The sequence below is a fragment of the Phytopseudomonas daroniae genome (genome assembly GCF_004327275.1).
Classification (GTDB): Bacteria; Pseudomonadota; Gammaproteobacteria; order Pseudomonadales; family Pseudomonadaceae; genus Aquipseudomonas; species Aquipseudomonas daroniae.
Map to the genome: position 1 here is coordinate 169,524 of NZ_QJUJ01000002.1, position 452,618 is coordinate 622,141.

Consider the following 452,618-nt stretch of genomic DNA (forward strand, 5'->3'; position numbering starts at 1 on the left):
GTTCTTGCCCTTGAGGTGCTGCTGTTCGGTGCCGGTGTACCTGGCCCGCTTCAGGTCGCGCGACAGGTCGAGCAGAAAGCGCAGTTCGCGCGGCGTGTGGTGCATCAGGCTGAGCAGGTGGCGGTTACGCATATTGAACGACATGGGGTGTTCCTCGTGGCACGGCGGGGGGCTCGTCCCCGCTCGGTCTCAGTAATCGATGGCGTCGCGGATGATCGGGCAGGTCATGCAATGGCCGCCGCCACGTCCGCGGCCCAGTTCGCTGGCGCTGATGGTGATGACTTCGACACCGGCCTTGCGCAACTGGGTGTTGGTGTAGGTGTTGCGGTCGTAGCCGATCACCACGCCGGGCTCCAGGGCCACCACGTTGTTGCCGTCGTCCCATTGCTCGCGTTCGGCGGCGAAGGCGTTGCCGCCGGTTTCCACCACGCGCAGGGCCTTGAGGCCGAGCGCCGCGGCGACGCTGTCGACGAAGCTGGCTTCTTCGCGGCGCACGTCGATGCCGCCGGGCTTGCTCTCGTCGGGGCGCAGGGAGAAGGGCACGATGGCGTTGGCCACCTCGGGGAAGATGGTCACCAGGTCGCGGTCGCAGAAGCTGAACACCGTGTCCAGGTGCATCGCCGAGCGTGAGCGGGGCAGGCCGGCGACGATCACCCGTTCCACCGCCTGCTGCCTGAACAGGTTCTGCGCCAGTTGGCCGATGGCCTGGCGCGACGAGCGTTCGCCCATACCGATCAGCACCACGCCGTTGCCGATCGGCATGACATCGCCGCCTTCCAGGGTGGCGCTGCCGTGATCCACGTCCGGGTCGCCGTACCAGACCTTGAAGTCGGCCCCGGCGAACTGCGGATGGAACCTGTAGATGGCGCTGGCCAGCAGGGTTTCCTGGCGCCGCGCCGGCCAGTACATCGGGTTGAGCGTCACCCCGCCATGGATCCAGCAGGTGGTGTCGCGGGTGAACTGGGTGTTGGGCAGCGGTGGCAGGATGAAGCTGGAATGGCCGAGGAAATCGCGGAACATCTGGATCGTCTGACCGCCGAAGCTGTCCGGCAGGTCGTCGGCGGACACCCCGCCGATCAGGTACTCGGCGATATGCCTGGGCTCCAGGCTGCTCAGCCAGCTCTTGACCTCGTTGAGCAGGCCGAGGCCGACCAGGTTCGCCGTCACCTTGCGTTCGAGAATCCACTCCAGGGCCTCGGGCATGGCGACCACATCGGTCAGCAGGTTGTGCATCTCCAGCACCTCGACGTCGCGTTCGCGCATCTTGGTGACGAAGTCGAAGTGGTCGCGTTTGGCCTGGTTGACCCAGAGCACGTCGTCGAACAGCAGCTCGTCGCAGTTGTTCGGGGTCAGGCGCTGGTGCGCCAGGCCCGGCGAGCAGACCAGCACCTTGCGCAGCTTGCCGGCTTCGGAATGTACGCCGAGTGGGACAGTGGACATGGTGGTTTCTCCTTCAGAGACTCAGGAAACCGCTGTACAGGCCATAACCGGCGAACAGCGCGGCGATGAGCACGGCGGCGAAGATCGGTTTTTCCAGGGTGGTAAACAGGGGTTGGCCGAGTTCACGCTTGGCTTTGGCGAAGAACAGTACGCCCGGGGCGTAGAGCAGAGCGGAGAGCAGCAGGTATTGGATGCCGCCGGCATACAGCAGCCATACCGCGTAGAACAGGGCGATGGCACCGATCGCCAGATCCTTGCGCCGCTCGCCAGCGGCGCCCGCATAGGTTTCGCCGCGCACGGCGAGCAGCACGGCGTAGGCCGCCGACCACAGGTAGGGCACCAGGATCATCGACGTGGCCAGGTAGATCAGCGACAGGTAGGTGCTTTCCGAGAACAGGGTGATGACCAGGAACAGCTGCACCAGGGCATTGGTCAGCCACAGCGCGTTGGCCGGTACGTGGTTGGCGTTCTCCTGGCGCAGGAAGGCCGGCATGGTGTGGTCACGGGCGGCGGCGAAGAGGATTTCCGCGCACAGCAGCACCCAGGACAGCAGTGCGCCGAGCAGGGACACCATCAGGCCGAGGCTGATCAGTACCGCGCCCCAGTGGCCGACCACATGCTCCAGCACCGCTGCCATGGACGGATTCTGCAGCCCGGCCAGTTCCGGTTGGGTCAGAATGCCCAGCGACAGCACATTGACCAGTACCAGCAGAAGCAGCACGGTGACGAAGCCGATCAGGGTGGCCTTGCCCACGTCGCTGCGTTTCTCCGCGCGGGCAGAGAAGATACTGGCGCCTTCGATGCCGATGAACACCCAGACGGTGACCATCATCATGTTGCGTACCTGATCCATGACGCTGCCCAGATCCGGATTGCCCATGCCCCAGATGTCGGCGGTGAAGATCTCCAGTTCGAAGGCGAACACAGCGATGAGGATGAACAGCAGCAGCGGCACGAGCTTGGCCACCGTGGTCACCAGGTTGATGAACGCGGCCTCGCGGATGCCGCGCAGTACCAGGAAATGCACGGCCCAGAGCAGTAGCGAGGCACCGACGATCGCCGCCAGGGTATTGCCTTCGCCGAAGATCGGGAAGAAGTAGCCGAGAGTGCTGAACAGCAGCACGAAGTAGCCGACGTTGCCCAGCCAGGCGCTGATCCAGTAGCCCCAGGCCGAGGAGAAACCCATGTAGTCGCCGAAACCGGCCTTGGCGTAGGCGTACACCCCGCCATCGAGTTCGGGTTTGCGGTTGGCCAGGGTCTGGAACACGAACGCGAGGGTCAGCATGCCCACCGCGGTGATCGCCCAGCCGATGAGAATCGCCCCGGCGCCGGCGCTGGCGGCCATGTTTTGCGGCAGGGAGAAGATCCCCCCGCCGACCATCGAGCCCACGACGAGGGCCACCAGCGCACCGAGTCTGAGTTTTCTGGTGGATTCGGACATAAGGATTCTGCTCCTGCCATGGAAGGGACGCTTCGATGGTAGGAGCGGTGTGCGCGCTCACCCATGACCTGAGTCAGTGAATGACTCGATTGGCCGATATGGGCGGCGAGCGGCAAAGCCGTACTGGGCGTGAGGTGCAGGCCGCGTCGAGCGATCTGGCGGCAGGATAATCAGGCCGTGTGCAATTGGACTTCTTCGACGGCGTCGGCGCGTTGCGGGGCTTCCACGCCGGTCAGTTCGCTGATCAGCGCCCACTGCTGATCCAGTTCCTGGCTCACGGTGCCGAGGCGGATAATCATCTTCGAAGCGGCGGAGCGAACGCCGCTGTCGTCGCTGCGCAGCAGATCGAAGGACAGCGCAGTCATGGCTGCGGTCATATGCGTAATGCTGCGTGAGGTGAGGGTGAGCAGTTCGGTCAGCTGTTGTTCTTTGGCGTTCATCTTGCGCTTCCTTGACTGTGATGAGTCTATGCGTTGCGTTGAGTAAAACTGCAACAAGACCGTCAGATCCTTGACTAAGCCGGCATTTGGATGTTGTTCACGAACGAGCGCCGTGATACCGGCAAAGTGATATTACCGTCACTCCAGGCGCTGGCAATATGTCGTAGGGGTGCGGGTGACAATAATTTTCATATGAGTGTTTCAAACCGCAACACTGCTGATCACCTTTCCTGGCGCTGTACGCACCGCGCCTCTTTGCAGTGGTTGTGCGGATAAATATCTGTCGCCTCGTGCGTCTGGATGGCGGCAACGTTTAAACTGCGCCTCACCGACGCTGCATGCGGCCTTTTTCCGCAAGCGCCGGGAGCCTGGGGGGATGGCGCTGTAAGAAGTTGTCGCATGCCGGCAATGCCGGCCCTTGGGCACCCCCTACAATCTTTCGCATCGCTGGCCTGTTCGGGCTGGCGTGTCTCGTCAGGAGAGTTCCGATGTCCGTTCAGCACGACCCGGTGCAACGCGCCGATTTCGACCAGGTGATGGTGCCCAGCTACGCGCCCGCGGCGTTCGTGCCGGTGCGCGGTGCCGGTTCGCGCGTCTGGGATCAGAGTGGGCGTGAACTGATCGACTTCTCCGGCGGTATTGCCGTCAACGTGCTGGGCCACGCTCATCCGGCGCTGGTGAAGGCGTTGACCGAGCAGGCCAATACCCTGTGGCACGTCTCCAACGTGTTCACCAACGAACCGGCCTTGCGTCTGGCCAAGAAGCTGGTCGAGGCCACCTTTGCCGAGCGGGTATTCCTCTGCAACTCGGGCGCCGAAGCCAACGAGGCGGCATTCAAGCTGGCGCGCCGCGTGGCTCACGACCGCTTTGGCGCTGACAAGTACGAAATTATCGCCGCCACCAATAGCTTCCACGGGCGCACCCTGTTCACCGTCAGCGTGGGCGGCCAGCCGAAGTACTCCGATGGCTTCGGGCCGAAGATCCAGGGCATCACCCATGTGCCTTATAACGATCTCGAGGCGCTCAAGGCGGCGGTCAGTGACAAGACCTGCGCCGTGGTGCTGGAACCCATCCAGGGCGAGGGTGGCGTGCTGCCGGCCGACCTGGCCTACCTGCAAGGCGCCCGCGAGCTGTGTGATCAGCACAATGCCCTGCTGGTTTTCGACGAAGTGCAGAGCGGTCTGGGCCGCAGTGGCCACCTGTTCGCCTACCAGCACTACGGGGTGATCCCGGATGTGCTGTCCAGCGCCAAGAGCCTGGGCGGTGGCTTCCCGATCGCGGCCATGCTCACCACCGAAGCGTTGGCCAGCCATCTGGCAGTCGGCACCCATGGCACCACCTACGGCGGCAATCCGCTGGGTTGCGCGGTGGCCGAAGCGGTGCTCGACGTCATCAACACGCCCGAAGTGCTGAACGGCGTGAAAGCCAAGCATGAACGCTTCAAGGCGCGTCTGGAGCAGATTGGCGAGCAGTATGGCGTGTTCTCCGGCGTGCGTGGCATGGGCCTGCTGATCGGTGCGGTGTTGTCCGACGCCTGGAAGGGCAAGGCGCGCGCCTTCTTCGACGCCGCTGCCGACGAAAACCTGATGATTCTTCAGGCCGGCCCGGACGTGGTGCGGTTTGCGCCGAGCCTGGTGGTCGAAGACGCCGATATCGACGAAGGCCTGGCACGTTTCGAGCGCGCGGTGGCCAAGTTGGCTGCCGCCGCCTGATCTGCCTTGCTGGCGGCCCGAGTGCCGCCAGTGCTCATAGTTGTTCGACCGGATGCTCCGGTCGGCTCCATGGATGATGTTTCTCGCTGCCGGGACTGCCGTGCCCGAGCTCTGCTGAAGGAGTGACACCATGCTGGTGATGCGCCCTGCGCGAATGACCGACCTCGCTGAAGTGCAGCGCCTGGCCGCTGACAGCCCGGTAGGGGTTACGTCGCTTCCGGACAACGCCGAGCGTCTGCGCGACAAGATCGCCGCCTCGGAGGCCTCGTTCGCGGCTGAAGTGAGCTTCAATGGCGAGGAGCGCTACTTCTTCGTACTCGAGGACAGCGAGTCCGCTCGTCTGGTCGGCTGCTCGGGCATCGTGGCCTCGGCCGGCTATTCCGAGCCGTTCTACAGCTTTCGTAACGAGACCTTCGTTCACAACTCCCGTGAGCTGAAGATCCACAACAAGATCCACGTGCTCTCGCTGTGCCATGACCTGACCGGCAACAGCCTGCTGACCAGCTTCTACATGGAGCGCTCGCTGGTGGACAGCGTCTGCTCCGAGCTCAACTCCCGTGCCCGTCTGCTCTTCGCCGCCTGTCACCCGGAGCGTTTCGCCGACGCCATGGTGGTAGAGATCGTCGGTGAGAGCGACGAGGCCGGCGAGTCACCCTTCTGGGACGCGGTGGGGCGGCATTTTTTCGGCATGAGCTATGCCGAGGCCGAGCGCCTGTGCGGCTTGCGTAGCCGCGCCTATCTCGCCGAGCTGATGCCCCATTATCCGATCTACGTGCCGCTGCTACCGGATTCGGCGCAGGAGTCCATGGGCCTGGTACATCCGCGGGCGCAGGTTTCCTTCGACATTCTCATGCGCGATGGCTTCGAAACCGACCACTACATCGACATCTTCGATGGTGGCCCGACCCTGCACGCGCGTACCTCGGGCATTCGTTCCATCGCCCAGAGCGTACTGGCGCCGGTGGTGCTCAGCGAAGCGGGCGAGAGTGGGCAAGCGTATCTGGTCAGCAACGAGCAACTGCAGGGTTTTCGTGCGGTGATCGCCGAGCTGAACTGGGCGCCAGGCCAACCCGCAGTGCTCGATCCTCTTACCGCGCAAACCCTTGGCGTCAGCGACGGCGGCCAGGTAAGGCTGGTGGCGGTATGAGCTCGCCAGTGATGAATGCCACGCGTCTGGCTCGCAGTTTTCCGGAGGCATCATGATCGTTCGCTCCGTACGTGCCGGCGATCTGCCGGCGCTGATTGACCTGGCGCGCAGCACCGGCACCGGCCTGACCACCTTGCCGGCCAACGAGGCACGCCTGGCCTACCGGGTCGGCCGTGCCGAGAAGACTTTTCGTGGCGAGGCCGAGCGTGGCGATTGCGACTACATGTTCGTGCTCGAGGATGACGACGGCCGCGTGCTGGGCATCTCCGCCATTGCCGGCGGGGTGGGCTTGCGCGAGTCCTGGTACAACTACCGGGTCGGCCTGACGGTCTGCGCGTCCCAGGAACTGAATATCCACCGTCAGGTACCGACGCTGTTTCTGGCCAATGACCTGACCGGCCATTCCGAGTTGTGTTCGCTGTTCCTGCATGCCGATCACCGCACTGGGCTGAACGGGCGCCTGTTGTCCAAGGCGCGTTTCCTGTTCATCGCCGAGTTCCGTGAGCAGTTCGGCGACAAGATCATCGCCGAGATGCGCGGTGTCTCCGACGAAGAAGGGCGATCGCCGTTCTGGGAATGCCTGGGGCGGCACTTCTTCCGCATGGAGTTCTCCCAGGCCGACTACCTCACCGGTGTCGGCAACAAGGCCTTTATCGCCGAGCTGATGCCCAAGTTCCCGCTGTATACCTGCTTCCTTTCCGAGGCGGCGCGGGAGGTGATCGCTCGCGTACACCCGGACACCGAGCCGGCGCTGGCGATGCTCAAGTCAGAAGGTTTCAGTTACCAGGGGTACGTCGACATCTTCGATGCCGGCCCTGCTATCGAAGCGGAAACCGCCAAGATCCGTGCGATTCGCGACAGCCAGTTGCTGGTCTTGGCCATCGGCACGCCAGGGGATGATGCGCCGGTGTATCTGGTGCATAACCGCAAGCGCGAGGATTGCCGCATCACCGCGGCGCGGGCGCGCATGGCTGCGGGCACCCTGGTGGTCGATCCACTCACTGCCAGGCGCTTGCGCCTGAACGTGGGCGATCAGGTGCGTGCCGTGGCGTTGGCCGCACAAGCCTGAGCCACTGTTTTCGATGTGATCAGGGGGCGACGTGCCGTCTGCCCCGACCGGTGATGTCGCCATAGAGCGGCAGCCGTTATAGGTACAAGGTCGTCGCCTGGCGGTGGCCTGTCGAACCGTGAAGCCTGGAGTGATAGACCATGAGCACGCATTACATTGCAGGTCTCTGGCAGATAGGACAGGGCAATACTCTGGAGTCCCTCGATCCGGTCAGCCAGCAGGTGCTCTGGGTTGGCCGTGAAGCTGATGCCGAGCAGGTCGAAGCCGCCGTGCAGGGGGCTCGCAATGCATTTCCTGCATGGGCCGCCGTGCCGTTGAGCGAGCGAATCACGCTGCTCGAGCGCTTCGCCGCAGTACTCAAGACCAGGCAGGATGACCTTGCGCAAACCATTGGTGAAGAGACCGGCAAGCCCTTGTGGGAGGCCGCCACCGAAGTCGCCAGCATGATCGCCAAGGTGGCGATCTCGATTCAGAGCCATGCCGAGCGCACGGGGCACAGGCAAGGCGTGCAAGGCGATGCCAACACGGTGTTGCGCCACAAGCCCCATGGCGTGGTCGCTGTGTTCGGCCCGTACAATTTTCCGGGGCATCTACCCAATGGGCATATCGTCCCGGCGCTGCTCGCGGGTAATACCGTGGTGTTCAAGCCCAGTGAGCACACGCCGAAAGTGGCCGAGCTGACGCTCAAGTGCTGGATCGAGGCCGGATTGCCGGCAGGTGTGCTGAACCTGGTGCAAGGTGCGCGTGATACCGGTATCGCGCTGGCGGCGCATCCTGGCATCGACGGTCTGTTCTTCACCGGTTCCAGCCGCACGGGCAATCTCTTGCACGCCCAGTTCGGCGGTCACCCGGAGACCATCCTCGCCCTGGAAATGGGGGGTAATAACCCGCTGATCGTCGACCAGGTCGCCGATATCGACGCGGCCGTGTATTGCATCATTCAGTCCGCCTTCATCTCAGCCGGGCAGCGTTGCACCTGCGCGCGACGCTTGCTGGTGCCGGAAGGCGCCTGGGGCGATGCCTTGCTGGCGCGGCTGGTCAGCGTGGCGGCGAGTATCAAGGTCGGTGCCTTCAACGCCCTGCCGGCGCCGTTCATGGGCGCGGTGATTTCCCTGGACGCCGCCCAGCATCTGCTCAAGACCCAGACGCGGCTGGTCGACAAGGGCGCGCGGCCGCTACTGGACATGAGTCAACCGCTTGAAGGCGCGGCGTTGCTGACGCCAGGAATCATCGATGTGACGGCCGTGCAGCCGCGCGCCGACGAGGAGGTCTTCGGGCCACTGCTGCAGGTGATTCGCTATGGCGATTTCGACTCGGCAATCGAGGAGGCCAATGCCACCCGTTTTGGCCTCGCTGCCGGCCTGCTCTCCGATTCCCGTGAGCACTATGAGCAGTTCTGGCTGCGCAGCCGCGCTGGCATCGTCAATTGGAACAAACCGCTGACCGGCGCCTCCAGTAGTGCACCTTTCGGCGGCGTCGGTGCCTCTGGCAATCACCGCCCCAGCGCCTATTACGCGGCGGATTACTGCGCGTATCCGGTTGCCTCGCTGGAAAGTGAGCAGCTCGTTTTGCCGGGCAGCCTGGCGCCGGGAGTCAGTCTATGAGTTTTCCAGTCGCTGCGGCCTGTGAGCTGAATATCGACGGCCTGGTTGGCCCAACGCACAACTATGGTGGCTTGTCCTACGGCAACGTCGCCTCGCAGAGCAATAGCCAGGTAGCCTCCAACCCTCGTGAGGCTGCCCGCCAGGGGCTGGCGAAAATGAAGGCGCTGATGGATATGGGCTTTGCCCAGGCGGTGCTGGCACCTCAGGAACGGCCCGACGTGCAGGCGCTACGGGGCTGCGGCTTCAATGGCAGCGATGCCCAGGTGATCGAGAAGGTTGCACGTGAGGCCATGCCACTGCTGGTCGCCAGCTGTTCGGCGTCGAGCATGTGGACGGCCAATGCTGCCACTGTCAGCCCCAGCGCTGACACGGCCGATGGTCGTGTGCATTTCACCGCGGCCAATCTCAACTGCAAGTTTCACCGTTCCATCGAGCACCCGACCACCAGCCGCGTGCTGGCGGCCATGTTCGCTGACGAGCGCTATTTCGCTCACCACGCGGCCTTGCCGGCGGTCAGCCAGTTCGGCGACGAAGGCGCGGCCAACCACACCCGTTTGTGCCGTGACTATAGCGAGCCGGGCGTGGAGTTCTTCGTTTTCGGCCGCAGCGCCTTCGATCTGCGCCTGCCCGCGCCGCAACGCTATCCCGCGCGGCAGACCCTGGAAGCGTCCCAATCCGTGGCTCGTCTGCACGGTCTCAGCGATAGCGCGGTGGTCTACGCCCAGCAGAACCCCGCCGTGGTCGATCAGGGCGTGTTCCACAATGATGTGATCGCAGTGGGCAACGGCCAGGTGCTGTTCCACCACGAAGATGCCTTTCTCGACAGCGCACGGGTCATCGGTGAACTCGGTGACAAGTTGGCGCGTCTCGGCGGCCGCCTGCAGCCGGTGTGCGTGCCGCGACACGCATTGGGTGTCGAGGACGCGGTGCGTTCCTATCTGTTCAACAGCCAGCTGTTGACCCGCGCCGACGGGCGTATGCTGCTGGTGGTGCCGGAAGAGTGCCGGAGCAATCAGCGAGTCTGGGCCTACCTGCAAACATTGCTGGGCACCGATGGGCCGATTGCCGAAGTACGTGCCTTCGACCTGAAGCAGAGCATGCAGAATGGTGGCGGCCCGGCGTGTTTACGCTTGCGGGTGGCATTGAAGACGGAGGAACTGGCGGCCATGAATTCGGGTGTGATGCTGACGCCCGCTCTGTATGAGCGGCTGCTGCAGTGGGTCGATCAGCATTATCGTGATCGCCTGAGCGAAAGCGATCTGGCCGATCCGCAACTGCTGAACGAATGCCGTACCGCACTGGACGAGTTGACCCGGATCCTTGAACTGGGCGCTGTATATCCCTTTCAATTGAATTGAATCGGCTCCTACCATGAGCCGGTGTTGACCTTTGGAGTACCTATGAGCGACGCCCTGCAACTGATCCTCGAAGATAGCGACGGCACCCAACTGGAAACCTCGTGTACCCGTTTTGCCGTGCTCTGGCAGGGCAAGGAAGTGTGGATCCAGCAGGTCGGCAGCGGCCAGTTGATGATCGGCGTCGATGTGGCCGAGGGTGACACTGAATACGCCAACCTGCTGCTGCGCCCGCTGGCCACCAACCTGGTCAGCCTGGAGCTGGAAATGGAGCCGGCCGATGACGGAGCCGACGATGACCATGTCCATGGCCCGGACTGCAATCACTGAGGAACGCCCATGCTCGCCCTCGGCAAACTGCTCGAACTGACCCTGGCCGGCTATGAGCCGGCCTCGAAGATTCAGCTGACAGCGGAGGGCACGCGCCTGCGCTGGCTGGCCGAAGGCGCACTCGAGGTGACCCCCGCCTGTGGCCGCGACAATGGCATGGATCTGCTGCTTTCGGCGGGTATCCATGGCAACGAGACCGCGCCCATCGAGCTGCTCGACCGCCTGCTGCGCAGCATCGCCCGCAATGAGCTGCAGCCGCGGGCGCGCCTGTTGCTGTTGTTCGGCAATCCCCTGGCGATGCGCCGTGGCGAGCGCTTCATCGAGCAGGACATCAACCGGCTGTTCAGCGGTCGTCATGAGCTCAGCAGCGGTGCCGAGGCGATGCGCGCCTGTGAACTGGAGCATCTGGCGTCCTCGTTCTTCGCCGACCCCGAGCGCACCCGCCTGCATTACGACTTGCACACTGCGATCCGCGCCTCGCGCATCGAGCAATTCGCCCTGTATCCCTGGGCCGAAGGGCGTCGCCAGTCCCGGCGCGAATGCGCACGGCTGCAGGCGGCCGGTATCGACGCGGTGCTGCTGCAGAGCAAGGCATCGACCACATTCAGTGCCTATACCTACGCCCAGCTGGGTGCCGAGGCCTTTACCCTGGAACTGGGCAAGGCCAGGCCGTTCGGGCACAACGAGATGGTCAATCTGGATCGCCTGGAACTGCGCCTGCAGGCCCTCATCGAAGGGTGCGAGCCGCCGGTCGAGGCGTCGGCAACCGAGCATCTGCAACTCTTCGCTTTTGCGCGTGAGGTGATCAAGCACAGTGACGCCTTTACCCTGCATCTTCCCACTGATGTGGAAAACTTCACCGAACTGGCGCCCGGCTACCTGCTGGCAGAGGACTTGGCCAGTAGCCGCTGGGTGGTGGAAGAGCAGGATGCCCGGATCATTTTCCCCAATCCCAAGGTACAGAATGGCCAGCGCGCTGGAATTCTGGTTGTGCCGGCCGACGCTTCGTTATTGGAGTGATCGCCCATAGAGGCGCCGCATTCGGCCTTTCGTTTATCTGTTCGCACAGGAGTACCCATGTCCATCATCGATCTGCGTAGCGACACCGTCACTCAACCCACCGCTGGCATGCGAGAGGCGATGCTGGCCGCCGAGCTGGGCGATGACGTGTACGGCGAAGATCCGACCGTCAACCGCCTGGAGCAACGCCTGGCGCAGCAACTGGGTTTCGCCGCGGCGCTGTTCGTGCCGACCGGCACCATGAGTAACCTGCTGGGCCTAATGGCGCACTGCGAGCGCGGTGATGAATACATCGTCGGTCAGCAGGCGCATACCTATAAGTACGAAGGCGGTGGTGCTGCGGTGCTGGGGTCGATTCAGCCCCAGCCGCTGGACATGGAGCTCGATGGCTCCCTGGATCTGGCCCGTGTCGAAGCGGCGATCAAGCAGGACGACTTCCATTTCGCGCGCACCCGCCTGCTGGCCCTGGAAAACACCATGCAGGGCAAGGTGCTGCCTCTGGAATACCTGGCTGACGCCCGTGCCTTCACACGAAGCAAAGGTCTGGCACTGCATCTCGATGGCGCGCGACTGTTCAATGCGGTGGTCAAACTGGGTGTCGAGGCGGGGGAAATCACCCAGTATTTCGACTCGGTGTCGGTGTGTCTGTCCAAAGGCCTGGGAGCGCCGGTCGGTTCGGTGTTGTGTGGCAGCGAAGCGCTGATCGCCAAGGCCCGGCGCTTGCGCAAGATGGTCGGCGGCGGCATGCGCCAGGCCGGCGTGCTGGCGGCAGCCGGTCTGTATGCGCTGGATCATCAGGTGGAGCGTCTGGTCGAAGATCACGCCAATGCCGACTGCCTGGCCGCGGGCCTGCGCGAGCTGGGCTACTCGGTCGAGCCGGTGCAGACCAATATGGTCTATGTGCAGATCGGTGAGCGTGCTGGCGAGTTGAAAGCCTTCTGCGCCGAGCGCGGTATTCGCCTGAGCGCTGCGCCGCGCTTACGGATGGTCACTCATCTGGATGTAGGGGCCGAGGCAGTGGGGCAGGTGATCGAGGCCTTCGCCGCCTTTCGCGGTTGAGCCTGCGCTGCGAAGCAGGCTCTTTACCTGCGGATGATGATCGCGGGTCGCATCGGGTGGCCCACTCCCGGTTTGCCGTTCAGCGGTGCACGTCAGTGATTTCCGGCCATCGAGCCGCCGGCAAATAATTCAGGCTATGCCCTAGCCGCCACGGACAAGCCCGATATAATGCGGGCTTTTGCCGGCTTCGCCGTGGCCGCCTGTTTTCCTGGAAAATGCCAATGAAAAGCGCAGAAATCCGTGAAGCTTTCCTGAGCTTCTTCGAAGAAAAGGGACACACCCGTGTCGCTTCCAGCTCCCTGATTCCGAACAACGACCCAACGTTGCTGTTCACCAATGCGGGCATGAACCAGTTCAAGGACTGTTTCCTGGGCCTGGAGAAGCGCGCTTATACCCGCGCCGCGACCAGCCAGAAGTGTGTGCGCGCCGGTGGCAAACACAATGACCTGGAAAACGTCGGGTACACCGCGCGTCACCACACCTTCTTCGAAATGCTCGGCAACTTCAGCTTTGGCGACTATTTCAAGCGCGATGCCATCCATTTCGCCTGGGAATTCCTCACCGGCGACAAGTGGCTGAACCTGCCCAAGGAAAAGCTCTGGGTCACGGTCTACGCCACCGATGACGAGGCTTACGACATCTGGAACAAGGAAGTCGGTGTGCCCGCTGAGCGGATGATCCGTATCGGCGACAACAAGGGCGCGCCTTATGCCTCCGACAACTTCTGGACCATGGGCGATACCGGCCCGTGCGGTCCGTGCACCGAGATCTTTTTCGACCACGGCGAGCACATCTGGGGCGGCCCACCAGGCTCCCCGGAAGAAGACGGCGACCGCTACATCGAAATCTGGAACAACGTGTTCATGCAGTTCAATCGCACGGCTGACGGTGTTCTGCATCCGTTGCCGGCACCTAGCGTGGACACCGGCATGGGCCTGGAGCGCATCAGCGCGGTACTGCAGCACGTCAACTCGAACTACGAGATCGACCTGTTCCAGAGCCTGCTCAGCGCCAGCGCCCAGGCCATTGGTTGCGCCAACAATGGCGACGCTTCGCTCAAGGTGGTGGCTGACCATATCCGCTCCTGCAGCTTCCTGATCGCCGACGGCATCACCCCGTCCAATGAAGGCCGTGGCTACGTGCTGCGCCGCATCGTGCGTCGTGCCTGCCGTCACGGCAACAAGCTGGGCGCCAAGGGCAGTTTCTTCCACAAGATCGTCGCGGCGCTGGCCAGCGAGATGGGGGAAGCCTTCCCTGAACTGAAACAGCAGCAGGCGCATATCGAGCGCGTGCTGAAAACCGAAGAAGAGCAGTTCGCCAAGACCCTGGAGCAGGGCCTGAAGATCCTCGAGCAGGATCTGGCCGAGCTGAGCGGCACGGTGATTCCGGGTGAAGTGATCTTCAAGCTGTACGACACCTACGGCTTCCCGGTCGACCTGACCGGCGACATCGCCCGTGAGCGTGAGCTGACCCTCGACGAGGCCGGCTTCGAGCGTGAGATGGAAGCCCAACGTGTACGTGCCCGCTCCGCCAGCTCGTTCGGCATGGACTACAACAGCCTGGTCAAGGTCGATAGCGACACCCGCTTCCTCGGTTACAACGCCACTGTCGCCAGCGGCGAGCTGCTGGTGCTGCTGCGTGACGGCCAGTCCGTCGACACCCTGAACGAGGGCGAAGAGGGCGTGGTGGTGCTCGACCAGACGCCTTTCTATGCCGAGGCTGGTGGTCAGGTCGGTGACTGCGGTTTCTTCGAAGGCCCAGGCGTGCGCTTCGATGTGCGTGACACCACCAAGGCCGGTGGCGCCTACCTGCACCACGGCGTGGTCAGCAAGGGCAGCCTGAGTGTCGGCGCCTCGATCAACGCCGAAGTGGATGCTTCGGTGCGCACGGCCACCTCGCTCAACCACTCGGCGACTCACCTGCTGCATGCTGCGCTGCGCCAGGTGCTCGGCGAGCACGTCCAGCAGAAAGGCTCGCTGGTGGATAGCCAGCGCCTGCGTTTCGACTTCAGCCACTTCGAGGCGATTGCACCTGCGCAGCTCAAGGAACTGGAAGAGATCGTCAACCGCGAAGTGCGCCGTAACACGCCGGTGCAGACCGAAGAGACCGACATCGAGACTGCCAAAGCCAAGGGCGCCATGGCGTTGTTCGGCGAGAAATATGGCGACCAGGTGCGCGTGCTGACCATGGGCGATGGTTTCTCGGTCGAGCTCTGCGGCGGTATCCATGCCAATCGTACCGGCGATATCGGTCTGTTCAAGATCGTCAGCGAAGGCGGTGTGGCTGCCGGTGTGCGTCGTATCGAAGCGGTCACTGGCGCAACGGCATTCGCCTACCTGAATGGCGCCGAAGAACAGTTGAAAGAAGTCGCGGCGTTGGTCAAGGGCAGCCGCGACAATCTGCTCGACAAGCTCGCAGCGGTGCTCGATCGCAGCCGTCAGTTGGAGAAAGAGCTGGAGCAGCTCAAGGCCAAGGCCGCTAGCGCGGCCGGCAGCGACCTGGCCGGTTCGGCCGTGGACATCAAGGGTGTCAAGACACTCAGTGCGCGTATCGACGGCCTGGATGGCAAAGGCCTGCTGGCTCTGGTCGATCAGTTGAAGAACAAGCTCGGCAGTGCGGTGATCCTGCTCGGCGGCGTGCAGGACGACAAGGTCGTACTCGTGGCTGGCGTGACCCAGGATCTGACCGCCAAATTGAAGGCCGGCGACCTGATGAAACAGGCCGCAGCGGCAGTCGGCGGCAAAGGTGGCGGTCGGCCGGATATGGCCCAGGGTGGTGGGGTCGATGCGGCCGCGCTGGATGCCGCCCTGGCGCTGATCGGCCCATTCGTCGAGCAGGGTCTCTAACAGGCTGTTGAAAAATGTAGGCGAGGCAGTCAGCGCAATGCCGATGGCGGCCCCGCAAAAACGGCCGAAAAAGCGGAGTTTACGCATTGTAAATGAGCATTTTGAGGCCGTTTTTAACGCAGTATTGCCAACGCAGGTAGTTTTTCAACGGCCTGTTAAGGCTCGTATCGGAAGCGTGACCAAACCACTCGCCCATGCCCGGCGAGTGGTTTGGTAGTGTGCGGTGTTGTCTGTTTAATGGGCGCCCATCATGGGCTGAGGCAGCTTTGAAATGGCTTTGATCGTACAGAAATTCGGCGGTACTTCCGTCGGCACCGTCGAGCGTATCGCGCAGGTCGCCGAGAAGGTGAAGAAATTCCGCGAAAAGGGTGACGACATCGTCGTCGTGGTATCCGCCATGAGTGGCGAGACCAATCGCCTTATCGACCTAGCCAAGCAGATCAGCGACGGTCATCCGACAGCACGCGAGCTCGATGTGATGGTGTCCACCGGCGAGCAGGTGACCATCGCGCTGCTGTCCATGGCGTTGATCAAGCTTGGTGTGCCGGCGGTGTCCTATACCGGCAGCCAGGTACGCATCCTGACCGATAGCGCGCATACCAAGGCGCGTATCCTGAGCATCGACGACAGCAACATCCGCGCCGACCTCAAGGCTGGTCGTGTGGTGGTGGTGGCCGGCTTCCAGGGCGTCGATGAGCGGGGCAACATCACTACCCTCGGGCGTGGTGGTTCCGACACTACTGGCGTGGCGCTGGCTGCGGCCCTGAAGGCCGATGAGTGCCAGATCTACACCGATGTCGATGGTGTCTACACCACCGACCCGCGCGTCGTGCCCAAAGCTCAGCGTCTGGAGAAGATCACCTTCGAAGAGATGCTGGAAATGGCCAGCCTCGGCTCCAAAGTGTTGCAAATCCGCTCGGTGGAATTCGCCGGCAAGTACAACGTCCCGCTGCGCGTCCTGCACAGCTTCCAGGAGGGCCCGGGCACCCTCATTACCCTTGATGAAGAGGAATCCATGGAACAGCCGATCATTTCCGGCATCGCTTTCAATCGCGACGAAGCCAAGCTGACCATCCGTGGCGTACCTGATCTGCCGGGCGTTGCTTTCAAGATCCTTGGCCCGATCAGCTCCGCCAATATCGAAGTGGACATGATCGTGCAGAATGTCGCGCACGATAACACCACCGACTTCACCTTCACCGTGCACCGCAACGACTACCAGGGCGCTCAGCAGGTGCTGGAAGCCACTGCACGCGAGCTGGGCGCGCGTGAGGTAGTGGGTGACGTGAACATCGCCAAGGTGTCCATCGTCGGCGTCGGCATGCGCTCCCACGCTGGTGTGGCCAGCCGTATGTTCGAGGCACTGGCCAAGGAGAACATCAATATCCAGATGATCTCCACCTCGGAGATCAAGGTCTCGGTGGTCATCGAAGAGAAATATCTGGAATTGGCCGTGCGTGCCCTGCACACTGCGTTCGAACTCGATGCCCCGGCCCGTCAGGGCGACTGAGGCATTCTGCAAAAGGCGCGGTTGTTCCGCGCCTTTTGCTCTTTTGGTTGGTGTTGGTGGAACTTTCCGTCCGTCCGTGCTGGTCAATACTTGGGTGCCGACAGTTTCGTATTGATCCTGGTCGGTGCTTTTCAACTGCTTGCAGACTTGTTGTCCGAAATTGAATCCGTAAGGAGAAAGGAATGCTGATTCTGACTCGCCGGGTCGGAGAGACCCTGATGGTGGGTGACGAAGTCACTGTCACCGTGTTGGGCGTTAAAGGTAATCAGGTGCGGATTGGCGTCAATGCGCCTAAGGAAGTCGCCGTGCACCGTGAAGAGATTTACCAGCGCATCCAGAAAGAGAAAGGCGAAGAACCAAACCACTAATTTTTCTCGAAATTTTGGTTTGCAAACGGGGAGAACATGAGTATCATGCGCCCCGTGTTGCGGAGAGGTGGCCGAGTGGCCGAAGGCGCTCCCCTGCTAAGGGAGTACACCTCAAAAGGGTGTCGGGGGTTCGAATCCCCCCTTCTCCGCCATTATTTGGCAAGCCTGGTTTTAAATCGGGTTAGCGAAGAAACCAGCGGTGATCTGGTCTAAAAACACCAAACGGACTCATAGCTCAGCTGGATAGAGTACTCGGCTACGAACCGAGCGGTCGGAGGTTCGAATCCTCCTGAGTCCGCCATATTGAATGGCTTGCAGCAGTGCAAGCCATTTTGTTTCAACCAGCGGTGATCTGGTCTAAAAGCACCAAAGATCGCATGAAAGCGTAGCGAACGAAGGGCAGGCAAGGCGAAAGCAAGCGAAGAAGCGCAGTTTAGTTTTCTAAATGAGCATTCTGAGATTGATTTCAACGCAGCATGACCGAGTGCAGTAGCTTTCAGGTGATCTGTAATGGACTCATAGCTCAGCTGGATAGAGTACTCGGCTACGAACCGAGCGGTCGGAGGTTCGAATCCTCCTGAGTCCGCCATATTGAATGGCTTGCAGCAGTGCGAACCATTTTGCGTCAACCAGCGGTGATCTGGTCTAAAAACACCAAAGATCGCATGAAAGCGTAGCGAGCGAAGGGCAGGCAAGGCGAAAGCAAGCGAAGAAGCGCAGTTTAGGTTTCTAAATGAGCATTCTGAGATTGGTTTCAACGCAGCATGACCAAGCGCAGTAGCTTTCAGGTGATCTGTAACGGACTCATAGCTCAGCTGGATAGAGTACTCGGCTACGAACCGAGCGGTCGGAGGTTCGAATCCTCCTGAGTCCGCCATACAAAAAAGGGCCTGCAGCGATGCAGGCCCTTTTTCTTTGCTCAGCGTTTTCCCGTGACGCAGTCATTCTGATCGAAGCTGACCGTGTGCCGCTCGCTGTTGTACTTGCTGGCGTAGTGATAGGTCGTCTGGCCGTTGCGTCGGCTGATGCGCTCAGGCTTGCCGAGAGCGCTTTCCACGTCGCTGCGGGTCATACCGGCGCGTACCTGCTTCCTGATGATCGCTTCGCGCCTGGCGCTGCCGGTGACGGCATTACCGCAACCGTCCTGCAGCTCGCCGACAACCGTCAGTGAGCTGCTGGTAGAGCTTGCTGCTGCGCTTTTAGTGGCTGGTTGCGGTATCGCCAGCGGAACGGCTGCACCGCTACCGGGTCTGGGATTATGGGTGTCCTGAATGTGCTGTTGCTGGCTTTCAGTGCAGCCATGCCGAGTGAAGGTGATGTGGCCATTGCCGTCTTCGCAGCGAAAGACGCTCGAGGCGAGCAGTGGTGTAGGGCAGAGCATGATGGCGCAGATGGCTGCGCAGCGCATCCCGTGCATGGTGGCGTCCTCCTTGACGTGTTCTGGCAAGCTTAGCCGATGCTCTTCTCGCTGCCAGGTGTCTTCTGCCGAGCCGCAGGCGTCGGACTATTCGAACTCTTGCGGACGGGATCAGGAAAATGCTGCAAGCGCTTGTCTTGCCATGCCTTTGTCACGTACATGACTGATTAGCGTGTTATTATTCATCTGTCAGCCCCGCCGGGGCTTGTGGATCCTCACCATGGACTTACCCAGTAGTAACTCAGAATTCCAAGTGTGCAATCACGTATTGACTGATTGACCCTCGCGCGCGCGCCGCCGCTGGGGGCGGAGTGTGCCATGTCAGAAGTAGAAACCAAGAAGCCGCAAGAAAGCCTGCAGGATCGACTCGCTCAGGTCGTCGAGTTATTGCAGCGGCATCGACTGGTCGAAGACCTTACCCATCGCCAGGAAGGCCACCACCAGGATCGCGTCGAAGGTCTGGTGCACCGGCAGAACCTCGCCGAACTGCAGCGCAAGCTCGATGATCTGCACTCTGCCGACGTCGCCTATATTCTCGAAGCCCTACCGCTGGACGATCGTCTGGCCATCTGGCAGCTGGTCAAGGCCGATCGTGACGGTGACATCCTTCTCGAAGTCTCGGACGCCGTGCGTGAGACGCTGCTCGCCGACATGGAGGATCATGAGATCCTCGCGGCGGCCAAGGAGATGGATGCCGACGAATTAGCCGATCTGGCATCCGAGCTGCCGCGTGATGTCGTCCATGAGCTGATGGAAACCCTCGACGCCCAGCAGCGTGAGCGGGTGCGTTCTGCGCTCTCCTATGAGGAGGATCAGGTCGGTGCGCTGATGGACTTCGAGATGGTCACCATCCGTGAGGACGTCAGTCTGGAGGTGGTGCTGCGCTATCTGCGCCGCCTCAAGGAGCTGCCAGGGCATACCGACAAGTTGTTCGTGGTCGACTACGACGGTGTGCTCAAGGGCGTTCTGTCGATCAAGCGTCTGCTGGTCAACGATCCGGAGAAGCAGGTTGCCGAGGTCATGGCCAATGATCCGGTCAGCTTCCATCCGGATGAAGATGCCTACGACGCTGCTCAGGCCTTCGAGCGTTATGACCTGATCTCCGCGCCGGTAGTCGACAAGAACGGCAAGCTCATCGGTCGTCTGACCATCGATGAGATGGTCGACCTGATCCGTGAGGAAAGCGAAAGCGAAGTCCTCAACATGGCAGGTCTGCGCGAAGAGGAAGATATCTTCGCCTCCGTCTGGAAGTCGTTACGTAACCGCTGGGCCTGGCTGGCCGTCAACCTGGTCACTGCCTTCATGGCATCGCGGGTTATCGGTCTGTTCGAGGGCTCCATCGAGAAGCTGGTGGCATTGGCGGCCTTGATGCCGATCGTTGCAGGTATCGGTGGCAACTCGGGTAACCAGACCATCACCATGATCGTCCGCGCGATGGCGCTCGATCAGGTCAGTACTGGCAATGGCAATACCTCGCGGCTGATTCGCAAGGAGCTGGGCGTTGCGCTGATCAACGGCCTGGTGTGGGGCGGGGTGATCGGTGTGGTGGCATACGGTCTATATGACAGCTGGTCGCTGGGCGTGGTGATGACCGCTGCGATGACGCTCAACCTGCTGCTGGCGGCCCTGATGGGCGTGCTGATTCCCATGACGCTGATGCGTTTCGGGCGCGACCCGGCCATGGGGGCCAGTGTGATGATCACGGCAGTCACCGATAGTGGTGGTTTTTTCATCTTCCTGGGGCTGGCTTCGCTGTTCCTCCTTTAGGGCGATTCGGCTTTTCGCAGGCAACAAAAAAATGGCCGGGAGCCATTTTTGACGTCGCTTGCGACGGCCCGCAGGGTGGCTGCCAGGGAAGGCAAGCAACAAAAAAACCGGCCTGGAGCCGGTTTTTTCGTTTTTGCAGATTAGTCGTCGTTGCCGGCGGCCATCTCTGCGTCGTGCGCGATCAGTGCGACGAGGGCGTTCTGCTGGCGGCGTGACAGCTGGCGGAAGCGCTGCAGCAGTTCTCGCTCGTGCAGGGACAGCTCAGGGCTGTCCAGGCGCACGCCAAGCTCGTCGTCCAGAACGCCCTCCTGAAGCATGCTCTGCTCCAGGCGCGCAATGATCTCGGAGTTCATGCTGCGGTGGTGTTGGCGTGCGACATCAGCGATGCGCTCGCGCATGCCGTCGGGCAACCGAACGACGAACTTGTCAGCCGTACGGCTGGAGTAGATAGCCTGTTTCATAGGGCGCATACATCAACCAATTAGTTCAGGGAAACGAAGCTGTAGTGGCATATAGCTACGGGAGTGTCAGCAATTTGACCATCTTTATCGCTAGCCGTTCAACTCGGTCGGCGTTTTCTTTGGTGGTCGTATTTCTTTGTATCGGATAATTGACGCCAATTACGTGTCGTATTCTGGCCTGAGTGGAGGCTTTTTGCCAGCACCAGTTATCGAAATTAGACTCGGATGGGCGGAAAGTCGCATTTGTCGGGCGCTTTAGCGCCAAAATCAGCGCGGCTCGCATTCGGATTTTTCGCGGCCAGGGCACCTCGGTTGTCGTAGCCATCACTGATCACCCGTCCTGGATGAGGTGTGGCGCTGCCGAAGCGCAGCACGGGTATCATTCGGCACGTGCCGCTGTCTCCAGGAAGCCAATGATATCGGCTCGCTTGATTTGCGCAGTGAACTGCGTCGCTATGGCGCTAGCCAAAGAGGTGTTTCTGAATGGCGGGTAGGCTGATCTATCTCATGGGCCCCTCGGGGTCGGGCAAGGACAGCCTGCTCGATGCTGCACGCGAGCGTCTTGAGGCTCAGGGATGTCGGGTCGCTAGACGTGTAATCACACGCTCCGCGGAAGCCATGGGTGAGGATGCTATTGCCGTTTCTTGCGAGGAGTTCGAAAAGCGTCTGCTGTCCGGTGCCTTCGCAATGAGCTGGCGTGCCAATGGCCTGGCCTATGGGATTCCCGGGGAAACGGACGCGTGGTTGGCGGCGGGTTGGCAGGTGCTGGTCAACGGATCTCGGGAATACTTGGGCGAGGCTCGGCAGCGCTACCCTGACCTGTTGCCCATCCTGCTGGAGGTCTCGCAAGATGTACTGCGCTCACGGCTGTTGTGTCGTGGTCGGGAGGCGCTCGACGAGATCGAAGCCAGATTGGCGCGCAACGCGAAATTTGTTGCTGACGGAGAAGGGGTGGCCGAGCACGGTGTAATCCGCCTCGACAACTCCGGGCCCCTCGAGGATACGGTCACAAGGTTGCTGCAACTGGTAAAAGCGCCAACAGGCTTCGCTGACTGAGGCGTTGGCTATTAACGCGTGGCAACAACTCGCCAGGGGCGGATTTGCGAGTTAGCGCAGAACCGGATCGAACTTGACCCGTTTGCCGATCAGCAGTGCAACCGTCAACGACATCCCGCTAACGGCCAGCCCGACCTTGGCGGCAACTATCAGCCATTCGGCTTGCTCAGGTGCGACCCATAACAGGCATCCGGAGATAGCTGCCATCAGCAGAAACAACAAAGCGGGTTTGGACATCATGCTTTCCTCGTGCTGCATGTTTGACGTCTGGAAAAAGGGGTCATGGAGTCATTCTGTTCATCTCTGGACGTTTGCGGCGGTGCTCGCTCCGAGAGCCCGTCGATTAGCCAAATGGCAACGCAGGTGATGGTGGCCAGCAGCAGTACGAACCCAGGAAAAAATACCCTCCACATGTCCATCATTCAGAACGTGAAGCGTTGCTGTGGACGGGGTTGCCACTCGCTGTTGGTCAGAGGTTTGGCGGCGAACTGGCCAGGCTCAGCCTGGGTGGCGTGTTGGAATTGCACAGGCGTGGCGCGCATCTGCTGCACCAGCTGCATGGCAGTGGCCTGCTGCTGGTTATTCTGAAAGGTGGCGAATGCGGCGCCTGCTAGCAGGGGCAGGGCGATGGCGGCGGCCAGAGCGATGAGGCTGTTCATGGTGGGGAATCTCGCATTCGGGTTCTATGCGAGTAAGAGAGCAGTTCTCATGCCAATATTTATTGATAAAAAAATACTTATAAAACAATGGGTTGTATTGTTATTTGTCAGGGTTTTTCGTGCATCTTGCAAGGTGGCCCAACTGCCGCCTTGCAAAATGCATGATCGACGCACGGGTTTCAGTCCAGGGGGAGCTCGGTAGTGCGCTTCACTTCGCTCATCGCAATGCCCGAATGTGCTTCCTGCACGTGGGGGCGTTGCAAAAGCTGATCGCGTAAAAAACGTTCGTAACTGGCGATGTCCCGTGCCACGACCTTGAGCAGGTAGTCCGAGCTGCCGGCCATTGTGAAGCATTCCAGCACCTCCGGATAACCGATGATGGCTTGCTCGAATTCGTCGAGATTGCTGCGACCGTGGGCCGACAGTTTGATGCTGACGAACACGGTGATGTTGAAGCCGAGCCGCTTATGACTGAGCAGCGCCACCTTGCGTTCGATAAAGCCTTCTTCCTGCAGGCGGTTGATGCGTCGCCAGCAGGGGGATTGGGACAGCTCGACCTTCTTGGCGATTTCGGCAGCGCTCAGGTCGGCGTTACGTTGCAGCAGGCGCAAGATGCGACGGTCGATGGCGCTTAATGGCTCGTGCATGTTCTTTTCCGGTTAATTGTTTTTATTGGAACATTCATGCTCAGTATTGGCATTGGCGGCGCAAATTAGAAAGAAAAAATCGCCAGACTCCGGTCTATGCTTAAGACAGCCGTCCGCACAGTGATCCTGGTGGATGTGAACAGGTGGTACCTACCGTTGCCACTTGAAAAAGGTCGCCATAAGAACAAAAGGAGCGCCGCCCATGTCTCTGGCCGAAATCCGCCTGGACGACAAGTATCGTCTTGCCACGGGTCACCTATACCTCACCGGCACTCAGGCGCTCACCCGCCTGCCCATGTTGCAAAAGCAGCGCGACACCGCCGCCGGTCTCAACACCGCCTGCTTCATTTCCGGCTATCGCGGATCCCCCCTGGGTGGGCTGGACAAGAGTCTGTGGGAGGCCCGCGAGTTTCTGCAGCAGAACGCCATTCACTTTCAGCCCGGTGTCAACGAAGAGCTCGGTGCTACAGCGGTATGGGGCAGCCAGCAGACCAACCTGTTTCCCGGCGCCCGCTATGACGGCGTATTCGCCATGTGGTATGGCAAGGGCCCTGGCGTGGATCGCAGTGGCGATGTGTTCAAGCACGGTAACTCGGCGGGCGTATCGCCTCATGGCGGTGTGTTGTTGCTGGCAGGCGACGACCACGGCTGCAAGTCGTCCACCATCGCTCACCAGAGTGAGCATGCCTTTATCGCCGCGTCGATTCCGGTGCTCAATCCCGCCAACGTCCAGGAAATTCTCGATTACGGCATCATCGGCTGGGAGCTTTCACGTTACAGCGGTTGCTGGGTCGCGCTGAAAACCATCGCCGAGAACGTCGATTCCTCGGCGGTGGTCGATGTCGATCCGCAGCGCGTGACGATCAATCTGCCGGATGATTTCGAGCTACCGGACGACGGCGTGCATATCCGCTGGCCGGATCCGCCCCTGGCTCAGGAAAAACGCCTCAACGTCTACAAGATCTATGCGGCGCGAGCCTTTGCCCGCGCCAACGGGCTGAACAAGGTCATGCTCGATTCGCCCAACCCGCGACTGGGCATCATCACCACGGGCAAGTCCTACCTTGACGTGCGCCAGGCTCTGGAGGATCTCGGTCTGGATGACGCGCTCTGCGCGAAAGTCGGCCTGCGGGTGCTCAAGGTGGGCATGAGCTGGCCGCTGGAACCGGTTTCCGTGCACGGTTTCGCCGAAGGGCTGGATGAAATTCTGGTGGTCGAGGAAAAGCGCAGCATCATCGAAGACCAACTGACCGGGCAACTCTACAACTGGCCTGTGGGCAAGCGACCAAGGGTCGTTGGTGAGTTCGATGAGCAGGGGCAGTCACTGCTGCCCAATCTGGGCGAATTGACGCCGGCGATGATCGCTCGGGTCATCGCCCGGCGCTTGGCGCCCATCTACACCAGCGAAGTGATCGGCGCGCGCCTGGGTTTTCTGGATGCCAAGGAAAAGGCGCTGGCGGCGCGCAGCTACAGCACAGTGCGCACGCCGCACTTTTGTTCGGGTTGCCCGCACAACAGTTCCACCAAGGTGCCGGAAGGCAGTCGGGCGATGGGGGGGATCGGCTGCCACTACATGACCCAGTGGATGAATCGTAGTACCGAAACCTTCACGCAGATGGGTGGAGAAGGGGTGACCTGGATCGGCCAGGCGCCCTTTACCGATACACCTCACGTGTTCCAGAACCTGGGTGACGGCACCTATTTCCATTCCGGACATCTCGCTCTACGCGCAGCCGTCGCAGCGGGCGTCAACATCACCTACAAGATTCTCTACAACGACGCGGTGGCCATGACCGGTGGCCAGCCCGTAGATGGTGAACTACGGGTCGATCAATTGAGCCAGCAGGTATTCGCCGAGGGTGTAAAACGCATCGCGGTGGTCAGCGACGAGCCGGAAAAATACCCGAGCTGCTCGACCTTCGCGCCTATCACCAGCTTCCACCACCGTCGTGAGTTGGATGCCGTGCAGCGAGAGTTGCGCGAGTTCAAAGGCGTCTCGGTGATCATTTACGATCAGACCTGCGCCACCGAAAAGCGCCGTCGGCGCAAGCGCGGCAAACTGGTCGATCCGGCGCGGCGGGCATTCATCAACGCGGCGGTATGTGAGGGTTGTGGCGACTGCAGCGTGAAATCCAACTGCCTGTCGGTGTTGCCGCTGGAAACCGAGCTGGGGCGCAAGCGGGAGATCGACCAGAACGCTTGCAACAAGGATTTCAGTTGTCTGGACGGCTTCTGTCCGAGTTTCGTAACGGTACACGGTGGACAGTTGCGCCAGCCTCAGGCGATAGGTGCAGGTGCTTTGTTCGTGGCCCTGCCGGAGCCGCGTCAGCCGTCCCTGGAAAGGCCCTGGAGTATCCTGCTACCTGGTGTCGGTGGCAGCGGCGTGACTACCGTGGGTGCGTTGCTGGGTATGGCGGCGCACCTGGAAGGCAAGGGTTGCACGGTGCTTGATCAGGCAGGGCTGGCGCAGAAGTTCGGCCCCGTGAATACCCATGTGCGCATCGCCGGTCATCAGGACGATATTTACGCCGTCCGTATCGCTGCCGGCGAGGCCGATCTGCTGATTGGCTGCGATCTGGTGGTGGCGGCCGGTGAGGATGCCCTCGCCAAACTCAACGAGCAGGTGTCCCATGCGGTGATCAACAGCCATGAGGCGGCCACCGCCGAATTCACTCGCAATCCCGACGCACAGGTACCGGGGCAGGCCATGCGCGAGGCGCTGACCGATGCGGTGGGGGCGGACAAGACGTGGTTCGTCGATGCCACTCATCTGGCGACTCGTCTGCTGGGCGACAGTATCGCTACCAACCTGTTCATGCTTGGCTATGCCTACCAGAAAGGTCTGGTACCCATAAGTGCCGAGGCCATCGACAAGGCCATCGAGCTTAACGGCGTCGCGATCGAGTTCAATCAGCAGGCATTTCTCTGGGGGCGACGTGCTGCTCATGACGCTGCTGCGGTCGAGCGACTGGTACGGCCAGCGAGCACACAGGCACCGCGCTGCGAAACGCTGGAGGCGATCATCGAGGATCGAGTGGCGCGCCTCACGGCTTATCAGAACGCGGCTTATGCCGAGCGATACCGCAAATTGGTGATGCGCGTGAGTGAGCGCGACAGCGATCCTCAGCGTCGGCTGAGCCAGGCCGTGGCGCGTTATTACTTCAAGCTGCTGGCCTACAAGGACGAGTACGAGGTGGCGCGTCTGTACAGCGATGCCGCATTCGCCGAGTCGTTACGGGCGCAGTTCCAGGGCGATTTCCGTTTGCAGTTTCATTTGGCTCCCTCCTGGCTCAGTCATACGGACAAAACGACCGGAGAGCCGCGCAAGCGCAGCTTCGGCCCCTGGATGCTCAAGGCCTTCAAGGTGCTGTCGACACTACGGTTCCTGCGTGGCACCTGGCTGGATCCATTCGCCCGAAGTGAGGAGCGCAAGCTTGAGCGCACGCTGATCGACGAATACGAGCGCAGCGTTGTGGCGATATTGGAGGGGCTGACCAACGTCAACTACGAAACTGCGCTGGCCATTGCAGAGCTGCCAGGGCAGATCCGCGGTTATGGTCACGTCAAGGAAAAGGCGGTAGAGCAGGCTCGGGCGCAGGAGCGGCAGTTGCAGATACGGATGAAGGCGGGTGAAATTGCGGTGGTAAGGGTGTTCGAGCCAGCAGCCTGATAAGGCACGTCTATGGCGTTGATGGCATGACAAATTCCGTTGTGATGGTTAACATGCCGGCCGGCTGCTGTAACGGGCGCCGGATCGAGCGGGTCTCCTTAGTTCAACGGATAGAATAAGCCCCTCCTAAGGGCTAGATGCTGGTTCGATTCCAGCAGGGGACGCCATGATCCAGCGCTGAAGATGGAGCTGCTTCCGTCTGTTTATCTGGCCCTGATATCGCCCGGCCAGTGAGTGCTTCAGCCATACCAGTTTGCGTTAGCCTGATAAAAATCAAAAAAAGACCCGGCAAAAAGCCGGGTCAATAACCGTGATTAGCCTGATGAGGAGATAAACTGGAGCTTCCGTCTGGATGCATTCAGATTATCGAGCCAGCTTCGCAGCTGACGAAGTAGATAATAATCATTCTCGATATTTAATCAATACAAATCCTTCTCATTTACAATTATCTTTTTCCTGATTTTTATTTGCGCAGGAAAATCAGGGATTTGCGCTCTGCGAAATTCTGCTCTGAGCGTGTCATCTTGCCTGTCCGCAGGCTACGCTAGTGGGCATTTCCCTCAGTCAGGTAAGCGATATGTCCGATCAGCCTAACGATGTATCCAGCGTAGAGCCGTTGACTGCTGTCGAAGCGCGCATTCTGGGGAGCCTGATCGAGAAACAGGCCACGACCCCGGAAGCCTATCCCCTGACGCTGAATGCGTTGGTATTGGCCTGCAACCAGAAGACCAGTCGCGATCCGCTGATGAGCCTCACCCAGGGTGCTGTCGGACAGGGCCTGCGAAGCCTGGAAGAGCGAGGCTTCGCGCGATTGGTCATGGGCAGTCGTGCCGATCGCTGGGAACAGCGGGCCGACAAGGCGCTGGAGTTGGTAGCGCCGCAATTGGCGCTGATTGGCTTGCTGTTGTTGCGCGGGCCACAGACGATCAGCGAGCTGCTCACACGCAGCAATCGCCTGCATGACTTCGACGATAGCGAACAGGTGCAACATCATCTGGAGCGTTTGATTGGGCGGGAGTTGGTGAGCCTGGTAGGGCGCCAGCCTGGACAGCGCGAAGATCGCTATGCTCATCTGCTGGGAGATCCGGCAGAGCTGCAGGCGCAGCTGCAAGAGCGGGCAGGGCAGGGAGAGCGCTCCTCTGCGGGATCCTCTTCGGATCGCCTGGATGCGCTTGAGTTGCGGATCAGTGAGCTCGAGGCGCGTCTGGCTGTGCTGGAAGGCGGCCAGTCCGCTTGAGGTAGAGGCTGCGTTCGAAGGGCATTTGCGCAGGTTGTGAGTCTGGTTGCGGAATAATGAACTGTACAGGCTGCGTCTTATCAATATGACACAGCGACCACGAGCCCGAGCCGTGCTCGCTGTCTGCCATTGGCTTATTTGTTTGATTTAGGTTGAGCTGCCCGCCCGGGAAGCTGGTTACAAGGAGCCGTCGCAGTCCAATGCGCATGATCTGGAAGTCCTTCAGTTCGCTGTATATCGCCACCGTTCTAATGCTGCTGGGCTCCGGCCTGCTGAGTACCTATCTGGCACTACGTCTGGCCGAATCCGGCGAGGGCGTCTGGGCTGGTGCGTTGATGGCTGCCAACTACTTCGGGTTGGTGCTGGGGGGCAAGATTGGCCACCGGCTGATTGCTCGGGTCGGGCATATTCGCGCCTACGTGGCGTGTGCCGGTGTGGTCACTGCGGCGGTGCTGGGGCATGGGCTGCTCGACTGGCTGCCGGCCTGGCTGGTGCTGCGTGTGCTGGTGGGGCTGGGGATGATGTGCCAGTACATGGTCATCGAGAGCTGGCTCAACGAGCAGGCCGATACCAAGCAGCGCGGGTTGGTATTCGCCGGCTACATGGCGGCTTCATACCTCGGCCTGGTACTCGGCCAGTTGGTGCTCGTCGTGCACCCGACCCTGGGCCTTGAGCTGCTGATGCTGGTGGCCCTGGCGTTCGCACTGTGTCTGGTGCCCGTGGCACTGACCCGACGTTTGCACCCCTCGCCATTGCACCCGGCTCCGCTGGAAATGCGTTTCTTCTTTCAGCGTGTGCCTCTGTCGCTCACCACCATCGGCGTCGCGGGCCTGATGATCGGCTCCTTCTATGGTTTGGCGCCGCTCTACGCCGCCGACATGGGATTGGCGACGGAGCAGGTCGGTATCTTCATGGGCTCCTGCATTCTCGCCGGTCTGGTCGTTCAGGCGCCCTTGGGCTGGCTCTCGGATCGTTTCGACAGGGTCAAGCTCATACGCGGCATGTCGGGTGTGATGGTGGTGGTGGCTGCGCCGCTGGCGGTACTTGCCGAAGCACCTCTGTTGTTGCTGGTATCGGTCGGCTTCGTCGTCAGCATGCTGCAGTTCAGCCTTTATCCGCTGGCGGTGGCGTTCGCCAATGACCACGTCGAGCCGGATCGGCGGGTGTCGCTGACGGCAATGCTGTTGGTGACATTTGGTGTCGGCGCCTGTCTCGGGCCGCTGCTGGTCGGTGTGCTGATGCGCTTTTTCGGCGCCAACATGCTGTATGCCTTCTTCTGCGTCTGCGGGCTGTTTCTGGTCTGGCGAGTACGCTCGAATATCGTCACGCATCTCCATCAGGTCGACGATGCGCCGCTGCAGCACGTGGCCATGCCCGTGAACATGACGGCATCGCCACTGGTGGCGGCACTGGATCCGCGTGTCGATGAGCAGGTGGTTCAGGAACAGATGCAGGAGCCCGTGGTGGCCGATCCTGATGTGCAGGCTGATGCCGATTCTGAAGAGAAGCCTGCGGCACCGCCACAGGCCTGATCGGCTGGAGGGAGTGACTCAGAGAAAGGTGTCGCTCTCGAAGCGCCGTGCTTCGCGTTGCAGCTGGTAGACGAAACGCTCCACCAGCCGCTGTTGCAGCCCGCTAAGGTTTGCGAAATGCAGGCCGGCGAAAGTGAGATCGAGCTTTTCGTCATAGCGTGCGTATCGCAGCTCCACGGCGGCTTCCAGCCGGCCTATTGGAAGCAGGGCGTGGAAACTTTCATAGATTTGGCCCGACTGCAGTTTTTCGCTGGCTTTGCCGGGCAAGCGAATCTTGCAGCCCGAAGCGGAAATATCGAGCATCAGGCCTTCCAGTGGTGTGCGCAGCGTGGTGCTGTTGAGTTCCACCTTGACCTGATCTGACTGCTTGAGCGCTGCCCGGAACGCGTTACGGCGCTGATGATAGAGCACCTCGTCGGGAATGCCGCCGATGTAGCAACGCTCTCCCTGGTATTCGCCCGTTTGCATGCCGGCTGGGCAATCCCAGGCTATCCGTACACCATCATGCTGCGATTCGACCCGAAAGGCTTCGCCGTTCTGCATATAGCGTTCGCCTTCACTGGGGATCATCTCGTCGAGAATCAACAGATTCTGGGCGCGATCTACTTCTATCACATAGCTCTGGAAGCGCTGGTTGCGCTCCTGGAACATGATGATCAGAGGGTCATGGTGATGTTGCAGAAGGCGTAGGTTGGCAACGATTTCCACGGGTGCCTTGAGCACTTTTGGGGGTTGCGGGCCATCATCGTCCTGAGCGAAGGGGGTGGACACGGTCCAGTGATCTCCGAGGCAAGCTGCTGCGTCAATGATAATGCCATTTTGACATCATTGCGCATCTTGTCGTTATAGTCAGGCCTGGCTAAGCGGGCGCTTGCTGTCGACTTTAGCGGTACCACCGCTGCTGTCATAGAGTGACGGCGTCTCGTTACCGCGCAAAATGCCGAGCATGCTTTCCGTGCTTTTCTGACTGGAGCGGATGATCCGGCCATTACGCAGGTTGGCGCTCTGACAGCTCTCCAGCAGACTGCTCAGTTGATCGCTGGCGGTCACAAGCGCATCGCCCTGATCCGAGCGCTCGGCGAGCGTGAGCAAGCCGGCGCGATCAGCGCTCAGTTCGAGACCGAGGAGTATCTGGGTGCGGTTCTTGCCATGCTGATCAAGGCTGGCCAGCAAGGGTTGCTTGTCGGCCAGTATCTGTTGCAGGCGTGGCAGATCATGTTCGCTCAGGGCCTGGAATTCGGCCTCGACCAACTCAAGCAATTGCTCGGCGTGGCCGATATCTTCATTGAACAGGTCAAGCAGGGTTGTAGCGTTCATTAGCGGGCTCTCTGGGGAGGAACCTGCTCAAGGTCTGCCGGCCAACAGGCTGGCAAAACGTCGAAACGGTTCCTGGGCGTCCAACATCCCCAGCGCAAGCCCGGAGACTAGCGCTGGGATTCGAAATTGAGCAGTTTGCTGGCGACGCGCTGGCTATCGACCTGGTAACTACCGTCGGCAATGGCCTGCTTGAGCTTGGCTACCCGATCGGTATCGACGACAGGTTGGTCGCGCAGTTGGTCGATGGTTTTCTGCAATTGCTGTGCTTCGCTGCTCAGCTGCACGGATTCGCCGCTCTTGCCGCTGATGGCCGCATTCTGGCCTGCGGTTTCGCTGGCAGCTGCCTTGTTGTCGATGGCTTCGTTCTTGCCGCCCTGGGTGCTACCCGCACGCGTTGTGCTGGCTGGCGTGGTGCTGTTGAGTCGGTTGAAATCGATGACCATGATGCAAAACCTCTGACAGAGTTTGGACGCTTGCCTAGTGTGTCGGCTATGCCCGGGAAAACTTTAGGCAAAAAAATCGCGTCGCTTGCACAGTCTAAAACACCCTTCTTCGCCAGTCAGCCAATCCATTAGATAATAAACATGAATCATGCCTACATGGAGACTTCAACTTGTCCAGGGCCGATGACCCGGGCGCGAACCACCCGTTGCGAGCGCTGGTTGCGTACGCTGATCTGCTTGCCCACGGCGCCGTCGGATAGCGCCTCGCCGGGCATGCGTACATTGATGCCGCCACTGCGTGCGCTGATCACCACCTGGTCGCCGCGGCGGATCGCTTCCGCCTGGCGGATGTGCACGGGCGCCAAGACCTGATCCGGCTGCATGGCGCGCGTGGCTTTTCTGCCGATCGCCTGCTCCAGCGCGGTCAGGTAGCCCTGATTGAGCAGGCCGACATCTCGCTCCGCCAGCATTATATCGGCCTCGCTGAGCACGCCCTCGCGATTGACTGGTCGTACCAGGGTAACCACCTCACGATAAAGGCGCACTTGGCCGGGAACGAATACCGTCCATGGCGAAGTGCCGTCGCAACGCACGCGCATGGTCACTCGGCCTACGGGTTCGGCTGGCGTTTCAAGGGTCGTCGTCAATGGCTGATCACACAAAGGCAGTCGCAGGCGTGGATCCAGGCGATTGATCTGGGTCTCGTGGCGCGCCTGGATGTTGCTGCGCTGCAAATAGTCTTCAACGGCCTGCTCAAGAAAGCGCTGGGTCTCGCCGATAAGCTGATCGGGCAGAGTGACTGAGGCAGTTGTCAGCGTGCTATAGCCGAGCGCCAGCAAAGCAGGTAAAACTGCCAGGCAACGGAAGCTCTTGGCCATTGAGCGTCGAATAATTGTCGTTTGTGCATTCATGTCTGATTAGAAGCAAGGCGCGTGCCGCCTGCTACGCTAACCAAACCAGATGCGTTACTGGAATCATGGGAGCCGTACATGGCCGGAGTGATGGACTCGGTCAACCAGCGTACTCAGCTGGTTGGACAGAATCGCCTGGAGCTGTTGCTGTTTCGTCTCGATGGCCCACAGCTGTACGGGATCAACGTCTTCAAGGTGAAGGAGGTGTTGCAATGCCCGAAACTCACCGTAATGCCCAAATCGAACCCGGTGGTTCGTGGTGTGGCGAACATTCGTGGCGGTACCATTCCGATCCTGGATCTGTCCATGGCGACGGGCAGGCGGCCACTGGGTGATCTGCAGGGCAGCTTCGTTATCATCACCGAGTACAACACTAAGGTGCAGGGCTTCCTGGTGCGCTCCGTGGAGCGCATCGTCAACATGAACTGGGAAGAAATCCACCCACCACCCAAGGGCACCGGGCGCGACCACTATCTGACGGCGGTAACGCATCTGGATGACAAACTGGTCGAAATCATCGACGTGGAGAAGGTTCTCGCCGAAGTGGCGCCGACCTCCGAGGTGATTTCCGTCGGTGTGGTGGACGTTGAGACCCAGGCCAGGGCTGTCAGCCAGCATGTGCTGATCGTCGATGATTCGTCGGTGGCGCGTAAGCAGGTGATGCGCTGCCTGCAGACGGTGGGTGTCGAGGTGACTGCGTTGAATGACGGGCGCGAGGCACTGAGTTTCCTGCAGGCGATGGCGGATGAGGGCAAGTCGCCGGAGCATGAGCTGCTGATGCTCATCTCCGACATCGAGATGCCGGAAATGGATGGATACACGCTGACCGCAGCGATTCGCTCCGATCCGCGTATGCAGAAATTGCATATTCTCCTGCATACTTCGCTATCCGGTGTATTCAACCAGGCGATGGTGAAGAAAGTGGGGGCCAACGATTTTCTGGCGAAATTTCACCCGGATGATCTGGCTTCCCGTGTGGTCGAACGAATCAAGTTGAGCGATCACTCGGCATAACGAATGAGCCGCCCGGGGTTTTCGACCGGGCGTTGGCGGCAAGATCGGCAGGCGCGCATTGGCTCGCTTGCCGTATTCGACTTCATAGATGGGCGAGGCTTCGCGAGTGTCTTCAGGTAATTTGGATTTCGAGCAGTTCCGGATCTTTCTGGAAAAAGCCTGTGGCATCGTGCTGGGTAGCAATAAGCAGTACCTGGTTTCCAGTCGGCTGAACAAGCTGATGGAGACTAACGCCATCAAGACGCTGGGCGAGTTGGTGCAGCGCATGCAGAATCAGCCGCGCAGTGGCCTGCGCGAGCAGGTGGTCGATGCCATGACCACTAACGAAACCTTGTGGTTTCGCGATGCCTACCCCTTCGAGGTGCTCAAGAGTCGCGTATTGCCCGAGCTTATCAAGGCTTATCCAGGGCAACGCCTGCGTATCTGGTCGGCAGCCTGTTCTTCGGGGCAGGAGCCTTATTCGTTGTCGATGAGCATCGATGAGTTCGAGCGCAGCAATATTGGTCAGCTCAAGGCCGGTGTGCAGATCGTGGCCACCGATCTGTCACCGACCATGCTCAATAACTGCAAGTCGGGTGAGTACGACAGCCTGGCGATGGGGCGTGGTCTTGCCCAGGAGCGTCTGCAGCGTTATTTCGATCCCAAGGGGCCTGGGCGCTGGGTGGTGAAGCCGGCGATCAAGAGTCGTGTCGAATTTCGTCCGCTGAACCTGCTGGACAGCTACGCCAGCCTCGGCAAGTTCGACATCGTGTTCTGCCGCAACGTGCTGATCTACTTCTCCGCCGAAGTGAAGAAGGACATCCTTACGCGCATTCATGCCATGCTCAAGCCTGGCGGCTATCTGTTCCTAGGCGCTTCCGAAGCGCTGAATGGGTTGCCTGAGCGTTATCAGATGGTGCAATGCAGTCCAGGCATCATTTACAAAGCCAAATGATTCAGTAGATCGAAAAAACGGGAGGCCTGGGGCCTCCCGTTTTTCATTTTATCTCCCTCGTCGCGCTTGACGGTGTTCTGTCACCCCAGCGTCAGAAAAGCGGCAAGCCTCCGTCCAATTGCCGCTCCCGCCTTGCCAAGCGGCGGAAAAGCTTTGCCGCTTGAGCCTGCCGTTCTCTTCGTTTTTAGCTTATCAGGCTGATTTATAAGATAAAAAATAAATTGGCACGTGCTTTGCTGAGAAATTTGCACGAAAACAGGCTAGCCGCCACGGCAAAGGTTCCTGAGATGAGCATCAGCTTCGATAGCGCACTTGGCATTCACGAGAAGGCACTGGGCTTCCGCGCCCAGCGTGCGGAGGTGTTGGCCAACAACATGGCTAACGCCGATACCCCCAACTACAAGGCCCGGGATCTGGATTTCGCCTCCGTACTGGCCCAGCAGGCTGCCAAGAGCAGCGGCAGCGGTAATTCGGCGCTCAATCGTACCAATGCCCGGCACATTGCAGCAGAAGGCGTGCCAATGGGTGATGCGGCGCTGGCCTACCGAACGCCGACTGCGCCATCGATCGACCAGAACACCGTCGATGCTCAGGTCGAGCAGGCCAATTACGCCGAGAACGCGGTGGCCTTCCAGGCCAGCTTCACGCTTCTCAACAGCAAATTCAAAGGGCTCGTCAGCGCCCTGCGTGGCGAATAAAGGAGCCCGATATGTCACTTACCAGCGTTTTCAACATCGCCGGATCCGCTATGAGTGCCCAGAGCACTCGTCTGAATACCATTTCCAGCAACATCGCCAACGCCGAAACGGTCTCCTCGAGCATCGACCAGACCTATCGGGCTCGTCATCCCGTGTTCGCCACCGTGTTTCAGCAGGCGCAGGGCGGCGAAAACGGTTCGTTGTTCGCTGATCAGGATCAGGCCGGCGCGGGTGTGCAGGTGCTGGGTATCGTCGAGGATCAGAGCAGTCTGATGCCACGCTACGAGCCGAATCACCCGGCCGCGGATGAAGCGGGCTACGTGTATTACCCCAACGTCAACGTGGTCGAGGAAATGGCGGACATGATCTCCGCCAGTCGTGCCTTCCAGACCAACGTGGAAATGATGAATACTGCCAAGCAGATGATGCAGCGTGTACTGACCTTGGGTCAGTGAGCCGGGAGTGGCATAAATGAGCACCATCAACACGTCTGAATCCATACTGTCCGGTCTTTCCGGCTCTAGCTCCAGTAGCAGTACGAGCAGCACCAGTAATTCCGAAAGTTCTCTCGGCGGAACGGAATTTCTGCAGTTGCTGGTTACTCAGCTCAACAACCAGAACCCGCTGGATCCCCAGAGCAATACCGAGTTCGTTGCCCAGCTTGCCCAGTTCAGTAGCGTCGAGAGTCTGCAGAATCTCAACGCTTCGATGGATACGATTCTGAGTAGCTTTCAATCGTCTCGAGCGTTGCAGGCATCAGCACTGGTGGGCCGCTCGGTACTGGTGGAAACGGATCAGGCTTTGGTCAGCGTGGACGAGAGCGGTGGCGGCTTATATGGCTCGCTTGTATTGCCTTCCACTAGCTCGAGCGTCTCCGTCGCGGTCTACGATGATTCCGGCTCGAAGGTTCGCACCATCAGCCTGGGGCAGCAAAGCGCAGGTACTGTCGAGTTTTCCTGGGATGGCACCGATGACGAGGGTAATGCGCTCGAGTCAGGCACCTATACCTTCAAAGCCAGCGCCACCCTTGATGGTACCGAAACAGCGCTTACCACATACCTGCCCGCTATCGTCAGTAGTGTAACGCTGGGGCAGGATACTGAGGAAATGACCCTCAATCTCGCAGGACTGGGCAGCATCGCGTTGTCGAAAGTCAAGATGATCGGCCAATAACCGGCTCGCCGGAGGAGTGATAGATGTCTTTCAATATCGGCTTGAGCGGTTTGAATGCCGCAAGCAAAAATTTGAGCGTCACCGGCAACAACATTGCCAACGTGGGTTCTACGGGCTTCAAGGCGTCACGCGCCGAGTTCGCGGATGTATACGCAACCTCTATGCTCGGTTCTGGCAGCAATGCCACCGGCAATGGTGTGGTCACGGCGGCTGTCGCTCAGCAATTTACCCAGGGCAATATCACATCCACGGGTAACAGCCTGGATCTGGCCATCAGTGGTAATGGTTTTTTCGTGCTAAGCGATGGCGGTTCCCGCGCCTATACCCGTAATGGTACGTTCCATGCCGATAAGGACGGTTATGTCGTCGACAGCTCGAATAATAAGCTGCAGGGTTATGGTATCGATGCCAATGGTGCAATCATCAATGGCGTGGTAACGGATCTGGTCATCGATGCCTCTAATCAGTTGCCTAATGCCACATCGTCGATCACCCAGAAAGTTGCGCTGAACTCGACGGCGTCAACGCCCACCACTACGCCTTTCGATCCCTCCGCAACCTCTAGCTACAATTGGTCTACTTCGGTCGATATCTACGATTCGCAAGGCAACTCCCACACGATGTCGCAGTACTTCGTCAAAAGCGATACTGACAGCAATTCCTGGACCATGTATGTCACCATCGATGGTCGTAATCCAGAAGATCCGACCAGCACCGTTCCTTACAATGCCACGGTCAACTTCGATGCTTCAGGAAATCTTGTCGGCACTACGTCAAACTCGACAGGGCTGACCAGCGATATTAACGGCGTATTCTCGTTGAACAACTGGGTGCCCGCGACCATCACCGATAGCACCACCAATCCGGTAACTTGGGGCACGAACGGAGCCGCCGCGAGCGCGACCGGGGTCGAGTTGGACATACGAGGCTCATCACAGACCAACACGGCCTTTGCCGTCAACACTCTGACACAGAACGGTTATACCACCGGTCAGCTCTCCGGACTCTCCATCGGTGCAGACGGCAGCATGTTCGCCACCTACACCAATGGCCAATCCAAGGTGATCGGCCAAGTCATTCTGGCCACGTTCGCCAACATGCAGGGGCTGACCCCGGTGGGCGGTACCAACTGGGTGGAGTCCTATGCTTCCGGTGAGCCGGTTATCGGCACGCCTGGTGCCGGCACCCTGGGTTCGTTGACGTCTGGAGCGTTGGAAGATTCCAATGTTGACCTGACTGCCGAGTTGGTCAACCTGATCGTTGCCCAACGCAATTATCAGGCGAATGCCAAGACTATCGAGACGGAAAGTACTCTCTCCCAGACGATTATCAACCTGCGTTGATAGGCGCGTCAGGGAGTTGTTGCCGCTAGCGGCAACAACTCGCCAAACGACAAATTACAGGCTCCTTCGGGAGCCTGTTCTGTTTTTATAAGCTCAATAAAATCATGTGCTTATCTATTTTTTAAGAAAATGGCACATGAATTGCTTTAACGCTCTTGTCAGAGTCGCGGGCGAGTTGCCCCACCTCGGAGGAAACATGGACAAGATGCTGTACGTCTCCATGACTGGTGCCCACAACAACACGTTGGCCCAGCGTGCCCACGCCAACAATCTGGCGAACATCTCCACCAGCGGTTTTCGCCGCGATTTCGAGCAAGCACGCTCGATGCCGATTTTTGGTGAAACCCAGCCTTCGCGCGTATTCGCCATGAGCGAGCGGCCAGGTACCGATTTCACACCAGGCTCCCTGCAGGAAACCGGACGTGATCTGGATGTCGCGATCGGCGGCAAGGGCTGGTTGGCAGTGCAGTCGCCCGATGGCACCGAGGCCTATGTGCGTACCGCGAGCCTGAATGTCGATGCCATGGGCATGCTGCGTACCGGCAACGGTATGCCGGTTATGGGCAATGCGGGGCCGATTGCCGTGCCGCCAGAGCAGAAGATCGAGATCGGTCAGGACGGCACCATCAGCATCCGCGCCCTGGGCGAAGCGCCCAACGTATTGGCCGAGGTCGATCGGTTGCGGCTGGTGAACCCTGATCTCAAGCAGATGCAGAAGGGCAGCGACGGCATGATCCGCTACACCGGCCAGCAGCCGCCGGAAGCCGACGCCACGGTGCAAATCACGTCAGGTTTTCTCGAATCCAGCAACGTCAATGCGGTCGAGGAAATGACCTCGATCCTGGCGCTGTCCCGGCAGTTCGAGCTGTCGGTCAAGATGATGCGTACTGCAGAAGACAATGACACCGCCATGGCGCGTGTCTTGCAGATGACCTGATAACCAACGCGCGGCGCCATGAATCCGGCGCCCGAGGAGAAACGCTATGCTTCCGGCACTTTGGGTCAGCAAGACCGGCCTGTCCGCTCAGGACATGAACCTGACGACCATTTCCAACAACCTGGCCAACGTATCCACCACGGGCTTCAAGCGTGATCGCGCCGAGTTCGAGGATCTGCTGTATCAGATTCGCCGGCAGCCCGGCGGTCAATCCAGCCAGGACAGTCAGTTGCCTTCCGGTTTGCAACTCGGCACCGGTGTGCGTGTTACCGGTACGCAGAAGATTTTTACTGCTGGCAGCCTGCAGACCACCGAGCAGCCACTGGACATGGCGATCAATGGTCGCGGTTTCTTTCAGGTGTTGATGCCCGACGGCACGGTGTCCTATAGCCGTGACGGCAGCTTCCACTTGAACTCGGATGGCCAGGTGGTCACCTCGCAAGGCTTCGCTCTGGAGCCTGCCATCGTGCTGCCGCCGGAGGTGCGCACCTTCACTGTGGGGGAGGACGGTACCGCGTCGGTGACCACCACCGGCAACCCGCAGCCGCAGATCGTCGGCAACATCCAGATCTCCGACTTCATCAACCCGGCAGGCCTGGAAGCGATCGGTAACAACCTGTTCCTGGAAACGGCTTCCAGTGGTGCGCCTCAGGTGGGCACTCCCGGCCTCAACGGCCTGGGTACCACCCTGCAGAACACCCTGGAGAACTCCAACGTCAGCGTCGTCGAGGAGATGGTCAACATGATCACCACCCAGCGCGCCTACGAGATGAACTCCAAGGTCATCTCCACCGCTGACCAGATGCTGTCCTTCATCACGCAGACCCTTTAATACCCCGGGGTAGGGCATGTGCCCGCCCCTCGATACGCCTGAACGCTGTGAGGTAGTGGTTATGAACCGCTTGGTGTGTGTGTTCTCGATTCTCGGCAGCGTAGTGCTGAGTGGCTGCGTGGCGCCTGCCGCCAGGCCTAACGATCCGTATTACGCGCCGGTGCTGCCGCGTACACCGCTGCCGGCTGCACAGAACAACGGCTCGATCTTCCAGTCGGGCTTCGAGAACAATCTGTATGGCGACCGCAAGGCTTTCCGCGTGGGGGATGTCATCACCATCACTCTCAACGAGAGCACCCAGGCCAGCAAGAACGCCAGTTCGCAGATGTCCAAGGACAGCAGCGCCAATATCGGCCTGACGTCGCTGTTTGGCGGTGGCGTATCGGCGAGCAATCCGTTGACAGGCAATCCCATGAGCCTCGGCGCCCAGTACAGTGGCTCGCGTGATACTCAGGGTTCCGGTCAAGCCGGGCAGAGCAACAGCCTGACCGGCTCGATCACCGTGACCGTCGCTGAAGTGTTGCCCAATGGCTTGCTGGTGGTACGCGGTGAGAAGTGGATGACCCTCAATACCGGTGACGAGCTGGTGCGAATTGCAGGTCTGGTTCGCTCTGACGACGTTGCTCGCGACAACTCTGTGGCCTCGACCCGTATCGCCGATGCACGCATCACCTATTCCGGTACTGGCGCATTCGCCGATGCCAGCCAGCCGGGATGGCTGGATCGCTTTTTCATCAGCCCGCTGTGGCCGTTCTGAGGCTCATGATCATGCGTAAATGGATCGTCACTATCGCCGCCTTGCTGCTGGCCTCGACCGCTCAAGCCGAGCGGCTCAAGGATCTGGCCAGTATTCAGGGTGTGCGTAGTAACCAGTTGATCGGTTACGGTTTGGTCGTGGGCCTCAACGGCAGCGGTGACCAGACCACCCAGACGCCCTTCACCGTGCAGACCTTCAACAACATGATGGCGCAGTTCGGTATCAAGGTGCCGGAAGGCGGCAACGTGCAGCTCAAGAACGTCGCCGCGGTGTCGATCCATGCCGATCTGCCTCCTTTCGCCAAACCGGGGCAAACCATCGACATCACCATTTCTTCCATCGGTAACGCCAAGAGCCTGCGTGGTGGCAGCCTGCTGATGACGCCTCTCAAGGGCATCGACGGCAATGTCTATGCGATTGCCCAAGGCAACCTGGTGGTCGGTGGTTTCGATGCCAGTGGCGCCGATGGGTCGCGCATCACCGTCAACGTGCCGTCGGCCGGTCGCATCCCCGGTGGTGCCACGGTCGAGCGGCCGGTGCCGAGCGGCTTCGATCAGGGCAACACCCTGACGCTGAACCTCAATCGTCCGGATTTCACCACCGCCAAGAATATCGTCGACCACATCAACGAGCTGCTCGGCCCAGGCGTGGCCCAGGCACTCGATGGCGGTTCGATTCGCGTCAGCGCGCCGCTCGACCCTAGCCAGCGTGTCGACTATCTGTCGATTCTGGAAAACCTCGAGGTCGAAGTGGGCCAGGCGGTGGCCAAGGTCATCATCAACTCGCGTACCGGCACCATCGTGATTGGCCAGAACGTGCGTGTGCAGCCCGCCGCCGTGACCCACGGCAGCCTGACGGTGACCATCACCGAAGACCCGATCGTCAGCCAGCCAGGCGCGCTGTCCGGTGGGCAGACCGCCGTGGTACCACGTTCGCGCGTTGGCATCGACGAAGAAATGAAGCCGATGTTCAAGTTCGGCCCCGGTACCACCCTGGACGAGATCGTGCGTGCGGTGAACCAGGTGGGCGCTGCGCCTTCCGATTTGATGGCCATCCTGGAGGCGCTCAAGCAAGCCGGCGCTCTGCAGGCCGACCTGATCGTGATTTAAAAGGAACGAGACATGGATACTCGACTCTCGGCCGCCGGCACCAGCACTCTCGATAGCGGCGCCTACACCGATCTCAACCGCCTCAACCAGTTCAAGGTCGGCGGCGACAGCGAGCAGAATATTCGCAAGGTCGCGCAGGAGTTCGAGTCGCTGTTCCTCAATGAAATGCTCAAGACCATGCGCTCGGCCAACGAAGTGTTCGGCGAAGGCAACTTCATGAACAGCAATGAGGCCAAGACCTATCAGGAGATGTACGACCAGCAGTTGTCCGTGACCATGGCCGGCAACAAGAACGGTATCGGGCTGGCGGACGTGATGGCGCGGCAGATGTCGAAGATGCGCAATGTCAGCGAGCGGCCCAATCCGTTCGCCCAGGTCGATGCGCCCGTGCCCGCCGCGCCGAGTAAGCCGCTGGCCCGAAACGGAGAAACCACAGCGATTGTTCCGGTCGAGAAGTCCCAGGGTTCGGCTGACAATGAGCGCAACGACATGGCCTTGCTCAACCAGCGACGTCTGTCGCTGCCGGGCAAACTGGCCCAGCGGATCCAGGCCGGTATCGTGCCGGGCGCCGAGGCGGTCACGGCCGCTACGGCTGCAGGCACGCCAGCGGGTGAAGCGGTCGGCAAGCCGCTGGTCAAGGGTGACTGGCTGCCCGCCAAAGCCTATGCAGCGCCGGCTGAGCGCAGCCTGAACATCAATGGCAGCGAAGAAGTTGCCAGTCGCACGACGTTCAAGTCGGCCAAGGAGTTCATGGAGACCATGCTGCCGATGGCCGAGAAAGCGGCGGCCAAGCTGGGCGTCGACCCTCGCTATCTGGTCGCCCAGGCCGCGCTGGAAACCGGCTGGGGCAAGTCGATCATCAAGCAGGGCGATGGCAGCAGCAGCCACAACCTGTTCGGCATCAAGACCCATAACAGCTGGAGCGGCGATTCCGCCCGGGTGATGACGACCGAATACCAGAACGGCAAACCGGTGAAGGAGGCAGCGTCCTTTCGCGCCTACGAATCCTTTGCCCACAGCTTCGAAGACTACGTGAGCTTCCTGCAGAACAACGGGCGTTACGAGAAGGCGCTGGGCTCGACCGCCAACCCCGAGCAGTTTGCCCGTGAATTACAGAAAGCCGGCTATGCCACCGACCCACAGTACGCCCGCAAGGTGACACAGATCGCTCGCAAGGTTGGCGCATACCAATCGGTGCAGATGCTCGCGTCGGTCGATACTGGCAACAAACGCATATAAGGACTGAGCCATGAGCAACCTGATGTCGATCGGTCTGTCCGGCGTACGAGCCAGCCAGACATCGCTGAACGTGACGGGCAACAACATTACCAACGTCGATACGGCCGGCTATAGCCGGCAGGCGACGACACAGGTCTCTGCTGCCTCGCAGCAGTCCGGCAATCTGTATATCGGCTCCGGTACCACCATCGAAGATGTCCGGCGCATCTACAGCAGTTATCTGACCACTCAGGTGCGTACCGCTACTGGCCTGGACAGCGCTGCGCAGACATTCAATACCCAGATTCAGCAGACCAACGCCTTGCTGGCCGATAGCACCACCGGTATCAGCAGTGTGCTGCAGAGTTTTTTCGCTGCGATGCAGACCGCCTCTTCGAATCCAACGGATACCGCATCCCGACAGTTGTTACTGACCCAGGCCAGTGGGCTGACCGAGAGATTCAACTCGGTTTACAACCAACTCGCTGACCAGAACGCCTACCTCAATCAGCAAATGTCGACCATGACTGGTCAGGTCAACAAGCTGGCCAGCAATGTGGCGAGCTACAACCTCGCCATCACCCAGGCCAGTGCCAGCGGCGCCAGTCCCAATGACCTGCTCGATGCCCGGGACGAAGCCGTGCGCCAGCTGTCCGAGCTGATTGGCGTGACCGTGCTCGAGCAGGACGGCAATTACAATCTGTTCATCGGTTCCGGGCAGCCCCTGGTGGTTGGCGCCACGGCCTCGACCTTGTCCGCTTCGCCGAGCGCCTCGGATCCTTCGCGTTTCTCGGTCTACCTGTCTCAAGGCAGCTCCACCCAGGACATCAGCTCGGTCATTTCCACGGGCTCCATCGGTGGCCTTCTGACCTACCGTTCCCAGGTGCTCGACTCGACCATGAACGAGCTGGGCCGCGTGGCATTGGTGTTGGCCGATCAGGTCAATAGCCAGCTGGGGCAGGGCCTGGATCTGAATGGTGAGTTCGGAGCAGCGCTGTTTTCCAATATCAACAGCGCTACTGCCATCGCCCAGCGCAGCCTGGCCAATGCCGGTAATACCGTCGGGTCTGGAAATCTGAACGTGACCATTTCGGATACCGGGCAGCTGACCACCAGCAACTATGAAGTCACCATGGGCGACAATGGCGATTACAGCGTGCGCCGCCTTTCCGATGGGGTGGAACTGGGTTCGGGCAATCTGAGCGATGACCCGCCCAGCGAATTCGATGGCTTTTCCATTTCTCTGCCGGGTGGCAGTACCGTGGCATCGGGGGATCGCTTTACGCTTATCCCTACCCGCTCCGCGGCCAGCACTATCGGCACGTCAATGACCGACGCCAGTAAACTGGCTCTTGCCGCGCCGTTGTCGGCGAATCTGACCACGGGCAACCTGGGGACAGGCGCCATCACCCAGCCAACCCTGACCACCAGGCTGGATATCCATGATGCGACGGCCAATGCCGCGACCCAGGCGGCAATCCAGGAGGGAACTCCGCTCAAGGTCGTGTTCGGTACCAGCAGTAACGGCTCGCAAAGCTACTCGGTCTACGACTCCAGTGGTACCGCTGTCGCGAGCGGGAGCATCGTGCCGGGTAACAGCAATAGCCTGGAAATTTCCATCCCCGATGGTGCGGGCGGTGAAGCGTTTTCCTTCAGCATGGACGTGTCTGGTAGCCCGGCATCGGGAGACAGCTTCACCGTCTCCTTCAACAGCGACGGTGTTTCGGACAACCGCAACGCACAATCGCTACTCGATCTGCAGACCAAATCCACGGTGGGGCTGCAAAGCGGCAGCGGTGCCAGCATCAGTGGTGCCTATGGCTCGTTGATCGAGCAAGTGGGTGCCCGAACCAACCAGGCTGAGCTGGATGCCAAGGCTACCGGCAGCATTCTCAGCGGTGCCACTGCCAGCCGAGAATCTTTGTCCGGGGTGAACCTCGATGAAGAGGCCGTTAACCTGGTCAAGTTCCAACAGTATTACAGTGCTTCGGCTAAGGTTATCGCCGTTGCGTCCGAAATATTCGATACCTTGATCAACACATTCAGATAATTAGGGGAGATTTATATGCGTATTTCCACTTCGCAGATGTACTCCTCGAGCATCTCAGGCTATTCGAAGGGTTATTCGGACATCACCAAGACCTACGAGCAGATTTCCAGCGGCAAGCGCGTCAATACGCCTGCGGACGATCCGGTCGGCGCTGCCCGTCTGCTGCAACTGGAGCAGCAACAGGCCCAGCTCACCCAGTACAGCAACAATATGAGCACCGCGACCAACTCACTGAGCCAGCAGGAAAGCACGCTGCGGTCGATGACCAACGTCCTGCAGCGGGCTCGCGAGCTCTCCGTGCGTGCTGGTAGCGGCAGCCTGTCGGACGAGGATAGAACCGCCATCGCCCAGGAACTGGATCAGATCCAGGAACAACTGCTGACCATGATGAATGGCAAGGATGCCAACGGTCAGTACCTGTTCGCCGGGGCTCAGAGCGGTACCCAGCCATTCGTCAAGAATGCGGACGGCAGCTACAGCTACCAGGGCGACCAGAACTCCCTGTCGTTACAGGTCTCCAGTTCGATGAGCCTGATCGTCAACGACAATGGCTGGAGTTCGTTCGAGAACGTGCCCAGCGTCAGCCGCACCACCTCGACCCTTACCGAGTCACCTGACAGTGGGCAGGCTGCTTACGTGGGGCAGGGGCAGGTCAGCAGCGAAAAAGGCTACAAGGAGTTCGCCGCTGGTGCGCCATACGCGCTGGAACTGACCAGCGACAGCGAATACATCATCTACAGCGTAGGTGACGATGACAAGACGCCGCTGAGCACGGGTACCTACGACTCGTCGTCGCTCAGTACCGACACGATTTCCTTCCACGGCGTGGACTTCCAGCTCAACGTTTCACTGGATCCCGACAGCTCCGAAACGGCAGCTACTCAATTGGCTGGGCATGTCTTCGAGTTGAACGTCGCTCCTGACAGTTTTTCGGTTGCCGGCAACAACAGCTCCAGTGCACAGATTTCCGGCGGTACCGTTGCCGACATGTCCGCCACCGGGGCCTACAAGACCACCTTTCCGGCCAACGGTATCGTCATTCAGTTCAACGACGATACCAACTATGCCGTCTATGCCCAGCCGCGCAAGGACGGTGATGCGCCTCTGGCCAATGGGGCTCTGGATGGCAGCGGCACCATCAGTTATGCCGGTGCGTCCTTCACAGTGACCGGTACACCGGCGGCAGGCGACAGTTTCTCGATCAAGGGCAGCTCCTCCAATACCCAGGGCATCCTCGAAACCATTTCGACCCTGTCGTCAGCGCTGAAGAATGCCAGCGATGGCGATGTCGCCGCGCAATACGCGCTGAACGAGGCGGTAGCCGCCGGTATCGGCAATATCGACAATGCCATGAAGCAGGTCGATGCCCTGCGCACCAGCGTCGGCGCCCGGCTCAATACTATCGATACCCTGAGTACCGAGAACGAAAGCCTGTCGATCGCCAATGCCTCCACCCAGTCGAGCATTCGCGACACCGACATGGCTGCCGCAATCTCTACCCTGATGCTGCAGCAAACCAAGCTGGAAGCCGCTCAGGCGGCATTTGCGCGGATCGCACAGTTGAGTTTGTTCGATAAGCTGTAGACAGTTGGATCAGAGATAGTGGCTTGGCAGATACCCACTATCGACAACCATGCCACAACCCGTAGGGCGTATTAGCCGAAGGCGTAATCCGCCGCACATTCGGCAGGTCGTGCACCGTTATTCCAGTTGACCCGGCGTGGTGACATTGCGTGGCAAACGACGGAAACGCCTGGCGGCGGTTCCATCGCCGTAATCCGCCGTACGCTCGGTTGGCCGGGTGCCGTCGCAGCCAGGCAGATCACATCCTGGCTGCTACCTGACACGAATTTGATCAGCTTGCCGCCAGTTCCTGCGACAGTTCGGGATGCTTGGCAATCAGGCACAGCACGCCGCCCGGCTGCGCGAAGCGGCCTTGCTCCCAGTCGCGCAAGGTCGCAACAGGCGTCGCAATGCGTTCAGCGAAGACAGCCTGGGTCAGCCCTGAGCGCTCCCGCGCCTGGCGCACCAGGATTTGTTCGGGCGTGGTAACGCGCCCCGCCCCGCTCTTGGCTTCCTTGAGCGCTTGCCGCAGATCGGGCAGCGGCTCGCCAGCGTCGGCCTCGATAGCGCGGGCAACAGCTTCGATATCAATGTTCTTGTGCATGTCACACCACCTTGCTGATTTCAGCGGGACTCATGCTGGATCTATCGGCCTTGGCATAGACCGTGACCAGCAGCACGATTTGTTCTTCCGTCAGGTTGAAGTAGATCACTCGCGCGTCGCCGGACTTGCCCGAGCCGGCGCGGCTCCAGTGCACCTTCCGAGCGCCCTCGGCGCCTGGGATGACATCCCCGGCGAGCGGGTTGGCTGCAATCCAGTCAATGAACGCCACACGTTCGTCTTCCGACCACAGCTTACGGAAACTCTGAATTTAACTTCCCGAATCTGTTGAAATATAGCAATCCATTTTCCGGGTCTCCTCCATGAAGCAGTTGAGTTTCGCCGACGCCGAGTACGCGGGTAAGCGCAAGCAACCCCGCAAGGAACTGTTCCTGACCGAGATGGATCAGGTGGTGCCGTGGAGGGGCTTGGTGGCGTTGATCGAACCGCTCTATCACCAAGGGTGAAGGGGGGCGTCCGGCTTTCCGACGATGGAAGAGGCACTGTACGAAACGACGATGTTGCGCCAGTTTGCAGGGCTGAGTCTGGAGCGCATTCCCGACGAAACCACCATCCTCAACTTCCGTCGCCTGCTGGAGAAGAATGACCTGGCTGTCGGCATGCGCGAGGTAATCAACGGCTACCCGGGCGACCGTGGCTTGCTGTTGCGGCAGGGCACCATCGTCGATGCCACATTGATCCATGCACCCAGTTCGACCAAGAACAAGCAAGGCAAGCGCGACCCGGAGATGCAGCAGACCAAGAAGGACAACCAGTACTACTTCGGCGCCAAGGCGCACATTGGCGTCGACGTGGAGTCAGGCCTGGTGCACCACGTCCATGTCACGGCGGCCAATGTCGCTGACGTGACGCAGGTAGACAAACTGCTGCATGGTGAGGAGAACATGGTGGCCGCCGATGCCGGCTATACCGGTGTCGAGAAACGTAGCGAGCATGCAGGGCGCGGGGTGATCTGGCAGATCGCCGCTCGGCGCAGCAGCTATGAGAAGCATGGTCAGGGCCGGCTTATTATACAACGCGTACAGCAAGATTGAACGCGCCAAGGCCCAGACACGCGCCAGGGTTGAGCATCCATTCCGGGTGATCAAGCGCCAGGTTGGTTACACCAAGGTGCGGTTTCGTGGTTTGGCGAAGAATACCGTGCAAATGGCCACGCTGTTCGCGCTATCGAATTTATGGATGGCGTGTCGAGATCTATTGGCTAAGACAGGAGAGGTACGCCCGTAATTTGGGAAATAGCCGCCATGGGCTGCTCATGGCGGCTAAGAACAACAAAAATACGAACGATTTGAGCGTTTTTTGAACAAATCGTATTTTTAAAATCGGGGGAGGCCGAGTCAGGACTGAAATACCGGGCTGTTTCAGACCATCCTTAAGAAAATCTGCCCCCTTTCCTGCTGAGATACGCAGAGAAATTAAAGAATCATGGAATCCAATAAGCTATCTTGCCGCCAGCACCTACAGCTACAAAAGTGCCATTTCCGTAGGAAACGCTTCGTATGTCAGTTCCTTCGAAAGTATTAGTTTGTTGGATCCAGTTGATCCCATCATCAGAAACGGCTGTTTTGCCGCCGTCGCCGACAGCTACATATTTGCCATCACCGTAAGCTATGTCGCGGATTACAGTTTCCCCGAAGCTGGTATCTGCAACAGCAGTCCATGTAAGTCCGCTGGCTGAATATGCCATTTTCCCATCTTCGCCAACAATAAACAGCTGTCCATTGCAAAGTTTCATGGCAAGAATGTCACTGCTGCTGCCGAAGGTGCTTGTTCTGGACGTGAATGATTGCGTAATGCCTGGAATAACCTTGGTGGCAGTAAATAGCTTCCCATTCGATCCTGCCACTACCAAGAAAACACCAATGGTGTTGACGCAATACACAGTCTCGCTAGTTGTAAATGTAGTAGTACGCGCAACTCTGCCGGACCAGTCGGCATAACAGCAAAAGACTTTACCGGTTGATCCAACCAACAGCCAGCACGCCTCGGAGCTGTTTATGGCCGCGTAGTACACAATGTCTTGCAAGTCTCCGGACGCACCCAAAGTTATTGTCTGGTTTGTCCAATTACCCTCTGGACTTGTTGTGCGACCGGTGGTCACGCTGCCAGCTTGAGATAGGGCTTGAAGTGATATCCCAATACCGTTCCAGTACAACTTGTTGACGAGCTTTCCGCTATCAATGGTGACCATGTCCTTAAGCTTGACCCACTCTGTTCCAGAAGCTCCTCCGCCGACAAGCTGAGTAGTTGTGGTAAGGCCATTGCCACCAACTGCATAGAAGTTGCCTTGTGCAAAAATCACACTTCTCAGCATGCCGGTGTAATCCACCGGGGCTACTTGAGTCCAAACCATTTCTTCAACTCCAAGATTATTTGGTGCCAACCAAATTTTGCTAATCAAAGAGGGTACAGGCAAAGAAGTTTGCTGACAACTATGTTAATTGTCTTTTTCTAGGAGAAATCGAAAGAAATTTAATCGTTAGACCCCTTGGGCCAATAAAACCCAAGGGTTAATCGTGAGAGCGCTCAATCTAACTGCGGCAATCTTTCATGATGTAAATCAGGCAATTAACTACCTAGAAGAGCTGCACTGGGGAGGTTGTCGGTACTGCCCCTGAGGAATCTCCCCAAATCTACTCCAGCGCCTGAGCTTGCCGCTGTACCTCCACGCAGTAATAGCTCCATCTTGGTGAGTGCCGAGCAGGATAAATCGCTGGCCGAGCGCCTGAGGTTCGAGGCTGATACGCCAGAGCGACAGTACGGTTTTATGCCGACGCTGTTGCTCTGAAAGCGGCATGACCTACCTGTCGTTTTAGCCTGAAGGCCAGCCAGGTACAGCGCATAACATGCCAGTGCTGCGATTAGCAGCAGGATCTCGATACGTCGTGGGCGGCGCGTTCGATGCAGATCGAAGGCAAAGCCGAAACGCCGACTTTTCACATCCCGAAAGCCTTCCTCAATCTGCATTCGCTTGCGATAGATACCCACGATCTGACGTGCCGTCCAGTTGGATTGTGGCAGGTTGCTGACGAGCAGCCAGGGTTCTTATCCACGGCGAGTATTCTGTCGGCTGAGCTTGCTGCGCGCGATGCCGCCCGTCATGCGTCGATGTTTCCTGCCTTTGGACGTTTGGTGCATGCCATACAGTGCAACCCTGTAAGGTGCACTGCGCGTCATCTCGATTTGGCCGAGTGAGCGCGCGACAGATGTCACCTGCAGGTAGAGCTGCCTGATCGGCTGCCATTGACCTTGCTCGTCGCGATATGAGATCACGATTGCGGACACGCCCCACGTAATACCAACCTTTGGCTTCGACAGCCTGGGGCCAGGGGCGGCGAAACCCAGCATCCGTTACCAAGATCGGTACGTATTGCTCGGGAAGCATGATTTCCAGTGCATCGAGCAGTTGCTTCTGGTGCTGAGGGCAACCTTCACGGTCATGCACGCTCTCGTATACAGGGAGCGCTCGACCAGCCAGCGAGATTGAAGCGCGCAGTAAGTAAAGGTCAGAGGCAGCATCGATTGGGAACCAGTCCACCAAGATCAAGGGATGGCGCAGGAAGCCGAGCAGTGCAGTCAGCATTTTCCAGTAAAACAGCGGGCGTTCGTGGTTGCAGACCCCGCGTTGCCAAGCAGGCGATCCAAGCGCTTAATCGAATGTTTGGTGTAGGCCTCGCTGGGCATGGCTCTGCCTAGATCGGTCAGCGTCAGGCGATGCCCGTGCAGCAAGGCGTTGACACAGCTCATCAAGGCTTCCTGTCGCTTGCTGTGGGTCGTGGGGAGTGCTTGGGAAAAATCGTATTGCTTGCATGAGTCTCGGGACGTTGGTTTGTTTGGCGATTACCAAACTGCCCGACTCATGCAGGCATCTTCAAGCTATCCAATTGATTCGGATGGATGTTTTTGGGGAATTCCTCAGGGTTTAAGCCTGTTCGGGTAATGGCTGATGTCAGCCAGGCTTGTGAGCAGTCGGTTTTTCTGCGCTACCGGCTCATGCTTGGTGTCAACCGGTCGATACGCTACACAGGCGTCCCTGGTGATGAATTTTCCGCGAAACCCTGGAAGTCAAAGACGAACGCAAAAGAAGTTCAAAATTGCGTTAAAGCTTTCCGAGAGGGCGCCGATACAAAGATCGAATGCGAACTTCATGGGTGCCTGGGCACTGCCCACCCAAGGTCGCACGCTCAGGCAAACATCAGAGTCCTTTGGAGGACAATCATCATGGCAATGACAGTCAACAGCAACATCGCCTCGCTCACCACCCAGAAGAACCTGAACAAGGCATCCGACTCGCTTTCCACCACCATGCAGCGTCTCTCCAGCGGCCTGAAAATCAACAGCGCCAAGGATGATGCCGCCGGCCTGCAGATTTCCAACCGCCTGACCAGCCAGATCAACGGCCTGGGCGTTGCGGTGAAAAACGCCAACGACGGTATCTCCATCGCCCAGACCGCCGAAGGCGCCATGCAGGAATCCACCAATATCCTGCAGCGTATGCGTGAATTGGCTCTGCAATCGGCGAACGGTTCCAACAGTGCTGAGGATCGGACTTCCTTGCAGTCCGAATATGCCGCGCTGACTTCCGAGTTGACCCGTATCGCCAGCACTACTACCTTCGGTGGTCGTAACCTGTTGGATGGCTCTTTCGGTACCACCAGCTTCCAGGTGGGCGCCAACGCCAATGAAACCATCAACGTAACGCTGGGCAATATTTCGGCTGACAGCGTGGGTTCTCATCAGGTCAAGTCAGTAGGTGTGGCTCCGAGCACGGATGGTGTGGCCGGTGGTCTCATCACGGTTACCGGTAGTGGCCAGAGCGAAGAGGTCACTGTTGCGGCCGAGGCTTCCGCCAAGGACATCGCCGAGCAACTCAATGGTGTGATCAGCGGGCTTACTGCAACCGCGAGTACCGAAGCGCAGTTTACCGTCGGTGCCGCGGCAGCCACTGATCCGGCCAGCTTCACCATTACCGTAGGATCCAACAGCGTCGAGTTCGTAGGGGTTAACGGTACCGCGAGCCTGGCTGAGCAACTGAGCTCCAACGCTTCCAAATTGGGTATCAGCGTCAACTATAACGAGAAAAGCGGTGCACTGTCGGTCAAGTCCGATACTGGCGAGAACATCGTATTCTCTGCGACCACGGATGCAGGGTCGATCGAAATCGCCACCAAGGACGCCTCCGGAGTATATGGGGCTGCCGTGGCGCTGGATGACGGCCTGATTGCCACTGGCGCTGTCGAGCTGAACTCTGCCAAGGGCTACACCCTGAATGGCGCAGGCGTCGATGGCCTGTTCGCTGCTACAGGCACGGAGACCAAGAGCTCTGAAAAAACGACCATCAGCAATACCAGTATCACTACTGCTGAGGGCGCGCAGAGCGCAATCTCGGTGATCGACAAGGCCATCTCCAATATCGATAGCCAGCGTGCCGACCTCGGTGCCGTACAGAACCGCTTCGACAGTACGGTTTCCAACCTGCAGAGCATCTCCGAGAACTCCACCGCTGCTCGCAGCCGGGTTCAGGACGCCGACTTCGCAGCGGAAACCGCCGAGTTGACCAAGCAGCAAACCCTGCAACAGGCTTCGACGGCGATCCTGGCTCAGGCCAACCAGTTGCCAAGCTCGGTTCTCAGCCTGCTGCAGTAATCTGCAGTCCAAGCGGGAGATCAGAGGGGAGGGCCGCAAGGCTTTCCCCTTTTCCCATTGAGAGGTGATCTTTTATGAGCATTACAACGGTAAGCACGGGGGCCGTTTCCGGCTCTGCCATTACTGGTGTGCAAGGAAAGGCTCAGGACAAAGGCACAGTTTCGCTGCAGGAAAATACCTCTGCCCAGGCAGTGGATCATTCGACGGAGCTGGGCGAAGCTGTCGCCAGGATTCAGGATTATGCGCAATCGGCTCGGCGCAATCTCGACTTCAAGGTGGATGATTCGAGCGGGCGTGTAGTCGTACAGGTGATCAACAGTGATTCGGGGGAGGTGATTCGCCAGATCCCTTCCGAGGAAGTGCTGGAACTGGCTTCCCGTCTCGAGGATGCGCGCAGTCTTCTGTTGCAGGAGAAGGCATGACTGGCTCGCTTCTTGCTGAAGTGAGCTTCAACGTCAAGATAAAGTCATTGGAGGAAGGTCGATCATGGCTATCTCGAGCATAGTGGGGCTGGGCTCCGGGTTGGATATCACAGCTATCGTCGAGGCCACTGTTGCCGCAGAGAAGGCGCCGAAGCAGGCGCAGATCGATCGGCAGACCTCCAAGGCAACCACCAGTCTCACGGCTATCGGTACGCTGAAGGCCGCACTGGAAAATTTCGAGGCGTCGATGACGGCGCTGAAATCCAGTTCGACCAGCTTCGCTGGCCTGGCCGCCAAGTCTTCGTCGGAGTCGGTGGCGACTGTCAAAACCGCGTCGGGCGCGGTTACCGGCAGCTACGCCCTCGAGGTCGAGAGCCTCGCCAAGGGCTCCAGAGTTGCGTCTGCAACCCTGGCGGGCGGTGCTTCGACCCAATTCGCCTCCGGCGGTACGCTGAAGATCGAAGTGGGTACCACGGCTTACAATCTGTCGGTCAGCGCGGGGGCATCGCTGACGGATATTCGTGACTCGATCAATTCCCAGCTCACTGCGACCTCGGGTATCAGTGCCAACATCGTCACTGACGCCAATGGTTCTCGTCTGGTGCTGTCGTCCGAGACCACGGGCGCCGGCACGGATATCTATGTGACGGGCAGCGGTGATCTTGCTCAGTTGAACGTCAATGTTGACGAGGATGGTGCGCACGCACTGACCAAGCAGAGCGGCAGTGCCGCCGGTTATATCACTGAGGCAGCTGACGCAGTATTCACCCTGGATGGGCTGGAAATGACCAGTAAGTCCAATACCGTCTCCGCGCTGAGTGGGTTGTCCATTACCTTGGCTGGTACAGGCAGCACCACGCTGTCGGTTACAGCGAATACCGATGGCATCAAGGAGTCCATCGAGAGTTTCGTGTCGGCCTACAACACGCTGATGACAGTCAGCAATGCTCTGACATCGGTTAGCACCACCACTGACGAAGATGGCAACGCGATCACCGAAGCCGGTGCGTTGCTGGGTGACGCGACCATGCGCTCACTGATGTCGTCACTGCGTAATGCGTTGGTTGAGCCGGCCAGTGGCGGCGGTAGTCTGAGTATTCTGGCCCAGCTTGGGGTGACGACCAACAAGGACGGGACTCTGGCGATTGACGATGCCAAGCTGTCCAGTGGCATTGAGCAAAACTACGACCAGATCAGTAGTTTTTTCACGGGTAGCGATGGGCTCTTCAGTCGGATGTCGGCGGTCAATACGACCTATATCGCCTCTGGCGGTATTCTGGCGACCCGAACGGATGCGCTGGAGGCCACGAAGAAAGACCTCGAGACGCAGCAGGCTGCCCTGGATACCCGAGTCGCCAAGCTGGAGACCAATCTGTATAGCAAGTACAACAATATGGATGTGCTGGTTGCCCAACTGACCGCCACCAGTAATAGCGTGCTGGCTACGCTCGAGGCCTTGAACAACAAGGATCGCTGAGGCTATCTGAACTGCAAAAGGCTGGAAAGAACGCTAAAGATTTCTACGCTTGCTCCGATACATAAGTCAGTAGTTATTGATTCTTCTGAATTTTGGAGCAGGTGGTATGAACGCATATTCGGCCATGAGGAAGTACCAGCAGGTCGGTATCCAGACGCAACTCGTCGAGGCCAGCCCGCATCGGTTGATTCAGATGCTGTTCGAGGGTGCTCTGGATCGGATTTCCCAGGCAACGGGTGCGATGCTGCGTGGGCAGGTTGCTGAAAAAGCTCAACTGATCGGCAAGTCCATCAATATCGTCAACGGCCTGCAGCAGGCCCTCGACAAGGAAAAGGGTGGTGAGTATGCCGACCGCCTTGATAGCCTGTACGCTTACATGACTGCGCAGCTTATGCAGGCCAACCTGAATAACGATGCGAGCAAGCTGAGCGAAGTCTCCGGTTTGCTGCGTCAGGTCAAGGAAGGCTGGGACGGCATTGCCCCGCAAAGCTGATAGCTGAACTGGATTGAGAGGTTTTGCGCCATGACATCGGCCGCCCGAAAGTTGGAAATTACTGCTGAAGCATTACGCTCGGCCCTGCTCAACGAAGACTGGGCGGCGGTAGGAGAGCTCGATCTGCGTTGTCGTTCCGAAGTCGATGAAGCCATGGCTGTGGTCGGTGGCGAGACTGAGCTGAAGCGCAATCTTGAGTCCTTGCTGCATGTGTACCGTGATCTCGTTTCAGCCTGTCAGGTTGAGAAAGCCAAGACTGGGGCGCAAATATTGCAAATGAAAAAAGGCCAGCAGGGCGCCAAGCTGTATCAGCTTTTTGGCTGATACCACCTTTCTTGCTATTGTCTCGTTTCCCTGAAATTCCTTCCCCCTGAGTCTCTCGATCGAGAGACTCACGCCGGTACGTACCTCCTCAATCTGTTAGCCTCTGCGCCATTAAGTTAAAAAATACGTCATAAAATTGACTAATCGTCGATAATTGACTTAACTAGTGGCTAAATGCTGGCGTTCTTGTGCGTTCAGCGTGGCTTTTTCCCTCCAGGGTTCGATCGACGACTATGTGGCGTGAAACCAAACTCCTACTGATTGACGACAACACCGAGAGACGTCGCGATTTAGCGGTGATCCTGAATTTCCTGGGCGAAGACCATATCGCCTGCGGCAGCGAGGACTGGCGCGATGCCGTGGCGCAGGTCGAGTCCAGTCGGGGCGTTCTGAGTGTTCTGCTCGGTGAAGTACAGCTCAAAGGCGGGACGCTGGATCTGCTCAAGCAGTTCGCGGTATGGGACGAGTTCCTTCCGGTGCTGCTGATTGACGATCATGCTGGCAACGATTGGCCGGAGGAGTTTCGCCGCCGCGTGTTGGCAACACTCGAGATGCCGCCCAGCTACAACAAGCTGCTCGATTCCCTGCACCGTGCTCAGGTGTACCGCGAGATGTACGACCAGGCCCGCGAGCGTGGCCGGCAACGTGAGCCGAACCTGTTTCGCAGTCTGGTGGGCACCAGCCGGGCCATTCAGCAGGTACGGCAGATGATGCAGCAGGTCGCCGATACCGAGGCCAGCGTGTTGATCCTCGGTGAGTCGGGCACGGGCAAGGAAGTGGTCGCGCGCAACCTGCATTACCATTCCAAACGCCGTGAAGCGCCATTCGTGCCGGTCAACTGCGGTGCGATTCCCGCTGAACTGCTGGAAAGCGAACTGTTCGGCCATGAGAAGGGCGCCTTCACCGGTGCGATCACCACGCGCGCCGGGCGCTTCGAACTGGCCAATGGCGGCACGCTGTTTCTCGATGAAATCGGCGATATGCCGTTGCCGATGCAGGTCAAGCTGCTGCGTGTCCTGCAGGAGCGCACCTTCGAGCGGGTGGGCAGTAACAAGACCCAGAACGCCGATGTGCGAATCATCGCGGCCACGCACAAGAATCTCGAGAACATGATCGAGGGTGGCAGCTTCCGTGAGGATCTGTATTACCGCCTGAATGTGTTCCCCATCGAAATGGCACCGTTGCGCGAGCGTATCGAAGACATTCCGCTGCTGATGAACGAGTTGATTTCGCGGATGGAGCACGAGAAGCGCGGCTCCATTCGTTTCAACTCGGCCGCGATCATGTCGCTCTGTCGCCATGACTGGGCCGGTAACGTCCGTGAGCTGGCGAACCTGGTCGAGCGCATGGCAATCATGCATCCCTATGGGGTGATTGGCGTGGGCGAGCTGCCAAAGAAATTCCGCCACGTGGACGATGACGACGAGCAATTGGCTGCCAGCCTGCGCGAAGAACTCGATGAGCGGGCAGTGTTGACCTCCGCCTCGCCAGGCCTGGGATCGTCAGCCATGCTGCCGGCCGAGGGTCTGGATCTGAAGGATTATCTCGGCAACCTGGAGCAGGGCCTGATCCAGCAGGCGCTCGATGATGCCGGCGGCATCGTGGCGCGTGCAGCCGAGCGGTTGCGCATCCGTCGAACCACCCTGGTCGAGAAGATGCGCAAGTACGGCATGAGCCGACGCGAAGATGAGGCTCAGGACGAGTGAGTTGTGGAGTGTCCGGGAGTCCTTCGATGGGTTAGGCGCGCGGGAACCGGTTTGTATCCTGAACCGGATCGGCGCCTGACCCATCCTGCGAAAGCTCCATATGTCACGATTTCGTAGGGCAATTAGCCGAAGGCGTAATCCGCCGAATGCTTGAGGTCAATCACGACATTCGCGTTATTACAGTCACCAGATTGACGCGGTTCACTGGGAAATTACCTATCTTTATGAAGATAAAGGAATTTATTTTCAGGCATGAGTATTGCTATCTCCTTGGCAACTGACTGTCTTATGACGGCTCGCCACGCGAGAGAGCGCGATGAAACCCAGCCCGTACATAGTTGCCTCGATAGACCCCATACCGCCCGTACAGGCGGAGCGTGGGGATCTCGAGCAGTCGCTGGCGTTGTTCGAGCAGATGTCGAGCCGGCTCGGTAGCTCCTACGATCTTCTGGAAAACCGCGTCAATGAACTGACCGGCCAACTGGCCCAGGTCAGTGAGCAGCGCGTGCGGGAGTTGAACGAGAAGGAGCGTCTTGCCCACCGTCTGCAGAGTCTGCTGGATTTGCTGCCGGGTGGCGTGGTGGTGATCGACGGTCATGGCGTCGTGCACGAGGCCAATCCGGTTGCTCGCGATATGCTCGGCGAGCCGCTGCTCGGCAGGCTTTGGCGCGAAGTGATTGCGCAGCGCTTTGCGCCGCGCCAGGACGACGGCCACGAGATTTCACTGACGGATGGCCGTCGTCTGTCGATCTCCACGCGCTCGCTGCAGGGCGAACCAGGGCAATTGATACTGCTTACCGATCTGACGGAAACCCGTCGCCTGCAGGATCAGCTATCCCGTCATGAGCGATTGAGTGCCCTGGGGCGCATGGTCGCCTCCCTGGCGCATCAGGTGCGTACCCCGTTATCTGCCGCGCTCCTTTATGCCAGCCACCTGACCGAGCAGGTGTTGCCGGTAGAGCAGCAGCAGCGTTTCGCTGGTCGCTTGAAAGAGCGGCTGCATGAGCTGGAGCACCAGGTGCGCGACATGCTGGTGTTCGCCCGTGGGGAGCTGCCGCTGTCGGATCGAATTTCCCCCGGCCAGCTGTTCGATGCGCTCAGGCGTTCGGGCGAATCGCTGGTGCAGGATGTCGAGGTGCGCTGGCAGTGCGACGCATGGCGAGGTGAGCTGCTGTGTAATCGCGATACGCTGGTCGGCACGCTGCTGAATCTGGTCGAGAACGCCATTCAGGCGGCAGGCCAGGGTGTGCGTCTGAAGGTTCATGCCTACGTGCGTGGCGACACCTTGCGTGTGTGCATCAGTGACAACGGCCCAGGCATCGACGCTGTGACCCTGGCACGCCTGGGTGAACCCTTTTTCACGACCAAAACCACCGGAACCGGCCTTGGGCTGGCGGTGGTCAAGGCAGTTGCCCGCGCTCACCAGGGCGAGCTGCAACTGCGTTCGCGGCCGGGGCGTGGCACCTGTGCCTTGCTGATCCTGCCGCTGATCGCCGCAGCACAACCCTCGATTCAGGAGTGACCCATGGCTGCCAAAGTTCTATTGGTTGAAGACGACCGCGCGCTACGAGAGGCCCTGGCCGATACCCTGGAGCTGGGCGGCCATGACTATCGGGCAGTCGACTGTGCCGAGGCGGCGCTGGTTGCCATCGCCGAGGAGCCATTCGGTCTGGTGATCAGTGATGTGAACATGCCCGGTATGGACGGTCATCAGTTGCTTTCCGCGATTCGCGAGCGTCAGCCACAATTGCCGGTGCTGCTGATGACGGCCTTTGCAGCGGTGGAGCGGGCAGTCGAAGCGATGCGTCGCGGTGCAGTCGATTATCTGGTCAAGCCGTTCGAGCCCAAGGCACTGCTGTCGCTGGTTGCACGCCATGCCTTGGGGCGTGCCGGTGGGCTGGAGCAGGATGGGCCGGTGGCGCGCGAGCCGGCCAGTCTGCAGTTGCTGGAGCTGGCTGCGCGGGTGGCCCGAAGTGATTCCACTGTGCTGATCACCGGTGAGTCGGGCACCGGTAAAGAGGTATTGGCGCGTTACCTCCATCAGCAGTCGCCACGTGCGGCAGGGCCTTTTGTCGCCATCAACTGTGCGGCGATCCCGGACAACATGCTGGAGGCCACCCTGTTCGGGCACGAGAAAGGTGCGTTTACCGGTGCCGTCGCCAGTGCGCCAGGCAAGTTCGAACTGGCCGAGGGTGGCACCATCCTGCTCGACGAGATTTCCGAGATGCCGCTCGCCTTGCAGGCCAAATTGCTGCGTGTGCTGCAGGAGCGTGAGGTGGAGCGGGTCGGGGCGCGTAAACCGATCAATCTGGACATTCGCGTGCTGGCGACCAGCAACCGTGATTTGGCGGCTGAGGTAGCGGCAGGGCGCTTCCGTGAGGATCTGTTTTATCGGTTGTCGGTATTTCCCTTGGCCTGGCGCCCGCTGCGTGAACGTCCGGCGGACATCCTGCCGCTGGCCGAGCGCCTGCTGGCCAAGTACGTGCGCAAGATGAACCTCGCGCCGTTGCGCCTTTCTGCTCAGGCGGTCGCCTGCCTGACGAACCACGCCTGGCCGGGCAACGTGCGCGAGCTGGATAACGCCATCCAGCGGGCTGTCATCCTGCAGCACAATGGCGTCATCGAGCCTCACGACCTGTGCCTGGCCGCTCCGATTGGCTTTGCTCCAGTGCTTCAGGCAGCGCAGCCGCAACTGGCTGTGGTGCCGAGCATGGCGGCGCCATCGGCGTCGGAGCCAGCCGTGGCGGATGGTGCGCTGGGCGAGGATCTGCGGCGAAGGGAGTATCAGGTGATAATCGACATCCTGCGTGCCGAGCGAGGCCGTCGCAAGGAAGCCGCAGAGCGCCTCGGTATCAGCCCTCGTACCCTGCGCTACAAGCTGGCACAGATGCGAGATGCCGGGATGGATGTCGAGGCTTATCTTTACGCAAGCTGAGTGCGCTTCTGGGCTAGATCGGGCGCGTAGCTTATCCACCGGAAGGTTACGCGCTTTTGAATCCTGAGGTAGCCTGGGTTGAGCGAAGATGGTGCCCGGGAAGCTCTCAGGAGCGTGTCCTGATCCAGCATGACATCAGCGGCGACTATCGCTTGGTGGGTTACGCGCCGCGCCGAGAACGTTGTGCCTGGCATGACGAGGCCAGGCGTCGCTAACCCACCCTACATTCTCTGCCGAGCACGCTTAAGCGAATAACCTGGGACGTAGTCCCTGGTGAGAGTCCGGCGGGCACAAAAAAGCCCCGGTATGAACCGAGGCTTTCGAATTTGGCTCCGCGACCTGAACTCGACAGCGCAGCTGAACGCGCTTCAGCGCGGCCCCGTAGGGGTGAGCGAAGCGAATAACCTGGGACGTAGTCCCTGGTGAGAGTCCGCAGGCAATAAAAAACCCGGCCTATTGACCGAGTTTCTTTAATTTGGCTCCGCGACCTGGACTCGACAGCGAAGCTGAACGCGCTTCAGCGCGGCCCCGTAGGGGTGAGCGAAGCGAATAACCTGGGACGTAGTCCCTGGTGAGAGTCCGCAGGCAATAAAAAAACCGGCCTATTGACCGAGTTTCTTTAATTTGGCTCCGCGACCTGGACTCGAACCAGGGACCCAATGATTAACAGTCATTTGCTCTACCGACTGAGCTATCGCGGAACAACGACGCGTATCCTACTGATTACGAAGGGGAAGTCAAGCATCTACCTGCTTCCCCTCGATTCACTCAAAGTACTGCGGCGATGGCCTTGGTGACTACCGGCAGATTGCGCGTGTTCAATGCAGCCACGCAGATGCGGCCGGTACCTACGGCGTAGATACCGAACTCGGTTCTCAGGCGCTCGACCTGCTCGGTGGTCAGCCCCGAATAGGAGAACATGCCGCGTTGTTGTGCGACGAAGCCGAAGTCGCGCTTGGCGTTCAGAGCAGCCAGTTGCTCGACCATGGCCAGGCGCATGGTGCGAATGCGATCACGCATTTCGCCCAGTTCGGTTTCCCACATCACGCGCAGTTCAGGGTTGTTGAGTACGGCAGCCACTACGCTGGCGCCATGGGTTGGCGGGTTGGAGTAGTTGGTGCGGATCACGCGTTTGACCTGCGACAGCACGCGGCCGGTCTCTTCCTGGTCGCCGGTGACGATGGTCAGCGCGCCGACGCGCTCGCCATACAGCGAGAAGGATTTGGAGAACGAGCTGGAGACGAAGAAGGTCAGGCCAGATTGGGCGAACAAACGCACCGCCGCGGCGTCTTCTTCAATACCGTCACCGAAACCCTGGTAGGCGATATCGAGGAATGGCACATGTTCGCGCTCGCGCACGATTTCAAGCACCGCCTGCCAGTCTTCAGGCGCCAGGTCGACGCCGGTAGGGTTGTGGCAGCAGGCATGCAGGACGACGATCGAGCGAGCCGGCAGGTTTTTCAAGTCTTCGAGCAGGCCGCCACGGTTGACGCCGTTGCTGAAGGCATCGTAATAGCGGTAGTTGCGCACCGGGAAGCCGGCGGCCTCGAACAGGGCGCGGTGGTTTTCCCAGCTCGGGTCGCTGATGGCCACGGTAGCGTCAGGCAGCAGGCGCTTGAGAAAGTCCGCACCGGTTTTCAGAGCGCCGGTGCCGCCGATGGCCTGGGTGGTGATCACGCGGCCTTGCTGGATCAGCGGCGAGTCGTTGCCCAGCAGCAGCGTCTGCACCGCCTTGTCGTAGGCAGCGATGCCTTCGATCGGCAGATAACCACGCGGCGCGTGAGCGGCGGTCAGTGCGGTTTCTGCTTCGACCACGGCGCGCAGCAGGGGAATACGGCCTTCTTCGTTGGTGTAGACACCCACGCCAAGGTTGACCTTGTTGGGACGCGTATCGGCGTTGAATGCTTCGTTGAGGCCCAGGATAGGATCGCGCGGAGCCATTTCGACGGCGGAGAACAAACTCATGAGGGCGGCAGCTCTGTAGTGAGGGTGGGTTTAGAAACCGATTTACGTTCCTAGAGCAACCCCGGCAACTGAGACTAGGGGTTGCGCAAGCGGGCCGTTAGTATAGCGGCCCATATTCTGTGTCGCGACAGCGTACACCAGGTATGACGCCAGCTTTTTCGCGGCGTCACAGCCTTTTGTAGAGGTATTTATGTCCGAGTTCCAACTGGTCACCCGTTTCCAGCCTGCCGGCGATCAACCCGAGGCGATCCGGCAGATGGTCGAGGGCCTGGAGGCGGGCTTGTCGCACCAGACTCTGCTCGGCGTGACGGGCTCCGGCAAGACCTTCAGCATCGCCAACGTGATCGCCCAGGTGCAGCGACCGACCCTGGTGCTGGCGCCGAACAAGACCCTGGCGGCGCAGTTGTACGGCGAGTTCAAATCATTCTTCCCGAACAACGCGGTGGAGTACTTCGTTTCCTACTACGACTACTACCAGCCCGAGGCCTATGTACCCTCGTCGGACACCTTCATCGAGAAGGATGCCTCGATCAACGACCATATCGAGCAGATGCGTCTGTCGGCGACCAAGGCGCTGATCGAGCGCAAGGACGTTATCGTGGTCTGTACCGTGTCATCGATCTATGGCCTGGGCAGCCCCGAGGAGTACCTGAAAATGGTGCTGCACCTCGATCGTGGCGACAAGATGGATCAGCGTGCCCTGCTGCGTCGTCTGGCCGAGCTGCAGTACACGCGCAACGACATGGACTTCGCCCGGGCGACTTTCCGGGTGCGTGGCGATGTGATCGATATTTTTCCGGCCGAGTCGGAGCTGGAGGCGATTCGTGTCGAGCTGTTCGATGACGAGGTGGAAAATATCAGCGCCTTCGATCCGCTGACGGGCGAGGTGATCAGTCGCCTGCCACGTTTCACCTTCTACCCCAAGAGCCACTACGTGACGCCGCGCGACACGCTGCTCGAGGCGATGGAGAAGATCAAGATCGAGCTCAAGGAGCGCCTGGATTACCTGCGTGGTGCCAACAAGCTGGTCGAGGCCCAGCGCCTGGAGCAGCGCACTCGTTTCGATCTGGAGATGATCCTCGAGCTGGGTTACTGCAACGGCATCGAAAACTACTCTCGCTATCTATCCGGGCGGGATTCCGGGGCGCCGCCACCGACCTTGTATGACTATCTGCCGGGTGAGGCACTGCTGGTGATCGACGAGTCCCACGTCAGCGTGCCGCAGGTCGGCGCCATGTACAAAGGCGACCGTTCGCGCAAGGAAACCCTGGTCGAATACGGCTTCCGCCTGCCCTCTGCATTGGACAACCGGCCGATGCGCTTCGAGGAGTGGGAGGCCGCGAGCCCGCAGACCATTTTCGTTTCTGCGACCCCCGGCCCGTACGAGGCTGACCATGCGGGGCGGGTGATCGAGCAAGTGGTGCGGCCTACGGGGCTGGTCGATCCGCAGATCGAGGTGCGTCCGGCACGTACCCAGGTCGACGACCTGCTGTCCGAGATCAGCAAGCGCGTCGCCCTGGAGGAGCGTGTACTGGTCACCACCCTGACCAAGCGCATGGCCGAGGATCTGACCGATTACCTGGGCGATCACGGCGTCAAGGTGCGTTACCTGCACTCGGACATCGACACGGTGGAGCGGGTCGAGATCATTCGCGATCTGCGCATTGGCACCTTCGATGTGCTGGTGGGCATCAACCTGTTGCGTGAGGGCCTGGATATGCCCGAGGTGTCGTTGGTGGCGATTCTCGATGCGGACAAGGAGGGCTTCCTGCGCTCCGAGCGTTCGTTGATCCAGACCATCGGCCGCGCCGCCCGTAACCTCAATGGCCGCGCGATCCTCTATGCCGATCGCATGACCGGCTCCATGGAACGTGCCATCGGTGAGACCGAGCGGCGTCGGGACAAGCAGATCGCCTTCAACGAAGCCAATGGCATCGTGCCCAAGGGTGTGTTCAAGGACGTCAAGGACATCCTCGAAGGCGCTGTCGTGCCTGGCGCGCGCAGCAACAAGCGCAAGGGCATGGCCAAGGCGGCGGAGGAGAGCGCCCGATACGAGGCCGAGCTGCGTTCTCCCTCGGAAATCACCAAGCGTATTCGCCAGTTGGAAGAGAAAATGTACCAGTTGGCGCGCGACCTGGAGTTCGAGGCAGCCGCGCAAATGCGCGATGAGATCCAGAAACTGCGTGAGCGGCTGCTGGCCGTATGAAGCAGGCTGACAACGCCAGAATCTACCTGGCCGGGTTCGATGTATTTCGTGGCGACGCCGTCGAGCATGGCGAGTATCTCAAGCGCCTGTGCAGCGAGCAGGGCATGCAGGGGCTCTATCCCTTCGACAACGAGGTCGCTGCCGGGCTGTCGCCGGGCGAGCGTGCCGCGCTGATCTGTCGCCTGAACATGGCGATGATCCGTGAGGCGGACGCGGTGCTGGCCAATCTGAATCTATTCCGGGGGCACGAGCCGGATTCGGGTACCGCCTTCGAGATTGGCGCCGCCGTGGCGCTGGGCAAGCCGGTCTGGGTGTATTTCGAGGCCTGTGGCGCCATGCGCGACTGGCTGGCCGGGGATGCCGACGGACGCGATGCCCAGGGTTTTCTGATCGAGGACTTCGGCTTGCCGCGTAATCTGATGCTGGCCTGTTCCTGGGCTGGCTGCAGTGCCAGTGTCGAGGAGGCGGTGCCGGCGTTGCGCCGGCATCTGGAGCGTTTGTTGCCCGAGCAGTAAGACGGTGCAGGTCTGGCCATGCCGAACCCCGGATTACGCCTTCGGCTAATCCAGGCTACGGTCTATTGCCACTCGTTAGTCGCTGGAGCCGTCGGGCTTGGCCCTGCTACTATTCGCACTTTCCGCGAAAGCCTCTCCGGTTCGGCCTGATGGTGGTTTTCGCCCCATTGTCTCGGGACTTTCCATGACCACCGTTCGTACTCGCATCGCACCGTCGCCAACTGGCGATCCCCATGTCGGCACTGCCTACATCGCCCTGTTCAACCTGTGCTTCGCACGCCAGCACGGTGGTGAGTTCATCCTGCGTATCGAGGATACCGATCAGGTGCGTTCGACCCGCGAGTCGGAACAGCAGATCTACGACGCCCTGCGCTGGCTGGGCATCGAGTGGAACGAAGGCCCGGATGTTGGCGGCCCCCATGGTCCGTATCGGCAGAGCGAACGTGGCGAGATCTACCGCAAGTACGCCCTCGAGCTGGTAGAGAAAGGCCATGCCTTCTACTGCTTCTGCACGCCGGAAGAGCTCGACCAGATGCGTGCCGAGCAGACCGCTCGTGGCGAGACGCCGCGTTACGACGGTCGCGGCCTGCTGCTTTCCGAGGAAGAAGTGCAGCGCCGCCTGGCGGCGGGCGAGCCCCACGTGATCCGCATGAAGGTGCCCAGCGAGGGCATTTGCGTCGTGCCGGACATGCTGCGCGGCGATGTCGAGATCCCGTGGGATCGCATGGACATGCAAGTGCTGATGAAGACCGACGGCCTGCCGACCTACTTCCTCGCCAACGTGGTCGACGATCACCTGATGAAGATCACCCACGTGCTGCGCGGTGAAGAGTGGCTGCCATCGGCGCCCAAACTGATCCTGCTGTACGAGTATTTCGGCTGGGAAAAACCGCAGCTGTGCTATATGCCGTTGCTGCGCAATCCCGACAAGAGCAAGTTGTCCAAGCGCAAGAACCCGACCTCGATCACCTTCTACGAGCGTATGGGCTTCCTGCCCCAGGCGATGCTCAATTACCTGGGTCGCATGGGCTGGTCGATGCCGGACGAGCGCGAAAAATTCACCCTGGACGAGATGATCGCGCACTTCGACGTGCAGCGTGTCTCCCTGGGCGGGCCGATTTTCGATCTGGAGAAGCTGTCCTGGCTCAATGGCCAGTGGATGCGCGATCTGAGTGTCGAAGAGTTCGCCGCCGGTGCGCAGAAGTGGGCTTTCAACAGCGATTACCTGATGCGGATCGCCCCCCACGTGCAGGGCAGGGTGGAAACCTTCAGCCAGATCGCACCGTTGGCCGGTTTCTTCTTCGCTGGTGGTGTGCAGCCGGACAAGGCGCTGTTCGCCCACAAGAAGCTTTCCGACGATCAGGTACGCCAGCTCATGCAACTGATCCTGTGGAAGCTCGAAGCCCTGCGCCAGTGGGAGAAGGAGCGCATCACCGGTTGCATCCAGGCAGTGGTCGAGCACCTGGAATTGAAGCTGCGCGATGCCATGCCGCTGATGTTCGCCGCGGTCACCGGCCAGGCCAGCTCGGTATCGGTGCTCGATGCCATGGAAATTCTTGGCCCGGATCTCACCCGTTTCCGCCTGCGCCAGGCCATCGAGCTACTCGGTGGCGTGTCGAAGAAAGAGAACAAGGAATGGGAAAAAATCCTGGCCAGCATCGCCTGATACCTGGCCACCGGTCGTTTTCGCTGCTGAAACGCCGGGTTGGGGAGGTAAGTGTTTGTTATGTCAGCGAAAAAAAACGCACCGCCAGCCAAAATTTTGTTGACAGGGTGCGGGGCCGCACTTAACATGCGCCCCGTCCTCGAGATGGGGCTATAGCTCAGCTGGGAGAGCGCTTGCATGGCATGCAAGAGGTCGACGGTTCGATCCCGTCTAGCTCCACCAATCTCGATAGCCACAATCGGTTCTGCGGAACGGGTTGAGTTGTAAAGAAGGGCCTTGCGTCCCCTTCGTCTAGTGGCCTAGGACACCGCCCTTTCACGGCGGTAACAGGGGTTCGAGTCCCCTAGGGGACGCCATTATTTCCAGCCGCATTGCTTCGGCGATGTGTGTCGAGAGACGTTAAATCCGGGGCTATAGCTCAGCTGGGAGAGCGCTTGCATGGCATGCAAGAGGTCGACGGTTCGATCCCGTCTAGCTCCACCAATTCCACGACAGGCCAGCCTAGCGCTGGCCTTGTTCTTCGAAGGTTTCGTCCCCTTCGTCTAGTGGCCTAGGACACCGCCCTTTCACGGCGGTAACAGGGGTTCGAGTCCCCTAGGGGACGCCAGTTTTGCCCGCTCTGCGGGATTTTTAAGGGTCACTTCTCCGGAAGTGGCCCTTTTGTTTTTGTGCACTCGAAAAGCCGTGACTGCCAGACGCGTGGCGCCCGATGCGGCTTGCACTGAAACGTCAACAGCCCCTAATGTCTGGCCCTGAACATCGTTCTGGCCGATAGAGGATCGTTGCATGAAGCTGACAATGGATGCCGTGCTGCAGCAGGCGCGACCGGTTTTGCCGGCAGTCGACGAGGCCTGCGAACCGGCCGGTAATCGGGAGTGCTATTCATGAATTGGGATCGTCCCGATCCTTTCATCCTCGAGCTGATGGTCGGCGACGAGGATATCGACGGCCTTGGGCACGCCAATAATGCCGTCTACGTGGCCTGGCTGGAGCGTTGCGCCTGGCGTCACTCGCAGTCGCTCGGGCTGGATCTGGTCGAGTATCGTCGCCTCGATCGCGCCATGGCGGTGGTGCGTCATGAGATCGATTACCTGAGCAGCGCCTATGAGGGCCAGGAGCTGCTGATGGGGACGTGGATCGTCGAGTCCGATCAGCGCTTGAAGATGGATCGCTGCTTCCAGCTGGTTCGTCCGCAGGATGGCGTGACGTTATTGCGTGCGCGAACCACTTTCGTCTGCATCGAACTGTCCAGCGGACGCCCGAAGCGCATGCCGGCCGAGTTCGTGGATGGTTATGGCAAGGCGCTGTTACCGGCCTAGGACGCTACTGCTGCGGTGCCAGAAACAACTTCTGCTCTTCATAAATCGCCTGGTAACGCCGGGTTTCGCCGGGCAGCAGCAAAATCGACTGGCTGCTTACCAGATCGATCTCCGCGCAGAAACCTTCCCGTGAAGGCGTGAGCACGATGCTGCGTTCGCCGCTGGGCACATCCAGTGTCACGCTCTCGCCCGCCGGTATAGGCACCAGCAACTGCTCGTCCATGCGTAACTGCAAGTCGCAGGCATTGGGCGCATTGCGGTCGCGGCTGACGATAAGCTTGGCGCTGGCTGCCGGGTCGATGGGTACGCCTTCGGATATCGGCGTCCCGGCGAAGCTGGCTGGCGTGGACAGTAGCGATGCGAGCAGGCTGCCGGTTAGCAGGCGTCGAATCATGGTGGCTCCAGGCAATGGATCGATACTGCAATGGACTGCGAGTGGCTGGCGGATGTTCAGCTCGCCGGTGGCTGTGCTGCCCGGCTGGGCACCGCTACACTACGCGCCGCTTTGAAGTAGTCGTTGGCGTGCCTTGCGACTTTCCAGGATTCCGCCATTTTTCGAGAGAACAGCTATGCAGATCGCCCTGGCGCCCATGGAAGGATTGGTCGATGAAATCCTTCGCGATGTGCTGACCCGGGTCGGTGGTATCGACTGGTGCGTGACCGAGTTCATCCGGGTCACTGACCGCGTGCTACCGCGATCTACATATCGCAAGCTGGCCCCGGAGCTGTTCAACGGCGCAAGAACCGCCGCGGGCACACCGCTGCGCGTGCAGTTGCTCGGCTCCGACCCCCAGTGCCTCGGTGACAATGCGGCCTACGCCTGCACCCTGGGTGCGCCGGTGATCGACCTCAACTTCGGCTGCCCGGCCAAGACCGTCAACAAGTCGCGGGGCGGAGCGGTGTTGCTCAAGGAGCCGGAATTGCTGCACGCGATTCTGCGTGAGGTGCGCCGCTGCGTGCCGGCCGCCATTCCCGTCACGGCCAAGATGCGCCTGGGCTTCGATCACAAGGACTGGGCCATCGATTGTGCCCAGGCGCTGGCCGAGGGCGGCGCTTCGCAGATCGTCGTGCATGCGCGTACCAAGGTCGAGGGCTACAAGCCGCCAGCCCATTGGGAGTGGGTGGCGCGGGTGCAGGAGGCCGTGGCGGTTCCGGTGTACGCCAACGGCGATATCTGGTCGCTGGACGACTGGCGGCGCTGTCGTGAGGTGAGCGGCGTCGAGGACATCATGCTCGGTCGCGGCGTGGTGGCGCGGCCCGACCTGGCGCGGCAGATCGCCGCCGCGCGGGCAGGGCAGGACGCCGGAGTCATGACCTGGGAGGAGCTGCAGCCGCTGCTGGCGGATTTCTGGCTACAGGCACGGCGCAAGATTTCCCCGCGCTATGCACCGGGGCGCCTGAAGCAATGGTTGGCCATGCTCACGCGCAGCTATCCGCAGGCCGTGGAGTTGTTCGCTAAATTGCGCCGGGAAACCAGTTGCGAACATATCGACGCATTACTCGGCGTAGCCTTTGCGCCGCGCGAGCAGGACGACCGTCAGGCGGTTTAGCCAAGGCGACTCAACGGCCACCGCTGACGTCGAGCAGGGTGCCGCTGGTGTAGGAAGCCTGGTCGCTGGCCAGCCACAGGATCGCTTCGGCCACTTCCTCGGCGAGCCCGCCCCGAGCCAGAGGGATGCTCTTGGCAATACGGGCGACGCGCTCCGGTTCGCCACCGCTGGCATGGATCTCGGTGTCGATCACGCCGGGGCGCACGGCATTGACGCGGATGCCATCGGCGGCCAGTTCCTTGGCCAGCCCAACCGTCATGCTGTCCACGGCTCCCTTGGCGGCGGCGTAGTCGATATATTCCTCAGGCGCGCCCAGGCGGGCGGCGATCGACGACACGTTGACGATGGCGCCGCCGCGTCCGCCCTGGCGGGTGGACATGCGTTTCACCGCTTCGCGGCTGCACAGAAAGCTGCCGAACACATTGGTGGCGAAGACCCGCTGCCAGCGTTCCAGGGTCATCGCCTCCAGGCGCATCTGTTGCTCCAGGATGCCGGCATTGTTGACCAGCACGTCAAACCGGCCCAGGCGCTCATCGACGGTGGCGAACAGGCGCCTGACCTCCGTCTCGTTCGCCACATCGGCCTGCAACGCCAGGGCTCTACCGCCGGCGCGAGTGATCTCGCTGACCAGCTCTTCGGCCGCACCGGCCTGCTGGCGATAGTTGATCGCCACCGCATAGCCGCGTTGCGCGGCCAGGCGGGCGGTGGCGGCGCCGATACCACGGCTGGCGCCGGTGATCAGAATCACTTTGCTCATCGTGAAAACTCCCTTTTTTGCCGGCCCTTGAAATTTTTTCGGGCAGCCATATTTTTAGCACTGCGGGATGCCGAAGTCGGGTCTCGCACCTAGGGTCTGTTGACGTTTCAGCGCGAGCCGCGTTGCCGCGAGAAATCTCGCCAGGCTAGGCGGAGGACGCCGGTAATGGTCGTTCCCTTGCCAAGTCCTCCAACAACGCATGGCGAGATTTCCCGCGCAACCCGTAGGGCCGGGCCCGTTTTACCGCGATGCTGCGTTTCTCGCCGGCTCATTTGGCCAGCCAAACTTCGCAGCTCGTGCCTTGCCTCGCGGCAAAACGGGCTCCGGCGCGGCCGTGCGTGAAACGTCAACAGACCCTAATTCACTCGCTGAAAAATCAGGAGCTTTACCATGAGCAATGCATTTTCCATGACCCCGCTGTTTCGTCAGTCCATCGGTTTCGACCGTTTCAACGACCTGTTCGAGTCGGCGATGCGCAACGAGACGGGCAGCAGCTATCCCCCTTACAACGTCGAGAAGCATGCCGACGATCAATACCGCATCGTCATCGCAGCGGCCGGCTTCCAGGATGAAGACCTGGATCTGCAAGTCGAGCGCGGCGTGCTGACCGTGACCGGGGGCAAGCGCGCAGGCAATGGCGAGAATGTCACCTACCTGTATCAGGGGATCGCCCAGCGTTCCTTCAAGCTGTCGTTCCGCCTGGCCGACCATATCGAAGTCAAGGGTGCCAGCCTGGTCAATGGCCTGCTCAACATCGAGCTGGAGCGCCTGGTTCCAGAAGAGGCCAAAGCCAAGCGCATTCCCATCGGTGCTGCGCGCCCGGCGCTGGAGAGCTGATCTCCCGCTTCGGCAATCAGCCAGAAAGGCGCCCGCGTGGCGCCTTTTCTGTTTCAGTCGAGCCGCGGGCGCTGGCTGGTATGGGCCAGCAGGGCGCGGAACTCGGCCAGTGGCTGTGGCCGGCTGAACAGGTAACCCTGATAACAGTGGCAGCCCTGGCTTTGCAGGAAGTCCAGCTGGCTCTGCTGCTCCACGCCCTCGGCGATGACCTCCAGGCCCAGGCTCAAGCCAAGCGCTACGACAGCGCGGATGATTTCCGCATCGCTGGAATTGCTGGTGGCGTCGCGCACGAACGATTGATCGATCTTCAGTACGTCCACCGGCAGGCGCTTGAGGTAGGTGAGCGACGAGTAGCCGGTACCGAAATCGTCCATGGCGAAGCTCACGCCCAGCTGCCGCAGGCGATTCATCTTGGCGATGGTGTCGTCGATGTCCTGGATGACGATACCTTCGGTGATCTCCAGCTTGAGCATGCCCAATGGCAGTTTGTTCTTGAGCAGGCATTGCTCTACCCGCTCGACGAAATCGTTCTGGCGGAACTGCCGGGTGCTGATATTCACGCAGAGACTGAAGTGCTCATCAATGATGTGCTCTTCCAGCAACTGGGCGCAGACATGGCAGGCTTCGACCATCACCCAGGCACCGATCTCCAGGATCAGCCCGCTTTCCTCCAGCACGTGGATGAACAGCGCTGGTGACTGTTCGCCAAGGGTTGGATGGGCCCAGCGCAGTAGTGCTTCGGCGCCGATGATCTGGTCGTTGCGTGCGTCCACCTGGGGTTGGAAATAAAGCTCGAATTCGCCGCGGGACAGGGCCAGGCGCAGCTCGTTCTCCAGGCGCAAGCGTTCGCTGGCGGCGTGTTGCATGGTGCTGTGGAACAGCTGAACGGCATTACGGCCGGAATCCTTGGCGCGATACAGGGCGATGTCAGCGCGCTTGAGCAGGTCGGCCGGGGTCTGACCGTGATCCGGGATCAGCGCGATGCCAATGCTTGGTGTCACCTGCAGGCGGTGACCATCGAGCAGCATCGGCTCGGTCAGCAGTTTGCGCAGCTTGTCGGCAGCGCTGCGGGCATGGCTGATGACCTGGTTGAGCTTGCCCTCGATACCGGTCAGCAGCACCACGAACTCGTCACCGCCCAGGCGGGCCACGGTGTCCTCCTCGCGCACGCTGACTTCCAGGCGTGCGGTGACCAGCTTGAGTACCGCATCGCCGACCGGGTGGCCGAGCGAATCGTTGATGTGCTTGAAGTGATCGAGGTCGAGAAACAGCAGGGCACCGCGCAAGCCGTGGCGTTGCAGCAGGGCGATCTGCTGGGTCAGGCGATCCATCAGCAGGGCGCGGTTGGGCAGGTTGGTCAGTGGATCGTGATAGGCCAGGTGCTGGATCTGCGCCTGGGCAGCCTTGAGCTCGCCAATATCGCGGGCGGTGAGCAGCAGGCAGGGTTGCCCATCCAGTTCGATCTGCTCGACCGACACTTCGACCTCCAGATGGCGACCGTCGCGATCCCAGGCGCGCATTTCCATACGCTGGATGTGTCCGTCGTCACGCAGCGTATCGAGCATGCGCTGGCGCTGTTCCGTATCGGCCCAGATATCCAGCTCCGCGGAGGTTCGGCCAACTACCTCGTCAGCACTGTAGCCGGTGAGGCGGGTGAAGCCGTCGTTGACCTCGATATAACGGCCGCTGTCACGGGTGGTGATGGTGATGGCGTCCGGGCTGGAGTGAAAGGCCTTGGAGAATTTCTCCTGGCTGGCCTTGAGCGCTGCTTCAGCACGCTGCTGCTCGGTGATGTCGCGAAAGGTGGTCAGCACGCAGGGTTGCCCGCTGAGCTCCAGGCGTCGGCATGACACCACGCAGGTCATGCTATGGCCTTGGGGGTCGAGCAGGTCGATGCGTTCGTCGGTGAGATCCGTACCGTTGAAGATTTTCTGACGCAGGCCCGAGGCTTCTGGCAAGGCTTGCCAGGGCTTGAGCTTGAAAATATTGCGCCCGGTGATTTCCGCGGAGCGCCAGCCGAACGCCTGGCTAAAGGCCGGGTTGATCTCCAGAATGCGGCCGTGCGGCAGTGTGGTCACGCAGATTGGATCCGGGCTGGCCTGGAACACGGTGGCGAATTTGCGCTCGGAAGCCTGCAGGCGCTGTTCGCGCAGGGTGCGTTCGCTGATGTCGATGAGGATGCCGGTCATGCGTACGGGCTGGTTCTGGGCATCACGATAGAGTTTGGCGGTGCTCTCCAGATAATGCACCTGCTTGTCCGGGTACACCGTGCGATAGGTGACCTGATAGTCCTGGCCATTGTTCGACAGCAAATCCCGGTAAGCCTGACGCATGGTCTGGCGGTCATTCATGGGTACGTGGACGAAAAAATCCAGGAAGGGGCCGTGGAAGGGTTCGGCCGGTAGTCCGTGCAAAGTGGCCGCGCGTGACGAGGTGAACATGGTGTTGCTGGGAATGTGCCAGTCCCAGGTGCCCAGATCAGCCGACTCGAGCGCCATGCGCAGGCGCTCCTGGCTATCGGCCAAGGCCTGTTCCTGGGTGCGTTGGCGGCTGATGTCGCGGATTACCCCGAACATCCTGTGGTGGCCTGCGTCACCAGCCTGCAGGCTTCCGGTGATTTCCAGCCAGTGCAGGCTGCCATCCGGCCAGTGGATGCGGTGGCGGATCGGCTCTGGATTGGGCGAGCCGTCGAGCACGGCCTGGAACATGCGCAGGACTTCGCTGCGGTCTTCTTCAGGGATCAGTGCGATGTAATCGACAGGAGCGCTCAGCGGGCTGTTGGGGTCGAGGCCAAACAGCTTCTGCGCTCCGCGCGACCAGTTGACTTCGCCCGTGTCGATATTCCAGAACCAGGCACCCAGCCCGGCGCCATTGAGGGCGGCCAGCAGATGTTGGGAGTCGTGCCAGGTCTTCTCGAACTCGGCAGGGTCGAGCGCCGGGACGTAGGGCAATGGCGGGCGTTTGTCATTGGAGTTGCCCATAACCCTTCCTCTACAAAAAGGACGGCAGAACATGCAGTGAGGCTATCCGTCGCGCAGCATGATGCGCGACGGATAGCCTGCATAGGTATCACGTTAGCCGTTGCCCGGGCGCGAAAGCAAGATTGTCACGCTGGCTGTCGAGCAACTGCATGAAGGCTCTGGCCGCGTTGGATAGGGTGCGTTCCGTATGCACGATATAGCCCAGCTGGCGCGACAGCTGAATGCCCGGCAGGGGCAGACGGGCGACCTGTTCATCGAGCATGGTGCGCGGCAGCACGCTCCAGGCCAGACCGATGGACACCATCATCTTGATGGTTTCCAGGTAGTTGGTGCTCATGGCGATGTTGGGTGTCAGGTCTTCGGCCTCGAACAGGCGCTGCACGATGTGGTGGGTAAAGGTATTGCCGCCGGGAAACACTGCCGGGTGCAGGGCGACATCGGCCAGCGTCACGCCGCCGCTCTGTGCCAGCGGATGCTCCGGAGCCGTGACGAAATCCAGCGGGTCGTCCCATACCGCGACGGCGCGTACCGGCTCCCGGGTATCGGGCGCCAGGGTGATCACCGCCAGTTCGGCGCGGCCATGGAACACCTCGTCATAAGCCACTTCCGAATCGAGAAACTGGATGTCCAGGGCTACCTGCGGATAAGCGCGGGTAAAGGCGCGCAGCAGTGGCGGCAAGCGGTGCAGGCCGATGTGGTGGCTGGTCGCGAGGGTCAGACGACCGGTGATCTCGCCGTTGAGGTTGGTCAGCGCGCGGCGTGTGTCCTCCAGCACGTTGAGAATCTGGTAAGCGCGCGGCAGCAAGGCGCGGCCTGCCTCGGTCAGGCTCACTTCGCGACCCAGGCGGTCGAACAGGCGCACCCGCAACTGTTGCTCCAGGCTGGCGATGCGTTTGCTCACCGCCGGCTGGGTGAGGTGCAGGCGCATCGCCGCCTCGGAAAAACTGCCGAGTTCGGCGATGGCGATAAAGGCGTTGAGGGTGGCCAGATCCATTGGGAGTCCGTGGCTGAAATCGAGGGTTCTCGCATTCTGTCAGGGAATGCTTTGGATGAAAAATATGAATTTGAGTAATTTGACGCCTGGTCGTAGCATTACCCCATAAGCCAAAGGGCTATTGCCCGGGCATAGAAAGACCGATGAGGACAGGCTGATGGCAGGCAAGACGCTCTACGACAAGTTGTGGGAAATGCACGAAGTGAAGCGACGCGACGACGGTTCGTCGCTGATCTACATCGACCGCCACATTCTTCACGAAGTGACGTCGCCCCAGGCTTTCGAAGGCCTGCGTCTGGCCCAGCGCAAACCCTGGCGCATCGATGCCAACATCGCCACGCCCGATCACAACGTGCCGACCACCCGCGCCGAGCGCCTGGGTGGCCTGGACGCCATCGCCGATGAAGTCTCGCGCATCCAGGTCAAGACTCTGGACGAGAACTGCGACGACTTCGGCATCCTCGAATTCAAGATGAACGACGTGCGTCAGGGCATCGTTCACGTGGTCGGCCCGGAGCAGGGCGCCACCCTGCCGGGTATGACCGTGGTCTGCGGCGACTCGCACACCTCCACCCATGGCGCTTTCGGCGCACTGGCCCACGGCATCGGTACGTCCGAGGTCGAGCACGTGCTCGCCACCCAGTGCCTGGTCGCCAAGAAGATGAAGAACATGCAGGTGCGCGTGGAAGGCAAGCTGCCATTCGGCGTCACCGCCAAGGACATCGTGCTCGCGGTGATCGGCAAGATCGGCACCGCCGGCGGTAACGGCCATGCGCTGGAGTTCGCCGGCAGCGCGATCCGCGAGCTGTCCCTCGAAGGGCGCATGACCATCTGCAACATGTCCATCGAGGCTGGCGCTCGTGTCGGTCTTGTGGCCGTGGACGAAAAGACCCTGGCCTACGTCAAGGGCCGCCCGTATTCGCCTAAAGGCGAGCACTGGGAGCAGGCCGTTACCCTGTGGCGCGACCTGGTGTCCGATGCCGATGCGCATTTCGATACCGTGGTCGAACTGCGTGCCGAAGACATCAAGCCGCAAGTCAGCTGGGGGACTTCGCCAGAGATGGTGCTGGCCGTCGACCAGAACGTGCCGGATCCGGCCCGCGAAAGCGACCCGGTGAAGAAGGATTCGATCACCCGCGCCCTCAAGTACATGGGGCTCGCCGCCAACCAGCCGATCACCGATATCCAGCTGGATCGCGTGTTCATCGGCTCCTGCACCAACTCGCGTATCGAGGATCTGCGCGCCGCCGCTGAGGTGGCCAAGGGCCGCAAGGTCGCGGGTACCATCAAGCAGGCGCTGGTCGTGCCGGGCTCTGGTCTGGTCAAGGCCCAGGCGGAAAGCGAAGGCCTGGACAAGATCTTCATCGAGGCCGGTTTCGAATGGCGTGAGCCAGGCTGCTCCATGTGCCTGGCGATGAACCCGGACAAACTCGGCAACGGCGAGCATTGCGCATCGACCTCCAACCGCAACTTCGAAGGCCGCCAGGGCGCCGGTGGCCGTACCCATCTGGTCAGCCCGGCCATGGCCGCCGCTGCTGCGGTGACCGGTCGCTTCATCGACGTTCGCGAATTGATCCAGGCCTGAGGAGCACGACATGACACCTTTCACTCAACACACCGGCCTGGTCGCTCCCCTCGATCGTGCCAACGTCGATACCGACCAGATCATTCCCAAGCAGTTTCTCAAGTCGATCAAGCGCACCGGCTTCGGCCCGAACCTGTTCGACGAGTGGCGTTACCTGGATGTCGGTCAGCCGAATCAGGACAACTCCAACCGTCCGATCAACAAGGATTTCGTGCTGAACTTCCCGCGCTACCAGGGCGCCAGCGTGCTGTTGGCCCGCGAGAACTTCGGCTGCGGCTCGAGCCGTGAACACGCACCCTGGGCGCTGGACGAATACGGTTTTCGCACCGTGATCGCGCCGAGCTTCGCCGACATCTTCTTCAACAACAGCTTCAAGAACGGCCTGCTGCCGATCATCCTCGCGGAAAGCGAAGTGGATGCACTGTTCGAGCAGGCCGAGGCCCAGGAAGGCTATCAACTGACCGTCGATCTCGCGGCGCAAACCGTGACCCGTCCTGACGGTGTGCAGTACAGCTTCGAAGTCGATGCCTTCCGCAAGCATTGCCTGCTCAACGGCCTTGATGATATCGGCCTGACCTTGCAGGACGCTGACGCGATCCGCGCTTTCGAAGTCGGTTATCAGCAGCGTCAGCCCTGGTTGTTCGGCGCTATCAAGTAACAGCGTCGCTGGAGAGTCGCAGATGACGGATAAAGGTCACGCAGGGGTGGTACAGCGCCAGTTCGGTGAGCAGGCCAACGCTTATCTGACCAGTACGGTGCATGCCCAGGGCAGCGAATTCGCCCTGTTGCAGGCCGAAGTCAGCGGGCATGACCAGGCTCGTGTGCTCGATCTGGGCTGCGGTGCTGGGCATGTCAGCTTCCAGATTGCGCCGCAGGTGGGCGAGGTGGTGGCTTATGACCTCTCCGAGCAAATGCTCGAGGTGGTCGCCCGTGCTGCTGCAGAGCGTGGTCTGAACAATCTGCGCACCGTGCACGGCGCCGCTGAGCGACTGCCTTTCGCCGAGGGCGAGTTCGATTTCGTCTTCAGCCGTTACTCGGCGCATCACTGGAGCGATCTCGGCCTGGCCCTGCGTGAGGTGCGTCGAGTGCTCAAGCCCGGTGGCGTGGCCGCTTTCATCGATGTCGCGTCGCCGGGCCGGCCGTTGCTGGACACCTACCTGCAGAGCGTCGAGGTGCTGCGCGACACCAGCCATGTGCGTGACTATTCGCCGGCCGAATGGCTGCGTCAGGTCAGCGAGGCGGGCTTGCAGGTGCGCAGCCATACCCGGCAGCGTCTGCGTCTGGAGTTCGCTTCCTGGGTCGAACGGATGCGCACGCCGCAGGTGATGCGTGAGGCGATCCTGGCCTTGCAGGGGGCTGTCGGCGAGGAGGTGCGCGAGTACTTCGAGATCACCGCGGACGGCTCTTTCAGCACCGATGTGCTGGTGCTCTGGGCGGAAAGATAAGGTTACGTGTTGTCTGTCGATGGGCCGTGCGTACCATTGACCCATGCTGCCTGGGCGTCGAACATGGCGCCCTTTTCGGCAGGGCAGAGGTCGCAGGCCTGTTCAGGTTTCTAAATGTCGCAGGCATTTGACCCATAGATGGGGGCGTGCGACCTGGGTTTCGTGAAGGAAAAAACGATGAGCAAGCAGATTCTGATTCTCCCCGGTGACGGTATCGGCCCGGAAATCATGGCCGAAGCAGTCAAGGTGCTGCGCCTGGCCAACGACAAGTTCGCCCTGGACTTCGAGCTCTCGTTCGACGAGCTGGGCGGTGCTGCCGTGGACAAGTATGGCGTGCCCCTGGCCGACGAAACCCTGGAGCGCGCACGCGCTGCCGATGCCGTGCTGCTTGGCGCAGTGGGCGGGCCGAAGTGGGACAAGATCGACCCGGCCATCCGCCCGGAGCGTGGCCTGCTGAAGATCCGTTCGCAACTGGGCCTGTTCGCCAACCTGCGTCCGGCGATCCTCTATCCGCAACTGGCCGATGCCTCATCGCTGAAGCCGGAAGTGGTCGCGGGCCTGGATATCCTCATCGTGCGCGAGCTGACCGGTGGCATCTACTTCGGTCAGCCCCGCGAGAGCAAAGTACTCGATAATGGCGAGCGCATGGCCTACGACACGCTGCCGTACAGCGAAAGCGAGATCCGCCGTATCGCCAAGGTCGGTTTCGACATGGCCCGCGTTCGCGGCAACAAGCTGTGCTCGGTGGACAAGGCCAACGTGCTGGCCTCCAGCCAGCTGTGGCGCACGGTGGTCGAAGAAGTGGCCAAGGATTATCCTGACGTCGAACTGAGCCACATGTACGTCGACAACGCCGCCATGCAACTGGTGCGTGCGCCCAAGCAGTTCGATGTGGTGGTCACCGACAACATGTTCGGCGACATCCTGTCGGATGAAGCTTCCATGCTCACCGGTTCCATCGGCATGCTGCCGTCTGCTTCGCTGGATGCCAACAACAAGGGCATGTACGAGCCGTGCCACGGTTCGGCGCCGGATATCGCCGGGCAGGGCATCGCCAACCCGCTGGCGACCATTCTCTCGGTATCCATGATGCTGCGTTACAGCTTCAATCAGACCCAGGCCGCCGATGCCATCGAACTGGCCGTGAGCCGCGTGCTCGATCAGGGTCTGCGTACCGGCGATATCCACTCGGCGGGTACGACCAAGGTCGGCACGGCGGCGATGGGTGATGCGGTAGTCGAAGCGCTGCGTAGTCTGTAATCTTCCAGGCCGCTGGAACTTGTCCGGCGGTTTGTTCATATAGGTGTAGTGGTTATGAAACGTGTAGGTCTTATCGGTTGGCGTGGCATGGTGGGTTCCGTACTCATGCAGCGCATGCTGGAAGAACAGGATTTCGATCTGATCGAGCCGGTGTTCTTCACTACCTCCAATGTCGGCGGCCAGGGCCCGGCCATCGGCAAGGAAACCGAGACGCTCAAGGATGCTTACAGCATCGATGAGTTGAAAGGTCTGGACGTGATTCTCACCTGTCAGGGTGGCGACTACACCAACGAAGTCTTCCCCAAGCTGCGCGAAGCCGGCTGGCAGGGCTACTGGATCGATGCAGCGTCCTCGCTGCGCATGGCCGACGACGCGGTGATCGTGCTCGATCCGGTCAACCGCAAGGTCATCGACCAGCAGCTCGACCTGGGCGCGCGTAACTACATCGGTGGCAACTGCACCGTCAGCCTGATGCTGATGGCGCTGGGTGGTCTCTACGAAGCCGGTCTGGTCGAGTGGATGAGCGCCATGACCTATCAGGCGGCTTCCGGTGCCGGTGCGCAGAACATGCGCGAACTGATCAAGCAGATGGGCGCGGTCAACGCCAGTGTGGCGGATGAGCTGGCCGACCCGGCCAGCGCCATTCTCGATATCGACCGCAAGGTGGCCGAAGCCATGCGCGGCGATGCGTTCCCGGTCGACAACTTCGGCGTACCGCTGGCTGGCAGCCTGATTCCTTACATCGACAAGGAACTGCCTAACGGGCAGAGCCGCGAAGAGTGGAAGGCCCAGGCGGAAACCAACAAGATTCTCGGTCGCTTCAAGAACCCGATTCCGGTCGATGGTATCTGCGTACGCATCGGCGCCATGCGCTGCCACAGCCAGGCACTGACCATCAAGCTGAACAAGGATGTGCCGCTGTCCGATATCGAAGGGCTGATCAGCCAGCACAATCCCTGGGTCAAGCTGGTGCCGAACCATCGCGAAGCCAGCATTCGCGATCTCGGCCCGACAGCCGTCACGGGCACGCTGAGCGTGCCGGTCGGGCGTCTGCGCAAACTTAACATGGGCTCGCAATACCTGGGTGCCTTCACCGTGGGTGACCAACTGCTATGGGGGGCGGCCGAGCCACTGCGCCGCATGCTGCGGATCCTGCTGGAGCGCTAAGAACCTGTTCACGATCTTTGTGTACTTGCAAATAGGAGCCCGTATCCGGTCGTAGGGGGGGGCCGGGGCGCGTAGCCGACGCTTGCCTACGCGGCCCGATCCGTCCACCGCTCCGCAATCGTAATGGTGGACAAAAAGAGCGTTGTCCACCCTACGTCTGCTTGCGCCATTTTGCTGTCATAGCACGTGGAGCCTCGTCGAAAGATCGTGAGCAGGCGCTAAGGCAGAAACACCCCAAGGGGCGGGTTGTATGGTGATCGCTTGCGATTGCCATCGCCCGCCCCTCTGCTTTTCGGTAGAGTGCCGGGTCTGTTTCAGCTATCGAGCGTCAGGCTCCCCCTCATGACTTCTACCTTTGATATCGCCATCGTCGGCGCCACCGGCAGTGTTGGCGAAGCCCTCCTGCAAATTCTCGAAGATCGCGACTTTCCGGTCGGTGACCTGCATTTGCTCGCCAGCAGCGAATCGGCAGGCCGTACGCTTGCCTACAAAGGGCGCAATCTGCGTGTGCGTGCCGTCGAAGGTTTTGATTTCCGTGCCGTGAAACTGGCGTTCTTCGCCGCGGATCAGTCGGTGACGCTGGCCCATGCCGATGCCGTGCGCAAGGCCGGCTGCTCGCTGATCGATCTTTCTGGCGCACTGCCCGGCGAGCAGGCGCCGCGGGTGGTGCCTGAGGTCAACGCAGGCGCGCTCGAAGGGTTTGAGGCTCCGTTCGCGCTGACCAGCCCATCCTCGATCGCCGTGGCGGTAGCGCTGGTGCTGGCGGCGCTACGGCAGCAGGTGCAGGTGCGTCGACTGGTGATCGACGCCGGGCTCGCGGTGTCCAGTCGTGGGCGGGCGGGGGTAACCGAGCTGGCCCGGCAAACCGCCGAGTTGCTCAACGGTCGGTCGTTCGAGCCGCGTCTGTTCGACCGGCAGATGGCCTTCAACGTGCTCGCCCAGATCGACGAGCCGGACGCGCAGGGGCATGGCCGCCTGGAGCGTCGGGTCAACGAAGACATCAAGGCCCTGTTCAATGATGCTTCGCTGAATGTCGCGGTCAGTTGTCACCAGGTGCCGGTATTCTTTGGCGATAGTTTGAACGTTACCGTGCAGGCTTCTTCGCCTGTCGAGCTGGAGCCGGTTCTCGCTGCACTGGATGCCGCAGCCGGTATCGAGCTGGTCGATGCGGGGGATTATCCGACCGTCATCGGTGATGCCGTCGGTCAGGATGAGGTGTACGTAGGCCGCGTGCGGCGTGGTTTGGACGACCCCAGCGAGCTCACTTTGTGGATTGTGTCTGATAATGTGAGAAAAGGTGCGGCTTTGAACGCCGTGCAACTGGGCGAGTTATTGATAAAACACCATCTGTAAAAGATACTTATCCGGAAATTTGAAGATTTATTCGAGCTTGGCAATTACTGAGCGAGCTGATTGTTGGCTGGGGGAACCTGCAGAGGGGCAGCCGGCAATCACCAACCCTCTCGTTGTGCGAGAGCAGTTAACACAAAGGAAAAGGCTATGCTTCGGGTTCGTAAACTGGTACTGGCTATCGCTGCGGCGTCGGCGCTGTCTTCCGGTATGGCGCATGCGCTGGGTGTCGGTGAGCTGACACTCCAGTCATCTCTGAACCAGCCTCTGGTAGCAGAAATTGAACTCCTGGATGTGCGTGATCTTTCCGCCGAGGAAATGCGCCCGGCGCTCGCTTCCCCGGAAGAGTTCAACAAGGCCGGAGTCGACCGCCAGTATTTTCTGACCGATCTCAAGTTCACGCCTGTCATCAAGCCGAACGGCAAGAGCGTGATTCGCGTGACCTCGACCAAGCCGGTTCGCGAGCCCTACCTGAATTTCCTCGTGGAAGTGCTGTGGCCCAATGGCCGCCTGCTGCGTGAATACACACTGCTGCTCGATCCACCTCTTTACTCCCCCCAGGCCGCAGCCGCACCGCAATTGCCGGTCGCCGCTCCTGCGCCACGGCCTGCTACTTCCGCGCCGAGCACGCCGCCGCGCGCCGCGGCGCCTGTGCCAACGCCGGCTGCTCCGCGTGCTGCAGCGGCAGAGCAGGGCAGCGAATACCGCACCAACACCAACGACACCCTGTGGGAGATTGCCCAGCGCGTACGCGGTAACGGCAGCGTCCATCAGGCGATGCTCGCCATTCAGGATCTCAATCCGGATGCGTTCATCGATGGCAACATCAACCGCATGAAGAGCGGCCAGGTGCTGCGCCTGCCGGACGAGGGGCAGATCGCCAGTCGCAGTCAGGCCGAGGCATTGGCTCAGGTTGGCGAACAGAACAGTTCCTGGCGCCAGGCGCGCAGCGCTCCGGCAACTGCCGGTACTCGACAGATCGATGCCACGCGCCGCACCGGTGCCGGCGCAGCACCTGCCGAAGTGCAGGCCGAAGACAAGCTCAAACTGCTGGCCGCCGATGCGGGTACGGCCACTGCGGGCAGCGAAAACGGTTCCAACGACAGTGCGGCGTTGAGCAATCAACTGGCAGTCACCCAGGAAAGCCTGGATTCGACCCGTCGTGAAAACGACGAGCTGAAAGATCGCATGAACGACCTGCAAAGCCAGCTCGACAAGCTGCAGCGGCTCATTCAACTGAAAGACAACCAATTGGCCAAGCTGCAGGCCGATGTGTCAGCCACCGACGGTCAGGCTGCCGCTGATGATGACGCAGCACCTGCCGCCACGGGCCAGGCGCCGACTGAGTCCACGACCAATCCAGGTGAGGCTGCCACGCCTGCTGCTCCTGCGGGCGAAACACCCGCGGTTCCAACTGAGCCTGCAACCGAGGCCCCGGTAGTCGGCGAGCCAGCTCCGCAGCCTGGTACCGATGGTGCTCCCGCAGCACAAACCGATGGCGCTGCTGCTCCGGCCGAAGAGCCAGCGGTAGCCAGTCAGCCGGCGCCAGCCGAACCTGCCGCTCCCATCGTCACCAAGGCCCCGGAGCCGGTAGCCGCCGCGCCCGAGCCAGTCGACGAAGACAGCGCCCTCGACAAGCTGCTGGCCAACCCGATGCTGCTGGGTTTGATCGGTGGCAGCCTGTTGTTGGCATTGCTGCTGGTGTTGCTGATCCTGTCGCGTCGTAATGCGCGCAAGGAAGCCGAGGAGGAAGAGAGTCTCGCTGTATACCAGGAAGACACCCACCGCTTCGACAGCGACCTGGAACTGCCTGCCGACAGTCTGAATGATCTGCCGGATGACCTGGCTGCTCCGCTGCAGCCAGTCGGCGAGGAGCGCGTCACTGCGCAGACCGGTGACGCCCTGGGCGAGGCCGATATCTACGTCGCTTACGGCCGCTTCAATCAGGCCGCCGAGCTGCTGCACAACGCCATCAACGACGAGCCGCAGCGCACCGACCTGCGTCTGAAGCTGATGGAAGTCTACGCCGAGCTGGGCGACCGCGAAGGCTTCGCCCGCCAGGAAAACGAACTGCGTGAAATCGGCGGTGCCAATGCCGAAGTCGAGCAGCTGAAAAGTCGTTACCCGGCCATGGTGGTGCTTGGCGGCGCCGCTACGCTGGCTGGCGCTGCCGCCGCCGATGATCTGGATTCCTTCAGTCTGGACGACCTGGAACTGGACGAACCCGCTCAACCGGCGGCATCGCAACCTGCCGACGACGCCTTCGATCTCGACCTGGATGCACTCGAGGCCGAATTCGCCGCTGACCCGCAGGCGACGGCTCAGGACACCAGCGGTTTCGACGAAATCGACACCCTGAACCTGGATTCCGATCTGGATCTGCAGACTCCTGAACAACCGGCCGCAAGCAAGGATGACGAAGTGGCTTTCGATCTGGATCTCGGCAATGAAGCCGATAACCGTCAGGAGCTCGGTGGTGAGCTGGCGGACTTCAGTCTTGATCTGGACTCGCCTGGCATTCCGGCAGCGGCTCAGGAAGATGAGTTCCTGCTGAGCCTCGATGAGGACGCCGACAAGGCGCCAGCCAACGATGGTCTGACTGATTTCTCCTCGGCTCTTTCGGACGAAAAGGCTCAGGATGATTTTGGCCTGCCAGCCGATTTCGACCTGTCGCTCAACGACGAAACGCCGGCTCCGGCCGCGGATGCCAGCTTCGCCGCTCAGCTCGATGACGTGACTGCCGAACTCGACCAGTTGGCCGAAAGCCTTGAGCAGCAAGGTCAGCTGGAGCCGCAAGGCCAGCAGGCGGATGCCCCGTCGCTCGACGACGATGAGGACTTCGACTTCCTCTCGGGTACCGACGAGACCGCTACCAAGCTGGATCTGGCGCGGGCCTACATTGATATGGGCGATACCGAGGGTGCCCGTGACATCCTCGATGAAGTGATCGCCGAAGGTAACGATGGTCAGCAGCAGGAAGCGCGAGAGCTGATCGGCAAACTGGTTTGATACATGTCTGATGTGCGTACCTCGACGGCAGCCGAAATGGCTGCCGTCGGCATTTACAAGATAGCCCTGGGTGTCGAGTATCGTGGCGCCCGTTACCGTGGTTTCCAGCGTCAGCGCGATGGTGTCCCATCGATCCAGGCGTCCCTCGAGAAAGCCCTTTCCAAGGTCGCCGGTGGCGCGCCCGTGACGCTGAGCTGTGCCGGGCGTACCGATGCCCTGGTGCATGCCAGTGGCCAGGTGGTGCACTTCGACACCACGGTCGAGCGCTCCATGCACGCCTGGGTCATGGGCGCCAACATGAATCTGCCCGGTGACATCAGCGTGACCTGGGCCAAGGCCATGCCGGGGCACTTCGATGCACGCTTCTGCGCCATGGCGCGCCGCTATCGCTATGTGATCTACAACGATCAGATCCGCCCGGCGCACATGGCCGAAGAGGTGACCTGGAACCACCGCCCGCTGGATATCGAACGCATGCGTGAAGCCGCGCGCGTATTCATCGGTACCCATGATTTCAGTGCCTTTCGTGCTCGACAGTGCCAGGCCAAGTCGCCGATCAAGACGGTGCACCATCTGGAATTGCTGCAGCACGGGCGTTTCATCGTGCTGGATATTCGCGCCAACGCCTTCCTGCACCATATGGTGCGTAACATCGCCGGTGTGCTGATGACCATCGGTGCTGGTGAACGGCCTGTGGAGTGGGCTGGCGAGGTGCTGGAAACCGGTGTACGACGCACTGGCGGCGTAACGGCCCATCCATACGGGCTGTATCTGGTGCAGGTGGATTATCCGGCCGAGTTCGAGTTGCCGACACGCTATCTGGGGCCGCATTTCCTATCCGGCCTGAGAGACGTGGCGATCCCGGAGTAAGCGGCGGAGCAGGGCGGGCACAGCAATTAATGGCCCGCCTTTGTTGGTCATTTGTTACCATCCGGCCTTTCGCGGAGGTATTCGTCTTTTGTCAGTCGTTCGCTGCAAGATCTGCGGGATTACCCGCCTCGAGGATGCGCTCGCCGCAGTGGCGGCCGGTGCCGACGCGATCGGCCTGGTGTTCTATGAGCGCAGCCCGCGGGCGGTGTCGATCGAGCAGGCGCGGGCCATCGTTACAGCGTTGCCGCCGTTCGTGACCACGGTCGGCCTGTTCGTCGACATGCCGCGAGCCGAGATGGACGAGGTACTGGCCGCGGTGCCGCTGGATCTGCTGCAGTTTCACGGTGATGAAAGCGCAGCCGATTGCGAAGCAGTGGGGCGGCCTTACATCAAGGTCCTGCGGGTTCGTGCGCAGGATGATGTGACGGCCCTGGTGGATGCTTATCCAGGCGCGCGCGCGGTACTGCTCGATACCTTCGTGGAAGGGGTGCCCGGTGGTACGGGGCAGGCCTTCGACTGGTCGCTGGTGCCGGTGCAACTGAGCAAGCCGGTTATCCTGGCGGGCGGTCTGACCCCGGAAAACGTCACGGCGGCAATCGCTCAGGTACGTCCTTATGCAGTGGATGTCAGTGGAGGCGTCGAGGCGGGCAAGGGCATCAAGGATGCCGCCAAGGTAAAAGACTTCGTGCGTGCCGTTCGAGCGGTAGGAGACTTGATGTGACGGCGCTGCTCAGCGGGCCGTCCATACTCCTATCGCCGCGACGAGTGCGCGCTTTTTTCGTGGTCGGGCAAGGTGGTGGGCGTAACGCCGGCCCCTGTGGCGACCGCTTTGTGAATTCGCTTGTCATGTGCAGCAAGCATGTTGAAGCCTACAGCGTTGGAGAATTGAGAGCATGAGCAACTGGCTGGTAGACAAACTGATCCCATCGATCATGCGTTCCGAGGTCAAGAAGAGTTCGGTGCCGGAAGGCCTGTGGCACAAGTGCCCGTCCTGCGAGGCCGTGCTGTACAAGCCCGAGCTGGAAAAGACCCTGGACGTTTGTCCCAAGTGCAGTCACCACATGCGTATCGGCGCTCGTGCACGCCTGGATATCTTCCTCGATGCCGAGGGTCGTGAAGAGATCGGTGCCGATCTCGAGCCCAACGACCGCCTGAAATTCCGCGACAGCAAGAAGTACAAGGATCGCCTGGTTGCTGCGCAGAAGCAGACCGGCGAGAAGGACGCACTGATCTCCATGAGCGGCACCCTGGAAGGCATGCCGATCGTGGCCTGCGCCTTCGAGTTCTCCTTCATGGGAGGCTCCATGGGTGCGATCGTCGGTGAGCGCTTCGTGCGTGCCGCCAATGTGGCGCTGGAGAACCGCTGCCCGTTCGTGTGTTTCGCCGCTTCCGGTGGTGCGCGCATGCAGGAAGCGCTGATCTCGCTGATGCAGATGGCCAAGACCTCGGCCGTTCTGGCGCGTCTGCGCGAAGAAGGCATTCCGTTCATTTCCGTGCTCACCGATCCGGTCTACGGCGGCGTTTCCGCCAGCCTGGCCATGCTGGGTGATGTAATCGTTGCCGAGCCGAAGGCGCTGATCGGCTTCGCCGGCCCGCGGGTGATCGAGCAGACCGTTCGCGAGAAGCTGCCAGAAGGCTTCCAGCGCAGCGAGTTCCTCATCGAGCACGGCGCCATCGATATGATCATTCACCGTGCCGAGCTGCGTCCGCGCCTGGCTCGCCTGCTGGCTCAGTTCACCCACCAGCCATCTCCTGCAGCGCTGCCGGTCACTGCATGACCCAGCGCTCCCTGGCCGAGTGGCTGGCGTACCTGGAGCGTTTGCATCCGAGCGCCATCGACATGGGCCTGGAGCGCTCCCGGGAGGTCGCTGAGCGCCTTGGGCTTTCCCGGCCGGCGCCGCGAGTGATCACGGTGACCGGCACCAACGGCAAGGGCTCGACCTGCGCCTTTCTCGCCTCGTTGCTGCGCGCTCAGGGCCTCAAGGTCGGCGTGTACAGCTCGCCGCACCTGCTGCGCTACAACGAGCGGGTACAGATCGACGGCCTGGAGGCCAGCGATGAAGGTCTTTGTGAGGCCTTCACGGCGGTCGAAGCGGCGCGGGGCGAAACCTCGCTGACCTATTTCGAAATGGGCACTCTGGCCGCTTTCTGGCTGTTCGAGCGCGCCGCTCTGGATGTCGCGGTGCTGGAAGTCGGCCTGGGCGGGCGCCTGGATGCGGTAAACCTGATCGACGCCGACCTGGCACTGATCACCAGTATTGGCGTGGATCACGCCGACTGGCTGGGCGATACCCGCGAGTCCGTTGCGTTCGAGAAGGCTGGCATTCTGCGCGCCGGCAAACCCGCTCTATGCGGCGACTTCGACCCGCCGCTGCCGCTGCTGGAGCGTGTCGCCGAGCTCGATGCGCCGTTCTTCCTGCGTTGCCGGGATTTCGATCTGAGCATCGCTGAAGATGGCTGGAACTGGTATGGGCTGACTGCCCGCGGTGAAGTGTTGCGCCTCGCGGGCTTGCCATTGCTCGATCTGCCCATGGAGAACGCCGCGCTGGCGCTGCAGGCCTATGCCTTGCTCGACCTGCCGTGGGATGCGGATCGTATCGCCAGTGCTTTGCAGGTGACGCGGGTCGCCGGGCGTCTGGATCGTCGTCACTTGAACTGGCAGGGCAAGTCCCTCACTCTGTTGCTCGATGTAGGGCACAATCCCCATGCAACTCAGTTCCTTGCCGGGCGTCTGCAGGCCCGTCCGTCCGCAGGCCGGTGTCTGGCGGTGTTTGGCCTGCTGGCCGACAAGGATCTGCCTGCCGTGGTGGCGCCGCTGTTGGGCGAAGTGGCGCATTGGGCGGTGACTTCATTGCCAACCGAACGCTCACGTCCCGCGGCCGAGTTGCATGGTCATCTGGTCGCCTGCGCCGCGCAGGCCGAGATGTATAGCGATGTGGCGAGTGCTCTGCAGGCACAGTGCGAGCGCGCCGCGGCAGGGGATGAAATTCTGCTCTTTGGATCTTTTTTCTGCGTGGCCGAAGCCCTGATGTGGCTGGAGCGTCACGCCCAGGAGGGTGTGCAGGATGGCAATGCTGGATAGCGGAACGAAGCAACGTATTGTCGGGGCTCTGGTGCTGGTAGCGCTGGCGGTGATTTTCCTGCCGATGCTGCTGTCCCGTCCTGACGAGTTGCGTCATGTGGTGGTCGATGCGCCAAGCATACCGGCCAAGCCGGTGGTGCCGGAAATCGAGATGCAACCGGTGATCGTTCCGGATCCCCAGGAGTTACCGCAGGAGCCGATACCCGGCGATAGCGCGGCTGCCGCAGATGCGCAGGCACCCGTCGAGCAGCCGATCGTCGAGTTGCCCGCCGACGAAACGCCTGTGGCGACTCCAGCTCCGCAACCAACGCCGAGCAAGCCCGCCGAAGTGACTCCACCGCCGCAGAAGGCTCCGGCCGAGCGTCTGGATGCCAACAGCCTGCCGGTCAGTTGGTCGGTGCAGTTGGCCAGTCTGTCCAGTCGCCCGGGGGCGGAAACCCTGCAGAAAACCTTGCGTGCTCAGGGCTACAACGCCTACATCCGTAGCGTCGATGGCATGAACCGGGTATTCGTCGGGCCGTTGATCGAGCGGGTCGAGGCCGACCGTTTGCGTGATCAGCTCAACCGTCAGCACAAGCTCAATGGCTTCGTGGTGCGCTTCCAGCCGGAAAGCAACTGACTCGGTATCTGCGCTTAACCGATGGGCAGGGCTCTGCTAAAATACAGCGCCTCTTCCATCGGTAGCCTGCATCGTGGCATTCACTTGGGTCGATTGGGCGATCATCGCCGTCATCGCCGTATCCAGTCTGATCAGCTTGAGTCGTGGCTTCGTCAAGGAAGCCCTGTCGCTTGTCACCTGGATTATCGCTGGCGTCGTAGCCTGGATGTTTGGCGGTGCGCTCTCGCAGCATCTCGGTGCCTACATCGAAACTCCTTCCGCCCGCGTCATCGCCGCCTGTGTCTTGTTGTTCGTATTGACCCTGCTGGTCGGGGCCTTGATCAATTATCTGATCGGTGAACTGGTTCGGGTGACCGGGCTTTCGGGCACGGATCGTTTTCTCGGTATGGTATTCGGTGCTGCTCGCGGTGCCTTGCTGGTGGTGGTCGCAGTCGGGCTATTGAGTCTGGCGCCTGTCGAGCAGGATGTCTGGTGGCAGCAGTCGACGTTGCTACCGCATTTTCTGATGGTTGCAGACTGGTCGAAGAACCTCATCCTGGGGATGTCCAGCGAGTGGTTGGCGAGCGGTATCCGCGAGCCGGTCGAACTGCCGTTCAAAGACGTGCTGCCGGGAACCATTCCCGCTGGCACTGGTAATTAGTCGTTCCACTGAGTAGGGGTTGCGTCACATGTGTGGCATTGTCGGTATCGTCGGTAAATCGAACGTCAATCAGGCGCTGTATGACGGGCTCACCGTCCTCCAGCACCGCGGCCAGGATGCTGCCGGTATCGTTACCAGCCATGAGGGACGGTTGTTCCTGCGCAAGGACAATGGCCTGGTGCGCGATGTGTTCCAGCAGCGGCACATGCAGCGCCTGATCGGCCACATGGGCATCGGCCACGTGCGCTACCCGACTGCCGGTAGCTCCAGCTCTGCCGAGGCGCAGCCGTTCTACGTCAACTCGCCCTACGGCATTACCCTGGCGCACAACGGCAACCTGACCAACGTCGAGCAGCTGGCCAAGGAGATCTACGAATCGGATCTGCGCCACGTCAACACCAGCTCCGATTCTGAGGTGCTGCTCAACGTATTCGCCCACGAACTGGCTGTGCGCGGCAAGCTCAACCCCAGCGAGGAAGATGTGTTCGCTGCGGTCAAGGACGTGCACAAGCGCTGCCGTGGCGGTTACGCGGTGGTGGCGATGATCACCGGTTACGGCATCGTCGGCTTCCGCGACCCGAACGGCATTCGCCCGATCGTCTTCGGCCAGCGTCATACCGACGAAGGCGTCGAATACATGATCGCTTCCGAAAGCGTGGCGCTGGACGTCCTCGGTTTCACCCTGATCCGCGACCTGGCTCCCGGCGAGGCGGTGTATATCACCGAAGAAGGTCAACTGCATACCCGTCAGTGCGCGCCTAATCCGCACCATGCGCCGTGCATCTTCGAACACGTTTACCTGGCTCGTCCGGACTCGATCATGGACGGTGTATCGGTATACAAGGCGCGCCTGCGCATGGGCGAGAAGCTGGCCGACAAGATTCGTCGCGAGCGCCCGGAACACGATATCGACGTGGTCATCCCGATTCCCGATACCAGCCGTACTTCGGCGCTGGAACTGGCCAACCACCTCGGCGTGAAGTTTCGCGAAGGTTTCGTCAAGAACCGCTACATCGGTCGTACCTTCATCATGCCGGGGCAGGCGGCTCGCAAGAAGTCGGTACGCCAGAAGCTCAATGCCATCGAGCTGGAGTTCCGCGGCAAGAACGTGATGCTGGTGGACGACTCCATCGTACGCGGCACCACCTGCAAGCAGATCATCCAGATGGCCCGTGAAGCTGGTGCGAAGAACGTGTATTTCTGTTCGGCGGCACCTGCCGTGCGTTATCCGAACGTGTATGGCATCGATATGCCGAGCCCACACGAGCTGATCGCCCATGGCCGTACGACCGAGCAGGTGGCCGAGCTGATCGGTGCCGATTGGCTGATCTATCAGGATCTCGATGACCTGAAAGAGGCTGTCGGTGGCGGCAAGATCAAGATCGAACACTTCGATTGCGCGGTGTTCGATGGCCAGTACGTGACCGGCGACGTCGACGAGGCTTACCTCAATCGCATCGACCTGGCGCGTAACGATGGCTCCAAGACCGAGGGTCAGGTCAGCGAGATCATCGGCCTGTATAACAACTGATCGACAGGTACGTAGGGTGGATGACGCTTCACCCATCCACCGCTTTGCAATCGCAATGGTGGATGAAAAGAGTATCCCCGATCCACCCTACATGACTTGAAGCGCTTAGCAATTGATTGACGACCGGGCCCATGTGGCCCGGACTGGTTTCTGGACGAGGACGCGATATGACGCAGGAATGGGATGCCGGTCGGCTCAACAGCGATCTGGACGGTGTCGGCTTCGACACCCTGGCGGTGCGTGCCGGGCAACACCGCACGCCGGAGGGCGAGCACAGCGAGGCGCTGTTCACCACCTCCAGCTACGTGTTCCGCACCGCCGCCGACGCAGCTGCACGCTTCGCCGGTGAAGTGCCGGGCAACGTCTATTCGCGCTACACCAACCCCACGGTACGTGCCTTCGAGGAGCGTATCGCAGCGATGGAAGGCGCCGAGCAGGCGGTCGCGACCGCTTCGGGTATGTCGGCGATCCTGTCCATCGTCATGAGCCTGTGCAGCGCCGGTGACCATGTACTGGTGTCGCGCAGCGTATTCGGCTCGACCATCAGCCTGTTCGAAAAGTATTTGAAGCGTTTCGGTGTGCAGGTCGACTACGTGCCGCTGGCTGATCTGCAAGCCTGGGCGGGTGCATTCAAGCCCAACACCAAGCTGCTGTTCGTCGAGTCGCCTTCCAACCCGCTGGCCGAGCTGGTGGATATCGCTGCGCTGGCCGCAATCGCCCACGAGCGTGGTGCGCTGCTGGCAGTGGACAACTGCTTCTGCACGCCTGCGCTGCAACAGCCGCTGAAGCTCGGTGCGGATATCGTCATGCACTCGGCTACCAAGTTCATCGACGGTCAGGGCCGCGCCATGGGCGGTGTGGTGGCCGGTAGTGCCAAACTGATGACGGATGTGGTGGGCTTTCTGCGTACCGCAGGGCCGACCCTGAGCCCGTTCAACGCCTGGATCTTTCTCAAAGGCCTGGAGACGTTGCGTATCCGCATGCAGGCCCATTGTGCCAGCGCCCTGGCACTGGCTCAGTGGCTGGAGCAACAGGAGGGGATCGAGCACGTGTATTACGCTGGTCTCGCCAGCCATCCTCAGCATGAACTGGCTGCGCGTCAGCAGAGCGCCTTTGGTGCAGTCGTGAGTTTCGAAGTCAAGGGAGGCAAGGAGGGCGCCTGGCGTTTCATCGATGCCACACGAGTGATTTCCATCACCACCAACCTGGGCGACACCAAGACCACCATCGCCCATCCGGCGACGACGTCCCACGGTCGCCTGTCGCCGCAAGAGCGTGCCAATGCCGGTATTCGTGACAGCCTGATCCGGGTTGCGGTCGGCCTGGAAGACGTGGCCGATCTCAAGGCCGATCTGGCTCGTGGTCTGGCGGCGCTGTAAAAACCATTATTTTAGAAAAAATCGAAGCGGGGCCTTGACTTAGGTTTGGCCCCCGCGTAAATTTCGCGGCCTCGCAAGACGAAGGGTGATTAGCTCAGCCGGGAGAGCATCTGCCTTACAAGCAGAGGGTCGGCGGTTCGATCCCGTCATCACCCACCACTTCACTTGAGAGATTGGACGCAAGTCCACCGACGCGCAGCGGTAGTTCAGTCGGTTAGAATACCGGCCTGTCACGCCGGGGGTCGCGGGTTCGAGTCCCGTCCGCTGCGCCATATTTTCCATGCAAGACATTGTCTGGCATGTGATGCGAAAGCAAGTTTCGCATCTGCGATGCAAGAGTTGTACGGACGCAAGTCCACCGACACGCAGCGGTAGTTCAGTCGGTTAGAATACCGGCCTGTCACGCCGGGGGTCGCGGGTTCGAGTCCCGTCCGCTGCGCCATATCAACCTGCCTTGGGCAGGTTCCCTGAAAAGCGGCCATTGGCCGCTTTTCTTGTTTCTGCTCTCCTCAATTCCTGTTGGCTGACGCGCCCTGATCGCATGGCGCTGACTGGGCCACCTGTCGCCATCACATTTCCATCTCATTGACACCAGGAGCCGTTCTCCAGAATCGATATTCTCCAATCGAATAACCATCTGAAAAAAAGTGATTTTACGAAATAATCGGTAACCCTCATTCTTGGCCGCACCAGACAACTGGAATTCCGTTTTTGCTTAGACCGGCTCTAAGCCGGTACTTCCAGGAGTCTGTTGGTAATGGGTAATCTTCAATCCTCCGTGCGTTCCACCGCGGCCTGGCAGCAGGCTCGTGTGCCCGGAGAGGTCTTTGACCTCGGTGTACCTCTGCGTCAGGCGCTGGGTACGCTGCGTCACACCCCCCATGCCTCGCGTCCCGTCCTGGGGCGTCGTGAAGCGATTCTGCTTGGCACCTTTGCGCTGGTTCTGCATGCCGCGGTACTGGTCTGGCTGAGCCAGCGACCCGAGCCGGTGCTACCGGAAGTGCCAGTGGAAATCCCGCCGATGACCATCGAGTTCGCGGCCCCGACTCCGCCACCGGAGCCCGTGATCGAACCGCCACCGCCCGAGCCTGTCGTCGAGCCGCCACCACCGGTGGTCGACGAGTTGGCAGTCAAGCCGCCGCCCAAGCCGGAACCACCCAAGCCACAGCCGCCTAAACCCAAGCAGGAGCCCAAGCCCGTGCCGAAACCGGTCGAGCCCGCGCCTGCACCACCCAAGGTCGAAGCGCCACCGGCACCGCCTGCACCGCCCGCACCAAAACCGGTGACCGAGACGCCGCCGTCCGCCAATGCCGCTTACCTGCGCAACCCGGCGCCGGAGTATCCCTCGCTGGCCCAGCGCCGCGGTTGGGAAGGCACCGTACTGCTGCGCATCCGCGTGCTGGCCAATGGCAAACCCGGCGACATCCAGATCCAGACCAGCAGCGGTCGTGACGTACTCGACCAGGCCGCGGTTAAAGCCGTACAGCGTTGGAGCTTCGTGCCCGCCAAGCGTGGCGATGTCGCCCAGGAAGGCTGGGTCACCGTACCGCTGGACTTCCGCCTGAACTAAGCGCACCGCAACACCCTTTTTCCACGAGCCCGGGACAGCCCGGGTTCGAACCCCGTCATCGACATACCGTTTTCCGAGGAACGCATCATGAACCTGTTAGTGGACTCCCCCCTGCAATCGGTCGAACATGCCGTCATCTGGCTGCTGATCGGCTTTTCCGTCGTCACCTGGGGCCTGGCCCTGATCAAGGGCATCCAGTTCGCTCGCCAGCGCCATCAGGATCGCAAGTTCCAGAAGCTGTTCTGGTCAGCCACCAGTCTCGACTCGGCCGCCGAACTGGGCCAGAACCAGTCCGGCGCGGTAGCTCATGTGGCCCAGGCCGGCTTCGCCGCCATCCAGGTACCGGACGGCCAGCAGCCAGGTGACCTCAGTCAGGCGATCAACCACCAGGATCGCCTCGAACGCGCCCTGCGTCAGCAGATCCAGCGTGAGCGTCGTTCGCTTGAATCCGGTCTGGCGGTGGTCGCCTCTATCGGTTCCACCTCACCCTTCATCGGCCTGTTCGGCACCGTGTGGGGCATCATGGAAGCGCTCAAGGGCATCAGCGCGGCGGGCAACGCCAGCCTGGAAACCGTGGCTGGTCCGATTGGTGCCGCCCTGGTCGCTACTGGCGTGGGTATCGCCGTCGCGGTACCGGCGGTGCTGGTCTACAACTACTTCCTGCGTCGCCTCAAGCTGACCGCTGCGGATCTGGACGACTTTGCCCATGACTTCTACAGCCTGGCGCAGAAGAGTGCCTTCAAGGTTATTGTCCATCCGGGCGCCAAGCGCGGCGGTATCGCCAGCGGCCAACCTGTAAAAGAGGCGGTGTGAGATGGCTTTCTCGACCCAGGACAACGATGAAGTCCTCAGCGAAATCAACGTCACGCCGCTGGTAGACGTGATGCTGGTACTGCTGGTGGTGTTCATCGTCACCGCACCGCTGCTGACCAACTCGATTCCGATCAACCTGCCGAAGACCGAAGCCGTGGCCCCAGCAGATCAGAAAGACCCACTGGTGATCAGCATCGACGGTGACGGCAAGCTGTTCATCAACAAGGACGAGATTGAGCCGGAGTTGCTGGAAAGCAGCCTGATCCAGGCCAAGGCCGATGATGCCGAGCTGAAGGTGCAACTGCAGGCCGATGACCAGGTGGACTACGGTTCGGTGGCCAAGGCCATGGCCGCCATCGAGCGCGCCGGCATCACCAAGCTGGCGGTGATCACCGCACGCTGATTAACGGTACAACTGCCGCAACAGACCCTGGGGCCTGCAGCGATTGCTCAGGCCCTTGTCCATTTCCGACATCCCATTTCGTGGCTGTGCGCTCCATGCATATCGATCTTCGCCAACTTCGTCATTTCATCGCGCTGGTCGAACATCGCAACTTCACATCGGCCGCCGAGGCGATGAGCATTTCCCAGTCGGCGTTCAGCCGCAGTATCCAGGCGCTGGAGCAGGGTTTTGGTGCACGGCTGGTGGATCGCACCCGTAATCTGGAGCCGACCCGCAAGGGGCGTCTGGTGCTGGAGCATGCCAGGCGGTTGATTGGCGATGCCCAGGAGTTGCTAAACGAGGTACGCCAGTTCAACGAGCAGGACGCTGGCGAGGTGCGCTTCGCCTGTGGCCCGGCGCCCGCTGCCTGGCTCATGCCTCAGGCCATCGGCCTGTTCAACCGGCGTTTGCCCAAGGTTCGCCTGCGTTTTCAGGTGGATAACTGGCAGGCGTTGGGGCAGCGCCTGCTGGCCGAGGAGTTCGAGTTCTTCGTCGCCGATAGCCGTAACTTCGAGATCGATCCGGACTACCAGGTGCAGCCACTCAGTCAGCACCGCTGGGGTTTCTGTTGCCGCCAGGAACATCCACTGGCCGCGTTCGACGAGGTCACGGTTGAGCAGCTCCTAGGCTATCCGGTTGCCGGTACGGTGCGCCCGCCGAACCTGCGCAAGGCATTGGTCGAGCTCAGTGGCAAACCGGACTTCCAGACCAGTATCGAGTGCGAGAACGGCTACAGTCTGATCGCGGTGTTGCAGCATTCCGATGCCATCGGCACTACCAATGTCAGCGACAGCAACCCTCACCTCGGTGCGGGCGGTCTCAAGTTGCTCGCGGTGGCCGGGCTGGATATGCGGGGTGAGGAGTTCTACACCCATTACGGCATCATCAGCCGCGCCGGCTATCGCTTGTCCTACCCGGCGCAACTGCTGATCGAGAGCTTTCTCGACGCCGATCGCGAATTGCAGGTGCGCGAATCGGGGACGACGGATGCCTGACAGGCGTCTATTGCCACTGGTCTGGTTGCTGCTGTGGTGTGCACCAGCCGGCCTTGCCGATTCAGTCAGCGAAGCGAGGGTAGCGGCACGCTCTCAGCAAGGCGACCCCTATCCGCTTGCCGAGGTGTCGTTCGCTGGCGGTGTGCGGGGCTTGCCAGGGCTGGTGTACGAGCGCCGCGACGGATTCCGCCCATTGGCTCTCGACCTCTATCTGCCGCCCGGAGAAGCCCGCCCCAGCCCGCTACTGCTGTTCGTGCACGGCGGCGGCTGGTCGGGGGGCCATTCGCGTGCGCTGGGGGAGCTGGAGGATTTCCCGGCGCTGTTGGCGGAGCTGGCCGGGCGAGGTTACATAGTCGCTTTGATCGATTACCGCCTGAGCGGCGAGGCACACTTTCCCGCGCCGCTGGAGGCTATCCGCGCGGTCATGGTATGGCATCGACCCGACGCGAGTGGCGATCTGGGGCGCTTCGGCAGGGGCGCATCTGGCCGCCCTGGCGGCTTTCGACTCGCCCTTGCCGGTGCGTGCGCTGGTCGGCTGGTTCGGGGCCTATGACCTGTCGACCTTGCTGGCGGATGCAAGCTATCCGGACATCGCCGCGGCCGCCGGCAAGTTGCTGGGGTGCGCCCCGGCGGAGTGTTCCAGGGCGGTATCGCAGGCCGCCAGCCCGCTGGCGAGGCTGGGCAGGCGCGCTCCTGCGAGCCTGCTGATCCACGGTGACGATGATCGAGTGGTGCCCCCCGCGCAGTCGGTTGCCATGGCCGAGGCATTGCGCCGCCAAGGGGCCGAGGTCGGGCTGGTGCTGATCCCCGCCGTGGGGCACGGCCTGGTTGGATCGGAGCTGGCCGTCACCCGTGCAGCCAATCGCAGGGCCTTGGAGGCCAACGTGACATTCCTCGACAGGACGTTGCAGGGACGGGAGGAGTGATGGCGATTGCTTCCGTCTATCTGATCGTGGCCCTGGGAGCCGCGGTGGCTGGTTTCGCCCAGGGGCTTTCTGGGTTCGCTTTCGGCCTGGTAGCCATGTCGGCAGATAGTGCTGGGCCTGCTCACGGCTTCGGGAGTCGCTCTGCTCGCATCCTCCGTTCCGGCCCTGCTGATGGGGTGAGCGGTTCCCGACGAGCTACCCCAGTCGTGTCACGCGAAACGCCGAAATGGCCTGGCGCGACCAGACCTGGCGGAAACCGAAATGCCCCGGCGGCGGAAGCCCGTCGTGGCGGGCCTGGAAGAAGGTGTCGCCATCGACCAGATAGCGCGTGCCCCGGGCGTCCAGTTCAAGCGCGATGTGGTACGGGCGGTTGGCTTCGAGCAGGTGTGCCGGATCGAGGTATTCCCCCAGCACCAGGCGCTGGCCGCCGCCGTCGTAGCGGCGAAAGCGCGTGGTGCTGTTGTAGTTGCCACCCATGCCGACATAGTAGAGGGCCAGGCTGTCGTATTCGGCCAGGGCGCCGCTGCGGGTGAACAGGTCGGCGTTGCCCGGGTCGCGTGCCGCCCAGAACTGATTGAGGTCGGAAAGGCGGTCGTTGGCGCCGTCGCCCAGCAGCACCTGGCGCTGGAATTCGATGCGGTAGGCGCCGTCCAGCGGCTGTTTCAGCCACACGGTCACCCCGCGGGGACTGTCGATCAGCAGTTGGCCTCTTTCGGTCTGCACCCGGGTGGCCGGATCCTCGGCCTCGACGTGCCAGCGTTGCGTGGAGAAGTGGGAGAAGTCGTCTTCGAGCAGGATGTCCGGCAGCTTGTTGCCGCCGACGGGGTGCTCGGTGCACGAGGGAAAAGGCATGAGGTGTTCTCTGTTACGGCTGGGGCGCCGGTATGGCCGGCGTGTGGATTCAGTCGATGGTTGGCGGCGGGCCGGCCAGTGCCAATAGCGCCATGGCAGTCAGTCCCCACTGGGCGACGGCATTGGTCGACAGGTTGGCGGTCGCGGTGCTGCCCGAGCGCTGGTCGATCATTGAAACCGGCTCGGCTTCGCGTAGCGGATAGAGGTAGGCCGGCGTGGGAATCTGCCGATAGGTACGGTTGGGCCGCGGGATGCCGCCTTCACCCTTGCGGAACTCCTGCCAGGCGCGGCGTTGCAGGGCCGCATCGTGCAGGTGATTGCCGGCGAAGGCGCTGAGCCGGGCGTGGGCCTGGGTCAGGTTGGTCTTGGTCAGCGGCTGACCGAGCGCCTGGCGTTGTTCTTCAGCGCTGGCGTTGTACAGGCGGCAGTAGTCCAGCCAGGCGCGCTCGAACGTGGCTGAAGGCAACAATTGCAGCAGCTCGCCGCAGATCTCCGCCAGGCCGAATACTGCGCTCAGGTGCAGTACGTAGAGATGACCACTGTCGTTGCGATCGAAGCGCCCGCTGGCGATGTGCATGTCCGCCGAGCCACTGAAGAAACCCTGTGGCTGGCTGGCAATGCTTTCCATGCCATTGAGCAGGCGCTGGCGGATGCCGGCGTCGCCAGTGCGTTCCCACTCGGTCAGCCAGGCGGCGGCGATGGCGCCCCAGTCGATGCCGAAGAACAGGTTGACCTTGTCCGGATCCTGCGCCTTGCGCTGGCCGATCTTGCGCGCAGGCACTACGTCGCGCAGGGTGCGCAGGGCCTCGACCTGTTCGCGCAGCAGGTCGCCGGTGCGTTCGTCGGCAGTCAGGTAATACAGGAAGCGTCGGTTGGCAGCGGTGGACACGCGCAGCTGCTTGGCGCTGTCGCCCCAGTGCCGCACGTTGTGGCGCGAACCGAGTGGCGCGAAGGGGCCGAGGTGGTGCACGTCGACCTCACCGGTATGGCGAGTCATGGCTTCGGCCATGCGGAACACATCGGCCCGGCCGCTGCGCAAAAAGTAGTACCAGAGCCACAGATCGGTGCTCAGTTCCGAATTGTCCCAGGCGTAGCCACCGACATCGTAGCGCCACACATGGCGATCGCCATCGTAGGTGTGCATGACGTCGCCGTAGTCCCAGAAGCCATACCATTTGCGCTGCTCGACCTCGCCTTTGTAGAAGTCGAAGTACCAGGCCAGCTGTTTTTCCAGTTCGTCCTCGCCGGGGCGCTGTGGCTGGATCGGCGACCAGGCCGGGCCGAATACACCGGCGGCATGCAGGCGTTCCGGGCTGGCCTGCAACAGCGGTGGCTCCTGGATACGCGCGGCGATGGCCAGCAGGTGCTCGCTCGACGGCGTGGCGGCGAGCACTTCCAGTTGCAGTTCGCTGGTGCGCGCCACGCCCTTGGGAGAGCCGAAGCCGGGCTCGTAGTCCTCGTAGGTGATATCCAGCGCTTCGCGCTGCTTGGCGTGCGTGTCCTGGCCGAGGCCATCGTGGTAGAAGCGCAAGTCCATCGGCTCGGCCTGGGGCGCCCACAGCCAGAGGGTAACCTGGGCAAGATCGCGATGGGCATCTTCGATATCCAGCTGCGCTGGATAGCTCTGCCAGAAGTTGCGCAGACCGAATGCCACGCCGCCGTTGGGGGAGCCCAGGTAACCGACACCCGCAGCGCGCTCGCCATTGGCGACCTGCACCCAGCCCTGACCGCTGGCCGTGCGCTTGCTGATGCTGTACGCATCGGGGTGTGCCTGCAGCAGCCGATAGCTGCCGAATGCCGGCACGTAGCCAAGGTTTTCGGCTATCGGCGAAACCAGCGCAGGGGTGGCCTGGCCTGCCAGTTGTGCCGTCACCACCCCGGGGCCGGGATCACGACGCAAGCCGCTGAGCCCGCGCACCGATTCGCGCAGAAGGCCGCCATTGGCCGAAACGAAGCGCACGTGACGATCATGCAGAGGGGCGTCCAGCGGTACGCCGAAGCGCAGGCCGATGCCTTTGATGAAATCGCGCTGCTCATCACCGTCATAGACGATGGTATGCATCAGCCGCATGGCCGCAGAGCCCGCATAGAAGTACAGGCGCACGGTGAACGGCAGCAAGGCCGGCAGCCCTGGCGTTTCACTGCGGTGTTCGCCGCGCAGGGTAATGACCGCGCGTACCGGGCCAGGCTGCTCGACTTCCACCTCAGTGACATGGCTGCGATAGCGGCGTGTCACCACCTCGTCCCGATCGGGATCGCCCTGTACCTGCAACACCAGTTCGCCGGCCAGCAGTGCCGGCTGATCCTTGCGCAGGATGCGTTCGATCAGCAGCGAACCACTGCGCGGGATGACGCAGCGCAGGGCGCCGGTATCGACGGTGATGGATCCAGGCGATTCGCTGACCAGTGAAGATCCGCGCGCTTCGACCGCTGGTACGGGTTGCAGGCCATAGTGCTCACTGGGCGCCGGATGAGGCGCCAGGGCATGCGCCGACCATTTCAGCGAACCATCCGGCCACCAGGCCAGGGGCCAGCTCTGCAGCGGCAGGGCGCGGCCCACGGCATCGCGGATCTCGAAGCCGCTGTCACCGGGCACCTGGCCCTGAGCCCAGGGCGTACCCCAGGTGACACCAGCGAAGGCTGGTGGCAATTCACCGTCCAGCCAGTGCAGGGCGGCGCCTGCGGGTGCGCTATTGCCTCGGCCAGGTGAACGTGCCAGGGCGCCGGCCGCCAGCAGGGGGGTGGCCAGGGCGGCGAGGCCGCTGCCCTTGACGAAGGTTCGGCGGGAGAAGGTCAGTTTGTGCATGGCGACACCCGTTCTTAAGCTTTAAAAGTCGTAGCCGAGCGTCACACCCAGGGTGCGCGGTTCGCCGCGGTTGCCGTACACCTCGCCATAGCTGCCGGCACTGAGGGTGCGGTAGTAGGTCTTGTTGAGGGCGTTGTTCAGCCATACCGAGGCATTCCAGCGACCGTCGTCGTACTGGCCGCCGAGACCGGCGGAGAGGTTGAGCAGGCCGTAGCCGGGGATGCGGGTGTAGCGCGAGTTGTCGACGGTGCCATAGGCCCAGGAACGGTAGTTCCAGCGCGCCTGAACGTGAGCGTCGAGGCCGTCGCCCAGCCCCCAGTCATAGCGGCTTGTCAGGTTGTAGGTGACCTTGGGTGAGCGGAAGACCTGCTCGCCGGAGAGGTCGCAGGTGGCCGGTGCATTGCCGGCCAGGGTCACCTCGGCCGGGCAGCGGGCGTTGTCGAATTCCATGTAGCTGGCATCGAGCAGGGTGCCGTCGAGGTTCAGGCTCAGACCCTCGATGGGCGTCAGGCCGATGCTGGCCGCCACGCCGCGAGAACGGATGCTGCCGGCGTTGATCAGGTACGAGGTCTGGAATTCCTCGTCATAGGCGCTGGTCTGGAAGTCGTTTACCCGCGACCAGAACAGCGCCACATCCGCGCTCAGGCGCTGATCGAACCATTTGCTCTTGAGGCCCAGCTCGGCGCCGCGGGTGGACTCCGGCAGGATGAACAGGCTTTCGGTACCGGCACTGCCTGCTGCGCCGGAGGAGATGTTCAGGCCACCGGCTTTTTCGCCGTAGCCCAGGGTCAGGTAGCCCTGTACATCGGGCTGGAACCAGTAGCTGAAATTGAGCAGCCCGGACGGCAGGAATTTGCGCTGCACCAGCTCGCCGGAATCGAAGTCGTTGCGGTTGACCCGCACGAAGGAGCCTTGCTTGCGCTGATGGGTGCCGCGCACGCCCGCGGTAATGTCGAACCGGTCGGTGACGTGCCAGGTGCCCTGGGTGAACAGTGAGAAGATGCGCTCGTCGATTTCGCCCCAGCGCTGCACCAGTTTGCCGTTGAGGGCGTTGTTGCCATACCAGGTGGAGGCCTGGTCGTTATCGGCGTAATGGTCGTGGGCGTAGGTGTCGAGGTTTTCGCCGAAGTACAGGGCACCGAGGGCGTAGTCGAAATGCTCGCCGCGCGGTGAATCCAGGCGGATCTCCTGCGACCAGATACGGTCTCGCACATCGGCGCCGCTGTCCGAGTACAGCGGAATGTCGAGGGTGTCGGTGGTACTGGGCTTGTAACCGAAGTAGCGGAAGGCGGTGGTGGAGCGCAGGTTGTAGCCGCCATCCAGCGTCCAGTTGGCTTCGGCGGAAACGCCGCCCTGCTGCAGGCGGGTGTGATTCTCGTCGTCGGTGTTCACGCCACCGACTACCGGATGGGCGCCCGCAGCCTGGGCGCGCTCGAGGAACAGGTCACGGCCATTGGTTCGGTTGGTGGATTCCAGTACCGCTACCGGCGCGTTGCGTGCATCGTTCCAGTCGGCGATCAGGCGCAGGCTGAAGTCGTCGGCCGGCACCCAGAGCAACTGGCCGCGCACGCCATCCTTGAGGCTGCCGCCGAGCTGATGGCCGCTGTACTGGTTCTTGATGTAACCACCGCGCTCGCTATGGGAGACGTTGATACGCCCGGCCAGGGTTTCGCTCAGGGGGCCGGAGAACATCGCCTGGGTCTGGGTCAGGCCGCGCTGGCCGAAGGACTGGCGGATCGAGCCTTCTGGGGTGAACGTCGGTTTGCGCGTCTGGATGTCGATGGCGCCACCCGTGGTGCTGTAACCGTACAGTGTGCCTTGCGGCCCGGCCAGTACGGTCGCGCTCTCGATATCCAGCAGGTCGTTGGAGAGCATCCCCGGTCGGCTCAGGTAAACGTTGTCGAGGAACAAACCGATGCTGCTGGGCATGCCGATGTTGATCTCGGTACCGCCGCCGTCACCGATGCCGCGAATGGTCAGGCGCGTATCGAAGGGGTCGACCACCGCCACGTCCAGGCCGGGCGCCAGTTGCGGCAGGTCTTCCAGGGACTGGATACCCTGGCGTTCCAGTTCCTTGCCGTCGATCACGGTGGAGGAGCTGGGCGTGCGTTGTGGATCCTGTTGCAGGCGTTGGCCATCGACGCGCACGGTCTTCAGGCGGGCGTTGTCCTGGCTGATGTCGGCGCTCTGGGCCAGGGCCATGCCATGGGAAAGTGCCAGGGCCAGCGTGATAAGGGAGGGCAGGTGCTTCATGGTGTTTCCTTTCTGCGTGCAGGTGGCGCCCGCCGCCGGGCGTACCGGGCGGTGGGACAGGCAGTGGGGTTGAAGGATCAGGGCAGGTCGTTGGTCTGTTCGAGAAAACGTTTGTCGAGCCAGGCGTCGAGATCGACGGGGCGGCGGATCAGCCTGGCCTCCTGGGCGATCTCGATGGATTCGCGCAGCCGGGCGACGAAGGCGTCGTCCAGCTCCGGTGACAGCAACTGGGCCAGTTCGGCGCCCTCCAGCTCGGCACGCAACAGGCTCTGCGGGTAGCCGCTCTGCGAGGCTTGCAGTTCGATGTAGGCGTCGCGGTTGGCTGGATCGCCGGCCCAGCGCACGGTTTCACGCTGTACTTTGAGCAGGCGCTGCACCCACTGCGGGTGCTGTGTGGCGAAACGCTCGGTGACCAGCACCAGGCCGCTCAACTGACCGGCGCCATGCCTGGTGTGTTTGCTCGACACCGGCAGTTCGGCAAGGCCGCGCTGCGCCAGTGCCAGGGTATTGTTGCCACCCCAGGTGGCATCGATATGGCCGGCTGCCAGGGCTGCGCTGGCAGCGGCGAAGTCCAGATTGACGACCTGCAGATCGCGTTCGCGCAGACCGCTGGAACGCAGGGCGCTGATGAACGACAACTGCGCCGCCGTACCACGGAACAGGCCGACGCGTTTGCCCTTGAGATCCGCCAGGGATTTGATTGATGAGCCGGGGCGCACCGCCAGGTAATGGTTCACGCCACGGGCAGCGGCGGCGATCACGCGGGTATCGAGATTGCCCGACTTACCGACGATGCTGGCCAGGTCGCCCAGGAAAGCCATGTCCACCTGGCCATTGGCAAAGGCTTCGTTGATTACCGGGCCGGCGCCTTTGACGAACACCCATTGCACCTCGATGCCGTCGCCAGCGAATTCCTGTTCCAGACGCTTCTGCGCATGCAGTACGTCGACCAGGCCGCCGCCGGCGGGTTTGCCGCCTGCACCGATGTCGGAAACGGCGATGCGGATTTGCCCGGCTGCCAACGCGCCTTGTGCCAGGCACAGCAGTGCGAACAGAGCGAAGCCTGCTTGCAGGCGGTGAAGAAAAGTGGCGAGCCGGGAAACGGCCATGATCGGTGCTCCGTGAAGAATAGGGTGGCGCCAGGACTGCGATGGGCACGGACGATCAGGCAAAACAGGAAATCGAACTAATACTAAAAAATGATTTATTAAGTCATTTATTGCATAAGCGTGGTCTGGCGTGGCCTGCCGCCACTATGTGGAGACAGCAAAAAAACTATGCTCGAAATGCATTGGTGCCAGGGCTGATGCCGACGTTGAATGCCCGCCGGTTTTTGTCTCGCGCGCGCCGGGCTGCAGAGGCTTGCGGCCCGGTATCGCGACCTTTCGTTATCGGACCTCCCATGCCCAACACGCCAGCCGCTGCCTCGCTGCAAGATCGTCCCGCCATGTCGCTGTTGCTGCTGATCAGCCTGACCCATCTACTCAACGACATGCTGCAGGCAGTGCTTCCGACTCTGTATCCGGCACTCAAGACCGAGTACGACCTCAGCTATGGGCAACTCGGTCTCTTGACCCTGGTATTTCATCTGGTTGGCGCACTTTGTCAGCCACTGATTGGCTATTGGGGCGATCGCCGCAGCCAGCCCTGGCTACTGCCTTCAGGCATGTTGTGCATGGCGGTCGGGCTGTGGCTGTTGGCGGAGGCCGAGTCTTTCAGCGGGTTGCTGTGGGTGGCGGCGCTGGTCGGGCTCGGTTCTTCGATCTTTCACCCTGAAGCGGCCCGCGCCTGTCGTCAGGTATCGGCCGGTCGTTTCGGCCTGGCGCAGTCGGTGTTTCAGCTCGGTGGCAATATCGGCTCGGCACTGGCACCGCTGCTGATCGCTCTCGTGCTGCTGCCCGCAGGTGCCCAGGGGATGACCTGGTTGCCGCTGCTGGCGCTAGTGGGGTTTATTCTGCTGGTGCGGGCCGGGCGTAGCGTGAAGCGACATCTCGGCGCGCGCTTGCGTATGAACAGCAGCTTGCCGCCAATGGCGAGCATCGGGCGGCGACACCTGCTGCTGGCGATGACCCTGCTCAGCGTGATGATCCTCTCCAAGTACGCCTACCTGGCGGCGATGGCCAACTACTACAGCTTCTACCTGATCGAGCGTTTCGAACTGAGCGTGGCCGAAGCGCAACTGCAACTGTTCGTTTTTCTCGCTGCCGTGGCGGTCGGCACCATGATGGGTGGGCCTCTGGGCGATCGCATCGGTCATCGCTGGGTGATTCTGCTGTCGTTGCTCGGCAGCTGTCCGTTCACTCTGCTGTTGCCGCACGTCGGGTTTTCCGCCTGTGTGCTGCTGTCGGTGGTGATCGGCGTGCTGATGGCGTCGGCCTTTCCCGCGATCATCGTGTATGCCCTGCAGTTGCTGCCGAATCGGGTCGGTCTGGTGGCGGGTTATTTCTTCGGGTTGACCTTCGGTGTGAGTGGTATTGCTGCCGCGGCGCTGGGGCTGCTGGCTGATCGCTGGGGGATAGAGGCGTTGTTCGTGGTGGTCGCGTGTTTGCCGCTGTGCGGACTGTTGGCGCTGTGGCTGCCGACTGGACAGCTTCACGCGCAATCACGGGAGGGAAACGGGGCATGTTGCGACGATACACATCAACCTTGTTGTTCGAGCATCGATTGATAGTTGCCGATTCCGCTCGACCCGGGTGACTTCGAATTGTCCTTCGGTCTGAATAAATCGCCTCGTTCGAATTCCAACAGTTTCTTGTCTTTACCGCTTCGGTAGTGAGTGCTATTTTCGTTAATGAAAATGTCATATAACTGTCATATTCGAGTGCGCAGCTAAAACAAGAACTGGAGTCCCTGGATGTTCGCCTTCTTCCGCCCAGCCCCTCATCGGGAAACCCTGCCTGATGAGCAGATAGACAACACCTACCGCCGCCTTCGTTGGCAGATCTTCGCCGGGATATTCATCGGCTATGCCGGTTACTACCTGCTGCGCAAGAACTTCTCGCTGGCCATGCCCTATCTGATCGAGGAGGAGGGCTATACCCGCGGGCAGCTTGGCCTGGCGATGTCTGCCATCGCCATCGCCTATGGGCTGTCGAAGTTCCTCATGGGACTGGTGTCCGACCGCTCCAATCCGCGTTACTTCCTGCCATTCGGCTTGCTGGTATCGGCGGGCGTGATGTTCGTTTTCGGTTTCGCGCCTTGGGCCACGTCCAGCGTCACCATGATGTTCATCCTCCTGTTCATCAACGGTTGGGCCCAGGGCATGGGCTGGCCGCCCAGTGGTCGAACCATGGTGCACTGGTGGTCGCAGAAGGAACGCGGTGGCGTGGTTTCGGTTTGGAACGTCGCCCACAACGTTGGTGGTGGCCTGATCGGGCCGTTGTTCCTGGTGGGAATGGGCCTGTTCAACGACTGGCATGCGGCGTTCTATGTCCCTGCTGCAGTGGCCTTGCTGGTGGCCTTGTTCGCCTTCGCCACCATGCGTGATACCCCGCAATCGGTCGGCTTGCCGCCCATCGAGCAGTACAAGAACGACTATCCCGAGGGCTACGACGCCAGCCACGAGAAGGAATTCAGCACCCGCGACATCTTCGTCAAGTACGTGCTGCGCAACAAGATGCTCTGGTTCATCGCTCTGGCCAACGTGTTCGTCTACCTGCTGCGCTACGGCGTGCTGGACTGGGCGCCGACCTACCTGAAGGAGGTCAAGCACTTCACGGTCGACAAGACCTCGTGGGCGTATTTCTTCTACGAGTGGGCAGGCATTCCCGGCACGCTGCTGTGCGGCTGGATGTCGGACAAGGTGTTCCGCGGCAACCGCGGCCTGACCGGCGTGGTGTTCATGGGGCTGGTGACGGTCGCGACCGTGGTGTACTGGCTCAACCCGCCAGGCAACCCGGTCGTCGACATGGCCGCGCTGTTCTCCATCGGCTTCCTGATCTACGGCCCGGTCATGCTGATCGGCCTGCATGCCCTGGAGCTGGCGCCGAAGAAAGCAGCGGGTACTGCCGCAGGCTTCACCGGTCTGTTCGGTTACCTGGGTGGTTCGGTCGCCGCGAGTGCGGCAATGGGCTACACCGTCGACCACTTCGGCTGGGACGGCGGCTTCGTGCTGCTGGTCGGCGCCTGTCTACTGGCGATCGTGTTCCTGATCCCCACCTTGTGGCACAAGCAGATTCCTAGCGAAGAACGCGCTGCTTGATCCTGATCAACCACCTTGGCCGCCCGGATCCTTTGGAGTCAGGCAGCCGAGGTGGTTCGTTAAGTCGGTAGGTGGGGGCGACGGTGATTCGCTTCAGCCCATCCCTTGCCATCACGCTACCGCTTTTCCCCTTTCTCGATGCCGAGCGCTCACCAGGCAATGGAAGCCAGCGGCAGGTCTTCCACTCGCGGTGGTGGGGCGCGGTATTCGCCGTCGCCGGTAAGTTGGAACAGCAGGTCTTCGCGTAACTGCAGGAAGTCGTAGCTGTTGCGGTTGCGCGGATGCGGCAGGTCGATATCGACGATGCGCTTGATTCGCCCCGGTCGCGGCTCCATCACTACCACGCGGTCGGCAAGAAAGATGGCTTCCTCGACATCGTGGGTCACCAGCAGGCTGGTGATGCCAGCGCGGGCGCGGATGGTCAGCAGTTCTTCCTGCATCTGTTGGCGAGTCAGTGCATCCAGTGCACCGAAGGGCTCGTCGAGCAGCAGGATACGCGGGCTGCATACCAGGCCGCGAGCGATGGCCACGCGTTGTGCCATGCCGCCGGAGAGTTGGTGCGGATAAGCCCGCTGGAAGCCATCGAGGCCAACCAGATGAACGAACTCGTTGACCCGGCGCAAGCGCTCGGCCTGGGTCAGGTTTTCGTTGACCAGGCCCAGCTCGATGTTCTGCTCCACGCTCAACCAGGGGAACAGGCGGTGTTCCTGAAAGACGATGGCGCTTTCGCTGCCAATGCCGTCGACTGCCTTGCCGTCGATCTGGATGCTGCCGCGAAACTGGCGGTCGAGGCCGATCAGCAGGCGCAGCAGGGTGGACTTGCCGCACCCGCTGGAGCCGAGGATGGCGATGGATTCGCCTTCGGCGATCTGCAGGCTGAATTCGCGGATCGCTTCGAGCTCGCCGCTCTCCACGGGAAAGAACTTGCCGACTTTGTCGAAGCTGACGATGGGAGCTGGGGCGGTCATGCGTTTCTCCAGCGCGTGGCACGCGCTTCGATCAGTTGTCCGAGGTGGTTGAGCAGGGCGCCGGTGAGGCCGATCAGCAGCATGCCGGCCATCACCTGATCCATGCGGAACAGTTGCTGGGCGCCGATCATCAGGCTGCCGATGCCACCATTTGAGGGCATGAAGTATTCGGCACCGATGGTGCTCAGCCAGGCGAAGATCAGGGCCAGCTTCAGACCGGCGAAGATCGCTGGCGCGGCGCCGGGCAGGATCAGGCGCAGCAGGCGCTGGCGGTTGTTCAGGCGCAGGGCGCGGGCGGCTTCGTCGAGTTGTGGCGACAGGTTGACCACGCCGCGCTGGGTGGCGATCAGCAAGGGGAAGAAGGTGGCCAGACTGACGAACACCACTTTGGCCAGCTCGCCGAGGCCAAACCAGGCGGTGAGCAGCGGCACCCAGGCAAAAATCGCGATCTGCCGCAGGGCGCTGAGCGTCGGCCCGCAGAGCCGTTCGGCTGGTCGCCACAGCCCCAGGATCAGCCCACTGAGCAGGCCAAGACTGCTGCCCAGCAACAGACCGCCGACAGCACGACCGAGGCTCTGCAGCATGGCCTGGATCAGGCTGCCATCGACGAGGCCTTGCCAGGTGGTGCGCAGCACATCCAGCGGGGCGACCAGAATGCTCGCGTCGACCCAGCGCGCCATCACCGCGACCTGCCACAGTGCGGCCAGTCCCAGTGGCAACAGCCAGGCCTGCAGGCGCGCCCAGCCCTTCCCCCGGCCACGCAGGCGCAATTCGGCAGTGGGCGGATGTGGCCAATAGATCAGGTGTGCGTCGAGCCATTGCACGCCGCGGTCGAAGACGATGCCGAACAGGCCGATGACCAGAATGCAGACGAACACGATATCCAGCATGAACAGCTGGCGCCCCCAGACCATCAGATAGCCGATGCCCTCGCTGGAGGCCAGCAGTTCCACCGCCAGCAGCGACGACCAGCCGGTAGCCAGCGCCAGACGCAGGCCAGCCATGAACGAGGGCAGGGCAGCGGGAATCACCAGGCGGGTGATGCGCAGGTGCCAGGGCAGGCGCAGAACCGCCGCTGCTTCACGTAGGCGCGGTTGCGCGTCACGCACGCCGACCAGGGTGTGTACGGTGATCGGCACGATCACCGCCTTGATCAATACCACCAGCTTGAGTGCTTCGCCGATGCCGAACAGCAGCATGAACAGCGGAATCCAGGCCAGGGTCGGCACCTGAGCCAATGCCGCGAAGGTCGGGTAGATCAGTCGTTCGGCACGGCCACTGATGCCCAGCAACGTACCCAGCAGCACACCGGCCGTCACACCACCGAGCAGGCCGTAGGCGAGGCGTTGCAGGCTGATGCCAAGATTGAACCAGAGTTCGTCTCTAGCCAGTTCCAGCAAGGTCTGCCAGACCAGCGCCGGTGTCGGCAGGATCTGTTCGCTCATCCAGCCGAAGCGGCTGGCCAGGTACCAGAGTGCAAACAGGCCCACCGGCAGCAACCAGGGCACCAGGCGGCTGGTCGAGAAGCCCGTGCGGGTATGGCCCTGAGCTTGAGAAATGGGCAGAGGCGGCGCACTCATGAGGGCGTTCCGTCAGCGTCAGGCTTATGACTGGATGTTATTTTTTGCATAAAAGATCGAATATAAATTCTTTCGGGAAATAAGAGCCTGCATTAAAAGTGCCTCGTAAGGGGACGGCCAATGCATTCGCCACATATCTTCCATGCCTGGGGCGCATCACTCGGCCGTGCCTGAGGCGTCGTAGCGTTGCCAGCGGTTCTGCAGGCTCTGCCGTTCGATTGCCTGCTCGACGAAGCGCGGCTCGAACCATTCCTCGACCTGGAAGGTGCGGCGGATCAGCCCCAGTGCCTTGGCTTTGTCGATGCTGTCCTGATAGCTGTGACGCAGGAAGGTATCGAGCAGCGGCGAGGCACGAAACGCGAGGTCATCGCCCTGGTATTCCCGAGCGTAGAGCTCGGCGGGTACCGCGCTCTGTTGCGAGAGCAGGGCGATGTAGGCGTCCAGATTCTCCGCCCTGGAAATCCAGTCGGCATTGGCGACCAGCACGTCGACCAGCTTCTGGGTCGCCTCAGGGTAGCGCTCGATAAAGGCGTTGCTGGCGATTACCCCCGTCTGGGTGGTGGCGGTAACTGGCAACTGCTTGGTGCTGACCGGAAACTCGATGGCCTGTTTGCCCAGCGCCAGGATGCCCATGCCGGATCAGGCCGCGTCGATCTGTCGGCCCGCCAATGCGGCGCGGGCCGCGCTCCAGTCCAGACTGAGGATACGCAGGTCGCGCTCTTTCAGCCCGGCCGCGTCCAGCACTCGGGCGAAGGACAACTGATCGGCGGTGCCGCGGTACACCGAGACCCGCTTGCCCTTGAGATCTTCCAGCGTCTTGATGCCTGACTCGGGTGTTGCCGCCAGGTACATGTTGGCGCCTCGGCCGCCGAGGATCAGGCGGGTATCCAGGCCCGAGGAGCGGCCAATGATCGCCGCCAGATCGCCGAGCCCGGCGAAGTCCAGCTGGCGATTGGCGAAGGCTTCGTTGACCGCAGGGCCCGCGCCCTTGAAGAAGTGCCATTCGACCTTGGTGCCATCGGCGGCGAAGGCTTCTTCCAGCTGTTGGCGAATATGCGCCAGGCCCAGCACGCCGGAGGCGAAGGGCTTGTCGCCCGCACCCTGATCGGGCGCGCCAATGCGGATCACCGCCGGCTGCTCGGCTGCCTGGGTGATGAGGGTGGTCAGCGCCAGCAGGGCGCCGCAGAGCAGGGAGGGCAGTCGGATCATGAGCCGGTCTCGGTAAGGAATCGTGATGGCCATTTCACGAATCCTCCGTCCGGCTGACAAACGCAAAGCGGGAATACTTTGTATGCATGGCGTGCAACACAGGCACTAGACCCCTACCTGTGTCAGTGGCATGCCTGCCATCTGGTCGGCGAGCCCGGCATCGCTGCGCTCGATCTGCTCGACCATGGCCCGGGCCAGCGGCGACAGTGCGCGGCCAACGCGGCTGACGATGCCATAGCGGGTATTGAGTTCTTCCAGGTGGCAGGGCAGGTCGTGGATCTCGAGAATCTGCAGTTCTTCGCTCAGCAGGTAGTCCTCCAGGTTGACGGGATTGGCGATGCCGATGGCGTCCGAATAGCGCACCACGTTGAGCAGAGCATGGCTGTATTCGCATTCCACCGCTGGCGCGAAATCACGACGGCCGCTGTATTCGGTGAGCACCTTGCGGATGTTCGGCGGCCGAAAGGTGGTGGCCAGCGGATAGCTGAACAGCTCGGCGCAACTGACGCTGGGTTTGCTGGTGAGCGGATGGCCGATGCGGCAGCAGAAGTGCCATTTCTGTGGGCGCAGGCGAGTGATGCGGTAATCCGGATCGGCCTCGAAGCGGCGGGTGTCGGCGACGAAGAATTCGATCTCCTCGGCCACCAGGCGCTTGTTCAATTCCTGCCAGTTATCGACCTGAAAATGCACCCGCGCCTTGGGGTAATCGCCGATGAAGCGCGCCACCGCCCGTGGGATCAGTTGTGCCGCGGGGGCCGGGCCGCTGCCGAACAGCAGGGCGCCGGTACCGGCATCGTTGAACCGGCTGATTTCGTTGTTCAGGTCGTGGGCATCGCGTAACAGCCGCCTGGCGTGCTCCAGAACTACCAGGCCCTGCTTGGTGGGCGGCAATTCCTTGCTCGCCCGATCCACCAGCTGAAAGCCCGCAGCATGTTCCAGCGCCTGGATGCTGCGGCTGAAGGCGGACTGCGAAAGGCTCACCGCTTCGGCCGCAGCGACAAAGCTGCGGTGCTCGGCAAGGGCGACGAAGTGACGGAGCTGGCGGAGATCTATATGCATTTTCTACATGGAAAAATTCGGTCGAATGCAATTGCTGCAACGGCTCGTGGCTCTTTATAAAGGTAATCGCTTATTACGAAAACATCGAAGTAAGAATAAATAAATACCTATATCGAATATAAAAGAGTCCGTCTGCGCCCGATTCGCCTCCGCCATACGGCAGCGCTCGCCGCGATCTCAAGGAGCAACACATGAACTCGAGCCATCCCGAGCGCATTACCGTCCCATCGATTCCCCTGAAACCCCTGGTTGCCGCCCTGTTGCTCGGCTCTGCCGGCCTGGCGCTGCAGGCACGTGCCGACGACGCCGCCAGCAGCGGCGCCCAGGTCTCGGTCGAGAGTGGCACGGCCCTGGGCACGGTCACCGTCAATGCCCGACGCCGCGAGGAAAGCGCCCAGTCGGTACCGACGCCGATCAGCGTGCTCGGCGGCGAGACCCTGGAGAACCAGCGCATCTACCGGGTACAAGACATCCAGCAACTGGTGCCCAGTACCAGCGTCGCCTATGTGCATGCGCGGCAGTCGAGCATTTCCATCCGTGGCCTGGGCAACAACCCGGCTAGCGACGGCCTGGAGGGCAGCGTCGGGGTGTACCTGGACAACGTCTACCTCGGCCGCCCCGGCATGGCGGTGTTCGACCTGCTCGACGTGGAGCAGATCGATGTACTGCGTGGCCCCCAGGGTACGCTGTTCGGCAAGAACACCACCGCGGGGGTGCTCAACATCAGCACCCGCAAGCCGACCTTCACACCCGAGCGCAGCATCGAGACCTCGGTGGGCGAGGACGGCTACTTCCAGACCAAGGGCAGCATTTCCGGCCCGTTGAATGACACCCTGGCTGGACGTTTTTCCGCCTATCGCACTCGCGACGATGGCTACGTCGACAACGTGCACAATGGCGACACGCTAAACGGCGGGGCGCGTCAGGGCTTTCGCGGACAGTTGCTGTTCCAGCCTAGCGAGACCTTCAACCTGCGCTGGATCGGCGAGTACAACGAAGAGGATTCCAACAACGGTATCCTCTCGCTGTACAGCACCGGGCCGACCATCAACGGCGTCAACCGATACGAGCAGCGTGCGGCCGCCGCTGGCGCGACCCTGGTGTACGGCAAGGATCGCAAGGTCAACCTGGATTCCGACCAGCAGGTCACGGTGTTCCAGGGCGGCACTTCGGTAGAAGCCAACTGGACGCTGCCCAACGATTTCACCCTGACCTCCATCAGCGCCTATCGCTGGTGGGATTTCACCCCGCGAAACGATGACGGTCTCAACGTCTCGGCCTCGATCAATGCCGGTGTGCGGGTGCGCGACAAACAGTACTCCCAGGAGATCCGCCTGGCCTCGCCGAGCGGTGGTGCCTTCGACTACGTATTGGGTGCCTATTACTTCAAGCAGGATCTGGATAATCGCCAGCACAATATCTACGGCCCGCTGGCTGATGTGTGGAATGGCACTGCTACGGGCGCACTGGCCAATGTCAGCAGCTTCGGCAACGGCCATATCGATACCGACAGCTATGCGCTGTTCGCCCAGGGTACCTGGCACCTGACCGACAAGCTGGATTTCACCGCCGGTATCCGTGGTACCTACGAGGAGAAGCAAGCCTGGGTGACTCGCGATGCACCACTCGGCGGTGCAGTGGTCAGCGGCGCCGCTGCCGCGCAGCGCGAGGGCCGGCATGGTGCGTTCGATTCCGGCGATCTGAGCCAGCACAGCTTCAGTCCTTCCGGGCTGCTCAGCCTGAGCTACCAATTCAACCCGCAGATGCTCGGCTACGCGTCGCTGTCCCACGGCGAGAAATCCGGCGGGGTCAACCTCACCGTGGGTTCCGCACCGACCGCCGGGGTCGACTCGCTGCTGGTCGGCACCGAGCGCGCCAACAACGCCGAACTGGGCTTCAAGAGCACGCTGCTCGACAACCGCCTGCTGCTCAATGCCAACCTGTTCTGGACCGAGGTCAACGGCTACCAGGCCAATGCCTATGACCAGGTGACCCGCACCCAGTACCTGACCAACGCCGGCTCGGTACGCTCGCGCGGCGTCGAGGCCGAAGCCACCTGGCAACCGCTGCGCGGGCTCACCCTGAACGCCAACGGTTCGTTCAACGACGTGCGCTACAGCGATTACGAAGACGCGCCCTGCGCCCCGGAAGTGGCGTTCCAGGACGGCGCCCCGGCGTCCTGCGACCTCACCGGCCACCAGGTGGTGGGCGCCTCGAAGTGGATCGCCAATCTCAACGGCAGCTATCGCTGGGATCTGGACAACGGCCTGCAACCCTACGTCAACGCCAGCTATGCCTTCCGTTCCCGGGCGGTGGGCACCATCGACGATTCCGAGTACGGGCAGATCCCCAGCTATGCCGTGGTCAACCTGTCCACCGGCCTGCGTGGCGACCTGGGCGATGGGCAGTGGGATGTCTCGCTGTGGCTGAAGAACGCCGGTGACAAGACCTATTTCACCAGCCTGTGGAACGGTGCCAACGGCGGTTACGCCGGCGTGCTCGGCACGCCGCGCACCCTGGGCATGACCGCCCGCTACGACTTCTGAGGAGAAACGGATGAAACCGCGACTGCATACCCTGGCGCTGGCCGCCTCCCTGTTGGCCGGCGTCGCCCAGGCCGCCCCGAGCGTCTACCCGACGGGTGTGACCCGCTATGACCCGGAAAAGGCCTGGAATGGCTACGTGCTGTTCGGCGCCGCCGACGACAAGACCTACCTGGTCGACGCCAACGGCAACGAAGTCCGCCGCTGGGATCATGTCGGCTTCCCTTCGCAACTGATCGATCCGGCGGTCAACGGCGGCAAGCGTGGGCATGTACTGGTGCGCTTGGAAAAACGCCAGGAACTCGATCCGCGCGGCTTCGGCAACGGCCTCAACACCCATGCCATCGGCGAACTGGACTGGGATGGCAAGCCGGTATGGAAATGGGGCGAGCAGGCGCCGACTGGTTCGGCGCTCCAGCACCATGACTGGCAGCGCCTGGCCAATGGCAATACCTTGCTGCTGGCCAACAAGCTGCACAGGATCGATGGCTTCAAGCTGGATGAAACCATCGATGACGCGATCTACGAGGTCGACCCGAGCGGCAGGATCGTCTGGCAGTGGCTGGCTTCCGAGCACCTGGAGGAATTCGGTTTCACCCCGGAGCAACTCGAGCTGGTGCGCAACACCGACAAGGCCGACTACCTGCACTTCAACGACCTCAAGACCCTCGGTTCGAACAAATGGTACGAGCAGGGCGATGAGCGCTTCCATCCCGACAACCTGATCGTCGATTCGCGGGAAGCCAACTTCGTCGCCATCATCGACAAGCAGACCGGCAAGGTGGTGTGGAACCTGGGGCCGAACTATCCGAAGCTGGCCCCGGTCAATGCACCACTGCCGCGCCCGGTGGATCAACTGGCCGGCTTGCACGACGCCAACCTGATCCCCAGGGAGTATCCGGGCGAGGGCAATATCCTGATCTTCGACAACCAGGGCGGTTCTGGCTACCCGGCGCTGCCGGCCAGCGTCATCAGCGGCTCGCGCGTGGTCGAAATCGACCCGATCAGCAAACGGATCGTCTGGCAGTACAGCGCGACGGATTCGGCCCAGCCGCTGTGGCAGTTCAACAGCACTTTCATCAGCAGCGCCCGGCGCCTGCCCAACGGCAATACGCTGATCGATGAAGGCATGTTCGGGCGCATCTTTCAGGTGACGCCGGCTGGCGAGATCGTCTGGGAGTATGTGAGCCCTTACTTCGGCAAGTTCCCCTACGGCAATGCCACCAGCAACTGGGTCTACCGCGCCCAGCCCGTTCCCTACGACTGGGTTCCGGCCGGCACGCCACGCAGTGAAAAGGCGGTCGTAGCACCGGCACTGAGCGATTTCCGTATTCCCCAATAACACCCATGGCGGGCGGCGCTGGTGCGTCGTCCAAATGCTTCGGAGCCCCTATGAGCAATCACAACCCATCTCACGATAACCAGCTTGAGGACGGCCTGCCCGAGGGCGCCTGCCTGACTGCCGGTATCCCAGACAGTACGGTCAGCCGCCTTGGCGCCATCGTGCTCAATCCCTATGGCATCGCGCCGCTCACCGCGCTGATCCGCGATGGCGGGCAGACGCTCAGTGATGCCCGTGTGAGGGTACTGGGCCGTGGCGAACAGGGCATCGATATCGATTATCCGGTAAGCGACAAGGCGCTGTGGACCCACGGCGGCATTCCGCTATTTGGCTTGTACCCCGATCATCGCAACGAGGTGGAAGTCGCCTACACCCTCAAAGGCGAACGCGTCCGTGAGCGCTACACCGTCTACGCGCCGGCCGTGCGTCTGCCGAGCATCGCCGCTCAGCAAGGCGCATTGCCGCAGGTCGAACCGGTCAAGGTCGACGCTTCCCTGAAGAACCGTCTGTACCTGTTCAACCATCTGCTGACCGAGGTGCCCGGCAGCAACCGCCAGTTGAAATGGAATGCACAGGGCGGTGCCGCCGAATGGGATTCGGTGGGCATCAACTGGATTACCGACAGCAACGGCGATGTGCGCTGGTACCTGGATATCGAGCGCCTGCACGACTCGACCCGGGTCGATGGCCTGGGCGCCAGCATGGGCTTCCAGCAGACCGCCGATGGCAAGCTGATCTGGGGCCAGGGGCAGCGTTACTTCAAGCATGATCTGCTCGGCCGGCCGGTGTGGGAGCGCCGCTTGCCAGGCAAGTTCGCCGACTTCTCCCACGAGATCCGCCAGACCGCCAAGGGCACCTACCTGCTGCGGGTTGGCAGCAGCGACTACCGGCGCGACGATGGCAAGCAGGTGCGTTCGGTGCGCGACCAGATCATCGAGCTCGACGAGGCCGGCGAAGTGGTGGAGTTCTGGGATCTGGGGCGCATCCTCGATCCCTATCGCGCCGAGCTGTTGCACACGCTTGGCAAGGCGGCGGTGTTCCTACCCGAGGGTGCGAGTAGGGGCGATAGCCTGGTCGACAACGAAGCGCAGGAAGGCGAGAACCTGCCATTCGGCGATGTGCCGGGTGTCGGCATCGGGCGCAACTGGGCCCACGTCAACTCCATCGCCCATGACCCGTCGGACGACGGCATCATCGTTTCGGCGCGCCATCAGGGCGTGGTCAAGATTGGCCGCGACAAGCAGGTGAAGTGGATTCTCGCCGCGCCCCAGGGCTGGCGTACAGGGTTGCAGGACAAGGTGCTGACGCCGGTGGATGCCAGGGGCGAGCCGCTGGCGCTGGACGAACAGGGACGTTACGCCGATGGCTTCGACTGGTCGTGGACGCAGCACACCGCGTGGCTCAGCGGCAAAGGCACACTGACCGTGTTCGACAATGGCTGGGGCCGCGATTTCGCGCCGACACGCCTGGAAGGCAATTACAGCCGTGCGGTGGAGTACCGCATCGACGAGGCCAAAGGCACCGTCGAGCAGGTCTGGGAGTACGGCAAGGAGCGTGGCGACGACTGGTACAGCCCGATCACCTCGGTGGTGGAGTACCGCGCCGACAGCGATACGCAGCTGATCTACTCGGCCTCGGTGAGCTACCTCACTCGCGAGAAACTCACCCGCCCGGTGCTCAGCGAAGTGAAGTACGGCACTCAGGAAGTATTGGCCGAATACCGGGTCACCAGCCAGCAGCCAGGCAACGTCGGCTACCGCGCCCTGGTGATCGATCTGGCCAAGGCCTTCTGAGGCCGGCTGCAGGCGCTGGCGAGCAGGGACGATCGCCAGCTCCGTAGAGTGGATCGGGGCGCGTAGCTGACGCTTTACCTACGCGGCCCGAGCCGTCCACCACTTTATGATCGCAATGGTGGACAAAAAGAGCGTTGACTGCGCGTCCCGGTCCACCCTACGCATGAGGCCGGCTGCAGGCGCTGGCGAGCAGGGGACGCTCGTCAGCGCATCAGGCTGCGGCGAAATGCCGGGTCATCCAGATAGGCCACGTTGAGCCGCGTCCAGGGCACCGGCGTGTGCCGGTTGACGGCGAAGATCGAGCCGGGGGCGAGCATCACGCCCTGGGTCAGGCAATGGCGGGTCAGGGCGTTGGCGTCGTCGACGCCGGGAAATCTCGCCCACAGATAGAGGCTCTGCTCCGGTCGGCAGAACACCTCCGCGCCCAGTTCATCGAGTACCTCGAGCCCACGTTGCGTGGCGGCGCGCAGGCGATCCTGCAGGCGTGACAGGTGGCGCAGGAAATGCCCTTCGCCGAGGATCACGTCGATGGTGCGCTCGCTGTATTCGGCGCCACTGTTGTGCAGCAGCATCTTCAGGTCGGCCAGTTCCTCGATGCGCTGTTTGCTGCCGGCGATGAAGCCGACGCGCAAGGCGGCGGAAATCGATTTGGAGAAACTGCCCAGGTACAGCGTGCGTTCGCACTGATCCAGCGCCGTGAGTTTCGTCGCCGAGCTGGGTTTGAAGTCAGCCATGGCGTCGTTCTCCACCAGCAGCAGGTCGTGGGCTTCGGCAATCTGCAGTAGGCGGTGGGCCTTGGCCGGGGAGATGTCCGAGCCGGTGGGGTTGTGGCCCATCGACTGGAGGAAGAACAGCTTGGGTTTTTCCCTTTTCAGCACCCGTTCCAGTGCATCCAGATCCGGGCCGTCGGCCTCGCGCGGCACGCCGAGCATGCGCGCGCCCTGCAACTGCAGCTTGCCGAACAGCGGGTAATAGCCCGGATCCTCGACCAGTACCGCGTCGCCGGGTATGACGTAGCGGCGGATGATCAGATCCATGCCGTGGTTGGCGCCCAGGGTGGTGACCAGTTGCCGTGGCGAGACGGCGATGCGGTAGTCCGCCAGCTTCTGCGCCAGGCGCTGGCGCAAGCCGGGGTTGCCCAACCGCGTGCCGTAGCGGAACAGGGTGGTGACGCCGCCGCGCACCACCTGGCGATGGAATTTGTCCAGGCGCATGTCCATCAGCCATTCCACTGGCGGGAAACCCTCGCCCAGGTGCGAGTGGCCCGGGTCGCGGACGAACTGCTGGCGCATCATCCAGATGGTGTCCAGCGCACGGGTGTAGGGCTGCGACTCGTCGTCCTCGACACTGGCGCTGACGTTCTTGCAGACGAAGAAACCCTTGCCGTGCCGGGCTTCCACCAGGCCCTGGGAGGCCAGATGTTCGTAGGCGGTGATCACCGTGTTCTTCGAGTACCCGTGCAGGCGCATGTATTCGCGCAGGGAGGGCAGCCTGCTGCCGGTCTGCAGGGCGCCGTCGGCGATCTGCCGGGCAATGGCGTCGGCGACTTTCTGCGCGAGCGTCTGTCGGGGCATGGTTGAGCTCCTTGGGTACAGGCACGAAGTGTCCGGGCAAACTGTACCTTCTTTAAGGGATACAGTGACGATAACGTGCGCTCAACCAATAACAAACGACTCCCCGAGGAGCGCCCATGCCCATCGATTCCCGCTTGCCCGATTTCCGTAATCTTTCTCCCGCTCAACGCCTCGAGCATGTGCAGCAGTTGCTTGGCCTGTCCGCCGAGGACACGGCACTGCTGCGTGATGCCGGGGCGCTGCCGCTGGAAATCGCCGACGGCATGATCGAGAACGTGATCGGCAAGTTCGAGCTGCCTTACGCCCTGGCCAGCAACTTCCGCATCAACGGCCGCGAGATGCTGATTCCGCTGGTGGTGGAAGAACCTTCGGTGGTCGCCGCGGCTTCGTTCATGGCCAAGCTGACCCGCCCGGCTGGCGGTTTCCAGACCTCCAGCAGTGCGCCGCTGATGCGTGCCCAGGTACAGATCATCGCTGTCAGCGACCCTTACAACGCGCGCCTCAGCCTGCTGCGCAACAAGGACGAAATCATTGCCCTGGCCAACAGCAAGGATCAGTTGCTGAACAGCCTGGGCGGTGGTTGTCGCGATATCGAGGTGCACACCTTCATCGACAGTCCGCGTGGGCCGATGCTGGTCGCCCACCTGATCGTCGATGTGCGCGACGCCATGGGGGCGAACACGGTGAATACCATGGCCGAAGCTGTGGCGCCGCTGATGGAACAGCTCACGGGTGGCAAGGTGCGCCTGCGCATCCTCTCCAACCTCGCCGACCTGCGCCTGGCCCGCGCCCAGTTGCGCATTGCGCCGGAGCATCTGGATACCGCCGAGTACAAGGGCAGCGAGGTCATCGAAGGGGTGATCGACGCCTATACCTTCGCAGCCATCGATCCCTACCGCGCCGCGACCCACAACAAAGGCATCATGAATGGCATCGACCCCCTGGTGGTGGCCACTGGCAACGACTGGCGAGCGGTGGAGGCGGGCGCCCATGCCTATGCCTGCCGCAATGGTCATTACGGCTCCCTGACCACCTGGGAGAAAGACAGCCAAGGGCATCTGGTGGGCACCCTGGAAATGCCCATGCCGCTCGGCCTGGTCGGCGGCGCCACCAAGACCCATCCATTGGCGCAGCTGTCGTTGCGCATCCTCGGCGTCAAGAGTGCCCAGGAACTGGGCGAGATCGCCGTCGCCGTCGGCCTGGCGCAGAACCTCGGGGCCTTGCGTGCGCTGGCCACCGAAGGCATCCAGCGCGGCCACATGGCGCTGCATGCGCGCAATATCGCGCTGTCGGCCGGTGCCCGTGGCGATGAGCTGGACTGGCTGGTCAAGCGCATGGTCGAAACCCGGGATGTACGTGCCGACCGCGCCGAGGCGTTGCTGCGCGAAAAGCGCGGGCAATGAGCATGGACAGGGTAAGGCTGGTGGAGGTTGGCGCTCGCGACGGCCTGCAGAACGAAGCCCTGACCCTGCCGGTCGAGGTGCGTGTGGCGCTGATCGAGCGGCTGGTCGCGGCCGGGCTGCGTACCCTCGAAGCCGGGGCATTCGTCTCGCCGCGCTGGGTGCCGCAGATGGCTGACTCCGGCGAGGTGCTGCGGCGGCTCGGGCAACGCCAGGGGGTAACCTACACGGCGCTGGTACCCAACCTGAAAGGTCTGGATGCCGCACTGCAAGTGGGCTGCCGGGAGGTCGCGGTGTTCGCTGCGGCCTCCGAGGCGTTCTCGCAGAAGAACATCAATTGCTCCATCGCCGAAAGCCTGGAACGTTTTCAGCCGGTGCTGGGCAAGGCGCGGGAGCAGGGTGTGGCGGTACGCGGCTATATCTCCTGCGTGCTCGGCTGCCCGTTCAGTGGTGAAGTGGCGGTGGCGGACGTGGTGCGGGTCGCTCGCGAACTGCATGCCATGGGCTGCTACGAGATCAGCCTCGGCGACACCATCGGCACGGGCACGCCAGGCAAGGCCAGGACGCTGATCGGCGCCTGCGCCAGCGAGCTGCCGATCACGGCATTGGCTGGGCATTTTCACGACACTTACGGCATGGCGGTGGCCAACGTTCAGGCGGCCCTGGAGGCCGGGGTGCGGGTGTTCGACAGTTCGGTTTCCGGCCTCGGTGGCTGCCCATATTCGCCTGGTGCTACCGGTAACGTGGCGACCGAGGAACTGGTGTACCTGTTCGAGGGCCAGGGACTGGCAACCGGTGTGGATCTGCCGGCGCTGCTCGAGGCCGGTACTTTCATCGATGCGGCGCTGGGCAAGCCTTCAGCCTCGAGGGTAGCCACCGCCATGCGCAGCAGGGTGCGTTAGCTGCAGGGCTGGCACGGACGACAACAATAACCCGGAACGGGTGCGGGCAAGCAGGCGACAGGCATTGCGTCTACTGCCCGGATCACTCCGTCAACTCACTGTCTGAACGTAGGTTGCTTTTCTACAGGGGCGCACCCGCGCACCGGCGGCGACGTACCGACACAGGAGAACCCATGAATTCACTCACCGATGCACTGGCGAGTTTCGCCAGAACTGCCGGCCCGCTCAAGGGCGTGACCATTCTCGACCTGACCCGGGTCGTCGCCGGGCCTTACTGCGCCATGTTGCTGGCCGACATGGGCGCCACGGTGATCAAGATCGAGAATCCGAAGGATCCCGACCTCACTCGCGAGTTTCCGCCACTGAGCCGCAGCAGCAGTGAACCGCTAAGCGGCTTCTTCGCCCAGTTCAACCGTAACAAGATGGCTGTCAGCCTCGACCTGAAGAAGGCCGAGGGCAAGGCCACCTTTCTCGACATGGTGCGCAAGGCCGATATCGTCATCGAGAATTTCCGCCCCGGCACCATGGCCAAGCTGGGGCTGGGCTACGACGTGCTCAAGGCGGCCAACCCGGCCATCGTGTTCACCGCCATCAGCGGCTTCGGCCAGCATGGCCCGAACTCCCTGCGGCCTGCGTTCGACAGCAGCGCCCAGGCCAGTGGCGGTCTCTGGTCGATGAACGGCACGGTGCAGGAGCCGATGCGTGTGGGCACGGTGCTGGGCGACCTGTCCGCCGCGCTGTACGCCGCCATCGGCACCCTCGGCGCCTTGCGCGAGGCCGAGCGCAGCGGCCAGGGCCAACTGGTCGATGTGTCGCAGCAGGACGCCATCGTCTCGCTGACCGAAAACGCCCTGGTGACCTACACCGAAACCGGCAAGGTCACGGTGCCCGAGGGCAATGGCCATCCGTTCGTGCGTCCCTACGGGCGCTACGCCTGCAAGGATGGCTATGTGTTCTTCGGCGCCTACACCGACAAGTTCTGGCGCGAGGCCTGCCTGACCTTCGGCGACGAGGCGATGGCCAGCGACCCCGAGGTCGACAGCATGGCCAAACGCTTCGAGACCGAGGTTTACCTGCGTAAGGTAAAACCGGCCGTGGAACGCTGGCTGGGCGCCCATACCAAGGCCGAGCTGGAGGCCATGACCGGCGACCGTTTTCCGCTGTCGCCGATCAAGAGCATCGATGAAGTGGTGGCCGATCCGCACCTGCGCGAACGCGACATGGTGGTGCCGGTGGACTATCAGGGCGCGCGCTTCGAGGTGTTCGGCAATCCGATCAAGCTCTCTGGCGGCACCCTGGAGCGCGGCGCATCGGCCCCCGGTGTCGGCCAGCACAACGCTTCGATCTACCGCGAGTGGCTGGGCCTGGACGACGCCGAGTACGACGAACTGGTTCGCCTGGGGGTGATCTGATGGGCTTGCTCACCGCGGCCATCCGCAGCCATATCGGCGCGTCGCTGCCGGCGGTGCGTTTCGAGGTACAGCGCAGCGACATCCGCAAGTACGCGGTTGCCACTGGCCAGCAGCAAGCGCGTTACCTGAACGGTGACGAAGCGCCGCTGCTGTTCCTGTTCAGCGCCCTGATGCCGGTGCTGCCCCTCGACCAGTTGCTGGCGGACGGCCACAAGCCGGACGACGCGCTGATTCCCGAGTTGCCGCTGAAACGCATCCTGGCCGGCGGCAGCGAGTTCGAGGTTCATCGCGCCATCCGCCCCGGCGATGTGCTGCTCTGTCGGCAGACCCTGGTGGACATCCAGGAAAAACAGGGCAGCGAAGGGCCGCTGATCTTTCTGCTCTTCGAAAACCGTTTTGAAAGCGAACAGGGCGAGCCGGTCGTGACCGAGCGCCTGACGCGAATCGCGAGGTGAACATGACTCGAGCAAGCACTGTCGAGGTGGGCCAGCGCCTGCCGCAGCGACACCACGCACCGGGCACGGTGCAACTGTTCCTGTACAACGCGGCGATCTGGAATGCGCACCGTATCCACTACGACCTGCCCTATGCGCAGCAGGTCGAGGGGCATCCGGGGTTGCTGGTGGACGGGCCACTGCAGGGCGACTGGCTGACGCAACTGGTGGAGGCCTGGATGGGTGAAGGCGGACGAATCCTGCGCTTCAGCTACAGCAACCGGCGTGCGGCCTACGTCGGCGACGCGCTGACCGCCGAGGGCGAAATCACCGGCGTGGATGCGCAGCAGGTGACGCTGGAACTGCGCCTGGTCAACCAGCATGGCCAGGTCACCACCCAGGGACGAGCGGTCGTCGCGCTCCACTAGATCCAGACAACACCCTGAATCACCACGCTGTTTCCTCGATAACAACAAGAGCCCGAAAGGGCGGAGGACACCATGAGTCAAGAGCTTGCCAAACCGGTCGCGACACCACCCCTGGCGGACGCGACCCGCAACACCGACAACCTCTACGAGGTGTGGGGCGACACCGTCGATGCCAGGCATCTGGTGCTGGCCATCATCGTCAGCGCCATCGTCAGCCTCGGCGCCTATGCAACGGCTCTATGGATACTCGGCAGCCTCGTCGAGTCGGCGCAGATGGCCAAGGCCTACGCCATGCTCTTCGGTATTCTCGGCTGCCTGGGTGGTGGTGCGATCAGTGCCATGTTGTTCAAGCCCAAGCGCGATGTGGTCGAGCACGTGGCGGATCCGGCCTTTCGTGAGCAGGTGGTCAATGACCTGCTCAAGGAATACGGCAGCCTTGGTCGGCTCGAAGACACCTCGCCCGAGGTGGTGGCCGAGTTGCATGAATTGGGACTCTACGAGCTGTTCCGCGATGCGCAGACCAGGGAGGAGCGGGAACGTGGCGCGGCGACCGAGTCAGGTGCGGATGTGCGTGCGTCCCTGGCGCTGAGCGGAGGGCGTTCATGATGGACGGCCTGCTCTACGAGATTCTCATGGCCTTGAGCCTTGGCCTGTTCGGCGCGGTGCTGTTCTCTGCCATCGGCCTGGTCTCGGGGACTGACGAGACCACCACGCTGGCACCGCTGACCATGCTGGTGGTGCTGCTCGGTGCGCCGCCGGCCGGTATCCTGACCTTCTTCCTGGCCGGGGCGGTGGCCAAGCATATGACCCACGCGGTGCCCACGGCTTTGCTGGGGATTCCCGGCGATACTTCGGCGACCGCGCTGATCGGCGATGCCAACCACCTGCGCCGGCTCGGTGTGCCTCATGTGGCCCTGCGCAAGATGATCTCCGGCGGCGCCGTGGCGGCGGTCATCGCGGTACCGCTGGCGGTGCTGTTCGCCGTGCTGCTGGCGCCATTCGGCGACGTCATCAAGCAGTTCGCGCCCTGGGTGTTCCTCTGCGCGGCCTTCACCATCGCCTACTTCTCGGCGGGTCGCTGGGCGTCGGTGCTGGCATTGCTGCCCTTCGTGCTGGTCATCGTCGCCCTGCAGAATCTCACCACTCTGTATGGCGTCAAACTGGCGGTCAGTTACTTCCTCGGCATTGCCGTTGCGCCACTGATCACTTCGCTGTTCTCGATGCTGGCTCCGGCCGAGCGCGAGCGGATGCGCCGCGATGAATTCCGCGTGTTTTCCCTGGCACCGGACATGAAAGGCTGGCGTGGCTACTTTCCCAATCCCTTCCGGGTGATCAACAAACGGCAGACGCGCATGACCGCCATGGCGGCGAGCGTGACCAGTGCCACCTTCGTGTTCAGCCCGGTGGCCATGACGGTGATCATGGGCGAGCTGATCGGCGCCCGCATCAAACAGGCCTACGAGCGGCTGACCACGGTGATCACCGCCCGTAACGGGGTGACCGAATCGACCTACATCGCCGAGGCGCTGATTCCGCTGATCGCCTTCGGCCTGCCGCTGAGCCCGGTAGCCGCGGGGCCGGCCGCGCCGCTGTTCAACGCACCGCCACGCTTCAGCGTGGACAGCGCCACCGGCGAGGTCAACAACCTGCACAACCTGCTGAACAACTGGGAGTTCCTCGGCTACGGCATGCTGGCGGTGATCGTCGCCATCCTCATCGCCTATCCCTTCACCATGAACTTCGCCCACCAGGCAGCCTCGTTCGTGTCGCGCAAGATCAGCCACGAAGCGGTGATCGCCACCTTCATCGGCCTGGTGCTGGTGGTCGGCATCTGGGAGGGCGGTCTGCTCGGGCTGCTGGTGATCGTCACCATCGGTTTGCTAGGCGGCTTCCTGGGGCGTTTCCTGGGGTTCAACATCGGGGTGCAGTTCATGGGCTACTACACCGCGGTGCTCAGTGTTCCGGCGCTGATCGCCCTGATGGGCTGAGCAGCGGGTCGTGCGATCCAGGCCGCGACCCGAGCAGGAAAATGTGGCGAGACGAGGTGTCTCGCCGCGTCGATCAGCGTTGCGACAGGCTCGGCCCATCGTCCACCCAGCCACCGCCCAAAGCCCTGAACAGATCGGCCAGAGCCAGTTGCCGCTCGGTGCTGATCTGGATCAGGGTGGTCTGGTCGGTGAAGCTGCTGCGCTGGGCATCGAGATAGCGCAGGTGGTCGTCCACGCCGCCTCTGTAGCGCGCTTCAGCCAATGTTTCTGCGGCCCGGCTGGAATCGGCCAGCGCCCGACGCGCCGTTTCCTCGCGCCGCAGCGTATCGGTGGCGGCGAGGGCGTCGGCGACTTCGCGGAAGGCGGTCTGGATGGTGCCTTCGTAGTCGGCTACCGCGGCATCCCGGCGTACTTTGGCCAAGTCCAGATTGGCGCGGTTGCGCCCGCCGGCGAAGATCGGCAGCGACAGGGTCGGGGCGAAGCTCCAGGCGCGCGAGCCGCCGTCGAACAGGCCGGACAGCTCGGCGCTGGAACTGCCCACCGAGCCGGTCAGTGAGATACGCGGAAAGAAGGCCGCACGGGCTGCGCCGATATCGGCATGGCGTGCCCTCAACTGGTGTTCGCTGGCGAGAATGTCCGGACGCCGCTCGATCAGCGCCGAGCTGGTGCCAGGAGCGATGTCCTGTAGCACCATCGGGTTGTCGCGCGGCCTGGTTGGCAGCAACTGCGCTACATCTGGGGTGCCGAGCAACAGCACCAGGGCGTTGTCCGCCTGGCGCAGTTGGCGCTCGGTGCTTTCCCGCTCGGCCTTGGCCTGTTCGGCCAGGCCGACGGCTTCCTGGTAGTCCAGGGCCGTGGCGGTGCCGGCCTGGCGACGCTGAGTGACCAGATCGAGAGAGGCCAGGCGGCTGTCCAGGGTCTGTTCGATCAGCGCCATGCGGCGCAGCGCGCCGTCGCGGGTCAGGTAGGCCTGGATCACTTCGGCGATCAGGCTGATCTGTGTGGCGCGGGTCGCTTCCTCGGTCGCCAGGTAGGTCTCCAGGGCCGATTGGGAGAGGTTGCGTACACGGCCGAACAGATCGACTTCGTACTCGGCGAGGCCAAGGCCTACCTGATAGGAACTGGCGACCTCGGAGCGGCCGGTCTGCGACAGATCTGCCGGCAGACGTTGGCGGTTGCCGCTGGCGTTGGCGTTGATCGATGGCAAACGATCAGCGCGCTGGATGCGGTACTGGGCGCGCGCCGCCTCGATATCCAGCAGTGCCTGACGCAGGCTGCGGTTATTGCTCAGTGCAGTGTCCACCGCACGACGCAGGTCGGCATCGACGATGAAGGTCTGCCAGTCCAGCGAGTCGGCGCGGGTGCCGGCCGTGCTCGCGGCCGTCCATTGCCCGGCGACCGGTGCTTCGGGGCGCTGATAGGTGGGCGCCAGGGAACAGCCGCCGAGCATGACGGCCAGGGTCAGCAGGGCGGGGCGCAGCATGATCTGGGAGGTCATGGCATTACTCCGCTTTATGCAGGGGGTGATTGTCGGTTTGCTTAGGCTTGGTACGCAGCAGCGAGAGCACCCAGACAAAGAAGATCGGCACGAAGATCACCCCGAGCAAGGTTGCGCTGAACATGCCGCCGATGACCCCGGTGCCGATGGCGCGCTGGCTGGCAGCGCCGGCGCCGGTCGCGATCACCAGTGGCACTACGCCGAGCATGAAGGCCATGGAGGTCATGATGATTGGCCGGAAGCGCAGGCGCGCCGCTTCGATGGCGGCATCGCGCAGGGAGTAACCGTCTTCCCACAGATCCTTGGCGAACTCGACGATCAGGATGGCGTTCTTCGCCGCCAGGCCGATCACGGTGATCAGGCCGACCTTGAAGTACACGTCGTTGGGCAGGCCGACGGCAGTCACCGCGAGCACGGCACCGAGGGCGCCGACCGGGACGATCAGCATGACCGCCAGCGGAATCGCCCAACTCTCGTAGAGCGCCACCAGCAGCAGGAACACCACCAGAATGGCCAGGGCGAAGAGAATCAGTGCCTGGCCGCTGGCGACCTTCTCCTGATAGGACAGGCCCGTCCATTCATAACCGATGCCTTCCGGCAATTCGCCAGCGATACGCTCCAGTTCGGCCATGGCCTCGCCGGTACTGACGCCTGGGGCGGCATCGCCGGAAATGCGGATCGACGGATAGCCGTTGTAGCGGGCGACCTGCACCGGGCCTTCTTCCCACTTGGTGGTCACGAAGGCGCTCAGTGGCACCAGACTGCCGCTGTCGTTGGGCACATGCAACTTGAGCACGCTCTCCGGCGTCATTCGTGCGCCTTGCTCGGCCTGTACCACTACGCGTTGCTGGCGGCCGGCGTTGGCGAAGTCGTTGATCACCGAAGAGCCGAACGCGGTAGACAGCGCACTGCTGATCGACTCGAAGCTGACGCCCTGGGCACGGGCCTGATCCCGGTCGATGACCAGGCGCAGTTGTGGCGCTTCGGCCAGGCCTTCCATCATGGCGTAGAGGAATTTCGGGTTGCCGTTGACCTTGCCGAGCACCTCGTCACGGGCGGCCAGCAGGGTTTCGCGCCCGAGGCTGGCGCGATCCTGCAGGCGCAGCGAGAAGCCGCCGGAGTTGCCCAGACCTTCGATCGGTGGTGGCGGCACGGCCATGATCGCACCGTCGTCCAGGTTGGCGAAGCGCTGGTTGACCGCTGCCGTTTCCGCCTGCACGGATTGCTCCGCGCTGCGCTCGGACCAGTCCTTGAGCAGCGGGAAGGCGATGGCCGCATTCTCGCCCATGCCGGAGAAGCTGAAGCCGAGCACCAGGAAGGCAGTGGCCGTGGCCTCGCGGGACATCAGGAACTGCTCCAGCTCTGCGCCGGTAGCCTGGGTACGCATGCGGGTCGCGCCTGGCGGCAGCTGGATGTCGACGATCATGTAGCCCTGGTCTTCCACCGGCACGAAGGATTCCGGCAGGCGCAGATAGAAGAAGCCCATCAGTATCACGATGCCCAGGTAGATGAACATGAAACGCCCGGCGCGTGGCACCAGCTTGCTGTTGAGCTTGGTGTAGCGCTGGGTCAGGCGGCCGAACAGGCGGTTGAAGGCACCGAAGAAACCACGTTTCTCATGGTGCCCCTCCGGCACGCGTTTGAGCAGGGTGGCGCACAGGGCGGGGGTGAAGGTCAGCGCCAGGAAGCCCGAGAACAGGATCGACACCGCCAGCGACAGCGAGAACTGCTGGTAGATCACACCCACCGAGCCGGCCATGAAAGCCAGCGGCAGGAACACCGCCGACAGCACCAGGGTAATACCGAGGATCGCCCCGGATACCTGCCCCATGGCCTTGATGGTCGCCGGTACGGGATCCAGACCTTCTTCGGCCATGATCCGCTCGACGTTCTCCACCACCACGATGGCGTCGTCCACCAGGATGCCGATGGCCAGCACCATGCCGAACATGGTCATCATGTTCACCGAGAAGCCGAGCAGGTACATGAAGGTCAGTGTGCCTAACAAGCACACCGGCACCACGATGCTGGGGATCAGGGTGTAACGCACGTTCTGCAGGAACAGGAACATCACCAGGAACACCAGCACCATGGCTTCGGCCAGGGTCATGATGACCTTGTCGATGGCCACGTCGACGAACCGCGAGGTGTCGTACGGCATGGAGAACTGCACGTTGTCCGGGAAGTTGGCCGACAGCTCGGTCAGGCGCTGCTTGACCGCTTGGGCGGTCTGGATGGCGTTGGCGCCCGGTGCCAGTTGCACGGCGGCGGCCACGGCCGGCTTGCCGTCCTGGCGTGAACCGAAATTGTAATCCTGGCTGCCGACTTCGATACGGGCGACATCGCCCAGGGTCAGCCTGGAACCGTCCTGGTTGGCACGCAGCACGATGGCGGCGAACTCTTCCGGGTTGTCCAGGGTGCCCTTGACCGCCAGGGTCGCGGTCAGCTCCTGCTCGGCCGTGCCTGGCGTGCTACCGAAGGCGCCGGCCGGAACCTGCACGTTCTGGGCGCGGATGGCAGCGTTGACATCGTCGATCGACAGGCCATAGCCAACCAGCTTCTGTGGGTCGATCCACACGCGCATGGCGGCTTCCGAGGCGAAGAATTGCAGCCTGCCGACGCCCGGCACGCGGCGAATCTCGTTATTGATATTGCGCGCGGCATAGTCGGCCAGGGCAGTGGTGTCGTCGGTGGCACTGCCATCCTTGTAGCTCAGGGCGTAGATCAGCAGAAAGCCGGCGGTGGCCTGCTCGGTCTGGATGCCGAGGGTGAGCACGGCCTGGGGCATGCGTGCCTCGGCACGCTTCAGGCGGTTCTGCACGTCTACCTGAGCCAGTTCGGGATCGGTACCGGGCTGGAAGGTCACGGTGATTTCAGCGATGCCGTTGGCGTTGCTGGTGGACTCGAAGTACAGCAGGTTCTTCGCGCCGTTGAGCTCTTCCTCGATGACGCTGGTCACCGAGTCGGTCAATACCTGCGCCGAGGCACCCGGGTAGGTAGCGGTGACGGTGATCTGCGGCGGCGCTACGTTGGGGTATTGCGCCACCGGCAGGAACGGGATGGCCAGCAGCCCGCCCATCGAGATGAACAGGGCGACTACCCAGGCAAAATTGGGGTGCCGGATAAAAAACAAGGACATGTCGTTGCTCCGACTTACTGCGCCTGGGGAGTGGTGTCGTTCTGCGTTTCAGCGCCTGGCTGTCGCGGCACGACCGTGATGCCTGGTCGGATCGCCGCCAGGGAACTGGTGATGACCTGGTCGCCGGCTTTCAGCCCTTCGACGATCTGCCAGCGCGCGCCTTGCATGGCGCCGGTGGTGACCGGGCGCGCTTCCACGGTGTTCTCGGCGCCCAGCAGCATCACGCTGGCCTTGCCGTCGGCAGAGCGTTGCACGGCGCGCTGCGGCACCAGAATGGCGTCCTGGTCGAGCCCCTGGGGTGTACGCACGCGCACGTACATGCCCGGCAGCAGCACGCCTTGCGGGTTGTCGAAACGCCCACGCAGAGCGATCTGGCCGGTGCTGCGATCCACCGATATATCAGTGAACAGCAGGGTGCCGCTGCTCTCGATATCGGTGCCGTCGACGCGCAGCGACAGCGTTTTGTCGCCGTCACCGGAAACCTTGCCGTCGGCAATCGCCGCGCGCAGGCGCAAGGCATCGGCGGCCGGCTGAGTGAAGTCGGCGTAGACCGGATCGAGTTGCTGGATACGGGCGAGCAGGGTGGTTTCACCCTGGCCGACCAGTGCGCCTTCGGTGACCTGGGCGCGGCCGATGCGCCCGGCGATGGGCGCGCGCACTTCGGCGTACCCCAGATCCAGGCGTGCGGTTTCCACGTTGGCCTGGGCCGAGCGCTTGTCCGCCTGGGCGCTTTGCAGCGCAGCGCGGGCAACGTCGAAATCCTGTTGGCTGACTGCGTCGATCTTCACCAGCGGTTCGTAGCGTTTGACGGTGGCCTGGGTCTGGAACAGTTGCGCTTCGGCGCGGGCCAGTTCGCCCTGGGCGCGGGACAGCGCGGCCTTGAAAGGTGCCGGGTCGATCTGGAACAGCAGGTCGCCAGCTTTGACGTCGGCGCCCTCTTCAAAGGTGCGCTTGAGCACGATACCGGCGACTCGGGCACGTACTTCGGCAACGCGCACGGGTTCGATACGGCCGGGCAGCTCGGCGACTACGGTAAAGGGCTCGGTCTTGATGCTGAGCACGTCGACTTCGCGAGGCGGTGCTTCACCCCAGCCTTGTTCACCCTTGTCACAGCCGGCGAGGCTGATAGCAACCAAAAGTGTTATCGCCGAAAAAAACCAACGTTCGCGAATCTTGCTCATGCTTCACCTGGGGCGTAGCCCATTAGTTAGTCCCTGAAAGGCTCGGATGATTGTCCATGAATTCAAATGAGTCAATATTGACTCATTTGCGGATTTTGTGGACAAGATAGATAGTCCCCTTGAGGAAAAAGGTTTTTCCTGCACAATGACGCGCCGTTGCCGACGCCCGAATGAAGACTGGAATTGATGGATAGACCCGCTGCTGAAGAAAAACTGCTCAAGGCCCTGGCTGTCGCCATCGTCGAGCACCCGCGCGGCACCTTCAAGGAAATAGCCCAAGCTGCCGGGGTGAGCAAGGCGACTCTGAATCGTTTTTGCGGAACTCGCGACAATCTGATCGAAATGCTTTTCGATTATGGCTCGGTCGTCATGAACCAGATCATCGCCGATGCCGATCTGCAGGAGGCCCCGCCGCAGGAAGCCTTGCAGCGATTGGTCGATGGGCATCTGGCTCATCGCGAACTGCTGGTGTTCCTGATTTTCCAGTGGCGGCCGGACTCCCTGGATGCCTGCGGCGAGGACGCGCGCTGGCTGCCTTACACCAACGCCCTGGATCAGTTTTTCCTGCGTGGGCAGCGTGAGAACGTTTTCCGTATCGACATCGGTGCGCCAGTGTTGACCGAGCTCTTCGCCTCGTTGCTGTTCGGGCTGGTCGATGGCGAGCGTCGTGGACGGGTGGCGCGGGCAGGCATGGGCACCTCGTTGATGCAGTTCTTCATGCGGGGCGCCGCCGCCGGGCAGTGAGCGAATCGGCGGCGTGTTCGTCCGGCGAGCGCGTCGGGCGAGATGGCTGATAAGATGGCGCAAACAACATGGCAGGCGGTTTTGCCCCAGGCCGGATTACGCACAGGGATGCTGCGCCTCGCGGAGAAACGAAGCATGAATGTACAAGTGATCGAACGTGACGGCGAACCTGAATACGCGGTACTGCCCTGGGCCGAGTATCAGGCGCTGCTTCAGGCCACAGGCAAGAGCGTCGCTGCCCCATCGATCCAGCCCGCCACCGACGCCCCAAAGCCGCTGACGCAACTGACCGCACTGCGTGAGGGCAAGGGCCTGAGCCGCGATGAGCTGGCCCGTGCCGTGGGTATCAGCCCGCATTACCTGGGCATGATCGAGAATGGCGAGCGGCAACCCGATGCGGCTATCCTGCGCGCCCTGGCCTGGGTGCTCGGCATCTCCGGCTGGGAGGCGAGTGCATGAGCGTGCGCATCAGCCGTGGGCACTGGGAGGCGTTGCTGGCCGCTCTGGACGATGCCCGGCGGCAGCGCCACCTGCTGACCTACCGTGCATTGATCGAGCGTCTGTCGCTGCCTGCGCCGGCCATGCAGACCCTGACCGCTGCACTGGAACACCTGGCTGCACTGGATGCGCGCGGCGAGCGCCCGCTGCGCAGCGCTCTGGTGATCAGCCAGGGCGCCAGCCGCCTGCCGCGCACTGGGTTCTTCGAATGCGTTACCCGCCTGGGCCGTTTCGATGGCGCCTCCGACGGTGTTGCCGCAGCGTCCTGGCACGCCTCCGAAGTGGCCCGGGTATTCGAGTTCGATTATCCCGCCGAACCCTGAGTGAGCGCGCCTTGCAGCGTGTGCGTATCGATCACGTGCAGGCTGTAACCGGGCACCGCCTTGGCATGACGCTTGGCTTCCGAAGCCAGGCCGGCCAGTTCGCTGGCGTCCAGTAGCGCACAGTGCTGTGGGTGCAGATGGACGACGCCGAGTGACAGCGACAACAGCGGAAACTCCTCGCGGTGGCCCTGGCGGTTGTGGCTGACGAAACAGCCAGCATCCAGATGCTCATCGAGATAGAAGCGCCGGCACTGCCCCTGAAAGTCTTCCAGTAGCCGGTTGAGGCGGGCACGCCAGTCCTTCGATCCGAACACCAGCAAGAAATCGTCGCCACCGATATGGCCGACGAAGTCACGCGTCGGGTCGATCCGTTCGTTCAGGCAATGTGCCAGGCACAGCAGCACTTCATCACCCTTGGCGTACCCGTAGAGGTCGTTGAAGGGTTTGAAGCTGTCGATGTCGACGTAGCAGATCACCGCCTCACGGCTCTGCTGCAACAGCCGGGTCAGGCACTGCTGGATCGGTACGTTGCCGGGCAGCAGGGTCAGCGGGTTGGCGTAACGGGCCTGCTGGATCTTCAGTTCGGTGATCAGTTTGAGGACGTCGATCACCCGGCCCAGGCCCAGGTAGTGGCCGTCCACGGTAATGACGAAATCTTCTTCGATACGCTGGCGCGCGCGGCTGGTCAGCAGGCGGCTGACCTTCTGCAGCGACTGGCTGATTTCCACGGCGAGAAAGTCGTTGCTCATCAGACGGCTGATCGGCTTACGGGCGAACAGCTCGGTGGCGAAGGGTTTGAGCAGTACCTCCGACAGCGAGTGACGGTGGACGATACCGACCGGCCGTTGTGCTTCGTCCAGCACCGCCAGCGAGTTGAGGTTGGCCTGGGCGCGGAAGGCTTCGAGCACATCAGCGGTGGGCGTATTGATGGACACTGCCGGGTGTTCGTTGAGCAGGGCGGTGAGATCGCTGCCTTCTTCGCTGAGCGAGGTCGGCGGGCTGCCCAGCGCCGGTAGCAGTGCGCGTGCGTCGGTTGGCGGTTGTTCCTGAGGGCGACAGAGCAGGTAGCCCTGAAGCAGATCCACACCCATTTCGCAGAGCACGGCGAGCTCTTCCTCAAGTTCGATGCCTTCGGCGATCACCTGGGCGCGCGAGGCCTTGGCCATCTGCAGGATGGAGCCGACGAATTCACGCTTGACCGCATCCTGATGGATGCCATCGATGAAATGGCGGTCGATCTTCACGTAATCGGGACGCAGTTCCGACCACAGGCGCAGGCTCGAATAACCGGCGCCGAGGTCGTCCAGGGCGATGGAAAATCCCATGTCACGGTAGTGGTGGAGAGCGGTGTCGAGCAGATTGAAATCGTCGGTGGGCGATTGTTCCGTCAGTTCGATCACCACCCGGCTTGGCGAAATACCGTAGGCCTGCAGCAACTGCAGGGTGCGGCCCGGCTGATGATGGGCGTCGAGCAGCGAATCCGGAGACACGTTGAGAAACAGCAGCCCGTTCAGCTTCAACTCGCTGAAACGGCGACAGGCGCTTTTGCGACAGGCCAGTTCCAGTTCGTTGAGCAGGCCGACCTGGCGCGCGGCGGCGAACAGTGTGATCGGGGAGTGCAGCGGGCTGTTGGACGGGCCGCGAGTGAGGGCCTCATAGCCAAGAATGCGCCGTTCGGAGAGCGACACGATGGGCTGAAACAGGCTATGCAGGTCGCCGTGCGCGAGGATCTGGCCCAGCGCGCTTGATTGCTCGGTGACGGTCATGGCAGGTCTCTATGGAAATCGGGGAGCGAACGGTGGGGACGCCGCCTGCGGATAAATACCGCTGAATGCCCGTGATTTCACTACAGATTGATGACCGTTTAATGAAGGGCGCCCGCCAGGAATGGTGGGGGCACAAAAAAGGGTGTCGTGAATACGACACCCTTTCTGGTGACCGCTTCCTGGTTACTGCTTAGCTAAGCGAGTATTGAGCTTGAGGTAGTCGATCAGGATGTGGCCAGTTTCCGACAGATAGGCGTCGTCTTCCGGTTTGGTCTTCTCGTCTGTGCTCTGTGCCAGGACGTCGTCCTCGTCTTCCTTCTTCAGTTCGGCCAGCGGCTCTTCGCCTTTGGCGGTACGGCGGGCGTTCTCGATCACCAGTTGGCGTTTCTCTATATCGGCGTGCTGGGCACGACGCTTGGCCTCGTTGAGGCTAACGGTCTTCTCGGCCATCAGCTCACGGGACAGAGCCAGACGCTCGCGGGCGAAGTTGAAGTCCGGGTTGTCGGCCGTACGGCTGTCGTAGCGGTTTTTCAACTCGGTGAGGAACGGCTTGATCGGATCCAGTTCGGGTTTGATCGCCGGACGGATGCTGTCCCATTGCATGGCCTCGGGCAGCGCGCTTTCGCCGATTTCCTTGTTGTCCATCACGTCGGGATAAGCGATGTCCGGCACCACGCCACGGTGCTGGGTGCTCTGCCCGGAAACGCGGTAGAACTTGGCCAGGGTCAGCTTCAGTTCGCCATGATTCAGCGGCTGGATGGTTTGCACGGTGCCTTTGCCGAAGGTCTGGCCACCGAGGATCAGCGCACGGTGGTAGTCCTGCATGGCGCCAGCGAAAATTTCCGAAGCCGAGGCGGACAGGCGGTTGACCAGAACGGCAAGCGGGCCCTTGTAGAAGGCGCCCGGGTTTTCGTCCTCGAGCACATCGACCCGGCCATCGCTGTTGCGCACCAGGACGGTCGGGCCCTTGTCGATGAACAGGCTGGTCAGTTCGGTGGCTTCCTGCAGCGAACCGCCGCCATTGTTGCGCAGGTCGATGACGATACCGTCGACTTTCTCGGTTTGCAGTTCGGTGATCAGCTTCCTGACGTCACGGGTGGTGCTCTTGTAATCCGGATCGCCGGCACGGAACGCCTTGAAGTCGAGGTAGAAGGCGGGGATCTCGATGACGCCCAGCTTGTAGTCGTGGCCGCCCTGGCTGAGCTTGAGCACGGACTTCTTCGCCGCCTGCTCCTCGAGCTTGACCGCCTCGCGGGTGATGCTCACCACCTTGCTGGTCAGGTCGTTCGGCGCATTGCTCGCCGGAATCACTTCCAGGCGGACGCGCGAACCTTTGGGGCCGCGGATCAATTTGACCACTTCATCGAGGCGCCAGCCGATCACGTCGACGATCTCGTCGTCACCCTGGCCAACACCGACGATCTTGTCCGCCGGCGAGATCTGCTTGCTCTTCTCGGCAGGGCCGGCCGGTACCAGGCGTACCACCTTGACGTGTTCGTTATCGCTCTGCAGCACGGCGCCGATGCCCTCGAGGGACAGGCTCATGTTGATGTCGAAGTTTTCGGCGTTATCCGGCGACAGGTAGTTGGTGTGCGGATCGTAGGTCATGGCGAAGGCGTTTATGTACGCCTGGAACACGTCCTCGCCGCGAGTCTGCTGCAGGCGTGCCTGCTGAGCCTTGTAGCGTTTGGTGAGCAGTTCCTGGATGGTCGCAGGCTCCTTGCCAGCGAGCTTCAGTCGCAGCACTTCGTCTTTCAGACGTTTGCGCCACAGCTCGTCCAGCTCGGCGACATCCTTGGCCCAGGGAGCTTTTTCACGATCGACGAGCAAGTCTTCGTCGACCGTGAAGTCGATCTTGTCGACGCCTTTGGCCAGCAGCCCTTGCACGTAGTTCAGGCGCTCCTGCTGGCGCACGAGCTGACGCTTGTAGATATGGAAGCCGGGGCCGAGATCGCCCTTTTTCAGCAGGTCGTCGAATCTGTCTTTCCAGCGGTCGAATTCGGCGATATCCGCGGCAGTGAAATAGCTGCGCGCCGGATCGAGCATCTTCAGGTAACCCTGGTAGATCTTCTCCGAGCGCGCATCGTCGAGCGGCGGCTTGCTGTAATGGTGACGCTGCAGCAGCTCGACGACGTTGAGGCTGGCGATGACCTGCTCGCGATCAGGCTGCAGGTATTCCCACGGATCGGCCTGGCTGGTTTTGGCTGCGAGGGGCAATGCGCCCAGCCCGAGAACGAGGGCCAGGGTGGCGCTGATAAGTGATCGCTTCATGCTGATTCGACGTGGGGACAGTTGATAACGCATATTAGGCCGTCTTTAGAGGGCGCCAGGTTCAATCGGCGCATGCAAAAGCCCAGCGCTAAGCGCTGGGCTAGGTTCAAATGCACTATGGAGGCAGCGTGAAAGCATTGCAAGGCGTGGAAGGGCAGGTGGAATGGGTGCAACGTCCCACTCCTGCCTGTGATGTGGGTGAAGTGCGCATTCGCGTGGCGGCCGCGGGCCTGAACCGTGCCGACCTGTTGCAACGTGCCGGCCTGTACCCGCCGCCACCGGGCGCCAGCGATATTCTCGGCCTGGAATGTGCCGGTATCGTCAGCGAAGTAGGCGCTGGTTGCGACTGGCAGGTGGGTGACCGGGTCTGCGCGCTGCTGGCGGGTGGCGGCTTGGCCGAGGAAGTGGTGGTCGATGCCCGCCATGTACTACCCGTACCGGAAGGTGTGTCGCTGCACGAAGCCGCAGGGCTGCCGGAAGTCTACGCAACGGCCTGGCTCAATCTGTTCCAGCTGGCCGGCCTGAAACCCGGTGAGAAGGTGCTGCTGCACGCCGGTGCCAGTGGCGTCGGCTCGGCGGCGATCCAGCTGTGCAAAGCTTTTGGCAGTGCATGCTGGGTCAGCGTTGGTTCGGCCGAACGCCTGGCCTATTGCGAGAGCCTGGGCGCTGCCGGCGGTGCGATTCGGGGTGGTGAGGGCCTCGAGGCTCTGCACGAGGTCGGCCCTTTCGAGGTGATTCTCGACCCGGTGGGTGCCAGTTACGCCGCGCTGAACCTGAAGCTGCTTGCGCTCGATGGCCGCTGGGTGAACATCGGCTTGATGGGCGGGCGCAAGGCTGAGCTGGATCTGGCGCTGCTGCTCGGTAAGCGTATCCAGTTGATCGGCTCCACCTTGCGCAGCCGTGACGACCTGTTCAAGGCCGATCTGCTGCGCGATCTGCGCCAGCACGTATGGCCGCTGTTCGGCGAAGGGCGGCTCAAGCCGCAACTGGCGCAGACCTTCCCCATTAGCGAGGCGCAGGCGGCTTTCGCCACGCTGGAAGGCAATCAGGTCAACGGCAAGCTGGTGCTGGTGATCGACGACAGCCTTGGCTGAAGTCTCAGCCACGAATGCTCGCTGATCTGTGGGCATTCGTGGCCACTCGTCTGCACCCGCTGAACCGCAGTTCCACGGTTCGTCACGGCGATCAGACTGCGCGGGTGATGCCGCCATCGACGCGGATATTCTGTGCGGTGATATAGGCCGCGCCCTCCGAGGCCAGAAAGGCGATGGTCGCGGCCACTTCCTCGCTACTTCCGTAACGCTGCAGCGGTACGCTGGCCCTGCGCTCTTCGGTGGCCGGCAGGCTGTCGATCCAGCCGGGTAGCACGTTGTTCATGCGAATGTTGTCGCGGGCATGGGTGTCCGCGAAAATCTTCGTGAAAGACGCCAGGCCGGCCCGGAACACCGCCGACGTGGGGAACAGCTCACTGGGCTCGAACGTCCAGGCGCTGGAGATATTGATGATCACGCCACTCTTTTGCTTCTGCATGGTTGGCGTGACCAGGCGTGTTGGGCGGATCACGTTGAGCAGGTAGGTATCCAGGCCGCGATGCCAGTCTTCGTCGCTGATCTCCAGGATCGGCGCACGCGGGCCATGCCCGGCGCTGTTGACCAGTACATCGATGCGGCCCCATCGCGACTGTGTGCCTTCGACCAGGATTTCGAGATCCTGGCTGGACTGGTTGCTGCCGGTCACGCCGAAACCGCCCAGCTCTTCGGCCAGCGCTTCGCCCTTGCCTGACGAAGAGAGGATGGCGATCTTGAATCCATCGGCTACCAAGCGACGTGCGGCTGCGGCGCCCATACCACTGCCACCGGCGGTTATGATTGCTACTTTTTCTACAGGCATCGTATTGTCTCCAGTGCCCTCAGGGCGTTAGCTACGATTGATAGCCTAGCAGCCAGGTGGTGTGGGAGAGAGGCAGTTTTCGTATGTTGATTCAGTAGAAAAACTACAGTCATGTCTGAAGAATTCGGTCAATTACCGTCGCTCAATGCGCTGCGTGTGTTCGAGGTGGTGGCGCGGCATTTGAATTTCCGCCTGGCTGGTGACGAGCTGGGTGTGACCCAAGGGGCGGTGGCGCAGCAGATTCGTGGTCTGGAAGCCGACTTGGGACTCAAGCTGTTCGAGCGGCATCCGCGCACTCTGGCGCTGACGGAGAGCGGCAGAAGCTACAGCCTGAGTATCCGTCGCGCGTTCGAGGTAATCGCCGATGCTACGCAGGGCTTGAGACCCGCGCCGCTGCACCTGACCATCAGCGTGACGCCGACGTTTGCGTCGAAATGGCTGATCCCGCGGCTGCCTGGCTTTTCTGCGCAGCATCCGCAGATCGACCTGAGAATCCTGGCCAGCGAGCGACTTTCCAGCTTTCACAACGATGGTGTGGATCTTGCGGTGCGTTACGGCCGTCCGCCCTTTGGCCCAGGCCTGCAGACCGAGCTATTGCTCGAGCAGGCTGTCGTCGCGGTGGTGAGCCCCGGTCTGCTTGAGCGCCTTGGGTCGCCGTGCAGCCTGGAAGCCTTGGCGCGCTACCCCCTGTTGCATGACGCACACAATCTCTGGCCACGGTTTCTCGATCAGGTGTTCCCTCAGGCGCTGCAGGCTGCGGCGAAAAATGTGCGCTTCAACCAGACCTCGCTGGCTATCGAGGCGGCCATCGCCGGGCAGGGTATTGCCCTGTCCAGCCGCTTCTTCGTCGAGCGGGATATCCACGCGGGGCGACTGATCATTCCGTTCGAGCCGGTACTGCAGGACGAGCGAGGTTTCTATTTGGTCAGCCCGCGGCGAGCACGCCAGCACGCTCCGCTCGCGGTGGTTCGTGACTGGTTGCTGGAGCAGACGCATGGTGATCGGTAGCGGTGCGTAGTTACCAATTTTGGACGGGTAGTTTATCTGCACAATGGGCGCGAACCGCGAGCCTGTGGCACACTTGAACACCAGTAAAAACGGGTTATGTGGCGATATGTATCGCTCGCCCGCGTACCGATGCCGTCGGCTATGCGCCGCGGTCTGCCTGGCAATAGCCACGAACAAGAGGAAACAGCGTGCATAACGTCGTCATCAGCGGTACGGGCCTGTACACCCCGGCCAACAGCATCTCCAACGACGAGTTGGTGGCGTCTTTCAATGCCTTCGTGCAGCAGTTCAATGCCGATAACGCCGGGGCCATCGAGCGTGGAGATGTCGAGGCGCTGAGCGAGTCGAACAGCGCCTTCATCGAGAAGGCGTCGGGCATCAAGAGCCGCTTCGTGATCGACAAACAGGGCATTCTCGACCCGCAGCGCATGGTGCCGTACATCCCTGAGCGCAGTAACGAGCAGTGGGGCATTCTCTGCGAAATGGCAGTGGCTGCGGCCGAACAGGCGCTGGCCCGTGCCGGCAAGACCGCTGCGGATATCGACGGTGTCATCGTCGCCTGCTCCAACCTGCAGCGCGCTTACCCGGCGGTGGCTATCGAAGTGCAGGCAGCGCTGGGTATTCAGGGCTTCGGCTATGACATGAACGTGGCGTGTTCGTCGGCCACGTTCGGCATCCAGGCCGCAGCGAACAGCATCCAGCTTGGTCAGGCGCGGGCTATCCTGATGGTCAACCCGGAGATCTGTACCGGCCACCTCAATTTCCGTGACCGCGACAGCCATTTCATCTTTGGCGATGCCGCCACTGCGGTGATCATCGAACGTGCCGATCTGGCGACCTCCGAACACCAGTTCGAGATTGTCGGCACCAAGTTGTTGACTCAATTCTCCAACAACATCCGCAACAACTTCGGTTTCCTCAACCGGGCGGCCGAAAATGGTAGTCAGGGCACCAATGACAAACTGTTCGTGCAGGAAGGACGCAAGGTGTTCAAGGACGTCTGCCCGATGGTGGCCGAGCTGATCGCCAACCATCTTCGGGAAAACGACCTGAGCGTGACCGATGTGAAGCGCTTCTGGTTGCACCAGGCCAACCTCAACATGAACCAGCTGATCGCCCGCAAGCTGCTCGGCCGCGATGCCGAGGCTCACGAAGCGCCGGTGATCCTCGACACCTACGCCAACACCAGCTCGGCGGGCTCGGTGATCGCCTTGCACAAGAACCAGGACGACCTGCCAGCCGGTTCGCTCGGCGTGCTCAGTTCCTTTGGTGCCGGTTATTCGATTGGCAGCGTGATTCTGAGCAAGCGTTGATTGCCCGGGCCGCTATCACCGTAGCGGCCCATCCCTCCACCCACGGTGCGTTCGTGCCGTTCCGTTCTCTCATTTCCGAATCGCACGAACCGCTCTGTCAAGCGGTTATGCGGATAGGAAGTAAAAAGTTCCGTTGTCATCAAATATTTATATATCGGCAACGGCGCTGAAATAACCGGCCGCGAAGATTCCCCCAGCACGAACGAGCCCAAGGCTCGGGTGTTTTTCAGCACTTAAGTTCAATTAGGGGAATTCTCGATGATCCGTAAGCACTTCGCCGGTTTCGCAGCCAGCGCCCTGGCTCTGGCCGTTTCCGCCCAGGCTTTCGCCGGTACCGTCACCACTGACGGCGCTGACATCGTAGTTAAAACCAAAGGTGGCCTGGAAGTCGCTACCACTGACAAAGCGTTCGGTTTCAAAGTCGGTGGCCGCCTGCAGGCTGACTACAGCTCGTTCGATGGCATCTATACCCGTAACGGCAACCGCGCCGATGCTGCCTACTTCCGTCGTGCCTTTCTGGAAATCTCCGGTGTTGCCTTCACCGATTGGGCCTACACCCTGAGCTACGATTTCTCGCACAACTCCGGCAGCTCGGATGATGGTTATTTCGACGAGGCTTCCATCGCCTATAACGGCTTCAAGCCGGTTTCCATCAAGGTCGGTCGTTTCGACCCCGAGTTCGGTCTGGAAAAAGCCACCAGCTCCAAGTGGGTTACCGCTCAAGAACGAAATGCCTTCTATGACGTGATCGACTGGGCCAACGGCCACCAGAATGGTCTGGGTATCCAGGCTTCCAGCACCATCGGTGACTCCGTGTATCTGTCCGGCGGCCTGTTCGCCAAAGACAACAACGACACCGACGGTGACAGCAACAAGCAGGTCAACCTGCGCGGTGTATTCGCTCCGCTGCACGAGGCAGGCAACGTTGTGCACCTGGGCGCCAACTTCGCTCGTCGTGATGTTTCCGACTCGGTCATCGACACCCGCTTCCGCAGCCGCCTGGGCATGCGTGGCGTTGAAACCACGGGTGGTAACGATGCCGGTGGCAACGGCAACCGCGTAGTGTTCGCCGGCGCGAACAGTACTGAAGCGGGCTCCTACGACGACGACACCGCACTGGGTCTGGAAGCGGCCTGGGCGATGGGCCCGCTGTCGATCCAGGGCGAGTACATGAAGCGCAAGCTGAAGGCTGATTCTTCCGCCTATCAGGACATCAAGGCTGACGGTTACTACGTGCAGGCTGCCTACACCCTGACCGGCGAATCCCGCGGTTACAGACTGGGCCGGTTCGATTCGATCAAGCCTGAGAACAAACAGATTGGTGCATGGGAAGTGTTCTATCGCTACGACAGCATCACTGTTGAAGACGACAACCTGGTTACCGCCAGCCTGACGCGTGACGTTGGCGATCTGGAAGCCAAGGTGCACAACCTGGGTGTCAACTGGTACGTCAACGAAGCAGTGAAAATCAGTGGCGTCTACGTCAAGGCCAGCACCGACAACGTCTACAACGCCACCGCTACTGCGCGTACTGGCGATGACAGCGGTGATGGCTTCGTAGTTCGCGCCCAATACGCGTTCTAAGCAAGACGTTTCAACGTGGTGCTCCTTTGAACCCCGCCTTGTGCGGGGTTTTTTACGGCCTGCCATCCCTGGCGGCCACCCTGCGGGCCGTAGCAAGCGACGTTAAAAATGGCTCCCGGCCATTTTTTATGGGCAATCGTATCTGCCCGGCGCTTGGCGATATAGTGTGCGCTGACTGCCCGCGGATATTGCCGATGCCTGTTTACAGCCTGCACGCCCTCAATGATCTCGACGCCGAAACCTGGGATGGCCTGCTGACGGGGCCGCAACCATTTCTGCGCCACGCCTTTCTTTGCGCGCTGGAAGACAGCGGTAGCGTAGGCGGGCGTTCGGGTTGGCAAGCGGCGCATCAGGTGCTGCTCGGTGCTGACGGCAAACCGCTGGCGGCGCTGCCGGCCTACGTCAAATACCATTCCTCCGGCGAGTACGTGTTCGATCACGGCTGGGCCGACGCCTGCCGCCGAGCCGGTATCGCCTATTACCCCAAGCTGTTGGGTGCCATTCCGTTTTCTCCGGTTACTGGCCAGCGCCTGCTGGGTACGGCCGAGGCGACGGGGCAGATGCTCGATGCGATTACCGCATCCCTTGAAGAGCAGGGCCTGTCCGGGTTGCATGTGAACTTCACCGATGCAGCCGGCAATGATGTCTTGCAGGGGCGCGATGGCTGGCTGCAGCGCCTGGGCTGTCAGTTCCACTGGCACAACCGGGGCTATCGGGATTTTCAGGATTTTCTCGACACCCTCAGCTCACGCAAGCGCAAGCAGATGCGCAAGGAGCGCGAACAGGTAGCGGGGCAGGGGATTGAGTTCGACTGGCGCGAAGGGCATCAGTTGAGCGAAGCGGAGTGGGATTTCGTCTACCACTGCTATGCCAACACCTACCATGTGCGCGGTCAGGCTCCTTATCTGACCCGCGCCTTCTTCAGCCTGTTGGCCGAGCGCATGCCCGAAGCCATACGCGTGGTGCTGGCCTGCCGCAGTGCACAGCCGGTGGCCATGGCGTTCAGCCTGAGCGGCGGTGACAGTCTTTATGGGCGTTACTGGGGCTGCCTGGCCGAGTTCGACCGGCTGCATTTCGAGACCTGTTTCTACCAGGGTATGGAGCAGGCGATTGCGCGGGGGCTACAGCGTTTCGATGCGGGGGCGCAGGGCGAGCACAAGTTGGTTCGTGGCTTCGAGCCGGTGATCACCCATTCCTGGCACTACCTGGTGCATGAAGGGCTGCGTGACGCGGTGGCGGGGTTTCTGCAGGAGGAGCGGGAGGGTGTCTTGGCCTACGCGCAACAAGCGCGAGAGATGTTGCCGTATCGGCAGGTTTGACCTGTTGCAGTGGCGCGCTGCGGTTGCCCGCAGCGCGCCAGCGCAGCACGCGACCGATTAGCCGTCGTAACGGCCGCCCCACTCGAGGAAACGCATCTTGTGGGTTTCGCCCTGGCTGTCGGTGTAGACCATGATCACCGGCACGACGCCGGTCTTGTCGGAGACGTCAGTGCGGTACAGCACTTTTTGCACATCGACTTTCATGCCGTAGTGATAGTCCTCGGTCGGCAGGCCGGCACCGGGTTTTGGCTGGATGTCGGCGGCGAACACGGCAGGAGCGAGACTGGAAAGCAGAGCGGTAACAGCGGTTGCGATTTTCATGGTGGAGTCCTCGATCATTCGATGACAGGCAGCCTGGCCGATCTGATCGGTGTCATTGCCTGGTAGGACTCATATGACCAGCAAAGCCGGCACCGCGGAAATTGATGCCTTTGTTAGTGGATATCACGAAAAATGATGATGTTAGTAAGCTAACTATTTAGTTGGCGAGCAGGCCGTGGGCGGAGCCCCATCGGCGTCAATCGACGCCGACGAAACCTCCCGTCTGGTGCTGCCACAGGCGAGCATAGAGGCCGCCGCGCTCGATCAGCTCGGCGTGGGTGCCGGTCTCGATCACCTGGCCCTTGTCGATCACCACCAGGCGATCCATGCGTGCGATGGTCGACAGTCGGTGGGCGATGGCGATCACCGTCTTGCCATCCATCAGGCTGTCGAGGCTTTCCTGAATCGCCGATTCGACCTCCGAATCCAGAGCCGAGGTGGCTTCGTCCATCACCAGTATCGGCGCGTCCTTGAGCAACACCCGGGCAATGGCGATGCGCTGGCGTTGGCCACCGGACAGCTTGACCCCGCGCTCGCCGACCTGCGCCTCGAAACCGAGCCCGCCCTGGCTGTCGTCCAGCGTGGTGATAAAGCCATCCGCGCGGGCCTTGCGCGCCGCGGCCCAGAGCTGATCGTCGCTAGCCTCGGGCTTGCCGTAGCGCAGGTTGTCGCGAATCGAGCGGTGCAGCAGGGAGGTGTCCTGAGTGACCACGCCAATGTTGGCGCGCAGGCTTTCCTGGCTGACGTCGGCGATGTCCTGGCCGTCGATGAGGATACGTCCGCTTTCCAGGTCATAGAGGCGCAGCAACAGATTGACCAGGGTCGACTTGCCGGCACCCGATGGGCCGACCAGGCCGATCTTCTCGCCGGGACGGATATCGATGGCCAGGCCGCTGATCACCCCGCCTTTCTTGCCGTAGTGGAAATGCACATCGTCGAAGCGTACGCCGCCTTGCCGTACCTGTAGCGGTTTGGCGTCTTCGCGGTCGAGCACGTGACGCGGCTGGACAATGGTCTGCATGCCATCCTGCACGGTGCCCACGTTCTCGAAGATGCCGTTGACCACCCACATGATCCACTCGGCCATGTTGTTGATGCGGATCACCAGGCCCAATGCCAGGGCGATGGCACCGGTGCTGATCAGCGCCTCGCTCCACAACCACAGCGCCAGGGCGCCAGTGCCGACGATCAGCAGGCCGTTGAGACAGGTGATGAGGAAATCCAGGCTGGTGATGGTGCGCGACTGCAGGCGGAATTTGTCGAGCAGCTCCTGCATGGCCTCGCGGGCGTAGGTTTCTTCCTCCCTGGAGTGAGCGAACAGCTTGAGCGTGGCGGCGTTGCTGTAGCCGTCGACCACCCGGCCCATGACCTTGGAGCGCGCGGCAGAGGCGGCCGCCGAGCGGGCCTTGATACGTGGCACGAAATACCAGAGGGCTGCGCTGTAGCCGATGATCCATAGCGATAACGGCACGATCAGGCGTACGTCGGCAGCGGCGAACAGGTACAGCGCGCTGCCGGCGTAGACCACCACGTGCCACAGTGCGTCGATCACTTGCATGGCCGAATCGCGCAGCGACGGGCCGGTCTGCATGACGCGCTGGGCGATGCGCCCGGCGAAATCGTTCTGGAAGAAATTCAGGCTCTGCTTGAGCACATAGCGGTGGTTCTGCCAGCGAACCAGATTGGTCAGCCCCGGATTGATCGCCTGGTGGGTGAGCAGGTTGTGCAGGCCGAACACGAAGGGCCGGATGATCAGTGCCACCAGCGCCATCCACAGCAGTTCGTTGCGGTGCTCGGCGAAGAATGTCCGCGCGTCGCTGGTCGCCTGAGCCATGTCGATCAACTGGCCGAGAAAGCTGAACAGCGCCACTTCGATCAGTGCCGCAAAAAAACCGATCACCAGCACGGCGATCATCAACGGCCAGACCTGCTTGAGGTAGTGGGCGTAGAACCGCAGCATGCCGTCGGGCGGCGCTACGTCTGGGCTTGGTTTGAAGACATCGATCAGATTTTCGAAACGGCGAAACAACATGGGGCGCAGTCTGCTCTGGCGGATGGGCGGGCGATTGGCTTCTTGCTACCAACAGGCGAGACCTGTCGGCTGGAATGCTGCCCGAGGGCATGAGCACGTGGGCTCAGAGGTGAACCCACGTGCTCTGGCACGCGGGTTACCCGGAGAGGGTAGCAGTATCAGAGACGCTTGGCGTCGAGAATCACCACCGGATCCAGCGGCACATTCTGCTGGCCGGCGCGGTTGCCCGTGCGCACCTGGGCGATACGGTCGACCACTTCCATGCCGCGGGTCACCTTGGCGAACACGGCATAGCCGAAGTCGCGCGAACCGTGGTCGAGGAAGGCGTTGTCGGTGTGGTTGATGAAGAACTGGCTGGTCGCCGAGTCGCGAGCCTGGGTGCGGGCCATGGCCAGCGTGCCGCGGACGTTGTGCAGGCCGTTGTCGGCTTCGTTCTTGATCGACGCGTTGGTGTTCTTCTGGCGCATGTTCTCGTCGAAACCGCCACCTTGCACCATGAAGCCCGGGATCACCCGATGGAACTGGGTGCCCTTGTAGAAGCCGCTGTCCACGTAGGCGAGGAAGTTCTTGGTGCTGATCGGTGCCTTCTGCTCATCGAGCTGGACTTCGATTTCACCCAGGCTGGTGGTCAGCAGCACCACCGGGTTTTCGGCGGCCATGAGCTGGGCGGTGAACAGCAGCGAGCAGGCAGTGAGGGCGAGTTTCTTCAGCATCGTGTCTAGTCCTAAGGTGAGGTGGCAGCAGTGTTTTCGACTTCATGTAGAAAGGCAAGCAGGCTGCGGTTGAAGTGTTCGGGCTGATCCAGCGGCGTAGCGTGGCGCGAATCGGCGATGATCAACAGGCGGGCGTTGGGCATCTCATCGACGTAAGCCTGTTTCTGCGCCACCGGGGTGTAGTCCCGGTCGGCGCTGATGACCAGGGTTGGACAGGTGATGCGGCTCAGGCGTTCACGCACGCCCCAGCCGATGATGGCATCGAGGCTGGCCAGGTAGGCGCGCTTGTCGTTGCGCGGCCAGCGCTCTTCGACCTTGCGCCGCAGCTCGGCCTGTTCGGGTTTGGGAAACAGCAGCCGGGCCAGGGCCTTTGCGATAGTGTCCAGGCTCAGCAGCCGCGATAGCGTCCAGCGTTTGGCGATTTCCAGGTAGTCCGACGGTTTCTTCGCCTTCACTTCCGGGCCACTGTTGACGATGGTCAGGCTGCGCAGCAGGTGCGGGCTGTCCACGCCAAGCTGGAAGCCGATCATGCCACCCATGGAAATGCCAACCAGGTGCACGGGCGCAAGCTTCAGGTGTTCGATCAATGCGGCGGCATCGCTGGCGAAATCGGCGATGCGGTAGCGCTGCCTCGGTTTGTCGGAACGCCCGTGACCGCGGACATCCAGCGCGATCACCCGGTACTGCGTCGCCAGTACGGGAATCTGCAGCTCCCAGTCCAGCGTGCTGGAACCCAGCCCGTGGATCAGCAGGACGGGCGTGCCCTGACCCTGCTCTTCATAGAAGAGCTTGCAACCGTGGTGATCGAAATAGGCCATGGATATAGCTCACGCGAGCGGTGCCGGGGAGGCGAAGGCGGCGTTCAATGGCGCCGCATCGAAGCGTTGAATCAGATCGGTGAGGATCTGCGTGGCCGGCCCCAGAGCTTTGTCCTTGCTGGCATAGAGAAAGAACACTGGGCTGCGGCTGCCTCCTTTATCCAGGGGCAGGGGCTTGAGCAGGCCGTCGCTCAGTTCACGCTCGATCATATGCCGCGGCAACCAGGCGAAGCCCAGGCCGTTGCCGACGAAGGTGGCGGCGGTGGCCAGGCTACCGACGGTCCAGCGCTGCTCGGCGCCGAGCCAGCCGACATCGCGGGGTTGATGGCGCCCGGAATCGCGAATCACCACCTGCATCTGGGTTTCCAGATCCTGGAAATTCAACTGCCGTTGCATGCGATGCAGGGCGTGATCGGGGTGGGCCACGGCGATGAACTCGACCGGGCTCATTTCCGAGCCGAGAAAGCCGGGAATGTTGTAGCCGCTGATCGCCAGGTCGGCGACGCCTTCCTTGAGCACTTCCTCGACGCCTGACAGTACTTCTTCGCGCAGGCGTACCCGGCAGCCACGGCTTTGCGGCATGAAGGCAGTGAGTGCGCGCACCAGACGGGCACTCGGGTAGGCGGCGTCGACCACCAGACGAACTTCGGCCTCCCAGCCCTGTTCCATGTGATGCGCCAGGTCTTCGAGCTGGCTGGCCTGCTTGACCAGTTGCCGGGAGCGGCGCAGCAGCACGTCGCCGGCTTCGGTGAGCACTGCCTTGCGCCCGTCGATGCGCAGCAGCGGCACGCCCAGTTGTTCCTGCATGCGCGCCACGGTATAGCTGACCGACGATTGCGAGCGGTGCAGCACCTCGGCGGCCTGGGCGAAGCCGCCATGGTCGACCACCGCTTGCAGGGTGCGCCACTGATCGAGGGTTACGCGTGGGGCCTTCATCTCATCTCCTTCACCAGTCCCTGTGCACAGGCAGGGTACTGGCCCTAAACTGACAGCCCACCGTTGGAGGCTGGACATGAAAAAACTCTGTTGTGCGCTGATCGCCTTGCTGCCACTGGCAGCGCAGGCCTATCCCATCGAGTTGGAGAAGCAGCTCAATGGTGCCGAAGTGTCGGCCAGCTCCCAGGAAATCGACCACAATATGGCGGCGGTGCTGGTGCAGAACTACGGCGAAACGGCTGCCTCCTGCAAAGCGGTATTTCGCAACGGCCCCGAAGCGCCGCGTACCCGCAGCGTGAACCTGGCGGCCGGGCAGAGCGGCAACCTGACGGTTAAATTCGCCCGCAGCATCATCCGCCTGCGTGTACAGCTCACCTGCGAGCCGCAGTAACCTGAAGCCCCGAGCAGCCTAGGGAGTGTTTCCAAACAAATCAACTTCGTCGATATTTAGCGGTGGATATTTACGCTTTATTATCGAACCTCGTGTATCTAGTCTCGCCTCCATCGTCTGACACCCGCCTATCGATGGAGCGACCCATGGCCCAGCTACTGGTGATTGAAAGCAGTGCGCGTCAGCATGGTTCGGTTTCACGACAACTGACCGAGCGCTTTCTGGCGCGCTGGTGCGAGGGGCGCCCGAGCGATCGTATCTGCCGTCGTGATCTGGGCGTCGAGCCGCTGCCCCATCTCGATGGCACCTTGCTCAACGCCTGGACGCAGCCTGCTGAAAGCCATGGCGCGGCCGAGTGTGCGGCGTTGCAGCGCGCCAATGGGCTGATCGACGAGCTACTGGCGGCCGACGTGCTGGTGCTGGCTGCGCCGATGTACAACTTCGCCATTCCCAGCACGCTCAAGGCCTGGTTCGATCATGTGCTGCGTGCCGGGGCGACCTTCCGTTACAGCGAAAACGGCCCCCAGGGCTTGCTGCATGGCAAGCGCGCTTTCGTGCTTACAGCCCGCGGTGGTATCTACGCGGGCGGCAGCCAGGATCATCAGGAGCCTTATCTGCGCCAGGTATTGGCCTTCATGGGCATCCACGACGTCACCTTCATTCATGCCGAGGGCCTCAACCTGGGAGCCGAATTCATGGCCAAGGGGCTGGAAGCCGCCGAGCTGCGCCTCACTCAGGTCATCTGACGCCAGTCTCCATTCGTACCCGGTGTTCCTGGGTGCGACTTTCCAGGGAATCGCCTCGCCGATTCCCTTTTTTGCCTGGGATTCAGGCGGACAGGAGCAGGTGATTGTTTGCCGTGCGCTGAACCGTTATGGTGCGCCGCCGTTCGCGCAACGGCGCTGACGTATCTGCCTGCGCCGTCTCGGCGTCGCCTTCTCAGGGCAACTGATAGGCTGAAAACGCGGCTGGCTTTCTTTCCTTCGAGGTGCGTGATGACGCTTTCCGGACGTGGTGTGGTGCTCTCTGTCAGCGCCTCGATCCTGTTCGCTCTGATCCCCGGCTACGTGCAGATGCTCACCCCGCTGGACGGTTGGCAGGTGTTCGCCCAGCGCGTGCTCTGGTCGGTTCCGGCGGTATTGCTGCTGGTTACCGTATTGCGTCAGTGGCCGGTGTTGCTCGCCGTGCTGCAGCGCCTGCGCAACGAGCCATTGCTGTTGGCCGCCTTGCCGCTTTCGGCCGCGCTGATTGGCGTGCAGTGGTTCCTGTTCGTGTGGGCACCGCTGACCGGGCACATGCTGGATGTTTCGCTGGGCTATTTCCTGTTGCCGCTGGCCATGGTGCTGGTCGGCAGGGTGTTCTATGGCGAGCGTCTGCGTCCCTTGCAGAAAATCGCAGTCGCCTGCGCCTTCGCCGGCGTGCTGCATGAGCTGTGGCGTTCCCAGGCATTTTCCTGGGTGACGCTGGTTACCGCACTGGGCTATCCGCCGTATTTCATGCTGCGCCGCTGGATGCGCCTGGATGCGCTGTCCGGCCTGATCCTGGAAATGCTGGTGCTGGCGCCCCTGGCCATCTGGCTGATCCTGCAGTGGGCGCCGGATGACGCGTTCGGCGAGTTTCCGCGACTGTGGTGGCTGGTGCCGGGCATGGCGCTGCTGGGCACCATCGCCCTGGCAGCGATGATGGCGTCGTCACGGTTACTGCCGTTGGGCCTGTTCGGCATCCTCAGTTACGTGGAGCCGGTGCTGCTGTTCATGGTCAGCCTGGTCTTCCTGGGCGAGCGGTTCGATTCCAGCCAGTTCCTCACCTACCTGCCGATCTGGCTGGCGGTGGTGCTGGTGGGCTGGGATAGCGGGCGTTTGCTGATCAAGCAACGGCGCATGCGCCCACCCATCTGACAGCTTTCAAACACCCAGGTGGAGAAAGCATTCGGCCCCAGGGCGCGAACGCGGTAACCTATACGGCTGATTTAACATTTGCATCGAGGTTTGCCCCGTGTTTGCCCAATTTGCCTTGCATGAACGCCTGCTCAAAGCCGTGGCCGAGCTTAATTTCGTCGAGCCGACTCCGGTGCAGGTGGCAGCGATTCCGCCTGCGCTGCAGGGCAAGGATCTGCGCGTAACCGCCCAGACCGGCAGCGGCAAGACCGCCGCCTTCGTGCTGCCGATGCTTCATCGCCTGCTCGGTGACGGTAATTCCAAGGCGCGCCTGAGCGTGCGTGCGCTGATCCTGCTGCCGACCCGCGAGCTGGCCCAGCAGACCCTCAAGGAAGTCGAGCGCTTCGCCCAGTACACCTTCCTCAAGGCCGGTCTGGTGACGGGCGGCGAAGACTTCAAGGTGCAGGCCGCCGTGTTGCGCAAGATCGACATCCTGATCGGTACCCCAGGCCGCCTGATCGAGCATGCCAACGCTGGCAACCTGCTGTTCGAAGACGTGGAAATGCTGGTGCTGGACGAAGCCGACCGTATGCTCGACATGGGCTTCGCCGAAGACGTGCAGCGTCTGGCGGAACTCTGTGGCAACGCGCATCAGACCCTGTTGTTCTCCGCCACCAGCGGCGGTGCCGGCCTGCGTGAAGTGGTCGCCAAGGTCTTGCGCGACCCGCTGCACCTGCAGCTCAACCGGGTCAGCGAATTGGCCGAGGGCACGCGCCAGCAGATCATCACCGCCGACCACAACTACCACAAGGAACAGTTGGTCGAGTGGCTGCTGAGCAATGAGACCTACGACAAGGCAATCATCTTCACCAACACCCGCGCCCAGGCCGACCGCCTGTACGGCAAGCTGGTGGCCAAGGAATTCAAGACCTTCGTACTGCACGGCGAGAAGGATCAGAAGGATCGCAAGCTGGCCATCGACCGCCTGCGTCAGGGCGCGGTGAAAGTGCTGGTGGCCACCGACGTGGCCGCCCGCGGCCTGGATGTCGACGGTCTGGATCTGGTGATCAACTTCGACATGCCACGCTCCGGTGACGATTACGTGCACCGCGTCGGGCGAACCGGCCGTGCCGGTAGCGAAGGGTTGGCGATCTCGCTGATCACCCATAGCGACTGGAACCTGATGTCGAGCATCGAGCGCTACCTCAAGCAGCGCTTCGAACGTCGCAGCATCAAGGAACTCAAGGGCAGCTATCAGGGGCCGAAGAATCTCAAGGCGTCCGGCAAGGCAGCCGGCCCCAAGAAGAAAAAGGTCGACCCGAAGACCGGCAAGAAGATCGCCAAGAAGCCAGCGGCGAAAACCCCGGCCAAACGCAATACGGTGAACAAGCCGAAGAGCGACGCACCGACCCTGGTCAGCCAGGACGGCCTGGCGCCACTCAAGCGCAAGACGCCTTCCACCGACGCCTGATCCGCTCGGGGTACCGGCAGGCGCGCTTCATGCCGCGACTGTCGGTGCCAGCCTCACTCCACCTGCTCCTCGACCTCGGCGCCGATCTCTTCGAGTTCGCGCAGACGCTGGTCGTACGCATCGCAATCGGTGCCGAGCTTCTCGGCTTCGGTCTGCGGTTCTGCTTCCTTGAGCTCCTGACGCAGCAACGCGGCCCGCTCGGGATCGCGCTGGGTGATTTCCTCGACCTTGGCCGCCAGCTCCTGTGCTTTGGCGGCGGCTTCGTCGGCAGTGCAGGCCTGCGCCTGGCCAACGCCGTAGAGGGCCAGGGCCAGGACCAGGCCGCAGAGTGGCGCGATATGCTTGATCATGCTCAATTCCTCACGCTTGGTACGGGCATGGCTGTGCGGTTGAGTGCCCGCTCAGCGTGAAGGTTCAGGCTTTTGCCCGACGTATCATCTCGCCCGATCCAGGCTTCTGACCGTCAGATCCAGTGCCTTCTGGATGTCCAGCCGAGCCGAGCGGCCGATGTCCTTGTCGTTCATGTTGAAATCGCGCTCGGACGGCAGAATGGGCGCGGTCAGGTCATCGGCATCGGCGGGCTCGAAGTCGAACTCCTCACCGATGGTCATGGCACTGCGGCGCAGCAGCATGCGCAATTGATCCGGATGCAGTTCGGGGTTGATCGACATCAGCGCCGCGACCACGCCGGCCACCAGTGGCGTGGCGTAGGAGGTGCCGCAATGCACGCTGCCCTGTCGGTTTTCATCGGCAGTGGAGGCGCGCACGCAGGCCGCTGCGGTGATGTCGACACGGGTGTCGACGTTCGAGGAACTGCGTGGGATAACGTAAGCCGGGTCGCTCACCGCCACGTCCTGGCGGTCGCTGCGCTGGTGGCCGCCGACCACGAACAACTGTTCGGTGATGAAGGAGGAGGGTAGGCGGTAATCGTCGGCACCGGAGTAGGACGCACCGTTGCCGGCGGAGTTGACCACCACCACATCCGGGTGTTCGCGGCGCAACCACAGGAAGAACTCTTCCAGCAGCTCCTCGTAACCGCTCATCGCCACGCCGGAGCGCACCAGCGAGTCGATCTCGTCGCCATGGATGTTCCTGGCGCCGACGCGGTGAATACCCCAGCTCCAGTTCAATACTCGCACGCCGTCTTCTACCAGGTTGACCGAGGCGGCGACGTTGGCGGTGATGCCGGCATCCGAATTGCGGTCGACGATCACCTCGAAGCCCGGGCCTGCGCCGTCCAGGCCACGCAGGAAGCCGGTGTTGCCGCCTTCATCCCAGCGTGCGGCGAGAATACCGGCAACGGTGGTGCCATGGCCGTCCGGTTTGTCGGCGTCGCGGCTGTACAGCCGCGTGTGGGGTGTATTGCCCTTGCGTTCGGCAGCGCCAAGGTAGTCCTTGAAGTCAGGGGCGTCGAAGTCGACCTCGCGTTCGATCAGCCCGATGCGCACGGGTTTGGTTTCGATGGGCGAACGCTTCGACGGAATGCGCCGTTGGTAGTAATTCACCGCATCGAGAAAACGGTTCGCCGTCCATTCCTCTTCGTCGAGATGATCATCCGCGGATTCGCCTGCAGGTGCTTCCTGTTCCTCGGCAGAGGATTCCTCGATCACCACGGCATCGACGCTCAGCTCGCTGCCCAGGCGCAGCACCAGGGCATCACGCTGGATCAGATCCTTGGCGGGCAGGCGCAACTGGAAGGTATTGAGCGGTGGAATCGCGCCGACCACTTCGGCACCGTATTTCTTCGCCAGCGCCTTGGCCGTATCGAGGCCCTGAGCGTCTTCCTCGATGACCACGCTGACCAGATCGATGTAGGTGTTCAGGCCATCCATGTTCCTGGCCACTTCACCGGGCTTGGCAGCCAATACATGGCTTCCCGCCATGGACAGCCATACCGGGTTACTGATGGCGTCGCCCTGTTGCAACCACAGCGGGCCGCTGCGGTAGCGGTCGTTGTCGAGGCTGATACGCAGGCCATCGCGCCTGTCGACTGCATTGGCGGGCAGTGGTTTGCCATCGAGCAGCACTTGCAGATCGCCGCTCGCCATGCCGCGTGTGTCCAGGCAGAAGGTCTGGCGCTGGCGATCCAGCATGTCTTCGCAGCGGTACAGATGCTTGAGCCGCAGCGGTTCGGCCGCCAGCACCGACGGTGCGACGGCCGCCAGGAGCAGAGCGCTGAGAACGGGGCGCAGCGGTGGCCGGCGGAGCATGGGTGAGTCCTTTGTGCGGGGGATTCGCCTCAGACTTGCGCCGTTTGCCCTTGGTTCAGGGCATGTTTTGGCAGATAGATAGGGCGAACCTTGCCAAGTGCAGCGGTTCACAACGTTATAGGCCCCTGTGGGCGCTGTGCCCGATATCCCATCGGGTGCCAGAGTGATGGGAGATGATGACATGACGACTCAGACCCAAACCCATAACTGGGATCTTATCGAGCGTATGTTGCACGAGGTGCAGAACAGCGCAGGCCAGGCGTTCGTGCCGCGCCGCTGCGCCGAGGAACTGGCCGAGGCGCTACAACAGGCCGGGCAGGATGTGCGCAATATCGACGGGCTCAAGGCGCAGGTCGATCAATACGAAGCCACGCTGCTCGGTGGCGGCTTCATCGAGCCACGCCCGGAAGCTGAGGGTGGCAACGGTGAAAACTACATTCTTACCCCGCGCGGCTCTCAACTGCTGAGCATGATCGACAGTACCTTCCCCGGCGAAGAGCATCCTCGTGAGGTGCTCGATCGGCACGGTCTGGATGTGTTGACGGCAGATGTGTTCGACGGCTTGGCCCCGCGGGAGGCGCTGGTCTGAGCACGCGTATCCGTCGCGCTGGCGCGTGAACCACGGCGCAGATGCAGGGTGTGCCTGCGCCTGGAGAGCGTGATGTGTTCCCGCCACCGCCTACTACCCGTGCGTGGCGAACATGCCGAGATCGAATGGCGTTACGCGATCTACTGAGCGCAGTGAGTGTGACTCACTGCGCCAGTTCGGCATTTTTTTTCTCTGCCTGAGCCGCCAGCAGTTCGGCTTCCATCGGCTGGGTCTCGACACTGAAATCGGTGATTTCGATGGAGCCTTTACCTTCACCCACCAGGTGGAAGGAAAACGCCTTGCGCGTGTCGAGGTTGTCGAACGCGAAGCTGAGCTCCAGCGGTTGACCTTCCTTCAGGAGCGGAATCTCCGGGATGTTGATCAGCACATCGCGGTCGAATTCCTTGGTCTTCAGGCGCAGCGTAGCGCCTGACTCCGCCATCTTCAGCGTATTGATCTTCAGGGTCACCGTTGTCTGCGTGCCCTTCGGCAGTTCCAGGTACTGGGCGCCAATCAGGTTGTCGGCCCAGTCGTCGCCCGGGGTGGTACGCAGGCGGATGCGCTCGTTACTGGCGAACTGCAGCAACTGATTGCCCTGACCATCGCTCAGGGAACGATCCAGCAACTCGGCACGCTGGCTCACCAGGCGTGCCGGCTTGCCGCTGACGCGGCCCAGATATTGCGCATGATCGGCAATGAACCCTGGGCTGGCATAGCGCCGACAGACCTGCTGGAAGTTGCATTCGGTGAGTGTGCCGTGGCCATCGTGCTCGCGCAGCAGGCCATTGGTGTAGGAAATGATCTCGCGGCCCTGGTGGTAGTCACGCAGCATCGAGCGGCCGGCGATGTCCGCCGGCAGCGGCAGGGCGAAGTAGTCGAGGATCGAAGCGGTCAGGTCGACGTGTCCGTAGACGCCTTCTTTGATCGACGGCAACTGAGCCTGCTCCGGAGCCAGCATCAGGTTGAAGCCCCAGGCCGATGCCAAGCGCACGTTCTCGATGCCGTGGGATTCGTCGGACGTCACCACCACCAGGGTATCGTCGAGCACGCGACGCTGCTCCAGCGCATCGAGGAACTCACCGATGGCGTCGTCGAGGTAAGCGATGGCTGCCTGTTTGGCGTTGGGGTAGCGGTCGAGGTAGTCGGTGGGGGCGGAGTAGGGCTGATGGGTGCCGACGGTCAGCAGGGTCAGCATCCAGGGCGCCTTCTGCTCGCGCAGGCCATCGACGTAGGTCAGCGCGCCTTCGAAGTAGGCTCGATCATCCATGCCCCAGGCGAAATCGAGGTAGGGCGTATTGCGGAACCAGTCGCGGCCCAGGGTCTTTTCGAAACCCATGCGCGGCATGATCTGATCCTTGGCCATGAAGCGCAGTCCGGCACCCTGCAGGAAATGCGTACTGAAGCCCTGTTCACGCAACTGAGCAGGCAGGCACTGGGCGCTGCGCTCGGCATTGGCCAGCAGCTCGATGCCTTTCGGTGTCCCCGAGGCGAGCTTGTCGTAGTCGCCGCAGAGCATTGCATAGAGCCCGCGGATGGTCTGGTGGCCGTGCAGTACGTAATCGCTGGTCAGCATGCCGCGCTCGGCCCATTGGCTCAGGCGCGGCATCGGGTCGGCTTGATAGCTGCTGCCGATGGCTCGGCGACTGGCGGCGATATAGGCGCCGGGAATGCCTTCCAGGGTGATGATCAATACATTGCGCGCGCGGCCGGGTTCGCTCAGCAGCGGAGTGCCATCCATGTCCAGCCGGGTCAGTCCGGTCACGTCTGGCGGGCTGTTCGGCTGGCCCTTGGTGAGCCAGTCCTCGAGGCCGAGTTGAGCGGCGCTGATGCCTTCGGCCAGCCATTTGTGCGGCAGGTTGAATTGCAGCCACTGATCCGCTTCGCTGGGGCTGCGGTACTGGTAGATGCCATGGGCGGCGAACAGGCCGAGCGGCAGCAGCAGCCAGGCTGGCGATGCTTTGCTGGCGCGGTGTTTGCGGCTGATGGCGAAGAGAATGAAAAATGCCAGGGAAACCGCGATAAGCCCGGCAGCCAGCCAGGGATGAGTGAGGCCGCCGCCCTGGGTCGAGTGGCTGATGAATTGCGCGTCGGTGAGGTAATGCAGATCCGTCGGCTCCGGCATGCGCCCCACGGCGCTGACCAATTCAACGGTACCGAGGTTGAGCGTCACCCAGCCCAGAATCAACGGAATACCCAGCAGCAGGCCACGGCGTTGTACCAACCACAGCAACAGGCTGCCGATGGCCAGATCCGAGAGATAACCGTAGGGATGCGACCAGCCCAGTGCGTAGCGGCTGATCAGGGGAAGCAGCATGAACAGGACAGCCAGCGCCGCCAGAGCACTGACGGGCCGCTGCAGCCAGGGGCTGAAAGAACGCACTTGTATTCCTCAAGCAATTGCCAGTGATCGACATGCCCGCTCGAGCTCTGTCATATCGGATGTATTGCGTGGCAAGCAGGTACGGCGCTGAGCCGGAAAACCGACCGCGCTGAAAGCGGACTGACATCATTCTGAAACATGCGTGTGCTCATCGCTAGCGACAAGCGGCGAAGATGAGAAAGATATCGTTCAAATCATTGCCCGGGCGGGCGAGGGGAAGGTTGCCGACCTGGCGCCCGGCATGCAGGCGCTGCAGGTCGATACAGACCGGTATTACTTCTTGGCGATAGTAATATGGCGGCTGGCTGGACCGTTGGTCTGGCCACTGACGCCTTTGGCGATCTCTTGGATCTTGCCACCGGACTTGAGAAACGCCGCTATCTGGGCGTTGATCGATTCGCTGGTTTCGACAGCTGGGGCGGGTTTAGCTTTGCTCTGGGATGCTTTGACGCGCATGACGGCCATTTAACCTACTCGGAGAATCAAGATGGCCGCCTATCTTACCACCTTGAGGCGCATCGCTGTTCACTCAATGACCAGTGGGCAGAAATTGCGCTGAACCAGGCTTGCACTACCGAGAATCCCGCAGGCGACTCGGGTAAACTGCCGGCCTGAAAATGAGGGTAGGCACCATGGCTGTTATCGGACGTATGAATTCCTTGCAGGTCGTCAAGCACACCGACTTCGGTCTGTACCTGGATGGCGGGGCGGATGGCGAGATCCTGCTGCCCAAGCGCTACATCCCCAAGGAGACGCCGAGCGAGGTGGAAGACTGGCTCAACGTGTTCGTCTACCTGGACAGCGAAGACAAGTTGATCGCCACCACCGAGAAACCCAAGGTACAAGTCGGCGAGTTCGCCAGCCTGAAAGTGGTCGACATCAATCGCGTTGGCCTGTTTCTGGACTGGGGGCTGCCCAAGGATCTGCTGCTGCCGCACTCCGAAGAGAAGCGCCCGCTGCAGATCGGCGATTACTGCGTGGTGCACGTGTTCGTCGACAAGCGCAGCCGCCGTATCACCGCGACCGCGCGGCTGGATCGCTACCTGGACAAAGTGCCGGCCACCTACAAGACCGGCGATGAAGTCGACCTGCTGGTGGTCGAGCCAACCGATATGGGCTTCAAGGCGATCATCAACGGCAAGCACTGGGGGCTGATCCACAAGAACGAAGTGATCGGCTTCATGCGTGGCGGCATCCGCCAGCCGGGTTTCATCAAGGACATGCGCGGCGATGGCAAGATCAGCCTCAGCCTGCAACCAATCGGTCAGCAAGCCGCAGACGGCCTCAGCGAGCAGATTCTCAGTCGCCTGCGCGAAAGCGGCGGCGTGCTGGAACTGAGCGACAAGAGCTCGCCCGAACGCATCAGCGCCATGTTCCGGGTCAGCAAGGGCAACTTCAAGAAAGCGATTGGCGGCCTGTACAAGCAGGGATTGATCCACATCCATGAAGACCGCATCGAACTGGTGGGATAACCGCGGTTACCGGGCGGCTGGCTAAAAAACGCTTGAGTGGTACGTGTTGCCTGCTAATAATGCGCGCGTCCCGCCGGTGTAGCTCAGTCGGTAGAGCAGCGCACTCGTAACGCGAAGGTCGCAGGTTCGATTCCTGTCTCCGGCACCAATACTAAGATTTTTCGGTTCTCGCTGGCACTGCATGAGACCGCAAAAAGCCTCTGAAAGCCCCGCTAAATGCGGGGCTTTCTGTTTTTTACGAGTCCCATCCGGTGCCAGGGAAATCATTCCAGACGCTTGCTTGATGAGCACCCATGCGAGTACCTTTTGAGGTTCAATAATCTATGGGTACTCGGGATGCCTTTGACTGTCCTTCAGGTGAAGAATGCTGCACCGCGCGACAAAGACTATGGTCTTGCTGATGGTGGTGGGTTGTTTCTCTGGATTCGTGCTGCAGGAGGTAAGTCTTGGCGCTTCCGGTTTCGTTTGGACGGCAAGCAGTCCCATATTTCACTAGGCACCATCGACAAGATAACGCTTGCCCAGGCTCGTCAGCTTGCCTCCGACGCTCGCCTGCTTGTGGCGCAAGGTAGGCATCCAGGGCTTGAGCGCAAGGCCGTACGAGCTCAAGCGGCAATGGATCGTGCTAGCACGTTCAAAATCCTTGCGATGGAGTGGCATCAACATAAAGCGCCGCGCTGGTCTGAAGGGTATGCCGGCGACGTTATGGAAGCCTTTGAGCTGGACATTTTCCCGCATGTTGGAAATTTTCCACTAACCGAGATCAAGCCTCTGCAGTGGTTGCACGTATTCCGTCGCATTGAGGCGAGAGGAGCGCTGGAAAAGCTGCGTAAGGTTCGTCAGCGCTGCCAGGAGGTGTACCGTTTTGCGATTGCCACTGGCCGGGCTGACTACAACCCTATTGCGGATATTGGCGGGGCGCTGCAGACCCCAACCTCAAGGCACTATCCCTTCCTACCCATTGCAGAGATACCAGAGCTCCTCCATAGCGTTCATGCCTGCCCAGGTCACGATGTGGTGAAGATCGCTACCCGCCTTTTGATCCTGACCGGGGTGCGTACGGCAGAGCTAAGAGGGGCGCCTTGGTCGGAGTTCGATCTCGATAAAGGGCTATGGTTGATCCCCGCAGGGCGCATGAAAATGCGTCGTGCTCATTTGATCCCTCTCTCCAAGCAATCCGTCGATGCATTGCGTGAGCTGGCGACCATTACAGGTGGCTACACACTGGCGTTTCCTGGGCGCAACGATCCGGCGAAGCCCATGAGCGAGGCCGCCATCAATCAGTTACTGAAGCGTGCCGGATATGACGGGCGAGCTACTGGGCATGGATTCCGTCACACGATGTCTACCACTCTGCACGAGCAGGGATACCCCAGCGAGTGGGTCGAGACCCAATTGGCGCATGTGGACAAGAACAGTATCCGTGGCACCTACAACCATGCTCAGTATCTGGATGGACGGCGCGGCATGCTTCAGTGGTATGCAGATCACCTAGACAGCCTGGCAAGAATCAAAAGTAAATCTGAGGCCGCTTGACGTTACGTAGTAACATTCATATATTTAAGTTACTGCGTAACGGAGCGTAACTATGGCGAAATCATCAGCACAGCGACAAGCCGAGTACCGCGCAAGGCGGGCTTTTGCAGGTTCGGACGGGAACGGCGAGCGGCGGATTAACACATGGGTATCCACCGCCTGCGCCCTTGGGCTAGAGCGCCTGGCAAGGCGTTACAGCGTAACTCAGCGGGAAATGCTAGAGCGGCTCATTGTTGCCGCTGACGAGGAGATCATCTCCTCGCTGAACATCGATAGTGAGAAGTGGCGGGATTACTTTAATGTTACGCGGTAACGATGCCATTCGACTTTTGATCAGATCAGCGGGAGATGAGCATGACTGATGAGCTGATTCGCTTATGTGACTTTGTTCCTAACCATTCCAAAACCCTTGGGCTTGACATCCGGGCGGCTGCGTACGATCTGCAGGAGCTCGTTCAACGGTTAATCGAGCATCACTACGTTCGCAATGGGCCGATAATACCGACGTCAGTCTGCTGGCTGGGTGGTGTGACAGACTCTCGTCAATCGACGAGGCGTTATGTAATCGATTTCGGAATGTTATCCAGCTACTTCAAGGCCTGGCTCCATTCCCCCGGCGAAGATGGGCCAGTTTTCCGGCCTGAGGTAGAGGGAGAGTTTAAGGACGTCCCGGCGCGTGCTATTTACTTCTCAAAATCTGGTTTGATCGAGTGGGTCGAGAGCGCAGGAGTTGAAATCCCCCAATTCCTGGAGGGCAGGCACTCTGGGGGGCGGGCACTAGAGGCGGCCGAAATTGAGGCCTTCCGCGCGAAGGAGCTGGCATACATCCAGCGTCTAACGCAGGGATTAGTAAACCTTCTTATCGAGGTCAACAAAGCGCATTGCGGGCCGCACCTCGGCAAAGAGGCGAACGATCAGGCAAAACGGGTCATACGCGCTGCGTCTCTGATCAACGTGGCGGACAGCGCATCAAAACGGCACGATGACATAATTCATCTCGCAGAAACAGCAGGTATACCCGACTTCCCCCGCAGCATCAAAACGATCAAAAAATATATGGCCTAGCTCAGAGAGAGTTTTGGTATTTGCCCACCATTCCTGGCAATTGCCAAGACCTTCCTGTCGCCGTGCCATTCAATGCCTAGCCATTCCACACGGTATCAGGGAGTACCACCAGAATGGCACTGGCAATACCCGTCACACCCGCACTTCTACGCCTGCCTAGTGTTTGTGCACAGGTCGGCCTGAGCAAATCGCAGATATACCGACTCATCCGTGCTGGTGAGTTCCCTGCCCCTGTACGGCTTGGCCCGAACTCGGTTGCCTGGCCTGCAGAGCATGTGAGCGCATGGGTATGTGAAAAGATCGAGTCTTCGGCACACGAGTGACACCTCATGGCTAACTCATCAACCGAGAACCCCGCCCAGCAAGAGCTATGGGCTGCGCAAACCCAATGGTTTCATGTATTCAAGTCAATGATTGATCAGGGGGATATAGCAAAGATCGGTCCACACGCTTTCGCGGTTTATGCGGTCATAAAAGCACATACCAACTATGCCTCCGGGATGGCCTTCCCTGGAATTGACCTAATTTCCGCAAAGTCGGGAGTTAGCCCGGCTCAGATCAAGCGTGAACTGAAAGTGCTGGAGGCGGCGGGCTATATTACGAAGGAGAAGCATGGCCGGTCGAATCGCTACACGCTGCGCGAAAAAATTCAGGTCACTGACGAGCATGGCCGTCCGCAGGCCGTAGCAACATGGGATTATGTGCCGAGTAGTGTCCAACACGCCGTCGCTGATCTGAAGAACGTTCTCGTCACCGGCGACCTCGCAGGCACGAAGATCGTGCATATTGAGCGACTAAATCTGCAAATCAATTTGGGCGGGGAGAATACTCAGATAAATCTTGAGTCCCTGCTCACCGACCTGAACAAATTGCCCTCCAGCATTAGAGATAAGCTGCGCAGCAGGCTCGATGGTAGAAACGAGGTTATACACAGCTCAGACTGATACGTATCACGCTGAGCCGTTTTGACCAACAACGCAGCTCACCAAGAGCCCTATAACACCACAATAGAGCTCTGGCTGAGCCGCTAAAAAGAAAGATTAATGAATAAAAAGAAGAACGATCAGGAGAGCTTGAGCGCCGCCATCAGCTTGGAATAGGCCTGATCGCGCAGTGCCTTCTGACCGGAGAACCCGACGCTCAGTCGAGGGGTGTCGAAGTCGCCGGTGTTCACGTGAAGCAGGTACTTCATCTTTCCACCGTACGGGAGATCCTCCCACTCGGCACTGCGCGCGTCGTCGAAGCTGATGATCTTGCCGCCATCGAACTTGCCGAGCAGTAGCTGGCGCTTCTGCCTGTCGATCACCACGCCCGCATCCAAGTAGTTGGCGAAGTAATCAAGCGTCAGCCCTCGACGTTCTGCAACCTTGCGGTACTTCGCCTGAGAGCGCTTGGAATCCCAGACGCAGATACTGGCGAATGCCGCCAGAGCTGCGACGATGCCCAGAGCAGCTTGGAATTGGCCGCCGATCAGCGTGCCCAGAAGACCGATCCCGCCAATGATGAATAGCGGCACGCCAATGAATAGTTTCAGGAATAGCTTGAGCGCAGCCATTGTTCCTCCATCAGTGAAATTGTGGCTTCCCTGCCGCCTTCAGGGCTGCAGGGGCATCAATTTGCCATCATTTGGTCAGGCAGACCATCCCCTCCACCGCACTGCCTATCTCGGACATGCCCATCAGACCATGTCGATAGAGGCGGCGCGTTGCGCCGGAAAGGGGCAAGCTTCTCCCCCGATCCAACTTGGCCGGATTCATCTCCTCTTTGACAAAAAATTGCACCTTGATCACAAGAAGTGCTTGAGGTGCTGCCCGGTGATCAGCACGTGCTCAATGAGCACGGCCAACAAGATCAGGGTATGGAGCAGTTGGTTGAGCCTGTTCATGCGGATGCCCTCCAGGGCAAGTTGGTTGGAGGACACCCATTTAATGGGCACATTGTGCGTGCCAGAAGCACCTTTAGCTGTAGCGGGGGCTGCTACAGCATCAGTAGCTAAGGTGGGCTGGATACAGAGAACGGAGCCTCTCGATAGCCGCCATTACCTCTGGTGGCGGATTCATCGAAAGCTCCGTTGCGAGCAGTTGGCAGGCCTGGCGCCGCGCTTCGACGTGCCCCGTTGGCATCACGACGAAATTGAAGTCCAGCCCCGACATTTTTATGCGCGGTGCGATCAGCAGCTTGAAAGGTAGGCCAGCGAACTCGAAGCCAATCTCGGCCTGGCGCTGCACCTCGTCGATCACCGTCTCACTAACTCGCGCTGGGAGGAGGAAGCTACGATGGTGGCTATCGGTAGTTGGCTGGTTCATCAGTAGTGCACTCTGAACATTGGGAGGTCTCGGCTGCGCCTGACGCCGGTCGTATATCCGGTGGTGCTGATGGTGTACCTCACCTAACCGTGCAGGTTCATCATGTTCGCGATCAAGACGAATATCATCATGTGCGCTGGGTAATACACATACGTCCAGCGCCCGACTCTAGGTAGATGCGGTAGCTTCCAGGCAGCGCTGAGAAACACTAGGACAGAGAGCGATGAAAGGGCCGCCAGGATTGACTGCCAAATGCTTCCCCCCTGACAAAGTGCGGCGAGCGAAATGGGTAGCAGCCAGCGTCGCTGTGATCCCGACAGCGCGATCAAGAAGCCGCTAGGGAGCAGTACACCGAGAAGCCCATATTCAATGGGCAGAACCAGCGGGGTCGCAATGCCGACGGTGGCCAGGAGCACGCCATGCCAGTCCGGGATTCGCAACCCAGTCATCACCGCAATGCCGCAGGCGAGCGTGATCATGATGTTGCCCATATCCCTATCAGTCAGTGCATGGTACGGCCACTGGCTGACGGTCGCTGCCACAGCCAATAGGCCGAGCTGCCTCCATGTACTGCGACTGGGATCGCCCTGCCGCATGGTATGAGCAGCCATGACGGCGCACAGTGCGACGAAAGCGAATCGCCCTGGATATGACGCCCAAGACATTTCCGGCCAGACGAACCGGGTATGTCCGAGCGTCATCAGAGCGATTGCCATCCACTTGAGAAGATCTAGGCTAGAGTCTCGGCGCATTACATACCCGTCATGATGGTTTGGTAAAAATATAAAGTTTAATTATTTACTTTACAAGTCTAATGAAATGAATGAAACTGTCTATGGGGAGGTCTATCAACCTGTGCCTCACTTCAGCCAAATAGGGAGGGATGACCATGCTGCTGGCGGACTACACCACTCGATATGAACGGGGAACACTCCAGCTTTTTGTTCAAGATGCACTTTTGGATGGCCAGCCCTCTGTGGATTTGGTGGAGCTAAATTCTGGTGCTGCACTCATTCTCAGCTGGCCGGTGGGAGAGGGGTGCTATGAGGACGTAGCCTTACCCAAACTCGGTGGGCGGGAGGTGCTCTGCCTGGTTCGGTCTGGACTTGAGGTGGTCGACGCCGAGACGGGAAGAAAGGTGGCTGTTAAGCTCTTATAGGGTTTAACTTTCCACTTTAAATGTTCGAGGCGCTGCATGATTAGGCGGAGTGCGCAGGAGGCAAAGGTTTTGGAGGTGTCGGATGGCTAAGAAACGCACAGAGACCATGGCGACACTCGAGCAATCGAAAGATCAGAGTCTGGTTAGGACTGGATTTACATTGCCCCAATGGCTTCTCATTGAGCTTGAAGATGAAGCACGGGCGAACAAGCGAGCTGGCCGTGAGCCAAAATCGGTAAGCGCCATTATTCGCGACGCTCTTGAGCTGCGTCGCAATCAGAACAGGTAGGGAAGGCATAGCCATGAACACGACCACCATAAGCACATTCCGTGCAGAGTCACTGGTGAACGCGTTGTGCAACCTCAGCTTGCGTTGGTCGCCGGTTGTGGCGGCACTTTTCATGTGGTCGATATGGCATGCGTATGAGCGCGCGGGAACAGCGAATAACGCTGGCCTGTTCGACCTGTTGCTGGGAGCACTGATAATGGCCCTGTCCTTGCCTGGCGTGTTTGCTGGGGCGCGGGAGTGGCGACTCCTCATAAACGTAACCCTCGCGTTCGTTGGTCTCAACATACTTGCCATCGGATTGTTCGAGACGAAAACGCTAGCGGGCCTTTTCAGCTACGCAGGTAAGGAGATCGCCTGGTACGTCGGTGATGCGGCTAGCCATTTGAGTGAGTCCGTTTTACTGGGTACTGCCGTCTTTGTGGGCGGATATGTTTTGCTAGCAGGTCTTTTTTGTCTTGCTGCCATGTTCTTCTGGCATGGGGCTTTCCAGGGCGAAGGCTACGAAGGCCGGCGTTTTGCGCTCCGTATGGTCTACATCGTCATCGTTCTTGGATTGGTCAACCAACCAATCCTAGGACTGCTGTTCTAAGAAGAAGCGCCCCTCGGGGCGCTTTTTTCGTTCACGACAGTGTGCCGCGTGGCCGTCCCCCTCCATCGCCACTGCCTCCCTCGGGCTTCCCGGGGCTCACAGACATGGAGGTGCGCCCGACTCGGGATGCAGCCGCCTCACCCTTGGAGCTGAAGATGGCTAGGTTGCTGCGGGCCTTCTCTTCGTTGGAGCTGTCGCCGGTGACCTCCTGGCCGCCGTTCACCCAGCGAAGACCTCGCTCAAATAGCTCGGCAGGCAACCCATAGATACGGACGAGAACCGTATAGGCAAAAATCGCGATGACCACCATCGAGCCAACGTAGATATACAGCAGTGCGAAGCCGCTGATTACTACGCCCTGTATGTAGTCGATTAACCAGGAGACCAGGTAGCTGACCGGTTTGAGTGCGAGGAAGATCGCGAAGAAGCCAGCAACCCTGAGGATGGGATTTAGGTACAGGCCGATCATCAGCATGTAGCCTTGCCTCGTATGCTCCGTGCCCCAGCCCTCGCGCTCAGCCGTACCGTGCGCGGCCAACCACATGGGCGACACGATTAGGCACTCAATGAAAAAGAGCATCCAGGATATGACGCCCATGAACCACAGAATCATAGGAATCGTGGGCAGTACAATACCTAGAAGAAACCCGACAACAACGAGGGCGATCAGTAGGGTGTCGAGCATTTCAGAAACAGCTCCAAGAATCCTAATGGCCCCTTTGGACGCTCCTGAGGCCGCCGTTGCAATACCCTTGGCAGCCCAACCTAGTGGATTATATTTGGAAAAGCTGTTGGCCTCATTTGTGACGCTATTGTCGATGGCCTCGAGATAACCCTGGGTCATGCTCACAGCAATAATCTTTGACCAGAAGGCGCTTTCTGCGAAAGTGCCTGTTGCTGATCCAAAGTACTGCAGATTAATGACAAGGTCGTCGGGCGAATTCTTAAATAAAACTGAGCGTATCGACCAAGCGAACACTTGGTAGACCTTCTTTTTGATTCCATCAATTAATCCGCTACCCTCTGCACCGGAATCTGCGATTGCGGACAGACTGGGGATTGGTCCCTCAGGACTACCATTATCGACTGAGCCATAAGTCGCTGCGGCTTTTTTCAATCCCCGGATGCGAGAGGACACTTCAGTGAGGCGTTGATCTTTAATCCAGTCCTCGTCGAGATTAGGTTCAGAAAAAATTGGAATGAGAGAGGCGGAAAGCTTATTTATTTCGGACTGGGCAGTATTGATCTGCCAAAATATCGTTCCGAGGGCTGGCCAGCCGATTTTGATGGTTTGCTCACGCCATGATTCGCCACTGTTCTTTGCATCATTGAGCTGGTTGACTGTCTGCGCCATGATGCTCTGCAGGTGTGCATCATAATCATTAATCAGATCGGCTAGTTGATATGCTGCAGTGTTGATCTTGCCATTAAGCTCCATGACAGCGCGCTCATAATTGCTCTGCGCAGACTGGCCGGAAACCTGCATCTGACGCAATGCACTCTCATCACTCAGGATGAGGGCGGCAATTTCGGCTACACGAGGCTGAAACGTCTTAATTATCTCGAATTGTTTACCTGCAATGATCTCCGGGCCAGCATAAGCGGCCGTCGTTTTGCCTTGATCTGCATCGAAACGGCTATTGGGGGTGGTGATCCTAGAGGGTGCCACCATCGAGTATGCGATCGCTCCGCAATAACCTAGTCGGAGATCGTTTTTGTTGTAGTGCCACGTGTTGCTTTCGTCGTAGTCGTATGAGACCCCCGTGGTGTAGTTGCCATCGCGTAGCTCGCTGAATTGATGGGGCCTGATGGTTTCTCGGCGGGTGTAGCTGTTGATGTATTGACGACAGACCTCGGCTTCGAGCCATGACAAGATCGCATCGCGTGAGCTGGGAAGCAGACCTGGACGGTAGGCGCCGAAGTCGTAGAGATAGTCCAGCCCCGCCCGCATCACCAAGTTACCGTGGGCACTGCCTTTCTCAGCAACGGTGATCACACCGTACTGGAGGGTGCTGTAACCGCTGGTGAGTGGAATCAGCAGAATGGTTGCAACGCCTATCCTGATTGGCATCCAAAAGCTGGAGATGACCTGACCACCTGGTACGCCCTTGTTCGCTGTATGAATGACGAATGCGGCCCCTCCTGCCACCGCTAGCCAGCCCATTACGATCAACGCGATACCGTTCAGGAATAGTGCGACGGCAGATAACAGGGATTTATTTCCCCAGATCGGCGTATCGGTTCCAAACGAAACCCAGTTAATTACCTTCTGACCGAAGTCGTCGCCGTAGCTTGCTGTCTGGATTTGTTGCACTACGGCAGGTAGGTCCTCGGCAGCTGCTGAGAGACTCAGCATGACCAGGACACACAAAACTAAGCAGCGGGTTGAAGCTGGCACGATCATTTCGCCTCCCTGCGCCTGTTGATGATCTCCTCGTTGATGAGGCTGTACGAGAGATGGCTCAGCCGGAGGCGCACCATCGCGAAGAACGCGAGGGGAATACCGCTGAAGAGCCAGACGTTGAGGTAGACGTCGAATCGCACCAGTGCCGCTGTGCCTTTGATGATATTAAGCGCTGCCCAGAGTAGGCATGCCCCCATCAAAACAATCAGAAAGCCGTGGCTCAACTTTGAACGCTCTAGATCCTGCATTGAGATCGTGTCGAGCATTACGGTCTCGCTCAGTCGAGAGCGCTCCTGCTGCCATACGTGCCGCAAAAGCGGAGCTGAGAGCCGATGACGCAGGATCGCGCCTTGGCGTTTCCACGCCTCGGCGCCAGCGATGAGCCGGAAGATCTTTCGTGTCTTCACAAATCGTTTGGGCTGAGCCTGGGATTGCGCTTCTTCCTCGCGGAGATTCTTACTGTCCATCACTAGCCTCCTCGGCTACCAAATGCCAAGCGCCCGCATAGCCGAGAGACAGCATTCCGCCGAACGCCAGCATCAAACACAGCAGTGGCTGAAACAGAGCGAGCACAGCCGAAAAAAGCATGCACGTGGCAGCAACTGCCACTCCCGCTTCAGCGCGTGTGTTGATGCGCTCACGTAGCGTCGCTATTTCGGTAGGCGAGGCAGTTTTCGACTGCGTCTGCACTTGGCGCCGAAGGTCCGGAGCGATCTCGTTAGCGATACTGAGTCTCGATCCGAAGCGCCGGACACGTGCAGTGAGCTGAGTGATTTTCATGCCTCACCCCCAACCTGTTTGCGTGGCCGTCCAGGGCCACGCTTTTGTGGCTGAGCTGGCCGTCGCAGGTATGTGCGCGCAGTCCTCAGATTGATCTCGACACCCGCGGCGGTAGCGATTCGCGACAGAGCCTCGTCTGCAGCCCAGCCGCGCGAAATCAGCGACTGAATTCGCTCTCGATGTTGATCAACAAACTCACGAAAACTCTGTGGTGCTCGTGGTGGCGGCGGGCAGCTCTCCAGCATGTCGAGTTCTGCCATCGCTGCCTCAAAGTTAAATCCACTAGATAAAATATCCATATATGAGAAAACCATTAGTTGCCTGCGGTGGAGCAACTAGTAACCCCTCCAAAACTTTGCGTCAATAAGCATCGGCAAATAAAATCGCATTTACTAGATAGCGTATGTCTTTATCTAGTAAATAAGTTTTAATTGCTACACATCGTAGCAGTACATGGATTTGCACGGTCTTGACACATGACCTGCATTAGTCCTAAAAAACGGTGCAATCCTGTTAGTTCTCACAGGATAACGCTGCGTAAAACGCAGCGGCGCCACGCACGCTGCGCGTGCTGGCAAAAAATAAAAGCGTGGCATTACGTGGCACAAACAGCCACCGAATGCCATATAGCGCCATGTATCACATGCTGCACTGATTTATATGGCTTTGAGTTCGTGGCACGAAATGCCACGAATAGCCACAAAAGGCCGTGTATCACATGCTGAACTAATTATTAAAAGCTCTTTCGTGGCTTTTCGTGCCACGTAACGCCACGAGTGGCCATATATGCCACAAGGCGCCACATCGACCGCGAGGCATATATGCGCGAATTAGAACGGCGAACACGAATCGTAAATTTTCGTGTGAACTCGTCAGAGTTTGAGTTGATTGAGCAACGAGCCACGCAGTATCAGACGTCAATCAGTGATCTTGCCCGCGCGGCCACCCTACAACGCCGCGAGCCGCGTGAGTCGAGTCTTGTGCGCCAAGAACTCCAGCGCCTCAGCGCACTGCTGATCCACGCGTACAGCGGCCAGCAGCAACTGCCAGAACTCTCAGTTGTGCTACAGCGTCTGGCGGCGATTGAGCGACTGTCCAGGAGGACGGGTGACCATGATCGGTAAGCGGATAAAAGCTAGGCTGAGTCAGTCCCCTGGCAGGGCCATGGCCCTGTCGCTGTACGCCACCAGCCAATCGCCAAAGCACCTAATCCGCAAGCTCGATGATGACATCCAACAAACGAGCCGTGATCTCGCTGCCGCTATTACGACCAAAAGGTTTGGAGATGCGGCTGCCCTAGATCGGAAGCTTGAGCGGCTCAATTCATACAAACTCGCAATTCGCGATGGCTCTGATCGTGCATCTGCGCTGTCGAGGTATGCCGCACGTCTGCGCGACGGAGATAGCCATGAACTGGTCCAGATCGGTAACTGTGTCGGGTGGCTCGTAGACGAGGGAGCTGTATTCCACAGCGGCGTGATCTGCCCAGAGACGGCGCACCTCGACCTGGCCGACTATGCAACGCGAACTAGGCGCGGGGGAAACCCGATCGAACACTGGGTTTTCAGCTGGCCTGCAAATGAAAAACCTGCACCCCTGGCAGCGCTCGCCGCAGCTCAGCGCGCAATCGAGTTGATCGGCGTCCCTGCGGATTGCCCACGCACATTGGGTGTTCACGACGATACGGACAACCTGCACGTCCATGTCGTGCTGTCCCGTTACCGCCCAGCTTTTCACTCGACCTGGAGCACGGGGCGGTTGTTAGACAAAATGCACGCTGCTTGCCGGCAGGTTGAGATTGAGCAAGGATTTGAGCACGACAATGGCAACTATGTGGTTGCCGAAAATGGCGATGGAACAAAGGTGGTGATCCGTCGCAGCGCTGTAGCTGCAGCCTCACTCTCGGCCGAGGCCGCTCGCGTGCAGGCCTACTCTGGGGCGGAGAGTCTGGAGTCATTTGCGAAACGGATGAGGCCTGCTCTGCAACGTTGCCTCGATGCATCCAGTGGCTGGGATCGGCTACACGAAGCGCTCGCATTAGGGTTTGGGCTAGGCCTACGCAGACACGGCGCGGGGTTGGTCATCGTTGATCTGAAAGTGCCAACTGGGGCAGCAACGAAAGCCTCCCATGGCGGCCTCTCAGCCCCGAGAGTGATTGAGCAGTTGGGGGAGTGGCGCCAACACAGCAAAGGCATCGAGCACATTCGAGACCTTGCAAAGTCCGGAATCGCACCATACTCGCCACCTGCACCTGCACCTGCACCTGCACCTGCACCTGCACCTGCACCTGCACCTGCACCTGCACCTGCACCTGCACCTGCACCTGCCGACGAGGTTGCTGCCGCAGAGGAGCAGCGCAACCTGTATCGACGTCGCAAGTCTAGGGAAGAGGAGAACCTCGCGCTACGTCGCCGCCGCATCCTAGACACAGAGGAGCGAGACCGGCGCAACGTGCTGCGCTACGCCTTTTACGCAGAGATTGATGTTCGCGTATCCGTGATCCTGCTGCCTCAGCTGCGACACCTGGAGGCTGTCGAGTATGGTAGCCATGTTGAGTACCATCGCGGCGACGAGGCGCTGCTGGTCGACTGGGGAGGCAGTGTCGACGTAATGTCCGAGATCGAATCCGACATTGATGATGCGATTACCCTTCTACTCGCGAAACAGCCAAAGCTAGCGAGCCTGGGCATAGCAATCGCTGGTACGAGCACGTTTGTAGAGGCAGCTACGCGGGCCTTGGGACAGCGCGGAATTGCTGTCCGAAACGCAGGTTTCGAGCTCATGCCTCCTGTTCCCTTAAAGACAAGCTCTGCCAAATCACCAAGGTTCTAGCTAGGCGTGCTCACAAAACAATGGGTAGCTATGTACCAGATTGGCAATTACAATCTGCAACTGGCCGAAGCACGTCGGCCTGCCCGTCCGCACTGGCGAAGCTGTATCAGCATCGTGTGATTCATCTTGCGAGCCAGGTTGCCTTTCAATGGTAAGCCGTGTGTCTCGGTGTGCGGACGCATCGACAGTCACCGGCAAATCGTTGGAGGTCATCATGGCAACAGTTTTTCCTCGTGCTCAACTAGAGCACTTCAAGCGCCAAGCCAAGCAGCTTTGCCGTCTCGACATTAGCCTAACTCACAGCGCGGCTCTTGACCGCATCGCAGCTCAACACGGCTACAGCAGCTGGTCGCTCTTGCATAAACACAGCGATTGCGGTGATCTGAGAGCAGGCCAACATCCGATCAGGACTACCTCCCTTCCATTGATGTTTCGACGTACTCTCGAGGAAATGCGGCAGGCTCTTCGCAAGCTCCCTGAGAGGTCTAGTAGCACGCACCCTCTCACAGCAGAGGCACGTGCCCAGACGGAAGACATTGGGGACAAATTCGTTTCGGCTGCAAACGCAGTGGAGTATTCGATTGCCTACATGGGCAGCCTATTGTCTATGCCGCGGTTCTATATCAATGCATCGTCTCGTGCCAACTGGGAGATGCGGTGTTGGTTGCCGTATTGCATTCACCCCATTGCGGATGATGATGATCTCGCCAAGGGACAGATATTGGTCAATCGTCGCTACAAACCGGTCGGACTGACTTCTGGCGAGTGGGTTGACTACAGGGCTCATACAACGTCTCACTTGAACCTGAATACCTCGCAGCTCAGAAACATAACAGGCAACAGGTGTAGCCAAGGATATTTGTTCCATGATGGTTCGTGCCCATGGCATTCACGCAAGCTCGCCGAAGTCTACCTGGAGCGACTTCAGGTCTTGCAGGTCATGTTGAGGGGATGATTTCGAGCCTTGTGGCCCATCGCGTAGTGATGGGCCACAAGGTCACTTTGCAGATACTGAAGCGTTTTCCACTCTCAGCCCTGTTGTTGCGATCATCGGTCTAATGAGCATTGACTCATTCACTTACCGAAAGTTGTGAGTTGTTTTCTCTTTCACCAAATACCATAGGAAATCATGACGCGAAACCCATGAAATCCTCAGTACCGATCCGATTCGCGATTCTTCTGATTTCCCTAGGTTGGCCAAGCATGTTGGCAGCTGTTTCAGCATCCTCTCTCGAAGCGTGAATGCTGATGGGCGTGTGAGAATTTTCTACGAAAACGCCCCAACACAAACGCCAGCCAGGATTATCCTTGTCCAAAGTTGTCACTAGTCGCTCAATATCTGGGGTCAATCCGAAATATGCGGCGTACCCCACTCCAACAGAGCCAGGCTCAGCTCGTAACGAACGGCTCACCATGCCAACTACTTCGCCATCGCGGTTGAAAACTGGACCGCCACTCATTCCTGATGGCCAGTCACTTTCCACAACAAATACGGGCGTCTTATTCGAACTGCTAGTCCCGTCAGGAAGAATGTCAATGATTCGCCCATAGGCGCCAAACATGCCTTCAGTTAGCAGCGCTTGTTGCGTCGATTCGTCCACCTCAGACAAGTCTAACTCTGGAAATCCAACGGCTAGCACAATCTCTCCTGTCTGAGGAGTCCATCCACTAAAGCGGATAGGTAAGGTTTGCGGGGGCCTCACACCGGGGCCAAGCCGCGCCGCCTTCAACGAGGCAACGTCTATGGCAGGCTTTCTCGTTGACTCACCTCTCAATGCAGCCAATGGATCATCAGTCTCAGTCATCGGAACGCAAGCTCCAGCAGCTGGGACGAAGCAATCTGGCGGGATACGCACTGTTCCGAAGACGACGGCATGCATGCTTAGGAACAGGATAGGCCGGCTAGGTACCCCCTGCTCGATAAAGTCAATCACGTGGTACGCCGTCAGAAAGCTGCAGAACCCATCGACATGAAACGCTGTTCCAAGGCCGTAAATCCTACCTTCAAGGTCTTGACGAAAGACCGGAACAATTGCATTCCGAAGCCCAAACGGATCGTGAATTTCAAATGGCGAAAAGGGCTTTCCTTGAGTTGGCTCGTATCTGCAAACACGGTGTTCCTCATCAAGAAGAGCCTCGCAGGTACGAACGCTGAATGGTTCAAACTCTTCCATGCGTATTGCCTTCTCCTATGTCCGTCTCGTCACTACCATACTGCCCGCAAGAAATTTTACCGAGGCTTTGACTACCTTGGCAGATTCTTTAAGTACAGGCCCAAGTCTAGGAAGCCAGCACAATGCAAGATCTCCGAGACCTTGGCCGAGCGCTTTTCAGCTTTTGGCAGGAAGACAGCGTGCTGCTCGTAGTACGGTCGTGGTAGCTCTTGCACGAAGTAGCTGGCTTGGAACCTTCTCATCGCATTGTGAAAGGCGTTTTGATGCTCGGCTTTCGAGGACAGCACGAAAATGTCGAAATCGCGCCTCAGGCTCGCTAGGGCCATCTCATTGAGCCCATAAACTCGATACCTCCCCGTAAGCGGTACCTGCGCGTCAATACGAGTAGCAATGTACTTGGCCGCAGCAAAGTGATGCGAGCCCCCGCTGTTCATTAGGAATACCCGACCATCCCACGCCCACGTTGCAAAGAAATCATGATCCTTTCGACTTATGATTCGGATTTCGTCCCAAGACAGGTGTTCCGCAAGCCTATCTGGGGTTATTTCCGTGATCAGCTCCTTAGAATTGCGCTCAACCATTTCGTCCATGTTCCTGAATCGGCGAAGGTCGGACTTTGACGCGGCGAAGCCGTCAACATCTTGGATATCGCACGTCCAACTCTGGAGCTCATGTACAACCCGCAGATTGGCTAAGTCATCACGCCGGATGACAGTGTGCCCGTAGTTTCCGTAGGAGCCAGGAGAATAGGTCCAGCCACACAAGCGGCCCGGACTGGACCAGCTGCGACCTAAGGACAGCTCACCGAACTCATCCCATTTCACTACCTCGTCCGCCGAAATCCCCTTCTTATGCTCAACCAACGGCATGTTCAGGCCCGGTACCTGGTTAACTAGGTTGATCACTGACGCGGGATACCCAAGGTCTTCGCAAATCGAATTAAAGACGAACTTTGCCGCCTGCTTCCACATACGTCTGCTCACTGATAGATGAGGGAAGGCCCTAGGATGCATCCACTGACTGACTCCAGGCAAACTGACATCAAGAAATACCGATCAAGTCAGCTACCTTGGAGCAGATGAGGCAAGAATAAGCCTCAAGCCTTATGCTATGGATTGATATCGTTCAGCTTTAGGCCGATCCGCGAAAGGCTCTCTCTGTGTGTATGAGTACCTTTTTGAGTGCCTTGGAAAAATAGATTTCCTGATAGAGTCCCATTAATATGGCTATGAGTGGCTCAGATTCGACTCCTGTCTCCGCACCAGTAAAATCAAAGGCTTGCAGTGGATTTTCCATGACAGTGACTGGCATGGCTGCACGTTGACAGTAATGAAAGCCCCGTCAGTACCTCTGCGCGGGGCTTTTTTGTGCATGCTGTGAAATGCCTGTCGAGTTCTATGTGGAACTATGAGGCATACCTTTGCGGCATCCTTGAGCAGGCACTGCAGTCCGGACTATCCAGGCGGCGACGCTGGCGTTTTCAGTATCTCCAATATGAAGCAGTGATGAGCGGTGATTAGGTAATCGTGGTTCCCGTGATGCCGGCCAGATAGTGCATCAGGCGATCTTGCACCTCCACTCGTTGGGCAGCGGGATGCATGGACTGAAGCTTTTGATGATGAAAGTTCCGGCCCGTCACCTGCGCGGCGTCATCATTGCTTACCGCCAGCCATGCCTGGGTGGATGCCCCTTTTGCCAGGTCACCCGGTGCAAAGATACCTCCGCCCCTGGTGGGCACCCAGCCGGGATCAACCGCGTTACTCAATACTTGCGGCCAGCGGCGAGCAACAGCCAGCGCTAGAAGCACGTTGTGCAACTTGCTGTCGCAATAGGCCTGCGTTTCATTCCAGCGACGCGTTTCCCATTGGAGATCCTCGAGGCTGGGGTCGCCTCGATTGTGCATGCTGGAAGTGAGATAGATAAGCCGATCCGGCCGATGGATCAGCGCTGTCAGAAGATACGGGGTAACGACGTTGATGGCGAAAAGCTGCGACAGTCCATCGTTTGTCTCGATTCGACGCTTTGACAAGCGATCTCCAAGGCCGACGTTGTGGATGACCGCATCGAAGCGGCCGAGCGCGTTCACCTGTTCCGCAACGGAGCGCATGCCCGCCAAGGTAGCGACATCACCGATGACCACCGCCTCACAAGCCGCAAGCGCGGATTTCGTCTGCTCGGCTCGTACCGCATTGCGCGCATGGAGAACAACGCGATGCCCTTGTTCGGCTAGCGCCTGACCGGCAAGCAAGCCGAGGCCACTTGAAGAGCCCGTTATGAATACCCGTGCTTTCGGCAATACCCGTGCTTTCGGCGTGGCCCTGGTGATAACAGGCGCCGCGATTGTAGCCACGCCAATGGCCGCAGCGATCAGGATATGGCGCCTGGAAAGGCCGATTTTGTCCACATGCCGCATGACGTCTCCATACACATTGGCCAACGTTCCAGCTACGGCCCGCTGCCGTTATCGAAGTGACTGAGCCAAGGACACCCTTGGCGCTGAGTGTGGCGCTTTCTTTGTCGCAGGGGAGGGGCTACCCGTCAGGCGTTGAACCCTGCATCCACCGTGACGACGGAACCAGTCATGAAGCTGGCGGCAGGGCTTGCAAGGAAGGTCACGGCAGCAGCTATATCGGCCGGCGAACCGTAACGGCCGAGTGCAGTCAGGCTGCGATTGACATCGGCCCAGTCACCATCAGCGGGGTTTTGGTCTGTGTCGATCGGCCCTGGTTGAACCAGATTCACTGTGATGCCCTGAGGGCCGAGCTCGCGAGCGAGCCCCCGTGTGAAGGCCAGGAGCGCCGACTTGGTCATCGAGTACACCGTCAGGCCCGGGAAGGGGACACGCTCGGCAACGCATGAACCAATGGTGATAATGCGACCGCCTTGCTTGAGATGCGCGATGGCCGCCTGCGCGGCCAGAACGGCCGCACGTGTATTCACGTTCAGAAGTGCATCGATATCGGCGAGGCTCATGCTCGCAAACGCGCCGTCACGGGAGATTCCGACGTTGTTGACGAGAATGTCGAGACCACCCAGTTTTCCGGCCGCTTCTTCGACCGAGCTTTTTACGGCGTCCGGGTCGGCACTGTCGGCTCGGATGGCGAAGCCGCGTCGGCCTTTTGCTTCAATTGCCCGGACAACCTCGGTCGCCTGATTGGCTGAGTGCAAATAGGTGATGACCACGTCCGCGCCTTTATCCGCGAGTGCCAATGCGATTCCGGCACCGATGCCGCGCGACGCCCCCGTCACCAGTACGCGCTTGCCAACTAACGTCTCCAGGTTTTCATCCCTCCCGCCACGCCCGGTATCGCGTGTCTCCCCGGCCGTGCTGGCGATGGCCGACGCAGCGACCGCAGCGGTGCTGGCGGCCGCGCCGATCAGGATGCGGCGCCTGGTGATCCCAAAACTATCCTCATGCTGCATAACGCTCTCCTTACACTGGTCGGTTTTTAGCTTGCTGCGATGTATGTTTTGGGCTGCCAATGGAACCGTTATCTGCTGGTTCATTTGCACCACGGTCACAATCCGGAGGCGACACGCCACCAATAGAGACGCCCGAGAAGTGCGCTCCTTCAATCCGCTGAAAAGAGCCCAGCTACTAGGTTGATTCGCAAGAACCGCAGGTCTTGTCGATTCAGGTGATCTCAGTCAGGAGTACCGTTCGCTCGAACGATCCAGAAGCCAGCCGGGGTACTCGACTGGCAGTTTGCTGACCGAGTCGAGCGTGGAGAGATCGGTGTCGTCCAGGTGAATGCTGGTCGCCTGCACGTTCTGCGAAAGTTGCTCGACGCTCTTCGCACCAAGGATGACCGTCGTCACCACCGGCTGATGCAAAAGCCACGCGATGGCGATCTGACCCACAGTGGCGTCATGCCTGTGTGCAATGGCTCTCAGCGCCTCTATCAGCGGCTCGCCGCGGCGACGGTCGATTGGCGGAAAGTCCAGTTCCTCCAACCTGCCACCAACGCCGTCGCTCACCGCGGAATATTTTCCTGTCAGGTAACCGCCTGCCAGAGGGCTCCAGACCATGAGACCAACCTGCTCGGAGCCCAGCATTGGGATGATCTCCCGCTCGATATCGCGGCCCACCAGTGTGTAGTAGGCCTGCAAGGAAATGATCGGCGCGAGATTCCGTGCTTTACCTATCCCCAGCGCCTTCATGACCTGCCAGGCGGCCCAGTTCGACAGACCGACGTAGCGGACATCGCCGACGCGGACAAGCGTGTCGAGCGCCTCCAATGTTTCCTCGATCGGCGTTGCTGGATCGAATGCGTGGATCTGGTAAAGGTCGATATGGTCGAGGCCTAGCCGGCGCATGCTCACACGGCACTGGCTCAGGAGGTGGCGGCGGGAAGTGCCACGCATGTTCGGCCCCTCACCCACAGCAGAGGCCGCCTTGGTGGCAATGATGACATCGTCCCTCGGCACACCGAGGTTGCGCAGGGCCTGACCGAGCATGGTTTCGCTGCGACCATCGGCATAGACATTCGCCGTGTCGAAGGTATTGATGCCTGCATCTAGAGCTGCACCAACGAGTGCATCGGCTTCATCCTGTCCGAGCTTGCCGACTTGTCCCCATAGGCCGTCGGTGCCTCCGAATGTCATCGCACCAAAGCACAGTTCGGATACGAACAGTCCGCTATTGCCGAGCTTGCGCATGCGCATTGCCTGTTCTCCAAGAAACTCACGCTGACGGCGGATGGCCAAATATTGGGGGAAGCTTGGTGTTCGAGCTTCTGCCCTCTCTGACGAAAGAAGGTACGCCTTGGACTGAGCATCTAGAAGGCCGCAATTTCGACATGACTGATAAGCATGCGTTTACAATGCCCCCATGAATCCGTCCCTGCTTCCCTCACTCGCATGGTTCGCTCACATCGCTCGCCACGGCAGCTTCACGCGCGCGGCCGAGGAAATGGGCGTGTCGAGGGCTGCCCTGTCGCAAAACCTCAAGTCTCTTGAGCGTCAGCTGGGCGTACGGTTGCTTTACCGCACTACCCGCGATATGTCCCTGACCGAGGCAGGGCAGCAACTGCTCGACACCTTGCAGCCCACGCTGAGCCAGATCGAGCATGCGGTTCGCAACCTGGCCGAGACCGGTGGTGCGCCAGCCGGCCTGATTCGGGTCAATACATCGCGCCTGGCGGCGAAGGCGCTGTTGGAACCCCACCTGGCGGAGTTCTACGGACGTTATCCGCAAGTCAGGGTCGAATTGATCATGGACGACACCCTGTCGAACATCATCGCCGATGGCTGCGATGTCGGTATTCGCTTGGGGCACAGCCTTGCGGAGCACGTCGTTGCCGTCCCGATCAGTTCCGCGATATCCATGGTGGTCGTTGGCTCGCCAGCCTACTTCGAACGGCACGGAGTACCGGGGACCCCCGAAGACTTGATACAACACAACTGCATCAACTACCGAAACTCAGGCAGTGGTGCGCTCCGTAACTGGAATTTCAACGAACCTGGCAGTAAGGGGCGGTACTTCACCCAGTCCGTAGCCGGGAACTTCACAACCAACGACGACCAGAACATGACACGAGCAGCAGTCCAGGGAGTTGGGCTGATCCAGCACGTCGATATCGCCATTCAGCAGCATTTGGCTGATGGCCGCCTTGTCCAGGTTCTTCGCGACTGGGCCTACAACCAGGACGGCTTCTACCTGTATTCGCCCTCACGGGAGCAGATGCCCTCCAAAGTACGTGTATTGCTCGATTTTCTGAAAGAGAAACGAGACGTGATGTCGCTTCCATAGTGTGGCGTCAGCTATGGGTTGCTAGCTGTAGCTTCAAGATGTCCGCCCATGAACTTCCCCTTATGCAGGCCTCCCTTCGCTTTGGTGCTCATACCGACGGCACACGTATCTTCGGGCACGCAACGTTTGGCGCGCCATAACGAGGTGCATCCGTGGGCTGGCTAATGCGCCAATCTACTGAGTCACGGCCCAAGTTGCCTGACGAGGGCGGCAACGAGTATCCCTGCCGCAATCGCCGGAAGCGGTTTCTTGACCAGCAGCATGACGATCGCCGTGGTCAACAATGCCAGTCGTGCACCGCTGTCACCTTCCAGGGCCAAAGGCGCTAGCAGTGCCACCAGTACGGAGCCGGACATGGCACTGATGAACTGCTGGGTTCTGACGTTTATTGGTACGAACGACATGACGAAAATGCCGCCCCAGCGCGTTGCAAGTGTTACCACCGCCATGACGGCGACAACGATCATGGCTCCGCTGCCGGCCGATTCGATCATCATGCTTTTTTCTCCATCCACAAGGCACCGAGCATGCCGCCCGCCAGTGCGCCGACGACCACATGGCTATTGCTGGGCATGTACCAGTAGGCCAGCAGGGAGGCGCATGCGGCGACTGCCCAGATGACCAGGATCCGCAGGTTCTTCTGCCCACCTACGACCATGGCCAGCAGAAAGCAGCCCATGACCATATCCAGGCCGAAACTCACCGGATCATCGATGGCGCTGCCGAAGTAGATACCCAGCCAGGTTCCCAGGATCCAGGCTGACCACAGCGCCAGGCCGCCACCGAGCAGAAGCCCCAGGCCTGGCTCCCCGCGGCCGAACGCCTGCATCGACATCGCCCAGTTGGCGTCGGATGCGACGAGCATGACGCCGTAGCGCTTTGCTGGCGGCAGGTTGCTCAGCCAGGGATACAGTGTTGCGCCCATCAGCAGATGGCGGGCGTTGATCGCAAATACCGTCAGCGCCAAGGGCACCAGCGGTATGTGAGTTCCCCACAGATCCAACGCTGCGAACTGTGACGCTCCCGCGAACACCAGTGCGCTCATGGCAATGCTGGTATCAATGCTCAGCCCCGACTGCGTGGCGGCAAGCCCGAAGGCCAGGCCGAACAGAATGACGAAGGCCGAAATGGGCAGGAATGCCTTGAATCCGTCCCAGGCGATCGAAATATCGATCGCTTCCAGATTCTTACCTTTGCTCGACAATCTATCGCTCCTTTCTTTATATCGACTGCGCTTGGCAGCAGGGCATTCTCGCGCTATCCAGGCACGCCGTTTACGTGGATCGTTGCGCAATGACCTGATGGCACAGGTATGTGCCTGACTCGATCACGGGCTCTCTGATAGCGGCGGGGTGCGCGGTGGAATCTGGCGTTTCGAACCGGTCGATTCGTAGGCGCAGGCCAGGCGCAGCAGCGCCGAGTCGTCGTAGGCGCGGCCGGCGAAGGTCAGTCCCACGGGCATGCCGATATCCGCCATCACGCCCATCGGCACGGTGACCGTGGGCACGCCAAGGTGGCGGATGGCGAGGTTGCCGTTGGCGACCCAGATGCCATTGCTCCAGGCGATGTCCGCAGAGGCTGGGTTCACATCGGCATCCGCAGGCCCCACATCGGCGACAGTGGGGAACAGCACAGCGTCGAGTCCCAGTTGATCCATCCATTGCTCGAGATCGATCTGCCGGGTTTTCTCCAGCCCGCGCAGGCCATCGGGCAGCGTGGCAATCTCGTGCCATGGGGTGATGCCGCGCTCGGCCATGCGTACGTACTCGTCCATGCCAGCGGCAAGATCGTCCTCACGGTTGGGCAGGGTGCCTGGGTCGTGCGGGAAAATCTGCGAGCCGTCCACATCGGCGAGCCGATTCAGCTTGGGGTCGCCATTGGCGCGCAGAAAATCATCGAAGGCCCAGGCCGACAACTCCCATAGCTCGTCATGCAGAAACTCCCTGGTGACCAGGCCGCGGTTGAACACCGTCGAGGCGTCAGGGCGATCACCTTCGCAGTTGGAAACCAGCGGGAAATCCACGTCGACCACTTCGGCCCCGGCACTCTCGAGCGCCTGGCGGGCTTTCTCCCACAGCGCGATCACCGAGGCACGGGTATGAATTCGCTGCCCGGTCGGCCCGCCGATGCCCGGCGACTCACTGGTGCCCGCTTCGGGGTCGGCATTGATGAACATGCGCGGTACGCCAAAGCGTTTGCCGGCGAGCACGCCAGCATTCGCGGCCAGTGCCCGGTAGGAATCGGGCCTGACCGAGGAGGCGCTGGGGATCGGCACCCAGGGTTGCAGGCGCCACAGGTCGCCACGGGTGTCGGGGTCGTCGGCGACGACCACGTCCAGCACTTCGAGCAGATCCGCCATGCTCCGCGCATAGGGCACCACCACGTCCATGGTCGGCGTCAGCGGCCAGTTGCCGCGCACCGAGATCACCCCGCGCGACGGCGTGTAGGCGCACAGACCGTTGTTGGAAGCCGGCCCGCGACCGCTCGACCAGGTTTCTTCGGCCAGACCGAAGGCGGCGAAACTGGCGGCCGTCGCGGTGCCAGCGCCGTTCGATGAGCCCGAGGCGAATGGAGCGGTCAGGTAGTCGGCGTTGTACGGGCTTTCGGCGCGGCCGTAGACACCACGCTGCATGCCACCGTTGGCCATGGGCGGCATATTGGTCTTGCCCAGGCAGATGGCACCGGCAGCGCGCAGGCGTTCGACGGTAAAGGCATCGCGGTGGGCGAGCAGATCCTTGAAGGCCGGGCTGCCAGAGGCCGCAGTCAGCCCCTTGACCAGGTAGCTGTCCTTGGCCGTGTAGGGAATGCCATCGAGCGGGCCCAGGGTTTCGCCTCGGGCGCGGCGGGCATCGGAGGCTTCGGCTTCGAGCAGCGCATCCGGGTTGCGTACCACCACGGCATTCAGCGCGGTGGGCGTCTGCGGGCCGTCGTAGGCGTCGATCCTGGCGAGGTAGGCCTTGACCAATTCGACCGCCGTGACGCGACCCGCTTCGAGCGCGGCGCGCAGTTGGGCAATGGAAACTTCGGTTACCTCGATCATGGTGTCACCACTGGTTGCTGACAGGCGCTCGACGTCTGACGTCACGCGGCGCCCGAATGGGATGGAGGGCTAAATCAAAGCCGGCACGGGCGTCGATTCTAGTGTGCCTGGGGCGCCAGGGGCAGTCTGTCGATCAACTTGTTTCTGGCCAGCCCGGAGCCTGGCTCGCGACGACCGATGTTGTACATTGCCGCTCTGGTATTTCAGAGAGGTACTTTCATGGATAAGCCGATCAAGCCCGTGAGTCTGGACAAGGCCTACCGCTTGCTCAACCACGGCCCCACGGTGCTGGTGTCCGCGCGGCACGACGGCGTTGACGACGTGATGGCCGCCGCCTGGGCCTGTGCCCTGGATTTCGATCCGCCCAAGCTCACCGTGGTGCTGGACAAGATCACTGCGACTCGTGTGCTGATCGAGCGTAGTGGTCAGTTCGTTATCCAGGTACCCACGGCTGCGCAATTGGAATTGACCCACCAGCTTGGCTCCCGCAGCTTGAACGACGAGGCCGACAAGTTGGCCAATTCCGGCGTGCAACTCTTCACCCTGGGCGATCAGGGTCTGCCGTTCGTAGAGGGCTGCTCGGCGTGGCTGGTCTGTCGCTTGATCGCTGAGCCGCACAACCAGCAGATGTATGACCTGTTCATTGGCGAGGTGATCGGCGCCTGGGCCGATTCGCGGGTATTCCGCGATGGGCGTTGGCACTTCGAAGACGCCGATCCGGCCTGGCGCAGTATCCACCATGTGGCCGGCGGTCACTTTTACGGGATCGGCGAGGCGCTTGGCCGGAAATGATCCGGGCTGGATAGGGTCTCAGGTAGGAATGGGGCAGGTACCGTTGCCTGACGCGTACTGTAGTTATCGGAGCTCGAGATGAAATCACTGATCAGTTTCACCCTGCTGCTGGCTTTCCTTGCCGGTACGACCGCGTGGGCGGATGAGCGCGCCCCGCAGACTATCCGCGTGATTCCCAAAGCCTATGTAAGCCCAGGCGCCAGCGGTAGTATCGACAGCTATGAGCGCCAGGAGCGCTACGACATTCACGGTGGCCGGCACATCCCGCGGGATATCGGCTCGAGCCGTTATGAAAGTGGCCGGCGCAGCTCGACCTTCGAGACCCGTGGAGGCATCCGCCAGAGCATCGAATACCCGAACGGCTATGAGATTCAGCGGTATCCGGGGCAGGGGTCGCAGCAGTATCAGCAGCGGCGCTGACTAGGGGCCAGGCATTAGACTTTGGTCTAAAAAGCTCGGGGGCTTCGACTAAGGTCGTCTGTCGCAGGCTGAGCGCCGATTTACAGTTATCCCAACCAGCATCCTGCTGGGTGAGGATAACAATAAAATGAACGACAGCATTTATCGGCGGATCGAGCAAAGTCCGCATTTCAAGGAGTTAGTAGCCAAGCGTGAGCGATTCGCCTGGATACTTTCCGCCATCATGCTTGCCATCTACGTCGGCTTCATCCTGCTCATCGCCTTCGTGCCCGGCTGGCTCGGAACCCGCATCAACCCCGACTCTCCGATCACCTGGGGAATTCCCGTCGGTGTCGGCGTGATCCTCTCGGCTTTCGTGCTGACCGGCATCTATGTACGTCGTGCCAACAGCGAATTCGACAACCTGAACCAGGTAATCCTGGATGAGGCGGGCAAATGATCGGCCGTATTCTCTCCGCTTTGGCCCTGATGGCCCTGACCCCCACTCTGTGGGCCGATGCCTTGACCGGTGAGGTGCAGCGTCAGGCGGTCAATACTCCCGCTATCCTGATGTTCCTTGCTTTCGTCGGTGGCACGCTGTGCATCACTTACTGGGCTTCCAAGCGCAGCAAGTCGACGTCTGATTTCTATACCGCCGGGGGCGGTATCACAGGCTTCCAGAATGGCCTGGCAATCGCTGGTGACTATATGTCGGCGGCGTCCTTTCTGGGTATTTCCGCGCTGGTGTTCACGTCGGGCTATGACGGCCTGATCTACTCCATCGGCTTCCTGGTCGGCTGGCCGGTGATTCTCTTCCTGATCGCCGAGCGCCTGCGCAACCTGGGCAAGTACACCTTTGCCGACGTGGCGTCCTATCGCCTCAAACAGAAGGAAATCCGCACGCTGTCAGCCAGTGGCTCGCTGGTGGTGGTGGCCTTCTACCTGATCGCGCAGATGGTCGGTGCCGGCAAGCTGATCGAGCTGCTGTTCGGCCTCGATTACCACGTTGCGGTCGTGCTGGTCGGTATCCTAATGGTGATGTACGTGCTGTTCGGCGGCATGCTGGCCACCACCTGGGTACAGATCATCAAGGCGGTGCTGCTGCTCTCCGGTGCGTCGTTCATGGCGTTCATGGTGATGAAGCACGTTGGCTTCAACTTCAATACCCTGTTCACGGAAGCCATCAAGGTTCACGCCAGCGGTGAAGCGATCATGAGCCCCGGCGGCCTGGTGAAGGATCCGATCTCGGCGATTTCCCTCGGCCTGGCGCTGATGTTCGGTACTGCGGGTCTGCCGCACATCCTCATGCGCTTCTTCACCGTTGGCGATGCCAAGGAAGCCCGCAAATCGGTTTTCTACGCCACCGGCTTCATCGGTTACTTCTACATCCTGACCTTCATCATCGGCTTCGGCGCGATCCTGCTGGTCAGCACCAATCCGGCCTTCAAGGACGCTGCTGGTGCACTGCTGGGCGGCAACAACATGGCGGCGGTTCACCTGGCCAACGCGGTGGGTGGCAGCATATTCCTGGGCTTCATCTCGGCCGTGGCCTTCGCCACCATCCTCGCGGTGGTAGCGGGGCTGACCCTGGCTGGTGCCTCGGCGGTATCCCACGACCTGTACGCCAGCGTGATCAAGAAGGGCAACGTCAACGAGAAGGATGAACTGCGCGTCTCGAAGATCACCACCGTGTGCCTGGGTGTGCTGGCCATCGGTCTGGGTATCGCCTTCGAGAAGCAGAACATCGCCTTCATGGTGGGCCTGGCGTTCTCCATCGCGGCGAGCTGTAACTTCCCTGTGCTGTTCCTCAGCATGTACTGGAAGAACCTGACCACCCGTGGCGCCATGATCGGCGGCTGGCTGGGCCTGATCACCGCAGTGGTGCTGATGATCCTCGGCCCGACTGTGTGGGTCTCGGTGCTCGGCCACGAGAAGGCGATCTTCCCGTACGAATACCCGGCACTGTTCTCCATGATCGTGGCCTTCGTAGGGATCTGGTTCTTCTCGATCACCGACAAGTCCGAATCGGCCGCAGGAGAGCGTGCGCTGTTCCTGCCACAGTTCGTACGTTCGCAAACCGGTCTGGGGGCTAGTGGCGCTTCGGCCCACTGATTTACCTGGCTGGATAAGAAGGGGCGGCCTCTGGGCCGCCCCTTTTCTTTTGGGACGTGCAGTGGGTGACGGCGGGAGTGGCTTGCCGGATTCGTGGAACAGCAGGTTCTAGCCCCAGCAACCGAAGGCTCGGTAGGCGGCACAGGGTGAGATGCCGAGCAGGGTGGGATGGAAAGTGGGAAGTCCTTGCGCAGCCGCGAAGCAGACGCTTCACGTGAGTAGCCATGATGCTTTCGTTCAGCGCTGTGGGCATGCGCGTACTCGATAGCTGCAAGCAGGTTGCTTGCAGATAAGAGTCTGAGAGACTGTTCATGATCTTTGTGTACTTGGGAACCCGTATCCCTATGGATCGACGGCAATAAGGCGGAAGCGGACGCTCACCCCGTAGGGTGGATCGGGGCGCGTAGCTGACGCTCTTTTCATCCACCATTGCGATTGCAGAGCGGTGGACGGATCGGGCCGCGTAGGCAAGCGTCGTCCACCCTACGACAGGCTGCTTCGCCACTTTGCGGTCATTGCACATGGAATTTCGTCGACAGATCGTGAACAGGTTCTAAGCCAGGATAGACGGTATTGCTCAGCGCACCATGGCGTCCAATGTCTTGGTACGCCGGTAGCGAGCCAGGCGCTCGGCCAGCGGCGCGGGCAAGTCGACACAGGCCCGAAAGCCCAGGCGCTCGTAGAAGGGCTGCAGGTCGGGATGGCAGAACAGCCAGGTAGGCTTGTCTGCCTCGTTCAGCGCTGCAGCGATCAGGGCGCTGGCCAGGCCCTGTTGGCGCCGGGCTGGTGCGACCAGCAGGCTGGTCAGCCACTGGCCATGAGCCGCCGCTTGCAGACAGAGTGCGGCAACGATTTCGCCGTCCCTGGCGACCCAGACCTGATGGTCGCTGCGGGTACGCATGGCGGAGCGGTGGCTGCGATAGAACTTGTCCGCCAGCGGGCGCAGATGATCAGGCAGTAGGCAGAGCAGGGGCATGGCAGTCGGCTGGCACTGATGGGCCGGCCAGTCTAAGTTGCAGGCGCGAGCGAGACCAGCGCGGCGCGTCCGGTCAGGCTGTCGGTTGCAGATGTCGTTCGGCACTGATTTCCGGCAGATCCTCGCGACACAGGTATATGCGTAACGGCTCGCCGATATTCAGACTTTCATCGATACGCAGGTCGAGCAACAGCTGCAGTCGGTCGCGTTTGAGGGTCATCAGCTCGGGAGCGTCGCCAGCGATCCAGACGAACTCACTGGTCGGCATGATGCTGTCCTCGGCGATGTCGAGGCCGAAGGAGTCTTCGCTGAAACGCACGATATGCCGGGCGGTCTTGACGTTGAAGCCGACGAACCCTTGCAGCTGGTCGGCGGCGGCGCAGATGTCGGCAGAAGTGATAGCCATGGTGAACCCTCGCGGATATGGAGCGGATCACCACAGGCTACGGACAGGAAGCGCAAGGGCCTTGCCACAGATCAACGAATCGTCGCGGCAAGGCAGGGGCTCAGTGGATACCTGGTCGCAGGCGCTGGCGCTCTTCACGCGAGCCGAGTCTGTCGATCAACCTGATGCACTCAGCCTTCGGGATCGATGCCGTGAGCTGGATCGACATCACGAATCGAGTTGGATACTCGGTAGTTGGGCGCCTGCAGGGCGCTGCGGATTTTCTCGTAATCTTCGTAGGGCAGGCCGCTACGGCTGAGCATTTCCAGGGCGAATTGCTTGACCTCGGCGTCCGTATAGGGGCGTTCGGCTGCCGATTGCGGGCTGGCACAGCCGGTGAGGAGCAGGGTGAAAACCGTGAGCAGGAGGAGTAGGGAGCGTTGCATGGGAGCACCTGTGAACGAGGCCGTTTGTATGCTTCATAGGCTATTCACTGGCTGCTGCCGGAAGAAATCATTCGCTTCGATAGTGGCTATCGCTGCTTCAGCTCAAACAGGAAATTCGTACGTTCAGACGCTTGGCCAGATCAGTGGCAGAACGTGACGGCGTAGAAGCGGCGCCAGATCGTCCGTTCGCGAGTCGAAAGCCCTCAGCCAGCGCAGCTCTTCCAGTTCGGCTGCGGGCAGTACGGGGTGTGGGAGCTGGGCCCTGAAGATATCGGCCTCGACCCGCGTATCCGCTTCGTTCGCGGCGACTTCGCTGAAATGGCCCAGCGGCGTGAACGCCGTCTCGGGCAGATGCAGATCCAGCTCTTCGTGGAGTTCGCGCACCAGCGTCTGCAGCGGTGTTTCGCCCTCATCACGTTTGCCGCCGGGCAGCATGAACATTCGTGTATCGCGCTTGCGCACCAGCAGCAGGCGGCCCGTTTCATCGAACAGGCAGGCTGCTGCGATATGCAGGGTACGTGGGGGCATGGATCAGTGCAGATTCTTTGGCTGCAGGTCGTCGAGCAGGCTGACTTTCACCGCCATCAGCGGCGAGTTGTTGATCCATACATCGTCGATGACGATGGTGCGGCCGATGTCTTCCTTGTCGGCGGCCACGAGCAGGTAGTAGGTGCCATCTTCCGGTGCTTCGCCATCCCAGCCCAGGGTGGTCATGCCGATCACGGTCGAAGGGCGTGCGGGCTTGTTGGGGATTACCGTGCCGTAGGCATCCATCAGGATCGCGCGCGGTTTCAGGGCGAACTTGTTGATGCCCATGCAGGTGTGATCGCACAGCGAGTTGACGTTGAGGCGATAGCGCTCGCCCTGCTTCAGCTGCAGGGAATACACGCGGTAGTTGGACAGCGAGCTGCCGAACTGCATGTTCGCGTTGTCGGCTTTGCCGTGGGGTAGATCGGCATGCGGATTGAGTGGCAGCGGAACGACCTGGGCGTTGTGGATCGCCTCCAGGTTGCTGCGAACGATATTGCTTTGGTCGGCCGCTGCGGACGGCAGCGAAGACGACGGAGGTACGCTGCTGCAAGCTCCGAGCATTAAGCAGGCGGCGAGAACGAGTAACTTGTGCAAGATGCAGCTCCTGTGCGGCGATATTCCGCTCTGCGATTGATCAGCAAAGAAGGAAGCCGGACAGTATACCGGGTTATTGCGGCAATACCGTGATGGATTGCCGCATTCGCCGTATTCAGCCCGCCAGACCCACATAGACGTTCTGCACGTCGTCATGGTTGTCGATGGCTTCCAGGAAAGCTTCGACTTCTTCGCGCTGCTCGGGCGTCAGGCCTGCGACCGGGTTTTTCGGGCGGTAGCCAAGGTTGGCCGAGTTCACCGTGAAGCCCTGTTCCGGCAGCGCGCGGCTGACCAGGTCGAGATCGGTCGGTTCGGTGATGAACAGGGTGTTGCCTTCATCGGCTTCGTCGAAATCCTGGGCGCCGGCTTCGATTGCAGCCAACTCTGGATTGGCACCGCTGTCGCTGGAAGCCTCGATCAGCCCGACATGGTCGAAATCCCAGGCTACCGAGCCGCTGCTGCCGAGCTGGCCCTTGCGGAACAGCACGCGAATCTCCGCCACGGTGCGATTGATATTGTCGGTCAGGCATTCGACGATCAGCGGCACCTGGTGCGGCGCGAAGCCTTCGTAGGTGGTGCGTTCGAAGTTGACCGTCTCGCCGCTCAGCCCCGCGCCTTTCTTGATCGCGCGATCCAGGGTTTCCTTGGGCATCGAGGCTTTCTTGGCCTGATGGATGGCCAGGCGCAGCTTGGGGTTCATGTCCGGATCGGCGCCGTTACGCGCGCAGACCATGATCTCCTTGACCAGGCGACCGAAAATCTTGCCCCTGGCGTTGGCGGCGGCTTCTTTAGGTTTGGCTTTCCACTGTGCGCCCATGTCTGTTCTCTCGACTATGCGGATGATGGCTTGGCGCAGCCTTCGACTGACTGGAAGGGCTGCACGACGAATCTGGTGGCGGATTTTAATCCGTCCCCGCCGCGCTGGCACCCTGCAAATTGTTTTAGGGCATCTGCACTAGCTGATTGACCAGCTCCAGCGCCTTCTCGAAGGACGGATAACCGCTTTTGGCTACGTCCAGCTCAGCGTAGGCGGCACGATACTCTTCGGCTCGGATAGGGTCGGCCTCGTCGACCAGATAGGGTTCTGACCAGACTTTATAGAGCAGCGCCACGGCGTAGGGCTGTTCATGCTTGGCGGCAGCCTCCAGCTTGCTCAGCACCTCGTCGGTTTGTGGGCCTTCGCGGATCATCAGAATCGCCTGGTAGAACGCTACCTCCCCGAGCGTGTCTTCGCTTTCGGCGCGACGCAGCAGGGCGCTGGCCAGCTCGTGGTTTTCCATATCGCCGGACACCACCAGCATCTTGGCCTGCAGCATATCGTTCTGGTAGAGCAGTTGGCGGTCGCGGCAGCTGTCGCCACTCAGGGGCTCGTCGCAGGAAGTCGAGGCGCAGCCAGCGAGCATCAGGCTTAGCAGCAAGCAGCCAACGCCATGTCGGCAATCAATCATAGGTATCCCTCAGGCAGTCTGATGTATCGACCAGCACGGCGTCGCCGGGTTCGCCCAATCGACGATCTTCGTGAATCCCGCACACTGGTTCGATCAGCGTAGCGCCTTCACCGCTGCGCCTATGAAGGCATAGGTCTCCATTTCCCGTTCATCCATTTCCGGCTTCGGCCAGGTGCTCCAGACTACCGCCACGACCTTTTCTCTGGGGTTGATGTAGAGGAATTGCCCAAAGATGCCCTGGGCCTCGAAGGCGCCGCCATCGTGTTCCGGCAGGGCTGCGGCACCTGTCGGGAACAGCCACCACTGGTAGCCATGGCCGAGTGCGTACTCACCGTCATACAGTTTGCCGGGCTCCAGGTGCGAGCCTGGCGTCGCGCGAGTGGCGCTCGCCAACCAACCGGCGGGCAGGATGCGTTCGCCGTCGATCACCCCGTCATCGAGGATGAACTGGCCGAAGCGCCCGTAATCGCGCAGCGTCGCGGACAGACCGCTGCTGCCGATCTCCTGGCCGGCCCGGCTGTCCAGCTGCCAGAAGGCGTCGCGCTCCATGCCCAGGCGTGCCCAGATCCGTTCGGAGAGGTAGTCGCTGGTGGTCATGCCGGTCGCTGCGTGAATCAGTTCGCTCTGCAGATGCGATTCGCCGGTGCTGTAGGTGAATACGGTGCCCGGTGCGTGGGCTTTCTTGAGGCTGGACATCTGCTTGAGCAGGGCCCCGGGGTTGTTGGCCAGTTGCAGTTCGAACATGCGGCGCCGGTCGGACTGCGGGTCGCGGTAGGTTTCATCCCAGGCTGCGCCCGAGCTCATCTGCAACAGCTGCTCGACGCTCACGCCGTCGTAGGCGCCGCCCTTGAGCTGCGGCAGATAGCGGGTCAGCGGATCTTTCACGCTGGCGATCCTGCCCTGTTGCACGGCGGCACCGACCAGGGTCGAGGAAATCGATTTGACTACACTGAAGGATGTCCAGCGGGTACTGGCGTCGTTGCCCATTGCATACTTTTCCAGGGCGATCTTGCCGTCCTTGATGATCAGCAGGCCGCCTACCTGATTGCGCCGCATGAACGCCTCGGTGCCAAGCGACTGGCCATCGACGCTGTATTGCACGGGCACTTCGGTGCGGGCCGGTAGTGGATAGACCTGCGTACCGCGGGGCACGGTACGGGTAAAGAACAGTTCGTCCATATGCCGGTAGGTGCCGGGCTGGTAGGCCGGCGGCAATTCGTAGAGATCCTGGGCACGCCCGATCCGTTCGGGTTTATCGGCCGAAGGCGTCTGCGAGCCGGCGCAGGCGGTGAGCAGCAGGGCGATGGCGGACAGAAAAAGCGCGGTGCGGCATGAAGCTCGGGTGCTCATGGTGCTTCCCCAATCATGGCTGTTGGTTTCAACCATAGTCGATAACGGGGGCGAGCAGCCCTTGAACCGCGGGCCGGAGAGGTTGAACTGTCGTTCGTGAACGTCGCTCTACTCAGCAGGTGCATGAAAACCGACCAACCTGATGGAGACCCCCATGGAACTTCCCAACAAAGACCTTGGTACCTTGTTCGAGCAACTGGGGCTGGAGTCCGACCCGGCCAGCATCGACGCCTTCATTGCCGAGCACTATCCGTTGCCCGACGAGGTCAAGGTGTCCGAGGCGCCGTTCTGGAACGAATCCCAGGCGGCGTTTCTGAAAGAAGAGCTGCTTGAAGACGCCGAATGGGCGCCAGTGGTCGATGAGCTCAACGTGCGCCTGCACGGGAGCAAGCTGGCGTAGCTAAAACGCTCTCAGGACGACGTCAGGCGTTGCAGCTCACGTCTGACCATGGCCGCGTATTCTGGGGGCGTCAGCTTGTAGAGTTCGCTGGCGACCCAGGTCAGCCAGCCGGCCCCGAGGATCGCCTGTTGTGCCAGCAGGCGCTGGGCCTCGGCGGTGGCCTGTTCGGCTCGCTGCTGGTGAAAGTCGGCGCGGCTCATGGCGAGGTCTCATGCAAGTAGATGGACTGATTGCCCATTCTCTCCATGCGCAGGTGCTTGGTAAACCGTCCCCTGCGCGTTAGTCTCGCGGTTTCTGCGCCCGGTCGAGACTCTAGCGATGCCCCCAGTGGTGAATTTCAAAGACAGGATCTGTGCCTTGCGCCCTGGCGATCAAGTGGGCAGCGTGGCCGATGTCGATCTGCTCTACGCCTTCGAAAGCGACCGCGGGCGCATCATCAACTCCGCCGCCATCCGCCGTCTGCAGCAGCGTACCCAGGTGTTTCCCCTGGAGCGCAACGCGGCGGTGCGCAGCCGCCTGACCCACTCCATGGAAGTGCAGCAGACCGGGCGTTTCATTGTCCGCACGCTCTATGCCCAATTGGGTGATCGTGCTGCCGATTACGGCCTGGACGGTCTGCAGGGCGCGCTGGAAAGCCTGGTGGAAATGACCTGTCTGATGCATGACATTGGTAATCCGCCATTCGGCCACTTTGGCGAATTCGCCATCGGCGAGTGGTTCGATCGCGCGCTCGACGGGCTGTTCGCCGTGGCGCTGCCACAACCGCCGGACAACGGTGAGCTGCACCAGCGGATGCGCGCCGACCTGCGCAATTTCGAAGGCAATGCCCAGGCCGTGCGGCTGGTGGTCAACCTGCAGCGGTTGCGGCTGACTTACACCCAGACCGCCGGCCTGCTCAAGTACCTGCGCCCCGCCTATCAGCCGAAACCGGCCAAGGGCACCGTCAATGCCTACCTGAACAAGAAACCGGGGTTCTATCTCTCCGAGGAAGACTTCGTCGCGGGTCTGCAGCGGACGCTTGGCCAACAACCTGGCACCCGCCATCCGGTGGCCTACATCATGGAGGCGGCTGACGACATCTCTTATTGTCTGGCCGACATCGAGGATTCGGTGGAGAAGGGCATCCTCGGCGTAGCCGAACTGGCGCCTCTACTGATCGACACGTTCGAAAAGCTGCAATCACCCGATGCACGGATTCCCGGTTCGCGTCATTCGTTTCGCGCTCTGGTCGAACAGGCGCTGGAAAGCTATCACCACGAAGAGATCAACAAGGCTGGCGAGTTTTTCGTCAAGCTGCGGGTCAGCATGATCCACCCGCTGGTGCAGCACGCGGCGCGCCAGTTCATCGACAATATCGAAGCGGTTCACAGCGGTACCCTGGATCGCGCGCTGATCGAGGACGACAGCCTGCCTCATGCCATCGTGCAGACCTTCAAGGATGTGGCCATGGCGCGGGTGTTCTGCCACCGCGAGGTGGAAACCTTGCAGTTACAGGGCTACCGGATCATCCAGGGGCTGCTGGACAACTATGGCGCATTGCTGCGGGTCGATGCCGAGACCTTTCTGAAGCTGACCGAAGGCCGCTGCCGCCGTGAGGCTCACCTGCAGATGCTGGTGCGACGCCTGCCGAGTCAGTTGCTCAAGGCCTATCGTCAGGCCGTGCGCGAGTGCGGCGAGGCGGACAATGCAGCCTGGGAGTTCTATCACCGCTGCCGGTTGCTGCAGGATTTCATCAGTGGCATGACCGACCAGCACGCGCACGACGAGTACCGTACGTTGTCGGCGTTATAGCCCTCGGCCTGTCAGATGTTCTTCCAGATCAGCTGAAGCCCTGCCACCAGCATGCCCAACCGGGCGATGCGGTAGAACCAGGTGTGGTTGATGCGCGACTGCAGCCACAGGCCCGTCCACACGCCGAGCGGCACGATGGGCGCGAGCATCAGGCTGAGCAGCAGGTTCTCCCGGGTGAATTGACCGAGCCAGGTATAGGGAATCAGCTTCATGGCGTTGGTCAGCAGGAAGAACAGGTTGATGGTGGCCACGTAGCGCAGCTTGTCCAACTGTTGCGGCAGCAGGTGCATCATCACCGGCGGCCCGCCAGCATGGGCGACGAAGCTGGTGAAGCCAGCCAGGGACGAGAGGATCAGGCCACGCTTGGGTTGCAGCGGGCGCGGTGACGGATCGGTCTTCAGCAGCCCCAGCAGTACGAAGGAAATGGCGATGAGGCCGATCAGCAGGCCGATCAGGTTCTCGTTGAGCAACTCGAAGGTCAGCGAGCCGATGGCGATGCCGATCAGGGCGCCAGGCAACATGATCTTGAGGTTGGCCGTGTCCCATTTGCCCCAGTAGGCCTTGAGCCCGACCACGTCGGCCAGGCAGAGTATCGGCAGCATCACCGCTACGGCCTGCATCGGCGAGGTGGCCAGAGCCAGCAGCGGCACCGCGATGCCGCCAAGGGCACCACCGAAGCCGCCTTTCGAAAGACCGGTGAGGAAGACTGCTGGAATGGCGAACAACAGAAGGTCGGCGAGGGTCATTGCACTGGAGCCCGATCAGAAAGCGCGCAGGGTAGAGGCTGTTGCCGCTGCATCGCAAGTCGGCGGATTGCCAATGTCACTCAGGAGTGTCCCGAGCATGTCGAGCCCCCACGATACATTCAACCGCAACGACGGCCTGGCCGCTCGCTACGCGTTTGCCAAGCGCGTGGCTCAGGAAGCGGCCGCGCACGGCATGGCCTATTACGCGCAGCGCAACAGCCTGACTGTGCAGCACAAGGGTAATGACCAGCAGGACGTGGTGAGCATCGCCGACCAGGACGTGGAAGCCTTCATTCGCGGCGAGCTTGCAGAGCATTTCCCCGAGGATGGCATCGTTGGCGAGGAGGGTGGCAGTGCTGGTCTGCAGGCCCACTGCATCTGGGTGATCGACCCCATCGACGGCACGGCGTGCTTTCTCAACGGCCTGCACAACTGGTGCGTATCCATCGGCCTGCTGGTGGATGGTGAGCCGCTGCTCGGAGCAATCGCCGATCCCAACCACGATGAACTGTTCCACGGCTTCATCGGCCGCGGTGCGTTCGTCAACGATACGCCGCTGGCGGCCCACGAGGCGGGTCATGTGCGTGAAGGGCTGGTCGGTGTCGGTACCACTCACCGGCCTGGCAAGGAAAACTTCCTGCCCTTCATCAGCGCGCTGCTCGACGAGGGCGGCATGTTCCTGCGCAATGGCTCCGGCGCCTTGATGACCGCCTACGTCGCTGCCGGACGGTTGATCGGTTACTACGAAACCCACCTGAAAAGCTGGGACTGCCTGGCAGGGCTGGTGCTGGTACGTGAGGCCGGCGGGCGCCATAGCGACTTTCTGCGCGGTGACGGATTGCTCGGTGGCAACCCGTATCTGGTCGCCGCGCCCGGAGTCTACGAGCAGTTGGCGGCCATGATCGGGCCGTCGCTGGATGCCGATTGAGGTCGCATCACGGCTGTCCGAATTCGGCGAACACCTGCTCGCCGGTGAGCTCCCGGGTCTGGTTGGCGAAGCAGTAGTAGCCAGGTTTGGCGTCGATGAATATCTGGCTCTCGAAGTGCCAGGTCTCGTCGCCATCCAGCACACCCACCGGTACGGCATAGAGCCCACCACTTTTGAGCCGATAGAACAGATGGCTGCCGCACTCGCCGCAGAATCCGCGTTCTGCCCAGTCTGAGGAGGCATACACGCGCAAGTGCTGCTCACCGGTGAAATGGGCGTCCTCGCCCTCGGCCACCAACAGCGGGCCTCCGCCCCATTTGCGGCATGTCGCGCAATGGCAGGCGCTGATGGTCGGTTCGGCTAGGTGCAGGGTCAGGGTGATGGCGCCGCACAGGCAGCTGCCGTGTTTTTCAAGATCAGCCATGGCAGATACTCCGTAAGTTGACGCCAACAGCATAGTCCAGCCCGGCCGCGTTCAAGTGGTGGGAGACGCGGCCTGAATCACCCGATGGATGAACTGCAGCTTGCCGATGACCGCCGCGGGCAGCACGAAGGGGTAGAGATCCTTCTGACCCATGCTGCGTGCCAGTTCGTTGAGCATGGCGGCCAGCTCGATCCAGGCATTGACGAACTGCAGGAATTCATCGGCCAGCGGGTCATTCGGGTCATAGAGCGCCGCTCGGGTGAAGGGCCGGAACTCCAGCTCCACGTCGCCGGCGCGCATGCCGAAGCTCAAGGCGGTATCCAGTGTGTCCATCATGTGCAGATAGTGAGCCCAGGTTTCCGCCCAGTCTTCCCATGGGTGCATGGTGGCGTAGGCGCTGACGAAGGAAGCCTGCCAGTCGGCTGGCGCGCCCTGTTCGTAGTGACGCTGCAGTGCGGCGCCGTAGTCGGCACGCTCATCGCCGAACAGCATGCGGTAGTCGTTCAGCCATTGGCTGTTGGCAATCAGCCGATCCCAGTAGTAATGACCGACCTCATGGCGGAAGTGGCCGAGCAGGGTGCGGTAAGGCTCATGCAACTGAATGCGCGTCTGCTCGCGCACGTCGTCGTCGGCTTCGGCGATGTTCAGGGTGATCAGACCGTTGGCGTGGCCAGTGGTGGGTTGCTGGCCGTCGGTGTCCGGGCCAAGAAAATCGAAAGCCAGACCGCGGGTTTCGTCTTCGTTCTTGCTGATCAGTGGCAGGCCCATGGTCAGCAGTTGCGCCACCAGCCGGCGTTTGGCGGTTTCGAAGCGCGCCCAGCGTCGATCGTTGTCCGGCACCGACAGATCGGGGATGGTACGGTTGAGCTGGCAGGCGGTGCATAGACCGGGGCCGTATATCGCCGGTAGCAGCCAGTTGCAGCCGGCAGCCGTGTGCAGGTTGTTGCAGCGTCGGTAGCGCCAGCCTTGTGGATCGCCTTCCACGCGCCATACATCGGTCTGCTCGCTGGCCATCAGCGTGACCACCTGGCCCCGCTCGGGATCAAAGCCCAAGGGCGACTGGCAGGCCAGGCACTGGCTGTTGCGGAAGAAGATCGGCTGGCCGCAAGTGCATTGCCCCAGCGCCTTCTGGCTGGGCGTGCGAGCCTGTCTTGCCGAGTCGCCAATACGCAGGCCGAGGGCCTGGAAGAACCGATTCATGTCATGGCCTCGCGGAAGGTGGGGACTACCGGAGCGATAGAGTGGTGCGGTGGCGGGGCGGTTCCGGCATTTTCTGTCGCCTGGGCAGGCGTGCCGGTGAAAGCGAGAGAGTGGCCTGGTGCCGGACTGGCACCAGGCGCGGCGTGATCAATCCTGGCGGCTGGTCACTTCGAGCAGGTGATAACCGAACTGGGTTTTCACCGGGCCCTGAACCACGTTGACCGGAGCGCTGAATACCACGGTGTCGAATTCCTTGACCATCTGGCCAGGGCCGAACGAGCCGAGGTTGCCGCCGTCACGGCTGGATGGGCAGCTGGAGTTGTCTTTGGCGACCTGGGCGAAGTCGGCACCGCCTTCGATGGCAGCTTTCAGTTCGTTGCACTTCTCTTCGGTGGCAACCAGGATGTGGCGGGCAGTGGCTTTGGCCATGGGGGAACACTCCGTTCAAATGAGCTGCCGAGCCTACCGGATTCACTCGGCGAGTCAAATTCGTTACGGCCGCCAATCGTCGCGAAGGTTGTATTGCAGATGATCGACGAAGGCACGCACCTTGGGCGTCAGCTCGTAGCGGTCACGCACGCACAGGTAGTAATCGAGAGGCTCGGTAAGCGCCTGACTGCCCGATTTCTGCGGCTCGGCGAATAACTGCTGCAGGTGGCCGCTCGCCAGGTAGGGGTCGGCGACGAAGGCAGCCAGGCGCGTGATGCCACCACCGTTGGCGGCGACTCTGGCGAGCACATCGATATCATCGCTGATCAGCGCCACGCGAATCTGCGCATCGAAGCGAACCCCGTCGCGCATGAATCGCCAGGGCATCAGGCGGCCGTCCACGGCGACCTTGAAGGCCAGACAGTCATGCTCGCGCAGTTCTTCGGGCGCGACCGGCGTACCGGCTTTTTGCAAATAGGCCGGCGATGCGCAGTAGATCGACGGCACGCTGGCGATATGCCGCGCTACCAGCCCGTCTTCCAACTGCTGCGGGATACGGATGCTGATATCCACCGATTCCTGGATGTGATTGACGCTGCGATCCGTGGTGATCAGCTCGCAGGCGATGCGCGGATAACGAGCGGTGAAGGCCGGCAGCAGCGGCGCCAGCACATAGCGGCCGAATGCGGCGCTGGCCGCGATACGCAACCGGCCCTGAGGATCGTCATGCAGTTGCGTGGCATTGCTGCGCGCCAGTTCAAGGTCGCGCAGCACATTGCGCACCTGCTCGAAATACAGCACGCCACTTTCCGTGAGGGCCAGGCTACGGGTGGTGCGTGTCAGCAGGCGCACACCGAGGGAGGCTTCCAGGCGGGCGATATTCTGGCTGGCCGCTGCGGCGCTGATGCCCAGCAGGCGAGCGCCCGCGGCGATACTGCCGGTTTCCACCGCTTTCACGAAGCTCTCGATGCCGCGCAGGGTATCCATGGTCAAGCTTTCAACTGATGATTCGATTGATAAGGTTTGCTTGGTACTGACCTTACCTGTGGCCCGCTACCCGCTGCAATGGAACCTCGAGATAATGGTCGGGTTCGCCACGAGTTGGCGGTGTTCCTCTTACCCAAGGATTTGCCCATGCCTGAAGCAACTCTGCGCCGCCGTCGAAACTGGAAACTGCCTGCCAGGTTGTCGCCGGTCGTCTTCGCCTTTTTCATGTCCGGCATCATGGCGTTTCTCATGTGCCTGGTAATCACCGCCACCAACCGAGGCTTGAGCGATGGTTACCTGGCCGCGGTGCTGGAGGCTTATCAACTGGCGATGCCGGTAGCGTTCGTATGTGTGATGGGCGTTCGGCCGGTGGTTCTGTATCTGGTTCGGCTGACCGTACGGGCCTGACAAGCCTGCGATCCAGGCGCTGCTTTGTGAGATGTATCCAGAAATGACGAGAAGTTACTAAATAATTCCAGTATGGATGGTAGGCTAGCGCCCGAAACTCAGCCGATCTCATGGAGCTTTACATGTTGTACAAGGAGTTGATGCTGGCCAGCCTGTTGGCCACGGTAGTTCCCCTGACCTGGGCCGACCAGGCACCCGCCGCGCAGGACGCGCAAGAACCCCTCGCCGCCGAAACCGCTGAGGGTGACTACCTCAGCGAGGAGCAGTTTCTCGACAGTCTCGATTTCCGTTCCGGAAAAGTGGTTGTCGGCAGCAACCTGGCGACCCTCGATCTTCCGGAAAACCTGGTGTTCCTCGATGGCGCCGACGCCGAGCGCGTGCTGGTAGAAGCCTGGGGCAACCCGCCGGATGACAAGCTGCCGCTGGGCATGATCCTGCCCAAGGGTGTATCGCCTTTGGCTGACGAATCCTGGGCGGTCACCGTGGAGTACGAGCAGAGCGGCTATGTGTCCGATGAGGATGCCGCGGATATCGACTACGCCGACATGCTCAAGGATTTGCAAAATGGCGCCAAGACCGAGAACGAGTGGCGCACCGAAAACGGTTACGAGCCCATCGCCATCGTTGGCTGGGCGTCCGAACCGCATTACGACGTGCAGGGCAAGAAGCTGCACTGGGCCAAGGAAGTGAAGTTCGGCGACAGCGATGAGCACATCCTCAACTACAACATCCGTGTGCTGGGGCGCAAAGGTGTGCTGGTGCTGAACTTCATCGCTGGCATGCATCAGCTGCCGCAGATCGAGGAGAACCTGCCGGCAGTGCTGGCCATGACCGATTTCAACGACGGCAACCGCTACGCCGATTTCAACCCGGATCTCGACGAAGTCGCGGCGTATGGCCTCGGTGCGCTGATCGCCGGCAAGGCGGCTGCCAAGGTCGGCCTGTTCGCTGCCGCGCTGGTGCTGCTGAAGAAGCTGTGGTTCCTGCCCGTTCTGCTGATCGGCTGGGTGATGCGCCGCATGTCTGGCAAGAAAAAGGCCGAACAGCAGGCTGCACCTCAGCCGGACGTTCAACCTGAGGCTAAAGTCGAAGCCGCGCCGCCTGTAGCACCGGAGCGAGTTTCCAGCGTGATGGATCTGAATAATCCGTCTGAGGGTGACAAGCGCTGATAGCGTTGCCGCACCGCCAATAAAAAGCCCTGGCCGATGCCGGGGCTTTTTATTGGCTGAGAAAGCGGTCGCTGCGGATGTTGCCTACCAATCGGCTCGACTGGATGGCTTTCGCGTGAGGCGTCAAGCCAGGCAACTGGCGAGCCGAATGTTCAGAGGTAGGAACCGATGATGATCAACAGCCACAGCAGGATGCCCGGCAGCATGCAAAGCAGGTTTGCAACACTGAAGCGGTTGTTGCTCTGGCCGTCTGGATCGCCGCTGGCCAGGTTGGCTTTCTCCTGAATGATCGACAGCGGCCACGCCGGCAGGATGGTTCCAGCGGCCAGCAGCATGATTTCCAGGGTTACGCCGCCCTGGCTGTCGAAACGCGAAAGGCCATTGCTGGCGAACACCAGAAGAATGTAAAGCCACGCCACGCGCCCATACTTCCACTCGCCCAGGCCCTTGGCCTGCAACTGTGTGAGGATCAGCCGGCACAGTGAGTGGATGAAGAAAATATGGAAGATCGAACGTGCTGCCGGGTTGATCTTCTTCGGGCGCATGGCTGCCCGCTGTCTATCCCAATGTTTGTAAGACCAGTAGATCGAGTAGAACCCGAGCGTCATGAAGAACAGTACATAGAGTTTGGTGGGGGAGGTGACGAAGAAGGTGTCGCGGGGGCGTTCTTCGACCAGCAGTTGGGCGCTGGGCGTTTGATACAGGTTGTCCATTGACCTTGGCTCTCGCAGACACTGCAGACGTAAGGGCAGTGTGATGGCTTGGCGTTCATCACGTGTTGCGCGGTAACGAACGACTCCTCCAGGAGTGCGCGGTAGTTTACAGGGGAATGTCTGGGCGAAGCAGTGCAGGTGTCTCGTATAAGCGGTGGGCCGAGGTGGCCCACCGGGTGAAGTTTTTCAGCAGTAGCGGTCGAGCAGGCGATCTTTCCTGGCTTGCTGGCCTGTCCACTCATGTTCCAGGGTGCGCAGTACGTTGCCCAGGAAATCGCGGTCGGCGGCGGCGCGGCGACCTACGTAGCCCTGGCCGCGGCGATAGGTGCGCAGACGGGTGCGCATGCTCGGGCGTTGGCTGACGAACTCGTGTTCGTCCTGGTTCGCCGGCAGGCAGTCGATGCGAACTTCGCCCGATTCACACACCCACAGAATGTGGTTGTCCAGGCTGTCCTTGCGCTTGGCGAACAGTTGAGCGAGGTCTTCGATGGTCGGTTTTTGGTTCAGGTTCATGGCGTGTACCCCTTCATTCTCTGATCTGTCTAGGGCGACCGCTTGCAGTGCGGTGCCGTCATTGCCCGTGGCGTTTGAGTGCTGCCGATGACCGTGTAGCGATGTGTAGGCAGCGCTACGCAGCGGCGGCTAACGGAGGTCGGGCGATGCGGGGAGAGAGAAATCAGCGAAGACGGGGCCGGATGCAGGTGATCCGCAGGATCAGCCACAGGCATCATGACAATGTCTCGCTAACGCTCTCGTCCTCGCAGGACGCTCGACTTCATCAATCTGCCTTGTGGGCAGTACATATCGTGGAACGCTCGGCTGGTGTTACCGAGTTTGCCCAAGTGCCCTTGTCAGGGCTCCCGTCAGGGGAGGCGACCCCATCATGCAAAAGCGCGAAGAGGTCGTCAATAGGTTTTGTAGTGATTTTTTATAGCCACTACAAAAATCTGTAAGCCCCGAACGATGCGTCTACTGCGCCGAAAAATGACCGAATGGTCAGCCGGCGAAGAGTCGCCCGTCACGTTCGCGCTGGGCATCGCGCTGCATCGATTCGAGGTTCTTCTCGATGGTCTCGCACAGCGCATCCATCTGGATCTGGTGCTCGCTGGCCTGGAACGGGCTCTGCAGATCACTGCCCACCCGCTCGATCGCCAACAGCATGAAGCCGACCACGGTCGACGCCAGCGGCGTGAACCATTCCAGGGTTTCCACCAGGCCGATGGGCACGATCACGCAGAACAGGGTGATGAAAAGACGCGGGAAATACACGTAGGGGTAAGGCAGGGGCGTGTTAGCGATACGCTCGAGGCCGCCCTGGCAGTTGGAGACATCGACCAGTGTCGACTCCAGCCGGGCCAGGCGGATGCTGTCCAGGCGGCCGGCCTTGTATTCACTGGCCAGCATAGCGGCGGAGCCGTTGAGAATGTCGTTGGGGAAGTTGTTGGTGGTCAGGCGCCGCTCGAACTCGTCGGCCGCCACGAAGGCGCGGACTTCCTCGGCGCAGGGTTCGTTGCGCAGGCTTGCCGACAAACTTCTGATGTAGGCGACATGGCGGCGTAGCAGAACCGCTTTGACCGGGTTGCCGTCGTCGTTATCGTCGATCAGGGTCAGCACCTGGCGGGCGAGGCTGCGCGAGCTGTTGATCAGCCCACCCCAGATGGTGCGCGCTTCCCACCAGCGGTTGTAGGCGCTGCTGTTGCGGAAGCTGATGAGCACGACCAGCGCGGAGCCGAGCAGGGTCAGGGGCATGGATGGCAGGCTGATCTTGCGCTCCAGAAACAGCATGTAGTCCACGGTGACGATGATGTCCCAGATCAGTAGCCAGAACAGCGACCAGCCGACATAGCCGAAGGTCTTGAGAAGGTAGCGATAACCGCGGTCAATGGAGTGCGTCACGTGGGGATTCTCTGCGGGCGATGAAAGCGAAAGCGCAGAACTTCGGACGTGGAGCCGTGACAAAGGTTCTCGAGTTTTCGCTGTCAGCGCCCGCGGCGTGCTTTTGCCAGCGCGCAGAAGAAATCGATGTACTGCTCAGGGCCACCGACGAAAATGCTGTCCAGGCGTAGCGGATCGTCGGCATCGGTGATGCCTTCCAGGGCTGGCCAGGGATCCGCTGGATGGTCACGCAGGTAGCTGGCGTCGACCCCCGGCCGCTGCACCTCGCCACGGCTGCTGTCGATGTACAGCACACGATTGTCCTGTCCGAACGCCGTGCCCAGTTCTTGTACCAGGGTGAGAAAGCCACGATCGCTGCCGCCGCGCAGCCAGGCCCTGTGCTCTGCATCGAGTGGTGAGCTGGTCAGGGTATCGCCGACGCCGACCAGGCGCGGCATATGCTGCGGGTCGAAGCGCTCGCGGGCCAATTGCAGCAGCGCGTGGGTGTCGGTCGGCGCCTGGCGCACGTTGAAGTCTTCGCTCAGGGGATAGTCGCCCGTGCGCTGCCAGTAGAAGCGGTTGAGGATCACCAGAACGCCGGCTTCCTTGATGGCGCCGCGCAGCATGAATTGCAGATCTGTGGTGCCGGCGCTACCGGCTTGTGCAGGACGCATACGCTCACGGCCTTCGGCATCGCGGCCAAGGTTGGGGGCGTAGTGGATGAAAAACGAGTGTTGCAGACCCTGCCTGGCAGCATCGTCGAGCAACTGCTGCACAAGGGCTGCGCCATCCGCCTGCAACTGAGCGTAGAGCGCCGGTTGCCCGTGCCAGTGGTGGTAAAAGGCGTTGAGGTTGAGGGTCGGCGAAACCGGGTTGTCGAGCACGCTGCTCGCCAGCAGTCGGTCGATCTCAGGTTTGGCCAGGTTGTAGGGTGGTTGGCTCAGTAGCCGTGCGAGCGATTGGCTCAGGCGTTGCGGCGCTGTGGCCAGGAACGCCAGCTCCTCGGCACTGACGCCCGGGTGTGAAACCTGTCCGTAGCGATCCTGCACTTGCACGCCGCCAGCAGCCAGCCCAGGCAGATAAAGACCCTGTTCGCAACATAGCTGGGCCGTGCCGATGGCGCGTTCGACCAGGCCGTTCACGCCCCGATTGCCGATGTGCTCACCATTGGTGAGTACTTGAAAATGCCCGTCCAGATCGCGCACGGCGAGGGTGTAGCGGTGTTCCATTGTACGGGTGAGGGGATCGCGCACCAGGCTCATGCAGACACCATCCAGATCCTGGATGATCAGCAGGTTATCGGTGCCGGCAAGGCTGTCGAGCAGGGGTATAGGGTCGAGGGAAAGCGTGGTTTCGTTCACAATCATGGGGTCGAGTTTAACGCGGTTTCGCTTCGATCAGGCGATTCACTGAAGCGTTTGGCCCAAGCCATTGTCCATGAACAGATAGGCAGTGCGGATTAAGAGGAAGCATGGATGAGGGATTCACCCAAGCACGTTCGGCAAGTGGCCGCTGTGGTGATGCTGCTTTGCGCGAGTGTCGTCGGTAGCGCATGGGGCGATGATTCAGAGCAACTGACCAGGCTGATCAACAATTACCGTGAAGCGGGCCAGGGCTGCGATGGCCAGCCCAGCCCGGCGGCAGGCCCGCTGGCGCCCGATCGGCGCCTGGCTGGCCAGACGGTGAGCTCATCCGAGCAGTTGCAGCAGGCTCTGCAACAGACCGGTTATCAACCTGCGGCCGTGCAATTGATCAGGGTGACGGGGCCGGACAGCGCCGAGGCAGCCATGGCCATGTTGCGCCAGTCGTACTGTGCGCAGTTGCTGGATGCGCAATTCGCCGACGTCGGCGTACTACACGAAGGCAATAGCTGGCAGGTGGTGCTGGGGCGCGCCCTGTTGCCGGCTCGGCTTGGCGACTGGCAGGAAGAAGGCAAGGCGATTCTCGCTGCCGTCAACGAGGCGCGGGGCAGCACACGGCGTTGTGGCGACCAGCCGTTCGACGCCGCCGATCCGCTGAGCTGGAATGATTCACTCGGCCAGGCCGCGCTGGCCCACAGCCGCGATATGGCGATGAACAGCCTGTTCAGCCACCAGGGCAGCGACCGCAGCCTGGTGGGAGCGCGTGCGACCGCAACCGGCTATGCCTGGACGGTGATCGGCGAGAACATCGCCGCTGGCCAGGGCCGCGCGCAACAGGTGGTCGAAGGCTGGCTGGCAAGCCCCTCGCACTGCTACAACCTGATGAACCCGGACTTCCGCGACATGGGCGCCGCCTATGCCAGCAACCCGCAGAGCCAGGCGACCATCTACTGGACGCAGGTGTTCGGTGCGGCGGGGCGGTCGGGGCTTTAGGGGGCTCAGAGCCTCGGGGTATGACCGAGAAGATATGTACACATCTGGTGGGCCTCAGCCCACCAACTGCAGCCATTTCCACCGTAAACGGTGATCACCCTGGCACCACGTTCAAACCTGGCTATCGCTCAACAGCGGCGGCATGGGGCAGTCCAGCGTATCTGCCACGGCGCGCATCAGCTCCGCCTCGCTGGCGCTGATGCGGCCGTCGTGCTCGATGCAGCGGGCCATGGCCTTGAGCAACTGTGGTTTCTGCAGTGGGCGCATCAGGTTGAGTCGGTTGAGGGCGTCGTTCAACTGGGTGATCTCCGCCTGTGGTTGTTCGGCGAATACCCGGGGGGTGAAGGGCAAGGTACTCCAGGCTGCCTGGAAGGCTTCGGTCGCGGTTTCCTCGGTGGTATTCCCGGCCCGAGCCAGGGCGACCAGCAGAACGCAGCTCTCGGTGCCCAATGCTGCCAGAGGCAAGCGTCCCTGAACCGTGCGCTGCATGCCCAGGTTACGTTCGACGATGCGTAACAAGGCCCATTCGATCAGATCCAGCTGCTTGGTGCTGATCAGCAGAGTGCCGATGTCGCGCTTGAGTGCGACGAAATCCTGAGGTTCGAGTTGCTTGAGTGCCGGAATGGCCAGCTCCAGCAAGGGTAGGCGTCGGCCAGCCGGCAACTGCTCCAGCGCTGTACCCAGCTCCAGCAGGCGGTCAGACAAGAGCGGCGGCAGATTGGCCTGCATCCAGGCCATGCGTTGCTGGCGTGTATCTGTATCGCGGCCGAGTAACAGGCCATAGAGGATGGCCAGGGCTCCATGGGGGTCATGGGCGGCATCGCGCAGGCGGTCGTCGATTTGCGCCAGGTTTTCGCGGGCTTCCTCGATATGCAGGGGCTGAGGTTCGCCGATGCTGGCGATGGCGACGCCCGCGGCGGCGGCGCTGAAGCCAGCCGTTGCCTCCCGCGCATCCGATGGCGCACGAGTGGGGCGTTCGAACACCTCGTTGCCAAGCACCACACCGTCCCAGTTTGGCTCGATGCGGCGGATGCGCTCTTCCAGCGGCGGGTGAGTGGCCATCATCCTGTTCAGCGCCAGGCCCTGGCCGAAGTACATATGGCTGTATTCCGCGGCATGACTGGCTCCGATCTGCGAGCCGCCGCCAAGCTTCTTCAGCGCGCCCGCGATGCCGCTGGGGTTGCGGGTGTACTGCACGGCCGAGGCATCGGCAAGAAACTCGCGCTGACGGCTCACGGCCGCCTTGATCAGGTTGCCGAAGAAGGTACCGGCATAGCCGATGATCAACAGCGCCAGGCCGACCACCATGACCAGTGCAACGGCATTGCCGCGGCCCTTGTCGTTGGAGCTGCTGCGTGGTGCATGACGAGTGTGGCTGCCGCCGCGCAGCACCAGTTCGCCGATCAGGCCGAGTAGCAGAATGCCGTGCAGCACGGCCACCAAGCGGGTGTTGAGGCGCATGTCGCCGTGCAGGATATGGCTGAATTCATGGGCGATCACGCCCTGCAGTTCATCACGGCTGAGTTTTTCGATAGCGCCGCGGGTCACGCCGATCACCGCGTTTTCCGGACGCAACCCAGCGGCGAACGCATTGATCGACTGCTCCTCGAGCAGGTACACCGGCGGTACCGGGGTGCCGGCAGCCAGTGCCATTTCTTCCACCACATTGAGCACGCGCTGCTCATGTACGCCCTGCGGGTGCAAGTTGAGCAGGCGTCCGCCAAGGCGTTCGGCAACCACCTTGCCGCCCGATCGCAACTGCAGGGCCTTGAATGCCCAGCCGAGGAACACCACGCCGACAACCACCACCGCCACGCTGGCGAGCAACTCGCTACTGAGCGCCTGCAGGCTGTAATCGCCGTATTGATAAACCTGCCAGGCAATGGCGATCACCAGGGTGGTGGTGCCGATCAGGGTGGTCACTGCCAGTATCAGCAGTATCACCAGGCGCGAGCTGTTGCGCCTGGCGCGATCCTGTTGCTCGAAAAAATCCATCTGATCCGCCGTGCTCAGAAGGAGACTTTCGGGGCTTCCTGAATCGCCGCACTGTCGGCGAATTCCAGCAGGGCGGCATCGCTGCCGTGGCCGAAGGCGCCAGCCAGTACCACGGGTGGGAAACTCTGGCGGTAGGCGTTGTAGGCGGTGACCGCATCGTTGTAGGCCTGGCGGGCGAAAGCCACCTTGTTCTCGGTGCTGCTCAACTCTTCGCTGAGCTGCTGCATGTTCTGCGAGGCCTTGAGATCCGGGTAGGCCTCGACCGTCACGTTGAGGCGCCCCATGGCGTTCTTCAGCACGCCCTCGGCGTTGGCCAGCAGGTTCATGCTCTGGGCATCGCCAGGGTTCTGCGAAGCTTGCTTGAGGCTCTCGACGGCGCCGTTACGGGCAGCGACCACGGCTTCCAGGGTTTCGCGCTCGTGTGAAAGGTAGGCCTTGGCGGTTTCCACCAGGTTGGGGATCAGGTCGTAACGGCGCTTGAGCTGCACTTCGATCTGCGCGAAGCCGTTCTGGTAACGGTTACGCAGAGTGACCAGGCGATTGTAGATACTGATCACGTAGAAGACGGCAGCGACCAGTACGGCAATGATGATGAGGGTGGAAATATCCATGGGATGTCCCTATCGATTGGAAAATGTGCCGTCATGGTAGCGCAATGCTCGCCGGCCTGTGCGAGCGAGGCCGGGTGAGCCCGTATGGATGTGCGCTGGTTCCGCTTTGCCAGCGCGTCCGACCGCTTACTGAGTTTCCTGGCTGGTCGGATTGACGGCGGTCATCTGGATATTCAGGCGTGGCGTTGCCAGGCTAAGCCCGGATTCGTCCAGGTGCCGTTTGAGCGCCAGGTTGAAGGCGCGGGACACCTCCCACTGCTTGATCGGCGCGGTCTTGAAGCGGGCACGCAGTACGGCGTTACCTGATTCGAAACTCTCCACACCCTGAATCTCCAGCGGCGACCAGATATTGCGGCGCATCAGCACATCGTTGCGCAGCTCGGTAGCCACGTCGCGCAGCAGCTTGATGGCATCGTCGATGTTCATGTCGTGGGGCACGGCGACGCGGAAGATGGCGTAGCCGAATTCCCGCGAGTAGTTCTTGATGCTTTTGATCTCGCTGAACGGGATGGTGTGCACGATGCCGTCGATGTCGCGCAGGCGCACGGTACGAATGGTCAGGCCTTCGACGGTGCCGAGGTGGCCGCCGACATCGACGTAATCGTCGATGGCCAGAGAATCTTCGATGATGATGAACAGCCCGGTGATCAGATCCGCCACCAGCGATTGCGCGCCGAAGCCGATGGCCAGGCCGATGACGCCGGCACCGGCAAGCAGCGGCGTGACGTTCATGCCCATGTTGGCCAGAGCGACAATCGCCGCGATGATGAAGATGCTGATGAACAGCACGTTGCGGATCAACGGCATCATGGTCTGCGCGCGGGCGTTGGTCTGCCCCTTGCGCGAGCGGGTCAGGGCGTGATGCACCGCTGTATCACTGAGAATCCACACCAGCCAGCCGCAGGCCAGGGTGGCGCCGAGGCCGAATAGCTTGACGCTGATCTCGTGGCCGTCGCCCTGGGCGAAGCGGATCAGCGACAGGCCCCACACGCGCAGACCCAGTTCGGTGAACAACAGCCAGATGGCGAACGTCACCAGGGTATGGAAGAAGCTCTGGAAGCGTTCGAAGTACTGGGCATTGCGGCGATGCTTGAGGCGAGCCTTGAGCATCCGGCGGCGAATCAGACCGTTGACCACCATGCAGGTCACCAGCAGCACGCTGCAGATCAGCGCCTGGCGCAGTGCAGTGCTGGTATCGCCGGCGGAAACGAAGGTGGCGAACAGCGAAATGGCCACCAGTACCAGCGCCGGCAGGTACCACAGGCTGCCTAGCACTTGCACGGTTTCGCTGATGCCGCGCCGGGTCAGGCGCCGCGACAGCGGCTGGTTGCGCATCAGATGGGCGATGGGCCGGCGGAAACGCAGGATGAACAGGCCGGTCGACAGGGCCGCCAGCACGTTGACGATGGTCGCGGTGGTATGCGCCAGGTTGGTGCCGAGGCTGTCGATCAGGCGCGGGTCGTTCAGCGCCTCGCCGAAGGCGGCGAAGCTGCCGATCAGCCACAACGGCCGGAAGGCCCGGCGCCGGAGGATGTGCAGGGCAGTGCGGCGATGCGGGCCGTCAAGCAGGGAAAAGGCGATCACGCAGATAGCCGAGAAGCAGGTGCCGAACAGCAGGGCGTAGGCCAGCACCATGGCCAGGTCGCGGCCCAGGGAGGCCGGCAGCACGTAGCTCAGGTAGCCGGTGATCAGCAAGGCGGCGAACCAGGGGCCGAGCTTGCGCAGGGCAAAACGCAGCAGGTCGCTGGGTCGTGGGTTTTGCGGCAGTTCCTCGGCCAGGCCGAAGCGTATGCGTACTTGATGGCTGAGGGCATGCAGGGTGATGGCCAGCAGGCTCCACACGCCGAGAATCAGGGCGAAGCTGCTGATCAGCGCCAGGCGCTTGCCGGGCTCGGGCATCAGCGCGACCAGCTCATCCTGGCTGTGGGCCAGCTCCAGTTGCCAGCGTGCCAATGGGCTATCGGCCCCGGAGAACTGTTTTTCGATACCGCCCAAGGTGCTGCCGATCAGCCCCAATACACCGGTGCGGGCATCCGCCTGCGTCTGTTGCGCGTCACGCAGGGCTTTCAGGTCATTGAGCAACTGCGTGCGCTGCTTGTTGTCCTCCAGCGACTTGATCACTTCATCCAGCGAACGATCCAGCGGCTGGTCGGCCTGGGCGCTTTCGCTGCTGCCGCCACCGAGCAGGCCAGGGAGCCCGGCAGCCTGGGCATCGACGCCGGGCAGCAAGGTCAATAGCACCAGTAACAGACAGGACAGCAGGGCTCTTGAGTGAATCACGTGGGCGAAGTCTCCATCACGCTGCTGCGGCGCCGTCCTGATCTCAGGCGTAGTTCTGCGGGCTGAGCGAGCGCTCGATCAGTTCGATGAGGATATGGATCACCTTGATATGCAGCTCCTGGGTACGGTCGGCGAAATCGCCGCCCGGTGCGCAGATGCATACGTCGGCCAGGCTCTCCAACAGCGAGCCGGGTTTGCCGGTCAGGGCGATGACCTTGATGCCCAATGCCTTGGCGGCTTCGGCAGCCTTGACCACGTTGGGACTCTTGCCGCTGGTGCTGATGGCCAGCAGCACATCGCCTTCGCGGCCGTGGGATTCCACGTAGCGCGAGAAAATGTGGTCGTAACCGAAGTCGTTGGCCACGCAGCTGATATGGCTGGCGTCGCTGATCGATACCGCGGCAATGCCCGGACGGTTCTTGCGATAACGCCCGGTGAGCTCCTCGGCGAAGTGCATGGCGTCGCACATGGAGCCGCCATTGCCACAGGAAAACACTTTGCCCTTGGCCTCGAAACTGGCCACCAGCAGGCTGGCCGCCTGTTCGATATTGGCCAGGGTCTGCTCGTTGGCAAGAAAGGCGTCCAGCGCGCGGCTGGCCTCGATCAGGCTGTTGCGGATATGTTCGATCATGCTGGCCTCAGGGCAGGTCATGGCTGTTGTAGAAGGCGCCGAGTACTTTCACCAGATGCGCCAGATCCTGGCTGCCAGCCAGCTCGCGAATCGAGTGCATCGCGAAGGTCGGCAGACCGATATCCACCGTGCGCACGCCAAGGCGGCTGGCGGTGATCGGGCCGATGGTCGAGCCGCAACCCATGTCGCTACGGGTCACGAAGCTCTGTACCGGCACTTCGTTTTCCAGGCATAAATGGCGGAAGAACCCGGCGGTTTCGCTGTTGGTGGCGTAGCGCTGGTTGCTGTTGATCTTGATCACCGGCCCTGCGTTGAGTTTGGGGCCGTGGTTGCCGTCGTGCTTGCTTTCGTAGTTCGGGTGCACGCCATGGGCGTTGTCGGCGGAAACCAGCAGCGAGCGCTGAATGGTGCGTACGAAACCGTCGCCCTCCGGCAGCACGCGGCGCAGCACCTGCTCGAGCATCGGGCCGTCGGCACCACAGGCCGAGCAGGAGCCTACTTCCTCGTGGTCGGTGCACACCAGCACGCAGGTTTCTTCGTCGCTGGCATCCAGCAGGGCCTGCAGGCCGGCGTAGCAGGACAGCAGGTTGTCCAGACGCGCACCGGCGATGAAGTCCTGGTTGAGGCCGACTACCGCGGCGCTCTGGGTGTCGTAGAAGCTCAATTCGTAGTCCAGCACCGCGTCGGCGCTGAAGTCGTGTTCCATGGCCAGCTGTTCGCTGAGCAGGGCGCGGAAATCAGCACCCTCGGCACCAGCGAGCTGAGCGAGGATCGGCGGAAGTTCGGTCTGCGCATTGATCGCCCAACCCTGATTGGCCTCGCGGTTGAGGTGAATGGCTAGGCTGGGGATGACGGCGATCGGCTGATAGAAGTCGATCAGCTGGCTTTCCACCTTGCCGTCACGCCGGTAGGTCACGCGGCCGGCCAGGGACAGGTCACGGTCGAACCAGGGCGCGAGCAGGGCGCCGCCGTAGACTTCCACGCCAAGCTGGAAGAAGCCCTGGCGTTGCAGTTCGGGGTTCGGCTTCACGCGCAGGCAGGGGCTGTCGGTGTGGGCGCCAACCAGGCGGATACCACCCTCGACAGGCGCACGATGGCCCAGCTTGAAGGCGATGATCGAGGAATCGTTGCGGGTCACGTAATAGCGGCCGCCGGGCTCGGTATGCCAGGTCGCGCGCTCGTCGAGATGCCGATAACCGGCGGCCTCCAGGCACATGGCCAGGCTGGCGGTGGCGTGAAAGGGTGTAGGTGAGGCGTTGAGAAAATCGATCAGGCCTTGATTCAGTTCTTCGCGCATGGGGCACTCCGGACGGCAATGTGCCGAGTTTATCGGATTTGCCCACGGCGCTGTTGACGTTTCAGGTGGGAGGGGCAATCGACAGCGGCCCTTTGGCATTTCTGCTTGAACCATACGTATCGGTGGGCTGAAGCGGATCGCCGCCCGGCCCACCCTACAGCCTACGATTACGGTTTGGTGGACGGATAAAGCGTCGTCCACCCTACTCAGTGCTTCAGGCCGGGACGGCCACCAGGCTGAGCAACCGCTGTTCCTGGTCGACATACAGCCCGCTCAGTTCGCTGCCGGCTGGCCACTCATCGCTCAGCTCGATCAGCAAGCGTAGGCGCGCGCTGCCTTGATCGGGGTCGAGGTCGAGCAGCTCGGCATCCTGAAAATAGAAGTGCTTGTGCACCAGCGGGTAGAGCGCCTTGAACAGGCTTTCCTTGAGCGAGAAGGTCAGGCTGATGTGTAGCGCCCGCTGTTCGGCTGTCTGGCCGTGCAGGCGCTGTAGTTCACCGGGTGTGAGGATTTCCGTTGCCAGACCTTCCGCGCGCTTGCTCGCCAGCAGGTGTTCGGCGTCCAGGCCCAGGCCGAGCCAGTGCGAGCGCGGGGCCACGATGGCCGACGCCCAGCCGTGGCTATGGGTGATGGAGCCGCTGACTTGAGCGGGCCACTGTGGGGAACGGTCAGCGCCTACCGCAGGCACGCTGGCGATACCGGTCACCTGGCGCAGCGCCTCGCGGGCGCAGAGTCGACCGGCCAGGTGTTCCGCCTGGCGCTTGGCGACGCCGCGCACCTCGGGCACGCCGACGGTGGCGAAATCCGTAGGTGCCAACTGTGTGGGGTCGAAATACGTGCTGATCAGCCGTGCGCCCGGCAATGGACGGGCAAAGGGCCAGGCGTCGCTCAAGGCGCCGCAACAGAGTGGGAGGTCGGTATCGATCATGGCCGGCATTCTGCCGCGCCAGCCAGGCGCTTACCAGCCGTGTACGCCGCTCATGTCGGGCAGCTTGTGGGCGATGCCCTTGTGGCAGTCGATACAGGTGGCCTCGCCAGTGGCCAGGGCCGTGGAGTGCATTATCGGTGATCGGGTTGCTAGTCTCACTGGCCGTCGGGGTATTGCCGAGTCAATGCCCGGGCGGTTTTTCCGTGGCAGGCGGCAGAAACAGGGCCGTGAGCGAGTTGTTCAGGGGTGGTTCAGAAAGGGTTCAGGCAGGGTTCAGTCGACACCGGGCAGGATGACTCTCGAGTTTTTCATCAACCCACTGCCATTCGAGAGGCATCTCCATGAACGCGACTCTTACCAAGCTGGCTCTGGCTACTTCCCTGGTGTTCGGCGCCGCGACCGCCGCCCATGCCGCCGACAATTTCGCCGGCCTGACCTGGGGCCAGACCAGCAACAACATCCAGAAGTCTTCGGCGCTGAACGCCAATCTGGGTAACCCGAACTTCGACAGCGTCATCAACAACACCAGCACCTGGGGTGTTCGTGCCGGTCAACAGACTGACGCTGGTCGTTACTACGGCACCTACGAGTACATCTCGGGCAGCAACAAAGGCCTCAAGCTGCGCCAGCAGAACCTGCTCGGCAGCTACGACGCCTTCCTGCCCCTGAACGAGAACGGCACCAAGCTGTTCGGTGGTGGCACCCTGGGCCTGGTCAAGCTGGAGCAGAACAGCCCGGGTGTCTCGCGTGACACCAATGTCGGGTATGCTGCCGGTCTGCAAGCTGGTTTGCTGCAGGACGTCAACGAGAATGCCTCCGTCGAAGGTGGCTATCGTTACCTGCGCACCAACGCCAGCACCGAGTTCGCCCCGCACGAGCAGGGCAAGGTCGGTTCCCTCGACCTGCATAGCAGCGGTCAGTGGTATCTGGGTGCCAACTACAAGTTCTAAAGGGCCGTACGCGCTCGCATCGAGCGACACCAGTCGCTCGATGCGAGCCGGTAACAGCGACAACAAGCTTCAAGCTGTAGGTTGAAGCCGAATCGAGCACCGTTGCTTCTGGCTTGTCGCTTGAAGCTTGCGGCTTGAAGCTTATGTTGGAGGGCATGCAACGATGAAATTGCTGGTCGTGGAGGATGAGGCGCTGCTGCGTCATCATCTCTATACCCGACTCGGCGAGCAGGGCCACGTGGTGGACGCGGTCGCCAACGCCGAAGAGGCGCTGTATCGCGTCGATGAGTACCACCATGATCTGGCCGTGGTCGATCTCGGCCTGCCGGGCATCAGCGGGCTGGATCTGATTCGCCAGCTACGCAGCCGCGACAAGACCTTTCCCATTCTGATCCTCACTGCCCGTGGCAACTGGCAGGACAAGGTCGAAGGCCTGGCCTCCGGTGCCGACGACTATGTGGTCAAGCCATTCCAGTTCGAAGAGCTGGAGGCACGCCTCAACGCCTTGTTGCGCCGTTCCTCCGGCTTCATTCAGTCGACCATCGAGGCTGGCCCATTGCTGCTGGACATGAACCGCAAGCAGGCGCTCATCGATGGTGCCGGCATGGGCCTGACCGCCTACGAATACCGCATTCTCGAATACCTGATGCGCCACCACCAGCAAGTGGTGCCCAAGGAACGTCTGATCGAGCAACTCTATCCCGATGACGACGAGCGCGATCCCAATGTGATCGAGGTACTGGTCGGTCGTCTGCGCCGCAAGCTGGAAAGCAGCAACGGCTTCAAACCCATCGAAACGGTGCGTGGTCAGGGCTACCTGTTTACCGAGCGCTGCCGATGACGTCAGGCTTCAGGCGATTGCGAGACCGCTGGATTTCTTCCTTGCGTCTGCGTCTGATGCTTGGCAGCACTGTGCTTGCGGTGCTGTTCATGCTGGCACTGCTGCCGGCTTTACGTGGCGCCTTTCTGATTGCCCTGGAAAAATCCGTCGAGAAACGCCTGGCCGCTGACGCTGGCACGCTGATCTCCGCTGCCCGTACCGACGATGGCAAGCTGCGGATGCCGAGCAAGTTGCCCGACGAGGAATTCGATATTCCCGATGCGCAACTGCTGGGTTTCATTTATGACCGTGACGGGCACCTGGTCTGGAAATCACGCTCGGCGCGGGACATTTCCGTCTCCTACCTGCCGCGGTACGACGGCCGCGGTGATGAGCTGTTGCGAGTCTCGGATCGTCAGGGCCGCGAATTCTATATCTATGACGTGGAAATCAAGCTGCTGCGCGGACAGAACGCGGCCTTCAGCATCGTTACCATGCAGCCGGCCAGCGATACCCAGGCCCTGTACAACGATTTCATGAGCCAGCTCTATCTGTGGCTCGGCGGCGCCCTGTTATTGCTTCTCGGGCTACTGTGGTTCGGTCTGACCTGGGGTTTTCGCAGTTTGCGTGGGCTGCGCGAAGAGCTGGACGAAGTGGAGGGCGGCACTCGCGAGCGTCTGAGTGATGAGCATCCCCGCGAACTGCTGCGCCTGACCGGCTCGCTGAACCGCCTGCTGGACAGCGAACGCCAGCAGCGCGAGCGTTATCGCCATTCCCTGGACGACCTGGCGCATAGCCTGAAAACCCCACTTTCCGTATTGCAGGGGGCGGCCGAGGTCATCGCGACCCAGCCGGAAAGCCGTGAGCAGTCGCAGATCCTGCAGGGGCAGATCGAGCGCATGAGTCAGCAGATCGGCTATCAGTTGCAGCGCGCCAGCCTGCGCAAGAGCGGCCTGGTGCGTCACCGGGTGCCGTTGGTACGAGTGGTGGACAACCTCTGCGAGGCACTCGACAAGGTTTATCGTGGCAAGCAGGTAGCCGTACAACGACAGTTCGATCCCTGGCTGGAAATTCCCATGGAGCGCGCGGCGCTGCTCGAATTGCTGGGCAACCTGCTGGAGAACGCCTACCGCCTGTGCCTGGGCCAGGTGCGGATTTCCGCCAGTATCGAAAACGGCGCTTGTCACCTGTGTGTCGAAGACGACGGCCCCGGTGTGCCAGTCGATCAGCGTGAGCGCATTCTGCGTCGTGGCGAACGCCTGGATGCCCAGCATCCCGGGCAAGGCATCGGCACCGCCGTGGTCAAGGACATCATCGAGAGCTACGACGGTGAGCTGTTTCTCGAGGAGTCCGAACTGGGTGGGGCGGCGTTTCGGGTACGCATTTAGAACACGTCCAGGCTTGTCTTTCGCTGTTGGGGGGAATCCGCCACGGTTGCCAGAGGTGCCGTGCGGAAAACCGCCAGACACTTCCGTCTGGAGTGTCTTTGTCTATTTTAATGCACTGATTTAAAAGGGTTTATCCGAATATTTCTTGTGTGGCATGGCGCTTGCTTTTGCAGCGTCATGGTCGCGATGAGCGTGCCTATAACAAATCCCTCCAGGTAGGAGGGTTGGCGCCTAAACAAGAAAGGTGGTGCGGACGTCGAGGATGTCATTCCGTGCCCATGAGGATTCACCATGACTGCCACAACGAACGACGTTGTCCGTCAACCGTTCTACAAAATGCTCTATGTCCAGGTGCTGTTTGCCATCACCGTGGGCATCCTTCTCGGTCACTTCTATCCGGAAACGGGGGTTGCCCTCAAACCGCTCGGCGATGGCTTCGTCAAGCTGATCAAGATGGTCATCGCACCCATCATCTTCTGTACCGTCGTTAGTGGCATCGCCGGCATGCAGGACATGAAGGCAGTCGGTAAAACCGGCGGCTACGCGCTGTTGTACTTCGAGATCGTTTCCACCATCGCCCTGATCATCGGTCTGGTCGTGGTCAACGTGGTGCAGCCGGGCGCCGGCATGCACATCGATCCGAGCACGCTGGATGCCAGCAAAATCGCGGCCTATGCCCAGGCGGGTGAAGCGCAGAGCACCATCGGCTTCCTGCTCAACGTGATCCCGTCCACTGTGGTCGGTGCGTTCGCCAACGGCGACATCCTGCAGGTACTGTTCTTCTCGGTGATCTTCGCCTTCGCCCTGCAGCGCATGGGCGAGTTCGGCCGTCCGGTACTCGAGTTCATCGATCGCATCGCCCACGTGATGTTTGGCATCATCAATATGATCATGAAGCTCGCGCCCATCGGTGCCTTCGGCGCCATGGCCTTCACCATCGGTCAGTACGGTGTCGGCTCGCTGGTGCAGCTCGGTCAGTTGATGATCTGCTTCTACATCACCTGTGTGTTCTTCGTGCTCGTCGTTCTCGGTGGTATCGCCCGCGCTCATGGTTTCAGCGTGCTGCGCCTGATCCGTTACATCCGCGAAGAACTGATGATCGTGCTGGGTACTTCGTCGTCCGAATCGGCCCTGCCACGCATGCTGACCAAGATGGAAAAACTCGGTGCCAACAAGACGGTCGTCGGCCTGGTGATTCCTACCGGTTACTCCTTCAACCTCGACGGTACCTCGATCTACCTGACCATGGCTGCGGTATTCATCGCCCAGGCCACCGATACGCCGATGGATATCACTCACCAGATCACCCTGCTGTTGGTGCTGCTGGTCGCCTCCAAAGGTGCTGCGGGCGTTACCGGTAGTGGCTTCATCGTCCTGGCCGCCACGCTGTCGGCTGTCGGCCACCTGCCGGTCGCCGGCCTGGCGCTGATCCTGGGTATCGACCGCTTCATGTCCGAAGCCCGCGCCCTGACCAACCTGATCGGTAACGGCGTTGCCACCATCGTGGTCGCCAAGTGGTGTAAAGAGCTCGACGAAGACACCCTGCAGCGCGAACTGGCTTCCGGTGGTCGCCCGGACATCGTGACTGTCCCTGGCGACGCTGCTGGCAAGGTTTCCTGACAGCAGATGTCGTCGACCTCCCCGGCTAGGGGGAGGTCACCTGGCCCGCCCTTGTGGCGGGCTTTTTTATGGTTCCTCACGGATTACTGGGAAAGACGCTCAGCCGGATCAAGTTCTACAACACTCACTGATTCACTCATTGTTGAGTTGTCAATTACCGGTCGATTTCGAGAAGGCGACTACCTGAAATGCCTATCCGGGTATCCACTAAAACGTGATCACGACACAGGCGCTTCTGATATGTTTATTTTCCTTTTGGAAATATACTATTTCGACGAACACTTTCCGTAGGAAACTTCCTTGTCCAGCCTTGATACGAGCCTGTCGAACGAAGCGGCACTGGGGCGCAGGGTCAAAGCACTGCGCAAGAAAAGTCAGCTCACTCTGCAACAGACCAGTGCAATCACGGGTGTCGCGATCTCGACACTGTCGAAGATTGAGAACGGTCAGATGTCCCCCACGCTCGATGTCATTCTGAAACTTTCCAATGGGTTGCAGACAGATATCAATGATTTGCTCACTGACAAGGCGGCAACTCCGCCCACTGGCAGGAAAAGTATCGTTCGCAGGGGGGAGGGAGTCGTTCATCAAACGGATCAGCATATTTATGAGCTGCGGCATACCGATCTCAAACAGCGTCGAATGCATACTGCCATCGTCACTCTGAAGGCTCGAACAACAGAAAATTTCCCACAGGCGCTGAATATTCGAGGAGAGGAATTCGTATACGTTCTATCGGGTTCTGTCCGTGTGTATCTTGAGCATTACGAACCGGTAGATCTTGAAACCGGTGACAGCCTGTACTTCGATAGTCCGATGGGCCAGGCTGGTATTTCGACCAGCAAAAAGCCGGCTCAGGTTCTGTGGGTCTACTACGAAGATAAATGATCAGCCACGCGATGCACGGGCTCTCAGGTATTCAAAAAGCAGCGGTATCGTTCGCCCGGTGGCTTCGGACTCCTTGCCGGATATCCAGGCTGTGCCGGCTATGTCCAGATGAGCCCAGCTCAACCCTTCGGTGAACTCATTGAGGAACATCGCCCCGGTGATGCTTGAGGGTGAGCCTTTCCGGTAATTCGCTAGATCGGCGTTACGGCTTAGCAGAGGCTCCCGGTAGGCCTTGTCCAACGGCAAACGCCAGATCAGGTCTGCGCTTGAGTCGGCGGCATGCAGCAGCTCTGCCGCCAGCGTTTCATCATTGGCGAACAGGCCACTGCGGTGATGCCCGAGCGCCGCTATCACCCCGCCGGTAAGGGTTGCCACATCGATGACGGCAGAGGGAGCGAAACGGTGAGCATAGGTCAGTGCGTCACAGAGTATGAGGCGTCCCTCGGCATCGGTATTGAGAATTTCTACCGTCTTGCCAGACAACGTGGTGATGACATCCCCGGGGCGACAAGCCTTTCCGCTGGGCATGTTTTCACAGGCGGGAATCAGGGCGACGACATTGATCGATAGTTTTGCCAAGGCCGCTGCGCGCATCACGCCGATGACGATCCCCGCACCGGCCATGTCGAACTTCATGTCCTCCTGAGCACTCGACGGCTTTATTGAAAGACCTCCGCTGTCAAAGGTCACACCTTTGCCAATCAGCACGACCGGCGAGGTGGAGGGTGCTGTACCCGTGTATTGCATGATGATGAAACGGGGCGGGACGCATGCTCCCTGAGCGACCGCCAGCAGGCCACCCATGCCAAGAGTCTCGATATCTTCCTGTGCCAGCACCTCGCAGCTCAAGGCTTGGCCTTGCAGGGCCTGGGCACGTTCTGCCAGCACCGCTGGAGTGCAATGGTTGGGAGGCAGGTTACTCAGATCCTGAGCCACCCTCATGCCTTCGATGCAGTGAAGGGCGTTATCCAACGCAAGAGAATGTTCTGCCGAGACCACCTGACCTGATACCAGGACGTTGTGCAGGGCTGCATCATCCACTTGGGTCGTCTGGCCACTTATCTTGGGTGGAATGTACGTCGCTCTATGAAGGGAAAAGGCAATCTCGCGGAGCTTGTCTTGTAACGACAAGCTCTGCCCGAAACTGTCCAGTATCCAGTAGGCTCGGCGACATCCTGACTCGAGCAGCGCAGCCGCCAGTAGCTGGGTGGCTGCCCGAAGCGCCTCCATGTCGAATTCGGCGTATCGACCCAGCCCGGCCAGAATGTAGCGCCTCGCAGGAGTCAGGACATCCCTGGCTCGTCCGGGCTTCAGCCCTGTCACACCCGCATTGATCAATACCTCCGACGAAGAGTTCGGCAGAAAGTACGACTTATCGAGTATCTGGTCTTCAAAGACACCCAAGACAATACAGTCGGTTTTTACCTGGTAGTCCTGGAGATCCATAGTCAAAGACGAAAGCAGTTCTACAGTGGGTATGTGCATGACGCTGTCCTGATCCTTAAAGAAATTGTTCATTTCCAGACTTGTTCGGCAATACGCGTCCAGTTTCCGCCGAGCACTTTTGCCAGGGACGCCGAGTCGTAGCCGCGCGCCGAAAGATGCTCGGCAAGTTGTGGGATATCGGCGGGCGACAACATCTCGCGGAGCTGCTCATACCCACCCTCGGCTGGGAAGGTCTTGTCCCGAGACGCGAGGTACTCTTCCAGCTCGCGTATGTCGAATACATGATCCAAACCCAGACCGACATGGTCGATACCCACCCGTTGCACTACGTGGTCGATGTGCTCGGCCAGGGTTTTTGTGAGCTGTTCTTTCGTACCCAGGAACAGACCAATGCCGGAAAGGCCGATAACGCCTCCGCGTCTTGCACAGGCGAGAATCGCTTCGTCGCTGATGTTGCGCGGGTGAGCGTGGACAGCACGTACATTCGAGTGTGAAAAGATCACTGGATGGGGCGAGGTATCGATAATGCTCAGCGCGCTGACAGGGCCAGCATGCGAGGCACAGACCACCATGCCGACGCGTGCCATTTCTTCGATCAAGGCTTTACCGGCCGTAGTCAGCCCGGTATCCGTATCGTGGCAGCCACCGGCGTAACGATTATTCCGGTTATAGGTCAGCAGCATCCAGCGCACGCCGAGTTCGTAATAGAGCGACAGCATTTCCAGGCTGCCACTGATGGCATCGGCGCCTTCGATATCGAAAACGATGGCGAGGCGCCCTTGGGCGTGTGCTCGTCTGATGTCATCGACGCTTCTGGCCAGGCAATAGTCTTCGGAACGCATGGAAAGCCACTGGCGGAATGTAGCCAGCATCCGCATGGCCTTTTCGATGTCATCGTCGCCGAAGGCCACATTGATCGACAGCACCGATACACCTGCAGCGCGGACGGCGGCCAGCCTTTCCATGTAGCTTGTATCACCCGGCCGCAAAGGCATGCATCCATGGTTGTCCCATATCAGCGGTCTGCTGACAGCGGTGTTCATGCCGGGGCCTGCGCTTGATCGGGCACACGGTACAGGGCACGTAATGCGAAGTGGATAAGTGAAGGACGCTCCTCATCGCTGGCCGTCATGAACACGACATCTACCACCATTGCATCGAAGTCCATGCAGAAGTTCAGGTCGTACAGGTGCTGCAGCGGTATGAACTGACCATCCATGGGATTTGTCATCAGCAACAAGCCGTTCTCCTGGCGTATCTCCACCTCCATGGTCTCGCTCTTGTATCGCCCGACAAGCCGGGTAAGGTCGTGAGGAGGCACGCTCTGCGGTTCGCGCTCCGGTGTGCCCGGATCCTTGCCAAAATAGTGTTTGACCAGGCTTTGGCCCATGCGGGTACCGAAGGGAGAGTTGGTCAGCACGGCGCAGGCCATGTCTTGCCTCGGGCAGGCGGCAACAATGACCGAGGTTCCGCCGAAGTGGCCATAGACCGGTGCCGACGTCCGCTCGCCAGTGAGCAGCGACCAGCCGAGGCACCAGTGACTGCCGATCAGGCCGGCGCCCGGCACCTTTGCCTGGGGCGTGAGCATCTGCTCCACCATCGACGGCGAAAGCAGGCGTGCGCCGTTGCCGGGAACCGTACCGGTCATGATCGCAGCGGCAATCAGGGCGGCGTCTTGCGCCGTTCCCTGCAACCGCCCCCCGGCGGCATCGAACCCAACCCCCGTGTCGGGCCAGAGAGCGCCCTCGCGCAGCTCACGGGTTTCCTGGCAAAAATAATATTCCTGGGCTTCGAAGGCCGCTGTCTCCACGCCGTTGGTGATCGAGTCGATGCCGAGTGGCTGCAACCACTCGCGCCTCAACAGTTCCACCCAGTCCAGGCCGCTGATGCGCTCGACCAGCCGCCCGAGCACGACATAACCTGGGTTTGAATAGGAAAACAGTCTGCCCGGCTCGCTGCAAAGCCCGACTTTCACCACCTGAGCAATAACTTCATCGGGCGTCTTGGCGTAATGCCAGAGATCGATCAGGCCTCCGGTGTGGCTCAACAAGTGGCGAACAGTGACATCCGCAAGGGTGAACTCGGGCAGGTGGCGAGATACTTCGTCGTCGAGAGCAAGCAGACCCTTGTCGACCAACTGACATACCAGTGCGGCGACCAGTACCTTGGTGAAAGAGCCATAACGGAATCGTGTGCGTTCTTCGACGTTCTCCCGGCCAGCGGACAGGTTGCGATCATGGAAGGCCGACTCTAGTCGTTCCCCTCTGGCGACACTGACAACTACGCCTGGCAAGGGCAGTGTCTGGCGAGCCAGTATCTGGTCCACGAAGGTTTGGAGCTCTTTTGAATGCATCATCTTTACGTCTCTTGGGAATTGAACCCGTGGGAGGAGGCCTCTCTCAGCACAGGCGTTGGTAAGCAGCAACGGCTGTAACCAGGTCGGCAAGGGCGTGACCAACGGCCTTGAAGACCGTAATCTCGTCGGCGTTGTCTCGCCCACGAGTCGAGCCTGTGCAGAGCTGCTGCAGCGACCCTCTGATGGCGCTCTCGGTCATGAAACTGGCCAACGGTTGAACCAGGTCACCGGACTCGGTCAGTGCCATGTAGGTGTCGACGAACACCTGGCCACGGCGCATGACCTCGTCATCGGCCTCACGCATCCGTGGTGTGAAGCTGCCTATCAGGTCGACATGCGTACCGGCCTTCAGCCAGGCGCCCGCCACGATCGGCGCGCACGCGAGCGTGGCGGTTGAAACGACATCGGCCCAGGCCAGATCCGCTTCGATGGAGCGGGCAACCTCGGCATCGAACCCTTCGTCGCGCAGCTCGGTGACCAGCCGTCGGGATTGGGCTGGATCGATGTCCCAGACCCGCACGGCGGAGATTTCGCGAACCTGCCGGTGGGCCTGGGGAACCAGAGAGCCCACGCGTCCGGCGCCTACCAGCAGCAGGTTCCTGGCATCTTTACGGGCGAGAAAATCCGCACCCAGGGCGGATGCCGCGGCCGTTCTCCGGGACGTGATGACGTTGCCATCGAACGCGGCCAGCGGCTCGCCCGTTTCACGGCAGGAAAGGATATAGGTGGAGTGCAAGGCGGAAAGGCCGCGAGCGCGGTTGCCGGGTGTGACCAGAACGGTTTTCACCCCGAAATAGCGGCTGTTCCACGCTGGCATGATCAGTACCGTACCCGCCTCTCCCGTGGCGGCTCCCAGCTCATAATGGGGCCGGGGCGGAACCTCGCAGGGCAAGTCGTACATATGCCGCTGCGCGTCGATGAGGCTCTTCCAGTCCAGGTGTTTTGCAAGGGTCTGGGCGTCATGGAATTTCATGCTGTGGTCTCCAATGCGTAGTCTGGTTTGTCGAATCGTTCGGGGCACGGCGCGTCCAGTTCGCAGGAAGGAGTACGCCCCTGAATCAGGTTTGCCACGATTCCCAAGGTCGCCCCCGCCAGCGTCACCAGCATTTGCGCCCGGCGCCAGTCAGGTACCCTGGTCGTGCCGAACTCGACAGTCCCGGCGTCCCTCATTCCTCTCTGCATGGGCTGGCACACGAAGCCTCGGCCGAGGTGCTGAGAATCGATCGGGACGACCTGGCGACCGGCAAGCCGCAGCCGCAACGCTGTAGCGAAACTGATGGCTCCGGCGCCTATGGCGGCAACTCCGCAGTGGGTATGCATGCTCTTTTCCTAGGTCTGCTGGGAGGATCAGCGATAGATGTAGGTCATGCCCACACTCAAGGATGTCTGCGACTGGCCCGGTAACGGCGTATCGACGCCGTTGACGGCGAAGCTCGAATGTCCGCTATTGACCATGTAGGCCGCGGAGCTCCAGATGCTCAGGTGCTTGCTCGCGGCGTACTCCAGCAGCCCGGCGAGCATGCTGGCCTCACCGAGCTGACGGGCATCGGTCTGGTAAAGGGACGCTGATGCTGCCCAGGTCGGACTCATCCTGTAGCGCCCGCCAAACCAGGCGTGGTCGGCCCGTTTCGGGGTACCAACGGGGGCACCCCTGGCCTTGAGTTGGGAGTAGCCGGCGAGTAGCGTCAAGTCGTCGAGTTGCCACGAGCCCGCCAAGTAGCTGAATCGGGAATACCCGAAAAGGAGGTCGAGATCGCCGTCAGGGGAATACTGCTCATCCATCCCTGCCTGCACTGAGATGTCACCCCGGGTGTAGGTCAGGGTTGCTCCGTAGGTCTTCTTGACATCGAAGAGCATCCCCCTGGCATGCTGCTCGGTGCTGTACTGGAATCGGGCCCTGAATGGGCCTATCTCGGGACTGTCATAGCTCAGGGCATGGCCAACGAAGGGCTGGTCGCGAAAGTACAACTGCGAGCTGCTGCTGACCAGGCGCCCCATCAGAGGGTCGTAGTCCAAGGCCCAGCAACTGATCCCATAATCCTGACCATAGCGGACGATCCCCAGTGGGGAGCGATAGCCCACCAGCGCCACCCTGAGATAGCGCTTGTCCAGTCCTGTCTTGATATCGCCATCCTCTTTCCTGATGGCTTGCTCGTACTGGACGAACAGCTCCTGATCATCGAGAAAGCTATAGTTGGCCTTGGCTCCCCAGCGGCTGGCATAGCTGCTGTTCACGCGAACCGTGCCGCGGTTCCCTGAACCGCCGTCCTTGTGGGCGGCATTCGATACGTTGTTGTACGACAGGTCGAGAATGGTATAAGGCGACACGCTGAAATCGGCCCATGCGGATGCAGGCAGACCCAGCATGGCCAGTATGCTGATCAATTTCTTCATCGTATTCTCCATGTGCCAAAGCACAGGACAGGTTTGATCTGGAGGGGAAAGGTCGAACGTGTAGGGCGCTTCAGTTAGCCCCGTCAGGTACCTGCGAGCGAACCTCGTCTGCGGCTGAAGTCGGGAAGCAAATGGCTGCCAGAACGGCCAGCGCCCCTATGCCCATCGCGATGAATAACGCCCATTGATAGCCCACGAACGCCGTGGTGCCGCTGGACGTGTCGGTCGCGACCCCCAGCATCGTGACGCTCAGCTGTGCGCCAGTGGTGGCCCCGATATTGCGGATCACGTACATCAACCCGCTGATTCCGGCGGCTCGGTCAATGCTGACGGTGCGTACGACAACACTCAGCATTTCCGACAATGCGAGCCCGGTGCCCAGGCCAATCAACGTCATTGCGATGAGAACCTGTGTTCGGCTGCTATCCATAAGCGCAAGCAGCAGCAACCCGAGCACAAGTGCCAGCATCCCCAGAATCATGACCAGGCGAGGGTTGGTCAGGCGCTCAAGACGACTCACCAGCGGCGCGATGGCACTGGAGGCGATACCGAACGGCACCAGATACATGCCAATCTGTTCGACCGTCGCGCCTAGACCGTATCCACCGGCCGGATCCGCCTGCACAAACAAAGGCACTAGCACGTAGGCGGAAAGCGAACAGAATCCGACCGCGAAGGCGATGAAGGCGCTGATGTATACGCGGCGATCCTGAAGCAGAGTCAGATCTACCAGCGGACAGGATGTCCGCTTTTCGTGAGCGACCCAAAGCGACATGCCAACCGCGAAGACTGCGAATAGTCCAAGCACCGGAAAAGCCGTCCAGCCTTCGTCGGGCGCCAGCGTCAGGGCGAGCAGCAACCCGCTCAGGCTGACTGCCAGGAGAAAGCCTCCAAGCCAGTCCACCTGTTTATCGCCGTGACTGGCAGGTTGCAGATCGCTTCCTTGCTGCAGAACGACCATCACTAGTGTGCAGCCGATCAAGGCGAGCAACGGCAGCCAGTAGATGGCCTGGTAACCGAAGTTCGCCACCAAGGTGCCAGCTATCAGCAACCCGAGCAGCGTGCTCAGGCAGATGGCAACCATCACCATTCCCACTCCAAACGATGCGCGATCCCTCGGCATCAGTTCCTTGACCAAACCAAGACACAGAGGAACCAAGCCGAATCCGACTCCCTGTAGTGCCTGTCCGATAGCGAGAAAGGTGATCGAGTCGGCCAATGCGGCAAGAACCACACCGAGTGAGGCGATTGTCATTACCCCACAGAATACCCAGCGTTTTTCGTAAAGATCCGCCAATCTGCCAATGAGGGCGGTCGAGACGGCGCCGGATAGCAGCAGACCAGTGAATACCCAGCCAACCTGAGTCGGGGTGATGTTCAACTCGGCACGAATGCTGGGTAACGCGGGAGCAATCATGCTTTCGAGCAAGGAAAACACGAAGAGTCCGAGGATTGCGGTAGTGAGGGTAAGTCTGTTCCGAATCGAGTCGGTTGTATGGGTCATAGCTCTTACTCTGCATTGGAATTGGATTTATCGGGCAGTAGTAAAATCACCAGCACTTCGACGGTGCTGAATAGCGCAGTTACGGTAGCAACGCCGCTTTTTTATTAGGGGTAGGAGTTCGGCCCACCAACATCTTTTGGCGTATCCAGAGCTGATCAGGCTCTACGCCAAATGCATGGCAGAGAACAGCAAGCTCCAACCATGGCGTGCTGTTTATACTACCTATATTTTTCCTAAAGGAAAATATTTTCTTAAAGGATATTTTAATGGTGCTGAAAACCATGGTTTCGCTTTCGTGCAGACAAGGGAGGAGGGGAGAGGGGTACTGCCCGACTCGATGGTCTATCCCCGCTGAGTGGGCACTGATTGAAGGTAAATGGCGGGCACTCGGCGGGCACGCTTTGATGAATCGAGCGTTCCGAGTGCGCAGAGATGCATGTGGCTGCAGGAAGAAGAAGGTGGGATGACAAACAAAAAAACCGGCCACAGGGGCCGGTTTTCTTGGGGTTTCGAGACATGCTAGGACATGTTGAAACTATAAGGTGGTCGGAGAGACAGGATTCGAACCTGCGACCTTCTCGTCCCGAACGAGACGCGCTACCAAGCTGCGCTACACTCCGAATGCGCCGAATTGTACTGAAAAAGTTTTGCAGCACAAGGGGTTAGCGCAAAAATTTTCATCGGGGCGCAGCGTCTGGCGCGTACGCCCACGAAGGGTCAAAGGCGCTTACAGCTCTTTGACGGTGCGAACCTGATCCTTGTTGACCTTGGTGCGCTTGCCATCCAGCTGTTCGAACTCGTAGAAGCCGGTGTCGTCATCGAAGTCAGGGCGATCCACGGTCTGGATTTCCCGGCCATCGTTCAGGGTGATCACCGACGGCGTGGAACAGCCGGCCAGGGTAACCAGGCCGAACGCGAGTAGGAATGCAGCGATAGTCCGTTGCTTCATGGAATGTCTCCTTAAATCGAAGCTGAATGATTACTTTGGCTAAGACGGGCGCATCGAGCCCAAGTTCACCTTATTTATCCACTCGGCCGGCTTGTGTCGCAAGTCCGCTCTATTGAAGAAGCTGCGGTGAATTGACGTTGCTCAGGCGCGGGTCGTCTGACGCACAGATCAGCGCCACGGGGTGATGATCCTGCAGCCAGCGTTGTGTGCTGCGCTGACCCGCCTGCCAGGCCTGCTCCAGAGAGGGCAGCAGGCCGCGTGGAATGACTGCGAACAGTGGCTCCCAGTGGCCGTCACGTTTTGCCATGACCGGGTGTTCGCCGGCCAGCGCCAGCAGGTCGTCGAGCAGTGCTCGGTCGACGTTGGGAGCGTCGCAGGGAAGCACCAGCAGATGAGAGTGGCGAGCGATCTGCAGCGCAGCGCGGATACCGGCCAGAGGGCCTGGATAGTCGTTGCTGTCGTCGCCCACCAGACGGTCGGCGTAAGGCGCATAAGTCTCATGGTTACGGTTGCAGGAGATGATCAGGTCGTCGGTCAGCGGCCGTACCTGGTCGTGCAGCCATGCGATCATTGGTCGCTCCTGCCACTGCACCAGCCCCTTGTCGCGCCCGCCCATACGCTGGCCACGCCCGCCTGCGAGCAGCACCACCGAGAGGCTTTGGGACGGGGCAGGGGTAGGCATGGCAGGGTCTCCGGCGGTGGTGCTGTGGTATAACACCGGCCATTGTTCACGACAACTGGAAGCCTGCCATGAGCCACAAGGCCGATGCGCCATTCGTGCCCCTGAATATCGCCGTTCTTACCGTCAGTGATACCCGCACGCTGGAAACCGATACCTCCGGGCAATTGTTCGTCGACCGCCTGAAAGCGGCCGGTCACAGTCTCGCCGAGCGGGTGCTGCTCAAGGACGACCTGTACAAGATCCGCGCCCAGGTCGCCACCTGGATCGCCGAAGACGTGGTGCAGGTCGTGCTGATCACCGGCGGCACTGGCTTCACCGGACGCGACAGCACGCCGGAAGCGGTGGCCTGTCTGCTGGATAAACAGGTCGATGGTTTCGGCGAACTGTTCCGGCAGATCTCCACCGCCGATATCGGCACTTCGACCATCCAGTCCCGGGCACTGGCCGGCCTGGCCAATGGCACACTGGTGTGTTGCCTGCCGGGCTCTACCAATGCCTGTCGCACCGGCTGGGACGGCATCCTGGCCGAGCAGCTCGATGCCCGTCATCGCCCCTGCAATTTCGTGCCGCACCTCAAGCTTGCTGCTCCCTGCGAGAGCCGCGGATGAGCGAGCAGCATTCGTCGTTGATGCCGGTGGAACAGGCGCTGATTCGCCTGCTGGAGCTGGCCGAGTCAATGCCGATCGAGGGCCAGGAACTCGTCGACCTGGCCGACGCTGACGGCCGAGTGCTGGCTGAACCGATGATCGCCGGTCTCGATCTGCCACCCTGGCCGAACAGCGCCATGGATGGCTATGCGTTGCGTCTGTCCGATTGGCAGGGCGAGGCGCTGCCCGTCAGCCAGCGTATCTTTGCCGGCACCGCGCCCGAGGCGCTGGAACCGGGCAGTTGCGCGCGGATTTTCACTGGCGCGCCGGTTCCGCTCGGCGCCGATACCGTGGAGATGCAGGAAAACGTCAGCCTTGGCGATGACGGTCGCGTGCATTTCAATCAGCCCCTGAACGTTGGTCAGAACATCCGCCCCCAGGGGCAGGAAAACCGCAAGGGTGAAACCCTCCTGGCAGCCGGTACGCGTCTGGGGCCGGTCGAGCTGGGCCTGGCCGCTTCCATTGGCCTGGCGCAATTGCCGGTTCGCCGCAAGCCACGGGTGGCGGTGCTCTCCACCGGCGACGAACTGGTCGAACCGGGCCAGCCGCTGGGCGCCGGGCAGATCTACAACAGCAATCGCTATCTGCTGGTCGCCTGGCTGCGGCGCCTGGGTTGCGAGGTCGTCGATGGCGGCATCCTGGCTGATGATCTGGAGCGCACGCGCGAGGCCCTGGGAGCGTTACAGGATGTCGACCTGATTCTCTCCACCGGCGGCGTGTCGGTGGGCGAGGCGGATTTTCTCGGTATCGCCCTGCGCGAGGCTGGTGAGCTGGCCTTGTGGAAGCTGGCGATCAAGCCTGGCAAGCCGCTCACGGTTGGCGAGTTCCGTGGTTGCCCGGTGATCGGCCTGCCGGGGAACCCAGCGTCCACCTTGGTAACCTTTGCTCTCCTGGCACGGCCTTATCTGCTCCGCCGGCTCGGCGTGCAGAAGGTCGAGCCGCTGAGCTTCGCGGTGCTGGCCGGCTTCGCCTGGACGAAACCGGGGAAGCGTCGTGAGTACCTGCGGGCGCGACTGGAAAACGGGCGCGTCGTGCCTTATTCGAACCAGAGTTCGGGTGTGTTGCGCAGCGCTGCATGGGCCGAAGGACTGGCGGAAGTGCTGGAAGGCACGACTCTGGAAGAAGGCGATAGCCTGCGCTTCATTCCAATGAGTGAGCTGCTCGGCTGAAGCGTGACGTCGATAGTCGGTGAGCAGGTGACGGCAGGCGTGATTATCTCCCCTGCACGCTGTCTGTATGGGCAGTGTCGTTTTCAATCCCGTTTTCGGAGCCGTTATGCAAGAGCGTAAAGCGCTGCTGATCCTTCATGGCAAGCAGTCCCTCAACGAAGAAGTACGCGCTGCGGTCAAGACCCAGCGCGAGCGCGGCTGGGATCTGGCCGTGCGCCTGACCTGGGAGGAGGGCGATTCCCAGCGTCTGGTGGCGGAAGCCTTGCAAGCGGGCTATCGGACGCTGATCGCTGGCGGTGGCGACGGCACTCTGCGAGATGTTGCCGAAGCGATGGCCAAGGTCGAGACGGATGCCAGCCTGGCATTGCTGCCGCTGGGAACCGCCAATGACTTCGCCAGTGCTGCCGGTATTCCGGTTACGCCTGCAGGTGCGTTGGCGCTGCTCGACACACCAGCGCAGCCGATCGATATGGGCGAAGTCGACGGCCAACTGTTCCTCAATATGGCTACTGGCGGCTTTGGCTCCAACATTACTGCCAATACCTCCGAGGATCTCAAACGGGTGCTGGGTGGCACGGCCTATATGCTCACCGGGCTGACCCGCTTCGCCGAAGTACGCTCGGCGTTCGGTCGCTTCAAAGGCCCGGACTTCCAGTGGGAAGGCGAGTTTCTCGCTCTGGGGATCGGCAACGGGCGGCAGGCCGGCGGCGGTCATGTGCTGTGTCCGCGCGCACGGGTCAACGACGGTTTGCTGGACGTGTGCATTGTCCCGGCCGCTTCTGATGTGGTCGGCACGCTCGGCACTCTGTTCTCCGGCGGGCTGAAAGGTATCGAGGGCGTATCGGTCAGCGCTCGACTGCCCTGGCTGGAGATTGAAGCCCCCGAAGGGCTGGATCTGAACCTCGACGGCGAGCCGCGTGAAGGGCGCAGCATGCGTTTCGCTGCACGGCCACAGGCGTTGCGTGTGCATCTGCCGCAGCAGTCGCCTTTGCTGCACGACTAGCAGGTCGTTTTACAACGGTGTGGAGACGCTGGTTTCCCGCTGGCCGCTGGTGCACGATGGCATTGCGCCATGCCGCCTTCAGTAATGTCACGACTGGCCGATACCTTCACATGAACATCACGCCTCACAGGAGCGAATAATGGCCGGTATTCTCGACACCGTTGATCAACGGACACAGCTGGTGGGCGAGAACCGCCTGGAAATCCTGATGTTCCGTCTGGCTGGCCGGCAGTTGTTCGCGATCAACGTATTCAAGGTGCAGGAAGTGCTGCAGATGCCCAAGCTGACGCTGATGCCGCACCGGCATCGTTTCGTCTGTGGGGTGATCCATCTGCGTGGCCAGACCCTGCCGGTCATCGACCTGTCCCAGGCTATCGGCATGCGGCCGATCGTTCCCGATGAGCGCAGCACCATAATAGTCACCGAATACAATCGTTCGGTTCAGGCGTTTCTGGTCGGCGGTATCGACCGCATTCTCAACCTCAACTGGGAATCCATCCTGCCGCCGCCTGGTGGAGCAGGGCGCCACCACTATCTGACGGCCATCACCAAGGTCGATGAGCAACTGGTGGAAATCATCGACGTGGAGAAGGTGCTGGCCGAGATAGTGCCTTACGACACACGCATTTCCAGTGATCGCCTGGCCGATCCGCTGCTGGAGAAAGCCCGCGGTCGTGAAGTGCTGCTGGTCGATGATTCCAGCGTGGCCCTGTCGCAGCTGCGCGATACCCTCTCGCAGCTCGGCATGAAAATGCATATAGCCACCGATGGCCTCAAAGCCCTGCGCATGCTCAAGGCCTGGGCCGATTCCGGGCAGGTGATGACCGACAAGCTGCTGATGATCTTCACCGACGCCGAAATGCCGGAAATGGACGGCTATCGCCTGACCACCGAGATTCGCCAGGATCCGCGTCTGCGCGATCTCTACGTGGTGCTGCACACGTCGCTATCCGGCAGCTTCAACGACGCCATGGTGAAGAAAGTGGGTTGCGACAATTTTCTCTCGAAATTCCAGCCCGACAAACTGGTCGATGTGATTCGCGAGCGTCTGGCGCTAGACGAACACTGACTTGAGCCACGGCGGCGGTTTGCGTATAACCGCCGTTTCGCTCATGTCAGGACGCCGAGCCATGCACCTTTCCTCGCTTTATCGCTTTCCCCTCAAGTCCGCCATCGGCGAGTCGCTACCCAGCCTGCAGCTCGACGGCCTGGGTGTGGTCGGTGATCGCCGCTGGATGCTGGCGGACGCGGAGAACGGGCGCTTCCTGACGCAACGTACCTTCCCTCGCATGAGCGGCCTGCAGGCGCGCTGGAATCAGGTCGGCGGCCTGACCCTCGAGGCACCTGACAGGCCTTCTCTCGATGTCGCGCTGCCGGATCCCGACGAGGCGCTGCGTGGGGTGATCATCTGGCGCGACAGCATGCGCGTACCGGATGCCGGCGACGAGGCCGCGGCCTGGGTCAGTGAATTCATGGGCAAGCCCTGTCGCCTGGTTCACGTGCCGGCGGAACGTGCGCGCTATATCGAAGGCAATGTGACGGGCGACGAGAAAGTTGGTTTTGCCGACGGCTTTCCGCTGCTGCTGATTGGCCAGGCTTCGCTGGACGATCTGGTCGCGCGGGTTGGCCGGCCGCTGGAAATGCTGCGTTTTCGCCCCAACCTGGTGGTGCAGGGCAGTGAGCCCTATGCCGAGGACAGCTGGAAGCGCATTCGTATCGGCGGTGTCGAGTTCACGGTCGCCAAGGGTTGCTCGCGCTGCATCATTACCACCATCGATCCGCAGACCGGGGAGCGCAGCACGGATCGCGAACCCCTGACCACCTTGCGCAGCTACCGCCAGCGCGAGGGCGAGATTCTCTTCGGGCAGAACCTGATCAATCACGGCAGCGGCGAATTGCTGGTCGGGATGCCGGTCGAGGTGCTGGCGTAGGTTGATGGTTCGCCAGTCATTCCTGATGTAGCCCGGGTCGAGCGTAGCGACACCCGGGAGAGATTGCCCCTGGGTATCGCTCTGCTCAACCTAAGCTATGGGCGCGGGAGCGATGCGCGCTCTTTCTTGCCGCTTGAGGCTTGAGGCTTGCAGCTTGCCGCTGCTTCACTGGTCGAAATAGCGTTCGTGCCAACCCACCAGCGGTTGTGGTGCATTGAGCTTGTCGCCGTAGATCACCGCGTAGGACAGCACGTTCTGCACGTACTGGCGGGTTTCATTGAACGGGATGTTCTCTACCCACACGTCGTAGGACAGGTGATCGGCGTCACGTAGCCACTGGCGAACGCGGCCTGGGCCGGCGTTGTAAGCGGCCGACGCCAGTACCCGGTTGCCGTTGAACTGGCCGTAGATCTGGCTCAGGTAGGCAGTGCCCAGTTGAATATTGATGGTTGGCAGCAGCGCATTATTGGGGTTGCTCAGAGGGATGCCGAACTTGCGTGCGGTCTCCTTGGCGGTGGCGGGCATGACCTGCATCAGCCCCATGGCACCGGCGTGGGACTTGGCATCGGCCATGAAACCGCTTTCCTGGCGGGTGATGGCGAACACCCAGCTGGAGTTCAGGCCGCGCTTCTTCGCTTCGGCGGTCAGTGGTTCACGATGGGCCATCGGGAAGCGCACATCGAGATCGTCCCAGTATTTCGCCAGGCTGATGGTACGGATGGCCGGGAAATACCATTCCATGTCGTAGGCCAGGCGGGCCTGGGCCACTAGCTCGTCACGGTCGAAGTGGCGGCTGGCGTGGTACCACTCGCGGCGGCCATCGACGATTTGCCCACGATCATGAAACTCCATCGCACGACGGATGCCGGGTGCGCTGCGCACCTTTTTCATCACGTCGGCGTTGAGCGGCAGTGGCGCGTTTTTCAGGTGATAAGGTTCCTTGACCTGATCGGCAGCCATGAACCCGTAGAAATCGCGTTCCTTGGCCAGGCTCTGGAACAGGGGCTGGGCGGCCTTGCCGTTGGGTTGCGCCAACTGCAGGCTGCGCGCCTGCCAGTAGCGCCAGCGGTTGGTGCTGGCGAGGGATTCGGGCATGCGCTGGATCAGCTTGTAGGCCTCGTCCCAGCGGCCCAGGCGCAGTAGCAGGCGCGCGCGCCACTCGCTGACCGTGTCGTCACGCAGGTTGGGGTCGTATTTGGCCATCACGTCGAGGGCGCGGGGGTCGAAGCGCCGCGCCAGGGTCAGGCCGATTTCGTTGGCGATGGAGACCTTTTCCTGGTCGGAGAAGTGCATGCGCTGGGAATAGCCTTCGAGCAGGCTCAGGGCCTGCTCCGGATCCTGGCGGGCGAGACGGCGCAGACCGAGGCTGACTACATCGCCCATGGCATCGTCTGCCGGTGCGAAACGGGCTGTCTGAGTGAGAATCTGTGGCTTCTGCCCCACTTCCACGAGTAGTTTGCCGTGGTTGCCGAGGGTTGAAAGACCTTTGCTCAGGAACGTGGCCAGGCCGTAATTACGCGCTTCGGCTGCCAGTTTGGTGCGCTGCCAGCGGCGTTGTTCGGTCAGTTGGCCCTCGGCTGCCCAGCGGTCGAACAAACGATCACAGGCTTCAGGTTGCGATTTGCCAACCAGCCAGAGTTTCTCGGCGCTGGCATAGCCTTCGGCGGTCTGGCCCTGGTTGAGCTGGCGCTGGCCGTTGAGGCAGTCGAGTTCGGTGAAGTTGAGCTCCGGATCGTAGTACTTGGCGAAGGTCTGCCATTCGCCGCGCTCGGCCAGCCAGCGCAGCCAGCGCAACTTCATCCAATTGGCCTGAGGCAGATCGCCATGCGCAGCGAGGAAGGCTTCGATCTCGTCGTTGCTGGCCCACTTCAGACGCGCGGTAAGTTCTTCATACGCCAGATAAGGCGTCAGCGGATAGTCGCGCAGGGCGCTGGCGTAGCGCTGATAAGGACCTTTGTCGCCCTTCGCAAGAGCGGCCTTGGCCTCATCGTAATATTGGCGTTGCTGGGTCAGGCTCGCCGCCTGGCTCAGGGTTGCCGTGGTGGCGCAAAGAATCAGGCAGGACAGCAGGCTGGGCAAACGACAGCGCATGGCACTTCCGGGGGATCATCTCGTGAGCGGGCGCGATCTGGCTGATGCCGGTCGCTCGATGCGCCCTTGGGGCGGTTGCCGTTCAGCGCAGCAGATTCCGGGTGCGTTGACGACAACGGGCGTTAGCTTAGCCTTTTGCCCGCTTGACGCGAAAGGGCCGCTGCGCCCCGGCGCATGTCTGTTTATGTCACATCGACCGCCGGTGCGTACGGCCTGACAGACGCCGAGGGCCTTCTCGGTTAGAATACGCGCCCGGTTTTTGGCTGGCGCATGCGCTGGCCAGATCAGTTTCGTGGTGGTCGGCCACGCGGCGAACCCATTGGCTGCGTTCGCACACTCTTTTCGCCCATCACCCCAGCGTATTGTCGAGGCAACTCCCATGACCCTGCTCAAGTTCACCGATGTTTCCCTGGCCTATGGCGCCATGCCGCTGCTGGACAAGGTGTCTTGGCAGATCGCCCGTGGCGAGCGGGTGTGCATCATTGGCCGCAATGGCACCGGCAAGTCCAGCATGCTCAAGCTGGTCAAGGGTGATCAGAAGCCCGATGATGGCGCAGTCTGGCGCGCCCCGGGGCTGAAAATCGGCGAGCTGCCGCAAGAGTTGCCGGTGGCCGATGGGCGTACCGTGTTCGACGTCGTCGCCCAGGGGCTCGATGGCGTCGGCGAGTTACTCGCGCAATACCATCACCTGGCGCAGAACTGCGTCACCGAAGACGACCTGAACAAGCTGATGCACGTTCAGCAGGATCTCGAAGCCCGTGACGGCTGGCGCCTGCAGCAACTGGTCGACAGTACCCTGAGCCGTTTGCAACTGCCTGCGGACAAGACCCTCGCCGAGCTGTCCGGTGGCTGGCGCCGCCGCGTGCTGCTGGCCCAGGCGCTGGTCAGCGAGCCGGATCTGCTGTTGCTCGACGAGCCGACCAACCACCTGGACATCGGCGCGATCGCTTGGCTGGAAGAAGCCCTGAAGGACTTCCAGGGCGCCGTGCTGTTCATCACCCACGACCGTTCCTTCCTGCAGAACCTGGCCACGCGCATTCTCGAACTGGATCGTGGCGGGCTGATCGACTGGAATGGCGACTACGCCAGCTTCCTGGTGCACAAGGAGGCCATGCTGGCCGCCGAGGAAACCGCCAACGCGCTGTTCGACAAGCGTCTGGCCCAGGAAGAAGTGTGGATTCGCCAGGGCATCAAGGCCCGGCGTACCCGTAACGAAGGCCGTGTGCGGGCGCTGAAGGCTCTGCGTGCGGAGCGCAGCGAGCGCCGTGAGCGCACCGGCAAGGCCAACATTCAGCTCGACACCGCGGAGAAATCCGGCAAGCAGGTGATGGTGCTGGAAAACGTCAGCTTCGCGCACCCGGGCGGCCCGTTCCTGATTCGCGATTTCTCCATGGTGCTGCAGCGCGGCGACCGTATCGGTCTGCTGGGCGCCAACGGCACCGGCAAGACCACCTTGCTGAAACTGATGCTCAGCGGTCTGCAGCCGACCAGCGGCAAAGTGGAAGAGGGCACCAGGATCGATGTCGCCTATTTCGATCAGCTGCGCCATCAGTTGGATCTGGAAAAGACCGTTATCGACAACGTCGCCGAAGGCCGCGACTTCATCGAGATCGATGGGCAGAATCGTCACGTGCTCAGCTACCTCGGCGATTTCCTGTTCAGCCCGCAGCGTGCCCGTACGCCGGTCAAGGCGCTGTCCGGTGGTGAGCGCGCGCGCCTGTTGCTGGCCAAACTGTTCAGCAAACCCGCCAACCTGCTGGTGCTCGATGAGCCGACCAACGACCTCGATGTAGAAACCCTCGAACTGCTCGAGGAGGTGTTGCTGACTTTCCAGGGCACGGTACTGATGGTCAGCCACGACCGGGCATTCCTCGACAACGTGGTCACCAGCACCCTGGTCTTCGAAGGTGAGGGCAAGGTGCGCGAGTACGTTGGCGGTTATCAGGACTGGCTGCGTCAGGGGGGCTCGCCTCGCCTGCTGGGTGTCGGCGAGACCAAATCGGGCAAGGCTGAGCTGGGTTCCGCTGTGGTCGAGGCGCCGGCCCCGGCACCCGTTGCCGAGCCGGCAGACAATGCTCCCGTGGCGAAAAAGAAACTCAGCTACAAGCATCAGCGCGAACTGGATGCCATGCCTGAGCAAATCGATGCGCTGGAGCAGAAGATCGCCGCACTGGAAGGTCAGGTCGCCGATCCTGCGTTCTACCAGCAGCCCAGCGAGCACACCTCGGCGGTGCTGGCGCAGTTGCAGGCGCAGCAGGAAGAACTGGAGCGGCTGGTCGAGCGCTGGGCTGAACTGGAAGGCTGATGAGGACTGCTGGGGCGAAGACAATTCACCTCGGCCCACCAGCAGATAGCTGATGCTACGACGCCGGGCTTTTGCCCGGCGTCGTTCACTACAGATCGGTTAGGCCGACGGCTTCTTCAGGCTGACAGCCAGCACGTCGCAGGGCGCGCCATGCAGTACGTCATTGGCGGTCGAGCCGAGTAGCAGGGCCAGGCCATGACGGCCGTGGCTGCCGACGATGATCAGGTCGCAGCGCTGCTCGGAAGCCAGGCGATGAATTTCCTGGCGTGGCTGGCCATAAGCCAGATGGCGGTTTTCGGGAGTGAGCTGAGGGTGCTTGAGGGCGAAGGCGTCGAGGCGCTCCTTGGCCTGCTCGAACTGCTGTTGTTGCAGCATCGACAGATCCATCGGTACGTCGCCGCCAAAAGCCATGGCCATGGGTTCGACGATATGCACCACGGACAGTTTCGCCTGGGTGCTGCTGGCCAGAGCCTGGGCGCGCTTCATTACCGGGTCGCACTCCTCGGTCAGGTCGACGGCGACCAGAATGTGCTGGTAGGACATGAGATTGTCTCCTTCAAGGGTGACCAATGATTTCAAGTATGGCTGATTTGAGCATTTACCACAGGTTGCGCACACGAGATAGAAATTATGACGGGATGGATCGTTGTCGCCTTACTGGTAGTTGCGCTCAGCCCTCTGGTCTGGTTGGTGCCATCGCGGCGTCAGCGTGGCCAGATGGATGTTCGCCTGCAGGCGCGACGCATGGGGCTGGCGATGCAGCTGGCGCGCGAGGAGTGGCCGTACTGGATGAGCAAGACGCCGCCCAGCCCCTGCCCGCAATACCATCATCCGCGCCCCCGCGGGCGGCAGGACAGCTGGTGTTACTGGCAGAGCGAACCGGGCAAATGGCTGAACAAATGGCAGGAGCCCTGCGCGGATGTGTCGCTCGCCGAGCAGCTCGGCACCTTGCCGGGTGATGTCTACAAGGCCGAAGCCAGCGCGCAGATGATCGCTCTTTTCTGGGGGGAGCGCGCACAGCCGGAATCGTTGCAGACTATTGCGACATTCCTCAAGGCTCGTGCCTGAGCGCTTCGCGTTTCGCTGCGGCGCGTTGCTATCGGTCACGATCGGCCGCCTTGCTCGTAAAGGTCGGTGACCTCCATCAGCCCGTGGATGATGCTGTCCGAGTACTTGTTGACCAGAAACGGAACGCTTTTCTCGTTGTAGTTGCGCAGAGAGTTCTCGATATAGCGCCACTTGGTCAGCACCCCGTCCAGAGCCGAATTGATCGCTACGCTGTTGCCCGGCAGGCTGCGCAGCGCATCCAGGCGGCTGGAAAAGTCGGCCACCAGCTCCTCGATAGGCCGCTCGGCGCTATCTCCGGAAAAACTGGCCCCCACCGACGCACTGCGTGCGGCGTAGCTCACCGCGAGACTCTGCATCAATAGGCTGAGCTGCCGCGTGTCCGCTGTCTGCTCGGATATTGCGTGGGTGTCTGCATGCTGCAGCGCCTCATGGAGCGCCTGGCAGGTCGCCAAAACCTGCCGGTTGCGAGCCGCCATGTCGGCGACCGGTTGCAAGTCCGTGTAGCCCTGCTTTCCCAGCGTGCTCATTAGCGCCGTCAGCTCCTGGTCATAGGCTTGCCATTCCTGTTGCAGTTGGGCTTGCAGGCGAGCCGCGCCGACGTCAGGCATGTTTGCCAGTTTCTGCAGCTGTTCACTGGCCTCTCGGCGAGACTCGTCGATCATCCGCGCATAGCGCTGATCGCCTTCCATGCTGTTGTACATGTAGAAGTCGCCCAGGCTCTTCTGCGCAGCCAGGTGCATGCGCAGCAGATGCTGCAGGTGAGGAGACGTTTCGGCGGCAGCAGCCAAACCAGGCAGCAGCAGAAGGGTGGCGAGCAGGGTATGCAAAGAGATGGCGCGCAGGCGTTTCGGCATGCTGGAACCTCGGTGAAGACACGTCGTTATTGTTGTTTTGGTCATTCGGCGTCAGCCGAATCGCGCGACTTTAGGGTCTATTGGCGTTTCAGCGCAAGCCGCGTTGCCGCGAGAAATCACGCCAGGCGAGGCGGAGGACGCAGGGAATGGCATTCCCTTTTCAAGTCCTCCAACGACGCATGGCGTGATTTCCCGCGCAACCCGAAGGGCTCCGACGCGGTCGTGCTGAAACGTCAACAGACCCTAGTCGCCGTGTTTGATTTTGGCTAGCGATACGCATCGGCTGGATCATGTTGGCCGAATGATGCGTTATCGACGCCAATGATCGGTTTTTCGCAGCAGGCTTGTTCGATCACCGTACGCTGGTAGTGCACGCTGCAAGTGACTACAGAACGCCAATTGACAATTACCGGCTTTTCCGTGAAGGTGTGCTCACCCAAATCAAACGGGCGTATGAATTGAGTGTTTGCCTGTTCGGCAATGCCCAATCCAGTCCGAATATCGCATCGGTGGGTAGCGGATTTTCGTCTACGGTGTTTTGTGGCGTGAGTTTGCTGGATAGGGTCTGTTGGCGTTTCAGCGCGACCGCGCCGGAGTCAGTTTTTGCGCGAGGTAAGGCACGAGGTGCGAAGTTTGGCTGGCCAAATGAGTCACCGAGTAACGCAGCATCGCGCAAAAACTGACCCGGCCCATGGGTTGCGCGAGAAATGTCGCCATGCGTCGTTGGAGGACTTGAAAAGGGAATGCCATTCCCTGCGTCCTCCGCCTCGCCTGGCGAGATTTCTCGCAGCAACGCGGCTGTGCTGAAACACCAACAGACCCTAACTCCGGTGTGTACTGTTCAGATTCCCTAGCGTGGAGATCAGTTGATGATTTACGAAGGTAAAGCCATCACGGTTAAGGCTCTTGAAAGCGGCATCGTCGAACTCAAGTTCGACCTCAAGGGTGAGTCCGTCAACAAGTTCAATCGTCTAACCCTGAGCGAGCTCCGTCAGTCCGTCGATGCGATCAAGGCCGATGCCTCGATCAAAGGCGTGATCGTCAGCAGCGGCAAGGACGTGTTCATCGTCGGTGCCGACATCACCGAGTTCGTCGACAACTTCAAGCTGCCCGAAGAACAGCTGGTCGCCGGCAACCTGGAAGCCAACAGGATCTTCAGTGATTTCGAAGACCTGGCGGTGCCCACCGTCGTGGCGATCAATGGCATTGCCCTGGGCGGTGGCCTGGAGATGTGTCTGGCCGCCGACTATCGGATCATGGCCGAAGGCGCCAAGATCGGTCTGCCCGAGGTCAAGCTGGGTATCTACCCGGGCTTCGGTGGTACCGTCCGCCTGCCGCGTCTGATCGGTACCGACAACGCCGTCGAGTGGATTGCCTCCGGCAAGGAAAACCGTGCCGATGCTGCTCTCAAGGTCGGTGCGGTCGATGCCGTGGTCAGCGCTGACAAGCTACAGAGTGGTGCGCTGGATCTGATCAAACGCGCGATTTCCGGTGAGCTGGATTACAAGGCCAAGCGTCAGCCCAAGCTGGAAAAACTCAAGCTCAACGCCATCGAGCAGATGATGGCCTTCGAAACCGCCAAGGGTTTCGTCGCTGGCCAGGCCGGGCCGAACTATCCTGCGCCGGTCGAAGCGATCAAGAGCATTCAGAAAGCCGCCAACTTCGGTCGTGACAAGGCGCTGGAAGTCGAAGCCGCCGGTTTCGCCAAACTGGCCAAGACCTCGGTAGCGGAAAGCCTGATCGGCCTGTTCCTCAACGATCAGGAGCTGAAGAAGAAAGCCAAGGCCCACGACGCTATCGCTCAGGACGTGAAACTGGCCGCGGTGCTGGGTGCCGGCATCATGGGTGGTGGTATCGCCTACCAATCGGCGTCCAAGGGCACGCCGATCCTGATGAAGGATATCCGCGAAGAGGGTATCCAGATGGGCCTGAACGAGGCTGCCAAGCTGCTCGGCAAGCGCGTCGAGAAGGGCCGCATGACTGCCGCGCAGATGGCCGACTCGCTGAATGCCATTCGTCCGACCATGTCCTATGGCGACTTCGCCAATGTCGATATCGTCGTCGAAGCCGTGGTCGAGAACCCCAAGGTCAAGCAGGCCGTGCTGGCCGAGGTAGAGGCAGCGGTCAAGGAAGACACCATTCTGGCGTCCAACACCTCGACCATCTCCATCAGCCTGCTGGCCAAGGCGCTCAAACGCCCGGAAAACTTCGTCGGCATGCACTTCTTCAACCCGGTGCACATGATGCCGCTGGTCGAAGTCATCCGTGGTGAGAAATCCAGCGACAAGGCGGTGGCCACTACCGTGGCGTACGCCAAGAAGATGGGCAAGAATCCGATCGTGGTCAACGACTGCCCGGGCTTCCTGGTCAACCGCGTGCTGTTCCCGTACTTCGGTGGCTTCTCCAAGCTGCTGAGCTTTGGCGTCGACTTCGCGCGCATCGACAAGGTCATGGAAAAGTTCGGCTGGCCCATGGGCCCGGCTTATCTCTCCGACGTCGTCGGCATCGACACCGGCCACCACGGTCGTGACGTGATGGCCGAAGGCTTCCCGGATCGCATGGCGGTCGAAGGCAGGACAGCGGTCGACGTGATGTACGAGGCCAACCGCCTGGGTCAGAAGAATGGCAAGGGCTTCTACGCCTACGAGACCGACAAGCGCGGCAAGCCGAAGAAAGTCACCGATCCCGAGGCTTACGAGCTGCTCAAGTCGATCGTGGTCGAGCAGCGCGAGCTGAGCGACGAGGACATCATCAACACCATGATGATCCCCCTGTGCATGGAAACCGTGCGCTGCCTGGAGGACGGTATCGTCGAGACCGCCGCCGAGGCCGATATGGGCCTGATCTACGGTATCGGTTTCCCACCCTTCCGTGGTGGCGCGTTGCGCTACATCGACAGTGTCGGGGTAGCCGAGTTCGTGGCCCTGGCCGACAAGTACGCCGATCTGGGCGCGCTGTATCAGCCGACCGAGAAACTGCGTGAAATGGCCAAGAACGGCCAGACCTTCTTCGGTTAATCGCGCAACGATTGGAGCGAGAGTGAATTTATGAGCCTGAATCCAAGAGATGCAGTCATCGTCGACTTCGGCCGTACCCCAATGGGTCGTTCCAAGGGCGGCATGCACCGTAATACCCGTGCCGAAACCCTGTCGGCGCAGCTGATCAGCAAGTTGCTGGAGCGCAACGACAAGGTCGACCCCAAGGAAGTCGAAGACGTCATCTGGGGTTGCGTCAACCAGACCCTGGAGCAGGGCTGGAACATCGCCCGCATGGCCTCGCTGATGACCCAGATCCCGCACACCAGCGCCGGGCAGACCGTCAGCCGTCTGTGCGGCTCGTCGATGAGCGCCCTGCACACCGCCGTGCAGGCGATCCAGACCGGTAACGGCGACGTGTTCGTGGTCGGTGGCGTCGAGCACATGGGCCACGTCGGCATGATGCATGGTGTCGACCCCAACCCACACCTGTCGCTGTACGCCGCCAAGGCATCCGGCATGATGGGCCTGACCGCCGAGATGCTGGGCAAGATGCACGGTATTACCCGTGAGGCCCAGGACAAGTTCGGTGTGCGTTCGCACCAGTTGGCCCACAAGGCTACTGTCGAAGGCAAGTTCAAGGACGAAATCATCCCGCTGCAGGGCTATGACGAAAACGGCTTCCTCAAGGTCTTCGACTTCGATGAAACCATCCGTCCCGAGACCACCCTGGAAAGCCTGGCCGATCTCAAGCCGGCGTTCAATCCCAAGGGCGGTACCGTCACGGCGGGCACCTCGTCGCAGATCACCGATGGCGCCTCCTGCATGATCGTGATGTCTGCCCAGCGGGCTCAGGATCTTGGCATTCAGCCGATGGCGGTGGTACGTGCCATGGCGGTGGCGGGTGTGGATCCGGCGATCATGGGTTACGGCCCGGTACCGTCGACTCAGAAAGCGCTCAAGCGCGCCGGCCTGACCATCGACGACATCGATTTCGTCGAGCTCAACGAAGCCTTCGCTGCCCAGGCCCTGCCTGTGCTGAAGGATCTCAAGCTGCTCGACAAGATGGAAGAGAAGGTCAATCTGCACGGTGGCGCCATCGCCCTGGGCCACCCGTTCGGTTGTTCCGGAGCGCGTATCTCCGGTACCCTGCTGAACGTGATGAAGCAGAACGGCGGTACCTTCGGCGTCGCGACCATGTGCGTTGGGTTGGGCCAGGGGATCACCACGGTCTTCGAACGCATCTGACATTCAGGTGGTTGCACAACCGGGGCTCCTGCCCCGGTTTTTGTTTTTTGGCCTGCCGTTCCTATCCCGTCGGTGGCTTCGTCGTGTCGCCGGAAATCGCGGCCGATCTTTTTATCGAACGAAAAATATTTCCAGGAAATTGAATGATGTCGCTGCAACCCGGTCTCTACCGTCATTACAAAGGCCCCGAGTACCGTGTGCTGGGCGTGGCCCGGCATTCCGAGACGGAAGAGGAAGTCGTCGTCTATCAGGCGTTGTACGGCGAATACGGTCTCTGGGTGCGGCCGCTGGAGATGTTCCAGGGTGAGGTGGAACTGGACGGCAAGCGGGTTCCACGCTTTGCTTTTGTCGAGGCCGAGGCAAGCGTTCTGCGCCGCCCCTGAAGCCGCTTCAAAAAATACTCGCCCTTGACCTCGAGTTGACCGCCACTATATATAGCGGGGCCAAAGCAGGTCGCAGGACACTTCTGGTCTGTTGGATAACCACGAGATCGATGTGATACAAGCGGCAGCGCCACGCTTTTAGGTGTTCGCTCTGTCGGGCGAGCGCTTTCATCGTCGATGCGGTGCGCGTCGAACCGATACGCCCAACAGTTTTTTCAGATACTTGCTCGCCTTTCAATTACCGAATTTCAGGAATTTTCCAATCCATGGGTAAATCGCTGGTCATCGTGGAATCCCCGGCCAAGGCCAAGACCATCAACAAGTACCTGGGCAGCCAGTACGTGGTGAAGTCGAGCATCGGCCACATCCGCGACCTCCCCACCAGTGGCGGGGCGGCCGCCAAGGAGCCTGCCAAACGCGGCAAGGCTGCCGCCGGCGAAACGCCAGCCCTGTCGCCCAAGGAAAAGGCCAAGCGTCAGCTTTTCAACCGTATGGGGGTCGATCCCGAGCACGGCTGGAAGGCCAAGTACGAGATCCTGCCCGGCAAGGAAAAGGTGGTCGAGGAACTGCGTCGCCTGGCCAAGGAAGCCGACACCATCTATCTCGCGACCGACTTGGATAGAGAGGGGGAGGCCATCGCCTGGCACCTGCGCGAGTCCATCGGTGGCGATGACAGCCGTTACAAGCGTGTGGTGTTCAACGAAATCACCAAGAAGGCCATCCAGGAGGCGTTTTCCGCCCCGGGTGAGCTGGATATCAATCGGGTCAATGCCCAGCAGGCACGACGCTTCCTCGATCGTGTGGTGGGCTACATGGTCTCGCCGCTGCTGTGGTCGAAGATCGCCCGCGGCCTGTCTGCCGGCCGTGTGCAGTCCGTTGCGGTGAAGCTGGTGGTCGAGCGCGAGAAGGAAATCCGCGCGTTCGTACCCGAAGAATACTGGGAAGTGCACGCCGACCTGGGCACCGCCAAGGGTGCCAACGTGCGCTTCGACGTGGCCCGCGAGAACGGTGCTGCCTTCAAGCCGCTGAACGAAGCCCAGGCCATGGCCGCGCTGGCGACCCTCAAGGCGTCGAGCTACAGCATCGCCAAGCGTGAGGACAAGCCGACCAGCAGCAAACCATCGGCGCCGTTCATCACCTCCACGTTGCAGCAGGCCGCCAGCACGCGTCTCGGCTTCGGCGTGAAGAAAACCATGATGATGGCCCAGCGTCTCTACGAGGCGGGCTACATCACCTATATGCGTACCGACTCCACCAACCTGTCGGCCGATGCCATCGAAATGGTGCGCGGTTTCATCGACGGTGAGTACGGCAAGAAATACCTGCCGGAGAAGGCTAACGTCTACTCCAGCAAGGAAGGCGCTCAGGAGGCGCACGAAGCGATTCGTCCGTCCGACGTCAACCTGCGTCCGACCCAGCTGTCTGGTATGGAGCGTGATGCCGAGCGCCTGTACGAGCTGATCTGGCGCCAGTTCGTCGCCTGCCAGATGCCACCGGCCGAATATCTGTCGACTACCGTTACCGTTACTGCCGCCCAGTTCGAGCTGCGCGCCAAGGGCCGTATCCTCAAGTTCGACGGTTACACCCGTGCGCTGCCGCAACTGAGCAAGCCGGGTGACGACGCCGTGCTACCGGAAATGAAGGAAGGTGAAGCGCTCAAGCTGATCAAGCTCGATCCGAGCCAACACTTCACCAAGCCACCGGCGCGCTATTCGGAAGCCAGCCTGGTCAAGGAAATGGAGAAGCGTGGTATCGGTCGCCCGTCCACCTACGCAGCGATCATTTCCACCATTCAGGATCGTGGCTACGTGGCGTTGCACAACCGCCGTTTCTATTCGGAAAAAATGGGCGACATCGTTACCGAGCGCCTTGGCGAAAGCTTCTCCGACCTGATGGACTACGGTTTCACCGCCGGTATGGAAGAGAACCTCGACGACGTGGCTCAGGGCGAGCGCGAGTGGAAACACCTGCTCGACGAGTTCTACGGCGACTTCAAGAAGAAGCTGGAACTGGCCGCGGACGGCGACAATGGCATGCGTGCCAACACGCCGACCCTGACCGATATTCCCTGCCGCGATTGCGGCCGGCCGATGATGATTCGTACCGCCTCGACGGGCGTTTTCCTCGGCTGCTCGGGCTATGCCCTGCCGCCGAAAGAGCGCTGCAAGGCCACGGTCAATCTGGTACCCGGTGACGAAATCGCCGCGGATGACGAGGGCGAGTCGGAGTCGCGGGTATTGCTTGGCAAGCATCGCTGCCCGATCTGTGCGACCGCGATGGACGCCTACCTGCTGGACGAAACGCGCAAGCTGCATATCTGCGGTAACAACCCGGATTGCGCCGGCTACGAGATCGAGCAGGGCCAGTTCCGCATCAAGGGTTACGAAGGGCCGAGCCTGGAGTGCGACAAGTGCGGCAGCCAGATGCAGCTCAAGACCGGTCGCTTCGGCAAGTTCTTCGGTTGTACCAACAGCGAGTGCAAGAATACCCGCAAGCTGCTGCGCAGCGGCGAGCCCGCGCCACCCAAGATGGATGCGGTGAAGATGCCGGAGCTCAAGTGCGAAAAGGTCGATGATACCTACGTGCTGCGTGACGGCGCTTCAGGGCTGTTCCTGGCCGCCAGCCAGTTCCCCAAGAACCGCGAAACCCGTGCGCCCCTGGTGCTCGAGCTGATCCCGCACAAGGACGAGATCGATCCGAAGTATCACTTCCTGATCGATGCGCCGGCCAAGGATCCTGAAGGCCGCGCTGCGGTCATCCGTTACAGCCGCAAGACCAAGGAGCAGTACGTGCAGACTGAGGTGGACGGTAAGCCCACCGGTTGGAAAGCGTTCTTTGACGGCGGCAAGTGGAAGGTCGAAGACAAGCGTTGATCTGCGCTGGGCACGCTCCGCTGGAGTGTGCCTGACGCCATCTGGAGAGTGCATATGGCTGGCGAACTGTATACCCGCACCAATCAGAAGATTTTCTACGCCGGGCTCTCTCTGGAGTCCTGGCGCAAGGCTGAAGAGGGCCGGGCGATGAATGCCCAGGCGCTGGTGCAGGCCGAACGCGAAGCGACGCTGTTTCACCTGTACGGGGCGCTACTCGGCCTCTGTCACGAAATCGCTGGCTTCTATCGGTTGCCGAATGGCAGTGCAGCGCGTGCCGAGGTGCTGCTGGATCGACAGAATCTGTCGGCTGCACCGAGCCCCGAGTTGGCCGAACTGGTGGAGTTGTCCGAAAACGGGCACACCTGGCTCGGGCAATTATTGGCTGCTCACGCCCAGCTGTTCCGGCCGCCGCGCCCCCCACGGGAGGCCAAGGCCGATCCTGGCGCCACGTCGTTGATCGAAGCGGTGAGCCTGGATGAGGAGCGGCCGCTTCTTGATCGGGAAACCCTGGAGAGCTGGCGGCAGGAATTGAAAGTACTGGCGCAACGTTTTCGCGTTGGCCTCAGCGAATGGTAAGCGTGATGCTTATCGATGATTGAAAGCCCGTTCAGCACCTGGTGATTCTTTCGCCAAGCGATCGAGCGGAGCGGCTGCTACAATGCGCGGCCTTTCGTGGAGAATCCGAGTTATGCCTACTTCCTTCCTTGAGATCGTCGAGTTGCCCGATGGGCGTATCGCCCTGCGTCGAGCCGATGATGAGGAAGCGCTGGTGGTATTGGACTTTTCCGAAGATGCCAAGGCCTTTCTCCAGGGCCAGCATGTGGAAGTCGCCAAGGCGATGCTCAATGTCGGCGTGCAAATGGCCGGCAGAATGGCGGAAGGCGATTTCGAGCAAGAAGACGAGCAGCCTCGCGTCCTGCACTGATTCGGCTTTCCCGTCTGCGCCTTTGAGGCGAGTCAGGCAGCAAAGCTAGCATCTGACAGACACTCAAGCTTTAACCACTTTTCTGAAACTTGAGCTTCAGCCCAGGCTGATGTTCAGGCTTTGCGCCTGGCCCAGTTGCGCTGCCGCTTCCAATTGCTGGCGAGCGTGCTGGGGCAGGGGCTGCAACCAACTGATGACCGTGTGGCTGCGCCCAAGCTTCAGTGCTTCCTGAGCCAATTGCAGGGCGCTCTGGCTGTTTCGAGGGTGCAGCAGCAGAATGCGTTCGCGGTTCAGACCGGCATCGCGTAACCAGCTTTGCGTCAGACTCGTGGGTGGAGCGATCAGCGTCAGCCAGCGTTCGTCATCCTTTTCGCTCAGTTCCCGCAGCATGGGGGCCAACAGTGTCAGGCAATGGCCTGCAGCGCCCCTCAGCGACACCTCGCTGAAGGTTGTCTCCTGGTGGGGTTCGACTACCGCAATGGTCGAGGCCAGAAAGGCATCGAACAGCGGCAGTTGGGTACGGCTCAGCGACTGCGGGAACTGCATAAAGCCTCCATTAGCGGCGAATGACGCCGACACTCAAGCCTTCGATGATCAGATCCTGTTCTTCCAGGTTCACTTCTATCGGGGCGAATTCGGGGTTTTCCGCCAGCAACCAGACGGTATTGCCCTCACGTTTGAAGCGCTTGACCGTTACTTCGTCATCGATACGCGCGACGACCACCTGGCCGTTGCGTGCTTCGCTGGTGGTGTGTACGGCAAGCAGATCACCGTCGATAATGCCGATGTCCTTCATGCTCATGCCGCGAACGCGTAGCAGGTAGTCGGCCTTGGGGCGGAAGAAGTCCGGATTGATCCGGCATGCTTCTTCTATATGCTGTTGGGCCAGGATGGGCGCGCCGGCAGCCACTCGACCGATTACAGGCAGACCTTCTTCCTCGATCTGGTTGGGTTCGAAGCCGGGAATGCGGATGCCGCGGGAGGCGCCGGGCGTCATCTCGATAGCGCCTTTGCGCGCCAGTGCCTTGAGGTGCTCCTCGGCAGCGTTCGGTGACTTGAAACCGAGCGCCTGGGCGATCTCTGCACGAGTCGGCGGGTAGCCGTTGTCTTCCAGGCACTGCTTGATGAAGGCAAGGATTTCGGCTTGGCGGGGCGTCAGCTTGATCATGTGGGTGGCTCTGTCTTTTTATACAGTGACTGGGATTATATACAGTAAGCGCCGCTTGGCAATCCATTGATGCGCGTTGCGCTTGTGTTATCTACCCAGTGGCGGGTAAGTGGTACGTAATGGACTATGCTCAGGCGGCCTTTTTCAAAACCGGGCTGGTATCGCCCGCGACGCTATCGCCAAATGATGACTGAGCATCCAGAATACGGCCTGCGCGACTTGACAGCTGTGCGCGCTGAAACGTATGTTTCAAACACTTGTTTGTCGGATGGATGTCATGGCGCAATCGGAAACCGTTGAACGCATTCTGGACGCCGCGGAGCAATTGTTCGCGGAGAAGGGGTTCGCCGAGACGTCTTTGCGCCTGATCACCAGTAAAGCTGGGGTCAATCTGGCCGCCGTCAACTACCACTTCGGTTCCAAGAAGGCCCTGATACAGGCGGTATTCTCCCGTTTTCTCGGGCCGTTCTGCGCGAGCCTCGAGCGCGAGCTGGACAAGCGCCAGAGCAAGCCGGGTGTCACCTTCAGTCTCGAAGAACTGCTCGAGCTGTTGGTCGAGCAGGCTCTGGCGGTGAAGCCGCGCAGCGGCAACGACCTGTCGATCTTCATGCGCCTGCTGGGCTTGGCCTTCAGCCAGAGCCAGGGGCACCTGCGCAAATACCTCGAAGAAGTCTACGGCAAGGTATTCCGCCGCTACATGCTGCTGGTGCATGAGGCAGCGCCCGGTATTCCCCCTCTGGAACTGTTCTGGCGCGTGCATTTCATGCTGGGTGCTGCCGCGTTCAGCATGTCTGGCATCAAGGCGCTACGCGCCATGGCCGAGAGTGACTTTGGCGTGGACACCTCCATCGAGCAGGTCATGCGCCTGATGGTGCCGTTTCTGGCCGCGGGCATGCGCTCCGAAAGTGGCGTGACCGATGAGCGATTGGCGGCTGCGCAGCTTATTCCCCGTAGCAAAAGTACCCCCGTCACCAAGGTATAAACGCCTGCGCCTGGCTTGCGGGCTGATCGTCGCAGCCCCTAAGCTACCGTCCATGTCGGCTGGTTTCTGCATATCCCACTTCCGGCGATCTCTTTATGGGGTTGCCGGGGGCTTCTACGGCTGCGAGCCGGGGGAGCGTCACGTTCGCCGCTACAGTTGCCTGCACGCTGGTCACGGAACCCGTGCGCGTGCCGCTGTCCCATGGCTGCATGTCCATACGAAATGCAATCTTTCCCTGGTGCCCGCTTGATGCGTGGTGCCGAACGATGAAGTGCCTCGCTCCAACTGAGCGGCGCGGCCACTCAATTAAGGAATACCTGTTGTGAGTACCCCCCTGTATGGCTCCCTGATGGTGGATGTCGCCGGTACCTGGCTGACTGCCGAAGACCGGCAACTGTTGCGCCAACCCGAAGTCGGCGGCCTGATCATCTTCGCCCGCAATATCGAGAATCCGCGTCAGGTGCGTGAGCTGTGCCAGTCCATCCGTGCAGTGCGCCCGGATCTGCTGCTGGCGGTTGATCAGGAGGGCGGACGCGTGCAGCGCTTGCGTGAGGGGTTCGTGCGTTTGCCGGCCATGCGCGCGATTGCCGGCTGTACCGATGCAGAGAGTCTGGCGCGGCAGTGCGGCTGGCTGATGGCGACCGAAGTGTTGGCGGTTGGTCTGGATCTGAGCTTCGCCCCGGTGCTGGATCTCGATCATGAGCGCAGCGCCGTGGTTGGCCATCGCGCCTTCGAGGGCGACCCCGAGCGTGCTACTCAGCTGGCTGGTGCCTTCATCCGTGGGATGGCAGAGGCGGGCATGGCAGCGACGGGCAAGCATTTCCCCGGGCACGGTTGGGCCGAGGCCGATTCCCATGTCGCCATTCCCACCGATGAGCGCAGCCTGGAAGAAATCCGTCAGAACGATCTGCGGCCGTTCGCGGCCTTGAGTCGTGATCTGGCGGCGGTGATGCCGGCCCATGTCATCTATCCGCAGGTCGACAGTCAGCCGGCCGGTTTCTCGCGTCGTTGGCTGCAGGACATCCTGCGTGGTGAGCTGGGTTTCGAGGGCGTGATTTTCAGCGACGACCTGTCGATGGCCGGCGCCCATGTGGTCGGCGATGCCGCCAGCCGTATCGAAGCGGCCCTGACGGCCGGTTGCGATATGGGCCTGGTATGCAATGACCGGGCGGCCGCAGAGCTTGCGCTGTCGGCGGCGCAGCGCCTCCGGGTCGTGGCACCAAGGGGCTTGGCACGCATGCGCCGTCGCGCTTTCCCGGGCGTCGACTATCGTCAGAATCCGCGCTGGGCGCAGGCGCTTTTGGCGTTGCGAGCAGCGCAGTTGGTGGAGTGAGCCGAGAGCGTTTGGCTCGTTTTTATTGGGCTGACTGCAAAGAGGCGGGAGCGGACGTAGGGTGGATGACGCTCTTTTCATCCACCATTGCGATCGCTAGGTTGGTGGACGGGTGAAGCGTCGTCCACCCTACGAATGGCCGTTTGTGCCTTTAAGGTGGATTAGCTGCAGGCGTAATCCGGGGCCGAAGGCCGTGATCCATGGTTCAACGCGGGTCACCGACCGGCCGCTTCCGCCTTGTAGCAGTCGCTATACGGCAATAAGAAGGCTCCGCGTATCGCTTCGCTAGGGCCATGCCACATGCAATCAGGGCCGCTTATGCGGCCCTGATTGCTTTCAGTTTTTCACCGTGGCCAGCAGCCGCTCGAGCAACGCTTCCAGCGTATTGAAGCGCTCTTCCGCCCGTTCCATGGGAATGGAGAAGCGGAACAGCGTGGCGCCTTCGAACTTGTAGCGATTCGGCGCACTCTGGATCAGCTTGATCAGCGTCAGCGGATCGACCGGTGTTTCCGCCGCGAACTCGATGCGTCCGCCCTGCGGCCCGGCATCGATCTTCTTGATGCCCAGTCGCTCGGCCTGCAGTTTGAGCAGGGTCAGACGTACCAGGTGCTTGGCGGGTTCCGGGAGCAGCCCGAAGCGGTCGATCATTTCCACTTGCAGCTCTTTCAGACCGTCCTCGTCGATGGCGTTGGCGATGCGCTTGTAGAGGATCAGGCGGGCGTGTACGTCCGGCAGGTAATCCTCGGGAATCAGCGCCGGTACGCGCAGGTTGATTTCCGGCCCGCCGCCCAGCGGTTGGTCGAGGTTCGGTTGCTCGCCCTTGCGGATCGACTTGACGGCGCGCTCGAGCATTTCCATGTACAGGGTGAAACCGACGGCCTGGATCTGCCCGCTCTGGCCGTCTCCGAGCAGTTCGCCTGCACCGCGAATCTCCAGGTCGTGGGTGGCCAGCACGAAACCGGCACCGAGATCCTGGGCATTGGCGATGGCTTCGAGGCGTTTCTGCGCATCGTCGGTCATCTGCTTGCGTGGTGGTGTCAGCAGGTAAGCATAGGCCTGGTGGTGGCTGCGCCCGACGCGGCCACGTAGCTGGTGCAGCTGGGCCAGGCCGAACTTGTCGGCGCGCTCGATGATGATGGTGTTGGCGCTGGGCACGTCGATACCGGTCTCGATGATGGTCGAGGCGATCAGCACATTGAAGCGCTTGTGGTAGAAGTCGCCCATCACCTGTTCCAGCTCGCGTTCGTGCATCTGCCCGTGGCCGATGCCGATCCGCGCTTCGGGCACCAGTTCGGCGAGATCCGCGGCGCATTTCTCGATGCTCTTCACGTCGTTGTGCAGGTAGTACACCTGGCCGCCGCGTAGCAGTTCGCGCAGCAGCGCTTCCTTGATCGTCGGCTTGTTCTGTTCCATGACGAACGTGCGCACCGAGAGGCGACGGGCGGGTGGCGTGGCGATGATCGACAGGTCGCGCATGCCTGATACGGCCATGTTCAGGGTGCGCGGAATCGGTGTGGCGGTGAGGGTGAGGATATCCACCTCGCTGCGCAGTGCCTTGAGGACTTCCTTCTGGCGCACACCGAAACGATGCTCTTCGTCGATGATCACCAGGCCCAGGTTCTTGATCTTGACGTCGTCCTGCAGCAGCTTGTGGGTGCCGATGATGATGTCGATCTTGCCCTCGGCGAGCTGTTGTATCGCAGCGCTGACTTCCTTGGCGCTCTTGAAGCGACTCATCACCTCGACCGTCACCGGCCAGTCGGCGAAGCGGTCGCGGAAACTGTTGTAGTGCTGCTGGGCGAGCAGGGTGGTGGGCACCAGGATCGCTACCTGGCGGCCACCGTGCACGGCGATGAAGGCGGCGCGCATGGCCACCTCGGTCTTGCCAAAACCGACGTCGCCGCAGACCAGGCGATCCATCGGCTTGGGTGCGAGCATGTCGTCACGCACGGCATCGATGGCGCTTTGCTGATCCGGGGTCTCCTCGAACGGGAAGCCGGCACTGAAGGTTTCGTAGTCGGTTTTCGGATCGTTGAAGGCATAGCCTTCGCGGGCGGCGCGACGGGCGTAAATGTCGAGCAGCTCGGCGGCGACGTCGCGCACCTGTTCGGCCGCCTTGCGCTTGGCCTTCTGCCAGACTTCCGAGCCGAGGCGATGCAGTGGGGCCAGGGCATCGTCGCTGCCGGTGTAGCGGGCGATCAGGTGCAGACTGGCGACCGGTACGTAGAGTTTGGCTTCCTCGGCGTACATCAGAGCCAGGAACTCCGCGGCCTGACCGTCGAACTCCATGGTCACCAGGCCCAGGTAACGGCCCACGCCGTGGTCGATATGCACCACCGGCGCGCCTTCGCGCAACTCGGTGAGGTTCTTGATCACGTTTTCGCCGGCGTCGCGGGTCTTTTCCCGGCGCCGACGCTGCATCACGCGCTGCCCGAACAGCGGGCTTTCGGCGATCAGTGCCAGGTCTTCGAGCTGCAAGCCTTCATCGAGGGGCGCGATGGTGATGCCCAGGCGTTCCTTGCTTGCGCAGAACTGCGGCCAGCCGTCGACTTCCCTGGGTTTGAGCTTGAGGCGCGCGAGCAATTCCAGCAGCACTTCGCGGCGCCCGGCGGATTCGGCGCAGAACAGCACGCGGCCCGGGTATTGATCGATGAAACGGCGCAACGCCGCCAGCGGCTCGCTGGCCTTGGCCTGGATCGCCAGATCGGGCAAGGCGCTGGCGTCGAAACGGCTGCGGCCGACACCCGGCTCGATATCGTCCTGGCTGATGACTACGCGCGGCCAGTCTTTCAGGTGGGCAAAGCAATCTTCTACCGGCAGGAATATATCGACCGGCGGCAGTAGTGGGCGCTCGGGGTCGACGCGGCGTTCTTCGTAGCGATTGCGCGCGTCCGTCCAGAACTGCTCGGCGGCCTTTTCGATACCGGGCAGGGAGAACACCTGGGTGTCCTGAGGAAGATAGTCGAAGAGGGTGGCGGTTTCTTCGAAGAACAGCGGCAGGTAGTACTCGATACCGGCCGGGGTGATGCCGGTGGAAAGATCCTGGTAGATCGGGCAGCGGCGGAAGTCGACGTCGAAGCGCTCGCGGAAGCGGCCGCGGAAATCGGTGACGGCCTTTTTCTCCAGGGGGAATTCGCGCGCAGGCAGCAGCTTGATCGACTCGACCTTGTCGATCGAGCGCTGGGTTTCCGGGTCGAAGGTGCGCAGGGTCTCGATCTCGTCATCGAACAGGTCGATGCGAAACGGCTGCTTGCTGCCCATTGGGAACAGGTCGATCAGGGCGCCGCGTACGGCGAACTCACCGTGCTCGTAAACCGTGTCGACGCAGCGATAACCCGCGGCTTCCAGGCGGCCGCGCATGTCGTTGACGTCGATGCGCTGGCCAACATCCAGCACCAGGCTGCTGCCGAGCAGAAAGCGCTTGGGTGCCAGGCGATGCAGCGCCGTGGTGATGGGAACCACCAGCACGCCGTGCTTGAGCCCGGGCAGGCGATACAGCGCGGAAATGCGTTGGGAGATGATGTCCTGGTGCGGCGAGAAGAGGTCGTAGGGCAGGGTTTCCCAGTCCGGGAAATGCAACACCGGCAAATCCGGGGCGAAGAAACTCAGTTCCTGCTCCAGGCGCTCGGCGCTCTGGCTATCGGCGGTGAGCAGCAGGGTGAAGCGCTTGGCATTGCTGGCGGCTTCGGCTACAGCCAGGCTCAGTGCGGCACCGGGCAGGTTGCCCCAGTGTTGTTTACCGGCGGTGGCCGGCAAGGACGGCAGACGCAGTACAGGCACAGGTGCCTCGCGATTGGTAACGATTTGGCCTGCGATTGTAACTATCCGCGTGGATGGCTGTCAGTGTTTCGACCGCTGCAGATTGCCGATGAATGCGTGTGTCGTCATAATGTAGCCCCTTTTTTCAGCCCCTACATGTGGAAGGTATTGCCGTGACTCAGAAGCCCGACCAGTGTCTTGGTGAATGGATTGACCGTGAAGCCCTCGCCGAGGCGATGATTCCGCTGATTGGTCAGCTGTACCGCAACAACAATGTGGTGCTGTCGATCCACGGCCGTAGCCTGATCAATCGCTCGGTGATCGAGATCCTCAAGGCGCACCGCTTCGCCCGCCACCGCCAGGCTGACGAGAATGGCTTGTCCGTTCACGATTCCTACGCCGTACTCAAGGCCATGAGCGAGCTCAAGCTGGGTGCTGCGTCCGTCGACCTGGGCAAGATGGTCGGCAAGTTCAAGGCCGAAGGCCAGGGCCGCAGCATCGAGCAGTTCGTCCGTGACGAGCTGGCCGACGTGGCCAACCAGCAGAACGCCTCGCCGCGCAAGGGCACCGACGTTGTCCTGTATGGCTTCGGTCGTATCGGTCGTCTGCTGGCGCGTATCCTGATCGAGCACACTGGTGGTGGCGATGGCCTGCGCCTGCGCGCCATCGTCGTGCGCAAGGGCGCCGAGAATGACCTGGTCAAGCGCGCCAGCCTGCTGCGTCGCGACTCGGTACATGGCAAGTTCGACGGCACCATCACCATCGATGAAGAAAACAGCACCCTCACCGCCAATGGCAACCTGATCCAGGTGATCTACGCCAAGGATCCTTCGGCCATCGATTACACCCAGTACGGCATCCAGGATGCACTGCTGGTCGACAACACCGGCGTGTGGCGTGATGCCGAGGGTCTGGGCCAGCACCTGAAGTGCCCGGGTATCGACCGCGTCGTGCTGACCGCGCCGGGCAAGGGTGCCCTGAAGAACATCGTGCATGGCATCAACCACAGCGAAATCACCGCTGAGGACAAGATCGTCTCGGCCGCCTCCTGTACCACCAACGCCATCGTGCCGGTGCTCAAGGCGGTCAACGACAAGTACGGCATCGTCAACGGCCACGTCGAAACCGTTCACTCGTACACCAACGATCAGAACCTGATCGACAACTTCCACAAAGGTAGCCGTCGTGGTCGCAGCGCCGCGCTGAACATGGTCATCACCGAAACCGGTGCTGCCACTGCTGCCGCCAAGGCGCTTCCGGTGCTCAAGGGCAAGCTGACCGGTAACGCGATTCGCGTACCGACGCCGAACGTGTCCATGGCCATTCTCAACCTGAACCTCGAGAAGGCCGCCAGCCGCGAAGAAATCAACGAGTACCTGCGCCAGATGGCCATGCACTCCGACCTGCAGAAGCAGATCGACTTCGTCAGCTCCCAGGAAGTGGTCTCCACCGACTTCGTCGGCTCGCGCCATGCCGGTGTGGTCGATGCCGAAGCCACTATCGCCAACGACAACCGTGTCGTGCTCTATGTGTGGTACGACAACGAGTTCGGCTATAGCTGCCAGGTGGTTCGCGTGATGGAAGACATGGCCGGGGTCAACCCGCCTGCATTCCCGCGCTGATCGCGACACGCTCAGAAATGGGAGCCCCTCGGGCTCCCTTTTTTTGCCCGGTTTTTGGCTATGGCTGAAGTGCTTTTGCTGCTTGCCACCATTGCAATATCGCCCAGGTAGAGCCGTTGAATGCTCAGGGGAAGGCTAGGCCTGGTTCTATGAGAAATGCGAATAGCCAATTCATGATAGGAGCGGCTGCTGTTTTTCATGGATACTGGTCGCTGCGCGCGTGCTCCCGTTCCTGTCTTTGTTGCGTCCTGTAACGGAAAACCTAAAAAAAGCAAGCGCTTGGGTGGCGTCAGGTTGTCGCACAACTTTATAATCCCGACGATTTCTTACCTGTGTTCGACATCGCCCCACGGCAATAGTGATATTGGCGTGCGTCTTGCTATTTGATTAGCGTTTGTCGAGCATACTCCAAAAAATTTATAAGCTCAGTGGTTAGGCAAACCTATGATCAGAATAAAACATGGGCTCGACTTGCCCATAACAGGCGCGCCGGCTCAGCAGGTCGAGGCCTCGAGGCCGGTGCGCAGCGTCGCCGTCATTGGCTTCGATTATCACGGTATGAAACCCACCATGGCCGTTCAGGTGGGTGACCGGGTCAAGCTGGGTCAGATTCTTTTTTCCGACAAGCGATCCGAGGGGGTTCATTACACGGCTCCAGGCGCTGGCATCGTCAGTGCGATCCATCGTGGCGAGAAGCGGGTGCTGCAATCGGTGGTCATCGATCTCGATGGCGACGAGCAGGAAACCTTCGCGCATTACCCTGACGCTCAGTTGAGCAGCCTAGACGCCGCACTGGTTCGCGAGAACCTGCAGCAGTCCGGTTTGTGGACGTCGCTGCGTACGCGGCCGTTCAGCAAGGTGCCGGCCATCGATGCCGTGCCCAGTTCGATCTTCGTCAGCGCCATCGATACGCATCCATTGGCAGCTGATCCTGCGCCGATCATTGCCGAGCATGCGGGTGATTTCGAAAACGGCCTCAAGGTGCTGGCGCGTCTGAGTCCGGTGTTCTTGTGCAAGGCGCCAGACGTGAGCCTGCCGGGCGAGCAGCTCGAAGGCGTACGCAGCCAGGCGTTCGCCGGGCCGCACCCGGCGGGTCTGCCGGGCACCCATATCCACTTCCTCGATCCGGTCAGTGCCAGCAAGAGCGTCTGGACGATCAACTATCAGGACGTGATTGCCGTCGGCAAACTGTTCACTACCGGTCAGCTGTGGGTAGAACGTGTCGTCGCGCTGGCCGGCCCGGTGGTCGAGCGTCCGCGTCTGCTGCGTACTCGCCTGGGTGCCAACCTCAGCGAGCTGACTGCGGGTGAGCTCATCGTCGGTGAAAATCGGGTGATTTCCGGTTCGGTACTGGGTGGGCGTACGTCCCGTGGTGCCTGTTCCTACCTGGGCCGCTATCACCTGCAGGTGTCTTGCCTTGCCGAAGGCACAGATCGCGAGATGCTGCATTACCTGCGTGCGGGTGTGAACAAGCACTCGATCCTCAACATCTTCGTGTCCAAGCTGGCGGCCGCCAAGCGCTTCGCCTTCTCCACCTCCACCAATGGCAGCCCGCGCGCCATGGTGCCGGTTGGTAATTATGAAGAAGTGATGCCGCTGGACATTCTGGCAACGCAATTGCTGCGTTCGCTGATCGTCGGCGATACCGACATGGCCCAGCAGCTTGGCTGCCTGGAGCTCGACGAAGAAGACCTGGCGCTGTGCACCTATGTGTGTGCTGGCAAATACGAATACGGTCCGATCCTGCGGGAGAGTCTGGCCCTCATCGAGAAGGAGGGTTGAACCATGAGCGTGCGTGAATTCCTCGACAAGATCGAACACAACTTCGAAAAAGGTGGCAAGTACGAGAAGTGGTACGCCCTCTATGAGGCCGTGGACACTTTCCTCTATCGCCCAGGCAGCGTTACCAAGACCACTGCCCATGTGCGTGATGGCATTGACCTCAAACGCATGATGATCACCGTCTGGATGTGTACCTTCCCAGCGATGTTCTTTGGTATGTGGAACACCGGCTATCAGGCCAACCTTATCTATGTGCAGAGCCCGGAACTGCTGGCTGCTCAGGATGGTTGGCGGTTCAGTCTGATCGGCGCGCTGGGTGGTTTTGATCCGACTAGCCTGTGGGACAACTTCATCCAGGGGGCAGCATATTTCCTGCCCGTGTATCTGACGGCGTTCATCGTCGGTGGTTTCTGGGAGGTGTTGTTCGCTTCCATTCGCCGCCATGAGGTCAACGAAGGTTTCTTCGTGACCTCGGTGTTGTTCGCGTTGATTCTGCCGCCGAGCATTCCGCTCTGGCAGGTTGCGCTGGGCATCAGCTTCGGTGTGGTGATCGGCAAGGAAATCTTCGGCGGCACCGGGAAGAACTTCCTCAACCCGGCTCTGGTCGGCCGCGCCTTTCTGTTCTTCGCTTATCCGGCGCAGATTTCCGGCGAGGAAGTGTGGACTTCAGTTGACGGTTTCGTTGGCGCCACCGCTCTTAACAGTGCGGCCGCAGGTGGTGTTCAGGGTGTTCTGGACAGTGGCCTTACCTGGACGAATGCATTTATCGGGATTATGCCGGGCTCCATTGGCGAGACAAGCACCCTGGCCATTCTGCTTGGTGGCGCGGCGCTGTTGCTGACCAAGATCGCATCGTGGCGCATCGTCACAGGTGTGATGATAGGCATGATCGCGACCGCCACCCTGTTCAACGCCATCGACTCTGGAACCAATCCACTTTTCGGCATGCCGTGGTACTGGCATCTGGTCACCGGCGGCTTCGCCTTTGGCATGATCTTCATGGCTACCGATCCGGTGTCGGCGTCCATGACCAATACCGGCAAGTGGATCTTCGGCATCCTGATCGGCCTGCTGGTCACCATCATTCGTGTGGTCAATCCGGCGTTCCCGGAAGGCATGATGCTGGCCATCCTGTTCGGCAACCTGTGTGCGCCGTTGATCGACCACTATGTGGTTCGAGCCAACATCAAGCGGAGGCTGGCACGTAATGTCTAAGTTGAAAGAAACCCCTGTCCGCACTTTGGTGGTCGCACTTGTGATGTGCCTGGTGTGCTCGATCGCAGTATCGGCCGCTGCGCTGATCCTGCGTCCGACCCAGCAGGAAAATGCGCTGGTTGATCGCCAGCGTGCTGTTCTGGAAATTGCCGGACTGTGGCAGCCGGGCATGTCCAGTGAGGAAGTGCGCGCCATCTTCTCCGAGAAGGTCACCCCTCGTTTGGTCGACCTGCGAACCGGTGAGTACAGCGATGCTCATGATCCGCACACCTTTGACCAGGAAAAGGCTTCGAAAGACCCGGCGCAGTCCAAGACCATTGTCGGTGGGCAAGACATCGCCTCAATTCGCCGACTGGAAAACTATGCGGTGGTCTATCAGATCGAACATGAGGGCCAGATGGATCGCCTGATCCTGCCGGTTCGTGGCTACGGTCTGTGGTCAACCATGTACGGTTTCGTGGCGCTACAAAGCGATCTGGAAACTGTCGCCGGCCTGGGTTTCTACCGGCATGGCGAAACGCCCGGCCTGGGCGGTGAGATCGATAACCCCAACTGGCAGGCCAAGTGGGTCGGCAAGAAGGTTTACCAGAATGGTGAGCCTACCCTGCGGGTGATCAAGGGAAGTGTGAACCCCGAGAACGCACAGGCCGACTACCAGGTCGATGCCATCGCTGGCGCTACGCTGACCGGCAATGGCGTCACTCATATGATTCAGTTCTGGCTGGGCGAAAATGGCTTCGGTCCATTTCTCGCGAAGCTGACTGCAGGGGAGGCTTGATCCATGTCCAAACCCACCATGAAAGAGCTGCTGCTCGATCCGATTCTCAACAAGAACCCGATCGGTCTGCAGATTCTCGGCATCTGTTCGGCCCTGGCGGTCACCTCGAGCCTGAGTACGGCGCTGGTGCTATCTGTTGCCCTGACGTTGGTAACCGCCTTCTCAGGCTTCTTCATCTCGCTGGTTCGTAGCCAGATTCCGGGTTCCATCCGCATGATCGCCCAGGTGGTGATCATCGCCTCGCTGGTAATCGTCGTGGATCAGTTCCTCAAGGCTTATGCCTATAGCCTGAGTCAGCGTCTGTCGGTGTTCGTTGGCCTGATCATCACCAACTGCATCGTGATGGGCCGCGCCGAAGCCTTCGCCATGTCCAACCCGCCGGTAGCCTCGTTCGTCGATGGCCTGGGTAACGGTCTGGGCTACAGCGCCATGCTGGTGGCGCTCGGTATCGTGCGGGAGCTGTTCGGTGCCGGTTCGCTGATGGGCGTGCAGATTCTGCACACGGTCAACAACGGAGGCTGGTACCAGCCCAATGGTCTGCTGCTGCTGCCACCGTCGGCATTCTTCCTGATCGGTCTGTTCATCTGGGCTCTGCGTAGCTACAAGACCGAGCAGGTGGAGAAGGTCGAGTACCGCATGGCACCCCAGGTGAAGAACGAGGAGGCTTACTAAATGGAACACTACATCAGCCTGTTCGTCCGCGCGGTGTTCATCGAGAACATGGCGCTGGCGTTCTTCCTCGGCATGTGTACCTTCCTGGCGATTTCCAAGAAGGTCGAGACCTCGCTGATGCTGGGTCTGACGGTGATCGTGGTGATGGTCATCACCGTGCCGTTGAACAACCTGCTCTATGTCTATCTGCTCAAGGAAGGTGCGCTGGCCTGGGCCGGCATGCCGGATACCGACCTGAGCTTCCTCGGTCTGATCTGCTACATCGGCCTGATCGCCGCGGTGGTGCAGATCATGGAGATGGTGCTCGACAAGTACCTGCCGGTGCTCTACAACGCGCTGGGCATCTTCCTGCCGCTGATCACCGTGCATTGCGCCATCTTCGGCGGCACGCTGTTCATGGTCGAGCGTGACTACAACTTCACCGAGAGCGTGGTCTACGGCGCTGGCGCTGGCGTCTCCTGGGCCCTGGCCATCGTGCTGCTGGCGGCCATCCGCGAGAAGCTCAAGTACAGCGATCCGCCCGCCGGTCTGCGCGGTCTGGGTCTGACGTTCATCACTGTTGGCCTGATGTCGCTGGGCTTCATGTCGTTCTCCGGCGTTCAGCTGTAAGGGGTTGCCAATGGCTTTTGAAATTATTGTTGCAGTGATGATGTTCACTGGGGTGATCATTGCCCTGGTGGCGGTCATCCTGATGGCGCGGGCACGGCTGGTTTCCGGTGGTGACGTGAACATCGAGATCAACGGTGAACGCACCATCACCGTACCGGCTGGCGGCAAGTTGCTGCAGACCCTGGCCGAGAACGAGATCTTCCTGTCGTCCGCCTGTGGCGGCGGCGGTACCTGTGCGCAGTGCAAATGTGTGGTTGAAAGCGGTGGCGGCGAGATGCTCTCCACCGAGGAAACGCACTTCAACAAGCGTGAGGCTCGTGAGGGCTGGCGCCTGTCCTGCCAGACGCCGGTCAAGCAGGACATGAAGATCGAGGTGCCGGAAGAAGTCTTCGGCGTGAAGAAGTGGGAATGCACGGTGGAGTCCAACCCCAACGTCGCCACCTTCATCAAGGAGCTCACCCTCAAGCTGCCGGAAGGCGAGAGCGTGGACTTCCGTGCCGGCGGTTACGTGCAACTGGAGTGCCCGCCGCACGAGGTTCACTACAAGGACTTCGACATCCAGGAGGAGTACCGCGGCGACTGGGACAAATTCAACCAGTGGAAATACGTTTCCAAGGTCGACGAGACCGTGATCCGCGCCTACTCCATGGCCAACTATCCCGAAGAAGTCGGCCTGGTGAAGTTCAACATCCGTATCGCTTCGCCGCCGCCGGGCAAGGATCATCTGCCGCCAGGTCAGATGTCTTCCTGGGTGTTCAGCCTCAAGCCAGGTGACAAGGTCACGGTATACGGGCCGTTCGGCGAGTTCTTCGCCAAGGACACCGATGCCGAGATGGTCTTCATCGGCGGTGGTGCGGGCATGGCGCCGATGCGCTCGCACATCTTCGACCAGCTCAAGCGCCTGAAGTCCAAGCGCAAGATCAGCTTCTGGTATGGCGCGCGCTCCATGCGCGAGGCCTTCTACGTCGAGGAGTACGATCAGCTGCAGGCGGAGAACCCGAACTTCGAATGGCACCTGGCGTTGTCCGATCCGCAACCGGAAGACAACTGGACGGGCCTCAAGGGCTTCATCCACAACGTGCTCTACGAGAACTACCTGAAGGATCACCCGGCACCCGAAGACTGCGAGTTCTACATGTGCGGCCCGCCCATGATGAACGCCGCGGTGATCAAGATGCTGACCGACCTCGGTGTCGAACAGGACAACATCCTACTCGACGACTTCGGCGGATGATCCCACTGCCAGCGATGCTGCAGCCCGCCCTTGTCACAGCCTTGGCTGTGGCTTTGGCGGGCTGCGGCTTTTCCGAGAGTGTCGAAGAGTTCGGTGGCCCCGCCCAGGGCAGCACTTATTCGGTCAAGTACGTGCGCAGCGCTTCCGTCCCGGACAAAGCGGCGCTCAAGGCCGAGGTCGAGGCGATCTTCGCCGAAGTCGACGAGCAGATGTCCACCTATCGCGACGATTCGCTGATCGAGCAATTCAACCGCGCGCCAGCGGGCACCTGCATGCCCATGCCGGAAGGCGTTCTTGAACTGGTGAAAACCGGCGATGAGCTGCACCGTGCCAGCGGTGGGGCTTTCGATCTGACCCTGGAGCCCTTGCTCGATCTGTGGGGCTTCGGCCCGCGCGGTAACGGCGAGCGCCAGGTTCCGGATGCCGAAGCCTTGCAAGAGGTGCGCGGCCGCATCGGTCAGGAACATCTGCATATCGATGGCGACCGCCTGTGCAAGGATCTTGACCTGCAGGTCGACTTCAACAGCATCGCTGCCGGATATACGGTTGATCGAATCATCGAGCGTCTTGTCGAACTAGGGGTGCGCAGTTATCTGGTGGAAGCCACCGGCGAACTCAAGGCAGTAGGGCGCAAGCCCGATGGCCAGCCCTGGCGCATCGCCCTTGAGGCGCCCCGCGATGATCAGCGGGCCATTCAGCAGGTCATCGAGCTGGATGGTTACGGCATTTCCACCTCGGGTGACTACCGCAATTACTTCGAGGAGCAGGGCGTACGTTACTCCCATACCCTCGATCCGCAGACCGCCGCGCCGATTCAGCACACCCTGGCGGCGGTCACCGTGGCTGCGCCATCGACACTGATGGCCGATGGCCTGTCCACCGTTTTGCTGGTGCTCGGCCCCGACAAGGGATACGCGTACGCAGAGCGTGAAGGCATAGCGGCGTTCTTCGTGACCCGTGAGGGTGACGGTTTCGTCACACGCAGTACCGCCACTTTCGAGCAGCTTTTCGCTGCGGGAGGCAAGCAATGACATTCGTAATGGTTTTTCTGATCATGCTGACGGTCGTCGGTCTGATGGCCGTGGGCGTGATGATGGGCCGCAAGCCCATCGCCGGCTCCTGTGGCGGTATCGCCAACCTGGGTATCGAGAAGAAATGTTCGATCTGCGGTGACGACCGCGAGCTTTGTGAAGAAATAACGCGGAATAACGAAGGCAAAGGCGCCTCGAGCGTGCAGACCTTTGACGCGGGCAAGCGCTGATCGCCATTTGCGGTCTGGCCCGGTAGGCTATGCGTGTTGCGAAATGTTGCGTATCAGGCCGCCCGTTCGGCCTGGTTCTGCCGAGAATGCCCGATAAGCGTTCCGGCGTGATCTGAGGAGTGAACATGGCGGTCTACAACTACGATGTAGTGGTATTGGGTTCCGGCCCGGCGGGAGAAGGGGCGGCGATGAACGCGGCCAAGGCCGGTCGCAAGGTGGCGGTGGTCGATGACCGTCGCGAAGTCGGCGGCAACTGCACCCATCTGGGCACCATCCCGTCGAAAGCGCTGCGCCACTCGGTGCGGCAGATCATGCAGTTCAACACCAATCCCATGTTCCGCCAGATCGGCGAGCCGCGCTGGTTCTCCTTTCCGGATGTGCTGAAGAGCGCCGAGCGGGTAATCGCCAAGCAGGTCACCTCGCGTACCGGCTACTACGCCCGTAACCGTATCGACGTGTTCTTCGGTTCCGGCAGCTTCGCCGACGATCAGACCATCGAAGTGGTATGCCCCAACGGCGTGGTGGAAACCCTGTCGGCCAAGCAGGTGATCATCGCCACTGGCTCGCGCCCCTATCGCCCGGCCGATATCGACTTCAGCCACCCGCGTGTTTACGACAGCGACACCATCCTGACCCTCAGCCACACACCGCGCCGCCTGATCATCTACGGAGCCGGGGTAATCGGTAGCGAGTACGCCTCGATCTTCAGCGGTCTGGGCGTGTTGGTCGACCTGATCGATAACCGTGACCAGTTGCTCAGCTTCCTCGATTCGGAAATTTCCGACGCCCTCAGCTATCACCTGCGCAACAACAACGTGCTGATTCGTCACAACGAAGAGTACGAGAGCATCGAGGGGCTGGATAACGGTGTGATCCTGCACCTGAAATCCGGCAAGAAGATCAAGGCCGATGCATTGCTGTGGTGTAACGGGCGTACCGGCAACACCGACAAGCTGGGTCTGGAAAATATCGGTATCAACGTCAATAGCCGTGGCCAGGTACAGGTCGATGAGCACTACCGCACCGAGGTTGCCAATATCTATGCGGCGGGTGACGTGATCGGCTGGCCGAGCCTGGCCAGTGCCGCGGCCGACCAGGGTCGTTCGGCAGCCGGCAGCATCGTCGACAATGGCAGCTGGCGGATCGTCGATGACATTCCTACCGGCATCTATACCATTCCCGAGATCAGTTCGATCGGCAAGAACGAGCACGAACTGACCAAGGCGAAGGTGCCTTACGAAGTGGGCAAGGCGTTCTTCAAGAGCATGGCGCGCGCGCAGATTTCCCACGAGCCGGTGGGTATGCTGAAGATTCTCTTCCACCGCGAAACCCTGGAGGTGCTGGGCGTGCACTGCTTCGGCTACCAGGCTTCCGAGATCGTGCACATCGGCCAGGCGATCATGAACCAGAAGGGCGAGGCGAATTCCCTGAAGTATTTCGTCAACACCACCTTCAACTACCCGACCATGGCCGAAGCCTACCGAGTCGCGGCGTTCGATGGGCTCAACCGGCTTTTTTGAGCGGCTCCGGCCGGTGGCCTGAGCCGGTCGGGGATCCTTTCGCCGACTCCCGCGACTGGCGCTGGCCAAACCGGGAGAGCATCTAAGCAGGCCTGAAAACCGATCCCATGTGGATCGGTTTTTTATGGACGGCATTTGTCGGAAAACGATGGTGACGGTACGCCGAGCAGAGTGGATCTGCCCGATCCGATCCATTTGCCGTTCCGTGACCGCAATGGTAGATGAAAAGAGGTTAGCTACCCTACGGGCTGATCGGCGCATTTTGCGTAGGGTGGACGACGCTTCACCCGTCCACCGTTGCAGTTTGCCTATGGTGGACGAGAGCGTCAGCTACGCGGCCCGATCCACCCTGCGAAATTCCAGGGCTCAGCCTCGCAGTGTGCTCACTGCGATACCAGGGAAGTCGGTAATGATGCTGTCCACGCCGAAGTCGGCGAGGCGGCGCATCAGGGCGGGTTCGTTGACTGTCCATACCGACACGTGCAAGCCGGCTTTCTGGGCTTTGAACTGGCGTTCCGGGGTACATAGCGTCCAGTTCAGGGCCAGCAGGTCGCAGCCGTAATTGCGGGCCACCTTGAGTGGATCCAGCCAGGCGTATTCGGCGACCAGGCCGCGGGCCAGGTGCGGGGTCAGGCGCTGGGCGGCGCTCAGCACTTCACGGGAGCTGGAGGTGATGGTGATCTTGTCGTCCATGCCAAAGCGGCGGCTGAGCAGGGCGATGGCTTCCACAGTGCGGGCGGCGCGCACCTTGGAGGCGCTCTTGACCTCGAGTTGCCAGTGTTCGAAGTCGCACTGTTCGAACAACTCGCTCAGGCGCGGAATGGGGCAGGGGTGGCGCCAACCTGGGCCGCCGCGACGGGCGTCGTAATGCATCAGGTCGGCAGCGTCATGCTCGACCACCTTGCCGCGCTGGCCGGTGGTGCGCTTCAGCGTCGGGTCGTGGATGACCATCAGCTCGCCATCGCGGGACAGGTGCAGATCCAGTTCACAGCGGCGTACGCCGTGCTCGAGGCACTGCTGGAAACTGATCAGGGTATTTTCCGGGGCTTCGCCCTTGGCGCCGCGATGGCCGTAGATCAGGGTCACGGTTGCTCCTTACTCGGTTCGTGTCGCGCGCGGCTGTTGGTGGCGCACGCTATTGATCACGTGGTCGTATTCGAAATAAACGCTGAATTCGCGGTAATCCCAGCGGGTGATCGGCGGCTTGCCGACTGCTGGACGCTCCTCATCGGCCAAGCCGAAGCGTTCCAGCACCGAGCGCTTGGATTGGCCGAGTTGCGGCAGGTCGACAAGGTTCGCGCCCTGCTGGCCGATGGGGATTTTCAGGGTGTCGGCCTGGGCCGCCAGCGGCAGCAGCAATACCAGAGCCAATACTAGCCGGGATGGAGTCATTCGGAGTCCTCGCGAGCCTGACGGCGCTCCTGCGCCTGGCGTTGCAGGATATGCCGGGCGAGCAGTTGGCGCTGTGCGTCAGTCAGCGCTTCGAATTCGGCGCCGATCTCGAATTGCCCTTCGTGCTCGCGACAGTGCAGCACCTTGGCGCGCAGCAAGAGGCCCAGCGCCTGAGGCATCAGCACCATTTTCAGAGCCAGATGACTGTCGACCGGAAGTGGCTGAGCGTTGAGAAAGCCGATACCGCCTTCGGACAGTGTGACGCGTTTGGCTGGGCCAATGTCGCGCAGCAGGCTCTGGGCCAGGGCCTGTCCCAGCAGGTCGATGCGTTTGTTGACCACCTTCAGGTAACTGGCCAGGGTGCGGTCGCGCTCGCTGATGTTGCGCAGCAGATGCTGTGACTCGAAATCCATCACATGCAATTCGCTGAGCAGGTTGAACAGCTTTGATGCGTCGTGAAGCTCATAACCGGCGAGGGCTTCGGCACCGGCCAGCGGGGTGAAATCCAGTGCGATCGTGTCCTCGATACGGTAGTATTCGCGGCGATCGTTTTCATCTTGAGTCGACATGGCGAACCCATGGCAGCAGTGGTGGTCAGAGTGTAAGGCCGCTCGCCAGGCCCCGCCACAAGGACGTTTCTCTTTCCCTCGAACAAGCGCCCCACATGTTCAGACCCCTGTCCGTTTTTCTCGGTACGCGCTACACGCGGGCCAAGCGTCGCAACCACTTCGTTTCGTTCATTTCCCTGACCTCGATGATCGGGCTGGCACTCGGTGTGCTGGTGATGATCCTGGTGCTGTCGGTGATGAACGGCTTCGACCATGAAATGCGTACCCGCGTGCTGGGCATGGTGCCCCACGCCACGGTCGAGAGCTCCACGCCGATCAGTGATTGGCGCCGCCTCGCCGACCGCGCGTTGCAGAACCCGCAGGTCATTGCAGTGGCGCCGTTCAGCCAGATGCAGGGCCTGCTGACCAATGATGGCAAGGTGCAGAAGGTGCTGATCAACGCCGTGGATCCCGTCGAGGAGCCCAAGGTGTCGATCATTGGCGATTTCTTCCGCGAGGGCCGGCTGGAGGATCTGCAGCCTGGCACCTTCGGCATCGTCATCGGCGACAAGGCTGCCGAGAAGCTCGGGGTCGGTCTTGGTGACAAGCTGACCTTCGTGGCGCCGGAAGTCACCGTCACCCCAGGTGGCATGTTTCCGCGTCTCAAACGCTTCACCGTGGTCGGCATCTTCCATGTCGGTGCCGGTGAAATCGATGGCTTCGTGGCCATGACCCATATTCAGGATCTGGCCCGCCTGCAGCGTCATCAGGCAGACCAGGTGCAGGGCATCCGCCTCAAGTTCGCCGACCTGTTCCAGGCGCCGCGCACCGCCTGGCAGCTGGCGCAAAGCTTCGGCGAGCAGGATTACCTGGCCCGCGACTGGACACGTACCCACGGCAACCTGTATCAGGCCATCCGCATGGAAAAAGCCATGATCGGTCTGTTGCTGCTGCTGATCGTCGCGGTGGCTGCCTTCAATATCATTTCCACGCTGGTGATGGTGGTGACCGACAAGAAGGGCGATATCGCCATCCTGCGCACCCTCGGCGCTACGCCGATGCAAATCATGGCCACCTTCATGGTGCAGGGCACGGTGATCGGGGTGATCGGCACCCTGATCGGTGCGCTGCTCGGCATTCTCGCCGCGCTCAACATCAGTTCGATCATCGCCGGCGTCGAGCGCCTGCTCGGCTTCAAGTTTCTCAATGCCGATGTGTACTTCATCGATTACCTGCCGTCGCAGCTGATGCTCGCCGACGTGGTGCAGGTCTGCGCTGCGGCATTGGTTCTGAGTTTCCTCGCTACTCTTTATCCGGCCTGGCGCGCGGCGCGCACCCAGCCCGCGGAGGCATTACGTTATGAGTGATCCGGTCGTGCAGGCGAGCGCCGTGCTCAGTTGCCGCAACCTGAGCAAGTGTTACGAAGAAGGCCCGCAGTCGGTGGTGGTACTCGACGACCTGCAACTGGAGCTGCTCCCGGGCGAGCGCGTGGCCATTGTCGGCAGTTCCGGCTCGGGCAAGAGCACGCTGCTGAACATGCTCGGCGGCCTGGATACACCGAGTGGCGGCAGTGTCTGGCTGGCGGGCGAAGAACTGTCGGCACTCAACGAAAAACAGCGCGGCCTGTTGCGTAACCGCGCGCTGGGCTTCGTCTATCAGTTCCACCACCTGTTGGCCGAATTTACAGCGCTGGAGAACGTGTGCATGCCGCTGCTGATCGGCAAAACCTCGATCAGCGAGTCGCGTCAGCGGGCCACCGAGTTGCTCGAGCGCGTCGGTTTGGGCCATCGCCTGAGCCACAAGCCGGCCGAGCTGTCCGGTGGTGAACGGCAGCGGGTGGCGATTGCCCGGGCGTTGGTCAATCGTCCTGGTCTGGTGCTGCTCGATGAGCCCACCGGCAACCTGGATAATCATACCGCTCAAGGCATTCAGGATCTGATGCGCGAGCTGAGCACTCAGTCGCAGACCGCCTTTCTGGTGGTAACCCACGACCTGCAACTGGCGCGACAGATGGATCGAGTGCTGAGCCTGGAAGACGGCAAGCTGGTGCACGCCTGATGTTTCGCCCGCTGAGTGTCTTCATCGGCCTGCGTTACACCCGTGCCAAGCGCCGCAATCACTTCATCTCGTTCATTTCCCTGACGTCGATGATCGGCCTGTCCCTCGGTGTGCTGGCAATGATCGTGGTGCTGTCGGTGATGAATGGCTTTCACCGTGAAATGAGCTCGCGGATTCTTGGCATGGTGCCCCACGCGACCATCGCCGGTTCGCCGGCCCTGGCCGATTGGCAGGCGCCAGCCAAGGTCGCGTTGGAAAATTCCCAGGTGGAAGCTGCCGTGCCGTTCGCCGAGCTGGAGGGCATGCTTTCCTACCGCGGTGTCATGCAGCCTATTCAACTGCATGGTATCGACCCCGAGCTGGAGCCGAAGGTCTCGATCATCGGCGATCACATGGTGCAGGGCCGCTTGAGCGATCTGCGCGAAGGCGAGTATGGGGTGATCATTGGCGAGATCACGGCGCGGCGCTTTCAATTGCAGGTCGGCGATCGACTGGCGCTGATCGTGCCGGAAATCAGTTCGGTGCCCGGTGGTATCACGCCGCGCATGCAGCGCCTGAACGTGGTCGGAGTCTTCAAGGTCGGCGCCGATCTGGACAGCTCTCTGGCCCTGATCAACGTCGCCGACGCCGCGCAGATCCAGCGCCTGGAGCCGGGCTCGGTGCAGAGCATCCGCCTCAAGTTGAAGGATCTGTACCAGTCGCCACAGGTAGCCGCCGCCATTGCCGCACAGTTGGGCGAGAGTTATCACGCCAGCGACTGGACGCAAACCCAGGGCAGCCTGTTCAGTGCCATGAAAATGGAGAAGACCATGATCGGCCTGCTGCTGTTGCTGATCGTCGCGGTGGCTGCCTTCAATATCATCGCCACGCTGATCATGGTGGTCGCCGACAAGGGCGCGGATATCGCCATCCTGCGAACCCTGGGCGCCACGCCCCGGCAGATCATGGGCATCTTCATGGTGCAGGGTACGGTGATCGGCGTGATCGGTACCCTGATCGGTGGCGTGCTCGGTGTGTTGGCAGCGCTCAATGTCAGCGAGCTGGTCGGTTGGCTGGAACGCGTCAGCGGCCAGCATGTGTTCAGCTCCGACGTGTACTTCATCAGTACCTTGCCGTCCGAGCTGCAGGTCGGTGATGTGGTGCTGATCTGCAGCGCGGCGCTGATCCTCAGCTTCCTCGCCACACTGTATCCGTCCTGGCGTGCGTCGCGTACGCAGCCGGCCGAGGCGCTGCGTTACGAATGAGGTGCTAGTCTCGAAAAGGCCGCTATCGATATAGCGGCCTTTTCGTTTCTGGATCAGAAGGGCGCCCATGGATGGGACTCGATCAGGCAGCCTGCGCAACGGGTTGCTGGCATTGGCAGCGGGTCTGTTGCTGCTGCGCTTCGTACCGCAACTGCCGTCAACCTTCGTAGTGCTGGCGTCAGGTCTGGCGGGGCTGACGCTGTTGCCTTTTCGCACTTATCCCGTAGGCCTGTTTCTGCTGGGCTTCAGTTGGGCTTGTCTGTCCGCGCAATGGGCGCTGGATGATCGCCTCGACCCGGCACTCGACGGCCGCACCCTGTGGCTCGAGGGCCGGGTGGTGGATCTGCCGGACGTGCGTGAGGGCGTGGTGCGCTTTCACCTGGCACAGCCGCAATCGCGCCGGGCGGAGTTGCCGCAGCTATTGCGCCTGTCCTGGTATGGCGGGCCGGAGATTCGGGCTGGCGAAACCTGGCGGCTGGCGGTCAACCTCAAGCGCCCCCACGGTCTGGTCAATCCGCAGTCCTTCGATTACGAGGCCTGGTTGCTGGCGCAGCGTATCGGCGGCGTAGGCACCATCAAGTCCGGGCAGCGCCTCGACGAGGCGGGCAACAGTAGCGCCTGGCGTGATCGCCTGCGTCAGCGGATGCTCGCCGAAGATCCTCATGGTCGTGCCGGGGGCCTGGCCGCCCTGGTTCTGGGCGATGGCTCCGGGCTTTCGGTCGCCGACTGGCGCGTGCTGCAGGATACCGGCACGGTGCACCTGCTGGTGATCTCGGGCCAGCATGTGACGCTGGTGGCCGGTATGTTCTATGGCCTGGTGTTCTGGCTGGCGCGGCTGGGCTGGTGGCCGCGGTTTGTGCCCTGGCTGCCAGTGGCCTGCCTGTTGGCTTTCTCTTCAGCGGTCGGTTACAGCCTCCTGGCCGGCTTCGAGGTGCCGGTGCAGCGCGCCTGCGCGATGATCGGTCTGGTGCTGCTGTGGCGCTGGCGCTTTCGCCACCTGGGCATCAGCTTGCCGCTGCTGGTGGCGTTGGTCGCGGTGTTGGTGCTGGAGCCACTGGCGGTACTGCAGCCGGGATTCTGGCTGTCGTTCGGCGCCGTGGGGTTGTTGATCCTGATCTTCGCCGCACGCCTTGGCGCCTGGGCCTGGTGGCGGACGCTGGGTCGCGCGCAGTGGGCGATGACCGTAGGGCTGCTGCCGATGCTGCTGGCGCTGGGCCTGCCCATCAGCGCCAGCAGCCCGCTGGCCAATTTGATTGCCGTACCCTGGGTCGGTTTCGCGGTGGTGCCGCCTGCTTTGCTCGGTACCTTGCTACTGCCCGTCCCCTGGTTGGGTGAGGCCTTGTTGTGGTGGGCCGGCTTCGCCCTGGAGTGGCTGTTTCGCCTGTTGGCATTGATGGCCGACTGGTTGCCGGCCTGGTTACCCAGCGCGCTGCCGTTCTGGGGCTGGCTGCTGGTGGCGCTGGGCGCCTTGCTGATTCTCCTGCCTGATGGTGTGCCGTTGCGAGGGCTGGGCCTGATTCTGCTGTTACCGCTGCTGTTCACGCCGGTGCAGCGGCCGGCCGAACAACGCGCCGAGGTGTGGATGCTGGATGTTGGCCAGGGGCTGTCGATGCTGGTGCTGACCCGCGAACATGCCTTGCTCTACGACGCCGGCCCCAGTTTTGGTGATTTCGATATCGGTGAGCGGGTGGTGCTGCCGTCGCTACGGGCGCTGGATGTGCGCGCACTGGACATGCTGCTGCTCAGCCACGCCGACAACGATCACTCCGGCGGGGCTGAGGCCGTGGCTCGAGGAATGCCGGTCGGCCGAGTCGTCAGCGGCGAAGCGCCGGTTCTGCCGCCCGTGCTGGGAGCGGAGCCCTGCAGCGAGGAAAACTGGACATGGGATGGCGTGCACTTCAGTAGCTGGCGCTGGGCGGATGCGACGGACAGCAACCAGTCATCCTGCGTGTTGATGATCGACGCGGCGGGGGAGCGCATGCTGCTGACCGGCGATATCGACGGGCGTGCCGAGCGAGCGCTTATCGATAGCGGCCGCGACCTGCAGGCCCGGTGGTTGCTGGCGCCGCACCATGGCAGTCGCAGCTCGTCCTCCTGGGCCTTGCTCAAGGCAGTGAGGCCAGAGGCGGTGCTGTATTCGCGCGGCCGGCACAACGCCTATGGCCATCCTCATCCAGCGATCGTCTCGCGTTATGCGGCGTTTGACGCCCAGGCTTACGACAATGTCGAGACCGGCGCGCTGCGTATCGCTCTCGGTGCATTCGGCGAGCCGCATGCGTTGCGTGAAATACCGCGTTTCTGGCGGGAAAAATGAGAACCGTAGCCGTCGGCGACATCATGACCCTATGCTAGAGTGGCGCCACTTTTGCGAAGGGGATCTGCCACCGTGTGGGAACTGGTTATAGCTGGCGGCTGGGTGATGCTGCCGATCATTCTGTGTTCAATCGCTGCCCTGGGCATCATCGTCGAACGGCTGTGGACGCTGCGCGTCAGCCGGGTCACGCCGCCCAATCTGCTGGGGCAGGTGTGGCGCTGGATCAAGGACAAGCAACTGAACAACCAGAAGCTCAAGGAGCTGCGCGCCCATTCGCCGCTGGGAGAAATCCTCGCTGCGGGCCTGGCCAACTCCAAGCACGGTCGTGAGGTGATGAAGGAGTGCATCGAGGAGGCTGCGGCCCGCGTGGTGCACGAGATGGAGCGCTACCTCAACGCCCTGGGCACCATCGCAGGAATCACGCCGCTGCTCGGCCTGCTCGGTACGGTAATCGCCATGATCGATATCTTCGGCTCGTTCATGGGCGGTAGCAGCGCCAACCCGGCGCTGCTCGCAGGGGGGATCGCCAAGGCGCTGATCACCACCGCGTCGGGTCTGATCGTGGCGATTCCGGCACTGTTCTTCCATCGTTTCCTGCAGCGCCGCATCGATGAGCTGGTCGTCGGCATGGAGCAGGAAGCGATCAAGCTGGTGGAAATGGTGCAGGGCGAGCGCGATGTCGACCTGGCCGAGGAGCCCAAGCCGGCCAAGGGGAGCAAGAAGGCGTGAAGTTCAGACGTAGACGGCATGAACAGGTCGAGATCAATCTCGCCCCGCTGATCGACGTGGTGTTCATCCTGCTGCTGTTCTTCGTGGTGAGCACGACCTTCACCCGCGAAACCCGTATGCAGGTCGACCTACCCGAGGCCGCCAGCGGCACGCCGCCCGAGCAGAGCGAATTGAAACAGTTGGAAGTGGTGATCGCTGCCGACGGCAGTTTCTCGCTCAACGGCCAGGCGCTGATCAAGAATGACCTGGACAACCTGATGGCAGCCCTGCAGAAGGAATCGGGCGGCGATAACAGCCTGCCGCTGACCATCAGCGCCGATGCCAAGACCAGCCACCAGTCCGTGGTCACCGCCATGGATGCTGCAGGCAAGCTGGGCTTCGCGCACCTGCGCATCACCACGGTCGAGACTCAGGCAGCGCCCTGATGGCGAGTTTTTCCGACCGCCTGGTGCAAGCCTGGTATCAGGGGCATCCAGCGCTGGCGCTGTTGCGTCCGCTGGAGGCGTTGTACCGCGGGGTGGTGCAGCGCAAGCGGTCGCGTTTTCTCGCAGGCGTTGGCGAGATCTACCGCGCGCCGGTGCCGCTGATCGTGGTGGGTAACGTCACCGTCGGCGGTACCGGCAAGACGCCGTTGATTCTCTGGCTGGTCGAGCAGTGCCAGGCGCGCGGTCTGCGCGTTGGCGTGATCAGTCGCGGTTATGGTGCCAAGCCGCCGAGCCTGCCGTGGCGGGTCAAGGCCGAGCACAGTGCCGAGCAGGCCGGCGACGAACCGCTGCTGATCGTGCAGCGCAGTGGTGTGCCGCTGATGATCGACCCGGATCGTGGCCGTGCCGCGCGTGCGTTGCTGGCTGAAGAGCCGCTGGATCTGCTGCTCAGCGACGATGGTCTGCAGCACTACCGCCTGGCCCGTGATCTGGAGTTGGTGCTGATCGATGCCGCTCGCGGTCTGGGTAATGGCCGTTGCCTGCCCGCAGGGCCACTGCGCGAGCCGGCTGAACGCTTGGAGAGTGTGGACGCCTGCCTGTACAACGGCGCGCCGAGCGATCCCCTGGGCGGTTATGGCTTTACCCTGGTACCCAGCGCCCTGATCAATCTGCGCAGCGGCGAGCGTCGCCCCCTCGATCACTTTCCCCCCGGGCAGGCCATGCATGCCGTGGCCGGCATCGGTAATCCGCAGCGTTTCTTCACGACCCTCGAGGCGCTACACTGGCGGCCTGTCGCGCATGCCTTCGCCGACCACGCCGCCTACAGCGCCGAGCTGCTGAATTTCTCGCCGGCGCTGCCGCTGGTGATGACGGAAAAGGACGCGGTGAAATGCCGGGCCTTCGCAGCTGACGACTGGTGGTACCTGGCCGTCGACGCCCAACCTTCGGCGGCGTTCCGCGCCTGGTTCGATGCTCGGCTGGATCGTTTGCTCGGCGAGCGGCAGTAACCGCGTCACGCGTTCATTCCTCTTGTTCTCAAGGATTCCCCATGGACCCGAAACTGCTCGATATCCTGGCCTGCCCGATCACCAAGGGCCCGCTCAAACTCAGCCAGGACAAGACCGAACTGATCAGTAAAGGTGCCGGCCTGGCCTATCCGATCCGCGATGGCATTCCGGTGATGCTGGAAAGCGAAGCCCGCACCCTCAATGATGACGAACGCCTGGACAAGTAAGATGAGCAACGCCTTTACCGTGGTCATCCCGGCGCGTTATGCGTCCACACGCCTGCCGGGCAAACCGCTGCAGGATATCGCCGGCAAGCCGATGATCCAGCACGTCTGGGAACAGGCCTGCAAAAGCAGCGCAGGGCAGGTCGTGGTGGCCACCGATGATGCGCGCATCAAGGAGGCCTGTCAGGGTTTCGGTGCCCAGGTGCTGCTGACTCGCGTCGATCACAACTCCGGCACCGATCGCCTGGCCGAAGTGGCTGCTGCGCTTGGCCTGGCTGCCGATGCCATCGTGGTCAATGTGCAGGGCGACGAACCGCTGGTGCCGCCTGCGATCATCGACCAGGTGGCCGCCAATCTGGCCGCCAATCCCCAGGCTGCCATCGCCACTCTGGCCGAGCCGATCAGTGATGTCGCCGCGCTGTTCAATCCCAATGTGGTCAAGGTCGCCAGCGACCTCAATGGCTTGGCATTGACCTTCAGCCGTGCGCCGCTGCCCTGGGCGCGTGATGCGTTCGCAGCCGATCGCGATACGCTGCCCGCCAACGTTCCCTATCGTCGGCATATCGGCATCTATGCCTATCGAGCCGGCTTCCTTCACGACTTCGTTGCCTGGGGCCCATGCTGGCTGGAAAACACCGAGTGCCTGGAGCAGTTGCGTGCGCTCTGGCACGGCGTGCGTATCCATGTAGCCGATGCCCTGGAAGCACCGTCCGCGGGCGTCGACACCCAGGAAGACCTCGACCGCGTGCGTCGGTTACTGGGTGCCTGATGCGCGTTCTGTTCGTTTGCCTGGGTAATATCTGTCGTTCACCCACCGCCGAGGCGATCTTGCGTCAGCGTTTGCAGCAGGCAGGTTTGGCTGAACGTATCGAGGTGGACTCCGCCGGTACCGGTGACTGGCACGTGGGCAAAGCCCCGGATCAACGCGCCCAAGAGGCCGCCAGTCGACGTGGCTATGACCTGTCCAATCTGCGTGGTCGCCAGGTCTCCGTGGACGACTTCGCTCGCTTCGATCTGGTGTTGACCATGGATACCGCCAATCTGTGCGATCTGCAGCGCATGCGCCCGGCTCAGGCGCGGGGAGAACTGGATCTGTATCTGCGTCGTTATCAACTGGCCGTGGATGAGGTGCCTGATCCTTACTACGGCGGTGCCAACGGCTTCGAGCAGGTGCTGGATCTGCTCGAGCAGGCCAGCGATGCACTGCTGATCGAACTCAAGGGGCGTTTATGAGCCTGGTCGTACAGTCCGGCGTGTCGTTGCAGGCCTACAACACCTTTGGCGTCGATGTAGCCGCGCGCTATTGGGCCGAGGCCGATGATGATGCGCAGGTTCGCCAGGCGCTGGAGGCCGCCCGCGAGCGGCAGGTGCCGTTGCTGGTGCTGGGTGGCGGCAGCAATCTGCTGCTGACCACGGATGTCGAGGCGTTGGTACTGCGCATGGCCAGCCGCGGTATCCAGGTATTGGCCGATGATGGCGAGCGAGTGGAGATCGAGGCCGAGGCGGGCGAGCCCTGGCACGCGTTCGTGCAATGGACGCTGCAGCAGGGTTTTGCCGGCCTGGAAAACCTCAGTCTGATTCCCGGCACGGTCGGTGCCTCGCCAGTGCAGAACATCGGCGCCTATGGCGTCGAACTGAAGGATTGCTTCCTGGGGCTGACTGCCCTGGATCGTCAAAATGGCGAGATCCGCGAGTTCGATCTGCAAGATTGCGCCTTCGCTTATCGCGATAGCCTGTTCAAGCGTGAAAGCGGGCGCTGGATCATCCTGCGCGTGCGCTTCGCCCTGAACCGCAACGCTCCCTTGCATCTCGACTACGGCCCGGTGCGTCAGCGCCTGGTAGAGCAGGGCATCGAGGCGCCGAACGCTACTGATGTCAGCCGTGCCATCTGCGCCATTCGCAGCGAAAAGCTGCCGGATCCCGCCGTGCTCGGCAACGCCGGCAGCTTCTTCAAGAACCCGTTGGTGTCCACTGAACTGGCGCAGCGTCTGCAGCAACAGTATGCGGATCTGGTGGCCTATCCCCAGGCGGATGGCCAGGTGAAACTGGCGGCTGGCTGGTTGATCGAAAAGGCCGGCTGGAAGGGCTTTCGCGATGGCGATGCCGGCGTGCATCGGCTGCAGGCGCTGGTACTGGTCAACTACGGCCAGGCCACCGGGCAGCAATTGCTCGGGTTGGCGCAGCGTATCCAGGTGGATATCGCCGAGCGCTTTGGCGTTAGATTGGAAATCGAGCCCAACGTGCTCTGATCGGCTGTGCGGCGTAAAGCCTTGCCAGGTGGATGTTGATCTGCCTGGCGAGGCGTGCTGACAAATCTGTCATCTCCCTTATCGTTCAAGTTCTGGGTATCGCTTCGCTCGACCCAGGCTACGTATCCAGCATGTCTTCGGCGGCACCGGCTTGTCGTGGCTCGGGTTGAGCGAGGCGATGCCGGGGCGCTCAAACTCCAGGCACAAAAAAGGGATGCCGAAGCATCCCTTTTTCTTTTGCGCGTTACCTATCAGGCTTGCGGCTTGGGTGCATCCTGATCCTGCTGAGCGCTCTCGTCGACCGGAGTGACGATGACCTCGGCTTGCTCGACTGGCTCGCTGGCCGGTTGAGTATCGACGACGGCTTCGCTTTCCACTGCCGGAGCGGCTGGCTCTGCTTCCACGACCGCTGCGGCTGGAGCGGCCTTGGCGGCTTCTTCAGCTTCACGAGCCAGACGCTCTTCCTCACGCTTGCGGCGACGCACTTCGCGTGGGTCGTTCGGCGCGCGGCCGTTGCTTGCGGCAGGTACGACTGGTGCCGCTGGCTCTTCGACCACAGGTGTTTCGGCTGCCGCTTCCTCGACTGCCGGAGCGGTCTCGGGTGCGGCAGTGAAGGTGGTCTCGGCGACCGGTGCTTCGATGACCTGCGCCTCGGCAGCGGGTGCTTCGACAACCACTGGCTCATTTGCCGGCTCGATCACCACTGGAGCTTCCTGCGGCGTCGCTTCGAAAGCGGGTGCCGAGGCACGCGGCTGTTCGATCTCAGGCAGAGGCTCGATCACGGCATCGGCGCGCTCGGCGACTGCTTCGGTCGGCACTTCGACGGGGGCTGGAGCCGCTTCAGCTGCTTCAACTGTGGCTTGCACAGGCTGCTCGGCCTCGACCGCTACCTCTTGTGCGGCGACAGGCTCTGCCGTTTCAGCAGCGGCAGGTGTGCTGGTCTCCTGGGCGACAGGCTGTTGCTCGGCCGGCTGCTCGGTTTCCGCGATAACGGCGGCCACAGTAGCAGCGGCAGCGATGTTGGCGGCATCTACAGGCTCTTCAGCGTTGTCGTCACTGCCTTCGATCGGGTTACCGTCGGCATCACGCTGACGCTCGCGACGGTTGCTGCGGCGACGCTGGCCACGGGAGCGGCGACGTGGGCGTTCGCTGCCCTCGGTGCTTTCCTGATCCTCGTCCTGCTGCTCTTCGCTGTTCAGCACTTCTTCTTCAGCCGCATCGGCCTGTGCCTGCTCGGCGCGTGGTTGACGCTCTTCGCGAGGCTGACGTGGTTGGCGCGGTTCGCGTTGCGGACGCTCGGCACGTACTTCTTCGCCAGCGGTTTCGTTCTGCGGCTCGGCATCCAGCGGAGCGCGCAGTTCGCGCGGCTGGCGCTCTTCACGCGGGCGACGTTCGCGACGATTTTCCTGGCCTTCACGCGGTTCGCGCGGCGGACGGGATTGACGCACTTCCTGAGGCTCGCGGACTTCCACGTTTTCACGCGGCTGGCGATCTTCACGCGGGGTGCGGGCCTGACGCGCTTCACGCGGTGCACGTTCTTCACGTGGGGCACGTTCTTCGCGCGGCTTGCGCTCTTCGTCGCGGCGGTTGCCACGGTTACGGTTCTGCTGGCGACCGTTGCGACGCTCGTCGCCACGCGGTTGACGCTCGCCTGGCTTCTTCTCGACCACGGTCGGTTTCTGTTCTTCGGCACCGGCGAACAGACCCACCAGGGACTTCACCAGGCCTTTGAACAGGCCCGTTTGCGGAGCGGCTGCAACCGGAGCTGCCGGCGCGGCTGCTTCAACCTCTGGAGAGGGGGCGCTGCGAGGAGGAGCGGCCTTGATCGCCGCTTCCTGGCGAACCAGGGTGCGAGTGGCGGCTGCCGGTTTTTCTTCCTCGACTTCGACCGTGGCTATTTCGTAGCTGGTCTGGATGCTTTGGGCTTCCGGGCTGTCGTCACGGATGCGCTGCACTTCGAAGTGCGGCGTTTCCAGATGATCGTTCGGCAGGATGACGATGCGTGCACGGGTACGCAGTTCGATCTTGGTGATCGAGTTGCGCTTTTCGTTGAGCAGGAAGGCCGCGACCGGGATCGGCACCTGGGCGCGAACCTCGGCGGTGCGATCTTTCAGGGCTTCTTCTTCGATCAGGCGCAGAATTGCCAGGGACAGCGACTCGACGTCGCGGATGATGCCTTGGCCGTTGCAGCGCGGGCAGACGATGCCGCTGCTTTCGCCCAGCGATGGGCGCAGGCGCTGACGGGACATTTCCAGCAGGCCGAAGCGCGAGATGCGGCCGACCTGTACGCGGGCGCGGTCGGCTTCCAGGGCTTCGCGAACCTTTTCTTCGACGGCGCGCTGGTTCTTGGCCGGCGTCATGTCGATGAAGTCGATGACGATCAGGCCGCCGATGTCGCGCAGCCGCAGCTGACGGGCGATCTCTTCAGCGGCTTCCAGGTTGGTCTGCAGTGCGGTTTCTTCTATGTCGCTGCCTTTGGTGGCGCGCGCCGAGTTGATGTCGATGGACACCAGGGCTTCGGTCGGGTCGATGTAGATCGAACCACCGGACGGCAGCTTCACTTCACGCTGGAAAGCGGTTTCGATCTGGCTTTCGATCTGGAAGCGGTTGAACAGCGGCACGCTGTCTTCATACAGCTTGATCTTGCTGGCGTACTGCGGCATCACCTGGCGGATGAAGGTCAGGGCTTCTTCCTGGGCTTCGACGCTGTCGACCAGCACTTCGCCGATGTCCTGGCGCAGGTAGTCGCGGATGGCGCGGATGATGACGTTGCTTTCCTGATAGATCAGGAACGGAGCAGGGCGATCCAGGGATGCTTCCTTGATGGCGCTCCACAGTTGCAGCAGGTAATCGAGATCCCACTGCATTTCTTCGCTGGAGCGACCCAGGCCTGCGGTGCGCACGATCAGGCCCATGTCGTTGGGGATATCGAGGCCGTTGAGGGCTTCGCGCAGTTCGTTGCGCTCTTCACCTTCGATGCGGCGGCTGATGCCACCGGCACGCGGGTTGTTGGGCATCAGCACCAGGTAGCGGCCGGCGAGGCTGATGAAGGTGGTCAGGGCTGCGCCCTTGTTGCCACGCTCTTCTTTCTCGACCTGGACGATGACTTCCTGGCCTTCCTTGAGCACGTCCTTGATGTTGACGCGGCCTTCGGGGGCCTTGCTGAAGTATTCGCGGGAGATTTCTTTGAGGGGGAGGAAGCCGTGACGCTCGGAGCCGAAGTCGACGAACGCCGCTTCGAGGCTGGGTTCTACGCGGGTAATGCGACCTTTGTAGATGTTGGATTTCTTCTGTACACGGGCGCCGGACTCGATGTCCAGGTCGTACAGGCGCTGGCCATCTACCAGCGCAACACGCAACTCTTCGGGTTGAGTTGCGTTAATCAGCATTCTTTTCATGTGGTACCAATGGTTTCCGGTGCTGCCGGAAGCCGCGTTAGGCACACACGACGCTCAGGGTCGGTGTCAGGCGCGTCAGAAACGGGCGTAAATCGTTTCATTGTCGAGCGGCAGCAGCAGTTGTGCTGGGCCGCGACGGACGTCTCCTGCTTGCTGTATGTGACAGAAAGCACTCAGAACTCGCTTGCGATCGGCTAAGCATCGGCCTGCTGCGTTAAAACCCGCTTGGAAGGCTCATTTACGTGAGTAAACTTCGCTTCTTTGCCTGCCCCGGATTGGAGGCTGTTACTAACGTAGCGTTTTGCATGGCGCTAGCTTGCGAGACCGTAAACAGGTTCTCAGTCAGGAGGAGGAATCAAGGGTCGGTAGCGGACGACATGACGCGTCTTGGATAAAGCTGTTTGCTACGCAGGCCGACCGTTGTGCATCTCCACCCTACACGTATCGCTGAAAATCGGGTGCCGCTCGCGAAAAATCCGCAGCGGGTTGGCATTACCGCGACCGTCCATGTGGGCAGGTCGCGCATCTGTGTCTCAGACCTTATTTCCGAGTTTCTCGAGCAGCCTTGGCGGCCTTGTCGCTCTATGAGAAGCCCGTCGGACGGCCTTACGTCCTGAATGGGTTGCTTGATTCACGATGGCGGTTTGGCAACATCCGTGAATCAGGCCGCTTTTGGCGGCATTCGCGACTATAGCAGCAATGATTAAGTGCTTCAATTCCATAAAAATTGTATGATCGCGGCCATGACGACACCCATTCCCCCAACCTCCGGCGTTCAGCTGCTCGAGGTCGCGCCTGAACTCGCGGGTCAGCGCATCGACAACTTCCTTCGTACCCAGCTCAAGGGCGTGCCCAAGACCTTGATCTACCGCATCCTGCGCAAGGGTGAAGTACGAGTCAACAAAGGTCGGATCAAACCCGAATACAAGCTGCAGCCCGGCGACATCGTGCGTGTTCCGCCGCTGCGCCTGGCCGAGCGTGACGAGCCCGAACCGCTGGCTCAAGGGCTACTGCAGCGCCTGGAAGCGGCCATCGTTTATGAAGACAAGGCACTGATCGTGCTGAACAAACCGGCCGGCATCGCCGTGCACGGTGGCAGCGGCCTCAATTACGGGGTGATCGAGGCGTTTCGCCAGTTGCGTCCGGATGCCAAGGATCTGGAGCTGGTGCACCGCCTCGACCGCGATACTTCCGGCCTGCTGATGATCGCCAAGAAGCGCAGCATGCTCCGTCATTTGCACGAAGCGCTACGCGGCGATGGCGTCGACAAGCGTTACATGGCGCTGGTGCGCGGCCACTGGGCGACGGCCAAGAAGCAGATCAACGCGCCGTTGCTCAAGAGCAATCTGCGTTCCGGCGAACGCATGGTCGAGGTCAACCCGGAAGGCAAGGAGGCGCTGACCGTCTTCCGCGTGCTGCGCCGTTTCGGCGAGTTCGCCACCCTGGTCGAAGCCAAACCAGTGACCGGGCGTACCCACCAGATTCGCGTGCATGCCCAGTATGGCGGGCACTGCATCGCCGGTGACAGCAAGTACGGCGATGATGACTTCACCCGCGAGATTCGCGAGCTGGGCGGCAAGCGCCTGTTCCTGCATGCCTATGAACTGAACATCCCGCTGCCCGAGGGTGGCGTGCTGAAGCTTGAAGCACCGGTCGACGACATGTGGGCACGTACGCTGGAGCGCCTGAGTGCGTGACTACCGGCTGCTGATCTTCGACTGGGACGGTACGCTGGTCGATTCCATTGGCCGCATCGTCGCGGCCATGCACCAGGCCGCCGACCAGTGCGCCATGCCGCGGCTCAGCGACGAGGCGGTCAAGGGCATCATCGGCCTGGCGCTGCCCGAGGCGATCACCACGCTTTATCCGGAACTCGTCGAAGCCGCGCACGTCGAACGCTTCCGTGCCACTTACAGCGACTGCTATGTGACCATGGATCAAACGCCATCGGCGTTTTTTCCGGGCGTGGAGCAGAGCCTGGCGAGCTTCCGTGAGCAGGGTTATCAGTTGGCTGTTGCCACCGGCAAGAGCCGCCGCGGCCTGCAACGGATTCTCGACGCGTTGGGCTGGCAGGATTATTTCGATATCACGCGGTGCGCCGATGAAACGGCGAGCAAGCCCGATCCCCGGATGCTGCACGAGATCCTGCAGCATTGTGGCGTGCCTGCCGAGCAGGCGCTGATGATTGGCGACTCCTCGTTCGATCTACTGATGGCGCAGCGTGCGGGTATGGATGCGGTCGCGGTAGGCTACGGTGCGCAGACGCTGACAGCGTTGAGTACCCATGAGCCGAGGCTGTCGATCAACCATTTCATGGAACTGAGTGCCTGGCTGAACCAGATGGTGGCCGAGCCCCGAATCGAGGAGATTGAGCATGTGGGGTGAGAGAAAGACGCCGGTGGTCTCCGAGAGCGACCCGAAGAGCTGGAAGCTCCTCGAGAAGACCCTGCTGGCCAGCGTGCATGAGCAGCGGCGTTCGCGGCGCTGGGGGATTTTCTTCAAGCTGCTGACCTTCATCTATCTGTTTGGCGCACTGGCGCTGTTCTCGCCACTGCTCAACCTGCAGAAGGGCTCCGGCAGCACGCCGCATACCGCAGTGATCGAAGTGCGCGGCATGATCGCCGACAAGGAAGCGGCCAGCGCCGACAACATCGTTGGCAGCCTGCGTGCGGCGTTCAAGGATCCCAACACCAAGGGTGTGATCCTGCGCATCAACAGCCCTGGCGGCAGCCCGGTGCAGTCGGGTTACGTCTATGACGAGATCCTTCGTCTGCGTGGCGAATATCCGGACACCAAGGTATACGCGGTGATTTCCGACCTGGGTGCTTCGGGTGCGTATTACATCGCCAGCGCCGCTGATGAGATCTATGCCGACAAGGCCAGCCTGGTCGGCTCCATCGGTGTTACTGCGGCCAGTTTCGGTTTTACCGGGCTGATGGACAAACTCGGTGTCGACCGCCGCGTCTACACCTCGGGTGAGCACAAGGCGTTTCTCGATCCGTTCCAGCCGCAGAAACCGGAAGAGGCCGAGTTCTGGAAAACCGTGCTGGAAACCACCCACAAGCAATTTATCGCCAGCGTGAAGCAGGGGCGCGGCGATCGCCTCAAGGATGCCGAGCATCCGGAGCTGTTCTCCGGGCTGATCTGGTCTGGCGAGCAGGCGCTGAGCCTGGGCCTGATCGATGCATTGGGTAATACCAGCTACGTGGCGCGCGATGTGATCGGCCAGGAAGCGCTGGTGGACTTCACCGTGCAGGAGAGCCCGCTGGATCGCTTCACCAAGAAGCTCGGAACCAGCGTGGCCGAGCAGTTGGCGATGTGGATGGGGTTCCAGGGCCCGGCACTGCGCTGATTGCCTACGACTCCAATAAACAGCCCCGGCCTATCTGACCGGGGCTTTTTATTGCGCGATCGCTTTTCAGGGGGAAGGTGAACGCGCGCGCGGAGTTGAGGCTTTTTTTGTTTCACGATGACTCCAGCATCGCATTTCGCTGGACTACGCCAAGGCTCGATACAGCAGGTTTATCAATCACTTAGGCGATTTCAACATATGCCGGTGCTTTCCGAAACGTGACCCGGCTTCCCCTCGCGTGGCTCCCATGCGGCTCTTGGAAACCGGGCTTTCCGAGGAGTCATCATGGCGAAGATCAAGCTCACCAAGTCCGCAGTTGATGCGGCACAACCCCAAGACAAGGCCATCGAACTGCGGGATACCGTGGTGCCCGGCTTCCTGTGCAAGATCACCCCGGCGGGCCGCAAGGTGTTCATGCTCCAGTACCGCTCGAACGCTGGCGAGCGCCGCAAGCCCGCCCTGGGCCAGTACGGGGAACTGACGGTCGATCAGGCACGCACAATGGCGCAGGAATGGCTGGCCGAGGTGCGCCGGGGCGGCGACCCGAGCGCGGCCAAGAATGCTGCCCGCAAGGCACCAACCATGAAGGAGTTTTGCCACACCTTCATGGAGGACTACTCCAAGCAGCGCAACAAGCCCAGCACGCAGCGTGGCTATCAGGGCGTCATTGACCGTTGCATCCTCCCGATCATGGGCCGGATGAAGGTGCAGGACGTGAAGCGCCCGGACGTGGCTGCGCTGATGAAGAAGCTGGCCTACAAGCAGGCCGAGGCGAACCGCACCTTCGGCGTGTTGCGCAAGATGTTCAACCTGGCCGAGGTGTGGGGGCTGCGCCCTGACGGCACGAATCCGTGCCGTCACGTCCCGATGTATCCGCCCGGCAAGGAAACCCGGCTCATCGTGGACGATGAACTGGTGCGGATCTTTCGCCAGTTGGAGAAACTGGAGACGGAGGGGCTGGAAAACTACGTCATCCCGCTGGCGATCCGCCTGCAATTCGAGTTCGCCGCCCGCCGCTCCGAAATCTGCCCGCTCGAATGGGGCTGGGTTGATCTGGAGAAGCGCCGAGTGGTCTGGCCCGACAGCAAGACGGGTGGTATTTCCAAGCCCATGAGCGAGGAAGCCTATCGCTTGCTGTCCACTGCGCCACGCCGGGAAGGTTGCCCCTACGTCTTGCCATCGCCGAACGATCCGACCCGGCACCTGACACACGGCGAGCACTATGGCGGCTGGACGCGCGTGCTCAAGGCGGCTGGCGTGCAGCACGTTGGCACGCACGGCATCCGACACCGGGCGACGACCGACATTGCCAACTCAGGTGTGCCAACCAAGGTGGGCATGAAGCTCACAGGCCACAAGACCGTGGCGATGTTCATGCACTATGTTCATACCGAGGACAAGCCGGTGCGGGATGCGGCCGAACTGGTGGCGAATCGGCGGCTGGCGATTACCGGGGCATCCCGTTCTATGGAGGTGACAGCATGACAAGGAAGACGCCTACGGCAGCGGGGAAGCGCCCCGCCTTACCGGCTGGCTATGCCAGCATCCACGGCGGCATTGTGGAACTGCTGGATGCGACGCGCCAGGCAGCGGCGCGCAGTGTCAACGCGCTGATGACGGCTAGCTATTGGGAGATTGGCCGCCGGATCGTCGAAGCCGAGCAGAAAGGCAGGCGGCGGGCCGGTTACGGAGAGCAGTTGATGAAGCGATTGTCCACCGACCTGACGGCGCGATTTGGGCGCGGGTTCAGCCCCGACAACCTGGAGAACATGCGGCGCTTCTTTGTCGCTTATCCCTTGTCTGCAATTTCCGAGACACTGTCTCGGAAATCTGGTGAAGAACTGCCCACAGAGAATTCCGAGACGGTGTCTCGGAAATTCGACCTCCCCGAACTGGCTCAGGTCTTTACGCTGCCGTGGTCGGCCTATGTCCGCCTACTGTCGGTCAAGGACGGCCATGCCCGCCGGTTCTATGAGGCCGAGGCGCTACGTGGTGGCTGGAGCGTGCGCCAGCTCGACCGGCAGATCGGTAGCCAGTTCTACGAACGCACAGCCTTGTCCAAGGACAAGGCGGCGATGTTGGACAAGGGCTCGATGCCCAAGCCCGAGGATGCCGTTACGCCCAATGACGCGATCAAAGACCCGTATGTGCTGGAGTTCCTCGATCTCAAGGACGAGTATTCGGAATCCGAGCTGGAAGCGGCCTTGATCCAGCGGCTGGAAGACTTCCTGCTGGAACTCGGGGAAGGCTTCACCTTCGTCGGGCGGCAGCGCCGGTTGCGCATCGACCAGACCTGGTATCGAGTCGATCTGTTGTTCTTCCATCGCAAACTGCGATGCCTGGTCATTATCGACCTGAAGCTGGGCAGCCTGACCCATGCCGATGTGGGGCAGATGCATATGTATTGCAACTATGCCAAGGAACATTGGGCCTACCCGGATGAGAACCCGCCGGTGGGCCTGATCCTGTGTGCCGACAAAGGGCATGCCCTGGCTCGGTATGCGTTGGATGGCTTGCCGACCAAAGTGATGGCGGCGAACTATCGCACCGTGCTGCCAGATGCCGAATTGCTGCAAAAAGAGCTGGAGAACACGCGGCGTCTGCTCGAATCTCGCGGAGCGCTGTCTCTAAAGGACGACAAGCCATAGCCGTTCGTCCCGGCGTGCCGCCGTCAGGCTCGCGGCCTGCGCCCCGTTCTTCGTGCCGAGTCACAGCAATTCCCCCCTGACCTTCGGCCCAGAGCGTTGATCTTGCTGTGCATGTTTGGTATTTGAGAGACGGGCATGAGTAGCAACGATCGGTGAGGTGCAACAATAATGCTTCTCGATTAATTGTCTATCAAGATGAAATCGCCCGCACTAAGGGTTGCAAATAAATTGAAAGCGAACCATCTGCCTTGGAACTTTCCCGAAGTTAACGAAAATGGCATTTTTATGACTGCACTTCTTGTAGTATTCCCTGCTGAACCAAAGCCTGCCTGACATTGTTATTGCTCAAGGCTCGCTTAAATATCGGCATATGATTCCTATCAAAATCTTGGGTCGCGATCTCTAAGGCAATGAATGGATAGAATCTCGTGACTATATCGAAGCTCATACTGCCATCTACATAAGCATAAATTACGCGAGCGCGTTCGTTGACATAAGATTCATCTTCATTAAGCCCGAGGCGCTGTATTGATGCCGCCACTCTTTCTTTTTCTTCTTCGGACAAACCCGCATCCGGAACAATAAAGAAATTTCCAAAATTGAAGCGAAATAATCCATCATCAACTACATATGGATCAATGACGTCATTAAAATCTCCTTTCCTATTATTTAATCTGGTTCGGCAAAGCCTATAGTTAGACCATTCATATGCGAGATTTTTCTCTCTGCTTTTTGGGATAAAATGATCAATCGAGGTGTGGTCAAGACCTGAATCGTCGCGTTTTCTTGGAGTAAAGGAAGAGCAGTATGAGCAAATTCCACCAAGAGAATCATAAAGTTGTTGGTGCGCATGCTTCCAATAGCGATGTGTTCGCCATAGCGCATTAGTTGGATCAGGGTGTTTGGCAAGAAAACCCATCCCTGGTTTTCTTACTTTGTCATCAAAGTCTTGAGGAGCTGGTGGTGGGGCCACTTTTATCATAGCTCAACACCATTCTGCATTGCGAAGACAATCCATCGCATCCAAAATGGGTCGTCAGCCGCGAGATGTGTCGCCAGCGATTTCGAGGCTTCTTCAATTTTCTCTTTGCTTGGCTGGGGGGATTTCAATAAGGCTTTCGCATTAATAAGTGCCACCTCTGCACTCTCTGAACCTGGATGTAGCTCGTCAAAGGATGGCGACTTAAGCCATGAATCAACGCTTCCTCTAAGCTCAAACTCAATCTCATCGAAGTTAACTCTCCCTCTATCATCCATATTTAAATGGAATAGCTTGTCTTTATTGGCATCCCAAATGGACTCAGCAGACGCCAAAACAAGTGGAGAGTGCGAAGCTATAAAATATTGTATTGATAGCTCCTCATGTAAATCCTGAGCTATTCCTAAGAGTGCGCGCAATAATACTCGTTGCCAACGAGGGTGGAGATGAGCTTCTGCCTCGTCGAGCAAGATAACCATTTGTCTTTCTTCTCGCTTGCCATTTGCTTTGGCCTGTATTTTATGTTCTTCCCATGCCCAAACAATTAGATAGGTGAGCGTCAGAATTCTTCTGATGCCAGCGGATTCATATACAACTGGGACAGTTCCATATGGGTGTATAAGGGTGGGGATTTCCATTTTCCAGCCTCTTATACGCTGCGGCTTTCCAATTGAAAATTCTCCCCAATCAGGGGGCTTCAAGCGCTGAATTACTTTCTGAAACGTCTCAAAAGCAGGGAACTCATCCGCGCGCGTTTGCCAACGCACCCAGTCACGAAGTAAACCCTCTGTCTTTTCATCCCCATTCCACACGCTGTCTCTGGTAAAGCTAGAAAATGTCGCGCCCGCTTCTTCATGGAATGAGCTTGCTGGATCCCATACGACAAAAGAACCATCTACACGGCCATAAATAACCAAACCAGACATTGATGATAATGCTGGAACTTTCCATTTGTAACTTTTAGGTTGAAACTCGGCAGTCACTGGGTTGATTGATGGCTTATTTCCTACAGAAAATTTTATTTGAGGAGGTGTAGCAACGGGTTCCATGGGGACGATCATTTGATCTGCCCATTCCTGAGTTAGAGCCCACCAAACGACATCAAGCAAAAAGGATTTACCAAGGCCGTTGTCTCCAGTAACGATGTTAAACCTACTTCCCGGCGCGAGCTCCATTTTTTTTACTGGTCCTAAACCAGAAAATTCTAAAAAATGGAGGATTGCGCCTGTTTCTGGAGGCACATCAATGGGGACGCCGAATCCCTCAATTATGTCCTCCCATTTGGCTGCGCCCCCAGAGAAGAAATCCTTCTCGGGGAAAGAGCCGTCGCCAATTCCATCAAAAAGTGCATTGATTTCATTTGAACTAATGTTGAATAATTTTAAGAATTTCTCAACTATTGAGTGAGGTGTTGCATCAGAGTTGAAATCTTCTTCTCTGAGAAACCAGATTGAAAAATCCAGCAGTGGTATCTTTTTGCCTTTTGGCAGCTTGCTGGATAGAAATTCCAAATATCCATCATTCCATCCCCATATTTTTTCATTCTTCTCGTGGAGCAAAGCGCCCGCGAAACCCTGCGTATTTATTGCCTGTAAAGATGTCGATGCATATTTTGGGTCGCGCCAGCGTCCTTCATTTTTCTTTACTTGGAAGGGAGTAAAAAAATAGTCTGACTTCGGATGGAGGCGGAAATATTTTTTGAGGTGCTCTCTATTTTCAGCATCTAAAGATAAATGCATGGTTTGGCCGATTGGGGCATCGTTCTTCTTTAGAACTAAAAAAGTTGTTCCAAAGAAGATGTGAAATAGCCCAACTCGCTCCATAGAGCGTCGCACCTGAGAAGTGGATATGTATTTGCGCATAAATATTCAGCCCTCAAATATTTCTTCTCACATAAGCACAGAAGTCACTATTTAAATCAATTCCAATTGCAGGATGTCCATGCTTACGAGCAACTCTGAGTGTTGTTCCACTTCCACAAAAAGGATCCAGAACGACACCGCCTGGAGGGCAACCGATTGTTAGGCACCTCTCGACCAACTCGTCTGGATAAGGAGCAGTATCCAACGATCCTCGGACCTTAGGTCTCGGAGCAATATTCCAAACATCTTCAGCCCAATTATCCTCGGGCAAGTTGTTTTTGTTAAAGAAATATTTCCTGGATTTAACAAACATAAAGACGAATTCGTAGCTCCGGCTTGGCCGATCCTTTGCCGTAGGCTCAGGCAAGCAATTCTCACGATGCCAAATAATTGGAGATCTCAATACCCAATTGTCAAGGCACATCGCGAGCGCCACGCGCCATGGAATACCAATGGTTGATTTTCTTTGTAGCCCGATTCCCAGTCCACCGCTTTTATCGACAGCCCGAAGACCGAATCTTCTTTTGGAGCTTTTCTTATCATCTCCATGTGGCTGTCCTTTTCCAGAATAGTAGGTGTCCCCAAGATTAAGAAAAAGAACTCCTTCTGGTTTTAGTTTTTTTCGAATCTTCTCCATTATTTCTTTGAGTGCAACAACGTAGGCTTCAACGCTGTCTTCTAGGCCGATTTGACCGGCCACCTTATAGTCTCGGAGCCAAAAATATGGTGGCGAAGTAACAACGCAATCAATCGTACCATCTGGAATTAGATCTAGAGATTCCTTTGCCGGGCCATTTATTAATCTCCAGGCGGGGGCTTCCGAGCATTTCCATTCTGTGATAATTCGACCACTTGGATGCTCGTTAATTATTTCCTCGGCTTCAATTAATGATGACTGAGAAGATTTATTTTTTTCAATCATCTAACTGATACCCCAACAAAAGCTTGCGTTGGGAAGATAATTTTTCGTGTTAGTCATTTTTTTTTGCCAGAATTTTGTTCGCCAAACCGGAAAATTTCCGATGTTTCTCTTTCCACTTGAGAAAGCAAGTTATATGCTTCACCGTCATTTTCCAAATAGGTCAATGTTAATAGTGTGAGTGGATGAACACCTAGAACAACGCACAATTCATCTATTTTGCTTAGAGTTGGATTTTTAATTCCTCGCTCCAAGGCGCTCAAATATGTGCGACTGGAAATTTTTGAAAAATCATCTTGGCTTAATCCTCTGAATTTCCTAATTTTTCTTAGCGCATAGGGTAGAGACATTTTTCCACCGACAGGCACGTTGATCTAGATGCGTATTAAATCATAGTTCGCCCTATAGGGCTACATCCTATAGGGTTCATGGTGGCTTGCGTTCGAAGTTGAACTATTACGGGATCAGCATTGCTAAAGCGTAGGTCCAGGGGAGGCGCTTCCGGCACCTAGCGTATCAAGCATCAATTTGGATTGGCGCGTAACCAAATGAGCTACGCGTCCCCGGCCAAGAAGCGTGGCCGGTCGCGCTGTCGTGCTATGCATCGAGTCACCTGCGGCGTCTCGCCCACTTCGGGCTTCCATCGTTCCCTCGCTCCGCTCGGCTGACGCCTATGGCCCGGCTTCCAGTTCCGGGCCTGCGCGCTTCGCTTGCGTGCGGTTTGCACATCGCGGCGGCCGTTGCCATGTCCAGCCGTCTTTCCTGACTCCATCACCTTGCTCGCGACTGTAGCCCGTGGCCGCGTGCCATCAAGGCGCGCCAGGCCGTGTCCTCGGCTGCGCCTGCGGGCCGCACCTACCTGTCGCTTTTCTCCTTGACGGCCCACGTCCGTGGGCTCCTGACCGTCGCGGGCGATGAACTCAGGAAAGACGGTGGCAACAGGGTCAACCGGTTCCTCGTGCCAACCGCACCGAACAGCCGAAAGGCTGGGCTCCGAATCTAGGAATCCGGTGTGCGGTTTGAACAGCAAACCCTTTTCGTCAGGAGAAAGACCATGCTTGCATCCCGTTTCGCTTCCCGTTCCCCGGTTCTGCGCAGCAACTCCCCGCTGTCCGATGACCAGATTCACCGCGTGGCCCCGTCCATCTTTGCGGAAGCGCCACACGAAAGCCGCTCCCAGCGTTACGCCTATATCCCCACCGCCACGGTGCTGACCGAACTGCGCAAGGAAGGGTTTCAGCCCTTCATGGTGACGCAGACCCGCACCCGCCACGAAGACCGGCGCGACTACACCAAGCACATGATCCGGCTGCGCCATGCCAGCCAGATCAACGCCCGAGGCGAAGCCAACGAAATCATTCTGCTGAACTCGCACGATGGCACCAGCAGCTACCAGATGCTGGCCGGCATGTTCCGGTTCGTGTGCAGCAATGGCCTTGTCTGCGGCGACACCGTGGCGGACGTGCGCGTGCCGCACAAAGGCGACGTGGCCGGTTCCGTCATCGAAGGCGCTTACGAAGTGTTGAGCGGCTTCGACCGGGTGAAGGAATCCCGCGATTCCATGCGCGCCATCACCTTGAGCGATGGCGAATCCGAAGTGTTTGCCCGCGCCGCGCTGGCCCTCAAATACGACGACCCTAACAAGCCCGCACCCATCACGGAATCGCAAATCCTGATGCCGCGCCGCCACGACGACCGCCGTCCGGACTTGTGGAGCGTGTTCAACCGCACGCAAGAGAACCTGACCCAAGGCGGCCTGCGCGGGCGCAGCGCCAACGGACGCCGCCAGCAAACCCGCCCGGTGCAGGGCATCGACCAGAACATCCGCCTCAACCGTGCGCTTTGGCTGCTGGCCGATGGCATGCGCCAGTTGAAAGCCTGAATCCCCACGCGGCTGGGGCAGGCAGCAGCCCTTGCCGCTTTCTTCGCTGCTGCATCCCAACCGCAAGGAGTTATCACCATGAATGCCATTACCCAAACCGAAACCCGCGCCATCGAAACCACCGCCGCGCCGCTGGAAGTGGCCGACCCGACCAAGAACCTGATTTTGGTTCCGCTCTCGCAGTTGCTGTCGCGCCGTTCCAAGCGCAACGCACGCAAGGCCCCGCGCTTGTCCATTCCCGAACTGGCCGCGAGCATCGCCCGCATCGGCCTGCTGCAGAATCTCGTCGTGATCCTTGCCGCCGATGGCGAGCAATACGAAGTGGTGGCCGGTGATCGCCGACTGACCGCGTTGAAGCTGCTGGCGAAGAAGAAGCGCATCGCTGCCGACTTTGAGGTGCCTTGCCTGCTGGTGCCCGACGCTTCGGCCCGTACCGTCAGCCTCGCGGAAAACCTGCTGCGCGAGCAGATGCACCCGGCCGACCAGTTCGAGGCGTTCGCCGCGCTGGTCAAGGAAGGCCGTCCCATCGAAGACATCGCCGCCGACTTCGGCGTGTCCCCGCTGGTGGTGCAGCGCCGCTTGAAGCTGGCCAACGTCTCGCCGCGCCTGCTGGCCGACTACCGGGCCGCAGCCGTCACGCTGGAACAGTTGATGGCCCTGACCATCACCGACGACCATGCCGCGCAGGAAGCCGCGTTCTACGGTGCGCCCGAATGGCAGCGTGGCGCGTCCGCGCTGCGCGAACGCCTGACCGAGCGCGAAATCGACGCCACGCATCCGCTGGTGCGCTTCGCCGGGCTGGACACCTACACGGCGGCGGGCGGCGGCATCCGCCGCGACCTGTTCGCGGAAGGCGATGCCGGAACCTACCTGACCGACGCCGTGCTGCTGGAAACGCTGGTGCGCGGCAAGCTGGATGCGCTGGCCGGGGACGTGCGCGCCGAGGGTTGGGCGTGGGTCGAAGCCGTGCCGCACATGAGCTATGCCGAGCGGCAGGCATTCCAGAACGCGCCACGCCAGCGCCGCGAACCGAGCGCCCGCGAAGCCCGCCGCATCGCCTCGCTGCAAACCCGCCTCGACAAGATCGACGCCGAACTGGAAGAAGCCTACGCCGAGGACGAGGACAAGACCGAAGCGCTGGAACCGCGCCGCGAGCAGGTTGCCGGGGAACTGCAAGCCGTGGAGGAAGCCTTGCAGGGCTACGCCCCGGACGTGCGCGCCGTGGCCGGTGCCATCGTCACCCTCGACCGCAGCGGCGAAGCCGTGATTCATCGCGGGCTGCTGTGCGAAGCCGAAGCCAAGGCGCTGCGCACGCTGGAACGCTTGCGGCAGGGTTTCGGCAGCGCGGAAGGTGAAGCCGGGAACGACGACGAAGGAGAGGACGCCGAGCAGCCCAAGGCCGCGAGCCTGTCCGACCGGCTGGCGCAGCGCTTGAGCGCGCACCGCACCGCCGCGCTGCAAATCGAAGTGGCCCGGCATCCGCACGTCGCGCTGGCCGCGCTGGTGCATGGCATGGTGCAGAGCGTCTTGCAGGACAGCCACTACGGCCACGACTTGCCGCTGGGTGTGCGCCTGACCGTGCAAGACCGGCTGGAAGGCATGGCCCCCGACTGGCCCGAGTCGCCCGCCGCCGTGGCCCTGCGCGAGTTGCATCAGGTCGCGGGCGAAGCGCTGCCGCAGGACAGCGCCGAACTGTTCGCCGCGCTGCTGGCGATGGAGCAAGGCGAACTGGTGCGGCTGCTGGCGGTATGCGTGGCGGCGACCGTGGACGTGGTGACGCCGCGCGCCACGGCGCACCAGCCGGGCGCAGAACTGGCGCATGCCGTGGGGCTGGACATGGCCGCATGGTGGCAGCCCACCGCCGACGGCTACTTCAAGCACGTTTCCAAGGCGGTGATTCTGGAAACTGTGGGCGAGTTCGCGCCGTCGCACGCTACCCGGCTGGCGAAGTTGAAGAAGGCCGACATTGCCAGCGAGGCGGAACGGCTGGCCGATGGCACGGGCTGGATGCCCGCCATCTTCAAGGCCGAAGGCCCGGAAGCTGCGCCGGAGGAAACGCAGGCGCAGGACGCCCCGGAGGAAGCCGAGGCAATGGCGGATGAACCCGCCGAGGCACTGGCCGCTTGACCCGCGCCGAAGGCAAGCGCCCCGGCCCCGACCGGGGCGCTTCGCTTGAAGGAGAAGCCCGCATGACCCGCACCCCCACCAGCCGCCCGCGCATGGCGGCGATCTATGCACCCGGCACGGTGCGCGCCCGCCGCTGGCACGGCGAAGGCGACGTGCGCGGCTACCGCCCGCCCTCGGGCTGGACGGCCTGCGCCGACCTCACCGACACTCACCCCATCAGCGGCCAACTCTTGCCGCGTTCGGTGTGGTGGATCATCGAAACCAAGGAATAACGAGCAGCACCGGCCCCAAGCCGTTCCGCCTTGGGGCCGGTGGTCGAAAATCCGGGCGCGGCGGTGGCCGCGCCCGGTTCCAGCGTCCAAAGCAAAATCGCCACGTCGCCGCCTTCGACCAGGCGGCGACGTGGCGGACGTGCAAGTGCCTTGCACGCGGTACAGCCATCGGCGCCCGCTGACGCGGGCAAGGTTTCGATGGCGCCCCGCCGCCGTGGGCGGGGCTTGTGGGACTACGCCCCGGCTTGCTGCGGCAGGTTGTGCCAAAGCGTGCCGTCCTCGACGCTGGCGGTTCGCGCTTGTACGTCACGAGGAGCGGTTCACCGACACGCCACTCGGCCTCGCTATGGAGCATCCACGCCACGCCTCAAGCCCGTCGCCGCAATCTGGGGCAAGGAGCGTTCTCGCTTGTCGTTGGGGTGTTGGCCTTGCCAGTGTCAGGGCGCAAGCCGGTGAAGCCGTCACGCGGGGATGCCGAGTCGGCCACGTCTCCATTCGGCAGCGGGCGGCCCGTGCGTCCTTGGCTTGTCGTGAATCCTGGCGAGGGAACGGCTGCGCCTTGGGCTTCATGGCCGCAACCTTCCAGCGAAAACAATTTCCCCTGCGCTGCGCGCATTCCTCGCGGGACAAATTCTTTTCGCTTCCAGGCTCTCCACGATGTTGCGACCGCTGCGCGATGCGGCCAGCCCATCCCCCGCCGGCCGGATCACAACAAGGACGCACTGGCGCGACCTTGTTCAACCCGAAAGGAGAAACATCATGGCTAACATCGGCACCTTCACCGCAGAGAAAGACGGCTTCACCGGCCAGCTCCGCACCCTGACCCTCAACGTCAAGGTCAAGCTGATTCCCAACGACAAGGGCGACACCGAGAACGCCCCCTACTTCCGCCTTCAGGCGGCCGGCCATGACATCGGCGCGGCGTGGAAGAAGACCAGCGAAGCCGGGCGGCCCTACGTGTCCGTATCCCTCGACGATCCTTCGTTCCCGGCAACGGTCTATGCCCGCCTGATCGAGAACGAGGACGGCACGCACGACCTGATCTGGTCGCGCAGCAAGCCCAAGGCGGCCTGACGGCCACCCACCGCGCCCCGCCCATTGCGGCGGGGCGCGATGCTGCTGATCGCAGTACCGCGCGCACAGGGTTTCGGCGGTTGCCTTATGCCTGGCATGCCCCTGGACTGATCGCATTGGTGATGGTCGGATGGCTCGAAGCCCGTGGCAGCAGGAACGGCATGGCGTGTCGGCGCGCTGCGCCGCCAGACTTTCGGGCTGCGCCCCGTGCCGACTTCGCCGTCACGGCCATGCGGTGTCAATCCCTCACGCCTCGCGCCTGCGGCGCTGCGCGCTTTGCTTCCCTCCAGGGGAAAGTCCTACGGCCTATCCCCGCCGCGCTGCGCTTGGCACCCCTTGAACATCGCAGAACCGGCTCGCGCCGGTTCGGCCGGCCAGCGCCCCGCCGAGATGGACGGAGCGCTGGCTGATTCGGCAGCTATTGGCTAGGAGCAGCCGGTCACCGCAAATGAAAGCGGACGTTCAACGTGAAGGTGAGCAGCGCCTTGCCGCAACGTGTCCGAGTCCACCGACCTGTTATGCGGCATCTGCGACGCCCTCACGGACTCGCGTTCTTCTCGAAGAGTAGCTTGCCGATCCACCACACGGCGTGCCCGACGTTGTGGATAAGTTGCTCGCCCTGGCGCAGGTACGAGAAACTCTCGTTGATCCCGGCAAGCTTCAGGGCCTCCGCAATCTTCGATCCAGTCGGGTGCGCATCGCCGACTCTCATCTCATAAGCGCCGACCACGGGACCAAGCACCGTTCGCGCTCTTTCCTCCCCGACTTGCTTGGCTAGTACGTCCTGAAGGAGTTTGTTGGAGCCAAGCTTGTCCTTCTCCTTGTGGGTCGAGAGTTTACGGAGCTCTCGAACGTTAAGGCGATCCGAAAAGACTCGGATGGTCTCCTTCGCGAGACGCAGCAATGAGGCTTGGTCCTTGCTGTGAAAGCGAGATACCTGCTGCATAGCTGACTCGTCGTCGATACTGTGGCTGAACAGCTCAACCCCAAACTTGTCGCGGAAGCCCTGTTCGAGCATTCGCATGCTCACAAAGAGCAACTCTTCCACGGCATGTGTAGACGCCGGTTGCGTCTTGACTTGCGCAGATAGCAGTTCTCCTGAGACCTTTCCATCGGGTGGAACGTTGTGTGCTGCCCAGATATGCTGCTCCCACGCCGCGAGCCGTGCGATATCGTAGGCGTAGACAGTTAGCAAGTCAGCGGAATTGATGCCGAAATGCGTGGCGTAGCCAGAGGTAGACCCAATGGCACCAGTCTCTGCGGTGTACCACTTGAGGGAGAAGCCTCGTCGGCCGAGTAGGTCGGTCACCACGCTTGTGCGAAACCATAGCCAGCGACCAATATCTTCAGAGTCGAGCGCAGAGGATGCCGCCCTTGTTCCATCAGTCTCAATGATGAAGTGCGGCAAAGATTGATCGGTGTCGCCGCGAACCCGCACGCTCAGGCCTCGGTGATCGATCCACTCATCTTTCCAGAATTCACCTTCAACGCGGACTCCGTCGGGCCCGGATCGGACGCCTTCCGACTGCTCGGATTCTGTGTTGTCGTCTCTCTCCGGTCCCAGCACGGGAGCGTCCTCTTCCTCATCGACATCAGTTCTCCAGACGCGGAACGACGCCCAACTTCCGCCATAGACGTCATTGAGGCTTCGAGTGAGGAGTTCAAAGCGACCGCCATCTCGATCGTTCTGATGGTTCTCCAGCCCTTCGTACTCAGTGCCTTCAAGCGAGGCTACATTTTCAACACGTTGCCGATAGTAGGAGAGACGTAGCGCAAGACCTCTTGCGGCAAGATAGTCAATCAGAAACTCTCGTTTGATCTCGATAAGCCGATGCTTGCCATCGTCGTCAAAAAACTCGCGAGCGACGACAACGAAGTCTTCCTCAGGCCTCACCCAGTTGTTGCCTTCCTTAACTAGGCGGAGCGCGATGACAAGGTCTGGATTCAGTATCCACTTTGTGCCTCCGACAACAGGCTGGTCATGCACGAATACCAGCTCAACTCCAATCGGCTCTTTGTCGTTGTACTGGTACTGGTCTACCGGCGAGTAGTAGCCATCCTCATATGCGTACGGTCGCGCGCTGTGGCCGATGCCCAGATCGCTCCAGCTCAGTTTCTCTGCGACTTCTCGGTGTTGCGGAGGGAACGCGACCGATCCACAGCCGAAGAACTCGCTCACATAGCCAACTTGAGTAACCCGAGCTTTGCCCTGCTCATCATCTTGTGATGCGCGTAGCGGCACCCATGTCGCGTTTGCAAAGGATCGGCGCGTCTCGCGTGTTTGAAGAACCCAGTCTCTGTTCATTTTGTGGTCACTTAGGGTCAGAGGTGTCGCTCCGTCTCGGTCGGCGACCAATATGGCTGTTCAGGCCGCGCCGTGTACCGCCGCAGCTTCCTTATGCCGCTGTATCCCGCAAAACCTACGAGATAAACTGGGCCGTGCGGGATATTCTGGACACTGATTCCTCCTGGAGGTGGCTTGCAGCACAGGTTTGCATGGATCGGCCTAGTCAAAAATCCAAGTATAAAAATTCATTGAAACCCGTCACGCGCCAACTTGCCAAACTATAGATTGCCAGTAGGCAGAGACCGGGATTTCCAACAGCAGCGAGCAGCAAATCAATGACAGCTTCCGGGTGGCGTTACTCAACGGCGGCTCAGGGTCGTTCTCTACCGTTGCCGTAGATGCTTTTTACCGCGACTTTGCACTAGCCTCTAGGAATACACCCCTGCCGCGCCTGACCCAGTGCTCTCGACACCCAAAGCCACCTTGCGTCGGACGAGTCCGGCTGCCGCTACGGCTTGGCCGCCGCTGCGAGCTGGCTTTCAGCCTCGCTCATCAGTACCGCCGTGCTGCATTCGAGCGCGCCGGCGATCTTGAAGATCAGCGCCAGCGTGGGCATGTGCTCGCCGCGCTCGACCTTGCCCATGTGGGAACGTTCGATGCCAGCCAGGTTGGCCAGCGATTCTTGCGCAATCCCGCGCTCCATCCGCAGCGCACGCACCCCCGCGCCGAAGGCTTGCGCCAACTCGGCATCGAAGGTGGTGGCACCGGCCGGTCGGCCGGGTTGAACGGATCGCTTCTGCATAGACAGAAGCGTCCAGTCGCGGGACAATTAAAACCACGTTATCTTTAACTCATGACAGTAATTTAGTCCGCTTCCGTGCTTTTGCTGAAATCCGCAACTGCGGATTTCACCGGAACCGGGGAGTCGCATCCGTGTCTTTCCTGACCCACGTAATTCCGCTTCTGCGTTTCCGTGCCTGTACGGATTCGATGGCTTGCGCCTTCGTGCTTTTCCGCCAAAGCACGCATCCGCTTCAGCGGTTCTGCGCTTCGGTGGAAAATCGTATCCGTGCATGCTCGGGTGCGTGGGGATTCGAGCCATGACCCAGCCGCTCGTCACCGCTGAACAGCGGGCGCAACTGCTCGCCGTCGGCGAGGCACGCGCCGCTGGTCGGAGCATCGACCCGATGCCGACGGTACGGCTGTTCACTCCTGACGCGCACGCCACCTGGCTGCTGGCCGCGCTCGATCCGGCCGATAGCGATACGGCATGGGGGCTGATCGACTTGGGAATAGGCATGCCCGGCCTGGGCCATGTGAAGCTGTCCGATCTGGCGTCCATCGTCGGGCCGCACAAGCAACCTGTGATGCGCGATCGCTACTTCCAGCCGGCGCGGCTGCTGTCGGAGTACCTGCGGCTGGCCGAGGAAAACGGCTCGATCACCGACTGACCAACCCCAGCCAACGACAGCGCATTCTGACTATTTCAGTCTTACCCAAGACCCGGAAGGTCTGAATCCACACTCTTGCACCGAAGCGGTGCGCTTCTGCTGGAAACAGTCATGATCTTTGGCGCGGGCTGCTGCACGGTGCTCCATGCTGCGCACCATTTTCGTGGCGGCGCAGCCGTCGCATTCAGACGATTTCCGCAATGCCCTGGAGCGAATCAGTCTTGACACCAGCAGTTACAGCTTACCCCGATCTCGATGACGACTTGATGGCGACTCGATAGCTCCCGCATGGCGGAATCCGTGGCGACGTTCCTGCTGAATGACAGGAGGTTGCGTCATGGCTGACCCGAGCGCCGAACATTGGTATCCAACCGCCGCGTATCTCTACACGCTGCACCTCGACGGCCCCGCGCTGGCGTGGGAATACCTGCGCCGCCACCCCGACTACCGCCGCGACTGGCTGCGCCGTCGCCGACAGCCAGAGGCCGCCGGACGCTGGGGACTGCGCCTGCTGGAAGATCCTGCCCTGGATGCGCGCGACGCGCACCCGGCCTGGTTCCCTGACCACGATGCCGTCGTGCAGCTCTACCCGGACGCCGACCCGCCGCCCGATGCGGCGGCCTTCGCGTTCTGGCGCATTCCCGGCCAGAAGCATCTGATCCACGATGGCAAGCGCTTGGTGGTGCTGGCACGCTGGCCGGGCTGCTGCCTGCGGCTGGTGATCGCTCCCGGCCTGGCCGATGGCATGGCCTACGCCTATGCCATCCGCGCCTGCGCCACACCTTGCGTCCGCTATCAGGCGCTGGCGGCCGAGCTGGACAAGCTGGCCACCGCTGGCGACGCCTTACCCGCGGGAATGGCACGGCCACGACCGACAATCGCCACATTGCTGGAGTTGAACACGCTCCAGGCGCTCGACGGCACCCTGGCGGGCGCGTCCTTGCGCGACGTGGCCGAAGGGCTGTTCGGTGCCGATACGGTCGCGGACGACTGGCACGCGGACAGCGCCTTGCGTGCCCGCGTTCGCCGGCTGGTGCGCCGGGGCGATGCGCTGATGCGCGGCGGCTATCGCCGCCTGGCACAGCTTCCGTCTGTTGCACAGGGACGCGCCGCATCCCCTGCAAAACGTCCCTGAGCAGGAAGCCTAGCTTTCTTGAAAGTGCCTCTATCCGGCCGCGTGGTGTGGCTGGGCTTGATGGAGGTACATCCCATGCGACCTGCTCCCTTGCGGCCTGCCGCCGTTGCTGTCGCTGCGCCAGCGCAGCCCCAACGCTACCTGACCAACGACGAGGCCGCCGAGTACCTGCGCCTTAGTCCTCGCACGCTGGAGAAGCAGCGCGTGATCGGCGGCGGCCCGAAGTTCCGCAAGTTCGGCCGGCGCGTCATGTACGCCGTGAGCGACCTCGACGCCTGGGCCGATGCGCGCAGCTATGAGGCCACGTCCGACCCGGAATACGCCGAGCGTCATGCGGGTGACTACCGTGACGGCCGCTGATCGTCGGTGCGTGAGTGGCCTCCGCCATGTCCAGCCCTCCAGGGCAAGCCTTACCGCAGCGCGAACAGCTCGACCTGTTCCGCGCGCTGCCGGGCGACATGGCACCGCGCGACAGCCAGGACTTGATGGCCTTTCCGTTCTTCTCGCTCGCCAAGTCGCGGCGCACCGCGCCGATCGACTTCCGAGCGGGCGGCATCACCATCCGGGTGGAGGGCACGGCCGAGCATGGCATCGCCACCATCTGGGATGCCGACGTGTTGATTTGGGCGGCCTCGCAGATCGTGGAAGCGCGCGACGCGGGCATCCGCCCGTCGCGCTGGATACGCGCCACGCCCTACGAGATCCTGCGCTTTATTGGACGAGGAACATCCCTCAACGACTACCTGCGCCTGAAAGCCGCGCTGGATCGCCTGCAATCAACCAGCGTGGCCACGTCCATCCGCGAAACCACCGGAAGGCGCTTGCATCGCTTCTCGTGGATCAACGAGTGGAAGGAACTGGCCGACGCCAGCGGCGTGCCGCTGGGCCTCGAATTGATCCTGCCGGATTGGTTCTATGCCGGCGTGGTGGACGCCGCCCTGGTGCTGACCATCGACCCCGCGTACTTCCGCCTCAAAGGCGGCATCGAACGCTGGCTGTACCGCCTGGTGCGCAAGCACGGCGGCAAGCAGCCGGGCGGCTGGCAATTCGACTTCCGGCACCTGTACCGCAAGTCCGGCAGCGCGGCGCGCTTCTCGGACTTCGCCTACGACCTGCGCGTCCTGGTGGCGCGGCAGTCGCTGCCCGGCTACGTCCTGGGCATCGAGGCGATGCCGGAGGAAGGATTGGAGCTGCTGACCTTCCGGCCCGTGCTGCATACGGCACGGGGATAACTGCGGTAAAGCCTGTGGACGGCCTCGTGCTATCAGGAGTACCGGGTATCGTGCTATCAGGAGTACGCCTATCGTGCTATCAGGAGTACGAAAACGCCGGAAAGCCAATAACGGCGCGGGTTTGCGTCCCCTCTAACTTACCTAACTATAAATCTCTAACTTTTAGTAGAAGCGCGCCGATTCAGTGGACAACCACCGAACGGCACGGCGAACAGCGTTTCGCACGGCAGGCAAAGCCTGGCTTTCCAGCATGGAGGGCCACGCAATGATCGTCGCGCTGCTCAACCAAAAAGGCGGCGTCGGCAAGACCACGCTCGCCACGCACATCGCCGGCGAACTGGCGATGCGCGGGCAGTCGGTCATCCTGCTGGATGCCGACCCGCAGGGTTCATCGCTGGACTGGACGCAACGCAGAAGCCAGCAAGGCTTGCCACGGCTGTTCAGCGCCGTGGGCCTGGCCCGCGAAACGCTGCATCAGGAAGCGCCAGAACTCGCCCGCCGCGCAGATCACGTCATCATCGACGGGCCGCCCAGGATCGCCGCCTTGGCGCGCTCCGCGCTGCTGGCGGCCGAGCGCGTGCTGATCCCGGTGCAGCCCAGTCCCTACGACCTCTGGGCCAGTGCCGAGATGGTGGCGCTGATCCGCGAAGCGCAGGTGTTCCGGCCTGCGCTGCGCGCGGCCTTCGTCATCAACCGCCGCGTCAGCACCACGGTGATCGGTCGGGAGGCGCGGCAGTCGCTGGCCGAACAGCCGCTGCCGGCGCTGCGCTCGGAAGTGCATCAGCGCATCGTCTTCGCCGACAGCGTGGCCGCTGGCCGGCTCGCACGCGAGACGGCGCCCGACAGCGCCGCCGCACGCGAGATCGCCGCACTGGTGGACGAACTGCTGCGGTGGCCGACATGACCGCGAAGCCACCACGCAGCAAGCGCGTCGGCATCGGTGCGCGTCCGCCCGCGAATCCGCACGCCGAGGCGTGGATTCGCCAGGGCGACGCCGATGCGCTCAACAAGGGCGACCTCTACACGGCCCGCCTGACGCTCGACGTGACGCCAGCGATGCGTGCTCGCATCAAGGTTTCGGCCTTCACGCGAGGCGTGACCGTGGCCGAACTGCTGCGTGACCTGCTGGAGCGGGAGTTTCCCGACAACCGCACGGAGAACCTGCCATGAACGCATCCATCGCGCCTGCCGCGAACGCGGCCACGGCGGCTGCATCGACCACGCCATCGCCGTCCCTTTCAGCACTCGCGGGCCAAGCCGGCAACGTGCTGCTGACCCGTGTATCGCTCGCCTACATCGAACCGCGCTTCAAGCTCTACCTGCGCTTCGGCGAACCGGCGCGCACGCTCCAGCTCGACCGCTGGCGGCGCTGCGCGGTGTTCCTGCCGCGTGCAATGTTCTGCCGTGTGCGCTGGCAGGCCAACGACTACGGCACGATCCGCTGGCAGCTCATGGTGATGCAGGCTGGCACCCCGCTGGATGCCTTGCAGCGCATCCCCGGCGTGCGGCCCGGCGCGCGCCTGCTGCTGCACGCCGAAGGCGAGAACTCGGTGCGCGCCGTGCTGGAACGCATCGACGCCATCGAGGCGCTGGGCATCGCCCCGTCTGCCGTCTCGCCCGCGTACTGGCGCACGCTGGGCAACCGTCTCGCGGCGCGCCTGCCGCTGCCCGAATACACCGCCGAGCGGCATGCTGCCTGGCTCGCTGGGAAGGCGCTGCCATGACGACCGTTTCCACTTCGTCCGCCTCGCCGCGTCCCTGCTCGCGCCTGCGCGCTCGCACCGTGCTGGCGGGCCTGACCGCCTGCGGCCTCGCTGCGCTGGCCTGGGCGGCTTTCGTGTCGCCGCTGCCTCGCCTGACGTACAACCCATCCGACAGCGTGGCGGTCGGCTGGTATCGCATCGAACCGTTCGACCCGCGCACCGCCTCGCTGCCACGTCCGTTGTCCGTGGACAGCATCGTGCTGGTGCCGCTGCCAGCCGAGGCCGCCGCATTGGCTGCGCAGCGCGGCTACCTGCCGACGCGCATTCCGCTGCTCAAACGTGTGGGCGCAGTCGCACCGCAACACGTTTGCATCGTCGCTGGTCAAGTACGCATCGACGGCGTGCCTTCGGCCGCCGCGCTGCCTGCCGACCGGCTGGGCCGGCCGCTGCCATCCTGGCCGCAATGCCGCCGCCTTGCGCCTGGCGAACTGTTCCTGTTGAGCGTGACGAATCCGGCGTCGTTCGATAGCCGCTACTTCGGCCCGGTCAGCGCATCCGCCGTGATCGGCGTCGCGCATCCGGTCTGGCTGGAGACACGCCCATGATGGCCGCCGATTCGCTGCACGTTGCTGTGCATCTCATCGTGCCATCGGGCATGTCGTTCCGGCTGCTGCCGCCATGTCGTCGCGCATGCAGCGCGGGCGCATCCGCGCCGCGCTTCGCGCAACATCCGGCGCAGCCGTCCACCGTGCAGGCGTCTTGCCTCGAACGCGCCCGGCCTGCGGCCATTGGCGCGTTCGCCGGCGAGCTGGCTGCAAGCAGCGCAGCGCCGCCGGGCCGCCGACGCCCGGAGCGACAGCGAGGGGCAAAGGCGGAAGGCAAGACAAAAGGACGCGGCACCGGGCCGCGTCGAAAGCCTGTCTGCACGTGGGGGTGGCGCGGCACGGAGCGGCTTTGCCGCCGTGCCGCGTTCGGCGCGAGGGTTACGCCAATGCAGGCATGTCCGCGTGCTTCGCACGACCAGACACGCCCGAGCTTGCGGGGAGCGCAGGCATGACCGACCGCCGCGACGACGATTTCCGGGTGCGCCCCAGCGCCCCGAAGAACCGGGGCAAGGGCCAGGGGCAGAGCTTCGTTTCCAAGGTGCTCAAGCAGACCGGCAAGGCCAGCGGCGGCAAATCCTCGATGCGCCACCCCGCAGGCAGTGGCAGCGGCGCACGGGCAGGCCAGCGGCCCGGCTCACGGCTTGGGCGCGGCCACACGGCGGCGCGCTTCGCCGGGGCGAAGCTCACGCCCATGTCGCGACGCGTGACCATCAAGACCCTGCTGGTTAATCAACGCAACGCCAGCCCGCAGTCGCTCGCCAAGCACCTGCGCTACATCGAGCGCGACGGCGCCGGCCGCGATGGCGAATCGGGCCGGGCCTACGGGCCGCAGATCGACGAAGCCGACCTTGATGCCTTCAAGGAGCGGGCCGCCGACGACCGGCACCATTTCCGCTTCATCGTCTCCCCGGAGGACGGCGCCGAGTTGGACGACCTGCGCACCTACACCCGGCATCTGGTGAATCGGATGGAAGCCGACCTGGGCACGCGGCTGGATTGGGTGGCGGTGGATCACTGGAACACCGACAACCCGCACACGCACCTGATCGTGCGCGGGCGCGACGACACCGGCGAAGACCTCATCATCGCGGGCGACTACATCGCCCACGGCTTCCGCCACCGGGCTGCCGAATTGGCGACGGAATGGCTTGGGCCGCGTACCGAACTGGAGATCCAGCAGACCTTGCAGCGCGAGGTGGAGCAAGAGCGGTGGACGAGCCTCGACCGCACGTTGCAGCGCGAGGCCGGCGACGATGGCCGGGTGCGGATCGAACGCTTCAACGAACCCCGGCTGCAACGCCAGCGCCTGCTGCTGATCGGCCGCCTGCAACGTTTGCAGCGCCTGGGCCTGGCCGACGAGACGCAGCCCGGCACCTGGGCGGTTCACGCCGATACCGAGAAGACCTTGCGCGCCCTGGGCGAGCGTGGCGACATCATCCGCACCATGCAGCGGGCCATGAGCGGCCAGCCGCGCGAGCTGGCGGTGTTCGAGCCGGGCGACGACGGCCGAACCATTGTCGGCCGCGTCGCTGCCAAGGGGCTGGCCGACGAGCTGCACGACCGCGGCTATCTGGTCATCGACGGCGTGGACGGCAAGGCCCACTACGTCGCGTTGAACACCCGCGACGAGCTGGCTAACTATCCCACCGGAGCCGTGGTGGAGGTACGCGGTTCCGCCGAGGTGCGGGCGGCCGACAAGAACATCGCCACGCTGGCGAGCGATGGCCTGTACCGCACCGATCACCACCTGGCGATCGAGCAGGGCCGGGCCAAGCCCGGCCGCGACCCGCAAGAAATTGTCGCGGCCCATATCCGCCGGCTGGAATCCCTGCGACGCGCCGGCATCGTGGAGCGTGTGGCCGATGGACTATGGAAGGTGCCGGACGATCTGGCCGAGCGTGGCCGCCAGTACGACTCGCAACGGCTGGGCGGTGTGGCGGTGGAACTGAAATCGCACTTGCCGATCGAGCGGCAGGCGCGCGTGATCGGCGCGACTTGGCTCGACCAGCAACTGATCGGCGGCGGCCGCGGGCTGGGCGACCTGGGCTTTGGTGGCGACGCCAAGCAAGCGATGCAGCAGCGCGCCGACTTCCTGGCCGAACAGGGGCTGGCCGAGCGGCGCGGGCAGCGCGTGATCCTCGCCCGGAACCTGCTGGGCACGCTGCGCAATCGCGAGCTGGCGCAGGCCGCTAAGGACATTGCCGCCGAAACCGGTCTGGAGCACCGCCCGGTGGCTGACGGCCAGCGTGTGGCTGGCATCTACCGGCGCAACGTCATGCTCGCCAGCGGGCGCTACGCGATGCTCGATGACGGCATGGGGTTCAGCCTAGTGCCGTGGAAACCCATCATCGAACCCCGCTTGGGTCAGAAGCTTGCCGGGACTGCGCGCGGGGGCAGTGTGTCGTGGGAGTTTGCTAGACAGAAGGGAATCGGGATTGCCTAACCGGTGTAGGTGAGCTGCCACAGGCGCGCGTGGTCCCGGCACGATACAGGCGAATGAGCCCCCTCTAGCAGAGACCGAATCCATAGCTATGTTGTGCGCTTCAAACATGATCGATCAGCGTTGCATTGCGCGTTTGTTGAAAGCGGAATGACAATTGGCTAGTCGATACCAAGCCAGAGCGATCCAGCGGATAAGAATCATCGGCCGAACTCTTTGGCTAGGATGTCGGCAAGTGACGTAGGGGTTTGGCCCCCCAATTTCTCGACGTCTCCGGTGACGATGTCGTAGGCACCTTCGGCCTGGCTGATCTTCATACTCACTACAGCGTCAACCACAAAGGCAGGTAAGCCAGCGCTGGAAAGGCCGGTATGTAGCTCTTCCTCACTGAGCAGGGCAAATCTGTACGGCTTTTGGGCAGCTCTGGATATTGCTTCGGCCCGTTCGGCACCAGAAAACGCCTGGGGTCCAGTCAAGTTGTAGATGGCCCCGGAATGCCCCGCGGTTGCCAGCGCACCTGCAGCGGCTACGGCCACATCATCGCGTGAAACGAACGCAACCTTGTTCTCGGCGATTCCCGGCAGCGCGCCCAGATCGAACGACATCTTCGCCTCTTCGATCAAGGTTTCGGCGAAGTAGTTCATCCGCAGAATCGTCCAAGACGGAATAACGCTTTGAATCAATCGTTGCTCGCCTCGCCAGTACGCTGCACCCATTGCTGGCTCGTGCTTCTCACGCGTGCCGCATGCCGAGAGGAGGTAGACCGCATTCACACCTGCAACGGCAGCAGCGTCGATTGCCGCGACTACCTGCTTGCTTCGCACGCCGTACCCCAGATCCGCGCTGGGGATGATGAGCACCCGATCGAGGCCCGCGTACGCCTGTGATAGCGAGTCGGACTGGTCGTAGTCGCCAAAACGGCCTTCCAACTGCTCGCCCGTAGCGGGCGTCCGTGAGATTCCAACCAACTCGTGACCAGGAAATCGCCGGGAAAGCGCTGCGATGACGGCCTTTCCTACATGGCCGCTTGCGCCGCTGATGCCAATCTTCATCTGAAATCCCTTTTAGGAACAATTTGTTCGTGATGATAGATTGGTGCTCAAGGAACACAAGAGCGCATTAGAATGTGCACGACGAACACTGATGTGCGTAGTGAGGGTGTATGAGCAGTGAAACAGATGAGCCTCGGTCAGCCACGACCACCGATGCAGAAAAGGAATGCCGTGCGTTGGCCCAGATCATCGACCGTATCGGCGACAAGTGGACCGTCATGGTGCTCGGCCACCTTTCCGAAGGGACGCTCCGCTTCAACGAACTCATGCGGAAGATCCCAGGCATCTCTCATCGCATGCTGACGCTGACACTCCGAGGCTTGGAGCGTGACGGCCTGGTCCTGCGAAAGCCATTTGCGACAGTGCCACCTCGTGTCGACTATGCGTTGACGCCATTAGGGCACACCCTCAAGAAGCCGATCACGATGCTGGCCGAATGGGCACGCGCGAAGCGCGGCGATATCGAGCTTGCACAAGCCCGCTATGACCGAAAAGCAGAGAAGAGCAAGCCCCGTGGTTCCTAGCAACTGAGGACCCACCTCAAGGCGGTAGCGTGCGTCGGTGAGCGCGTTTGCCGAACCAGAGTCTGCGCCGGGCCTGGACTTGGCTTCGCTGATGCGGGGTCAAACTGGGCCAGATGTTTCAGCCATCCGGCGCCTCATCCGGGTGGTACCGAGGAAGGCGGCCAAGAGGCCGCGGGCAATCGCAGATTCACCAATCCGCGATTATCGGACGGCCCGAGTGAACTGATGAGGTTCGGTGCGTAGCGCAATGCCCACTGGACCCCGGCCCTCGTCTTCTATGAAGGCAAGGCTACGACCAACATCCACGCCGGCGCGCGCTTCGACTACACCCCGGCCCGTCAACACACACGGCTCGCATCAGGCGGCGGCAACGACCGCACTCAACGCAACAGCGCTTCGATCAGGCTGAACGCGCCGAACAGGAGTGCCATCAACAGCGCCAGAAGCGTGAGGTTGAGCAGGTACTTGAGCGCCTTGTAGGTCCGCCGGCGCTCGGCACGCAGGCGAAGGCTCCACGCCTGCATCGGCGCCAAGGCCGAGAACAGCGCGCTGAAGACGCCACGCGCGTCCTCCGCGGTGTTCGGAACGACCGTGCCTCTGGCGATGAGGCGATAGCCCCTGTTGAACAGGCGACCGAGGACGTTCATCGGGCGATCGACGTCGCACATGAGGATCAGCCTCGCCTGGCCGGTATCGTTGCGGGCGAAGTGGGGGTAGGTCTCGTCGAACACGAAATCCCCGCCGTCGTGCCAGACGCATTGCCGACCATCGACGGTGATGTGGCAGTGCTCCGAATTCGGCGTGGACAACCCCATGTGATACCGGAACGAACACCCGAGCGGGTCCGAGTGCATGGTCAGCTCCGAGCCGGCCGGCAGGATCGAGAACATCGCGCCCCGCACCTGCGGCACCTGGGCGAGCAGCGCCAGCGTGCGCGGGCAGAGCCGTTGCGACGAGCGGTGCGTGGTGCCGTACCACTTGAGGTAGAACTTGCTCCAGCCGCGCTTGTAGAAGGTGCGGAAGCCGACGTCGTAGTAGCCGGCCGATCCCGGTGCCTTGGTGGCCTCGAAGACGCCCTCGGCCTGCAGTGCCAGCGCCTCGTCGCGGATGGTCCGCCAGTTGTCGCGCAGGATGGCGATGTTCTGCAGATAGCCGGCGTCCAGCACCGCGCTGCGCGCCGACGCCCGGGTCGTCATGTAGAGCATGCAGTTCAGCGGTGCGAGGATCGGCCAGCTCTTGCGCAGGTATTGAGTCAGCGAGGCATATCGGACATTGCCGCGCCAGCGGTAGACATAGGCGATGGACGCGGTCGAGTAGACCGCGATGGCGATGATCGCCAGCAGGCTGTAGTTCACGGCATCAGGTCTCCGGGCTCGGAGAAGGCTGGCTGGACCCGTCGTCCACCACTGCCGGCCTGGACGTGCGACGGATGCGCCGGACAGCCCATTGCACGGCGTCGTCGACGTAGCTGTAGACGACCGGGATCACCAGCAGGCTCAGGAAGGTGGACGTGATCAGTCCGCCGATGACGACGATGGCCATCGGGGCGCGGAAGCTCGGATCGGCGCCCCAGCCCAGGGCGATCGGCAGCATGCCGGCGCCCATGGCGATGGTCGTCATCACGATCGGGCGCGCGCGCTTGCGGCAGGCATCGACGATCGCCTCCCAGCGCGCCAGGCCGTGGTCGCGACGGGCGATGATCACGTAGTCGATCAGCAGGATCGAGTTCTTGGTCGCGATCCCCATCAGCATGATCAGGCCGATCATCGACGGCAGCGAAAGCTCGGAGCCGGTGACGAACAGCGCCAAGAACGCACCGGGCACCGAGAGCACGAGCGCGGCCAGGATGGTGAGGGGCTGCATGAAGTCCTTCAGCAGCAGGACCAGCACCATGTAGATGCACAGCAGGCCGGTGAGCATCGCCGCGGCGAAGCCCGTCGCCAGCTCGCCCATCGCCTCGGCATCCCCGGCCACGGTCTGCACCACGCCTGCCGGCAGGTTCTGCAGGCTGGGCAGCGCCAGCGCGGCCTGTTCGATCACGCCGAGCGGCTGGCCGTTGAGTTCGATCTCGAAATTGACGTTGCGCAGGCGGTCGTAGCGGGTGATCTCGGTCGGCCCGCTGCTCATTTCGAGCACGGCCACGTTCTCCAGCGCGACCGGGCCGCGGGTGCCGGGAACCGGCAGACGCTTGAGCGTCTCGTAGTCGGTGCGCGCGTCGTCGGTGAGCCGCACGACCACCGGCACCTGCCGCTCGCTCAGGTTGAGCTTGGCCAGATCCTGGTCGTAGTCGCCCAGCGTGGCCACGCGCAGCGTCTCCGCGATCGCCGCCGAGGTGACCCCGAGTTCGGCCGCCTGCGCGAAGTCCGGCCGCACGACCAGTTCCGGGCGCAGCAGACTGGCGGTCGAGATGACCGCGCCGATGCCGTCGAGCGTGCGCAGCTCGCGCTCGACCTGTTGCGCGTGCAGCGCGAGCACGTCGGGGTCGTCGCCGGCGAGGACCACCACGTAGCTCTCGCTGCCGCCGTCCATGCCCACCCGCACGCGCACGCCGGGCAGCGCGGCCAGTGCATCGCGCAATGCCGCCTCGATGTCCTGCCGGGTGGTGCCCGAGCGCTCCCCGCGCGGGGTCAGGCCGAGCGTCAGCACCGCCTGGCGTACGTCGGCCGCGGCAGCGCCCGACTGGAACGGATCGGCACCGGCGTTGCCGCCGCCGATCGCGGTATAGACCTGTCCGACGTGTTCGTGGCGTTGCAGGAGGCGCCGCGCCCGCTCGGCGAGCGCGACGGTGTCCTGGAGCGTGCTGCCGGGCGGCAAGGTCAGCGTGACCTGGGTCTGGGCGTTGTCGTCCGGCGGGATGAAGGTGGTCGGCAGACTCGCCGCCAGCGCCAGGCCACCGACGAAGAACGCCGCGGCGACGGCCACGGTGACGAAGCGATGGCGCAGGCACCAGCGCGCCCAGCCGAGATAGGTCTCGACCCAGCGCGGCACATGCGCGGCATGCCGCTTCGGCGCGCGCAGCAGGTAGGCCGCCATCATCGGAGTCAGCATGCGGGCGACCACCAGCGAGAAGAACACCGCGATCGCCGCGGTCCAGCCGAACTGCACGAAGAAGCGGCCGACCGTGCCGCTCATGAAGGCCGTGGGCAGGAACACCGCGATCAGGGTGAAGGTGGTCGCGACCACCGCCAGGCCGATCTCGTCGGCCGCCTCCATCGCCGCCTGCCAGGGCGTCTTGCCCATCAGCAGGTGGCGCTCGATGTTCTCGACCTCGACGATGGCGTCGTCGACCAGCACGCCGATCACCAGCGACAGCGACAGCAGGGTCACGATGTTGATCGTGAAACCCATCAGATGCATCAGCGCGAAGGTCGGGATCGCCGACAGCGGCAGCGCCACCGCCGCGATCAGCGTCGCCCGCCAGTCGCGCAGGAACAGGAACACCACCAGCACCGCGAGCGCAGCGCCCTCGTAGAGCAGCCGCATCGAGCCGTCGTAGTTCTCGACCACCGGATCGACGAAGTTGAAGGCTTCGTCGATGGCGATGTCCGGGCGGTGCGCCTTCAGTGCTTCCAGCGCGGCGCGTACGCCCTCGGCCACTTCGATCTCGCCAGAACCGCGCGCGCGCACGATCTCGAACCCGACCACGGACTTTCCGTTGAGCAGTGCCGCCGAGCGCCGCTCGGCGAAGGTGTCGGTGACCGTCGCGACCTCGTCCAGCCGCAGGCGGCGCCCGTCGTTGAGGGTGATCTGCAGCGCGGCCAGTTCCTCGGCCGATTGCACGGTGCCGATGGTGCGTACCGACTGCTCCGCGCCGCCGAAGCCCACCCGACCACCCGACGCCTCCTGCTGCATCTCGCGCAACTGGCGGGAAATGTCCGCCGCGGTGGCGTTGCGCGCCAGCATACCTGCCGGGTCCAGATCGACGCGCACCTCGCGGGTGACGCCGCCCACGCGCGCCACGGCGCCGACGCCGGGCACCGCCAGCAGCATCCTGCTCACCTCGTTGTCGACGAACCACGACAGGGCCTCGTCGTCCATGCGCGAGGACGCGACCGTGTAGGTCAGGATCGGCGATCCGGCCAGCTCGACCTTCTGGATCACGGGGTCGTGCAGGTCGGTCGGCAGGTCGGCACGCACCCGCGACACCGCATCGCGCACGTCGTCCACCGCTTCCTGCGTCGGCTTCTCCAGATCGAACTCGACCATGATGTTGGCCGCACCGTCGGCCAGCGTGGTCTGAATGTGCCTGACACCCTGGACGGTCGCCAACGCGTTCTCGATCCTGCGCGCGACATCGTTCTCCATCTGCGACGGCGAGGCGCCAGGCAGCAGCGCCGTCACCGTGACCATCGGCAGGTCGATGTCGGGGAAGTTCTGGACCTTCATGCCCGCAAAGCCCATCAGGCCGATCACGGTCAACAGGATGAACAGCAGGATCACCGGGGTCGGATTGCGGATCGACCACGAGGAGACGTTCAATCGCATCGTCGGCTCCCCGTCACTTCGCTACGGCCTGCGCGCCGGCGGCGGCCGAGCCGCCGCCCTCGGCCGGAGGCTCGGCGTCGGCCACACGCACCACGTCGCCATCATTCAGGAAGGCGGCGCCGGACTCGACCACGCGCGCCGAGGCGTCGATGCCATCGACGATCTCGACCCGGGCGGCCGCGCGCCGCCCCACGCTCACCTTGGTCCGTTCGACCTTGCCGTCCGGCCCCACGCGCAGGACGTAGTGGAAGCCGTCACGCAGCAGCACGGCGCCCTGCGGCAGGGTCAGCGCACGGGCGCTGCCGGCCTCGAATACGCCACGCGCGAACACCCCGGCATAGGCGGCGCTGCCCGCAGGCAGATCCACGTAGACCATGCCGTTGCGGGTCTGGGTATCGACGGATGGCGCGATCATCCGCAGCCGGCCTTCGATCGCCGGGCCACCGGCCGGTGTGATCTGCGCCACCAGACCGGGCCTGAGCCGGGCAAGCTCGGACGAGGCGACTTCCGCACGCCATTCGAGCCTGCCACCGCGGATCAGGCGAAACAGTTCCTCGCCAGCCGGCAGGACGGCGCCGACCGTCGCGCTGCGCGCCGAGATCACGCCGTCGTCCGGCGCCAGGACCTGGGTCTGCGCCAGCCGCAGCCGTTGCACCCGTTCCACGGCCCGCGCCGACTCCAGTCGCGCCTGCGCGGTCTGCTCGGCGACGATCAGTTGCTGGACCTGCTGTGCCGACATCGCGCCGCTGGGCTCCAACTGCCGCGCCCGGCGGGCGTTGGCGGCGGCTTCCACCAGCGCCGCTTCGGCCTCGGCGAAGGCAGCGCGGCTCTGCGCAAGTTCGGCCCGGACCGTGTCCGCGGCAAAGGTCGCCAGCACTTGCCCGCGCCTCACCACGTCGCCGACGTCGGCGCGGACCTGTTCCAGGCGCAGGCCGTTCGCCTCGGTGCCGATGCTGGCTTCCTGCCAGGCCATGATGTTGCCGTTGGCCGAGATGGTGAGCGGCAGCGCCAGTTCCTGCGGTGTGGTGACGGTGACCGTGAGTGCGGGCCTGACGGCGACGGCGTTCGCCTCGTCCGCGGGGGCATCGCTGTCCCGAACGACGAGCGCGACTGCCGCTGCCAGTACGACGATCGCGATGCCTGCATAGGCGGCCGGGCGGGAAATCTTCTTCATGTTTTCCAGTTGCTTTCCTATGGCGTCGTCACGTGGCGGACCGGCTGCCATCGAGGACACGACACAGCGGCATCCGGGCATGCGTGCGCTGACGGCATGGCTCGATGGCCGTGCTTTGGGCGCGGCTGTAGAGGCATCGGCGCTCGGGCACCGAGGATGGGAATGGGTGGCATCGGGTGGGCTCGTCCTGTCTTGCGACGAGACTGTTTCCCAACCTGCCTTTCTCGATACTTACGGGACTGATCGGATGTGCTGGTAAGGACGCCGTAAGACGAACGCTCTGACGATGGCGTTTCTCTCAACTCCCGGTGCCAGCCATGCTTCGATCGTTCTCTCGCGTCCCCAGACGCCACAGCGCTGCCCTGCGTTTGGCGGGTGCTTCAGCACTCGCGCTCGGGCTGTCCATGCCCTTGGCGGCCCTCGCCAACGACCGGGACGACGGAGATTCGGACTGGTCCCTCGGCCTGGGCCTGGGTGTGATCAGCCAGCAGCAGCCGTATACCGATATCGATCGCGAGGAAATCGCGATTCCGATCGTCCAGTACGAGAACAAGTATTTCCGTCTGTTCGGGCCGACCGCGGAAGTCAAGCTGCCCGGCTTCGACATCGGCCGGTCGCAGCGCCTCGATTTCAGCGTGCTGGCCCGCTACAGCGCCGGTGCGGGATACGAACCCGGCGATGCCCCGATCCTGAACGGCATGGAGGAACGCAAGGGCGCCTTCTGGGCAGGCGCCAAGGCGGTATGGAGCAGCGACTGGGTCGATGTCAGCGCCGAATGGACGGCCGACGTCTCCGGCGACAGCGACGGCCAGCGCTTCGCCCTCGGCCTGGAGCGGACCTGGCGGATCGGCGAGCGCATCCGGCTGACGCCGCGTCTCGGCGCGAATTGGATGGACGACAAATTCGTCGACTACTATTACGGCGTGCGCGACAGCGAAGCTCGCGTGGGCCGCCCGAGCTATGTCGGGACATCCGGCGTCAGCGCCGAAGCCGGTCTGCAAGGTGTCTACATGTTCAATCAACGGCATTCGCTGGTGCTGGATCTCGAAATCACCAGCCTCGCCTCCGAGATCAAGGACAGTCCCCTGGTCGATCGTTCGACGCAGAACCGCGTGTTCCTCGGCTACGTCTATCGCTTTCGATGAGCCGCGTCCTGCTGGTCGAGGACCATGAGCGGCTGGCCCGGCTGATTTGCCAGGGCCTGACGAGCGTGGGCGTGGCCGTCGATGTGTTCGAGCGCATCGACCTCGCCTGGACCGCGCTGCAGGAGATGCCGTACCAGGCGCTGATCCTCGATCGCGGCTTGCCCGACGGCGACGGACTCGATCTGCTGCAACGCCTGCGCATCGCGGGAATCGGCATGCCGTGTCTGGTGCTGACCGCGCGCGATGCGCTGCACGATCGCATCGAGGGCCTCAATTCCGGCGCCGACGACTATCTGCCGAAGCCGTTCGACATGGACGAGATGGTGGCACGGGTGCGCGCCTTGTTGCGCCGTCCCGCCGAATGCCGCCCGCTCAATCCCGATCACGGCGATTTGGTGCTGCGTCCAGAGGAAGGGGTCATGTGCTGCGCGGACGAGCGGGTCACGCTTCCCCCTGCGGAAATGCAGATCATGCTGCTGCTGGTCGACAGGCATGGGCACGTGGTGCGTCGCGGCGCGCTGGAGGCTGCGGCCTGGGGCTTCGGCGAGGCGGTCACGCCCAATGCGCTGGATGTCGCCGTGCACCGCATACGCCGCAAGCTGATCGCGATCGGTTCACTGCAACGGGTCGCCAACGTGAGAGGTGTGGGTTATGCGCTTCGTGAAGACGGGCTGGCTCAATAGCCTCCGGGTGCAGGTGCTGCTCGTGTACGTCGCAGGCGCGGCGCTGAGCATCCTGTTGATCGTGCTGGCCTCCGGGGCGATCGTCAATTCGCAGGGAAGCTTCCTTTCCGGGCTCAATGTGGCCGCCACCGCCGCGGACATGGCCGGTGAACTCCACTTCGACAGCGACGGCGTACCCGACGGTTTCGAGCCCAGGCGGGACGGCAGCGACATCGACTTCGAGTGGGTGTTCGACTACATGACGCAGGACTCCGCATACCGCGTGCTGGATGCCTCCGGCAACGTCGTGCTGGCTTCCACCGCCGACGAGGACTTCTGGCGGGACAGCGCAGCGCACCGGCTTGAGCGAGGGCGTTTCGAGTTCGCGCATGAAGGGGTGGCGATGCTTGGCGCGACCACGTCGGTCGAGCACGATGGGCGGATCTGGTACTTGCAGCTCGCAGCCAGCAAGCGATTCATGCAGCTCACGTACGATGCGTTTGCCGTACCGTTCACGGTGGTTGGGATCAGCCTGTTCAGCGTGGTTCTGCTGTTCGTTTTCGGCCCGTGCGTCTACGTCACGCTGAGATACACCCTCAGGCCGCTGCTGGCCGTGTCCGATTCCGCCGCCGCGATCTCGCCGCGCTCGCTGCATGCGCGCCTGCGCACGCGCGGCGTCCCGTCCGAGATCATGCCGCTGGTGGACAGCTTCAACCGCGTGCTCGAACGGCTGGAGCACGGCTACCGCATCCAGCAGGAGTTCCTCGCCACGGCCGCGCACGAACTGAAGACGCCGCTGGCGCTGATCCAGGCGCAGATCGGATTGATGGAGCGTGGCAATGAGCGCGATTGCCTGCTCAACGACGTCAGGCACATGACCCGCCAGGTCCAGCAACTGCTGCAACTGGCCGAGGCGAGCGAGGCGCAGAATTACAGCTTCGCCCCCGTCGATGTGTCGGCGGTCGCCAACGAGGCGGTCGATTACCTGCAGCGCATGGCCGGCGCGGTGGACGTGCGTCTGGTGCCGTCAGTCGAGGCCGGCGACGTGCAGTGGTCCGGCGACAGGAGCGCGCTGTTCACGCTGCTGAAGAACCTGCTGGAGAACGCCATCCAGCATGCGCCGCCCGGCACCGAGGTCGGCGTGGAGGTCGATGCCGGCTCGATTTCCGTCCGCGACCGCGGGCCGGGGGTTGCGCCGGAGCATCTGGCGACCATGTTCTCCCGCTTCTGGCGCGGCAAGCACCGCCGCGATGACGGGGCCGGCCTCGGGCTGGCGATCTGCCAGGAGATCGCGTTGGCGCACGGCTGGACGCTGTCGGCACACCGGGCGGAGCCCGGGCTGATCCTTCGCGTGTCGCGGCCGGACGGCGCGGCAGTTCCCGGCTGAGCCGGCGAATCCATCTCCGGCAGGCCCGCACGCGTCCTGCATCAGCCGCGGGTGCGGGCGTCGAACCCCAGCATCGCAACGTGGGCCACGTCTTCCAGTTCCGCGCGGCTTGCGCCGTCGCGCGCCAGAATCGACATGCCGTTCTGCACGGTCTGCACGAAGCGGGCGAGCGCATGGACATCGGTGGAAGCAGGCAACTCGCCCTCGGTCACGGCGCGGCCCAGACGGGCCTTCAAGTGGTCGAGCGTGGTGGCCCGCGCCGATTTCACCAGCTCGCCGAGTTCCGCATGGCCTTCGCTGCCGACCGAGGACAGCGTCACCATGCAGCCGCGTGGAATGTCGGCGAGGCATCCCGTCAGGGCCGCGGCGGAGTCCAGCAACAGGGACTCGACCGCGTCACGGGTCGTACCGGCGGCGAAGAACTTGTCCCAGACCAGCGCTTCATAGTTGGCACGGTAGTGGTTCAGCGCCTCGGCATAGAGCGCCTCCTTGGAGCCGAACGCGGCGTAGAGGCTGGGCGAGCCGATCCCCATCGTGTCCTTCAGGTCGGTAATGGACGTGGCTTCGTAGCCCTTCGTCCAGAACAGGCGGGTGGCCTGCGCCAAGGCGGCTTCCCGGTCGAACGCACGGGGGCGTCCGCGGTCGCGGCCTTTGGTCGTCTCGACGGCCTGCGGTGGCTTCCTGGAATTTTGCATCGATCGTTTCATAAATCCATTGACTCCGCTGCGCAACGACTCTACCATTTCTGTGTCGATCAATACAGAAATATTGAGCGATGCGTGAGTTGTCGGCAAGGCGCGTCCTTGCTCTATTTCTGTATCGAACGATCGATACTGAATGATTGTGAACGATACGCGGGCCGCTTGGCAACGCGCGGCTCCTCGTCCCTCCATCCGCACACAGGCCTACGGCCCCTGAAAGGAAATGAAATGGCAAGCAAGTCAAACCGGCAGATCGTCGTCGCGGCACGCCCGAACGGCGATGCCAAGCTGAGCGACTTCGATTTCGTCGAACAGGCGATCCCGTCTCCCGGCGAAGGCGAAGTCCTGACCCGCAACCTGCTGATCTCCATCGACCCCTATCAGCGCAGCCTGATGGGCAATGCGTCCACCGAGCTGCCGCCGATCGACATCGGCCAGCCCATGTCCGGCCCGACGGTCGCCATCGTCGAGCAGAGCAGGAACCCGAACTTCGCCGTGGGCGATCACGTCGTCGCCTGGTCGGGCTGGCAGCAGTACGGGCTGTCCGACGGCGCCGACCTCAGGAAGATCGACCCGGACGCACCGCCCCCCTCGACCGCGCTCGGCGTGCTCGGCCATACCGGCCTGACGGCCTGGCTGGGGACCACCAAGTTCATGAGCCCGAAGCCCGGCAGTACGTTCGTGGTGACGGCCGCGGCCGGCTCGGTGGGTTCGCTCGCCTCCCAGCTCGCCAAGCTGCGCGGGCATCGCGTCGTCGGCATCGCCGGCGGCGCGGACAAGGTGCGGTACCTGAAGGACGACCTCGGCCTCGATGACGCGGTGGACTACAAGGCAGCGGACTTCGCCGAGCAACTGGCCCGCGCCCTGCCCAACGGGCTGGACGCGCTGCTCGACAACGTCGGCGGCCACATGTTCGAGGCGCTGATGCCGCACTTCAATCACCACGCGCAGATCGTCATCGCCGGCCTGATCTCCCAATACGCCCATCCGGGAACGGCGCCCGGTCCGAATCATCTGCCGGCCCTGCTGAAGCTGTTCCTGTATCGCTTCATCCAGGTGCAGGGCTTCGCGATGCCGGATCACGTTGCCAGCTACCCCGAGTTCCTTGCCGAAGTGGCTCCGCTGGTGGCGCAGGGAAAGATCAAGTACGGCAAGGAGTTCGTGGACGGGTTCGACAGCATCCCGACCGCCTTCCTGAGGCTGTACGACAGCAGCAATCCCAACCGCGGCAAGCTGATCGCGCGCGTGGGCTGATCGCATCGCGGATGCGTCGAGAGGACATCGAATGAGCATCGAAGAAAACAAGCGCATCGTCGAAGTGTTCTGCGGGCACTTCGAGCACGCCGCCATCGACGACGTGCTGGAAATGATGAGTGACGATGCGACGTGGTGGGTCAATGGCAAGCCGCGTCTGTTCCCCGGAGCGGGTCTCAAGACCAAAGCCGAGATGGCGCGGGTGTGGCATGGCCTCTACGCCTCGTTGGATGGCGGCCTGAGGATGGAGGTCGCGGACATGATCGCGGAAGGCGATCGTGTAGCGGCCGAAGTGCGCTCCCAGGCCGCCACCAAGACCGGAAAGCGCTACGAGAACGACTACCACATGCTCTTCAGGCTTCGCGATGGAAAGGTCGTGGAAGTGAGGGAGTACACCGACCTGATGCACGCGGCAGAGATTTTTGGTTGATCCCGGGGAAGACCGGACGATCCACCAGCACATGATCGAGGAATGAAGAATGAGCGAACTGATTGGTAAGCGCGCCCTCGTGACGGGGGCAGCGCGTGGTATCGGTGCCGGCATTGCGCTGGCGCTGGCGGACAAGGGCGCGGATGTGGCCATCACCTACGAACGATCGGCCGATCGCGCCGCCGATGTGGTCGGAGCGATCGAGGCAAAGGGCCGGCATGGGCTGGCGATCCAGGCCGACAGCGCCGATGCGGCTGCCGTGAAGCGTTCGGTCCAAGAAGCCGTCGATGGGTTGGGCGGCCTGGACATCCTGGTCAACAACGCCGGCATCGCCCGCGTCGGGGCCTTCGTGGACATGAAGCTGGATGACATCGACACGCTCTTGAACGTCAACGTGCGTGCGGCCGTCCTTGCGTCGCAGGCCGCCATCCCGCACTTCAAGCAAGGGGGACGCATCATCACCATCGGCTCGTCGATGGCCGAGCGCGTCCCGTTCCCCGACCTGACGGTGTACGCCCTGAGCAAGTCGGCGCTCCTGGCCTTCACGCGCAGCCTTGCCCGCGAGATCGGGGCTCAGGCCATCACGGCGAATCTGGTTCAGCCCGGGCCGATCGACACCGATCTGAACCCGGCCGATGGCGATCTGGCCGACGTGAATCTCCCCCTGACGGCACTCGGACGCTACGGCACACCGGCCGAGGTGGCGGCCGTCGTGGCATTCCTCGCAAGCCCCGCAGCGGGTTACGTCACCGGGTCCGTGGTGACGGTGGACGGCGGGTTCAACGCATGAGCGAGATCCTGATCTTCTGAGCGCGCCATCCGCTCGGCAGATTGAGAAGTTGGCCTCAGGAGGAGGAGCGACACGATGGAATTTCGACACCTTCGCTGCTTCCTGGCCGTCGCCGAGGAACTCCACTTCGCCCGCGCGGCCGCGCGGCTGCACATCGAGCAGTCGCCGCTTTCGCGCACCATCAAGGAACTGGAAGAAGAACTGGGTGCGCAATTGTTCGTGCGCACCAGCCGCAGCACGCGGCTGACCAGTGCGGGCAGGCTGTTCCTGGATCACGTTCCGCGCGTCTTCGCGGCCCTGCAGCAGGCACGCGACAGCGTGAAGGCGGCGGCCAATGGCTTCCACGGTCAATTGCGCATCGCCTTGTCCGACGGCATCACGCCGTCGCGCCTGCCGGCCTTGCTGGCGCTGTGCCGGCAGGAGGAACCGGAGGTCGAAATCCGTCTGTTCGAGGTGCCGCTTGCGCAGCAGATCAAGGGCTTGCAAGACGATCTGTACGACGCGGGCTTTGCCCAATCGGATGACGTGGGTGATGCACTGGTCGCCGGGCAGGCGTGGAGCGATCCGCTGATGGTAGCGGTGCCGGCACGGCATGACTTGCTCAAGTACAAGCGGATTCCGCTGGAGGAAGCGCTGCGCTTCCCGCTGGTGCTGTCCGATCCCCAGGTGTGCGAGGGCCATGCCCGTCAGGTCGATCTGTTCCTGCGCCGAATGGATAGGGAGCCGTTGATTGTCGAGCGGGTCGCCTCGCACGATCTGATGATGGCGCTGGTGTCGGCCGGCTTCGCCCTGGGTCTGGCCGGTGCGCCGCACATTGCCTCAAGCCGCGAACCCGGCGTCGTGGCGCGACCGCTGGCGGGGCGCTCGCCGATGCTGACGACCTACTTGATCCGACGTGAGGGCGAGATGCCGGACGTGCTGGCCCGCTTCATCGAGCGGGTGCAGGCCATCGAGTCGCCCGGGGGCGCCAGACCCGCACCGCCGTCCGAACCCGATCCATAGGAGGACATCGAGCCATGAAACGACTCGTCCCGTTGCTGCTTGTCGCAGTGCTGTCCGCCTGCGGCCAATCGAATACGACCGAGCAGGCCAACGTGCCAACCGTGGAGGAACTGGCCGCCGATCCCGCGCGATTGAAGGCGTTGCGCCAGCAGTGCAAGACCGACCGGCCCCGGCTGGGTGACGTGCTGTGCAATCGAGTCGCCGAAGCCACGCGCAAGCGGTTCTATGGCGATGGCGATACGCCCTATACGCCGCCGGAGACGCCGCCGAAGTTCTGATCGTCGGCGACTCGCAGCGAATCTTGACCTTCTTTTCTTGCACGCCGCAGCGCGACCGCGCTTGCGGCGTTCTTCCTGTGCTCGCTCCCGCCTGAAACGATGTTTTCTGCATCACCTTGCTTCCGATAACAGTCTTTGACCGGCACTGACCCGGCACCGATCCTCGCGCTGTTCGGCACATCCTCGTGCCGTGTTCTTACGGGAAGTCAGCGCAGGAGAGATCGGAGGTCAAGTCATGCAAGGGACGAACGTGCTGTTCGGTCAGATCGCCGTCGTGTTCGGCATCGTGATCGCCGGCGTGTGGGGCGCCACACAATGGACAGCAGCCGCCCTTGGCTACCAAGTACGCCTGGGCTCGCCCTGGTTCGACTTCCTTGGCACGTCGATCTACCACCCGTGGAAGCTGTTCGAGTGGTGGTTCTTCTTCGGCGCCTATGCGCCGGAGGTCTTCGATACTGGCGGCGCCATTGCCGGCGCCAGCGGCATGGTCGCCGTGGGCGTTGCCATCGCCATGTCGGTCTGGCGCTCGCGCCAAGCACGCCTCGTCACCACCTACGGCTCTGCGCGTTGGGCTAACGCGCAGGATATTCGCAAGGCTGGCCTCACACAGCCTGCCGGCGTGTTCCTCGGCCAGCACGATCGCCAGTACCTGCGGCATGAAGGGCCGGAACACGTCCTGACTTTCGCACCCACGCGCTCGGGCAAGGGCGTGGGCCTGGTTGTGCCGACCTTGTTGAGCTGGCCCGCGTCCGCTGTCATCCACGACATCAAGGGCGAGAACTGGCAGATCACCGCAGGCTGGCGTAGCCGTTTCAGCCACTGCCTGCTGTTCAACCCGACCGATCCAAAGTCGGCAGCCTACAACCCTCTGCTGGAGGTACGGCGCGGCGCGCATGAAGTGCGCGACGTGCAGAACATCGCGGACATTCTGGTCGATCCCGAAGGCGCGCTGGAGAAGCGCAACCATTGGGAGAAGACCAGCCACGCACTGCTGGTCGGCGCCATCCTGCATGTGCTCTACGCGGGCGAGGACAAGACGCTGCGCGGCGTCGCCAACTTCCTCAGCGATCCGGCTTGCCCGTTCGAGCTGACGTTGCATCGGATGATGACGACGAAGCACTTGGGCGAAGCGCCGCATCCCGTCGTCGCATCCGCTGCGCGCGAAGTGCTCAACAAGTCGGACAACGAGCGTTCCGGCGTGTTGTCCACGGCCATGTCATTCCTCGGTCTGTATCGCGATCCCACGGTGGCCGAGGTCACGTCACGCTGCGACTGGCACATCGCCGACCTGATTTCCGCCGAGCATCCGGTATCGCTGTACCTGGTAGTGCCGCCTTCGGACATCAGCCGCACCAAGCCGCTCATTCGCCTGATCCTCAACCAGATCGGGCGGCGGCTGACCGAATCTCTCGACGGTTCCGATGGCATCGAACGTCGCCACAGATTGCTGCTGATGCTCGATGAGTTTCCGGCGCTGGGCCGCCTGGACTTCTTCGAGTCCGCACTTGCCTTCATGGCCGGCTATGGCATCCGCAGCTTCCTCATCGCGCAGAGCCTGAACCAGATCGACAAAGCGTATGGGCAGAACCATTCCATCCTCGACAACTGCCACGTCCGGGTGACGTTCGCCACCAACGACGAACGTACCGCGAAACGCATTTCCGAAACGCTCGGCACCGCCACTGAACTGCGTGCACAGCGCAACTACGCCGGTCATCGGCTTGCGCCGTGGCTCGGGCATCTCATGGTGTCGCGGCAGGAGACGGCCCGACCGCTGTTGACCCCCGGCGAGGTGATGCAGTTTCCGCCCGACGAATCGGTGGTGATGGTGTCCAGCCTGCCGCCGATCAAGGCGAAGAAGCTGCGCTACTACGCCGACGCCAACTTCAAGCAGCGCGTGTTGTCGCCGCCTGCGCTCGCAGCCGGGCGCTATGCCGATGCGCCGCCAGCCCGACCCGACGACTGGAGCGGCCTGGCGATTCCCGCCGTACCCGCCGCGCCAGCCACGGCATCCGCCGATGACCTTGGCGGCGCCGACGACGGTGGCCCGCGCCGTCAGCCCGAACTCTCCGAAACCGTCGCCTACGACCCCGAGCCGGACGCACATGCGACCGACTTGGCGCTGCTCGATGACGACGACCTGCTGCCGCTTCCCAGCCAGCTCGACCCGGCCATGCAGCGCACGGCACGGCTGGCATCGCTGAACCCCAACGACGGAATCGACCTATGAGCCAATACCGCCTCAATCTGTTCATCCAGCATGAGCACGCCAAGCGCCTGGAGGAACTGGCCGCGAAGAAAGGCGTGTCGAAATCCAGCATCGTCGCGGCGGCGCTGGCGTCCTGGCTGTCGCCGGACGCGGGCGACCAGCGCGAGGCGGCTATCGCCAAGCGGCTGGATCGGCTGTCGCGCCAGACCGAGCGCCTGGAGCGCGACCAGAACATCCAGATCGAGACGCTGGCGCTGTTCGTCCGTTACTTCCTGACCGTCAGCACGCCCGTTCCCGAGGCGCACCAAGAAGCCGCCCGCGCCCAAGGCAAGGCCCGCTTCGAGCAGTTCGTCGAACAACTCGGCCGTCACCTGCTGCGCGGCCGCAGCCTCGTGCGCGACGTGGTGGAAGAACTGCACCCGGACACCGCACGGAAGTATGACGCGGCGGCGCTGGCCGAAGCCCAGGAGCGTGCTTCATGAGCGCCGTTCCGCAGTTCCAGCTCGAGCCTCGTTCGTCCGCCACCACCTCGTTGGATCGGCGCATCCAGATGCTGCGCACGGCAATGGGGCCGGTGATCGCCGCAGCGCTCGAAGACCCGGACGTGGTGGAAGTCATGCTCAACCCCGACCGCACGCTATGGGTCGATCGGTTGTCGTCGGGCCGTGCGCCGTTGGGCCTGGAGCTGTCCGAAGCCGATGGCGAACGCATCATTCGCCTGGTCGCTGCACACGTCGGTGCGGAAGTGCATCGCGGCCAGCCACTGCTGACCGCCGAGTTGCCGGAGACGGGCGAACGCTTTGAGGGCATCTTGCCGCCGGCCGCGCCTGGCCCGGCGTTCGCGCTGCGCAAGCGCGCTGTGAGCATCATCGGCCTGGATCGCTATGTGGCCGACGGCATCCTGACCGCCGGGCAGGCCGAGTTCCTGCGCCGCGCTGTGCGCGAGCGGCAGAACATCCTGATCGCCGGCGGCACCAGCACCGGCAAGACCACGTTGGCGAACGCGCTGCTGGCCGAGATCGCCGCCACTGGCGACCGTGTGCTGGTGCTCGAAGACACCATCGAGCTGCAATGCGCGGCCCGCGACCATGTACCCCTGCGCACTCGCGCCGGCGTCGTGACCATGACCGAGTTGGTGCGCGCCACGATGCGCCTGCGCCCGGATCGCGTGATCGTCGGCGAAGTGCGCGGCGGCGAAGCCCTCGACCTCATCAAAGTGTGGGGCACGGGGCATCCGGGCGGCATCGCCACCATCCACGCCGGTTCCGCGCTGGGCGCGCTGCTGCGCCTTGAACAGTTGATTCTCGAAGTGGCGGTGAACCCGCCACGCGCACTGATCGCCGAGGCGGTCAACGTCGTCATCCACATCGCCGGCCGTGGCCGCAAGCGCCACGTCGAAAGCATTGCTCGCCTCAATGGCTTCGACGCCGCCGGCTACCAACTGGCGGATGCGATGGAAACGCCGTTTCCCGCGCTGCCGCCGCCTTCTTCCCCGTCCCCTGACCAACCTGGAGAACTGCCATGACGCAGATGAACGCCCATGCTTTCCGTATTCCCGTAAATCCGGCCTCAATCCTCGCGCGCCTGCGGCGCCTGGCCGCGCCGGCACACCGCGGCCTGCTGCTGGCCGCCGTCATGCTGATGACGGCCGGCACGGCGAAGGCCGCCGGTTCCTCGATGCCGTGGGAAGGCCCTTTGCAGTCGATCTTGGATTCGATCCAAGGGCCGGTGGCGCGCATCGTCGCGGTCATCATCATCATCGCCACGGGCCTGGCACTCGCCTTCGGCGACACGTCGGGCGGCTTCCGCAAGCTCATCCAGATCGTGTTCGGCTTGAGCATCGCGTTCGCCGCGTCCTCGTTCTTCCTGTCGTTCTTCAGCTTCTCCGGCGGGGCCGTCGTATGAACACGGCCAGCGATCTTCCGGGCTTCGAGGTGCCGCTGCATCGCTCGCTGACCGAGCCGATCCTGCTGGGCGGTGCCCCGCGCACCGTGGCGATCGCCAACGGCACGCTGGCCGCCGCCGTCGGGCTAGGCCTGCAACTGTGGATTCCAGGGCTGGTGCTCTGGATCGTCGGCCATTCGCTGGCGGTGTGGGGTGCGCGCGTCGATCCGCAGTTCATGCAGGTCTTCGCCCGCCACATCAAGCACAAGCCGCTGCTGGACGTGTAGGGAGACGCCGCGATGCTGAACCTTGCCGAATACCGCCAGCGCCCGGCCTTGCTCGCCGACTGGCTGCCGTGGGCCGGGCTGGTCGCGCCCGGCGTCGTCTTGAACAAGGACGGCAGTTTTCAGCGCACGGCACGATTCCGTGGCCCCGATCTGGACAGCGCCACGCAAGGCGAGTTGATCGCCGCGTCGGCACGGCTCAACAACGCGCTGCGCCGGTTGGGTTCTGGCTGGGCCTTGTTCATCGAGGCAGAGCGCCAATCCGCCGCCGACTATCCGCATTCCGACTTCCCCGAACCGTTGTCCTGGCTCGTCGATGAAGAACGCCGCGCCGCGTTCGAGGAGTCGGGTCATCACTTCGAGAGCGCCTATCACCTGACGGCGGCTTTCCTGCCGCCGGAGGAATCCCGCGCCCGCGCCGCGAAGCTGCTCTACGAGAACTCGCCCGGCGATGGCGTGGATTGGGACGGCCGTCTCGATGCCTTCGTGACGGAAACCGATCGAGTGTTCGACCTGCTCGACGGCGTGATGCCGGAGATCGCATGGCTGGACGACAGCCAGACGTTGACCTACCTGCACGCGACCATCTCGACGCGGCGCTACCCGCTTGCGGTGCCCGAAGTACCGTTCCATATCGACGCACTGCTGACCGACTCCGCGCTGGTCGGTGGCTTGGCGCCCATGCTGGGCGACCAACACCTGCGTGTCGTGTCGGTACGGGGCTTCCCGACATCGACCTGGCCGGGAATTCTGGACGACCTCAACCGCTTGGACTTCGCGTACCGCTGGAGTACGCGCTTTCTCTGCCTGGACAAAGCTGAGGCGGAAAAGGAACTCGCCCGCCTGCGCCGCCAGTGGTTCGCCAAGCGCAAAAACGTGGTGGCGCTGCTACGCGAAACCATCTTCCAGCAGGAAAGCCCGCTGGTCGATACCGACGCGAGCAACAAGGCGGCCGACGCCGATGCCGCCTTGCAGGAGCTGGGCAGCGATCAAGTCGCCTTCGGCTACCTCACCGCCACGGTGACGATGCTCGATGCCGACCCGGCCGTGGCCGACGAGAAGCTGCGGATGGTGGAGCGCGTCATCCAGGGGCGCGGCTTCGTCACCATCCCTGAAACGCTCAATGCCGTGGATGCGTGGCTGTCCTCGATTCCGGGCAACGCTTATGCGAATGTCCGCCAGCCCATCGTCTCAACGTTGAACCTGGCGCACATGATGCCGCTTTCGGCGGTATGGGCTGGCCCGGAGAAGAACGAACACCTCGACGGCCCACCGGCCATCGTTACCCGCACCGATGGCGCCACGCCATTCCGTTTTGTTACGCACATCGGCGACGTGGGGCACATGGCCGTGGTCGGCCCCACCGGCATGGGCAAGTCCGCATTTCTGGCCGTGCTGGCAATGCAGTTCCGCCGCTATCCGCGCTCGCGCATCTTCGCGTTCGACATGGTGCGCTCGATGCGCGCCACGATCCTGGGCCTCGGCGGCGAGCACTACGACCTAGGCGTCGATGGCGGCATCGCGTTCCAGCCGCTCGCGCGCATCGACCGCGATGGCTATCGCACCTGGGCGGCCGAATGGGTTGAAGGCCGGCTGCTGCATGAAGGAGTGGCTGTCGGTCCCGACGAGAAATCGGCCCTTTGGTCGGCACTCGGCAGCCTTGCCGGTGCACCAGTGGAGCAGCGCACGATGACCGGCCTGTCGGTGCTGCTGCAATCGAACGCGCTGCGCCAGGCGCTCGCGCCCTACGTGCTCGGTGGCGCGCACGGCAAGTTGCTGGATGCCGACCACGACCGGCTGGGCACGGCCGACGTGCAGTGTTTCGAGATGGAAGAACTGATGGCCAGCCCTGCCGCCGTGCGGTCGGTGCTGGGCTATCTGTTCGCGCGCTTCGATGAGCGGTTCGACGGCGCACCAACCCTGCTGATCCTCGACGAGTCCTGGCTGTTCCTAGACGATCCGGTGTTCGCCGCGCGCATCCGCCAGTGGCTCAAGACGCTGCGCAAGAAAAACGTCAGCGTCATCTTCGCCACGCAGAGCCTGGCGGACATCCAGAACTCCAGCATTGCGTCCGCGATCATCGAGAGCTGCGCCATCCGCATTTTCCTGCCGAACCCGCAGGCGACCGAGCCGCAGATTCGCACGATCTATCAGGGCTTCGGCCTCAACAGCCGGCAGATCGAGATCGTCGCCACCGCGCAGCCCAAGCGCGACTACTACTACCAATCCCGACTCGGCAACCGCCTGTTCGACCTCGACCTGGGGCCGGCGGCGCTGGCCTTCGCAGGCGCCTCCACGCCGCAAGATCAGCGCGACATAGACCGCGTGCTGCTGGACGCCGGCGTGCCCGGCTTCGCCGGCATCTGGCTGCGCCATCGCGGCCTTGATTGGGCGGCTGACCTGTTGCCCTCGTTCCCCGGCCTTGCGCCGGGTTCCCTCCGTACTGACCACTCACAGGAGAACCTGTCATGAAGAAGCGTCTCATCGCCGCTGCCATCGCGGCCATGCTCTGCACCGCCACCACTGTCCATGCGCAATGGGTCGTAGTTGATCCCACGAACCTCGTGCAGAACACGCTGACCGCGATCCGCACGCTGGAGCAGATCAACAACCAGATCCAGCAGCTCCAGAACGAAGCGCAGATGCTGATGAACCAGGCGCGCAATCTCGCCAGCCTACCGTCCAGCGTGGTCGGCCAGTTGCGCGTCAATCTGGCAACGACCGAGCGGCTGATTGTCCAGGCCAGGGGCTTGGCCTACGACGTGACGAATCTAGATCGGGAGTTCGCGCGCCTGTATCCCGAGCAGTACGCCGCCACCGTCAGCGGCGACCAGATGTACCGCGATGCGCAGGAGCGTTGGAGGAACACACTCCACGGCTTGCAGACCACCATGCAGATGCAGGCCCAGGTGTCTCAGAACCTGGGCGAAGACGAAAGCGTGCTCGCCGATCTCGTAGGCAAGAGCCAGTCGGCCGAAGGCGCGCTGCAAGCGATGCAGGCCATGAACCAGTTGCTGGCATTGCAGGCCAAGCAGTCGATCCAGTCGCAGCGGCTCCAGATCACGCAGGATCGCGCGACCTCGCTGGAGCTGGCGCGGCAGGCGGCGGCCACGGAGCGCGCCCGCGAAGTGCGGCGGCGCTTCTTGGGCGATGGCACGCCGTACACACCGCAGCGCGTGAATTTCTACGGCAACTGACGGGAGGCTGCCATGCGATGCGTCCTCGCCCTGTGTGTCGCGCTGCTGGCCGCTTGCAGCGAGCAACCGGCCGACAACCTTGCCGATGCCTTGGCCGCCGATCCCGGGCGGCTCAAGGCATTGCGCGCGCAATGCGCGGCCGATCTGCAGGCTACAAGCGAGGACGTTTGCCGCGCCGCCGCCGAAGCCTTGCAGCGGCGCTTCTTCTCCGGACAGGCCGGGCCGGATGAATACCAGACGCTGGCCGACCTGCCACCGATCCCGCCGAGCTTCGATGAACCGGGCGATGGCACTGCGCTGGCACCGCCGGCCGAACCGGAGGGCACGCCATGAATGACGTGACCATCATTGATCAGTTCCTCAATATCTTCTCCGCCTACATCGACTCGGGTTTCGGGCTGTTGCAGGGCGAAGTGGCCTTCCTCACCGCCACGCTGATCGTCATCGACATGACGATCGCCGGACTGTATTGGGCGATGAGCCACGCCACCGGCCAGGGCGATGACGTGATCGCCAAGCTGTTGCGCAAGGTGCTCTACGTCGGCGCCTTCGCCTACATCCTGGGCAACTTCAACTGGCTGGCCAGCATCGTGTTTCGCTCGTTCGCTGGGCTGGGCCTGACGGCCACCGGCTCGGCGATCACGATGGAGAACTTCTTGCAGCCGGGCCGGCTCGCCAAGACCGGCATCGACGCCGGGGCGCCCATCTTGGAGCAAGTCGGCGAGATGGCCGGCTTCCCCGAAGTGTTCGTGAACCTCGATGTCATCACGGTGATGTTCCTCGCGTGGCTGGTCGTGGTGCTGTGCTTCTTCGTGCTGGCGATCCAGCTTTTTATCACGCTGATCGAGTTCAAGCTGACCACGCTCGCCGGGTTCGTGCTGGTGCCGTTCGCGTTGTGGAACAAGACGTCGTTCCTGGCAGAGAAGGTGCTGGGGAATGTCGTGTCCGCCGGCATCAAGGTGCTGGTGCTGGCCGTGATCGTGGGCATCGGCTCAGGCCTGTTCGCTCAGTTCCAAGTCCATCCCGCGGAGCCATCCATCGACCACGCACTGGTCATCATGCTGGCGTCGCTCACCTTGCTGGCGCTCGGGATCTTCGGCCCTGGCATTGCCACTGGCCTCGTGTCCGGTGCGCCGCAGCTCGGCGCGGGGGCAATGGCCGGTGCTGCTGTCGGCGCTGCCGGCACGGCCGTCGCCATCGGCGCCGCCGCAACGGGCGTGGGTGGCGCTGTGGCTGCTGGCGCGCGCATGGCCCCGGCTGCCGCAAAGCTGGCCGGTAGCGGTGCGCGCGCCGCCACGTCGGCGGCCGGCAGTGCGAAGTCGGCGTTTCAGGCCGGTTCCGCCGCCGCTGGCGGCGGCGCAAAGGGCGCGATGGCGGGCCTGGGCAACGTCGCCAAGACCGGCGCGCAGTCCGCCGGACGCGCGGCCGCATCCCGCACTTCCGCTGCCGGGCAGCGCATGGCCGCGCCGTTTCGCGCTGGCTGGAACGGCGACGCTGGCGCGTCAGCCGCAACCATCAGCGAAGCCTCCACAGGCGCTGCCGCCGCACGGACATCCGAGCAACCCGCTTGGGCCAAGCGGCTGCAACGCCGCCAGCAACTCACCCATGCCGCGACCACCACCGCCCACACGCTGCGCGGTGGCGATGGCGGCGGCTCAGGGCAAGGCCCGAGCCTGCGCGATTCCGATTCATAAGGAGAACTGACCATGCGATTCAAGAAACCGCAGGTGCGCTACGCCGACACCCCGCAGCCTGCCACGCCGTACCAAGCTGCCGGCCAGGTGTGGGACGACCGTATCGGCTCGCCACGCGTGCAGGCGAAGAACTGGCGGCTGATGGCGTTCGGCTGCCTGACGCTCGCGCTGCTGATGGCCGGCGGCCTGGTGTGGCGCTCGGCGCAGTCGATCGTCACGCCCTACGTGGTGGAGGTGGACAGCGCGGGCCAGGTGCGCGCCGTGGGCGAGGCCGCCACGCCGTACCGGCCCAGCGATGCTCAGACGGCGCACCACATCGCGCGCTTCGTGACGCTGGTGCGCTCGCTGTCCATCGACCCCATCGTCGTCCGGCAGAACTGGCTGGACGCCTACGACTACACGACCGACCGGGGCGCGGCCGTGCTCAACGATTACGCGCGGGTCAACGACCCGTTCGCACGCATCGGCAAGGAATCGGTGACGGTGCAGATCACCAGCGTCGTGCGCGCCAGCGACACGTCTTTCAACGTGCGCTGGACGGAACGCCGCTACGTCAACGGCGCCGCGGCGGGCCTGGAGCGGTGGACAGCGGTGGTGTCCATCGTGCTCCAGCCGCCGCGTACCGAAGAACGCCTGCGCAAGAACCCGCTGGGCATCTACGTCAACGGCCTGTCGTGGAGCCGCGAACTGGATTCTTCCGAAGGAGCAAAGCCATGAATGATGCTTTCCGTAAATCCGCCTTGCCGTTGATCCTGCTTGCCCTCGCGGGCTGCGCCACGCAGGGCAAGCCGCCGCCGACTATCTCGCTCGATGAGCCGGTGCAGGCCCAGCCCCTGCCCGAGCCACCTGCGCCGGTGGAGGTGGTGGCCGTGCCCGAGGTGCTGCCGATGCCGGCGCAGTTGATGCCGTTGCCCGAAGCCGAGGACGCCAAACCTGCGCCGGAGCCGACAGACGAGAAGGTGCGCGTCTCGCGCGCCAATGCCGAGGCCCGCGTCGCGCCTACGCGCGAGGGCTACGTCAACGCGATTCAGGTATGGCCCTTCACCGATGGCGCGCTCTATCAGGTCTATGCGGCCGTGGCCCGCGTGACCGTGGTTTCGCTCCAGCCCGGCGAGGAGCTGGTGACGGTCGCCGCTGGCGATACCGTGCGCTGGATCGTGGGCGACACGTCCAGCGGCAGCGGTGCCGACCTGCGCGTCAACGTGCTGGTCAAGCCGATCCGCTCGGGCCTGAAAACCAATCTGGTCATCACCACCAGCCGCCGCACCTACCTGCTGGAGCTGACTTCCACCGACAAGACGTGGATGGCGTCGGTGTCCTGGGAGTACCCGCGCGACCGGATGCTGGCCCTGCAGCGCCAGGCGCAGGCGGCCAGCGCCGCCGCGCCGGTCGATAGCGGCCTGTCGCTGGAGAACCTGCGCTTTCGCTACGCGATCAGCGGCAGCAATCCACCGTGGAAGCCGCTGCGCGCCTTCGACGACGGGCAGAAGGTCTATATCCAGTTTCCCGCCGGCATCGCGCAAGGCGAGCTGCCGCCGCTGTTCGTGATCGGGCCGGAAGGCGACGGGCAACTGGTGAACTACCGCTTCCGTTCGCCTTACTACATCGTGGATCGCCTCTTTGGCGCGGCCGAATTGCGCCTGGGCGGCGATAGGGGCGACGTGGTGCGGATCGAGCGCACGGATGGCGTGGCGCGGAGGAACTGACCATGAGCCAGGACGACACCCCCGACCTCGCCACGCCGCAGGCGGGCAAGGTCGCGCCCGAGGCGGTAGCGCTACGCGCACAGCCGCGCCCGGTCACGCGCCTGAACCGGCGCGCGCTGGCCTTCCTCGTCGGCGGCCTGTCGGTCGCCGTGCTCGGGGCCACGATCTGGTCGTTGCAACCGCAGCGGCGCGGTGCCAACGAGCAGACCGAGCTTTACAACGTCGATCGCGTGTCGAAGTCGGAAGGCCTGGACGCGCTGCCGACGGACTACTCGAAGCTGCCGGCCTTGCCGCCCGACGTGCCCGAGCTGGGGCCGCCGCTGCCGGGCGATCTCGGCCCGGCCATCGTCGCTTCGCAGCAGCCGGCCGTGGCCACCTACGCCGCCCCCGGCCACGATCCCAACGACGCCTTGCGCAAGGAGGAAGAAGCCGCTGCGGCCTCGTCGGTGTTCTTCCGCTCGGGCGACCAGGGCCAGGCCGCCGCCACGGTGGCGCAGGCGGCGCCGGGTGCGTCTGGCGCGGCAAACACGCTCGCGGCCTTCGATCCGCTCGCCGCTGGGCCGGCCTCGACCGCGGCCCAGCCTGCCGATCCGACCGCCGTGCAGAACCGACAGGACCAGAAAGAGGCGTTCCTGCAAGGCGGTTCCACGGAAACCCGCAATTCCGGCAACCTGGCGCTGCCGGCGTCGCCGTATCAGGTGATGGCCGGAACGGTGATCGCCGGTGCGCTGAAAACGGGTATCAAGTCCGACCTACCGGGGGACGTCATCGGCCAGACAACGGAGCCGGTGTTCGACACCGCCACCGGCAAGATCCTGCTGATCCCACAGGGTTCGACCTTGATCGGCCGCTACAACAGCCAAGTCAGCTACGGGCAGAGCCGCGTGCAGGTGGTGTGGAACCGGGTCATCCTGCCCGATACGTCCTCGCTGACGCTCGACAACCTTGTGGGCACCGACCCGGCCGGTTACTCCGGCCTGGAGGACGATGTGGACTGGCATTGGAATCGCATCGTCGCGGGCGCGGTGCTGACGACGCTGCTGGGCGTGGGTGCCGAACTGGCCGCGCCCGAGAACCGCCAAGACGGAAACCGCATCGTCATCGCCGGGCGCGACAGCGCACAAGACAGCATTAATCAGGTCGGGCAAGAGATCACCCGGCGCAACATGAGCATCCAGCCGACGCTGACCGAGCGGCCGGGCCTGCCGGTGCGCATCATCGTTGCGCGCGACCTCGTACTGCGTCCTTACCAGCCGTTGTTCTACCAACGAGGAGGTATCCAATGAGCACGACGAAAAAGCTCCGCTTGGGGCCACTCCCGCGCCAGGAAGTGACCAAGCTGACCTTCGCTTGTCCGGTCAGCTTGAAAGCCCACCTTGACCACTATGCAGCGCTGCACGCGCAGACCTATGGGGAAGCAGTCGATGCGGTCACGCTGATCCCGCACATGCTTGAAGCCTTCATGGCTGGCGATCGGGGATTCAGGAAGGGCACGGCGATACGGAGTACGCCATCGAAGCCGACGTGATGGCGTCGCAGGCCATCCAACAGCATCCATCGAACGCGCAGCCTTGGGCTGCGCGTTCCTCGTTCTGTATGGACGATTCGGGCCGCCTTGCCGAGCGCGCCCGCGAAGCCGAGGTCGATGTCATTCTGGACGTCACGGCAGGCGTACCTCACATCTTCCGGTTCTTCATCGGCCAACTCGATGAAGCTGGCCAGGCACTGGATCTTGCTGCGCTCTATTCTGCGCCAGCATCTGTGACCGATCAGGCAGCAGGCATGGATCAACGCACGCTGATGCCGTTGAGGAACAGGTCGATCAAGTGGGGCGTGCGTGACTTCGATGACTCGTCCTGCCCAGCGGCAAGCGAAATCGCGGTCGCGACATACACGAGATCATCGAAGCCGACATCCTGACGGATCGTGCCGGCTTCCTGCGCACGACGGAGCAATCGCTGTCCTTCTTCAGTCATGGCATGGCAACCGGGTGTGCCGCTCTTCTGGAGCACCGTTCCGAGCGAGGCGGCCAGGTTGCGATAGATGTTCGTGTCCGTGACCAGGTCCTCAAGATACGCCCGCACCGCGGCGCCGGGATCAAGCCCGGCACTTCGCGCACGGCTTGACTCGGCCAGTGACACGAACCGCGCGCTACAGGCGGCGGCCAGCAGTGCCTCGCGCGTCGGGAAACGGCGATACAGCGTGCCAATGCCGACTCCGGCACGTTTGGCTACATCTTCCAGCGAAGCGCCGGCACCTTTCTCCAGAAATACTGCTTCGGCCGCAGCGAGGATGCGCTCGCGGTTTCGTTGCGCGTCGGCGCGCAGCGTGGATTCATCGACCATTTTTTTCCGTTGCCTCTTCTCAAGTGGAGGATACCTCCATATCATAAACGGAGATATCCTCCACTTAAAGCAAGGACTGATGAGATGACGAAGCGATTCGAGAACAAGGTTGTGGTGATTACCGGTGGCAGCGATGGCATCGGTCTGGCAACGGCCCAACACTTCGCGGCGGAAGGTGCGCACGTGTACATCACGGGGCGCCGGCAGGAGCCGCTCGACGCAGCGGTGAAGGAGATTGGCAACGGTGCCATCGGTGTGCAAGGGGATGTCGCCAGTCCCGCCGATCTCGATCGGCTCTACGCACGTATCCAGCACGACCACGGCCAGGTCGATGTCGTCTTCGCCAATGCGGGCATTCACGAGACCGTGCCGCTTGAGACGATCGACGAGGCGCATTTCGACCGCATGTTCGGCGTCAATGTCAAAGGTCTGGTCTTCACCGTGCAGAAGGCGTTACCGCTGATGGCGGCGGGCGGCGCGGTTGTTCTCATGGGTTCGTCCGCCGGCAGCAAGGGCATTCCCAGCCAGTCGCTCTACAACGCGAGCAAGGCGGCGGTACGCTCGCTCGCGCGGAGCTGGACGGTCGATCTGAAGGAACGGGGCATTCGCGTGAATGCCATCGCACCTGGCGGCACCGAGACACGCCTGATACGCGGCATCCTCGATGCCCAGCCGGGACTCGAAGACGTATTGGGTCAGGCCGTGCCGCTCGGACGGTTAGGGCAACCGGATGAGATCGCACGGGCCGTTCTCTTCCTGGCATCCAGCGAGAGCAGCTACGTCGCCGGCGTCGAGTTGCTGGTGGATGGTGGTTTCGTAGCAGTCTGAAACAGCTAAGAGAATTGGGTTGCCGGCGTAGCTTGATGTTTGCCAGCAGGCGCTTACGCGCCGCCGAAGCCAAGCTGATGATGCCGGTTTCCTCTGGTGGCTATCCCTAGAACGCGCAGCCCAAGGCTGCGCGTTCTTCGTTCTGGAGAGCGGCGGCTGATTGCGCTACGATGCCTAAACGCGGCCGCCGTCTGCTGGCAATCGTCCCCGATACAGCACGCCCCGGCTTTCTACCGCGATGCTCTTATGTGGCTCCTAGCCCACAACGCCGCAGCCTCGCAAAGCGGCCCGAAGTAGAGCTAAACCCGCGCCCCGTATAGACTTCCGACCATCAGGCTGTTTTCACAGAACGCTTGACACCAGAACTTTTTTGTGCCCCGCCATCCCTGGCGGGCACCCTGCGGGCCGTCGCAAGCGACGTCAAAAACCGCTCCCGGCGATTTTTTGTCCGCCAGTCGGCATGGTGGACGGATGAAGCGTCGTCCACCCTGGGGGTTGTTGAGATTCGCGGTTTCGCTACCGTGATCAGGTCGTAGGATGGGTGCAACCCATCAATGGCCGATGGGTTGCACCTGCGCGGCCCGACCCATCCTACGGCTGCTTGCGCCTTTGAGCGACCACTCGGCCCAATCGCTCGGATACGAGATTCGATGTGTGACGCGACACTACGCATGATCCGCGCAAGTGAAGAGCCAGACGCAAGAGGTCATGGCCGCGTACGGACTTACTTGAAGCTTGTAGCTTGAGACTTGAAGCTGCTCTTAGCGCTCGTCGAGGGCGAAGGCCGTCAGACTATAGGTAGGAATTCCCATGTCCTGCAGCTTGCGTGAGCCACCGAGTTCCGGCAGATCGATGATTGCCGCCGCTTCATGCAGGCTGGCACCCATGCGTTTCACCAGTTGCACGGCGGCGAGCAGAGTGCCACCGGTGGCGATCAGGTCATCGACGATCAACACCTTGTCGCCTTCGCAAAGACTGTCGGCATGCACTTCCAGAAAGGCTTCGCCGTATTCGGTCTGGTAGCCCTGGCTGAGCACGTCGGCCGGCAGTTTTCCCTGCTTGCGGAACAGCACCAGCGGCTTGTTCAGCTCATAGGCGATGATCGAACCGATCAGAAAGCCTCGGGCATCCATGGCGCCTACGTGGCTGAAATCAGCCTCGACATAACGCTGGATCAGGCTGTCGATGACCATGCGCAGCGCGCGGGGCGATTGGAACAGTGGAGTGATGTCGCGGAACACCACGCCCGGCTTGGGGAAGTCGACCACTGGGCGAATGAGTGTCTTGATGCTGAATTCATCGAAAATCATCTGGGAGTCCTGAGCGGCCGGATATCAGCCGTTAAGGTTACCACCAGCCAGGGCGCACAGCTCGATGGGGTCGAGAATGTGCACTTCCTTGCCTTCGGCTTCGAGCAGCTTGCTCTGCTGGAAGCGGGTGAATACCCGCGACACGGTCTCCACTGCCAGACCCAGGTGATTGCCGATCTCGTTGCGCGACATCGACAGGCGGAACTGGTTGGCGGAGAAGCCGCGGGCGCGGAAGCGCGCGGACAGGTTGACCAGGAACGTGGCGATGCGCTCGTCGGCGGTCTTCTTCGAGAGCAGCAGCATCATCTGCTGATCGTCGCGAATCTCACGGCTCATGATGCGCATCAACTGGCGGCGCAGTTGCGGCAGGCTGACCGACAGCTCGTCGAGACGCTCGAAGGGAATCTCGCATACCGAGGTGGTTTCCAGAGCCTGAGCGGAAACCGGGTATAACTCGGTGTCCATGCCGGACAGGCCGACCAGTTCGCTGGGCAGGTGGAAACCGGTGATCTGTTCCTCGCCGGCGTCGCTCAGGCTGAACGTCTTCAGGGCTCCGGAGCGTACCGCGAACACCGAGTTGAACGTGTCACCCTGGCGGAACAGGAATTCGCCTTTCTTCAGGGGCCGGCCGCGTTTGACGATCTCGTCGAGCGCGTCCATGTCTTCGAGATCCAGCGAAAGGGGCAGGCAAAGACTGGCGAGGCTGCAATCCTTGCAGTGCGCCTGATGAGTAGTGCGCAGCTTAATGCTTTCGGACATCGGCCTTATCCCTGAGGTAAACACACAGAAGTCGTAAGGGTACCGCAGTGGAGGGAAGGGGGCCAGTCGCTAAAGTGTCGCGGGGCAGAGCCGATAAACCCGGATCAGCATATTTGTTTGCTTAGGAGCGTGATCATGCGCCTGGATACTTCCATTTCGCTCGAGCGTAGTGTCGTGTCGGCGGCCCCCAGCAAGGCCTCTGCGGCCGTGCAGGCTGCGGTTGGCGAAGGGGCTGCAGCGGCTGAGCCCAGTGAAAACGGGATCAAGGTCAGCCTGTCCGTAGCCGGGCTGGCCCGCTCGAACGAGTCGGAGAAGAACAGCGATATCGGCGAAAGCGATCTGCCTGCGACCATCAAGCAACTGCTCAAGCTGATTCGCGAACTCAAGGCGCAGCTCGCGGAGAAGATGGCCGAGCTGCAGGCACTGATGGCCCAGCAGGGTCTGGACGCGGAAACCCGCCAGATGCGTGCCCAGGCGTTGCAGACCGAGGTCGGCTCGCTCAGTGGGGCGCTCAGCGGCGCCAACGCACAGTTGGTCAAGGTGATTCGCGAGGAAGGTTTGAGTGCCGAGCAAAGCGCCTCAATAGCCTCCTTGATGTAAGACACATCAGATCACCCGCGAGAAACGCTGCAGATTCTGTTCGCTCAGGTAACGGTCGAACAGCATGCACAGCGAACGCACCATAAGCCGCCCGGCCGGCAGCACTTCGATGCCGCCGTCTCTCAATTCGATCAGGCCGTCGCGATCCATCTGCTGCAAGGCCGGCCAGGTGTCGGCGAAGTAGCTGCGAAAGTTCAGGGCGAAGCGCTGCTCGATTGCCGAGAAATCCAGGTGAAAGTGGCAGATCAGTTGCTGGATCACGGCGCGGCGCACGCGGTCGTCGTCGTTGCACAGCAGGCCGCGCTGGGTTGCCAGTTGGTGGTTGCCTAGGCTGGCCTGATAGGTGGCCAGATCGCTACTGTTCTGGCAATACAGGTCGCCGACCTGGCTGATCGACGAGACGCCGAGGCCGATCAGGTCGCAATGGCCGTGGGTGGTATAGCCCTGGAAGTTGCGTTGCAGGCTGCCGTCTTCCTGGGCGCTGGCCAGCTCGTCGTCGGGCAGGGCGAAGTGATCCATGCCGATGTAGCGGTAACCGGCGCTCGCCAACTGCTCGATGCTGCCTTGCAGCATGGCCAGTTTGTTCGCTGCGCTGGGCAACTGACGGCTGTCGATGCGCCGCTGCGGCATGAAGCGTGCCGGCAGGTGGGCGTAGTTGAACAGCGACAGGCGATCCGGTTGCAGGGCAATCACCTGCTGCACGGTATGGGCGAAGTTTTCCGGCGTTTGTTGCGGCAGGCCGTAGATCAGGTCGATGTTCACCGAGCGGAACTGCAGGGTGCGCGCCGCCTCGATGATCGCGCGGGTTTCCTCGAGGCTCTGCAGGCGATTGATGGCGCGCTGCACATTGGGATCGAGATCCTGTACGCCGAGGCTGACGCGATTGAAGCCCAGTTCGCGCAATAGGCCCATGGTCGACCAGTCCGCCTCGCGAGGGTCGATCTCGATGCTGTAGTCGCCGGAATCGTCGTCGAGCAGGGCGAAGTGTTCGCGCAGCTTGTCCATCAGCCGACGCAATTCGTCATGGCTGAGAAAGGTCGGAGTGCCGCCGCCCAGGTGCAGCTGTTCGATGTGCTGGCGTTTGTCGACGTGATGGCCGACCAGCGCCATTTCCCGTTCCAGCGCCTGCAGATAAGGCTGGGTGCGGCCGCGATCCTTGGTGATGACCTTGTTGCAGGCGCAGTAGTAGCAGATGTTGGCGCAGAACGGCAGGTGCAGGTACAGCGACAGCGGGCGCAGGGCACGGCGGCTGTCGCGCAGGGCATGGAGCAGATCGAAGGAGCTTACACCGTCATGGAATTGTACGGCGGTCGGGTAGGAGGTGTAGCGCGGGCCGGCTTGATCGTATCGGCGGATCAGGTCGGAATCCCACTGGATGGCGTCGAGCATGGTGAGTTCCGCTTCAGCGTTGAGTGCTGGCAGTCTAGGCGGCGCCCGGTTCGGTCTTTTTGATCTGAGTCATGGCGGCACAGCGGCAGCGCTACCGCTGGGCGTGTGCCTGCCGGCCATGAGTGAACAGGCGACAGAGCGTGTTGCGCCGATGGTGGGTTACGCCGCAACAGAGATAGTAAAACCGTCAGTCAATGTGACAGGCGGCTAACCCACCCTACGGTTCTGCATGCGTAACACCGGATATTGCGATAAGGCCGCCATCGATTCGCGCTGGGGCGACGCTCCTAGCAAGTGGGCCCTCTGACTCCGAACGGCCCTTGCAGGTCTGGGGTCAAGACGGTATCCACGAGAAGTCGTTCGACTGACAGCTGATCTGTGACGCGATGCTAGTGCCCCATCAGCCAGTGCTGGTGCGGGCCGGGCAGCGTCCAGATACCGAAGAGCATCACCAGCAGGCCGCCGGCCACACGCACGCCACGCTGGCGCAGCAGACTGCCCAGGCGCTCGGCCGCCAGGCCGGTGGCCAACAGCACCGGCAGGGTTCCGACGCCGAATGCCAGCATCAGCGCGGCGCTATGCAGGGCGTCGCCCTGGCTCGCCGCCCATAGCAGGGTGCTGTAGACCAGCCCGCAGGGCAGCCAGCCCCACAGGCCGCCGAGAACCAGCGCACGAGACGGGCTGATGACTGGCATGAAGCGCCGGATGAGGGGTTGCAGATGCCGCCACAGGCCACGCCCGAGCGCTTCGATACGCGTCAGCCCGCTCCACCAGCCGGCCAGATAAAGCCCCATGGCGATCAACAGCAAGCCGGCGATCCCGCGCAGCACGATCGCCAGCGGGCCGCTGGCCAGCGCCCAGCCCGCCAGGCCGAGCAGCAGGCCGGCCAGTGCGTAGCTGAGGATGCGTCCGGCGTTGTAGGCCAGCAGCAGATGCAGGCGTCGATTGCGTTGTTCGGCCGGGATGGCCAGGCTCAGGGCACCCATCAGCCCGCCGCACATGCCCAGGCAGTGGCCGCCGCCGAGCAGGCCGAGAATCAGCGCGGACAGCAGCTGTGGCAGCAGGTCAGTCATGGGGTTTCTGGTCTGGCTCGTTGGCCTGTTCCACGGCGGCCTTGTGGCGCGGGTCATCGTCGTCGAACAGGATGCGGTGGGCGGGGCTGTCGAGATCGTCGTACTGGCCGCTGTCCACCGCCCAGAAGAACAGCCACACGGCGAAGGCGACCAGCAGCAGCGCGACGGGAATCAGAATGTATAGGGCTGACATGATCGTTTCTCTGAGCCTGAATTGAGTGCATGGCAGAGGTGTTCCGCGTGGCTCGATGAAGCGTGACCCAGCTTACGAGAATCGACTATCGGCATATCTATCCACATCGCTAGCACCTCGCCAGACGCAGCGCATTGAGCACCACCAGCAATGAACTGAGCGACATGCCCAGCGCGGCCCAGATCGGTGTGATCCAGCCCAGGGCGGCGAAGGGCAGCACCAGGCCATTGTACAGCCCGGCCCAGGCCAGGTTCTCGATGATGATGATGCGCGTGCGACGGGCCAGGCGCAGGGCGTCGACCAGGCTACCCAGGCGGTTGGACAGCAGCACGGCGTCAGCACTGGTCTTGGCCAGGTCGGAGGCCGAGCCCATGGCCACGCTGATATCGGCGCCGGCGAGTACCGGCACGTCGTTGACACCGTCGCCGAGCATCAGCACGCGCCGCCCCCGGGCCTGGAGCTCACGAAGGATGGCCAGCTTGGCATCCGGCGTCAGGCCGCCGCGGGCCTGCTCGATACCCAACTGAGTGGCGACTTCGCCGACCATCGGCGAACTGTCGCCAGACAGCAGCAGAATCTGCCAGCCACGCGTCCGAGCGGCCTCGATCAGCTCCGACGCATCGTCACGCAGGCGGTCATCGAGGACGAACCAGGCCAGTGGGCCGTGCTCATCACCCAGCAGCAACCACTGACCCTGATCCCCCGGAATATCGGGTGCCGGGCTGGCGCTGAGCGCGCTGACGAACCCGGCCTGGCCGATGCGCAGGCGGCGACCGTTCACCACGCCTTGCAGTCCCAGGCCGGGGATGTTTTCGAGTTCCTCGGCACGGGCTGCAGCATGGCCGAAGGCGCGGGCGATGGGGTGTTCGGACTGACTTTCCAGGGTGGCGGCGAGGGCCAGGCAGGCATCGCCATCCAGTGCGCCGAGCGGGTGTATCGCCCGCAGGGTCAGGCGACCTTCGGTGAGGGTGCCGGTCTTGTCGACGATCAGTGTGTCGATCTGCTCCAGACCTTCCAGTACGTGGCCGCGGGTCAGCAGCATGCCTTGTTTGTGCAGGGTACCGGTGGCGGTGGTCAGGGCGGTTGGCGTGGCCAGGGCGAGGGCGCAGGGGCAGGTGGCAACCAGCAGGGCGAGCACCACCCAGAATGCCCGCGAGGGGTCGAGTTGCCACCAGACCAGGCCGACGATGGCGGCCACCACCAGGACGATCAGCAGGAACCATTGTGCGACCCGGTCGGCGATTTCCGCCAAGCGCGGTTTTTCGCTCTGGGCGCGCTCCAGCAGGCGGACGATGGCCGACAGCCGGGTGGCGTCGCCCAGCGCCTGCACTTCGACGGTCAGTGGGCCTTCGACGTTGAGGGTGCCGGCAGTGACGCCATCACCAATCGTGCGTGGCTGCGGCAGGTACTCGCCGGTCAGCAGGGATTCATCGACGCTGGAATGGCCTTCCTGCACGCGGCCGTCGGCGGGCAACAGCGCGCCCGGCGGCACCAGTACCCGGTCGCCGAGTCGCAACTCGCTGAGCAGGATGCGCTGGCTCTGGCCTCGTTCATCCAGGCGCAGGCAGGAGGCCGGCAGCAGCTTGACCAGTTGCGCGGTGGCCGCCGCGGTGCGTTCGCGGGCACGGCGTTCCAGGTAGCGGCCGCTGAGCAGAAACAGGGCGAACATGCCCACGGCATCGAAATACAACTCGCCGTGGCCGGTGACGGTGGACCAGATGCCTGCCGTGTAGGCGCCTCCGATGGCCAGCGACACCGATACGTCCATGCTCAGATGGCGGGTGCGCAGATCACGCAGGGCGCCCCGGAAGAACTGGCCGCAACAATAGAAGACGATGGGGGTGGTGAGAAACAGGCTGACCCAGCGCAGGATGGTGTCCAGTTCCGGGCTGAGGTCGATGTTGAACTCCGGCCAGGTGGCCATGCTCGCCATCATCACCTGCATCCACAGCAGCCCGGCTACACCCAGCTCGCGCATGGCGCGGCGGTTTTCGCGGGTCAACTGCTCGGCTGCCGCATCGGCCTGCCAGGGATGGGCGGCGTAGCCGATACGGCGGATTTCGCCGAGCAGTTGGCTGAGCGGCAATATGGTTGCGTCCCAGCGCACCTGCAGGCGGTGATTGGACAGGTTGAGGTGCGCTTCGGCGATACCTGGCAGGGCATGCAGGTGTTTCTCGATCAGCCAGCCACAGGCTGCGCAACTGATGCCTTCGATGAGCAGGCTGGTTTCGCTCAGTTCGCCGTGGTGTTCGACGAAGGGCTGTTGCACGTCACTGCGGTCGTACAGCGCCAGCTCATCTGGCAGGGACTGGGGCAATTGCTGCGGATTGTTGGCGGCCTCGCTGCGGTGGCTGTAGTAATGCTCCAGGCCGTTCTGCACGATGGTTTCGGCCACCGCCTGGCAGCCGGGGCAGCACATTTCACGAGATTGCCCCAGCACCACGGCCGCGAAACGCGTGCCAGCGGATACTGGCAGGCCGCAGTGGTAGCAGGGCGTTGGGCTGGCGTGAACGAGTGGCGCCGTCCCGGAGGCTGAGGCGTCGATCAGTGTTCATCCCCGAGCTGGATGCTCTGGCCGGATTGCAGGGTTTCCTCCTCGAACAGGCGCCAGTCCTGACCGCCTTCCTGGCCGATCAGCTCGACGAAACGCCGGCCTTGCACGCTGTCCTGCAGGTTGCCGCGATACAGGCCTTCGCCCTGATGCTGCAGCACTACGCGGCGGTCGCGCTCAGGCTGGGTCGGCGACACCAGGTTGAGCACCAGTTGTTGCGGGGCGCTGTTGCCATGCAGCTGCAATTCGGCGATGCCGCGCTCGTCATCGAGGTCGAGGGTGGCGCGCAGTTGCAGGCGCACGGCCAGGTTCTCGCGTTCCAGCGACTGGTTGATGCCCTTGCCGACGTCGTAATAATCGTCGGAGATCAGCCCCGGCGGATTGCGCGTGGCGACGGTCAACAGGGTCAGCCCCTGGATCACCGAGTAGCCGAGCAGGGCGATCAGGAACCACGGCCAGAACTGCTTGTACCAGGGAGCGGGTTGGACATCTTCGGTCATGGCGGGGCCTGTTCTGTCAGCGGACGCTGGGGCCGATGAATCGGCTGCTGGCGTCGTTGTGGATGCTCTCGTCATCCGTGGCGCGGATGCGGAAGGTGATTTCGTTGGTGCTGGACGGCAGTTTTTCGGCGTCGATGGACAGTTCCACCGGGATCGCCAGCACTTCGCCAGCCAGCGCGCGGACTTCGCGGCGGCCTTCGTAGAGCAGGCCGTCCAGGCCGTCGGCCTCGATGCGGTAGACGATGTCCTGTTGCGCCTTGTTCATGATCTTCAGGGTGTAGACGTTCTCGATCCGACCCAGCTCGTTTTCCCGGTAGAGTACCCGATCCTTGAGCACGTCCAGTTCGACCAGGGGGCGGTTGTTCAGCGCCCAGCCGAACAACGCGAACATGGCCAGCAGCGCAATGGTATAGCCGATCAGGCGTGGGCGCAGCAGTTGGGTCTTCTGCCCGGAAAGGTTGTGCTCGGTGGTGTAGCTGATCAGCCCGCGTGGGTAATTCATCTTGTCCATGATGCTGTCGCAGGCATCGATGCACGCGGCGCAGCCGATGCATTCGATCTGCAGGCCATCGCGGATGTCGATGCCGGTGGGGCAGACCTGCACGCACAGGGTGCAGTCGATGCAGTCGCCCAGGCCCTGGGCCTTGTGATCGGCGCTTTTCTTGCGCGGCCCGCGGGCTTCGCCACGGCGGGGGTCGTAGGAAACGATCAGGGTGTCCTGGTCGAACATCACACTCTGGAAACGTGCGTAAGGGCACATGTGAATGCACACCTGCTCGCGCAGCCAGCCGGCGTTGCCGTAGGTGGCCAGGGTGAAGAAGCCGATCCAGAACAGCGCCCAGCCGCTGGCCTCGAAGGTGACCAGTTCGCCGAGCAGCTCGCGGATCGGCGAGAAGTAGCCCACGAAGGTCAGTGCAGTGGCCAGTGAAACGCCTAACCAGATGCCGTGTTTGGCGAAGCGGCGGAGAAATTTGCCGGTGCTCATGGGGGCTCTTTCGAGCTTCATGCGCTGGTTACGGTCGCCCTCGGTGACCTTTTCCGCCCACATGAAAATCCACGTGAATACGCTCTGCGGACAGGTGTAGCCGCACCACACGCGGCCGGCGAACACGGTGATGAAGAACAGCCCGAAGGCGGCGATGATCAGCAGCGCCGAGAGCAGTACGAAATCCTGGGGCCAGTAGGTGGCGCCGAAGATGTGGAACTTGCGCTCCGGCAGGTTCCACCACACTGCCTGGTGGCCGTTCCAGTTCAGCCACACGGTGCCGAAGTAAAGGGTGAGCAACAGGGCGCCGCCGACCCGGCGCAGATTGCGGTAGAAACCACTGAAGGCGCGGGTGTGGATTTTCTCGCGACTGGCATAGAGGTCGATGGTCTCGCCGGCGGCAGCGGGCGTGACGTTCTTGACGGGGATCTGTTGGCTCATCGATGGCTACCGCAACGGTTGGTCGGGCATGTCGCGACCGATACTTGCCGGTCGTGATCGTTCGCTGCGCCGATGGTACGCCTCCAGCCCCGGCAGGGCTTGCGGCTACCCGTCGCAGGGATCAGGCGTGACCATCCTAGGCGCAGCATCGAAACCCCGCCCTGACCCAGATCAGTGCACTCACTCGTTCTCCTGGGTTCGCTCCACCGCCGGTTCTTTCTCACGTTGCGACAGGCTGTACACGTAAGCGGCCAGCAGGTGCACCTTGTCGTTGCCGAGAAAGTCCTTTTGCGCCGGCATCTGGCCGCTGCGGCCATGGCGGATGGTCTGCTGCACCTGGGCGAAGCTGGAACCATACAGCCAGACCTGGTCGGTCAGGTTGGGCGCGCCGAGCACCTGCATGCCTTTGCCCTCGGGCCCGTGGCACATGGCGCAACTGGTGGCGTACAGCTGCTTGCCCTTGTCCGGATCCACGGCGATATCCGCAGGATTCTCCAGGCCGGAAAGGCTGCGCACGTAAGCCGTGACGTCGCGCACGCCGTCATCGCCAAGAATCTGCTGCCAACCAGGCATCACGCCCTGGCGGCCCTGCATGATGGAGGTCTTGATGGTGTCCGGGTCGCCGCCGTACAGCCAGTCGTCATCGGTCAGGTTGGGAAAGCCGAAGGCGCCCTTGGCGTCGGAGCCGTGGCACACCGAGCAGGTGTTGGCGAACAGGCGGCCGCCGATTTTCAGCGCCTGTTCGTCCTTGGCCACTTCGGCGATGGGCATGGCGGCGTACTTGGCGAACAGCGGGCCGTAGCGCGCATCGGCGACGGCCATCTCGCGCTCCCATTGGGCGACTTGCGTCCAGCCGTCGTCGTAGCCCGGCAGCAGCCCCTTGAAGTTACCCAGGCCGGGGTAGAGCAGCAGGTAGCCGACGGCGAATACCAGCGTGCCGACGAACAGCAGGAACCACCAGCGTGGCAACGGGTTGTCGTATTCCTCGATGCCATCGAAGCTGTGGCCGACGGTCTGATCCGTGTTGTCGGGGCGCTGGCCCTTGCGGGTGGCGAAGATCAGCCAGGTCAGGGCCAATAGCGTACCGAGGGTGGGCAGCGCGACGTACAGGCTCCAGAAGGTGCTCATGGCTTGTCGCTCCCGGCAGCGTCGTTCTCGCCTTTGTCGGCAGCTTTCGGCTCGTCGGCGAAAGGCAGGTTGGCCGCCTCGTCGAAGCCCGATTTACGCTTGCTGCTGTAAGCCCAGAGCACCACCGCGACGAAGGCGATGAATACCACTGCGGTGCCGATGCCGCGGATGGTGCCGATGTCGCTCAGAAAGGCAGGCATGGGTCACCGCTTGTTCTGGATGGCGGTGCCGAGCACCTGCAGGTAAGCGACCAGGGCGTCCAGCTCGCTCCTGCCCTCGACCGCTTCCCTGGCCTTGGCGATGTCTTCATCGCTGTAGGGAATGCCGAAGCCGCGCATCACCTTCATCTTCTCGGCGGTCAGCGTGCCATCCAGGGTTTTCTTTTCGAGCCAGGGATAGGCCGGCATCTTCGATTCCGGAACCAGGTTGCGCGGGTTGATCAGGTGCATGCGGTGCCACTCGTCCGGGTAACGGCCGCCGACTCGTGCCAAGTCTGGCCCGGTGCGCTTGGAACCCCACAGGAAGGGATGATCCCAGACGCTTTCGCCCGCCACCGAGTAATGACCATAACGTTCGGTTTCGGCGCGGAACGGGCGGATCATCTGCGAATGGCAGCCGACGCAGCCTTCCTTGATGTACACGTCGCGGCCTTCGAGCTGCAGCGCGGTATAGGGCTGCATGCCGGCGACGGGTTCGTTGACCACGTCCTGGAAGAACAGCGGGACGATCTGGGTCAGGCCGCCGATGCTCACTGCGATGACCATCAGCAGGGTCATCAGGCCGAGGTTCTTTTCGATGATGTCGTGTTTCATCCGTTCGCACTCCCGGAGTGGGCAACGGGAATCCGCGCGGCGGCCTCGTACTGCGCCGGTTGGGCAGCACGGATGGTGCGCCAGGTGTTCCAGGCCATCAGCAGCATGCCGCTGAAGAAGATCGCCCCGCCGATCATGCGTACCACGTAGCCGTAGTGGCTGGCCTCCAGGGACTCGACGAAGGAGTAGGTGAGCGTGCCGTCCTCATTCACGGCTCGCCACATCAGGCCCTGGGTGATGCCGTTGACCCACATGGCGACGATGTACAGCACGGTGCCGACGGTCGCCAGCCAGAAGTGCACATGGATCGCCGCCAGGCTGTGCATCCGTTCGCGACCGAACACCTTGGGAATCAGGTGATACAGCGAGCCGATGGTGATCATCGCCACCCAGCCGAGGGCGCCGGCATGCACGTGGCCAATGGTCCAGTCGGTGTAGTGGGAGAGGGCGTTGACCGTCTTGATGGCCATCATCGGCCCCTCGAAGGTCGACATGCCGTAGAACGCCAGGGCGACCACCAGAAAGCGCAGGATCGGGTCGGTGCGCAGCTTATGCCAGGCGCCGGAGAGGGTCATCATGCCGTTGATCATGCCGCCCCAGCTCGGCGCCAGCAGGATGATCGACATCACCATGCCCAGGCTCTGGGCCCAGTCCGGCAAGGCGGTGTAGTGCAGGTGGTGCGGGCCGGCCCAGATGTACAAGGTGATCAGTGCCCAGAAGTGCACGATGGACAGGCGATAGGAGTAGATCGGTCGCGCCGCCTGCTTGGGCACGAAGTAATACATCATTCCCAGAAAGCCGGTGGTGAGGAAGAAGCCCACGGCGTTGTGGCCGTACCACCACTGGATCATCGCATCGGTGGCGCCGGCATACGCCGAGTACGACTTGAACAGGCTGACCGGCACCGCAGCGCTGTTGACCACGTGCAGCATCAGGGTGACCAGGATGAAAGCCCCATAAAACCAGTTGGCGACGTAGATGTGCCGTGTCCTGCGCTTGGCGATGGTGCCGAAGAACACCACCGTGTAGACGACCCAGACGATGCCCAGGAGGATGTCGATCGGCCATTCCAGCTCGGCGTATTCCTTGCTGCTGGTGTAGCCCAGCGGCAGGCTGATCACCGCCGCGACGATCACCGCCTGCCAGCCCCAGAAGGTGAAGGCCGCCAGGCGGTCGGACATCAGCCGAACCTGGCAGGTGCGCTGCACCACGTAATAGCTGGTGGCGAACAGCGCGCAGCCGCCAAAGGCGAAGATAACCGCGTTGGTGTGCAGGGGGCGCAGGCGACCGAAGCTCGTCCATTCCATGTCCAGATTCAACTGCGGCCATACCAGCTGCGCGGCGATGAACACGCCGAGCGCCATGCCGAATACACCCCAGACCACCGTCATCACGGCGAACTGGCGGACGACCTTGTAGTTGTACGCAGCCGGACTGCTTGCTGTGCTCATGCTGGGTTCCACGCTGGGCTTGGGTGCTGCTGTTGCGGCGATGGGCGTTTCAGGCGGCGCGAGTATCCCCGACGGGCTCAGGCGGTGCAATGCGTGGGAAATGTGGTGCAAGCTTTCTGTCGCGCGCTTTCTGCCGGGAGAGGGCGCTTCGGATGCCGGATGGCGGACAGGAGGGGTGATTTGCTCGCGGTAGGCAGCAGAGTGACTGCGACCATTTGACCGGGGTTTTGGCAGCGCGAGTGGTCAGGAGCGAGTGAAGTGATGGTTCGGGAATCGCTCCCTGGGCATCGCTGCGCTCAGCACCAGGCTACGGACGGGCGACTGGCTTTTGTAGCCTGGGTAAAGTGAAGCGAAACCCGGGTACCGGCTTCCTGGATATCGCTTCGCTCAACACCCGCTACGGCTTATTCGGCGTTCATCTCACCAGCAGCCTGATTGTGGCTCAGGCTCAGCACGTAGGCAGCCAGCAGATGCACCTTGTCGTTGCCCAGGTATTGCTCCTGGGCCGGCATCTGACCGTTACGGCCGTAGCGGATGGTCTGCTGCAACTGCGCCAGGCTCGACCCGTAGATCCAGCCGCCTGGGTGAGTCAGGTTCGGTGCGCCGAGCAGCACCATACCGCTGCCGGTCTGGCCATGGCAGGCGACGCAGGTGCTGTCGTATAACTGCTTGCCCTTTTCCAGGTCGGCATTGCTGCCTTCCGGTAACGGTAGCCTGGCCAGGCCGTTACGCACGTAGGCAGCGACGTTGCGCACGCCGTCATCGCCGAGCACTTCACCCCAGGCCGGCATGGTGCCGATGCGGCCATTGAGGATGGTGGTCTTGATGGTCTCGGCGTCGCCGCCCCAGCGCCAGTGTTGATCCGTCAGGTTGGGAAAACCCACCGCACCCTTGGCGTCCGAGCCATGGCAGATCGAGCAATAGGTAGCGAACAGTCGGCCGCCCATCTTCAGCGCCTGTTCATCCTGCGCCACCTGCTCCAGGGACATGGCCGAATACTTGGCGAAGATCGGCCCGTACTGGGCATCGGCCTTGCTCACTTCGCGCTCCCACTGGGCGACTTGCGTCCAGCCATCTTCATAGCCCGGCAGCAGGCCCTTGAAGTTGCCCAGGCCCGGGTACAGTGCCAGGTAACCGGCTGCGAAGATCAGCGTGCCGAGAAACAGCATGAACCACCAGCGCGGCAGGGGATTGTCGTATTCCTCGATGCCGTCGAAGGCATGCCCCATGGTCTGATCCGTGGTGTTCTTGCGTTCCCCTTTGCGGGTGGCGAACAGTAGCCAGAACAATGCGACCAGGCTGCCAACCGTCAACAGCGTGATGTACCAGCTCCAGAAGGTGCTCATGGGGTGTCAGTCCTCGATGCTGCAGATTGAACAGGCTGTTGAAAAACTACCTGCGTTGCCGTCGCGTCGTTAAAAGCAGGCTCAAAATGCTCATGTACTACTCGTACACTCCGCTTTTTCGCCTGCTTTTGCCTCGCGCCGGCGGCCTCGTCTACGTTTTTCAACGGCCTGTTGGGTTCATCGGCGAAGGGCAGGTTGGCCGCATCGTCGAAGGCCTTGGCGCGTTTGCCGCTGTAGGCCCACAGCGTCACGCAGGTGAAGGCGACCAGCACCAGTACGGTACCGATGCCACGCAGCATGCCGATGTCGATCAGGTCGAAAAGCATGGAATCACCTCTTGTTCTTCAAGGCAGTGCCGAGCACTTGCAGGTAGGCGACCAGGGCGTCCATCTCGGTCTTGCCCTTCACCGCAGCCGCGGCGCCGGCGATGTCCTCGTCGCTGTAGGGCACGCCGAGGAAGCGCATGGCCTTCAGCTTGGCGGCGGTGTCCTTGCCGTCGAGGGTGTTCTCCACCAGCCAGGGGTAGGACGGCATCTTCGACTCCGGCACCAGGTTGCGCGGGTTGTACAGGTGCGCACGGTGCCACTCGTCCGAGTAGCGGCCGCCGACTCGTGCCAAGTCCGGGCCGGTGCGCTTGGAGCCCCACAGGAAGGGGTGATCCCAGACGCTTTCGCCCGCCACCGAGTAGTGACCGTAGCGCTCGGTCTCGGCGCGGAACGGGCGGATCATCTGCGAATGGCAGCCGACGCAGCCTTCCTTGATGTACACGTCTCGGCCTTCGAGCTGCAGCGCTGTATAGGGCTGCATGCCGGCCACCGGCTCGTTGACCACATCCTGGAAGAACAGCGGGACGATCTGCGTCAGGCCGCCGATGCTGACGGCGAACACCATCAACAGAGCCATCAGGCCGACGTTCTTTTCGATGATTTCGTGTTTCATCAGTGGGCACCTCCTACCGAGAACTGCGCAGCCGCTTCCAGCTCGTCTGGCTTGCTGGCGCGCACGGTCTGCCAGGTGTTCCAGGCCATCAGCAGCATGCCGGCGAAGAAGATCGCACCGCCGATCACCCGTACCACGAAGCCGGGATGGCTGGCCTCCAAAGCTTCGACGAAGGAGTAGGTGAGGGTGCCGTCGCTGTTGACTGCACGCCACATCAGGCCCTGGGCGATGCCGTTGACCCACATCGAGGCGATGTACAGCACGGTGCCGATGGTGGCGAGCCAGAAATGCACGTTGATCAGGCCCAGGCTGTGCATCTGCTCGCGGCCGAACACCTTGGGAATCATGTGGTACAGCGAGCCGATGGAGATCATCGCCACCCAGCCGAGGGCGCCGGCGTGCACGTGGCCGATAGTCCAGTCGGTGTAGTGGGAGAGGGCGTTGACGGTCTTGATGGCCATCATCGGGCCTTCGAAGGTCGACATGCCGTAGAACGCCAGGGCGACCACCAGGAAGCGCAGGATCGGGTCGGTGCGCAACTTATGCCAGGCGCCCGACAGGGTCATCATGCCGTTGATCATGCCGCCCCAGCTCGGTGCCAGCAGCACCAGGGACATCACCATGCCGAGCGACTGTGCCCAGTCCGGCAGCGCGGTGTAGTGCAGGTGGTGCGGGCCGGCCCAGATGTACAGGGTGATCAATGCCCAGAAGTGCACGATGGACAGGCGATAGGAGTACACCGGGCGCCCGGCCTGCTTGGGCACGAAGTAATACATCATCCCCAGGAAGCCGGCGGTGAGGAAGAAGCCCACCGCGTTGTGGCCGTACCACCACTGGATCATCGCATCGGTGGCGCCGGCATACAGCGAGTAGGACTTGGTCAGCGTGACCGGCACTTCCAGATTGTTGACCACATGCAGCAAGGCCACGGTGAGGATGAAGGCACCGAAGAACCAGTTGCCGACATAGATATGGCTGACGTTGCGCTTGAAGATGGTGCCGAAGAACACGATCGCGTAGCTGACCCAGACGATGGTGATCAGGATGTCGATCGGCCATTCCAGCTCGGCGTATTCCTTGGAACTGGTGTAGCCCAGCGGCAGGCTGATGGCCGCCAGCAGGATTACCAGTTGCCAGCCCCAGAAGGTGAAGGCCGCCAGCCTGGGCGCGAACAGCGTGGCCTGTGAGGTGCGCTGTACGGCATAGTAGCTGGTGGCGAACAGGGCGCAGCCACCGAAGGCGAAGATCACCGCGTTGGTGTGCAGTGGTCGCAGGCGACCGAAGCTCGTCCAGGGCAGATCGAAGTTGAGCCACGGCCAGGCGAGCTGCGCTGCGATAAGCACGCCGAGCCCCATCCCGACTATGCCCCACACCACCGTCATGATGGCGAATTGGCGAACCACCTTGTAGTTATAGGCGGAACTGGTTGTTGTGTTCATGTCTGGGTTTCCATCCACGGTTATGGGCAGATCTTTCGAAGCAGCCCCGCGCGGATTGGCATATCCGCACGTTATTGAAGGGCTTTTATGAGCGAGGCAAGCATGAGCAATGGGCACAAGGGCGGTATTGACGCTGGTCAATGCGCGCAGGGGCGCGAGGAGGCGGGGCTGCTATGGGATCGGCCTGCGGGTGAGAGCCTGGCCATACTGATCCTCGCCCATGGCGCGGGTGCGCCGATGGACAGCGATTTCATGAACCTGATGGCAGGCAAGCTCGCCGCCCGTGGGCTGACGGTGGTGCGCTTCGAGTTCGACTACATGGCCGCGCGCCGGCAGGACGGCAAGAAACGCCCACCCAATCCCCAGGCGAAACTGCTCGAACGTTGGCGCGAGGTGCATGCCGCCGTGCGACAACAGGTCACTGGGCCGCTGGCCATCGGCGGCAAGTCCATGGGCGGTCGCATGGCCAGCCTGCTGGCCGACGAGCTGGGTGCTGATGGCCTGATCTGCCTGGGCTACCCCTTCCACGCCATCGGCAAGGCCGACAAACCACGCACCGCCCACCTGGCCGACCTCAAGACGCCGACCCTGATCGTCCAGGGCGAGCGCGATGCCATGGGCGACCGCCATAGCGTGGCGAGCTATCAGCTATCGCGCGCCATTGAACTGTGTTGGCTGACCGCGGGGGATCACGACCTCAAACCGCTGAAGGTCTCCGGGTACAGCCATGAGCAGCACCTGGAGTCGGCCGCGGATGCAGTGGCCGCATTCCTGACGCAGCAGGGCGATGCAGGTCGCTGAATCGTGGCCTGCTTGGCAGCCCGGTTAATGTCGAGTGGGTAGGATCGTTGTCGATCCGGAGAGCCGGGCGGGAAAGGGATGGATTATCGCGATGTGCTGGAAATGCAGAAAACCGCAAAGCGTTTCAAACGGCTGGCGGTTTGGGGCCTGGCCATACTGGGTTGCATTCTGCTGTTCGGTGGTAGCCGTTGGCACCTTACCGGCGCGCCGCCGAACCCGATCTCGGTAGAGATGATGAAAGACTATGTGCGAGGCGCGGGCGCCGACCCTGAATCGCTGATCCTCAGTAATCATCACGGTACCTGCGGCACCTTCACCTACATCGCCCGCGATGGCGAACGTAGTGCACCTCTCGGTTTTGTCGCCATTCCTGGCAAGGGCGTATCGCTAAGCCTGTTCAGTGCCGAATGGGACAAAAGCCCCTGCGCCGGGCCGCGCTCCTACACACTGCACCGCTAACCTGTAGGAGCCGGCTTGCCGGCGATACGATTTTGCCCGCTACTCCTGCGTGGGCCTCGCCACCGCTATCGCCGGCAAGGCTAGGCGCCCCCGCCGTTCCTACAGAACGGTGCATCCATCGCCTGCTCACTCCGACAACCGCTGGCCACAATGCAGACAATTCGGCGTCGCCGGATCATGCCGATCACCCGCAACGCCATCGGCCTTGCTATGGGGCGACTCACCACAGCCAGGGCAGGCGTAACGCGACAACGTTCGATGCTGGCGATAGAGGTTCAGCAGCACGCCAGCAATGACCACTGCCAACGCAATCAACAACTCGCCATCGGGCCGGAACATGGCCAGCACGAATAGTGCGATGACCAGTACCGCGAGCAGGGACTCGAGAAAGTCGACGTGTTTGCGTGAGCGGTTGTAGTCATCCGGAGTCATTGCACAGCACCTTGTTGTTCTTCGCTGAATCCTGTCGCGATGCCAAGCACGTAGCAACTGTCTTTGCTCATTGCTGAGTGGCGCAAGGCCAATAACAATCATGATCCAGTGAGTGCTTGGCCCTGCTATACGGACGACAGAATGGCCAGCGGATAAGCCCACCAAGGCACCTCTAAAAATTATCTGCGTTGTCATCGTTGCGTTAAAAACAGGCTCGTGTGGGAGTCCAAGCTCTTTTCGCCTGTTTTTGCGGGATCGCCATCGGTATTGCACTGGCTGTCTCGCCAACGTTTCTAGATGTGCCAAAAACAGGCCAGATATACGAATGAAAGCGTACTGACGGCATTACTTTTCATTGCCTGTTGAGGAGTCGATATACGCATAGGTAGGGATGACCAACATCGTATGCAAACAAGGCGATATCTTGTAACCCATTTAATTGGTGCCTGACGGAACCGTGACCATTGCCGTTCTCTTGATTGCTCACATGCTCGGATCTCCAGTTATGGGGGGGCGTTTTCCAAAATTGGAGATAACTTTGATGTGGCGCAAGAATTACAATAGGCCTAGATTCCCTGTGCCAATAACAAAAGGCGAGCGAAAGTGCTTCTAGAAATCAATTGGCCGTTATGGTTGACCACTATGATTCCATTAGCCATGAGTGCAGGTCCAGGCAACCTGATGGTGGCGACCTCGGGTGCGCAGAGTGGTGTCCGGCGCTCGGTACTATTCATTGCAGGCCTGGACATTGCCTATTTTGTTATTTCGATGCTGGTTGGCCTGGGCTTGTATCACACATTAATGAGTGAGCCCGCACTTGTGTGGGGACTTCGGGTTGCTGGCAGTATTTACATCATGTGGCTGGGTATGCGGTTGCTATTGCGCCCAATGATATCCACGAATAACGAAAATCTGGATTTGCAGTTCCGGGATGGGGTCATGGTACAGCTTGGGAATGTGCAGGGGTTGGTGATGCTGCTTGTTATGTTTTCGACATTCATTCCAACTGGAAAGACAAGTAGCAGCGTAGTTCTTGCGCTCAGCTTTGCATTGATTTCATTGAATTTTATTGCGCACCTTATCTGGGTTTCATTGGGGGCGACTATTCAGAAATTGTTGAGTGCGCGTCCAGAGCTGCTGAGGGCGCAAAACGCTGTATTTGGGCTAATGCTTATTGCAGTGGCAGTCTGGATATTTATCAGAACTGACTCTTTGTAAAGGAGGGAGCATGATCAAAGCATATGGAGTTATATGCACAGCTCCTGGCGGGCCTGAGGTGCTAAAGCTCAGTACCTATAATTTGCAGCCGCCTGGCTCGGAAGAGATCGCCGTTGCGATTGAAGCTGCAGGAGTAAACTTCATCGATCTCTACCGGCGCTCTGGCGCGTTGAACGATAGTCTGACATTCCCCAAAAGCATCGGCTTCGAGGGCGCAGGTTACATAGTGTCATGTGGGCGAGCTGTAACCGAGTTTTCTGTAGGCGATCGGGTTGCCTTTGTGGATTCTTCTACTGGGAGCTACGCTTCTCATGCAATTCTTCCGGCTGCTCGTGCGATCAAACTGGCCGATGACTTATCGACAGATCTAGCGGCTGCTGCAATGTTTAAGGGAATTGCTGCTGAATATCTTACCTTTCGCTGCGTCCCGCTGGGGCCTGGTGATTGGATTGTTTGGCACGCAGCAGCAGGGGGAGTAGGGAGTATCGCTACCGGTTGGCTCGCCGCCAGGGGCGCCCGTGTCATTGGCCTTGCTTCGACGCCTGCCAAAAGAGCTCAAGCCTTGGACGCGGGTTGCGTCGCGGCTTTTGATGCTGCAGATCCTTCCACCGTTCTGGCGATTAGAGAATTGACGCAAGGGAAAGGCGTTGATGTGGTTTTCGACTCTATCGGAAATGCAACAATCGAGTTATCACTTGCTTGCCTGCGACAGCAAGGTCGGCTGGTATTATTTGGAAATTCATCAGGGGATGTGACAGGATTCAATCTGTCACGGCTCGGGCAACTGGGCTCATTGCATGTGACTCGACCAACCTTAAAGCACTACATCGGTACGAAGGCCGAGCTCACAAATGCTTCGATTCGGGTGATGACCGCCCTTGCCAGCGGTGAAATTCCTCCTCTGCAGGTAACGAGAATGCCTCTCGTGGAAGCTGCTCAGGCACATCACCTTCTTCAAGCAAGGAAAGTTCGGGGTTCTCTTATCCTGATTCCAGGATCCCAGTAATACTCTGGAGAGGAACCTGTCATTGTATGTCGGTGCGCGAAGTCTCAAATAACTGGATCAGATAATCTACCACAACGGTGACACGCCTGAGATCCTGACTTGCTTGGTTTCGCAGAAGCCAAATATCGGAACGGTGCGAAGGTATATCGGGAAAAAGATGGCGTAGCCCCATTTTTTGCCCAATGTAAGCTGGAAGTACCGCTATGCCAAGATCGGCTTCAACGGCTTTGATCTGCGCGTTTAGATTGTGAAGTCTCATCCAGATTTTTTGACCGCGACTAATCTCGTTTAGCCACTGTGCAAGCGGCATGTGCGCCATCTCTTCTGTCCAGCCGATGAGGTGATGGTGGATCAACTCGGATGGTTCAGTTGGTATGCCGTACTTGATTGCATATCGTTCTGAACAGAAAAGGCACTGAGTGAGTTGTCCAAGGCGGCGCATCGTGAAATTGCCATTTTCCGGTCTGCGCAGACGGATGATGATATCGCTGTGACTTTGCGTCAGTTTTGACGATATAGCGGAATTAATTACATCGAAGCTGATGTCGGGGTACTGTTCGCGTACCTTTGATAGCGTGGGGATTATGAAGTGGGTTCCCATGATCTCCGGGCAGTCGATCCGGACGCGGCCTGCGGCACCCTCGTTTGGGTGCGATATCTGTCGTTCAATAAGTTTAAATCGTTCTTCGGTTTCAAGTGCCAATGGCAAAAGATTCTTTCCTGCCTCAGTGAGAAAGTAACCGTTGGTTTTTTTCAGAAATAAGCTTATTCCTAATGACTCTTCCAGTGCAGCAATCTTACGCGCCACTGTGGAAGCGGAAACCTTTAGAGAATGTCCTGCGTCAGTGACATTACTGGTCTTTGCAACGGAAATGAATATCCTTAGATCATCCCAGTTCACTTGCTTCTGTCCTCATCTCTTAGCTTGGCGTATGCATTTTGGTGGTAGCAATGTCCTTGCCTGGGCGCGTACCGCAGACCGATGCCCGGCCGGGCAGGCCGAGTGCAGCTGGGGGGTGTGAGTTTCATGTTACCAGCAATAGCGTTGCTCGTTGCTGTTGGTCGTTACGGTATCATTTTCCCAGATTGCCAAACGTCTGTGTCAATCAAGATATTTATACACATTCATGAGGAGCATGGCATTCCAAAAATGAAAAATCGATCCCCATAAAAATCAATATAAACCAGTATCAATTGCGGCGTATCGTTTTCCCATGAAAGGAATTTAATTGGGGGTGGGATATGCCGAGAGAAACAATGCGAGTGCTTCCTAAATATTTTCAGCCGTTCTTAAGCTGGCTCACGGCCAAGCCATTGGCGGAAGACCTGGGGAATGTGCGCAAATTGACTCCGATGTTCCACGTTGCTGTTTCAGTCGGTTTTATTTCATTGGGCGTGATGCTGTTGGCGTCGGGTTACATAAAAGCCAATGCGGTGATGTGGGCTTTGGGGTTTATTCTCGCTTCAGGGGGGATAAAGCAGTTTCAAGTCATGATATGCCACAATTGCGCCCACGACATGGTATTTACCAATAAGAAGCTGAATGCACTTGTAGGGAATTTAATCTCGGGCTTCCTTATGTTGAAGCCGTTCGAAGTATATAAGAAAGAACATTTGCTTCATCACAGTTCCAAGTCGTTGTTAACGGATAAGGATGATACGCTTTCGTACTTGCAGGGGACGGTCGGATTAAAACCGTCTGACAGTGTTTTCGTTATGTGGGCGAAACTGGTTACGACAGCGCTGTCGCCGTTGGCGATTCTCCGATCTTCCTGGGGGCGCGTGAAGTCTACAGCAACTGCACCAAACAAAAGAATAGCTGCGTTGACGCTGAGCTGCTGGTCGATAGCATCAGTGATCGCTCTATTTCTAGGGCAGTTTGATGTCTTTATTATTGCCTGGGTACTTCCAGTCTTTATGGGATACCACATCAGCTCTACATTTCGGCTAGCTGCCGAGCATACTTGGCCTAGTGTGGAAGTACTCGAGAAGCGGGGTGTCGAATTCATCTGTGAGAGTACGACCGGGGTCTTTATCGGGGAAGCTCTTTACATAAAGGAAGATGCGGGACTAATCAAACGGGTTGTCTGGATTTCGTTATGGCTCCTGAAGATGCTTACTGTTCACCTCTTCGTGCGGATATTCATCATGGTTGGCGATACTCCATGCCATGACTTTCATCACCGGCGCCCGAGGTCAACGGATTGGCCGAACTATATAACGGCGCGCGAGCGTGACATGCTCGATGGATCTAAGCCATTTCCGAGCAATTATGTGGGCTACTGGGGGTATGGAGCTTCTGTTACAAGAAATTTCAGAAATTTCCAGAGGGCCCGTCCGTACTATGAAAAAGCTACTTCGGTCTAATGGGGTGAGATATGAGTCGCAGGAAGTCTGTTCTTTTAATTACTGTTCCATCGGATTCTCATAGCTGGAACCTGGTATTTATGGATTTTCTATTGGGTGAGTGGGGGTATCAGATAGAGAATATGGGACCTAACACCCCCGTGGGTGATGTTGTTAACTGGCTGAAGTCCAACCCCTGTGAAATGGTCGTTGTGAGTACTGTCAACGGTCATGGTTATATAGAAGGGATTGAAATTGCTCGCCGGGTTCGCGGGGACGCAAAGTTTCATGGGCTGCTGTGTGTTGGTGGAAAAATCTGTACTGAAAATGATCCCTTGACCATTGCGCGGCATAGCGAAGCACTCAAGGAAGCTGGTTTTGACGGGGTTTTTGATGACAGTGTGAAGAATAGTTTCGACTACTTTCAGGCGCTTGTTATGGAGACCGTGGAAGGCGGTCGTAGTGGAGTTCCCAATATTAGGATCTGATCCTCTGAGCAGTTGATCATAAGGTATGAGGCATTCAGGCCAGTGGAGTTCTTTAAGAATGCATGATTTTAACGCGTATGTACTCGACCGCTATGCCTTGAGTGGCCCAGTGCTCCAGCCACGTATGGGCTTCAGTTCCCGTAGCCGGATGCAGGCAGGATTGAAGGCCACTGCCGGCAGTCATGCCAACACTGTTTGCACCATCACGCTGGATGCATTCACCCGAGTGAATGACTTGGACGCAGCGCAACGGGCGATCGACAACGGCGCGATGCTCAATGGCTATCCCATCGTCAACCATCCTGTTGCAGAGACGCGGGAGATGCTGGGTCGTATTCGTGATATTTACAATGTTCCTGTCCAGATCCGCCATGGTTCTCCGGATCCTGTTCACATTTTCCGGAGAATGACCGAAGTGGGCTTGGCCGCCACCGAAGGAGGGCCAGTCTCCTATTGTCTACCGTATAGCCGCACTCCTTTGCGTGATGCATTCTCTCACTGGAGGAGCGCCTGTGAGGTACTGTCGCAAGGTGTAGAGCACAGCCACATTGAGAGCTTTGCAGGCTGCATGATGGGACAAATGTGTGATCCCGCTGTTTTGGTGGCTCTCAACGTTCTCGAGGGCTTGTTCCTGCGTGAGCATGGAATTTCGACTCTGTCGTTCTCCTATGCGCAAGGAATTTCTCCTATGCAGGATCTGGCCGCGTTATCAGCATTGAAGAAGCTTGTTGGGGAGCGTTTCACGCCAGGTAGCTACCATTTCGTTGCCTATGTATTTATGGGATTCTTTCCTCGTACAATCGGGGGGTTCTGTCGTATCATGCAAGATGCACTTTCAGTTGTCCGCGCCGCTGGCGTTCATCGGGTTATCGTCAAGACTCCGGTAGAATCGCGGCGGATTCCACGTATTGAGGAGAACATCGCGGCTTTGGAGTACGCCGAGTACTGTCTCCGGACAGGGGGCGTCTTGTCGGAAGTGCCTTTTGATTATGATGAACATAATCGGATATTGGATAAAGCCACTAAATTAATTTCAGGAACATTGGTGCTTGATTCTAATATATCGGAAGCTATTCTTTCTGCGTTTGATTGCGGCCTTCTTTCGATTCCATATTGCTTGCATCCCGATAATAAGCGTGGATCCGGTACGGTTTTGACTCCCAATAACTATTATCTTGGTTTTCAGGGGGGGCAAGTAGAGAATGCCTTCTCCTTTTTATCAGCTTTGCGCCAAAATATTCGTACGTACGATATTGTGATCTGAGCAGGTAGTCCTGGTTTTCTGAAATGTCCGCGAAGAGGAATTTAGAGATACGCGTTGATCTCTTAGTTTCTCTTGCGGTCACTGGTAACGAGTCGATGCCTCGGGGCTCACTGCCGCTATCGCCGGCAAGGCTAGGCGCCCCCACCGCTCCTACAGAACGATGCAATCATCGTCTGCTCACTCCGACAACCGTTGTCCACAATGCAGGCAATTCGGCGTCGCCGGATCATGCCGTTCACCCGCAACGCCATCGGTCTTGCTATGGGGCGACTCACCGCAGCCAGGGCAGGCGTAACGCGACGACGTTCGATGCTGGCGATAGAGGCTCAGCAGCACGCCAGCAATGACCACTGCCAACGCAATCAACAACTCGCCATCGGGCCGGAACATGGCCAGCACGAATAGCGCGATGACCAGTACCGCGAGCAGGGATTCGAGAAAGTCGACGTGTTTGCGTAAGCGGTTGTAGTCATCCGGAGTCATTGCTCGGCATCCTTGTCGTTGTGCAGTCAATCCTGCCGCGCTGAAGGGCGCATGACAACCGTTGGTAAAGCCATTGAAGAATTTGTAGGGCGTATTAGCCGCAGGCGTAATCCGCCACACGAACTGTATTACTTCATATGGTTGATGGGCGTGCCACGCGGTAAACGACGATTATGCTTCGCTAGGCTGAGCGTCCGATCCATCCTACAAGTTGATCCGTCTTACCGCGTTTGCCGTGATTCAGTTTCTGATCTTCGATTTAGAGTGATTTTCATGCTGATTCGCGGTTTTCTTCAACGCCATCCCCAAACTTGCAGGTGCGGTTAGCGAAAAACCGAATTGCTGATACAGGCGATACGCCTCGCCGTCAGCCATCAAACTGACGTACGCGGATTCTGGCACCTCGCGCGCAATGTAGTCGGTAATCTCGGCCATGATCCTCTTGCCCACGCCACGCCCCTGATGCTCTGGAAGTACTGCGATATCCACCACTTGATAGAAAGTGCCGCCATCGCCGATAACGCGCCCCATGCCGATAGGCACATCATCACAGACGATCTGAACGGCGAACAATGTATTCGGCAGGCCGCGCTCTGCCGCCTCGATTGTTTTGGGGCTCAGCCCAGCAGCGATACGAAGGTGGCGGTACGTCTCCACCGACGGAGTGGTGCGTGTGACGGAGTAGGTTGGTCTTGCTTCGGTCACTGAACAACTCCTTAGTTGCTTTGACCATTAATGTATTTGCAGGCAAATATCAGTGTGCGTGCAAGGAATTCCGTATTGCTCTGCAACGTTTGGTTAAGGGGCGGGCTTTAGCCTGTCCCGAGTGAGCGTAGCGAACGACCTTGAACCGCATGTTAGGCTTGGCCTCCATGGTTAGATGGATAGCAGTCTATGTAGTGGATACTCTCTAATGCGCAGTCTGGATAGACCCATTTAGACCAGTTGTTTTGCAACCAAACGGTAGATACTCCTCCAGACAGGTGCCTTGCCTCGGCAGGAAGCACTAACTCGGTCTGGCCAGCGTGATAGCCAGACGCGCATATGAGTTTACAGAACGATGGCGGGTTATGGTCTTCGATGATCATGAAGTCGACTACCGACTCGAAGGGATGCTTGGCCGGAAAACGAAAAACAGTCCCTCTGCCGAAGGATTCCTCATTGGTTTTTATGAGCGAGCGCCAGTTCATAGAGGCCTTACTATAAATAGACACCAAATGGTGCATAACTCCCTGGGCGGGCGTGGTGTATAACATTCCGTTGCCTTATCGCTAACCCTGTCTAGGCCGCGGCATATGGCGAGGTGCTGGGCTTTGGGTGGCTTATACACTAAATACACAGTTCGCCAGCAAGGGCTTTCGGGTCTGCTTTGACCGAGACGTGGGAGAGCGGTGTAAGAAGAGCGCAACACATCTGCATTGCGCCCTTCACCTTACCGATTAAACCGCGCCACCAACGAATACTGCCCCTGCGCCGTACTGGTCAGCTCCTCACTCAGCAATGCCGTACTTTGGGCCTCGCCAGCAGTCTGGTCGGAGAGTTGGGCGATGGTGGTGATGTTGCGGCTGATTTCGTCGGCAACGGCGCTCTGTTCTTCGGCGGCTGCGGCGATCTGGTCGGCCATTTCGGCGATATTGGCCACGGCGTCGCTGATGCCGGCGAGGGCGTGGTCGGCTTGTTGTACGCGTTCGACGCCTTCGTCGGCCTGCTTGCGGCCGATGTCCATGGTCAGTACGGCTTCGTCGGCGGTGCGTTGCAGTTTGGCGATCAGTTCGTGGATCTGCCCGGTGGACTGGGCGGTGCGCTGGGCCAGGGAGCGAACCTCATCGGCGACCACGGCGAAGCCGCGGCCCATTTCACCGGCGCGGGCGGCTTCGATGGCGGCGTTGAGGGCTAGCAGGTTGGTCTGGTCGGCGATGCCTTTGATTACATCGACCACGCCGCCGATTTCGTTGCTGTCGCGTGCCAGGCGGGTGACGGTTTCGCCGGTCTCGCCCACGGAAAGCGACAGGCGCTGGATCGCTTCGCGGGTTTCGCTGGCGATGGTGCGGCCTTCCTGGGTGAGGCGGTTGGCTTCCTGGGTGGCGATGGCGGTGCGGGCCACGTTGTTGGCCACTTCCAGGGTGGTGGCGGCCATTTCGTTGACGGCGGTGGCGACCTGATCGGTTTCTTCGCGCTGGCGCTGCAGCCCGGCGGAGCTGTTGTGGGCGAGGGTATCGGCCTGCCGGGCCTGTTTGGCGAGGTTTTCGGCGCTGTCCTGCAGGCGGGTGAGGCAGGTCTTGAGGCGTGCTTCCTGGCTGAGGATGGACAGTTCCAGGCGGCCCTCGACACCGCGGCTGTCGGTGTACATCTGCGCGATCAGCGGGTCGGAGGTACTTTGCTCAGCTAACTGCAGCAGGCGTTTGATGCCGCGGCTTTGCCAGGCCAGGCCCAGCAGGCCGAGGGGAATCGACAGTGCTGCCGCGGCGATAAAGCCCCAGGTGCTATCCAGCCAGGCACCGACCAGAAAGCCGACCTGGCTGACCAGAATGAACGGTAGCCAGTTCTGCAGCACTGGTAACCAGCGGTCGCGGTTCGGTATGGCGGTCTTGCCGGCGTTGAGGCGGCCGTAGAGCGCCTGAGCCCGCTGAACCTGCTCGGCGGTAGGTTTGCTGCGTACCGACTCGTAGCCGGTGACCTTGCCGTCATCGAGCACCGGCACCACGTAGGCGTTGACCCAGTAATGGTCGCCATTCTTGCAGCGGTTCTTGACGATGCCCATCCACGGCCGGCCATTCTTCAGGGTGCTCCACATATGCTCGAACACGGCGGGCGGCACGTCAGGGTGACGCACCAGGTTGTGCGGCGCGCGTATCAGCTCATTGTGGTCGAAGCCGCTGATTTCGACGAAGGCGTCGTTGCAGTAGGTGATCTGGCCCTTGAGATCGGTCGTCGAGATCAAACGCTGGTGCGCCGGAAACGTCCGCTCGTTTCCTGTGATCGGCTGGTTGTTACGCATGGCATCTACCCTGATGATTTTTTTGATTTATCGCGTACGCGTGGCAGGAGTGGGAGTGTAACTGGAATTGGAACTGGAGCACATTTTGGCGCCAGTAGAACGACGATCCATTGGTAGGGTTGCTGTTTCGATGGCGACGATTGCACCCAAAGTGCGGCGTTCGTGGTGAATAAAAAGGGCGTTCGTGCCTATCGACCCTGCGATTTGTAGGAGTCGCGTCCTCGCGGCGAATGGTGTGAGCAACGCATCCATTGCGTTGAATCGTTTCGCGCCGGGGCGACGCTTCCACAAGATCATTGGTGTCCTTCCATTGCGCAGCCGCCCGCATCCTTGCGGCGACTGTGCAGGTTGGCGATCATCCCGCGATCAGCTGGCGTAGCACGTAGTGCAGAATGCCGCCGGCCTTGAAGTACTCCACCTCGTTGAGGGTGTCGATACGGCAGAGCAGCTCGACGCTCTGCTGCTTGCCGTCCTCACGGGTGATCTCCAGAGTCAGTGGCATGTGCGGGCGCAGTTCCACACCGTCCAGGCCCTTGATGGCGAGGGTTTCCTGGCCGGTGAGGCCGAGACTTTTGCGGTCGGTGCCCTCGGTGAATTGCAGCGGCAGCACGCCCATGCCCACCAGGTTGGAGCGGTGGATGCGCTCGAAGCTCTCGGCGATCACCGCCTTCACCCCGAGCAGGTTGGTGCCCTTGGCGGCCCAGTCGCGGCTCGAACCGGTGCCGTATTCCTTGCCGGCGATCACCGCCAGCGGCGTGCCTTCTTGCTGATAGCGCATGGACGCGTCGTAGATCGCCAGTTTCTCGCCGCTGGGCACGTGCAGGGTGTTGCCGCCTTCTTCACCGTCGAGCATTTCGTTGCGGATACGAATATTGGCGAAGGTGCCGCGCATCATCACTTCGTGGTTGCCGCGGCGCGAGCCATAGGAGTTGAAGTCGCGCGGTTCCACCCCTTGCTCGCGCAGATAACGGCCGGCAGGGCTGTCGGCCTTGATGTTGCCGGCAGGCGAAATGTGGTCGGTGGTCACCGAATCGCCGAGCAGGGCGAGGATGCGCGCGTTGGCGATGTCTGTGATGGCCGGTGGCGCCTGGTCGATGGCTTCGAAGAAAGGCGGATGCTGGATATAGGTGGAATCGTTCTGCCACGTGTAGGTATCAGCCTCGGGCACGGCGATGGCCTGCCACTGTTCGTCACCGGCGAACACTTCGGCGTACTCCTTGCGGAACATGGCGGTGTCGACCTTCTGTACCGCGTCGGCGATTTCCTTCTGGTTCGGCCAGATATCGCGCAGGTACACCGGTTTGCCGTCGCGGTCTTCGCCCAGCGGCTCCTCGGCGATATTGATTCGCACGCTGCCGGCCAGGGCGTAGGCGACCACCAGGGGGGGCGAGGCCAGCCAGTTGGTTTTCACCAGCGGGTGCACACGGCCTTCGAAGTTGCGGTTGCCGGACAGCACCGAGGCCACGGTCAGGTCGTTTTCCTGGATGGCTTTTTCAATGGGGTCAGGCAGCGGGCCCGAGTTGCCGATGCAGGTGGTACAGCCGTAGCCGACCAGGTCGAAGCCCAGTTTGTCGAGGTATTCGGTCAGCCCGGCAGCGGCGAAGTACTCGGTCACCACCTTGGAGCCGGGCGCCAGGGAACTCTTGACCCAGGGTTTACGCTGCAGGCCTTTTTCCACGGCTTTCTTGGCCAACAGGCCGGCGGCCATCATCACGCTGGGGTTGGAGGTGTTGGTGCAGGAGGTGATGGCGGCAATCACCACGGCACCGTCGCTCAGGGGGTGACGCTTGCCGTCCATCTCGTAGTGGATTTCGTTCTGTGCGGCGTTGCCCACTGCCACGCCACCGCCGCCTTCGTTCTCCAGACGGCTTTCTTCCTTGCCGCTGGGCTTGAGCTGAAGCCCGAGGAAGTCATCGAAGGCCTGGCTGACCTGGGGCAGGGCGACGCGATCCTGTGGGCGTTTGGGGCCGGCCAGGCTGGCTTCCACTTCGCTCATGTCCAGATTCAGGCTGTCGGTGAACACCGGCTCGGTACCGGCGTTGCGCCACATGCCCTGAGCCTTCGAGTAGGCCTCCACGAGCTTCACCGTTTCCTCGGGACGACCGGACAGGCGCAGGTAGCCCAGGGTGATCTCGTCGACCGGGAAGAAGCCGCAGGTAGCGCCATATTCCGGTGCCATGTTGGCGATGGTGGCGCGATCCGCCAGAGGCAGCTCGGCCAGACCGTCGCCGTAGAATTCGACGAATTTGCCGACCACGCCCTTCTTGCGCAGCATCTGCGTGACGGTCAGCACCAGGTCGGTGGCGGTGATGCCTTCCTTGAGTTTGCCCGTCAACTTGAAGCCGATCACTTCCGGAATCAGCATCGACACCGGCTGGCCGAGCATGGCGGCTTCCGCCTCGATGCCGCCGACGCCCCAGCCGAGTACGCCGAGGCCGTTGATCATGGTGGTGTGCGAGTCGGTGCCGACCAGGGTATCGGGGTAAGCGAAGGTGGTGCCGTCTTCTTCTTTCGTCCACACGGTACGGCCCAGGTATTCCAGATTGACCTGGTGGCAGATGCCGGTGCCCGGTGGCACCACGCTGAAGTTGTCGAAGGCGCTCTGCCCCCAGCGCAGGAACGCATAGCGCTCGCCGTTGCGTTGCATCTCGATCTCGACGTTTTCGCCGAACGCCTCTGGCGTGGCGAATTTGTCGACCATCACCGAGTGATCGATGACCAAGTCCACGGGCGACAGCGGGTTGATCTTCTGTGGATCGCCGCCGGCCTTGGCCATGGCGTCGCGCATGGCGGCCAGGTCGACCACCGCCGGCACGCCGGTAAAGTCCTGCATCAGCACGCGGGCCGGGCGGTACTGGATCTCGCGGTCGGAGCTGCGCTTGTGCAGCCAGTCGCTCATGGCCTGCAGATCCTCGCGGGTGACGGTCTTGTCGTCTTCCCAGCGCAGCAGGTTTTCCAGCAGAACCTTGAGCGACATCGGTAATTTGTCGATGTTACCCAGTTGTTTGGCGGCCTCCGGGAGACTGAAGTATTCGTAGGATCTGCCCTCGACGTTCAGGGTACGGCGGCAATTCAGGCTATCGATGGAAGGCATCGTGCATCTCCTTGTGGCTTGCACGGTACAAGCCGTTCTGGTTTTGGCAGAGGCTCTCTCCGGGCTCTGCTCGATGGTTCCCTGCGGCTTGCGATGAGCCGTCGTCCGGTCTTGCGCGTGGCATGAAACGCCTGTTCAGCGGAGCCGGTAATACTGGGATTCTGTTCACTGGACAGGGGGCAGGCGCCGTGGGTTCCAGTTTTCGCTATCATGCGCGCCCCAAGGAGAACCCCGATGAAAACTTTGTTGCTGCATTGCCGTCCCGGTTTCGAGAACGAGGTGTGTGCGGAAATCGCCGAACACGCCGCGCGTCTCGATGTACCAGGTTACGCCAAGGCCAAGCCCGATACCGCTTGTGCCGAATTCATCTGCAGCGATGAAGAGGGCGCCGAGCGGCTGATGGCCGGGCTGCGCTTCAGCCAACTGATCTTCGTGCGCCAGTGGGCGCGGGGCCGCTTTATCGAACTGCCGGAAAAGGATCGCATCAGCGTGCTGCTGGAGCATCTGGCGCCGTTGCCGGCCTTCGGTAGCTTGTGGCTGGAGGTGCTGGATACCAACGACGGCAAGGAACTGTCCGGTTTCTGCAAGAAGTTCGAAGGCCCGCTACGAAAGGCGCTGACGGCGGCTGGCAAGCTGGTGGAGAACGCCCGCGCGTCGCGCCTGCTGCTGACCTTCAAGAGTGGCCGCGAGGTGTTCCTGGGCATGGCCGAGGCGAACAACTCGGCGATCTGGCCCATGGGCATTCCGCGCCTCAAGTTCCCCCGCGAAGCGCCAAGTCGCTCGACCCTCAAGCTCGAAGAGGCCTGGCACACCTTCATCCCCCGCGAGCAGTGGGACGAACGCCTGTCGGACGAGATGACCGGCGTCGACCTTGGCGCTGCACCCGGTGGATGGACCTATCAACTGGTACGCCGTGGCATGCTGGTGACCGCCATCGACAACGGGCCGATGGCCGAGAGCCTGATGGATACCGGCCTGGTGCAGCATCTGATGGTCGATGGCTTCACCTGGAAGCCCAAGCAACCGGTGGACTGGATGGTCTGCGACATCGTCGAGAAACCCGCTCGCAGTGCAGCCCTGCTGGAAACCTGGATCGGCGAGGGGCATTGCCGTGAAGCGGTGGTAAACCTCAAACTGCCGATGAAGCAGCGTTACGCCGAGGTACGCCGTTTGCTCGAGCGCATTGCCGATGGCCTGGCGGCGCGCAAGGTCAAGGTATCCATCGCCTGCAAGCAGCTGTATCACGACCGCGAGGAAGTGACCTGCCACCTGCGCCGGCTAGGTAAATGAAATTGTAGGGGCCGGGGCCTAGCCCTTGCCGGCGAGTGGTGGCCGTGATGTGTTTCCATGGGGAGATCGCGATCAACACGGTCGCAAGCCAGATACCCCTGCAGTTGCTACGCAAGCGGTAATGTGCGACCCATGAAAGAATCAGCGTTTTCCGGAGTTAGCTTGATGCTCGATGCCACACCCGATGCCACCCTCGACGCCAGCGGATTGTTCTGCCCGGAGCCGGTGATGATGTTGCACAACAAAGTGCGCGATCTGCCGGCGGGTGGTTTGCTCAAGGTCATCGCCACTGACCCCTCGACCCGCCGCGATATTCCCAAATTCTGCGTATTCCTCGGTCATGAGCTGGTGGAGCAGGAGGAAGACGCGGGTAGTTATCTGTATTGGATTCGCAAGAAGGCTGATTGAGTGGTTTAAGGCGGGAGCGGCCGGTCGGTGACCTGCGTTGAATCATGGATCACGGCCTGCGGCCCCGGATTACGCCTGCGGCTAATCCAGGCTACTCCACTACTTACTGGTCGCGTCCCGGCACCCGTAGGATGGGTGAAACCCATCAATTGCCGATGGGTTGCACCCATCCTACGACCTACGATTGTCCGCTAACGCTGGCAGATTCAATTGGTCGACGCCTCTTCGTGCCTGCGCGCCTCGACCAGCCGGATATGCCGTCGGGCGCTGCTTTTCAGGCGCAGGGTCAGCATCAGCGCCGCGCAGGTCAGGCCGACGATCAAGCCTTCCCACAATCCAGCCGGGCCGCTGGCCTCGCCGAACAGGTCGGTCAGGCCCAGCACGTAGCCGACCGGCAAGCCGATCCCCCAGTAGGCGAACAGGGTCATGATCATGGTCGCGCGAGTGTCCTGGTAACCGCGCAGGGCGCCTGCAGCCGTGACCTGGAGGGCGTCCGAGAACTGGAATAGCGCGGCGTAGACGATCAGGCTCGCGGCCAGGGCGATGACTTCCGGCGCGGGCGTGTAGATCTGCGCGATCTGCTCGCGCATCAGCAGCATGCAACTGGCTGACACGCAGGCATAGGCCAGGGCGGTCACCATGCTGACGCCTGCGGCGAAGCGTGCCTCGCGCGGCTCGCCGCGCCCCAGGGCCTGGCCGACGCGTACGGTGGCCGCCATGCCGATGGAGTAGGGGATCATGAATACCAGTGAGGCGAAATTCAGGGCGATCTGATGCCCGGCCACCACAGTGGCGCCCAGGCCGCCGATCAGCAGGGCGATCACCGCGAAGATGCTCGACTCGGCGAATACCGAGATACCGATTGGCAGGCCGATGCCCAGCAGTCGTTTGATCAGCGGCCAGTGCGGCGGGTCGAAATGCTGCAGTGGCGTGGTGTTTTTATACGCCGGCGCGCGGCGAATCCACCAGAGCATGCCCAGCAACATGAACAGCATCACCAGCGCGGTGGCCCAGCCACAGCCGACACTGCCCAGCGGCGGCAGGCCGAGCTTGCCGTAGATCAGCACGTAGTTCAGGGGGATGTTCAGCATCAGGCCGAACAGGCCCACCACCATGGCCGGTCGTGTGCGGCCCAGGCCGTCGCTGTAGCAGCGCAGTACATGGAACAACGCCACGCAGGGGAAGCCGAACGCCACGCCGTGCAGGTAGCCCATGGCCGGCTCGATCAGGTCGGGGTCGACCTTCGTCAGCCGTAGCACGACCTCGGCATTCCACAGCACGGCGCCCGCCAGGCAGCCCACCGCCAGAGCCAGCCACAACGCCTGGCGCACCAGCGGGCCGATCTCTGCGTGCTGCCCGGCGCCGAAACGCTGCGCCACCTTTGGTGTGGTGGCCAGCAGGATGCCGGTCATCAGCAGGAATACCGGTACCCAGATCGAGTTGCCCAATGCCACCGCGGCCAGGTCGCGCGCGCTGAAGCGCCCGGACATCACCGTATCGACGAAGCCGATAGAGGTGTACGCCAGTTGCGCGATGATGATGGGCGTGGCCAGGGCCAGCAGCGTGCGCAGTTCGGTGCGCACGCGCTGCAGGCGGGATCGGGCAGGCATGGAGGATTCGCAGTCATACGTGGAAAGCCGTGCAGTCTACGCGCTGACGGTTCGGTCAGGAAAGGCGCCGGGCGATGTATCTGGTTAGAATGTACGCCTGATTGCGGAGATCCCCCATGCGCATAGTCGCCGACGAAAACATCCCCCTGCTCGAAGAGTTCTTTGCCGGTTTTGGCGAGATTCGCCGGTTGCCTGGCCGGGCCATCGATCGTGCTGCTCTCGGCGATGCCGAGTTGCTGCTGGTGCGCTCGGTGACCAGGGTCGACCGGGCGTTGCTGGAGGGTAGCCAGGTACGTTTCGTCGGTACCTGCACCATCGGCACCGACCATCTGGATCTGGATTATTTCGCCGAGGCCGGCGTTGCCTGGAGCAGTGCGCCGGGTTGCAATGCGCGTGGTGTGGTGGATTACGTACTTGGCAGCCTCCTGGTGCTGGCCGAGCGACTCGGCGTTGACTTGCCGGAACGTACCTATGGCGTGGTCGGCGCCGGCCAGGTCGGCGGGCGGCTGGTACAGGTGTTACGCGCTCTGGGCTGGCGCGTGTTGGTCTGCGATCCGCCGCGCCAGTGTGCCGAGGGCGGTGATTTCGTTGAGTTGCAGCAGATTGTCGAGCAATGCGATGTGATCAGCTTGCATACGCCGCTGGAGCGCGGCGGCGAATGGCCTACTTATCATCTGTTCGATGCCGAGCGTCTGGGGCGGCTCAAGCCGGGTGCCTGGCTCATCAATGCCAGCCGTGGTGCGGTGGTGGATACCGTCGCCCTTCGTGAACGCCTGCAACAGGGCGCTGACTTGCACGCGGTGCTGGATGTCTGGGAGGGCGAGCCGCTGGTCGATCCGCTTCTGGCCGCGCTGTGCGCTATCGCTACGCCGCATATCGCCGGCTACAGCCTGGACGGCAAGCTGCGCGGTACGGCGCAGATCTACGAGGCTTTCTGTCGGCGCCAGGGCATTTCGCCGACACTGGCACTGGATACCTTTACACCTGAGCGCTGGTTGCCGCGCCTCACTATTTCCGCCGGAAGTGATCCCGCCTGGGCACTGGCAACCCTGTGTCGTGCGGTCTATGACCCACGTCGCGACGACGCTGATTTACGGCGCAGCCTGGTTGCCGACGCGCAGGCGCGCAGGGCTGGTTTCGATCTGCTGCGCAAGCAGTATCCGATGCGTCGGGAAATCGAGGGGCTTGAGGTGGAGCTGAGAGGCGAAGATGAAAGCTTGCGAGCGCTGATCACGGCGTTGGGGGCGCGCGTAATCAGCGTGGCGTAACGGCGGCATGTGGGCTGGCGGGTGCTTCAGGAAGCGCTTTCTTCCCGTGCTTTGTCCAGCCCCTTGTCCAGCTCGCTGCAAGCTTGCTGGATCATGCTTTCAGTGATCGGAATCTCGCGGCCGCTGGGGTCGATCACCGCGCCATTGGCGATTTCCGATTTGGCGCTGGATCGATTGGCGTGTTGCTCGTCAGGGCTGCTCATGGGTGTTTCCTCATCCGTTTTTCGCGTGATCGAATAGGGCTGTGCCCGTGCGGTGCCGACAGATAAAGTCTGGGGGCGCTCAGGTATGGCTTCAAGCGCGCTCTGCTTCACTGTTGCAAAAAAATTCCTGTCCAGGCAATAGGCCGACGAGTGGAGTACTGCGCTTTGCGCGCTCAGGATCGCAAAAACGACAAAGCCCCGCGCCGATCAGGCTGCGGGGCTTTGTCTTGGACAGGTCTCAGGCGTGGTGGTAGCTGATTACGCTGTCCTGTTCCTTGAGCATCTTGCGCATTTCGGCCGGAATATTGCCAGCTCTGACGGCGAGTTCGAGGCGGATATCTTCGAGACTCTGAGCGAACGCATTCGAATCATTGAGCTGCAGCTTCTGCAGCACCCGGCTGTAGGCGGTGGCGTCGGCTTCATCGATCAGGGAAAGAACGATGCTGCCGTCCGGGCGAGGCCGACTGAAGGTGGCGCGTAGGGGGGCGAATAGCTGCTCGACAAGCTGTCGATTACTATTTTCCATTGACGAACTCCAGTTGAAGTATGAATACCTATGAGTAGCCAGGATTCATTTAGTTCGACGATGGCTGCCCTAATAGTGATGTTGTTTGCAACATTACCTGTCAGCGACGCAGTGCCTGACGCGTACGTTCGATCACGCCTTTCAGGGAATCGTCGCTGTACTGGCCAGGGTACAGACGCTGGCTGTGCTGCGCGACACCGGTGTGGTCGACCACGGTAAAGCTGAAGCTGCCCTTGCGGGGCGCCAGGATATGACAGGCGAGCGGAGCGAAAGCGTTGGACAGGGTATGGATAGCAGTTTGGATTTGTTGATTGGTATTCATATTCGGGTGTTTCCTGATACTACGGGCACATGATCGCGCCATAAAAGAGGGCTCCGGGCACTGGCTTGGGCCAATGGGATTGATTATCGGAGCGGACTGCGCGCTTTTAAGTTCCACCTGTAAGTGAGGTGAAAACTAGAGCGGGTCTGTACTTCGGAAGGCTGGCGGAAGGTCGACGCGTGAGCGGGACGGCCAGATCAGTCAGCGGAGGGGGTCTTGGCATTTATGCGTGCATCGTTTGCGATGCCGATTGCCAGGAAACCATCGAGAAGGCCATAAGGCCGAATGACTTGCAGCGTGGTACGAACGATGCGGACTATACGTGGCTGTATAAAATTTAGCCAGCCCTGATCCCATTCTTTTTCATGTCCGCTGATCGGCATCGCACTGAGAGAGCGATTTGAGCTAGCATTAGTCCTCTTTTGCTTTCCTCTGGCGACGGTTTTCAATGAGTTATCAGGTTCTTGCACGCAAATGGCGCCCGCGTTCGTTTCGCGAAATGGTCGGGCAGACCCATGTGCTGAAAGCGCTGATCAACGCACTCGACAGCCAGCGCCTGCACCACGCCTATCTGTTTACCGGCACCCGTGGCGTGGGCAAGACCACGATCGCGCGGATCATCGCCAAGTGCCTGAACTGCGAAACCGGTATCAGTTCCACGCCCTGCGGCACCTGCTCGGTGTGCCGGGAGATCGATGAAGGCCGCTTCGTCGACCTGATCGAAGTGGACGCCGCCAGCCGCACCAAGGTGGAAGACACCCGCGAACTGCTCGACAACGTGCAGTACTCGCCGAGCCGTGGGCGTTTCAAGGTCTACCTGATCGACGAAGTGCACATGCTCTCCACCAGTTCCTTCAACGCCTTGCTCAAGACGCTCGAGGAACCACCACCCCACGTCAAATTCCTGCTCGCCACCACCGACCCGCAGAAGTTGCCGGTCACCGTGCTGTCGCGCTGCCTGCAGTTCTCCCTGAAGAACATGCCGCCAGAACGTGTGGTCGAGCACCTGACCCACGTTCTGGGCGCCGAGAACATCCCCTTCGAAGACGATGCCCTGTGGCTGCTCGGTCGCGCCGCCGACGGTTCCATGCGCGACGCCATGAGCCTGACCGACCAGGCCATCGCCTTCGGTGAGGGCAAGGTACTCGCCGCCGACGTGCGCGCCATGCTCGGTACCCTCGACCATGGCCAGGTGTACGGCGTGCTGCACGCGCTGATCGAGGGCGACGCCCGCGGCTTGATCGAGGCGGTGCGCCAGCTCGCCGAGCAAGGCCCGGACTGGAGTGGCGTGCTGGCGGAAATGCTCAATGTGCTGCACCGCGTGGCCATCGCCCAGGCGCTGCCGGATGCGGTGGACAACGGCCAGGGCGACCGTGACCGGGTTCTGGGTCTCGCCCAGGCGCTGCCGGCTGAGGACGTACAGTTCTATTATCAGATGGGCCTGATCGGCCGGCGTGACCTGCCTCTGGCGCCGGATCCACGCAGCGGTTTCGAGATGGTGCTGCTACGCATGCTGGCGTTCAGGCCAGCGGGCAAGGGCGATGTCCCGAAGGTGGCGCTAAAGCCACTGGGGATCAGCCAGGCCAAGGCTGATCCCCAGGCAACTCCGCTGGCCGACGCGGCTCCTGCCGTGTCGCCGTCTGTTGCCAGTGCCCCCACCGGGGTTGCGGCGGCGCCTAGCGAACCCGCGCCAGTCGCCGTCGTGCAACCGGCACCAGCACTTGAGCCTGTTGTCGAACCTGCGCCTGTCGCGCCAGCGCCCGTTGCGCAAGCGGCGGTTGTTGCTGTACCTGCGGTAACCCCGCCTTGGGAAGAGGCTCCGGCCGAAATCAAAACCATCGCGCCTGCGGCGCCAGTGAGCGAAGCGCCGCAGGAGCTGGTTGCCGTGCAGGCGCAGCCTGAGCCGAAGCCTGAGGAACCAGCCAAGGCACCTGAACCCGAGCCGGCAGCAGCATTGCCCGTTCCGGAACTGGCCGAGGTGCCGGTGATCGATAGCAGTGATCTGAATCCACCCGACAACGATGACGAGCCGCCACCCGGTGACTACGACTACGTGGCGATGGATACCGAGAACCTGGATTACGATTTCGCCGATGCGCTATCCGACGAGCAGCCGGAAGCGGAGCCCGAGCCTGCTTCATTGCCGGCCAGCGGTCTGGCGGCGGACTGGCTCGAGTTGTTCCCGAAACTGGGCCTGAGCGGCATGACGGGCAGCATCGCCGCCAACTGCAGCCTGATCGCCGTGGAGGGTGACAAGTGGCTGCTGCACCTGGATCCCGCCCACAGTGCGCTGTTCAACGCGACCCAGCTGCGGCGCCTGAACGATGCACTGAACGGCTACCATGGCCGTGAGCTGCAACTGAATATCGAGCTGATCAAGCCCGAGCAGGAAACGCCTGCCCAGGCGGCGGCGCGCAAACGCGCCAATCGCCAGCGCGAGGCCGAGGCTTCGATCCAGAACGATCCGCTGATCCAGCAGATGATTTCGCAGTTCGCCGCCTCCGTGCGTGCGGGCAGCATCGAACCCGTCGATACCGTCGTTAATCCCTGACTACCGAGGACAACATCATGATGAAAGGTGGCATGGCCGGCCTGATGAAGCAGGCACAGCAGATGCAGGAAAAAATGCAGAAGATGCAGGAAGAGTTGGCCAGCGCCGAGGTCACCGGGCAGTCCGGCGCCGGCCTGGTCAGCGTGGTGATGACGGGCCGTCATGACGTCAAGCGCGTCAGCCTCGACGACAGCCTGATGCAGGAAGACAAGGAAATCCTCGAAGACCTGATCGCCGCTGCCGTCAATGATGCCGTGCGCAAGATCGAACAGAACAGCCAGGACAAGATGTCCGGCATGACCTCCGGCATGCAGCTGCCGCCCGGTTTCAAGATGCCGTTCTAAGGCCGCTGCAAGGCGGAAGCGGACGGTCGTAGGATGGGTGAAACCCATCGGAAATTGATGGGTTTCACCCATCCTACGGGCTGGTGGATGAAAAGAGCGTCAGCTACGCGCCCCGATCCACCCTACGGGGTGAGCGTCCGCTTCCGCCTTAAAGCATCCGCAGGATCGAGTCGCGTAGCGACGCTTTGCCGTACTATCTTCCCGTTTTTATCGTCGAGCCCCGCACCATGAGCTTCAGTCCCCTGATCCGCCAACTGATCGACTCCCTGCGCATCCTGCCCGGCGTCGGCCAGAAGACCGCCCAGCGCATGGCCCTGCAGTTGCTCGAGCGCGACCGCAGCGGCGCAGTGCGTCTGGCCCAGGCGCTGAATCAGGCAATGGACGGTGTCGGTTACTGCAAGTCGTGCCGCAGCCTGAGTGAAGACGAGCTCTGCCAGATCTGCCTCGATCCGCGCCGTGACGACAGCCTGCTGTGTGTGGTCGAAGGGCCGATGGACGTCTACGCCGTGGAGCACACCGGTTTCCGTGGACGTTATTTCGTGCTCAAGGGCCACCTGTCGCCGCTCGATGGGCTGGGCCCGGAAGCCATCGGCATTCCGGAATTGCTGTTGCGCATCGATGCCGGCCAGTTCAACGAAGTGATACTGGCGACCAACCCGACGGTGGAGGGCGAAGCGACTGCCCACTACATCGCCCAGTTGCTCGCCGGCAAAGGCCTGGTGGCTTCGCGCATTGCCCACGGCATGCCGCTCGGTGGAGAACTGGAACTGGTGGATGGCGGCACCCTGGCCCATGCATTGGCAGGTCGCCGACCGATCAATATCTGAGCGAAGGTCGCTCTTGTAACCAGGGTTGAAAATAACGATACCCAGGGTGCGATCTACCGGGTATCGCTGCACTCGACCCAGGCGACCATTCAGTAAAACTACGAATCCCTATAATTCGCTTCTGAGAAGCATTACCATTCGTGCCTTTTCCAGGTACGGTGATGGTGTGCTCGATGTCGCTTGTTTCCTCTCAGCAATCCCTGCAACAGTTGTATCGCGAGCACAGCAGCTGGTTGAACGGCTGGTTGCGCAGGCGTCTGGGCTGTGCCGAGAATGCGGCGGATCTGGCTCAGGACACCTTCCTGCGCGTGCTCAGCAAGGAGCGCGAGCTGCCGACACTGCGCGAGCCGCGTGCCTACCTGTCGACCATCGCCCACTCGCTGCTGGTCAATCACTGGCGGCGCCAGGCGATCGAGCGTGCCTACCTCGAAGCCCTGGCGTTGCAGCCGGAGCAGCATGCACCCTCGCCGGAAGCGGCCGAACTGATCATCGAAACCCTGCTGGCCATCGACGCCATGCTGCTGCGCCTGCCGAGCAAGGTGCGCGAGGCGTTTCTGCTGTCGCAGCTGGACGGGCTTACCTATGCGGCCATCGCGCAGCGCCTGCAGGTTTCCGAGCGCATGGTGAAGAAGTACATGGCCCAGGCGATGTTGCAGTGCCTCGTTCTGGTCGAGTGCTGAGCGATGGCTCCCGATCACCGCACCCTGCAGGAAGCCGCCGAGTGGTTCGCGGTGCTGGCCGATCCACCGGTCAGCGACCATCAGCAACAGGCCTGGCGGCAGTGGCTGGCGGCGCGGCCCGAGCATGCGGCGGCCTGGCAGCGGGTCGAAGCGATCAGCGGCCAGTTCGCCCGGCTGCCCGGCGATACCCGCCGTCAGGCCGCCGGCCAGGCGCTGCGCAGTACAGGTCGCAGCCGGCGTCAGGTGCTTGGCCTGTTCGCATTGCTGGGCGCAGCCGGCATGCTGACGGTGGCGGCACAGGGGCGTCCCTGGCGCGCCTGGGTGGCCAGCGAGCGAACCGGCACCGGCGAGATTCGTGACAGACGCCTGGCCGATGGTACCCATCTGTGGCTGAGCAGCCGTACCGCCCTGGATGTCGATTACAGCGCGTCGGCACGTCTCCTGCGGCTGTTCCAGGGCGAGGTGCTGATCGACACGGCCCGCGATCCGCGCCCGTTGGTGGTGGATGCTGTGCACGGTCGTTTGCAAGCACTGGGCACCCGTTTCAGCGTGCGCGAAGGCGATGGCTTCACTCAGCTCAGCGTGTTCGAAGGAGCCGTGCGTATCGAGCCCTTTGGCAGCGCCGTACCACGGGTATTGCAGGCGGGAAATCAGGTGCGCTTTGGCCAGCATGGCATCGCGGCCAGCGAGCCGGTGGATCAGGCCCGTGAGGCCTGGAGCCGGGGTGTGCTGCTGGCCGATAACCGGCGGTTGGGGGATTTCATCGAGGAGCTGGCCGAACATGTACCGGGCTATCTCGCATGCGACCCGCGGGTTGCCGATCTGCGCCTGGTCGGTGCCTATCCCCTGAGCGATACCGGGCGCATTCTCGACGCCCTGGAGGGCAGCCTGCCGGTTCGCGTCAACCGCCGCTTGCCATGGTGGGTGACCCTGGAGCCGCTGCAAGGCTGAAAGCGTGGGCCGTCAGCCGTGTGCCGTGGCGGTCTCGCGGCTTTCGCCAAAAAAATTGCAATCAGTGGTTCCCCTTTTTCGGTTTCGCTTGGCTTCAGTGCATCCGGCCCTTGCGTGTCATGCGCGGCCCCTGCAATGAGGAATACCCATGTACCCGAGTCTCAGTTTCTCGCCGACCTGCCTGCGTCGCTCCATCCGCCTTGCCACGCTGACGCTGGCGGCATTGTCGCCGGTGATCGGCCATGCCCAGGCCGTCGAGGCTGACAGCTACCAGCAGAGCGCACGTAGCTACCAGATTCCGGTCGGCCCGCTGTCGGCAGCATTGAGTCGTTTCGCGGCGGAGACAGGTGTCTTGCTGTCGGTGGATGCACGCCTCACCGAAGGCAAGCAGAGCCCTGGTCTGCAGGGCGAGTTCGACATCGACGAGGGGTTTTCCCGATTGCTGCAAGGCAGCGGCCTGCAGGCAACCGCTGACGGCAATGGCGGCTACTCGCTGCAGGCCGCTGGCCAGGACGACGCGGGCTCGCTGGAACTGGAGAGCACCGCTATCCGTGCCTTCGCCCTCGGCAATGCGCTGGGCAGCATGGACGGTTACAACGCCACCCACAGCAGCGTGGCGAGCAAAACCAGCAAGGAGCTGCTGAAAACCTCGCAGAGCGTGTCGGTGGTCACCCGCGAGCAGATCGAGAAGCAGGGCGCCGTCAGCGCTGCCGATGCGATGCGCTACACCCCGGGCGTGCTGACCAATCCCTATGGTAATACGCACCGCTACGATTACCTGGCGATTCGCGGCATCAACGATGGCGCGGTGGACAACATCATCATCGACGGCCTGAAGTCCATGGGCGATCCCGGCTCCTACAGCAGCCTGCAGATCGACCCGTACTTCATCGAGCGTATCGACGTGCTCAAGGGCCCATCCTCGGTACTTTACGGCCGCAGCAATCCGGGAGGTCTGGCCGCCATCAGCACCAAGCGCCCCGAGTTCAGCCAGGCTGGGCAGGTCGATATCTCCTACGGCAGCAACAACCGCAAGTCGCTGGGTTTCGACGTTACCGGGCCGTTGAACGAGAACATCGCCTACCGCGTCGTCGGGCTGGCCAAGGACGCCGACTCCCAGGCCGATCATGTCACGGAGACCCGCTATGCGCTGATGCCCAGCCTGGCGTTGAACCTCGGTGAGGACACTTTCATGACCCTCTACGCCTACCTGCAGGACGATCCCAACGGTGGCTACCACGGCAGCCTGCCGGCATCCGGTACCCTGCACAAACGCAATGGCCAGCGCATCTCGAGCAGTTTCTTCGAGGGCGACCCCGCCGTCGAAGAGTTCACCCGAACCCAGCAGATGCTCGGTTACGAGCTGGAGCATCGTTTCGACGATACCTGGAGCGCCCGGCAGAACTTCCGCTACCTGGATGCGCGCGTGTCGAACAGCCAGATCTGGGGCTCGGGTTATCTGAGTGACACCAGCAACGAGCTGTATCGCGGCTACAGCGGCGGCCAGGAGCGTTTGCACGCCTGGATCGTCGATAATATGCTGCAGGCCGAGTTCGCCACTGGTGCCGCTCAGCACACCGTGGTGGTCGGTCTGGATTATCAGTACTCGAAGAACAAGATCGCCGACCAGCGTGACAACTCGATACTGCAGCCGCCAGGTTCGGTCACGCCCATCGATGTGTTCGATCCTGTCTACGACAACAACGGCCTGACAGCCATCAACCCGGTGACCGATGCTCTGCGTCGGCAGAAGCAGACCGGCCTGTACGTGCAGGATCTGATCGAGATCGACAACTGGAACCTGTCCCTCGGCCTGCGCCAGGACTGGTACGACGTTTCCATCGACGATGAAATCAACGGCCAGAACGACAACCAGGGCGAGAAACTCAGCGGCCACGTCGGCGTGCTCTACGCGTTCGACAACGGTGTGTCGCCTTACGTCAGTTATTCGACCTCGTTCAACCCGACCTCCAATTACTCCAGTGGCGCGCAGATTCTCGACCCGACCACGGGCGAGCAGTGGGAAGCCGGTATCAAGTTCCAGCCCCAGGGCACCGACGACCTCTACACGCTGTCGTTCTTCAACCTGGAAATGGAAAACCTGTTCGCCAAGGAAAACAGCCTGGTCACCGACAGCTTCTACAAGGGCGTTGGCGGCATCCAATCCAAGGGCATCGAGCTCGAAGCGCGCTTCAAACCCATCGACAACCTGCAACTGATGGCCAGCTACACCTACACGGACGTCTCCTACAGCAAGTCCTACTTCGTCAACGACGGTGCGGGTGTAGTGGATGCCAAAGGCAATACGCCACCGCAGACGCCGGAACAGATGGCCACCCTGTGGGCGGACTACAGCTTTACCGAAGGTGCGCTCGCCGGTCTGACGGTCGGTGCCGGTGCGCGTTATGTAGGGGAGAGCAAGGGCAGCGAACTGAATGACTTCAAGGTGCCGTCCTATACCCTGTTCGACGCCTCCGTCGGTTATGACCTGACCCAGGTCGGGCTGCGGGGAACCTCGGTGCGGGTCACCGCCAACAACCTCACCGATGAATACTACGTGGCGTCCTGCTATTCGGCGGTCGCTTGCTATCTGGGTGATGAGCGTAGCGTTACAGCGACCCTTACCCAGCGTTTCTAAGAGCCTGTTCACGATCTTTGTGCACTTGGCAAACAGGAACCCGTATCCCTATAGATCGGCGGCAATGTGGCGTAAGCGGACGTAGGGTGGATGACGCTCTTTTCATCCACCATTGCGATTGCAGAGCGGTGGACGGGTACAGCGTCGTCCACCCTACGAATGGCCGTTTGCGCCTTTAAGACCGTAGAACGTAGCCTGGATTAGCCGCAGGCGTAATCCGGGGCCGAAGGCCGTGATCCATGGTTCAACGCGGGTCACCGAACGGCCGCTTACGCCTTTCTGCAATCAGCCCGCGTTGCGCAATCTGTGCATGTCGCGCAGCGGTGGTGCGCCGAACAGGCGGCTATATTCACGGCTGAACTGCGACGGGCTCTCGTAGCCGACGCGGAAACTGGCCGATGCCGCTTCCAGCCCTTCGCTGAACATCAGGCGGCGGGCCTCCTGCAAGCGCAATTGCTTCTGGTATTGCAGCGGGCTCAAGGCAGTGACCGACTTGAAGCGGTGGTGCAGGGTCGAGGCGCTGAGATTGACCTCGCGGGCCAGTTCTTCGATGCGCAGCGGTTTATCGTAATGCCGGTTGATCCACTCGATGGCGCGGGCGATACGGTGGCCCTGGCTGTCGGCCATGACCAGCTCGCGTAAACGCTGACCCTGCGGGCTGCGCAGCAGGCGATAGAAAATCTCGCGCAGCGCCAGGGGTGCCAGCATGGCGGCATCGCGTGGGGTGTCGAGCAGGCGCAGCAGGCGAATCACCGCGTCGAGCATCGATGGATCCAGGCGGTCGACGAACAGTGCCCGGTTAGAACCGGGGTCTGGCAGGCCGATAGGGCCGGCTTCGGCGAGCAGGTCGCTGATCAGCGCAGGGTCGATATCCAGCTTCAGGCTCAGGTACGGCAGCTCGGGTGTCGCCTCGATTACCTGACCGGTGACCGGCAAGGTAACCGATGCCACCAGGTAATTCAGCGGGTCGTAGAAGTACTGTTCCGTACCCAGGCGAACCTCCTTGCGACCCTGGGCGATGATGCACAGGCAGGGCCGGTAAAGCGCCGGCATCGGCAGGCTGGGCGCTGTCGTATAGGAGAGGCCCAACCCCTCGATGAGGGTGTCGTGCATGCCCTCCGAGGGCGTTTTACGTTTGATCAAGTTGGCGAGTTCGATTTGCCGGACGGCCAGTTCATCAAGCTGATCGGGTTGCATCATGGGGTCACTCCTGAGTCTCGGCGCAGGCTATCCGGGATTTGCCCGAACGTCCTGCGCGCCAGGCGTAGTCCGCAGGAATGGGCAAGCATATGAGAGTAATAGGCAATTTTATATCTGTGCGCCAGCATGCATGGGAGTGACGAGGTAGCACTCGCAAGCAATTGCGCAGAATCAGGCAAGAATGTTCCAGTAATCGACTAACGGAAAATTGGCCTGTCCCCCTAATCTCTGGAGCTATCGCGGCGCAGTCAGCCGCACTTACCAGAGGATCGCGTCATGTCCAATATCCAAGAAAAAGTCGTACTGATCACTGGCGCCAGCAGCGGTATCGGCGAAGGCTGCGCCCGTTTGCTGGCAGAGAAGGGCGCTCGAGTCGTGCTCGGCGCACGCCGTGTCGAGCGTCTGCAGCAGTTGGTCGAAGAAATCGGCGCGACTGGTGGCAAGGCCATCGCCCGCCAGCTGGATGTCACCGATGCCGCCGATGTTCAGGCTTTCGTGGACGCCGCGCTTGCCGAATATGGCCGCGTCGACGTGCTGATCAACAACGCCGGAGTGATGCCACTGTCGATGCTCGAAGCCCTCAAGCTCGACGAGTGGAACCGCATGATCGACGTCAATATCCGCGGTGTGCTGCATGGCATTGCCGCTGCCTTGCCGGTGATGCAGGGGCAGCGTAGCGGGCAGATCATCAATGTGGCTTCCATCGGCGCCTATCGCGTATCGCCGACGGCAGCGGTGTATTGCGCCACCAAGTATGCGGTGCGGGCGATCAGCGATGGCCTGCGTCAGGAAGTGGGCGGCGATATCCGCGTCACCCTGGTCTCGCCGGGTGTGGTCGAGTCCGAACTGGCCGAGAGCATTTCCGATGAAGCCACCCGTGAAGTCATGCGTGAGTTCCGCAAGGTCGCCATCGGCCCCGATGCCATCGCCCGAGCCGTGGCCTACGCCATCGAGCAACCGGCAGATGTCGACGTCAGCGAGCTGGTGGTTCGTCCCACCGCAAGCATTCACTGAGCCTGGGAGAAACCATCATGAATAATCCATGGTTCGGCATGCCGGTACTGTTATTGGCCATCGCCTCTGCCGAGGCAACCCAGGATGAACGTCGGGCACGGGGCGAGAAGGTCATCGAGACGCTTGCCGGTACTGGCGGTCAGCCGGTGCTACAGGCGATGCACGAGGACTTTCCGTTTCTCGCCGGTGCCATTACCGATTACGCGCTGGGTGATGTGTGGGCGCGCGAGGTGCTCGCCAGCGCCGACGCTTCGCCATCCTGATTCATCCCCGAGGGGAAACATGCTCATGCAGACCCACATCACCGTTCTTGATGCTCCACCTGGCCGCTGCGAAGAATTGGGCGGCTACCTGCGCGATCTGCTGGAGCCGGTACGTGGCCTTGAAGGCTGCGTGGTATTCGAGCTGCACCGGGATCGGCAGCGCTGGCAACTGCTCGGCAGTTGGCGGTCGAGCGCCGATCTGGATCGCTACTTCCATGCGCCATTACTGCAGGAGGTGCTGGACAGCGCCTGGCGTAGCGGGGCGATCCAGCATCTGGAGAGCCGCGCCGCCTGAACCCATAACGACAACGCCCCGGATTATGCCGGGGCGTTGTCGTTCGAGCATACGCTTAGCGCGAGGATCACTCGACCAGGGTCAGAGTCACGTCGATATTGCCTTGAGTGGCGTTCGAGTAAGGGCAAACGATATGCGCCTTGTCGATCAGCGCCTGGGCTTCTTCACGATCCAGACCTGGCAGGGTGATCTTCAATTCCACTTCGATGGCGAAACCGGTGGGCACTGCGCCGATGCCGACGATGCCTTCGATCCAGCTGTCCGGGGAGACCTTGTGCTTGTCACGGGCGCCAACGAACTTGATCGCCCCAAGGAAGCAGGCCGAATAACCGGCGGCGAACAGTTGCTCCGGGTTGGTACCCAGGCCGCCAGCACCGCCGAGTTCTTTCGGGGTGGTGAGCGCGACATCGAGCACGCCGTCGGAGGAAATGGCACGGCCTTCACGACCGCCAGTGGCTTCAGCGTAAGCACGGTAGGCAACGGTTTCGATAGACATGATAAGAGTCCTCGGTTTGGGTATATGTATTGTGCATTAAAATTTAGCGCACAAGTTAGTTGCTGATTCGGACTTTAATCCTGATTTGGTTTGCGCGCAAGGTATTTTCAGAATTTTATCGAGTGTGCTTCAGGAGCCCGAACAGGCAAGCCGGTAGGCGAGGCTGATCGTAGACCTGCCGCTGGGCGTACGCGGACGCGAGCCGCAGGCGTCAGAGGCTTTCCTGAAGCTGCTTGCGCAATGCGATGAGTTCGGCGGTCAGGCTGGCCAGGCGCTTGGCCGTTTGCGCGCTGGCATTGATGATGCACCCGGGAATCCGTCGGGCCTCGGCGTGCAGGGCACGGCCCTTGTCGGTGAGCTGCAGATGCACGACGCGCTCGTCGGTACTGCTACGGGTTCGACTGAGCAGGCCCTCGGCTTCCAGACGCTTGAGCAGTGGCGTGAGTGAACCCGGATCGGTCAGCAGCCGGGCACTGATCTCGCCTACGGTGATGCCGTCGCGCTCCCACAGCACCAGCATGGCCAGGTACTGCGGATAGGTCAGCCCGAGCTTCTTGAGCAGCGGCTTGTAGACCTTGGTCATCATCAGCGAGGTGGAATGCAGGGCAAAGCACACCTGATTGTCGAGGAGCAGATCGGCGCAGGTGTCGTCGGTGGTCATGAAGGCTCCGGAATCGGGGGCAGGTGGATAGCGCAATTTATCGTGGCATCCGTGCCGATACCAGCGGATGCCTGCAAATCCGGAGTGATTAGCTCAACTATCGGTAGCTGATCGTGACCTGGCGCAGGTGAACCGACGGCTAGCAGGCATACAATGCAGCGCCGCTGATCGCCCTCCTGCAAAGCAGCAGGCGAGATGACGAGCAGTCCTGATCGGATTCCACGGGAGTGAAACGCATGAAAACCTTGATGGTCGCACTTGTCGCTGCGCTGATGCTGGCCGGTTGCAGCAGTCAAAGGACGCCGCCTGCGCCGCAGGTTCCCGTCGCTGGCAAGATCAACCCAACGCGGTTTCTGGTGACGCCCGCCCAGGCCGATATCGAGGCGGCCAAGACCAGCCTGTTCACGGCGATCGATCCGCGCGGCATCAGCTTCGATTCATTGTTCGGTACTGCCGCCAGTGCGGCCGGCGATGATCTCGCCGTATGTGGTTTTGCCAGCCGCGACGAGCAGGAGGGAGCGCTGTATTTCGCTTACTACAATGGCGAACTGCTGCTCTGGGACGAAACCGCGCCGCATGGCACCAGCACCGAAAACCAGTTTCTGGCGATGATCTGTTCCTACCGCTAAAGCCGCTCCGATTGCACGAGACAGGCATGCCCGCCTAAGCAGGGATGCTCCTGGCCATCTTGCTCACCATTAGCCGAGCAAGCGTCGAGGCGCAGGCAGCCGTTTCAACTGTGCTGTCGGCTCCCTGGAACCCATGCGCCGTTTCGCCGGACAGATACCCGCCACCCCGCGAAACACCCCCAGAGCACCCGCCGCGATATCCACCAGGCCGAACAGTCCGCGAACGGCCAGTCCTTTTCGTATCAGCAATACGCCGCCAGCGATGGAAATGACGCGCTCCATGGGCGCCAGGTTGATCGCGCTGTTCTGCTTGTTCTGCTCACTCATGCCGCTACTCCATTCAAGAGGCTTTCTTCAGCGCGCCGACCAGCTCGGCTTTGCGCATGGTCGAGCGCCCCGTGATCTGTCGGGCGCGAGCCAGGTGCAGCAGTTCCTGCTTGCTCTGGCTTTCCAGCGGTCGGTCAGGGCGTATCTCACCCTGGCGGGTAGATACCGCCTGGCGTGCGGAGTCCTTGCGGGCTTTGGCTTTTTGCGTGGCGCTGGTGGTGCGCCCGGAGCCGCCGACGCGCTCACCGCCACCGGACTGCTTGTTCACGGTCGCCCAGGCGTGGGCGCGGGCCTCGTCTTCCGAGACACCACGTTCTTCATAGGTGGCCTCGATCGCCGCCGCCTTGCGTTTCTGGGCCGCGGTGTATTTGTCCTTGCTTCCACGTGGCATGGGAGTCTCCTCAGGCTTCATGCGTCAAAGACCGGCTCGTGGCCGATAGGGATTGTGAAACGTGCCCGGCAGGGCGAGTTCATGACGATGGATGAGTGGTCGTCGGCAAATGCATCTATGGGTTGAACTCTAACCGCGCGTGGGGGACTCATTGCTAAGTGTGCTTTTGGAACAGGACGCCCCCGCTCTGAAATGCGCCTGTCAGCCACTGACAATTTCATGAGGAGATCGACGATGAAACGAGATTGGGAACTGATTCGTGAGCTACTGTTGCAGATCGAAGCACTGGAAGCCGGGCACCACTTCTACCCGCAGGCCGTAGGCGAACACTGTGCTGAAGCCGTCAGCTACCATATTCACCTGATGTGCCAGGCCAACCTGATCGAGTGTTCCCAGCACCATCCGTGGAACGGTGCGCCAGTGGCCATCGTCAGTGGCTTGACCCTGACCGGGCATGATCTGCTCGACGGCATCCGCGAAGCGTCGCTGTGGGAAGCCAAGAAGACCTTTCTGCAGGCACGTGCCGGTGGTATCACCTATGAAGGTCTGAAGAACGCACCGACCGCCGACTCCATGCTGTTCGCCGCCAATCGCGGCGCCGGCGAGGGTCACAACGGACGCCTCTACAACTGATTCAGGGAGTGAACCTGTTATGGCCGAAGAAGCAGCGAAAGCAACAGACCCTGTCGAAACTTTCAAACAACTGATTCTGGCCAAGCTCAAGTACTCGGTCGGTAAGGATCCGGGCAATGCCTATGACCATGACTGGTTCGAAGCCGTCGCCCTGGCAGCCCGCGATCATCTGATCGATCACTGGGAAGACGCCTCGCTGCAGGTCGACCGCCAGGAGCAGAAGCGGGTCTATTACCTCTCCCTGGAGTTTCTGATCGGTCGTCTGCTGGTCGATAACCTGAGCAACCTCGGTCTGCTGGACACCGCTCGCGAGGCGCTCGCCCAACTGGATGTGGATTTCGAACAGATCCGCAACATGGAGCCGGATGCGGCTCTAGGGAACGGTGGCCTGGGGCGATTGGCAGCCTGCTTCATGGAAAGTATGGCGTCGCTGAATATCGCCGCTCATGGGTACGGCATCCGTTATGAGCACGGCTTGTTCCGCCAGGTGGTGGTCGATGGTTGGCAGCAGGAACACACCGAAACCTGGCTGGATTTCGGCAACCCCTGGGAGTTCGAGCGCCCCGAAGTCAGCTACCTCGTCGGTTTTGGTGGCAGCGTGGCCAATCTCGCCGAGTCCAGCGAAGTGCCGCGTCATGAGTGGCTGCCGAATGAGCATATCCGCGCCATCGCCTATGACACGCCCGTGGTCGGCTGGCGCCATTCCAGCGTCAACACCCTGCGTTTATGGCGTGCCCGCGCCGAAGAAGACCTGAAACTGGAGCGCTTCAACGCCGGCGACCATTTCGGCGCCGTAGCCGATGTCGTCAAGGCCGAGAGCATTTCCCGGGTGCTCTATCCGGCCGACAGCACCGAGGCTGGCCAGGAGCTGCGCCTGTGTCAGGAATTCTTCTTCGTTTCCGCCTCGCTGCAGGATCTGATCGCGCGGCACCTGGAGTTGAACCTCGATATCCACTCGCTGCCGGATCGCGTCGCCATCCAGCTCAATGACACTCACCCGGCAATTGCCGTCGCCGAGCTGATGCGTCTGCTGGTCGACGTGTATCGCCTGGAGTGGTTCGAAGCCTGGAAGCTCACTGTCGCCACGCTGTCCTACACCAACCACACCCTGCTGCCCGAAGCGCTGGAGTCCTGGCCGGTGTCGCTGATGGAACGTTTGCTGCCGCGGCACATGCAGATCATCTACCTGATCAACGCCTATCACATCGATTCGCTGCGGGCGAAGGAGATCCATGATTTCGACCTGCTGCGCTCCATCTCGCTGATTGAGGAAGACCACGGTCGCCGTGTGCGCATGGGCAACCTGGCGTTTCTCGGCTCGCACAGCATCAACGGGGTATCGGCGCTGCACACCAACCTGATGCGCAAGAGCGTGTTCAGCGACTTCCATCGCCTGTATCCGGAACGCATCAACAACAAGACCAACGGCGTGACCTTCCGCCGCTGGCTGTATCAGTCCAACCCGCAACTGACCGAGCTGCTGGTCGGCGCGGTGGGTGAAGAGCTGCTCGATGCGCCAGAAACCACCTTGCGCAAGCTCGAGCCGTTCGCGGCCAAGGCGTCGTTTCGCAAGCAGTTCGCCGCTCAGCGCCAACACGCCAAGCGCGAGCTGGCAAAGCTGGTTCGCGAGCGTATGGGCATCAACTTGGACACTCAGGCGATCTTCGATGTGCAGGTCAAACGCATCCATGAATACAAGCGCCAACTGCTCAATCTGCTACACACCGTGGCGCTGTACCAGGCGATGCGCAACGACCCGGCCACCGACTGGGCGCCGCGGGTGAAGATCTTCGCCGGCAAGGCCGCGGCCAGCTATCACCAGGCCAAGCTGATCATCAAGCTGGCCAACGATATCAGCCGCACCATCAACGTCGACCCGACCCTGCGCGGCTTGCTCAAGGTGGTGTTCATCCCCAACTACAACGTCAGCCTGGCCGAGGTGATCATCCCGGCGGCCGATCTTTCCGAGCAGATTTCCACGGCAGGGCTGGAGGCGTCGGGTACCAGCAACATGAAGTTCGCCCTCAACGGTGCACTGACCATCGGCACTCTCGACGGCGCCAACGTGGAGATGTCCGAGCAGATCGGTCGGGAGAATATGTTCATCTTCGGCATGACCGCCCAGCAGGTGGCGGCGCGCTCGCGCCGTGATCTGAACATGAGTGCTGAAGTCGCCGCCTCGGAGCGGTTGGCGGGGGCGCTGGAAGCGATTCGTTCTGGCGTGTTCTCGCCGGATGATCCCGGCCGCTATGTCGGTCTGATCGATGGCCTGCTGGCCCACGACCGCTTCCTGGTCTGCGCCGACTTCCAGGCCTATTGGGACGCGCAACGCAAGGTCGACATGCTGTGGCGAACCCCGGATCGCTGGTGGCAGGCGGCGGTGCTCAATACCGCCCGCACTGGCTGGTTCTCCTCGGATCGCACCATTCGTGAATACGCCAAGGATATCTGGAAGGTATCGGGTATCGGTGACTGATTCTCGCCAGCCCTGAAGGTCCGGCTCGGAATCTTTCCGTACCGGGCCTTTTTCAATTCCGGGCATGCCGAAAAGCCAGTATGCCGTCCGTCTTGCCAGGCCTCTGGGCGCTGACAAACAACCCGAACCTCCCGCCGCCCATGACCTCACATTTCCAAGGGATCACGCCTGCCTGAGCGTGGCCCGGCCGCCCGAATTCCGTTTTCGATGTCGCTCTCGCGACTCGACGGGCCATGAAAGCCGAGGAGATGACTGATGAAATCTGATGACAAGGGCCGCGCCAGCGAGCTCGCCGGAACCGATACCCTGGATCGCGGCAACAGCAACAAGAAGATCGAGCAACTGGAGCGCTATCGGGAGGATGCCACCGGCCAGGCCCTGACCAGCAACCACGGCACGCGCATCGCCGACAACCAGAACAGCTTGCGGGCAGGTGAAAGAGGGCCGTCGTTGCTGGAGGATTTCCTCCTGCGCGAGAAGCTCACCCACTTCGACCATGAACGCATTCCTGAGCGCGTGGTGCATGCGCGTGGAGCAGCGGCTCATGGTCACTTCCAGGTCTATGAGTCATTGGCCGACCTGACCAAGGCCGACTTCCTCACCGACCCGAGCAAGAAGACGCCGGTCTTCGTGCGTTTTTCCACCGTGCAGGGGCCCCGGGGCTCGGCTGATACGGTGCGCGATGTGCGCGGCTTCGCCACCAAGTTCTATACCGACGAGGGCAACTTCGACCTGATCGGCAACAACATGCCGGTGTTCTTCATTCAGGATGCCATCAAGTTTCCGGATTTCGTGCATGCCGTGAAACCCGAGCCACATAACGAGATTCCCACCGGCGGCTCTGCTCACGATACCTTCTGGGACTTCGTTTCGCTGACCCCCGAGTCTGCGCACATGGTGCTCTGGACAATGTCCGACCGGGCAATTCCCGTGGGCTTTCGTGGCATGCAGGGGTTTGGCGTGCACACCTTCCGCCTGATCAACGCGGAAGGTCGCGCCAGTTTCGTGAAATTCCACTGGCGCCCGGTCGCCGGGGTGTTCTCGCTCGTCTGGGACGAGGCTCAGAAACTCGCCGGCAAGGATCCGGACTTTCACCGCCGCACCCTGTGGGACGATATCGAACAGGGCGACTACCTGGAGTGGGAGCTTGGCCTGCAGGTGATCGCCGAAGAGGACGAACACAATTTCGACTTCGACCTTCTCGACGCCACCAAACTGGTGCCGGAAGAGCAGGTTCCCGTGCGCGTGGTGGGCAAGCTCGTGCTTGACCGTAACCCGGACAATTTCTTCGCGGAAACCGAGCAGGTGGCGTTTCAACTGGCCAATATCGTGCCGGGCATCGATTTCACCAACGACCCGCTCCTGCAGGGCCGACTGTTTTCCTATACTGACACCCAACTGCTGCGCCTGGGCGGGCCGAATTTCCACGAGATCCCGATCAATCGTCCGGTCTGTCCGTTCCATAACAACCAGCGCGATTCCTTTCACCGGCAGACGATCAGCAAGGGCCGTGCAGCTTACGAGCCCAACTCCATCGACGGCGGCTGGCCCAAGGAGACGCCGGAAGCGCCGAAAGGCGGTGGTTTCGTCAGCTACCCGCAAGAGGTGTCGGGGCCGAAGATTCGCAAGCGTGCCGAGTCGTTCGCCGATCATTTCTCCCAGGCCAGGCTGTTCTTCAACAGCATGAGCGACGCGGAGAAAGCGCATATCGTCGCGGCTTACAGTTTCGAACTGGGTAAGGTCGAGCGCATGCATATCCGTGAACGCCAGGTGCACGAAATTCTGGCCAATATCGATCTGGATCTGGCTACCCAGGTTGCTGCCAATGTTGGCGTCAAGGCCCCCACCGGGCCATCCGTGCAGGTGCCGGAGATTTCTCTCAAGGCCTCTCCGGCGCTCAGCCAGATGAACCTGCTACCGGGCAATATCAAGTCGCGCAAGGTGGCGATCCTGATTGGCGATGGTGTGAAACAGGCCGATATCGACACGCTCACTGCGCAGCTGGACAAGGAGGGGGCGCATTTCAAGCTGCTGGCCCCGAGCGCATCTCCGGTGAAAAGCGATGCCGGTAAAATCCTGGTACCGAACGGTTCCATGCAAGGCTTGCCGTCTGTAGCTTTCGATGCCGTTTGGGTGCCCGGCGGTGCGGATTTTTCCAAGGCGTTGGCCGCGGATGGTGTCGCTTTGCACTACCTGCTCGAAGCCTACAAGCACCTGAAGGCCATCGCCCTGTGTGGCGAGGCTGCCGATCTGCTGGGGTTGCTGCGGCTCAAGGAGGATGAAGGGCTGCTGACCGACAAGAATGGCAAGGCTCTGGTCAAACCCTTTACCGAGGCCATTGCCAAGCACCGGGTCTGGGCGCGGGAGCCGCTGACCAAGGCCATTCCGGCCTGATATGAATGCCCCCGCGCATGGCGCGGGGGCATTTTTAATGGAGTTGGAATGAGCCGTGGATCGTCGGCTGTTTCAATGTGCGTGCTGTAGCCGGGTACGTTGAGCTCGCTCACGCAGTCGCGCGCGGCGCGGTGCGTGCTGGCGGCGCCAGGACTGGTTGCTCGGTGAGGTGGGCAGAGGAGGGAATTCCTCGGCCAGCTGGGCTTCGAGCTGGTAACGATTGATCAGACGCAGCATGCCCCAGAGCATCGCGGCCGAAACCATCAGCCAGCCCGATATCATCAACAGAATGTAGCTTTCAGGACTCATGGTGCCTCCTTGGCCTGAGGGCGAGAGTCGACGTGTATGCGTTGATTGACACTCGTCCCCAGCAGGCATTGGTCTATCACGCTGCAGGCGTAATGTTGCAGGGTGATGATTGCAGTATGGTCGATCTCCCGGGCGCTCACCTGGCCGTTGCCCGGTCGATGGCCTGGCGCATCCACCAGTGTCCAGGCCAGTGGCGACTTGTGCAGGCTGTGCTGCAGATGCTCGACCTTTTCGGCCGGCAGCTCACTGGCATCGTCCAGCCAGCCGTGATCGCCGATCAGCATCAGGCGTTCCACCCGCGCCGTGGGTAGCCCCTCCAGCAGGGCGATAATGGCGTCGTACGTCCTGTCGAAACCGCGGGCGTCACCGCCGGCGCGCAGCTGCCAACTGCTCAGCACGGCAATCACCGCATCCGTGCCCGCTATGCTTTGGCCAACACTGGTGGCGTCGAACAGATCGCCGTTCTTGGCGCTCAACCTGGGGCGTGCCGCAATATCGGTCGGATCGTCGACGATCACGATGGCCTGCAGGCCTTTGCCCAGCAGGGCTTCCAGCAGGGCATCGGTAATTCTGTCCGGGGCGCCGTACAGGGCGATCTTATCGATGGTGTGCGAGGTGCTCATGGTGATCGCTCAAGACTGTCGTACTTGACCAGGCTCCTGCTCGGTCACAGCCACATCGCCGAGCGGCTTCACCTCGATATCGGTGATTTCGCTGGGCAGGTCGCTGCTGTGCAGCGATTCGACGTGGTAACGCGCCTGCTCGGGTGTGAGCACCGATGCTGCGGCCTGAACTTCGGTGGATTTCTTCTGTTTGCCGAGCCTGTAGCTGACGAGAAAGTAGTGATTTCTGGACATCCGAACCTTCTTTTTCCGTCGGGCGCTCTCAAGCGCGTTCAAGTGATGCTGCTTGTATGAAAGACCGGGCAACGTATCGGCGCGTTCAGGTTTTTTGTTGCCTGCCATCCCTGGCGGCAACCCTGCGGGCCGTCGCGGAGCGACGTCAAAAATTGCTCCCGGCAATTTTTTGCCGGACGGTCAGGCCTCTGAAAAAAGGACAAACCTATAGGCCTGCGCAAGGTCGATACAGGAGCGCCAGCAGCGGTTCGGCGAGGCGCGCTCATTTGGATCAAAGACAGGCTGGGAGCGATCATCTTGAGTTTCTGGGACGAGGTACTGGCCACACTGGCCAACGAGTTTTCCGATCTGAGTACTCCCGAGCAATTCACCCAGGTCACCTTGCGCCTGCTATTGGCGGCGCTGCTGGGTGGCCTGCTGGGGCTTGAGCGCGAAACTCATGGCAAGGCCGCGGGCGTCCGCACGCACATGCTGGTGGCGATGGGCTCGGCGCTGTTCGTACTGGTGCCTGCGCAGATGGGCGCCGAGAGCGACGCCATGAGCCGGGTCATCCAGGGGCTGGTGGCCGGTATCGGTTTTCTCTGCGCCGGTACCATCATCAAGGGCAGTTCCATGGCCGAGGTGAAGGGGCTGACCACTGCTGCCGGTATCTGGCTGACCGCTGCGATCGGCATCACCGTGGGTATGGGCCGCGAGGCCACGGCGGTCTTGAGCACACTGCTGGCACTGTTCATCTTCAACACCGTGCAGCACTTCGTCACCTGGTTGGAAAAGCGCGCTCGCTGAATCCACTGGAACGCCTGGGCTTGCTTGCGCTCCTATCAGATAGGCCCGTATTAAATGGCCTCGAGAGAAGTGGAGTTCGGTATGTTCAGAAACTTCAAGGGATGCATTGCCTGGACGGATGCCATGAAGGATGGCCAGCAATATGTTGGCCTGATCGAATACCAACCCAAGTGCGCTGGCGCTGCGGTGCAGATGCTGTGGGTCGTCGCCCCCGGCTGCATCTGCGAGAGCGAAGCGGAAACCGTCGCTGACAACATGCTGCGCGAGATCCGCGACATCACCATCGACGGCAGCGTGATCTATCGCGACGGCGTGGCCCTGTAGCGAGACCCACTTGCCAGCAGAACCCGAACTGCGCCATCGCGGCGCAGTTTTCGCCTATCCGCCCCTCCTGGCACCGCCAATCACGACACCTCGGCGGATCACTGAAACTTTTGTTTTCGCCCCCCAGTCACCCGTAAACGTTCATACAGCGGGGAGCCCTCATGGCACGTGCAATCTGGAAAGGGGCGATCAGTTTCGGGCTGGTACACATTCCCGTTTCGCTGGTATCGGCGACCGAGACGCAGGGTATCGATTTCGACTGGCTCGATTCGCGCAGCATGGAGCCGGTCGGCTACAAGCGCGTCAACAAGGCCACTGGCAAGGAAGTCGACAAGGCACACATCGCCAAGGGCGTGCAGGTGGAGAAGGGCCGCTACGTGATCCTCGGCGAAGACGAGATTCGTGCCGCTCACCCCGAATCCACGCAGACCATCGATATCTTCGGCTTTCTCGATGCAGAAGCCATTCCGCTGCAGCATATCGAACGCCCCTATTACCTGGCGCCAGACAAGCGCGGTGAAAAGGTCTACGCGCTGTTGCAGCAAACCTTGAAGGACACCGGCAAGGTGGCCCTGGCTCACGTGGTGCTGCACGTCAAGCAGCACCTCGCTGCGCTGATGGTCGACGACTCCGCGCTGCTGCTGGTGTTGCTGCGCTGGCCCGACGAGGTGCGTGGCCTCGATACCCTGGAACTGGGCGAGGCGGTAACCGGCGCCAAGCTGAGCAAGGGCGAGCGCGACATGGCCAAGCGTCTGGTGCGCGACATGGCGGTCGATTGGCAACCGGATGAGTACCACGACACCTTCCGCGACAAGATCATGACGCTGGTCGAGAAGAAGGCCAAAGCCGGCAAGATCGAGGATGTCGAAAGCGGCGAACGCAAGCCGGCAAGCAAAAGTGCCGATGTCATCGACCTGACCGATCTGCTCAAACGCAGTCTGGAGGGCAATTCGTCCAAGCCGGCGCGCAAGCGATCGGCGAAGTGAGGTGAGCAGGCATGGCCAAGGCAACCAGCGTCTACAACCGAAAACGCAACTTCGAATCCACCAGCGAGCCCCGAGAATCCGCGCAGCGCCGTCGCTCCAAGGCCGGAGCGTTGCGTTTCGTGGTGCAGAAGCACGACGCCCGCAACCTGCACTACGATTTTCGCCTGGAGCTGCAGGGCACCCTGAAAAGCTGGGCGGTGCCCAAGGGGCCGAGCCTCGATCCCAAGCAGAAGCGCCTGGCGGTACATGTCGAGGATCACCCGCTGGCCTACGCGACCTTCGAGGGCAGCATTGCCGAGGGCAATTATGGCGCGGGCGATGTGATCGTCTGGGATCACGGCATCTGGCAGCCCGAGGGCGATCCCGTTGCCGCCTACGAGGCCGGTAAGCTCAAGTTCACCCTGATCGGCGAGAAGCTCGGCGGCGCCTGGGCGCTGGTGCGCACGCGGCTGAAGGGCAGCGGCGACAAACAGCAGTGGTTGCTGATCAAGGAACGGGATGACGTGGCGCGGCCCGCGAGCGACTACGACATCGTGACGGCGCTGCCGGCCAGTGTAATCAGTGGCGCTCTGGTCGGCGGCATGCAGAAGCCGGCGGCCAATCAGTCGCGATCATCCACAACCAGGCGCAAGGCCACGTCGAATACCAAGGCTCGCGGCAAAGACCAAGCCATGCCCGAGCTCCTGTCACCGCAACTGGCGACGCTGGTCAGCGCTCCGCCAGGCGGCGACTGGATGTACGAGGTCAAATATGACGGTTACCGCATCATGGCGCGCATCGCCGATGGCGAGGTGAAACTGTTCAGCCGCAACGGCCACGACTGGACGCAGCGCATGGCACCCCAGGCCGCGGCGCTGACCAAGCTCAAACTGGGTGATAGTTGGCTGGATGGCGAAGCCGTGGTGCTCGATGACAAAGGCCTGCCGGATTTCCAGGCTCTGCAGAATGCCTTCGATGAGGAGCGCAGTGCGGACATCCTGTATTTTCTCTTCGACGCGCCTTGGCTCGATGGGCGGGATCAGCGCAGCCTGCCGGTGGAAGAACGGCGTGCGGCCTTGCAGAAAAAATTGCCGGCACGGCGCAGCCTGCTGCGTTTCTCCGAGGCCTTCGAGGTGGATCACCAGAGCGTGCTGGGCAGCGCCTGCTCCCTGGGCCTGGAGGGTGTGATCGGCAAACGCGTGGGCAGTCCTTATCGATCTGCCCGCGGCCCGGACTGGATCAAGCTCAAATGCCGGCAACGCCAGGAGTTCGTGGTGGCCGGCTACACCGTTCCTCAGGGCAGCCGCTCGGGCTTTGGCGCGTTACTGTTGGCCGTCAATGATGCCGACGGCCTGCGTTACGCCGGGCGTGTTGGCACTGGCTTCAACGAGGCGCTGCTGAGCAACCTGCACAAACGCATGAAGGCACTCGCGCGTGATGACTCGCCGCTAAGCAAGCAGCCGAGCGCGGCCCAACGCCGCGGCGTGCACTGGATCGAGCCGCAGTTGGTGGTGGAAGTGGCATTCGCCGGCTGGACGCAGGAAGGCCTGGTTCGCCAGGGTGCCTTCGTCGGTGAGCGCAGCGACAAACCGGCCGAGCAGATCGTCCGCGAACATGCGGCTTCCGCCGAGGCGGTGAGCGAGGTGTCAGAGAACGCGGCCAAGGGCTCGCGTCGTAATGGCCGGGAAAGCGTCGCCGATGTGTCCATCAGCCATCCGGATCGCGTCATCGATCCGCAGAGCGGGACAACCAAGGTCGAGCTCGCGCATTTCTATGCCGAGATCGCCGACTGGTTGCTGCCGGATGTGCGTACTCGCCCGGTATCGCTGCTGCGTGCGCCAAGTGGCGTGGACGGTGAGCAGTTCTTCCAGAAGCACGCCGAGCGTCTGGCGATTCCCAATATTCGGCACCTCGATCCAGCGCTGGATCCCGGTCACGACCGCTTGATGGCGATCGAGAATGTGCCAGCGCTGGTCGGCGCACTGCAGATGGGCGCCATCGAGCTGCATACCTGGAACGCCACCTACGCCAGCATCGAACGGCCAGATCGGCTGATCCTCGACCTTGATCCGGATCCGGCGTTGCCCTGGCGCGCCGTCGTCGAAGCGACGCGCCTGAGCCTGGCGGTACTCGATGAGCTGGGGCTGGAGGCGTTCCTGAAAACCAGCGGCGGCAAGGGCATGCACCTGGTCGTGCCACTTGCCCGGCATGTCGATTGGGACACGCTCAAGGTGTTCGGCAAGGCCGTCTCGCAGTTCATGGCCGACGAATTGCCGGATCGCTTCAGCGCGCGCATGGGCCCGAAAAACCGTATCGGCAAGGTTTATCTGGATTACCTGCGCAACCAGCGCGGTGCCAGCACGGTGGCAGCTTATTCGGTGCGCGCGCGGCCGGGACTGCCGGTATCCGTGCCGATCCGCCGTGAGGAGCTGGCGGAACTGCGTGACTCGGCGCACTGGCATATCGGCAATCTGCAGCAGCGGCTGTCGCGGTTGAAAACCGACCCCTGGGAGGGCTACGCCAACCGCCAGCGAATCACCCGAGCGATGTGGAAAAAGCTCGCTGCCGAAGCGCCGTGATGGCCAGGTGCCGGCCTTGTTCTGACCTGCTCATGGCGCCTCGGAAACTCTGAACTTTGCCAGCGCCAGCAGGTTCGGAGATAGACAGGTCACGGTGCCTCGGAACTTTTCTGTCAGAGCCTTTTTTCGATGCCGCAGATCTTGATTTCCCTCCAGGTGCCGCGGCTAACCCGCATTCAGGTACGCACTGTCGCGTACGGCCCATGGCATGTGCCATGGGGCTAACAGCTTAATACGCCTGCCAGGTGTGAGGAGCCCGTTTCGATGCCACCTGCTTATCTGCAAATCCCTTATCTGCAAGAGCCTGTCCGTCTTAGTCATGGCGAGTTGTCATTGGAACAGGCGCTGGAGTTGCCGCGCCTGGCCATCGAGGAGGTAGAGCCGCAGGTCGAGCAGGGCCGCTTCGCCGTCAAGGCGATAGCCGGCGATCGGGTCACGGTCAGCGCGCTGATCTTTGCCGATGGCCACGACAAGCTCGCTGGTGAAGTGCTGTGGCGCTATGTCGGCGCCCAGGATTGGCATCGCGAGCCTCTGGAATCTATCGGCAATGACCGCTGGCAGGCCGAGATAACCCCGCAGCGGGTCGGTGAGGTCGAGTTCCTTATCGAGGCCTGGTGGGATGTTTACGCGAGCTATTGCTACGAGTTGTCGAAGAAATTCGGTGCTGGCGTGATCATCACTCTGGAGCTGCAGGAAGGCGAACTGTTGTTGCGTCAGGCCGCGGAGCGTGCCGAAGGCGACCTGGCCATGATCCTGCAAGCGCTGATCGATGAGTTACTCGATTTGCAGAGCCTCGACGAGCGCGTGGCCCTGCTGCTGGCGCCGCAAACCCAGCATATGGTGCGCCGTGCCGAAGGGCATCCGCACCGAGCCCGCAGCGCCGTCTATCAGCTCGATGTGGAGCGCCCGCTGGCGCGCTTCGCCAGCTGGTACGAGTTGTTCCCGCGCTCCGAGACCGATGATCCGTCCCGCCACGGCACCCTGCGCGATGTGATTCGCCGGCTACCAGACATCCAGGCCATGGGCTTCGATGTGCTGTATTTTCCGCCCATTCACCCCATCGGTACCACACACCGCAAGGGCCGCAACAATTCGCTCACGGCCGGGCCGGACGATCCTGGCAGCCCTTACGCCATCGGTAGCCACGAAGGCGGACACGAGGCGATCCACCCGCAGCTCGGTACCCGCGAGGACTTCATCGCCCTGGTCGAGGCCGCTCGCGAGCATGACCTGGAGATCGCCCTGGATTTCGCCATCCAGTGCTCGCCGGATCACCCGTGGCTCGAACAGCATCCGGGCTGGTTCAGCTGGCGCCCGGACGGCAGCATCCGCCACGCGGAAAACCCGCCGAAGAAGTACGAAGATATCGTCAACGTCGACTTCTACGCCGAGGACGCGGTGCCCGGATTGTGGCTGGCGCTGCGTGACGTGGTGCGTGGCTGGGTCGAGCTGGGCGTGTACCAGTTCCGCGTCGACAACCCGCACACCAAGCCGCTGCCGTTCTGGGAATGGCTGATCGCCGATATTCGCAAGACCCATCCGCAGGTGATGTTCCTCGCCGAGGCCTTCACCCGCCCGGCGATGATGGCGCGCCTCGGCAAGCTGGGGTTCACCCAGAGCTACACCTACTTCACCTGGCGCAACACCAAGGCCGAACTGGAAACCTACCTCACCGAGCTCAACGAGGCGCCGTGGCGCGACTGCTACCGGCCCAACTTCTTCGTCAACACGCCAGATATCAACCCATACTTCCTGCACCACAACGGTCGTGCCGGTTTCCTGATTCGCGCCGCGCTGGCGACCATGGGCTCGGGGCTGTGGGGCATGTACTCCGGCTTCGAGATCTGCGAATCCCTGCCGGTGCCGGGCAAGGAGGAGTACCTGGATTCGGAGAAGTACGAGATCCGCCCGCGCGACTATCAGGCGCCCGGCAATATCGTCGCCGAGATCGCCCAGCTCAACCGCATCCGCCGCCTCAACCCGGCCCTGCAGACACACCTGGGTTTCCAGGCCTTCACCTGCTGGAACGACAACATCCTGTACTTCGGCAAACGCACCGCCGACCGCGAGAACTTCATCCTCGTGGCCATCAGCCTCGATCCGCACAACGCCCAGGAAGCGCACTTCGAATTGCCGCTCTGGGAGCTGGGGCTGGACGACGACGCCACGACCCTGGGCGAGGATCTGATGAGCGGCCATACCTGGCAGTGGCACGGCAAGGTGCAGTGGATGCGCATCGAGCCCTGGCACCAGCCGTTCGGTATCTGGCGTATCCGCGTGGCAGGCTGAGAGGGCATAACCGATGGCACGAAAAGCCCGACGCGATACGTTCCTCAACGACCCGCAGTGGTACAAGGACGCGATCATCTATCAGGTGCACGTCAAGTCGTTCTTCGACGCCAACAATGACGGCATCGGTGATTTCACGGGGTTGATCGACAAGCTCGACTACATCGCCGATCTGGGCGTCAACACCCTGTGGTTGCTGCCGTTCTACCCGTCGCCGCGCCGCGATGACGGTTATGACATCGCCGAGTACCGCGGTGTGCACCCGGACTACGGCACCATGGCCGATGCCCGCCGCTTCATCGCCGAAGTCCACAAGCGCGGCTTGCGGGTGATCACCGAACTGGTCATCAACCACACCTCGGATCAGCATCCCTGGTTCAAGCGGGCCCGTGCCGCGAAGCGTGGCAGCAAGGCGCGGGACTTCTACGTGTGGTCCGATGATGACGGCAAGTACGACGGTACGCGGATCATCTTTCTCGATACCGAGAAATCCAACTGGAGCTGGGATGCCGAGGCCGGGCAGTACTACTGGCACCGCTTCTATTCGCACCAGCCGGATCTGAATTTCGATAACCCGCAAGTGCTCAAGGAAGTGCTGGCGGTGATGCGCTTCTGGCTGGACATGGGCGTCGATGGTTTGCGCCTGGACGCCATCCCGTACCTGATCGAGCGCGACGGCACCAACAACGAGAATCTGCCGGAAACCCACGAAGTGCTGAAGAAGATTCGCGCCGAGCTGGATGCCAATTACCCGGATCGCATGTTGCTGGCCGAAGCCAACCAGTGGCCCGAAGACACTCAGCTGTATTTCGGCGGCCAGAACGGCGGCCCTGGCGATGAATGCCATATGGCGTTCCATTTCCCGCTGATGCCGCGCATGTACATGGCCATCGCCCAGGAAGATCGCTTTCCGATCACCGATATCCTGCGCCAGACGCCGGAGATTCCGGACAACTGCCAGTGGGCGATCTTTCTGCGCAATCACGATGAGCTGACCCTGGAAATGGTCACCGACCACGAGCGCGACTACCTGTGGAACTACTACGCGGCCGATCGCCGCGCACGTATCAACCTGGGTATTCGTCGCCGCCTCGCGCCGCTGGTAGAACGTGATCGGCGTCGTATCGAACTGCTCAACTGTTTGCTGCTGTCCATGCCGGGTACGCCGACGCTGTACTACGGCGATGAGATCGGTATGGGCGACAACATCTTTCTGGGCGACCGCGACGGCGTGCGCACACCGATGCAATGGTCGCCGGATCGCAATGGTGGGTTTTCCCGCGCCGATCCCGCCAGCCTGGTGCTGCCACCGGTAATGGATCCGCTGTATGGTTTTCAGAGCGTCAACGTCGAGACCCAGTCCCGCGATCCGCACTCGCTGCTCAACTGGACGCGGCGCATGCTCAACATCCGCAAGCAGCACAGGGCATTCAGCCGCGGCACCCTGAAGATGCTCACGCCCAACAACCGGCGTGTGCTGGCTTACCTGCGCGAGTCGACCGATGCTGAAGGCAACCCGGAGCTGATCCTCTGCGTGGCCAATCTGTCCCGCGCTGCCCAGGCGGTCGAGCTGGAGTTGTCGGCCCACGACGGCAAGGTGCCGGTGGAGATGGTTGGCGGCTCGTCGTTCCCGCCCATCGGCCAGCTCAATTACCTGCTGACCCTGCCGCCTTACGGCTTTTACTGGTTCCTGCTCGCCGAGGCGGCGCAAATGCCCAGCTGGCACGTGCCACCGGTCGATCGCTTGCCGGAACTGACTACCCTGGTCATCAAGAAGCAGCTCGGTGAGCTGCTGCAGCTGCCAGCCCGCGCGACCCTGGAGCAGGAGTCGCTACCGGCCTATCTGCCCAAGCGCCGCTGGTTCTCGGGGCAGGGCGAGGATCTGGACCAGGTCAAGCTGCTCTACGCCATTCCCTTCGGTGGCGCGGACGAGCTGTACGTGCTCAGTGAGGTGGAAGTCAGCCGTGAGTCGGGCGCCTGCGAGCATTACCAGGTGCCACTGGGGTTCGTTGGCGAGCATGAAGCCGGCAGCAGCGTGCCTCAGCAACTGGCCATGGCGCGTCTGCGTCGCGGACGGCAGGTCGGGTTGCTGACCGATGGTTTCACCCTCCCTGGTTTCGTCCGTCACGTGATGCGTCATTTGCGTGAGCGCAGCGTGCTGGGTTGGCAGGGCAGCGAGATCCAGTTCGTGCCGACGCCGCGTCTGGAGGCGCTGGGTGAGCTGGCCGACGCGGACGTGCAGCTGATCTCTGCCGAGCAATCCAACAGTTCGGCGATCATCGCCGAGCTGGCGGTGCTCAAGCTGGTTCGCCGCGTGCTGCCCGGCATTCACCCGGAAGCCGAGGTGGGCGGCTACCTGACCGCCGTCGGCTTCGAGCACATCGCGCCGCTGTTGGGCGAGGTGCGCCGGGTCGACGAGCAGGGCGTGCCCCATACGCTGATGATTCTGCAGGGCTATCTGAACAATCAGGGCGATGCCTGGCAGTGGACGCAGAACAACCTGGAGCGGGCCATTCGCGATGAGCTGGCCGGTGGCCTCTCGCAACAGGAAAACCAGTACACCGCCCTGGCAGAACTGGAATCCTTCGCCGGACTCCTGGGGCAGCGCCTGGGCGAAATGCATGTGGCCCTCGGCCAGCCCAGCGACAACCCGGATTTCGGTTATCGGGAAGCCAATGAGGCCGATGTGGCCGAGTGGTCGCAGAGCATCGCCGCCCTGGTGCGGGAAGCACTGAATGTAGTGGCCGAAGGCAGAGGGCATCCGCCGGGTGAGGCGGCCAATCAGGCCGATTGGCTGGCCGCGCGGCACGAGCAGATCATCACTCTGGTGAACGATCTGGCACGCCGTTCGGCGGGCGGTATCCGCATGCGCGTGCATGGCGACCTGCACCTTGGCCAGGTGCTGGTGGTGCAGGGCGATGCCTACCTGATCGACTTCGAAGGCGAGCCGACGCGCACCCTGGACGAGCGCCGTGCGTTCTACAGCCCGCTCAAGGATGTCGCCGGCATGCTGCGCTCTTTCGACTATGCCGCCTCCATGGCCATGCGCAGTGCCCAGAGCGCGGACGTATCGAACGAGGCAGAGGAGGCTCGTCAGCGCATCGCCGGGCTCTATCGCAGCCAGGCCAGAACGGCTTTCAACGAAGCCTATCGCCTGGCCGCGGCGAATCTGCCCCATGCCTGGCACGACCGCGAAGGTGAAGTGGCGGCGTTGGCGCTGTTCTGTATCGAGAAAGCGGCCTACGAAATCCTGTATGAAGCGCGCTATCGACCCGATTGGCTGGAGGTTCCAGTACAAGGACTGATAGAGCTGACCAAATATCTTTTGGGGAGCGGTAAACGATGATCAATGGAGAAACCGATCGCCAGGTGGCGGGTGTCGAGCGCGCTGCCATCGAGGCCCTGGTGCGGGCCGAGCACGGCGATCCATTTTCGATTCTAGGGCCCCATGAACTGGCTCACGGCCTGACGATTCGCACCTATTTGCCCGGCGCCCTGGGTGTCGAGCTGATCCACGCGGTTACCGGCGAGGAGCTCGGTGCGCTGGAGCAGTCCAGCGTGCCAGGGCTGTTCAGCATTCGCGTGGAGCAGCGCATTCCCTATCGCTACCGCATCCACTGGAGTTCCGGTGTACAGGAAAGCGAAGACCCCTACGCCTTCGGCCAACTGCTCGGTGAGATGGATCTGTACCTGTTCGCCGAAGGCAACCACCGCGAGCTTGGCAAGAGCCTCGGCGCCCAATTGACCACCCATGAAGGCGTGCAGGGCGTGCGCTTTTCCGTGTGGGCACCGAATGCCCGCCGGGTGTCGGTGGTCGGCGGTTTCAATGACTGGGATGGTCGTCGCCACCCGATGCGTCTGCGCCAGCCGAGCGGGGTCTGGGAATTGTTCATTCCGCGCCTCGCTGCGGGCGAAGTCTACAAGTACGAGATTCTCGGTCGTGACGGCCTGTTGCCGCTCAAGGCCGACCCCATGGCGCTGGCCAGCGAGCTGCCGCCGGCCACCGGTTCGGTGGTTTCCGCGCCACTGGAGTTCGACTGGCGTGACGGCGACTGGATGCAGCGCCGTCAGGCCCATCAGGGCTACCAGGCGCCCATGTCGATCTACGAAGTGCATGCTGGCTCATGGCGCCACGATGGTGATGAAGAGGGCCGCGTGCTGAGCTGGAAAGAGCTGGGCGAGCAGTTGATTCCCTATGTGCAGCAGTTGGGCTTCACCCATATCGAACTGATGCCGATCATGGAGCACCCGTTCGGCGGTTCCTGGGGCTATCAGTTGCTTTCCCAGTTCGCGCCCACCGCGCGCTATGGCAGTCCGGCGGATTTCGCCGCCTTCGTCGACGCTTGCCACCAGGCCGGTATCGGCGTGATTCTCGACTGGGTGCCGGCGCATTTCCCCACCGATGCTCACGGCCTGGGCCAGTTCGATGGCACCGCGTTGTACGAGTACGCGCACCCCTTCGAAGGCTTCCACCAGGATTGGGATACCTACATCTACAACCTCGGCCGCACCGAGGTGCATGGTTTCATGCTGGCCTCGGCGCTGCACTGGCTGCGTGCCTATCATATCGATGGCCTGCGCGTGGATGCGGTGGCTTCGATGCTTTACCGCGACTATTCGCGCAAGGAAGGCGAGTGGATTCCCAATCGTCATGGCGGGCGCGAGAATCTGGAGAGCATCGACTTCCTCCGTCATCTCAACGATGTGGTGACCCAGGAAGTGCCCGGTGCCCTGGTGATCGCCGAAGAGTCGACCGCCTGGCCCGGCGTCAGTCGGCCGGCTCAGGAGGGCGGCCTGGGGTTTGCCTACAAGTGGAACATGGGCTGGATGCACGACAGCCTCCAGTACGTCGCCGAAGACCCGCTGCACCGTCAGCACCATCACCACCAGTTGACCTTCGGCCTGCTGTACGCCTTTTCCGAGCACTTCGTGCTGCCGATTTCCCATGACGAAGTGGTGCACGGCAAGCGCTCGCTGCTCGACAAGATGCCCGGTGATCGTTGGCAGAAGTTTGCCAACCTGCGCCTGTACCTGAGCTTCATGTGGAGCCATCCGGGCAAGAAGCTGCTGTTCATGGGCTGCGAGTTCGGCCAGTGGCGCGAGTGGAACCACGACCATGAACTGGATTGGTACCTGCTGCGTTACGGCGAGCACAAGGGCGTGCAGCAACTGGTCAGCGACCTCAACGGTCTGTACCGCCACGAGCCTGCGCTGCACAGATTGGACGGCCAGGCCGAGGGCTTCGCCTGGCTGATCGGCGACGATGCCATCAACAGTGTGTTCGCCTGGCTGCGTCAGGATGAAAGCGGTGCACCACTCCTTGTGGTGCACAACTTCACGCCCGAGCCGCGCAATGGCTATCGCGTCGGCGTACCGAAGGAGGGGGCCTGGCACGTGCTGCTCAACAGCGATGCCGAGCGCTACGCCGGCTCGAATGCTGGCAGTCAAGGCGGGCTGCTGACCGAGGCACTCGCCAGCCATGGCCAGCCGCAGTCGTTGTTACTGGATCTGCCACCACTCGCCACGCTGGTGATCAAGCCGCAGTGAGGGCAGGAAGGATGGATCTAGGGCGATCCATCTTTCTTCGTGAAGCGCCATTCGCCTGGAAGGCCGTTTTCAACGGCTTTCCATGGGCTACCTGTTCTTGAAGGCTCAGGTGGCCCATGGCAACGCCAGGACGCTATGCCGTCAGACGTAGGGCTGACCGGAGAAACCGCGGGGCAGGCGATGGGTACCCGGCAGCTCGGTGAGGTGCTGTTGCCAGGCGGAGCGCCAGTCAGTGCGAGGCTGATTGCTCTTGGCCTGGCGAGCGGCACGGCGGGCCGCATTGCGGGTGTCGCGACGGGCCTGTTTGTATACTTCGGTGTTGCGGCAGTTGCGGCACTTGACCCGGTTCAGCTCTTTGCTGGAGGTGACGTTTTCGCCGTGGGTGCCACAGGCCAGGTGACCATTGGTCTTGTAATGGGTAACCATGGGTGGATCTCCTTACACATGTCGATCCTGGAGCGAAACTTGCCCCGTGTCCGCAGGCCCGATGATTCAGGCCGTAGGTGTTTGGTAGACCGTTACGCCTGTGCCTCGGTTCGAACTGCTTTTCCGCCGCACATGGGTCAATGCCAGTCGCCGCGGTAAGGCGGATCGATATCTGTAGGGTGGATCGGGGCGTGCAACCTGGCGAAGCGTAATCCGTCGTTTGCCGTGAACGGTTTTGTCGCTTCATTCGGCGGATTACGCCTTCGGCTAATACGCCCTACGGCCTGAATGGTCATGGTTCATACGCCTATCTGAAGGATGTTCTCACGCGCCTGCCGACGCAGAGGGCGAGTGAGATCGAGCAGTTGTTAGCACATAGGTGGCGGCTGGCTTGATCACACAAGGCGTGACGCCCGGACGCATACCTCCGAGCCTGGCGAAATTATTGCGGATAGGCTGCATGCTGGCGTTGTCTCATCAGGGTTGTATCTATCTGAGGATGTTCCTGGTGAAGCCATTGTTGCTGCGTACGCCTTGTGCGCTGTTGATCCTGCTGCTGGCTGGCTGTTCCAGCCGTGGGCCGCAGGTACCGGCACCGAAACCGGCCGAGGTGCGCGCGCAGATCGTCCGGCTATTGCCAGCACAGACAACTGATCGTCAGGGCTGGGCGGCCGATATCTATGCCGCGTTCGCTGCCCAGGAGATCCCGCCGACCACCGAAAACATATGCGCCGTGTTGGCGGTAACCGAGCAGGAGTCGACTTTCCAGGCCGACCCGCAGGTGCCGGGCCTGGCGAAGATCGCCCGGGCGGAAATCGACCGTCGCGCCGCCAGCCTGCATATTCCGCGCATGCTGGTGAATGCCGCGCTGAACATCGAATCGCCTACCGGCAAGACCTACCAGCAGCGCCTGGACAGCGTGCGCACGGAAAAGCAACTGAGCGCCATCTTCGATGACTTCACCGGCATGGTGCCCCTCGGCCGGCAACTGTTCGGCACCCTCAATCCGGTGCGTACCGGCGGGCCGATGCAGGTCAGCATCGCCTTCGCCCAGGCGAATGCCGAGGGTTATCCCTACCCGCCCGACGGCTCGATTCGCCGCGAGGTATTCAGCCGTCGCGGTGGCATGTATTTCGGCATCGCCCACCTGTTGGGTTATCCAGCCAATTACCCGAAACCGCTGTACCGTTTCGCCGACTTCAACGCCGGTTGGTACGCCAGCCGTAATGCCGCCTTCCAGCATGCGGTCACCACCGCCTCGGGCATCCCGTTGGCGCTGGATGGCGACCTGATCATCCACGGCAGCAGCAAGGCTGGCTCCACCGAGCTGGCCGTGCGCTCTTTGGGCAAACGTCTGAACATGAGCGATCGGGCGATCCGTCGGGCGCTGGAGCAGGGCAACAGCCTGGACTTCGAGTCGAACCGTCTGTACGAACGGGTTTTCGCCCTGGCAGAAGACGCCGAAGGCAAGCCATTGCCGCGGGCCGTGCTACCAGGGATCGTGCTGAAAAGCCCGAAGATCACCCGGCGCCTGACCACCGCCTGGTTCGCCGAGCGTGTCGACAGCCGCCATCAGCGGTGTATGGCGCGGGCCAGGTAAAGGACTGCACAAAACTTCCAGAATAAGCGCGGCGGCTCGGTTAGCATGGAAGTTCCACAGAACGTGGCGCTGGAGCAGGCATGAGCGCACAGAGCTGGGTCGATCTGGCCCAGGACGAAGACACCGGTATCGAGACCATCCGCGCGCATTTTCGCGGACACGCCTACGATCCTCACTGGCACGACGCCTATCTGGTCGGGTTCACCGAACAGGGCGTGCAGCAGTTCCATTGCCGCAAGCAACTGAACAGCAGCCTGGCCGGTCAGGTGTTTCTGCTCGAGCCCGGCGAGCTGCACGACGGTCATGCGCCGGAGCCGGAAGGCTTCACCTATTCCATGCTGTACCTGGATGCCCAGTGGCTGGAGCGCGAGTTGCGCAGCCTGTTCGAGCAGGCGCCCACCGACTGCCTGCCGGGGTTCAGTGCGACCCTGGCCAGCGAGCCGCGCCTGCTGGCGGCTGTCGGCGAGGCTTTTGGCGCCCTGCATCGCCAGGAGATGCGCATGGCCAGGCAGGGTGCACTCGACGGCCTGCTGACTCGCCTGACCGAACAACTGCACTGGCGTCGACGACTCGATCCGGATCCGCGTCTGCCACTGGTGGCGCAACGGGCGCGGGATTTCCTGCATGATCAGCACACCCGCGATATTGGCCTCGATGACCTGGCCGCTGCCTGCGGTGTCGATCGCTTTCGCCTGAGTCGCGCCTTCAAGGCGGCCTTCGGCCTGGCGCCGCACGCTTACCTGGTGCAATTGCGCCTGGCGCGAGCCCGACATCTGCTGGCCCGTGGCGAGCCGCCGGTGCAGGTCGCGGCGATCCTCGGTTTCGCTGACCAGAGCCACCTTGGCCGCTGGTTCCGGCGCGCTTACGGTATGACCCCCGCCCATTACCAGCGCCGCTGCTCAAACCTTCCAGACGCCTGACTCTGCCCGACTCATCATCAGCTTTCGGTTTGTTCTGGAGCGGGTCGATGAGTCAGTTGTTGCCTTTCATGCTGTTCGCTTTCGTCGCGTCCATCACGCCGGGGCCGACCAATGTGCTGGTGCTCGGTAGCAGTGCCCGCTACGGCGTGGCGGCGACCTTGCCGCTGGTACTGGGCGCCTGTTTCGGTGCGGCGGCCATCGTGGTGGCGGTGGGGCTTGGCCTGGGCGAGCTGCTGCAACAACATCCGCGCCTGCAGTGGGCGATGGCCTGGTTCGGCGTGCTGTGGCTGAGCTACCTGGCGTGGCGGATCTTCACCAGCCCGCCTGCTGCACTGGATGGCTCGGATGTACAACCTGGCGAGCACCGGCTCGGGCTGTTCGCCGGTGCGGCGCTGCAACTGGTCAACCCCAAAACCTGGATGATGGCCCTGGCGGTGGTCAGCATTTTCGCCACGCCCGGCCCCGGGCAGGCCATGCGGGTGAGCCTGCTGGCGGCGATCTTCCTGGCGATTTCGCTGCCCTGTCTGGGTTGCTGGGCATTGCTGGGGCGCGGTGCTGCCAGGGTGTTCACGTCAGTGCGGGCCATGACCCGTTTCAATCAGGCCATGGCGTTGCTGTTGCTGCTTTCGGCCTGGCTCGGCGCGCCGCTGTAGTGGCGTGCGTGAGGAAATGCTGTTGCAACGGCATTTTGTTGGACGGCTGCAATCGTATCGCCCCGAGGTCGGGGCTCCTACCGGATGCGTAGTTCTTCCAGACGTTGACGCTGATTGCCCTGCTCGTCGAAATTCTCGGGTGACAGCCAGCGTTGCAGAGCGTTGCGGCACCGCGGCCATTCGCTGTCGATGATCGAGAACCAGGCGGTATCGCGGTTCTGTCCCTTGATCACGGCGTGCTGGCGGAACAGTCCTTCCTGAACGAAACCCAGGCGTTCGGCGGCGCGCAGCGAGCGTTGGTTGCGGGCGTTGCACTTCCACTCCAGGCGCCGATTGCCGAGGTTGTCCATCGCCAGGCTCATCAGCAGCCAGATCGCCTCGGTGGAGGCGGGTGAGCGCTGCATGGCACGGCCAAAGGCGATATGGCCAATCTCGATACAACCGTCATTCACGGCGATGCGCAGGAAACTGAGCAGGCCCACGACGCGTTGCGTGGCGTTGTCCCGTACGGCGAAGAACAGTGGATCGCTGCTGGCCTGATTGGCCGCCAGCCAGGCATCGAACGGTGCGCGTTCGGCGAACGGGCCGTAGGGCAGGTAATCCCACAAGGATGGGTCGCTGTCCGCACCCTGCAGTGCATGCCAGAGATCATCGCCATGGCGCGCGGCATCCAGTGGTTCCAGGCGCACGTAGCGGCCATCGATGGCCGCGCGGGGCGGTGTCGAGGCGGGTTTCCAGTCGAGCAGGGTGGTCATGGTGCACCTCGGGATGTACGCGGTTTGTATTGTGCTGCTCAGGGATTCATGCGTTGCGCCAGGGCGCGGTCGCGATGGTCGCCGCTGGCGCTGAGGCCGTCATGTACGCCTTGGCGATCCGCTTCGCTGCGGTTCTGGCCAAGCTTCCATTTGCCTTCCAGGCGCTCGATGGGCAGGGCGAAGCCGACGATGGCGCGCAGCATGCCGGCGATGTAATCCTGTGGCGCATCGCCTGGTGCCCAGGGTTGCGGGCGCGGGGTTTCGTGGCGTGCGGTCAGTTCGTCGAGCAGGCTCAGCAGGCGCTCGGCATCGTCGAATACTTCAGCGCGACCATAGGCGTGCACGGCAATGTAATTCCAGGTCGGTACCACTTTGCCGTGCTCGGCTTTTGCTGGATACCAGGACGGACTGACATAGGCATCGGCGCTATTGAAGATCACCAGCGCCTCGCCGCCTTCGGCCAGCACCCGCCAGTGTGGATTGGCCCGCGCCAGGTGGCCGTACAACGTGCCATAGGGGCCTTCTTCGGGGCGCAGCAGCAAGGGCAGGTGGCTGGCTTGCAGGCCGTTTTCGCCATGGCTGATCAGGGTGGCCAGGCGGCAATCGGCGATCTCCCGGTGCAGGGCAGCGAGGTCGTTCTGGCGGAAAGCGGAGGGCACGTACATGGCTCGTTCCAATGAGAGGACGCGCTTATGCTAGAACTGCTATTGGTCTGTTGTAAGATCCATTTTCTGTGACTTTAATGGGGCCAATTCATGGCGTCGTCAGCACCCTTGCCGGTCGATCTGTCGGGCCTGCGTCTGCAGCCTGGTAGGGGATTGGCTCGTCAGCTCTACCAGGCTCTGCGCGAACGCATGCTCGATGGTCGCTTGCCCGGTGGCACACGTTTGCCAGCCAGCCGGCAGTTGGCCGAGCGTCTGGGCGTGTCACGCAATACCGTGAACCGTGCGCTGGATCAGCTCTACGCCGAGGGCTACGTGCAGGGGCGCGTCGGTGATGGCACCTATGTGGCCGATATCGCCGCGGTGGCAGAGTCGCCAGTTGCCGAAACGCCTGGCACCGCTACGAGTGCTGCGCTGCAGTTGCTTGACGAGCACCACCTGCCGTCGCCGTTGCCGGGGGCGCCACGGGCTTTTCGCGTCGGCGTGCCGGCCTTCGATCTGTTTCCGTTCGAGACCTGGGCGCGGCTCTCGGCGCGTTTCTGGCGCAGGCCATCGCCGGCGCGGCTGGGCTACGGCGATCCGGCTGGCGACCCGCAATTGCGCGAATTGATCGCCGCCTACCTGCGCAGCAGCCGTGGGCTACAGTGCGATCCGGCGCAGATCATCGTCACCTGCGGTGCGCAGCAGGCGATCAGCCTGTGCGCACAACTACTGATCGAACCAGGTGACGCTGTTGCTGTGGAGGATCCGGGTTACCGTGCCGCCGCCCATGCCTTCACCGTTGCCGGTGCACGGTTGCGGGGTATTGCCATCGATGCCGACGGCTTGGATGTCGCGGCATTGGAGCGGGCAGGGGCCTGCCGACTGGTCTATGTCACGCCTTCGCACCAGTATCCGACCGGGGTAACGCTGTCGCTGCCCAGACGCCTGGCGCTGCTCGACTGGGCTGAGCGCAACGAGGCCTGGATCATCGAAGACGATTACGATGGCGAGTACCGCTACAGCGGCACGCCCCTGGCGCCGCTGGCCGCCTTGGATCGCGCGCAGCGCGTTCTCTACGTCGGCACCTTCTGCAAGATCGCTTTTCCGGCCCTGCGCCTCGGCTATCTGGTGCTGCCGCCCAGGCTGGCCGGTGCCTTCGCTCGCCGTCGCGCCGTGGATATGCGCCATTCCGAAATCGGCACCCAGGTGGTGATGGCCGAGTTCATCGCCGCCGGGCATTTCCAGCGGCATATCCGCCGCATGCGCAATGCCGCCCGCGCGCGCCGCGATGCCTTGCTTGCCGGCTGGCCACGGGCCGTGCCGGGCTGCGCGTCGCTGCCCGAAGTACAGGCAGGTCTGCATGTGAGCGTGCGTTGCGAAAGCCTGGCGCGCGAGCGCGAGCTGGTTGCCGGGGCCGCCGCCGTTGGCGTTGAGATCAATCCACTCAGCGCCTACTGGCTGCCCGACAGTAATACGCCGCAGAATGAGCGTGCCGGCCTGGTACTCGGCTTTGCGGCAGTGCCGGAAAAGGATATCGATGATGCGCTGCAAGCCTTGCGCGGCGTTTGGAATCAAGCCATTCACGCCGAGGCTGGCTGGCAAACAACCGCTACGCCGTCGAAGCGCACTTCGGCCGGACACCGCGATGATCGATGAAAAGAGCGGCGCAGACACAACCGACGAAACTGCTTCAGTGGATCGGGCGCGTAGCTAACGCTCTTTTTGTCCACCAGCCTGTAGGATGGGGCGGGGCGCGCAGGTGAAACCCATCAATTGCCGATGGGTTTCACCCATCCTACTACTGTAGGGTGGATCGGGGCGCATAGCTGACGCTCTTTTCATCCACCATCGCGATTGCAGAGCGGTGGACGGGGCGGGCCGCGTAGGTGAAGCGTCGTCCAGCCTACGAACTGCTGCCGATCATACGGATACGGGTTCCTATTTGCCGACTAAGCAAAGATCGTGAGCAGCTTTTAAGATAGGCACCCACCCGAGCATGAGGAAACACCGATGCGGATGTTGCAGTCTGCCGAATTCCAGCCCCGCCTGCGTGATGGCCTGATCGAGTTTCCGGTACATCACGTGCGCGGTGGAACGTCCACCGGCCTGGTGCTCTGGGAGCCGTTCGCGCCTGCTGACCCGGCGTTGCGTGAAGAGCTGTTGCGCCATCTGATGGGCGTGCCGCTGAGTGGTTCACAACCCGGCAATCGGCAGATCACCGGTCTTGGCCGCGGCGCTCCAACCAGCAACAAGGTGTTTTTCGTCGATTGGGAATCTGCCAGCGACGGCGAGCGACTGGTCAGCACCCTGGCGCAGTTGGCCGGTGATCACGCGGCAGTCGACTGGAGCGTCAATTGCGGGAATCTCTCCAGTGCCTTGCCGCTGTGGGCGCTGGATGTCGGCCTGGTCACGACCGCGCCGGGCGAGGCCCGCGATATCGGCATTCGCAACAGCAATACCGGTGTACTCAGTACCGGGCGTATCGGTCGTGCTGCCGATGGTGCCCTGGTCACGGCGGCGATTCCTGGTGTCGATGGTGAGTTTCCCTCCGTCGACCTGTTCCTGCACGACCCCGTGGGTGCCAAGACAGGGCAACTGCTGCCGACCGGCCAGGTCGTCGAGCGGATCGACGGGCGTGCGGTGTCCTGCGTCGATGTGGCGGTGCCGATGGTCATCGCTCTGGCCAGCGATTTCGGCAAGACCGCGCACGAGCCGCTCGTCGAACTGCAGAGCGATCAGGCGTTCATGGCTGACTTGCGCCGTGTGTGGGTGGCGGCGGGCCTGCGTATGGGGCTGCGTCGCCGCGACGGTGAGTTGATGACGGCCGACGAGTTGGCACGCAGCGAAACCCAGCCAAAGGTCTGTATCGTTGGGCCACCCAAAGCGGACGGTAACCTTTCGGTGCGCTATTTCACGCCGCAGGTTCTGCATGCATCGATGGCGGTTTCCGGTGGTTGCTGTCTGGCGGCTGCGGCATTGATTCCGGGCTCGGTGGCCTGGCAGGTCGCCAAAGGGCTTGAAGCGCCGTCAGGCGAGTTCGCCGATATCGAAGTGGCCATCGAAAACCCCGCCGGCATTCTCGCCACTACCGTGGTGGCGCGTGAGCACGAGGGCAGGTTGCAGATCAGCAGTGCGGCTTATCGGCGAACGGCACAGGTGCTGCTGCGCGGGCATGTGCCGCTGTATCGGGCATCGCCGGCCCTGGTCGTGGCACTGCGGCCGCTGACGCAAGGCTAGCCACGGCCTCAGGCCGGATCGGTACTCTCTGCGGAGGTTTCCTGGTTGCTGTTCCGGCGCAGCTTCTTCGCACGTTTCTCCAGTACCAGATACACCACGCAGGCGACGGCCAGGGGCAGCAGGAAGTAGATCGCTCGGTAGCCGATCAACGCGGCGACGATGCTGCCCTTGGGCATCTGGTGCTGCAGCAGGGCGATGAATACCGCTTCGATCACACCCAGCCCGGCAGGGATATGGGTGATCACCCCAGCGATGCTGCTGATCATCAGAATGCCGAGAATCATCGGGTAGAAGGCTTCTTCCGGCAGTAGCAGGTAGATGATCAGCGCCATCAGCGACCAGTTCAGCGCGCCCAGTGCCGCTTGCAACAAAGCCATGGGCAGTGCCGGCAGGGTCAGTTCATGGCCGCGTACGCTCCAGGTACGGCGCTTGGAAAACTGGCAGGCCAGCAGATAGCCGATCCCCACCGCCAGCAAAGCCAGGCCGATGATGCGCAGCCCGGTGGCGCCGATGCTCCAGCTTTCCGGCAGCTCCAGCAGGCCGAAGGTGAACAGCACTCCCGCCAGCAGGATGTAGCCCAGCCAGTTGGTGATCAGGCTCATGCTCAATACGCGGGTGATGGTCGAGACCTTGAGCCCCAGGCGCGAATACAGGCGATAGCGCAGGGCGACGCCGCCGACCCAGGAACTGAGATTGAGGGTGAAGGCATAACAGACGAAGGTCAGCGGCAGGATCTGCCGCGCCGGCAGTTTGTGGCCGGTGTAGGCGCGGCCGATCAGGTCGAAGCTTGAGTACACGGCGTAGCTCAGCGCCGAGACGCCGACTGCTGCGAGCAGAATGCCGCCGCTGTAACCGCGCAGCGCCTTGCTGACTTCCTGCCAGTCGAGATTCTTGACCAGCACGAACAGCAACACCGGCACCAGGATGAAGAAACACAGGGTCAGCAGGCGTTTGGCCCAACGCCACACGGGCTTGCCTTGCTTGTCGTCGGGCTCGCTCACGAGACTTTCTCCTGGTCGACCTGCAAAGTACTGCACGGCGGATTTTCGACTTCCGGCTGCAGCAGCTTGAGCCGTGGAGAGTGCGCCGGGAACCAGCCGGCGATGGCCGGGAAATGGCGCAGGAAGTGGAAGCACAGGAAGATCAGCGGCGCGCGCCACCAGTAGCCGCGCATCACCCGTTTCAGCGGCACCGACTTGCATCTGGAGGTAGCCAGCTCCATCAGGTGTTCGTACAGGCGGCGGTTGAGCGCCGGGTCGCGGACGATCACGTTGGCTTCCAGGTTCAGCGACAGGCTCAGCGGATCCAGGTTGCTGGAGCCCACGGTCGACCATTCATGATCGGCCAGTGCCACCTTGCCGTGCAGCGGACGCTGGCAGTATTCGTAGATGGTCACGCCGTCGCGCAGCAGGTAGTTGTAGGTCAGCCGTGAGCACAGGCGTACCAGCGGCATGTCCGGCTGGCCCTGCAGGATCAGCGTGACCTTGACCCCACGCCGCGCTGCGTTGCGCAGTTCGCGCAGCAGGCGATAGCCCGGGAAGAAATAGGCGTTGGCCACCACCAGCCGATGCTGGGCATTGCGGATGGCGTCCAGATAGTGCTGTTCGATGGTGTTGGTATCGGCGTCATTGTCACGCACGGCCATCAGCAGGCGGCTGTTACCGGCGTGGCGCTGCAGGGTCGGCTGATTGCTGCGGCGCAACGCCACCTGGCGGTCGTCGCGGCTTTCCAGCAGGCGCTCGCTGGCGGCATGCAGGTCGGCGACGATCGGGCCGCGTACGCGTACCGCGTAGTCCTGCTTGGCCATCGGCCCGTAGTCATCGAGGTGATCGGCGCCGAAGTTGATGCCGCCGACATAGGCGACATCGCTGTCGATCACCACGATCTTGCGGTGCAGGCGACGGAACAGGTTGGTGCGCATGCCCAGCAGGCGCTTGCCTGGGTCGAACATATGCACGCGCACACCGGCCTCGACCAGTGCGGCGACATACTGCGGCGTCAGGTCGGCGGTGCCGTAACCGTCCACGGTGATCTCCACGCGGGCGCCATTTTTCGCCGCGGCGATCAGCGCTTCCTGCAGCTCCATGCCGACCTTGTCTTCGAAGATGATGAAGGTTTCCAGCAGCACTTCGCGTTGCGCATTGCGGATGCTCTCGAACACGGCCGGAAAGAAATCCTCGCCGTTGATCAGCAAATCGACCTGGTTTCCATCACGCCAGTCGTACTTCATAGCCGTATCTCCACAGCCAACGGTGCATGATCCGACAGGTGCGACCAGGGGCGAGTCGACAGCACCTGCGGGTGGTGAGTCGTTGCGTTACGCACGTAGATGCGATCCAGACACAACAGCGGCCAGCGCGCGGGGAAGCTCTTGGCCGGTGTGCCGTGCTCGCTGACGAAAGCCTCTTTCAAGCCGCTGGCGGCCAGCAGCCCGTCGGCGCGCTTGCGCCAATCGTTGAAGTCCCCGGCGACGATCACCGGGGCATCGGCGGGCAGTCGGTCGAGTACCTTGCACAACAGGTCGAGCTGCTGCTTGCGATGGATTTCGCGCAGCCCAAGGTGCACGCAGATGGCGTGTACTTCGGCGTGGCCCGGCACGTCGAGCACCGAGTGCAGCAGGCCGCGTTGCTCCTGGGTGCCGATGGAGATATCCAGGTTCTCGTGGCGCAGGATGGGGAATTTCGACAGCAGCGCGTTGCCGTGATCGCCGTGCGGGTAAACGGCGTTGCGCCCGTAGGCGAACTGCGGCCACATGCTGTCGGCGAGAAACTCGTACTGTGGCGTCGGCGGCCAGTCTTCGTAGCGCTTGGCATGGTGTTCGTGGGTGCCGTGCACCTCCTGCAGGAACACCATATCCGCCGACAGCGTGCGCACCGCGTCGCGCAGCTCCGGCAGGATGAAACGCCGATTCAGCGCGGTGAAACCCTTGTGGGTGTTGACCGTAAGAATCTTCAGCGAATGTACCGCGCTGGCCAATTCGGTCGGGGCGGGTTGGAGGGTGGTCATGAGGGAGCTCCTGGCGACTGGCCGGGGGCGTTGGGTAGAGCCTCGGCCAGATCGAACTTCTGTAAAAGCGAGTAGGCGTCGTAGGGCGCGCGTACCTTGAGGTCGTTGTCGAAATAGCAGTAAACGTCACGCGAGGCCCGTGCCCGCGGCTTGTGTTTGTCGATCAGTTGCGCGTCGCCGGGGTGGTGACCGCGGCTCCAGGTGGCGATGCGCTGGTGCCAGTGATCCAGCGCCTGTTCGTCATAGCCACTCTCGTAGAGCTTGCCGTTGCCGTGCAGGCGCAGGTAGACGAAGTCGCTGGTCAGGTCTTCGGCGTAGGGCCACTTGCCGCCGCTGTCGGCGAACACCAGGGCGACCTTGTGCTTGCGCAGCAGGGCGATGAAGGCTGGGTCACGGAAGCTGTCATGGCGGATTTCCACGGCATGTTGCAGGCGCTGGTGATGGGTCACCTCGAGGCTGCCCTCGCTGTGGCGATCCGCTGCGCGCGCACAGCGCTGCGCCTGTTCGGTATCTTTCGGCAGCAGGGCGAGAAATTCGGCGAAGCGCTGCTCGTCGAAAGCCATGCTCGGCGGGAATTGCCAGAGAATCGGGCCCAGCCTGTCGCCCAGTTGCAGCGGGCCGGAGGCGAAGAAATTGGCGATTGGCGTGGCCACATCGTTCAAGCGGCGTATGTGGGTGATATAGCGCGGCGCCTTGACCGCGAAGCGAAAACCGCTCGGCGTTTCGCTGGCCCAGCCGGCATAACGCTCGGGGGTCTGCAGGGCATAGAACGAACCATTGATCTCGATGCTGCTGACTGCGCGGGAGGCGAATTCCAGCTCCTCGCGCTGGCGCAACCCGGGCGGATAGAAATCGCCACGCCAGGGCGCGTAGCGCCAGCCGGAGATGCCGATATGGATACGGTTCAAGGGTGTGCACCGACATGATGGGCACCGGCCGGCAGGCTACCTGTGCGAACGTTCGCACACGCAACCGGCTGCCTTCGCCCCATGGCTCAGTGAGCCCCGGTGACGCTGCGCAGCAGGGCTACGCTGGCATCGTTGTCGCCGCCCTGAGCGATATTGCCCAGGGAGATCACGCCAACCAGCCGCTTCTCGCGGCTGAGCACCGGTAGGCGGCGCACCCTGTTCTCGCCCATGTTGCGGGCGACATGCTGCAGGTCTTCATCCTCGAAGCAGTAGCGGATGTCGCCACTCATCACTTCGGAGATCGGCGTTTCGCCCGGCATGCCGGTGGCCACAGCGCGAATGGCGATGTCGCGGTCGGTGATCATGCCGATCAGGCGATCATCCTGATTGACCAGCAGGGCACCACAATCGATGCGCGCCATTATCGCGGCCGCTTCGTGGATGGTCTGGCTTGGCGTGATGGTTTGCACGCCGCGGGTCATGATATCGCTGACTTTCATTCTGTCCTCCTGGTCGGTGGTCGAGCTGGTTCAGCGAGGCGCCTGGGTAGCCGTATGCGTTCCAGGTGTCGTTAAATTCCGACTGGAAGGACAGAGTGGGGTTCAAGGTTTCTGCCGGCTGGACGGCGGGCGCTCGGGCTTGTTCGGTGCTAAAGCAGGGACTTGAGATAGTCGCCGAAGCCACCTCGGGCTCGGCAGTCCAGCCGCGCGCTGGTGTACACCTGCGGCAGGCAGCTCCAGGCGATGCGCGCGCCGATACGCTCGAAGGCCGCCACCAGTTGCACGTCTTCGTCGACCGGGATTGCCTTGAACCCGCCCGCGCGGCGGTAGCAGGCGGCGCTGAAGGAGAGATTGGCACCATGGATGTGGCGGTGCCCGTCGCGAGCCTGGTAAGCGCTTTCGTAGCGCGTCTGTACTGCCTGGCCGAGGTCGCCCCATTCGGCGATCTGCACGGTGCCACACACCATGTCGGCCTTCAGATCCAGCTGGCGCACCAGCCAGTCCTGCGCGACGTGGCTGTCGGCGTCGGAGCACGCGATCCAGGTGGCGCCGTGAGACAGCAGCCACTCGATGCCTGCAGCCCGCGCCAGGCCGACATTGTGTGCTTGCAGCGTCAGGGTATCGACCGGATAGCTGGCCGCGATACTGGCAGAGCCGTCGCTACAGCTATCCAGCACCACCAGTATGCGAACCGGCACGTCCAGGTCGGGATGAGCTGCAGCAGCCAGTACCGCACCAAGGCATTGGTCGAGAGACAGCTCTTCGTTGTGCGCGGGAATGACGATACCGATCATGCTGGCAACTCATGTCCATCGCCGGGGGCGAGCCCCTCGCGTTGTGCCACGGAAGTCGACTGGGTACCCCACACCTCAAGCAGCATGTCGGTATCCTCGTGACGGAGCAGGCGCGGCAGCCCCAGACCCTGGTGAAGACGCTCGTGTACTTCATCACCGGTCAGCGGACATTCGTCGATGGGCCTGCGCCAGTGGCAGGCGAGCAGGTTGCCGCCCTGGTTGAGCGCAGCGCGGGCACGGGTGATCAGTTGGTCGAGATCCTGCTCGTCCAGGTAGTAGCACAGTTCGCTGAGCACGATCAGGTCGAAGCTGCCTGGCGGCCATTGTTCGGGCAGGCGAGTCTGCAGCAGACGCACGTTGCTGCGGTGTTCGAGGCGATTGCGGGCCAGCTCCAGGGCGATGGCCGAGGTGTCGCTGCACAGCAACTGAGTGCAGCGTTCCGCCAGACGGACGCTGAGCTCACCATTGGCGCAACCCGGTTCGAAGATACTGCCGTAATGGCTGCGTGGCAGAGCGGCGAGCGTCAGGTTGCGCTTGCGCTGCTCGTACCAGCGCTCGCGGAACGACCAGGGATCCTGGCTGCCCTTGTAGAGCTTTTCGAAGTAGTTGTCTGCGACGCTCATAAGAACACCACCTCGAATGGTTGCTGCAGGCGTTCCACGGTAATGGCCGAAAGCACCGGCTCGTGGTCGGTATCCGGATCGCTGTACAACTGGCTGGCAAAGGCCTGTATGGCGTGACGCTTGCGCGCCTGGGCCCATTTATCCAGCTGTAGCTTGCGGGCACGAGCCCACGGAATGCGCGGGTCTTCCGGGTTGGCCCAGTGCCAGGCCCATACGGGGATCTCGTGCACGCGCGCGCCACATTCCCGAGCCACCGCCAGGGCAGCACGGCCTACGGCCTCGTGGTCGCTGTGGCCATCCTCGCTCCAGGTGGTGAACACCACGTCGCTGGATTGCAGGTAGGTTTTGAGAAAATCGCGCAGTTGGTTTTCCTGAGCGGCTACCCCGGTATCGGGAAAGCCACCGTGTATCCATTGCATCTGGTTGAGTGGCAGACCCAGGCGCTTCAGCGCGTCGGCGGTCTCCAGCGGGCGTACGATGCTCAGCCGTTGCGGTGTCCAGTAACGCGAGCCCTGGTGGCTGGCACCGCCATCGGTAACCGAGATCAGCAGGACTTGGCGTTGTTCGCGAGCCAGCAGTTGCAGCAAGCCTCCGCAACCGAGGATTTCATCGTCCGGATGGGGCGAAACGATCACCGCCCGTGACCCGGCCGGCACCAGCTCCGCGCAGTCGATATCGGCCACCCGTGCCAGGTGCCGTGACGCTTTCCAGGCTTGTGGCGAGGTGCCTTGTCCTTGAATCGGGTTGGCATTCATAGCATCCAGCTCCCTTGTCGTTGTCGCGCTGTGAGGCTGCCGAGGGCGGCCAGATCGCGCTCGGCATGGCTCTGTCGCAGGAACACCGGCAGGTCGGCGAGATGCCGTGCGAGCGCGGCATCTCGGCAGTACGGGGCGGCGCCCAGCGCACGGCCGACATGGCGAATCACGGTCTCGGCGCTGCTTTCGCACAAGGCACGTACGCGACGCACCGGTAACTCGGCGTTGGCCTGTGGGTTTTCGTCGATCCAGCGGGCGCAGTCGTGCAGTGCGCTGGCAGCCGCCAGCAGCGTACTGTCCACCTCGCCGAGGTGGGCGAGGGCATGGGGTTCATCGTGCCGGGCACAGTGCCTGCGCAACGCCTCGCCGATGGTCTGTGCCGAGCCATACCAGCAGGCCGCGATACCCGCGCCGCCTTGCCAGAAACCTGGTCGCTGCAGATAGCCGTCGGCTGGGCCTACGAGCCACCCGCGGGCTTCCTCGAACAATATTTCGACGCTCTGCGTGGCCTGCATGCCGATCGCCTGCCAGCCCTGGTCTGTGATGTGCACGCCAGGCTGCTGCAATGCGACGGCGACCAGTTGCTGCTCGCCGCGGGTATTCCAGGCGGTGAGCAGCCCATGGCTGAGCACCTTCGCGCCGGAGCACCAGGCCTTGCGTCCATGCAGGCGCACACTGCCGTCGCTTTGCTCGGCGTCCAGCTTGACGCGTGCCTGCGGCGGTTCGGCTGCCCACATGCCCCAGGTACTGTCTGCGGGCGGTGGGTTGGCAGCGAAGTGCTGCATGATCGCCAGCGCGTCAGTGTGCCCTTCGTAGAGTTTGCACAGGCTCAGGTCATGCGCTGCGACCGCGGCCAGCGCCTGCCAGCGTTGCAGCGTCTGGCCGCTGCCAGGCTGCGGTAACTGGTCGAGATCGGCGCGGCAAAGCGTTTGCAATGCCTGCGCGAGGGCCTCGGGCTGGATCGGTGCGTGTAGCGGCAGCTCGCTTAGTAGAGCGCCGAGGCGATCCGCTGAAAAGCCGCCGCTGTGTGTCATACCGGCTTTTCCTTGTGCAGCTCGAAGAGCACCAGCGAGCGATGAGTCATGGTGAACTCGCTGCCGAACTGGAAGACTTCGTCTTCCGGCTCGTCGGTGCGGTTGGTGTCGAGCATGCACGTCCAGTGGCTGCCCTGGGCGACTTCCGGCAGGTGGAAATTGACCACGTCGTGGTGGGCGTTGACCACCAGCAGCAGGGTCGCGTCGGCGCCGCTGCGGCGAATACCGGTCGGCTGAGCGCGGCCATCGAGCAGCATGCCCAGGCAGCGGGCGTGCGGGTCGTGCCAGTTTTCCTCGCTCATCTCCTCGCCGTGGGGCGCCAGCCAGGTCACGTCCTTGACGCCCAGCTCTTCGTTGTAGGCGCCGACGAAGAAGCGCCCGCGACGCAGGATCGGATAGTTCATGCGCAGCTTGATCAGCCGGCTGACGAAGGCCTGCAGTTGCTTGCCCTGCTCACCGAGGTTCCAGTCGATCCAGCCGATTTCGCTGTCCTGGCAGTAGGCGTTGTTGTTGCCGTGCTGGGTGCGGGCGAACTCATCGCCGGCCACCAGCATCGGCGTGCCCTGCGACAGCAGCAGGGTGGACATGAAGTTGCGCATCTGACGCAAGCGCAGGTCGTTGATTTCCTCGTCGTCGGTTGGCCCCTCGACGCCGTGGTTCCAGGACAGGTTGTTGTTGCTGCCGTCCTGATTGTTCTCGTCGTTGTCCTCGTTGTGCTTGTCGTTGTACGACACCAGATCATTGAGGGTGAAACCATCGTGGGCGGTGATGAAGTTCACCGAGGTGAACGGCCGCCGACCGCGCTGGTTGTACAGGTCGCCGGATGCGGTAAGGCGGCTGGCAAGCTCGGCCAGCTGACCTTCGTCGCCTTTCCAGAAACCGCGCACGTTGTCGCGGAATTTGTCGTTCCACTCTGCCCAGCCCGGCGGGAAGCCACCGACCTGATAGCCACCGGGGCCGCAATCCCATGGCTCGGCGATCAGTTTCACCTTGCTCAGCAGCGGATCCTGGCGGCAGGCGACCAGGAAGCTGTGGCGCTCGTCGTAGCCGTCATGAGCACGGGCAAGAATGGTCGCCAGGTCGAAGCGGAAACCGTCCACACCCATTTCCCTGGCCCAGTAGCGCAGCGAGTCGGTGACCATCTGCAGCACGCAGGGGTGGCTCAGATCCAGGGTGTTGCCGGTGCCGGAATCGTTGATGTAGTAACGCTTGTCATCGGGCATCAGCCGGTAATAACTGGCGTTGTCGATACCGCGCATGGACAGGGTCGGGCCCAGCTCGTTGCCTTCGGCGGTATGGTTGTAGACCACGTCGAGAATCAGCTCCAGGCCGGCATCGTGCAGGTGCGCGGCCATCTCCTTGAACTCGTTGATGTGCCCGCTGGCCAGGTAGCGCGGATGCGGCGCGAAGAAGCCGATGCTGTTATAGCCCCAGTAGTTGTTCATGCCTTTTTCCAGCAGGTGCTGGTCGTTGACGAAGGCATGGATGGGCAGCAGCTCTACCGAGGTAACGCCGAGCTTGCGGATGTGCTTGATCACATCGGCGTTCATCAGCCCGGCGAAGGTGCCGCGCTTATCGTCGGCCACCGCCGGATGACGCATGGTCAGGCCGCGCAGGTGCGCTTCGTACAGCACGGTCTTGTCCCAATCCACACGATGGCTGCGATGCTTGCCCCAGGTGTACGCCGGATCGACGACCTTGCACTTGGGCACGAAGGACGCACTGTCACGCTCGTCGAAACTGAGGTCGCCATCGGGATGACCGATCTCGTAGCCGAACAGTGCTTCCGACCATTTCAATTCGCCCACCAGTTGCTTGGCATAGGGGTCGATCAGCAGTTTGTTGGGGTTGAAGCGGTGCCCGGCTTCCGGCTCGTAAGGGCCGTACACGCGGTAGCCGTAGATCAGCCCCGGATGCGCATCGGGCAGGTAGCCGTGCCAGATTTCGTCGCTGTACTCCGGCAGTTCGATGCGCTCGATCTCCTCCAGGCCGTCGGGATCGAAAATGCACAGCTCGACCTTGGTGGCGTGGGCCGAGAAGAGCGCGAAGTTGACGCCCAAACCATCCCAGGTCGACCCCAGAGGAAAGGGGTGACCTTCGGTAATACGCGAGCGTGGATGACTCATTCTGGGGGGCTCCTGGTGTCAGGCCTTGGGCTTCTTGGTGGTGGGCTTGGGGGCGGTCGGTTTGGCTTTGGCCGGCGCCTTGGCCTGTTTGAGCAAGGCTGGCTTCTCTGCCTCGGGCGGAGCCGTCTTGCGGGCACGCGACTTGGTCGGCGCGGCGGGCGCTGGCTCGGTGGCGGCAGCTTTAGGCTTGCTCACGCGCTTGGCCGTGGCCTTGGCGGGCGTCTGCTCGGCTTCAACGAGCTTGGTGGCCATTTCCCAATGACGTTTGGCTTGGCCATGGGGTTTCCCTTCGGATTCCCAGATCTGGTAGGCGAATTCACGGATGCGTTCTTCATTGGCGCTCATGGGGGTGACTCCTGAGATTGGGTAGAGACGATCAGCAGGTTGACAGGGACATCGCGCAGTACGTCGCGTAGCGCGATATGGCAGTCACTCGGTAATGGGGCGGCAGGGCAGAAAACGCTGTACAAAGCCTTGCCGGACAGCGCCGATGGCAGGGCGATGCGGGTGTCGCCCCATTGGTCATGGGTAATCAGTGGCGTCTGGCTGTCGCCCAGTAGCGAGGCGGCCAGGCGTGGCACGACCACCAGCAGGTGGGTCTCGCCATGGCTGCGCAGGAAGGCGAGTACCTTGTCGGCATGGCGTCCTGTCACGCAGAGTGGCTGATAGTCGCCTTCTGCGAACAACCGTCGGTGCTGCTTGCGGGCCGTGAGGGTTGCAGCGATCAGTGCCTGCTTGACCTGGCCGTCGTGCCAGTGCGGCAGCGTCTCGGCAATCGACGCGTTGCTGTCCAGCGCCTGCTGGCGAGCGGCGAAATCCACCGGGCGGCGGTTATCCGGATCGACCAGGGAGAAGTCCCAGAACTCACAGCCCTGATACAGATCGGGCACGCCCGGTACGCTCATGCGCAGCAGGCTCTGCGCCAGGCTGTTGAGCGCGCCGGCCGGGGCGATCCGGGCAGCGGCGAGGCGGATCTCATTACGCGGCTCGGCACCTTCTTCGCTACCGAGCAGCTTCTCCAGATACGCCTTGCAGGCACTTTCGTAGCTATCGTTGGGGTTGCTCCAGGTGCTGCGCAGCTTGGCCTCACGCACGGCTTTTTCCTGCCAGGCGATCAGTCGCTCGGTGAATGCCTGCAGACCCGCGGCGTCATCCGCTGGCAGATCCAGCGGCCAGCAGGCCAGCAGGATCTGCAGCAGCATCAGTTCATCACCTGGCGACGGCGCGCTGCCGTCATCGAGTTCTTCGCGCAACGGTGCCGCCAGTTCGCGCCAGTGTCGGCAGCGTTCGGCGAACCATTCGGCGCGCTCGCTGAGTACCGCCAGTCGCGCACGGGTGTCTTCGCCGCGCTTGTGGTCATGGGTCGCGGTGGTCAGCAGGTTGGCCGGGAAGTGCCGGGCCCGCTCCAGGCAGCCCTGGTGAAAGGCGTCGACCGGCGCGCTGAACTGTTGCGGGTCGAAACCCACGTCATTGCGCGACAGCAGCACGGCGCTGCGATAGCAGGCAGTGTCTTCCACGGCCTTGGCGGCAGCCGGAGAGGTGAGCTGCTGGAAGCGCTCGATCATCTTCGTCCAGAGTTTGCGCTGTGGGCTCGGTGGCCGCTCGGACAGCACCTGACCGCCGAGCCAGTTGTCGAGGTGCTCGAGCAGCGGCCAGTCGGCTTCTGCCAACGTGTTGCGCGCGCCTTCCAGCGCCTGATCGAAAACCGCCTGATCGCTGGCGCTGCGGCCTGCCGCAGAGACATAGGTGCGATACACCGGGAAGTGCACGATCAGTTCCAGCAAGGCACGGCGAATGGCGCCCAGGGTCAGATCGCGGGTGGCGATATCGTCCCGGGCGATCAGCAGCAGACCCTGGGCCAGCGCCTCGAGATCGCCGGCCAGGGAGGTGGTTAGCACCAGTTGCCGGGCCTGGCGCACTTCCTCCATGAAGTCGGCGCCACGGCCGCTGGTCTCGCTCCACAACTGGGCCAGCACGGCCTCGCCTTCGGGAGCGTGCTGCAGCAGGGAAACCTGGTTCATGAATTCGTAGCCGGTGGTGCCGTCGACGCCCCAGTCGTGAGGCAGTTGTTCACCTTCACCGAGAATCTTCTCGACGTAGATCGGGAAGCGGCTGCCACGCAATTCGGCGGGCCGCTGTGGCAGCAGGCGCTCGACGCGGCGACGCAGCTTGCGACAGTACGCACGCGGGTTGGCCAGACCATCGACGTGGTCGATACGCAGCCCGTCGACCAGGCCGTTTTCGATCATCTCGAAGATCTTCGCGTGGGTCGCTTCGAACACCTCATGGCGCTCGACCTTGAGGCCACCCAGCTCGTTGATGTCGAAGAAGCGCCGCCAGTTGATGTCGTCCGCCGCCGTGCGCCAGCTGGCCAGGCGATAGTGCTGGCGTTCGAGCAATTGGTGCAGGGCCATGAAGCCGTGCTCCTCGCTGGGCCGCAGGCTGGCAATGGCACGCTCGACGGCGCCGCCGGTCTTGCCGGCCAGGGCGAGCAGTTCACGGAACAGGGTATGCGCCTGGCGTTGGCTGTCCTGGCTGTCATCCAGCGCCGCGAAACGTTTGCCCAGGGCCTGCAGCTCGGCGTGCTCGCTGCGTTGCAGCACGTCGCCATAGGTCGGTGGGTTGAGCGGGAACCGATGGTCGTAGTGCTTGGCGTAGAGCAGGCCACGTTCGGCATCGAAGTGCAGTTCGATTTCGCCCGCCGCCAGCACTTCGCCGTAGTCGCTGCGCAGGAAGGGCACCAGCAACTGGCCGCGCAGCAGCGGGTCAGGGGATTGCCAGTGGATATCGAAGAACTTCGCGTGGCGGCTATTGGCGCCCCATTCCAGCACATCCAGCCACCAGGGGTTGGCGTCGCCGCCTACCGCCATATGGTTGGAAACGATATCGAGGATCAGTCCCATGCCCCGGGAGCGCAGCGCTGCGACCAGGCGTTGCAGGGCAGCTTCGCCACCGAGTTCCGGGTTGACGCGGGTCGGGTCGACCACGTCATAGCCATGCATCGAACCCGGTCGCGCGGTGAGCAGCGGCGAGGCGTAGATGTGGCTGATGCCCAGGCGCGCGAAGTAATCCACCAGGGGCACGGCATCGTCGAGGGTGAAGCTCTTGTGAAACTGCAGGCGCACGCTGGCGCGTAATTCAGTCATGGCGTGTGCCCTCGACCCGATTACGTGCCCACTGCAAACGCTGTAGACGGCGACTGACCGCAGGTTGCTCGAGCATGTCTTCGGCGTGCTCCGGCCAGCGCCGGCGCCAGTTCGGGTGATCGTCTCCCGGGCCCGGCAGATTGGGTTGCTCGGTGGTGGCCATGGCATCTTCCAGGGGCAACAGCACCAGCGGTGCTGGCGTGCTGCCGATAAAGGCGATGCTGGCGTCCAACTGCTGTTGCTCGTCGTCCGTTTCGTCTGAAGCGACGTGACCGTGCTGCTGCAAGGCCTGACGCAGCGCCCGGGTTTCGTGCGCGCGCAAGTCGTGATCCTGTCTGGTGTAGTCGTCGCTGCGGTGGCCCGCGGTTTGGCGCCAATCAATGTCGCGTGAGGCGAACCAGCCGCGGATGCTCGGTAAATCGTGCGTGGTGGTGGTCGCCAGGGCGTCCCGTGGCCAATGCGTCGGCGCGTGGAAGTGGCCGTTGCTTTGCTCGAACAGCAGCACGCGCATGCCCAGAATGTTGCGCCGGGCCAGCTCTTCGCGCAGGCCATCGGGCACGGTGCCGAGGTCTTCGCCGATGATCAGTGCGCCATGGCGCTCGGCTTCCAGGCACAACAGGCGCAGCAGATCCTGGGACGGATAATTGAGGTAGGCACCGGCCCCGGGCGCTTCTCCGTCAGGGATCACCCACAAGCGGCGCATGCTCATCACATGGTCGATACGCATACCACCGGCATGGGCCAGGTTGGCACGCAGCATTTCGATGTAGGCGCGAAAGCCATTGCGTTGCAGGCCCTGGGGCGAAAATGCGGAAACGCCCCAGTTCTGCCCGGAGCGATTGAGGATGTCCGGTGGTGCGCCGACGCTTACCGCTTGCAGCAGCTCCGACTGCCGCGCCCAGGCCTGGCTGCCCGACGCATCGGCGCCCACGGCCAGGTCTGCGATCAGGCCTACGGCCATGCCGGCATCCCGGGCGCTGCTTTGGGCACGGTCGAGGCAGCGAGCGATCAGCCATTGGGCGAAGGTGTGGAATTCGATCTCCTGTTCGTGGCCATCACAGAACTGTGTAACAGCTTCGCTGGCCGGATCACGATACTGTTCGGGCCATACGCGCCAATCCACCGGCAGCCCGTTGAGATCCATGAAACCGCGCAGCGCCTCGAAACGGCAGTGCTGATGCAGCGCATCGCCGCCCTCGCGACGAAAGGCCTCGAAGTCGGCGCGCAGCGGATGAGCCTCCTGGCTGAAGTCGGCGTGCAACTGACGCAGGATGCGCATTCGGCTACTTGCCACGCCAGGCCAGTCGATCAGGTCGAGACTTTCCAGGCGCGCCAGTTCTTCACCGAGACCACAACTGCTGATCGCCCGTTGCAGGGCTTCCTCGCCTAGAACGCTGCCCGGCGCCGCATGCAGTACGTTGAAGAACAGACGGCTGGAAGGCGAGTAGGGGCTGTAGGTATGCAGGTTGGCGCTGAACATGGCATGCACCGGGCTGATCGCCACGGCATCGGCACCATGCCTGGCCGCGCTGCGCACCAGGGATTCCAGTGCCTGGGTGTCGCCCAGGCCGCCATCCCGAGGGCGGCGCAGCGAATAGAGCTGCGCGCTGAGGCCCCAGATTTTCGCGTCCGCACGCCCGGCCAACTGGGCCACGCTCGGGCACGCCGCTGGGGCAACGGCAAGCGTCACTTCGCCACCGGCAATCCGTAAGCGGTGATAACCGGTGATGCCGATAACGGGCAGGCGCCCGCTGCCATTGAGGCGGCCTTCGAGGCGTTCGCCCTGTTCCAACTCGAGTTCGAAGGAGGTGCCTGGCGGGAAATAGCGGGTCAGATCCAGCGCTTCCTGCTGGTCGAGAGTCACCAGTGGCCCGAGAGCCTGGGTGTCCTGGCGGTGTTGCAGCTGGCCGAGGCTGGCTTCGATCTGCTCGCTGCTTTGCGCCGGATAACCCAAGGCTTCCAGCAGGCGACGCTGGTGTTCCGAGGTGACTGATTGGGCGCGGCCATCGGCGTCGATCCAGTCGACGCTCAAGCCTGCGGCTTTGCTCAGATCGGCAAGGCGTGCATCGCTCATGCTGCGCCCTCCAGCAGAACCCGGATGCTGCGTGGTAGCAGGCGATCGGCACCTGCATTCGTACGGTAGGTAAACAATGTACGGGCCTGTTCGTGAGCTTGAGTCGCAACTTCGGCGTCGCTCAGGTTCAGGTCGATACGCAGAATCTGCCCATCACCCAACTGCCAGCTGGCAGCCACTGCCGCTTCGCCCAGTACCCGGCTTTCCAGCGCCTGGCTGCCTTGCAGGCGCGGCACGATGTGTTCATGGCGCAGCGTCAGCAACTCACGGTAGAAGGCCACCCAGGCTTGCCCTGCGGGCGTGTTGCGTGCGGCGTAATCGGGTACGGACGCCTCGAATGTGCCAGCTTCGTTGGGGGCGGGAATGGCCAGGCCGGAAAACCTCGAGAACTCGCGAAACTCGTTTTGCCGACCCTTGCGCACTGCCTCGCCCAGTTCGTCGTTGTGCGAGGTGAAGAACTGGAACGGCTGCTCGCAGCCCCATTCCTCGCCCATGAACAGCAGCGGAATCATCGGGCTGAGCAGCAACAGGGCTGTGGTGCTCTTCAAGGCATCGGTATCGGCCAGCGCCAGCAGACGTTCACCGAGGGCGCGGTTGCCGACCTGGTCGTGGTTCTGCAGGAACAGCACGAAAGCGCTTGGGGGAAGGTGTCCGCTGCTGCTGCCGCGGGCAGTGCCGTGACGGGTGGTTTCACCCTGGTAGATGAAGCCTTCACGCAGGCAGCGAGCAAGCTTGTGGGTGGCATCCTCGGCGAAGTCGGCGTAGTAGCCTTCGTGTTCGCCGGTCAGCAAATGGTGCAGCACGTTATGGCCGTCGTCGTTCCATTGGGCGACGAAGCCTCGTTGCAGCAGTTCGGCATCGTTGTTCTCGTTTTCCAGTACCAGATGCAGGTGGCGCGTCGAAGGGATCGAAGCGTGCAACCGATCCGCCAGTTCGAGCAGGAAGTCGCGCTCGTCGATGGCGTGTACCGCGTCCAGGCGCAGGCCGTCGACGCGATAGTCCTGTATCCACATCAGGGCGTTGTCGAGAAAGTAGTCACGCACTTCGCGGCGGCGGAAATCGATGACCGGGCCCCAGGGGGTGTGCACGTCCTTGCGGAAGAAATCGCTGGCGTACTGCCCCAGGTAATTGCCGTCGGGGCCGAAGTGGTTGTAGACCACATCGATGAAGACCATCAGGCCCAGTTCGTGAGCGCGGTCGATCAGTGCGCGCAGTTCATCGGGCGTGCCGTAAGAGGAATCCGGAGCGAAAGGCAGAACGCCGTCGTAACCCCAGTTGCGGCCACCGGGAAACTCACCCAGGGGCATCAGTTCGATGGCGGTGATACCGAGTTCGCTCAGCGCCTGCAGCCTGGCTTCGACACCTTCATAGCCGCCCAGCGTGCCGACGTGGAGTTCATAGAGCACCGTCTCCTGCCAGGGGCGGCCCTGCCAGTCGCTGGTACGCCAGGCGTATCGTTTGGGGTCGGCTACACGGCTTGGGCCGTGTACGTCGCTGGCTTGCCAGCGCGAAGCCGGGTCGGGCACCAGCAGGTTGTCATCGATCAGGTAGCGGTAATCGCTACCGGCGCCTATCGATAGCGTTGCCGTGAACCAGCCATCTTCAGTGGCCGCCATCGCATGCTGCTCAGCGTCCTGCAGTTGTACCGCCACACTTTTGGCGTCTGGCGCCCAAAGGGAAAAATGGGTTTGACCGTCCTCGTCCAGCCAGGCGCCGTATCGTCGCTTTTTTTCTACCATCACACCAATTTCCCACCCGACTTCTTCGCGGCCAGCAGCTTGCGATACAGCGCCGCGTAGGGTTCCACCGACTGCCTCCAGTACAGCGGTGATGCCATCGCACGGGCGCGCATGGCGTTGAGCAGTTGCGGATTGCGGTAAACCGCCATCGCCCGACGCACGGCTTCCAGGTAGCTCTCGGTGGTAGTTTCGTTGAACAGGAAACCGCTGACACCGTCCTCGATGGTATCGGCCAGGCCGCCGGTAGCTCTGGCAATAGGCAGCGAGCCAAAGCGCTGGGCGTACATCTGGCTGAGGCCGCACGGCTCGAAGCGCGAAGGCATGAGCAGGAAGTCGCTACCCGCGAACATGCAGCGGGCATCGGCTTCATTGAAGCCGACATTGGCGCCGATACGTCCAGGGTGACGGCGGGCCAGCTCGCGCACTGCTTCTTCCAGGTGTTCTTCACCACGGCCGATGATGGCGATACGGCCACCCTCGGCGACGATGGCGTCGGCGATCTGCAGGGTCAGATCAATGCCTTTTTGCTGCACCAGACGCGACACCACGGCGAACAGCGGGCCGTCGCTGGGCTCCAGGCCGAACATCTGCTCGACGTGGCGGGTGTTTACGCGCTTGCCTTCCCAATCATGGGCGTCGAAACCTTGCACCAGATGGGGATCGTTCAGCGAATCCCAGCTGTCGTCGATGCCATTGGGAATGCCGCTCAACTGATTGAGCCGTACCTTGAACTGCAACATGCCTTCCAGGCCGCAGCCGAAGGCTTCGGTGGTGATTTCGCGGGCGTAGTTGGCGCTCACGGTGGTCACGTGATCCGAATACACCAGCCCTGCCTTGAGAAACGACAGCCGGCCGTAGAACTCCATGCCCTGATGGCCGCACGCCGAGGAGGGCAGGCCCAGTTCCGGACTGCATTCCAGGCTGCACAGGCCCTGGTAGGCGAGGTTGTGGATGGTGAACACGGTAGGCGTGCTCTGGCCGCGCCAGCTCATGTAGGCCGGGGTCAGTGCGGCAGGCCAGTCGTTGGCGTGAACCACTTCGGGGCACCAACTGAGGCACGCGGTACCTGCGGCGATTTCAGCGGCAGCCAGACCCAGGCGGGCGAAACGGATGTGGTTGTCCTGCCAGTCACGACCGTGGCTGTCGGCGTAGGGCGTACCGTCACGGTCATAGAGTTCGGGGCATATCAATACGTAGACGATCAGCCCATCGGGCAAGGTCATGCAGCCGACACGTGCCGGGGGCAGGGCGGCATGGCCGGGAACGCTGCCGACGTCACGAATGGGGTGGCCGCTTTCAAGCACCTGACGGTAGCCGGGAATCAATACCCGGACGTCATGATCCGCGCTCATGGCACGCGGCAGCGAAGCGGACACATCACCCAGGCCACCAACCTTGATCAGGTCGGCGAGCTCAGGGCTTACAAAGAGGATTTTCTTTTTCACCGCGTGCAGATTGGTAATTTTGGTTTGAGGCTTGAGCGTTGTTTCTATCGATGCCGATTGATCAAACCGTGTTGCTGCGACAGCGTTTCCCATACCATCCTCCGATCTATTCTGTCCTTGATCCGTGATTGTTTTGCTTGCTTGCACGCTATCGGGAATATGCCGCATGTCTTTCCAGTTGAATCCCGTGTTGGGGCAGGAGGAAAAGCTGCTTTCTGGTTGTTAATTCCCACCTAATTGATGACCCAGGAGGGAAAGAAGAAGTTTCGGCTATTTTTGCTGCCGCTTCGGACAGGAAGGAACTAATGGAAAGCAGCAGGTTTTCGCTGCGCGTATCCTGGAATCCATGGTTTTTCGACTGCGTTAGTCGCTTTTGGCTGGAGCTTTCAACTGTTTGCAGGAGGGCTTGGAGGTGTCTTTCAGGCATTCGCACCCGCATAGGGCGACAGGCGGTCATTTCTAAGCGGGCATGCTTAGTTGACCCATCCTGTACCTGCCTTGGACAGGGGCTGGACAGAAACTTGGACAAGTAAGAAGTATGGGTACTTGGCAAGGTAGTGGCACTTTAATTTGATCGCTCAAACAAGTACCGACAGTAAAGGTATATAACGTTTAACCTGTTCAATATTCCCTGCCGAAAGTGGTAGGGAGAGGCTGTTAATAAACGCTTCGATCACAATTGCTTATCTGCCCTTTGGTGCTCGAGATGTACTGGTAACGCTGCTGCTTGCAATGCTTCGGCCGGCGCACTCGTGATTCCCTGCTTTCGTACAGCCTTGAAGCTGTTGAAGATCGCGAACACCTGCCGGTTCGTGCCAGCGCGTGAACGCGGCGTTCTGGTACTGTTGCGCAGACCTCACCAGCGTCCCGCGACCATGAACCTCGATACCCGCATCAAATTTCGTCACCTGACGTGCTTTCTCGAAATCGCCCGGCAGCGCAGTTTCGCCAAAGCCGCCGATGCGTTGGCGGTCAGCCAGCCGGCAGTCTCCAAGACACTCAAGGAGCTGGAGGAGATTCTCGCCGCCTCTCTGTTCGAGCGTGGCAAGACGGGCGTCAGCCTGACCTCGGCAGGGCTCGCCTTCATGCGCTATGCCGGCCCCTGCGTGCAGGCGTTGCGTGACGGGGTGGCCAGCTTGCGCAGTGGTGAGCATGACGCTGGTCAGGTACGTGTCGGTGTGCTGTCGACCGTGGAAAGTCTGCTGATACCGGAGGTGGTGCGCCGCCTTCACGAACGGCACGCGGCGCTGGTGGTCAGCGTCGCCACCGGGCCCAGTGCCTATCTGCTGGGGCAATTGCGGGTCGGCGAACTGGATCTGGTGGTCGGGCGCATGACTGACAGCCCGGAAATCCAGGGCCTGACCTTCGAACACCTGTACAGCGAGTCCATGACCCTGGTGGTGCGCCCGGAGCATCCCTTGCTGGCGCTGGGCGAGTCCGCTCTCGCCCAGCTCGGCGACTACCCGCTGGTGCTGCCATTGGCCGGTACCACCATCCGCCGCTATGCCGACAGTCTGTTCGTGCAGTGTGGCGTACCGCAACCCGGCCAGCGTCTGGAGACGCTGTCGCCAGCTCTGAGCCGGCGCTACGTGCAATGCAGCGATGCCCTCTGGGTGGCGCCCCTGGATGCCGTGCGCCTCGACCTGCAGAGTGGTGAACTGGCCGAGCTGTCCCTGGGGATTCGCGAGCCGGGTGGCTCGGTGGGTATCTGCAGCAACGCCGCCTTGCCGTTGTCGCTGGCATCACACTGGTGCTGCGACACATTGCGCGAGCTGGCTGAGGAGTACCGTGGCCGTCTGGCCTAGGGTCTAGCCTTTCGGATCTGTCGCGAGCTGCTGTCTCACTGGTGACGTTGGGCGGTGGTCATCCAGTGCAATGTGGCGTATTGCGGGTGTGTCGGTTAGCATCAAATTACGCTTTATCCATAACCTATTGGTTATGAATGGGTGCGCTCTTTTCAATAGGCTCCACGGGCCGCCTGCGCGATCATGGCCTGCAGAGCCCGCACCGTACGCCTGACTGGCGTGACAGTTGGCGGGTCGACTCCATAATTTCAATAACCGGAGCCTGTCATGCCTGTTGAGGACACCAGCCGTTTCATCATTCGTGATCGTAACTGGCACCCCAAAGCCTTCACTCCCAATTACAAGACCTCCATCCCACGTTCGCCGAGCCAGGCGCTGGTGAGTATTGCGCAGTCCATTTCGGAAACCACCGGGCCGGATTTCACCCATTTGAAAATGGGCAAGTACGACAACGATCTGCTGCTCAACTTCAACAACGGCGGCCTGCCGGTCGGTGAGCGCATTCTGGTTTGCGGGCGGGTGATGGATCAGTACGGCAAGCCGATTCCGCATACCTTCGTGGAAATGTGGCAAGCCAACGCCGGCGGCCGTTATCGCCACAAGAACGACCGCTACCTGGCGCCGCTGGATCCCAACTTTGGCGGCGTAGGCCGTGCGCTGACCGACAGTGAAGGCAATTACAGCTTCCGCACCGTCAAGCCGGGTCCGTACCCGTGGCGCAACGGCCCCAATGACTGGCGCCCTGCGCACATCCACTTCTCCATCAGTGGTCCGTCGATCTCGACCAAACTGATCACCCAGCTGTATTTCGAAGGGGATCCGCTGATCCCGCTGTGCCCGATCGTCAAGTCGATCGCCAACCCGGATGCGGTACAGACGCTGATCGCCAAGCTCGACATGAGCATGGCCAACCCGATGGATTGCCTGGCCTACCGTTTCGACATCGTGCTGCGTGGCCAGCGCAAGACCCATTTCGAGAACTGCTGAGGAGCCTGTCATGCCTGTCGAACTCTTGCGCGAAACCGCTTCGCAAACCGCCGGCCCTTACGTTCATATCGGTCTGGCTCTGGCCGCCGCTGGCAATCCGACCCGTGAGCAGGAAATCTGGAACCAGATGGCCAAGTCTGGCGCCCCCGGCGAGCACATCACCCTGATCGGCCATGTTTACGATGGCAACGGCCACCTGGTGCGGGATGCCTTCCTGGAACTCTGGCAGGCCGACCATCAGGGCCGCTATGACGCCGAGTACGATCTGGACAAGGCCTTCAACGGTTTCGGCCGTACCGCCACCACTTTCGATGCAGGCAGTGAGTGGACGGTCCAGACCGTCAAGCCAGGGGTGGTGGATAACGCTGCCGGCGTGCCGATGGCGCCGCACATCAACGTCTCGCTGTTCGCCCGTGGCATCAACATCCACCTGCACACGCGTATCTATTTCGAGGATGAGGCCGAGGCCAACGGCAAGGATCCGGTGCTCAACCTGATCGAGCAGCCGTCACGCCGCGAAACCCTCGTCGCCAAGCGCTGTGAGGTTGACGGCAAGCCGGCCTATCGTTTTGATATCCGCATTCAGGGGGACGGCGAAACGGTGTTTTTTGACTTTTGACAGAAGGCCGGATGCGCCCGTCGAGCAGATCGGCGAGCGTATCCACCAAGGTTTCACCGCGGCGTTCGAAGCCCGTGGCTTTCGCGCCGATAGCGAGCAGCAGCGGGCAATCGATACCCTGGCGCAGTGGCTGCAAGGCTGGTGCGCCGGGCATCGTGGCTGGCTGCGTAAACCCGCCGCTGGCGTTTACCTGTGGGGTGGCGTGGGGCGCGGCAAGAGCTTCGTCATGGATGCCTTCTTTGCCGCTGCGCCATTCGCAGCCAAGCGCCGTGTGCATTTCCACGCCTTCCTGCAGGAACTGCAGCAGCGCATGAAGGCCTTCGCCGGTCACCCGGATCCCCTGGTGCTGGCGATCCGCGCGCTGGCACAGGACATCCGCCTGCTGTGCTTCGACGAGTTCCATGTTCACGACATCGGCGACGCCATGCTCCTGCGACGTCTGCTCGACGTGCTGGTCGAGGAGGGCGTCGGCCTGGTGATGACCTCCAATTACGCGCCGGTCGGGCTGTGCCCCAACCCGTTGTACCGTGAACGTTTCACGCCGGCGATCGACATGCTCGAAAAGCGTTTTACCGTATTGGCGCTGGATGCCGGTATCGATTATCGCGAGTTGCCCGGCAGTGGGCAGCGTTGGGGGGAATACCTCTGGCCGCAATCGGCGGGCGGGCTGGCTTATCTGGAGGAGTGGTTGGCACTGGGTGGCGAGGCGCGCCGCGACCAGGTGCTGGCGGTCAACCATCATCCGCTGCTGGTGCGTGCATTGGCGCCCGGCCGCGCCTGGCTGGAGTTTGCCGAGCTCTGCGGCAACGCCCATTCCACCGCCGACTTCCTCTGGCTGCTGCAGCGCTATCCGCGTATGGCCCTGACGGGGGTGCCGACCCTGGATTCGCAGCCGACCGATGCCTGTCAGCGGTTCATCAACCTGGTCGATATCGCGTACGATGCCGGCGCGAGCCTGCTGCTGTGCAGCGAGTCCAGCCTCGAACGGCTGTGCCGCGGCTCACCGCACCAGGACTTCGGGCGTACCCGAAGCCGTCTGAGCCAGTTGTACGTACGCGAGCTCTCCGTGACTGAAGGCGCTGGCCACTATGCCGGTGGCGTTTGCGATAAGGAATTCTGAAGCCGTGCTGCAAATCTTCCAGATCACTGCGCCGATCTTTCTGCTGATAGGGCTTGGATATGCCGCGGCCATGAGTGGCGTACTCAGCCGCGAACAGGTGCGTGGCATCGGTGCGTTCGTGATCACCTTCGCCATGCCGGCGCTGCTGATCAAGACCCTGGGTACCTCGCCGATCCAGCAGACCATGATTCCCGGTTATCTGGTGGCCTACACCCTGGGTTCCTGCGTGACCTTCGCGGCGGCGTTCTGCGTTTCGCGCTGGCTGCGCCGTGACAACCTGTCCGGCTCGGCGATCAACGCCATGGGCATGTCGATATCCAACAGCGGCTTCGTCGGCTACCCGCTGGTGGCGGCGGCCATCGGCTCGCCTGCGGTATTGGGCATGGCCATGGGCATGCTGGTCGAGAACCTGCTGCTGATTCCCCTGGCGCTGGTATTGGCCGAAGCGGGCAAGCAGCAGGGCGGCGGCTGGCCGACCGTGATGCGCATGACCTTCGGGCGATTGCTGAGAAACCCGGTGATCATCGGTATCGTCATCGGCCTTTGCGTGTCGCTGCTGGCCATCGAGATTCCGCCGCTGCTGCTCAAGCCCATCGACATGCTGGCCGGGGTGTCGGCGCCGCTGGCGCTGTTCGTGATCGGTGCGGGGTTGTTCGGCATGAAAGCGCGCGGGGTATGGATCGATGCCGCGTGGATTTCCACCGGCAAGCTGATCTTCCATCCATTGGCGGTGCTCTGCGCGTTCATGCTGGTGCCCGGCGTGGATCCGCTCATGAAGACGGTCGGTGTGCTGTTCGCCTGCTCGCCGATGATGAGCATTTTCCCGATCCTCGGTCAGCGCTTCGGCCTGGAGGATCGCTGCAGTGCGACCTTGCTGGTGGCCACCGTACTGTCGTTCCTCACCATCAGCGTGGCATTGATGTTCATCGATGCCACGCCGGCCTGAGCACCTGTTCACGATCTTCGTGTACCTGGCAAAGAGAAACCTATGGCGGCAATAAGGCGTAAGCAGACGTAGGGTGGATGACGCTCTTTTCATCCACCATCGCGATCGCAGAGCGGTGGACGGATCGGGCCGCGTAGGCAAGCGTCGTCCACCCTTGTATCTCGACTACAGCCTTTCAGTGAGGTTATGGTTCCCGACTGATCATCGGGGGAGGAGCTGCAAGCCGTGTCCACCCTTAAGCCTTGAGCTTGCAACGTAGATTGCGCTGCGCCCCTCCACACTCATCCGCTAAGTCCGAACGGTATCCAGAGCTTCGAGCTCGCATCAGCAAGGTTGGACGGATGCAGTGACGATCAGCAACCCAAAGGAGGAGATGATGAGTACTGTTGTTGGCATCGACGTCGCCAAGCACACCTTCGATATCGCCACGCTTCAGGCCAATGGCAAACACCGCACCAAAGCCAAGCTGGCCAACGACCCGAAGGGGTTTGAAGTGCTGCTGCAATGGCTGAACAAACACGCTGAGGCGCAGGCCTGGATCGTGATGGAAGCGACCGGCATTTACCATGAGGCCTTGGCTGAATGGTTGTATGAGCGCGGTTATCAGGTCTGCGTGCTGAACCCGGCTCAGATCGCGTTTTACGCCCGCAGTCAGCTGCAGAGAGTAAAGACCGACAAGGTCGACGCCAAGCTAATTGCCGATTATGGCCATCGGCATCAGAAAGAACTGCGCGCCTGGAAACCGGAACAGCCTTCGATCAAACGCCTCAAAGCGCTGACACATCGCCTCAAGGATCTGCAGGAACTGGAGCAGATGGAACAGAATCGTCTGGACGTGACGAGCGATGCCAAGGTAGCCGCGTCGATCCAGTCGGTACTGGGGCATATTCGTCAGCAGATTGCTGACACGCTCAAGGCGATCAAGCAGCACTTCGATGACAACGATGATCTGAGAGGGCAACGCGACCTGCTCAAGAGTATCGATGGCATTGCCGACAGAACAGCGGCGTTACTGCTGGCGGAGCTGGGTGATATACAACGCTTCGACGACAGCCGAGCCGTCACCGCATTTGCCGGTTTGAATCCAAGGCTGCAGGAGTCGGGAAAGCACAAAGGGCATGTGCGTATATCGCGGATGGGGTCTGCATTACTGCGCGGCGGACTTTACCTGCCAGCGGTTACCTCCCTGACTTACAATTCAGCGATCCGGGCAATGGCCGAGCGACTGCGAGCAAAAGGCAAGACCGGCAAACAGATCGTCTGCGCGGCCATGCGCAAGCTGCTATGCATCGCTTACGGGGTGCTCAAATCCGGCCAACCCTTTAACCCGCAACTCGCTATTGCGAGGTGAAGGTTAAGACGGTATCTACGAACGGCCGCTATCGCCACTTTGCAGCCAGTAGGATGGGTGAAACCCATCAATTGCCATGGGTTTCACCCATCCTACGACCGTTCGCTAACGCCTTTTTCCGTCATTGCGCGTGGTATCTCGTCGAAAGATCGTGAACAGGCCTATACCCGGCTACCGAGCAGTTCGGCGTGGCGCAACCAGTTCTGGCGCTGGGTTTCCGAGGATGGGCGTACTGGCGAGAATTGCGCCAGGCGAAGGGTCTTGATGCCGCAGAAGCCGAGAATGGTGCGCTTCATCTGCCGATGAGCCGGCGCGCCGTAGATCCAGCGGAAGTACCAGTTCGGCGTGTCCAGCGTTACCAGCAAATCTGCGGTACGGCCGCTGAGCAGCTTGTCCCAGAGTTGCGAGTTGCTGCGGTACTTGAAGGCGAAGCCGGGCAGCAGCACGCGGTCGAGAAAGCCCTTCAGCAGCGCCGGCAGGCCACCCCACCAGACCGGGTAGACGAACACCAGATGCTGAGCCCAGTGGATCTGCCGCTGCGCTTCGAGCAGATCCGGCTCCAGGGTCTGGCTCTGGGTATAGCCTTCGTGCAGCACCGGATCGAAGGCTATTTCCCCGAGGCGGATCTGCCGCACCACATGGCCTTCGGTGCGCGCGCCCAGCGCGTAGGCCTCGGCCAGCGAATGGCACAGGCTGTCGCTTTTCGGCGTACCGATGATCATCAGGATGCGCTTGCCATCACCCTCCAGTGGGGTGGCGCCGCTTTTGGCGGTTTCAGTCATGTTGCCCTGCCTCCAGCATGGTTTCCGGGCGAACCCAGGCGTCGAACTGTTCCGCGGTCAGATGACCCAGCGCCAACGCTGCTTCGCGCAGGGTGGTGCCATCCTGATAAGCCTTCTTGGCGATCTCGGCGGCCTTGTCATAACCGATATGCGGGTTCAGGGCGGTGACCAGCATCAGGCCACGCTCCAGGTGCTCCGCCATTCGCTGCGCATCCGGTTGCAGGCCGACGATACAGTGTTGGCGGAAATTTCGACATCCATCGGCCAGCAGGCGAATCGACTGCAAGACGTTATGGATGATCACCGGTTTGTAGACGTTGAGCTGCAAGTGGCCCTGGCTGGCCGCGAAGCCGATGGTCACATCGTTGCCCATCACCTGGCAGGCGAGCATGGACAGCGCCTCGCACTGGGTCGGGTTGACCTTGCCGGGCATGATCGAGCTGCCCGGCTCGTTGGCCGGCAGGCGCACTTCGGCAAGACCGCCGCGCGGGCCGGAGCCGAGCAGGCGCAGGTCATTGGCAATCTTCATCAGGGCGATGGCCAGGGTTTTCAGCGCGCCGGAAAGGGCTGCCAGCGGTTCGTGGCCGGCGAGGGCGGCGAACTTGTTCGGCGCGCTGCGCAGTGGCAGACCGCTCAGCGCGGCCAGTTCGGCAGCGATGGCTTCACCGAAGCCGGGCGGTGAATTCAGGCCGGTACCGACTGCCGTGCCGCCCTGGGCCAGCTCGCAGACCGCCGGCAGGGTGGCGCGGATCGCCTGTTCCGCCAGCTCCAACTGAGCGACGAAAGCCGAGAGTTCCTGGCCGAAGGTGATAGGCGTGGCGTCCATCATATGCGTACGGCCGGTCTTCACCAGGCGGCTGTGGCGCGCAGCCTGATCCGCGAGTGCTTCGGACAGCTCGCCGATCGCCGGCAGCAGATCGCGCTGCACGGCGCCGGCCGTAGCGATGTGCATCGCCGTGGGAAAGCAGTCGTTGGAGCTCTGGGCACGGTTGACGTGGTCGTTGGGATGTACCGGGCTCTTGCCGCCACGGGGATTACCGGCCAACTCATTGGCGCGTCCGGCGATCACTTCGTTGACGTTCATATTGCTCTGGGTGCCGCTGCCGGTCTGCCATACCACCAGTGGAAACTGGTCGTCGTGCTGGCCGTCGATCACTTCATCGGCGGCCTGCTCGATCAGCCGGGCGATGTCCTGAGGCAGGTCACCGATGCGGTCGTTGATACGCGCAGCGGCTTTCTTGATCAGGGCGAGCGAATGCACCACGGCGATGGGCATACGCTCCTCGCCGATGGCGAAATTGACTCGCGAGCGCTGTGTCTGGGCGCCCCAGTAGGCTTCTTCAGGTACATCGATGGGGCCGATGCTGTCGGTTTCTGTGCGGCTCATGAGGGCTCTCCGTTGCTGTTCAGGCATTTAGGCTGTGACAACGGCTACACGTTCCACTTCGAATCGGCTACCAGCGCGTTTGCGTGGCGCCCATCCAGCCCAGTGCAGCCTTGACCGGCACGCGTTCGCCCTGGGCGTCACGCAGCAGGCCGTCGTACTGGCCGAACCACTGCTGGGTATCGGCATACAGCAGGCCCAATCGGGGTTTGGCGATATGAATCTGGCGCGGGGTGAAGATGAGGTCGATCTGACCGTCATCGGTGTAGAGCTGCCAGGGCGCCAGCGGCTTTGCCAGGGGTTGCCGCATGTGTACGACTTGATCGAGGTGCAGCAAGATCCCACCAAACCATAGCGCGTTCTCCGACAGGCCGCTGTGATCCGTCCAGCCATCGCCGAAATTGCCGGCGATGCCGCCGGGCGCTGCAAAGGCCGCACGCGTCCAGTGGCTGTTGAGCGGCCAGACGCCACGGCCGAAATCCATCGATGCAAAGCTCTGGGCGCTGGTGCAGTGATATTCGCTATTACCCAGTTGGATGCTGCCACTTACCGGCAGACCCACTTGGCGGCAAGTGGCATGAAAGCCCTTCTTGCCGAACGGCACGACCAGATTCACCGACTCCAGATGGGCGGGACGCTGGATATCCAGCGCCAGGTTCAGGGGCAGGCCGCCGATATTCGCCGAGGTGGCGGTCAGCCGCACGCGGCCTGGGTACTCGTTGAAATGCAGTTGCAGGCGAGGGTGGTCGAAGGCGTGGCTGCCCAGGGGCGTATCCGGCAGGCTGCAGCCACGGCCGAACAGGCTCAGTTGGCTGTGGGCCACGTTATGGCCGCTGTTCAGGTCGAGAAAATAGGCAGCGCCGTAGCCGACGTAGTCGAGGTCGGCCTGAGTCAGTGAGAGCGTCCAATCGGGCGTATTGATGCTCCAGTGGTTCCAGCGCTTGCGCCGCCCCAGATTGCCCGGCAGGGAGCAGTCGACCCGCGGTTGCGACGACCAGCCGACGGCATCCGGGTTGAGGCGGCCGCGCGAATCGCACAGGGGGATCGTTGGTGGTGGAACGAAAGGGCTATTCATCAGACACGTCCATGTGTGCAGGAGTCAGCCACCGAGCATGCAGGCGTCGGTCGGAGCGAGCAAGTGCTGGCATTCTGAACGTGGCTGAAAGGGTGCGCCAGTAGGCATTTAGCGCTAGCCATGAGCCCGTTGATCGCCAGGCGACGACAGTCAGCACGTGCGAAAAGGCTTGAGAGGCACAGCCTTGGGGCACAAAATGCACGACAGTCGGTCAAAGCACCTCACCCTCGTGATCAGGAGTACCCGATGTCCCGTATCCCCGCACTCTGTATTGCCGCTCTGTTGGCTGCCGGCAGCACCCAGGTGCTGGCCGATGCCCGCAGCCATGCCGCCGATGCCGAGCGCTTCCTGCAGCTCGCCCACGCCGACAAGCTGGCCGTTCCGGTGTACGCCCAGGTTCAGCAGATGTTCGCCCAGCGTTTCGCCGAGGCCCAGGCACCGGAAAGCAAGCAGGCCGTACTGGAAACCTACCAGGCCAAGGCCAACGCCGAGCTGGACAAGGCCGTCGGCTGGGACAAGCTCAAACCCGATATGGTGAAACTCTACACCAGCAACTTCAACGAGCAGGAACTCAAGGATCTGATCGCCTTCTACCAGTCGCCACTGGGACAGAAAGTGCTGCAGAAGATGCCTGCACTGACCGCTCAGTCTGCTGAAATCACCCAGGCCAAGCTGGAGAGCGCGGTACCGTCGGTGAACAAGCTGCTGGCCGACATGAGCAATGAACTGGGCGTCAAGAAACCCTGATACCCGCCGTGGCCGGCACCTGGCCGGCCACGGTTTCTCCGTGGAGCCCTCGATGTCCAAACGTGAACACCTTCAGACTGCCTTTGCGGCCTTGCAACCCGAGCACCTCGAGGTGCTGGACGAGAGCCACATGCACAGCCGCGGTCTGGAAACCCATTACAAGGCCGTGATCGTCAGCCCACAGTTCGACGGGCTGAACGCCGTCAAGCGCCACCAGAAAGTATATGGCGCGCTGGGTGAGCTGATGAGCCAGGTGCACGCCCTGGCACTGCACACCTACACCCCGCAGGAATGGGCCGCCCAGGGCATCGCCCCGGATTCGCCAACCTGCCGCGGCGGCAGCAAGCACGACCATTGATCCTCGGTGGCGGAAGCCCCGTAGGGTGGGTCACGCTCCACCTGCGCGGCCCGACCGACCCACCAGGCCATTCAACGCCGATAGTGGCAGGCGAACCAACCGAGAGCATTCCCGGGTATCGCTTCGTTCAACCGCGTGCTACGTCGGCATCACGCCCATCACCACTCGACCACGATCTTGCCGAAATGGCCGCCGCTCTCCTGCAGGCGGAAGGCATCCGCCAGGCTTTCCAGGGCGCCGCTGCCGACGATAAGCCCCTGCAGACGCACCGGCTTGGCCATCAGCAGCGACGCCGGCACATCGCCTGTAAATGATCAGGTTCCCGACGCGAGTCAGGCCAGATAGCGTTTGAACCAGGCGATGGTGCGTTCCCAGGCGAGTTCGGCTGCAGCTTCGTCGTAGCGTGGCGTCGAGTCGTTGTGGAAGCCGTGATTGGTGCCTGGATAGATGTATGCCTCGTAGGTCTTGCCGGCAGCCTTGAGCGCAGCCTCGTAAGCGGGCCAGGTGTCGTTGACGTTGGGATCCGTCTCGGCGAAATGCAGCAGCAGAGGGGTCTTGATGCGGGTCACGTCTTCAGGTTTCGCCTGCCGGCCATAGAAAGGGACTGCCGCCGCCAGTTCCGGGTAGGCCACGGTGGCTGCATTGGATACGCCACCGCCGTAGCAGAAGCCGGTAATGCCGATCTTGTCGGTGGTCAGGTCGCTGTCGCGAAGGTATTCGATGGCGGCGAAAAAGTCGTTCATCAGCTTTTCCGGATCGACCTGCTGTTGCAGTTCGCGACCTTTCTCGTCATTGCCGGGGTAGCCGCCCACCGAGCTCAGGCCGTCTGGTGCCAGGGCAATGAAGCCGGCCTTGGCCACTCGCCGCGCGACATCCTCGATATAGGGATTGAGGCCGCGATTTTCATGCACCACCACCACGCCGGGCACCGGCCCCTTGGCATTGGCCGGGCGGATCAGATAGCCGCGTACCTGGCCTGTACCATTGGGCGAGGGGTAGTGGATGTACTCGGCGATGATGTCCGGATCGGTGAACTTGACCTGCTCGGCCAGCGCGTAATCCGGGCTCAGGGAGGCGAGCAGGGTGGCTGCGGTCAGGCCACCGACGGCGAATTTGGTCGCGCGGTCGAGAAAGTCTCGACGGCTGATCCGGCCATGTACGTAATAGTCGTAGAGCTCCAGCAGCTCAGGGGGAAAATCCTTGGCGGTGAGGCGGGTCATGTGAGGTTCCTTCAATCTGGTTGATAACGGCTCACGTCGATGCCGGTGCTGTGACCGATAGCAGCAGGTAGAGATTCTTTCATCGCTCGACGAAAACGACGTGCACCTGCAACGGTAGCTCATCTGCGTCGAGGTAAATTGCCAGGAGTTGACCTGATCGGGATTATTTATGCCGTCTTGTGCGGATGTGCACCTGTCTCTGCTTCTGTCAGTGATCGATGCTACAGCTCGTTCTGCCGACAATTACCGGCCCTCCCTACACCTGAGCGGCCAACACCAGTAAACTAGGCGCCCCATTTCCAAGCCTCCTCATGCTCCGGCAACGCCAGGGGCAGTGGCGAGTTTTTGCGACAATGGTTTCCCATTTCGTACCCAGTCCGCCCTTTGCGAGGGCGACTACTGAAGGACAGTGACATGACCGACAACATCGTCGTGGCGGCGCTCTACAAGTTCGTTTCCCTGCCGGACTACGAGGCGCTGCGCCAACCCCTGCTCGACACCCTGCTGGCCAACGGCATCAAGGGCACGCTGTTGCTCGCCGAAGAAGGTATCAACGGTACCGTTTCCGGCAGCCGCGAAGGCATCGATGGTCTGTTCGCCTGGTTCGCGCTGGATCCGCGTCTGGCCGATGTGGATCACAAGGAGTCCTACTGCGCCGAACAGCCGTTCTACCGCACCAAGGTCAAGCTGAAGAAGGAAATCGTCACCCTCGGCGTGCCGGGCGTCGACCCCAACCAGCGTGTCGGCACCTACGTCGAACCGCAGGACTGGAACGCGCTGATCAGCGATCCCGAAGTGCTGCTGATCGATACCCGCAACGATTACGAAGTGGCCATCGGTACCTTCGAAGGCGCCATCGACCCGCAGACCAAATCCTTCCGCGAGTTTCCCGAGTACATCCGCGAGCACTTCGACCCGAGCAGGCACAAGAAGGTCGCGATGTTCTGCACCGGAGGCATCCGCTGCGAGAAGGCCTCCAGCTACATGCTCACCGAAGGGTTCGAAGAGGTGTACCACCTCAAGGGCGGCATCCTCAAATACCTGGAAGAAGTGCCCCTGGAAGAAACCAAGTGGCAGGGCGACTGCTTCGTCTTCGACAACCGCGTCACCGTGCGCCACGACCTCAGCGAAGGCGACTACGACCAGTGCCACGCCTGCCGCACGCCGATATCGGTCGAGGATCGCGCCTCCGAATACTTCAGCCCGGGCGTCAGTTGCCCGCACTGCTGGGACTCCCTGCCGGAGAAGACCCGTGAAGGTGCCCGTGAGCGGCAGCGGCAGATCGAACTGGCGAAAGTGCGCAATCAGCCCCATCCTCTGGGCAACAACCCCCGCCAAAGACACGAGGCCTGAGGATGCATGCGCGCCTGCTCTATGTGATGGATCCGATGTGCTCCTGGTGCTGGGGCTTCGCGCCGGTGGTCGAAGCGCTCGCAGCCCAGGCCGCCGAGCGCGGCGTGCCGATGGAATTGATGCTCGGCGGCCTGCGCCGTGACCAGGTGGCCATCGATGCCGCCGCACGGGTGCGTTACCTGGGCTACTGGCAGGCGGTCAACGCCAGCACCGGTCAACTGTTCAACTTCGATGCCGGGGTGCCCGAGGGCATGCTTTACGACACCGAAGCGGCGTGCCGCGCGGTGGTCACCGTGCGTTCGCTCGACCCGCAGAGTGCCTGGCCGATGGCGCGGCGCATCCAGCAGGCCTTCTATCAGGAAGGCGCGGACGTGACCCAGGCATCGACCCTGGTGCGACTGGCCGAAGAAGTGGGTATTCCGCGAATCGAGTTCGCCGAAGCTTTCGACAGCGAAGAACAGCACAGGGCCACTGCCGCGGATTTCAGCTGGGTGCAGGATCTCGGTATCGCCGGTTTCCCGACCTTACTGGCCGAGAAGGACGGGCGCCTGGCCTTGCTCACCAACGGCTACCAGCCACTCGATGCCCTGTCGCCACTGCTCGCGCGCTGGCTGGAGCATGCCATCGATGGTTGATCGGCTGAGCTGGGCGGAAATCCGTCGCCTGGCCTTGCGTCACAAACGGGCGCTGATCCTGGCCAATCTGGTCGCGGTGCTGGCGACCCTGTGTAGCGTGCCGATTCCCTTGCTGCTGCCGTTGCTGGTCGACGAAGTGCTGCTTGGCGACGGTAATGCGGCGCTCAAGGTAATGGACAACTTCCTGCCTGCGGCCTGGCAGAGTGCGCTCGGCTACATCCTGCTGATGCTGGCGCTGACCTTCTTGCTGCGCGGCTGCGCGCTGATCTTCAACGTGGTGCAGGCGCGGCTGTTCGCGCGGCTTTCCAAGGACATCGTCTACCGCATCCGTATCCGCCTGATCGAACGCCTCAAGCGTATTTCCCTCACGGAATACGAAAGCCTCGGCGGCGGCACGGTGACCACCCACCTGGTCACCGATCTCGACACCCTGGATAAATTCATCGGTGAAACCCTGAGCCGTTTCCTGGTCGGCGTGCTGACCCTGGCCGGCACCTCGGCGATCCTGCTGTGGATGCACTGGCAGTTGGCGCTGCTGATCCTGCTGTTCAACCCCTTGGTGATCTATGCCACGGTGCAACTGGGCAAGCGCGTCAAACACCTGAAGAAACTCGAGAACGACAGCACCTCGCGCTTCACCCAGGCGCTGACGGAAACTCTGGATTCGATCCAGGAAGTGCGTGCCGGCAATCGCCAGGGCTACTTCCTCGGCCGCCTTGGTGGGCGTGCCCGTGAGGTGCGCGACTACGCCGTGGCCTCGCAGTGGAAGACCGACGCCTCCAACCGTGCCAGTGGCCTGCTGTTCCAGTTCGGTATCGACGTGTTCCGCGCGGCGGCCATGCTCACCGTGCTGTTCTCCGACCTGTCCATCGGCCAGATGCTCGCGGTGTTCAGCTACCTGTGGTTCATGATCGGCCCTGTCGAGCAACTGCTCAGCCTGCAGTACGCCTTCTATGCCGCCGGTGGTGCGTTGACGCGAATCAACGAGCTGCTGGCGCGCCGCGACGAGCCGGATTACGTCGGTGGCGCCGACCCCTTCGAAGGGCATGAGACGGTCGGCATCGACGTTCATGATCTGACGTTCTCTTATGGAGAGGAACCTGTACTGCAGGGCCTCAACCTGTCCATTGCACCTGGGGAGAAGGTGGCTATCGTCGGCGCCAGCGGCGGCGGCAAGAGCACCCTGGTGCAACTGCTGTTGGGGTTGTACACGCCGCAGGCAGGGATCATTCGCTTCGGTGGCAGCAGCCAGGAAGAGATCGGTCTGCCGGTCATTCGTGAGCATGTGGCGGTGGTGCTGCAGCATCCGTCGCTGTTCAACGACACGGTGCGCGCGAACCTGTGCATGGGCCGCGAACGCAGTGACGAAGCCTGCTGGCAAGCGCTGACCATCGCCCAGTTGGCGCAGACCATTCGCCTGTTGCCGCAAGGCCTGGACACCGTGGTCGGCCGCTCCGGCGTACGCCTGTCCGGTGGCCAGCGGCAGCGCCTGGCCATCGCGCGAATGGTGCTCGCTGAACCCAAGGTAGTGATACTCGACGAAGCCACCTCGGCCCTGGATGCCGCTACCGAATACGCCTTGCACGAAGCCTTGGGGCAGTTCCTCAACGGCCGCACCACGCTGATCATCGCCCACCGTCTGAGTGCGGTGAAACAGGCGGATCGGGTGCTGGTGTTCGACGGCGGCAGCGTCGCCGAGGATGGCGATCACCGCCAGCTGATCGCCGACGGCGGGCTGTACGCCAAGCTCTACGGCAACCTGCAGCACTGACGGCCCGGCAGCCGCCGCCGGCGCAGCACTGTGGCTGGGCGCTAGTGCCACATCACAGATAAAATGTCGTATCCGAGCGAGGTTGCGCAAAGGCAGGAGCGGGCGGCCGTAGGATGGGTGCAACCCATCGGCAATTGATGGGTTTCACCTGCGCGGCCCGACCCATCCTACGGTCTGAAGGACGAAAGCGGCCTTCGATCGAAAACGCTTGAGGCTGGAAAGCTGGACGAAAGAGCCTATGCGGTTTGCCTGTCGTTCGGCCTCCAGCCTCTAGCGCTTCTATCGGTCGTCCGCAGCCCCCATTACGATTATTACCCCGTTCGCCGCCTCCTAGAGGCCCGCTCGAATGTTCCCTTGCTGCCAGCGCGTTTCACTGTCGGCTAGCGCCTGGGCGACGTCGCTCAACTGGGTCGAAGGCAATTCGTTGGGCAGCGGATCGAGACCGATGCTGGCGAACAGTTGACCATAGCTGTTGCGGAGCTCGGCATAGGCCAGATCGCGGCGCAGATCGGCCTGCAGGGCATTCAGCTCGCCCTGGATCAGCGCGAGTTCACCGATCCCCTGGGCCGTGTGGCGGTTACGCAACTGCTCGGCGATCTGGCTGTCGAGGCGGGACAATTGCTGGCTGGTCAGGAACTGACGCCGGGCCTCGTTGAAGTTGGCGTTGGCCACGTGGAGCTGGGCCAGCACCGCCATGGACATCGCCTGGCGCCGCGCCGCCGCCACTTCCTCGCCGGCTTTGGCCACATCGATGGCCGCTGGTGCGGAGAGCACGTTGAACAGGTTCCAGGTGACCTTGACGCCATAGTCGGCCCAGCTCTGGTTGACCAGGAAGCTGTTGCTGTCGTAATGGCCGCCGGCGCTGAACTCCAGGCCGGGCAGCAGGCGCAGCATGGCCTTGCGGGTTTCCGCGGCGCTGATGCGCGCCTGGTAGTCCTGTTCGCGCAGTTCCGGGCGGTTGGCCAGGGCCTGCTGCTCCATCTGCGCCAGCTCGACCTTGAGTTCCGGTACCTCGTAGTCGCCGGAGGCGGCCAGTGTGAGGTCTGTGCCCAGGGGCAGGTTGATCAGCGTCGCCAGCTCGGTCTTGGCCAGGGACAGCGCCCGGCGCTGCTCTTCCAGCTGGCGCGTGGCCTCGATCAGGGCGCGCTGGTAGCTCAGGGCCTGTACCGGATCGCCGATGCGTTGCTCGCTGAGGCTCTGGCTGTTGTCGCGGGCCTGGCCGACGCGGGCCATCAGGTTGTCGATCTGCTGCAGCATGCGTTCAGCCGCCACGGCGCGCCAGTAGGCCGAGCGCACGTCCTGGATGATGGTGTGCACGACCTTGCGTCGCCGCTCCTGGACGATCAGGCGCTGGTCGGCCTGCTGCTTGGCGCTGACGTAGCTGACACCGAAGTCCAGCACGTTCCACACCATGGTCAGATCCGCCACGCCGCGGTCGCGATCCTGGGAGGTGGAGGGCTCGAGGGACTGGGTACCGGTGTTGATGCTCTGGCTGCTGGAGGCGCTGACGTTGTTGCGCCCGGCATACCCGGCGGAGAGCGCCATGCGCGGCAGCATGTCGAAGCTGGCGAGATCGAGCTGGCGCTTGGCCAAGGCTTCCTCCATGACCTTGAGGCGACCCTCGAGGTTGTATTTCACCGCGCGCGCCATGGCCTCATGCAGGGTCAGGGGACCGCTGAGCGGCTCCTGATCCTTGAACATGGCGAGCAGATCGTGTTGGGCGCGCTGTTCGCTGATGCCACGCTCGATCGGTTGGCTGGTCACGGCACACCCGCTGATAGCCAGGGCCAGCAGGCTGGCACCGAATAGTTTCTGCTTTCTTTTCATCCTTGGGCCGCCCCCTTGTTACGGCTCAAACTCATTATTCTTCTTTCGTTGCAATCAGACCTGTGATTCGACCGCCGTAAGCTGGCCCAGCGCCAGGGCCAGGTCGCGCAACTGCCGTTGCTCGCTTTCCTGCATGTCGTGCAACTGCTGGCCGAACGTCGGCGCGCCGAAGATGCCCGGCAGCCCTGGACCAGCGTCGGCCTTGCCATCGAGGCTGTTCTGCGATGCCGGCGCGCTCGCCGCTTCGCTGCCGAAGATCAGCGACAGGGTGCTGGCGCCGAAGACACCGCCATCGCCCCCAGCGAAACCGAGGCGGCTGGCGGCGGAGCCGCCGATGCTGCCGTAGTGGCTGGCGAACACCTGGGCGAGGTAACCCGGCGCCAGGGTGCCGTTGGGCAAGAAGATGGAGCCCGGCGCCGGCATGCCGCTGCCCAGGGTGCGCGGCTCGAAGAGCGGGGTGGGCAGCAGGGGCGAGTGCATTGGCGCTTCCGGCAATGGCGGTGCCGACGGGTACGGCGCGGGCGTCATGTCCGGCATGTTCGCCGGGGGATTGGCGCGGAACTCGGGATCGCCTTGCGGCTGTTGCGCATTCACCGCGGCGATCTCGCCCGCCGCGCTGGCGCTCAGGGTATTGCCCACGGCATCGCTGATGCCGCTGCCGGCCGCGTTCAGGGCCAGGCCGATACCACCCATGCCGCTGAGGTTGCCGACCTGGACGCGATAGGTTCGGGCATCGACCTGCACCAGCGACTGGATGGTGCCGGCGGCGGTGCCGCTGGTGAGCAGGGAGAAGTCGCCGGCGTCCACCCCGGTGACCGCTTCGCTGAAGGTGACGAGGAACTGCAGAGTCGTGGCGGACGAGCCAGGGTCGCGAACGATGCTCGACACGCTCGGCGCCGTGCTGTCGAGCAGGATGCCCGAGGTATCGCCGACGCCATTGAGGGCGGGGAGGGTGTCGTTGCCCGCCGCATCGCGCAGGCTGCCGCCATTGGTTTCGATCGCGCCGCCGAGGCTGAAACCGCTGCCGTCCGCCTGACCCTCGGCGAGCGTGAGGCGGAATACCAGCGTCGGGCTGCCCGAGCCGGACAGGTAGTCGGCGTACAGGATGCTGCCGTCTTCCAGGGTGATGGCGATACGCGGGGTGCCGCCGCTGCTGTCGACGATGACCGCCTCGGACAGATTGACGGTGAAGTCGAGAGGCTGCCCGGCCACGTAGGCGCCGCCGGGGGGAACGCCAACCGAGACGGTCGAGGCTGGCTGGGTATCGATGACCAGGCTTTGCGCGGCGGACGAACTACTGTTGCCGGCGGCATCGGTACTGATGACGGAAACCGCGTTGCTACCGTTGACGTCCAGCGCCAGGCTGCCGGCGACCGGGGTGGCGCTGGCCAGGTCGAGGCTCCAGGCGCCGCCGCTGGCGACGGTGGTATAGGTCGCGCCGCCAATGCTGACAGTGACGGTGCTGCCGGTTTCAGCGGTGCCGCTCAGCAGCGGCGCCGCGCTGTTGGTCAGAGCCGGCGAGGTCACGGTGGGTGCGGTGGGCGCGGCGGTGTCGATGATCAGGGTCTGGGTGGCGGCGCTCGAGGTGTTGCCCGCCGCATCGGTGCTGGTGATGCTGACCGGGTTGGCGCCGTTGCTGTTCAGCGCCAGGACGCCGGCGACCGGTGTGGCGCTGGCCAGGTCGAGGCTCCAGGCGCCGCCACTGGCGACGGTGGTATAGGTCGCGCCGCCAATGCTGACAGTGACGGTGCTGCCGGTTTCAGCGGTGCCGCTCAGCAGCGGTGTCGTGCTGTTGGTCAGGGCCGGCGAGGTCACGGCTGGCGCGGTGGGCGCGGCGGTGTCGATGATCAGGGTCTGGGTGGCGGCGCTCGAGGTGTTGCCCGCCGCATCGGTGCTGGTGACGCTGA

Annotated in this window: 406 protein-coding genes, 15 tRNA genes and 7 pseudogenes (1 of these 428 only partly in view); 251 read left to right on the forward strand and 177 right to left on the reverse strand. The window is 61.8% G+C overall.

The genetic code is table 11. The features are described 5' to 3' along the window. From DNK10_RS05850 to DNK10_RS05865, 4 genes are all read right to left on the reverse strand, one after another. A protein-coding gene (locus DNK10_RS05850) for an ornithine carbamoyltransferase (RefSeq protein ID WP_131173960.1) crosses the window boundary here: on the reverse strand, window positions 1–144 show its start. The gene continues 867 nt to the left of window position 1, outside the view; 144 of the gene's 1,011 nt are visible here — the first part of the coding sequence; it begins with the start codon at window positions 142–144; its stop codon lies off the left edge, out of view. 45 nt (window positions 145–189) lie between these two features. Next, window positions 190–1,440 carry an arginine deiminase gene (gene arcA, locus DNK10_RS05855; protein WP_131190911.1) on the reverse strand — a complete coding sequence of 417 codons (1,251 nt, stop codon included), beginning with the start codon at window positions 1,438–1,440 and terminating at the stop codon, window positions 190–192. Window positions 1,441–1,453: 13 nt separating this feature from the next. Further along, window positions 1,454–2,881 carry an arginine-ornithine antiporter gene (gene arcD, locus DNK10_RS05860; protein WP_131190912.1) on the reverse strand — a complete coding sequence of 476 codons (1,428 nt, stop codon included), beginning with the start codon at window positions 2,879–2,881 and terminating at the stop codon, window positions 1,454–1,456. A 170-nt stretch (window positions 2,882–3,051) separates the two neighbouring features. Beyond that, a complete protein-coding gene (locus tag DNK10_RS05865; RefSeq protein ID WP_131178558.1) occupies window positions 3,052–3,321 on the reverse strand; it encodes a hypothetical protein in 270 nt (89 codons plus the stop codon). A gap of 488 nt (window positions 3,322–3,809) precedes the next feature. Here DNK10_RS05865 and DNK10_RS05870 point away from each other — a divergent pair, with 488 nt between their 5' ends. The 15 genes from DNK10_RS05870 (at window position 3,810) to DNK10_RS05945 (ending at window position 18,218) form a co-directional block, all read left to right on the forward strand. After that, a complete protein-coding gene (locus tag DNK10_RS05870; protein ID WP_131190913.1) occupies window positions 3,810–5,033 on the forward strand; it encodes an aspartate aminotransferase family protein in 1,224 nt (407 codons plus the stop codon). Window positions 5,034–5,163: 130 nt separating this feature from the next. Continuing rightward, window positions 5,164–6,180: an arginine/ornithine succinyltransferase subunit alpha gene (aruF, locus tag DNK10_RS05875; protein ID WP_131190914.1), complete on the forward strand. Its 1,017-nt coding sequence runs from the start codon at window positions 5,164–5,166 to the stop codon at window positions 6,178–6,180. Between the two features lie 52 nt (window positions 6,181–6,232). After that, window positions 6,233–7,249, forward strand: a complete 1,017-nt coding sequence (gene astA, locus DNK10_RS05880; RefSeq protein WP_131178555.1) for an arginine N-succinyltransferase — start codon at window positions 6,233–6,235, stop codon at window positions 7,247–7,249. 140 nt (window positions 7,250–7,389) lie between these two features. Further along, a complete protein-coding gene (gene astD / locus DNK10_RS05885; protein WP_131190915.1) occupies window positions 7,390–8,853 on the forward strand; it encodes a succinylglutamate-semialdehyde dehydrogenase in 1,464 nt (487 codons plus the stop codon). Then, the gene (gene astB / locus DNK10_RS05890; RefSeq protein WP_131190916.1) at window positions 8,850–10,211 is read left to right on the forward strand and encodes an N-succinylarginine dihydrolase; all 1,362 of its coding nucleotides are present in this window, start codon (window positions 8,850–8,852) and stop codon (window positions 10,209–10,211) included. Before astD ends, astB begins: the two co-directional genes overlap by 4 nt. A 42-nt stretch (window positions 10,212–10,253) precedes the next feature. Next, a complete protein-coding gene (locus DNK10_RS05895) occupies window positions 10,254–10,538 on the forward strand; it encodes a topoisomerase II (protein ID WP_131190917.1) in 285 nt (94 codons plus the stop codon). A gap of 9 nt (window positions 10,539–10,547) precedes the next feature. Next, window positions 10,548–11,558 carry a succinylglutamate desuccinylase gene (gene astE, locus DNK10_RS05900; RefSeq protein WP_131190918.1) on the forward strand — a complete coding sequence of 337 codons (1,011 nt, stop codon included), beginning with the start codon at window positions 10,548–10,550 and terminating at the stop codon, window positions 11,556–11,558. Between the two features lie 57 nt (window positions 11,559–11,615). Then, window positions 11,616–12,617, forward strand: coding sequence for a low-specificity L-threonine aldolase (gene ltaE / locus DNK10_RS05905; protein ID WP_131190919.1), 1,002 nt, complete (start codon window positions 11,616–11,618; stop codon window positions 12,615–12,617). 221 nt (window positions 12,618–12,838) lie between these two features. Beyond that, window positions 12,839–15,463, forward strand: a complete 2,625-nt coding sequence (gene alaS, locus DNK10_RS05910) for an alanine--tRNA ligase (RefSeq protein WP_131190920.1) — start codon at window positions 12,839–12,841, stop codon at window positions 15,461–15,463. A 271-nt stretch (window positions 15,464–15,734) separates the two neighbouring features. After that, window positions 15,735–16,973 (forward strand): aspartate kinase, encoded by a 1,239-nt coding sequence (locus DNK10_RS05920; RefSeq protein WP_131190922.1) that lies wholly within the window; start codon window positions 15,735–15,737, stop codon window positions 16,971–16,973. Between the two features lie 182 nt (window positions 16,974–17,155). Then, the gene (gene csrA, locus DNK10_RS05925; RefSeq protein ID WP_013792214.1) at window positions 17,156–17,341 is read left to right on the forward strand and encodes a carbon storage regulator CsrA; all 186 of its coding nucleotides are present in this window, start codon (window positions 17,156–17,158) and stop codon (window positions 17,339–17,341) included. Between the two features lie 61 nt (window positions 17,342–17,402). Further along, a tRNA-Ser gene (locus DNK10_RS05930) sits at window positions 17,403–17,493 on the forward strand. Window positions 17,494–17,565: 72 nt separating this feature from the next. Continuing rightward, a tRNA-Arg gene (locus DNK10_RS05935) sits at window positions 17,566–17,642 on the forward strand. 211 nt (window positions 17,643–17,853) lie between these two features. Continuing rightward, window positions 17,854–17,930: transfer RNA gene (locus DNK10_RS05940), tRNA-Arg, on the forward strand. 211 nt (window positions 17,931–18,141) lie between these two features. Further along, window positions 18,142–18,218 (forward strand) — tRNA-Arg (locus DNK10_RS05945). A gap of 42 nt (window positions 18,219–18,260) precedes the next feature. On the opposite strand, the gene bamE is transcribed toward DNK10_RS05945, so the two are convergent. Beyond that, window positions 18,261–18,758, reverse strand: coding sequence for an outer membrane protein assembly factor BamE domain-containing protein (gene bamE, locus DNK10_RS05950; RefSeq protein WP_244216210.1), 498 nt, complete (start codon window positions 18,756–18,758; stop codon window positions 18,261–18,263). Between the two features lie 318 nt (window positions 18,759–19,076). Between bamE and mgtE the strand changes: the two genes are divergently transcribed. Next, entirely contained in the window at window positions 19,077–20,525 is a 1,449-nt protein-coding gene (gene mgtE / locus DNK10_RS05955; RefSeq protein WP_131178548.1) for a magnesium transporter, read from the forward strand. Between the two features lie 140 nt (window positions 20,526–20,665). On the opposite strand, the gene DNK10_RS05960 is transcribed toward mgtE, so the two are convergent. Further along, on the reverse strand, window positions 20,666–20,995 hold the full coding sequence (locus tag DNK10_RS05960; protein WP_093502155.1) for an Arc family DNA-binding protein: 330 nt from the start codon (window positions 20,993–20,995) through the stop codon (window positions 20,666–20,668). A 474-nt stretch (window positions 20,996–21,469) separates the two neighbouring features. Here DNK10_RS05960 and phnN point away from each other — a divergent pair, with 474 nt between their 5' ends. Further along, on the forward strand, window positions 21,470–22,042 hold the full coding sequence (gene phnN / locus DNK10_RS05965) for a phosphonate metabolism protein/1,5-bisphosphokinase (PRPP-forming) PhnN (protein ID WP_131190923.1): 573 nt from the start codon (window positions 21,470–21,472) through the stop codon (window positions 22,040–22,042). Window positions 22,043–22,093: 51 nt separating this feature from the next. On the opposite strand, the gene DNK10_RS05970 is transcribed toward phnN, so the two are convergent. The 3 genes from DNK10_RS05970 to DNK10_RS05980 all read right to left on the reverse strand — a co-directional run bounded on the left by DNK10_RS05970 (window position 22,094) and on the right by DNK10_RS05980 (window position 23,348). Next, the gene (locus tag DNK10_RS05970) at window positions 22,094–22,279 is read right to left on the reverse strand and encodes a PA3371 family protein (protein ID WP_131178661.1); all 186 of its coding nucleotides are present in this window, start codon (window positions 22,277–22,279) and stop codon (window positions 22,094–22,096) included. Window positions 22,280–22,464: 185 nt separating this feature from the next. Further along, window positions 22,465–22,701 (reverse strand): hypothetical protein, encoded by a 237-nt coding sequence (locus tag DNK10_RS05975; protein ID WP_131190924.1) that lies wholly within the window; start codon window positions 22,699–22,701, stop codon window positions 22,465–22,467. Between the two features lie 179 nt (window positions 22,702–22,880). After that, entirely contained in the window at window positions 22,881–23,348 is a 468-nt protein-coding gene (locus DNK10_RS05980; protein WP_131190925.1) for an Lrp/AsnC family transcriptional regulator, read from the reverse strand. A gap of 202 nt (window positions 23,349–23,550) precedes the next feature. Here DNK10_RS05980 and DNK10_RS05985 point away from each other — a divergent pair, with 202 nt between their 5' ends. The 4 genes from DNK10_RS05985 to DNK10_RS06000 all read left to right on the forward strand — a co-directional run bounded on the left by DNK10_RS05985 (window position 23,551) and on the right by DNK10_RS06000 (window position 29,787). Beyond that, a complete protein-coding gene (locus DNK10_RS05985) occupies window positions 23,551–27,018 on the forward strand; it encodes an indolepyruvate ferredoxin oxidoreductase family protein (RefSeq protein ID WP_131178544.1) in 3,468 nt (1,155 codons plus the stop codon). Window positions 27,019–27,110: 92 nt separating this feature from the next. Beyond that, window positions 27,111–27,185: transfer RNA gene (locus tag DNK10_RS05990), tRNA-Arg, on the forward strand. 410 nt (window positions 27,186–27,595) lie between these two features. Continuing rightward, a complete protein-coding gene (locus DNK10_RS05995; RefSeq protein WP_131190926.1) occupies window positions 27,596–28,255 on the forward strand; it encodes a YceH family protein in 660 nt (219 codons plus the stop codon). Window positions 28,256–28,455: 200 nt separating this feature from the next. Then, entirely contained in the window at window positions 28,456–29,787 is a 1,332-nt protein-coding gene (locus DNK10_RS06000; RefSeq protein WP_131178542.1) for an MFS transporter, read from the forward strand. Window positions 29,788–29,805: 18 nt separating this feature from the next. Here DNK10_RS06000 and DNK10_RS06005 read toward each other — a convergent pair whose 3' ends face one another. From DNK10_RS06005 to flgA, 4 genes are all read right to left on the reverse strand, one after another. After that, window positions 29,806–30,558, reverse strand: a complete 753-nt coding sequence (locus DNK10_RS06005; RefSeq protein ID WP_131190927.1) for a flagellar brake protein — start codon at window positions 30,556–30,558, stop codon at window positions 29,806–29,808. 78 nt (window positions 30,559–30,636) lie between these two features. Continuing rightward, window positions 30,637–31,104, reverse strand: coding sequence for a flagella synthesis protein FlgN (locus DNK10_RS06010; protein ID WP_131190928.1), 468 nt, complete (start codon window positions 31,102–31,104; stop codon window positions 30,637–30,639). A gap of 107 nt (window positions 31,105–31,211) precedes the next feature. After that, a complete protein-coding gene (gene flgM / locus DNK10_RS06015; protein WP_131190929.1) occupies window positions 31,212–31,547 on the reverse strand; it encodes a flagellar biosynthesis anti-sigma factor FlgM in 336 nt (111 codons plus the stop codon). Between the two features lie 152 nt (window positions 31,548–31,699). Continuing rightward, a complete protein-coding gene (flgA, locus tag DNK10_RS06020) occupies window positions 31,700–32,458 on the reverse strand; it encodes a flagellar basal body P-ring formation chaperone FlgA (protein ID WP_131178538.1) in 759 nt (252 codons plus the stop codon). A gap of 78 nt (window positions 32,459–32,536) precedes the next feature. On the opposite strand from flgA, the gene DNK10_RS06025 reads away from it, so the two are divergent. From DNK10_RS06025 to DNK10_RS06085, 13 genes are all read left to right on the forward strand, one after another. Further along, complete coding sequence (locus tag DNK10_RS06025; RefSeq protein WP_131190930.1) at window positions 32,537–33,472, forward strand: chemotaxis protein CheV; 936 nt, start codon at window positions 32,537–32,539, stop codon at window positions 33,470–33,472. A 106-nt stretch (window positions 33,473–33,578) separates the two neighbouring features. Continuing rightward, window positions 33,579–34,406 carry a protein-glutamate O-methyltransferase CheR gene (gene cheR / locus DNK10_RS06030; protein WP_131178536.1) on the forward strand — a complete coding sequence of 276 codons (828 nt, stop codon included), beginning with the start codon at window positions 33,579–33,581 and terminating at the stop codon, window positions 34,404–34,406. Between the two features lie 287 nt (window positions 34,407–34,693). Further along, a complete protein-coding gene (flgB, locus tag DNK10_RS06035; RefSeq protein ID WP_131190931.1) occupies window positions 34,694–35,104 on the forward strand; it encodes a flagellar basal body rod protein FlgB in 411 nt (136 codons plus the stop codon). Between the two features lie 11 nt (window positions 35,105–35,115). After that, window positions 35,116–35,559 (forward strand): flagellar basal body rod protein FlgC, encoded by a 444-nt coding sequence (flgC, locus tag DNK10_RS06040; protein ID WP_131178534.1) that lies wholly within the window; start codon window positions 35,116–35,118, stop codon window positions 35,557–35,559. Window positions 35,560–35,575: 16 nt separating this feature from the next. Then, on the forward strand, window positions 35,576–36,277 hold the full coding sequence (locus DNK10_RS06045; RefSeq protein WP_131190932.1) for a flagellar hook assembly protein FlgD: 702 nt from the start codon (window positions 35,576–35,578) through the stop codon (window positions 36,275–36,277). A gap of 23 nt (window positions 36,278–36,300) precedes the next feature. Next, entirely contained in the window at window positions 36,301–37,620 is a 1,320-nt protein-coding gene (gene flgE / locus DNK10_RS06050) for a flagellar hook protein FlgE (protein ID WP_131178532.1), read from the forward strand. 196 nt (window positions 37,621–37,816) lie between these two features. Next, window positions 37,817–38,557, forward strand: coding sequence for a flagellar basal body rod protein FlgF (locus DNK10_RS06055; RefSeq protein ID WP_131178531.1), 741 nt, complete (start codon window positions 37,817–37,819; stop codon window positions 38,555–38,557). A 46-nt stretch (window positions 38,558–38,603) separates the two neighbouring features. Next, window positions 38,604–39,389, forward strand: a complete 786-nt coding sequence (gene flgG, locus DNK10_RS06060) for a flagellar basal-body rod protein FlgG (protein WP_131178530.1) — start codon at window positions 38,604–38,606, stop codon at window positions 39,387–39,389. A gap of 61 nt (window positions 39,390–39,450) precedes the next feature. Beyond that, window positions 39,451–40,146, forward strand: a complete 696-nt coding sequence (flgH, locus tag DNK10_RS06065; protein WP_131190933.1) for a flagellar basal body L-ring protein FlgH — start codon at window positions 39,451–39,453, stop codon at window positions 40,144–40,146. Between the two features lie 11 nt (window positions 40,147–40,157). Next, window positions 40,158–41,255: a flagellar basal body P-ring protein FlgI gene (locus DNK10_RS06070; RefSeq protein WP_131178528.1), complete on the forward strand. Its 1,098-nt coding sequence runs from the start codon at window positions 40,158–40,160 to the stop codon at window positions 41,253–41,255. 12 nt (window positions 41,256–41,267) lie between these two features. Further along, complete coding sequence (flgJ, locus tag DNK10_RS06075; RefSeq protein ID WP_131190934.1) at window positions 41,268–42,494, forward strand: flagellar assembly peptidoglycan hydrolase FlgJ; 1,227 nt, start codon at window positions 41,268–41,270, stop codon at window positions 42,492–42,494. Window positions 42,495–42,504: 10 nt separating this feature from the next. Next, window positions 42,505–44,523 carry a flagellar hook-associated protein FlgK gene (gene flgK / locus DNK10_RS06080; RefSeq protein WP_131178526.1) on the forward strand — a complete coding sequence of 673 codons (2,019 nt, stop codon included), beginning with the start codon at window positions 42,505–42,507 and terminating at the stop codon, window positions 44,521–44,523. 15 nt (window positions 44,524–44,538) lie between these two features. Beyond that, complete coding sequence (locus DNK10_RS06085; protein WP_131178525.1) at window positions 44,539–46,107, forward strand: flagellar hook-associated protein 3; 1,569 nt, start codon at window positions 44,539–44,541, stop codon at window positions 46,105–46,107. A 271-nt stretch (window positions 46,108–46,378) separates the two neighbouring features. Here the strand turns inward: DNK10_RS06085 and DNK10_RS06090 are convergent, their stop codons facing one another. Both DNK10_RS06090 and DNK10_RS06095 read right to left on the reverse strand, forming a co-directional pair. Further along, the gene (locus DNK10_RS06090; RefSeq protein WP_131190935.1) at window positions 46,379–46,690 is read right to left on the reverse strand and encodes a helix-turn-helix domain-containing protein; all 312 of its coding nucleotides are present in this window, start codon (window positions 46,688–46,690) and stop codon (window positions 46,379–46,381) included. 1 nt (window position 46,691) lies between these two features. Further along, the gene (locus DNK10_RS06095) at window positions 46,692–46,919 is read right to left on the reverse strand and encodes a hypothetical protein (protein ID WP_208738790.1); all 228 of its coding nucleotides are present in this window, start codon (window positions 46,917–46,919) and stop codon (window positions 46,692–46,694) included. A 91-nt stretch (window positions 46,920–47,010) separates the two neighbouring features. Here DNK10_RS06095 and DNK10_RS06100 point away from each other — a divergent pair. Next, a pseudogene (locus tag DNK10_RS06100) lies at window positions 47,011–47,935 on the forward strand (IS5 family transposase). A gap of 196 nt (window positions 47,936–48,131) precedes the next feature. Here the strand turns inward: DNK10_RS06100 and DNK10_RS06105 are convergent. Then, the gene (locus tag DNK10_RS06105) at window positions 48,132–49,124 is read right to left on the reverse strand and encodes a DUF6242 domain-containing protein (RefSeq protein ID WP_244216212.1); all 993 of its coding nucleotides are present in this window, start codon (window positions 49,122–49,124) and stop codon (window positions 48,132–48,134) included. A gap of 217 nt (window positions 49,125–49,341) precedes the next feature. Continuing rightward, window positions 49,342–50,503, reverse strand: a pseudogene (locus DNK10_RS06110) (IS4 family transposase); the annotation flags it as partial. 426 nt (window positions 50,504–50,929) lie between these two features. Between DNK10_RS06110 and DNK10_RS06115 the strand changes: the two are divergent. From DNK10_RS06115 to DNK10_RS06150, 8 genes are all read left to right on the forward strand, one after another. After that, window positions 50,930–52,354, forward strand: a complete 1,425-nt coding sequence (locus DNK10_RS06115) for a flagellin (RefSeq protein WP_131190937.1) — start codon at window positions 50,930–50,932, stop codon at window positions 52,352–52,354. A gap of 74 nt (window positions 52,355–52,428) precedes the next feature. Further along, the gene (locus DNK10_RS06120) at window positions 52,429–52,776 is read left to right on the forward strand and encodes a flagellar protein FlaG (RefSeq protein ID WP_131178524.1); all 348 of its coding nucleotides are present in this window, start codon (window positions 52,429–52,431) and stop codon (window positions 52,774–52,776) included. A 64-nt stretch (window positions 52,777–52,840) separates the two neighbouring features. Beyond that, window positions 52,841–54,253 (forward strand): flagellar filament capping protein FliD, encoded by a 1,413-nt coding sequence (fliD, locus tag DNK10_RS06125; RefSeq protein WP_131190938.1) that lies wholly within the window; start codon window positions 52,841–52,843, stop codon window positions 54,251–54,253. A gap of 106 nt (window positions 54,254–54,359) precedes the next feature. Beyond that, complete coding sequence (fliS, locus tag DNK10_RS06130) at window positions 54,360–54,746, forward strand: flagellar export chaperone FliS (RefSeq protein ID WP_131178522.1); 387 nt, start codon at window positions 54,360–54,362, stop codon at window positions 54,744–54,746. A gap of 30 nt (window positions 54,747–54,776) precedes the next feature. Then, window positions 54,777–55,070 carry a flagellar protein FliT gene (locus DNK10_RS06135; RefSeq protein WP_131178521.1) on the forward strand — a complete coding sequence of 98 codons (294 nt, stop codon included), beginning with the start codon at window positions 54,777–54,779 and terminating at the stop codon, window positions 55,068–55,070. Between the two features lie 233 nt (window positions 55,071–55,303). Then, a complete protein-coding gene (locus tag DNK10_RS06140) occupies window positions 55,304–56,776 on the forward strand; it encodes a sigma-54 dependent transcriptional regulator (RefSeq protein ID WP_131190939.1) in 1,473 nt (490 codons plus the stop codon). A gap of 316 nt (window positions 56,777–57,092) precedes the next feature. Then, window positions 57,093–58,298 (forward strand): sensor histidine kinase, encoded by a 1,206-nt coding sequence (locus tag DNK10_RS06145; protein ID WP_131178519.1) that lies wholly within the window; start codon window positions 57,093–57,095, stop codon window positions 58,296–58,298. Window positions 58,299–58,301: 3 nt separating this feature from the next. Further along, on the forward strand, window positions 58,302–59,711 hold the full coding sequence (locus DNK10_RS06150) for a sigma-54-dependent transcriptional regulator (protein WP_131190940.1): 1,410 nt from the start codon (window positions 58,302–58,304) through the stop codon (window positions 59,709–59,711). A gap of 625 nt (window positions 59,712–60,336) precedes the next feature. Here the strand turns inward: DNK10_RS06150 and DNK10_RS06155 are convergent. Together DNK10_RS06155 and DNK10_RS06160 are read right to left on the reverse strand one after the other, a co-directional pair. Beyond that, window positions 60,337–60,412 (reverse strand) — tRNA-Asn (locus DNK10_RS06155). Between the two features lie 67 nt (window positions 60,413–60,479). Then, window positions 60,480–61,676, reverse strand: a complete 1,197-nt coding sequence (locus tag DNK10_RS06160; RefSeq protein ID WP_131190941.1) for an amino acid aminotransferase — start codon at window positions 61,674–61,676, stop codon at window positions 60,480–60,482. Between the two features lie 190 nt (window positions 61,677–61,866). On the opposite strand from DNK10_RS06160, the gene uvrB reads away from it, so the two are divergent. From uvrB to DNK10_RS06200, 8 genes are all read left to right on the forward strand, one after another. Beyond that, the gene (gene uvrB / locus DNK10_RS06165) at window positions 61,867–63,882 is read left to right on the forward strand and encodes an excinuclease ABC subunit UvrB (protein ID WP_131178516.1); all 2,016 of its coding nucleotides are present in this window, start codon (window positions 61,867–61,869) and stop codon (window positions 63,880–63,882) included. Then, window positions 63,879–64,397 (forward strand): nucleoside 2-deoxyribosyltransferase, encoded by a 519-nt coding sequence (locus DNK10_RS06170; protein WP_131178515.1) that lies wholly within the window; start codon window positions 63,879–63,881, stop codon window positions 64,395–64,397. The genes uvrB and DNK10_RS06170 overlap by 4 nt, the downstream gene beginning before the upstream one ends. 184 nt (window positions 64,398–64,581) lie before the next feature. Beyond that, the gene (gene gltX, locus DNK10_RS06175) at window positions 64,582–66,063 is read left to right on the forward strand and encodes a glutamate--tRNA ligase (RefSeq protein ID WP_131178514.1); all 1,482 of its coding nucleotides are present in this window, start codon (window positions 64,582–64,584) and stop codon (window positions 66,061–66,063) included. 146 nt (window positions 66,064–66,209) lie between these two features. After that, window positions 66,210–66,285 (forward strand) — tRNA-Ala (locus DNK10_RS06180). A gap of 58 nt (window positions 66,286–66,343) precedes the next feature. Then, window positions 66,344–66,419: transfer RNA gene (locus DNK10_RS06185), tRNA-Glu, on the forward strand. 51 nt (window positions 66,420–66,470) lie between these two features. Then, window positions 66,471–66,546, forward strand: a tRNA-Ala gene (locus tag DNK10_RS06190). Between the two features lie 48 nt (window positions 66,547–66,594). Then, window positions 66,595–66,670 (forward strand) — tRNA-Glu (locus DNK10_RS06195). 277 nt (window positions 66,671–66,947) lie between these two features. Next, window positions 66,948–67,382: an acyl-CoA thioesterase gene (locus DNK10_RS06200; RefSeq protein WP_131178513.1), complete on the forward strand. Its 435-nt coding sequence runs from the start codon at window positions 66,948–66,950 to the stop codon at window positions 67,380–67,382. 4 nt (window positions 67,383–67,386) lie between these two features. On the opposite strand, the gene DNK10_RS06205 is transcribed toward DNK10_RS06200, so the two are convergent. Then, the gene (locus DNK10_RS06205; RefSeq protein WP_131190942.1) at window positions 67,387–67,776 is read right to left on the reverse strand and encodes a hypothetical protein; all 390 of its coding nucleotides are present in this window, start codon (window positions 67,774–67,776) and stop codon (window positions 67,387–67,389) included. A gap of 175 nt (window positions 67,777–67,951) precedes the next feature. Between DNK10_RS06205 and DNK10_RS06210 the strand changes: the two genes are divergently transcribed. Continuing rightward, complete coding sequence (locus DNK10_RS06210; RefSeq protein WP_131178511.1) at window positions 67,952–68,932, forward strand: tRNA dihydrouridine synthase; 981 nt, start codon at window positions 67,952–67,954, stop codon at window positions 68,930–68,932. A gap of 10 nt (window positions 68,933–68,942) precedes the next feature. Here the strand turns inward: DNK10_RS06210 and DNK10_RS06215 are convergent, their stop codons facing one another. Beyond that, window positions 68,943–69,689 carry an SDR family oxidoreductase gene (locus DNK10_RS06215; protein WP_131178510.1) on the reverse strand — a complete coding sequence of 249 codons (747 nt, stop codon included), beginning with the start codon at window positions 69,687–69,689 and terminating at the stop codon, window positions 68,943–68,945. A 390-nt stretch (window positions 69,690–70,079) separates the two neighbouring features. Here DNK10_RS06215 and DNK10_RS06225 point away from each other — a divergent pair, with 390 nt between their 5' ends. Beyond that, complete coding sequence (locus DNK10_RS06225; RefSeq protein ID WP_131178508.1) at window positions 70,080–70,526, forward strand: Hsp20 family protein; 447 nt, start codon at window positions 70,080–70,082, stop codon at window positions 70,524–70,526. A 53-nt stretch (window positions 70,527–70,579) separates the two neighbouring features. On the opposite strand, the gene DNK10_RS06230 is transcribed toward DNK10_RS06225, so the two are convergent. Together DNK10_RS06230 and DNK10_RS06235 are read right to left on the reverse strand one after the other, a co-directional pair. Continuing rightward, the gene (locus tag DNK10_RS06230; protein WP_131178507.1) at window positions 70,580–73,507 is read right to left on the reverse strand and encodes a GGDEF domain-containing phosphodiesterase; all 2,928 of its coding nucleotides are present in this window, start codon (window positions 73,505–73,507) and stop codon (window positions 70,580–70,582) included. 88 nt (window positions 73,508–73,595) lie between these two features. After that, window positions 73,596–74,501 carry a LysR family transcriptional regulator gene (locus DNK10_RS06235; protein ID WP_131178506.1) on the reverse strand — a complete coding sequence of 302 codons (906 nt, stop codon included), beginning with the start codon at window positions 74,499–74,501 and terminating at the stop codon, window positions 73,596–73,598. 157 nt (window positions 74,502–74,658) lie between these two features. Between DNK10_RS06235 and leuC the strand changes: the two genes are divergently transcribed. From leuC to DNK10_RS26125, 23 genes and pseudogenes are all read left to right on the forward strand, one after another. Beyond that, the gene (gene leuC / locus DNK10_RS06240; RefSeq protein WP_131178505.1) at window positions 74,659–76,086 is read left to right on the forward strand and encodes a 3-isopropylmalate dehydratase large subunit; all 1,428 of its coding nucleotides are present in this window, start codon (window positions 74,659–74,661) and stop codon (window positions 76,084–76,086) included. 10 nt (window positions 76,087–76,096) lie between these two features. Next, the gene (gene leuD, locus DNK10_RS06245) at window positions 76,097–76,744 is read left to right on the forward strand and encodes a 3-isopropylmalate dehydratase small subunit (RefSeq protein ID WP_131178504.1); all 648 of its coding nucleotides are present in this window, start codon (window positions 76,097–76,099) and stop codon (window positions 76,742–76,744) included. A gap of 22 nt (window positions 76,745–76,766) precedes the next feature. Next, complete coding sequence (locus tag DNK10_RS06250; protein WP_131178503.1) at window positions 76,767–77,531, forward strand: class I SAM-dependent methyltransferase; 765 nt, start codon at window positions 76,767–76,769, stop codon at window positions 77,529–77,531. A 177-nt stretch (window positions 77,532–77,708) separates the two neighbouring features. Further along, window positions 77,709–78,791, forward strand: coding sequence for a 3-isopropylmalate dehydrogenase (gene leuB / locus DNK10_RS06255; protein WP_131178502.1), 1,083 nt, complete (start codon window positions 77,709–77,711; stop codon window positions 78,789–78,791). A 54-nt stretch (window positions 78,792–78,845) separates the two neighbouring features. Continuing rightward, window positions 78,846–79,958: an aspartate-semialdehyde dehydrogenase gene (gene asd / locus DNK10_RS06260; protein WP_131178501.1), complete on the forward strand. Its 1,113-nt coding sequence runs from the start codon at window positions 78,846–78,848 to the stop codon at window positions 79,956–79,958. A 342-nt stretch (window positions 79,959–80,300) separates the two neighbouring features. Further along, window positions 80,301–81,311, forward strand: coding sequence for an aspartate-semialdehyde dehydrogenase (locus DNK10_RS06265; RefSeq protein ID WP_131190943.1), 1,011 nt, complete (start codon window positions 80,301–80,303; stop codon window positions 81,309–81,311). Between the two features lie 147 nt (window positions 81,312–81,458). Then, complete coding sequence (locus DNK10_RS06270) at window positions 81,459–84,317, forward strand: motility hub landmark protein FimV (protein ID WP_131190944.1); 2,859 nt, start codon at window positions 81,459–81,461, stop codon at window positions 84,315–84,317. A gap of 36 nt (window positions 84,318–84,353) precedes the next feature. Further along, complete coding sequence (gene truA, locus DNK10_RS06275; RefSeq protein WP_131178659.1) at window positions 84,354–85,187, forward strand: tRNA pseudouridine(38-40) synthase TruA; 834 nt, start codon at window positions 84,354–84,356, stop codon at window positions 85,185–85,187. Window positions 85,188–85,275: 88 nt separating this feature from the next. After that, a complete protein-coding gene (locus DNK10_RS06280; RefSeq protein WP_131190945.1) occupies window positions 85,276–85,908 on the forward strand; it encodes a phosphoribosylanthranilate isomerase in 633 nt (210 codons plus the stop codon). Between the two features lie 172 nt (window positions 85,909–86,080). After that, window positions 86,081–86,965 (forward strand): acetyl-CoA carboxylase, carboxyltransferase subunit beta, encoded by an 885-nt coding sequence (gene accD, locus DNK10_RS06285; protein ID WP_131190946.1) that lies wholly within the window; start codon window positions 86,081–86,083, stop codon window positions 86,963–86,965. Beyond that, window positions 86,962–88,269, forward strand: coding sequence for a bifunctional tetrahydrofolate synthase/dihydrofolate synthase (gene folC, locus DNK10_RS06290; protein ID WP_131190947.1), 1,308 nt, complete (start codon window positions 86,962–86,964; stop codon window positions 88,267–88,269). The genes accD and folC overlap by 4 nt, the downstream gene beginning before the upstream one ends. After that, the gene (locus DNK10_RS06295; RefSeq protein WP_131190948.1) at window positions 88,253–88,888 is read left to right on the forward strand and encodes an SPOR domain-containing protein; all 636 of its coding nucleotides are present in this window, start codon (window positions 88,253–88,255) and stop codon (window positions 88,886–88,888) included. The genes folC and DNK10_RS06295 overlap by 17 nt, the downstream gene beginning before the upstream one ends. A 73-nt stretch (window positions 88,889–88,961) precedes the next feature. After that, window positions 88,962–89,528 carry a CvpA family protein gene (locus DNK10_RS06300; protein ID WP_131178494.1) on the forward strand — a complete coding sequence of 189 codons (567 nt, stop codon included), beginning with the start codon at window positions 88,962–88,964 and terminating at the stop codon, window positions 89,526–89,528. A gap of 28 nt (window positions 89,529–89,556) precedes the next feature. Then, window positions 89,557–91,059, forward strand: a complete 1,503-nt coding sequence (purF, locus tag DNK10_RS06305) for an amidophosphoribosyltransferase (protein ID WP_131178493.1) — start codon at window positions 89,557–89,559, stop codon at window positions 91,057–91,059. 167 nt (window positions 91,060–91,226) lie between these two features. Continuing rightward, a complete protein-coding gene (locus tag DNK10_RS06310) occupies window positions 91,227–92,438 on the forward strand; it encodes an O-succinylhomoserine sulfhydrylase (RefSeq protein ID WP_131178492.1) in 1,212 nt (403 codons plus the stop codon). Window positions 92,439–92,521: 83 nt separating this feature from the next. Next, window positions 92,522–92,597 (forward strand) — tRNA-Val (locus DNK10_RS06315). Between the two features lie 36 nt (window positions 92,598–92,633). Continuing rightward, window positions 92,634–92,710 (forward strand) — tRNA-Asp (locus tag DNK10_RS06320). Between the two features lie 93 nt (window positions 92,711–92,803). Continuing rightward, window positions 92,804–92,880: transfer RNA gene (locus DNK10_RS06325), tRNA-Asp, on the forward strand. Between the two features lie 315 nt (window positions 92,881–93,195). Then, complete coding sequence (locus DNK10_RS06330; RefSeq protein WP_131178491.1) at window positions 93,196–94,008, forward strand: energy transducer TonB; 813 nt, start codon at window positions 93,196–93,198, stop codon at window positions 94,006–94,008. An 87-nt stretch (window positions 94,009–94,095) separates the two neighbouring features. Next, window positions 94,096–94,821 (forward strand): MotA/TolQ/ExbB proton channel family protein, encoded by a 726-nt coding sequence (locus DNK10_RS06335; protein WP_131178490.1) that lies wholly within the window; start codon window positions 94,096–94,098, stop codon window positions 94,819–94,821. Window position 94,822: 1 nt separating this feature from the next. After that, window positions 94,823–95,224 (forward strand): ExbD/TolR family protein, encoded by a 402-nt coding sequence (locus tag DNK10_RS06340; RefSeq protein WP_131178489.1) that lies wholly within the window; start codon window positions 94,823–94,825, stop codon window positions 95,222–95,224. A 95-nt stretch (window positions 95,225–95,319) separates the two neighbouring features. Continuing rightward, the gene (locus DNK10_RS06345) at window positions 95,320–96,258 is read left to right on the forward strand and encodes a LysR family transcriptional regulator (protein WP_131178488.1); all 939 of its coding nucleotides are present in this window, start codon (window positions 95,320–95,322) and stop codon (window positions 96,256–96,258) included. Further along, window positions 96,251–97,184, forward strand: a pseudogene (locus tag DNK10_RS26125) (prolyl oligopeptidase family serine peptidase). Before DNK10_RS06345 ends, DNK10_RS26125 begins: the two are co-directional and overlap by 8 nt. A gap of 195 nt (window positions 97,185–97,379) precedes the next feature. Here the strand turns inward: DNK10_RS26125 and DNK10_RS06370 are convergent. The 4 genes from DNK10_RS06370 to DNK10_RS06385 all read right to left on the reverse strand — a co-directional run bounded on the left by DNK10_RS06370 (window position 97,380) and on the right by DNK10_RS06385 (window position 104,204). Continuing rightward, complete coding sequence (locus DNK10_RS06370; protein ID WP_131178485.1) at window positions 97,380–98,036, reverse strand: DUF6250 domain-containing protein; 657 nt, start codon at window positions 98,034–98,036, stop codon at window positions 97,380–97,382. A gap of 49 nt (window positions 98,037–98,085) precedes the next feature. Beyond that, window positions 98,086–100,842, reverse strand: coding sequence for an exo-rhamnogalacturonan lyase family protein (locus tag DNK10_RS06375; protein WP_131178484.1), 2,757 nt, complete (start codon window positions 100,840–100,842; stop codon window positions 98,086–98,088). A gap of 21 nt (window positions 100,843–100,863) precedes the next feature. Beyond that, complete coding sequence (locus DNK10_RS06380; protein WP_131190949.1) at window positions 100,864–103,095, reverse strand: TonB-dependent receptor; 2,232 nt, start codon at window positions 103,093–103,095, stop codon at window positions 100,864–100,866. A gap of 77 nt (window positions 103,096–103,172) precedes the next feature. Further along, complete coding sequence (locus DNK10_RS06385; RefSeq protein ID WP_131178482.1) at window positions 103,173–104,204, reverse strand: ABC transporter substrate-binding protein; 1,032 nt, start codon at window positions 104,202–104,204, stop codon at window positions 103,173–103,175. Window positions 104,205–104,497: 293 nt separating this feature from the next. Here DNK10_RS06385 and DNK10_RS06390 point away from each other — a divergent pair, with 293 nt between their 5' ends. Next, window positions 104,498–105,763 (forward strand): MFS transporter, encoded by a 1,266-nt coding sequence (locus tag DNK10_RS06390; protein WP_131178481.1) that lies wholly within the window; start codon window positions 104,498–104,500, stop codon window positions 105,761–105,763. A gap of 186 nt (window positions 105,764–105,949) precedes the next feature. After that, window positions 105,950–107,296 (forward strand): glycerol-3-phosphate transporter, encoded by a 1,347-nt coding sequence (gene glpT / locus DNK10_RS06395; protein ID WP_131178480.1) that lies wholly within the window; start codon window positions 105,950–105,952, stop codon window positions 107,294–107,296. Between the two features lie 149 nt (window positions 107,297–107,445). Here glpT and DNK10_RS06400 read toward each other — a convergent pair whose 3' ends face one another. The 5 genes and pseudogenes from DNK10_RS06400 to DNK10_RS06415 form a co-directional block, all read right to left on the reverse strand. Beyond that, complete coding sequence (locus DNK10_RS06400) at window positions 107,446–108,264, reverse strand: ABC transporter ATP-binding protein (protein WP_131190950.1); 819 nt, start codon at window positions 108,262–108,264, stop codon at window positions 107,446–107,448. After that, window positions 108,261–109,778: pseudogene (locus DNK10_RS06405) on the reverse strand (ABC transporter permease); the annotation flags it as partial. The pseudogene DNK10_RS06405 and the gene DNK10_RS06400, both read right to left, overlap by 4 nt. A gap of 222 nt (window positions 109,779–110,000) precedes the next feature. Then, a complete protein-coding gene (locus DNK10_RS26130; protein WP_244216213.1) occupies window positions 110,001–110,477 on the reverse strand; it encodes a type 2 periplasmic-binding domain-containing protein in 477 nt (158 codons plus the stop codon). 6 nt (window positions 110,478–110,483) lie between these two features. After that, a complete protein-coding gene (locus DNK10_RS26135; RefSeq protein ID WP_244216214.1) occupies window positions 110,484–111,053 on the reverse strand; it encodes an ABC transporter substrate-binding protein in 570 nt (189 codons plus the stop codon). 105 nt (window positions 111,054–111,158) lie between these two features. After that, complete coding sequence (locus DNK10_RS06415; RefSeq protein ID WP_131190952.1) at window positions 111,159–112,112, reverse strand: LysR family transcriptional regulator; 954 nt, start codon at window positions 112,110–112,112, stop codon at window positions 111,159–111,161. 191 nt (window positions 112,113–112,303) lie between these two features. Between DNK10_RS06415 and DNK10_RS06420 the strand changes: the two genes are divergently transcribed. The 3 genes from DNK10_RS06420 to DNK10_RS06430 are packed head-to-tail and all read left to right on the forward strand — an operon-like array spanning window position 112,304 to window position 117,790. Beyond that, complete coding sequence (locus DNK10_RS06420) at window positions 112,304–114,658, forward strand: TonB-dependent receptor (RefSeq protein ID WP_131190953.1); 2,355 nt, start codon at window positions 112,304–112,306, stop codon at window positions 114,656–114,658. 10 nt (window positions 114,659–114,668) lie between these two features. Next, complete coding sequence (locus DNK10_RS06425) at window positions 114,669–115,997, forward strand: arylsulfotransferase family protein (protein ID WP_131190954.1); 1,329 nt, start codon at window positions 114,669–114,671, stop codon at window positions 115,995–115,997. A 50-nt stretch (window positions 115,998–116,047) separates the two neighbouring features. Continuing rightward, window positions 116,048–117,790, forward strand: a complete 1,743-nt coding sequence (locus tag DNK10_RS06430) for an aryl-sulfate sulfotransferase (protein WP_131178473.1) — start codon at window positions 116,048–116,050, stop codon at window positions 117,788–117,790. Between the two features lie 203 nt (window positions 117,791–117,993). Here the strand turns inward: DNK10_RS06430 and DNK10_RS06435 are convergent, their stop codons facing one another. Continuing rightward, window positions 117,994–119,364, reverse strand: coding sequence for an aminotransferase-like domain-containing protein (locus DNK10_RS06435; protein WP_131190955.1), 1,371 nt, complete (start codon window positions 119,362–119,364; stop codon window positions 117,994–117,996). Between the two features lie 116 nt (window positions 119,365–119,480). Here DNK10_RS06435 and DNK10_RS06440 point away from each other — a divergent pair, with 116 nt between their 5' ends. The 7 genes from DNK10_RS06440 (at window position 119,481) to DNK10_RS06470 (ending at window position 125,928) form a co-directional block, all read left to right on the forward strand. Then, the gene (locus DNK10_RS06440; protein WP_131190956.1) at window positions 119,481–120,767 is read left to right on the forward strand and encodes a hydroxymethylglutaryl-CoA reductase, degradative; all 1,287 of its coding nucleotides are present in this window, start codon (window positions 119,481–119,483) and stop codon (window positions 120,765–120,767) included. Further along, complete coding sequence (locus DNK10_RS06445; protein WP_131190957.1) at window positions 120,764–121,666, forward strand: hydroxymethylglutaryl-CoA lyase; 903 nt, start codon at window positions 120,764–120,766, stop codon at window positions 121,664–121,666. The genes DNK10_RS06440 and DNK10_RS06445 overlap by 4 nt, the downstream gene beginning before the upstream one ends. A gap of 173 nt (window positions 121,667–121,839) precedes the next feature. Then, window positions 121,840–123,078, forward strand: coding sequence for a CaiB/BaiF CoA transferase family protein (locus DNK10_RS06450; RefSeq protein ID WP_131190958.1), 1,239 nt, complete (start codon window positions 121,840–121,842; stop codon window positions 123,076–123,078). Beyond that, window positions 123,078–123,533, forward strand: coding sequence for an FAS1-like dehydratase domain-containing protein (locus tag DNK10_RS06455; protein ID WP_131190959.1), 456 nt, complete (start codon window positions 123,078–123,080; stop codon window positions 123,531–123,533). Before DNK10_RS06450 ends, DNK10_RS06455 begins: the two co-directional genes overlap by 1 nt. Window positions 123,534–123,535: 2 nt before the next feature. After that, window positions 123,536–123,940 carry a hotdog family protein gene (locus DNK10_RS06460; protein WP_131176283.1) on the forward strand — a complete coding sequence of 135 codons (405 nt, stop codon included), beginning with the start codon at window positions 123,536–123,538 and terminating at the stop codon, window positions 123,938–123,940. Window positions 123,941–124,012: 72 nt separating this feature from the next. Beyond that, window positions 124,013–124,546, forward strand: coding sequence for a hypothetical protein (locus DNK10_RS06465; protein WP_244216215.1), 534 nt, complete (start codon window positions 124,013–124,015; stop codon window positions 124,544–124,546). Continuing rightward, complete coding sequence (locus DNK10_RS06470; RefSeq protein WP_423228040.1) at window positions 124,543–125,928, forward strand: tripartite tricarboxylate transporter permease; 1,386 nt, start codon at window positions 124,543–124,545, stop codon at window positions 125,926–125,928. Before DNK10_RS06465 ends, DNK10_RS06470 begins: the two co-directional genes overlap by 4 nt. A 73-nt stretch (window positions 125,929–126,001) precedes the next feature. On the opposite strand, the gene DNK10_RS06475 is transcribed toward DNK10_RS06470, so the two are convergent. Genes DNK10_RS06475 through DNK10_RS06485 form a run of 3 tightly spaced genes read right to left on the reverse strand, consistent with a single transcriptional unit; the run spans window position 126,002 to window position 131,746 of the window. Beyond that, the gene (locus DNK10_RS06475; RefSeq protein WP_244216216.1) at window positions 126,002–127,426 is read right to left on the reverse strand and encodes an efflux transporter outer membrane subunit; all 1,425 of its coding nucleotides are present in this window, start codon (window positions 127,424–127,426) and stop codon (window positions 126,002–126,004) included. A gap of 4 nt (window positions 127,427–127,430) precedes the next feature. Further along, complete coding sequence (locus tag DNK10_RS06480) at window positions 127,431–130,565, reverse strand: efflux RND transporter permease subunit (protein ID WP_131178466.1); 3,135 nt, start codon at window positions 130,563–130,565, stop codon at window positions 127,431–127,433. A 14-nt stretch (window positions 130,566–130,579) separates the two neighbouring features. Beyond that, entirely contained in the window at window positions 130,580–131,746 is a 1,167-nt protein-coding gene (locus tag DNK10_RS06485) for an efflux RND transporter periplasmic adaptor subunit (RefSeq protein WP_131190960.1), read from the reverse strand. A gap of 186 nt (window positions 131,747–131,932) precedes the next feature. Here DNK10_RS06485 and DNK10_RS06490 point away from each other — a divergent pair, with 186 nt between their 5' ends. From DNK10_RS06490 to DNK10_RS06500, 3 genes are all read left to right on the forward strand, one after another. Beyond that, complete coding sequence (locus DNK10_RS06490) at window positions 131,933–132,490, forward strand: TetR/AcrR family transcriptional regulator (protein ID WP_131190961.1); 558 nt, start codon at window positions 131,933–131,935, stop codon at window positions 132,488–132,490. Between the two features lie 135 nt (window positions 132,491–132,625). Continuing rightward, a complete protein-coding gene (locus DNK10_RS06495; RefSeq protein ID WP_131190962.1) occupies window positions 132,626–132,949 on the forward strand; it encodes a helix-turn-helix domain-containing protein in 324 nt (107 codons plus the stop codon). Next, the gene (locus tag DNK10_RS06500; protein ID WP_131178462.1) at window positions 132,946–133,311 is read left to right on the forward strand and encodes a hypothetical protein; all 366 of its coding nucleotides are present in this window, start codon (window positions 132,946–132,948) and stop codon (window positions 133,309–133,311) included. The genes DNK10_RS06495 and DNK10_RS06500 overlap by 4 nt, the downstream gene beginning before the upstream one ends. Here the strand turns inward: DNK10_RS06500 and DNK10_RS06505 are convergent. Then, window positions 133,293–135,077 carry a bifunctional diguanylate cyclase/phosphodiesterase gene (locus tag DNK10_RS06505; protein WP_131178461.1) on the reverse strand — a complete coding sequence of 595 codons (1,785 nt, stop codon included), beginning with the start codon at window positions 135,075–135,077 and terminating at the stop codon, window positions 133,293–133,295. The genes DNK10_RS06500 and DNK10_RS06505 overlap by 19 nt on opposite strands. Window positions 135,078–135,260: 183 nt before the next feature. After that, window positions 135,261–137,348 (reverse strand): carboxy terminal-processing peptidase, encoded by a 2,088-nt coding sequence (locus DNK10_RS06510; RefSeq protein WP_165495953.1) that lies wholly within the window; start codon window positions 137,346–137,348, stop codon window positions 135,261–135,263. A 128-nt stretch (window positions 137,349–137,476) separates the two neighbouring features. Here DNK10_RS06510 and DNK10_RS06515 point away from each other — a divergent pair, with 128 nt between their 5' ends. After that, entirely contained in the window at window positions 137,477–138,442 is a 966-nt protein-coding gene (locus DNK10_RS06515; protein ID WP_131178459.1) for an NAD(P)H-quinone oxidoreductase, read from the forward strand. A 91-nt stretch (window positions 138,443–138,533) separates the two neighbouring features. On the opposite strand, the gene DNK10_RS06520 is transcribed toward DNK10_RS06515, so the two are convergent. Next, window positions 138,534–139,238, reverse strand: coding sequence for an SDR family oxidoreductase (locus DNK10_RS06520; RefSeq protein WP_131190964.1), 705 nt, complete (start codon window positions 139,236–139,238; stop codon window positions 138,534–138,536). A 111-nt stretch (window positions 139,239–139,349) separates the two neighbouring features. Here DNK10_RS06520 and gcvA point away from each other — a divergent pair, with 111 nt between their 5' ends. From gcvA to DNK10_RS06540, 4 genes are all read left to right on the forward strand, one after another. After that, window positions 139,350–140,246, forward strand: coding sequence for a transcriptional regulator GcvA (gene gcvA, locus DNK10_RS06525; RefSeq protein WP_131190965.1), 897 nt, complete (start codon window positions 139,350–139,352; stop codon window positions 140,244–140,246). Between the two features lie 188 nt (window positions 140,247–140,434). Further along, on the forward strand, window positions 140,435–141,559 hold the full coding sequence (locus DNK10_RS06530) for a beta-ketoacyl-ACP synthase III (RefSeq protein ID WP_131190966.1): 1,125 nt from the start codon (window positions 140,435–140,437) through the stop codon (window positions 141,557–141,559). 258 nt (window positions 141,560–141,817) lie between these two features. Further along, entirely contained in the window at window positions 141,818–143,143 is a 1,326-nt protein-coding gene (locus DNK10_RS06535; RefSeq protein WP_131190967.1) for an OprO/OprP family phosphate-selective porin, read from the forward strand. A 194-nt stretch (window positions 143,144–143,337) separates the two neighbouring features. After that, window positions 143,338–144,462 (forward strand): GNAT family N-acetyltransferase, encoded by a 1,125-nt coding sequence (locus DNK10_RS06540; RefSeq protein WP_131190968.1) that lies wholly within the window; start codon window positions 143,338–143,340, stop codon window positions 144,460–144,462. Window positions 144,463–144,519: 57 nt separating this feature from the next. Here DNK10_RS06540 and DNK10_RS06545 read toward each other — a convergent pair whose 3' ends face one another. The 5 genes from DNK10_RS06545 to DNK10_RS06565 form a co-directional block, all read right to left on the reverse strand. Then, entirely contained in the window at window positions 144,520–144,783 is a 264-nt protein-coding gene (locus tag DNK10_RS06545; RefSeq protein ID WP_131178453.1) for a DUF2790 domain-containing protein, read from the reverse strand. A 196-nt stretch (window positions 144,784–144,979) separates the two neighbouring features. Next, on the reverse strand, window positions 144,980–146,815 hold the full coding sequence (locus tag DNK10_RS06550; RefSeq protein WP_131190969.1) for an ABC transporter ATP-binding protein: 1,836 nt from the start codon (window positions 146,813–146,815) through the stop codon (window positions 144,980–144,982). A gap of 158 nt (window positions 146,816–146,973) precedes the next feature. Further along, window positions 146,974–147,528, reverse strand: coding sequence for a peptidylprolyl isomerase (locus DNK10_RS06555; RefSeq protein ID WP_131178451.1), 555 nt, complete (start codon window positions 147,526–147,528; stop codon window positions 146,974–146,976). Between the two features lie 11 nt (window positions 147,529–147,539). Further along, window positions 147,540–148,346, reverse strand: coding sequence for an alpha/beta fold hydrolase (locus DNK10_RS06560; RefSeq protein WP_131190970.1), 807 nt, complete (start codon window positions 148,344–148,346; stop codon window positions 147,540–147,542). Window positions 148,347–148,355: 9 nt separating this feature from the next. Next, window positions 148,356–149,282, reverse strand: coding sequence for a LysR family transcriptional regulator (locus DNK10_RS06565; RefSeq protein ID WP_131190971.1), 927 nt, complete (start codon window positions 149,280–149,282; stop codon window positions 148,356–148,358). Between the two features lie 76 nt (window positions 149,283–149,358). Between DNK10_RS06565 and DNK10_RS06570 the strand changes: the two genes are divergently transcribed. The 4 genes from DNK10_RS06570 (at window position 149,359) to DNK10_RS06585 (ending at window position 153,021) form a co-directional block, all read left to right on the forward strand. Continuing rightward, window positions 149,359–149,673 carry a 3-phosphoglycerate kinase gene (locus DNK10_RS06570; RefSeq protein ID WP_131190972.1) on the forward strand — a complete coding sequence of 105 codons (315 nt, stop codon included), beginning with the start codon at window positions 149,359–149,361 and terminating at the stop codon, window positions 149,671–149,673. A gap of 146 nt (window positions 149,674–149,819) precedes the next feature. After that, window positions 149,820–150,419, forward strand: coding sequence for an FMN-dependent NADH-azoreductase (locus DNK10_RS06575; protein ID WP_131178447.1), 600 nt, complete (start codon window positions 149,820–149,822; stop codon window positions 150,417–150,419). A gap of 249 nt (window positions 150,420–150,668) precedes the next feature. Further along, window positions 150,669–151,571, forward strand: a complete 903-nt coding sequence (gene rarD / locus DNK10_RS06580) for an EamA family transporter RarD (RefSeq protein WP_131178446.1) — start codon at window positions 150,669–150,671, stop codon at window positions 151,569–151,571. A 97-nt stretch (window positions 151,572–151,668) separates the two neighbouring features. Next, complete coding sequence (locus tag DNK10_RS06585; RefSeq protein ID WP_131178445.1) at window positions 151,669–153,021, forward strand: DEAD/DEAH box helicase; 1,353 nt, start codon at window positions 151,669–151,671, stop codon at window positions 153,019–153,021. A gap of 53 nt (window positions 153,022–153,074) precedes the next feature. On the opposite strand, the gene DNK10_RS06590 is transcribed toward DNK10_RS06585, so the two are convergent. Then, window positions 153,075–153,371 carry a hypothetical protein gene (locus DNK10_RS06590; protein WP_131190973.1) on the reverse strand — a complete coding sequence of 99 codons (297 nt, stop codon included), beginning with the start codon at window positions 153,369–153,371 and terminating at the stop codon, window positions 153,075–153,077. 84 nt (window positions 153,372–153,455) lie between these two features. After that, a complete protein-coding gene (locus DNK10_RS06595) occupies window positions 153,456–155,231 on the reverse strand; it encodes a S8/S53 family peptidase (RefSeq protein WP_131190974.1) in 1,776 nt (591 codons plus the stop codon). A 181-nt stretch (window positions 155,232–155,412) separates the two neighbouring features. On the opposite strand from DNK10_RS06595, the gene DNK10_RS06600 reads away from it, so the two are divergent. Next, window positions 155,413–155,820, forward strand: a complete 408-nt coding sequence (locus DNK10_RS06600) for a transcriptional regulator (RefSeq protein ID WP_131190975.1) — start codon at window positions 155,413–155,415, stop codon at window positions 155,818–155,820. Between the two features lie 163 nt (window positions 155,821–155,983). Here the strand turns inward: DNK10_RS06600 and DNK10_RS06605 are convergent, their stop codons facing one another. Together DNK10_RS06605 and DNK10_RS06610 are read right to left on the reverse strand one after the other, a co-directional pair. After that, the gene (locus DNK10_RS06605) at window positions 155,984–158,200 is read right to left on the reverse strand and encodes an LTA synthase family protein (protein WP_131190976.1); all 2,217 of its coding nucleotides are present in this window, start codon (window positions 158,198–158,200) and stop codon (window positions 155,984–155,986) included. A gap of 273 nt (window positions 158,201–158,473) precedes the next feature. After that, window positions 158,474–158,665: a hypothetical protein gene (locus tag DNK10_RS06610; protein ID WP_207389951.1), complete on the reverse strand. Its 192-nt coding sequence runs from the start codon at window positions 158,663–158,665 to the stop codon at window positions 158,474–158,476. Between the two features lie 167 nt (window positions 158,666–158,832). Between DNK10_RS06610 and DNK10_RS06615 the strand changes: the two genes are divergently transcribed. The 6 genes from DNK10_RS06615 (at window position 158,833) to DNK10_RS06645 (ending at window position 163,217) form a co-directional block, all read left to right on the forward strand. Then, window positions 158,833–159,672 carry a CvfB family protein gene (locus DNK10_RS06615; protein ID WP_131190977.1) on the forward strand — a complete coding sequence of 280 codons (840 nt, stop codon included), beginning with the start codon at window positions 158,833–158,835 and terminating at the stop codon, window positions 159,670–159,672. Window positions 159,673–159,744: 72 nt separating this feature from the next. Continuing rightward, window positions 159,745–159,820: transfer RNA gene (locus DNK10_RS06620), tRNA-Thr, on the forward strand. Window positions 159,821–160,008: 188 nt separating this feature from the next. After that, on the forward strand, window positions 160,009–161,208 hold the full coding sequence (locus tag DNK10_RS06625) for a tyrosine-type recombinase/integrase (RefSeq protein WP_131190978.1): 1,200 nt from the start codon (window positions 160,009–160,011) through the stop codon (window positions 161,206–161,208). Window positions 161,209–161,562: 354 nt separating this feature from the next. After that, window positions 161,563–162,273, forward strand: a complete 711-nt coding sequence (locus DNK10_RS06635) for a hypothetical protein (protein ID WP_131190980.1) — start codon at window positions 161,563–161,565, stop codon at window positions 162,271–162,273. 113 nt (window positions 162,274–162,386) lie between these two features. Beyond that, on the forward strand, window positions 162,387–162,596 hold the full coding sequence (locus tag DNK10_RS06640) for a helix-turn-helix transcriptional regulator (RefSeq protein WP_131190981.1): 210 nt from the start codon (window positions 162,387–162,389) through the stop codon (window positions 162,594–162,596). 6 nt (window positions 162,597–162,602) lie between these two features. Then, a complete protein-coding gene (locus tag DNK10_RS06645) occupies window positions 162,603–163,217 on the forward strand; it encodes a helix-turn-helix domain-containing protein (protein WP_244216217.1) in 615 nt (204 codons plus the stop codon). Window positions 163,218–163,336: 119 nt separating this feature from the next. Here the strand turns inward: DNK10_RS06645 and DNK10_RS06650 are convergent, their stop codons facing one another. From DNK10_RS06650 to DNK10_RS06660, 3 genes are all read right to left on the reverse strand, one after another. After that, window positions 163,337–163,828, reverse strand: a complete 492-nt coding sequence (locus DNK10_RS06650) for a hypothetical protein (RefSeq protein ID WP_131190982.1) — start codon at window positions 163,826–163,828, stop codon at window positions 163,337–163,339. Between the two features lie 430 nt (window positions 163,829–164,258). Continuing rightward, on the reverse strand, window positions 164,259–164,579 hold the full coding sequence (locus tag DNK10_RS06655) for a hypothetical protein (RefSeq protein WP_208738791.1): 321 nt from the start codon (window positions 164,577–164,579) through the stop codon (window positions 164,259–164,261). A gap of 83 nt (window positions 164,580–164,662) precedes the next feature. Beyond that, window positions 164,663–165,331 (reverse strand): TraX family protein, encoded by a 669-nt coding sequence (locus tag DNK10_RS06660; protein ID WP_131190984.1) that lies wholly within the window; start codon window positions 165,329–165,331, stop codon window positions 164,663–164,665. 709 nt (window positions 165,332–166,040) lie between these two features. On the opposite strand from DNK10_RS06660, the gene DNK10_RS06665 reads away from it, so the two are divergent. Continuing rightward, window positions 166,041–166,616, forward strand: a complete 576-nt coding sequence (locus DNK10_RS06665; RefSeq protein WP_131190985.1) for a hypothetical protein — start codon at window positions 166,041–166,043, stop codon at window positions 166,614–166,616. A 31-nt stretch (window positions 166,617–166,647) separates the two neighbouring features. On the opposite strand, the gene DNK10_RS06670 is transcribed toward DNK10_RS06665, so the two are convergent. Together DNK10_RS06670 and DNK10_RS06675 are read right to left on the reverse strand one after the other, a co-directional pair. Continuing rightward, a complete protein-coding gene (locus tag DNK10_RS06670; protein WP_131190986.1) occupies window positions 166,648–169,020 on the reverse strand; it encodes a DotA/TraY family protein in 2,373 nt (790 codons plus the stop codon). Beyond that, entirely contained in the window at window positions 169,017–169,487 is a 471-nt protein-coding gene (locus DNK10_RS06675) for a hypothetical protein (RefSeq protein ID WP_131190987.1), read from the reverse strand. Before DNK10_RS06675 ends, DNK10_RS06670 begins: the two co-directional genes overlap by 4 nt. Window positions 169,488–170,621: 1,134 nt before the next feature. On the opposite strand from DNK10_RS06675, the gene DNK10_RS06680 reads away from it, so the two are divergent. Next, entirely contained in the window at window positions 170,622–170,924 is a 303-nt protein-coding gene (locus DNK10_RS06680) for a plasmid mobilization protein (RefSeq protein WP_131190988.1), read from the forward strand. Between the two features lie 40 nt (window positions 170,925–170,964). Further along, the gene (locus DNK10_RS06685) at window positions 170,965–172,632 is read left to right on the forward strand and encodes a relaxase/mobilization nuclease domain-containing protein (RefSeq protein WP_165495955.1); all 1,668 of its coding nucleotides are present in this window, start codon (window positions 170,965–170,967) and stop codon (window positions 172,630–172,632) included. A gap of 1,127 nt (window positions 172,633–173,759) precedes the next feature. Here DNK10_RS06685 and DNK10_RS06690 read toward each other — a convergent pair. The 5 genes from DNK10_RS06690 to DNK10_RS06710 form a co-directional block, all read right to left on the reverse strand. Next, window positions 173,760–174,806 (reverse strand): S1 family peptidase, encoded by a 1,047-nt coding sequence (locus tag DNK10_RS06690; RefSeq protein ID WP_131190990.1) that lies wholly within the window; start codon window positions 174,804–174,806, stop codon window positions 173,760–173,762. 71 nt (window positions 174,807–174,877) lie between these two features. After that, window positions 174,878–175,777: a DUF6685 family protein gene (locus DNK10_RS06695; RefSeq protein WP_244216218.1), complete on the reverse strand. Its 900-nt coding sequence runs from the start codon at window positions 175,775–175,777 to the stop codon at window positions 174,878–174,880. Between the two features lie 545 nt (window positions 175,778–176,322). Beyond that, on the reverse strand, window positions 176,323–177,219 hold the full coding sequence (locus DNK10_RS06700; protein WP_131190991.1) for an SDR family NAD(P)-dependent oxidoreductase: 897 nt from the start codon (window positions 177,217–177,219) through the stop codon (window positions 176,323–176,325). 125 nt (window positions 177,220–177,344) lie between these two features. Then, on the reverse strand, window positions 177,345–178,229 hold the full coding sequence (locus DNK10_RS06705) for an SDR family oxidoreductase (RefSeq protein ID WP_208738792.1): 885 nt from the start codon (window positions 178,227–178,229) through the stop codon (window positions 177,345–177,347). Between the two features lie 225 nt (window positions 178,230–178,454). Further along, window positions 178,455–179,471, reverse strand: coding sequence for an aldo/keto reductase (locus DNK10_RS06710; RefSeq protein ID WP_131190992.1), 1,017 nt, complete (start codon window positions 179,469–179,471; stop codon window positions 178,455–178,457). 166 nt (window positions 179,472–179,637) lie between these two features. Here DNK10_RS06710 and DNK10_RS06715 point away from each other — a divergent pair, with 166 nt between their 5' ends. Beyond that, window positions 179,638–180,558 (forward strand): LysR family transcriptional regulator, encoded by a 921-nt coding sequence (locus DNK10_RS06715; protein ID WP_131190993.1) that lies wholly within the window; start codon window positions 179,638–179,640, stop codon window positions 180,556–180,558. A 182-nt stretch (window positions 180,559–180,740) separates the two neighbouring features. Here the strand turns inward: DNK10_RS06715 and DNK10_RS06720 are convergent, their stop codons facing one another. The 3 genes from DNK10_RS06720 to DNK10_RS06730 all read right to left on the reverse strand — a co-directional run bounded on the left by DNK10_RS06720 (window position 180,741) and on the right by DNK10_RS06730 (window position 183,598). After that, on the reverse strand, window positions 180,741–181,055 hold the full coding sequence (locus DNK10_RS06720) for an AzlD family protein (RefSeq protein ID WP_131190994.1): 315 nt from the start codon (window positions 181,053–181,055) through the stop codon (window positions 180,741–180,743). Continuing rightward, window positions 181,052–181,762, reverse strand: a complete 711-nt coding sequence (locus tag DNK10_RS06725; protein ID WP_131190995.1) for an AzlC family ABC transporter permease — start codon at window positions 181,760–181,762, stop codon at window positions 181,052–181,054. The genes DNK10_RS06720 and DNK10_RS06725 overlap by 4 nt, the downstream gene beginning before the upstream one ends. 123 nt (window positions 181,763–181,885) lie before the next feature. After that, window positions 181,886–183,598, reverse strand: a complete 1,713-nt coding sequence (locus DNK10_RS06730; RefSeq protein ID WP_131190996.1) for an amidase — start codon at window positions 183,596–183,598, stop codon at window positions 181,886–181,888. A gap of 219 nt (window positions 183,599–183,817) precedes the next feature. Here DNK10_RS06730 and DNK10_RS06735 point away from each other — a divergent pair, with 219 nt between their 5' ends. The 4 genes from DNK10_RS06735 to DNK10_RS06750 all read left to right on the forward strand — a co-directional run bounded on the left by DNK10_RS06735 (window position 183,818) and on the right by DNK10_RS06750 (window position 186,901). Next, window positions 183,818–184,390 (forward strand): flavin reductase family protein, encoded by a 573-nt coding sequence (locus tag DNK10_RS06735; protein WP_131190997.1) that lies wholly within the window; start codon window positions 183,818–183,820, stop codon window positions 184,388–184,390. A gap of 78 nt (window positions 184,391–184,468) precedes the next feature. Further along, complete coding sequence (locus DNK10_RS06740; protein WP_131190998.1) at window positions 184,469–184,810, forward strand: hypothetical protein; 342 nt, start codon at window positions 184,469–184,471, stop codon at window positions 184,808–184,810. A 127-nt stretch (window positions 184,811–184,937) separates the two neighbouring features. Next, window positions 184,938–185,249, forward strand: a complete 312-nt coding sequence (locus DNK10_RS06745) for a DUF485 domain-containing protein (protein ID WP_131178430.1) — start codon at window positions 184,938–184,940, stop codon at window positions 185,247–185,249. After that, window positions 185,246–186,901, forward strand: a complete 1,656-nt coding sequence (locus DNK10_RS06750; protein WP_131190999.1) for a cation acetate symporter — start codon at window positions 185,246–185,248, stop codon at window positions 186,899–186,901. Before DNK10_RS06745 ends, DNK10_RS06750 begins: the two co-directional genes overlap by 4 nt. 577 nt (window positions 186,902–187,478) lie before the next feature. On the opposite strand, the gene DNK10_RS06755 is transcribed toward DNK10_RS06750, so the two are convergent. The 8 genes from DNK10_RS06755 to DNK10_RS06790 form a co-directional block, all read right to left on the reverse strand. Continuing rightward, window positions 187,479–187,877 (reverse strand): GNAT family N-acetyltransferase, encoded by a 399-nt coding sequence (locus DNK10_RS06755; protein ID WP_131191000.1) that lies wholly within the window; start codon window positions 187,875–187,877, stop codon window positions 187,479–187,481. A gap of 73 nt (window positions 187,878–187,950) precedes the next feature. Then, a complete protein-coding gene (locus DNK10_RS06760; protein WP_131191001.1) occupies window positions 187,951–188,283 on the reverse strand; it encodes a DUF2025 family protein in 333 nt (110 codons plus the stop codon). A gap of 170 nt (window positions 188,284–188,453) precedes the next feature. Next, a complete protein-coding gene (locus tag DNK10_RS06765; protein ID WP_131178426.1) occupies window positions 188,454–188,708 on the reverse strand; it encodes a hypothetical protein in 255 nt (84 codons plus the stop codon). 123 nt (window positions 188,709–188,831) lie between these two features. Next, window positions 188,832–189,236 (reverse strand): NUDIX hydrolase, encoded by a 405-nt coding sequence (locus tag DNK10_RS06770; protein WP_131191002.1) that lies wholly within the window; start codon window positions 189,234–189,236, stop codon window positions 188,832–188,834. 3 nt (window positions 189,237–189,239) lie between these two features. After that, window positions 189,240–189,833 (reverse strand): hypothetical protein, encoded by a 594-nt coding sequence (locus DNK10_RS06775; protein ID WP_131191003.1) that lies wholly within the window; start codon window positions 189,831–189,833, stop codon window positions 189,240–189,242. A gap of 115 nt (window positions 189,834–189,948) precedes the next feature. Continuing rightward, window positions 189,949–190,650: a YebC/PmpR family DNA-binding transcriptional regulator gene (locus DNK10_RS06780; protein WP_131191004.1), complete on the reverse strand. Its 702-nt coding sequence runs from the start codon at window positions 190,648–190,650 to the stop codon at window positions 189,949–189,951. 124 nt (window positions 190,651–190,774) lie between these two features. Continuing rightward, window positions 190,775–191,281, reverse strand: a complete 507-nt coding sequence (locus DNK10_RS06785) for a hypothetical protein (RefSeq protein ID WP_131191005.1) — start codon at window positions 191,279–191,281, stop codon at window positions 190,775–190,777. Between the two features lie 93 nt (window positions 191,282–191,374). Then, a complete protein-coding gene (locus DNK10_RS06790; RefSeq protein WP_131191006.1) occupies window positions 191,375–192,631 on the reverse strand; it encodes a serine hydrolase domain-containing protein in 1,257 nt (418 codons plus the stop codon). A gap of 154 nt (window positions 192,632–192,785) precedes the next feature. On the opposite strand from DNK10_RS06790, the gene DNK10_RS06795 reads away from it, so the two are divergent. Further along, entirely contained in the window at window positions 192,786–193,031 is a 246-nt protein-coding gene (locus DNK10_RS06795; RefSeq protein ID WP_131178420.1) for a DUF2789 domain-containing protein, read from the forward strand. Window positions 193,032–193,042: 11 nt separating this feature from the next. On the opposite strand, the gene DNK10_RS06800 is transcribed toward DNK10_RS06795, so the two are convergent. Continuing rightward, complete coding sequence (locus tag DNK10_RS06800; protein WP_131191007.1) at window positions 193,043–193,231, reverse strand: hypothetical protein; 189 nt, start codon at window positions 193,229–193,231, stop codon at window positions 193,043–193,045. 118 nt (window positions 193,232–193,349) lie between these two features. Between DNK10_RS06800 and dgt the strand changes: the two genes are divergently transcribed. Then, complete coding sequence (gene dgt / locus DNK10_RS06805) at window positions 193,350–194,822, forward strand: dGTPase (RefSeq protein WP_131191008.1); 1,473 nt, start codon at window positions 193,350–193,352, stop codon at window positions 194,820–194,822. An 11-nt stretch (window positions 194,823–194,833) separates the two neighbouring features. On the opposite strand, the gene DNK10_RS06810 is transcribed toward dgt, so the two are convergent. Beyond that, entirely contained in the window at window positions 194,834–195,568 is a 735-nt protein-coding gene (locus tag DNK10_RS06810; RefSeq protein ID WP_131178417.1) for a sulfite exporter TauE/SafE family protein, read from the reverse strand. A gap of 97 nt (window positions 195,569–195,665) precedes the next feature. Between DNK10_RS06810 and DNK10_RS06815 the strand changes: the two genes are divergently transcribed. Next, window positions 195,666–196,496, forward strand: a complete 831-nt coding sequence (locus DNK10_RS06815) for an inositol monophosphatase family protein (protein ID WP_131191009.1) — start codon at window positions 195,666–195,668, stop codon at window positions 196,494–196,496. Window positions 196,497–196,503: 7 nt separating this feature from the next. Here DNK10_RS06815 and DNK10_RS06820 read toward each other — a convergent pair whose 3' ends face one another. The 4 genes from DNK10_RS06820 to DNK10_RS06835 all read right to left on the reverse strand — a co-directional run bounded on the left by DNK10_RS06820 (window position 196,504) and on the right by DNK10_RS06835 (window position 199,536). Beyond that, window positions 196,504–196,920 (reverse strand): GFA family protein, encoded by a 417-nt coding sequence (locus tag DNK10_RS06820; protein WP_131178415.1) that lies wholly within the window; start codon window positions 196,918–196,920, stop codon window positions 196,504–196,506. Between the two features lie 51 nt (window positions 196,921–196,971). Continuing rightward, on the reverse strand, window positions 196,972–198,120 hold the full coding sequence (locus DNK10_RS06825) for a zinc-binding metallopeptidase family protein (protein WP_131178414.1): 1,149 nt from the start codon (window positions 198,118–198,120) through the stop codon (window positions 196,972–196,974). A gap of 147 nt (window positions 198,121–198,267) precedes the next feature. After that, window positions 198,268–198,549, reverse strand: coding sequence for a peptidylprolyl isomerase (locus DNK10_RS06830; RefSeq protein WP_070886824.1), 282 nt, complete (start codon window positions 198,547–198,549; stop codon window positions 198,268–198,270). Window positions 198,550–198,612: 63 nt separating this feature from the next. Further along, a complete protein-coding gene (locus DNK10_RS06835; RefSeq protein WP_131191010.1) occupies window positions 198,613–199,536 on the reverse strand; it encodes a LysR family transcriptional regulator in 924 nt (307 codons plus the stop codon). 147 nt (window positions 199,537–199,683) lie between these two features. Between DNK10_RS06835 and DNK10_RS06840 the strand changes: the two genes are divergently transcribed. Together DNK10_RS06840 and DNK10_RS06845 are read left to right on the forward strand one after the other, a co-directional pair. After that, entirely contained in the window at window positions 199,684–199,944 is a 261-nt protein-coding gene (locus tag DNK10_RS06840; protein WP_131178412.1) for a DUF2798 domain-containing protein, read from the forward strand. A 122-nt stretch (window positions 199,945–200,066) separates the two neighbouring features. Then, the gene (locus DNK10_RS06845; RefSeq protein ID WP_131191011.1) at window positions 200,067–201,113 is read left to right on the forward strand and encodes a DUF2167 domain-containing protein; all 1,047 of its coding nucleotides are present in this window, start codon (window positions 200,067–200,069) and stop codon (window positions 201,111–201,113) included. A gap of 152 nt (window positions 201,114–201,265) precedes the next feature. Here the strand turns inward: DNK10_RS06845 and DNK10_RS06850 are convergent, their stop codons facing one another. From DNK10_RS06850 to stpA, 4 genes are all read right to left on the reverse strand, one after another. After that, the gene (locus DNK10_RS06850) at window positions 201,266–201,826 is read right to left on the reverse strand and encodes an MFS transporter permease (protein ID WP_131178410.1); all 561 of its coding nucleotides are present in this window, start codon (window positions 201,824–201,826) and stop codon (window positions 201,266–201,268) included. Between the two features lie 186 nt (window positions 201,827–202,012). Continuing rightward, window positions 202,013–202,339, reverse strand: coding sequence for a hypothetical protein (locus DNK10_RS06855; RefSeq protein WP_131178409.1), 327 nt, complete (start codon window positions 202,337–202,339; stop codon window positions 202,013–202,015). Between the two features lie 483 nt (window positions 202,340–202,822). Then, window positions 202,823–203,722 carry a bestrophin family protein gene (locus tag DNK10_RS06860; protein WP_131191012.1) on the reverse strand — a complete coding sequence of 300 codons (900 nt, stop codon included), beginning with the start codon at window positions 203,720–203,722 and terminating at the stop codon, window positions 202,823–202,825. 83 nt (window positions 203,723–203,805) lie between these two features. Then, the gene (stpA, locus tag DNK10_RS06865; protein ID WP_131191013.1) at window positions 203,806–205,068 is read right to left on the reverse strand and encodes a glucosylglycerol 3-phosphatase; all 1,263 of its coding nucleotides are present in this window, start codon (window positions 205,066–205,068) and stop codon (window positions 203,806–203,808) included. A gap of 108 nt (window positions 205,069–205,176) precedes the next feature. Here stpA and DNK10_RS06870 point away from each other — a divergent pair, with 108 nt between their 5' ends. Next, complete coding sequence (locus DNK10_RS06870; RefSeq protein WP_131191014.1) at window positions 205,177–206,055, forward strand: CAP domain-containing protein; 879 nt, start codon at window positions 205,177–205,179, stop codon at window positions 206,053–206,055. A 111-nt stretch (window positions 206,056–206,166) separates the two neighbouring features. Here the strand turns inward: DNK10_RS06870 and DNK10_RS06875 are convergent, their stop codons facing one another. The 7 genes and pseudogenes from DNK10_RS06875 to DNK10_RS06905 form a co-directional block, all read right to left on the reverse strand. Continuing rightward, window positions 206,167–208,050: a M48 family metallopeptidase gene (locus tag DNK10_RS06875; protein WP_131191015.1), complete on the reverse strand. Its 1,884-nt coding sequence runs from the start codon at window positions 208,048–208,050 to the stop codon at window positions 206,167–206,169. A 14-nt stretch (window positions 208,051–208,064) separates the two neighbouring features. Next, window positions 208,065–208,661: a LemA family protein gene (locus tag DNK10_RS06880; protein WP_131191016.1), complete on the reverse strand. Its 597-nt coding sequence runs from the start codon at window positions 208,659–208,661 to the stop codon at window positions 208,065–208,067. Between the two features lie 126 nt (window positions 208,662–208,787). Then, the gene (locus DNK10_RS06885; RefSeq protein WP_131191181.1) at window positions 208,788–210,938 is read right to left on the reverse strand and encodes a mechanosensitive ion channel family protein; all 2,151 of its coding nucleotides are present in this window, start codon (window positions 210,936–210,938) and stop codon (window positions 208,788–208,790) included. 46 nt (window positions 210,939–210,984) lie between these two features. Then, entirely contained in the window at window positions 210,985–211,572 is a 588-nt protein-coding gene (gene lpcA / locus DNK10_RS06890) for a D-sedoheptulose 7-phosphate isomerase (protein ID WP_131191017.1), read from the reverse strand. Between the two features lie 7 nt (window positions 211,573–211,579). Then, window positions 211,580–212,869, reverse strand: a complete 1,290-nt coding sequence (locus DNK10_RS06895) for a M18 family aminopeptidase (RefSeq protein ID WP_131191018.1) — start codon at window positions 212,867–212,869, stop codon at window positions 211,580–211,582. Between the two features lie 214 nt (window positions 212,870–213,083). After that, on the reverse strand, window positions 213,084–213,797 hold the full coding sequence (locus tag DNK10_RS06900) for a 4'-phosphopantetheinyl transferase family protein (protein WP_244216219.1): 714 nt from the start codon (window positions 213,795–213,797) through the stop codon (window positions 213,084–213,086). A 30-nt stretch (window positions 213,798–213,827) separates the two neighbouring features. Then, window positions 213,828–213,935: pseudogene (locus tag DNK10_RS06905) on the reverse strand (NapC/NirT family cytochrome c); the annotation flags it as partial. Between the two features lie 203 nt (window positions 213,936–214,138). Between DNK10_RS06905 and DNK10_RS06910 the strand changes: the two are divergent. The 5 genes from DNK10_RS06910 (at window position 214,139) to DNK10_RS06930 (ending at window position 219,463) form a co-directional block, all read left to right on the forward strand. Then, window positions 214,139–214,747, forward strand: coding sequence for an outer membrane protein (locus DNK10_RS06910; protein WP_131178400.1), 609 nt, complete (start codon window positions 214,139–214,141; stop codon window positions 214,745–214,747). Between the two features lie 163 nt (window positions 214,748–214,910). Next, window positions 214,911–215,588 carry a response regulator gene (locus tag DNK10_RS06915; protein WP_131178399.1) on the forward strand — a complete coding sequence of 226 codons (678 nt, stop codon included), beginning with the start codon at window positions 214,911–214,913 and terminating at the stop codon, window positions 215,586–215,588. Continuing rightward, entirely contained in the window at window positions 215,585–216,955 is a 1,371-nt protein-coding gene (locus tag DNK10_RS06920; protein ID WP_131178398.1) for an ATP-binding protein, read from the forward strand. The genes DNK10_RS06915 and DNK10_RS06920 overlap by 4 nt, the downstream gene beginning before the upstream one ends. Before the next feature lie 291 nt (window positions 216,956–217,246). Continuing rightward, on the forward strand, window positions 217,247–218,575 hold the full coding sequence (locus tag DNK10_RS06925) for a dicarboxylate/amino acid:cation symporter (protein ID WP_131178397.1): 1,329 nt from the start codon (window positions 217,247–217,249) through the stop codon (window positions 218,573–218,575). A gap of 300 nt (window positions 218,576–218,875) precedes the next feature. Then, window positions 218,876–219,463 carry a helix-turn-helix domain-containing protein gene (locus DNK10_RS06930; protein ID WP_131178396.1) on the forward strand — a complete coding sequence of 196 codons (588 nt, stop codon included), beginning with the start codon at window positions 218,876–218,878 and terminating at the stop codon, window positions 219,461–219,463. On the opposite strand, the gene DNK10_RS06935 is transcribed toward DNK10_RS06930, so the two are convergent. The 9 genes from DNK10_RS06935 to mobA form a co-directional block, all read right to left on the reverse strand. Further along, complete coding sequence (locus tag DNK10_RS06935) at window positions 219,464–220,981, reverse strand: leucyl aminopeptidase (RefSeq protein WP_131178395.1); 1,518 nt, start codon at window positions 220,979–220,981, stop codon at window positions 219,464–219,466. It abuts the gene before it with no gap. Further along, window positions 220,978–221,952 carry a dipeptidase gene (locus DNK10_RS06940; RefSeq protein WP_131191020.1) on the reverse strand — a complete coding sequence of 325 codons (975 nt, stop codon included), beginning with the start codon at window positions 221,950–221,952 and terminating at the stop codon, window positions 220,978–220,980. Before DNK10_RS06940 ends, DNK10_RS06935 begins: the two co-directional genes overlap by 4 nt. Next, window positions 221,949–223,265, reverse strand: coding sequence for a serine hydrolase domain-containing protein (locus DNK10_RS06945; RefSeq protein WP_131191021.1), 1,317 nt, complete (start codon window positions 223,263–223,265; stop codon window positions 221,949–221,951). The genes DNK10_RS06940 and DNK10_RS06945 overlap by 4 nt, the downstream gene beginning before the upstream one ends. 43 nt (window positions 223,266–223,308) lie before the next feature. Next, window positions 223,309–224,238 carry a bifunctional Delta(1)-pyrroline-2-carboxylate/Delta(1)-piperideine-2-carboxylate reductase gene (lhpI, locus tag DNK10_RS06950; RefSeq protein WP_131191022.1) on the reverse strand — a complete coding sequence of 310 codons (930 nt, stop codon included), beginning with the start codon at window positions 224,236–224,238 and terminating at the stop codon, window positions 223,309–223,311. Between the two features lie 374 nt (window positions 224,239–224,612). Further along, window positions 224,613–225,659 carry a porin gene (locus tag DNK10_RS06955; protein ID WP_165495956.1) on the reverse strand — a complete coding sequence of 349 codons (1,047 nt, stop codon included), beginning with the start codon at window positions 225,657–225,659 and terminating at the stop codon, window positions 224,613–224,615. 70 nt (window positions 225,660–225,729) lie between these two features. Next, a complete protein-coding gene (locus tag DNK10_RS06960) occupies window positions 225,730–227,163 on the reverse strand; it encodes an MFS transporter (protein ID WP_131191024.1) in 1,434 nt (477 codons plus the stop codon). Between the two features lie 543 nt (window positions 227,164–227,706). Further along, window positions 227,707–227,783 (reverse strand) — tRNA-Pro (locus DNK10_RS06965). Window positions 227,784–227,890: 107 nt separating this feature from the next. Then, window positions 227,891–228,112, reverse strand: coding sequence for a YgdI/YgdR family lipoprotein (locus tag DNK10_RS06970; RefSeq protein WP_131178388.1), 222 nt, complete (start codon window positions 228,110–228,112; stop codon window positions 227,891–227,893). Between the two features lie 109 nt (window positions 228,113–228,221). Continuing rightward, entirely contained in the window at window positions 228,222–228,794 is a 573-nt protein-coding gene (mobA, locus tag DNK10_RS06975; protein WP_131178387.1) for a molybdenum cofactor guanylyltransferase MobA, read from the reverse strand. Window positions 228,795–228,862: 68 nt separating this feature from the next. Here mobA and moaB point away from each other — a divergent pair, with 68 nt between their 5' ends. From moaB to DNK10_RS07000, 5 genes are all read left to right on the forward strand, one after another. Then, window positions 228,863–229,402, forward strand: coding sequence for a molybdenum cofactor biosynthesis protein B (gene moaB, locus DNK10_RS06980; protein ID WP_131178386.1), 540 nt, complete (start codon window positions 228,863–228,865; stop codon window positions 229,400–229,402). Continuing rightward, window positions 229,399–230,610: a molybdopterin molybdotransferase MoeA gene (locus DNK10_RS06985; protein ID WP_131191025.1), complete on the forward strand. Its 1,212-nt coding sequence runs from the start codon at window positions 229,399–229,401 to the stop codon at window positions 230,608–230,610. The genes moaB and DNK10_RS06985 overlap by 4 nt, the downstream gene beginning before the upstream one ends. A gap of 106 nt (window positions 230,611–230,716) precedes the next feature. Continuing rightward, complete coding sequence (yegS, locus tag DNK10_RS06990) at window positions 230,717–231,613, forward strand: lipid kinase YegS (protein ID WP_131191026.1); 897 nt, start codon at window positions 230,717–230,719, stop codon at window positions 231,611–231,613. 139 nt (window positions 231,614–231,752) lie between these two features. Next, window positions 231,753–232,682, forward strand: a complete 930-nt coding sequence (locus DNK10_RS06995; protein WP_131178383.1) for a chemotaxis protein CheV — start codon at window positions 231,753–231,755, stop codon at window positions 232,680–232,682. A gap of 61 nt (window positions 232,683–232,743) precedes the next feature. Beyond that, a complete protein-coding gene (locus DNK10_RS07000; protein WP_131178382.1) occupies window positions 232,744–233,544 on the forward strand; it encodes an MOSC domain-containing protein in 801 nt (266 codons plus the stop codon). 165 nt (window positions 233,545–233,709) lie between these two features. On the opposite strand, the gene DNK10_RS07005 is transcribed toward DNK10_RS07000, so the two are convergent. Continuing rightward, window positions 233,710–235,635 (reverse strand): transglycosylase SLT domain-containing protein, encoded by a 1,926-nt coding sequence (locus DNK10_RS07005; protein WP_131178381.1) that lies wholly within the window; start codon window positions 235,633–235,635, stop codon window positions 233,710–233,712. A gap of 379 nt (window positions 235,636–236,014) precedes the next feature. Here DNK10_RS07005 and DNK10_RS07010 point away from each other — a divergent pair, with 379 nt between their 5' ends. Next, window positions 236,015–237,940 (forward strand): ATP-binding cassette domain-containing protein, encoded by a 1,926-nt coding sequence (locus DNK10_RS07010; RefSeq protein WP_131191027.1) that lies wholly within the window; start codon window positions 236,015–236,017, stop codon window positions 237,938–237,940. Between the two features lie 99 nt (window positions 237,941–238,039). Here the strand turns inward: DNK10_RS07010 and DNK10_RS07015 are convergent, their stop codons facing one another. Next, window positions 238,040–238,483, reverse strand: coding sequence for a universal stress protein (locus tag DNK10_RS07015; protein WP_131178379.1), 444 nt, complete (start codon window positions 238,481–238,483; stop codon window positions 238,040–238,042). An 87-nt stretch (window positions 238,484–238,570) separates the two neighbouring features. Here DNK10_RS07015 and DNK10_RS07020 point away from each other — a divergent pair, with 87 nt between their 5' ends. Then, on the forward strand, window positions 238,571–239,008 hold the full coding sequence (locus DNK10_RS07020; protein ID WP_131191028.1) for a hypothetical protein: 438 nt from the start codon (window positions 238,571–238,573) through the stop codon (window positions 239,006–239,008). Window positions 239,009–239,043: 35 nt separating this feature from the next. Here DNK10_RS07020 and DNK10_RS07025 read toward each other — a convergent pair whose 3' ends face one another. Further along, window positions 239,044–239,862 (reverse strand): hypothetical protein, encoded by an 819-nt coding sequence (locus DNK10_RS07025; RefSeq protein ID WP_131191029.1) that lies wholly within the window; start codon window positions 239,860–239,862, stop codon window positions 239,044–239,046. An 869-nt stretch (window positions 239,863–240,731) separates the two neighbouring features. On the opposite strand from DNK10_RS07025, the gene fadB reads away from it, so the two are divergent. The 6 genes from fadB to DNK10_RS07055 all read left to right on the forward strand — a co-directional run bounded on the left by fadB (window position 240,732) and on the right by DNK10_RS07055 (window position 248,266). Beyond that, a complete protein-coding gene (gene fadB / locus DNK10_RS07030; RefSeq protein WP_131191030.1) occupies window positions 240,732–242,879 on the forward strand; it encodes a fatty acid oxidation complex subunit alpha FadB in 2,148 nt (715 codons plus the stop codon). A gap of 30 nt (window positions 242,880–242,909) precedes the next feature. Next, entirely contained in the window at window positions 242,910–244,085 is a 1,176-nt protein-coding gene (fadA, locus tag DNK10_RS07035; protein ID WP_131178374.1) for an acetyl-CoA C-acyltransferase FadA, read from the forward strand. A gap of 146 nt (window positions 244,086–244,231) precedes the next feature. Next, on the forward strand, window positions 244,232–244,468 hold the full coding sequence (locus tag DNK10_RS07040; protein WP_131178373.1) for a DUF1653 domain-containing protein: 237 nt from the start codon (window positions 244,232–244,234) through the stop codon (window positions 244,466–244,468). A gap of 266 nt (window positions 244,469–244,734) precedes the next feature. Then, a complete protein-coding gene (gene topA, locus DNK10_RS07045; RefSeq protein WP_131191031.1) occupies window positions 244,735–247,341 on the forward strand; it encodes a type I DNA topoisomerase in 2,607 nt (868 codons plus the stop codon). 54 nt (window positions 247,342–247,395) lie between these two features. Continuing rightward, on the forward strand, window positions 247,396–247,917 hold the full coding sequence (locus DNK10_RS07050; RefSeq protein WP_131191032.1) for a DUF6586 family protein: 522 nt from the start codon (window positions 247,396–247,398) through the stop codon (window positions 247,915–247,917). Between the two features lie 112 nt (window positions 247,918–248,029). Beyond that, window positions 248,030–248,266, forward strand: coding sequence for a hypothetical protein (locus DNK10_RS07055; RefSeq protein WP_042555598.1), 237 nt, complete (start codon window positions 248,030–248,032; stop codon window positions 248,264–248,266). Window positions 248,267–248,362: 96 nt separating this feature from the next. Here DNK10_RS07055 and sulA read toward each other — a convergent pair whose 3' ends face one another. Further along, window positions 248,363–248,812 carry an SOS-induced cell division inhibitor SulA gene (gene sulA / locus DNK10_RS07060; protein ID WP_131191033.1) on the reverse strand — a complete coding sequence of 150 codons (450 nt, stop codon included), beginning with the start codon at window positions 248,810–248,812 and terminating at the stop codon, window positions 248,363–248,365. A gap of 10 nt (window positions 248,813–248,822) precedes the next feature. Continuing rightward, window positions 248,823–249,434: a transcriptional repressor LexA gene (gene lexA / locus DNK10_RS07065; RefSeq protein WP_131191034.1), complete on the reverse strand. Its 612-nt coding sequence runs from the start codon at window positions 249,432–249,434 to the stop codon at window positions 248,823–248,825. A gap of 277 nt (window positions 249,435–249,711) precedes the next feature. On the opposite strand from lexA, the gene DNK10_RS07070 reads away from it, so the two are divergent. Both DNK10_RS07070 and nagZ read left to right on the forward strand, forming a co-directional pair. Next, a complete protein-coding gene (locus DNK10_RS07070) occupies window positions 249,712–250,416 on the forward strand; it encodes a TetR/AcrR family transcriptional regulator (protein WP_131178368.1) in 705 nt (234 codons plus the stop codon). 349 nt (window positions 250,417–250,765) lie between these two features. Continuing rightward, the gene (gene nagZ, locus DNK10_RS07075) at window positions 250,766–251,749 is read left to right on the forward strand and encodes a beta-N-acetylhexosaminidase (protein WP_425273845.1); all 984 of its coding nucleotides are present in this window, start codon (window positions 250,766–250,768) and stop codon (window positions 251,747–251,749) included. Window positions 251,750–252,085: 336 nt separating this feature from the next. On the opposite strand, the gene mfd is transcribed toward nagZ, so the two are convergent. Further along, window positions 252,086–255,529, reverse strand: coding sequence for a transcription-repair coupling factor (gene mfd, locus DNK10_RS07080; RefSeq protein ID WP_131191036.1), 3,444 nt, complete (start codon window positions 255,527–255,529; stop codon window positions 252,086–252,088). A 152-nt stretch (window positions 255,530–255,681) separates the two neighbouring features. Here mfd and DNK10_RS07085 point away from each other — a divergent pair, with 152 nt between their 5' ends. The 10 genes from DNK10_RS07085 (at window position 255,682) to sthA (ending at window position 266,201) form a co-directional block, all read left to right on the forward strand. Further along, entirely contained in the window at window positions 255,682–257,130 is a 1,449-nt protein-coding gene (locus tag DNK10_RS07085; RefSeq protein WP_208738793.1) for a glyceraldehyde-3-phosphate dehydrogenase, read from the forward strand. A gap of 444 nt (window positions 257,131–257,574) precedes the next feature. Next, window positions 257,575–258,912, forward strand: coding sequence for a Na(+)-translocating NADH-quinone reductase subunit A (locus tag DNK10_RS07090; protein WP_131178364.1), 1,338 nt, complete (start codon window positions 257,575–257,577; stop codon window positions 258,910–258,912). A 3-nt stretch (window positions 258,913–258,915) separates the two neighbouring features. Next, window positions 258,916–260,127 carry an NADH:ubiquinone reductase (Na(+)-transporting) subunit B gene (locus DNK10_RS07095; protein WP_131178363.1) on the forward strand — a complete coding sequence of 404 codons (1,212 nt, stop codon included), beginning with the start codon at window positions 258,916–258,918 and terminating at the stop codon, window positions 260,125–260,127. Continuing rightward, window positions 260,120–260,905, forward strand: coding sequence for a Na(+)-translocating NADH-quinone reductase subunit C (locus tag DNK10_RS07100; protein WP_131178652.1), 786 nt, complete (start codon window positions 260,120–260,122; stop codon window positions 260,903–260,905). The genes DNK10_RS07095 and DNK10_RS07100 overlap by 8 nt, the downstream gene beginning before the upstream one ends. A 3-nt stretch (window positions 260,906–260,908) precedes the next feature. Further along, complete coding sequence (locus DNK10_RS07105) at window positions 260,909–261,577, forward strand: NADH:ubiquinone reductase (Na(+)-transporting) subunit D (protein WP_131178362.1); 669 nt, start codon at window positions 260,909–260,911, stop codon at window positions 261,575–261,577. Then, the gene (gene nqrE, locus DNK10_RS07110; protein ID WP_131178361.1) at window positions 261,578–262,186 is read left to right on the forward strand and encodes an NADH:ubiquinone reductase (Na(+)-transporting) subunit E; all 609 of its coding nucleotides are present in this window, start codon (window positions 261,578–261,580) and stop codon (window positions 262,184–262,186) included. 10 nt (window positions 262,187–262,196) lie between these two features. Beyond that, a complete protein-coding gene (gene nqrF / locus DNK10_RS07115) occupies window positions 262,197–263,420 on the forward strand; it encodes an NADH:ubiquinone reductase (Na(+)-transporting) subunit F (RefSeq protein WP_131178360.1) in 1,224 nt (407 codons plus the stop codon). Then, window positions 263,417–264,451: an FAD:protein FMN transferase gene (locus DNK10_RS07120; protein ID WP_244216220.1), complete on the forward strand. Its 1,035-nt coding sequence runs from the start codon at window positions 263,417–263,419 to the stop codon at window positions 264,449–264,451. The genes nqrF and DNK10_RS07120 overlap by 4 nt, the downstream gene beginning before the upstream one ends. Next, the gene (gene nqrM, locus DNK10_RS07125; protein ID WP_131191038.1) at window positions 264,448–264,681 is read left to right on the forward strand and encodes a (Na+)-NQR maturation NqrM; all 234 of its coding nucleotides are present in this window, start codon (window positions 264,448–264,450) and stop codon (window positions 264,679–264,681) included. Before DNK10_RS07120 ends, nqrM begins: the two co-directional genes overlap by 4 nt. A gap of 125 nt (window positions 264,682–264,806) precedes the next feature. Next, a complete protein-coding gene (gene sthA / locus DNK10_RS07130) occupies window positions 264,807–266,201 on the forward strand; it encodes a Si-specific NAD(P)(+) transhydrogenase (RefSeq protein WP_131178357.1) in 1,395 nt (464 codons plus the stop codon). 366 nt (window positions 266,202–266,567) lie between these two features. Here the strand turns inward: sthA and DNK10_RS07135 are convergent, their stop codons facing one another. From DNK10_RS07135 to DNK10_RS07145, 3 genes are read right to left on the reverse strand one after another with little or no spacing between them, the layout of a single operon-like run. Continuing rightward, on the reverse strand, window positions 266,568–267,287 hold the full coding sequence (locus DNK10_RS07135) for a glycerophosphodiester phosphodiesterase (protein ID WP_131178356.1): 720 nt from the start codon (window positions 267,285–267,287) through the stop codon (window positions 266,568–266,570). Between the two features lie 9 nt (window positions 267,288–267,296). After that, window positions 267,297–267,593 carry a phosphodiesterase gene (locus tag DNK10_RS07140; protein ID WP_131178355.1) on the reverse strand — a complete coding sequence of 99 codons (297 nt, stop codon included), beginning with the start codon at window positions 267,591–267,593 and terminating at the stop codon, window positions 267,297–267,299. After that, window positions 267,590–268,162 (reverse strand): PilZ domain-containing protein, encoded by a 573-nt coding sequence (locus tag DNK10_RS07145; protein ID WP_131191039.1) that lies wholly within the window; start codon window positions 268,160–268,162, stop codon window positions 267,590–267,592. The genes DNK10_RS07140 and DNK10_RS07145 overlap by 4 nt, the downstream gene beginning before the upstream one ends. Before the next feature lie 95 nt (window positions 268,163–268,257). On the opposite strand from DNK10_RS07145, the gene DNK10_RS07150 reads away from it, so the two are divergent. The 11 genes from DNK10_RS07150 (at window position 268,258) to murB (ending at window position 278,391) form a co-directional block, all read left to right on the forward strand. Beyond that, the gene (locus tag DNK10_RS07150; protein ID WP_131178353.1) at window positions 268,258–269,508 is read left to right on the forward strand and encodes a lipoprotein-releasing ABC transporter permease subunit; all 1,251 of its coding nucleotides are present in this window, start codon (window positions 268,258–268,260) and stop codon (window positions 269,506–269,508) included. Next, window positions 269,501–270,199, forward strand: a complete 699-nt coding sequence (gene lolD / locus DNK10_RS07155; RefSeq protein WP_131191040.1) for a lipoprotein-releasing ABC transporter ATP-binding protein LolD — start codon at window positions 269,501–269,503, stop codon at window positions 270,197–270,199. The genes DNK10_RS07150 and lolD overlap by 8 nt, the downstream gene beginning before the upstream one ends. Beyond that, window positions 270,199–271,443, forward strand: coding sequence for a lipoprotein-releasing ABC transporter permease subunit (locus DNK10_RS07160; protein WP_131191041.1), 1,245 nt, complete (start codon window positions 270,199–270,201; stop codon window positions 271,441–271,443). The genes lolD and DNK10_RS07160 overlap by 1 nt, the downstream gene beginning before the upstream one ends. A 67-nt stretch (window positions 271,444–271,510) precedes the next feature. Continuing rightward, entirely contained in the window at window positions 271,511–273,757 is a 2,247-nt protein-coding gene (locus tag DNK10_RS07165) for a DNA internalization-related competence protein ComEC/Rec2 (protein WP_208738794.1), read from the forward strand. 72 nt (window positions 273,758–273,829) lie between these two features. Next, entirely contained in the window at window positions 273,830–274,486 is a 657-nt protein-coding gene (locus tag DNK10_RS07170) for a MotA/TolQ/ExbB proton channel family protein (RefSeq protein WP_131191042.1), read from the forward strand. Further along, window positions 274,483–274,911 carry an ExbD/TolR family protein gene (locus DNK10_RS07175; protein ID WP_131191043.1) on the forward strand — a complete coding sequence of 143 codons (429 nt, stop codon included), beginning with the start codon at window positions 274,483–274,485 and terminating at the stop codon, window positions 274,909–274,911. The genes DNK10_RS07170 and DNK10_RS07175 overlap by 4 nt, the downstream gene beginning before the upstream one ends. Beyond that, window positions 274,911–275,918 carry a tetraacyldisaccharide 4'-kinase gene (gene lpxK / locus DNK10_RS07180; RefSeq protein WP_131178348.1) on the forward strand — a complete coding sequence of 336 codons (1,008 nt, stop codon included), beginning with the start codon at window positions 274,911–274,913 and terminating at the stop codon, window positions 275,916–275,918. The genes DNK10_RS07175 and lpxK overlap by 1 nt, the downstream gene beginning before the upstream one ends. Window positions 275,919–275,959: 41 nt before the next feature. Continuing rightward, window positions 275,960–276,145, forward strand: coding sequence for a Trm112 family protein (locus DNK10_RS07185; RefSeq protein WP_131178347.1), 186 nt, complete (start codon window positions 275,960–275,962; stop codon window positions 276,143–276,145). 1 nt (window position 276,146) lies between these two features. After that, the gene (gene kdsB / locus DNK10_RS07190) at window positions 276,147–276,911 is read left to right on the forward strand and encodes a 3-deoxy-manno-octulosonate cytidylyltransferase (protein ID WP_131191044.1); all 765 of its coding nucleotides are present in this window, start codon (window positions 276,147–276,149) and stop codon (window positions 276,909–276,911) included. After that, window positions 276,911–277,375, forward strand: a complete 465-nt coding sequence (locus DNK10_RS07195) for a low molecular weight protein-tyrosine-phosphatase (protein WP_131191045.1) — start codon at window positions 276,911–276,913, stop codon at window positions 277,373–277,375. The genes kdsB and DNK10_RS07195 overlap by 1 nt, the downstream gene beginning before the upstream one ends. After that, on the forward strand, window positions 277,372–278,391 hold the full coding sequence (gene murB, locus DNK10_RS07200) for a UDP-N-acetylmuramate dehydrogenase (RefSeq protein WP_131191046.1): 1,020 nt from the start codon (window positions 277,372–277,374) through the stop codon (window positions 278,389–278,391). The genes DNK10_RS07195 and murB overlap by 4 nt, the downstream gene beginning before the upstream one ends. A 251-nt stretch (window positions 278,392–278,642) precedes the next feature. Here murB and rne read toward each other — a convergent pair whose 3' ends face one another. After that, window positions 278,643–281,789 carry a ribonuclease E gene (gene rne, locus DNK10_RS07205; RefSeq protein ID WP_131191047.1) on the reverse strand — a complete coding sequence of 1,049 codons (3,147 nt, stop codon included), beginning with the start codon at window positions 281,787–281,789 and terminating at the stop codon, window positions 278,643–278,645. 743 nt (window positions 281,790–282,532) lie between these two features. Here rne and rluC point away from each other — a divergent pair. From rluC to DNK10_RS07230, 5 genes are all read left to right on the forward strand, one after another. Next, window positions 282,533–283,486, forward strand: coding sequence for a 23S rRNA pseudouridine(955/2504/2580) synthase RluC (gene rluC / locus DNK10_RS07210; RefSeq protein WP_131191048.1), 954 nt, complete (start codon window positions 282,533–282,535; stop codon window positions 283,484–283,486). Continuing rightward, window positions 283,479–284,174, forward strand: a complete 696-nt coding sequence (locus DNK10_RS07215) for an HAD-IA family hydrolase (RefSeq protein WP_131191049.1) — start codon at window positions 283,479–283,481, stop codon at window positions 284,172–284,174. The genes rluC and DNK10_RS07215 overlap by 8 nt, the downstream gene beginning before the upstream one ends. Further along, window positions 284,164–285,141 carry a signal peptide peptidase SppA gene (gene sppA / locus DNK10_RS07220; RefSeq protein WP_131182319.1) on the forward strand — a complete coding sequence of 326 codons (978 nt, stop codon included), beginning with the start codon at window positions 284,164–284,166 and terminating at the stop codon, window positions 285,139–285,141. Before DNK10_RS07215 ends, sppA begins: the two co-directional genes overlap by 11 nt. Before the next feature lie 285 nt (window positions 285,142–285,426). After that, the gene (locus DNK10_RS07225) at window positions 285,427–286,626 is read left to right on the forward strand and encodes a tyrosine-type recombinase/integrase (RefSeq protein ID WP_131191050.1); all 1,200 of its coding nucleotides are present in this window, start codon (window positions 285,427–285,429) and stop codon (window positions 286,624–286,626) included. Next, the gene (locus DNK10_RS07230) at window positions 286,623–287,789 is read left to right on the forward strand and encodes a PDDEXK nuclease domain-containing protein (RefSeq protein ID WP_131191051.1); all 1,167 of its coding nucleotides are present in this window, start codon (window positions 286,623–286,625) and stop codon (window positions 287,787–287,789) included. The genes DNK10_RS07225 and DNK10_RS07230 overlap by 4 nt, the downstream gene beginning before the upstream one ends. A 283-nt stretch (window positions 287,790–288,072) precedes the next feature. Here the strand turns inward: DNK10_RS07230 and DNK10_RS07235 are convergent, their stop codons facing one another. Genes DNK10_RS07235 through DNK10_RS07250 form a run of 4 tightly spaced genes read right to left on the reverse strand, consistent with a single transcriptional unit; the run spans window position 288,073 to window position 291,899 of the window. Continuing rightward, window positions 288,073–288,771: an HNH endonuclease family protein gene (locus tag DNK10_RS07235; RefSeq protein WP_131191052.1), complete on the reverse strand. Its 699-nt coding sequence runs from the start codon at window positions 288,769–288,771 to the stop codon at window positions 288,073–288,075. Further along, on the reverse strand, window positions 288,768–290,630 hold the full coding sequence (locus DNK10_RS07240; protein WP_131191053.1) for an AAA family ATPase: 1,863 nt from the start codon (window positions 290,628–290,630) through the stop codon (window positions 288,768–288,770). Before DNK10_RS07240 ends, DNK10_RS07235 begins: the two co-directional genes overlap by 4 nt. Window positions 290,631–290,643: 13 nt before the next feature. Then, window positions 290,644–291,552 (reverse strand): DNA-methyltransferase, encoded by a 909-nt coding sequence (locus tag DNK10_RS07245; RefSeq protein ID WP_131191054.1) that lies wholly within the window; start codon window positions 291,550–291,552, stop codon window positions 290,644–290,646. Window positions 291,553–291,605: 53 nt separating this feature from the next. Further along, entirely contained in the window at window positions 291,606–291,899 is a 294-nt protein-coding gene (locus DNK10_RS07250; RefSeq protein WP_131191055.1) for a helix-turn-helix domain-containing protein, read from the reverse strand. Window positions 291,900–292,603: 704 nt separating this feature from the next. Between DNK10_RS07250 and DNK10_RS07255 the strand changes: the two genes are divergently transcribed. The 4 genes from DNK10_RS07255 (at window position 292,604) to DNK10_RS07275 (ending at window position 296,904) form a co-directional block, all read left to right on the forward strand. Continuing rightward, window positions 292,604–293,431, forward strand: coding sequence for a DUF932 domain-containing protein (locus tag DNK10_RS07255; RefSeq protein ID WP_131191184.1), 828 nt, complete (start codon window positions 292,604–292,606; stop codon window positions 293,429–293,431). A gap of 78 nt (window positions 293,432–293,509) precedes the next feature. Continuing rightward, entirely contained in the window at window positions 293,510–295,558 is a 2,049-nt protein-coding gene (locus DNK10_RS07260; RefSeq protein WP_131191056.1) for a ParB/RepB/Spo0J family partition protein, read from the forward strand. 62 nt (window positions 295,559–295,620) lie between these two features. Further along, window positions 295,621–295,830 carry a hypothetical protein gene (locus DNK10_RS07265; protein WP_131191057.1) on the forward strand — a complete coding sequence of 70 codons (210 nt, stop codon included), beginning with the start codon at window positions 295,621–295,623 and terminating at the stop codon, window positions 295,828–295,830. A gap of 759 nt (window positions 295,831–296,589) precedes the next feature. Next, window positions 296,590–296,904, forward strand: a complete 315-nt coding sequence (locus tag DNK10_RS07275) for a DUF736 domain-containing protein (RefSeq protein ID WP_131191059.1) — start codon at window positions 296,590–296,592, stop codon at window positions 296,902–296,904. A 538-nt stretch (window positions 296,905–297,442) separates the two neighbouring features. On the opposite strand, the gene DNK10_RS07285 is transcribed toward DNK10_RS07275, so the two are convergent. Both DNK10_RS07285 and DNK10_RS07290 read right to left on the reverse strand, forming a co-directional pair. Beyond that, the gene (locus tag DNK10_RS07285; RefSeq protein WP_131191060.1) at window positions 297,443–299,209 is read right to left on the reverse strand and encodes a hypothetical protein; all 1,767 of its coding nucleotides are present in this window, start codon (window positions 299,207–299,209) and stop codon (window positions 297,443–297,445) included. 490 nt (window positions 299,210–299,699) lie between these two features. After that, window positions 299,700–299,993 carry a helix-turn-helix domain-containing protein gene (locus tag DNK10_RS07290; RefSeq protein ID WP_131191061.1) on the reverse strand — a complete coding sequence of 98 codons (294 nt, stop codon included), beginning with the start codon at window positions 299,991–299,993 and terminating at the stop codon, window positions 299,700–299,702. A 298-nt stretch (window positions 299,994–300,291) separates the two neighbouring features. On the opposite strand from DNK10_RS07290, the gene DNK10_RS07300 reads away from it, so the two are divergent. The 9 genes from DNK10_RS07300 (at window position 300,292) to DNK10_RS07350 (ending at window position 307,760) form a co-directional block, all read left to right on the forward strand. Next, complete coding sequence (locus DNK10_RS07300; protein ID WP_131191063.1) at window positions 300,292–300,642, forward strand: DUF2958 domain-containing protein; 351 nt, start codon at window positions 300,292–300,294, stop codon at window positions 300,640–300,642. Between the two features lie 337 nt (window positions 300,643–300,979). After that, window positions 300,980–301,777, forward strand: a complete 798-nt coding sequence (locus tag DNK10_RS07305; RefSeq protein WP_131191064.1) for a DUF2285 domain-containing protein — start codon at window positions 300,980–300,982, stop codon at window positions 301,775–301,777. A gap of 75 nt (window positions 301,778–301,852) precedes the next feature. Further along, complete coding sequence (locus DNK10_RS07310) at window positions 301,853–302,137, forward strand: helix-turn-helix transcriptional regulator (protein WP_131191065.1); 285 nt, start codon at window positions 301,853–301,855, stop codon at window positions 302,135–302,137. Window positions 302,138–302,163: 26 nt separating this feature from the next. Next, window positions 302,164–303,009 carry a replication initiator protein A gene (locus DNK10_RS07315; RefSeq protein WP_131191066.1) on the forward strand — a complete coding sequence of 282 codons (846 nt, stop codon included), beginning with the start codon at window positions 302,164–302,166 and terminating at the stop codon, window positions 303,007–303,009. Between the two features lie 265 nt (window positions 303,010–303,274). Then, window positions 303,275–303,913, forward strand: coding sequence for a ParA family partition ATPase (gene parA, locus DNK10_RS07325; RefSeq protein WP_131191068.1), 639 nt, complete (start codon window positions 303,275–303,277; stop codon window positions 303,911–303,913). After that, window positions 303,910–304,179: a chromosome partitioning protein ParB gene (locus tag DNK10_RS07330; protein WP_131191069.1), complete on the forward strand. Its 270-nt coding sequence runs from the start codon at window positions 303,910–303,912 to the stop codon at window positions 304,177–304,179. Before parA ends, DNK10_RS07330 begins: the two co-directional genes overlap by 4 nt. Next, complete coding sequence (locus DNK10_RS07335) at window positions 304,176–304,733, forward strand: DUF2840 domain-containing protein (RefSeq protein ID WP_131191070.1); 558 nt, start codon at window positions 304,176–304,178, stop codon at window positions 304,731–304,733. The genes DNK10_RS07330 and DNK10_RS07335 overlap by 4 nt, the downstream gene beginning before the upstream one ends. After that, complete coding sequence (locus DNK10_RS07340; RefSeq protein WP_131191071.1) at window positions 304,730–305,317, forward strand: S26 family signal peptidase; 588 nt, start codon at window positions 304,730–304,732, stop codon at window positions 305,315–305,317. The genes DNK10_RS07335 and DNK10_RS07340 overlap by 4 nt, the downstream gene beginning before the upstream one ends. Window positions 305,318–305,765: 448 nt before the next feature. Next, on the forward strand, window positions 305,766–307,760 hold the full coding sequence (locus DNK10_RS07350; protein WP_131191073.1) for a relaxase/mobilization nuclease and DUF3363 domain-containing protein: 1,995 nt from the start codon (window positions 305,766–305,768) through the stop codon (window positions 307,758–307,760). A 197-nt stretch (window positions 307,761–307,957) separates the two neighbouring features. On the opposite strand, the gene DNK10_RS07355 is transcribed toward DNK10_RS07350, so the two are convergent. Continuing rightward, a complete protein-coding gene (locus tag DNK10_RS07355) occupies window positions 307,958–308,809 on the reverse strand; it encodes an NAD(P)H-binding protein (RefSeq protein ID WP_131191074.1) in 852 nt (283 codons plus the stop codon). 110 nt (window positions 308,810–308,919) lie between these two features. On the opposite strand from DNK10_RS07355, the gene DNK10_RS07360 reads away from it, so the two are divergent. Continuing rightward, window positions 308,920–309,333: a winged helix-turn-helix transcriptional regulator gene (locus tag DNK10_RS07360; protein WP_131191075.1), complete on the forward strand. Its 414-nt coding sequence runs from the start codon at window positions 308,920–308,922 to the stop codon at window positions 309,331–309,333. A gap of 380 nt (window positions 309,334–309,713) precedes the next feature. On the opposite strand, the gene DNK10_RS07365 is transcribed toward DNK10_RS07360, so the two are convergent. The 3 genes from DNK10_RS07365 to DNK10_RS07375 are packed head-to-tail and all read right to left on the reverse strand — an operon-like array spanning window position 309,714 to window position 314,992. Next, entirely contained in the window at window positions 309,714–310,688 is a 975-nt protein-coding gene (locus DNK10_RS07365) for an aspartyl/asparaginyl beta-hydroxylase domain-containing protein (RefSeq protein ID WP_131191076.1), read from the reverse strand. A 4-nt stretch (window positions 310,689–310,692) separates the two neighbouring features. Further along, the gene (locus DNK10_RS07370) at window positions 310,693–313,818 is read right to left on the reverse strand and encodes an efflux RND transporter permease subunit (protein ID WP_131191077.1); all 3,126 of its coding nucleotides are present in this window, start codon (window positions 313,816–313,818) and stop codon (window positions 310,693–310,695) included. 13 nt (window positions 313,819–313,831) lie between these two features. Continuing rightward, window positions 313,832–314,992 carry an efflux RND transporter periplasmic adaptor subunit gene (locus tag DNK10_RS07375; protein WP_131191078.1) on the reverse strand — a complete coding sequence of 387 codons (1,161 nt, stop codon included), beginning with the start codon at window positions 314,990–314,992 and terminating at the stop codon, window positions 313,832–313,834. Window positions 314,993–315,309: 317 nt separating this feature from the next. Here DNK10_RS07375 and DNK10_RS07380 point away from each other — a divergent pair, with 317 nt between their 5' ends. Genes DNK10_RS07380 through DNK10_RS07390 form a run of 3 tightly spaced genes read left to right on the forward strand, consistent with a single transcriptional unit; the run spans window position 315,310 to window position 318,186 of the window. Beyond that, window positions 315,310–316,137, forward strand: coding sequence for a MipA/OmpV family protein (locus DNK10_RS07380; protein WP_131191079.1), 828 nt, complete (start codon window positions 315,310–315,312; stop codon window positions 316,135–316,137). Beyond that, window positions 316,134–316,820, forward strand: a complete 687-nt coding sequence (locus DNK10_RS07385; RefSeq protein ID WP_131191080.1) for a response regulator transcription factor — start codon at window positions 316,134–316,136, stop codon at window positions 316,818–316,820. Before DNK10_RS07380 ends, DNK10_RS07385 begins: the two co-directional genes overlap by 4 nt. Continuing rightward, window positions 316,789–318,186 (forward strand): sensor histidine kinase, encoded by a 1,398-nt coding sequence (locus tag DNK10_RS07390; RefSeq protein WP_131191081.1) that lies wholly within the window; start codon window positions 316,789–316,791, stop codon window positions 318,184–318,186. Before DNK10_RS07385 ends, DNK10_RS07390 begins: the two co-directional genes overlap by 32 nt. 41 nt (window positions 318,187–318,227) lie before the next feature. Here the strand turns inward: DNK10_RS07390 and DNK10_RS07395 are convergent, their stop codons facing one another. Then, a complete protein-coding gene (locus DNK10_RS07395) occupies window positions 318,228–318,893 on the reverse strand; it encodes a TetR/AcrR family transcriptional regulator (protein WP_244216221.1) in 666 nt (221 codons plus the stop codon). A 222-nt stretch (window positions 318,894–319,115) separates the two neighbouring features. Between DNK10_RS07395 and DNK10_RS07400 the strand changes: the two genes are divergently transcribed. The 18 genes from DNK10_RS07400 (at window position 319,116) to DNK10_RS07485 (ending at window position 335,143) form a co-directional block, all read left to right on the forward strand. Beyond that, complete coding sequence (locus tag DNK10_RS07400) at window positions 319,116–320,141, forward strand: NADP-dependent oxidoreductase (RefSeq protein WP_131191082.1); 1,026 nt, start codon at window positions 319,116–319,118, stop codon at window positions 320,139–320,141. 31 nt (window positions 320,142–320,172) lie between these two features. Continuing rightward, window positions 320,173–320,571: a nuclear transport factor 2 family protein gene (locus DNK10_RS07405; protein WP_131191083.1), complete on the forward strand. Its 399-nt coding sequence runs from the start codon at window positions 320,173–320,175 to the stop codon at window positions 320,569–320,571. Between the two features lie 49 nt (window positions 320,572–320,620). Further along, window positions 320,621–321,361: a 3-oxoacyl-ACP reductase family protein gene (locus DNK10_RS07410; RefSeq protein WP_131191084.1), complete on the forward strand. Its 741-nt coding sequence runs from the start codon at window positions 320,621–320,623 to the stop codon at window positions 321,359–321,361. A gap of 75 nt (window positions 321,362–321,436) precedes the next feature. Beyond that, complete coding sequence (locus DNK10_RS07415; protein ID WP_131191085.1) at window positions 321,437–322,363, forward strand: LysR family transcriptional regulator; 927 nt, start codon at window positions 321,437–321,439, stop codon at window positions 322,361–322,363. 14 nt (window positions 322,364–322,377) lie between these two features. Continuing rightward, complete coding sequence (locus DNK10_RS07420) at window positions 322,378–322,641, forward strand: EexN family lipoprotein (RefSeq protein ID WP_131191086.1); 264 nt, start codon at window positions 322,378–322,380, stop codon at window positions 322,639–322,641. 235 nt (window positions 322,642–322,876) lie between these two features. After that, on the forward strand, window positions 322,877–324,871 hold the full coding sequence (locus tag DNK10_RS07425; protein WP_131191087.1) for a conjugal transfer protein TraG: 1,995 nt from the start codon (window positions 322,877–322,879) through the stop codon (window positions 324,869–324,871). After that, a complete protein-coding gene (locus DNK10_RS07430) occupies window positions 324,868–325,332 on the forward strand; it encodes a CopG family transcriptional regulator (protein ID WP_131191088.1) in 465 nt (154 codons plus the stop codon). Before DNK10_RS07425 ends, DNK10_RS07430 begins: the two co-directional genes overlap by 4 nt. Continuing rightward, a complete protein-coding gene (gene trbB / locus DNK10_RS07435; RefSeq protein ID WP_131191089.1) occupies window positions 325,329–326,375 on the forward strand; it encodes a P-type conjugative transfer ATPase TrbB in 1,047 nt (348 codons plus the stop codon). Before DNK10_RS07430 ends, trbB begins: the two co-directional genes overlap by 4 nt. Then, window positions 326,372–326,755, forward strand: a complete 384-nt coding sequence (locus DNK10_RS07440; RefSeq protein ID WP_131191090.1) for a TrbC/VirB2 family type IV secretion system protein — start codon at window positions 326,372–326,374, stop codon at window positions 326,753–326,755. The genes trbB and DNK10_RS07440 overlap by 4 nt, the downstream gene beginning before the upstream one ends. Continuing rightward, entirely contained in the window at window positions 326,752–327,021 is a 270-nt protein-coding gene (locus DNK10_RS07445; protein ID WP_131191091.1) for a VirB3 family type IV secretion system protein, read from the forward strand. Before DNK10_RS07440 ends, DNK10_RS07445 begins: the two co-directional genes overlap by 4 nt. 12 nt (window positions 327,022–327,033) lie before the next feature. Next, a complete protein-coding gene (trbE, locus tag DNK10_RS07450) occupies window positions 327,034–329,490 on the forward strand; it encodes a conjugal transfer protein TrbE (protein ID WP_131191092.1) in 2,457 nt (818 codons plus the stop codon). Then, complete coding sequence (gene trbJ / locus DNK10_RS07455) at window positions 329,487–330,215, forward strand: P-type conjugative transfer protein TrbJ (RefSeq protein WP_131191093.1); 729 nt, start codon at window positions 329,487–329,489, stop codon at window positions 330,213–330,215. Before trbE ends, trbJ begins: the two co-directional genes overlap by 4 nt. 12 nt (window positions 330,216–330,227) lie before the next feature. After that, the gene (locus tag DNK10_RS07460; protein ID WP_131191094.1) at window positions 330,228–330,548 is read left to right on the forward strand and encodes a hypothetical protein; all 321 of its coding nucleotides are present in this window, start codon (window positions 330,228–330,230) and stop codon (window positions 330,546–330,548) included. After that, window positions 330,545–331,909: a P-type conjugative transfer protein TrbL gene (gene trbL / locus DNK10_RS07465; RefSeq protein WP_131191095.1), complete on the forward strand. Its 1,365-nt coding sequence runs from the start codon at window positions 330,545–330,547 to the stop codon at window positions 331,907–331,909. Before DNK10_RS07460 ends, trbL begins: the two co-directional genes overlap by 4 nt. Before the next feature lie 12 nt (window positions 331,910–331,921). Beyond that, window positions 331,922–332,626 (forward strand): conjugal transfer protein TrbF, encoded by a 705-nt coding sequence (trbF, locus tag DNK10_RS07470; RefSeq protein WP_131191096.1) that lies wholly within the window; start codon window positions 331,922–331,924, stop codon window positions 332,624–332,626. After that, window positions 332,623–333,615: a P-type conjugative transfer protein TrbG gene (gene trbG, locus DNK10_RS07475; RefSeq protein WP_131191097.1), complete on the forward strand. Its 993-nt coding sequence runs from the start codon at window positions 332,623–332,625 to the stop codon at window positions 333,613–333,615. The genes trbF and trbG overlap by 4 nt, the downstream gene beginning before the upstream one ends. Before the next feature lie 2 nt (window positions 333,616–333,617). After that, window positions 333,618–334,901, forward strand: coding sequence for a TraB/TrbI/VirB10 family type IV secretion system protein (locus tag DNK10_RS07480; RefSeq protein WP_131191098.1), 1,284 nt, complete (start codon window positions 333,618–333,620; stop codon window positions 334,899–334,901). Continuing rightward, a complete protein-coding gene (locus tag DNK10_RS07485; protein WP_131191099.1) occupies window positions 334,898–335,143 on the forward strand; it encodes a DUF2274 domain-containing protein in 246 nt (81 codons plus the stop codon). Before DNK10_RS07480 ends, DNK10_RS07485 begins: the two co-directional genes overlap by 4 nt. A 259-nt stretch (window positions 335,144–335,402) precedes the next feature. Here the strand turns inward: DNK10_RS07485 and DNK10_RS07495 are convergent, their stop codons facing one another. Beyond that, window positions 335,403–335,960, reverse strand: a complete 558-nt coding sequence (locus DNK10_RS07495; RefSeq protein WP_131191100.1) for a TetR/AcrR family transcriptional regulator — start codon at window positions 335,958–335,960, stop codon at window positions 335,403–335,405. A gap of 84 nt (window positions 335,961–336,044) precedes the next feature. Between DNK10_RS07495 and DNK10_RS07500 the strand changes: the two genes are divergently transcribed. Then, window positions 336,045–336,788 (forward strand): SDR family NAD(P)-dependent oxidoreductase, encoded by a 744-nt coding sequence (locus DNK10_RS07500; RefSeq protein WP_131191101.1) that lies wholly within the window; start codon window positions 336,045–336,047, stop codon window positions 336,786–336,788. A 761-nt stretch (window positions 336,789–337,549) separates the two neighbouring features. On the opposite strand, the gene DNK10_RS07505 is transcribed toward DNK10_RS07500, so the two are convergent. Further along, window positions 337,550–338,098, reverse strand: a complete 549-nt coding sequence (locus DNK10_RS07505) for an adenine phosphoribosyltransferase (protein ID WP_131182318.1) — start codon at window positions 338,096–338,098, stop codon at window positions 337,550–337,552. Between the two features lie 24 nt (window positions 338,099–338,122). Beyond that, complete coding sequence (fnr, locus tag DNK10_RS07510) at window positions 338,123–338,857, reverse strand: fumarate/nitrate reduction transcriptional regulator Fnr (protein ID WP_131182317.1); 735 nt, start codon at window positions 338,855–338,857, stop codon at window positions 338,123–338,125. Between the two features lie 135 nt (window positions 338,858–338,992). Between fnr and DNK10_RS07515 the strand changes: the two genes are divergently transcribed. Then, entirely contained in the window at window positions 338,993–339,457 is a 465-nt protein-coding gene (locus DNK10_RS07515; protein WP_244216222.1) for a hypothetical protein, read from the forward strand. 6 nt (window positions 339,458–339,463) lie between these two features. On the opposite strand, the gene hemN is transcribed toward DNK10_RS07515, so the two are convergent. The 14 genes and pseudogenes from hemN to ccoN (DNK10_RS07585) all read right to left on the reverse strand — a co-directional run bounded on the left by hemN (window position 339,464) and on the right by ccoN (DNK10_RS07585) (window position 353,704). Continuing rightward, window positions 339,464–340,846: an oxygen-independent coproporphyrinogen III oxidase gene (gene hemN / locus DNK10_RS07520; RefSeq protein WP_131191102.1), complete on the reverse strand. Its 1,383-nt coding sequence runs from the start codon at window positions 340,844–340,846 to the stop codon at window positions 339,464–339,466. 389 nt (window positions 340,847–341,235) lie between these two features. Next, window positions 341,236–341,919: a sulfite exporter TauE/SafE family protein gene (locus DNK10_RS07525; protein WP_131191103.1), complete on the reverse strand. Its 684-nt coding sequence runs from the start codon at window positions 341,917–341,919 to the stop codon at window positions 341,236–341,238. After that, window positions 341,912–342,112 (reverse strand): cbb3-type cytochrome oxidase assembly protein CcoS, encoded by a 201-nt coding sequence (ccoS, locus tag DNK10_RS07530; RefSeq protein ID WP_131182314.1) that lies wholly within the window; start codon window positions 342,110–342,112, stop codon window positions 341,912–341,914. Before ccoS ends, DNK10_RS07525 begins: the two co-directional genes overlap by 8 nt. A 109-nt stretch (window positions 342,113–342,221) precedes the next feature. Next, window positions 342,222–344,657 carry a heavy metal translocating P-type ATPase gene (locus DNK10_RS07535; RefSeq protein ID WP_131191104.1) on the reverse strand — a complete coding sequence of 812 codons (2,436 nt, stop codon included), beginning with the start codon at window positions 344,655–344,657 and terminating at the stop codon, window positions 342,222–342,224. Further along, on the reverse strand, window positions 344,657–345,163 hold the full coding sequence (locus DNK10_RS07540) for a FixH family protein (protein ID WP_131182312.1): 507 nt from the start codon (window positions 345,161–345,163) through the stop codon (window positions 344,657–344,659). Before DNK10_RS07540 ends, DNK10_RS07535 begins: the two co-directional genes overlap by 1 nt. Before the next feature lie 16 nt (window positions 345,164–345,179). Beyond that, window positions 345,180–346,589, reverse strand: coding sequence for a cytochrome c oxidase accessory protein CcoG (gene ccoG / locus DNK10_RS07545; RefSeq protein ID WP_131191105.1), 1,410 nt, complete (start codon window positions 346,587–346,589; stop codon window positions 345,180–345,182). Window positions 346,590–346,769: 180 nt separating this feature from the next. Further along, on the reverse strand, window positions 346,770–347,717 hold the full coding sequence (gene ccoP / locus DNK10_RS07550) for a cytochrome-c oxidase, cbb3-type subunit III (protein WP_131191106.1): 948 nt from the start codon (window positions 347,715–347,717) through the stop codon (window positions 346,770–346,772). Continuing rightward, window positions 347,714–347,917 carry a cbb3-type cytochrome oxidase subunit 3 gene (locus DNK10_RS07555; RefSeq protein ID WP_131191107.1) on the reverse strand — a complete coding sequence of 68 codons (204 nt, stop codon included), beginning with the start codon at window positions 347,915–347,917 and terminating at the stop codon, window positions 347,714–347,716. The genes ccoP (DNK10_RS07550) and DNK10_RS07555 overlap by 4 nt, the downstream gene beginning before the upstream one ends. Window positions 347,918–347,920: 3 nt before the next feature. After that, window positions 347,921–348,529 carry a cytochrome-c oxidase, cbb3-type subunit II gene (ccoO, locus tag DNK10_RS07560; RefSeq protein WP_131191108.1) on the reverse strand — a complete coding sequence of 203 codons (609 nt, stop codon included), beginning with the start codon at window positions 348,527–348,529 and terminating at the stop codon, window positions 347,921–347,923. Further along, window positions 348,526–349,980: a cytochrome-c oxidase, cbb3-type subunit I gene (gene ccoN, locus DNK10_RS07565; protein ID WP_131191109.1), complete on the reverse strand. Its 1,455-nt coding sequence runs from the start codon at window positions 349,978–349,980 to the stop codon at window positions 348,526–348,528. Before ccoN (DNK10_RS07565) ends, ccoO (DNK10_RS07560) begins: the two co-directional genes overlap by 4 nt. Before the next feature lie 404 nt (window positions 349,981–350,384). Beyond that, on the reverse strand, window positions 350,385–351,326 hold the full coding sequence (gene ccoP / locus DNK10_RS07570; RefSeq protein WP_131191110.1) for a cytochrome-c oxidase, cbb3-type subunit III: 942 nt from the start codon (window positions 351,324–351,326) through the stop codon (window positions 350,385–350,387). A gap of 152 nt (window positions 351,327–351,478) precedes the next feature. Then, window positions 351,479–351,652: pseudogene (locus tag DNK10_RS26140) on the reverse strand (cbb3-type cytochrome oxidase subunit 3); the annotation flags it as partial. A gap of 4 nt (window positions 351,653–351,656) precedes the next feature. Beyond that, a complete protein-coding gene (gene ccoO, locus DNK10_RS07580; protein ID WP_131182305.1) occupies window positions 351,657–352,265 on the reverse strand; it encodes a cytochrome-c oxidase, cbb3-type subunit II in 609 nt (202 codons plus the stop codon). Beyond that, window positions 352,265–353,704 (reverse strand): cytochrome-c oxidase, cbb3-type subunit I, encoded by a 1,440-nt coding sequence (gene ccoN / locus DNK10_RS07585; protein WP_131191111.1) that lies wholly within the window; start codon window positions 353,702–353,704, stop codon window positions 352,265–352,267. The genes ccoO (DNK10_RS07580) and ccoN (DNK10_RS07585) overlap by 1 nt, the downstream gene beginning before the upstream one ends. Window positions 353,705–353,806: 102 nt before the next feature. On the opposite strand from ccoN (DNK10_RS07585), the gene DNK10_RS07590 reads away from it, so the two are divergent. Together DNK10_RS07590 and DNK10_RS07595 are read left to right on the forward strand one after the other, a co-directional pair. After that, complete coding sequence (locus DNK10_RS07590; RefSeq protein WP_131191112.1) at window positions 353,807–354,505, forward strand: alpha/beta family hydrolase; 699 nt, start codon at window positions 353,807–353,809, stop codon at window positions 354,503–354,505. 78 nt (window positions 354,506–354,583) lie between these two features. Further along, window positions 354,584–354,964 (forward strand): hypothetical protein, encoded by a 381-nt coding sequence (locus DNK10_RS07595; RefSeq protein WP_131182302.1) that lies wholly within the window; start codon window positions 354,584–354,586, stop codon window positions 354,962–354,964. A 126-nt stretch (window positions 354,965–355,090) separates the two neighbouring features. Here the strand turns inward: DNK10_RS07595 and DNK10_RS07600 are convergent, their stop codons facing one another. Next, window positions 355,091–355,396 carry a hypothetical protein gene (locus DNK10_RS07600; protein ID WP_131191113.1) on the reverse strand — a complete coding sequence of 102 codons (306 nt, stop codon included), beginning with the start codon at window positions 355,394–355,396 and terminating at the stop codon, window positions 355,091–355,093. A gap of 642 nt (window positions 355,397–356,038) precedes the next feature. Here DNK10_RS07600 and DNK10_RS07605 point away from each other — a divergent pair. Together DNK10_RS07605 and DNK10_RS07610 are read left to right on the forward strand one after the other, a co-directional pair. Next, window positions 356,039–356,614, forward strand: a complete 576-nt coding sequence (locus tag DNK10_RS07605; protein WP_131182300.1) for a LysE family translocator — start codon at window positions 356,039–356,041, stop codon at window positions 356,612–356,614. 10 nt (window positions 356,615–356,624) lie between these two features. After that, the gene (locus DNK10_RS07610) at window positions 356,625–357,620 is read left to right on the forward strand and encodes a quinone oxidoreductase family protein (protein ID WP_131191114.1); all 996 of its coding nucleotides are present in this window, start codon (window positions 356,625–356,627) and stop codon (window positions 357,618–357,620) included. 19 nt (window positions 357,621–357,639) lie between these two features. On the opposite strand, the gene DNK10_RS07615 is transcribed toward DNK10_RS07610, so the two are convergent. Then, on the reverse strand, window positions 357,640–358,521 hold the full coding sequence (locus DNK10_RS07615; protein WP_131182298.1) for a LysR family transcriptional regulator: 882 nt from the start codon (window positions 358,519–358,521) through the stop codon (window positions 357,640–357,642). A 356-nt stretch (window positions 358,522–358,877) separates the two neighbouring features. On the opposite strand from DNK10_RS07615, the gene DNK10_RS07620 reads away from it, so the two are divergent. The 3 genes from DNK10_RS07620 to DNK10_RS07630 all read left to right on the forward strand — a co-directional run bounded on the left by DNK10_RS07620 (window position 358,878) and on the right by DNK10_RS07630 (window position 361,718). Continuing rightward, window positions 358,878–359,987 (forward strand): fatty acid desaturase, encoded by a 1,110-nt coding sequence (locus DNK10_RS07620; RefSeq protein WP_207390035.1) that lies wholly within the window; start codon window positions 358,878–358,880, stop codon window positions 359,985–359,987. An 80-nt stretch (window positions 359,988–360,067) separates the two neighbouring features. After that, window positions 360,068–360,454, forward strand: coding sequence for a hypothetical protein (locus tag DNK10_RS07625; RefSeq protein WP_207390036.1), 387 nt, complete (start codon window positions 360,068–360,070; stop codon window positions 360,452–360,454). A gap of 58 nt (window positions 360,455–360,512) precedes the next feature. After that, entirely contained in the window at window positions 360,513–361,718 is a 1,206-nt protein-coding gene (locus tag DNK10_RS07630; RefSeq protein ID WP_131191115.1) for a methylaspartate mutase, read from the forward strand. Between the two features lie 177 nt (window positions 361,719–361,895). On the opposite strand, the gene DNK10_RS07635 is transcribed toward DNK10_RS07630, so the two are convergent. The 5 genes from DNK10_RS07635 to acnA form a co-directional block, all read right to left on the reverse strand. Continuing rightward, window positions 361,896–362,201, reverse strand: a complete 306-nt coding sequence (locus DNK10_RS07635; protein ID WP_131182294.1) for a hypothetical protein — start codon at window positions 362,199–362,201, stop codon at window positions 361,896–361,898. Window positions 362,202–362,441: 240 nt separating this feature from the next. Then, complete coding sequence (locus DNK10_RS07640) at window positions 362,442–362,906, reverse strand: GNAT family N-acetyltransferase (protein ID WP_131191116.1); 465 nt, start codon at window positions 362,904–362,906, stop codon at window positions 362,442–362,444. Between the two features lie 152 nt (window positions 362,907–363,058). Next, window positions 363,059–363,457: an Imm45 family immunity protein gene (gene imm45 / locus DNK10_RS26395; RefSeq protein ID WP_131191117.1), complete on the reverse strand. Its 399-nt coding sequence runs from the start codon at window positions 363,455–363,457 to the stop codon at window positions 363,059–363,061. A 176-nt stretch (window positions 363,458–363,633) separates the two neighbouring features. After that, window positions 363,634–365,199 carry a methyl-accepting chemotaxis protein gene (locus DNK10_RS07650; RefSeq protein WP_131182291.1) on the reverse strand — a complete coding sequence of 522 codons (1,566 nt, stop codon included), beginning with the start codon at window positions 365,197–365,199 and terminating at the stop codon, window positions 363,634–363,636. A 355-nt stretch (window positions 365,200–365,554) separates the two neighbouring features. Then, complete coding sequence (gene acnA / locus DNK10_RS07655; protein ID WP_131191118.1) at window positions 365,555–368,293, reverse strand: aconitate hydratase AcnA; 2,739 nt, start codon at window positions 368,291–368,293, stop codon at window positions 365,555–365,557. Between the two features lie 234 nt (window positions 368,294–368,527). Between acnA and rlmM the strand changes: the two genes are divergently transcribed. Beyond that, entirely contained in the window at window positions 368,528–369,583 is a 1,056-nt protein-coding gene (gene rlmM / locus DNK10_RS07660) for a 23S rRNA (cytidine(2498)-2'-O)-methyltransferase RlmM (protein WP_131182289.1), read from the forward strand. A gap of 165 nt (window positions 369,584–369,748) precedes the next feature. Then, on the forward strand, window positions 369,749–369,991 hold the full coding sequence (tusA, locus tag DNK10_RS07665; RefSeq protein WP_131191119.1) for a sulfurtransferase TusA: 243 nt from the start codon (window positions 369,749–369,751) through the stop codon (window positions 369,989–369,991). 206 nt (window positions 369,992–370,197) lie between these two features. Here tusA and DNK10_RS07670 read toward each other — a convergent pair whose 3' ends face one another. Beyond that, on the reverse strand, window positions 370,198–371,601 hold the full coding sequence (locus DNK10_RS07670) for an MATE family efflux transporter (RefSeq protein ID WP_131191120.1): 1,404 nt from the start codon (window positions 371,599–371,601) through the stop codon (window positions 370,198–370,200). A gap of 116 nt (window positions 371,602–371,717) precedes the next feature. Between DNK10_RS07670 and pdxB the strand changes: the two genes are divergently transcribed. Then, complete coding sequence (gene pdxB, locus DNK10_RS07675) at window positions 371,718–372,869, forward strand: 4-phosphoerythronate dehydrogenase PdxB (protein ID WP_131191121.1); 1,152 nt, start codon at window positions 371,718–371,720, stop codon at window positions 372,867–372,869. A gap of 26 nt (window positions 372,870–372,895) precedes the next feature. On the opposite strand, the gene DNK10_RS25840 is transcribed toward pdxB, so the two are convergent. The 3 genes from DNK10_RS25840 to DNK10_RS07685 all read right to left on the reverse strand — a co-directional run bounded on the left by DNK10_RS25840 (window position 372,896) and on the right by DNK10_RS07685 (window position 373,920). After that, window positions 372,896–373,072 (reverse strand): PA1571 family protein, encoded by a 177-nt coding sequence (locus DNK10_RS25840; RefSeq protein WP_165495958.1) that lies wholly within the window; start codon window positions 373,070–373,072, stop codon window positions 372,896–372,898. Window positions 373,073–373,310: 238 nt separating this feature from the next. After that, entirely contained in the window at window positions 373,311–373,598 is a 288-nt protein-coding gene (locus DNK10_RS07680) for a DUF3509 domain-containing protein (RefSeq protein WP_131181987.1), read from the reverse strand. Between the two features lie 100 nt (window positions 373,599–373,698). After that, window positions 373,699–373,920, reverse strand: coding sequence for a hypothetical protein (locus tag DNK10_RS07685; RefSeq protein WP_131181989.1), 222 nt, complete (start codon window positions 373,918–373,920; stop codon window positions 373,699–373,701). A gap of 448 nt (window positions 373,921–374,368) precedes the next feature. Between DNK10_RS07685 and dnaX the strand changes: the two genes are divergently transcribed. The 6 genes from dnaX (at window position 374,369) to DNK10_RS07715 (ending at window position 381,911) form a co-directional block, all read left to right on the forward strand. Continuing rightward, entirely contained in the window at window positions 374,369–376,471 is a 2,103-nt protein-coding gene (gene dnaX, locus DNK10_RS07690) for a DNA polymerase III subunit gamma/tau (protein ID WP_131191122.1), read from the forward strand. A gap of 17 nt (window positions 376,472–376,488) precedes the next feature. Next, entirely contained in the window at window positions 376,489–376,815 is a 327-nt protein-coding gene (locus DNK10_RS07695) for a YbaB/EbfC family nucleoid-associated protein (protein WP_131191123.1), read from the forward strand. A 227-nt stretch (window positions 376,816–377,042) separates the two neighbouring features. Then, window positions 377,043–377,642 carry a recombination mediator RecR gene (gene recR / locus DNK10_RS07700; protein ID WP_131191124.1) on the forward strand — a complete coding sequence of 200 codons (600 nt, stop codon included), beginning with the start codon at window positions 377,043–377,045 and terminating at the stop codon, window positions 377,640–377,642. Window positions 377,643–377,815: 173 nt separating this feature from the next. After that, window positions 377,816–378,322 carry a sigma-70 family RNA polymerase sigma factor gene (locus tag DNK10_RS07705; protein ID WP_131191125.1) on the forward strand — a complete coding sequence of 169 codons (507 nt, stop codon included), beginning with the start codon at window positions 377,816–377,818 and terminating at the stop codon, window positions 378,320–378,322. Window positions 378,323–378,325: 3 nt separating this feature from the next. Beyond that, window positions 378,326–379,273, forward strand: a complete 948-nt coding sequence (locus DNK10_RS07710; RefSeq protein WP_131181993.1) for a FecR domain-containing protein — start codon at window positions 378,326–378,328, stop codon at window positions 379,271–379,273. Window positions 379,274–379,421: 148 nt separating this feature from the next. Beyond that, on the forward strand, window positions 379,422–381,911 hold the full coding sequence (locus tag DNK10_RS07715; protein WP_131191126.1) for a TonB-dependent siderophore receptor: 2,490 nt from the start codon (window positions 379,422–379,424) through the stop codon (window positions 381,909–381,911). Between the two features lie 285 nt (window positions 381,912–382,196). Here DNK10_RS07715 and DNK10_RS07720 read toward each other — a convergent pair whose 3' ends face one another. Continuing rightward, on the reverse strand, window positions 382,197–383,108 hold the full coding sequence (locus DNK10_RS07720; RefSeq protein ID WP_131191188.1) for an AraC family transcriptional regulator: 912 nt from the start codon (window positions 383,106–383,108) through the stop codon (window positions 382,197–382,199). Window positions 383,109–383,387: 279 nt separating this feature from the next. On the opposite strand from DNK10_RS07720, the gene DNK10_RS07725 reads away from it, so the two are divergent. From DNK10_RS07725 to DNK10_RS07735, 3 genes are read left to right on the forward strand one after another with little or no spacing between them, the layout of a single operon-like run. Then, the gene (locus DNK10_RS07725; protein WP_131181995.1) at window positions 383,388–384,125 is read left to right on the forward strand and encodes an SDR family oxidoreductase; all 738 of its coding nucleotides are present in this window, start codon (window positions 383,388–383,390) and stop codon (window positions 384,123–384,125) included. 17 nt (window positions 384,126–384,142) lie between these two features. Then, window positions 384,143–384,388, forward strand: a complete 246-nt coding sequence (locus DNK10_RS07730; RefSeq protein WP_131191127.1) for a hypothetical protein — start codon at window positions 384,143–384,145, stop codon at window positions 384,386–384,388. 19 nt (window positions 384,389–384,407) lie between these two features. Continuing rightward, the gene (locus DNK10_RS07735; RefSeq protein WP_165495959.1) at window positions 384,408–384,683 is read left to right on the forward strand and encodes a putative quinol monooxygenase; all 276 of its coding nucleotides are present in this window, start codon (window positions 384,408–384,410) and stop codon (window positions 384,681–384,683) included. Between the two features lie 67 nt (window positions 384,684–384,750). Here the strand turns inward: DNK10_RS07735 and DNK10_RS07740 are convergent, their stop codons facing one another. Next, window positions 384,751–385,179: an organic hydroperoxide resistance protein gene (locus tag DNK10_RS07740; protein ID WP_131181998.1), complete on the reverse strand. Its 429-nt coding sequence runs from the start codon at window positions 385,177–385,179 to the stop codon at window positions 384,751–384,753. 211 nt (window positions 385,180–385,390) lie between these two features. Next, window positions 385,391–385,840, reverse strand: a complete 450-nt coding sequence (locus tag DNK10_RS07745; protein WP_131191129.1) for a MarR family winged helix-turn-helix transcriptional regulator — start codon at window positions 385,838–385,840, stop codon at window positions 385,391–385,393. Window positions 385,841–386,076: 236 nt separating this feature from the next. Between DNK10_RS07745 and DNK10_RS07750 the strand changes: the two genes are divergently transcribed. Beyond that, a complete protein-coding gene (locus tag DNK10_RS07750; protein ID WP_131191130.1) occupies window positions 386,077–386,469 on the forward strand; it encodes a hypothetical protein in 393 nt (130 codons plus the stop codon). A 69-nt stretch (window positions 386,470–386,538) separates the two neighbouring features. On the opposite strand, the gene DNK10_RS07755 is transcribed toward DNK10_RS07750, so the two are convergent. After that, complete coding sequence (locus DNK10_RS07755) at window positions 386,539–386,796, reverse strand: YgaP-like transmembrane domain (protein WP_131191131.1); 258 nt, start codon at window positions 386,794–386,796, stop codon at window positions 386,539–386,541. Window positions 386,797–386,809: 13 nt separating this feature from the next. Next, entirely contained in the window at window positions 386,810–387,187 is a 378-nt protein-coding gene (locus DNK10_RS07760; protein WP_131191132.1) for a Rho termination factor N-terminal domain-containing protein, read from the reverse strand. Window positions 387,188–387,421: 234 nt separating this feature from the next. Between DNK10_RS07760 and DNK10_RS07765 the strand changes: the two genes are divergently transcribed. From DNK10_RS07765 to katE, 3 genes are all read left to right on the forward strand, one after another. Further along, window positions 387,422–387,820, forward strand: coding sequence for a DUF2513 domain-containing protein (locus DNK10_RS07765; RefSeq protein WP_165493686.1), 399 nt, complete (start codon window positions 387,422–387,424; stop codon window positions 387,818–387,820). A 19-nt stretch (window positions 387,821–387,839) separates the two neighbouring features. Then, window positions 387,840–390,296, forward strand: a complete 2,457-nt coding sequence (locus tag DNK10_RS07770) for a glycogen/starch/alpha-glucan phosphorylase (RefSeq protein ID WP_131182005.1) — start codon at window positions 387,840–387,842, stop codon at window positions 390,294–390,296. A gap of 255 nt (window positions 390,297–390,551) precedes the next feature. Continuing rightward, window positions 390,552–392,690, forward strand: coding sequence for a catalase HPII (gene katE, locus DNK10_RS07775; protein WP_131191133.1), 2,139 nt, complete (start codon window positions 390,552–390,554; stop codon window positions 392,688–392,690). A 72-nt stretch (window positions 392,691–392,762) separates the two neighbouring features. Here katE and DNK10_RS07780 read toward each other — a convergent pair whose 3' ends face one another. The 3 genes from DNK10_RS07780 to DNK10_RS07790 are packed head-to-tail and all read right to left on the reverse strand — an operon-like array spanning window position 392,763 to window position 393,964. Next, window positions 392,763–392,999, reverse strand: a complete 237-nt coding sequence (locus tag DNK10_RS07780) for a hypothetical protein (protein ID WP_131191134.1) — start codon at window positions 392,997–392,999, stop codon at window positions 392,763–392,765. Continuing rightward, window positions 392,996–393,622 (reverse strand): NAD(P)H-binding protein, encoded by a 627-nt coding sequence (locus DNK10_RS07785; protein WP_131191135.1) that lies wholly within the window; start codon window positions 393,620–393,622, stop codon window positions 392,996–392,998. Before DNK10_RS07785 ends, DNK10_RS07780 begins: the two co-directional genes overlap by 4 nt. 9 nt (window positions 393,623–393,631) lie before the next feature. Further along, window positions 393,632–393,964, reverse strand: coding sequence for a hypothetical protein (locus DNK10_RS07790; RefSeq protein ID WP_131191136.1), 333 nt, complete (start codon window positions 393,962–393,964; stop codon window positions 393,632–393,634). Between the two features lie 186 nt (window positions 393,965–394,150). On the opposite strand from DNK10_RS07790, the gene DNK10_RS07795 reads away from it, so the two are divergent. The 7 genes from DNK10_RS07795 (at window position 394,151) to glgB (ending at window position 406,346) form a co-directional block, all read left to right on the forward strand. Further along, window positions 394,151–394,642, forward strand: a complete 492-nt coding sequence (locus tag DNK10_RS07795) for an MgtC/SapB family protein (protein ID WP_131182010.1) — start codon at window positions 394,151–394,153, stop codon at window positions 394,640–394,642. Window positions 394,643–394,723: 81 nt separating this feature from the next. Beyond that, entirely contained in the window at window positions 394,724–394,966 is a 243-nt protein-coding gene (locus tag DNK10_RS07800; protein WP_131182011.1) for a hypothetical protein, read from the forward strand. Window positions 394,967–395,127: 161 nt separating this feature from the next. Further along, on the forward strand, window positions 395,128–395,952 hold the full coding sequence (gene ku / locus DNK10_RS07805) for a non-homologous end joining protein Ku (protein WP_131182012.1): 825 nt from the start codon (window positions 395,128–395,130) through the stop codon (window positions 395,950–395,952). Window positions 395,953–395,963: 11 nt separating this feature from the next. Further along, entirely contained in the window at window positions 395,964–398,510 is a 2,547-nt protein-coding gene (gene ligD, locus DNK10_RS07810; protein ID WP_131191137.1) for a DNA ligase D, read from the forward strand. Between the two features lie 264 nt (window positions 398,511–398,774). Next, complete coding sequence (locus DNK10_RS07815) at window positions 398,775–400,799, forward strand: alpha-1,4-glucan--maltose-1-phosphate maltosyltransferase (RefSeq protein WP_131182014.1); 2,025 nt, start codon at window positions 398,775–398,777, stop codon at window positions 400,797–400,799. A 13-nt stretch (window positions 400,800–400,812) separates the two neighbouring features. Continuing rightward, window positions 400,813–404,145, forward strand: coding sequence for a maltose alpha-D-glucosyltransferase (gene treS / locus DNK10_RS07820; protein WP_131191138.1), 3,333 nt, complete (start codon window positions 400,813–400,815; stop codon window positions 404,143–404,145). Next, on the forward strand, window positions 404,142–406,346 hold the full coding sequence (gene glgB / locus DNK10_RS07825) for a 1,4-alpha-glucan branching protein GlgB (protein ID WP_131191139.1): 2,205 nt from the start codon (window positions 404,142–404,144) through the stop codon (window positions 406,344–406,346). The genes treS and glgB overlap by 4 nt, the downstream gene beginning before the upstream one ends. 141 nt (window positions 406,347–406,487) lie before the next feature. Here the strand turns inward: glgB and DNK10_RS07830 are convergent, their stop codons facing one another. After that, window positions 406,488–406,772, reverse strand: a complete 285-nt coding sequence (locus DNK10_RS07830; RefSeq protein ID WP_131191140.1) for a hypothetical protein — start codon at window positions 406,770–406,772, stop codon at window positions 406,488–406,490. Window positions 406,773–407,056: 284 nt separating this feature from the next. Here DNK10_RS07830 and DNK10_RS07835 point away from each other — a divergent pair. The 4 genes and pseudogenes from DNK10_RS07835 to DNK10_RS07850 all read left to right on the forward strand — a co-directional run. Beyond that, window positions 407,057–407,167 (forward strand): annotated as a pseudogene (locus DNK10_RS07835) (transposase domain-containing protein); the annotation flags it as partial. Window positions 407,168–407,271: 104 nt separating this feature from the next. Next, the gene (locus DNK10_RS07840) at window positions 407,272–408,372 is read left to right on the forward strand and encodes a DUF1615 domain-containing protein (protein ID WP_131191189.1); all 1,101 of its coding nucleotides are present in this window, start codon (window positions 407,272–407,274) and stop codon (window positions 408,370–408,372) included. Window positions 408,373–408,452: 80 nt separating this feature from the next. Continuing rightward, entirely contained in the window at window positions 408,453–409,292 is an 840-nt protein-coding gene (locus tag DNK10_RS07845) for an AraC family transcriptional regulator (protein ID WP_131191141.1), read from the forward strand. Between the two features lie 47 nt (window positions 409,293–409,339). Beyond that, a complete protein-coding gene (locus tag DNK10_RS07850) occupies window positions 409,340–409,945 on the forward strand; it encodes a LysE family translocator (protein WP_131191142.1) in 606 nt (201 codons plus the stop codon). A gap of 77 nt (window positions 409,946–410,022) precedes the next feature. Here DNK10_RS07850 and DNK10_RS07855 read toward each other — a convergent pair whose 3' ends face one another. Then, window positions 410,023–410,700, reverse strand: a complete 678-nt coding sequence (locus DNK10_RS07855; protein WP_131191143.1) for a GNAT family N-acetyltransferase — start codon at window positions 410,698–410,700, stop codon at window positions 410,023–410,025. A gap of 38 nt (window positions 410,701–410,738) precedes the next feature. Continuing rightward, entirely contained in the window at window positions 410,739–411,365 is a 627-nt protein-coding gene (locus tag DNK10_RS07860) for an FMN-binding negative transcriptional regulator (protein ID WP_131191144.1), read from the reverse strand. Window positions 411,366–411,455: 90 nt separating this feature from the next. Between DNK10_RS07860 and pdxR the strand changes: the two genes are divergently transcribed. Both pdxR and DNK10_RS07870 read left to right on the forward strand, forming a co-directional pair. Further along, window positions 411,456–413,000 (forward strand): MocR-like pyridoxine biosynthesis transcription factor PdxR, encoded by a 1,545-nt coding sequence (gene pdxR / locus DNK10_RS07865; RefSeq protein ID WP_131191145.1) that lies wholly within the window; start codon window positions 411,456–411,458, stop codon window positions 412,998–413,000. 354 nt (window positions 413,001–413,354) lie between these two features. Continuing rightward, window positions 413,355–414,581 carry a PrpF domain-containing protein gene (locus tag DNK10_RS07870; protein WP_244216223.1) on the forward strand — a complete coding sequence of 409 codons (1,227 nt, stop codon included), beginning with the start codon at window positions 413,355–413,357 and terminating at the stop codon, window positions 414,579–414,581. A gap of 8 nt (window positions 414,582–414,589) precedes the next feature. Here DNK10_RS07870 and DNK10_RS07875 read toward each other — a convergent pair whose 3' ends face one another. The 15 genes from DNK10_RS07875 to glgA all read right to left on the reverse strand — a co-directional run bounded on the left by DNK10_RS07875 (window position 414,590) and on the right by glgA (window position 432,824). Next, entirely contained in the window at window positions 414,590–415,582 is a 993-nt protein-coding gene (locus DNK10_RS07875) for a lysylphosphatidylglycerol synthase domain-containing protein (protein WP_131191146.1), read from the reverse strand. After that, the gene (gene clsB, locus DNK10_RS07880) at window positions 415,579–416,811 is read right to left on the reverse strand and encodes a cardiolipin synthase ClsB (RefSeq protein ID WP_131191147.1); all 1,233 of its coding nucleotides are present in this window, start codon (window positions 416,809–416,811) and stop codon (window positions 415,579–415,581) included. Before clsB ends, DNK10_RS07875 begins: the two co-directional genes overlap by 4 nt. Further along, entirely contained in the window at window positions 416,808–417,587 is a 780-nt protein-coding gene (locus DNK10_RS07885; protein ID WP_131182026.1) for an endonuclease/exonuclease/phosphatase family protein, read from the reverse strand. Before DNK10_RS07885 ends, clsB begins: the two co-directional genes overlap by 4 nt. Next, a complete protein-coding gene (locus tag DNK10_RS07890; protein ID WP_131191148.1) occupies window positions 417,584–418,495 on the reverse strand; it encodes a DUF72 domain-containing protein in 912 nt (303 codons plus the stop codon). Before DNK10_RS07890 ends, DNK10_RS07885 begins: the two co-directional genes overlap by 4 nt. 86 nt (window positions 418,496–418,581) lie before the next feature. Further along, window positions 418,582–418,995 (reverse strand): CBS domain-containing protein, encoded by a 414-nt coding sequence (locus DNK10_RS07895; RefSeq protein WP_131182028.1) that lies wholly within the window; start codon window positions 418,993–418,995, stop codon window positions 418,582–418,584. A 149-nt stretch (window positions 418,996–419,144) separates the two neighbouring features. Further along, complete coding sequence (locus DNK10_RS07900; RefSeq protein WP_131191149.1) at window positions 419,145–419,789, reverse strand: glycosyltransferase family 2 protein; 645 nt, start codon at window positions 419,787–419,789, stop codon at window positions 419,145–419,147. Next, the gene (locus DNK10_RS07905; RefSeq protein WP_131191150.1) at window positions 419,786–420,412 is read right to left on the reverse strand and encodes a class I SAM-dependent DNA methyltransferase; all 627 of its coding nucleotides are present in this window, start codon (window positions 420,410–420,412) and stop codon (window positions 419,786–419,788) included. Before DNK10_RS07905 ends, DNK10_RS07900 begins: the two co-directional genes overlap by 4 nt. Continuing rightward, window positions 420,409–421,167 carry a PIG-L deacetylase family protein gene (locus tag DNK10_RS07910; RefSeq protein WP_131191151.1) on the reverse strand — a complete coding sequence of 253 codons (759 nt, stop codon included), beginning with the start codon at window positions 421,165–421,167 and terminating at the stop codon, window positions 420,409–420,411. Before DNK10_RS07910 ends, DNK10_RS07905 begins: the two co-directional genes overlap by 4 nt. Then, entirely contained in the window at window positions 421,164–422,201 is a 1,038-nt protein-coding gene (locus DNK10_RS07915; protein WP_131191152.1) for an acyl-CoA dehydrogenase family protein, read from the reverse strand. Before DNK10_RS07915 ends, DNK10_RS07910 begins: the two co-directional genes overlap by 4 nt. Continuing rightward, window positions 422,198–424,327: a glycogen debranching protein GlgX gene (glgX, locus tag DNK10_RS07920; protein WP_131191153.1), complete on the reverse strand. Its 2,130-nt coding sequence runs from the start codon at window positions 424,325–424,327 to the stop codon at window positions 422,198–422,200. The genes DNK10_RS07915 and glgX overlap by 4 nt, the downstream gene beginning before the upstream one ends. A gap of 18 nt (window positions 424,328–424,345) precedes the next feature. Next, window positions 424,346–424,672, reverse strand: coding sequence for a DUF2934 domain-containing protein (locus DNK10_RS07925; RefSeq protein WP_131191154.1), 327 nt, complete (start codon window positions 424,670–424,672; stop codon window positions 424,346–424,348). Beyond that, entirely contained in the window at window positions 424,669–427,473 is a 2,805-nt protein-coding gene (locus tag DNK10_RS07930) for a malto-oligosyltrehalose synthase (RefSeq protein WP_131191155.1), read from the reverse strand. Before DNK10_RS07930 ends, DNK10_RS07925 begins: the two co-directional genes overlap by 4 nt. Next, a complete protein-coding gene (malQ, locus tag DNK10_RS07935) occupies window positions 427,466–429,547 on the reverse strand; it encodes a 4-alpha-glucanotransferase (protein ID WP_131191156.1) in 2,082 nt (693 codons plus the stop codon). The genes DNK10_RS07930 and malQ overlap by 8 nt, the downstream gene beginning before the upstream one ends. Next, window positions 429,544–431,286: a malto-oligosyltrehalose trehalohydrolase gene (treZ, locus tag DNK10_RS07940; protein WP_131191191.1), complete on the reverse strand. Its 1,743-nt coding sequence runs from the start codon at window positions 431,284–431,286 to the stop codon at window positions 429,544–429,546. The genes malQ and treZ overlap by 4 nt, the downstream gene beginning before the upstream one ends. Continuing rightward, on the reverse strand, window positions 431,286–432,824 hold the full coding sequence (gene glgA, locus DNK10_RS07945) for a glycogen synthase GlgA (RefSeq protein WP_131182037.1): 1,539 nt from the start codon (window positions 432,822–432,824) through the stop codon (window positions 431,286–431,288). Before glgA ends, treZ begins: the two co-directional genes overlap by 1 nt. A gap of 782 nt (window positions 432,825–433,606) precedes the next feature. Between glgA and pcaQ the strand changes: the two genes are divergently transcribed. The 6 genes from pcaQ to DNK10_RS07975 all read left to right on the forward strand — a co-directional run bounded on the left by pcaQ (window position 433,607) and on the right by DNK10_RS07975 (window position 439,559). Continuing rightward, on the forward strand, window positions 433,607–434,536 hold the full coding sequence (pcaQ, locus tag DNK10_RS07950) for a pca operon transcription factor PcaQ (protein WP_131191157.1): 930 nt from the start codon (window positions 433,607–433,609) through the stop codon (window positions 434,534–434,536). Window positions 434,537–434,803: 267 nt separating this feature from the next. Beyond that, window positions 434,804–435,523 carry a protocatechuate 3,4-dioxygenase subunit beta gene (gene pcaH, locus DNK10_RS07955; protein ID WP_131191158.1) on the forward strand — a complete coding sequence of 240 codons (720 nt, stop codon included), beginning with the start codon at window positions 434,804–434,806 and terminating at the stop codon, window positions 435,521–435,523. A gap of 10 nt (window positions 435,524–435,533) precedes the next feature. Next, the gene (pcaG, locus tag DNK10_RS07960; protein WP_131191159.1) at window positions 435,534–436,142 is read left to right on the forward strand and encodes a protocatechuate 3,4-dioxygenase subunit alpha; all 609 of its coding nucleotides are present in this window, start codon (window positions 435,534–435,536) and stop codon (window positions 436,140–436,142) included. Then, window positions 436,132–437,262 (forward strand): cell division protein ZapE, encoded by a 1,131-nt coding sequence (gene zapE / locus DNK10_RS07965; RefSeq protein ID WP_131191160.1) that lies wholly within the window; start codon window positions 436,132–436,134, stop codon window positions 437,260–437,262. The genes pcaG and zapE overlap by 11 nt, the downstream gene beginning before the upstream one ends. A gap of 4 nt (window positions 437,263–437,266) precedes the next feature. Beyond that, entirely contained in the window at window positions 437,267–438,208 is a 942-nt protein-coding gene (locus DNK10_RS07970) for an AEC family transporter (RefSeq protein WP_131191161.1), read from the forward strand. Between the two features lie 346 nt (window positions 438,209–438,554). Further along, entirely contained in the window at window positions 438,555–439,559 is a 1,005-nt protein-coding gene (locus tag DNK10_RS07975) for an IS110 family RNA-guided transposase (protein ID WP_244216224.1), read from the forward strand. 161 nt (window positions 439,560–439,720) lie between these two features. Here DNK10_RS07975 and DNK10_RS07980 read toward each other — a convergent pair whose 3' ends face one another. The 3 genes from DNK10_RS07980 to DNK10_RS07990 all read right to left on the reverse strand — a co-directional run bounded on the left by DNK10_RS07980 (window position 439,721) and on the right by DNK10_RS07990 (window position 442,800). Then, the gene (locus DNK10_RS07980; protein ID WP_131191162.1) at window positions 439,721–440,341 is read right to left on the reverse strand and encodes an NAD(P)H-dependent oxidoreductase; all 621 of its coding nucleotides are present in this window, start codon (window positions 440,339–440,341) and stop codon (window positions 439,721–439,723) included. Continuing rightward, window positions 440,334–441,728: a class II fumarate hydratase gene (locus DNK10_RS07985; protein WP_131180519.1), complete on the reverse strand. Its 1,395-nt coding sequence runs from the start codon at window positions 441,726–441,728 to the stop codon at window positions 440,334–440,336. Before DNK10_RS07985 ends, DNK10_RS07980 begins: the two co-directional genes overlap by 8 nt. Window positions 441,729–441,795: 67 nt before the next feature. Further along, on the reverse strand, window positions 441,796–442,800 hold the full coding sequence (locus tag DNK10_RS07990) for a DUF2804 domain-containing protein (RefSeq protein ID WP_131180518.1): 1,005 nt from the start codon (window positions 442,798–442,800) through the stop codon (window positions 441,796–441,798). 246 nt (window positions 442,801–443,046) lie between these two features. On the opposite strand from DNK10_RS07990, the gene DNK10_RS07995 reads away from it, so the two are divergent. Both DNK10_RS07995 and DNK10_RS08000 read left to right on the forward strand, forming a co-directional pair. Next, complete coding sequence (locus tag DNK10_RS07995; protein WP_131180517.1) at window positions 443,047–443,547, forward strand: DUF2059 domain-containing protein; 501 nt, start codon at window positions 443,047–443,049, stop codon at window positions 443,545–443,547. A gap of 52 nt (window positions 443,548–443,599) precedes the next feature. Beyond that, entirely contained in the window at window positions 443,600–443,905 is a 306-nt protein-coding gene (locus DNK10_RS08000) for a BolA family protein (RefSeq protein ID WP_131180516.1), read from the forward strand. Window positions 443,906–444,063: 158 nt separating this feature from the next. On the opposite strand, the gene DNK10_RS26300 is transcribed toward DNK10_RS08000, so the two are convergent. After that, on the reverse strand, window positions 444,064–444,186 hold the full coding sequence (locus DNK10_RS26300) for a hypothetical protein (RefSeq protein ID WP_279635824.1): 123 nt from the start codon (window positions 444,184–444,186) through the stop codon (window positions 444,064–444,066). A gap of 51 nt (window positions 444,187–444,237) precedes the next feature. Then, on the reverse strand, window positions 444,238–445,125 hold the full coding sequence (gene yghX, locus DNK10_RS08010) for a YghX family hydrolase (protein ID WP_131180515.1): 888 nt from the start codon (window positions 445,123–445,125) through the stop codon (window positions 444,238–444,240). Between the two features lie 414 nt (window positions 445,126–445,539). Between yghX and trhO the strand changes: the two genes are divergently transcribed. Genes trhO through DNK10_RS08025 form a run of 3 tightly spaced genes read left to right on the forward strand, consistent with a single transcriptional unit; the run spans window position 445,540 to window position 448,884 of the window. Then, window positions 445,540–446,478 (forward strand): oxygen-dependent tRNA uridine(34) hydroxylase TrhO, encoded by a 939-nt coding sequence (gene trhO / locus DNK10_RS08015; RefSeq protein ID WP_131191163.1) that lies wholly within the window; start codon window positions 445,540–445,542, stop codon window positions 446,476–446,478. Between the two features lie 2 nt (window positions 446,479–446,480). Beyond that, a complete protein-coding gene (locus tag DNK10_RS08020) occupies window positions 446,481–447,113 on the forward strand; it encodes a DsbA family protein (protein ID WP_131191164.1) in 633 nt (210 codons plus the stop codon). After that, window positions 447,106–448,884 (forward strand): ABC transporter ATP-binding protein, encoded by a 1,779-nt coding sequence (locus DNK10_RS08025; protein ID WP_131180512.1) that lies wholly within the window; start codon window positions 447,106–447,108, stop codon window positions 448,882–448,884. Before DNK10_RS08020 ends, DNK10_RS08025 begins: the two co-directional genes overlap by 8 nt. 330 nt (window positions 448,885–449,214) lie before the next feature. Here the strand turns inward: DNK10_RS08025 and DNK10_RS08030 are convergent, their stop codons facing one another. Together DNK10_RS08030 and DNK10_RS08035 are read right to left on the reverse strand one after the other, a co-directional pair. Next, the gene (locus DNK10_RS08030) at window positions 449,215–450,711 is read right to left on the reverse strand and encodes a TolC family protein (protein WP_131191165.1); all 1,497 of its coding nucleotides are present in this window, start codon (window positions 450,709–450,711) and stop codon (window positions 449,215–449,217) included. Window positions 450,712–450,765: 54 nt separating this feature from the next. Continuing rightward, window positions 450,766–452,618: Ig-like domain-containing protein (locus DNK10_RS08035; protein WP_244216225.1), on the reverse strand; the 1,853-nt coding region annotated here is incomplete at its 5' end.

Bases quoted from the DNA above. Each gene is read 5' to 3' on its own strand.
- sthA (WP_131178357.1), top strand. From the start codon at position 264,807: ATGGCGGTCTACAACTACGATGTAGTGGTATTGGGTTCCGGCCCGGCG.
- DNK10_RS06635 (WP_131190980.1), top strand. From the start codon at position 161,563: ATGACTGATGAGCTGATTCGCTTATGTGACTTTGTTCCTAACCATTCC.
- DNK10_RS06830 (WP_070886824.1), bottom strand. From the start codon at position 198,549: ATGGCCAAAGCCACTGCCCGCCACATCCTGGTTGCCACCGAAGAGAAG.
- DNK10_RS06970 (WP_131178388.1), bottom strand. From the start codon at position 228,112: ATGAAGCAACGGACTATCGCTGCATTCCTACTCGCGTTCGGCCTGGTT.
- gcvA (WP_131190965.1), top strand. From the start codon at position 139,350: ATGTCTGAAGAATTCGGTCAATTACCGTCGCTCAATGCGCTGCGTGTG.
- DNK10_RS06750 (WP_131190999.1), top strand. From the start codon at position 185,246: ATGATCGGCCGTATTCTCTCCGCTTTGGCCCTGATGGCCCTGACCCCC.
- DNK10_RS06470 (WP_423228040.1), top strand. From the start codon at position 124,543: ATGATGGACGGCCTGCTCTACGAGATTCTCATGGCCTTGAGCCTTGGC.
- DNK10_RS07430 (WP_131191088.1), top strand. From the start codon at position 324,868: ATGAGCCAATACCGCCTCAATCTGTTCATCCAGCATGAGCACGCCAAG.
- truA (WP_131178659.1), top strand. From the start codon at position 84,354: ATGGCTGCCGTCGGCATTTACAAGATAGCCCTGGGTGTCGAGTATCGT.
- DNK10_RS07095 (WP_131178363.1), top strand. From the start codon at position 258,916: ATGAGCGTGCGTGAATTCCTCGACAAGATCGAACACAACTTCGAAAAA.
- hemN (WP_131191102.1), bottom strand. From the start codon at position 340,846: ATGCTCGACGCCATCCAGTGGGATTCCGACCTGATCCGCCGATACGAT.
- stpA (WP_131191013.1), bottom strand. From the start codon at position 205,068: ATGATTGTGAACGAAACCACGCTTTCCCTCGACCCTATACCCCTGCTC.
- leuB (WP_131178502.1), top strand. From the start codon at position 77,709: ATGAGCAAGCAGATTCTGATTCTCCCCGGTGACGGTATCGGCCCGGAA.
- DNK10_RS07185 (WP_131178347.1), top strand. From the start codon at position 275,960: ATGGACCCGAAACTGCTCGATATCCTGGCCTGCCCGATCACCAAGGGC.
- sulA (WP_131191033.1), bottom strand. From the start codon at position 248,812: ATGCAGTTCCCGCAGTCGCTGAGCCGTACCCAACTGCCGCTGTTCGAT.
- DNK10_RS07855 (WP_131191143.1), bottom strand. From the start codon at position 410,700: ATGACCACCCTGCTCGACTGGAAACCCGCCTCGACACCGCCCCGCGCG.
- DNK10_RS07015 (WP_131178379.1), bottom strand. From the start codon at position 238,483: ATGTCCTACCAGCACATTCTGGTCGCCGTCGACCTGACCGAGGAGTGC.
- DNK10_RS07765 (WP_165493686.1), top strand. From the start codon at position 387,422: ATGAAACGAGATTGGGAACTGATTCGTGAGCTACTGTTGCAGATCGAA.
- astD (WP_131190915.1), top strand. From the start codon at position 7,390: ATGAGCACGCATTACATTGCAGGTCTCTGGCAGATAGGACAGGGCAAT.
- DNK10_RS07235 (WP_131191052.1), bottom strand. From the start codon at position 288,771: ATGATAAAAGTGGCCCCACCACCAGCTCCTCAAGACTTTGATGACAAA.
- DNK10_RS07995 (WP_131180517.1), top strand. From the start codon at position 443,047: ATGTCCCGTATCCCCGCACTCTGTATTGCCGCTCTGTTGGCTGCCGGC.
- fliD (WP_131190938.1), top strand. From the start codon at position 52,841: ATGGCTATCTCGAGCATAGTGGGGCTGGGCTCCGGGTTGGATATCACA.
- flgH (WP_131190933.1), top strand. From the start codon at position 39,451: ATGAACCGCTTGGTGTGTGTGTTCTCGATTCTCGGCAGCGTAGTGCTG.
- DNK10_RS06875 (WP_131191015.1), bottom strand. From the start codon at position 208,050: ATGGATTTTTTCGAGCAACAGGATCGCGCCAGGCGCAACAGCTCGCGC.
- DNK10_RS07245 (WP_131191054.1), bottom strand. From the start codon at position 291,552: ATGATTGAAAAAAATAAATCTTCTCAGTCATCATTAATTGAAGCCGAG.
- ku (WP_131182012.1), top strand. From the start codon at position 395,128: ATGGCACGTGCAATCTGGAAAGGGGCGATCAGTTTCGGGCTGGTACAC.
- DNK10_RS07610 (WP_131191114.1), top strand. From the start codon at position 356,625: ATGATCAAAGCATATGGAGTTATATGCACAGCTCCTGGCGGGCCTGAG.
- DNK10_RS06640 (WP_131190981.1), top strand. From the start codon at position 162,387: ATGGCACTGGCAATACCCGTCACACCCGCACTTCTACGCCTGCCTAGT.
- DNK10_RS06345 (WP_131178488.1), top strand. From the start codon at position 95,320: ATGCATATCGATCTTCGCCAACTTCGTCATTTCATCGCGCTGGTCGAA.
- flgC (WP_131178534.1), top strand. From the start codon at position 35,116: ATGTCACTTACCAGCGTTTTCAACATCGCCGGATCCGCTATGAGTGCC.
- ccoO (WP_131182305.1), bottom strand. From the start codon at position 352,265: ATGAAACACGAAATCATCGAAAAGAACGTCGGCCTGATGGCTCTGTTG.
- DNK10_RS06900 (WP_244216219.1), bottom strand. From the start codon at position 213,797: ATGATCGATACCGACCTCCCACTCTGTTGCGGCGCCTTGAGCGACGCC.
- fadB (WP_131191030.1), top strand. From the start codon at position 240,732: ATGATTTACGAAGGTAAAGCCATCACGGTTAAGGCTCTTGAAAGCGGC.
- lexA (WP_131191034.1), bottom strand. From the start codon at position 249,434: ATGATCAAGCTGACGCCCCGCCAAGCCGAAATCCTTGCCTTCATCAAG.
- DNK10_RS07885 (WP_131182026.1), bottom strand. From the start codon at position 417,587: ATGACCACCCTCCAACCCGCCCCGACCGAATTGGCCAGCGCGGTACAT.
- DNK10_RS06070 (WP_131178528.1), top strand. From the start codon at position 40,158: ATGCGTAAATGGATCGTCACTATCGCCGCCTTGCTGCTGGCCTCGACC.
- DNK10_RS06560 (WP_131190970.1), bottom strand. From the start codon at position 148,346: ATGGCCTATTTCGATCACCACGGTTGCAAGCTCTTCTATGAAGAGCAG.
- treZ (WP_131191191.1), bottom strand. From the start codon at position 431,286: ATGGTAGAAAAAAAGCGACGATACGGCGCCTGGCTGGACGAGGACGGT.
- DNK10_RS07425 (WP_131191087.1), top strand. From the start codon at position 322,877: ATGCAAGGGACGAACGTGCTGTTCGGTCAGATCGCCGTCGTGTTCGGC.
- DNK10_RS07230 (WP_131191051.1), top strand. From the start codon at position 286,623: ATGACAAGGAAGACGCCTACGGCAGCGGGGAAGCGCCCCGCCTTACCG.
- DNK10_RS07275 (WP_131191059.1), top strand. From the start codon at position 296,590: ATGGCTAACATCGGCACCTTCACCGCAGAGAAAGACGGCTTCACCGGC.
- DNK10_RS05995 (WP_131190926.1), top strand. From the start codon at position 27,596: ATGTCCGATCAGCCTAACGATGTATCCAGCGTAGAGCCGTTGACTGCT.
- DNK10_RS06375 (WP_131178484.1), bottom strand. From the start codon at position 100,842: ATGCACAAACTGACCTTCTCCCGCCGAACCTTCGTCAAGGGCAGCGGC.
- DNK10_RS06520 (WP_131190964.1), bottom strand. From the start codon at position 139,238: ATGCCTGTAGAAAAAGTAGCAATCATAACCGCCGGTGGCAGTGGTATG.
- DNK10_RS07330 (WP_131191069.1), top strand. From the start codon at position 303,910: ATGACCGCGAAGCCACCACGCAGCAAGCGCGTCGGCATCGGTGCGCGT.
- acnA (WP_131191118.1), bottom strand. From the start codon at position 368,293: ATGCCTTCCATCGATAGCCTGAATTGCCGCCGTACCCTGAACGTCGAG.
- DNK10_RS06835 (WP_131191010.1), bottom strand. From the start codon at position 199,536: ATGGATACCCTGCGCGGCATCGAGAGCTTCGTGAAAGCGGTGGAAACC.
- DNK10_RS06485 (WP_131190960.1), bottom strand. From the start codon at position 131,746: ATGAGCAAGATTCGCGAACGTTGGTTTTTTTCGGCGATAACACTTTTG.
- DNK10_RS07595 (WP_131182302.1), top strand. From the start codon at position 354,584: ATGGATTATCGCGATGTGCTGGAAATGCAGAAAACCGCAAAGCGTTTC.
- DNK10_RS06575 (WP_131178447.1), top strand. From the start codon at position 149,820: ATGGCCCAGCTACTGGTGATTGAAAGCAGTGCGCGTCAGCATGGTTCG.
- rarD (WP_131178446.1), top strand. From the start codon at position 150,669: ATGACGCTTTCCGGACGTGGTGTGGTGCTCTCTGTCAGCGCCTCGATC.
- DNK10_RS06055 (WP_131178531.1), top strand. From the start codon at position 37,817: ATGGACAAGATGCTGTACGTCTCCATGACTGGTGCCCACAACAACACG.
- DNK10_RS07195 (WP_131191045.1), top strand. From the start codon at position 276,911: ATGCGCGTTCTGTTCGTTTGCCTGGGTAATATCTGTCGTTCACCCACC.
- DNK10_RS07305 (WP_131191064.1), top strand. From the start codon at position 300,980: ATGGCTGACCCGAGCGCCGAACATTGGTATCCAACCGCCGCGTATCTC.
- DNK10_RS06670 (WP_131190986.1), bottom strand. From the start codon at position 169,020: ATGATCGTGCCAGCTTCAACCCGCTGCTTAGTTTTGTGTGTCCTGGTC.
- DNK10_RS07745 (WP_131191129.1), bottom strand. From the start codon at position 385,840: ATGACCACCGACGACACCTGCGCCGATCTGCTCCTCGACAATCAGGTG.
- DNK10_RS07900 (WP_131191149.1), bottom strand. From the start codon at position 419,789: ATGATCGGTATCGTCATTCCCGCGCACAACGAAGAGCTGTCTCTCGAC.
- DNK10_RS07380 (WP_131191079.1), top strand. From the start codon at position 315,310: ATGCTTCGATCGTTCTCTCGCGTCCCCAGACGCCACAGCGCTGCCCTG.
- DNK10_RS07440 (WP_131191090.1), top strand. From the start codon at position 326,372: ATGACGCAGATGAACGCCCATGCTTTCCGTATTCCCGTAAATCCGGCC.
- DNK10_RS06170 (WP_131178515.1), top strand. From the start codon at position 63,879: ATGAAGCAGGCTGACAACGCCAGAATCTACCTGGCCGGGTTCGATGTA.
- DNK10_RS07845 (WP_131191141.1), top strand. From the start codon at position 408,453: ATGAGCGCACAGAGCTGGGTCGATCTGGCCCAGGACGAAGACACCGGT.
- DNK10_RS07740 (WP_131181998.1), bottom strand. From the start codon at position 385,179: ATGTCTATCGAAACCGTTGCCTACCGTGCTTACGCTGAAGCCACTGGC.
- DNK10_RS06755 (WP_131191000.1), bottom strand. From the start codon at position 187,877: ATGCCCCTGCTCTGCCTACTGCCTGATCATCTGCGCCCGCTGGCGGAC.
- DNK10_RS06265 (WP_131190943.1), top strand. From the start codon at position 80,301: ATGACTTCTACCTTTGATATCGCCATCGTCGGCGCCACCGGCAGTGTT.
- DNK10_RS07040 (WP_131178373.1), top strand. From the start codon at position 244,232: ATGTCGCTGCAACCCGGTCTCTACCGTCATTACAAAGGCCCCGAGTAC.
- DNK10_RS07000 (WP_131178382.1), top strand. From the start codon at position 232,744: ATGCACCTTTCCTCGCTTTATCGCTTTCCCCTCAAGTCCGCCATCGGC.
- DNK10_RS06730 (WP_131190996.1), bottom strand. From the start codon at position 183,598: ATGATCGAGGTAACCGAAGTTTCCATTGCCCAACTGCGCGCCGCGCTC.
- DNK10_RS06310 (WP_131178492.1), top strand. From the start codon at position 91,227: ATGACGCAGGAATGGGATGCCGGTCGGCTCAACAGCGATCTGGACGGT.
- DNK10_RS06150 (WP_131190940.1), top strand. From the start codon at position 58,302: ATGGCTGCCAAAGTTCTATTGGTTGAAGACGACCGCGCGCTACGAGAG.
- DNK10_RS07025 (WP_131191029.1), bottom strand. From the start codon at position 239,862: ATGCCGAAACGCCTGCGCGCCATCTCTTTGCATACCCTGCTCGCCACC.
- DNK10_RS06475 (WP_244216216.1), bottom strand. From the start codon at position 127,426: ATGACCTCCCAGATCATGCTGCGCCCCGCCCTGCTGACCCTGGCCGTC.
- DNK10_RS07915 (WP_131191152.1), bottom strand. From the start codon at position 422,201: ATGACACACAGCGGCGGCTTTTCAGCGGATCGCCTCGGCGCTCTACTA.
- DNK10_RS07495 (WP_131191100.1), bottom strand. From the start codon at position 335,960: ATGGTCGATGAATCCACGCTGCGCGCCGACGCGCAACGAAACCGCGAG.
- DNK10_RS07410 (WP_131191084.1), top strand. From the start codon at position 320,621: ATGAGCGAACTGATTGGTAAGCGCGCCCTCGTGACGGGGGCAGCGCGT.
- DNK10_RS07070 (WP_131178368.1), top strand. From the start codon at position 249,712: ATGGCGCAATCGGAAACCGTTGAACGCATTCTGGACGCCGCGGAGCAA.
- DNK10_RS06555 (WP_131178451.1), bottom strand. From the start codon at position 147,528: ATGCTGAAGAAACTCGCCCTCACTGCCTGCTCGCTGCTGTTCACCGCC.
- DNK10_RS25840 (WP_165495958.1), bottom strand. From the start codon at position 373,072: ATGAGCAGCCCTGACGAGCAACACGCCAATCGATCCAGCGCCAAATCG.
- DNK10_RS07515 (WP_244216222.1), top strand. From the start codon at position 338,993: ATGCGCCTGGATACTTCCATTTCGCTCGAGCGTAGTGTCGTGTCGGCG.
- DNK10_RS06880 (WP_131191016.1), bottom strand. From the start codon at position 208,661: ATGGATATTTCCACCCTCATCATCATTGCCGTACTGGTCGCTGCCGTC.
- DNK10_RS06380 (WP_131190949.1), bottom strand. From the start codon at position 103,095: ATGAAGCACCTGCCCTCCCTTATCACGCTGGCCCTGGCACTTTCCCAT.
- DNK10_RS06895 (WP_131191018.1), bottom strand. From the start codon at position 212,869: ATGCGCGAAGAACTGAATCAAGGCCTGATCGATTTTCTCAACGCCTCA.
- DNK10_RS07930 (WP_131191155.1), bottom strand. From the start codon at position 427,473: ATGACTGAATTACGCGCCAGCGTGCGCCTGCAGTTTCACAAGAGCTTC.
- trbG (WP_131191097.1), top strand. From the start codon at position 332,623: ATGAATGATGCTTTCCGTAAATCCGCCTTGCCGTTGATCCTGCTTGCC.
- rluC (WP_131191048.1), top strand. From the start codon at position 282,533: ATGACGACACCCATTCCCCCAACCTCCGGCGTTCAGCTGCTCGAGGTC.
- DNK10_RS06940 (WP_131191020.1), bottom strand. From the start codon at position 221,952: ATGAACACCGCTGTCAGCAGACCGCTGATATGGGACAACCATGGATGC.
- DNK10_RS06610 (WP_207389951.1), bottom strand. From the start codon at position 158,665: ATGGCCGTCATGCGCGTCAAAGCATCCCAGAGCAAAGCTAAACCCGCC.
- purF (WP_131178493.1), top strand. From the start codon at position 89,557: ATGTGTGGCATTGTCGGTATCGTCGGTAAATCGAACGTCAATCAGGCG.
- DNK10_RS07165 (WP_208738794.1), top strand. From the start codon at position 271,511: ATGGATGGGACTCGATCAGGCAGCCTGCGCAACGGGTTGCTGGCATTG.
- DNK10_RS07525 (WP_131191103.1), bottom strand. From the start codon at position 341,919: ATGACTGACCTGCTGCCACAGCTGCTGTCCGCGCTGATTCTCGGCCTG.
- DNK10_RS07505 (WP_131182318.1), bottom strand. From the start codon at position 338,098: ATGATTTTCGATGAATTCAGCATCAAGACACTCATTCGCCCAGTGGTC.
- DNK10_RS06815 (WP_131191009.1), top strand. From the start codon at position 195,666: ATGTCGAGCCCCCACGATACATTCAACCGCAACGACGGCCTGGCCGCT.
- ligD (WP_131191137.1), top strand. From the start codon at position 395,964: ATGGCCAAGGCAACCAGCGTCTACAACCGAAAACGCAACTTCGAATCC.
- DNK10_RS06225 (WP_131178508.1), top strand. From the start codon at position 70,080: ATGAGCAATGCATTTTCCATGACCCCGCTGTTTCGTCAGTCCATCGGT.
- DNK10_RS07145 (WP_131191039.1), bottom strand. From the start codon at position 268,162: ATGTCGACTCAAGATGAAAACGATCGCCGCGAATACTACCGTATCGAG.
- DNK10_RS06205 (WP_131190942.1), bottom strand. From the start codon at position 67,776: ATGATTCGACGCCTGCTAACCGGCAGCCTGCTCGCATCGCTACTGTCC.
- DNK10_RS06645 (WP_244216217.1), top strand. From the start codon at position 162,603: ATGGCTAACTCATCAACCGAGAACCCCGCCCAGCAAGAGCTATGGGCT.
- flgG (WP_131178530.1), top strand. From the start codon at position 38,604: ATGCTTCCGGCACTTTGGGTCAGCAAGACCGGCCTGTCCGCTCAGGAC.
- DNK10_RS07360 (WP_131191075.1), top strand. From the start codon at position 308,920: ATGAGCAGTGAAACAGATGAGCCTCGGTCAGCCACGACCACCGATGCA.
- gltX (WP_131178514.1), top strand. From the start codon at position 64,582: ATGACCACCGTTCGTACTCGCATCGCACCGTCGCCAACTGGCGATCCC.
- lpxK (WP_131178348.1), top strand. From the start codon at position 274,911: ATGGCGAGTTTTTCCGACCGCCTGGTGCAAGCCTGGTATCAGGGGCAT.
- DNK10_RS06720 (WP_131190994.1), bottom strand. From the start codon at position 181,055: ATGATGATCGAATCGGCCGGCAGCGGAGCCATGATCGTTGTCGCCGTC.
- DNK10_RS07785 (WP_131191135.1), bottom strand. From the start codon at position 393,622: ATGAGCACCTCGCACACCATCGATAAGATCGCCCTGTACGGCGCCCCG.
- DNK10_RS07555 (WP_131191107.1), bottom strand. From the start codon at position 347,917: ATGCCTGCCTTTCTGAGCGACATCGGCACCATCCGCGGCATCGGCACC.
- kdsB (WP_131191044.1), top strand. From the start codon at position 276,147: ATGAGCAACGCCTTTACCGTGGTCATCCCGGCGCGTTATGCGTCCACA.
- DNK10_RS07020 (WP_131191028.1), top strand. From the start codon at position 238,571: ATGACGGGATGGATCGTTGTCGCCTTACTGGTAGTTGCGCTCAGCCCT.
- DNK10_RS06920 (WP_131178398.1), top strand. From the start codon at position 215,585: ATGACGTCAGGCTTCAGGCGATTGCGAGACCGCTGGATTTCTTCCTTG.
- murB (WP_131191046.1), top strand. From the start codon at position 277,372: ATGAGCCTGGTCGTACAGTCCGGCGTGTCGTTGCAGGCCTACAACACC.
- flgJ (WP_131190934.1), top strand. From the start codon at position 41,268: ATGGATACTCGACTCTCGGCCGCCGGCACCAGCACTCTCGATAGCGGC.
- DNK10_RS07910 (WP_131191151.1), bottom strand. From the start codon at position 421,167: ATGAATGCCAACCCGATTCAAGGACAAGGCACCTCGCCACAAGCCTGG.
- DNK10_RS06505 (WP_131178461.1), bottom strand. From the start codon at position 135,077: ATGACCGTCACCGAGCAATCAAGCGCGCTGGGCCAGATCCTCGCGCAC.
- DNK10_RS06415 (WP_131190952.1), bottom strand. From the start codon at position 112,112: ATGCATATAGATCTCCGCCAGCTCCGTCACTTCGTCGCCCTTGCCGAG.
- DNK10_RS07300 (WP_131191063.1), top strand. From the start codon at position 300,292: ATGACCCAGCCGCTCGTCACCGCTGAACAGCGGGCGCAACTGCTCGCC.
- DNK10_RS07630 (WP_131191115.1), top strand. From the start codon at position 360,513: ATGCATGATTTTAACGCGTATGTACTCGACCGCTATGCCTTGAGTGGC.
- DNK10_RS07420 (WP_131191086.1), top strand. From the start codon at position 322,378: ATGAAACGACTCGTCCCGTTGCTGCTTGTCGCAGTGCTGTCCGCCTGC.
- DNK10_RS07010 (WP_131191027.1), top strand. From the start codon at position 236,015: ATGACCCTGCTCAAGTTCACCGATGTTTCCCTGGCCTATGGCGCCATG.
- DNK10_RS07650 (WP_131182291.1), bottom strand. From the start codon at position 365,199: ATGCGTAACAACCAGCCGATCACAGGAAACGAGCGGACGTTTCCGGCG.
- DNK10_RS06455 (WP_131190959.1), top strand. From the start codon at position 123,078: ATGGGCTTGCTCACCGCGGCCATCCGCAGCCATATCGGCGCGTCGCTG.
- DNK10_RS07760 (WP_131191132.1), bottom strand. From the start codon at position 387,187: ATGCCACGTGGAAGCAAGGACAAATACACCGCGGCCCAGAAACGCAAG.
- parA (WP_131191068.1), top strand. From the start codon at position 303,275: ATGATCGTCGCGCTGCTCAACCAAAAAGGCGGCGTCGGCAAGACCACG.
- arcD (WP_131190912.1), bottom strand. From the start codon at position 2,881: ATGTCCGAATCCACCAGAAAACTCAGACTCGGTGCGCTGGTGGCCCTC.
- DNK10_RS05985 (WP_131178544.1), top strand. From the start codon at position 23,551: ATGTCTCTGGCCGAAATCCGCCTGGACGACAAGTATCGTCTTGCCACG.
- lhpI (WP_131191022.1), bottom strand. From the start codon at position 224,238: ATGAAATTCCATGACGCCCAGACCCTTGCAAAACACCTGGACTGGAAG.
- DNK10_RS06665 (WP_131190985.1), top strand. From the start codon at position 166,041: ATGAACACGACCACCATAAGCACATTCCGTGCAGAGTCACTGGTGAAC.
- DNK10_RS07670 (WP_131191120.1), bottom strand. From the start codon at position 371,601: ATGCCTGCCCGATCCCGCCTGCAGCGCGTGCGCACCGAACTGCGCACG.
- DNK10_RS07340 (WP_131191071.1), top strand. From the start codon at position 304,730: ATGACGACCGTTTCCACTTCGTCCGCCTCGCCGCGTCCCTGCTCGCGC.
- ccoO (WP_131191108.1), bottom strand. From the start codon at position 348,529: ATGAAACACGACATCATCGAAAAGAACCTCGGCCTGATGACCCTGCTG.
- DNK10_RS06765 (WP_131178426.1), bottom strand. From the start codon at position 188,708: ATGCAACGCTCCCTACTCCTCCTGCTCACGGTTTTCACCCTGCTCCTC.
- imm45 (WP_131191117.1), bottom strand. From the start codon at position 363,457: ATGTTATACACCACGCCCGCCCAGGGAGTTATGCACCATTTGGTGTCT.
- DNK10_RS26300 (WP_279635824.1), bottom strand. From the start codon at position 444,186: ATGGCCAAGCCGGTGCGTCTGCAGGGGCTTATCGTCGGCAGCGGCGCC.
- fliS (WP_131178522.1), top strand. From the start codon at position 54,360: ATGAACGCATATTCGGCCATGAGGAAGTACCAGCAGGTCGGTATCCAG.
- DNK10_RS07480 (WP_131191098.1), top strand. From the start codon at position 333,618: ATGAGCCAGGACGACACCCCCGACCTCGCCACGCCGCAGGCGGGCAAG.
- DNK10_RS06600 (WP_131190975.1), top strand. From the start codon at position 155,413: ATGACGACTCAGACCCAAACCCATAACTGGGATCTTATCGAGCGTATG.
- DNK10_RS07985 (WP_131180519.1), bottom strand. From the start codon at position 441,728: ATGAGCCGCACAGAAACCGACAGCATCGGCCCCATCGATGTACCTGAA.
- DNK10_RS07460 (WP_131191094.1), top strand. From the start codon at position 330,228: ATGCGATGCGTCCTCGCCCTGTGTGTCGCGCTGCTGGCCGCTTGCAGC.
- trhO (WP_131191163.1), top strand. From the start codon at position 445,540: ATGACCGACAACATCGTCGTGGCGGCGCTCTACAAGTTCGTTTCCCTG.
- DNK10_RS06435 (WP_131190955.1), bottom strand. From the start codon at position 119,364: ATGCCCCGACAGACGCTCGCGCAGAAAGTCGCCGACGCCATTGCCCGG.
- DNK10_RS07500 (WP_131191101.1), top strand. From the start codon at position 336,045: ATGACGAAGCGATTCGAGAACAAGGTTGTGGTGATTACCGGTGGCAGC.
- lolD (WP_131191040.1), top strand. From the start codon at position 269,501: ATGAGTGATCCGGTCGTGCAGGCGAGCGCCGTGCTCAGTTGCCGCAAC.
- DNK10_RS07150 (WP_131178353.1), top strand. From the start codon at position 268,258: ATGTTCAGACCCCTGTCCGTTTTTCTCGGTACGCGCTACACGCGGGCC.
- accD (WP_131190946.1), top strand. From the start codon at position 86,081: ATGAGCAACTGGCTGGTAGACAAACTGATCCCATCGATCATGCGTTCC.
- DNK10_RS06390 (WP_131178481.1), top strand. From the start codon at position 104,498: ATGCCCAACACGCCAGCCGCTGCCTCGCTGCAAGATCGTCCCGCCATG.
- sppA (WP_131182319.1), top strand. From the start codon at position 284,164: ATGTGGGGTGAGAGAAAGACGCCGGTGGTCTCCGAGAGCGACCCGAAG.
- DNK10_RS07750 (WP_131191130.1), top strand. From the start codon at position 386,077: ATGAAAACCTTGATGGTCGCACTTGTCGCTGCGCTGATGCTGGCCGGT.
- DNK10_RS07375 (WP_131191078.1), bottom strand. From the start codon at position 314,992: ATGAAGAAGATTTCCCGCCCGGCCGCCTATGCAGGCATCGCGATCGTC.
- DNK10_RS06935 (WP_131178395.1), bottom strand. From the start codon at position 220,981: ATGAACAATTTCTTTAAGGATCAGGACAGCGTCATGCACATACCCACT.
- bamE (WP_244216210.1), bottom strand. From the start codon at position 18,758: ATGCACGGGATGCGCTGCGCAGCCATCTGCGCCATCATGCTCTGCCCT.
- DNK10_RS07140 (WP_131178355.1), bottom strand. From the start codon at position 267,593: ATGACTCCATCCCGGCTAGTATTGGCTCTGGTATTGCTGCTGCCGCTG.
- DNK10_RS07350 (WP_131191073.1), top strand. From the start codon at position 305,766: ATGACCGACCGCCGCGACGACGATTTCCGGGTGCGCCCCAGCGCCCCG.
- flgE (WP_131178532.1), top strand. From the start codon at position 36,301: ATGTCTTTCAATATCGGCTTGAGCGGTTTGAATGCCGCAAGCAAAAAT.
- DNK10_RS06210 (WP_131178511.1), top strand. From the start codon at position 67,952: ATGCAGATCGCCCTGGCGCCCATGGAAGGATTGGTCGATGAAATCCTT.
- DNK10_RS07405 (WP_131191083.1), top strand. From the start codon at position 320,173: ATGAGCATCGAAGAAAACAAGCGCATCGTCGAAGTGTTCTGCGGGCAC.
- DNK10_RS06445 (WP_131190957.1), top strand. From the start codon at position 120,764: ATGAGCATGGACAGGGTAAGGCTGGTGGAGGTTGGCGCTCGCGACGGC.
- DNK10_RS06685 (WP_165495955.1), top strand. From the start codon at position 170,965: ATGGCCCTGTCGCTGTACGCCACCAGCCAATCGCCAAAGCACCTAATC.
- DNK10_RS06230 (WP_131178507.1), bottom strand. From the start codon at position 73,507: ATGGGCAACTCCAATGACAAACGCCCGCCATTGCCCTACGTCCCGGCG.
- pdxB (WP_131191121.1), top strand. From the start codon at position 371,718: ATGCGCATAGTCGCCGACGAAAACATCCCCCTGCTCGAAGAGTTCTTT.
- DNK10_RS07695 (WP_131191123.1), top strand. From the start codon at position 376,489: ATGATGAAAGGTGGCATGGCCGGCCTGATGAAGCAGGCACAGCAGATG.
- DNK10_RS07055 (WP_042555598.1), top strand. From the start codon at position 248,030: ATGCCTACTTCCTTCCTTGAGATCGTCGAGTTGCCCGATGGGCGTATC.
- DNK10_RS06825 (WP_131178414.1), bottom strand. From the start codon at position 198,120: ATGAATCGGTTCTTCCAGGCCCTCGGCCTGCGTATTGGCGACTCGGCA.
- DNK10_RS06010 (WP_131190928.1), bottom strand. From the start codon at position 31,104: ATGAACGCTACAACCCTGCTTGACCTGTTCAATGAAGATATCGGCCAC.
- DNK10_RS06420 (WP_131190953.1), top strand. From the start codon at position 112,304: ATGAACTCGAGCCATCCCGAGCGCATTACCGTCCCATCGATTCCCCTG.
- DNK10_RS06085 (WP_131178525.1), top strand. From the start codon at position 44,539: ATGCGTATTTCCACTTCGCAGATGTACTCCTCGAGCATCTCAGGCTAT.
- pcaQ (WP_131191157.1), top strand. From the start codon at position 433,607: ATGAACCTCGATACCCGCATCAAATTTCGTCACCTGACGTGCTTTCTC.
- csrA (WP_013792214.1), top strand. From the start codon at position 17,156: ATGCTGATTCTGACTCGCCGGGTCGGAGAGACCCTGATGGTGGGTGAC.
- DNK10_RS06400 (WP_131190950.1), bottom strand. From the start codon at position 108,264: ATGACCGCCCCAGCTCCCATCGTCAGCTTCGACAAAGTCGGCAAGTTC.
- DNK10_RS06490 (WP_131190961.1), top strand. From the start codon at position 131,933: ATGGATAGACCCGCTGCTGAAGAAAAACTGCTCAAGGCCCTGGCTGTC.
- pdxR (WP_131191145.1), top strand. From the start codon at position 411,456: ATGGCGTCGTCAGCACCCTTGCCGGTCGATCTGTCGGGCCTGCGTCTG.
- DNK10_RS07755 (WP_131191131.1), bottom strand. From the start codon at position 386,796: ATGAGTGAGCAGAACAAGCAGAACAGCGCGATCAACCTGGCGCCCATG.
- DNK10_RS07120 (WP_244216220.1), top strand. From the start codon at position 263,417: ATGATCCCACTGCCAGCGATGCTGCAGCCCGCCCTTGTCACAGCCTTG.
- fnr (WP_131182317.1), bottom strand. From the start codon at position 338,857: ATGTCCGAAAGCATTAAGCTGCGCACTACTCATCAGGCGCACTGCAAG.
- flgK (WP_131178526.1), top strand. From the start codon at position 42,505: ATGAGCAACCTGATGTCGATCGGTCTGTCCGGCGTACGAGCCAGCCAG.
- DNK10_RS06700 (WP_131190991.1), bottom strand. From the start codon at position 177,219: ATGCGGCATGTGGACAAAATCGGCCTTTCCAGGCGCCATATCCTGATC.
- DNK10_RS06335 (WP_131178490.1), top strand. From the start codon at position 94,096: ATGAACCTGTTAGTGGACTCCCCCCTGCAATCGGTCGAACATGCCGTC.
- DNK10_RS06770 (WP_131191002.1), bottom strand. From the start codon at position 189,236: ATGCCCCCACGTACCCTGCATATCGCAGCAGCCTGCCTGTTCGATGAA.
- DNK10_RS07980 (WP_131191162.1), bottom strand. From the start codon at position 440,341: ATGACTGAAACCGCCAAAAGCGGCGCCACCCCACTGGAGGGTGATGGC.
- DNK10_RS06330 (WP_131178491.1), top strand. From the start codon at position 93,196: ATGGGTAATCTTCAATCCTCCGTGCGTTCCACCGCGGCCTGGCAGCAG.
- DNK10_RS07710 (WP_131181993.1), top strand. From the start codon at position 378,326: ATGGCTCCCGATCACCGCACCCTGCAGGAAGCCGCCGAGTGGTTCGCG.
- DNK10_RS06340 (WP_131178489.1), top strand. From the start codon at position 94,823: ATGGCTTTCTCGACCCAGGACAACGATGAAGTCCTCAGCGAAATCAAC.
- DNK10_RS06480 (WP_131178466.1), bottom strand. From the start codon at position 130,565: ATGTCCTTGTTTTTTATCCGGCACCCCAATTTTGCCTGGGTAGTCGCC.
- DNK10_RS07780 (WP_131191134.1), bottom strand. From the start codon at position 392,999: ATGAGTCCTGAAAGCTACATTCTGTTGATGATATCGGGCTGGCTGATG.
- DNK10_RS06140 (WP_131190939.1), top strand. From the start codon at position 55,304: ATGTGGCGTGAAACCAAACTCCTACTGATTGACGACAACACCGAGAGA.
- DNK10_RS06115 (WP_131190937.1), top strand. From the start codon at position 50,930: ATGGCAATGACAGTCAACAGCAACATCGCCTCGCTCACCACCCAGAAG.
- DNK10_RS06910 (WP_131178400.1), top strand. From the start codon at position 214,139: ATGAACGCGACTCTTACCAAGCTGGCTCTGGCTACTTCCCTGGTGTTC.
- DNK10_RS06540 (WP_131190968.1), top strand. From the start codon at position 143,338: ATGCCTGTTTACAGCCTGCACGCCCTCAATGATCTCGACGCCGAAACC.
- astE (WP_131190918.1), top strand. From the start codon at position 10,548: ATGCTCGCCCTCGGCAAACTGCTCGAACTGACCCTGGCCGGCTATGAG.
- DNK10_RS06425 (WP_131190954.1), top strand. From the start codon at position 114,669: ATGAAACCGCGACTGCATACCCTGGCGCTGGCCGCCTCCCTGTTGGCC.
- DNK10_RS07830 (WP_131191140.1), bottom strand. From the start codon at position 406,772: ATGGTTACCCATTACAAGACCAATGGTCACCTGGCCTGTGGCACCCAC.
- DNK10_RS07240 (WP_131191053.1), bottom strand. From the start codon at position 290,630: ATGCGCAAATACATATCCACTTCTCAGGTGCGACGCTCTATGGAGCGA.
- DNK10_RS06690 (WP_131190990.1), bottom strand. From the start codon at position 174,806: ATGGAAGAGTTTGAACCATTCAGCGTTCGTACCTGCGAGGCTCTTCTT.
- DNK10_RS07925 (WP_131191154.1), bottom strand. From the start codon at position 424,672: ATGAGCGCCAATGAAGAACGCATCCGTGAATTCGCCTACCAGATCTGG.
- DNK10_RS06870 (WP_131191014.1), top strand. From the start codon at position 205,177: ATGAGGGATTCACCCAAGCACGTTCGGCAAGTGGCCGCTGTGGTGATG.
- DNK10_RS06785 (WP_131191005.1), bottom strand. From the start codon at position 191,281: ATGATTGATTGCCGACATGGCGTTGGCTGCTTGCTGCTAAGCCTGATG.
- ccoG (WP_131191105.1), bottom strand. From the start codon at position 346,589: ATGAGCCAACAGATCCCCGTCAAGAACGTCACGCCCGCTGCCGCCGGC.
- DNK10_RS06705 (WP_208738792.1), bottom strand. From the start codon at position 178,229: ATGCAGCATGAGGATAGTTTTGGGATCACCAGGCGCCGCATCCTGATC.
- DNK10_RS06235 (WP_131178506.1), bottom strand. From the start codon at position 74,501: ATGGATCTGGCCACCCTCAACGCCTTTATCGCCATCGCCGAACTCGGC.
- DNK10_RS06680 (WP_131190988.1), top strand. From the start codon at position 170,622: ATGCGCGAATTAGAACGGCGAACACGAATCGTAAATTTTCGTGTGAAC.
- DNK10_RS07990 (WP_131180518.1), bottom strand. From the start codon at position 442,800: ATGAATAGCCCTTTCGTTCCACCACCAACGATCCCCCTGTGCGATTCG.
- DNK10_RS05975 (WP_131190924.1), bottom strand. From the start codon at position 22,701: ATGAACAGCCTCATCGCTCTGGCCGCCGCCATCGCCCTGCCCCTGCTA.
- trbJ (WP_131191093.1), top strand. From the start codon at position 329,487: ATGAAGAAGCGTCTCATCGCCGCTGCCATCGCGGCCATGCTCTGCACC.
- DNK10_RS07800 (WP_131182011.1), top strand. From the start codon at position 394,724: ATGTTCAGAAACTTCAAGGGATGCATTGCCTGGACGGATGCCATGAAG.
- DNK10_RS06025 (WP_131190930.1), top strand. From the start codon at position 32,537: ATGGCCGGAGTGATGGACTCGGTCAACCAGCGTACTCAGCTGGTTGGA.
- DNK10_RS05960 (WP_093502155.1), bottom strand. From the start codon at position 20,995: ATGCGCCCTATGAAACAGGCTATCTACTCCAGCCGTACGGCTGACAAG.
- ccoN (WP_131191109.1), bottom strand. From the start codon at position 349,980: ATGAGCACAGCAAGCAGTCCGGCTGCGTACAACTACAAGGTCGTCCGC.
- DNK10_RS06655 (WP_208738791.1), bottom strand. From the start codon at position 164,579: ATGAACCAGCCAACTACCGATAGCCACCATCGTAGCTTCCTCCTCCCA.
- DNK10_RS06250 (WP_131178503.1), top strand. From the start codon at position 76,767: ATGACGGATAAAGGTCACGCAGGGGTGGTACAGCGCCAGTTCGGTGAG.
- DNK10_RS07705 (WP_131191125.1), top strand. From the start codon at position 377,816: ATGTCGCTTGTTTCCTCTCAGCAATCCCTGCAACAGTTGTATCGCGAG.
- DNK10_RS07225 (WP_131191050.1), top strand. From the start codon at position 285,427: ATGGCGAAGATCAAGCTCACCAAGTCCGCAGTTGATGCGGCACAACCC.
- DNK10_RS06460 (WP_131176283.1), top strand. From the start codon at position 123,536: ATGACTCGAGCAAGCACTGTCGAGGTGGGCCAGCGCCTGCCGCAGCGA.
- DNK10_RS07790 (WP_131191136.1), bottom strand. From the start codon at position 393,964: ATGGCAGGCAACAAAAAACCTGAACGCGCCGATACGTTGCCCGGTCTT.
- DNK10_RS06740 (WP_131190998.1), top strand. From the start codon at position 184,469: ATGAAATCACTGATCAGTTTCACCCTGCTGCTGGCTTTCCTTGCCGGT.
- folC (WP_131190947.1), top strand. From the start codon at position 86,962: ATGACCCAGCGCTCCCTGGCCGAGTGGCTGGCGTACCTGGAGCGTTTG.
- DNK10_RS07250 (WP_131191055.1), bottom strand. From the start codon at position 291,899: ATGTCTCTACCCTATGCGCTAAGAAAAATTAGGAAATTCAGAGGATTA.
- DNK10_RS06370 (WP_131178485.1), bottom strand. From the start codon at position 98,036: ATGCCTTTTCCCTCGTGCACCGAGCACCCCGTCGGCGGCAACAAGCTG.
- DNK10_RS06295 (WP_131190948.1), top strand. From the start codon at position 88,253: ATGGCAATGCTGGATAGCGGAACGAAGCAACGTATTGTCGGGGCTCTG.
- DNK10_RS07160 (WP_131191041.1), top strand. From the start codon at position 270,199: ATGTTTCGCCCGCTGAGTGTCTTCATCGGCCTGCGTTACACCCGTGCC.
- glpT (WP_131178480.1), top strand. From the start codon at position 105,950: ATGTTCGCCTTCTTCCGCCCAGCCCCTCATCGGGAAACCCTGCCTGAT.
- DNK10_RS06465 (WP_244216215.1), top strand. From the start codon at position 124,013: ATGAGTCAAGAGCTTGCCAAACCGGTCGCGACACCACCCCTGGCGGAC.
- fadA (WP_131178374.1), top strand. From the start codon at position 242,910: ATGAGCCTGAATCCAAGAGATGCAGTCATCGTCGACTTCGGCCGTACC.
- flgM (WP_131190929.1), bottom strand. From the start codon at position 31,547: ATGGTCATCGATTTCAACCGACTCAACAGCACCACGCCAGCCAGCACA.
- ccoP (WP_131191110.1), bottom strand. From the start codon at position 351,326: ATGAGCACCTTCTGGAGCTGGTACATCACGCTGTTGACGGTTGGCAGC.
- DNK10_RS07105 (WP_131178362.1), top strand. From the start codon at position 260,909: ATGTCCAAACCCACCATGAAAGAGCTGCTGCTCGATCCGATTCTCAAC.
- treS (WP_131191138.1), top strand. From the start codon at position 400,813: ATGGCACGAAAAGCCCGACGCGATACGTTCCTCAACGACCCGCAGTGG.
- DNK10_RS05970 (WP_131178661.1), bottom strand. From the start codon at position 22,279: ATGTCCAAACCCGCTTTGTTGTTTCTGCTGATGGCAGCTATCTCCGGA.
- DNK10_RS07860 (WP_131191144.1), bottom strand. From the start codon at position 411,365: ATGTACGTGCCCTCCGCTTTCCGCCAGAACGACCTCGCTGCCCTGCAC.
- trbL (WP_131191095.1), top strand. From the start codon at position 330,545: ATGAATGACGTGACCATCATTGATCAGTTCCTCAATATCTTCTCCGCC.
- DNK10_RS07895 (WP_131182028.1), bottom strand. From the start codon at position 418,995: ATGAAAGTCAGCGATATCATGACCCGCGGCGTGCAAACCATCACGCCA.
- DNK10_RS06820 (WP_131178415.1), bottom strand. From the start codon at position 196,920: ATGGCTGATCTTGAAAAACACGGCAGCTGCCTGTGCGGCGCCATCACC.
- DNK10_RS07100 (WP_131178652.1), top strand. From the start codon at position 260,120: ATGTCTAAGTTGAAAGAAACCCCTGTCCGCACTTTGGTGGTCGCACTT.
- ccoP (WP_131191106.1), bottom strand. From the start codon at position 347,717: ATGAGCACCTTCTGGAGCCTGTACGTCGCGCTGCCCACCCTCGGTACG.
- rlmM (WP_131182289.1), top strand. From the start codon at position 368,528: ATGAAAACTTTGTTGCTGCATTGCCGTCCCGGTTTCGAGAACGAGGTG.
- pcaG (WP_131191159.1), top strand. From the start codon at position 435,534: ATGCCTGTCGAACTCTTGCGCGAAACCGCTTCGCAAACCGCCGGCCCT.
- DNK10_RS06570 (WP_131190972.1), top strand. From the start codon at position 149,359: ATGAAAAAACTCTGTTGTGCGCTGATCGCCTTGCTGCCACTGGCAGCG.
- DNK10_RS07725 (WP_131181995.1), top strand. From the start codon at position 383,388: ATGTCCAATATCCAAGAAAAAGTCGTACTGATCACTGGCGCCAGCAGC.
- DNK10_RS07605 (WP_131182300.1), top strand. From the start codon at position 356,039: ATGATTCCATTAGCCATGAGTGCAGGTCCAGGCAACCTGATGGTGGCG.
- DNK10_RS06450 (WP_131190958.1), top strand. From the start codon at position 121,840: ATGAATTCACTCACCGATGCACTGGCGAGTTTCGCCAGAACTGCCGGC.
- DNK10_RS05870 (WP_131190913.1), top strand. From the start codon at position 3,810: ATGTCCGTTCAGCACGACCCGGTGCAACGCGCCGATTTCGACCAGGTG.
- DNK10_RS06850 (WP_131178410.1), bottom strand. From the start codon at position 201,826: ATGGACAACCTGTATCAAACGCCCAGCGCCCAACTGCTGGTCGAAGAA.
- DNK10_RS26130 (WP_244216213.1), bottom strand. From the start codon at position 110,477: ATGGGCATCCTGGCGCTGGGCAAACAGGCCATCGAGTTTCCGGTCAGC.
- trbE (WP_131191092.1), top strand. From the start codon at position 327,034: ATGCTGAACCTTGCCGAATACCGCCAGCGCCCGGCCTTGCTCGCCGAC.
- DNK10_RS06200 (WP_131178513.1), top strand. From the start codon at position 66,948: ATGAATTGGGATCGTCCCGATCCTTTCATCCTCGAGCTGATGGTCGGC.
- ccoN (WP_131191111.1), bottom strand. From the start codon at position 353,704: ATGAACACAACAACCAGTTCCGCCTATAACTACAAGGTGGTTCGCCAA.
- DNK10_RS06945 (WP_131191021.1), bottom strand. From the start codon at position 223,265: ATGATGCATTCAAAAGAGCTCCAAACCTTCGTGGACCAGATACTGGCT.
- nqrF (WP_131178360.1), top strand. From the start codon at position 262,197: ATGGCTTTTGAAATTATTGTTGCAGTGATGATGTTCACTGGGGTGATC.
- leuC (WP_131178505.1), top strand. From the start codon at position 74,659: ATGGCAGGCAAGACGCTCTACGACAAGTTGTGGGAAATGCACGAAGTG.
- arcA (WP_131190911.1), bottom strand. From the start codon at position 1,440: ATGTCCACTGTCCCACTCGGCGTACATTCCGAAGCCGGCAAGCTGCGC.
- DNK10_RS06960 (WP_131191024.1), bottom strand. From the start codon at position 227,163: ATGACCCATACAACCGACTCGATTCGGAACAGACTTACCCTCACTACC.
- DNK10_RS06790 (WP_131191006.1), bottom strand. From the start codon at position 192,631: ATGAGCACCCGAGCTTCATGCCGCACCGCGCTTTTTCTGTCCGCCATC.
- yegS (WP_131191026.1), top strand. From the start codon at position 230,717: ATGCAAGAGCGTAAAGCGCTGCTGATCCTTCATGGCAAGCAGTCCCTC.
- DNK10_RS06915 (WP_131178399.1), top strand. From the start codon at position 214,911: ATGAAATTGCTGGTCGTGGAGGATGAGGCGCTGCTGCGTCATCATCTC.
- DNK10_RS07335 (WP_131191070.1), top strand. From the start codon at position 304,176: ATGAACGCATCCATCGCGCCTGCCGCGAACGCGGCCACGGCGGCTGCA.
- mobA (WP_131178387.1), bottom strand. From the start codon at position 228,794: ATGCCTACCCCTGCCCCGTCCCAAAGCCTCTCGGTGGTGCTGCTCGCA.
- nagZ (WP_425273845.1), top strand. From the start codon at position 250,766: ATGGTGGATGTCGCCGGTACCTGGCTGACTGCCGAAGACCGGCAACTG.
- DNK10_RS07600 (WP_131191113.1), bottom strand. From the start codon at position 355,396: ATGACTCCGGATGACTACAACCGCTCACGCAAACACGTCGACTTTCTC.
- malQ (WP_131191156.1), bottom strand. From the start codon at position 429,547: ATGAGCGATGCACGCCTTGCCGATCTGAGCAAAGCCGCAGGCTTGAGC.
- glgA (WP_131182037.1), bottom strand. From the start codon at position 432,824: ATGGGAAACGCTGTCGCAGCAACACGGTTTGATCAATCGGCATCGATA.
- DNK10_RS07260 (WP_131191056.1), top strand. From the start codon at position 293,510: ATGAATGCCATTACCCAAACCGAAACCCGCGCCATCGAAACCACCGCC.
- glgX (WP_131191153.1), bottom strand. From the start codon at position 424,327: ATGAGTCATCCACGCTCGCGTATTACCGAAGGTCACCCCTTTCCTCTG.
- asd (WP_131178501.1), top strand. From the start codon at position 78,846: ATGAAACGTGTAGGTCTTATCGGTTGGCGTGGCATGGTGGGTTCCGTA.
- DNK10_RS06745 (WP_131178430.1), top strand. From the start codon at position 184,938: ATGAACGACAGCATTTATCGGCGGATCGAGCAAAGTCCGCATTTCAAG.
- DNK10_RS08020 (WP_131191164.1), top strand. From the start codon at position 446,481: ATGCATGCGCGCCTGCTCTATGTGATGGATCCGATGTGCTCCTGGTGC.
- DNK10_RS06160 (WP_131190941.1), bottom strand. From the start codon at position 61,676: ATGAGTTTGTTCTCCGCCGTCGAAATGGCTCCGCGCGATCCTATCCTG.
- pcaH (WP_131191158.1), top strand. From the start codon at position 434,804: ATGCCTGTTGAGGACACCAGCCGTTTCATCATTCGTGATCGTAACTGG.
- DNK10_RS06855 (WP_131178409.1), bottom strand. From the start codon at position 202,339: ATGAACCTGAACCAAAAACCGACCATCGAAGACCTCGCTCAACTGTTC.
- DNK10_RS26135 (WP_244216214.1), bottom strand. From the start codon at position 111,053: ATGATCCGACTGCCCTCCCTGCTCTGCGGCGCCCTGCTGGCGCTGACC.
- DNK10_RS06440 (WP_131190956.1), top strand. From the start codon at position 119,481: ATGCCCATCGATTCCCGCTTGCCCGATTTCCGTAATCTTTCTCCCGCT.
- tusA (WP_131191119.1), top strand. From the start codon at position 369,749: ATGCTCGATGCCACACCCGATGCCACCCTCGACGCCAGCGGATTGTTC.
- DNK10_RS07720 (WP_131191188.1), bottom strand. From the start codon at position 383,108: ATGCAACCCGATCAGCTTGATGAACTGGCCGTCCGGCAAATCGAACTC.
- DNK10_RS06595 (WP_131190974.1), bottom strand. From the start codon at position 155,231: ATGCTCCGCCGGCCACCGCTGCGCCCCGTTCTCAGCGCTCTGCTCCTG.
- DNK10_RS07685 (WP_131181989.1), bottom strand. From the start codon at position 373,920: ATGAATACCAATCAACAAATCCAAACTGCTATCCATACCCTGTCCAAC.
- DNK10_RS06000 (WP_131178542.1), top strand. From the start codon at position 28,456: ATGCGCATGATCTGGAAGTCCTTCAGTTCGCTGTATATCGCCACCGTT.
- DNK10_RS07870 (WP_244216223.1), top strand. From the start codon at position 413,355: ATGCGGATGTTGCAGTCTGCCGAATTCCAGCCCCGCCTGCGTGATGGC.
- DNK10_RS05865 (WP_131178558.1), bottom strand. From the start codon at position 3,321: ATGAACGCCAAAGAACAACAGCTGACCGAACTGCTCACCCTCACCTCA.
- DNK10_RS07385 (WP_131191080.1), top strand. From the start codon at position 316,134: ATGAGCCGCGTCCTGCTGGTCGAGGACCATGAGCGGCTGGCCCGGCTG.
- recR (WP_131191124.1), top strand. From the start codon at position 377,043: ATGAGCTTCAGTCCCCTGATCCGCCAACTGATCGACTCCCTGCGCATC.
- DNK10_RS06135 (WP_131178521.1), top strand. From the start codon at position 54,777: ATGACATCGGCCGCCCGAAAGTTGGAAATTACTGCTGAAGCATTACGC.
- DNK10_RS06695 (WP_244216218.1), bottom strand. From the start codon at position 175,777: ATGTGGAAGCAGGCGGCAAAGTTCGTCTTTAATTCGATTTGCGAAGAC.
- DNK10_RS06625 (WP_131190978.1), top strand. From the start codon at position 160,009: ATGCCTTTGACTGTCCTTCAGGTGAAGAATGCTGCACCGCGCGACAAA.
- DNK10_RS07485 (WP_131191099.1), top strand. From the start codon at position 334,898: ATGAGCACGACGAAAAAGCTCCGCTTGGGGCCACTCCCGCGCCAGGAA.
- dnaX (WP_131191122.1), top strand. From the start codon at position 374,369: ATGAGTTATCAGGTTCTTGCACGCAAATGGCGCCCGCGTTCGTTTCGC.
- DNK10_RS07355 (WP_131191074.1), bottom strand. From the start codon at position 308,809: ATGAAGATTGGCATCAGCGGCGCAAGCGGCCATGTAGGAAAGGCCGTC.
- mgtE (WP_131178548.1), top strand. From the start codon at position 19,077: ATGTCAGAAGTAGAAACCAAGAAGCCGCAAGAAAGCCTGCAGGATCGA.
- DNK10_RS07290 (WP_131191061.1), bottom strand. From the start codon at position 299,993: ATGCAGAAGCGATCCGTTCAACCCGGCCGACCGGCCGGTGCCACCACC.
- trbB (WP_131191089.1), top strand. From the start codon at position 325,329: ATGAGCGCCGTTCCGCAGTTCCAGCTCGAGCCTCGTTCGTCCGCCACC.
- DNK10_RS07620 (WP_207390035.1), top strand. From the start codon at position 358,878: ATGCGAGTGCTTCCTAAATATTTTCAGCCGTTCTTAAGCTGGCTCACG.
- alaS (WP_131190920.1), top strand. From the start codon at position 12,839: ATGAAAAGCGCAGAAATCCGTGAAGCTTTCCTGAGCTTCTTCGAAGAA.
- DNK10_RS07635 (WP_131182294.1), bottom strand. From the start codon at position 362,201: ATGACTCCGGATGACTACAACCGCTTACGCAAACACGTCGACTTTCTC.
- DNK10_RS07815 (WP_131182014.1), top strand. From the start codon at position 398,775: ATGCCACCTGCTTATCTGCAAATCCCTTATCTGCAAGAGCCTGTCCGT.
- DNK10_RS06215 (WP_131178510.1), bottom strand. From the start codon at position 69,689: ATGAGCAAAGTGATTCTGATCACCGGCGCCAGCCGTGGTATCGGCGCC.
- DNK10_RS06550 (WP_131190969.1), bottom strand. From the start codon at position 146,815: ATGTTGTTTCGCCGTTTCGAAAATCTGATCGATGTCTTCAAACCAAGC.
- DNK10_RS06650 (WP_131190982.1), bottom strand. From the start codon at position 163,828: ATGGCTGCGCTCAAGCTATTCCTGAAACTATTCATTGGCGTGCCGCTA.
- flgA (WP_131178538.1), bottom strand. From the start codon at position 32,458: ATGAATGCACAAACGACAATTATTCGACGCTCAATGGCCAAGAGCTTC.
- katE (WP_131191133.1), top strand. From the start codon at position 390,552: ATGAAATCTGATGACAAGGGCCGCGCCAGCGAGCTCGCCGGAACCGAT.
- DNK10_RS06430 (WP_131178473.1), top strand. From the start codon at position 116,048: ATGAGCAATCACAACCCATCTCACGATAACCAGCTTGAGGACGGCCTG.
- yghX (WP_131180515.1), bottom strand. From the start codon at position 445,125: ATGACCCGCCTCACCGCCAAGGATTTTCCCCCTGAGCTGCTGGAGCTC.
- DNK10_RS06735 (WP_131190997.1), top strand. From the start codon at position 183,818: ATGGATAAGCCGATCAAGCCCGTGAGTCTGGACAAGGCCTACCGCTTG.
- DNK10_RS06090 (WP_131190935.1), bottom strand. From the start codon at position 46,690: ATGCACAAGAACATTGATATCGAAGCTGTTGCCCGCGCTATCGAGGCC.
- rne (WP_131191047.1), bottom strand. From the start codon at position 281,789: ATGAAAAGAATGCTGATTAACGCAACTCAACCCGAAGAGTTGCGTGTT.
- nqrE (WP_131178361.1), top strand. From the start codon at position 261,578: ATGGAACACTACATCAGCCTGTTCGTCCGCGCGGTGTTCATCGAGAAC.
- dgt (WP_131191008.1), top strand. From the start codon at position 193,350: ATGCCCCCAGTGGTGAATTTCAAAGACAGGATCTGTGCCTTGCGCCCT.
- DNK10_RS06985 (WP_131191025.1), top strand. From the start codon at position 229,399: ATGAGCGAGCAGCATTCGTCGTTGATGCCGGTGGAACAGGCGCTGATT.
- DNK10_RS07540 (WP_131182312.1), bottom strand. From the start codon at position 345,163: ATGACCGAAGATGTCCAACCCGCTCCCTGGTACAAGCAGTTCTGGCCG.
- DNK10_RS07315 (WP_131191066.1), top strand. From the start codon at position 302,164: ATGTCCAGCCCTCCAGGGCAAGCCTTACCGCAGCGCGAACAGCTCGAC.
- DNK10_RS07285 (WP_131191060.1), bottom strand. From the start codon at position 299,209: ATGAACAGAGACTGGGTTCTTCAAACACGCGAGACGCGCCGATCCTTT.
- astA (WP_131178555.1), top strand. From the start codon at position 6,233: ATGATCGTTCGCTCCGTACGTGCCGGCGATCTGCCGGCGCTGATTGAC.
- DNK10_RS06955 (WP_165495956.1), bottom strand. From the start codon at position 225,659: ATGAAGAAATTGATCAGCATACTGGCCATGCTGGGTCTGCCTGCATCC.
- DNK10_RS06715 (WP_131190993.1), top strand. From the start codon at position 179,638: ATGAATCCGTCCCTGCTTCCCTCACTCGCATGGTTCGCTCACATCGCT.
- DNK10_RS06500 (WP_131178462.1), top strand. From the start codon at position 132,946: ATGAGCGTGCGCATCAGCCGTGGGCACTGGGAGGCGTTGCTGGCCGCT.
- DNK10_RS06510 (WP_165495953.1), bottom strand. From the start codon at position 137,348: ATGAAGCGATCACTTATCAGCGCCACCCTGGCCCTCGTTCTCGGGCTG.
- DNK10_RS07255 (WP_131191184.1), top strand. From the start codon at position 292,604: ATGCTTGCATCCCGTTTCGCTTCCCGTTCCCCGGTTCTGCGCAGCAAC.
- DNK10_RS07005 (WP_131178381.1), bottom strand. From the start codon at position 235,635: ATGCGCTGTCGTTTGCCCAGCCTGCTGTCCTGCCTGATTCTTTGCGCC.
- DNK10_RS07415 (WP_131191085.1), top strand. From the start codon at position 321,437: ATGGAATTTCGACACCTTCGCTGCTTCCTGGCCGTCGCCGAGGAACTC.
- ltaE (WP_131190919.1), top strand. From the start codon at position 11,616: ATGTCCATCATCGATCTGCGTAGCGACACCGTCACTCAACCCACCGCT.
- flgB (WP_131190931.1), top strand. From the start codon at position 34,694: ATGAGCATCAGCTTCGATAGCGCACTTGGCATTCACGAGAAGGCACTG.
- DNK10_RS06120 (WP_131178524.1), top strand. From the start codon at position 52,429: ATGAGCATTACAACGGTAAGCACGGGGGCCGTTTCCGGCTCTGCCATT.
- aruF (WP_131190914.1), top strand. From the start codon at position 5,164: ATGCTGGTGATGCGCCCTGCGCGAATGACCGACCTCGCTGAAGTGCAG.
- DNK10_RS06045 (WP_131190932.1), top strand. From the start codon at position 35,576: ATGAGCACCATCAACACGTCTGAATCCATACTGTCCGGTCTTTCCGGC.
- DNK10_RS07310 (WP_131191065.1), top strand. From the start codon at position 301,853: ATGCGACCTGCTCCCTTGCGGCCTGCCGCCGTTGCTGTCGCTGCGCCA.
- DNK10_RS06780 (WP_131191004.1), bottom strand. From the start codon at position 190,650: ATGGGCGCACAGTGGAAAGCCAAACCTAAAGAAGCCGCCGCCAACGCC.
- glgB (WP_131191139.1), top strand. From the start codon at position 404,142: ATGATCAATGGAGAAACCGATCGCCAGGTGGCGGGTGTCGAGCGCGCT.
- DNK10_RS06615 (WP_131190977.1), top strand. From the start codon at position 158,833: ATGGCTGTTATCGGACGTATGAATTCCTTGCAGGTCGTCAAGCACACC.
- DNK10_RS07590 (WP_131191112.1), top strand. From the start codon at position 353,807: ATGAGCAATGGGCACAAGGGCGGTATTGACGCTGGTCAATGCGCGCAG.
- DNK10_RS08025 (WP_131180512.1), top strand. From the start codon at position 447,106: ATGGTTGATCGGCTGAGCTGGGCGGAAATCCGTCGCCTGGCCTTGCGT.
- DNK10_RS06840 (WP_131178412.1), top strand. From the start codon at position 199,684: ATGCCTGAAGCAACTCTGCGCCGCCGTCGAAACTGGAAACTGCCTGCC.
- DNK10_RS06495 (WP_131190962.1), top strand. From the start codon at position 132,626: ATGAATGTACAAGTGATCGAACGTGACGGCGAACCTGAATACGCGGTA.
- DNK10_RS06760 (WP_131191001.1), bottom strand. From the start codon at position 188,283: ATGGCTATCACTTCTGCCGACATCTGCGCCGCCGCCGACCAGCTGCAA.
- ccoS (WP_131182314.1), bottom strand. From the start codon at position 342,112: ATGTCAGCCCTATACATTCTGATTCCCGTCGCGCTGCTGCTGGTCGCC.
- lpcA (WP_131191017.1), bottom strand. From the start codon at position 211,572: ATGATCGAACATATCCGCAACAGCCTGATCGAGGCCAGCCGCGCGCTG.
- DNK10_RS06385 (WP_131178482.1), bottom strand. From the start codon at position 104,204: ATGGCCGTTTCCCGGCTCGCCACTTTTCTTCACCGCCTGCAAGCAGGC.
- DNK10_RS07680 (WP_131181987.1), bottom strand. From the start codon at position 373,598: ATGGAAAATAGTAATCGACAGCTTGTCGAGCAGCTATTCGCCCCCCTA.
- DNK10_RS06795 (WP_131178420.1), top strand. From the start codon at position 192,786: ATGGAACTTCCCAACAAAGACCTTGGTACCTTGTTCGAGCAACTGGGG.
- DNK10_RS07370 (WP_131191077.1), bottom strand. From the start codon at position 313,818: ATGCGATTGAACGTCTCCTCGTGGTCGATCCGCAATCCGACCCCGGTG.
- DNK10_RS05895 (WP_131190917.1), top strand. From the start codon at position 10,254: ATGAGCGACGCCCTGCAACTGATCCTCGAAGATAGCGACGGCACCCAA.
- DNK10_RS06675 (WP_131190987.1), bottom strand. From the start codon at position 169,487: ATGGACAGTAAGAATCTCCGCGAGGAAGAAGCGCAATCCCAGGCTCAG.
- DNK10_RS06270 (WP_131190944.1), top strand. From the start codon at position 81,459: ATGCTTCGGGTTCGTAAACTGGTACTGGCTATCGCTGCGGCGTCGGCG.
- uvrB (WP_131178516.1), top strand. From the start codon at position 61,867: ATGTCCGAGTTCCAACTGGTCACCCGTTTCCAGCCTGCCGGCGATCAA.
- DNK10_RS06845 (WP_131191011.1), top strand. From the start codon at position 200,067: ATGTTGTACAAGGAGTTGATGCTGGCCAGCCTGTTGGCCACGGTAGTT.
- DNK10_RS06590 (WP_131190973.1), bottom strand. From the start codon at position 153,371: ATGATCAAGCATATCGCGCCACTCTGCGGCCTGGTCCTGGCCCTGGCC.
- topA (WP_131191031.1), top strand. From the start codon at position 244,735: ATGGGTAAATCGCTGGTCATCGTGGAATCCCCGGCCAAGGCCAAGACC.
- DNK10_RS07395 (WP_244216221.1), bottom strand. From the start codon at position 318,893: ATGAAACGATCGATGCAAAATTCCAGGAAGCCACCGCAGGCCGTCGAG.
- DNK10_RS06995 (WP_131178383.1), top strand. From the start codon at position 231,753: ATGGCCGGTATTCTCGACACCGTTGATCAACGGACACAGCTGGTGGGC.
- DNK10_RS06660 (WP_131190984.1), bottom strand. From the start codon at position 165,331: ATGCGCCGAGACTCTAGCCTAGATCTTCTCAAGTGGATGGCAATCGCT.
- DNK10_RS07265 (WP_131191057.1), top strand. From the start codon at position 295,621: ATGACCCGCACCCCCACCAGCCGCCCGCGCATGGCGGCGATCTATGCA.
- moaB (WP_131178386.1), top strand. From the start codon at position 228,863: ATGAGCCACAAGGCCGATGCGCCATTCGTGCCCCTGAATATCGCCGTT.
- DNK10_RS08030 (WP_131191165.1), bottom strand. From the start codon at position 450,711: ATGAAAAGAAAGCAGAAACTATTCGGTGCCAGCCTGCTGGCCCTGGCT.
- DNK10_RS06800 (WP_131191007.1), bottom strand. From the start codon at position 193,231: ATGAGCCGCGCCGACTTTCACCAGCAGCGAGCCGAACAGGCCACCGCC.
- leuD (WP_131178504.1), top strand. From the start codon at position 76,097: ATGACACCTTTCACTCAACACACCGGCCTGGTCGCTCCCCTCGATCGT.
- DNK10_RS07770 (WP_131182005.1), top strand. From the start codon at position 387,840: ATGGCCGAAGAAGCAGCGAAAGCAACAGACCCTGTCGAAACTTTCAAA.
- DNK10_RS06545 (WP_131178453.1), bottom strand. From the start codon at position 144,783: ATGAAAATCGCAACCGCTGTTACCGCTCTGCTTTCCAGTCTCGCTCCT.
- DNK10_RS07905 (WP_131191150.1), bottom strand. From the start codon at position 420,412: ATGAGCGTCGCAGACAACTACTTCGAAAAGCTCTACAAGGGCAGCCAG.
- DNK10_RS06535 (WP_131190967.1), top strand. From the start codon at position 141,818: ATGATCCGTAAGCACTTCGCCGGTTTCGCAGCCAGCGCCCTGGCTCTG.
- phnN (WP_131190923.1), top strand. From the start codon at position 21,470: ATGGCGGGTAGGCTGATCTATCTCATGGGCCCCTCGGGGTCGGGCAAG.
- DNK10_RS06565 (WP_131190971.1), bottom strand. From the start codon at position 149,282: ATGAAGGCCCCACGCGTAACCCTCGATCAGTGGCGCACCCTGCAAGCG.
- DNK10_RS07715 (WP_131191126.1), top strand. From the start codon at position 379,422: ATGTACCCGAGTCTCAGTTTCTCGCCGACCTGCCTGCGTCGCTCCATC.
- DNK10_RS07050 (WP_131191032.1), top strand. From the start codon at position 247,396: ATGGCTGGCGAACTGTATACCCGCACCAATCAGAAGATTTTCTACGCC.
- DNK10_RS07735 (WP_165495959.1), top strand. From the start codon at position 384,408: ATGCTCATGCAGACCCACATCACCGTTCTTGATGCTCCACCTGGCCGC.
- DNK10_RS05920 (WP_131190922.1), top strand. From the start codon at position 15,735: ATGGCTTTGATCGTACAGAAATTCGGCGGTACTTCCGTCGGCACCGTC.
- DNK10_RS07840 (WP_131191189.1), top strand. From the start codon at position 407,272: ATGTTCCTGGTGAAGCCATTGTTGCTGCGTACGCCTTGTGCGCTGTTG.
- trbF (WP_131191096.1), top strand. From the start codon at position 331,922: ATGCGATTCAAGAAACCGCAGGTGCGCTACGCCGACACCCCGCAGCCT.
- DNK10_RS07730 (WP_131191127.1), top strand. From the start codon at position 384,143: ATGAATAATCCATGGTTCGGCATGCCGGTACTGTTATTGGCCATCGCC.
- DNK10_RS06145 (WP_131178519.1), top strand. From the start codon at position 57,093: ATGAAACCCAGCCCGTACATAGTTGCCTCGATAGACCCCATACCGCCC.
- astB (WP_131190916.1), top strand. From the start codon at position 8,850: ATGAGTTTTCCAGTCGCTGCGGCCTGTGAGCTGAATATCGACGGCCTG.
- DNK10_RS05980 (WP_131190925.1), bottom strand. From the start codon at position 23,348: ATGCACGAGCCATTAAGCGCCATCGACCGTCGCATCTTGCGCCTGCTG.
- DNK10_RS07090 (WP_131178364.1), top strand. From the start codon at position 257,575: ATGATCAGAATAAAACATGGGCTCGACTTGCCCATAACAGGCGCGCCG.
- DNK10_RS07390 (WP_131191081.1), top strand. From the start codon at position 316,789: ATGCGCTTCGTGAAGACGGGCTGGCTCAATAGCCTCCGGGTGCAGGTG.
- clsB (WP_131191147.1), bottom strand. From the start codon at position 416,811: ATGAAGTACGACTGGCGTGATGGAAACCAGGTCGATTTGCTGATCAAC.
- DNK10_RS07625 (WP_207390036.1), top strand. From the start codon at position 360,068: ATGGATTTTCTATTGGGTGAGTGGGGGTATCAGATAGAGAATATGGGA.
- DNK10_RS07445 (WP_131191091.1), top strand. From the start codon at position 326,752: ATGAACACGGCCAGCGATCTTCCGGGCTTCGAGGTGCCGCTGCATCGC.
- DNK10_RS08000 (WP_131180516.1), top strand. From the start codon at position 443,600: ATGTCCAAACGTGAACACCTTCAGACTGCCTTTGCGGCCTTGCAACCC.
- DNK10_RS07400 (WP_131191082.1), top strand. From the start codon at position 319,116: ATGGCAAGCAAGTCAAACCGGCAGATCGTCGTCGCGGCACGCCCGAAC.
- DNK10_RS06710 (WP_131190992.1), bottom strand. From the start codon at position 179,471: ATGCGCATGCGCAAGCTCGGCAATAGCGGACTGTTCGTATCCGAACTG.
- nqrM (WP_131191038.1), top strand. From the start codon at position 264,448: ATGACATTCGTAATGGTTTTTCTGATCATGCTGACGGTCGTCGGTCTG.
- DNK10_RS06810 (WP_131178417.1), bottom strand. From the start codon at position 195,568: ATGACCCTCGCCGACCTTCTGTTGTTCGCCATTCCAGCAGTCTTCCTC.
- DNK10_RS07850 (WP_131191142.1), top strand. From the start codon at position 409,340: ATGAGTCAGTTGTTGCCTTTCATGCTGTTCGCTTTCGTCGCGTCCATC.
- DNK10_RS06925 (WP_131178397.1), top strand. From the start codon at position 217,247: ATGACTGCCACAACGAACGACGTTGTCCGTCAACCGTTCTACAAAATG.